Origin of the sequence: Sphingobacterium tabacisoli, assembly GCF_017908035.1 — a bacterium.
Classification (GTDB): Bacteria; Bacteroidota; Bacteroidia; order Sphingobacteriales; family Sphingobacteriaceae; genus Sphingobacterium; species Sphingobacterium tabacisoli.
The window spans coordinates 1-461,373 of the sequence record NZ_JAEQMU010000005.1; the positions used below are offsets into that span (position 1 = coordinate 1).

Annotated in this window: 412 protein-coding genes, 5 tRNA genes, 1 pseudogene and 1 riboswitch (1 of these 419 only partly in view); of the genes and pseudogenes, 154 read left to right on the forward strand and 264 right to left on the reverse strand. The window is 40.6% G+C overall.

Annotated features, from left to right (window positions below; all coding sequences use genetic code 11):
* Together JKG64_RS16730 and JKG64_RS16735 are read right to left on the reverse strand one after the other, a co-directional pair.
* On the reverse strand, positions 1 to 6,220 hold a 6,220-nt coding region (locus JKG64_RS16730; protein WP_210355448.1), incomplete at its 3' end, for a choice-of-anchor L domain-containing protein.
* Positions 6,221 to 6,240: 20 nt separating this feature from the next.
* Positions 6,241 to 6,741 carry a hypothetical protein gene (locus JKG64_RS16735; protein WP_210355449.1) on the reverse strand — a complete coding sequence of 167 codons (501 nt, stop codon included), beginning with the start codon at positions 6,739 to 6,741 and terminating at the stop codon, positions 6,241 to 6,243.
* A 536-nt stretch (positions 6,742 to 7,277) separates the two neighbouring features.
* Between JKG64_RS16735 and JKG64_RS16740 the strand changes: the two genes are divergently transcribed.
* Positions 7,278 to 7,520 (forward strand): hypothetical protein, encoded by a 243-nt coding sequence (locus JKG64_RS16740; protein ID WP_210355450.1) that lies wholly within the window; start codon positions 7,278 to 7,280, stop codon positions 7,518 to 7,520.
* Positions 7,521 to 7,701: 181 nt separating this feature from the next.
* Here JKG64_RS16740 and hisIE read toward each other — a convergent pair whose 3' ends face one another.
* From hisIE to JKG64_RS16790, 10 genes are all read right to left on the reverse strand, one after another.
* Positions 7,702 to 8,286 (reverse strand): bifunctional phosphoribosyl-AMP cyclohydrolase/phosphoribosyl-ATP diphosphatase HisIE, encoded by a 585-nt coding sequence (gene hisIE / locus JKG64_RS16745; protein WP_210355451.1) that lies wholly within the window; start codon positions 8,284 to 8,286, stop codon positions 7,702 to 7,704.
* Between the two features lie 79 nt (positions 8,287 to 8,365).
* Complete coding sequence (gene hisF, locus JKG64_RS16750; RefSeq protein WP_210355452.1) at positions 8,366 to 9,118, reverse strand: imidazole glycerol phosphate synthase subunit HisF; 753 nt, start codon at positions 9,116 to 9,118, stop codon at positions 8,366 to 8,368.
* A 2-nt stretch (positions 9,119 to 9,120) separates the two neighbouring features.
* On the reverse strand, positions 9,121 to 9,873 hold the full coding sequence (locus JKG64_RS16755; RefSeq protein WP_210355453.1) for a 1-(5-phosphoribosyl)-5-[(5-phosphoribosylamino)methylideneamino]imidazole-4-carboxamide isomerase: 753 nt from the start codon (positions 9,871 to 9,873) through the stop codon (positions 9,121 to 9,123).
* 100 nt (positions 9,874 to 9,973) lie between these two features.
* Positions 9,974 to 10,564 (reverse strand): imidazole glycerol phosphate synthase subunit HisH, encoded by a 591-nt coding sequence (gene hisH / locus JKG64_RS16760; RefSeq protein ID WP_210355454.1) that lies wholly within the window; start codon positions 10,562 to 10,564, stop codon positions 9,974 to 9,976.
* Positions 10,565 to 10,643: 79 nt separating this feature from the next.
* Positions 10,644 to 11,783, reverse strand: coding sequence for a bifunctional histidinol-phosphatase/imidazoleglycerol-phosphate dehydratase HisB (hisB, locus tag JKG64_RS16765; RefSeq protein WP_210355455.1), 1,140 nt, complete (start codon positions 11,781 to 11,783; stop codon positions 10,644 to 10,646).
* Between the two features lie 7 nt (positions 11,784 to 11,790).
* The gene (gene hisC / locus JKG64_RS16770; RefSeq protein ID WP_210355456.1) at positions 11,791 to 12,843 is read right to left on the reverse strand and encodes a histidinol-phosphate transaminase; all 1,053 of its coding nucleotides are present in this window, start codon (positions 12,841 to 12,843) and stop codon (positions 11,791 to 11,793) included.
* Between the two features lie 54 nt (positions 12,844 to 12,897).
* Positions 12,898 to 13,809, reverse strand: coding sequence for a ribonuclease Z (locus JKG64_RS16775; RefSeq protein ID WP_210355457.1), 912 nt, complete (start codon positions 13,807 to 13,809; stop codon positions 12,898 to 12,900).
* A gap of 3 nt (positions 13,810 to 13,812) precedes the next feature.
* Entirely contained in the window at positions 13,813 to 14,187 is a 375-nt protein-coding gene (locus tag JKG64_RS16780) for an STAS domain-containing protein (RefSeq protein WP_210355458.1), read from the reverse strand.
* 13 nt (positions 14,188 to 14,200) lie between these two features.
* Positions 14,201 to 15,145 carry a phosphoribosylaminoimidazolesuccinocarboxamide synthase gene (locus JKG64_RS16785; protein WP_210355459.1) on the reverse strand — a complete coding sequence of 315 codons (945 nt, stop codon included), beginning with the start codon at positions 15,143 to 15,145 and terminating at the stop codon, positions 14,201 to 14,203.
* A gap of 31 nt (positions 15,146 to 15,176) precedes the next feature.
* A complete protein-coding gene (locus JKG64_RS16790) occupies positions 15,177 to 16,160 on the reverse strand; it encodes a PhoH family protein (RefSeq protein WP_210355460.1) in 984 nt (327 codons plus the stop codon).
* Between the two features lie 385 nt (positions 16,161 to 16,545).
* On the opposite strand from JKG64_RS16790, the gene JKG64_RS16795 reads away from it, so the two are divergent.
* The 16 genes from JKG64_RS16795 to JKG64_RS16865 all read left to right on the forward strand — a co-directional run bounded on the left by JKG64_RS16795 (position 16,546) and on the right by JKG64_RS16865 (position 31,591).
* Entirely contained in the window at positions 16,546 to 17,328 is a 783-nt protein-coding gene (locus JKG64_RS16795; protein WP_133585569.1) for an SAM hydrolase/SAM-dependent halogenase family protein, read from the forward strand.
* A gap of 15 nt (positions 17,329 to 17,343) precedes the next feature.
* Positions 17,344 to 17,874, forward strand: a complete 531-nt coding sequence (locus tag JKG64_RS16800) for a hypothetical protein (RefSeq protein ID WP_210355461.1) — start codon at positions 17,344 to 17,346, stop codon at positions 17,872 to 17,874.
* A 66-nt stretch (positions 17,875 to 17,940) separates the two neighbouring features.
* On the forward strand, positions 17,941 to 19,779 hold the full coding sequence (locus JKG64_RS16805) for an ABC transporter ATP-binding protein (RefSeq protein ID WP_210355462.1): 1,839 nt from the start codon (positions 17,941 to 17,943) through the stop codon (positions 19,777 to 19,779).
* 205 nt (positions 19,780 to 19,984) lie between these two features.
* Positions 19,985 to 20,359 carry a YtxH domain-containing protein gene (locus JKG64_RS16810; RefSeq protein ID WP_210355463.1) on the forward strand — a complete coding sequence of 125 codons (375 nt, stop codon included), beginning with the start codon at positions 19,985 to 19,987 and terminating at the stop codon, positions 20,357 to 20,359.
* Between the two features lie 49 nt (positions 20,360 to 20,408).
* Complete coding sequence (locus JKG64_RS16815) at positions 20,409 to 21,068, forward strand: heme exporter protein CcmB (protein WP_210355464.1); 660 nt, start codon at positions 20,409 to 20,411, stop codon at positions 21,066 to 21,068.
* 15 nt (positions 21,069 to 21,083) lie between these two features.
* Positions 21,084 to 21,749, forward strand: a complete 666-nt coding sequence (gene ccsA, locus JKG64_RS16820; protein WP_210355465.1) for a cytochrome c biogenesis protein — start codon at positions 21,084 to 21,086, stop codon at positions 21,747 to 21,749.
* A gap of 88 nt (positions 21,750 to 21,837) precedes the next feature.
* Positions 21,838 to 22,050, forward strand: a complete 213-nt coding sequence (locus tag JKG64_RS23205) for a CcmD family protein (protein ID WP_262897779.1) — start codon at positions 21,838 to 21,840, stop codon at positions 22,048 to 22,050.
* A 24-nt stretch (positions 22,051 to 22,074) separates the two neighbouring features.
* A complete protein-coding gene (locus JKG64_RS16825; protein ID WP_210355466.1) occupies positions 22,075 to 23,058 on the forward strand; it encodes a DUF6427 family protein in 984 nt (327 codons plus the stop codon).
* A 192-nt stretch (positions 23,059 to 23,250) separates the two neighbouring features.
* On the forward strand, positions 23,251 to 24,579 hold the full coding sequence (locus tag JKG64_RS16830; protein ID WP_210355467.1) for a hypothetical protein: 1,329 nt from the start codon (positions 23,251 to 23,253) through the stop codon (positions 24,577 to 24,579).
* A complete protein-coding gene (locus tag JKG64_RS16835) occupies positions 24,572 to 25,195 on the forward strand; it encodes an LPS export ABC transporter periplasmic protein LptC (RefSeq protein ID WP_210355468.1) in 624 nt (207 codons plus the stop codon). The genes JKG64_RS16830 and JKG64_RS16835 overlap by 8 nt, the downstream gene beginning before the upstream one ends.
* 144 nt (positions 25,196 to 25,339) lie before the next feature.
* On the forward strand, positions 25,340 to 27,445 hold the full coding sequence (locus tag JKG64_RS16840) for a peptidylprolyl isomerase (RefSeq protein WP_210355469.1): 2,106 nt from the start codon (positions 25,340 to 25,342) through the stop codon (positions 27,443 to 27,445).
* 65 nt (positions 27,446 to 27,510) lie between these two features.
* Positions 27,511 to 28,029, forward strand: coding sequence for a DUF2480 family protein (locus JKG64_RS16845; RefSeq protein WP_210355470.1), 519 nt, complete (start codon positions 27,511 to 27,513; stop codon positions 28,027 to 28,029).
* A 113-nt stretch (positions 28,030 to 28,142) separates the two neighbouring features.
* Positions 28,143 to 28,934, forward strand: coding sequence for a DUF3108 domain-containing protein (locus JKG64_RS16850; protein ID WP_210355471.1), 792 nt, complete (start codon positions 28,143 to 28,145; stop codon positions 28,932 to 28,934).
* A gap of 8 nt (positions 28,935 to 28,942) precedes the next feature.
* On the forward strand, positions 28,943 to 29,506 hold the full coding sequence (locus tag JKG64_RS16855) for a DUF3109 family protein (protein ID WP_210355472.1): 564 nt from the start codon (positions 28,943 to 28,945) through the stop codon (positions 29,504 to 29,506).
* A gap of 59 nt (positions 29,507 to 29,565) precedes the next feature.
* Positions 29,566 to 30,537, forward strand: a complete 972-nt coding sequence (locus JKG64_RS16860) for a polyprenyl synthetase family protein (RefSeq protein WP_210355473.1) — start codon at positions 29,566 to 29,568, stop codon at positions 30,535 to 30,537.
* 1 nt (position 30,538) lies between these two features.
* Positions 30,539 to 31,591, forward strand: coding sequence for a TerC/Alx family metal homeostasis membrane protein (locus JKG64_RS16865; RefSeq protein ID WP_210355474.1), 1,053 nt, complete (start codon positions 30,539 to 30,541; stop codon positions 31,589 to 31,591).
* 329 nt (positions 31,592 to 31,920) lie between these two features.
* Here JKG64_RS16865 and JKG64_RS16870 read toward each other — a convergent pair whose 3' ends face one another.
* The 3 genes from JKG64_RS16870 to tpx form a co-directional block, all read right to left on the reverse strand.
* Entirely contained in the window at positions 31,921 to 32,850 is a 930-nt protein-coding gene (locus JKG64_RS16870) for a hypothetical protein (RefSeq protein WP_210355475.1), read from the reverse strand.
* Between the two features lie 91 nt (positions 32,851 to 32,941).
* On the reverse strand, positions 32,942 to 34,096 hold the full coding sequence (gene gmd / locus JKG64_RS16875; protein WP_210355476.1) for a GDP-mannose 4,6-dehydratase: 1,155 nt from the start codon (positions 34,094 to 34,096) through the stop codon (positions 32,942 to 32,944).
* A 181-nt stretch (positions 34,097 to 34,277) separates the two neighbouring features.
* Complete coding sequence (tpx, locus tag JKG64_RS16880; RefSeq protein ID WP_210355477.1) at positions 34,278 to 34,775, reverse strand: thiol peroxidase; 498 nt, start codon at positions 34,773 to 34,775, stop codon at positions 34,278 to 34,280.
* Positions 34,776 to 34,914: 139 nt separating this feature from the next.
* Here tpx and JKG64_RS16885 point away from each other — a divergent pair, with 139 nt between their 5' ends.
* The 3 genes from JKG64_RS16885 to JKG64_RS16895 all read left to right on the forward strand — a co-directional run bounded on the left by JKG64_RS16885 (position 34,915) and on the right by JKG64_RS16895 (position 38,087).
* Entirely contained in the window at positions 34,915 to 36,135 is a 1,221-nt protein-coding gene (locus tag JKG64_RS16885) for an OmpP1/FadL family transporter (protein ID WP_210355478.1), read from the forward strand.
* Between the two features lie 20 nt (positions 36,136 to 36,155).
* Entirely contained in the window at positions 36,156 to 37,487 is a 1,332-nt protein-coding gene (locus JKG64_RS16890) for an SGNH/GDSL hydrolase family protein (protein ID WP_210355479.1), read from the forward strand.
* 183 nt (positions 37,488 to 37,670) lie between these two features.
* On the forward strand, positions 37,671 to 38,087 hold the full coding sequence (locus JKG64_RS16895; RefSeq protein WP_210355480.1) for an OsmC family protein: 417 nt from the start codon (positions 37,671 to 37,673) through the stop codon (positions 38,085 to 38,087).
* Positions 38,088 to 38,101: 14 nt separating this feature from the next.
* On the opposite strand, the gene JKG64_RS16900 is transcribed toward JKG64_RS16895, so the two are convergent.
* Positions 38,102 to 39,148, reverse strand: a complete 1,047-nt coding sequence (locus JKG64_RS16900) for a DUF2157 domain-containing protein (protein WP_210355481.1) — start codon at positions 39,146 to 39,148, stop codon at positions 38,102 to 38,104.
* Between the two features lie 137 nt (positions 39,149 to 39,285).
* On the opposite strand from JKG64_RS16900, the gene uvrA (JKG64_RS16905) reads away from it, so the two are divergent.
* Positions 39,286 to 42,138: an excinuclease ABC subunit UvrA gene (uvrA, locus tag JKG64_RS16905; protein WP_210355482.1), complete on the forward strand. Its 2,853-nt coding sequence runs from the start codon at positions 39,286 to 39,288 to the stop codon at positions 42,136 to 42,138.
* Positions 42,139 to 42,141: 3 nt separating this feature from the next.
* Positions 42,142 to 42,879 (forward strand): class I SAM-dependent methyltransferase, encoded by a 738-nt coding sequence (locus JKG64_RS16910; RefSeq protein ID WP_210355483.1) that lies wholly within the window; start codon positions 42,142 to 42,144, stop codon positions 42,877 to 42,879.
* Here JKG64_RS16910 and JKG64_RS16915 read toward each other — a convergent pair.
* From JKG64_RS16915 to JKG64_RS16960, 10 genes are all read right to left on the reverse strand, one after another.
* Positions 42,869 to 44,167, reverse strand: a complete 1,299-nt coding sequence (locus tag JKG64_RS16915; RefSeq protein WP_246512646.1) for a bifunctional folylpolyglutamate synthase/dihydrofolate synthase — start codon at positions 44,165 to 44,167, stop codon at positions 42,869 to 42,871. The genes JKG64_RS16910 and JKG64_RS16915 overlap by 11 nt on opposite strands.
* A gap of 9 nt (positions 44,168 to 44,176) precedes the next feature.
* Positions 44,177 to 45,001: an energy transducer TonB gene (locus JKG64_RS16920; RefSeq protein ID WP_210355484.1), complete on the reverse strand. Its 825-nt coding sequence runs from the start codon at positions 44,999 to 45,001 to the stop codon at positions 44,177 to 44,179.
* An 82-nt stretch (positions 45,002 to 45,083) separates the two neighbouring features.
* Positions 45,084 to 45,491 (reverse strand): ExbD/TolR family protein, encoded by a 408-nt coding sequence (locus tag JKG64_RS16925; protein WP_210355485.1) that lies wholly within the window; start codon positions 45,489 to 45,491, stop codon positions 45,084 to 45,086.
* An 18-nt stretch (positions 45,492 to 45,509) separates the two neighbouring features.
* On the reverse strand, positions 45,510 to 46,211 hold the full coding sequence (locus tag JKG64_RS16930) for a MotA/TolQ/ExbB proton channel family protein (RefSeq protein ID WP_210355486.1): 702 nt from the start codon (positions 46,209 to 46,211) through the stop codon (positions 45,510 to 45,512).
* 36 nt (positions 46,212 to 46,247) lie between these two features.
* Positions 46,248 to 47,363, reverse strand: a complete 1,116-nt coding sequence (locus JKG64_RS16935) for a hypothetical protein (RefSeq protein WP_210355487.1) — start codon at positions 47,361 to 47,363, stop codon at positions 46,248 to 46,250.
* A 44-nt stretch (positions 47,364 to 47,407) separates the two neighbouring features.
* Positions 47,408 to 49,126 carry a TonB-dependent receptor gene (locus JKG64_RS16940; protein WP_210355488.1) on the reverse strand — a complete coding sequence of 573 codons (1,719 nt, stop codon included), beginning with the start codon at positions 49,124 to 49,126 and terminating at the stop codon, positions 47,408 to 47,410.
* Between the two features lie 77 nt (positions 49,127 to 49,203).
* Positions 49,204 to 52,233, reverse strand: a complete 3,030-nt coding sequence (locus tag JKG64_RS16945) for a tetratricopeptide repeat protein (RefSeq protein ID WP_210355489.1) — start codon at positions 52,231 to 52,233, stop codon at positions 49,204 to 49,206.
* A gap of 283 nt (positions 52,234 to 52,516) precedes the next feature.
* Positions 52,517 to 53,455 (reverse strand): aspartate carbamoyltransferase catalytic subunit, encoded by a 939-nt coding sequence (locus tag JKG64_RS16950; RefSeq protein WP_210355490.1) that lies wholly within the window; start codon positions 53,453 to 53,455, stop codon positions 52,517 to 52,519.
* 26 nt (positions 53,456 to 53,481) lie between these two features.
* Positions 53,482 to 54,027: a bifunctional pyr operon transcriptional regulator/uracil phosphoribosyltransferase PyrR gene (gene pyrR / locus JKG64_RS16955; RefSeq protein ID WP_133585602.1), complete on the reverse strand. Its 546-nt coding sequence runs from the start codon at positions 54,025 to 54,027 to the stop codon at positions 53,482 to 53,484.
* Positions 54,028 to 54,277: 250 nt separating this feature from the next.
* Positions 54,278 to 57,313, reverse strand: coding sequence for a glycosyltransferase family 117 protein (locus JKG64_RS16960; RefSeq protein ID WP_246512648.1), 3,036 nt, complete (start codon positions 57,311 to 57,313; stop codon positions 54,278 to 54,280).
* Positions 57,314 to 57,900: 587 nt separating this feature from the next.
* On the opposite strand from JKG64_RS16960, the gene JKG64_RS16965 reads away from it, so the two are divergent.
* Positions 57,901 to 58,857, forward strand: coding sequence for a ribose-phosphate pyrophosphokinase (locus JKG64_RS16965; protein ID WP_133585603.1), 957 nt, complete (start codon positions 57,901 to 57,903; stop codon positions 58,855 to 58,857).
* Positions 58,858 to 59,086: 229 nt separating this feature from the next.
* On the opposite strand, the gene JKG64_RS16970 is transcribed toward JKG64_RS16965, so the two are convergent.
* Both JKG64_RS16970 and JKG64_RS16975 read right to left on the reverse strand, forming a co-directional pair.
* A complete protein-coding gene (locus tag JKG64_RS16970) occupies positions 59,087 to 62,482 on the reverse strand; it encodes a 3-keto-disaccharide hydrolase (protein ID WP_210355491.1) in 3,396 nt (1,131 codons plus the stop codon).
* A gap of 14 nt (positions 62,483 to 62,496) precedes the next feature.
* Positions 62,497 to 63,762: a Gfo/Idh/MocA family oxidoreductase gene (locus JKG64_RS16975; protein WP_210355492.1), complete on the reverse strand. Its 1,266-nt coding sequence runs from the start codon at positions 63,760 to 63,762 to the stop codon at positions 62,497 to 62,499.
* Between the two features lie 194 nt (positions 63,763 to 63,956).
* Here JKG64_RS16975 and JKG64_RS16980 point away from each other — a divergent pair, with 194 nt between their 5' ends.
* Entirely contained in the window at positions 63,957 to 64,556 is a 600-nt protein-coding gene (locus tag JKG64_RS16980) for a 50S ribosomal protein L25/general stress protein Ctc (RefSeq protein ID WP_210355493.1), read from the forward strand.
* 91 nt (positions 64,557 to 64,647) lie between these two features.
* Positions 64,648 to 65,211 (forward strand): aminoacyl-tRNA hydrolase, encoded by a 564-nt coding sequence (gene pth / locus JKG64_RS16985; RefSeq protein ID WP_210355494.1) that lies wholly within the window; start codon positions 64,648 to 64,650, stop codon positions 65,209 to 65,211.
* Positions 65,212 to 65,264: 53 nt separating this feature from the next.
* On the opposite strand, the gene JKG64_RS16990 is transcribed toward pth, so the two are convergent.
* Entirely contained in the window at positions 65,265 to 67,385 is a 2,121-nt protein-coding gene (locus JKG64_RS16990; RefSeq protein ID WP_210355495.1) for a M56 family metallopeptidase, read from the reverse strand.
* A 41-nt stretch (positions 67,386 to 67,426) separates the two neighbouring features.
* Positions 67,427 to 67,795 (reverse strand): BlaI/MecI/CopY family transcriptional regulator, encoded by a 369-nt coding sequence (locus tag JKG64_RS16995; RefSeq protein ID WP_210355496.1) that lies wholly within the window; start codon positions 67,793 to 67,795, stop codon positions 67,427 to 67,429.
* Between the two features lie 266 nt (positions 67,796 to 68,061).
* Here JKG64_RS16995 and JKG64_RS17000 point away from each other — a divergent pair, with 266 nt between their 5' ends.
* The gene (locus JKG64_RS17000; RefSeq protein WP_210355497.1) at positions 68,062 to 69,348 is read left to right on the forward strand and encodes a citrate synthase; all 1,287 of its coding nucleotides are present in this window, start codon (positions 68,062 to 68,064) and stop codon (positions 69,346 to 69,348) included.
* Between the two features lie 41 nt (positions 69,349 to 69,389).
* Here the strand turns inward: JKG64_RS17000 and JKG64_RS17005 are convergent, their stop codons facing one another.
* Positions 69,390 to 69,809: an RNA-binding S4 domain-containing protein gene (locus JKG64_RS17005; protein ID WP_210355498.1), complete on the reverse strand. Its 420-nt coding sequence runs from the start codon at positions 69,807 to 69,809 to the stop codon at positions 69,390 to 69,392.
* Between the two features lie 164 nt (positions 69,810 to 69,973).
* Between JKG64_RS17005 and JKG64_RS17010 the strand changes: the two genes are divergently transcribed.
* The 5 genes from JKG64_RS17010 (at position 69,974) to brnQ (ending at position 74,022) form a co-directional block, all read left to right on the forward strand.
* The gene (locus JKG64_RS17010; RefSeq protein WP_210355499.1) at positions 69,974 to 70,789 is read left to right on the forward strand and encodes a 2,3,4,5-tetrahydropyridine-2,6-dicarboxylate N-succinyltransferase; all 816 of its coding nucleotides are present in this window, start codon (positions 69,974 to 69,976) and stop codon (positions 70,787 to 70,789) included.
* 19 nt (positions 70,790 to 70,808) lie between these two features.
* A complete protein-coding gene (locus tag JKG64_RS17015; RefSeq protein WP_210355500.1) occupies positions 70,809 to 71,390 on the forward strand; it encodes an L-threonylcarbamoyladenylate synthase in 582 nt (193 codons plus the stop codon).
* A 4-nt stretch (positions 71,391 to 71,394) separates the two neighbouring features.
* Complete coding sequence (locus JKG64_RS17020; protein WP_210355501.1) at positions 71,395 to 71,799, forward strand: DUF4920 domain-containing protein; 405 nt, start codon at positions 71,395 to 71,397, stop codon at positions 71,797 to 71,799.
* A gap of 67 nt (positions 71,800 to 71,866) precedes the next feature.
* The gene (folP, locus tag JKG64_RS17025) at positions 71,867 to 72,712 is read left to right on the forward strand and encodes a dihydropteroate synthase (protein WP_210355502.1); all 846 of its coding nucleotides are present in this window, start codon (positions 71,867 to 71,869) and stop codon (positions 72,710 to 72,712) included.
* Positions 72,713 to 72,714: 2 nt separating this feature from the next.
* On the forward strand, positions 72,715 to 74,022 hold the full coding sequence (gene brnQ, locus JKG64_RS17030; protein ID WP_210355503.1) for a branched-chain amino acid transport system II carrier protein: 1,308 nt from the start codon (positions 72,715 to 72,717) through the stop codon (positions 74,020 to 74,022).
* A 33-nt stretch (positions 74,023 to 74,055) separates the two neighbouring features.
* On the opposite strand, the gene metG is transcribed toward brnQ, so the two are convergent.
* Positions 74,056 to 76,125, reverse strand: coding sequence for a methionine--tRNA ligase (gene metG, locus JKG64_RS17035; protein ID WP_210355504.1), 2,070 nt, complete (start codon positions 76,123 to 76,125; stop codon positions 74,056 to 74,058).
* Between the two features lie 158 nt (positions 76,126 to 76,283).
* On the opposite strand from metG, the gene JKG64_RS17040 reads away from it, so the two are divergent.
* The 3 genes from JKG64_RS17040 to pckA all read left to right on the forward strand — a co-directional run bounded on the left by JKG64_RS17040 (position 76,284) and on the right by pckA (position 79,444).
* Entirely contained in the window at positions 76,284 to 77,186 is a 903-nt protein-coding gene (locus tag JKG64_RS17040; RefSeq protein WP_210355505.1) for a S66 peptidase family protein, read from the forward strand.
* A 3-nt stretch (positions 77,187 to 77,189) separates the two neighbouring features.
* On the forward strand, positions 77,190 to 77,591 hold the full coding sequence (locus JKG64_RS17045; RefSeq protein ID WP_210355506.1) for a DoxX family protein: 402 nt from the start codon (positions 77,190 to 77,192) through the stop codon (positions 77,589 to 77,591).
* 239 nt (positions 77,592 to 77,830) lie between these two features.
* On the forward strand, positions 77,831 to 79,444 hold the full coding sequence (gene pckA, locus JKG64_RS17050; protein WP_210355507.1) for a phosphoenolpyruvate carboxykinase (ATP): 1,614 nt from the start codon (positions 77,831 to 77,833) through the stop codon (positions 79,442 to 79,444).
* 86 nt (positions 79,445 to 79,530) lie between these two features.
* Here the strand turns inward: pckA and JKG64_RS17055 are convergent, their stop codons facing one another.
* The 17 genes from JKG64_RS17055 to JKG64_RS17135 all read right to left on the reverse strand — a co-directional run bounded on the left by JKG64_RS17055 (position 79,531) and on the right by JKG64_RS17135 (position 98,234).
* Positions 79,531 to 79,986, reverse strand: a complete 456-nt coding sequence (locus JKG64_RS17055; protein ID WP_210355508.1) for an ABC transporter ATPase — start codon at positions 79,984 to 79,986, stop codon at positions 79,531 to 79,533.
* A 78-nt stretch (positions 79,987 to 80,064) separates the two neighbouring features.
* Positions 80,065 to 80,607 (reverse strand): DUF420 domain-containing protein, encoded by a 543-nt coding sequence (locus JKG64_RS17060; protein ID WP_210355509.1) that lies wholly within the window; start codon positions 80,605 to 80,607, stop codon positions 80,065 to 80,067.
* Positions 80,608 to 80,611: 4 nt separating this feature from the next.
* On the reverse strand, positions 80,612 to 81,331 hold the full coding sequence (locus JKG64_RS17065) for a thioredoxin domain-containing protein (protein ID WP_210355510.1): 720 nt from the start codon (positions 81,329 to 81,331) through the stop codon (positions 80,612 to 80,614).
* Between the two features lie 2 nt (positions 81,332 to 81,333).
* Complete coding sequence (locus JKG64_RS17070) at positions 81,334 to 81,711, reverse strand: cytochrome C oxidase subunit IV family protein (RefSeq protein ID WP_133585624.1); 378 nt, start codon at positions 81,709 to 81,711, stop codon at positions 81,334 to 81,336.
* 28 nt (positions 81,712 to 81,739) lie between these two features.
* A complete protein-coding gene (locus JKG64_RS17075) occupies positions 81,740 to 82,477 on the reverse strand; it encodes a cytochrome c oxidase subunit 3 (RefSeq protein ID WP_210355511.1) in 738 nt (245 codons plus the stop codon).
* 9 nt (positions 82,478 to 82,486) lie between these two features.
* Positions 82,487 to 83,074 carry a cytochrome c oxidase subunit 3 gene (locus tag JKG64_RS17080; protein WP_210355512.1) on the reverse strand — a complete coding sequence of 196 codons (588 nt, stop codon included), beginning with the start codon at positions 83,072 to 83,074 and terminating at the stop codon, positions 82,487 to 82,489.
* 6 nt (positions 83,075 to 83,080) lie between these two features.
* Positions 83,081 to 83,986 (reverse strand): heme o synthase, encoded by a 906-nt coding sequence (cyoE, locus tag JKG64_RS17085; protein ID WP_210355513.1) that lies wholly within the window; start codon positions 83,984 to 83,986, stop codon positions 83,081 to 83,083.
* Positions 83,987 to 84,036: 50 nt separating this feature from the next.
* Positions 84,037 to 85,080 carry a COX15/CtaA family protein gene (locus tag JKG64_RS17090; RefSeq protein ID WP_210355514.1) on the reverse strand — a complete coding sequence of 348 codons (1,044 nt, stop codon included), beginning with the start codon at positions 85,078 to 85,080 and terminating at the stop codon, positions 84,037 to 84,039.
* A gap of 46 nt (positions 85,081 to 85,126) precedes the next feature.
* Positions 85,127 to 87,001 (reverse strand): cytochrome c oxidase subunit I, encoded by a 1,875-nt coding sequence (locus JKG64_RS17095; RefSeq protein ID WP_210355515.1) that lies wholly within the window; start codon positions 86,999 to 87,001, stop codon positions 85,127 to 85,129.
* Positions 87,002 to 87,026: 25 nt separating this feature from the next.
* Entirely contained in the window at positions 87,027 to 88,346 is a 1,320-nt protein-coding gene (locus JKG64_RS17100; RefSeq protein WP_210355516.1) for a cytochrome c oxidase subunit II, read from the reverse strand.
* A gap of 40 nt (positions 88,347 to 88,386) precedes the next feature.
* Positions 88,387 to 89,622 carry a quinol:cytochrome C oxidoreductase gene (locus JKG64_RS17105; protein ID WP_210355517.1) on the reverse strand — a complete coding sequence of 412 codons (1,236 nt, stop codon included), beginning with the start codon at positions 89,620 to 89,622 and terminating at the stop codon, positions 88,387 to 88,389.
* Positions 89,623 to 89,641: 19 nt separating this feature from the next.
* A complete protein-coding gene (locus JKG64_RS17110; protein ID WP_210355518.1) occupies positions 89,642 to 90,298 on the reverse strand; it encodes a c-type cytochrome in 657 nt (218 codons plus the stop codon).
* Positions 90,270 to 90,806, reverse strand: coding sequence for a DUF3341 domain-containing protein (locus JKG64_RS17115; RefSeq protein WP_210355519.1), 537 nt, complete (start codon positions 90,804 to 90,806; stop codon positions 90,270 to 90,272). Before JKG64_RS17115 ends, JKG64_RS17110 begins: the two co-directional genes overlap by 29 nt.
* A 5-nt stretch (positions 90,807 to 90,811) precedes the next feature.
* Positions 90,812 to 92,293 carry an NrfD/PsrC family molybdoenzyme membrane anchor subunit gene (gene nrfD / locus JKG64_RS17120; protein WP_210355520.1) on the reverse strand — a complete coding sequence of 494 codons (1,482 nt, stop codon included), beginning with the start codon at positions 92,291 to 92,293 and terminating at the stop codon, positions 90,812 to 90,814.
* Between the two features lie 29 nt (positions 92,294 to 92,322).
* Complete coding sequence (locus JKG64_RS17125; RefSeq protein WP_210355521.1) at positions 92,323 to 95,328, reverse strand: TAT-variant-translocated molybdopterin oxidoreductase; 3,006 nt, start codon at positions 95,326 to 95,328, stop codon at positions 92,323 to 92,325.
* A gap of 38 nt (positions 95,329 to 95,366) precedes the next feature.
* Positions 95,367 to 96,650, reverse strand: a complete 1,284-nt coding sequence (locus tag JKG64_RS17130; protein WP_210355522.1) for a cytochrome c3 family protein — start codon at positions 96,648 to 96,650, stop codon at positions 95,367 to 95,369.
* A gap of 597 nt (positions 96,651 to 97,247) precedes the next feature.
* On the reverse strand, positions 97,248 to 98,234 hold the full coding sequence (locus JKG64_RS17135; RefSeq protein ID WP_210355523.1) for a LacI family DNA-binding transcriptional regulator: 987 nt from the start codon (positions 98,232 to 98,234) through the stop codon (positions 97,248 to 97,250).
* A 106-nt stretch (positions 98,235 to 98,340) separates the two neighbouring features.
* Between JKG64_RS17135 and JKG64_RS17140 the strand changes: the two genes are divergently transcribed.
* Positions 98,341 to 100,602 (forward strand): GH92 family glycosyl hydrolase, encoded by a 2,262-nt coding sequence (locus JKG64_RS17140; RefSeq protein ID WP_210355524.1) that lies wholly within the window; start codon positions 98,341 to 98,343, stop codon positions 100,600 to 100,602.
* A 137-nt stretch (positions 100,603 to 100,739) separates the two neighbouring features.
* Complete coding sequence (locus JKG64_RS17145) at positions 100,740 to 101,060, forward strand: DUF493 domain-containing protein (RefSeq protein WP_210355525.1); 321 nt, start codon at positions 100,740 to 100,742, stop codon at positions 101,058 to 101,060.
* 44 nt (positions 101,061 to 101,104) lie between these two features.
* Here the strand turns inward: JKG64_RS17145 and JKG64_RS17150 are convergent, their stop codons facing one another.
* Positions 101,105 to 101,935, reverse strand: coding sequence for a glycogen/starch synthase (locus tag JKG64_RS17150; protein WP_210355526.1), 831 nt, complete (start codon positions 101,933 to 101,935; stop codon positions 101,105 to 101,107).
* Between the two features lie 147 nt (positions 101,936 to 102,082).
* On the opposite strand from JKG64_RS17150, the gene panC reads away from it, so the two are divergent.
* The 8 genes from panC (at position 102,083) to JKG64_RS17190 (ending at position 109,399) form a co-directional block, all read left to right on the forward strand.
* Positions 102,083 to 102,931: a pantoate--beta-alanine ligase gene (gene panC, locus JKG64_RS17155; RefSeq protein WP_210355527.1), complete on the forward strand. Its 849-nt coding sequence runs from the start codon at positions 102,083 to 102,085 to the stop codon at positions 102,929 to 102,931.
* A 56-nt stretch (positions 102,932 to 102,987) separates the two neighbouring features.
* Positions 102,988 to 103,338 carry an aspartate 1-decarboxylase gene (gene panD / locus JKG64_RS17160; RefSeq protein ID WP_210355528.1) on the forward strand — a complete coding sequence of 117 codons (351 nt, stop codon included), beginning with the start codon at positions 102,988 to 102,990 and terminating at the stop codon, positions 103,336 to 103,338.
* An 11-nt stretch (positions 103,339 to 103,349) separates the two neighbouring features.
* Positions 103,350 to 103,715, forward strand: a complete 366-nt coding sequence (locus JKG64_RS17165) for a hypothetical protein (RefSeq protein ID WP_210355814.1) — start codon at positions 103,350 to 103,352, stop codon at positions 103,713 to 103,715.
* A gap of 247 nt (positions 103,716 to 103,962) precedes the next feature.
* Positions 103,963 to 106,218, forward strand: a complete 2,256-nt coding sequence (locus tag JKG64_RS17170; RefSeq protein ID WP_210355529.1) for a TonB-dependent receptor — start codon at positions 103,963 to 103,965, stop codon at positions 106,216 to 106,218.
* A gap of 67 nt (positions 106,219 to 106,285) precedes the next feature.
* The gene (locus JKG64_RS17175) at positions 106,286 to 106,774 is read left to right on the forward strand and encodes a thioredoxin family protein (RefSeq protein ID WP_210355530.1); all 489 of its coding nucleotides are present in this window, start codon (positions 106,286 to 106,288) and stop codon (positions 106,772 to 106,774) included.
* A 264-nt stretch (positions 106,775 to 107,038) separates the two neighbouring features.
* Entirely contained in the window at positions 107,039 to 107,701 is a 663-nt protein-coding gene (locus JKG64_RS17180; RefSeq protein ID WP_210355531.1) for an FKBP-type peptidyl-prolyl cis-trans isomerase, read from the forward strand.
* Between the two features lie 83 nt (positions 107,702 to 107,784).
* Positions 107,785 to 108,423 (forward strand): FKBP-type peptidyl-prolyl cis-trans isomerase, encoded by a 639-nt coding sequence (locus JKG64_RS17185; RefSeq protein WP_210355532.1) that lies wholly within the window; start codon positions 107,785 to 107,787, stop codon positions 108,421 to 108,423.
* Positions 108,424 to 108,748: 325 nt separating this feature from the next.
* Positions 108,749 to 109,399: a DUF6266 family protein gene (locus tag JKG64_RS17190; RefSeq protein ID WP_210355533.1), complete on the forward strand. Its 651-nt coding sequence runs from the start codon at positions 108,749 to 108,751 to the stop codon at positions 109,397 to 109,399.
* Positions 109,400 to 109,410: 11 nt separating this feature from the next.
* Here the strand turns inward: JKG64_RS17190 and gldB are convergent, their stop codons facing one another.
* Complete coding sequence (gldB, locus tag JKG64_RS17195; protein WP_246512650.1) at positions 109,411 to 110,463, reverse strand: gliding motility lipoprotein GldB; 1,053 nt, start codon at positions 110,461 to 110,463, stop codon at positions 109,411 to 109,413.
* 50 nt (positions 110,464 to 110,513) lie between these two features.
* Here gldB and JKG64_RS17200 point away from each other — a divergent pair, with 50 nt between their 5' ends.
* The 3 genes from JKG64_RS17200 (at position 110,514) to JKG64_RS17210 (ending at position 113,525) form a co-directional block, all read left to right on the forward strand.
* On the forward strand, positions 110,514 to 111,173 hold the full coding sequence (locus JKG64_RS17200; RefSeq protein WP_210355534.1) for a porin family protein: 660 nt from the start codon (positions 110,514 to 110,516) through the stop codon (positions 111,171 to 111,173).
* A gap of 75 nt (positions 111,174 to 111,248) precedes the next feature.
* Entirely contained in the window at positions 111,249 to 112,889 is a 1,641-nt protein-coding gene (locus JKG64_RS17205) for an NAD+ synthase (protein ID WP_210355535.1), read from the forward strand.
* A gap of 54 nt (positions 112,890 to 112,943) precedes the next feature.
* On the forward strand, positions 112,944 to 113,525 hold the full coding sequence (locus tag JKG64_RS17210) for a DUF4136 domain-containing protein (RefSeq protein WP_210355536.1): 582 nt from the start codon (positions 112,944 to 112,946) through the stop codon (positions 113,523 to 113,525).
* 70 nt (positions 113,526 to 113,595) lie between these two features.
* Here JKG64_RS17210 and JKG64_RS17215 read toward each other — a convergent pair whose 3' ends face one another.
* On the reverse strand, positions 113,596 to 114,633 hold the full coding sequence (locus JKG64_RS17215) for a GntR family transcriptional regulator (RefSeq protein WP_210355537.1): 1,038 nt from the start codon (positions 114,631 to 114,633) through the stop codon (positions 113,596 to 113,598).
* Positions 114,634 to 114,876: 243 nt separating this feature from the next.
* Between JKG64_RS17215 and JKG64_RS17220 the strand changes: the two genes are divergently transcribed.
* Complete coding sequence (locus tag JKG64_RS17220) at positions 114,877 to 116,178, forward strand: acetylxylan esterase (RefSeq protein WP_210355538.1); 1,302 nt, start codon at positions 114,877 to 114,879, stop codon at positions 116,176 to 116,178.
* 28 nt (positions 116,179 to 116,206) lie between these two features.
* Here JKG64_RS17220 and JKG64_RS17225 read toward each other — a convergent pair whose 3' ends face one another.
* The 15 genes from JKG64_RS17225 to rhaT all read right to left on the reverse strand — a co-directional run bounded on the left by JKG64_RS17225 (position 116,207) and on the right by rhaT (position 141,472).
* Complete coding sequence (locus JKG64_RS17225) at positions 116,207 to 117,475, reverse strand: M28 family metallopeptidase (protein ID WP_210355539.1); 1,269 nt, start codon at positions 117,473 to 117,475, stop codon at positions 116,207 to 116,209.
* Positions 117,472 to 119,310: a CocE/NonD family hydrolase gene (locus tag JKG64_RS17230; protein ID WP_246512652.1), complete on the reverse strand. Its 1,839-nt coding sequence runs from the start codon at positions 119,308 to 119,310 to the stop codon at positions 117,472 to 117,474. The genes JKG64_RS17225 and JKG64_RS17230 overlap by 4 nt, the downstream gene beginning before the upstream one ends.
* A 6-nt stretch (positions 119,311 to 119,316) precedes the next feature.
* Complete coding sequence (locus tag JKG64_RS17235) at positions 119,317 to 121,605, reverse strand: GH92 family glycosyl hydrolase (RefSeq protein ID WP_210355540.1); 2,289 nt, start codon at positions 121,603 to 121,605, stop codon at positions 119,317 to 119,319.
* The gene (locus tag JKG64_RS17240) at positions 121,605 to 123,071 is read right to left on the reverse strand and encodes a glycoside hydrolase family 28 protein (RefSeq protein WP_210355541.1); all 1,467 of its coding nucleotides are present in this window, start codon (positions 123,069 to 123,071) and stop codon (positions 121,605 to 121,607) included. The genes JKG64_RS17235 and JKG64_RS17240 overlap by 1 nt, the downstream gene beginning before the upstream one ends.
* A 9-nt stretch (positions 123,072 to 123,080) precedes the next feature.
* Entirely contained in the window at positions 123,081 to 123,806 is a 726-nt protein-coding gene (locus tag JKG64_RS17245) for a glycosyl hydrolase family 28 protein (protein WP_210355542.1), read from the reverse strand.
* Positions 123,807 to 123,815: 9 nt separating this feature from the next.
* On the reverse strand, positions 123,816 to 125,300 hold the full coding sequence (locus JKG64_RS17250; protein ID WP_210355543.1) for a glycoside hydrolase family 28 protein: 1,485 nt from the start codon (positions 125,298 to 125,300) through the stop codon (positions 123,816 to 123,818).
* Between the two features lie 3 nt (positions 125,301 to 125,303).
* Positions 125,304 to 128,168, reverse strand: coding sequence for a glycosyl hydrolase (locus tag JKG64_RS17255; protein WP_210355544.1), 2,865 nt, complete (start codon positions 128,166 to 128,168; stop codon positions 125,304 to 125,306).
* A 28-nt stretch (positions 128,169 to 128,196) separates the two neighbouring features.
* On the reverse strand, positions 128,197 to 129,033 hold the full coding sequence (locus JKG64_RS17260) for a sugar phosphate isomerase/epimerase (protein WP_210355545.1): 837 nt from the start codon (positions 129,031 to 129,033) through the stop codon (positions 128,197 to 128,199).
* Positions 129,027 to 129,848, reverse strand: a complete 822-nt coding sequence (locus JKG64_RS17265) for a phytanoyl-CoA dioxygenase family protein (protein ID WP_210355546.1) — start codon at positions 129,846 to 129,848, stop codon at positions 129,027 to 129,029. The genes JKG64_RS17260 and JKG64_RS17265 overlap by 7 nt, the downstream gene beginning before the upstream one ends.
* A gap of 244 nt (positions 129,849 to 130,092) precedes the next feature.
* Entirely contained in the window at positions 130,093 to 131,679 is a 1,587-nt protein-coding gene (locus tag JKG64_RS17270) for a RagB/SusD family nutrient uptake outer membrane protein (RefSeq protein WP_210355547.1), read from the reverse strand.
* Between the two features lie 17 nt (positions 131,680 to 131,696).
* Positions 131,697 to 135,173, reverse strand: coding sequence for a SusC/RagA family TonB-linked outer membrane protein (locus tag JKG64_RS17275; RefSeq protein WP_210355548.1), 3,477 nt, complete (start codon positions 135,171 to 135,173; stop codon positions 131,697 to 131,699).
* A 117-nt stretch (positions 135,174 to 135,290) separates the two neighbouring features.
* Complete coding sequence (locus JKG64_RS17280; RefSeq protein WP_210355549.1) at positions 135,291 to 136,646, reverse strand: FGGY-family carbohydrate kinase; 1,356 nt, start codon at positions 136,644 to 136,646, stop codon at positions 135,291 to 135,293.
* Between the two features lie 12 nt (positions 136,647 to 136,658).
* Positions 136,659 to 137,933, reverse strand: a complete 1,275-nt coding sequence (locus tag JKG64_RS17285) for a sugar isomerase (RefSeq protein WP_210355550.1) — start codon at positions 137,931 to 137,933, stop codon at positions 136,659 to 136,661.
* A gap of 82 nt (positions 137,934 to 138,015) precedes the next feature.
* Positions 138,016 to 140,124, reverse strand: a complete 2,109-nt coding sequence (locus tag JKG64_RS17290) for a bifunctional aldolase/short-chain dehydrogenase (protein WP_210355551.1) — start codon at positions 140,122 to 140,124, stop codon at positions 138,016 to 138,018.
* A 274-nt stretch (positions 140,125 to 140,398) separates the two neighbouring features.
* A complete protein-coding gene (gene rhaT, locus JKG64_RS17295) occupies positions 140,399 to 141,472 on the reverse strand; it encodes an L-rhamnose/proton symporter RhaT (RefSeq protein ID WP_210355552.1) in 1,074 nt (357 codons plus the stop codon).
* 323 nt (positions 141,473 to 141,795) lie between these two features.
* Between rhaT and JKG64_RS17300 the strand changes: the two genes are divergently transcribed.
* The 15 genes from JKG64_RS17300 (at position 141,796) to ilvA (ending at position 159,044) form a co-directional block, all read left to right on the forward strand.
* Positions 141,796 to 142,389 carry a hypothetical protein gene (locus JKG64_RS17300; protein WP_210355553.1) on the forward strand — a complete coding sequence of 198 codons (594 nt, stop codon included), beginning with the start codon at positions 141,796 to 141,798 and terminating at the stop codon, positions 142,387 to 142,389.
* A 136-nt stretch (positions 142,390 to 142,525) separates the two neighbouring features.
* Positions 142,526 to 144,028, forward strand: coding sequence for a F0F1 ATP synthase subunit beta (gene atpD, locus JKG64_RS17305; RefSeq protein WP_021071269.1), 1,503 nt, complete (start codon positions 142,526 to 142,528; stop codon positions 144,026 to 144,028).
* Positions 144,029 to 144,113: 85 nt separating this feature from the next.
* Positions 144,114 to 144,362, forward strand: a complete 249-nt coding sequence (atpC, locus tag JKG64_RS17310; RefSeq protein ID WP_210355554.1) for an ATP synthase F1 subunit epsilon — start codon at positions 144,114 to 144,116, stop codon at positions 144,360 to 144,362.
* A gap of 388 nt (positions 144,363 to 144,750) precedes the next feature.
* Positions 144,751 to 145,641, forward strand: a complete 891-nt coding sequence (locus tag JKG64_RS17315; protein ID WP_210355555.1) for a branched-chain amino acid transaminase — start codon at positions 144,751 to 144,753, stop codon at positions 145,639 to 145,641.
* Positions 145,625 to 147,325: a dihydroxy-acid dehydratase gene (gene ilvD, locus JKG64_RS17320; protein ID WP_210355556.1), complete on the forward strand. Its 1,701-nt coding sequence runs from the start codon at positions 145,625 to 145,627 to the stop codon at positions 147,323 to 147,325. Before JKG64_RS17315 ends, ilvD begins: the two co-directional genes overlap by 17 nt.
* 103 nt (positions 147,326 to 147,428) lie before the next feature.
* Entirely contained in the window at positions 147,429 to 149,171 is a 1,743-nt protein-coding gene (ilvB, locus tag JKG64_RS17325) for a biosynthetic-type acetolactate synthase large subunit (protein ID WP_210355557.1), read from the forward strand.
* A 1-nt stretch (position 149,172) separates the two neighbouring features.
* On the forward strand, positions 149,173 to 149,763 hold the full coding sequence (gene ilvN, locus JKG64_RS17330; protein ID WP_133585662.1) for an acetolactate synthase small subunit: 591 nt from the start codon (positions 149,173 to 149,175) through the stop codon (positions 149,761 to 149,763).
* Positions 149,764 to 149,820: 57 nt separating this feature from the next.
* Positions 149,821 to 150,294: a DinB family protein gene (locus JKG64_RS17335; RefSeq protein ID WP_210355558.1), complete on the forward strand. Its 474-nt coding sequence runs from the start codon at positions 149,821 to 149,823 to the stop codon at positions 150,292 to 150,294.
* Between the two features lie 34 nt (positions 150,295 to 150,328).
* On the forward strand, positions 150,329 to 151,810 hold the full coding sequence (gene ilvC, locus JKG64_RS17340; RefSeq protein WP_210355559.1) for a ketol-acid reductoisomerase: 1,482 nt from the start codon (positions 150,329 to 150,331) through the stop codon (positions 151,808 to 151,810).
* 99 nt (positions 151,811 to 151,909) lie between these two features.
* Complete coding sequence (gene leuC, locus JKG64_RS17345; protein WP_210355560.1) at positions 151,910 to 153,307, forward strand: 3-isopropylmalate dehydratase large subunit; 1,398 nt, start codon at positions 151,910 to 151,912, stop codon at positions 153,305 to 153,307.
* Between the two features lies 1 nt (position 153,308).
* Positions 153,309 to 153,911 carry a 3-isopropylmalate dehydratase small subunit gene (gene leuD / locus JKG64_RS17350; RefSeq protein ID WP_210355561.1) on the forward strand — a complete coding sequence of 201 codons (603 nt, stop codon included), beginning with the start codon at positions 153,309 to 153,311 and terminating at the stop codon, positions 153,909 to 153,911.
* A 6-nt stretch (positions 153,912 to 153,917) separates the two neighbouring features.
* A complete protein-coding gene (locus JKG64_RS17355; protein ID WP_210355562.1) occupies positions 153,918 to 155,384 on the forward strand; it encodes an ATP-binding cassette domain-containing protein in 1,467 nt (488 codons plus the stop codon).
* A 4-nt stretch (positions 155,385 to 155,388) separates the two neighbouring features.
* Complete coding sequence (gene leuB, locus JKG64_RS17360; RefSeq protein ID WP_210355563.1) at positions 155,389 to 156,462, forward strand: 3-isopropylmalate dehydrogenase; 1,074 nt, start codon at positions 155,389 to 155,391, stop codon at positions 156,460 to 156,462.
* 76 nt (positions 156,463 to 156,538) lie between these two features.
* On the forward strand, positions 156,539 to 157,693 hold the full coding sequence (locus JKG64_RS17365) for a 2-isopropylmalate synthase (protein ID WP_210355564.1): 1,155 nt from the start codon (positions 156,539 to 156,541) through the stop codon (positions 157,691 to 157,693).
* Positions 157,694 to 157,790: 97 nt separating this feature from the next.
* Positions 157,791 to 159,044 (forward strand): threonine ammonia-lyase IlvA, encoded by a 1,254-nt coding sequence (ilvA, locus tag JKG64_RS17370; protein WP_210355565.1) that lies wholly within the window; start codon positions 157,791 to 157,793, stop codon positions 159,042 to 159,044.
* Positions 159,045 to 159,089: 45 nt separating this feature from the next.
* Here the strand turns inward: ilvA and JKG64_RS17375 are convergent, their stop codons facing one another.
* The gene (locus tag JKG64_RS17375; protein WP_246512654.1) at positions 159,090 to 161,552 is read right to left on the reverse strand and encodes a S9 family peptidase; all 2,463 of its coding nucleotides are present in this window, start codon (positions 161,550 to 161,552) and stop codon (positions 159,090 to 159,092) included.
* A gap of 419 nt (positions 161,553 to 161,971) precedes the next feature.
* Here JKG64_RS17375 and JKG64_RS17380 point away from each other — a divergent pair, with 419 nt between their 5' ends.
* The 4 genes from JKG64_RS17380 (at position 161,972) to nrdF (ending at position 165,805) form a co-directional block, all read left to right on the forward strand.
* Positions 161,972 to 162,208 (forward strand): glutaredoxin family protein, encoded by a 237-nt coding sequence (locus JKG64_RS17380; RefSeq protein WP_133585671.1) that lies wholly within the window; start codon positions 161,972 to 161,974, stop codon positions 162,206 to 162,208.
* Positions 162,209 to 162,239: 31 nt separating this feature from the next.
* Positions 162,240 to 162,647 carry a class Ib ribonucleoside-diphosphate reductase assembly flavoprotein NrdI gene (gene nrdI / locus JKG64_RS17385; RefSeq protein ID WP_210355566.1) on the forward strand — a complete coding sequence of 136 codons (408 nt, stop codon included), beginning with the start codon at positions 162,240 to 162,242 and terminating at the stop codon, positions 162,645 to 162,647.
* Positions 162,607 to 164,712 (forward strand): class 1b ribonucleoside-diphosphate reductase subunit alpha, encoded by a 2,106-nt coding sequence (nrdE, locus tag JKG64_RS17390; RefSeq protein WP_133585672.1) that lies wholly within the window; start codon positions 162,607 to 162,609, stop codon positions 164,710 to 164,712. Before nrdI ends, nrdE begins: the two co-directional genes overlap by 41 nt.
* Before the next feature lie 106 nt (positions 164,713 to 164,818).
* Positions 164,819 to 165,805 carry a class 1b ribonucleoside-diphosphate reductase subunit beta gene (gene nrdF / locus JKG64_RS17395; protein WP_210355567.1) on the forward strand — a complete coding sequence of 329 codons (987 nt, stop codon included), beginning with the start codon at positions 164,819 to 164,821 and terminating at the stop codon, positions 165,803 to 165,805.
* 69 nt (positions 165,806 to 165,874) lie between these two features.
* Here the strand turns inward: nrdF and JKG64_RS17400 are convergent, their stop codons facing one another.
* On the reverse strand, positions 165,875 to 167,590 hold the full coding sequence (locus JKG64_RS17400; protein ID WP_210355568.1) for a GMC oxidoreductase: 1,716 nt from the start codon (positions 167,588 to 167,590) through the stop codon (positions 165,875 to 165,877).
* Positions 167,591 to 167,595: 5 nt separating this feature from the next.
* Positions 167,596 to 168,072, reverse strand: a complete 477-nt coding sequence (locus tag JKG64_RS17405) for a gluconate 2-dehydrogenase subunit 3 family protein (RefSeq protein ID WP_210355569.1) — start codon at positions 168,070 to 168,072, stop codon at positions 167,596 to 167,598.
* Between the two features lie 437 nt (positions 168,073 to 168,509).
* On the opposite strand from JKG64_RS17405, the gene JKG64_RS17410 reads away from it, so the two are divergent.
* From JKG64_RS17410 to rpsU, 5 genes are all read left to right on the forward strand, one after another.
* On the forward strand, positions 168,510 to 169,121 hold the full coding sequence (locus tag JKG64_RS17410) for a fumarylacetoacetate hydrolase family protein (RefSeq protein ID WP_210355570.1): 612 nt from the start codon (positions 168,510 to 168,512) through the stop codon (positions 169,119 to 169,121).
* A gap of 5 nt (positions 169,122 to 169,126) precedes the next feature.
* A complete protein-coding gene (locus tag JKG64_RS17415) occupies positions 169,127 to 170,851 on the forward strand; it encodes a M23 family metallopeptidase (protein ID WP_210355571.1) in 1,725 nt (574 codons plus the stop codon).
* A 41-nt stretch (positions 170,852 to 170,892) separates the two neighbouring features.
* Entirely contained in the window at positions 170,893 to 171,351 is a 459-nt protein-coding gene (gene bcp, locus JKG64_RS17420; RefSeq protein ID WP_210355572.1) for a thioredoxin-dependent thiol peroxidase, read from the forward strand.
* A 26-nt stretch (positions 171,352 to 171,377) separates the two neighbouring features.
* Positions 171,378 to 172,847, forward strand: coding sequence for a glycine--tRNA ligase (locus JKG64_RS17425; RefSeq protein ID WP_133585679.1), 1,470 nt, complete (start codon positions 171,378 to 171,380; stop codon positions 172,845 to 172,847).
* A 278-nt stretch (positions 172,848 to 173,125) separates the two neighbouring features.
* Positions 173,126 to 173,317 (forward strand): 30S ribosomal protein S21, encoded by a 192-nt coding sequence (gene rpsU, locus JKG64_RS17430; protein ID WP_133585680.1) that lies wholly within the window; start codon positions 173,126 to 173,128, stop codon positions 173,315 to 173,317.
* 63 nt (positions 173,318 to 173,380) lie between these two features.
* On the opposite strand, the gene JKG64_RS17435 is transcribed toward rpsU, so the two are convergent.
* The 34 genes from JKG64_RS17435 to rplC all read right to left on the reverse strand — a co-directional run bounded on the left by JKG64_RS17435 (position 173,381) and on the right by rplC (position 193,736).
* Complete coding sequence (locus JKG64_RS17435; RefSeq protein ID WP_210355573.1) at positions 173,381 to 174,439, reverse strand: M20 family metallo-hydrolase; 1,059 nt, start codon at positions 174,437 to 174,439, stop codon at positions 173,381 to 173,383.
* A 7-nt stretch (positions 174,440 to 174,446) separates the two neighbouring features.
* Positions 174,447 to 175,247: a pyrroline-5-carboxylate reductase gene (proC, locus tag JKG64_RS17440; RefSeq protein ID WP_210355574.1), complete on the reverse strand. Its 801-nt coding sequence runs from the start codon at positions 175,245 to 175,247 to the stop codon at positions 174,447 to 174,449.
* A 172-nt stretch (positions 175,248 to 175,419) separates the two neighbouring features.
* Positions 175,420 to 176,217 carry an acetylglutamate kinase gene (gene argB, locus JKG64_RS17445; RefSeq protein ID WP_210355575.1) on the reverse strand — a complete coding sequence of 266 codons (798 nt, stop codon included), beginning with the start codon at positions 176,215 to 176,217 and terminating at the stop codon, positions 175,420 to 175,422.
* A gap of 46 nt (positions 176,218 to 176,263) precedes the next feature.
* Positions 176,264 to 177,229 (reverse strand): Rossmann-fold NAD(P)-binding domain-containing protein, encoded by a 966-nt coding sequence (locus JKG64_RS17450; RefSeq protein WP_210355576.1) that lies wholly within the window; start codon positions 177,227 to 177,229, stop codon positions 176,264 to 176,266.
* Between the two features lie 36 nt (positions 177,230 to 177,265).
* On the reverse strand, positions 177,266 to 178,402 hold the full coding sequence (locus tag JKG64_RS17455; protein ID WP_210355577.1) for an aspartate aminotransferase family protein: 1,137 nt from the start codon (positions 178,400 to 178,402) through the stop codon (positions 177,266 to 177,268).
* Between the two features lie 159 nt (positions 178,403 to 178,561).
* On the reverse strand, positions 178,562 to 179,092 hold the full coding sequence (gene rplQ / locus JKG64_RS17460) for a 50S ribosomal protein L17 (RefSeq protein ID WP_022829405.1): 531 nt from the start codon (positions 179,090 to 179,092) through the stop codon (positions 178,562 to 178,564).
* Positions 179,093 to 179,240: 148 nt separating this feature from the next.
* Positions 179,241 to 180,233 carry a DNA-directed RNA polymerase subunit alpha gene (locus JKG64_RS17465; protein WP_210355578.1) on the reverse strand — a complete coding sequence of 331 codons (993 nt, stop codon included), beginning with the start codon at positions 180,231 to 180,233 and terminating at the stop codon, positions 179,241 to 179,243.
* A 93-nt stretch (positions 180,234 to 180,326) separates the two neighbouring features.
* Positions 180,327 to 180,935 carry a 30S ribosomal protein S4 gene (gene rpsD / locus JKG64_RS17470; protein WP_021071235.1) on the reverse strand — a complete coding sequence of 203 codons (609 nt, stop codon included), beginning with the start codon at positions 180,933 to 180,935 and terminating at the stop codon, positions 180,327 to 180,329.
* 67 nt (positions 180,936 to 181,002) lie between these two features.
* Complete coding sequence (gene rpsK, locus JKG64_RS17475; protein WP_021071234.1) at positions 181,003 to 181,392, reverse strand: 30S ribosomal protein S11; 390 nt, start codon at positions 181,390 to 181,392, stop codon at positions 181,003 to 181,005.
* Between the two features lie 10 nt (positions 181,393 to 181,402).
* Positions 181,403 to 181,780: a 30S ribosomal protein S13 gene (gene rpsM / locus JKG64_RS17480; protein ID WP_021071233.1), complete on the reverse strand. Its 378-nt coding sequence runs from the start codon at positions 181,778 to 181,780 to the stop codon at positions 181,403 to 181,405.
* A gap of 29 nt (positions 181,781 to 181,809) precedes the next feature.
* Complete coding sequence (gene ykgO, locus JKG64_RS17485; RefSeq protein ID WP_021071232.1) at positions 181,810 to 181,926, reverse strand: type B 50S ribosomal protein L36; 117 nt, start codon at positions 181,924 to 181,926, stop codon at positions 181,810 to 181,812.
* A gap of 36 nt (positions 181,927 to 181,962) precedes the next feature.
* Positions 181,963 to 182,181: a translation initiation factor IF-1 gene (infA, locus tag JKG64_RS17490; protein WP_079643278.1), complete on the reverse strand. Its 219-nt coding sequence runs from the start codon at positions 182,179 to 182,181 to the stop codon at positions 181,963 to 181,965.
* A 75-nt stretch (positions 182,182 to 182,256) separates the two neighbouring features.
* Positions 182,257 to 183,039, reverse strand: coding sequence for a type I methionyl aminopeptidase (gene map / locus JKG64_RS17495; RefSeq protein WP_210355579.1), 783 nt, complete (start codon positions 183,037 to 183,039; stop codon positions 182,257 to 182,259).
* Between the two features lie 9 nt (positions 183,040 to 183,048).
* A complete protein-coding gene (gene secY, locus JKG64_RS17500; protein ID WP_210355580.1) occupies positions 183,049 to 184,386 on the reverse strand; it encodes a preprotein translocase subunit SecY in 1,338 nt (445 codons plus the stop codon).
* A 3-nt stretch (positions 184,387 to 184,389) separates the two neighbouring features.
* The gene (gene rplO, locus JKG64_RS17505; RefSeq protein WP_210355581.1) at positions 184,390 to 184,836 is read right to left on the reverse strand and encodes a 50S ribosomal protein L15; all 447 of its coding nucleotides are present in this window, start codon (positions 184,834 to 184,836) and stop codon (positions 184,390 to 184,392) included.
* Positions 184,837 to 184,948: 112 nt separating this feature from the next.
* Positions 184,949 to 185,128, reverse strand: coding sequence for a 50S ribosomal protein L30 (gene rpmD, locus JKG64_RS17510; RefSeq protein ID WP_021071227.1), 180 nt, complete (start codon positions 185,126 to 185,128; stop codon positions 184,949 to 184,951).
* Positions 185,129 to 185,133: 5 nt separating this feature from the next.
* Positions 185,134 to 185,652: a 30S ribosomal protein S5 gene (rpsE, locus tag JKG64_RS17515; protein WP_210355582.1), complete on the reverse strand. Its 519-nt coding sequence runs from the start codon at positions 185,650 to 185,652 to the stop codon at positions 185,134 to 185,136.
* A gap of 12 nt (positions 185,653 to 185,664) precedes the next feature.
* The gene (gene rplR / locus JKG64_RS17520; RefSeq protein WP_133585689.1) at positions 185,665 to 186,018 is read right to left on the reverse strand and encodes a 50S ribosomal protein L18; all 354 of its coding nucleotides are present in this window, start codon (positions 186,016 to 186,018) and stop codon (positions 185,665 to 185,667) included.
* Positions 186,019 to 186,023: 5 nt separating this feature from the next.
* Positions 186,024 to 186,578, reverse strand: coding sequence for a 50S ribosomal protein L6 (gene rplF, locus JKG64_RS17525; RefSeq protein WP_133585690.1), 555 nt, complete (start codon positions 186,576 to 186,578; stop codon positions 186,024 to 186,026).
* A 23-nt stretch (positions 186,579 to 186,601) separates the two neighbouring features.
* Positions 186,602 to 187,000: a 30S ribosomal protein S8 gene (rpsH, locus tag JKG64_RS17530; protein ID WP_021071223.1), complete on the reverse strand. Its 399-nt coding sequence runs from the start codon at positions 186,998 to 187,000 to the stop codon at positions 186,602 to 186,604.
* Positions 187,001 to 187,225: 225 nt separating this feature from the next.
* Positions 187,226 to 187,495 carry a 30S ribosomal protein S14 gene (gene rpsN, locus JKG64_RS17535; protein WP_133585691.1) on the reverse strand — a complete coding sequence of 90 codons (270 nt, stop codon included), beginning with the start codon at positions 187,493 to 187,495 and terminating at the stop codon, positions 187,226 to 187,228.
* A complete protein-coding gene (gene rplE, locus JKG64_RS17540) occupies positions 187,488 to 188,057 on the reverse strand; it encodes a 50S ribosomal protein L5 (RefSeq protein ID WP_133585692.1) in 570 nt (189 codons plus the stop codon). The genes rpsN and rplE overlap by 8 nt, the downstream gene beginning before the upstream one ends.
* Positions 188,057 to 188,398, reverse strand: a complete 342-nt coding sequence (rplX, locus tag JKG64_RS17545) for a 50S ribosomal protein L24 (RefSeq protein ID WP_133585693.1) — start codon at positions 188,396 to 188,398, stop codon at positions 188,057 to 188,059. The genes rplE and rplX overlap by 1 nt, the downstream gene beginning before the upstream one ends.
* Before the next feature lie 2 nt (positions 188,399 to 188,400).
* Positions 188,401 to 188,769, reverse strand: a complete 369-nt coding sequence (rplN, locus tag JKG64_RS17550; protein ID WP_037498951.1) for a 50S ribosomal protein L14 — start codon at positions 188,767 to 188,769, stop codon at positions 188,401 to 188,403.
* 1 nt (position 188,770) lies between these two features.
* Positions 188,771 to 189,025 carry a 30S ribosomal protein S17 gene (rpsQ, locus tag JKG64_RS17555; protein WP_133585694.1) on the reverse strand — a complete coding sequence of 85 codons (255 nt, stop codon included), beginning with the start codon at positions 189,023 to 189,025 and terminating at the stop codon, positions 188,771 to 188,773.
* Between the two features lie 13 nt (positions 189,026 to 189,038).
* Positions 189,039 to 189,257, reverse strand: coding sequence for a 50S ribosomal protein L29 (gene rpmC, locus JKG64_RS17560; RefSeq protein ID WP_133585695.1), 219 nt, complete (start codon positions 189,255 to 189,257; stop codon positions 189,039 to 189,041).
* Positions 189,258 to 189,352: 95 nt separating this feature from the next.
* Positions 189,353 to 189,775 carry a 50S ribosomal protein L16 gene (rplP, locus tag JKG64_RS17565; RefSeq protein WP_133585696.1) on the reverse strand — a complete coding sequence of 141 codons (423 nt, stop codon included), beginning with the start codon at positions 189,773 to 189,775 and terminating at the stop codon, positions 189,353 to 189,355.
* A gap of 58 nt (positions 189,776 to 189,833) precedes the next feature.
* A complete protein-coding gene (gene rpsC, locus JKG64_RS17570) occupies positions 189,834 to 190,640 on the reverse strand; it encodes a 30S ribosomal protein S3 (protein WP_021071216.1) in 807 nt (268 codons plus the stop codon).
* A gap of 13 nt (positions 190,641 to 190,653) precedes the next feature.
* Entirely contained in the window at positions 190,654 to 191,085 is a 432-nt protein-coding gene (rplV, locus tag JKG64_RS17575) for a 50S ribosomal protein L22 (protein WP_133585698.1), read from the reverse strand.
* A 6-nt stretch (positions 191,086 to 191,091) separates the two neighbouring features.
* Positions 191,092 to 191,358, reverse strand: a complete 267-nt coding sequence (rpsS, locus tag JKG64_RS17580) for a 30S ribosomal protein S19 (protein WP_021071214.1) — start codon at positions 191,356 to 191,358, stop codon at positions 191,092 to 191,094.
* Positions 191,358 to 192,185, reverse strand: a complete 828-nt coding sequence (gene rplB, locus JKG64_RS17585; RefSeq protein ID WP_133585699.1) for a 50S ribosomal protein L2 — start codon at positions 192,183 to 192,185, stop codon at positions 191,358 to 191,360. Before rplB ends, rpsS begins: the two co-directional genes overlap by 1 nt.
* A 6-nt stretch (positions 192,186 to 192,191) precedes the next feature.
* Positions 192,192 to 192,482 carry a 50S ribosomal protein L23 gene (rplW, locus tag JKG64_RS17590; RefSeq protein ID WP_210355583.1) on the reverse strand — a complete coding sequence of 97 codons (291 nt, stop codon included), beginning with the start codon at positions 192,480 to 192,482 and terminating at the stop codon, positions 192,192 to 192,194.
* Between the two features lies 1 nt (position 192,483).
* Positions 192,484 to 193,113: a 50S ribosomal protein L4 gene (gene rplD, locus JKG64_RS17595; RefSeq protein ID WP_079643262.1), complete on the reverse strand. Its 630-nt coding sequence runs from the start codon at positions 193,111 to 193,113 to the stop codon at positions 192,484 to 192,486.
* 5 nt (positions 193,114 to 193,118) lie between these two features.
* On the reverse strand, positions 193,119 to 193,736 hold the full coding sequence (gene rplC, locus JKG64_RS17600) for a 50S ribosomal protein L3 (RefSeq protein WP_133585701.1): 618 nt from the start codon (positions 193,734 to 193,736) through the stop codon (positions 193,119 to 193,121).
* Between the two features lie 231 nt (positions 193,737 to 193,967).
* Between rplC and JKG64_RS17605 the strand changes: the two genes are divergently transcribed.
* Positions 193,968 to 194,855, forward strand: a complete 888-nt coding sequence (locus tag JKG64_RS17605) for a DUF3078 domain-containing protein (RefSeq protein WP_210355584.1) — start codon at positions 193,968 to 193,970, stop codon at positions 194,853 to 194,855.
* A gap of 114 nt (positions 194,856 to 194,969) precedes the next feature.
* Here the strand turns inward: JKG64_RS17605 and JKG64_RS17610 are convergent, their stop codons facing one another.
* The 8 genes from JKG64_RS17610 to JKG64_RS17645 all read right to left on the reverse strand — a co-directional run bounded on the left by JKG64_RS17610 (position 194,970) and on the right by JKG64_RS17645 (position 203,306).
* On the reverse strand, positions 194,970 to 195,329 hold the full coding sequence (locus JKG64_RS17610; protein WP_210355585.1) for a CoA-binding protein: 360 nt from the start codon (positions 195,327 to 195,329) through the stop codon (positions 194,970 to 194,972).
* 19 nt (positions 195,330 to 195,348) lie between these two features.
* A complete protein-coding gene (locus JKG64_RS17615) occupies positions 195,349 to 196,542 on the reverse strand; it encodes a serine hydrolase domain-containing protein (RefSeq protein ID WP_210355586.1) in 1,194 nt (397 codons plus the stop codon).
* A gap of 153 nt (positions 196,543 to 196,695) precedes the next feature.
* On the reverse strand, positions 196,696 to 198,318 hold the full coding sequence (locus JKG64_RS17620) for a pyruvate dehydrogenase complex dihydrolipoamide acetyltransferase (protein ID WP_210355587.1): 1,623 nt from the start codon (positions 198,316 to 198,318) through the stop codon (positions 196,696 to 196,698).
* Between the two features lie 49 nt (positions 198,319 to 198,367).
* A complete protein-coding gene (gene pdhA, locus JKG64_RS17625) occupies positions 198,368 to 199,363 on the reverse strand; it encodes a pyruvate dehydrogenase (acetyl-transferring) E1 component subunit alpha (RefSeq protein WP_133585706.1) in 996 nt (331 codons plus the stop codon).
* A 76-nt stretch (positions 199,364 to 199,439) separates the two neighbouring features.
* On the reverse strand, positions 199,440 to 200,825 hold the full coding sequence (gene hisS, locus JKG64_RS17630; protein ID WP_210355588.1) for a histidine--tRNA ligase: 1,386 nt from the start codon (positions 200,823 to 200,825) through the stop codon (positions 199,440 to 199,442).
* A 51-nt stretch (positions 200,826 to 200,876) separates the two neighbouring features.
* The gene (gene rnc, locus JKG64_RS17635) at positions 200,877 to 201,614 is read right to left on the reverse strand and encodes a ribonuclease III (RefSeq protein ID WP_210355589.1); all 738 of its coding nucleotides are present in this window, start codon (positions 201,612 to 201,614) and stop codon (positions 200,877 to 200,879) included.
* A gap of 175 nt (positions 201,615 to 201,789) precedes the next feature.
* Positions 201,790 to 203,043, reverse strand: a complete 1,254-nt coding sequence (gene fabF / locus JKG64_RS17640; RefSeq protein WP_210355590.1) for a beta-ketoacyl-ACP synthase II — start codon at positions 203,041 to 203,043, stop codon at positions 201,790 to 201,792.
* 26 nt (positions 203,044 to 203,069) lie between these two features.
* Positions 203,070 to 203,306: an acyl carrier protein gene (locus tag JKG64_RS17645; RefSeq protein ID WP_079643602.1), complete on the reverse strand. Its 237-nt coding sequence runs from the start codon at positions 203,304 to 203,306 to the stop codon at positions 203,070 to 203,072.
* Positions 203,307 to 203,571: 265 nt separating this feature from the next.
* Here JKG64_RS17645 and JKG64_RS17650 point away from each other — a divergent pair, with 265 nt between their 5' ends.
* Positions 203,572 to 204,072, forward strand: coding sequence for an IPExxxVDY family protein (locus JKG64_RS17650; protein WP_133585710.1), 501 nt, complete (start codon positions 203,572 to 203,574; stop codon positions 204,070 to 204,072).
* Between the two features lie 122 nt (positions 204,073 to 204,194).
* The gene (gene pyk / locus JKG64_RS17655; protein ID WP_133585711.1) at positions 204,195 to 205,625 is read left to right on the forward strand and encodes a pyruvate kinase; all 1,431 of its coding nucleotides are present in this window, start codon (positions 204,195 to 204,197) and stop codon (positions 205,623 to 205,625) included.
* Positions 205,626 to 205,706: 81 nt separating this feature from the next.
* Here pyk and JKG64_RS17660 read toward each other — a convergent pair whose 3' ends face one another.
* Positions 205,707 to 206,108 carry a hypothetical protein gene (locus JKG64_RS17660; RefSeq protein ID WP_210355591.1) on the reverse strand — a complete coding sequence of 134 codons (402 nt, stop codon included), beginning with the start codon at positions 206,106 to 206,108 and terminating at the stop codon, positions 205,707 to 205,709.
* 163 nt (positions 206,109 to 206,271) lie between these two features.
* On the opposite strand from JKG64_RS17660, the gene JKG64_RS17665 reads away from it, so the two are divergent.
* The 6 genes from JKG64_RS17665 (at position 206,272) to JKG64_RS17690 (ending at position 212,947) form a co-directional block, all read left to right on the forward strand.
* Positions 206,272 to 208,140 carry a sensor histidine kinase gene (locus tag JKG64_RS17665; protein WP_210355592.1) on the forward strand — a complete coding sequence of 623 codons (1,869 nt, stop codon included), beginning with the start codon at positions 206,272 to 206,274 and terminating at the stop codon, positions 208,138 to 208,140.
* A 19-nt stretch (positions 208,141 to 208,159) separates the two neighbouring features.
* Positions 208,160 to 208,846: a response regulator transcription factor gene (locus JKG64_RS17670; RefSeq protein ID WP_133585714.1), complete on the forward strand. Its 687-nt coding sequence runs from the start codon at positions 208,160 to 208,162 to the stop codon at positions 208,844 to 208,846.
* 104 nt (positions 208,847 to 208,950) lie between these two features.
* Positions 208,951 to 209,054, forward strand: a riboswitch (SAM riboswitch).
* Between the two features lie 70 nt (positions 209,055 to 209,124).
* Positions 209,125 to 211,437 (forward strand): 5-methyltetrahydropteroyltriglutamate--homocysteine S-methyltransferase, encoded by a 2,313-nt coding sequence (gene metE, locus JKG64_RS17675; RefSeq protein ID WP_210355593.1) that lies wholly within the window; start codon positions 209,125 to 209,127, stop codon positions 211,435 to 211,437.
* Between the two features lie 305 nt (positions 211,438 to 211,742).
* Positions 211,743 to 211,919: a hypothetical protein gene (locus JKG64_RS17680; RefSeq protein WP_210355594.1), complete on the forward strand. Its 177-nt coding sequence runs from the start codon at positions 211,743 to 211,745 to the stop codon at positions 211,917 to 211,919.
* Positions 211,920 to 211,928: 9 nt separating this feature from the next.
* Complete coding sequence (locus JKG64_RS17685) at positions 211,929 to 212,456, forward strand: DUF4833 domain-containing protein (RefSeq protein ID WP_210355595.1); 528 nt, start codon at positions 211,929 to 211,931, stop codon at positions 212,454 to 212,456.
* A gap of 68 nt (positions 212,457 to 212,524) precedes the next feature.
* A complete protein-coding gene (locus JKG64_RS17690; protein ID WP_210355596.1) occupies positions 212,525 to 212,947 on the forward strand; it encodes a 6-pyruvoyl trahydropterin synthase family protein in 423 nt (140 codons plus the stop codon).
* Between the two features lie 6 nt (positions 212,948 to 212,953).
* Here the strand turns inward: JKG64_RS17690 and JKG64_RS17695 are convergent, their stop codons facing one another.
* The 5 genes from JKG64_RS17695 to JKG64_RS17715 form a co-directional block, all read right to left on the reverse strand.
* The gene (locus JKG64_RS17695; RefSeq protein WP_210355597.1) at positions 212,954 to 213,721 is read right to left on the reverse strand and encodes an exodeoxyribonuclease III; all 768 of its coding nucleotides are present in this window, start codon (positions 213,719 to 213,721) and stop codon (positions 212,954 to 212,956) included.
* A 37-nt stretch (positions 213,722 to 213,758) separates the two neighbouring features.
* Positions 213,759 to 214,517 carry a peptidylprolyl isomerase gene (locus JKG64_RS17700; protein ID WP_210355598.1) on the reverse strand — a complete coding sequence of 253 codons (759 nt, stop codon included), beginning with the start codon at positions 214,515 to 214,517 and terminating at the stop codon, positions 213,759 to 213,761.
* 9 nt (positions 214,518 to 214,526) lie between these two features.
* On the reverse strand, positions 214,527 to 214,874 hold the full coding sequence (locus JKG64_RS17705) for a hypothetical protein (RefSeq protein WP_133585720.1): 348 nt from the start codon (positions 214,872 to 214,874) through the stop codon (positions 214,527 to 214,529).
* Positions 214,875 to 214,930: 56 nt separating this feature from the next.
* Entirely contained in the window at positions 214,931 to 215,365 is a 435-nt protein-coding gene (locus tag JKG64_RS17710; RefSeq protein WP_210355599.1) for a low molecular weight protein-tyrosine-phosphatase, read from the reverse strand.
* A gap of 90 nt (positions 215,366 to 215,455) precedes the next feature.
* A complete protein-coding gene (locus JKG64_RS17715) occupies positions 215,456 to 217,015 on the reverse strand; it encodes a Do family serine endopeptidase (RefSeq protein ID WP_210355600.1) in 1,560 nt (519 codons plus the stop codon).
* A 207-nt stretch (positions 217,016 to 217,222) separates the two neighbouring features.
* Here JKG64_RS17715 and dapF point away from each other — a divergent pair, with 207 nt between their 5' ends.
* On the forward strand, positions 217,223 to 218,008 hold the full coding sequence (dapF, locus tag JKG64_RS17720) for a diaminopimelate epimerase (protein WP_210355601.1): 786 nt from the start codon (positions 217,223 to 217,225) through the stop codon (positions 218,006 to 218,008).
* 144 nt (positions 218,009 to 218,152) lie between these two features.
* Positions 218,153 to 221,035 carry a DEAD/DEAH box helicase gene (locus JKG64_RS17725; protein ID WP_210355602.1) on the forward strand — a complete coding sequence of 961 codons (2,883 nt, stop codon included), beginning with the start codon at positions 218,153 to 218,155 and terminating at the stop codon, positions 221,033 to 221,035.
* 5 nt (positions 221,036 to 221,040) lie between these two features.
* Here JKG64_RS17725 and JKG64_RS17730 read toward each other — a convergent pair whose 3' ends face one another.
* The 7 genes from JKG64_RS17730 to JKG64_RS17760 are packed head-to-tail and all read right to left on the reverse strand — an operon-like array spanning position 221,041 to position 231,233.
* Entirely contained in the window at positions 221,041 to 222,348 is a 1,308-nt protein-coding gene (locus JKG64_RS17730; RefSeq protein ID WP_210355603.1) for a phenylacetate--CoA ligase family protein, read from the reverse strand.
* On the reverse strand, positions 222,315 to 223,985 hold the full coding sequence (locus tag JKG64_RS17735; RefSeq protein ID WP_210355604.1) for a C45 family autoproteolytic acyltransferase/hydolase: 1,671 nt from the start codon (positions 223,983 to 223,985) through the stop codon (positions 222,315 to 222,317). The genes JKG64_RS17730 and JKG64_RS17735 overlap by 34 nt, the downstream gene beginning before the upstream one ends.
* A complete protein-coding gene (locus JKG64_RS17740) occupies positions 223,969 to 225,495 on the reverse strand; it encodes a phytoene desaturase family protein (RefSeq protein WP_210355605.1) in 1,527 nt (508 codons plus the stop codon). The genes JKG64_RS17735 and JKG64_RS17740 overlap by 17 nt, the downstream gene beginning before the upstream one ends.
* Entirely contained in the window at positions 225,476 to 229,153 is a 3,678-nt protein-coding gene (locus JKG64_RS17745; RefSeq protein ID WP_210355606.1) for a 1-acyl-sn-glycerol-3-phosphate acyltransferase, read from the reverse strand. The genes JKG64_RS17740 and JKG64_RS17745 overlap by 20 nt, the downstream gene beginning before the upstream one ends.
* Positions 229,153 to 230,340 (reverse strand): DUF2062 domain-containing protein, encoded by a 1,188-nt coding sequence (locus JKG64_RS17750; RefSeq protein WP_210355607.1) that lies wholly within the window; start codon positions 230,338 to 230,340, stop codon positions 229,153 to 229,155. Before JKG64_RS17750 ends, JKG64_RS17745 begins: the two co-directional genes overlap by 1 nt.
* Positions 230,341 to 230,348: 8 nt before the next feature.
* Positions 230,349 to 230,840, reverse strand: coding sequence for a hypothetical protein (locus tag JKG64_RS17755; RefSeq protein ID WP_210355608.1), 492 nt, complete (start codon positions 230,838 to 230,840; stop codon positions 230,349 to 230,351).
* Positions 230,841 to 231,233, reverse strand: coding sequence for a hotdog family protein (locus JKG64_RS17760; RefSeq protein WP_210355609.1), 393 nt, complete (start codon positions 231,231 to 231,233; stop codon positions 230,841 to 230,843).
* Positions 231,234 to 231,321: 88 nt separating this feature from the next.
* Here JKG64_RS17760 and JKG64_RS17765 point away from each other — a divergent pair, with 88 nt between their 5' ends.
* Positions 231,322 to 231,684: a BlaI/MecI/CopY family transcriptional regulator gene (locus tag JKG64_RS17765; protein WP_210355610.1), complete on the forward strand. Its 363-nt coding sequence runs from the start codon at positions 231,322 to 231,324 to the stop codon at positions 231,682 to 231,684.
* 1 nt (position 231,685) lies between these two features.
* Complete coding sequence (locus JKG64_RS17770) at positions 231,686 to 233,395, forward strand: M56 family metallopeptidase (RefSeq protein WP_210355611.1); 1,710 nt, start codon at positions 231,686 to 231,688, stop codon at positions 233,393 to 233,395.
* Positions 233,396 to 233,664: 269 nt separating this feature from the next.
* Here the strand turns inward: JKG64_RS17770 and JKG64_RS17775 are convergent, their stop codons facing one another.
* From JKG64_RS17775 to JKG64_RS17875, 21 genes are all read right to left on the reverse strand, one after another.
* Positions 233,665 to 234,294, reverse strand: coding sequence for a LolA family protein (locus tag JKG64_RS17775; RefSeq protein ID WP_210355612.1), 630 nt, complete (start codon positions 234,292 to 234,294; stop codon positions 233,665 to 233,667).
* On the reverse strand, positions 234,284 to 235,060 hold the full coding sequence (locus JKG64_RS17780; RefSeq protein WP_210355613.1) for a polysaccharide deacetylase family protein: 777 nt from the start codon (positions 235,058 to 235,060) through the stop codon (positions 234,284 to 234,286). Before JKG64_RS17780 ends, JKG64_RS17775 begins: the two co-directional genes overlap by 11 nt.
* A gap of 59 nt (positions 235,061 to 235,119) precedes the next feature.
* Positions 235,120 to 236,178 (reverse strand): beta-ketoacyl synthase N-terminal-like domain-containing protein, encoded by a 1,059-nt coding sequence (locus JKG64_RS17785; protein WP_210355614.1) that lies wholly within the window; start codon positions 236,176 to 236,178, stop codon positions 235,120 to 235,122.
* A 94-nt stretch (positions 236,179 to 236,272) separates the two neighbouring features.
* Complete coding sequence (locus JKG64_RS17790; RefSeq protein WP_210355615.1) at positions 236,273 to 237,472, reverse strand: beta-ketoacyl-[acyl-carrier-protein] synthase family protein; 1,200 nt, start codon at positions 237,470 to 237,472, stop codon at positions 236,273 to 236,275.
* Positions 237,473 to 237,475: 3 nt separating this feature from the next.
* Entirely contained in the window at positions 237,476 to 237,733 is a 258-nt protein-coding gene (locus JKG64_RS17795; protein WP_133585738.1) for a phosphopantetheine-binding protein, read from the reverse strand.
* Between the two features lies 1 nt (position 237,734).
* Entirely contained in the window at positions 237,735 to 238,340 is a 606-nt protein-coding gene (locus JKG64_RS17800) for a beta-ketoacyl-[acyl-carrier-protein] synthase family protein (RefSeq protein ID WP_210355616.1), read from the reverse strand.
* Complete coding sequence (locus JKG64_RS17805; protein ID WP_210355617.1) at positions 238,340 to 239,353, reverse strand: beta-ketoacyl synthase N-terminal-like domain-containing protein; 1,014 nt, start codon at positions 239,351 to 239,353, stop codon at positions 238,340 to 238,342. The genes JKG64_RS17800 and JKG64_RS17805 overlap by 1 nt, the downstream gene beginning before the upstream one ends.
* An 80-nt stretch (positions 239,354 to 239,433) precedes the next feature.
* Positions 239,434 to 239,880, reverse strand: a complete 447-nt coding sequence (locus tag JKG64_RS17810; protein WP_133585740.1) for an acyl-CoA thioesterase — start codon at positions 239,878 to 239,880, stop codon at positions 239,434 to 239,436.
* A complete protein-coding gene (locus tag JKG64_RS17815; RefSeq protein WP_210355618.1) occupies positions 239,855 to 241,123 on the reverse strand; it encodes an ABC transporter permease in 1,269 nt (422 codons plus the stop codon). The genes JKG64_RS17810 and JKG64_RS17815 overlap by 26 nt, the downstream gene beginning before the upstream one ends.
* A gap of 7 nt (positions 241,124 to 241,130) precedes the next feature.
* Positions 241,131 to 241,880 (reverse strand): ABC transporter ATP-binding protein, encoded by a 750-nt coding sequence (locus JKG64_RS17820; protein ID WP_210355619.1) that lies wholly within the window; start codon positions 241,878 to 241,880, stop codon positions 241,131 to 241,133.
* A gap of 4 nt (positions 241,881 to 241,884) precedes the next feature.
* Entirely contained in the window at positions 241,885 to 242,886 is a 1,002-nt protein-coding gene (locus JKG64_RS17825; protein WP_210355620.1) for a BtrH N-terminal domain-containing protein, read from the reverse strand.
* Positions 242,886 to 243,290, reverse strand: coding sequence for a hypothetical protein (locus JKG64_RS17830; protein WP_210355621.1), 405 nt, complete (start codon positions 243,288 to 243,290; stop codon positions 242,886 to 242,888). The genes JKG64_RS17825 and JKG64_RS17830 overlap by 1 nt, the downstream gene beginning before the upstream one ends.
* Positions 243,291 to 243,295: 5 nt before the next feature.
* A complete protein-coding gene (locus tag JKG64_RS17835) occupies positions 243,296 to 243,757 on the reverse strand; it encodes a hypothetical protein (RefSeq protein ID WP_210355622.1) in 462 nt (153 codons plus the stop codon).
* Between the two features lies 1 nt (position 243,758).
* A complete protein-coding gene (locus JKG64_RS17840) occupies positions 243,759 to 244,187 on the reverse strand; it encodes a hypothetical protein (protein WP_210355623.1) in 429 nt (142 codons plus the stop codon).
* Positions 244,187 to 245,320 (reverse strand): beta-ketoacyl-ACP synthase III, encoded by a 1,134-nt coding sequence (locus JKG64_RS17845; RefSeq protein ID WP_210355624.1) that lies wholly within the window; start codon positions 245,318 to 245,320, stop codon positions 244,187 to 244,189. The genes JKG64_RS17840 and JKG64_RS17845 overlap by 1 nt, the downstream gene beginning before the upstream one ends.
* Before the next feature lie 3 nt (positions 245,321 to 245,323).
* A complete protein-coding gene (locus tag JKG64_RS17850) occupies positions 245,324 to 246,229 on the reverse strand; it encodes a hypothetical protein (RefSeq protein WP_210355625.1) in 906 nt (301 codons plus the stop codon).
* Positions 246,230 to 246,232: 3 nt separating this feature from the next.
* Complete coding sequence (locus JKG64_RS17855; protein ID WP_210355626.1) at positions 246,233 to 247,126, reverse strand: LpxL/LpxP family acyltransferase; 894 nt, start codon at positions 247,124 to 247,126, stop codon at positions 246,233 to 246,235.
* Between the two features lie 12 nt (positions 247,127 to 247,138).
* Entirely contained in the window at positions 247,139 to 247,387 is a 249-nt protein-coding gene (locus JKG64_RS17860) for an acyl carrier protein (protein ID WP_210355627.1), read from the reverse strand.
* The gene (locus JKG64_RS17865) at positions 247,380 to 248,606 is read right to left on the reverse strand and encodes a beta-ketoacyl-[acyl-carrier-protein] synthase family protein (protein ID WP_210355628.1); all 1,227 of its coding nucleotides are present in this window, start codon (positions 248,604 to 248,606) and stop codon (positions 247,380 to 247,382) included. The genes JKG64_RS17860 and JKG64_RS17865 overlap by 8 nt, the downstream gene beginning before the upstream one ends.
* Before the next feature lie 8 nt (positions 248,607 to 248,614).
* Positions 248,615 to 249,346, reverse strand: coding sequence for a 3-oxoacyl-ACP reductase FabG (gene fabG / locus JKG64_RS17870; RefSeq protein WP_210355629.1), 732 nt, complete (start codon positions 249,344 to 249,346; stop codon positions 248,615 to 248,617).
* 21 nt (positions 249,347 to 249,367) lie between these two features.
* On the reverse strand, positions 249,368 to 250,891 hold the full coding sequence (locus JKG64_RS17875) for an HAL/PAL/TAL family ammonia-lyase (RefSeq protein WP_210355630.1): 1,524 nt from the start codon (positions 250,889 to 250,891) through the stop codon (positions 249,368 to 249,370).
* 184 nt (positions 250,892 to 251,075) lie between these two features.
* Between JKG64_RS17875 and JKG64_RS17880 the strand changes: the two genes are divergently transcribed.
* Positions 251,076 to 252,344 carry an NAD(P)/FAD-dependent oxidoreductase gene (locus JKG64_RS17880; protein ID WP_210355631.1) on the forward strand — a complete coding sequence of 423 codons (1,269 nt, stop codon included), beginning with the start codon at positions 251,076 to 251,078 and terminating at the stop codon, positions 252,342 to 252,344.
* Positions 252,345 to 252,375: 31 nt separating this feature from the next.
* Here the strand turns inward: JKG64_RS17880 and JKG64_RS17885 are convergent, their stop codons facing one another.
* Together JKG64_RS17885 and gltX are read right to left on the reverse strand one after the other, a co-directional pair.
* The gene (locus JKG64_RS17885; protein WP_210355632.1) at positions 252,376 to 253,224 is read right to left on the reverse strand and encodes a sugar phosphate isomerase/epimerase family protein; all 849 of its coding nucleotides are present in this window, start codon (positions 253,222 to 253,224) and stop codon (positions 252,376 to 252,378) included.
* A gap of 31 nt (positions 253,225 to 253,255) precedes the next feature.
* Positions 253,256 to 254,776 (reverse strand): glutamate--tRNA ligase, encoded by a 1,521-nt coding sequence (gene gltX, locus JKG64_RS17890; protein WP_210355633.1) that lies wholly within the window; start codon positions 254,774 to 254,776, stop codon positions 253,256 to 253,258.
* Between the two features lie 131 nt (positions 254,777 to 254,907).
* Here gltX and JKG64_RS17895 point away from each other — a divergent pair, with 131 nt between their 5' ends.
* The 4 genes from JKG64_RS17895 (at position 254,908) to JKG64_RS17910 (ending at position 258,639) form a co-directional block, all read left to right on the forward strand.
* Positions 254,908 to 256,131 (forward strand): sensor histidine kinase, encoded by a 1,224-nt coding sequence (locus JKG64_RS17895; RefSeq protein WP_210355634.1) that lies wholly within the window; start codon positions 254,908 to 254,910, stop codon positions 256,129 to 256,131.
* On the forward strand, positions 256,112 to 256,630 hold the full coding sequence (locus JKG64_RS17900) for a DinB family protein (protein ID WP_210355635.1): 519 nt from the start codon (positions 256,112 to 256,114) through the stop codon (positions 256,628 to 256,630). Before JKG64_RS17895 ends, JKG64_RS17900 begins: the two co-directional genes overlap by 20 nt.
* Before the next feature lie 5 nt (positions 256,631 to 256,635).
* Positions 256,636 to 257,067: a hotdog fold thioesterase gene (locus tag JKG64_RS17905; protein ID WP_210355636.1), complete on the forward strand. Its 432-nt coding sequence runs from the start codon at positions 256,636 to 256,638 to the stop codon at positions 257,065 to 257,067.
* A gap of 264 nt (positions 257,068 to 257,331) precedes the next feature.
* Complete coding sequence (locus JKG64_RS17910; RefSeq protein ID WP_246512657.1) at positions 257,332 to 258,639, forward strand: sugar MFS transporter; 1,308 nt, start codon at positions 257,332 to 257,334, stop codon at positions 258,637 to 258,639.
* A gap of 48 nt (positions 258,640 to 258,687) precedes the next feature.
* On the opposite strand, the gene JKG64_RS17915 is transcribed toward JKG64_RS17910, so the two are convergent.
* The 7 genes from JKG64_RS17915 to JKG64_RS17945 form a co-directional block, all read right to left on the reverse strand.
* Positions 258,688 to 259,263: a 5-formyltetrahydrofolate cyclo-ligase gene (locus JKG64_RS17915; RefSeq protein ID WP_210355637.1), complete on the reverse strand. Its 576-nt coding sequence runs from the start codon at positions 259,261 to 259,263 to the stop codon at positions 258,688 to 258,690.
* An 85-nt stretch (positions 259,264 to 259,348) separates the two neighbouring features.
* A complete protein-coding gene (gene efp, locus JKG64_RS17920) occupies positions 259,349 to 259,909 on the reverse strand; it encodes an elongation factor P (RefSeq protein WP_210355638.1) in 561 nt (186 codons plus the stop codon).
* An 83-nt stretch (positions 259,910 to 259,992) separates the two neighbouring features.
* The gene (locus JKG64_RS17925) at positions 259,993 to 260,613 is read right to left on the reverse strand and encodes an ABC transporter ATP-binding protein (RefSeq protein ID WP_210355639.1); all 621 of its coding nucleotides are present in this window, start codon (positions 260,611 to 260,613) and stop codon (positions 259,993 to 259,995) included.
* Between the two features lie 16 nt (positions 260,614 to 260,629).
* Positions 260,630 to 261,424, reverse strand: a complete 795-nt coding sequence (gene lpxA, locus JKG64_RS17930; RefSeq protein WP_133585763.1) for an acyl-ACP--UDP-N-acetylglucosamine O-acyltransferase — start codon at positions 261,422 to 261,424, stop codon at positions 260,630 to 260,632.
* Between the two features lie 17 nt (positions 261,425 to 261,441).
* Positions 261,442 to 262,833, reverse strand: a complete 1,392-nt coding sequence (locus tag JKG64_RS17935) for a bifunctional UDP-3-O-[3-hydroxymyristoyl] N-acetylglucosamine deacetylase/3-hydroxyacyl-ACP dehydratase (RefSeq protein WP_210355808.1) — start codon at positions 262,831 to 262,833, stop codon at positions 261,442 to 261,444.
* A gap of 26 nt (positions 262,834 to 262,859) precedes the next feature.
* A complete protein-coding gene (gene lpxD, locus JKG64_RS17940) occupies positions 262,860 to 263,891 on the reverse strand; it encodes a UDP-3-O-(3-hydroxymyristoyl)glucosamine N-acyltransferase (RefSeq protein WP_210355640.1) in 1,032 nt (343 codons plus the stop codon).
* Positions 263,892 to 263,949: 58 nt separating this feature from the next.
* Positions 263,950 to 265,185 (reverse strand): HD domain-containing protein, encoded by a 1,236-nt coding sequence (locus JKG64_RS17945; RefSeq protein WP_210355641.1) that lies wholly within the window; start codon positions 265,183 to 265,185, stop codon positions 263,950 to 263,952.
* A gap of 260 nt (positions 265,186 to 265,445) precedes the next feature.
* On the opposite strand from JKG64_RS17945, the gene porX reads away from it, so the two are divergent.
* The 6 genes from porX (at position 265,446) to JKG64_RS17975 (ending at position 270,715) form a co-directional block, all read left to right on the forward strand.
* Complete coding sequence (porX, locus tag JKG64_RS17950) at positions 265,446 to 266,999, forward strand: T9SS response regulator signal transducer PorX (RefSeq protein WP_210355642.1); 1,554 nt, start codon at positions 265,446 to 265,448, stop codon at positions 266,997 to 266,999.
* A 15-nt stretch (positions 267,000 to 267,014) separates the two neighbouring features.
* A complete protein-coding gene (gene tsaE, locus JKG64_RS17955) occupies positions 267,015 to 267,431 on the forward strand; it encodes a tRNA (adenosine(37)-N6)-threonylcarbamoyltransferase complex ATPase subunit type 1 TsaE (RefSeq protein WP_210355643.1) in 417 nt (138 codons plus the stop codon).
* A 68-nt stretch (positions 267,432 to 267,499) separates the two neighbouring features.
* Entirely contained in the window at positions 267,500 to 268,036 is a 537-nt protein-coding gene (locus JKG64_RS17960; protein WP_210355644.1) for an RNA polymerase sigma factor, read from the forward strand.
* Positions 268,037 to 268,042: 6 nt separating this feature from the next.
* A complete protein-coding gene (locus JKG64_RS17965) occupies positions 268,043 to 268,819 on the forward strand; it encodes a hypothetical protein (RefSeq protein WP_210355645.1) in 777 nt (258 codons plus the stop codon).
* A gap of 4 nt (positions 268,820 to 268,823) precedes the next feature.
* On the forward strand, positions 268,824 to 269,603 hold the full coding sequence (locus tag JKG64_RS17970; RefSeq protein WP_210355646.1) for an outer membrane beta-barrel protein: 780 nt from the start codon (positions 268,824 to 268,826) through the stop codon (positions 269,601 to 269,603).
* A 56-nt stretch (positions 269,604 to 269,659) separates the two neighbouring features.
* Positions 269,660 to 270,715: an ABC transporter ATP-binding protein gene (locus JKG64_RS17975; RefSeq protein WP_210355647.1), complete on the forward strand. Its 1,056-nt coding sequence runs from the start codon at positions 269,660 to 269,662 to the stop codon at positions 270,713 to 270,715.
* Positions 270,716 to 270,719: 4 nt separating this feature from the next.
* Here JKG64_RS17975 and JKG64_RS17980 read toward each other — a convergent pair whose 3' ends face one another.
* Entirely contained in the window at positions 270,720 to 271,544 is an 825-nt protein-coding gene (locus JKG64_RS17980) for an alpha/beta hydrolase (protein ID WP_246512660.1), read from the reverse strand.
* Positions 271,545 to 271,595: 51 nt separating this feature from the next.
* Positions 271,596 to 272,807 carry an alanine dehydrogenase gene (locus tag JKG64_RS17985; RefSeq protein WP_210355649.1) on the reverse strand — a complete coding sequence of 404 codons (1,212 nt, stop codon included), beginning with the start codon at positions 272,805 to 272,807 and terminating at the stop codon, positions 271,596 to 271,598.
* Positions 272,808 to 272,939: 132 nt separating this feature from the next.
* Here JKG64_RS17985 and JKG64_RS17990 point away from each other — a divergent pair, with 132 nt between their 5' ends.
* The 5 genes from JKG64_RS17990 to ytxJ all read left to right on the forward strand — a co-directional run bounded on the left by JKG64_RS17990 (position 272,940) and on the right by ytxJ (position 277,413).
* A complete protein-coding gene (locus tag JKG64_RS17990) occupies positions 272,940 to 274,859 on the forward strand; it encodes a polysaccharide biosynthesis protein (RefSeq protein ID WP_210355650.1) in 1,920 nt (639 codons plus the stop codon).
* A gap of 94 nt (positions 274,860 to 274,953) precedes the next feature.
* Positions 274,954 to 275,610 carry a tetratricopeptide repeat protein gene (locus JKG64_RS17995; protein ID WP_210355651.1) on the forward strand — a complete coding sequence of 219 codons (657 nt, stop codon included), beginning with the start codon at positions 274,954 to 274,956 and terminating at the stop codon, positions 275,608 to 275,610.
* Between the two features lie 76 nt (positions 275,611 to 275,686).
* On the forward strand, positions 275,687 to 276,175 hold the full coding sequence (gene ribH, locus JKG64_RS18000; RefSeq protein ID WP_210355652.1) for a 6,7-dimethyl-8-ribityllumazine synthase: 489 nt from the start codon (positions 275,687 to 275,689) through the stop codon (positions 276,173 to 276,175).
* A 174-nt stretch (positions 276,176 to 276,349) separates the two neighbouring features.
* The gene (locus tag JKG64_RS18005) at positions 276,350 to 277,072 is read left to right on the forward strand and encodes a hypothetical protein (protein WP_210355653.1); all 723 of its coding nucleotides are present in this window, start codon (positions 276,350 to 276,352) and stop codon (positions 277,070 to 277,072) included.
* Between the two features lie 11 nt (positions 277,073 to 277,083).
* Positions 277,084 to 277,413, forward strand: a complete 330-nt coding sequence (gene ytxJ, locus JKG64_RS18010) for a bacillithiol system redox-active protein YtxJ (protein ID WP_210355654.1) — start codon at positions 277,084 to 277,086, stop codon at positions 277,411 to 277,413.
* Here ytxJ and JKG64_RS18015 read toward each other — a convergent pair.
* Entirely contained in the window at positions 277,403 to 279,892 is a 2,490-nt protein-coding gene (locus tag JKG64_RS18015) for a family 20 glycosylhydrolase (protein ID WP_210355655.1), read from the reverse strand. The two genes, ytxJ and JKG64_RS18015, sit on opposite strands and share 11 nt — an antisense overlap.
* Positions 279,893 to 280,006: 114 nt before the next feature.
* Here JKG64_RS18015 and JKG64_RS18020 point away from each other — a divergent pair.
* Positions 280,007 to 280,078, forward strand: a tRNA-Glu gene (locus tag JKG64_RS18020).
* 47 nt (positions 280,079 to 280,125) lie between these two features.
* Here the strand turns inward: JKG64_RS18020 and JKG64_RS18025 are convergent.
* Positions 280,126 to 280,920, reverse strand: coding sequence for a M90 family metallopeptidase (locus JKG64_RS18025; protein WP_210355656.1), 795 nt, complete (start codon positions 280,918 to 280,920; stop codon positions 280,126 to 280,128).
* Positions 280,921 to 280,969: 49 nt separating this feature from the next.
* Here JKG64_RS18025 and JKG64_RS18030 point away from each other — a divergent pair, with 49 nt between their 5' ends.
* Complete coding sequence (locus JKG64_RS18030) at positions 280,970 to 281,482, forward strand: CD225/dispanin family protein (protein ID WP_210355657.1); 513 nt, start codon at positions 280,970 to 280,972, stop codon at positions 281,480 to 281,482.
* On the forward strand, positions 281,482 to 281,868 hold the full coding sequence (locus JKG64_RS18035) for a DUF2752 domain-containing protein (protein ID WP_210355658.1): 387 nt from the start codon (positions 281,482 to 281,484) through the stop codon (positions 281,866 to 281,868). The genes JKG64_RS18030 and JKG64_RS18035 overlap by 1 nt, the downstream gene beginning before the upstream one ends.
* A 115-nt stretch (positions 281,869 to 281,983) precedes the next feature.
* Here JKG64_RS18035 and groL read toward each other — a convergent pair whose 3' ends face one another.
* The 16 genes from groL to mutY all read right to left on the reverse strand — a co-directional run bounded on the left by groL (position 281,984) and on the right by mutY (position 296,349).
* Positions 281,984 to 283,621 (reverse strand): chaperonin GroEL, encoded by a 1,638-nt coding sequence (groL, locus tag JKG64_RS18040; RefSeq protein ID WP_210355659.1) that lies wholly within the window; start codon positions 283,619 to 283,621, stop codon positions 281,984 to 281,986.
* 102 nt (positions 283,622 to 283,723) lie between these two features.
* Positions 283,724 to 283,999: a co-chaperone GroES gene (locus JKG64_RS18045; protein WP_021071123.1), complete on the reverse strand. Its 276-nt coding sequence runs from the start codon at positions 283,997 to 283,999 to the stop codon at positions 283,724 to 283,726.
* A gap of 218 nt (positions 284,000 to 284,217) precedes the next feature.
* Positions 284,218 to 284,565: a preprotein translocase subunit SecG gene (gene secG, locus JKG64_RS18050; protein ID WP_210355660.1), complete on the reverse strand. Its 348-nt coding sequence runs from the start codon at positions 284,563 to 284,565 to the stop codon at positions 284,218 to 284,220.
* Between the two features lie 17 nt (positions 284,566 to 284,582).
* Positions 284,583 to 285,686 carry a hypothetical protein gene (locus JKG64_RS18055; RefSeq protein WP_210355661.1) on the reverse strand — a complete coding sequence of 368 codons (1,104 nt, stop codon included), beginning with the start codon at positions 285,684 to 285,686 and terminating at the stop codon, positions 284,583 to 284,585.
* A 17-nt stretch (positions 285,687 to 285,703) separates the two neighbouring features.
* On the reverse strand, positions 285,704 to 286,234 hold the full coding sequence (locus JKG64_RS18060) for an LptE family protein (RefSeq protein WP_210355662.1): 531 nt from the start codon (positions 286,232 to 286,234) through the stop codon (positions 285,704 to 285,706).
* Between the two features lie 6 nt (positions 286,235 to 286,240).
* Positions 286,241 to 287,509 (reverse strand): sigma-54 interaction domain-containing protein, encoded by a 1,269-nt coding sequence (locus JKG64_RS18065; RefSeq protein ID WP_210355663.1) that lies wholly within the window; start codon positions 287,507 to 287,509, stop codon positions 286,241 to 286,243.
* A 37-nt stretch (positions 287,510 to 287,546) separates the two neighbouring features.
* Positions 287,547 to 288,980 (reverse strand): tRNA (N6-isopentenyl adenosine(37)-C2)-methylthiotransferase MiaB, encoded by a 1,434-nt coding sequence (miaB, locus tag JKG64_RS18070; RefSeq protein ID WP_210355664.1) that lies wholly within the window; start codon positions 288,978 to 288,980, stop codon positions 287,547 to 287,549.
* Positions 288,981 to 289,225: 245 nt separating this feature from the next.
* On the reverse strand, positions 289,226 to 289,909 hold the full coding sequence (locus JKG64_RS18075; protein ID WP_246512662.1) for an OmpA family protein: 684 nt from the start codon (positions 289,907 to 289,909) through the stop codon (positions 289,226 to 289,228).
* Between the two features lie 109 nt (positions 289,910 to 290,018).
* Positions 290,019 to 290,777 (reverse strand): hypothetical protein, encoded by a 759-nt coding sequence (locus JKG64_RS18080; RefSeq protein WP_210355666.1) that lies wholly within the window; start codon positions 290,775 to 290,777, stop codon positions 290,019 to 290,021.
* A 60-nt stretch (positions 290,778 to 290,837) separates the two neighbouring features.
* Entirely contained in the window at positions 290,838 to 291,242 is a 405-nt protein-coding gene (locus JKG64_RS18085; protein ID WP_210355667.1) for a hypothetical protein, read from the reverse strand.
* 6 nt (positions 291,243 to 291,248) lie between these two features.
* Positions 291,249 to 292,655: a 23S rRNA (uracil(1939)-C(5))-methyltransferase RlmD gene (gene rlmD / locus JKG64_RS18090; protein WP_210355668.1), complete on the reverse strand. Its 1,407-nt coding sequence runs from the start codon at positions 292,653 to 292,655 to the stop codon at positions 291,249 to 291,251.
* Positions 292,656 to 292,749: 94 nt separating this feature from the next.
* Positions 292,750 to 293,325, reverse strand: a complete 576-nt coding sequence (locus tag JKG64_RS18095) for a TetR/AcrR family transcriptional regulator (RefSeq protein WP_210355669.1) — start codon at positions 293,323 to 293,325, stop codon at positions 292,750 to 292,752.
* 2 nt (positions 293,326 to 293,327) lie between these two features.
* Positions 293,328 to 293,735, reverse strand: coding sequence for a hypothetical protein (locus tag JKG64_RS18100; RefSeq protein ID WP_210355670.1), 408 nt, complete (start codon positions 293,733 to 293,735; stop codon positions 293,328 to 293,330).
* On the reverse strand, positions 293,735 to 294,772 hold the full coding sequence (gene pheS / locus JKG64_RS18105; protein ID WP_210355671.1) for a phenylalanine--tRNA ligase subunit alpha: 1,038 nt from the start codon (positions 294,770 to 294,772) through the stop codon (positions 293,735 to 293,737). The genes JKG64_RS18100 and pheS overlap by 1 nt, the downstream gene beginning before the upstream one ends.
* A gap of 59 nt (positions 294,773 to 294,831) precedes the next feature.
* Positions 294,832 to 295,281 carry a single-stranded DNA-binding protein gene (locus JKG64_RS18110; RefSeq protein WP_210355672.1) on the reverse strand — a complete coding sequence of 150 codons (450 nt, stop codon included), beginning with the start codon at positions 295,279 to 295,281 and terminating at the stop codon, positions 294,832 to 294,834.
* A 24-nt stretch (positions 295,282 to 295,305) separates the two neighbouring features.
* Positions 295,306 to 296,349 carry an A/G-specific adenine glycosylase gene (gene mutY / locus JKG64_RS18115; RefSeq protein WP_210355673.1) on the reverse strand — a complete coding sequence of 348 codons (1,044 nt, stop codon included), beginning with the start codon at positions 296,347 to 296,349 and terminating at the stop codon, positions 295,306 to 295,308.
* A gap of 132 nt (positions 296,350 to 296,481) precedes the next feature.
* On the opposite strand from mutY, the gene JKG64_RS18120 reads away from it, so the two are divergent.
* From JKG64_RS18120 to JKG64_RS18140, 5 genes are all read left to right on the forward strand, one after another.
* Positions 296,482 to 297,330: a M23 family metallopeptidase gene (locus tag JKG64_RS18120; protein WP_210355674.1), complete on the forward strand. Its 849-nt coding sequence runs from the start codon at positions 296,482 to 296,484 to the stop codon at positions 297,328 to 297,330.
* 65 nt (positions 297,331 to 297,395) lie between these two features.
* Positions 297,396 to 297,827 (forward strand): hypothetical protein, encoded by a 432-nt coding sequence (locus JKG64_RS18125; RefSeq protein WP_210355675.1) that lies wholly within the window; start codon positions 297,396 to 297,398, stop codon positions 297,825 to 297,827.
* Positions 297,828 to 297,895: 68 nt separating this feature from the next.
* On the forward strand, positions 297,896 to 299,764 hold the full coding sequence (locus JKG64_RS18130) for a M1 family metallopeptidase (RefSeq protein ID WP_210355676.1): 1,869 nt from the start codon (positions 297,896 to 297,898) through the stop codon (positions 299,762 to 299,764).
* Complete coding sequence (hemW, locus tag JKG64_RS18135) at positions 299,765 to 300,895, forward strand: radical SAM family heme chaperone HemW (protein WP_210355677.1); 1,131 nt, start codon at positions 299,765 to 299,767, stop codon at positions 300,893 to 300,895. It abuts the gene before it with no gap.
* A 192-nt stretch (positions 300,896 to 301,087) separates the two neighbouring features.
* Entirely contained in the window at positions 301,088 to 302,536 is a 1,449-nt protein-coding gene (locus JKG64_RS18140) for a glyceraldehyde-3-phosphate dehydrogenase (RefSeq protein ID WP_210355678.1), read from the forward strand.
* A gap of 65 nt (positions 302,537 to 302,601) precedes the next feature.
* Here JKG64_RS18140 and JKG64_RS18145 read toward each other — a convergent pair whose 3' ends face one another.
* On the reverse strand, positions 302,602 to 303,852 hold the full coding sequence (locus tag JKG64_RS18145; protein ID WP_210355679.1) for a 3-deoxy-D-manno-octulosonic acid transferase: 1,251 nt from the start codon (positions 303,850 to 303,852) through the stop codon (positions 302,602 to 302,604).
* A 65-nt stretch (positions 303,853 to 303,917) separates the two neighbouring features.
* On the opposite strand from JKG64_RS18145, the gene JKG64_RS18150 reads away from it, so the two are divergent.
* Both JKG64_RS18150 and galE read left to right on the forward strand, forming a co-directional pair.
* On the forward strand, positions 303,918 to 304,892 hold the full coding sequence (locus JKG64_RS18150; protein ID WP_394370178.1) for a UDP-glucuronic acid decarboxylase family protein: 975 nt from the start codon (positions 303,918 to 303,920) through the stop codon (positions 304,890 to 304,892).
* Positions 304,889 to 305,917 carry a UDP-glucose 4-epimerase GalE gene (galE, locus tag JKG64_RS18155; RefSeq protein WP_210355681.1) on the forward strand — a complete coding sequence of 343 codons (1,029 nt, stop codon included), beginning with the start codon at positions 304,889 to 304,891 and terminating at the stop codon, positions 305,915 to 305,917. The genes JKG64_RS18150 and galE overlap by 4 nt, the downstream gene beginning before the upstream one ends.
* Positions 305,918 to 305,973: 56 nt before the next feature.
* On the opposite strand, the gene JKG64_RS18160 is transcribed toward galE, so the two are convergent.
* The 3 genes from JKG64_RS18160 to JKG64_RS18170 all read right to left on the reverse strand — a co-directional run bounded on the left by JKG64_RS18160 (position 305,974) and on the right by JKG64_RS18170 (position 309,102).
* Entirely contained in the window at positions 305,974 to 306,405 is a 432-nt protein-coding gene (locus JKG64_RS18160; RefSeq protein ID WP_210355682.1) for a DUF983 domain-containing protein, read from the reverse strand.
* On the reverse strand, positions 306,395 to 307,261 hold the full coding sequence (locus JKG64_RS18165; protein ID WP_210355683.1) for a helix-turn-helix domain-containing protein: 867 nt from the start codon (positions 307,259 to 307,261) through the stop codon (positions 306,395 to 306,397). Before JKG64_RS18165 ends, JKG64_RS18160 begins: the two co-directional genes overlap by 11 nt.
* 92 nt (positions 307,262 to 307,353) lie before the next feature.
* The gene (locus JKG64_RS18170; RefSeq protein WP_210355684.1) at positions 307,354 to 309,102 is read right to left on the reverse strand and encodes a tetratricopeptide repeat protein; all 1,749 of its coding nucleotides are present in this window, start codon (positions 309,100 to 309,102) and stop codon (positions 307,354 to 307,356) included.
* A 180-nt stretch (positions 309,103 to 309,282) separates the two neighbouring features.
* Here JKG64_RS18170 and JKG64_RS18175 point away from each other — a divergent pair, with 180 nt between their 5' ends.
* Positions 309,283 to 309,834 carry a hypothetical protein gene (locus JKG64_RS18175; RefSeq protein ID WP_210355685.1) on the forward strand — a complete coding sequence of 184 codons (552 nt, stop codon included), beginning with the start codon at positions 309,283 to 309,285 and terminating at the stop codon, positions 309,832 to 309,834.
* Positions 309,835 to 309,876: 42 nt separating this feature from the next.
* Complete coding sequence (gene mfd, locus JKG64_RS18180) at positions 309,877 to 313,212, forward strand: transcription-repair coupling factor (protein WP_210355686.1); 3,336 nt, start codon at positions 309,877 to 309,879, stop codon at positions 313,210 to 313,212.
* 530 nt (positions 313,213 to 313,742) lie between these two features.
* On the opposite strand, the gene JKG64_RS23210 is transcribed toward mfd, so the two are convergent.
* The 7 genes from JKG64_RS23210 to JKG64_RS18210 all read right to left on the reverse strand — a co-directional run bounded on the left by JKG64_RS23210 (position 313,743) and on the right by JKG64_RS18210 (position 318,011).
* Positions 313,743 to 313,874, reverse strand: coding sequence for a hypothetical protein (locus JKG64_RS23210; RefSeq protein WP_262897780.1), 132 nt, complete (start codon positions 313,872 to 313,874; stop codon positions 313,743 to 313,745).
* 40 nt (positions 313,875 to 313,914) lie between these two features.
* On the reverse strand, positions 313,915 to 314,085 hold the full coding sequence (locus tag JKG64_RS18185; RefSeq protein WP_210355687.1) for a class IIb bacteriocin, lactobin A/cerein 7B family: 171 nt from the start codon (positions 314,083 to 314,085) through the stop codon (positions 313,915 to 313,917).
* 19 nt (positions 314,086 to 314,104) lie between these two features.
* A complete protein-coding gene (locus JKG64_RS18190; RefSeq protein WP_210355688.1) occupies positions 314,105 to 314,245 on the reverse strand; it encodes a hypothetical protein in 141 nt (46 codons plus the stop codon).
* 531 nt (positions 314,246 to 314,776) lie between these two features.
* Positions 314,777 to 315,901 (reverse strand): TlpA disulfide reductase family protein, encoded by a 1,125-nt coding sequence (locus JKG64_RS18195; RefSeq protein ID WP_210355689.1) that lies wholly within the window; start codon positions 315,899 to 315,901, stop codon positions 314,777 to 314,779.
* Between the two features lie 47 nt (positions 315,902 to 315,948).
* Positions 315,949 to 316,776, reverse strand: coding sequence for a TPM domain-containing protein (locus tag JKG64_RS18200; protein WP_210355690.1), 828 nt, complete (start codon positions 316,774 to 316,776; stop codon positions 315,949 to 315,951).
* A gap of 127 nt (positions 316,777 to 316,903) precedes the next feature.
* Positions 316,904 to 317,338, reverse strand: coding sequence for a TPM domain-containing protein (locus tag JKG64_RS18205; protein WP_210355691.1), 435 nt, complete (start codon positions 317,336 to 317,338; stop codon positions 316,904 to 316,906).
* A gap of 94 nt (positions 317,339 to 317,432) precedes the next feature.
* Complete coding sequence (locus JKG64_RS18210; RefSeq protein WP_210355692.1) at positions 317,433 to 318,011, reverse strand: LemA family protein; 579 nt, start codon at positions 318,009 to 318,011, stop codon at positions 317,433 to 317,435.
* 301 nt (positions 318,012 to 318,312) lie between these two features.
* Between JKG64_RS18210 and JKG64_RS18215 the strand changes: the two genes are divergently transcribed.
* From JKG64_RS18215 to JKG64_RS18225, 3 genes are all read left to right on the forward strand, one after another.
* A complete protein-coding gene (locus JKG64_RS18215; RefSeq protein WP_210355693.1) occupies positions 318,313 to 319,860 on the forward strand; it encodes an NAD(P)/FAD-dependent oxidoreductase in 1,548 nt (515 codons plus the stop codon).
* Between the two features lie 61 nt (positions 319,861 to 319,921).
* Positions 319,922 to 319,994: transfer RNA gene (locus JKG64_RS18220), tRNA-Gly, on the forward strand.
* Positions 319,995 to 320,145: 151 nt separating this feature from the next.
* Positions 320,146 to 321,126, forward strand: coding sequence for an energy transducer TonB (locus JKG64_RS18225; protein WP_210355694.1), 981 nt, complete (start codon positions 320,146 to 320,148; stop codon positions 321,124 to 321,126).
* A gap of 73 nt (positions 321,127 to 321,199) precedes the next feature.
* Here JKG64_RS18225 and sufD read toward each other — a convergent pair whose 3' ends face one another.
* From sufD to sufB, 3 genes are all read right to left on the reverse strand, one after another.
* Entirely contained in the window at positions 321,200 to 322,507 is a 1,308-nt protein-coding gene (sufD, locus tag JKG64_RS18230) for a Fe-S cluster assembly protein SufD (RefSeq protein ID WP_210355695.1), read from the reverse strand.
* Positions 322,508 to 322,607: 100 nt separating this feature from the next.
* A complete protein-coding gene (gene sufC / locus JKG64_RS18235) occupies positions 322,608 to 323,366 on the reverse strand; it encodes a Fe-S cluster assembly ATPase SufC (RefSeq protein WP_210355696.1) in 759 nt (252 codons plus the stop codon).
* 83 nt (positions 323,367 to 323,449) lie between these two features.
* Complete coding sequence (gene sufB, locus JKG64_RS18240; RefSeq protein ID WP_210355697.1) at positions 323,450 to 324,901, reverse strand: Fe-S cluster assembly protein SufB; 1,452 nt, start codon at positions 324,899 to 324,901, stop codon at positions 323,450 to 323,452.
* A gap of 447 nt (positions 324,902 to 325,348) precedes the next feature.
* On the opposite strand from sufB, the gene JKG64_RS18245 reads away from it, so the two are divergent.
* Together JKG64_RS18245 and JKG64_RS18250 are read left to right on the forward strand one after the other, a co-directional pair.
* A complete protein-coding gene (locus JKG64_RS18245) occupies positions 325,349 to 325,819 on the forward strand; it encodes an Lrp/AsnC family transcriptional regulator (protein WP_021071083.1) in 471 nt (156 codons plus the stop codon).
* Positions 325,820 to 325,824: 5 nt separating this feature from the next.
* Entirely contained in the window at positions 325,825 to 326,904 is a 1,080-nt protein-coding gene (locus JKG64_RS18250) for a DUF6695 family protein (protein ID WP_210355698.1), read from the forward strand.
* On the opposite strand, the gene ung is transcribed toward JKG64_RS18250, so the two are convergent.
* Together ung and JKG64_RS18260 are read right to left on the reverse strand one after the other, a co-directional pair.
* Positions 326,901 to 327,575: a uracil-DNA glycosylase gene (ung, locus tag JKG64_RS18255; protein WP_210355699.1), complete on the reverse strand. Its 675-nt coding sequence runs from the start codon at positions 327,573 to 327,575 to the stop codon at positions 326,901 to 326,903. The genes JKG64_RS18250 and ung overlap by 4 nt on opposite strands.
* Positions 327,576 to 327,634: 59 nt before the next feature.
* Positions 327,635 to 328,150 carry a DUF421 domain-containing protein gene (locus JKG64_RS18260; RefSeq protein WP_210355700.1) on the reverse strand — a complete coding sequence of 172 codons (516 nt, stop codon included), beginning with the start codon at positions 328,148 to 328,150 and terminating at the stop codon, positions 327,635 to 327,637.
* Positions 328,151 to 328,343: 193 nt separating this feature from the next.
* Between JKG64_RS18260 and JKG64_RS18265 the strand changes: the two genes are divergently transcribed.
* A complete protein-coding gene (locus JKG64_RS18265; RefSeq protein ID WP_210355701.1) occupies positions 328,344 to 328,883 on the forward strand; it encodes a tetratricopeptide repeat protein in 540 nt (179 codons plus the stop codon).
* 39 nt (positions 328,884 to 328,922) lie between these two features.
* Here the strand turns inward: JKG64_RS18265 and JKG64_RS18270 are convergent, their stop codons facing one another.
* Positions 328,923 to 329,384: a hypothetical protein gene (locus JKG64_RS18270; protein ID WP_246512665.1), complete on the reverse strand. Its 462-nt coding sequence runs from the start codon at positions 329,382 to 329,384 to the stop codon at positions 328,923 to 328,925.
* Entirely contained in the window at positions 329,384 to 329,857 is a 474-nt protein-coding gene (locus JKG64_RS18275) for a DUF4293 domain-containing protein (protein WP_210355702.1), read from the reverse strand. The genes JKG64_RS18270 and JKG64_RS18275 overlap by 1 nt, the downstream gene beginning before the upstream one ends.
* A 135-nt stretch (positions 329,858 to 329,992) precedes the next feature.
* Between JKG64_RS18275 and truA the strand changes: the two genes are divergently transcribed.
* Together truA and JKG64_RS18285 are read left to right on the forward strand one after the other, a co-directional pair.
* Positions 329,993 to 330,724, forward strand: coding sequence for a tRNA pseudouridine(38-40) synthase TruA (truA, locus tag JKG64_RS18280; protein ID WP_210355703.1), 732 nt, complete (start codon positions 329,993 to 329,995; stop codon positions 330,722 to 330,724).
* A gap of 38 nt (positions 330,725 to 330,762) precedes the next feature.
* Positions 330,763 to 332,526 (forward strand): ABC transporter ATP-binding protein, encoded by a 1,764-nt coding sequence (locus JKG64_RS18285; protein ID WP_210355704.1) that lies wholly within the window; start codon positions 330,763 to 330,765, stop codon positions 332,524 to 332,526.
* Positions 332,527 to 332,658: 132 nt separating this feature from the next.
* Here the strand turns inward: JKG64_RS18285 and JKG64_RS18290 are convergent, their stop codons facing one another.
* Together JKG64_RS18290 and JKG64_RS18295 are read right to left on the reverse strand one after the other, a co-directional pair.
* Entirely contained in the window at positions 332,659 to 332,976 is a 318-nt protein-coding gene (locus tag JKG64_RS18290) for a hypothetical protein (RefSeq protein WP_210355705.1), read from the reverse strand.
* Between the two features lie 251 nt (positions 332,977 to 333,227).
* A complete protein-coding gene (locus tag JKG64_RS18295; protein WP_210355706.1) occupies positions 333,228 to 335,342 on the reverse strand; it encodes a M3 family metallopeptidase in 2,115 nt (704 codons plus the stop codon).
* Between the two features lie 254 nt (positions 335,343 to 335,596).
* Here JKG64_RS18295 and JKG64_RS18300 point away from each other — a divergent pair, with 254 nt between their 5' ends.
* Both JKG64_RS18300 and JKG64_RS18305 read left to right on the forward strand, forming a co-directional pair.
* Positions 335,597 to 336,706 carry a DUF4407 domain-containing protein gene (locus JKG64_RS18300; RefSeq protein ID WP_210355707.1) on the forward strand — a complete coding sequence of 370 codons (1,110 nt, stop codon included), beginning with the start codon at positions 335,597 to 335,599 and terminating at the stop codon, positions 336,704 to 336,706.
* A 97-nt stretch (positions 336,707 to 336,803) separates the two neighbouring features.
* Positions 336,804 to 337,307, forward strand: a complete 504-nt coding sequence (locus tag JKG64_RS18305) for an ecotin family protein (RefSeq protein ID WP_210355708.1) — start codon at positions 336,804 to 336,806, stop codon at positions 337,305 to 337,307.
* A 61-nt stretch (positions 337,308 to 337,368) separates the two neighbouring features.
* Here JKG64_RS18305 and typA read toward each other — a convergent pair whose 3' ends face one another.
* The 3 genes from typA to JKG64_RS18320 all read right to left on the reverse strand — a co-directional run bounded on the left by typA (position 337,369) and on the right by JKG64_RS18320 (position 341,116).
* Positions 337,369 to 339,168, reverse strand: coding sequence for a translational GTPase TypA (gene typA, locus JKG64_RS18310; protein WP_210355709.1), 1,800 nt, complete (start codon positions 339,166 to 339,168; stop codon positions 337,369 to 337,371).
* A 206-nt stretch (positions 339,169 to 339,374) separates the two neighbouring features.
* Positions 339,375 to 340,565: a glycine C-acetyltransferase gene (kbl, locus tag JKG64_RS18315; RefSeq protein WP_210355710.1), complete on the reverse strand. Its 1,191-nt coding sequence runs from the start codon at positions 340,563 to 340,565 to the stop codon at positions 339,375 to 339,377.
* A gap of 137 nt (positions 340,566 to 340,702) precedes the next feature.
* Positions 340,703 to 341,116, reverse strand: a complete 414-nt coding sequence (locus JKG64_RS18320; RefSeq protein ID WP_210355711.1) for a DUF2147 domain-containing protein — start codon at positions 341,114 to 341,116, stop codon at positions 340,703 to 340,705.
* A 155-nt stretch (positions 341,117 to 341,271) separates the two neighbouring features.
* Here JKG64_RS18320 and JKG64_RS18325 point away from each other — a divergent pair, with 155 nt between their 5' ends.
* Entirely contained in the window at positions 341,272 to 341,619 is a 348-nt protein-coding gene (locus JKG64_RS18325; RefSeq protein WP_210355712.1) for a phage holin family protein, read from the forward strand.
* Positions 341,620 to 341,876: 257 nt separating this feature from the next.
* On the opposite strand, the gene JKG64_RS18330 is transcribed toward JKG64_RS18325, so the two are convergent.
* The 3 genes from JKG64_RS18330 to JKG64_RS18340 all read right to left on the reverse strand — a co-directional run bounded on the left by JKG64_RS18330 (position 341,877) and on the right by JKG64_RS18340 (position 348,066).
* Entirely contained in the window at positions 341,877 to 343,250 is a 1,374-nt protein-coding gene (locus JKG64_RS18330; protein ID WP_210355713.1) for a PepSY-associated TM helix domain-containing protein, read from the reverse strand.
* Between the two features lie 243 nt (positions 343,251 to 343,493).
* Positions 343,494 to 345,002: a SusD/RagB family nutrient-binding outer membrane lipoprotein gene (locus JKG64_RS18335; RefSeq protein ID WP_210355714.1), complete on the reverse strand. Its 1,509-nt coding sequence runs from the start codon at positions 345,000 to 345,002 to the stop codon at positions 343,494 to 343,496.
* Positions 345,003 to 345,012: 10 nt separating this feature from the next.
* Positions 345,013 to 348,066 carry a SusC/RagA family TonB-linked outer membrane protein gene (locus JKG64_RS18340; protein ID WP_210355715.1) on the reverse strand — a complete coding sequence of 1,018 codons (3,054 nt, stop codon included), beginning with the start codon at positions 348,064 to 348,066 and terminating at the stop codon, positions 345,013 to 345,015.
* 105 nt (positions 348,067 to 348,171) lie between these two features.
* Here JKG64_RS18340 and JKG64_RS18345 point away from each other — a divergent pair, with 105 nt between their 5' ends.
* The gene (locus tag JKG64_RS18345; RefSeq protein ID WP_210355716.1) at positions 348,172 to 349,125 is read left to right on the forward strand and encodes a helix-turn-helix transcriptional regulator; all 954 of its coding nucleotides are present in this window, start codon (positions 348,172 to 348,174) and stop codon (positions 349,123 to 349,125) included.
* 56 nt (positions 349,126 to 349,181) lie between these two features.
* On the opposite strand, the gene JKG64_RS18350 is transcribed toward JKG64_RS18345, so the two are convergent.
* The gene (locus JKG64_RS18350) at positions 349,182 to 351,674 is read right to left on the reverse strand and encodes a TonB-dependent receptor (protein WP_210355717.1); all 2,493 of its coding nucleotides are present in this window, start codon (positions 351,672 to 351,674) and stop codon (positions 349,182 to 349,184) included.
* 193 nt (positions 351,675 to 351,867) lie between these two features.
* Positions 351,868 to 353,790 (reverse strand): glucosamine-6-phosphate deaminase, encoded by a 1,923-nt coding sequence (gene nagB, locus JKG64_RS18355; protein ID WP_210355718.1) that lies wholly within the window; start codon positions 353,788 to 353,790, stop codon positions 351,868 to 351,870.
* Positions 353,791 to 353,954: 164 nt separating this feature from the next.
* On the opposite strand from nagB, the gene JKG64_RS18360 reads away from it, so the two are divergent.
* Entirely contained in the window at positions 353,955 to 354,620 is a 666-nt protein-coding gene (locus JKG64_RS18360; protein WP_210355719.1) for a TlpA family protein disulfide reductase, read from the forward strand.
* A gap of 34 nt (positions 354,621 to 354,654) precedes the next feature.
* Here the strand turns inward: JKG64_RS18360 and radA are convergent, their stop codons facing one another.
* Entirely contained in the window at positions 354,655 to 356,043 is a 1,389-nt protein-coding gene (gene radA, locus JKG64_RS18365) for a DNA repair protein RadA (RefSeq protein ID WP_210355720.1), read from the reverse strand.
* A gap of 73 nt (positions 356,044 to 356,116) precedes the next feature.
* Between radA and JKG64_RS18370 the strand changes: the two genes are divergently transcribed.
* Entirely contained in the window at positions 356,117 to 356,623 is a 507-nt protein-coding gene (locus JKG64_RS18370) for an RNA polymerase sigma factor (RefSeq protein WP_210355721.1), read from the forward strand.
* A complete protein-coding gene (locus JKG64_RS18375; RefSeq protein ID WP_210355722.1) occupies positions 356,623 to 357,240 on the forward strand; it encodes a hypothetical protein in 618 nt (205 codons plus the stop codon). Before JKG64_RS18370 ends, JKG64_RS18375 begins: the two co-directional genes overlap by 1 nt.
* Positions 357,241 to 357,250: 10 nt before the next feature.
* On the opposite strand, the gene JKG64_RS18380 is transcribed toward JKG64_RS18375, so the two are convergent.
* Together JKG64_RS18380 and JKG64_RS18385 are read right to left on the reverse strand one after the other, a co-directional pair.
* Positions 357,251 to 358,399, reverse strand: coding sequence for a dipeptidase (locus tag JKG64_RS18380; RefSeq protein ID WP_210355723.1), 1,149 nt, complete (start codon positions 358,397 to 358,399; stop codon positions 357,251 to 357,253).
* The gene (locus tag JKG64_RS18385) at positions 358,396 to 360,135 is read right to left on the reverse strand and encodes a serine hydrolase domain-containing protein (protein ID WP_210355724.1); all 1,740 of its coding nucleotides are present in this window, start codon (positions 360,133 to 360,135) and stop codon (positions 358,396 to 358,398) included. The genes JKG64_RS18380 and JKG64_RS18385 overlap by 4 nt, the downstream gene beginning before the upstream one ends.
* 328 nt (positions 360,136 to 360,463) lie before the next feature.
* Here JKG64_RS18385 and xseA point away from each other — a divergent pair, with 328 nt between their 5' ends.
* From xseA to JKG64_RS18410, 5 genes are all read left to right on the forward strand, one after another.
* Positions 360,464 to 361,720, forward strand: a complete 1,257-nt coding sequence (xseA, locus tag JKG64_RS18390) for an exodeoxyribonuclease VII large subunit (protein WP_210355725.1) — start codon at positions 360,464 to 360,466, stop codon at positions 361,718 to 361,720.
* 6 nt (positions 361,721 to 361,726) lie between these two features.
* Positions 361,727 to 361,951, forward strand: a complete 225-nt coding sequence (gene xseB / locus JKG64_RS18395; RefSeq protein WP_210355726.1) for an exodeoxyribonuclease VII small subunit — start codon at positions 361,727 to 361,729, stop codon at positions 361,949 to 361,951.
* Positions 361,952 to 362,087: 136 nt separating this feature from the next.
* The gene (locus JKG64_RS18400; RefSeq protein ID WP_210355727.1) at positions 362,088 to 363,998 is read left to right on the forward strand and encodes a HEAT repeat domain-containing protein; all 1,911 of its coding nucleotides are present in this window, start codon (positions 362,088 to 362,090) and stop codon (positions 363,996 to 363,998) included.
* Positions 363,998 to 365,896 carry a HEAT repeat domain-containing protein gene (locus tag JKG64_RS18405; protein WP_210355728.1) on the forward strand — a complete coding sequence of 633 codons (1,899 nt, stop codon included), beginning with the start codon at positions 363,998 to 364,000 and terminating at the stop codon, positions 365,894 to 365,896. Before JKG64_RS18400 ends, JKG64_RS18405 begins: the two co-directional genes overlap by 1 nt.
* A 23-nt stretch (positions 365,897 to 365,919) precedes the next feature.
* Positions 365,920 to 366,525, forward strand: a complete 606-nt coding sequence (locus JKG64_RS18410) for a hypothetical protein (RefSeq protein ID WP_210355729.1) — start codon at positions 365,920 to 365,922, stop codon at positions 366,523 to 366,525.
* Between the two features lie 70 nt (positions 366,526 to 366,595).
* Here JKG64_RS18410 and JKG64_RS18415 read toward each other — a convergent pair whose 3' ends face one another.
* The 5 genes from JKG64_RS18415 to JKG64_RS18435 form a co-directional block, all read right to left on the reverse strand.
* Complete coding sequence (locus JKG64_RS18415) at positions 366,596 to 367,015, reverse strand: SRPBCC family protein (RefSeq protein WP_210355730.1); 420 nt, start codon at positions 367,013 to 367,015, stop codon at positions 366,596 to 366,598.
* Positions 367,016 to 367,112: 97 nt separating this feature from the next.
* Positions 367,113 to 369,332: a HEAT repeat domain-containing protein gene (locus JKG64_RS18420; protein WP_210355731.1), complete on the reverse strand. Its 2,220-nt coding sequence runs from the start codon at positions 369,330 to 369,332 to the stop codon at positions 367,113 to 367,115.
* 35 nt (positions 369,333 to 369,367) lie between these two features.
* A complete protein-coding gene (locus JKG64_RS18425) occupies positions 369,368 to 370,924 on the reverse strand; it encodes a DUF6850 family outer membrane beta-barrel protein (RefSeq protein ID WP_210355732.1) in 1,557 nt (518 codons plus the stop codon).
* A gap of 2 nt (positions 370,925 to 370,926) precedes the next feature.
* On the reverse strand, positions 370,927 to 372,129 hold the full coding sequence (locus JKG64_RS18430; RefSeq protein WP_210355733.1) for a DUF4876 domain-containing protein: 1,203 nt from the start codon (positions 372,127 to 372,129) through the stop codon (positions 370,927 to 370,929).
* A 12-nt stretch (positions 372,130 to 372,141) separates the two neighbouring features.
* The gene (locus JKG64_RS18435) at positions 372,142 to 374,886 is read right to left on the reverse strand and encodes a TonB-dependent receptor (RefSeq protein ID WP_210355734.1); all 2,745 of its coding nucleotides are present in this window, start codon (positions 374,884 to 374,886) and stop codon (positions 372,142 to 372,144) included.
* A 199-nt stretch (positions 374,887 to 375,085) separates the two neighbouring features.
* On the opposite strand from JKG64_RS18435, the gene uvrA (JKG64_RS18440) reads away from it, so the two are divergent.
* The 3 genes from uvrA (JKG64_RS18440) to JKG64_RS18450 all read left to right on the forward strand — a co-directional run bounded on the left by uvrA (JKG64_RS18440) (position 375,086) and on the right by JKG64_RS18450 (position 380,198).
* Positions 375,086 to 377,890, forward strand: coding sequence for an excinuclease ABC subunit UvrA (uvrA, locus tag JKG64_RS18440; RefSeq protein WP_210355735.1), 2,805 nt, complete (start codon positions 375,086 to 375,088; stop codon positions 377,888 to 377,890).
* Positions 377,891 to 377,980: 90 nt separating this feature from the next.
* On the forward strand, positions 377,981 to 379,621 hold the full coding sequence (gene pafA, locus JKG64_RS18445; protein WP_210355736.1) for an alkaline phosphatase PafA: 1,641 nt from the start codon (positions 377,981 to 377,983) through the stop codon (positions 379,619 to 379,621).
* A 142-nt stretch (positions 379,622 to 379,763) separates the two neighbouring features.
* Positions 379,764 to 380,198: an RrF2 family transcriptional regulator gene (locus JKG64_RS18450; RefSeq protein WP_210355737.1), complete on the forward strand. Its 435-nt coding sequence runs from the start codon at positions 379,764 to 379,766 to the stop codon at positions 380,196 to 380,198.
* Positions 380,199 to 380,275: 77 nt separating this feature from the next.
* On the opposite strand, the gene JKG64_RS18455 is transcribed toward JKG64_RS18450, so the two are convergent.
* The 7 genes from JKG64_RS18455 to JKG64_RS18485 form a co-directional block, all read right to left on the reverse strand.
* Positions 380,276 to 381,829 carry an Rne/Rng family ribonuclease gene (locus JKG64_RS18455; RefSeq protein ID WP_210355738.1) on the reverse strand — a complete coding sequence of 518 codons (1,554 nt, stop codon included), beginning with the start codon at positions 381,827 to 381,829 and terminating at the stop codon, positions 380,276 to 380,278.
* A gap of 353 nt (positions 381,830 to 382,182) precedes the next feature.
* Positions 382,183 to 383,022: a tetratricopeptide repeat protein gene (locus tag JKG64_RS18460; protein WP_210355739.1), complete on the reverse strand. Its 840-nt coding sequence runs from the start codon at positions 383,020 to 383,022 to the stop codon at positions 382,183 to 382,185.
* A 14-nt stretch (positions 383,023 to 383,036) separates the two neighbouring features.
* Complete coding sequence (locus tag JKG64_RS18465) at positions 383,037 to 383,330, reverse strand: HU family DNA-binding protein (RefSeq protein WP_210355740.1); 294 nt, start codon at positions 383,328 to 383,330, stop codon at positions 383,037 to 383,039.
* Positions 383,331 to 383,537: 207 nt separating this feature from the next.
* Entirely contained in the window at positions 383,538 to 384,599 is a 1,062-nt protein-coding gene (locus JKG64_RS18470) for a PLP-dependent aminotransferase family protein (protein ID WP_210355741.1), read from the reverse strand.
* Positions 384,600 to 384,646: 47 nt separating this feature from the next.
* Positions 384,647 to 385,114 carry a protein kinase family protein gene (locus tag JKG64_RS18475; protein ID WP_210355742.1) on the reverse strand — a complete coding sequence of 156 codons (468 nt, stop codon included), beginning with the start codon at positions 385,112 to 385,114 and terminating at the stop codon, positions 384,647 to 384,649.
* 2 nt (positions 385,115 to 385,116) lie between these two features.
* Positions 385,117 to 385,470 carry a DUF488 domain-containing protein gene (locus JKG64_RS18480; RefSeq protein ID WP_210355743.1) on the reverse strand — a complete coding sequence of 118 codons (354 nt, stop codon included), beginning with the start codon at positions 385,468 to 385,470 and terminating at the stop codon, positions 385,117 to 385,119.
* 8 nt (positions 385,471 to 385,478) lie between these two features.
* Positions 385,479 to 386,357: an SMUG2 DNA glycosylase family protein gene (locus JKG64_RS18485; protein WP_246512666.1), complete on the reverse strand. Its 879-nt coding sequence runs from the start codon at positions 386,355 to 386,357 to the stop codon at positions 385,479 to 385,481.
* A gap of 82 nt (positions 386,358 to 386,439) precedes the next feature.
* Between JKG64_RS18485 and JKG64_RS18490 the strand changes: the two genes are divergently transcribed.
* Positions 386,440 to 387,771: a metal-dependent hydrolase family protein gene (locus tag JKG64_RS18490; protein ID WP_210355744.1), complete on the forward strand. Its 1,332-nt coding sequence runs from the start codon at positions 386,440 to 386,442 to the stop codon at positions 387,769 to 387,771.
* Between the two features lie 48 nt (positions 387,772 to 387,819).
* Here JKG64_RS18490 and JKG64_RS18495 read toward each other — a convergent pair.
* The 6 genes and pseudogenes from JKG64_RS18495 to JKG64_RS18520 form a co-directional block, all read right to left on the reverse strand.
* Positions 387,820 to 387,892, reverse strand: a tRNA-Lys gene (locus tag JKG64_RS18495).
* 88 nt (positions 387,893 to 387,980) lie between these two features.
* Positions 387,981 to 388,670 carry a DUF5041 domain-containing protein gene (locus tag JKG64_RS18500; RefSeq protein ID WP_210355745.1) on the reverse strand — a complete coding sequence of 230 codons (690 nt, stop codon included), beginning with the start codon at positions 388,668 to 388,670 and terminating at the stop codon, positions 387,981 to 387,983.
* Between the two features lie 208 nt (positions 388,671 to 388,878).
* Positions 388,879 to 389,535, reverse strand: coding sequence for a beta/alpha barrel domain-containing protein (locus JKG64_RS18505; RefSeq protein WP_210355746.1), 657 nt, complete (start codon positions 389,533 to 389,535; stop codon positions 388,879 to 388,881).
* The gene (locus tag JKG64_RS18510; protein ID WP_210355747.1) at positions 389,532 to 390,557 is read right to left on the reverse strand and encodes a sugar kinase; all 1,026 of its coding nucleotides are present in this window, start codon (positions 390,555 to 390,557) and stop codon (positions 389,532 to 389,534) included. The genes JKG64_RS18505 and JKG64_RS18510 overlap by 4 nt, the downstream gene beginning before the upstream one ends.
* Positions 390,557 to 390,787, reverse strand: a pseudogene (locus JKG64_RS18515) (glucuronate isomerase). Before JKG64_RS18515 ends, JKG64_RS18510 begins: the two are co-directional and overlap by 1 nt.
* A 201-nt stretch (positions 390,788 to 390,988) precedes the next feature.
* Positions 390,989 to 391,060, reverse strand: a tRNA-Arg gene (locus JKG64_RS18520).
* 195 nt (positions 391,061 to 391,255) lie between these two features.
* On the opposite strand from JKG64_RS18520, the gene JKG64_RS18525 reads away from it, so the two are divergent.
* From JKG64_RS18525 to JKG64_RS18550, 6 genes are all read left to right on the forward strand, one after another.
* A complete protein-coding gene (locus tag JKG64_RS18525; protein WP_210355748.1) occupies positions 391,256 to 391,888 on the forward strand; it encodes a peroxiredoxin in 633 nt (210 codons plus the stop codon).
* 61 nt (positions 391,889 to 391,949) lie between these two features.
* Positions 391,950 to 392,264 (forward strand): thioredoxin family protein, encoded by a 315-nt coding sequence (locus tag JKG64_RS18530; protein ID WP_021071026.1) that lies wholly within the window; start codon positions 391,950 to 391,952, stop codon positions 392,262 to 392,264.
* Complete coding sequence (locus JKG64_RS18535; RefSeq protein WP_210355749.1) at positions 392,245 to 392,502, forward strand: DUF6952 family protein; 258 nt, start codon at positions 392,245 to 392,247, stop codon at positions 392,500 to 392,502. Before JKG64_RS18530 ends, JKG64_RS18535 begins: the two co-directional genes overlap by 20 nt.
* Before the next feature lie 445 nt (positions 392,503 to 392,947).
* A complete protein-coding gene (locus JKG64_RS18540; protein ID WP_246512668.1) occupies positions 392,948 to 395,380 on the forward strand; it encodes a PIG-L family deacetylase in 2,433 nt (810 codons plus the stop codon).
* A gap of 14 nt (positions 395,381 to 395,394) precedes the next feature.
* Entirely contained in the window at positions 395,395 to 395,592 is a 198-nt protein-coding gene (locus tag JKG64_RS18545; RefSeq protein WP_210355750.1) for a hypothetical protein, read from the forward strand.
* Positions 395,593 to 395,697: 105 nt separating this feature from the next.
* Positions 395,698 to 397,401 (forward strand): sodium:solute symporter, encoded by a 1,704-nt coding sequence (locus JKG64_RS18550; RefSeq protein WP_210355812.1) that lies wholly within the window; start codon positions 395,698 to 395,700, stop codon positions 397,399 to 397,401.
* 52 nt (positions 397,402 to 397,453) lie between these two features.
* Here the strand turns inward: JKG64_RS18550 and JKG64_RS18555 are convergent, their stop codons facing one another.
* The 8 genes from JKG64_RS18555 to JKG64_RS18590 form a co-directional block, all read right to left on the reverse strand.
* Positions 397,454 to 398,359: an N-acetylmuramoyl-L-alanine amidase gene (locus tag JKG64_RS18555; RefSeq protein WP_210355751.1), complete on the reverse strand. Its 906-nt coding sequence runs from the start codon at positions 398,357 to 398,359 to the stop codon at positions 397,454 to 397,456.
* A 10-nt stretch (positions 398,360 to 398,369) separates the two neighbouring features.
* A complete protein-coding gene (locus tag JKG64_RS18560) occupies positions 398,370 to 399,356 on the reverse strand; it encodes a DUF3078 domain-containing protein (protein ID WP_210355752.1) in 987 nt (328 codons plus the stop codon).
* A gap of 9 nt (positions 399,357 to 399,365) precedes the next feature.
* Positions 399,366 to 400,094 carry a hypothetical protein gene (locus JKG64_RS18565; RefSeq protein ID WP_246512670.1) on the reverse strand — a complete coding sequence of 243 codons (729 nt, stop codon included), beginning with the start codon at positions 400,092 to 400,094 and terminating at the stop codon, positions 399,366 to 399,368.
* Between the two features lie 88 nt (positions 400,095 to 400,182).
* Positions 400,183 to 401,010: a glucosaminidase domain-containing protein gene (locus JKG64_RS18570; protein ID WP_210355754.1), complete on the reverse strand. Its 828-nt coding sequence runs from the start codon at positions 401,008 to 401,010 to the stop codon at positions 400,183 to 400,185.
* A 27-nt stretch (positions 401,011 to 401,037) separates the two neighbouring features.
* The gene (locus tag JKG64_RS18575) at positions 401,038 to 401,538 is read right to left on the reverse strand and encodes a glucosaminidase domain-containing protein (protein ID WP_022829391.1); all 501 of its coding nucleotides are present in this window, start codon (positions 401,536 to 401,538) and stop codon (positions 401,038 to 401,040) included.
* A 22-nt stretch (positions 401,539 to 401,560) separates the two neighbouring features.
* Positions 401,561 to 402,196 carry an O-methyltransferase gene (locus tag JKG64_RS18580; protein WP_210355755.1) on the reverse strand — a complete coding sequence of 212 codons (636 nt, stop codon included), beginning with the start codon at positions 402,194 to 402,196 and terminating at the stop codon, positions 401,561 to 401,563.
* A 154-nt stretch (positions 402,197 to 402,350) separates the two neighbouring features.
* Complete coding sequence (folE, locus tag JKG64_RS18585; RefSeq protein ID WP_210355756.1) at positions 402,351 to 402,980, reverse strand: GTP cyclohydrolase I FolE; 630 nt, start codon at positions 402,978 to 402,980, stop codon at positions 402,351 to 402,353.
* Positions 402,981 to 403,003: 23 nt separating this feature from the next.
* Positions 403,004 to 403,417 (reverse strand): 6-pyruvoyl trahydropterin synthase family protein, encoded by a 414-nt coding sequence (locus tag JKG64_RS18590; protein WP_210355757.1) that lies wholly within the window; start codon positions 403,415 to 403,417, stop codon positions 403,004 to 403,006.
* Positions 403,418 to 403,494: 77 nt separating this feature from the next.
* Between JKG64_RS18590 and mqnB the strand changes: the two genes are divergently transcribed.
* From mqnB to JKG64_RS18605, 3 genes are all read left to right on the forward strand, one after another.
* Positions 403,495 to 404,112: a futalosine hydrolase gene (mqnB, locus tag JKG64_RS18595; RefSeq protein ID WP_210355758.1), complete on the forward strand. Its 618-nt coding sequence runs from the start codon at positions 403,495 to 403,497 to the stop codon at positions 404,110 to 404,112.
* A gap of 135 nt (positions 404,113 to 404,247) precedes the next feature.
* Entirely contained in the window at positions 404,248 to 405,231 is a 984-nt protein-coding gene (locus JKG64_RS18600; protein ID WP_210355759.1) for a pyruvate dehydrogenase complex E1 component subunit beta, read from the forward strand.
* A gap of 81 nt (positions 405,232 to 405,312) precedes the next feature.
* On the forward strand, positions 405,313 to 406,068 hold the full coding sequence (locus JKG64_RS18605) for a DUF6263 family protein (protein WP_210355760.1): 756 nt from the start codon (positions 405,313 to 405,315) through the stop codon (positions 406,066 to 406,068).
* A 54-nt stretch (positions 406,069 to 406,122) separates the two neighbouring features.
* Here JKG64_RS18605 and gcvH read toward each other — a convergent pair whose 3' ends face one another.
* Entirely contained in the window at positions 406,123 to 406,503 is a 381-nt protein-coding gene (gene gcvH, locus JKG64_RS18610; protein WP_210355813.1) for a glycine cleavage system protein GcvH, read from the reverse strand.
* Between the two features lie 73 nt (positions 406,504 to 406,576).
* On the opposite strand from gcvH, the gene JKG64_RS18615 reads away from it, so the two are divergent.
* The gene (locus JKG64_RS18615; protein ID WP_210355761.1) at positions 406,577 to 407,773 is read left to right on the forward strand and encodes an anhydro-N-acetylmuramic acid kinase; all 1,197 of its coding nucleotides are present in this window, start codon (positions 406,577 to 406,579) and stop codon (positions 407,771 to 407,773) included.
* Here the strand turns inward: JKG64_RS18615 and JKG64_RS18620 are convergent.
* The 25 genes from JKG64_RS18620 to JKG64_RS18740 form a co-directional block, all read right to left on the reverse strand.
* Positions 407,770 to 408,438: a DUF2461 domain-containing protein gene (locus JKG64_RS18620; RefSeq protein WP_210355762.1), complete on the reverse strand. Its 669-nt coding sequence runs from the start codon at positions 408,436 to 408,438 to the stop codon at positions 407,770 to 407,772. The two genes, JKG64_RS18615 and JKG64_RS18620, sit on opposite strands and share 4 nt — an antisense overlap.
* Positions 408,439 to 408,440: 2 nt before the next feature.
* The gene (locus JKG64_RS18625; protein ID WP_210355763.1) at positions 408,441 to 409,241 is read right to left on the reverse strand and encodes a phosphatidate cytidylyltransferase; all 801 of its coding nucleotides are present in this window, start codon (positions 409,239 to 409,241) and stop codon (positions 408,441 to 408,443) included.
* Positions 409,231 to 409,461, reverse strand: a complete 231-nt coding sequence (locus JKG64_RS18630; protein ID WP_210355764.1) for a putative signal transducing protein — start codon at positions 409,459 to 409,461, stop codon at positions 409,231 to 409,233. Before JKG64_RS18630 ends, JKG64_RS18625 begins: the two co-directional genes overlap by 11 nt.
* On the reverse strand, positions 409,427 to 410,374 hold the full coding sequence (locus JKG64_RS18635) for a CPBP family intramembrane glutamic endopeptidase (RefSeq protein WP_210355765.1): 948 nt from the start codon (positions 410,372 to 410,374) through the stop codon (positions 409,427 to 409,429). The genes JKG64_RS18630 and JKG64_RS18635 overlap by 35 nt, the downstream gene beginning before the upstream one ends.
* Before the next feature lie 60 nt (positions 410,375 to 410,434).
* Positions 410,435 to 413,734, reverse strand: a complete 3,300-nt coding sequence (locus tag JKG64_RS18640) for a S41 family peptidase (protein ID WP_210355766.1) — start codon at positions 413,732 to 413,734, stop codon at positions 410,435 to 410,437.
* A 150-nt stretch (positions 413,735 to 413,884) separates the two neighbouring features.
* Complete coding sequence (locus JKG64_RS18645) at positions 413,885 to 414,619, reverse strand: zinc ribbon domain-containing protein (RefSeq protein ID WP_021071003.1); 735 nt, start codon at positions 414,617 to 414,619, stop codon at positions 413,885 to 413,887.
* Positions 414,619 to 415,716: a Nif3-like dinuclear metal center hexameric protein gene (locus JKG64_RS18650; protein ID WP_210355767.1), complete on the reverse strand. Its 1,098-nt coding sequence runs from the start codon at positions 415,714 to 415,716 to the stop codon at positions 414,619 to 414,621. The genes JKG64_RS18645 and JKG64_RS18650 overlap by 1 nt, the downstream gene beginning before the upstream one ends.
* Before the next feature lie 11 nt (positions 415,717 to 415,727).
* Positions 415,728 to 416,222, reverse strand: a complete 495-nt coding sequence (locus tag JKG64_RS18655; RefSeq protein ID WP_210355768.1) for a hypothetical protein — start codon at positions 416,220 to 416,222, stop codon at positions 415,728 to 415,730.
* A gap of 98 nt (positions 416,223 to 416,320) precedes the next feature.
* On the reverse strand, positions 416,321 to 417,031 hold the full coding sequence (locus tag JKG64_RS18660) for an SAM-dependent methyltransferase (RefSeq protein ID WP_210355769.1): 711 nt from the start codon (positions 417,029 to 417,031) through the stop codon (positions 416,321 to 416,323).
* Between the two features lie 64 nt (positions 417,032 to 417,095).
* A complete protein-coding gene (locus tag JKG64_RS18665) occupies positions 417,096 to 418,652 on the reverse strand; it encodes a T9SS type B sorting domain-containing protein (RefSeq protein WP_210355770.1) in 1,557 nt (518 codons plus the stop codon).
* Positions 418,653 to 418,654: 2 nt separating this feature from the next.
* Entirely contained in the window at positions 418,655 to 420,229 is a 1,575-nt protein-coding gene (locus tag JKG64_RS18670; protein WP_210355771.1) for a CshA/CshB family fibrillar adhesin-related protein, read from the reverse strand.
* Positions 420,230 to 420,234: 5 nt separating this feature from the next.
* Positions 420,235 to 422,637 carry a hypothetical protein gene (locus JKG64_RS18675; protein ID WP_210355772.1) on the reverse strand — a complete coding sequence of 801 codons (2,403 nt, stop codon included), beginning with the start codon at positions 422,635 to 422,637 and terminating at the stop codon, positions 420,235 to 420,237.
* A 404-nt stretch (positions 422,638 to 423,041) separates the two neighbouring features.
* A complete protein-coding gene (locus JKG64_RS18680; RefSeq protein WP_210355773.1) occupies positions 423,042 to 423,185 on the reverse strand; it encodes a hypothetical protein in 144 nt (47 codons plus the stop codon).
* Positions 423,186 to 423,271: 86 nt separating this feature from the next.
* Positions 423,272 to 424,279: a PorP/SprF family type IX secretion system membrane protein gene (locus JKG64_RS18685; protein WP_210355774.1), complete on the reverse strand. Its 1,008-nt coding sequence runs from the start codon at positions 424,277 to 424,279 to the stop codon at positions 423,272 to 423,274.
* Positions 424,280 to 424,290: 11 nt separating this feature from the next.
* Positions 424,291 to 425,865 carry a T9SS type B sorting domain-containing protein gene (locus JKG64_RS18690; RefSeq protein WP_210355775.1) on the reverse strand — a complete coding sequence of 525 codons (1,575 nt, stop codon included), beginning with the start codon at positions 425,863 to 425,865 and terminating at the stop codon, positions 424,291 to 424,293.
* Between the two features lie 8 nt (positions 425,866 to 425,873).
* Complete coding sequence (locus JKG64_RS18695) at positions 425,874 to 428,495, reverse strand: L-type lectin family protein (RefSeq protein ID WP_210355776.1); 2,622 nt, start codon at positions 428,493 to 428,495, stop codon at positions 425,874 to 425,876.
* 10 nt (positions 428,496 to 428,505) lie between these two features.
* Complete coding sequence (locus tag JKG64_RS18700) at positions 428,506 to 432,372, reverse strand: hypothetical protein (RefSeq protein WP_210355777.1); 3,867 nt, start codon at positions 432,370 to 432,372, stop codon at positions 428,506 to 428,508.
* 350 nt (positions 432,373 to 432,722) lie between these two features.
* Positions 432,723 to 435,596 carry an aminomethyl-transferring glycine dehydrogenase gene (gene gcvP / locus JKG64_RS18705; protein ID WP_210355778.1) on the reverse strand — a complete coding sequence of 958 codons (2,874 nt, stop codon included), beginning with the start codon at positions 435,594 to 435,596 and terminating at the stop codon, positions 432,723 to 432,725.
* Between the two features lie 286 nt (positions 435,597 to 435,882).
* Positions 435,883 to 437,472 (reverse strand): bacillithiol biosynthesis cysteine-adding enzyme BshC, encoded by a 1,590-nt coding sequence (gene bshC, locus JKG64_RS18710; RefSeq protein WP_210355779.1) that lies wholly within the window; start codon positions 437,470 to 437,472, stop codon positions 435,883 to 435,885.
* Positions 437,473 to 437,598: 126 nt separating this feature from the next.
* Positions 437,599 to 438,912, reverse strand: a complete 1,314-nt coding sequence (locus JKG64_RS18715; RefSeq protein WP_210355780.1) for a nicotinamide mononucleotide adenylyltransferase — start codon at positions 438,910 to 438,912, stop codon at positions 437,599 to 437,601.
* Positions 438,913 to 439,008: 96 nt separating this feature from the next.
* Entirely contained in the window at positions 439,009 to 439,551 is a 543-nt protein-coding gene (locus JKG64_RS18720) for an NUDIX hydrolase (RefSeq protein WP_210355781.1), read from the reverse strand.
* Between the two features lie 2 nt (positions 439,552 to 439,553).
* On the reverse strand, positions 439,554 to 441,290 hold the full coding sequence (locus JKG64_RS18725; RefSeq protein ID WP_210355782.1) for a phospho-sugar mutase: 1,737 nt from the start codon (positions 441,288 to 441,290) through the stop codon (positions 439,554 to 439,556).
* A gap of 45 nt (positions 441,291 to 441,335) precedes the next feature.
* A complete protein-coding gene (locus tag JKG64_RS18730) occupies positions 441,336 to 441,974 on the reverse strand; it encodes a hypothetical protein (RefSeq protein WP_210355783.1) in 639 nt (212 codons plus the stop codon).
* 3 nt (positions 441,975 to 441,977) lie between these two features.
* The gene (locus JKG64_RS18735; RefSeq protein WP_210355784.1) at positions 441,978 to 442,847 is read right to left on the reverse strand and encodes an SDR family oxidoreductase; all 870 of its coding nucleotides are present in this window, start codon (positions 442,845 to 442,847) and stop codon (positions 441,978 to 441,980) included.
* A gap of 33 nt (positions 442,848 to 442,880) precedes the next feature.
* Positions 442,881 to 443,645, reverse strand: coding sequence for an enoyl-CoA hydratase/isomerase family protein (locus tag JKG64_RS18740; RefSeq protein ID WP_210355785.1), 765 nt, complete (start codon positions 443,643 to 443,645; stop codon positions 442,881 to 442,883).
* Between the two features lie 123 nt (positions 443,646 to 443,768).
* Between JKG64_RS18740 and JKG64_RS18745 the strand changes: the two genes are divergently transcribed.
* Positions 443,769 to 444,296: an ExbD/TolR family protein gene (locus JKG64_RS18745; protein ID WP_210355786.1), complete on the forward strand. Its 528-nt coding sequence runs from the start codon at positions 443,769 to 443,771 to the stop codon at positions 444,294 to 444,296.
* 55 nt (positions 444,297 to 444,351) lie between these two features.
* Here the strand turns inward: JKG64_RS18745 and JKG64_RS18750 are convergent, their stop codons facing one another.
* Positions 444,352 to 447,000 carry a TonB-dependent receptor plug domain-containing protein gene (locus JKG64_RS18750; protein WP_210355787.1) on the reverse strand — a complete coding sequence of 883 codons (2,649 nt, stop codon included), beginning with the start codon at positions 446,998 to 447,000 and terminating at the stop codon, positions 444,352 to 444,354.
* A gap of 74 nt (positions 447,001 to 447,074) precedes the next feature.
* Here JKG64_RS18750 and purD point away from each other — a divergent pair, with 74 nt between their 5' ends.
* Both purD and JKG64_RS18760 read left to right on the forward strand, forming a co-directional pair.
* A complete protein-coding gene (gene purD, locus JKG64_RS18755) occupies positions 447,075 to 448,349 on the forward strand; it encodes a phosphoribosylamine--glycine ligase (RefSeq protein WP_210355788.1) in 1,275 nt (424 codons plus the stop codon).
* A 98-nt stretch (positions 448,350 to 448,447) separates the two neighbouring features.
* A tRNA-Glu gene (locus JKG64_RS18760) sits at positions 448,448 to 448,519 on the forward strand.
* 331 nt (positions 448,520 to 448,850) lie between these two features.
* Here JKG64_RS18760 and JKG64_RS18765 read toward each other — a convergent pair.
* Entirely contained in the window at positions 448,851 to 450,581 is a 1,731-nt protein-coding gene (locus tag JKG64_RS18765) for a RagB/SusD family nutrient uptake outer membrane protein (RefSeq protein WP_210355789.1), read from the reverse strand.
* Positions 450,582 to 450,590: 9 nt separating this feature from the next.
* Positions 450,591 to 453,821, reverse strand: coding sequence for a SusC/RagA family TonB-linked outer membrane protein (locus JKG64_RS18770; RefSeq protein WP_210355790.1), 3,231 nt, complete (start codon positions 453,819 to 453,821; stop codon positions 450,591 to 450,593).
* Positions 453,822 to 454,218: 397 nt separating this feature from the next.
* Here JKG64_RS18770 and JKG64_RS18775 point away from each other — a divergent pair, with 397 nt between their 5' ends.
* Positions 454,219 to 454,878, forward strand: a complete 660-nt coding sequence (locus JKG64_RS18775; RefSeq protein WP_210355791.1) for a FadR/GntR family transcriptional regulator — start codon at positions 454,219 to 454,221, stop codon at positions 454,876 to 454,878.
* A 48-nt stretch (positions 454,879 to 454,926) separates the two neighbouring features.
* The gene (locus tag JKG64_RS18780) at positions 454,927 to 456,117 is read left to right on the forward strand and encodes an MFS transporter (RefSeq protein WP_210355792.1); all 1,191 of its coding nucleotides are present in this window, start codon (positions 454,927 to 454,929) and stop codon (positions 456,115 to 456,117) included.
* Positions 456,118 to 456,165: 48 nt separating this feature from the next.
* On the opposite strand, the gene JKG64_RS18785 is transcribed toward JKG64_RS18780, so the two are convergent.
* Both JKG64_RS18785 and JKG64_RS18790 read right to left on the reverse strand, forming a co-directional pair.
* Entirely contained in the window at positions 456,166 to 457,545 is a 1,380-nt protein-coding gene (locus tag JKG64_RS18785) for an MFS transporter (protein WP_210355793.1), read from the reverse strand.
* Between the two features lie 145 nt (positions 457,546 to 457,690).
* Complete coding sequence (locus JKG64_RS18790) at positions 457,691 to 458,554, reverse strand: SDR family oxidoreductase (RefSeq protein ID WP_210355794.1); 864 nt, start codon at positions 458,552 to 458,554, stop codon at positions 457,691 to 457,693.
* A gap of 143 nt (positions 458,555 to 458,697) precedes the next feature.
* On the opposite strand from JKG64_RS18790, the gene JKG64_RS18795 reads away from it, so the two are divergent.
* Together JKG64_RS18795 and ybaK are read left to right on the forward strand one after the other, a co-directional pair.
* Positions 458,698 to 459,051, forward strand: coding sequence for a winged helix-turn-helix transcriptional regulator (locus tag JKG64_RS18795; RefSeq protein WP_210355795.1), 354 nt, complete (start codon positions 458,698 to 458,700; stop codon positions 459,049 to 459,051).
* A gap of 3 nt (positions 459,052 to 459,054) precedes the next feature.
* Positions 459,055 to 459,528 carry a Cys-tRNA(Pro) deacylase gene (ybaK, locus tag JKG64_RS18800; protein ID WP_210355796.1) on the forward strand — a complete coding sequence of 158 codons (474 nt, stop codon included), beginning with the start codon at positions 459,055 to 459,057 and terminating at the stop codon, positions 459,526 to 459,528.
* Between the two features lie 4 nt (positions 459,529 to 459,532).
* Here ybaK and JKG64_RS18805 read toward each other — a convergent pair whose 3' ends face one another.
* Positions 459,533 to 461,373 carry the 3' portion of a TonB-dependent receptor gene (locus JKG64_RS18805; RefSeq protein WP_210355797.1) on the reverse strand. The gene runs 829 nt beyond the window's last position, so 1,841 of the gene's 2,670 nt are visible here — the last part of the coding sequence; its start codon lies off the right edge, out of view; the stop codon is at positions 459,533 to 459,535.

Genomic DNA, 461,373 nt, shown 5'->3' on the forward strand with positions numbered 1-461,373 from the left:
TAACAGTGATCGTATAGGTCAGTTCCTCGCCGGACTGGGCCTTGTTATCGCCATTCTCATCCGCAACAGTTTTAACCGAGCTGTGTGATGGTTTGCTATCTGTAGGGATCTCAACCTCTGGGGTATCTCCGCCAACAGTAGCGATATTCTTGATCGACGTTACTCCGGTAAGGTCAGCATTCACTGTAACCTTGAAGCTAACGGAAACCTCCCCACCGAATGGTACAGCAACAGACCAGTTCAGTCCGCTGCCGGTTAAGCTGCCACCACCGGTTGCACTGTTCGCAACATAAGTCGTGTTAGCTGGGATAGCATCGCTGATAGCGACACCTGTCAACGCAACGTCTCCGGTGTTCTTAACAGTGATCGTATAGGTCAGTTCCTCGCCGGACTGAGCCTTGTTATCGCCATTCTCATCCACAACAGTTTTAACCGAGCTGTGTGATGGTTTGCTATCTGTAGGGATCTCAACCTCTGGGGTATCACCGCCAACAGTAGCGATATTCTTGATTGACGTTACTCCGGTAAGGTCAGCATTTACTGTAACCTTGAAGCTAACGGAAACCTCCCCACCGAATGGTACAGCAACAGACCAGTCTAAGGTGTTGCCTGTAAGGGTACCGCCTCCGGTTGCACTGTTCGCAACATAAGTCGTGTTCGCCGGAATAGCATCGCTGATAGCGATACCTGTCAACGCCACGTCGCCGGTGTTCTTAACAGTGATCGTATAGGTCAGTTCCTCACCGGACTGGGCCTTGTTATCGCCGCTCGCATCCACAACGGTTTTAACGGAGCTGTGCGATGGTTTGCTGTCTGTAGGGATCTCAACCTCTGGGGTATCTCCACCTACTGTAGCGATATTCTTGATCGACGTTACTCCGGTAAGGTCGGCGTTCACTGTAACCTTGAAGCTAACGGAAACCTCCCCACCGAACGGTACAGCAACAGACCAGTTCAGTCCGCTGCCGGTTAAGCTGCCACCACCGGTTGCACTGTTCGCAACATAAGTCGTGTTCGCTGGGATAGCATCGCTGATAGCGATACCTGTCAACGCCACGTCGCCGGTGTTCTTAACAGTGATCGTATAGGTCAGTTCCTCGCCGGACTGGGCCTTGTTATCGCCGCTCGCATCCACAACGGTTTTAACCGAACTGTGCGATGGTTTGCTATCTGTAGGGATCTCAACCTCTGGGGTATCACCGCCAACAGTAGCGATATTCTTGATCGACGTTACTCCGGTAAGGTCAGCATTTACTGTAACCTTGAAGCTAACGGAAACCTCTCCACCGAACGGTACAGCAACAGACCAGTCTAAGGTGTTGCCTGTAAGGGTACCGCCTCCGGTTGCACTGTTAGGCACATAGCTGGTGTTCGCTGGGATAGCATCGCTGATAGCGACACCTGTCAACGCAACGTCTCCGGTGTTCTTAACAGTGATCGTATAGGTCAGTTCCTCGCCGGACTGAGCCTTGTTATCGCCATTCTCATCCACAACGGTTTTAACCGAGCTGTGTGATGGTTTGCTATCTGTAGGGATCTCAACCTCTGGGGTATCACCGCCAACAGTAGCGATATTCTTGATTGACGTTACTCCGGTAAGGTCAGCATTTACTGTAACCTTGAAGCTAACGGAAACCTCTCCACCGAACGGTACAGCAACAGACCAGTCTAAGGTGTTGCCTGTAAGGGTACCGCCTCCGGTTGCACTGTTAGGCACATAGCTGGTGTTCGCTGGGATAGCATCGCTGATAGCGACACCTGTCAACGCAACGTCTCCGGTGTTCTTAACAGTGATCGTATAGGTCAGTTCCTCGCCGGACTGAGCCTTGTTATCGCCGCTCGCATCAACAACAGTTTTAACCGAGCTGTGTGATGGTTTGCTATCTGTAGGGATCTCAACCTCTGGGGTATCTCCGCCTACCGTAGCGATATTCTTGATCGACGTTACTCCGGTAAGGTCGGCGTTTACTGTAACCTTGAAGCTAACGGAAACCTCCCCACCGAATGGTACATTCACAGACCAGTTCAGTCCACTGCCGGTTAAGCTGCCACCACCGGTTGCACTGTTCGCAACATAAGTCGTGTTAGCCGGGATAGCATCGCTGATAGCGATACCTGTCAACGCCACGTCGCCGGTGTTCTTAACAGTGATCGTATAGGTCAGTTCCTCGCCGGACTGGGCCTTGTTATCGCCGCTCGCATCCACAACGGTTTTAACTGAGCTGTGCGATGGTTTGCTGTCTGTAGGGATTTCCACTTCTGGTCTTTGCGGCTCTGGCAATTCATTACCGCTAACCGTAGCCACATTATAGATGTTACTGATACCCGTCAAGTTTGCAACAACCTTGACAACAAATGTAACTGTAGCATTTGAGTTCGCTGGAATAGTTAGATTATTCCAAGTAATTGTATTATTACCGGATATGTACACCCCAGCACTTGTATTATTTAGATAAGCTGTGTTGGCAGGTATAATATCGGATATATTTACTGTGATATCTCTATCATAGTTATTAGTAACCTTAATTGAATAAGTTAATTCTTCATTGGACTCAGCCTTACCATTGTTGCTGTTGTCACTTACTGATTTCTCAGTAATCACATTACAATTATTCGTTACAGTGACCACCACTTCGTTTGAATAAACGGTGCAGACACTGTTATTTAGTGTCGAAGTAGATACTCGACGGTAAGAAGTTGTTACAGTCATAGCACCCGGAGTGTATGTAGCTGCCGTAGCCCCATTAATTGGACTCCAACTAGCACCATTGTCAACACTAAACTCCCATTGATAAGCAAGGGTCCCAGTAGCTGAACCAGCTGTTACCGAAGTGATGGTTACCGGTACCGTACCATTACATACAGTTTGAGAACCTGCGATTGTTCCTGGAAGAACTCCATTTACAGTTACAGTAACATCCGTAGAGGTCACTGCTCCACAACCGCCTGTTACTACAACACGGTAAGTATGTGTACCTGCTGTCAGCGACGTAGGTAAGCTATATGTTTTGGTCGTACCAACAGAAGTGGTTGTACTACCAGACACCTTGAACCATTCGTAGGTCAAGGTACCGTCACCTGTAGCGGTAACATCCAATGTAGAGGTACCGCCGATACAGTAGGCTGCAGGTGCAACCGGTTGTACAGTGATCACCGTAGCTGGTTTAACCGTTACAGTAACATACGTAGAGGTCACTGCTCCACAACCACCTGTTACTACAACACGGTAAGTATGTGTACCTGCTGTCAGCGACGTAGGTAAGCTATATGTTTTGGTCGTACCAACAGAAGTGGTTGTACTACCAGACACCTTGAACCATTCGTAGGTCAAAGTACCGTCACCTGTAGCGGTAACATCCAATGTAGAGGTACCACCGATACAGTAGGCTGCAGGGGCAACTGGCTGTACAGTGATCACCGTAGCTGGTTTAACCGTTACAGTAACATCCGTAGATGTTGCTGCTCCACAACCGCCTGTTACAACAACACGGTAGGTATGTGTACCTGCTGTCAGCGACGTAGGTAAGCTATATGTTTTGGTCGTACCAACAGAAGTGGTTGTACTACCAGACACCTTGAACCATTCGTAGGTCAAAGTACCGTCACCTGTAGCGGTAACATCCAATGTAGAGGTACCACCGATACAGTAGGCTGCAGGTGCAACTGGTTGTACAGTGATCACCGTAGCTGGTTTAACCGTTACAGTGACATCCGTAGATGTTGCTGCTCCACAACCGCCTGTTACAACAACACGGTAGGTATGTGTACCTGCTGTCAACGACGTAGGTAAGCTATATGTTTTGGTCGTACCAACAGAAGTGGTTGTACTACCAGACACCTTGAACCATTCGTAGGTCAAAGTACCGTCACCTGTAGCGGTAACATCCAATGTAGAGGTACCACCGATACAGTAGGCTGCAGGGGCAACTGGCTGTACAGTGATCACCGTAGCTGGTTTAACCGTTACAGTAACATCCGTAGAGGTCACTGCTCCACAACCGCCTGTTACCACAACACGGTAAGTATGTGTACCTGCTGTCAGCGACGTAGGCAAGCTATATGTTTTGGTCGTACCAACAGATGTCGCAGTAGAACCAGACACCTTGAACCATTCGTAGGTCAAGGTACCGTCACCTGTAGCGGTAACATCCAATGTAGAGGTACCGCCGATACAGTAGGCTGCAGGTGCAACCGGTTGTACGGTGATTGTAGTGGCTGGTTTAACCGTTACAGTAACATCCGTAGAAGTCGCTGCTCCACAGCCGCCTGTTACCACAACACGGTAAGTATGTGTACCTGCTGTCAGAGACGTAGGTAAGCTATATGTTTTGGTCGTACCAACAGATGTCGCAGTAGAACCAGACACCTTGAACCATTCGTAGGTCAAGGTTCCATCGCCCGTAGCGGTAACATCCAATGTAGAGGTACCACCGATACAGTATGCTGCCGGAGCAACTGGTTGTACAGTGATCGTAGTGGTAGGTTTAACCGTAATTGTTCCGGTAGCGGCCACATTACCACATCCGCCTGTTAAAGGAATGTTGTATGTAAAAACTCCAACAACGCTCGGAGTACCACTGATCGTAATCTTGTTGTTAGCAAAGGTTGCTGTAACTCCTGTTGGTAAACCTGTAGCCGTACCAATACCTGTTGCTCCCGTGGTCGTATGTTCGATTGCAGTCAATGCTGTATTGATACAAACTGACCTTGGCGTGCCCGCAGTTACCGTGTTTTTTGCTGTTACGGTAACCAATGCAGTAGCTGTACAACCGTTTGAATTCTTATAAGTAATCGTGGTCGTGCCAGCTGATAAACCGGTGACTAGGCCAGTGGAACTAACAGTCGCAACTGTTGTATTTGAAGAAGTCCAAGCATTACTAGCCGCAGCAGTACCGGAGCCCGATAGCTGTGTTGTATTTTCTTGGCATAAGACCAGAACACCTGTAATAGTTGGTATAGTTGGAACCAAAGTTACAGTTGCTGTATTATTAGTAGCGTCAGGATCATTTTTGGTTCCTGTAATGGTAGCTTGGTTTGTATAGTTGCCAGTACTTTTTACTTTCGCTCTAATTTTTAAAACAGATTCTCCATATAAAGCTAAACCACCAATCGTCCAAACTCCACTGGCAGGAACATAAGTTGTTCCTGCGGGGGCAGTATGGCTATCATATTCAAAACCATTAGGCAATAAATCATTCACAACCACGCCGGTAGCTGGGGCAGGACCAATATTTTTAGCTGTTAAGGTAAACTCAACGATATCATCTATACAGGGAGTCGGCTTGTCTACTATTTTCTCGATAGCAAGATCAGCCCCAAATACTCCCTCAATCTTTGCTACAAAAACACCAGCATCCAACTTCTGATCACCAGCATCGGCAATCGCTATTTTAAATTCATACTCGCCACCTTGTGTCAATCCCGATAAATCGTACTGAATTAATTTAGTAAGGCCATTGTACTCCACATAAATAGGAGCCGGGTCTGGATTAGTGTTTTCCTGAAGCTGAGCTGAGTTACCCGATACCGTATTCGTAGTATGTCCATTTCTTAAATAAGAATCGCTATTAGTGGAGACATATCCATTACTATTTGAGCCATTAATACCGTACTTCCCATAGTTTACCTTATTAATAGCAGTAACAGTCTGGGCTGTATTGGGCAAGCGCGCCATATTTACCCAGCCAGACAAACCGGGACCTCTTACAAAAAAACCGAAAGTATCGTTATATCGAGAACCAACATAATCGGGGTACTCCTCAGAACCGAACTGGTACGCTATTCGTAAAGCATCCGCCCCTCCTGTCAACTTAATTTTGAAGGTGTATATTACAGCGTCATATATTGCATTGCTGGTGATACCTGTCAATTCGGGATCACTATAGGTGCTAGATTGAACTTCTACAGATTTTTGTCGGGTCGAATTCCTACTCTGTAACTCGTTCCTAGCATGACCAGTAGAAAACAGTACCCCCGCATCAACACCTAAACCGGCTCCCGCGATACCATTGCTAAAGATGGCAATTTGATTACTACCTCCACGCACTATTTGCGGAGAAGATATAGTAATTCCATTTGTATTTAAGGCAGTTGCAATTTGAGTCGCAGTAGGTGTACCAGGAGTCACAGTTGCTTGACCAAATGCTGCTGAAATCACTGATAACAGGACCAAGTGTGTTATCACACACTTATGGAGAAAAGATTGTATTATTGTTTTCATCTCAGTAACTTTTGGTTTGATTATTGATTATCAAGCGTCTCATCTACAAACAATCCAAGTTGCTTAAGTAGATTATGGTTATTGATTAATTTCAAATATTCCTCCTCCGTTAGAACCTCTTTTAAATCTTCTAATAAAGAATCTACGTTAAGCCGCTTTCTACTTGTAGGCATATCATTCCCTTCGAAAATCTGATTTTTCATCAGCAATATTTTCATTACAGCCTCGTCTTTAGGTATTCCCTTAAATTTTTTAGGTCTTTCCTCAAGATCGTTAGTTAACTTACTCTTCTGCAAAATGGCTCCTGCTGATTTCTTCATTACGGATGGAGAAGCAAGAAAACCCTGAATTGTTTGCAGTTCTTGTTGAGACTTCTGTTTAATATCTAGATTTATATGGTTATCCGTATTTTCTTGTCCTTTTACCATAAAAACCGAGGCAAACACAAACAGTAAACATAGAATTGCCTTCGCATTTCCTATGACTGAGTTTTGAGACTTTACATTTTCTAACTTTTTCATAACCTTCATATTTTAGCGATGCCGTCAAGCATCAATTTTGTTTGGCAATTGAAGTAGAGCATCTAGGCTCTGCCTCGTTTGATTATTTCTTAGTCAATCTTGTTTGGTTTGTAGATCCTGCCTCTTCGTAGAGGCCATAATTTGGTCGGATTTACATGGCGAAGTTTGGAATAAAAAGGGAAGATGAAGGCTTATTTAAGTAGACAGGTAAGGGTACAATCGTGATCTACAGGAGACAAAAAGCCACGTAAAAGCACACAATACAAGTGGACAAAATAAAATCAATATACTGAAAAACAACACAATACATAAAATACTATAGTGGACAAGACATAGGTACAACAAAACATTGTAAAACGAAACAACAGGTAGGTCAAACTATCCTAGCTGTCTCCTATAAAGAGGTGTTGACTATCCCCTCCCTACCCACAAAACGTCTGATCTATTGGAAAATATCATTTTTGAATATCCTTTTGCACCAACCGATTAATCGGTTAAGCTGAACGATCAATCAACTAGGCCAGTCGATCATTCAAATGGAGCAATTTATTGATCGGCTGGAGCTAACGATAAATCAAATAGGCCAGTCGGTCAATCAAATGGAGCAATCTATTGATCAGCTGGAGCTAATGATCATTCAAATAGGCCAGTTGATCAATCAAGTGGGGCAATCTATTGATCAGCTGGAGCTGATGATCAATCAAATAGGCCAGTCGGTCAATCAAATAATGCGACCTATTGATCAGCTGGAGCTAACGATCAATCAAATAGACCAGTAGATTAATCAAATAATGCGACCTATTGATCAGCTGGAGCTAACGATCAATCAAATAAGCTAGTTAGCGGCAGCATCGCAGGAAGTGTGTAAAATTACTGATTTAGGTTTAATGATACAGCCCCGCTCGTGGGGACACGAGCGGAACAGCGTATAGTATGTAGAAATGCTACTTAACGACTTGGTTATTTATGTCGTTCTTCGAGATTCTTTGCGATAGTTTCTAAGGAGAATCCTTTTTCGCGCAACAGGACAAGTAAGTGGAAAATCAGATCAGACGTCTCATCTACAAACTCCTTATCAGACTGTGCTAATGCAGCGATTACCGTTTCTACAGCTTCTTCACCTACCTTTTGTGCTATTTTATTAAGCCCTTTATCTCTAAGATGGTTAACATAAGATTCCTGTGTAGGGAATTCGTAACGTTGCTGTATAATACGCTCTAATTCAGCAATAAAGTTATTGCCATAATCTGTTGCAAAACAACTTCTACTACCTGTATGACAAGTAGGCCCTGCGGGCTGAACTTTTATAAGAATTGTATCTTGATCACAATCAATGTGAAAATTCTTCATCCATAAGAAATTACCGCTTTCCTCGCCTTTAGTCCAAAGTCTATTTTTTGACCTCGAGTAAAAAGTAACTTTTTCTTCCTTTTGTGTTTTCTCCCAGGCTTCTTCATTCATATAGCCCAACATAAGTACTTCTAATGTTTGGACATCTTGAATGATTACAGGAACGAGTCCATCACCTTTTTCAAAATCTATCATTTTTTTGTTAGTATTGAGTACCAAGTATCGGGTATTTAGACCGTACATGTCTTATGTCTAATACCGGCTATCTCCAATGTTATCGTACCGCTATGCCTTCGGCTCGTAATCTTTCTTTTAATTCAGGAATTAGTATCTCTCCATAATGGAATACCGAGGCTGCCAAAGCAGCATCCACATTCGATTGTTGAAATACATCCACAAAATGTTGCTCGTTCCCGGCTCCTCCAGATGCAATCAACGGAATATGGATCAACTGATTAATACACCCCAAGAGCGGATTATCAAATCCATTCTTCGTCCCATCATGATCCATCGAAGTAAGCAATATCTCTCCGGCACCTCTGCTTTCCGCTTCTTTAATCCACTCTTCCGTGTGTATATCCGTTTTTTCCCGACCTCCGCGTAGATGCACATAGTTAGCACCTTCTACAAATCGGGTATCAACCGCCACGACAACAAATTGGGATCCAAATGCCTTTGATAGATCATCAATCAACTGTGGATTCCTAACCGCAGCCGAGTTGATGGATATTTTATCCGCACCACTGTTGAGCAGAATCTCTGCATCACGCAATTCATTGATTCCTCCACCTATTGTAAATGGGATATTCACCTGCTTTGCCACCGATTTAACAAGATCGATTGTCGTCTTACGCCCCTCGTGAGTGGCCGTAATATCTAGAAAGACAAGCTCATCAGCTCCCTGCTGTGAATATTGCCAAGCTAGCTCCACCGGATCGCCTGCATCGCGAAGATCCACAAAGTTCACACCTTTGACCGTACGCCCATCTTTAACATCCAAGCAAGGGATAATACGCTTAGCAAGCATACTTAAAACTTAATTAAGGTTTTTAGATTCCAATCCTTTATCTCATCTATAGAGATTTTGTTCTCATAGATAGCCTTACCTACTACACAGGATTCTAAGCCACCTAACTCGTTGAGATTTTCTAAATCTTTCATTGAAGATATTCCTCCCGAACCGATCAACTTGATAATCGGAGAGTGAGCTAATAACTTCTTGTACAAATCAATTCCGGCACCGCCCATCTTTCCATCTTTCGATATATCTGTACATAGGAAACGGAAGAAGCCTAACGCAAGACACTTGTCGATATATTCAATAAGTTTGATCGGCGAGCTTTCCAACCAACCTGAATACTTGATAACTTCATCCAACACATCGATAGCGATCACGATACGATTGGCATATTTAACGCGGCCCTCATTCAATTTGCTTAATTCCTCAAGAAAAGTAGGATTAGTAATCGCCTGAGTACCCACAATAACACGGAATACCCCCGCATCGATAAGCTCCTTCACCTTTTCGATACTACGTACACCACCTCCATATTGCACCTTCATATCTGTACGGCGGACAATATCAAAAAGATATTCTTGGTTAGAGAAATCTCCCTTAGCGCCATTCAGATCAATGATATGCACCATTTCCGTACCATTTGCATGGTATTTTTTGATCTGATCTTCTAAGGAAATATCATAGGTGGTCACCTCGTCATAAGAGCCTTCTCTTAGGCGAACTACCTTCTTGTCTAAAACATCAATCGCTGGAATGATATACATAATAAAGTAAAAGTTAAAAAGTTTAAAATTTAAAAGCCTATCCTTTCCCTCCTTACCTTATAGCGGGCCTTGAGTTACAAAAATAGTCTTTAATTTTTATTTATATTTTAGTAAAATTTATTAACAACTGTTCGCCATGCGTCCCCGACTTCTCTGGGTGGAACTGCACTCCATAAAAATTATCTTTTTGAATAGCTGCCGAATAATCTATACCATAGTTACAGGTTGCCCCGTTATAGACAGGACTGTGCTCAATAAAAAAAGAGTGCACAAAATAAAAATATGTATTTTCTGGAATATCCTTAAACAAAGGACAATCGGCTTCTGCCTTGACACTATTCCACCCCATATGTGGGACCTTAAGTGTTACTCTATTCTTAAAATGCAGGGTTTTTAAAGGAAAAACAGACAAAAGCTCGGCCTCTCCCTCTTCCGAATAAGAGGTCAACAATTGCATGCCTACACATATTCCCAGCACGGGTTTCTCTAATGCAAGAATGGTATCTACCAGCCCCGTCTCCCTCAACTTATTCATCGCAGCCCCCGCGTGCCCAACTCCTGGAATTATAACACGATCAAACTGATCAAAGTCCTCTTTGCTATTAATCATACCATATCCGACTTGGATACGGTTTAATGCTGCAGTTAATGAAAAAATATTTCCTGCACCGTAGTTAACTATACCAATCATATTTATTCAGTAGTGAGTATGAAGTATTGCGTATTGGGATTATTCTCCGTACTCACTTCTCATTACTCAATTCTCATTACTACAAAACTCCCTTTGTACTTGGCAACTGCATATTTTCTGCGTCGCGTCGTACCGCCTTTTTAATGGATTTAGCGAAAGCTTTAAAGATAGCTTCAATCTTATGATGCTCATTATCGCCTTCGGCTTTGATATTTAAATTAGCTTTCGCTGCATCTGAAAATGACTTAAAGAAATGGAAAAACATCTCTGTAGGCATATCTCCGATCTTCTCCCGCTTAAATTCAGCATCCCATACAATCCAATTACGACCGCCAAAATCTAGAGCAACTTGGGCCAAACAGTCATCCATTGGCAAAGTATACGAATACCGCTCGATACCCCGTTTATCTCCGAGCACCTTCAAAAACACCTCGCCCAAAGCTATACCTGTATCTTCAATGGTATGGTGTTCGTCTATATGTAAATCCCCTTTTGCGTGCACCGTCAAGTCAATTGCACCATGCCGTGCAATCTGGTCTAGCATATGATCAAAAAACGGCAATCCCGTATGGATATCTGCCTTTCCCGAACCATCTAGATTTACTTTAATATAAATATCTGTTTCATTGGTCTTCCGATGATGCTCTTCGACCCTGGTATTCAGTTTCAAAAACTCATAAACAGCTTTCCAGTCAGAAGTTTCCAGTGCCACGCAATCGTCCGTAATCTCAACCTGTTCAGCCTTACCCAACTCATCATTATTACGCAACCAAATGGCCTTTGCACCCAGATTTTGCGCAAGTTTTACATCATTGACCCGATCACCTATAACAAAAGATTCACTAAGATTATATTTTGTCTGGTCAAAATATTCCGAAAGCATACCTATTCCCGGTTTACGGGTTGCCGCATTCTCATGAGGGAAAGTTTTATCGATATGCTCTTTGCCAAAGACTACACCCTCTGCCTTAAAGGTATCTACAACAAAATTATGTACTGGCCAAAAATTCTCTTCGGGATGTGATGCTGTACCAAGACCATCTTGGTTAGATACTAGAATCAATTCAAAATCGAGCTCCCGAGCGATACGTGGAAGATACTGCAAAGCACCAGGGTAAAACTTCAATTTCGTAAATGAATCAATCTGTTCATCTTCGGGTTCAAGAATAAGCGTTCCGTCTCTATCAATAAATAGTACTCTCTTGATAATATCTTTCATGGTTAATTTAGCTGTAAAATTGTTTAATGGCTTCAATCAGTTTCTTATTATCTTCGGTTGTCCCTATTGTAATACGTAGACAGCCCTCACATAACTCCACCTTTGAGCGGTCTCTTACAATGATTCCTTGACTGACCAAAAAATTATACAGCTCACGGGGTTCTTCCAATCGGGCCAAGATAAAATTGGCGTCAGATGGCGTGATATGCGCAATCTGCGCTACAGTAAGAAGCTCCTGCACGAGCAATTCCCGTTCGGCAACTGTTTGCTGGATCCAACTATTGACTGTCTCTACGTTCTCCAACGCTTGCAATACCAAGTCCTGAGTCGCCTGATTAATATTATAAGGAGGTTTGATCTTATTGAAAACCCGGATAATTTCTTTACTGGCAAATGCCATCCCTAACCGCAAAGCGGCTAATCCCCAAGCTTTGGATAACGTCTGAAGAATAACCAAGTTAGGATATTCGGCCAGTTCCTGTGTAAATGAGCGTTGTTTGGAAAAATTAATGTAAGCTTCGTCGATGACAACCAATCCTTTGAAATGTGTCAGAATCGTCTCTATATCTTTACGGTTTATACTATTCCCTGTAGGATTATTGGGCGAACAGATGAAAATCATCTTAGTATGCATATCTAATGCCTCGGCAATACCGTCTAAGTCCAATTGATAGTCTGCCGTCAGATTGACTTTACGAATCTGTACATCGTTGATATTCGCGGACACTTCGTACATACCGTAGGTAGGTGGCACCAAAACCACATTATCTACCCCAGGCTTACAAAAGGCACGGTACAAAATATCGATGGCTTCGTCACTTCCGTTGCCTAAAAAAATATGATCTGCTGGCACACCTTTTATTTTGGCCAGCTTTTCTTTCACTTGATGTTGTAGCGGATCTGGATAACGGTTGTAATGATGATCCAATGGCGAACCAAAAGCATTTTCATTAGCATCTAATAATACAGACGCTTCTCCTTTAAATTCATCTCTTGCGGAGGAATAAGGGACTAGTTTTTTGATATTGTCCCTTAGTAGGTTATCTAAGTTGAAAGACATATTTTTTGTCCATTAAAATTGAGGTGTAAAGATGGTTAAAAATTTAGAGAATCACTAAACTTTATACCAATTACCCTCAAAAGAAAGGATACTTTCATCAAACACCTCTTTTGCCTCTTCCAACAAGGGAGTCAAATCCTTATAACGTGCTGAATAATGCCCCATTAGAAGTCGTTTCACACCTGCTTGTACAGCCACTTGCGCCGCTTCCAGACTCGTACTATGAAATGTCTCTACCGCTCTTTCCAAAAGACTATGATCGAAGGTCGTCTCATGGTACAACAGATTTACCCCTTCTATGGCCTCCATATAGCCCGCAAAAGCACGCGTATCCGAGCAATACGCATAGCTTCTAGAAGCTGGGGCAGGCTTAGTCAACTCTGCTGCCCGGTATACAGTACCATCCAAATCCGTACAATCGACGCCTTTCTTAAGCTGCTGAAAAAAGACTGTCGGAATATTCTTCCCCACTATTTTCTCAGGGATCAAAGAAGCCGCTCGAGTCCCTTCGTCAAAACGGAAGCCCGTGGTAGGAACCCGATGCAGTAGTGGAAACGACCTCACCGTTAACATATGTGACTTCATAATCACCTCCTCCACTTCGGGATTGGTAGCATGAAACACCAGATTATAGCGCAGTGTAGTATCCGAGTGTTTAAATTGCAACTGGAGAATATCTAAAAGCGGAGCTGGTCCATGCAGATGCAACTCCGACTTACGTCCAGTCAGATTCATGGAAGACAGCAAGCCCACCAATCCTAAATAGTGGTCTCCATGTAAGTGACTTATAAATATCCGGGATATTTTATTACTCTTAATTCCATAACGATGCATTTGCATCTGCGTCCCTTCACCACAATCAATTAGAAATAGCTGTTCGTTAAAATTCAGAACCTGTGCCGTAGGGTGGCGCTCGTATATAGGAGTAGCAGAACTGTTCCCTAGAACTAAGACTTCAAATCGCATTCGTTATTTACCTCCTATCAAGTCACGCTGAATCTCATTTCCGAAGATAAGATCCTCAGCTTCACTTAGGTTTTTGACAATAGTAAAAAAGGCATCAAGATGCGCAACTTTCAAGATCTGCCTTACAGCAGGCGTCAACCCAGTAATGATAAACATTCCATCAGCCCCTTGGCACAATCGATCAGCCAACAGTCCCATACGCACGCCCTCTTCACAGATATCCTGAACCTGCGACAGGTCCAGCACGATATTACGCTGTCCCGACGTGTTACGAAGCATAAATTCTCCCTTTAGAAATGCTGCCGCAGCTGCATCTAAATTTGAAATAAGTGGTTCAATAACAACATATCGCTCGTGCTTATCAATAGTATAACGCATATCTTTATTTTCTTTATAATTTCTCTAACGCTGCATTCACATTGCGTTCGACGCGCGCCAAAACATCTTCCTCGGCAGCGTACTCAAAGCGTTCCCCCGTAATATACTCATAAAGTTCGACATATCGCGCAGCTATCGATTCCACGATTTCATCGGTCATTTCAGGAACCTGCTGTCCTTCTTTACCCTGAAAACCGTTTTCGATCAACCATTGTCTCACAAACTCCTTAGAAAGTTGCTTTTGAGGTTCCGACGCCGCTTGACGTTCTTCATATCCCTCAACATAAAAGTAACGGGAAGAATCTGGTGTATGAATTTCGTCTATTAGATAGATTATCCCGTCTTTCTTTCCAAATTCGTACTTTGTATCCGCCAAGATAAGTCCTCTTTCCTGAGCTATCTCTACTCCACGTTGATACAAGGCATGTGCATATTTTTCCAATTGCTCGTAGTCTTCCACACTTACGATCCCCTGCTTCAAGATTTCCGCTTTGGAAATATCCATATCATGCCCCACTGCAGCTTTAGTAGTTGGTGTAATAATAGGCTTCGGCAACTTATCATTCTCCTTTAGTCCTTCTGGAAGTACCTCTCCACAAAGCTCACGTCCTCCTTCACGGTATGTACGCCAAGCATGCCCAGAAAGATATCCACGGATTACCATCTCTACCTTAAACGGCTCACACATCTGTCCGATGGTCACCGAAGGATCAGGAACAGTAATCACCCAATTAGGCAAAATATCAGCTGTTGCTTTCAAAAACTTAGCAGCAATCTGATTTAAGACCTGTCCTTTAAAAGGAATAGCCCGAGGAAGTACCACGTCAAATGCAGAAATGCGGTCAGATGCTACCATTACTAAATATTTACTATCTATGGTATAGACATCCCTCACCTTACCCCTGTAAAAAGAGGTCTGTTTATTAAAATTAAAATGGGTTTCTTTTATTGCACTCATCGTATTAAATCGCCCTGTTATTTATATAGTATTAATTATTTGCTTTCAAATCCCCGTAGGCTTCCAAAATACGCTTCACCAATTTATGCCGAACCACATCACTACCCGTCAGGTATACGATGTCGATCCCACTGATGTTGTCTAATAGTTTAATCGCAGTAGCTAGTCCTGACTGAGACTTTTTAGGAAGATCTATTTGGGTAAGATCACCAGTAACGATAAATTTGGCTGTCGGTCCCATACGGGTTAAGAACATCTTAAGCTGCATATCAGTAGCATTCTGTGCCTCGTCCAAAATCACAAAACAGTTATCCAACGTACGTCCACGCATGAAAGCTAGGGGAGCCACTTCTATTGTTCTGTTTTCCAAATATCCTTTCAACTTCTCTACAGGAATCATATCATCCAACGCATCATAAAGTGGTCTCAAATAAGGATCCACTTTCTCCTTTAGATCTCCCGGTAAAAATCCTAAGTTCTCTCCTGCCTCTACAGCAGGTCGAGTTAAGATAATTCGTTTAATTTCCTTATTACGCAATGCCCGAACAGCCAATGCTACAGCAGTATAGGTTTTGCCTGTACCGGCTGGCCCTACTGCAAACAGGATGTCATTCTTATTGATGCTATCCACCATCTTACGCTGGTTCGGTGTACGCGCACGAACAATCAAACCATTAGGCCCATAAACAATAGGCTCCCCCTTGAGTCCTGCCTGTGGGCCATCCTCCGGCTTATCTTTGTCGGCCGAGCGTTGCTCACTGGGAGGAATCCCAAGTAATTCTTCCAACTCCAAACCACCCAACGCATTGTATTTGATGACGTGATCCGTAATGGCCGAAAAAACAGATTCAAACAAGCGTTGCTCCACTTCCTCTCCCAACACTTTAAGCTCTGTCCCCCTTGCAATCAAACGTATTTTAGGAAATCTATTTTTGATAGATTCAAAATTCTCATTTTGAGCTCCCCATAGAGAGACCAAATTAACATTGTCCAAATTGATGATTAATTCGCTCAAATTATTATGGTTTTTAGTTTAAAATGTAACATATACCATGACCCGCTTCTTTAAATTTATCACACCGAATATTATTCGTGTCTATTTTATTCTCAAGGGTATAACTACCACATCACAGTCAAGGGCCCGTAGCTTATCCAACATGGATATTTCCGCAGATAAATATAGATAAGATTTTCAATTTGTATAATGCAAAAACATTCTTATCTAAGCAAATTATATTCAAAAATACAAACTAATATTTTCACATGTATCGAATGTGAAAAATATTCATTATTTTAAATGCGAAAGGCCTTTATGAACACTAGTTTTACTAACTTTGTCTTTACTTTTTTCAAAAAAACAATAGTTTCAGGGCACGTTTTTAGGACAACGGGCTGTTAATATGGGAGTAATAACATTAACAACAGATTTAGGTTACCGCGATTTTTATCAGGCGGCATTGAAAGGGAGCATAATATCATTGTTGCCCAATGTGCGTTTAATAGATATCACACATGAGATTCCCTCTTTCAACATACAGCACGCCGCTTTTATCCTTCAGAACGCATATCATTATTTTCCAAAAGAGACTGTCCACCTCATTGGTATCGATACCGTCTTTCAAGAAAACTGCCGCTATATCGCGATGAAGTTTGACGGGCACTACTTCGTTGGCGCCGACAATGGTATATTTAGCATCATCTTAGGTGAAAAAAAAGCAGAACAGCTCTTCGAAATTGAGATGATGCAAGACCTTCGGTTTTTGCACTTTCCCTTGGCCGACATTCTCGTAAAAGCAACCTGCCATATCGCTGAGGGAAACCCTATTGAAGACTTGGGCTCACCAATAGATACACCACTACAAAAAGTAACCTTACTGCCGATCATAGAGAACAGCTTTATCAAAGGACATGTTTCCTATATCGACTCCTTTGGAAACGTCATCTCCAATATCAGCAAAGACCTCTTTAATCAAGTACAAAAAGGAAGAAACTTCATCCTACACTTCAAACGGAACGAAACGATCAATAAAATGAGCTGGCATTACAATGAGGTTTCTGAAGGTGAAAAACTATGCCTGTTTGGCATATCCGATTATCTCGAAATTGCTATTAATAAAGGACACGCCAGCAATTTACTTGGCTTATACGCGGATGAAACCATAATGGTCGAATTTTTGGACTGAGATAAATCATAACTCATGAAATACACGCTGCTAATATACTTCCTACTATATAGCTTAGCGCTTATAGCATCACCAACAGACTCTATCTCATTTGAGGCACAACGAAAGCGAGTCAATGAACTGCTCGACCAGCGAAGTAAGCGCTTTGGTGACTACACCCAATCCTTAGAGCAGAAGACAGGCGTCTTTGGTTTATTCAAAACCAAAAATGACATGCAGAAGTCAATCGACATTTTAAAATCTGTAGTCATCAACGACAACGCGATATTCCTCGAAACACGAAAACTCCTCAACCTAAAAGATAGCGAAGCTGCGCATTTTCAAACACTCGCTAAAGAATACGATCAGCAAATAACTGCCTTCATGAAGACGATATCCAAATTGCAGGCTGAAAACGAACTTTTAAGGCAGAATATCAAAACCCTGGAGGAAGAAGACCATCAAGACAACAAATACCAATTTATCGTGTTTGTAATTCTCCTCCTAGGAGGGGTTCTATTTTTCGTATACAACCGTCGTAAAACACAAAATGTGACGAAAGTTTGATAAGGCGACTACTTTATATCATTACATTTGTCAGTTGGAACAAAAAAGCTTATAAGATAATAAACAATGGCTAGACCAAGATTGAACAGTGGCGATTCACATTCCGATGATTTACCCAAGCCCAAATTAAACAAAGAACTACTTAAAAAGGCTACTCAGATTTTATCTTATCTAAAACCTTACAAGGGTAAGTTTATTTTAGGCATGATCTTCCTGATCCTATCCAGTTTGACGATGCTTACTTTTCCAGCATTGTTGGGAGCCATGATTGATGCTGCTCAGGGAAAACAGACTTATCCTTGGCTTGAATCAAGCGTACTTTTTATAGGCGGGTTATCATTAGTCATCCTATCGTTTCAATCTATCATGTCTTTTTTTCGCATCCGTCTATTTGTCGAAATTGCAGAGAAAGCATTGGCCAATATCCGTAGAGAGTCCTATCTAAAGCTAATTACGCTCCCTATCGACTTCTTTGCTAACCGCAGAGTGGGCGAATTGAACAGCAGACTGTCTGCAGATTTATCACAAATCCAAGACATCATGACGACCACGCTTGCCGAAATAATCAGGCAAACTATCAGTCTAGTCATCGGAGTACTCCTCTTGATCGTTGTCTCTCCCAAACTTGCATTGATGAATCTGTGCATCTTGCCCATCCTTGTTGTTACTGCGATTTTCTTTGGTCGGTTCATACGTAATCTTTCAAAACAGACACAAGATCAACTTGCTGACTCGAACAGTATCGTTCAGGAAACTCTCCTTGGCATATCCAACGTCAAGGCATTTGTGAACGAGTACTATGAAGCGCGTCGATACAGTAAAAAGCTAGATAATGTCGTGAATCTTTCCGTTAAAGCGGCTACCTATCGAGGTTTATTTGCTTCATTCATCATCTTCTGTATATTCGGTGCAGTTATCGCTGTAATCTGGTATGGGGCATCATTAGTCGCCGCAGGAGAAATTACCGTAGGAGACCTGACCACCTACATCCTATACTCTATGTTTGTCGCTGGTTCGATGGGTAGCTTCCCAGAACTATATGCGGGACTGCAAAGAGCATTAGGATCCAGCGAGCGTGTTATAGAGATACTTAATGAAAAGACAGAAGACATCAAGGTAACCGAAGAGGATAAAAACATCAAAAGGCATATCATGGGTAAACTAACATTTAATCAAGTTAACTTTGCCTATCCTTCTCGTCCAGAGTGCAACATTTTGAATGAAATTTCGTTTACAGCCGATGCTGGACAAAAAATAGCGATAGTAGGCCCTAGTGGCGCCGGCAAATCCACAATAGCCTCTTTAATCCTTCAGTTCTATCAACCCTCCTCTGGCGAAATACGTTATGACGAAATACCGTCTTCCAGCTTTGCCATCACAGATATACGAAACCAAATAGGCATTGTACCTCAAGATGTATTACTTTTTGGAGGCACTATACGGGAAAACATTAATTACGGAAAGTTAGACGCGAATGCCGAAAGCGTTATTGAAGCTGCCAAACGGGCAAATGCGCATGATTTTATCATGGGTTTTCCAGACGGCTACGATACCATGGTCGGAGAAAGAGGAGTAAAACTATCCGGAGGCCAACGCCAACGTATCGCCATAGCAAGAGCATTACTAAAAGATCCTGCGATTCTTATATTAGATGAAGCCACCTCTTCATTAGATTCCGAATCAGAAAGACTCGTTCAGGAGGCGTTAGAAGAGCTCATGAAAAACCGGACTTCAATTATTATTGCCCACCGTCTTTCCACCATAAAGAATGCAGATAACATCTTGGTAATTGATGAAGGTAGAGTGGCAGACTTTGGTAATCATATCGAGTTACTATCAAAAGGCTCTGGATTATATCACCACCTATACACCTTACAGTCTAGCCAGAAAAGTCTGACACAATAAAAGCTAAAACAGCCACTTTCGGTTAAAATTTGTTAATCCATTTTCCTAGAAAACTTTTTGGAACGATGGTTGTTTATTGATTATAATAACGAACTGAAAAATAAACAAATATTTAGTCATGAAACGACTACGCTTATTCAAATCAAACAGAGGTAAGAATAAATCTGATCGCTTCATCACCATTTAAAAAACAAATTTTATAAAGATGAAAAATAGGAATGGATTAGTTGCATTTGCATTGTTAGGATTGGCAGTTGGAACCGCTGCTTATTATTTATTGGGTACAGAAGACGGAAAAAAAACATTGGACAAAGCCAATGACGGTATCAAGGATTTAACCAAGTCGCTTAAAGAGCTTTCAAAAAGAGAAGCAAAGAAAGCATCGCGCTTAGCTAAAGAGGCTAAAGAAGACTTAAGAGAGTGGAAATCTAAAGCAAAAGATGCGGGCAGAGATGTGCTAAACAAAGTCTCTGAAAAAACCTCAGACTGGGCAAGTAAAGCTTCAGACGCTACCGATAAAATAGCCCGTAAAACGGAAGATCTGACTGAAAAAGCAAAATCAGAAATCTCAAAGGCTTAATTTTCAAAAGTAAACGCTGTACACTGCAAATTGTGTATCTTTGCGATACATGAGTCTTTTACAGCAAATCACGACTTTAGTCAACAAAGATCTTACTTTAGAGTGGCGTTCTAAACATGCCGTAAACGGCATCCTGCTATATGTGGTGTCTACCGTTTTTGTCTGCTACCAAGCATTCAAAACAGTAGACACTCTAATTTGGAATGCTTTATTTTGGATTATCCTGCTCTTCGCTTCCATAAATGCGATTAGCAGGTCATTCGTACAGGAAAGCCAGTATCGCCAACTGTATTACTACTCCATTGCGAGTCCCAAGTCTATCATACTCTCCAAAATCATTTACAATATCATACTGATGACTGTCCTTTCTGTCATCGCCTACGTGATCTATTCCTTGGTCTTTAAAAATCCCGTTGGGGATCCCCTATTTTATTTCATAGCGGTATTCTTAGGGGCAATAAGCTTTGCAACCGTATTTACGATGGTTTCTGGAATAAGCGCCAAAACAGGCAATAACAGTACGATGATGGCAGTTTTAGCTTTCCCTATAATCATCCCGTTATTGATTGTACTGATTACACTCTCCCAAAACGCATTACAGGGCGCAGATAGAGCAGAAAGTTACAATGAAATTGGCGTTCTTGTGGCAATTAATGTCGTAACTGTTGCCATTTCTTTATTGTTATTTCCTTACCTTTGGAGGGATTAAAACAACACGTAAAAAATGAGAAAAAACTGGTGGAAAATATTAGCAGCATGTTTAGTAAGTGCTTCTGTTGTCGCTGGATTTATGGGACCGGTACCAAAATTATTTCTTCTTCATGAAACGATAAGAAACGTTTACTTCCATGTCCCTATGTGGTTTGCGATGTTTACGCTATATGCAATCTCTGTAGTATACAGTGTGAAGTACCTAAACGGGGGCAACCCAAAACACGACATCCTAGCTGTTGAAGCAGTAAATACAGGTGTCATCTTTTGCTTCTTGGGATTACTGACAGGAATGCAGTGGGCCAATATCACTTGGGGAGAAGCTTGGCCTAGTGACTCCAAAACCAATGGCTCCGCTATTGCCACGCTCATGTACCTGGCTTATCTGGTATTACGGAATACACTAGAAGAAGAACAAAAGCGAGCTAAAATATCAGCTGTCTATAATATTTTCGCTTTCCCTATCATGATCGTGCTCATGTATATCCTACCTAAGATGACAGACTCTCTGCACCCAGGTAGCGGCGGGAACTCTACTTTTGGAGATCTAGATATGGACAACAATATGCGTCCTATTTTCTATTCTGCAGTGATCGGCTGGATACTTACTGGCGTATGGATTTGTACCCTAAGATACCGTGTGGCACTATTGGAACGCAAAGCGAATCAAATCGATTAATATGAACTTTAAAAGCGGTATCCGTTTATAGTAGAAAAAGAACCGAATACACGCACAGTATAATCTTATTCTGTTGAATTATTTATATATGAAAAAAATCAGTTTACTTTCCATCTTCACACTAATAACAACACTGGCCTCTTATGCTCAATCATCAGAGATTGAAATGGCAGAGGGCCTTCGCAGCTCAGGAAAAATATGGGTTGTAGTCTTAGTGCTTTTAACTATCGTTGTTGGAGTTTTCGTATACTTGTTTACAATAGACAAAAAAGTCACAAAACTAGAGAAGAGAAACTCCTAAGTCTATCCAAAGTAGTTCGAAATTATGATCATCAGACAACACAGAAAATTTACGCCAATCAACATACTATTCGTATCGCTTATTGGAACTTTTTTGTGCTTAGGGGTATTCTTACACCTCCCTGAAGAATTAAGACCGATTTTACTTGAACCCGCAGCCAACAATCTCTTTAACATCGAGATCGGCGCAGGGCTCCAACCTGTATCCAACGTTTTATTAACTTTGATTCTAACGTTATTGCAGGCCTTGTTGCTGAATAAAATTGTAAATCATTTCAATTTTTTGGGTAAACCCAATTTTCTGACAGCCTTGCTCTTCATGACTTTAGTCAGTATGTTCTTGCCCTTTTTAGTTTTATCGCCCACCCTGATCTGTAACTTTATTACTATCTGGATGATGAGCAAGCTCTTCGCGATTTACAAGCAAGCAGATATAAAAGGATTAATGTTCGACTTAGGAATGATTGTCGCTATCGGTAGCTTGGTATACTTCCCATTTATTGTTATGTTTCTCTTACTATGGATAGCACTGATCATCTTTAGGCCATTTATTTGGAGAGAGTGGGTAACCCCTGTTTTTGGCTTTTCCATTGTTTATTTTTTACTGGGTGTAATCTACTATTGGCTGGATAGGTTTGACGAATTTAAAACCATATTTTCTCCATTTACCAATCCACTACCACACACCTTACACGTAGACTATCAGGATTATTTGGTCGTAATACCTATTGCCATTGCTCTTTTATTTCTTTTAGCTGTACTAAGAGACCAATATTTTAGAAGTGTAGTTCACATACGGAAATCATTTCAATTGCTTTTTTATATGCTTTTGCTCATTGCAGGGTCGTTCTATTTGAATGAGAAGATTAACATCAATCACTTTTTGCTTTGCGCCCCTCCTCTAGCGATTTATTTGGCTTACTATTTTTCTTTTGCCAAGTCCAAATGGGTCTATGAAAGTCTATATCTCGTAATTATGATCACCATAATATACTTTCAGTTTATGTAAAAAACTGACAAACAATCGTTTAACCTTTTTTAACAAAATGAGGTCAAGGATTCATTAAAATTTAAATAGTTTTGTAACGAAATAAATTCATCAGAACACCAATTGGTTAGTTTATTAAAAAAATGCCAGTTCGTTATTGGCCTATCAAGATAACACAAAAATACGTCCGAAGCGCGGAGATTATAAAAATATATGCATAAACAATTCAATGTTTTGAGTGCCAAAAGGGCTTTACAGCTTGTAGTTGCTACAGGCCTTTTCCTGGTAAACATCCAAGCGAATGCCCAGACTACAACCTCACACTCTCCTTACTCCAAATTCGGCTTAGGACAGATGCGAGAAGACCTCCTTCCACAGACCCGTTCAATGGGAGGAATATCAAGTGCAATACGTTACCAATCCGGGCTTCCTATTCTCAACGTGGGTAATCCTGCAAGTTATTCCGCTTTTTCCAGAACAATTATGGAAGTAGGGCTTTATGGTAATGCAACTGAGCTAAGTCGCCCTGGAGTAAAAGATAATACAGCAGACTTTGCATTCTCCCACCTCGCAATAGGGATACCACTTTCTCAACGCTTTGGTGGCCTTGCATTTGGGCTTATGCCTTACTCGGATGTAGGTTATAACCAAACCAGTAGAGAAAAAATTGGCAATTTGGTCTATAATGTATCCTCTAAAGGAGAAGGTGGAATAAACAAAGCCTTCTTTGGTTACGGTGTATCTCCAATCAAGGGACTAAGTGTAGGTGCTAATATAGGTTTCTTATTTGGTGAGCTAACTGACATAGACTTAGTCAGCTTCCCTACAGACCCTAGTATGCTAAATACACGATACAATGAGACACGTCTTATTCGGGGAGCTACCTATGACTATGGTGTACAATATTCAAAAGCGATAGGTAAAAAATTAAACCTGACTGTAGGCTATACGGGCTCACTAAACAATACAATAACAAACAAAACCTCTTCGTTTATTAAAAGAACGGAACCTTCAACAGATCCGGATTTTCAGAACATCCCACTCGATACGGTGTCTAGTATAACTGGTTTATCACGCAAAATTAATCTTCCATTAAAGCACACCGTTGGATTTACCCTTTCCAAAGGATACAATTGGATGGTGGGCGCAGACTTCAAGTACGCAGATTGGAGTAACTTCCAAACACGTGCTGGAGAAGCTCAACTTGGGAAAAACTACGGCTTTGCAGTTGGAGGACAGATTAAACCTGACCCGACATCCTTCAGATATTGGAACATCGTAGATTACAGACTAGGATTTCGTTACGACAAGACGCCAGTTAAGTACAACAATAACAACATAGATGACATGGCTGTCACAGTAGGTCTAGGTCTACCGTTGCCTGAAACAAACTTTGGCCTTACCTTTTCACGGATAAACATATCTGCTGAATTCGGTCAAAGAGGATCTTTATCCAACAATCTAGTACGTGAGCGTTATATCAACTTTAATCTAGGTTTTACATTGAATGACACTTGGTTCCGCAGAAGAAGTTATGACTAACAGGAGAAGAGTATTCTCAAAATTAGATATTAATATTCCCCTATTGCTTTTTATTGCAATAGGGGTTTTCTCACTTAGTAGCTGCGAGAATGACCTTCGTGATGTCAGTAAAATTGAGAATATACAGCAAGAAGAAGCTGTAGATATCTCAAAAGATGTAAAAATTATACTAAGCGACTCAGCCGTTGTAAAAGCCCAATTAACGGGCCCAGAAATGCGTGTATACCACGACACCACAGGCAATAAGAACAGCAATTATGAGTTTCAAAAAGGTATACAGATTATATTTTATGATTCGGAAGGCAAAGAAAGCCAGCGTATACGATCCGACTATGGCAAACAGCGTGTCCTGGATGGGATTACAGAATTTAAAAAAAATGTAGTCGTCAATATGGCCGATGGTTCTGTCATCAAAACGGAAGAGCTCTATTATGATGAAAAAAAGAAAATCTACTACAATGATGTTCCTATTTCATTTGAGTTTAAAGACGCCAGAGGCAATCTTTTAGCCACTTCTTTCACATCAGACACGGAGTTTAGAAATATTAATGGGCAAAATATGACGGGATTCTATATTCCCTCAGGCAATAGTCAGTTGCCTTCATTTGGCAATTAATTCGACCTCAACAATAAAGGTTTAAATAAGTTTTATTAACGTTATAAAAATTTACTCTTTTTTTTTATAAAAGTTGTATCTTGCGCCTTGTTTTAACAAAACACAATTAAATAACTAAAGAACACATAAATACAATACGAGAATATGGGATTAATGGGTAATTTGCGTAACCGTGCTGGATTGGTAATATTCATAATCGGCTTAGCAATTGTTGCATTTTTATTAGGGGACATCATTAAGTCCGGAACGCCGTTTTGGGCTAAGAAGCAAAACGAAGTAGGTAGTGTAAACGGCAACTCTGTCGACTACCATGATTTCAATGCACAGGTAGAACAAACTTCGGCTATGTATCAGCAGCAAATGGGTGGAGCTGAAACTCCTCAAATAAAAAACTTTGCAGTACAACAGGTTTGGAATCAATTTATTTCCAAAGAGCTGATGGCGACGGAAATTGAGAAATTAGGATTATCCGTAGGGAAGAAAGAATTTAACGACCTTATCACTGGTCCAAATCCTTCTCCTCAGATTATGCAAACCTTCACGAACCCAGAGACAGGTCAATTTGACCGTAATTACCTTACCCAAGTAATCAATGAGGCAAAAGGTGGCAACGTTCAGGTCGCACAGCAATGGGAGTTACTCCTAGAGAATGTTCGCACGCAACGATTGACAGAAAAATACTCGAACCTACTAAGCAATGCTGTATACGTTACAGCACTAGAGGCTCAGGACGAATATACGGCAAAGAATAAATTAGCAAACTTCAAGTATGTATTGCTTGACTATTCTTCGGTTAATGAAGCGGACATCAAATTGACAGATGCCGACTACAAAGAATATTATGATAAGCACAAAAATGCTTTCAAAAACCCAGAAGAAACACGTGCAGTAGAATATGTCTTATTTGATGCTAGTGCAACAGCCAAGGACTCTAGCACTACTCTAGCCGCAATTCAAACACTTAAAGGTGAATTAGCAGCTTCTACCAATGATTCGCTATTTGTTGTAGGAAGCTCTGATAACAAATACCCTGTAACTTACTACAGAAAGGGGCAAGTTAGCCCAGCCTTAGATTCAGTTATTTTCAACGCTGCAAAAGGAACAACAGTAGGTCCATTTCTATCAAATGGTGCTTATGAGATCGCGAAAATCTTAGATTCCAAATTCAGTCCAGACTCTGTTAAAGCAAGTCACATCCTTTTAAATGCAGCAGCAGAAGGTGGTGTTGACAAAGCAAAAGCGAAAGCAGACTCTATCAAAGGTCTACTAGCTAAAGGAGAGAGCTTCTCTGCATTAGCAGTTGAATTCAGTCAAGATCCAGGAAGTAAAGCTAACGGAGGCGACTTAGGTACTTTCACTAGAGGACAAATGGTTGGTCCTTTTGAAGAAGCAGCATTCAATGGTAAAGCTGGCGATGTAGTTATCGTAGAATCACAATTTGGTGTACATATTTTAAAAATCGAGAAGCAAATCGGAAATTCTAAAATTGTAAAAGCGGCAATCCTTGATAAGGTAATCACTGCCGGAAAAGAAACTACCGATGCTGTTTACGCAAAAGCAAATACCTTCTTTACTTCGGCTAATAGCTCCAACTTTGATGAAACTGCCAAAAAAGACAAACTTAATCTGCAAAAAGCTACGCGTGTACAGCCTATGGACAACTCGCTAAACGGCGCTGAAGCTTCAAGAGAGTTAATCCGTTGGATTTTTGACGCTAAAAAAGGTGATGTATCCGATAAGATTTATGAAACAGAAAATGCCTTTATCGTAGCTAAAGTCTCAGGAATCAACCCGAAAGGCATTCAACCTTTAGAAGCTATCAAAGGCGATATCGAACTAGGTGTCAAAAACCTTGTAAAAGCACGTATGCTAAAAGAAAAAATGAATAACGCCCTTAACGATGCTACCTCATTGGATCAAGTAGCTCAAAAAGCTGGAAAGCCTGCAATCGCTGTTGAAAACATCGTTTTAGCGAATCCAGTAATACCAGGTGTATCACTTGAAAGTACGGTCATCGGTACTGTATTTGGTCTACAACCGAACAAACCATCTAAAGCTATTGAAGGAACACAAGGTATCTATGCAGTACAAGTAGATAGCTTTGTAAACCCTAAAGAGATGGTAGACACAGAGCGTAAAAATCAACAAAAACAAATGTTGACATCTAAACAACAACGCGCATGGGGTTCAATCTTTAAAGCATTGCAGGACAACGCTAAGATTGATGACAATCGCATTAGATTTTATTAAGATATTATAATTAATTTTACAGCCGGGCATGGTAACATGTCCGGCTTTTTTTATATTTTTAGCATATGGATATTCAAGAGAACATAGTCAATAAAGTTGCACAAAGTGGTCTTATCACTATTGATCTGGCAGAATATGCGCCTATACAGAGCGATATCCTAACTTACGATATCAAGGATAACCTGTTTCATGGCCTGATTCTCAAAGAGAAAGATTTCAGAGACTTTGTCAAACAACATGACTGGTCTCAATATCAAGGCAAACATATCGCTATTACTTGTTCTACAGATGCGATTGTGCCGACTTGGGCCTACATGATCTTGGCCAACAAGCTTACCCCTTTTGCCAAAAGCATACATTTTGGTACCGAAGACGAAGTCGTGCGTGACTTATTCTCTGAAGCTATCCAAGCTATAGATTACTCGGTTTATAATGACCAGCGTATCGTAGTAAAAGGATGTGGTGATATCTTTATTCCAGAGAGTGCATTTGTATCCTTCACCCATAAGCTCAGCTTGGTAGCCAAAAGTATCATGTACGGCGAACCTTGCTCTACGGTCCCTGTGTTTAAGCGAAAAAATTAAACCATTAGGGATCTTGAAGCGTCTTAGGTATATTAATGAGGATATTCTATTCTGATCGATCTAAGAAGACAATCAGAACAAATTATGCCCGTTAAAGAACAACTTGAACATATATGAAAAGAGCCTACTGTACATTACTTGCTTTATTTGTTAGCTTCACATGGAGCTTTGCCCAATCCCTTCCCTATCTAAAAGAACCGACCTTTAAAGAAGGTGAAAAACTCTCTTATAAGCTAAGATACGGTATTATATCTGCTGCCAATGGTGTGCTATCAGTCAACAAGTCCCAGCTTCAATTCAGCAATAAGAATACCTACCACCTGAATGCATTCGGACAGACATCTTCAGGCTTTTCAATCTTCTATACCGTCAAAAACAAGTATGACTCCTATATAGATGGAAATACTTACCAGCCCTATCTGTACACCGAAGACATTCATGAAAACAGCTACACCCGAAAGGAATATGCGACATTCGATCATCGGAACTCTACAGTAAAAGGAGCAAAAGGAACCTTTAAAGGAAAGACTCCACAAATCTTTGACTTATTATCTGCCTATTACTTTTCCCGGAATCTCGACCTGGCCTCTTTGAAAAGTGGGGACACCTTTAAGATCACCTACTTCTTGAACGACGAAATTGCCGAATTGAAAGTAGCATATGTTGGTACCGAACAAATAAAAACGAGTCTTGGAACACTGGACTGTATTAAATTAAGTCCTGAAATCAAACCTGGACGTATCTTTAAAAAGGATAGTAAATTGTATCTTTGGGTCACTAATGATGGTAATCGTATCCCCGTAAAAGCGCAGGTTGAAATCTTAATAGGTTCTGTCACGATGGAACTAACAAAGGCTGAGGGGTTAAAGTACGAATTGGGAAAAAAAGTGAGCTATTCAAAATAAGTAAAATCATGATTGAGGTTGATAATGTACTGGTCCATGAGGACTTAATAAGCAATGATTTTGTTTGTAACCTATCAAAATGTAAAGGTATCTGCTGTGTAGAGGGCGATGCGGGTGCACCACTACGAGAATCTGAAAAAGCAGTTTTACAAGAGATCTACCCAAAAATAAAGCCCTACATGACTGAAAAGGGCATTCAGGCGGTGGAGGAACAAGGAACTCATGTAATCGATAGTGATGGAGATCTAACGACTCCCTGTGTCGACGGTAACAAAGAATGTGCCTATGTCACTTGGGAAAACGGCATTACAAAATGTGCAATAGAAAAAGCCTATGAACTAGGCGAAGTAGATTGGAAGAAACCAATTTCTTGCCATTTATACCCTATACGGACCACACACTACCCGCAGTTTGACGTCTTACATTATGATAGATGGCATATCTGCAAAGATGCTTGCAGCTTTGGTAAAGAACTTCAGGTCCCTGTATACAAATTCTTAAAAGACCCGCTCATCCGCGAATATGGAATAGAATGGTATACTAAATTAGAAGAATCGGTAGAATCTATCTAATGGAATTTTGTTATCTTTATTGCGTATAAATAGACGCTAATTGGTATTTACCATCATTCATGCTTAGTTTAAAGGAGATACAACGCCCCATTGCAACAGAGCTTTCGACATTCGAAACGAAGTTTAAGCAGTCCATGCAAAGCTCTGTTCCACTTTTAGATATTATAACCCAATACCTATACAAACAGAAAGGCAAACAAATGCGTCCTATGTTTGTATTTTTCGCCGCTGGCTTATGTGGAGAAATAACCGAGTCTACCTACCGTGGAGCCTCGCTTGTCGAACTGCTGCATACGGCCTCGCTTGTACACGATGATGTAGTGGATAATGCGAACGAAAGACGGGGCTTTTTTTCGATTAATGCCTTATGGAAAAACAAAGTCGCTGTACTTGTTGGAGATTTCCTGCTTTCCAAAGGTCTTCTGCTTTCTGTCAACAGCAATGAACATAATCTACTAAAGATAGTCTCTGAGGCTGTGGAGCAGATGAGTGAAGGCGAACTGCTACAGATAGAAAAAGCTCGTAAACTAGACATAAAAGAAGATATCTATTACGAGATCATCCGCAAAAAAACGGCGTCTCTGATTGCCTCCTGCTGTGCTTCGGGAGCATCTTCCGCCAAAGCAGATACCGAAACCATAGAACTTATGCGATTATTCGGAGAAAAAGTCGGATTGGCTTTTCAGATTAAAGACGATTTATTTGACTTTGGACTAGATGATGTCGGCAAACCTGTAGGTAATGACATCAAAGAAAAGAAGATGACCCTACCCTTAATCTATGCGCTGTCAAATACCTCAACCTCAGAAAAACGTCGAATCATTAATTTGGTTAAGAATCACAACGAAAATAATGAGAAGGTAGAAGAGGTGATACAATTTGTACGCAGCAGCGGTGGTCTGGAGTATGCTACAGAAAGAATGATGCAGTTCCAACAGGAAGCATTCGATATTTTGGCAAAGTTCCCTGACAACGTTTACAAAGAAGGCCTTAAGCAACTAGTAACATTTACCACAGAAAGAAAGAAATAATATGAGTCACGAGATAATGTTTTTTGGAGGATTTATCGTCTTTATCATCCTCATGCTGGCAATAGACCTCGGTCTATTTAGTAAAAGCGATAAACCAATAAGTCTAAAAGCGGCAGCTATTATGTCCTTAATATGGATATTATTTGCTTTAGGCTTTGGTCTAGTCCTTTATTTCTGGGGTAACGAGCTACACAATGTGCATGATATCGCCCGTTTAAAAGAAATTGTTGCCAAGCATTACCACGATATAAAAATAGTGGAAAATGACCTGGTAGCCAGCTTACACATTTACAACAAGAACCTGACTTTAGAATATCTCACGGGTTATGTCGTCGAATATGCCCTCTCGGTAGACAATATCTTTGTCATGGTATTACTTTTCTCCTCATTCGGCATACCTGAACGCTATTACCATAAGGTACTGGTATGGGGAATCCTAGGGGCAATTATCTTACGTTGTATCTTTATCTTCGTTGGAGCAGCCTTAATAGCTAAGTTCGGCTGGATACTTTACGTCTTTGGAGCCTTTTTAGTATATACTGGATTTATGATGTATATCAATAGAAATCAAGAAGAAGAAGTAGACCCACAGAACCATGCAATAGTCAAATTTGCCTCAAAATATTTTAAGGTAACATCAAAGATGGACCAAGGTAAATTCTTTCATATCGAAAACGGAGTTCGCTATATGACTCCACTTTTCCTAGTGCTCTTAGTCATTGAATTTACCGATTTAATTTTTGCGGTCGACTCTATCCCCGCCATATTTTCAGTAACAAAAGACCCCTATATTGTGTTTTTCTCCAATATCTTTGCGGTATTAGGACTAAGATCAATGTTCTTCCTTTTGGTTAACATCATTCACAAATTCCATTATCTGAAAGTTGGTTTAGCATTTCTATTGATTTTTATCGGAGCAAAAATGTTATTGCATGACTGGCTTAAAGAATGGGGCTTTACTACATCCCACTCTTTGATTATTATTTTGAGCATATTAGCGATTAGTGTCGTGGCCTCGCTCATTTTTCCTAAAAAAGAAAATTACGACCGTTAGCTTTAAAAGCAATAATAAAAAGCAGCGCCTGATCTTTCGAGCGCTGCTTTTTTATATCCTAGTCCTAAATCAAGTCACGAACTTAAAGACTCACTAGGAGCTCTCCAATAGCCAACTAGCGAAGAGCTGTAGCTAAATAGCATTCCACCATAGCCAACCAGCAAGGTACCGTAGCCAACTAGCGAAGCGCTGTCTTTACAACCTCTCTTTTTAGTACAATAAGATAGCATCATTTCACCAACATACAGGTAGGACTATTCGGCAGAAAAAGAAAGGGTCGCCAATAATCACGTATTGACGACCCCTAGATCCTATATATTGTTAATAAACTACTTCAAGACTACACTTGACCTTCCCATGATCGCATCATCTGCATACAGGAGCACTGTATAGGCCCCTTTCTTGAAGCGATTACCATCTCTCCATAGCAATTGATATTCTTCGCCTCTATTTGTAAAATTGATATTTTCTTTGAACGTAAATTGCAGCTTATCCCCATGAACATAAAATACATCTCCTGCTTTAGCTATAAGATTACCTTGCGGATCAATTATCCGAACAAAGACCTCCTTACTTCCCTCCTTGGCTAACGGGTTATCAGCGATAGAAAATTTTATCTGTAGATCATCAACACGCTTAGCTTTAGTTTCTATTTCAAAATCCCCTTTTCGGGTTTTCTCAACTCCGTTGACCAAGATACTTGACACTTTAACAGAAGATGCAATGCTAACTTTTTCGTTCAACCGCTCGTTCCGCTCTTTCAGATTTTCAACTTGATCACTTTTTTCTTTTACAGTCGAACTCAATTCCTTATTTCTCTTTAAAAGGATATCATTTTGAAGTTTCAACTCCCCAGCTTCATCCTTTAGTGAAGAGACATTTTTCTTTAGTTTCTGTATCTGATCTTTAGCTGCTTGTATCTGCGTATCGGAGATATTCGAACTCTCCAGCTCAGAACGCAAATCATCAATTATTTTGCGCGCAAACTGCTCTTCCTGAATCAGGTTCTCCGGTAAACCTTCAATATTTTGATTCTTGATATTGTCTAGCTCAGCTTCTATACGGTCAATCTCAATTTGTAGATTCTCTTTCTGTAATGCTACTGTATAAAGTTTCTCTCCGGATGACTTAAATTTGACGTAAAAATAGATATTAGTTGCTAGGAGCGAAGCTATAGCAATCATAAAAAAATAAATCTTCGAGTTATCCTTCTTGTTATTCGGAACCTCACTCTCGACAGATGTATTGCTTAACTCCATAGCAGACCTTCAATTAATATCAAATTCACGTTTAAACTCCTATTTCCCATAACTGAAGAGTACTCAACAAAAACTATTCCAAAAAACAAGACTACTCAAAATAGTTAAGTGTCTCAAAACCACCGTCTTTCAAATACTGCTCCTTACGCATCAAATGAAGATCCGATTGCACCATCTCCGACACCAACATCTGTAGATCATACTTTGGCTTCCAATTAAGCTGTGTCTGCGCTTTTGTAGGATCACCAATCAATAGATCAACTTCGGTAGGTCTATAGTAACGAGAATCAACCTTCACGACAGTCTGACCCAATTTTATACCTTCAGGATCAATTCCCAATTCTTTCAGTCGTTCGTCATCACGATCTATAACAACTCCTTTTTCTTGTTCATCTTTACCACTAAATTCAACTGTCACGCCAAGCTCAGCAAAACTTAAGCGTACAAAATCCCGAACAGTAGTTGTAACTCCTGTCGCAATGACGAAGTCCTCTGCAGTATCTTGTTGCAAGATAAGCCACATTGCTTCGACATAATCCTTAGCATGTCCCCAATCCCGCTGTGCAGAAAGGTTGCCTAAAAAAAGTTTACTTTGTAGTCCTAGCGCAATCTTTGCTACCGCCCGTGTAATTTTACGCGTTACGAAGGTCTCTCCTCGCACCGGACTTTCGTGGTTAAACAAAATTCCATTACACGCATACATTTTATAAGCTTCACGATAGTTCACCGTAATCCAGTATCCATACATCTTGGCCACAGCATAAGGGCTACGCGGATAAAAAGGCGTAGTTTCACTTTGTGGAACCGCCTGCACCAACCCATACAGTTCAGAAGTAGAAGCTTGATATATTCTTGTTTTCTCGATCAACCCCAAAAGACGGACTGCTTCTAAAATCCTTAGCGTGCCTATACCATCAGCATTAGCGGTATACTCTGGTGTGTCGAAACTAACTTTAACATGGGATTGAGCCGCTAAATTATATATTTCGTCCGGTTGAGTTTCTTGGATAACCCGGATCAGATTTGTAGAATCTGTAAGATCTCCATAGTGTAGGACAAAGTTTCTATTATCCAAATGCGGATCCTGATATAGATGATCGATACGATCGGTATTAAAGAGCGAGCTCCGTCTCTTCAATCCATGCACCAAATAGCCTTTTTTTAATAAAAACTCGGCCAAATAAGCTCCGTCTTGCCCTGTAACACCTGTAATAAGTGCGACCTTTTGAGTAGTAGATTCCTTCATAATACAAAATTAGCCAAACTTAGAAAAAATGCAGGGGATTCACGAATACCTATTAAAAAAAAAAGCTATTTACATTGCTCTATTATACGGAATAAGGCGTGATTGTAGTATGGTATAACAATAATATCTCTCTTACTTATTTTGGCAAGAGAGATATTATCCACTATGTAAACCGAATTACTTATAGAGAAGCGATAGCTGCTTCATAATCTGGTTCATTTGTCGTCTCTGCGACTTGTTCTGTATAAACAACCTTTCCAGACTCATCCAATACGACTACAGCACGGCTCAATAACCCCTGTAACGGTCCATCTGAAAAACGAACACCGTACGCTTCTGAAAAAGCACTGTCTTTGTATTGCGACAAGGTCACTACATTTTCTATTCCTTCCGCCGCGCAGAATCTTCCCTGTGCAAAAGGTAGATCCTTTGAAATGCACAATACAACCGTATTAGCCATCGACGATGCCTTTTCATTGAATGTACGCACAGACATCGCACAGGTACCTGTATCAATACTTGGAAAAATATTTAAAACAATCTTCTTACCTAAAAAATCTGACAAAGACTTCTGTGATAGATCAGCAGCAGTTAATGAAAAATTCGGAGCTTTTGTTCCGACGGCGGGCAAACTTCCTGCCGTGTTGACTGTTATACCTTTAAATAAAACTTGACTCATGATAATAATATTTAATGCCATTAAGATAGTAATTTTCAAGGACTACGCCTATTAAAAAATTATATAAAATTATTTTTATTGGAAAAAAAATACTATGTTAGCATTGTATTTTAAAGAAATACGTTAACCAAATAAGCTTATGAAAAAACTACTATTATCGTTTCTATTAGCTAGCCCAGTTCTCTTATTTGCTCAAGGCTCACAAGTGAATACACAAGGTATAAAGGCCCTAGGTATGGCAGGCGCTGGTTCTGCATTATTCGTTGATGAATCCAGCATATTCTATAATCCGGGAGCGCTCGTCAAGATGGACCACAATGCTGTCTCTGCCGGAGCATCTGCTGTAATGTATAGATCTGCTTTTAAAGAAGTCAACTCGACACAGCAGTATGATACAAAGTTCCAGATTACACCTCCTTTTTCGGTATTCGCCACATTTGGCCCGAAAGGCACCTGGTGGAAAGCCGGACTTGGGGTATACACACCATTTGGCGGTGCAGTCGACTGGGGGCAAGATTGGCCAGGTAAGTATGAATTGAATCACCTGCAGATGCGTGCCATCTATATACAGCCCACATTAAGTTTTAAAATCACGGACAATTTTAGCGTGGGTGGAGGGTTTGTGTACAACCTCGGTTTCGTCGATCTATCGAGATCCCTGCCTACATTCGACGCCAATGGTAATCCTGGCCGGGCAGAGCTCTCAGGAATGGGTACTGGAACCGGTTACAACATCGGTGTCCATTACAACCTCGAAAATGAATTTGCAGTTTCACTAAGCTATCGTTCCAAAGTCGTCACCAAGCTAAAAGATGGCGATGCCAAATTTACGGTACCTGACGCATTAGCGGCTTCATTTCCCACGACTACTTTTGACGCAGAATTGCCGTTACCCGCTTCTTTCAACATCGGTATCTCCTTCCCTGTTAGTGAACGTATAGATATTGCAGCAGATGGAACATTTATCGGTTACGACATCTACAAATCGTTGACGTTTGACTACAAAGACAATACAGCAACACTAGAAGACACCTATCAGCCAAAAAAATATCAAAATGCCTTCTCCGGAAAAGCTGGTATTAATTACAAAGCAACAGATAAGCTTGATCTAAGAACGGGTGTTGGCTATGTCTATAGTCCAGTCATGGCAGAATACGTATACGCGGAGACACCAGACAACAATCGTGTCATGGCGTCGCTAGGCTTTACCTACGATATCTCGGATAGATTTGAATTGACTGGAGCCTACACCTTCCAACGTATTTTGGAACGCACAGTGACCAATGCTGTAACAGGTCTGAACGGGACATTCAAGACTAACATCCATGCTCCTGGCATTTCCCTCACCTACAAATGGTAATAACTTAAAGGTATTGACAGATGAAAAGATTCCAAAAAAACATTAAACTTTATATAGGCCTTGTAGCATGTGCCCTAGTAGCATCCTGCGCACCTGAAATAGACAATGCAAAGCCCAATGAAAATACAAGTAGTTCAAAACCCGATTTTTCCAAATATATCGCTATAGGTAATTCGCTCACCGCCGGCTTTGCTGATGGAGGACTATATTTGGAAGGCCAACAGTTGGCTTTCCCGGTGTTGATTGCAGAAAAAATGAAGGCTCATGGAGGAGGGGAATTCAAATCCCCTTTCTTTACAGAAAGTCAGTCCAATGGTTCGGGGTATATCCGCTTGAAAGCTTTGGTCAACGGGCAACCCGTAACCGAGCCTGTCACAGACAAACTAGCAGTCAGAGGTCTATCCCCCAACAATACGCCTTTATATACAAAATATACCGACGAGGTGAATAATCTTGGTGTTCCGGGAATGCGACTCGATATGGTTAATATTCAAGGACTCGGCTCCGTACAGGGTAATCCTTATTTTGAGAGACTGCTCACTGACCAGGCAGCGATGACAAGTTATCGTGCTTTTGCGACATCCAAAAACCATACTTTTTTCTCTTTTAGCCTTGGGAACAATGACGCTTTGGGCTACGCCACCAATGGCGGCGTACAAAAACCGGATGGCACCAGCACCCTTACCGACATCAACACCTTTAGTAATAACCTGACAAACTTTATCACTGATTTAACGACTAACGGACGAAAGGGAGTCATTGCGACTATCCCGGATGTGTCAGCAGTTCCGTTCCTCACCACAGTAACACGACAAGCCCTACTGCAGGCTGCTACTGCCGCTTCTCAGGCACAAGGAGGCCCAGCTGTTACCGCTCTTTTTATAGCAACTAAAACCGGCCCAAGACCTGCTACCGATAAAGACATGTTTGTTCTACCTTTTGCTTCTTCAGGCCTATTAGGAAAACCTAATGATCAAAAAATCCCTTATGGTCTACATCCAAACAATCCTATTGAAAGCCAATATGTATTGGATGAAGCTGAGGTCGCAGAGGTCAAAACACGTATTGACGAATACAACAAGAAGATACTAGAAGTGGCCAAAAGCAGAGATTTAGCGGTAGCTGACATCCACGCTTTCTTAAACAAGGTTAAAAATGGTTATGTCTATAATGGTATAGTCATTAGCAATAAATACATCACTGGAAATGTCTTTTCATTAGACGGCGTACACCTTACACCGATGGGCTATGCCATTATGGCTAATATCTTCATCGATGCGATCAACACCAAATACGGCACTCAACTCGACAAAGTCGATGCTATGCAGTACCGTGGGGTCAAGATGCCTTAAAAAGATAATGAATCCTACATGCTAAAAAAAGGCACCTTCGTCAACAGGGTGCCTTTTTTAGTGCAAGCTCTTTTTTAGACCAAGCATTTTAACTAAGTTTGATAGACAATTGAGAGGTCGCTATACGACTTCACCCTACCGATACCCACAGGTATTGGTAATGGATAACAAAACAGTAAACAGATGAAAACAGTATTACAACGCGTCAATAACGCTGTGCATTTTGAGGCATCCAGTCCATCCTCTACAGTCAAGATTAATATCGATGGTCCAGCATCTATAGGTGGTGAAGAGAAAGGCGTACGTCCTATGGAACTCGTATTGATGGCATTAGGCTCATGTAGTGTATTCGATCTAACGACAATCTTACAAAAACAACGACAGGATATTCAGGATATCCGAGTAGAAGTAGAAGGAGACCGTCGAGAAGAAATCCCTAACATTTTCACCAAAATCCATATTAGCTTCTACCTAAAGGGGGATATCGATGAGATCAAGGCTCAAAAAGCCGCTGAGCTTGCCGTAAAGAAATATTGTTCAGTACATGACATGCTTGCTGCAGGAGGTGTTGACATCACCTACAGTATCAAGATAAATTAAGAACAAAGCACTTCTTAAGAGGTGCTCTGTTTCTTCCATATCTTTTCAGACCAACGTCCTACCAACCAAAAAGAAATCGCCAGGACTAGAAAGAATATTGTACGGTTGATATTATCCCAAAGGTATTCTACAAAACGGGTATAAAGATTCAGAAGAAAAAACACAAATCCAATATCCCGTAGCACCGCATCTTTCTTCTTTAATCCGTAAAGCGCCAAAGCCAACGACACCGCTATTGCCAATAATCCCCAATATAAAATTTCATATTGCCGTATTTGGGTCCAAGCTTCAAAATCGCTGTAATTTCCAAAGATAGAGAGACACCATAAGGCAATCATTGTATACAGCAGACCTATCACAAAGCTAGTAGACTGGAACTCAACCAACGCACTCCAGCGCGGTTGAATCCAAATTGAAAATGCGGTGAGCAGGGCACCAAAAATAGTGAAGCGTAATGGGAAGTTCATCCCCCAAAATTTCCACCCCCACTCGCTATGCAATGCCGTCTCCGTAGCAAACCATACCCCCAATGCAACCAGGGTGAATACCCATATCAGCTTTGATTTTAATTTGACAGCCAACACGGCATAAATTAAAATCGAAATAAAAAAGAGTATCGTAAAATAGTGCGTATTACGGTCTAAAATCTGTCCTAAAAAGCCAATACTTGCAGCTGTAGAAAAAGCACCCGACAACATCAACGTTTCATTGGAGAAGGTCTTATCGGGATACCGTTTTTTATTCCGAAATCCAAGCGTATAGAAAGCTATCGCCAATCCGGCGAAGAACAGGCAGAACACAATATTCGGTGTTTCGTAGAATTGCTCCACAAAGCGGACCAACATATCGTCTGCAAAAAGAGAGACAACAGAAAAAATCAACGAAGCCAATGCTACCCAAAATGCATACCGTGCCAGAACCTTCCATTCAAAACTACGTTCATCTATATTTTCCTGCAGTTCCCGCACTTTATCTTCCTCTAATAGCTTCTGTTCATACCAGTGCTGCAACGCCTGATCTACAACTTCTTTATCTTGCTTACTTAAATCTAGTTTCTTCACAAATTCCCCGGTTTAATTAGTACAATTTACAAATAAAAGCATTATTAATATTAAAAAAGCTAAACTAGACCGAAGTCCTTTCTATAAAGTCCAATTAATATTCAGTAACTTTGCAAGTTGCAAAAACTTAACGTTCCATGTCAAAAACAAAAGCAGTAGATTTAGGAGATCAAAATGAAGTTGAGGTATTTGGTGCCCGAGTCCACAACCTCAAAAACATAGACATCTCATTCCCGAGAAACGAATTAGTGGTGATAACCGGGCTAAGCGGTTCTGGCAAATCATCCTTAGCTTTTGACACGATATATGCTGAGGGCCAGCGTCGCTATATGGAGACGTTTTCTGCTTATAGCCGTCAGTTTTTAGGCGGCATGGAGCGTCCCGATGTCGACAAGATATCTGGATTAAGTCCGGTAATTTCAATCGAACAAAAAACAACGAGCAAAAACCCAAGATCTACGGTAGGAACGATTACTGAGATATACGATTTCTTACGTCTATTATATGCTCGCGCCAGTGAAGCGTTCTCTTTCGTGAGTGGCAAACGGATGCAACGTATGTCCGAAGATCAGATTGTAGACCGCATCCTAGAAGATTTTGACAAAGAAGCCATTTATATTTTAGCACCTATTGTCAAAGGACGTAAGGGACATTACAGAGAGTTATTTGAACAGATCCGAAAACAAGGGTATACCAAAGTACGTGTTGATGGGGAATTGCTAGAATTAGTACCCAAAATGCAGGTTGACCGCTACAAAATACACGATATCGAAATTGTTGTCGACCGATTGATGGTCGAAGAGCAAGATCGCAAACGCCTGTACACTTCCGTATTACAGGCGATGAAAGCGGCCAAAGGTATTATCAAGATAGCAAATAAAGAAAACACAAAAGAGCAGTTCTTCAGCCGTTATCTTATGGATGCCGAATCGGGCATATCCTATGATGAACCGCAACCCAACACCTTCTCTTTCAACTCTCCCTATGGAGCATGTCCTAAATGTGATGGTTTGGGTTATATATTCGAAATTGACAAAAGCACCGTTATACCAGACCGCAAACTCAGTATACAAAAGGGAGCAATCATACCGCTAGGTCCTTCACGCGAATCATGGAACTTTGCCGTATTAAAAGCGGTAGCACAAAGATTCGAATTCTCACTGACCACCCCTGTTGAAAAACTGACAGAAGAGCAGATCGACACCATTTTGTTTGGTGCAGAAGAACCGATCTCCCTTACGGTATCTTATGGTTCATACGGTGCACGGGAATACAAAGTCAGTTTCTCCGGTATATTTAAAATGCTGGAAGAATATGGAGGAAAGACCAGCGACGACGCACCAGCCTTGGAGGATTACAGAACCAAAGTCTGCTGCCCTATTTGCCAGGGAGCCCGACTAAAACAGGAGTCACTTCATTTTAGAATTGACAACAAAAACATCAGTGAGCTCGCTGCGATGGATATTTCCTCATTAATGAACTGGCTTGAGAATATCGAAGAACGCATTGACGAACGTCAAAAGATAATCGCTGTAGAAATCCTTAAGGAAATACGCACACGTTTAGGATTCTTATTAGACGTTGGGCTAAACTACCTCAGCCTGGACCGTTCTTCCAAAACATTATCTGGAGGGGAAGCGCAACGTATACGCCTGGCGACACAGATAGGTTCACAATTGGTCAATGTATTGTATATACTCGATGAGCCTAGTATCGGTCTCCACCAACGGGACAATGAGCGTTTGATTAATTCCTTAAAAAATCTACGGGACATCGGCAACTCGGTATTGGTTGTCGAGCATGATAAGGACATGATACTCCATGCAGATTACGTCATAGACATGGGACCGGCAGCAGGGATTCATGGTGGTCAAGTCGTAGCTGAGGGCACACCAAAACAGATTTTAAAAGCTAACTCCCTAACTGCTGACTATTTAAATGGCAAAAAGGAAGTTCAAATTCCTAAGAAACGCCGAGATGGAAATGGTCATACCTTATCCTTGAAAGGTGCTACCGGAAATAACCTAAAGAATGTATCTGTAGACTTCCCTTTGGGCAAATTGATATTGGTAACTGGTGTATCGGGTTCTGGCAAGTCCAGCTTGATCACGGGCACCCTCTATCCTATCCTGAACAAACACTTCTTTAGAGCCAAAGCCACGCCTATGCCTTACAAAAGTATAGAGGGCTTGGAGCATATTGACAAAGTCATCGAAATAGACCAAAGCCCTATTGGCCGTACCCCTAGATCTAACCCCTCGACCTATACAGGAGTCTTTTCGGATATCCGTACACTCTTTGTACAGTTGCCGGAGGCAAAGATCAGAGGTTATAAACCGGGACAGTTTTCATTTAATGTCAAAGGTGGACGTTGTGAGACCTGTCAAGGTGCAGGCATGAAAATCATCGAGATGAACTTTCTTCCCGATGTACAGGTGCCTTGCGAGACTTGTCATGGCAAACGCTACAATAGAGAGACATTAGAGGTCAGATATAAAGGCAAATCGATCTCCGACGTCCTGGATATGAGTATACACGATGCTGTAGCTTTCTTTGAGCATATTCCATCGATACACCGTAAGATAAAAACTTTGGAAGATGTTGGGCTGGGGTACATCACCTTAGGGCAATCATCAACTACTCTTTCCGGTGGAGAGGCCCAACGGGTCAAACTCGCCACGGAGCTTTCCAAAAAAGATACCGGAAATACCTTTTACATCCTAGATGAGCCAACCACAGGTCTCCATTTTGAAGATGTCAATGTCCTTTTAGGGGTCATCAACAGACTCGTAGATCGTGGCAATAGTGTATTGATTATTGAACACAATCTCGATGTCATCAAGACAGCCGACTGGGTTATTGATATGGGGCCTGAAGGCGGAAAAGAAGGCGGAAAATTAATGTTTGCAGGACTACCTGAAGATTTAATCAAGCAGAAGAAAAGTGAGACGGGGCGTTTCTTAAAAGAGGAAATGACCGGCCGTCAATAATCTATGGAAAATGAAGTGAACCAAACGGGTAGAAAAAATATTTATGACCCACAATTTGTAAAGAACCTGTTCAATACCATGTCAGGTTCTTACGAAAGAATGAATTATATCACTTCTTTTGGCTTTTCCATCCGATGGCGAAAACAATTCCTCAGGAAACTAACTCCTTCAAGGGAAAAACTAAATGTTCTTGACTTGCTATCTGGCCTGGGAGAGAATTGGAGTTACTTAAAGAAGCACTTTCCCCAGTCTAATTTTCATGCACTGGATTTTTCAGAGGCAATGCTTTCGAAATCTACGCCCAAAGGAGAGCGTATATTTGGCAAACAGTTGACCCTATTCTCGGATGATGTATTGAAAAATCGTCTACCGTCGTCCCACTATGATATCGTGACCTGCGCCTATGGCCTCAAGACCTTCAACAACAGCCAGCTAGACATACTCGCCCAAGAGCTCAGTAGAGTGCTCAGGCCCAATGGTCAATTTACATTTATTGAAGTATCTGTTCCTCAATCCCGGATACTGGCTTTTTTTTACGGACTATACCTAGGTCATATCATTCCAGTCTTAGGAAAGCTATTCCTAGGAAATCCATCAGATTATAAAATGCTATGGATTTACACCAAGAGTTTCCAAAATACCCAGCAGATTCAAGAAATCTTTAGTCGATATAATCTGGAATTAGAGATAGACTCCTATTTTTTTGGTTGTGCCACCGGTATACATGGTTTTAAGAAGTAATACTACTCAATACCTCCGCAACAACGAAATTAGACCCTCCTACAAATATTAAGTCTCCAACTTGATAAGCATCTTTAGCCGCCGCTAGCGCATTGACTACAGTGCCACACTCTTGCCCTTTCAAGCCATAAGTAAAAGCCTTTGCTGCCAACTCCATAGCACTCATCGCTCTAGGCATATCAGGACTAGAGAAATAATAGGTTGCATCTTTTGGCAGATATGGCAACATATGATCCAAGTCCTTATCTTTCATCGCACCGATCACGACATGCAACTTCTTAAAATGGACCTCTGTCAGATTTTTAATGACCTCTTTAATACCATCTTCATTATGTCCTGTATCACATATGATCAGTGGATCTGTAGATATCGTCTGCCAGCGCCCTTGGAGTCCTGTCCGCGCCTGTACCTGTGCCAATCCTTCCTTTAGCCGATCTTCAGGAATCTCATAGCCCAAACCCCGAAGTTGCTCCACTACAGCCAGTACCCCTAGCACGTTTTTCAACTGATAGGAACCCGTCAAATCCAAGTCGTAAACCTCTTTAGCTGCGGCGGACAGGACCTCTACCTGCTGCAGGATATCCGTCTTACTAATACGCTTGACCTTAAAGACCTGATCGGCAAAAGTTAATGGAGCATTACACCTTAATGCTGTATCGATAAAAACGGGTGCGGTTATAGGATGTGTTTCCGAAACAACAATAGGCGTATTCGATTTGATAATCCCCGCCTTTTCGATTGCGATCTCCGTTAAGGTATCCCCCAGAAGATTCATATGATCCATACCGATATTCGTAATCAAGGCAACATCAGGATGAATTATATTCGTGCTATCCAATCGCCCTCCCAATCCAACTTCAATAATCGCCACATCGACCTGCTCTGTAGCAAAGTAATCAAAAGCCATCGCTACAGTAGCTTCAAAAAAAGAAGGTTGCACCGCTTCAATCAGTTCCTTTTGCCTATTTACATAATCTACGACAAATTGAGCATCGATCTGCTGTCCATCAATACGGATACGCTCTCGAAAATCAACTAAATGGGGAGACGTGTATAGCCCAGTACGGTAGCCTGAGGCGCTCAATATAGAGGCCAGCATATGGGATGAAGATCCCTTACCGTTTGTCCCTCCTACATGTATCGTTTTATACCTATTCTGCGGATTGCCAATCGCATCACATAGGGCGATGGTTCGATCCAAATCCTTTTTATATGCCGAAGCACCATCTCTTGTAAACATAGGCAATCGACTGTATAGATAGTCGATTGCCTCTGTATAAGTATACATAAGTGATTCTTATCTTAATTTAAAATTGAATTTGATAATCCCGGTTTGACTATCTGGAGCATTATCGATCTGGTTCAATCGTGCTCCCCTTACAGCCCGCTCGCACTTGGACCAAAGATCACCATCGGATATAGTTGTCCCTTTAGCACCAGCACGGGCATAGGTGATCACCCCATTCTTATCCACTTTGAACTCCACCGCCACTATACCTGCCTGTTGTCCTTTATCATCTATCTTGGGCGGAACTGTAAACTTACGGTTGGCCAATGAAATCATGGCATTACCGAAGCCCGAACCACCTTCGCCATAGTTTGACGCGAGAGGATCCCCCAGATTAGATCCTTGGTTTCCGGCTGTACTGCCTGTTCCGTCTCCGGCCCCGCTACCATTATTTTTTTTACCTTTATATAAGGCATTCGAATTGACTGCAGGTGTACTCGTTTTCGTTTCTTTTGTGGTCTCTGCTGCTGGAGTTTTGACAGCCTTCTCCGCTTTAGCAACGGCCGGTGCATCTTCCATATCCTGTGTAGCTACAGTTTTATCAGCCACCTGTTGCGTAGGTGTTGGCGTAGGCGTCTCTGTAGGTACAATCCGATCAGGCTGTACATTATTTGCATTTTCATCCATTGAGGGCTCTTCCACGTTCATATAATCATCCCCCATCCCCTCTTCAGAAGTACCGTAATTGACCACAATTCCCCCCATACCAAATTCTGGGATCTCAGGTTGTCCAAACACAACAAAGAAACCAATCACCCCCAATACAACCATTACTAGCGCGGAATAACCCAACGCTTTAGGCATATTATTTTCTTCTTTAAGATGGTAGTACATGTATCAAAATTAAAAAATCAAAATTAAAAAGTCAAAAATCAATCCAGGGTGATTTTAACCTTCTAAATCGACATATTACATTCTAGTCTTTTTTCGGTTCCGTTGCTAAAACCAACTTGATCTTCAATCTATTGGCAACATCCATAACCGAAATTACATTCTGAATGGGCACCGTACTGTCTGCATACAACATAATAGTGACCTCTTCTCCGGCATTCATCTGCGATTGTAAAGCCTGCTCTAATGCCTCATAGGGTACAACCGCTTTATCCACGTGATATGCTAGATCACTGGTTATAGAAACGGTAATCGTCTTTTTAGCGACCGACTGCTCACCGGCACTCGACTTGGGCAACAACAGCTTTACGACCTGAGGATTTGCCACTGCAGATGCCAATAGGAAGAACAACATCAGAAAAAACATGATGTCATTCAACGCCGCGGTATGAACCTCGGCGGTTGGCTTTCCTCGTCTATTTCTTAAGTTCATATTTGCAAAAGTAATAAGTTAGACCCCTGGCTCATCCAATAAATCAATGAACTCAACAGCTTCCGTTTCCATTTTCAAAATAAGGCGCTCAACCATCATATTTAAAATATGGTAGCCTATATAAGCCAAAATACCAATTGTCAAACCTGACGCCGAAGCGATCATCTTCACATATAGACCTCCTGATACGGAACCGATATCGATACCACCAGCAATCTCTACATCACGAAAAATCTGGATAACTCCAAATATCGTACCCACAAAACCAAGCATCGGCGCAATACCGGCAATAATTCCCAGTATATTAATATTTTTTTCCAAACGGGACACTTCAAGCTTACCTGCATTTTCAATCGCGGCTTCGATATCCTTAATAGGACGTCCAACCCTGGTCAAACCTTTTTGCAACATACGGGCTAGCGCTGAATTACTAGAACGACAAACCGCTATAGCCGAATCCAATTTACCGGACAGTACGTTACTTTTAATCTGTGCCATCAATCCGCCATCTGCCTTGGACGCATTACGAATCGTAATATAACGTTCGATAAAAATAACGAGTCCCAAGAAAAACAATAAAAGAATAGGGATCATGATCCAACCACCTTTCATCATAAGCTGAAGCAGGTTCAGATTGTCCTGCGGAGCGGCTAGCTGTATCGATTGCTGTTGTACTTGGTTGAGAGTATCTACGGGTAGATTGCTTTGTAATAATGACATAGCGTTAAAAAATATTTATTTGGGTTTATGTTCTTTTTATCTGATTACATCTGGCCAGGCATCTGTCTTGATATGTTTTCTAACATAGTTCAGTGCCGAGTCACGTTCTTCTTTCGTGGCGTAAGTATCCCATACCACACGCTTCAAATTCTTAGCCAAATTAGGCGTTATGACACGAACAGATTTGTGTCCATCCTTATGGAATGCTTCCGCTTCATCATAAGCAAGAGCAAGTGTCCGGTGTGTACCTATAACTATCGTATAACGATGATTCTCAGGAGGCGTTACCTCTTCTACTTTTTCTGGTTCTGAAGAGGTTACCAGAGTATCTTGTGGAACCTCTAATGAATCTACCAAAGGTAGGGTTGCAACCGTATCTTTAGGAATAGAATCCATAGGTACGATTACTTCTTCGATTGTACCACTTCCCGACTTTCCTTCCTGCATATAAGTACTATAATAGTACAATCCGCCAAGAAGCGCTACCGCCAGAATAGCCACTATGATATACACATACGCGCTAGTCGACTTCTGTTCGTCAGGGAACTCAAATTCCCCATCCTCTAGGGTCGTATCCTGTTCCACAGCTACTGCTGTCTCGACTGGTACGGGCACTTCTTCTATTTTCTTTTCAGGAGATACAGCCGGTGTATCTTCCAAAAGCTCTTCTTCTGCTATATTCTCCTCAATCGGAGTCACCTCTTCCTGTACGCCAGCATCAGGTTCAGTAGCTGCAGTCGGTGTGACTGTATCCTCAACATGGAACTGATCACTTACTGCGGTATAGGAAAAACCAGAGAGATCCAGGGGCTTGAATACATAAGAATTACCATAACTCACCAGATCCCCTAAGTTATCAAGTTTAGCTTGTCCGGATTGTGTAAGCCGCTCCACAACAGCAGAGACTGCCTGTGTCACCTGCGATTCCGCTTCAGGACGCTCGAGTTGATTAGCCTGTTGTACATAGGTTACAAAATCGTAACCATCTGTCGAACTGCCATCAAATTCGATAAAGCTGATCGGAGGCAGATAAACATGACGTTTAGCATCAAATGCCGCTGCCGTATGCACGCGTTTAAACGTCCCTAATCCATTAATATAGACAGACGACTGTCGCTTAAGTAATATATGTATTTGCCTTCCTAAATTCATTTGTTCTTATAGCACGCTGTAATGCAAAGTTATAATCTATTTTATTAAAATGAAAAATTAACTCCACCTATCACATTAAAGCCCAACTTCGGATAATATAAGTAGCGTTGGTATTCTTTATTGAAAATATTGTTCGCTTTGACAAAAATACCCAAGTTAGATAATGCTTTGTACTCTGCACCTGCGCTCAGATCAAAAAACTCTGGGACAGACACCTTCTTATAATCCGGTGAAGCAACTCCATTCGCATCATACTCAAAAGCCTTGGCATAAGAAACCCCATTGAACAGGGCTTCAGCATCGATGTACAATTTTTCCGATATATTGAAACGAGCATTAGCTGCCAGTCTCAGCTTAGGCGTAAACCAGGCTTCTTGCTCTTTCGCCATCGTGTAATTATCGATATTCAAACGTCCACCCAAATTAACCAATTCAGAGAGACGTATATTGATTTCTCCTTCGACACCGATATATTTCACCTTATCGTCTCCCGTACCATCATAAATCAAATCAAATTGAAAAGGACGGTCCTTACTATTGACAAAAAGTGGCATTCCCTCTAATGTCTTATACATTACCTTTGCCTTGTAGCCAAAAGTAGCCCCAGCATTCCCTTTGATCCCTCCAAAGAAACTCATACGTTCCAACATATTCTGGTACGCTAAGTCTGGTCCTAGATAAGGATTCTTTTGCGACAGACTCTTGAACGAAGCTTTTTGGACACCACCGGTTATTCCTCCAAATAAATGGATGTAGCTTGGCACCAATGAGAAATCAACCTCAGCAGAAGGGAACACGTTAAAACGTGTACTATCGCCAAATTCGGAAACAATATTAGCACCGAGGGTCAATGTATAGTTGGTTCCTTTCAGACTGATATAGGGATTAATATTAGCAATTGAGTTATTAAACTTATCTCCTTTTGCTACATTCGAACTACCTCCTATAGAGTTAACATCTAATGCAAGATTCGCACCGACATTAAATGTCTTTACCCGTTTATTCAAATACCCCGATAAAGCAAGAGAATTTTCACTGGCATCAAACTTATCTTTATAGGTATAGGCATCCGCTTTTGCCGAGTAGGAAAGCGCTTCTTCATTCGTAGGATCAAAGTTACTGGTCAATTCACCAGTAAAATAGATATCGTTAAACCGTTGAGCTTCATGCTTAGGGTTTAGCGTCAAACCATTTACATCGGTAGGAACACCATAGAATCGAGTACCATATCTATTATAGCCCAAGACACCATCTACTGTAAATGCCGATAACACACGACGCCCAAACACACCCACCTCTTGTCTCGAAAACTTTTGATCATCCAAAGACCCCTTTTGATTCAAGTGCTTTACAAAACCACCAAAACGGAGGTTTTCATAATCTTCGACGGCGATATAAGCCTCTCCCAATATCGTACCCAGGTTTCCAACACCAAGCTTAACATAGTTGCTCGTTATATCCTGTGTCTTGGTAAAAGGTAATTCCTGTACATTAAGCTCTTTAAGCCCTGTATTGATATCTAATTTTTTATCAGGCACATTCCCATAACTCAACTTGGGCATGTAACTGCGTTTGTTGCTCATATCCGGACTGCGACGTATTTTTACCGCATCCGCAAGAATAGGCTTATAATCACGTACGACATCAAAAGAATCTATCGTTACCGGCTTAGTTGGATCTTGTTGAGCATATCCTTGGTATCCCGCTCCCAATAACAAGGCAACTATTGCGTAATTCTTAAAAACTGTTTTATGCAATTTCATCTAATTATATTTCTTTATAGCAGATGAGAGTTCGTCCAACGGTATCGGACTCGGCATCATCTTATTTCCTATTCTTCTTATTTAAGCTTCTTTAAACGTTCGTTTGCAGCTTTTAATATACCATCCTCTTTGTTCTCGTAATTATCGATCACACTTTCTAGGGTTGCTTTGGCCTGGAACTTATCTCCCTTTCCACTATAGGCATCAGCCATCAATATAAAACCCTTGGCAACCCAGTAGTCATAGGACGAGAACGTATTTGAAATATCAAAAGCAGATTCGATGGTTTTATCATACTGCTTTGCCTTCAACTGCTGCTCCGCGACCAAATAACGCGCCTCAGCTCCTGTTTCCGTCTTCGACTTAAGTGCGGCAAGATTCAGCTCCTTTGTAGCATCAGCCCATTTGGTGGTCGCTAGATACGCCTTAGCAGCATACAGATGTGCTAATGCGATATCCTCTTCCGAAGACTTTTCATATCCCTTCAATATATTCGCATAGTTAAGCGTCTCGATATAGTCCCCTATATTGTAATAGCTGACCAGCAAGTTCTTGACCGCAAAGCCATAATTTTCTTTATATTCTGAAGTGAGCTCCAATTTCTTCAGTACCTGCACAGCCTCATTATAGGCTTTATTACGTAAATGCAATTTAGAAACACTGACTAATGTCTTTTCTGTATAAGCTGACGTCCAGTCATTCATGATGATATTAAAATCATGCAGCGCTTCTTGGTCTTTGCCCAGCTTAGCATAACTTTCTCCTCGGATATACCGTGCAAATTTTTCTTGTATAGGTTTTGGAAACTTATCGAAGTAAGCATTAATGGCCTCTACCGCACCTTGCCAATTTTGTCTATCAAAAAGATTACGGGCTACACCAAAGGTATGTGCATCCTGCTCTGCTGTAGAGAGATTTCCAATATTGGTCGATGTCGCATATTTAATATAACCTGTCGCGTCGTTTTTATCCAAATAGATATTCTCGATCGAGCGTATCGCCTGCTTAGCCTCATCGGTCGTAGCGTACTGATTGACTACCCGTTGGAAGGTTGCCAACGCAGCATCATTATGATCCTGATTATATTGCACCAGACCGATTGTCAGTAGTGCACGTGGTACATACGAACTACGTGGATACTTATCAACCATTGACTGTAGCCCCAATATCGCCTTGTCATATTGCCCCATAAGGAAATACGTATAAGGAATCTCGAAAGCAACATCATCTGCATAATTCGATTTTGGATATTTTGTAATCACCGATGCCAATGTAGCTAACTTAGCATCATTGTTTCCTTGCAGTCCCTGAATGATACCACGTTGAAACAATGCGTAATCCTGGCTCTGCGCATTCGAACTGATCAAACGATCATAATAAGACATTGCCTTACCATAGTTCTTCGTTGCGAAATACGAATCCGCCAACCGTGCGATAGCATCATTACGGGTATTAAGCTCTATCCCATCCTTACCTCCTCCAGCAAGGAAACGCTCAAAGTAATTAGCTGAAGTATTAAAGTTATCATTACGGAAAGCCGCATACGCTAACGCATAGTTTGCATAATGGTATACATCTGTATTACGTGCTGCAGGAAGCTGTAAGAACTTATTAAAATTAGCTACTGCCTCCTTATATTTACGCACCTCATACATCGCTTCTGACTTCCAGTACGTAGAAAGAGCATAGATCTCTTCGTCAAAACGATTTGCCTCCGAGCGCATAAACATAGAAATCGCATTCTCAAATGCACGCTCATTGTAAAACTCTAATCCACGGTAATACGTCACCTTTTGGTAGGCCGATTTAGTATCACGCGAGGTACGGTCGATAGACTCCAATACATCTACCGCAGCACGGTAGCTCTTTGTACTCAAAAGAATCTCCGCCAATAAGGTATTTGCTTCCTCTTTTCGTTTAGTTTGCTTATACGTTCCCAGATACTCCTGAATAGCGTCGAGAGCTACTTGGTGAAAATCCAACTCATAAGAAAGCTTTGCATAGTTGAACAATCCTTCTTCCTTCAATTGCGGATCGAAATCCAGCTTTGAAGCTTTAAAGAACGCATTACGTGCACTTTGCTTATTGTCTGTCTTCAAGAAAGCATCCCCCAATGTGATCATCGCGCTCTGGTAGTAAGCATCCGGTTCGGAGAGTTTCTCCAATTCTGTAATAGCTTTTGTATAATCCTTCAGCTTGTAGGCGATATAACCAATCTGATAGCTGTCCTGATTATTTTGAGTTTTCCACTGATCTTTAGCTTGGAATCTATCGTAGTAATCTTTAGATTTTGTAAGGTCTCCTTTTATAAAATAGGTTGCACCGATAATCCGGAACATTTCAGTCTCATGCTCCTGTTTCGTTGTCTGTAATATAGGTAGCGCATAACTCAAGACATCGTCGTAACGTTTATCCAGAAAATACAATGCTGTAATATAGTAGGGATACGTATTCTCGAAAGTCTTCGACCCATTTAACCGCTCGAATTCATTCAATGCCGTCTTATACTCCGCATCTAGGTAGCATAGATAAGCATAATAGTAGATAGACGCCTCCTGATATTGACCTCGGTCATCCTTAAGCTTTTGGAACAACGGTTTTGCGGCCTTATAGTCATTGGTCATAAAATGCGCATACCCTAATTTGAACCTATACTCTGTATTCTCTGCACCGGCAAGATTTCTAGAATCAATTTTGGTAAACCATTCGATCGCCTTCGCATAGTCTTTTTTCGCATAGTACGAACGACCTATCTGGAAAAAAGCAGCTTTTGAATTAGCGCTGGCTGGAAAGTCTTTGATATATTTCAAGAATTGAGCTTCAGCATCCGAATCACCAAGCTCTAATGCGCATACCGCCTGATAAAAACGAACTCCCTCTTTCAATAAAGTCAGTTCTTCAGTCTCGTCCGACTGTAGCGTAGACTTGGTACGCAGTTCCTCCACTTTATCAAATTGCTTTGCTGCTGAACTATACTTACCTCTTTCAAATAATTCTAATCCCGTCTTATAAGCTTTATTAATATCTTGCCAAGCTGTCTGCTGTCCAAACGTAGGCAAGGTCATTAAGCTTAACGCGACCCCTAATCCATAAATCTTTTTGTACATATCGGTGCTTAAATCTTTATATATGTTTTATAAATTCCAATGGTAATCTGACTTCACCACTTATTATGCCAGAATTCTCCTCCAAATTGACACTCCTATTCAGTATACTAAATTAAAGCATCAATATCAAGTTTTCCCCAAAAGTTCTTAACATCTGTTAACAACCTGCTCACAAGACCAAAAATCCAATTCTTAAATGCTCAGAAAGGACTTCCAGAAAGATAAAAATAAAGCCATCAATATTTTGATGGCCCATCTATATTTAACAAAGGTTTAACACCCTTTACCCTCTTTTTCCAGCCAATAAATAAAGTACAGCCATTCGCACTGCAACACCATTCTCAACCTGATCCAAAATAATGGAATGCTTACTATCGGCAACATCCGAAGTAATCTCCACCCCTCTATTGATTGGCCCTGGGTGCATAATGGTAATCTCTTTATCAAGCGAATCTAAAATCTCTTTATTTAAGCCATACAACATCGAATACTCACGCAACGACGGAAAATAGGCAATATCCTGTCTTTCTAACTGAATCCGCAACATATTAGCGACATCACACCAGTTCAATGCTTTCAATAAGTCATGTTCGACACTAACTCCCAAAGAAGTAATATATTTTGGAATCAATGTCGTCGGACCACACACCATCACCTCCGCTCCTTGCTTCTGCAGACAAAGAATATTGGATAGCGCTACCCGCGAATGCAGGATATCACCTATGATAGCAACCTTACGACCTGCCACATCTCCATAACGCTCACGTATCGAGAAAGAATCCAGTAGCGCCTGAGTCGGATGCTCATGGGCACCATCGCCGGCATTGACAATCTGTGCGTCAACATGTCGGCTTAAAAACACACCAGCGCCAGCATAGGGGTGGCGCATCACAATCATATCCACCTTCATAGCCAATATGTTATTGACCGTATCAATCAGGGTCTCCCCTTTACTAACCGAAGAAGAAGAGGCCGCAAAATTAATAGTATCGGCAGACAGACGCTTTTCAGCCAGTTCAAAAGACAGACGTGTCCGGGTAGAGTTCTCAAAAAAAACATTCGCGATTGTAATATCACGTAAAGAAGGCACTTTTTTTATAGGTCTATTCAAGACATCCTTAAAATTTGCGGCGGTATCTAGAATAAGTTGGATATCATTTTCAGTCAGGTCCTTGATACCGAGTAGATGTCGTGTACTTAACTGTTCTGTTGTTGTTGGCATGGTCTGCAAATATATATACTGAACACTTATTTTTTCTCTGTAATTAGCTCGATACTATCTTCGTTATCGACCTCTTCCCAACTCACGATTACTTTCTGAGAGTCGATAGAATCTACCTGTATCCCGATATAATCAGGCTGTATAGGAATCTGTCTGGAGAAACGACGATCTACCAACACCAGCAACTCTATTGTTTCGGAGCGTCCGAAAGCCTGTATAGCATCCATTGCCGAGCGAATAGTACGTCCCGTCCATAACACATCATCCACGAAAATAACATTCTTGCCTTCAACGATAAAATCGATATGTGTGCTATTGGCTAATAATGGGCTCCCCCCTTTCATACGAAAGTCGTCCCTGAAAAACGTTATATCCAAAATACCGGTATCAATATCCCGGCCCACCATTTCTTTCAGCTCTTTCGCAATCCTATTTGCCAGATATGTTCCTCTGGGTTGGATCCCGATCAATGCTGCATTACTAAAATCGCCGTGGTTTTCAATCAATTGTTGACACAATCGCTTGATTGTAATTTGAAACTTGGGACCGTCTAATAAAATAGATTGTTTCATCAGAATAAGTTGTTTATAACGCTGACACGAAACAAGTTATACAAGCTTATTCGTGGCGTTTGTTTGCTTCTCCATTTCTCAAGGCATTTACGATGGTTTGCACCCTACGTTCACAACCTTTCTATCATGGGATTATTAAGGCAAAAATAGGCTTTTTTTCTTAAACTGTCTATATTTTTATCGGTAGAATACATAAACAAAAAAGCCACCTGTAGTAGATGGCTTTTTTGTTTTTCAATATTTTTTCAATTTACTGACCTCCGAAAAAGTAACCAAACTCTTTCATCAGCCCATCGGCCGCTTTTTGCACATCAGGATCTTTGCTTTCATCTGCAATCATCTTATAACGTTGCAGCCCCATCAATCCTAATCTCACATTCCGCTCAGAGCCGAGATTCGTCAATAACTTGTTAGAAGTATAATAACGCATATTTTCCCCTATAAAAGTCAGATTTCTCAACGCAATCTCTTTCGCTTTTGCAGATTCGCCAGTCTTATACATCGCATCGACCAACAAAACATAGCTCATTGGCTCACTCATTTGGAATGTACGCTTAGGCATATTTTCATAGGCATTCACCACAACCTTGCGAGCCTCCTCTTTCTTACCTTCATGCAATAGATTCTGAGCCGTCTCGCCAAAAATCGAACTTACATAAAGACTGATATAACGGTACGAATCTGGATCTAGGTACGAAGAACCGGACATATTGCCCCATTTATACTTATTGATGATGTTGTTATACATACCATCCACATCCGTAACAGGAGCGAATCCTTCTTCAGACTCATTATTTCCGGTATTAATAGGCATCAAACGCATTGCAAAACCTTCCGACACTAAATATTTATCTAAACCGATATAATTTACTTCAGGTGTGGTTGACGTAAAGTAAATAGGGCGCTTCCAATTATTATTCGCCAACATCGCCATAATAGACAGTTCTGCACGGCTCACATAATTCATCGAGTAGGTCCATTCCATCGTATCTACGATAGCATCTTCCCAGCCTTTGGGCACCACCTTGTTGGCCAACACCGCGTTCTTATCTACCGTCAACTTCATATTTTTAGTCGGCAATAAGTTCACCCAGTCACCACCCTGTAGCTGCACCTTATTCTGTGCATTATCAGACAACATGACATCCAATAGATCACGAACTTCGATATGTCCAGGAATCTGGAAATCCTGATAATAAATCACATCGCGGACACCATCTTTAAATTTCTCCGGATCTATATCGATAGGCAATGCATCCGCATCGTTCACCTTTTCTAACATCTGACGCATATACCAGTCTGACGACAAAAGACTTAGGTTGACAACCCGCACGTCAGTTCTAAATCCCTCTACTTCCTGCACATACCACAATGGGTAGGTATCATTATCTCCATAGCTGAATAAGATAGCATTAGGCGCGCAGGACTCTAAGTAATTTCGAGCCATATCTCTTGCCAAAAACTTATGCGAACGGTCATGATCATCCCAGTTCTGCGAAGCTAGCAGCACCGGACCAGCAAATAGTCCCACGACCGTAGCCACCATACCAGCAGTCTTTGCAGAAACTTTCTTCGTTAAGAAATCAGCTATAGCCAATACACCTAGTCCCACCCAAATTGAAAACGCATAAAAAGAGCCTGCATACGCATAATCACGTTCACGGGGCTGCATCGGCGATTGATTTAGATACAATACAATAGCCAGTCCTGTAAAGAAGAACAAGAGGAACACCACTCCAGCATCACGTTGGTTCTTACCAAAATGCCAATATGCACCCACTAACCCCAACAGCAACGGCAAAAAGAAATAAGTATTCCGTGCCGGATTTTCCTTCTCTGAGGTCGGCAGGTCATACTGCCCTCCGATCAATGCATTATCAATAGGTTTTATTCCAGAGATCCAATTTCCTTCCAATACAGAGCCATGTCCTTGAACATCGTTCTGTCTACCCGCAAAATTCCACATAAAGTATCGACCGTACATATGGCCAATTTGATAACCAAAAAAGAATTTAAGGTTGTCTGCGAAGGTCGGTTGTTCATTCGGACCTAATCCTAAGTATTGCCTATAAAACGCAGGGTGATCTCCTTTTTCACTATAAATACGAGGAAAAAGCGTCTCCCGATCATACTTATAATCTGTTTTGGTCTTAGCAACTACATATTTATCCTTGTCTTTGCGGTATATCTTACCTGACTCTGAGATATCAGTCAGTTTGGCATCAAAAAAACGTCCTTTGAACAAAGGCTCATCTCCGTACTGCTCACGGTTCAGATAGCTCAAGAAACTGAACACATTATCCGGATCAGAGTTATTTAAAGTTGGGTTTGCCTTAGCACGAATCAAAATCATAGCAAATGAACTGTAGCCGAAAATGACAAAGCCCAAAGAAATCAAGGCTATATTAAGAAGTGGTTTTACCTTCTTAATAGAATACCAGATTCCATACACTAAACCTCCTACAACTAACAAAGCAAAGAATGTAACCCCACTACCGAATCCTAATCCCAATGTATTCACAAAGAATAGATCAGCAAAGGCGGCGAATTTAATAAGATACTGAATGACTCCCCATAAGATTAACGCGAGAACGATAACACCAATAAGAAGGGATTTAACCACACCTTTAGTTGTTACCTCTTTTGCTCTTCTCACATAAATAACCAAAGCGATTGCCGGAATAACCAACAAGTTCAGTAAGTGAACACCGATAGAAAGCCCCATCACGTAAGCAATCAGGATCAACCATCGATCTGCTCCCTGCTCATCAGCTCGGACTTCCCATTTCAGAATCGCCCAGAACACGACAGCCGTACACAAGGACGACATCGCATACACCTCCGATTCTACAGCGGAGAACCAGAAAGTATCTGTAAACGCGTAGGCTAATGCACCAACAACTCCTGCTCCCATAACACGTATCACATCGCTCTCATTAAGAGGAACACTGAGATCAGCCTTACCTAGAAATATTTTACGTCCTAGCGCAGTAATAGACCAAAACAAAAATAGAATCGTCAGTCCCGAACAGACCGCCGAGCCGATATTCATCCAAAATGCAATCTGCATTCTATCACCTAGCGCTAGATTCGAGAACAGGTTTTGTATCATCAAAAACAAAGGAGCTCCTGGCTGGTGAACAATCTGCATCTTATAGGCAGAGGCAATAAATTCACCACAATCCCACCAGCTCGCTGTGCGCTCGGCAGTTAGGACATAAGCTAGCGTTGCTATTATAGCACAGGCCCATCCCAATAGGTTATTAATCTTATTATAATTCATCATACTTTAATTGCGTTCACAAAATCATCGTAGGACACAGACTATAGTATAGCCCCACGCTGAGGAAAATAAAGGCTTATCGCCAAAATGAACTATGATTATATACAGTCATTTTAGAACATTGCCCAAACTTCGCTTCGAAAATAAGGAATACATCGTTACAAAAGAATAACAAATTGATATTTTAACAGAGTTTAATCCTTCAAACCGGAAGATTTTAGAAACCGCTTTCTCTACATCAAAAAATATTAAGCTGAGAATCAGCACAAATCAAAATTAAAGCAAAAAAGTTTTGCAGTTATAGAAAACAGCTGTATATTTGCATCATCAAACACGGAAACAACGACACAAAATGTTTGATAAAAAGGATGATTGTCCGATAGTATAAGGGTAGTACGACAGTTTTTGGTACTGTTTGTCTTGGTTCGAATCCAGGTCGGACAACAAAAGAGAGTTACAATTTGTAACTCTCTTTTTTGTTTTATACCACTCTCATTACACCACAGATAGAAGCACTATGTTTGGCTTTTTATTTCGCTATCAATTCTATACCTTTGCCAAAACATTTTAGATACAAATATATTTAAACCATGCCTTTGCAATTTAACACGGTTAAATTATTTGCTGGTTCTGGCACACAAGAACTTGCAGAAAAAATCTCTACTTCCTTCGGTAAACCATTAGGAGACAAGACGCTTGCCAAATTCAGTGATGGAGAGATCCAGCCCTTCTACAACGAATCAGTCCGCGGCGCTGACTTATTCTTGATTCAATCAACCAATCAACCAACAGACAATCTTTTTGAATTACTGTTGATGATTGATGCTGCAAAAAGAGCCTCTGCGCACTACATTACGGCTGTCGTTCCTTACTTTGGTTATGCCCGTCAAGACCGCAAGGACAAACCCCGTGTTGCAATTGGGGCCAAGATGATCGCAAACCTGATTACTGCAGCGGGAGCACATCGCATCATGACGATGGATCTACATGCAGCGCAGATCCAAGGTTTTTTTGACATCCCTGTAGACCATTTAGATGGATCTGTGATTTTCGTGCCTTATATCAAATCCTTAAATCTTCCGAATCTAACTATAGCTTCACCAGATATGGGTGGGTCGTACCGCGCACGTACCTTTGCTAAGTTTTTTAATGCTGAAGTAATCATCTGTGATAAACGCCGTAAACGTGCAAACGAGATTGAGTCAATGTCTATTATTGGTGATGTTACAGGTCAGGACGTTGTATTAATGGATGATATATGTGATACTGCTGGTACCTTATCTAAGGCAGCTGCATTAATCATGGAAAACGGGGCAAATTCTGTGAGAGCCGTATGTACACATGCCGTATTATCAGGCAAGGCTTACGAGACTATTGAAAACTCAGTATTAACAGAAATGATTGTCACTGACACGATCCAGTTAGATCCAGAAAGATCAAAAGCTTGTTCTAAAATAAAAGTATTATCTACCGCAGACCTATTTGCGAAAGCAATTAAAAGTGTAAATGAGCACGCTTCCATTGCAGAATTATTTGCAGTAGATTAAAATATAAGATACATTATTGAAATAAGAAGGCCATCTGCTAAAAGCGGATGGCCTCTTTTCATATATAGTTAGTGTGTTAACAGGCTTTTATCCCTGTTTTACAAAAAACATACCACAATACTGTTTCCTGAAAAAATGCCTGTTCAAACACGTAAAAACACCTGTTATATTCCAACAAAAGAGCCGCTCCTATAAAGAAGCGGCTCTAACTTGGATAATCCTAATATCATTAAAGACGTTTTACACGGATATTCCTCAAAAAGACTTCCGTCCCGTGCCCCAAGAAACCAATATGTCCTTTTGCAGCATCCAAGCCTGGATGTTTCTTTCCATCCGCTGGACCGTTTTTCGACGCAGCTTTGATATCGCCATCGACAATAACCTGTCCATTGACGGTCACTTTGATCTTATTACCTTGTATGCGGATTTCTTCTTCGTTCCACTCCCCTAAAGGTTTTAAAGAACCTCTTTTAGCAGCGATGATACCATATACTGAACCATGATATTGATAAGGCTTCAACTGGCTATACACCTCCGCATCATCATCCAGAATTTGAATCTCATGACCTAGATAAGCCGCATCTCCTTCCAAAGGGGTTCTTATTCCTACGCCATTATTAGCACCTGCTGTCAGTTTAAATTCAAATCGGTAGACAAAATCGCCATACTCTTCTTTTGTATAAATATTCTTTCCAAACTTTGCGACAGGATTAGAACGTAGAGCTCCCTCTTCATTGATCTCATAGGCCGGAGAGGAGGTCCATTTATCCAGATTAGTACCATCAAAAAGCATCTCAAAGCCCTCTGCTTTCTCCTGAGCGTTCAAGGAGTAAACCACCTTCCGTGGCAACTCCTTCAGATACACATCCCTATACCACACACGTGAACCATGCGCCTGCAATTCGATTTGCTCTGTTGGGAATATAGACTGGTTTCTGTCCCAATAATTTTCCAGAGGAACATTATCCACCACCAATTCTCCATTAAGCCATACCCAGACGTTGTCACCTATCATACGGATCTTAAAATTATTCCATTCGCCCAGCGGGTTATCAGCAACCTTCAATGGTTTTGAGTTCGACTTATTATTGTAAAGACCACCTGATCCTACTTCTGCACCTACATTAGTTCTGGAAATATCCCAGATTTGTACCTGAGGTGTACCTCTTAAATAGACACCAGCGTCAGGCTCCTTGCCATTTTTATCCAACTTCCAGTCGAGCAACATTTCAAAATCACCATATTGCTTTATGGTAGCGATATTATCTCCATGCCCAGCAAAGACAAGATCACCATCGATAGCAGACCAGCTTTCACGCATTTTCTTATCGGCTTCCAATTGCTTTTGCTCTAACTCTTTCGGACTCATCTTAGCACGCTTGATCGGATTCTCCACCAATCCCTTCCATCCGGTCAGATCTTTTCCATTAAAGAGTGCTATGTACCCTTCTTTGGTTGGCATTTCTGTCAGATGACGCACAATAGCTTCTTTTAAGTAGGAGCTTTCGCTTCCGGAAAGGTTATTTTTGGCGGTCTCTAACCAATTACGGACATCTGCTCCCACAAATTCTTTATTATCCATGATGATATTCATCACCACATCGGTTGCGACACCCTTTAGATCCGCATCATTAAGGTATTTACTAGCAAAAACCAAAGCTGAATAGGTACCGGTAGCCTTCAGACCAGAAAGCGCGGCACTTTTTTGCTCTTTGGTCTGCGAATAGTCAAAAGCATCTCTTAATAAAAGTGTCTTTTGTTCATCCTTAACTTGACTCGCATTCAGCTGCTTGATAAATCCTGTAAAGACAGTCTTGAACAAAGCAGGATCTTTCTCGGTGCGGAGCAACGCTGTAAGCCCATCCAGAGAGGATGTATTAGACCAAGCGGCCAATGCCTGTACCGCATCAGCTTTCAATGGATTATCAGCCCCCAAATAACCGCTGACTGTTTTCAAAGACTCCGCACCTCCCTCTCCTGCAAATACAGGAAAAAGTCGCGCAGCAGAAGGCGCTTGTGATCTTGAAATATTAGCCGATAGTCGTTGAATTATAGTCGCCTTATCCTTATTGTTGCGCAGAGCAACAATAGCAGCTTGCTGTGCAGATGCGACTTCAGCTCCTTGAGCAGATCCAAGTACCTTTATAACAGACTCAAAATCTTCATCGTTGACTACATTTGGTAATGCCTTATAAGCAGCAGCACGCACAGTAGGACTTCCCTTCTCTATCAGTGCAAAGACTTCTTTTGAGGAATTTTGGTCCGAGCGCTTAGACAACACATCCAATAACGCAACTTTAGTTTTATCATCTACATTAGGAAGCGCCTTATTTATTTCGGTTACTGTCTGCGCACCCTTAGCGGTTAATAGAAGTGTCTTCAGCGTTTCAACCTCTGCATCACTACCTGTAGCCAATTGTTTAATAACAAAAGTGGTATTCGTTCCTTTAGTCAATGCAGACAACGTATTATAAGCAGCAATACGTGCTTCTGCATCTTTCACCCCCTTCAAACTCTTTTCAATTACAGGAACCGTAGCAGTAGCATCTTTCTTTGCCAAAAAGTTCAATACACTTTCTTGTGCCTCTGGGGAGAGCTTGGTCAAAGAGGATGCAATTTTCTTAATATCTGAAGCCGTAGCCTCACTACCCAATAATCCCAGTGCGACATTACGCAACACCGCATTGTTGTCTGTGGATAGTTTTAGCAAATTCTTTTTTTGTTTCGCTGGCTCGATACGGTTCATCAATTCCAGTGCCGCAACACGTGCACCTATCGCTTTGGGGTCTGATGCCTCCGTAAAAATAGTAGACGACAGTTTATAAGCAAGATCTTTCTTACCATTCTTAGCCAAAACATTCGCATATTCTAAGGTCAACGCAGCGACATTAGACTTATCAAATGCATAATTTGCCGATTTCGCTTTCCCATAAAATGTATCATAGGACTTTTCACCACCGATTTTGCTCAACGTCGTCAACGCATTACGTTGAAAATTTTCAGATTGGTATTGTCCAATCAAAGCAATCACACGCTCTTCCGCATCTTTGGACTGCAGCTCGCCGAGTGCACCTATTATCGCTGTAGCAGTTTGCTCCGTCACATTTCCAGCTAATGCTGTATTTAGTGCAGCAGCTGCCTCTGGAGTATGTATTGCACTCAGAACACGGGCAGCTTTCTCCGCAAAATAACCGTCATTTAGATAGGTTGCGACCTGATTGACAGATTCGTTTTTAGCACAGAATTTCAATAATTCGAAAACAAAAGCTTTATTATTTTGGTCCTTCAAATTGCCCAATGCACTTAACAAACCCTTCGCATAGGTCTCACGCAACGCCTCCTTACTAGGTTGCATTACATAAAAAGCATAAGAATTAGTCGCATATTCGATAGGCGCATTATTACCTCCTTGTGGTTTTAGCCCATTCAACAATGCCGCAACATCTTCGGCAGTAAATCCCTCCAACTCTTTCATCGCTGCCAAGAACTTGGTTTGTTCTGCGGCAGGTTGCTGCGCCAATACATCTGCGATCTTTGTAGCAGTCGTCCGGTTAGCTGGCTGTTGTGCATAGGATGCCGTCTGCAACAACAACAATATAGATATTGTATTAAAAATCTTCTTCATGGTTCTATTTCAGGTTAGAAAGTCCAAGGACCTCTCATAGGTTGATTGATCAAACGGTTAGCGGCTTCATCGTTTACAAACTCTTGCTTAGCCGAATCAAAATGTAACGTTCTATTCAGACGCAATGCTGCCAATCCAAGATTAACAAGCGTACACGAATAGTACCCATTATCCTCATTCAGTGCAAATTTCTGTCTAGTACGCACGGCCTCTACAAAATCAGTCATCTGTGGTGCTGGGTCCGGATATTGCGCCAGTTTGCGCTCCAAATCAGGGATATCAGAAACGAATCCCCTGAACAGCTTACCTTTAGGTCCCTCAATATATGCCTTCCCGACTTCAGTACCTTCTCCGTCAAGTATAATCTGACAGCCGTCCGCATAGGTATAAGTAATTTTACGCCATATACCTACAGCATCAGAATGTTGCTGTGGTGCATCGACCTCCACTTTTACCGGGCTTTCGTTGTCTTTACCCAAGAAGTATTGAACTGGATCTAAATAATGCTGCCCCATATCACCCAAACCGCCACCATCATAATCCCAATATCCACGGAAAGTCGTGTGTACGCGATGTGTACTATACGGTTTATAAGGCGCTGGCCCTAACCACATGTCATAATCCAATTCCTTTGGCGCCTGCTCAACAGGTAAATTCTCTTTACCTACCCAGTAAAACTTCCAATCAAATCCAGTATGCTTACTAATAGTCACTTTCAATGGCCACCCCAACATCCCCGTATCGACGACTTTTTTGATTTTTTTCACAGGCACATTCATACCGTAAAAATTAGCATCAAAGCGGAACCACGTATTTAACCTAAAAATATTACCATGTTGCGCAACAGCTTCCTTGACTTTCTTTCCCTCACCGATTGTCCTTGTCATAGGCTTTTCACACCAGATATCTTTACCCGAACGAGCGGCTTCAAGAGCCATTAGACCATGCCAGTGCGGCGGTGTAGCAATATGCACAATATCCACTTCGGGATTAGAAATCAGATCTCTGAAATCATGATGCTCTTTAATCCCTCCCCCTAAAGCGTTTTGCGCCAGAGCAAGGTGTCTTGTATCGACATCACAAATAGCGACCGTCTTTGTACCAGCATATTTGAAATGTCCACGTCCCATAGATCCGACGCCAATCACCCCTTTGGTCAAATGATCGCTTGGAGCAAGGTATCCCTTACCCAGTACAAACCGTGGCACAATAGTAAATGCCGCAGCTCCAATCAATGACTTCTTGATAAAATCACGTCTTGAAGTATGTTGTTTTTCCATGTTTATTATGATTATTTTAGGTTCTCAAGCTTTAAAGTTAATTGTTTTTTTTAGACAACTCAAATATAAATAGATAAAATTTTTAATGAACGAAAAATTACACTTTTATTCTCCCCATCACAAAAAGAAAACAACTCTTGTTAATTCCCAATTCTTTAATTACTTTTGCACCTCAAATTTTAATATTTAAAAACATGAAATCAATTGCTATTAGCGGTTCTCTTAGAAAGAACGTAGGGAAAAGAGATGCAAAAGAATTGCGTTACGAAGGACAGGTTCCTGCAGTTCTTTACGGTGGTACAACACAAACTCACCTTTCTGTATCCGCAGCTGATTTGAAAGCAGTTCTTTACACTCCAGAAGTTGTATTCTTAGAATTAAACATTGATGGAAAAAATGTAAAAGCTATCGTTCAAGACGCTCAATTCCACCCATTAACAGATCAAGTTACTCACATCGACTTTTTAGAGTTATTCGATGACAAAGAAGTTACTTTAAATATCCCTGTAAAATTAACAGGAACTTCTCCTGGTGTTAAATTAGGGGGTAAATTAGTTCAAAAATTACGTAAACTACGCGTTAAAGCTTTACCTGCAAACTTACCTCAAGAAATCCTTGTTCCTATGGAATCTTTAGAAGTTGGTAAATCATTCCGCGTTGCTCAAGTAGTTTTAGACAATGCTAAAGTATTGAACAACTCTGACGATACAATCGTTTCAGTAATCATGTCTCGTGCTTTACGTCAAGCAGAGCAAGAAGCAGCGAAAGCAGCTCAAGGAGGCAAGAAAAAATAATTAATACTTACGAGTAAGTATTAACAAAAAGAGCATCGGACTTCCGATGCTCTTTTTTTGCCTTTTTACCTTTTACTTCTTAATTTGCAACATGAATTTTTTAATCGTTGGTCTAGGGAATATCGGCAGAGAATATGCAGATACCCGACACAATATAGGTTTTATGGTAGCAGACGAATTAGCCAACCAGGCAGGTTCGATTTGGTCTACTCTAAAACACGCCTATTATACAGAGTTCAAGCTACGGGGACATAACATCTATGTTATAAAACCCACTACCTATATGAACTTGAGTGGCAAGGCGGTCAACTATTGGATGCAACAGCTTAAAGTTCCTATCCAAAATGTAATGGTAATCGTAGATGACCTTGCCATTCCTTTTGGCTCATTACGGATCAAGCCAAAAGGCTCTGCTGCGGGACATAACGGACTCAAATCCATAGAGGCACTATGCGGTGGCCAGGCTTACCCACGCTTACGCTTTGGAATCGGGGACAACTATCCCAAAGGCCGACAGGTCGACTATGTATTAGGCCCCTTTGACAAAGACGAACAAAAAGAACTGCCCGCTTTGATTGAGCATGCTGTCAAGATGATACACAGTTTCGTGAGTATCGGAATTGAACTGACAATGACCAATCTCAATACAAAATAGCATAAAAAAAGCCTGTATATACAGGCTTTTTTTATGCTATTTAAGAAACACTATCAATTATTACCTTTTTTGGTAACCACCTTAATTACACCACCTTTCCCCAACTCTCCGTAGGCTGCCTGCGCCTCACTACCCTTCAGAAGTGTAAACGATTCAACATTCTCCACAGGAATAGTATTGATATCAAAACTAGATTTCTGAACCTCTCCATCTACCACAAATAGTCCAACAGCAGGAAGATTAAACACCCTCGCTTTACTTAAAGTTGTTGCACCTCCCTCTGTCGTGACGCTTTTGCCCACAACGAAACTACCAGAATTACCTTTAGCCCCCTTTACAAACAAAGTGGTATCTCCCTTCGCAGGACTAACGCTATGCGCAAAGGACTTAGTCGTTACAACAATTACACCGTTTCGCCCCCTTTCGCCATAAAGCTTCTCAGCGGACGCTTCCTTCAGTACAGAGATACTGTGAATATCTTCGGGTTTTAAAGAACTAGCATCGTAGTACTCGCCCATAACCTTGCCGTCTACAACGAATACAGGCTTACCTTTACTGCCATCACGCGCGTTGACACCACGAATAACAATGTTTCCAAATCCCCTCTTGGTAGAGTCTCTTAGGCTAGGCGAGGACACTTTCCCATATAAATGCTGTGCGACCGATCCCTTTTTTGCTGTAATTAAAATAACTCCATTTTTTCCTCTCTCGCCATACAAAGAGGTCGCAGGCTTATCCTTAAGTACAGACACACTTTCAATATCATCCGCGTTCAATTTATTTAGATCAAAACCATCCCTCATCACTTCTCCATCCACTAAGATTAACGGCTTGACACCACTATTTCCAGTGGCATTACGCAACAAAGCCTTCGCACCTACAGACGTAGATGCCTCAGCAGTTCCTACTCTTAGCCCCAGCGCCTCCCCTTTCAACTCCTCAGTCCCCCTATCAGTCTTACTAGTTATTTCAATTACACCATCTTTTGCCCTATCTCCATACATCGAAATCCCATCCTTATCCTTCCATATCGAAATGCTTGCTATAGTATTGGGGTCAATAGTGTTTAAGTCGAAATTACTTGGCAATATTTTTCCATCCAAAATAAACAACCGATTAACTGAACTCCCATTATGAAGCAAAATATTAGCGGTCTTCTTTGTTGTATCTTCTGTCCCTACAAGAAAAGGCACAGCATCCGAGCTCAGCTCCAAACCTAAAGCCGGAGCTACCGTAGTATCCTTATGTACAATTGGCAACACCACATCAACTGGAATCTCTTTGATGCGTTCGACCAATTCCTCTATTTTTCCCTCTGCCTTACTTACCGTAAAAGTTGCCCCTGCAAAAATCACGATCGGTAGCAAAAAGGCATACTTGCTCAACTCCATCTTGGAAGAGCGTCTTTTGTTCATCATCATAATGCGCCTTTTTAAGGTTTTAAAATTAAACTGATTACCGATTCCCACAGCAGCTCCCTGCTTGGTGACCGTCAACAATGAATATTGATAAGTCTGTCGATCCACTCCTTTATCCAGAACCTGTTGATCAGTCAAAAATTCCAGATTTTGTCGTACCGCTCTGCGCATAAGCCATACAAAAGGATTATACCAACATCCTATCAAAAGCATTTCAAACAATAGAATATCAACCGTGTGAAGGCCTTTCACATGAATATCCTCGTGTTTGAAAATATCCTGTAGCTCAGGGTTGTCATGCTGCTCCTGATGCACATATATCTTATTGAAAAACGAAAATGGAACTATAGGGAACATCACATTTCGGAACAAGTAATCCTTCCACCTAGATGGCTTTGAATACCGATGTATCCGCATAAGACTCAACAACTGTATACTCAATTTGAGTAACAGCCCAATTGCTCCAATTCCGAAAACCACCAGCAATAGGTGCCCCACAGAAAACACCTCCACGACCTGCTCCGGAAGATAGTATTCAACATACTCCCACACCGCATCTATCGGCAAGACCTCACTGCTGCGAAACCAATTAGCGATATCCAAAAAAGGATAGACAAGGGCATACATACCGCCTATCAAAAGATAAACCCGATTCAGCTTATAAAATGTCAATTTCCTCAACAACAATACATAGCCCAAAAAGACGATAGCCAACAAAAGGTTGACCTGCAGAACATATGTCAATACACTTTCCATAATTGGATTTTACACGGTTTTTTATTTAATTTATGCTATCACTAAGATTTACCACTTTTAATCATCTCCATTATCTCCTTCAATTCACTTTCTGAAAGCTTCTCCTCCTTCACAAAAAAAGACACCATTTCCTTATAAGAATTTCGAAAATAATCCCCCACAAAAGAGCTCATATACTTAGCCTTATATTCTTCTGCCGAAATCACTGGCTCGTAGCGTTTCGCATTAGCGTAGACGACTGGCGTGACATATCCTTTTTTAACAAGATTCTTAATTGTCGAAGCCAGGGTCGTATAAGGTACAGGCTCTCCCTTTAAATTATCCAAAATCTCTTTTATAAAGCCTCCTTTTAGCTGCCAGATAGACAACATAGCTTCCTCTTCCTGTATCGTTAACTTCTCAAGTTCCATATAATTAATTTACTAACACTTCGCAAGTCTACGAATAAATCGTAACAATAGAAATAATTTTAACATTTTTTATATTCACTTCTACATCATTCCGAATTAAGTTATTGTTATATATAAAATAAATTATTGGCAGAAACGAATATATAAGGCAAGGCAAAATCTAACAACTTGATAATTTTGACCAACAAATGTCATTTAAAATGTAAAGCATGGGTTGTTTTGTCATTCCTTTTTATATTTTTGTGAATACACATAGAAATTTGATTATGTCTGAAACAGCATCCTTTACCTTAGATGGCAATACGTTTGAATTTCCAGTTATAACGGGAACAGAAAATGAAAAAGCCATTGATATTTCGAAATTGAGAGATCAATCAGGATACATTACATTAGATCCTGGTTTCAAAAATACGGGCGCTACAAAAAGTGCAATAACCTTTTTAGATGGTGAAAAAGGAGTATTAAAATACCGAGGTTACAAAATTGAAGACCTTGCTGAGAAGTCTACGTTTTTGGAAGTTGCCTATTTATTAATTTTTGGCAATCTCCCTTCTAAAGAAGTTTTAGAACAATTCAGAACGGATATCAAGAAGCAAATGATGGTCCACGAAGACATGAAAATGTTCTTCTCTGGATTTCCTTCTAAATCCCACCCTATGGGTCAATTATCTTGTCTTGTTGGTGCATTATCAGCGTTCTATCCAGAATCCCTGAATCCGAACCAATCAGAAGAAGAAGAATACAAAACAATAATCAACCTTCTGGGCAAGATGCCGACGATCGTATCTTGGATCCAAAAGAAATCATTAGGTCATCCTGTTGTATACCCTAAAAAAGATCTGGGTTATATCGACAACTTCATGAACATGATTTTTGGAGAGGTTAATTGTGACAAAATATTTGATGAAGCAGTATTGGATGCGATGCGTATCTTATTGATTCTTCATGCAGATCACGAACAGAACTGTTCAACATCTACAGTCCGTATCGTAGGTTCATCAAATGCGAACTTATATGCATCTGTGTCCGCAGGTATCAATGCCCTTTGGGGGCCTTTACACGGCGGTGCCAACCAAGCGGTAATCGAAATGTTGGAAGACATCAGAAATGATGGCGGCGATGTAGAGAAGTACCTTGCTAAAGCGAAAGACAAAAACGATCCGTTCCGCCTAATGGGCTTTGGTCACCGTGTTTATAAAAACTTTGACCCACGTGCAAAAATCATTAAAAAAGCATGTGATGATGTATTGGAAAAACTAGGTGTTGAAGATCCTGTTTTAGACATCGCAAAAGGATTAGAAAGAGCAGCGCTCAGCGATCAATACTTCATTGATAGAAAATTATACCCGAATGTTGACTTTTACTCCGGTATTATCTACCGTGCATTAGGCTTTAAATCGGATATGTTTACTGTATTATTTGCTTTGGGCCGTCTACCAGGATGGATTGCACAGTGGAAAGAAATGCGTGATAATAAAGAACCTATCGGACGTCCTAGACAAGTCTATACTGGTGAAACAGACCGTAAATATCCAGACGGAACACAACGTTAAGAAACAAAAAAGGCAGAAAATAATTTTCTGCCTTTTTTATTTTATTCACTTTCTTTCTCTCCATCTTTCCACCACTCGCTACTCTTCAAGTCATCAATTTCACGTCGGTCCCTTTTAGTTGGCCTTCCCGTCCCCCTATCTCTTTTCAGAATAGGAGCATGGAATGTTGATTTAAAACCATAGGTCTCTTCAAGCGGTGTCTTATCCTCGTAATTTTCTGCGGCAATCTTTGCATCCCCTCTCCTTTCCAACAGACCCGTCACCAATATTACTTTCCTTTCAATCCCTTTCTGAATCGAATATGTCTCGCCCAATTTCACCACATAGGAAGGTTTGACATTGGTACCGTTCAGCTTAACACGTCCCGCCTTACATGCTTCTGTTGCTAGACTACGCGTCTTAAATATCCGGATCGCCCATAAATACTTATCAATCCGTAGTTTTTCATTTTCACTCGCCATAAAACAAAAATACCGCTTTGCAGGACAAAAACGAAATCCAAAAAAACGTATCCCTCAGATGCTCCACTTATTACATCCTAATATTATAGGCTATATATTGATGAATACAAAGCATTTTTCTAAGTTTGTAGTTGATAATTAATCAGTACTAACACGATATAAAAATGCAAAATCTGCAAAAACTAGTCGAAGAAGCTTGGGAAGAAAGACATCTTTTAGAATTCAAAGAATATTTTGAGGCGATACAAACCGTTATCATGAAATTAGATAATGGAGAACTACGCGTAGCAGAACCCGTAGGCGATCGCTGGCATGTAAATGACTGGATAAAGAAAGCGGTTATATTATATTTCCCTATACGTGAGATGCAAGAGATTGACAACAAGCCTTTCGTCTACCACGATAAAATGAAATTGAAAACGAACTACAAGGAGCTTGGTGTACGTGTGGTTCCTGGTGCTTCGGCACGTTATGGTGCCTATCTAGCCAAGGGTGTGATCATGATGCCTTCTTATGTCAATATAGGTGCTTACGTCGGCGAAGGTACAATGGTAGATACATGGGCGACAGTAGGCTCCTGCGCACAAATTGGAAAACATGTCCATCTTTCAGGTGGTGTAGGTATTGGAGGCGTATTAGAACCCGTACAAGCCGCTCCAGTAATCATTGAAGACAACGTATTTGTCGGGTCACGCGTCATTGTGGTAGAAGGCGTACATGTCGAGTCGGAAGCCGTATTAGGTGCCAATGTGGTATTGACCGCTTCGACAAAGATTATCGACGTATCCGGAGCAGAGCCCATTGAATACAAAGGCCGTGTGCCTGCTCGCTCGGTTGTTATTCCTGGTACATACACCAAAAAATTTCCTGCAGGAGAATACCAAGTGCCTTGTGCACTGATTATTGGAAAGCGTAAAGATTCAACCGATAAGAAAACTTCCTTAAATGATGCGCTCCGTGATCATAACGTAGCCGTTTAACGCTGGATAGACCATACAAATGCATAGACCATTCGTCGATAAAGAAGATTTAAATCAGGCACTCGAAACATTGAAAAATGGAGGCCTGATTTTATACCCCACAGATACCATCTGGGGAATTGGCTGTGATGCCACCAACCCCGAAGCTATAGAAAAGGTATTCGCCCTAAAAGGAAGAGATAAAAGCAAAAGCATGCTGATTCTCCTCCATAGCGACAATCAGTTAGCGAGCTATGTCCGCGAAATCCCAGAAGTAGCTTATCAATTGATTGAATCCTACGATAGACCCATTACAATTGTTTATTCTGGAGCCAAAAATCTAGCAGAAAATGCAATCGCAGAGGATGGAAGTATCGGTATACGAGTCGTATCCCACCCCTTCTGCCAACAACTCTTGCAACGCTTCAAAAAACCAATTATCTCTACATCAGCAAATCTAAGCGGACAGCCCTCAGCACAGACCTTTGACCAAATAGACGAATTAATCAAGGAAAAGGTAGATTATATCGTTAAATTTGGACAAGATGAAGACAGCCCAGGCACACCTTCTATTATTATGAAGTTGGATCCTAGCGGCAAATTTGAATTCTTACGTAAATAATATCATGATGAAAAAAATAGTAGCCCTTAGTATTGCTCTTTTTACATTGACGACCCTAAGTTTCGCCCAACAAAAAGAAGTTAAACCTTCTACTCCAGGCGTTACCTACGGTAAAAGCATTAACCAGAATAATGCCATTAGCACAGAAGCATTGCAAAACAAACTGCTTAGATCCGACACCTTCACTGGAAAAATAAAAGGAGAAGTTACCCAAGTCTGTAAAATGAGCGGATGTTACCTGATGCTAGGCCTTGTTGGCGACAATGCAATAACGGTAAGATTTAAAGAGGGAGCTTTCACAGTACCTGCTGATCTAAATGGGAAAACTGTTATTCTGGAAGGGAAAGTAACCAAAAAGAGTGCAGACAGTATTAACATGATAGCTGATGGTATATTGGTTATCAAATAATACTCTTGTTAAATAAATCCAAGGCTGTAACAGCACAACTGTTACAGCCTTATTATATTCCAATACTATGCATGGCCTAAAAACAGCCTCCTGCCAAAGCATTAATCTAAAGGGAAAGTTAGAGACATTCGAGAAGCCACAGATTATGGGTATTCTCAATGTAACCCCCGATTCTTTTTTTGACGGAGGCCAACATAATACACTAAATGCGGCATCGGTAAAAGCAACCCAGCTCATAACGCAGGGCGCAGACATAATCGATATAGGAGCTTACTCATCTAGACCAGGCGCCCCACTGATCTCTATTCAAGAAGAGATAGATCGCGCACTGCCAATCATTGAATACCTCGCTACCAATTATCCAGATACTATTCTATCTATAGACACATTTCGCGCTGATGTAGCGCATGCTGCGATCCAGGCAGGTGCACATATTATCAATGATATATCCGGCGGAAACCTGGATGATAACATGTTTGATACGGTCGCAAAACTACAGGTTCCATATATCCTGATGCACATGCGTGGCACTCCGGAGACGATGCAACAACTTACAGACTATGATGACATCGTTGAAGACATTGCCGTTTATTTTGGCCAACGTATCGCCCAATTAAGATCACTCGGTGTGAAGGATATTATCCTAGACCCAGGTTTTGGCTTTTCAAAAACAATCGCTCAAAACTATGAACTATTGCACCGTATCGGTGAATTGCATTACATGGGCCTACCGCTACTCGGCGGAATTTCTAGAAAATCAATGATCTATAAGAAACTAGAAATTACCCCTCAAGAATCTCTCTCTGCGACCACCGCACTAAATATTATTTTACTACAGCATGGAGTACAACTATTACGCGTGCACGATGTCCTTGAGGCAAAACAACTGATCCAATTATTTTACACCCCCTAGATTTGAAGAAATACAAAGATATACTAACCATTGGTTTCGCACTATTTGCAATGTTTTTTGGAGCAGGCAATTTGTTGCTTCCTCCATTTATCGGTCTACAGATAGGATCGCACATTGCAATAACTATTCTGGCATTTGGGCTCACAGGTATCGTACTGCCATTTTTTGGTATTCTTTCTATTGTACAATCCGGCAATTCATTTCATGATTTGGGAAACCGGATTCATCCCAAACTTGCACCAATATTAGGATCTATAATCATGTTATGTATCGGTCCCTTGATTGCTATCCCACGGACTGCTGCTACTACACATGAAATAGCGATTCTCCCTTCCTTTCCAGACTTCAACCCAGCATGGTCATCCATCTTATTTTTTGTTGCGACCTGGGCCCTCACTATTGTTCCCTCAAAAGTTGTCGACATCATTGGTAACTTTTTCACGCCCTTATTGCTATTACTTCTCTTAGCACTCATCATACTAGGCATAGTACACCCTCAGGCAGATTACTCCTTATCCTCCCTTAATTCTTTAGAATCTTTTTCTTTAGGATTTACTGAAGGCTACCAAACACTCGACGTATTTGCTTCGGTCATCTTCGCTGGGATTATCATCAACGCGGCAAAATCGAAGGGTTATACAACCATAAAAGAAAAAAACAAAGTAGTAATTACCTCAGGAATTGTATCCGCTTCCTGCCTGTTCCTTATTTATGGCGGACTAGTTTATTTAGGAGCTACATCAGGCGTCACCAATATGGAAATTCCACGCTCTTCGCTACTTATACAGATAGCACAGCAAATTCTGGGTAAATATGGAATGTTGGGAATCGCTCTAAGCATTGGCTTAGCCTGTCTGACCACAGCTATAGCGGTAACCTCAGCTGTAGGAACTTTTTTCTCTGAACTAAGCGGCGATCGGCTGAGTTACAAACTTATTGTCACTGTATGCTGTATACTCTCCGCAGCATTTGCGGTGAAAGGAGTCGACAGTATTATTCAATTTGCCTATCCTCCTTTAGCTTTTGCCTATCCCATTGTTATTACTCTTGTGCTATATATTGTACTATTCGGTCGCTTTATCAAAGTTAAAGCCCCTTATATTGGTGCGTTACTAGCTTCAACCGCGATAGCAACGTTAAGTCTCGGCAAGGTTCTCGGTCTCTGGTCTACTGAATTTTTGACTATATGGAATAAAATTCCTTTTTTCGACATCGACCTTGGTTGGGTCCTACCTTCTGTAATCGGTTTTTTAGTCGGATATATTATTAGTTTAACAACTTCAAAACAAAACACCCCTAGCAAAAGCTAAGGGTGTTTTTAATAATATTCTAAATGCTATTTCTTAACGGACTACGCTTCCATTTGTAATCGCAGTCTGTGGATTTACAAAATCTAATCTTCCGTCTGCATCTTCAGCCATCAATATCATACCTTGCGATTGAATACCTTTGATTTCACGAGGTTCTAGGTTCACCAAAATAGAAACCTGTCTACCGATAATATCCTCCGGAGCAAAAAACTCTGCAATCCCAGAAACAACAGTACGCTGATCAATACCTGTATCTATCTTTAGTTTCAACAATTTCTTTGTCTTAGCAACCTTCTCCGCTTCTAAAATAGTTCCAACACGGATATCTAACTTCATGAAATCGTCAAAGCTGATATTCGCTTTTGCGGGAGCCACCTGAGTTGCTGCTTTCACATTGTTCGCTTTAGCCGCAGCCAGTTTTTCCAATTGAAACTCCACTTGTTCGTCGGTTATTTTATCAAACAGAAGCTGTGCTTCGCCCAATACATGCCCCTCAGTGATCAGGTTAGCTGTTCCAGCTTTTTCCCATCCCTGTACCGGAACCTGCAACATATCAAACAATCTACCTGCTGTTTTAGGTAAGAATGGCTGTGCTAAAATAGCTAAGTTAGCGACGATCTGAGTAGCCACATTAAGAACTGTCTTAACACGCTCCTCGTCGGTCTTAATAACCTTCCAAGGCTCTTCGTCCGCCAAATATTTATTACCCAAACGGGCAGCATTCATAAAGTGACTTAATGCCTCTCTAAATCTATAATTCGATATAGACTGCTCAATCAAAGCTGGGTATTTAGCCAATTCATCAAATACTGCCGTATCAATAGTATTATAATCTGATCCTTTCAGTACCTTGCCCTCAAAATATTTGTGAGAGAGTACCATCACCCGATTCACAAAGTTACCTAATATCGCAACAAGCTCATTATTTACGCGTGCCTGAAAATCTTTCCATGTAAACTCGCTATCCGATGTTTCTGGAAGAATTGATGTCAACACATAACGTAGCTCATCTTGTTTACCTGGAAATTCTTCCAAATATTCGTGTAGCCAAACCGCATGATTACGCGAAGTCGACAGCTTATCGCCCTCCAAGTTCAAAAACTCGTTTGCCGGCACATTATCTGGCAGGATGTAATCTCCATGCGCATGTAGAATAGCAGGAAAGATAATACAGTGAAACACAATATTATCTTTACCGATAAAATGTATCAACGACGAATCATCCTCCGGATTATGCTGTTTTTTCCAATAATCTTCCCAATTCTTACCCTGATCCAAAGCCCATTGCTTTGTAGCTGATATGTACCCAATAGGCGCATCCAACCATACATACAGTTTTTTGCCTTCAGCTTCTTTCAGAGGGACATCAACTCCCCAGTCCAGATCGCGCGTCATCGACCGTGGCTGCAAGCCCGACTTTAACCAAGATTGGCACTGCCCGAATACATTCGATTTCAGCTCCGCCTTCTTTCCTTCGATCAACCACTCTTCCAACCAAGGTTGGTATTTGTCCAATGGAAGATACCAATGCTTCGTCTCCTTCAGAATTGGAGTTTTACCGCTCAATGTAGATTTTGGATTGATCAAGTCTGTTGGGCTCAATGATGTACCACATTTCTCGCATTGGTCACCATAAGCGCCTTCACTCTGACAGTGCGGACAAGTTCCCGTGATATAACGATCCGCCAGAAACTGCTGGAACTCCTCATCATAATATTGTTCTGAGAACTTCTCTATAAATTCTCCTTTTTCGTAAAGATTAAGGAAAAACTCCTGCGATAATTCGTGATGGATCGGCTCTGATGTACGGTGATAGATATCAAAAGAGATCCCAAAATCTTCGAAGGATTCTTTAATCTGCTTATTATACTTATCAATAATTTCCCGAGGTGTGACTCCTTCTTTTTTTGCTTTGATGGTAATAGCTGCCCCATGCTCATCCGAGCCACAGACATACACGACATCCTTATTATTCAGACGTAGAAAGCGTACAAAAATATCACCGGGAATATAAGCTCCAGCCAAGTGACCTATATGCAAAGGACCATTTGCATAAGGAAGTGCGGAGGTAATGGTATAACGTTTTTTAGATAAATTGCTCAAGATATTGTATTTTTAATGGTAATACTAAAAATTAAATAGTAACATTGTTTGCAAAGATAACTCAATTTGTGCTGAATAAATAAAAGCCTGTTTAGATTTCTAGCAGAAAATTATATATCTTCTTTTTTTGTATGACAATGATACCGAAGAATCTGATCATGAACACACCTACATATCTTAAAAAAGGCGACAAAATCGCCATATTATGCCCTGCAGGCTATATAAAAGAGGATCTTACCCCTGCATTTGACATACTAAGGAGTTGGGGGCTTGAACTGGAAATCTACCCCTCAACCTATGCCCAATGGAATCAATTTGCAGGAGATGATGAACTCCGTACGAAGGATCTACAGCACGCATTAGATGCAACGGATATTAAAGCTATCATCGCTGGCCGTGGCGGTTATGGTTCCGTACGTCTGATAGACCGATTAGACTTTTCCACCTTCAAACAAAGCCCTAAATGGTTCGTCGGATTCAGTGATATCACCGTAATACTCAGCCATATTCAAAGGCAACTGAAAACTGCCAGTATTCACGGACAGATGGTAAAATCATTCCTGGATGCCAGTGCAGAATCTTTAGCGACACTAAAGGCAGCACTCTTCGGAGAGAACAAAGACCTGCAGTATACATTCTCTTCATTCGCTCAGCGTGAGGGCCAAGCCCGAGGAATACTTACAGGAGGTAATCTAGCTATTTTACATAGTATTCTGGCTTCCGATTCCGATGTCAACTACGATGGAAAGATTCTCTTTATCGAAGATGTTGGCGAGTCCTATTACAATGTCGATCGTATGTTGTGGGCACTCAAACGCGCGAAAAAACTAGATAAGCTCAAAGGACTTATCGTTGGAGGATTCACTGGAATGAAAGACTCTGACCCTTCCTTTGGACAGACGGTTGAAGAAATCATAATGGATAAAGTCCAAGAATATGACTATCCGGTAGCTTTTGGTTGTCCAGCAGGACATATAGAAGACAATAGAGCATTAGTCTTTGGTGAAGAAATAGAACTCCACGTTACAGCAGAAAATATTTCCATAACTTACATTAAATAGAGAATGAGCAGTACAAGCACCAAAAAAGATATAGGTTTATTAGTATTACGTACCGTCATAGGTATCTGTATGTTAGCCCTTCACGGTCTCCCTAAATTAATGGGTGGTCCAGAAACATGGAAAAAAGTAGGGGCAGCCATGGGCAATTTAGGTATAAACTTCTTTCCCATAGGATGGGGATTCTCTGCTGCCATAGTAGAGAGCCTATGTGCGCTATTCATCGTCCTCGGACTATGGACAAGACCAAACAGCGTTCTATTGGCTTTTACTATGCTAACAGCTACAATCACTCATCTATCTCAGGGAGATGGCTTTAACACAGCTTCACATGCTATCGAATTGATGGCTGTTTTTATTGCACTAGCACTGATGGGACCGGGAAAATATAGCGTGGATAAAAGATAAACAAATTAACATATTTTATCCAAATCAAGCATCACACATAACACATTTTAGTAAACAGGATTTACAAAATTTCAAAAGTTAGGTTTATTCATCATTAAATAAACAAGATTTGCGTAAAAATGAACCAAATAAATGATTGATATCAGCCATTATAAGCATTTTTTGCAAAAATAAACTTTGTTTATTTTCATTTTGCTATTGTGCCTACCTTAGCTTCGTAAAACAAAATTATGGTAATAATGGAGCTACGTGAATTTGGGACAAAAAGTTCTTCATTCGATTTGAATTCAATTGGGTTAAATGCAGGAACAATACACTGGAACTTAAGCAACGAAAAGCTTACAGCTCAAACCCTAGAGCTAGGACAAGGCACATTAAATGACAAAGGTGCTCTTTGTGTGAATACAGGTAAATTTACAGGTAGATCACCTAAAGATAAATTTGTGGTTAAAGACAACCTTACCGAAAACAGTGTGGATTGGGGCGACATTAATATCGCTATTACAAAAGAGGTTTTTGATAATCTATATCAAAAAATGCGCTCTTATTTAGCTGGCAAAGAAGTCTGGGTAAGAAATTGCTATGCAGGAGCGGATCCTGACTATAGGTTAAGTGTTACTGTAATCAATACCTTACCGTGGGCCAATCTATTCTGTAGCAACCTTTTCATTAGGCCTGCAGAAGACGAGTTAACAGCATTCGAAAAAGAATGGGTTATTCTTCAGATCCCTGAATTTGAGGCAGACCCAGCAGTAGATGGAACCAGATCGGCAAATTTTACGATTGTTAATTTCACGGAAAAAGTCATTTTAATCGGAGGAACAGCCTACACCGGTGAGATGAAAAAAGGAATTTTCTCTGTACTCAACTTTATACTTCCGCATCAGTACAACGTCCTTCCGATGCACTGTTCGGCCAATGAAGGTAAAGATGGCGATGTCTCGTTGTTTTTCGGCTTGAGCGGAACGGGTAAGACTACGCTTTCTGCGGATGCGAACAGGTCACTTATCGGAGATGATGAGCACGGCTGGGCCGACGGATCTGTCTTCAACTTTGAAGGAGGATGCTACGCAAAGTGCATCGACTTGAGCGCAGAAAAAGAGCCTGAAATCTATGCAGCGATTAAACCAGGTACACTATTGGAAAATATTTCTTTTTTCAAGGACAGTAATGTTGTTGACTTTGCAGACGCAAGTATCACAGAAAACACGCGTGCTGCTTATCCTATTGATTACATTCCCAATGCAAAAGAGCCTTCTTTAGGTGGTAAACCTAAAAATATATTCTTCTTGACTTGTGATGCTTTTGGTATACTTCCTCCAATATCGAAATTAACCAAAGCGCAGGCTATGTATCACTTCATATCAGGGTATACAGCGAAAGTAGCCGGTACAGAAGTAGGCATTACAGAGCCGCAAACGACTTTTTCGGCATGTTTCGGTCGCGTATTCCTACCTTTACACCCTACAAAATACGCAGAGCTCTTAGGTGAGAAATTAGAGAAGAACCCAGACGTCAATGTATGGTTGATTAATACAGGCTGGACCGGTGGTAAATACGGCGTAGGTAAGCGCATGAACTTAAAGTATACACGAGCTATGATAAATGCGGCTATGCGTGGTGATCTAGACAATGTAGAATATGTTCCGCATGTTGTATTTGGTCTTTTAAAACCACAATCCTGCCCAGGTGTTCCAGCAGAGGTATTAAACCCTCGGACAACATGGTCAGATCCTGAAGCATATGATCAACAGGCATTAGCGCTTGCGCAACTTTTTGTCAACAACTTCAAGCAATACGAAGATGAAGCTAGTGAAGAGATTCGTTCCGCTTCTCCACGAACAGCTTTATAATAGTAAAAGGGCTTCTATCACATATAGAAGCCCTTTTTTAGTTTATACCTTTAACAAAACAACGAGCCAGAAGCTCGCTATCCCTACTAAAAAACCTTACTGTGCCAACTGTCTCTAAAAGGGATTACCCATTTCGACCCAAAATCTATTGAATTCTGCACTAAATTATTAAAGACCAACGTGTCTGCATGCACTGTACCGCTTTTAACAAGAGATTCGAATTCTCCTCTACCAACCAGGTTAACAGATCCCTTATCATCAATAAAAGAGACCTTCATACGATCAAAAAAGTCAACTCCTAATCGCTCCCCCAGTCCTTTCAAAAAGTGGACAGATTTATCGATTGAACATCCCGTAACTCCAGCCTGCTCTTCATCAACCTCCAAAATCACAAAAAGATTATCCTTCACAATCCCCTTTCCTGCCAACGCAGAGCCATGAGCTGTCCACGATGAAACAAAATCGGCAAGCGCCGTTTCTATGGCTTGTACCTGCTCTCCAGAAAGCAATCTATCCGCCTGATATATCCAAACTCTATTCATTTTATTAGTATTTAGTATTGAGATGTGAGACAGTAAAAACTATATAGCCACCTTCACTATCCTCACCTTCGTCACTTTCTAATGCGCGTAATAAGGCGATATCATAAGGTAGACAACAACACCGGTTACCGCTACGTACAACCACATCGGATAGGTAATACGCGCTAAACGCTTGTGTCGCTCGTAAGCGCCCGCTATTCCTCTCACAAACGTGAAAAGCACAAATGGGATAATCACGATAGAGAGAACGATATGCGTAATCAGGATAAAAAAGTAAACATATCGGATAGCACCTTCGCCTCCATAGGAAGTAGACACCGAGGTCATATGATAAGCCACGTACATAACCAAAAATAAAGACGAACACAGCATGCACACCTTGATCAGGCTCTCATGCAGCTTAAAATTACCTCGCTTTACAGCAGATACTGCCCACACCAATAACACGGCGGTAAGACCATTGATAGTAGCATATATCGGAGGCAGAAAGGACAAAGGTTGTACATCATAGCCCAGCTTAGGAAGGTTCACACCAAACAACGCTGCTACTGCCAACGGAATAACAACCGATAAGGTCCAAATCCAACCTTTATACTTCTTTTCTTCTTCTGTCATTGCCATAAAACTACTTCTTTTCTACTTTTAATGGATTGTTCCTTGCTTCCTCAACAAGCTGCACCTTAATTTCATCTTCCAGTCTCTCGATATTTGTCTTCAGATTGATATCGTAAAAACCGCGTATTCTCCGTTGTGAGTCAATTAAGATATACTGACTACTGATTGTAAATCTGCTTGGATCCGCGGGGTCTTGTAACGCATCGCTCAATAGCTGTTCGCGTACATAAGGCAGTATATCATCACTTCCCAACAGTATTTCCCAATGTGTCTCCAATCCTTTCCTATAGGTATTGCTTAACGCTTCCAAATTTACAATCTTGTCCGCAGAATCAATAGAGATAGAGTAGAACTTGACTTTGTGATTATTTTTGAAACGTTCGACTACTGGGCGTAAGTTCTCCAATAACGTAGCTGATAGTCCCTTATCTGAGGCATAAAATGCATGCACAACAGAAATCAGCGAATCCGTACCCAGGAAGCGCACCGAATCACCTGAACTATTAAGCAGCTCCAGTGGCTTAATCTGATGAAAAACAGTATCGGGGATCTCACGTCCCATCTTACGGTTCATCTTGCCCGACAAGTGCTTCTCGCCGTACACAGGTAGCTTTAAATAGGTATTAGAGCCAATTTTATTAAGGGCTATATACAAAAATCCTGGCACTAGTAGTACTATAGCCAGGATTATGAAAGTCGAAATATTCTTTCTTCTCGTTTTATTTTGCATTATTACTTATTTGGGAAAACTGGATGCTCCTGAAAGTGTGTTAACAGGTAGTTTCCTTCAACTAAAATCAAAATAATAAAATAAATGATAAAAAGGAAAACGATACTCGTCGTAACGATGAAGCCTGACTTCTCAAATTTCAAGTGCATAAAAAATGCAACGATATAGTACGCTTTCACTAGTGTCAATACGATATAAATAGTATTAACTAACGCTCCTTTTTGCAATATTCCCCAGTGGTGAACGAATCCTAATGCAATTAGGAACTCTAATGCTGTAAGTGCCAGTAAAACAAAAAATACTGACCAAATACGCTTTTTATCCATTCCTTCTTCGTGCCCGTGTTCGCCGTGTGCACCTATATTTTCGTGGTTTGCCATTTCTTTAGATAAATTGCTAAGTGTATAATTAGATTAAGTAGAAGAATGTAAATACAAATACCCACACTAAATCTACAAAGTGCCAATAAAGACCTACTTTCTCTACCATCAAATAGGTACCTCTTCTTTCGAACGTATTATTCAACGTCATACAAAGAATGATAATATTCAACAAGATACCAATGGATACGTGAAATCCGTGGAAACCTGTGATTGTAAAGAACAAGTTTGCAAATTGCAATGCCGCTGTATAAGAGATATCATTGGTAAAATAAGGCCTCAATGTCTCTGCGATCATCGCCGGATCAGTCATACCTGTAGCTGGGTTTCTTCCAAACCAAAATCCTTGGTGATGTAAGTGTGACCATTCTAATGCCTGACAGCCGACAAACATCAAACCGCCTAAAATAGTCCATAACATCCACTTAACGACCTCGTGCTTAGAATTCCGATGTCCAGCCTCTACAGCTAATACCATAGTAACTGAAGACATAATCAAGATAAAGGTCATAATACCCACAAAGACCAAAGGTTGGCCAGAATCAGCAATTCCCGGGATAGACTGGAAAACCTTATCCGCATCGATCCAAGTAGGTTGCGCAAATTTTTGAGCACCATAATAAATTAAGAATGCTGAAAATGTAAAGGCATCCGACACCAAGAAAAACCACATCATGATCTTTCCATACTCTAAGTTCCAAGGTGACCTACCACCGTTCCATGGTCCGTCTTTAACCTTATCCAATTGCGATACAGTTGTACTCATTGTTTACTATTATTGATTCAAAAGTAAGAAAACATATATATAAATCCATAAAAGATCTAGAAAATGCCAAAAAACAGTAGCTAGATCCATTCGAAACACGTTGTCCCCTTGGGGTATGCCCTTCAATACCCCAGTAAGGGCACGCAGAAGAACCAATATCCCTACGACAATGTGTAAAAGGTGTAATCCAGTGAACACGTAGATGAAAGACTGAGAAGCGTTATTATTGATAAAATAAACACCTTGCTCTGTCAAGACCTTCCATGCCTGTACCTGAACTACAAAAAAGATAATACCGAGCACCACTGTGACAAGCAACAATAGTTTCTGTCTCCCGATATTTCCCAATTTAGCGGCTGAATAGGCTAAATGCAGCGTAATGCTGCTCAACACTATAGTCAGCGTACTATAAATAAAAGCCTGTGGCAGGATTGTTTTGATCCCTTTGTCTACTCCACTAGCCGTATACACTATAAAACCACTAGAAAGAGCGGCAAACATCATAAACATACCAATGATACCCAACCAAAGGTTGAACTTCTTGGCTTTTCTTGTCTGCTGTAATTCTTCTTCCAAATTCATCGTTATATTTCCCATCTTTAATTAAAAAGGAATAAAATCAAATAAAAGTACGAGCTGTGTGAGTGGCAAGTACAAAAAGGAAACATACATTACCTTCTTGGCTGATGCGTCCGTACGTAGCTTATAATGTTGATAACCGTACCAGGTAAACATCAGCCCACCTAACAAAGACACAATCGTAAACACCAAACCTCCAAAACCGTAATACATTGGCAAAAAGCCAGCTGGTATCATCAACAACGCTGAAATAAAAATCATCGCTGCTGAAGTGCTATCTTTCTTAGTTGTTGGCAATAAACGAATACCTGCATTCCTATAATCGTCGTCTGCTACCCAAGCAATAGCCCAAAAATGAGGGTACTGCCAGAAAAACTGAATAGTAAACAACACCAAAGGAGTAATCACCACTGCTGCTTCACTAACCGCTGCGTACTCCAAGCCGAAACCGGCGGATCTGAAAGCGGCATAGTATCCGATCAACGGCGGCAACGCTCCTGGAATGGCCCCTACAAATACCGCAATAGGCGATTTCTGTTTCAGCGGGGTATACACGAAAGCATACAAAAATATAGAAAACACCGATAGCAAACCTGCGATAAAATTAAGCTTTACGAGAACCATTGTCCCCAAAATGCCCATAAAAACACTCAAGACCAACGCCTGCCCGGTAGTCATACGACCGGAAGGCAACGGGCGGTCCATCGTCCGCTTCATCAGTTTATCTATATCTTTCTCAATGATCTCGTTGAATCCGTTAGCGGCACCTGTTACCAGAAAACCGCCAATTGTCAACAATACCCAGTTGAGCCACATCACTTCACCCTGTTGTTTAGCTCCTATCAAAAATGATATAGATGCAGAAAAAACAACAGTTAACGTTAATCTTAATTTGACTAATTTGTTAAAATCGGATATAAAAGTCTTCATTTAATTCTTCACCTCCCTGTGCGCTAAAAAAGAAAAAACAACATTTCTCATTATCTCTTCAACTTAGTCATCAAAAGCATTAAATAATATTGTGCTCCAAAAAACAGACTCGCGATTACCAAGTGTGTTGTCTGAGCGACGGCAGGTACCGAAAAACGAGCAAGAATAATTCCTGTGGCCATTTGAATCAGTACCAAGATGAAAACAATCCATGCATAGCGACTTTGAATAGAATTTACACTGAACCTATTCTTCACCAAAAAGAAAAATAAGACCGTGATTGCAAACGTCACATAGGCCAAAATCCGATGGATCTCGTATACACTACCTATCGAGTCGATCCAGGTTGTTCTATCTTTACCCAAATAGTTTAGATGATCTATCGCCTCACGAACTTCAGTACCGTATACGACCTGCACCAGCATAATCACCAAGGAGAACATAGCTAATGCTTTAAGACCTCCAGATGGGTAGTTGATTAAAATAGTCTTATTTCTAAAAGTAGTTGCCAGATAGAACGTATATATACTGATCGCCACTATAATGAGTGCCAACAGCATGTGTACCGTGATAATCCAAGGCATCAAATTCGTAGAAACAACTATGGAACCTAACCAAGCCTGTAATACTACTGCAAAAAGATTAAGAACGCTCCATACAAAGATGGATGGTTTGGATTTGATGTAAGTGAATGCGTATATAGCGGAAAAAAGGAGTGCAAACCCTGCGAACACACCGGCTAGCCTGTTGATATACTCCGTCCAAGTCTTTGCCACATTAAATTCTTCATGTTTCAAAATAGACTCGTCGTGACGGATATTATCCGCAAGCTCCGGGAAGCCAAATAACTCGACCATTCTTGCGAAACGATCATTCTTTTTAACTCTACCGTCGATATAGTGCTGCTCATAGCCTTCCGGCAACTGAGAAACATGGGTAGGCGGTACAATCTGATTGAAACACTTTGGCCAATCTGGACAGCCCATCCCTGAACCTGTACTTCTTACTACACCACCAGCTGTGATAACGACAAATAAGATAAATATCGTAAACCTATTGATTTTAACAAATCTCTTTTCTCCAGCTGGATACATCGATTACACTTTACATCATCCATGTAATAGAAGGTAGGTTAAAAACCTAACCTTCTACTACTCTATTATTTTCTTTGTTCCACTGCTCTTGTATACGAACAGCTTCATCATCTCCTTCAAAATCGTGCATCATATTCGAACTCATTGTTTGCGAGAATGGTACGTTCTGAGGGATAAAATCTTCGTCATGACCAGGCTTAGAATAATCATAAGGCCAACGGTATACTGTAGGGATTTCTCCCGGCCAGTTGCCATGAATATGTTCTACTGGAGTAGTCCACTCCAATGTATTTGAATTCCAAGGGTTCTGCGTTGCTTTCTTACCATTCCAGATAGAACCGAAGAAGTTAATCAAAAACGCTAATTGTCCAAGACCTGCAATGATAGCAGCCCAAGTAACCAATACGTTGACAGAAACCCATTTCTCCATGAAAGGGAACTCCGTAAACGCGTAGTAACGACGAGGCACACCATCAATACCCATAAAGTGCATTGGGAAGAATACCAAGTAAGCGCCTACGAAAGTCAACCAGAAGTGGAAATAACCCAATTTCTCGTTCATCATTCTACCGAACATTTTTGGATACCAGTGGTACACACCACACAACATACCGAAGATAGATGCAGATCCCATTACCAAGTGGAAGTGAGCTACAACAAAATACGTATCGTGTAAGTTGATATCCAATGTTGCGTTACCTAAGAAAATACCTGTCAAACCACCAGAGATAAAGAAAGATACCATACCGATAGCAAACATCATCGCTGGAGTGAAACGAATATTACCTCTCCACAACGTCGCCATATAGTTAAATGCCTTAACTGCTGAAGGTACCGCAATAATCAACGTTGTAATCATAAATACTCCTCCTAAGAAAGGATTCATACCAGTTACAAACATGTGGTGTCCCCATACGATAAATGAAAGTACGGTAATACCTACTAAAGAGTAAACCATCGCGTGGTAACCGAAGATCGGTTTACGAGAGTTTGTAGAGATAACTTCAGAAGTCAAACCTAACGCAGGCATAACAACGATATAAACCTCAGGGTGACCTAAGAACCAGAATAAGTGCTGAAACAAGATCGGAGAACCACCTTCATTAGGTAAAATCTGACCGCCTACTACCAAATCCGATAAGTAGAAAGAAGTACCCGCAGAACGGTCGAATATCAACAATACAACAGCTGAAACTAATACTGGGAATGAAAGTAAACCCACAATCGCAGTCAAAAAGAAAGACCAGATAGTCAAAGGCATTCTCCAAAGATCCATACCTTTTGTACGCATATTTAATACCGTACTGATGTAGTTAACACCACCCATTACCTGAGAAGCAATAAACAACACCATACTTGCTAACCATAATGACATACCTAGACCTGATCCGGCAATCGATGTTGGAAGAGCTGACAACGGAGGATAGATAGTCCATCCTGCAGATGCTGGTCCACTCTCTACGAAAAACGAACCGATCATAATCACACAGGCTACAAAGAAGAACCAGTATGACAACATGTTCATAAATGGAGACGCCATATCGCGAGCACCCAATTGATAAGGTATCAAAAGGTTACTAAACGTACCGGACAGACCTGCTGTCAATACGAAGAATACCATCATGGTACCGTGAATGGTTACTAAGGATAAGAAGAACTCCGGTTTAATACGACCACCTTCAGCCCATTTACCCAAAAATACTTCCAATATTGGAAAATCTTTATCCGGCCAAGCAAGTTGGATACGGAATAAAAGGGATAATAACATGGCGAAAACTGCCATAATGATACCCGTGATCAAGAATTGCTTCGCAATCATCTTATGATCCTGACTAAAGATATACTTCGTTAGGAAAGTCTCATGGTGATGACCATGTGCATCATGATGACCTGCGTCGTGTGATATAACTGTGCTTGACATATTCTATTATAAATTCTTTTAACAATTAATTTACAGAAGCTGTTGTAATCCCTTCAACTTGATCCGTATTCGCAAACTCTTGCTGAAGCTCTTCCGTGAAATACTTCTGTTGCTTGCTCAACCAATCTTTGTATTCCGCTTCTGTAACTACGATTACTTTCTTACCCATATTCCAGTGTCCTGAACCACAGATCTTATTACACAACATAATGAAGTTGTAATTAGGATCGTTCATCCGATCACGCATCTCTTCTGTAGTCACCGTAGGTGTAAACTGGAAGTAGTTTGTCATACCCGGTACAGCGTTAACTTGTACACGGAAATCAGGAATATAGAATGAGTGAATAATATCTTTAGAAATAATGTGGAAGCGAACCGATTTGTTCACCGGTATAACGATGTCCTCTCCGCGAATATCATCCCATGAGTTTTTATCGTTAAAATCGATACCATAACCATTCGTTGGTGATGTCATCTTATAGTTCCTTTTACCGATGATACCATCAGCTCCAGGATAACGAACGTGCCATTGGAACTGCTCGCCTAATACTTCAACCTGTATTGCAGATTTTTGAAGCTCTTCAGGTACGTTTGTAATCGATCTCCATGTAAAGAAACCGAACAAAACCAAAACTGTCAAAACAATCGCAGGAACAATAGTCCAGATACGTTCGATAGAATCGTTGTGTGGGTAATAGTAAGCCGTCCGCTTCGCTCTCATTCGGTACACATAGGTGAACGACAATAAGACGATATGCGTCACCACCATCACAAATGTAGTGATAGCTAAGGTGATGATAAACATCTGATCGATCTCTTTACCGTGCTCTGTAGCAGCTTCTCTCCAAGCCCAGCTACCCCAAACCGAATACGAATAATACGTACCACTAAGGAAGAAAACTAAAAACAAAAGCAACAGGCCTGCCTGCCAGTTGTTATTACTTAATGGATTGTACTTACCATTCATCTTACGTGTAAGCACGTAGACAGAATGGATTTTTCCGACCACTGCAATGATTGTACACGCTACCAAGAACAGTAGCACGTAGTAGAAAAAGTTCTTGTACACCTGAGGAGCTATTTTAGTAGCTTCCTCTGCTTTCACAACTGCAGCTCCGTCAGCTACTGCCTCAGATACATTAGTAGCGCTAGAATCTGTAACAACAGCTGTTCCAGCAGTATCTACCGATGCTGAGTCTGTCGTCGCAGTTGTAGCAACTTTCGCCACAGTATCAACTACCGTAGAATCACTTTGTGCTGCCGTAACTGGCGCTACAAAATACAAGCTGATCAATAGTAGTAAACCCAATATGGATTTGAACCTGTTATTTATTTGTAAATTCATTTCTTATAATAAACGTTTGAACGTGATCTCCTTAGTTCTATTAAATTTGATGATGTAGACTCTCATCCAAGAACGGATGATTCTTCGGTGCCAATGCGTGCTTACTTAATTTAGTCATCACTAAAAACGTAAACAATCCACAAAAACCGATAGCTGTACCTACTTCAATAATACCAAATCCTCTCTCTGTATCAACCGTACCTGGCATTACCATAATGTAATAGTCTAACCAGTGACCGCATAGCAACAATATAGCAACAAACAACATTGCATTTTGCTTACGCTTAGCATCTCTATCCACCAATAACAATAAAGGTGCAACAAAGTTAATAACTATACTTAACCAAAACCACAATTTATATTCCGGTTCGAAACGTTTGTAGAAATATACAGTCTCTTCCGGGATGTTTGAATAATAGATCAACATAAATTGAGCAAACCAAACGTAAGTCCAGAAGATAGAGAAACCGAAGATTAACTTACCTAAGTCATGTAAATGGTTTTCATTTACCCAAGCCATGTAGCCTGCTTTCTTCAATAGAATCAATATAACTGTGATAACACATAGACCACTAACCCACATTGCGGCAAAGTTGTACCAACCGAACATAGTAGAGAACCAGTGTGCTTCAAGAGACATGATCGTATCGAAAGACCAGATTGGAGTAGTAAATCCAAAAATAACTAAGAAAATAGCAGATAACTTAAATCCTTTTTTGTAGGATGTAAGTCCACCTTGCAAATCCTCATTGTAAGATAGTTTCGCTAGAATAAAAGCGAAAATACTGTAAGTACCCATGAATAGAATCTGACGAATCAAGAATCCTGGTACATTTAAAAACGCAGCTTTACCCGCAACCAAGGCATCGTAATTTGGACTGTTAGGATCTGTTAATCCTTCTGCATGCCAATGATGATAAAGATTGTGCGTGTATAATCCTAAACCTACTATTAGTAAAAGTACTAATGATGCTATAGGTAAAATACTCGCCATAGCCTGAGGAATACGGATTAATCCGGCAGACCAAGCTGACTGTGTTACTAATTGAAGAGCGACGAAAAACGCTCCGGCTGCACATACACAAGTGAAGTAATACCCCATCAATAATAGGTTAGCATATGTACGCTCAACAATAATATGTTCACTTGATAACATACCGAATGCAACGGCAGCTATACCCAATACGATAGCAACTAGGCTAAACACCTTAGCCGTGCCAGCAAAAGTATACTGCTCGCTAAAATTATAATCGTGATGATGATTGTGAGTTCCCATTTATAAAATTGATGTTAGGTTATTTCTTTTGTAATTCTTGTACATACATAACTACTTTCCAACGTTCTTCTGGATTCAACTGAGACGCGTGCGACCCCATTGTATTCAAACCGTAGTAAATAGTATGATAAATCTTTCCTACTGTAAGATCAGCCATCAAACCTCCTCGTGAAGAGTTAGCACCAGACGACTGTGCGTACGATGGAGGAGGAGGGAAATTTTCTAACTTCCTTGTACCTCTTGAGTCTGTAACCTGACGATCCTTCGTAATAGAACCGTCGCCTTTACCTTCTTTACCGTGACATACTGCACAGTTAGCAATAAATAAATGCTCACCTGCTGCTAGATTCTCTTTTGTCACAGGAAGAGGGTTAGTTACCTCAGCACCTGCACGGGTATAGTCCTCAACAGTATTTTTGAAATCTGCTCCGAAACGCTCAAAACCAATAGGATCTGTTCCTGCAGGAGGCGTTTGGGCTGTTTGCTTATTCTTAAAATTATTATTTGGTTGATCTGGATTGTAAGCAATCGGATCATACATATTACGCGAAAATTCTAATCCCGTGCTACGTGTTGTGCCATCACCACAAGCAGTAGTTACTGCAGCGAAAGCTACCGCTACACATACAGCGCCAAGAAAATTCTTCTTATTCATAACTAACATATTTTCTTTCATTGTATTTAACTTCTACTGCTCCTGCTTCCTTCAACAAATTATCAATCAACTCGTGGTTAGCATTGTCACGTGCATCGATAGCGATGATAAAACGATCGTCTGTCGCTCTCAAATCCATAACGCGAGGTGCGCGTCCTGGAAATAAATGATTGCGGAAGAAGAATGTCGCTACCATACCCAATGCACATAATAAAATCGTAACCTCGAATGTTACCGGTACAAAGTTAGGTAATGGCATAGAAGGCTTACCACCAATATTCATTGGCCAGTCGTAAGACATCGTGAAATACAACAAACTAAATCCTAACATTAATCCCAAACCTCCAAAACAAAATGCTGCGATAGGTAAGCGTGAAGGCTTAACCCCTAGCTTCGCTTCAATACCGTGGATAGGCATTGGAGTAAAACAATCGTATATGCTGATGTTATTTGCTTGCAATCTATCAATCCCGTCCATCATTTCGTCAGGATCCGCAAAACTTCCTAATATATATTTTGTATTGCTCATTGCTACTATTTTTTACGTAATGCGTTAATTTCTTCCTCTGTTACAGAGTCATATTTCTCCAATGAATTTCTAAAGAATTCAACCTGATCCTCAGGGAAAGCTCCTTCTTGAACAAGCTTAGTTTTATGTTGCAAACTAGAGCTCTTCAATAATAACTTCACTTCGGCTATCGCTATACCTGGTAAGAAACGCAAGAACAATAAGAACAAAGTAAAGAACAAACCGATAGATCCTACAAAGATACCGACATCCACCCAAGTTGGGTAGAACATCGCCCATGACGATGGTAAATAATCACGGTGCAACGAAGTAACGATAATTACGAAACGTTCGAACCACATACCGATATTTACGATGATTGACAGAATCCAAGAGATAGGAATACTTGTACGGATTTTTTTAAACCAGAACAACTGTGGAGAGATAACGTTACACGTCATCATTGCCCAATATGCCCAAGCATAAGGTCCAGCGATACGATTTGCAAATGCATACATCTCATACTCAGAACCAGAATACCAAGCGATGAACAACTCTGTTAAGTAAGCAACCCCAACGATAGATCCCGTTACCATGATAATCTTGTTCATGGCCTCGATGTGGAACATCGTGATGTAATGCTCAAAGTTCATGACCTTACGAAGGATCAACAATAACGTCTGTACCATCGCAAAACCAGAGAAGATCGCTCCCGCTACGAAGTAAGGAGGGAAAATCGTGGTGTGCCATCCTGGAATAACAGACGTTGCAAAGTCCATAGATACAATCGTGTGTACCGAAAGTACAAGTGGAGTCGAGATACCCGCTAAGATTAACGAAACAATCTCGAAACGCTGCCACGATTTTACAGAACCGTTCCATCCAAAAGAAAGAACGGAATAAATTTTCTTTCTTAATCCATGTGCACGGTCACGTACCGATGCGATATCAGGTAACAAACCACAGTACCAGAATACTAAAGATACCGTGAAGTACGTTGAAATCGCGAAGGCATCCCATACCAATGGCGAGTTAAAGTTAACCCATAGCGATCCGAACTGGTTTGGCAACGGGAAAATCCAGTACGCTAACCAAGGACGGCCCATGTGCGCTACAACATAAGTTGCGGCACAGATAACGGCGAAAATTGTCATCGCCTCTGCTGAGCGGTTAATGGAGTTCCGCCAGTTTTGACGGAAAATTAATAATACCGCTGAAATCAGCGTTCCGGCGTGCCCGATACCTACCCACCACACAAAGTCGGTAATATCCCAAGCCCAACCTACAGTTTTATTTAGACCCCAAGCACCGATACCCGTCCAGAACGTGTATCCAACACTTATGACCCATAACATAGCTCCACACACGGCTACGATAAATCCTATCCACCAAGCTTTGTTTGGCTTATTCTCAACCGGCAATAGGATATCATCAGTCACTTGTGCGTAAGTGATGCCCTTACCGGTCATTAATGGTTCTCTTAATATTGATTCGTTATGCGATGACATAGTTTTTTTATTTCAGATATAGAATAAAATTATGCTTCAAATGTGTTTCTTACTTTAGTCATGTAACCGATGTTCGGCTGAACATTGATTTCTTCTAGTACGTAATACACACGCTCGTTGCGTAATGCTTTTGATACTTCAGATTCAGGATCGTTAGCATCACCAAAGATAATTGCGTTTGCTGAACATGCCGCTTGACAAGCCATTTTAACGTCACCATCTTTCAATTTACGATTCTCCATCTTAGCCTGCAATTTACCTGCCTGAATACGTTGGATACACATCGAACATTTTTCCATTACCCCACGGGAACGTGTAGTAACATCAGGATTCAACACCAACTGAGTGAACTCATTGTTCAAGTAGTTATCAAAACGGGAATCATTCCAGTAGTTGAACCAGTTGAAACGACGTACTTTATATGGACAGTTGTTCGCACAGTAACGAGTACCGAAACAACGGTTATAAGCCATATGGTTAAGACCTTCAGAAGAGTGTACTGTTGCCAATACCGGACATACCGTTTCACATGGAGCATGCTCACAGTGCTGACACAACATAGGCTGATGAACAACCGTTACGTTCTCAAAGTCATCAATATGTGCTATTTCTTTCTCTTTGGTATATTTAGTACCATTATCTTCGATTGTGTAGTAACGGTCGATACGTAACCAGTGCATCTCACGACGACGACGAACCTCATCACGTCCTACAACAGGAATGTTATTTTCAACGTTACACGCTACGATACACGAACCACAACCTGTACATGCATTCAAGTCGATAGCCATAACCCATTTGTGGCCTGGTTGCTCAAACTTGTTCCACAAATCGTATGTTTTGTGCGTATCAGAGAAACGACCAGACTCCGAATTAGGATCTTTCAAATACTTCGCGAAAGTAGTCTCGCGAATAATATTACGGCCCTCGATAGTATGGTGTGTCTGCGTTTGCGCCAATTCGTAAGTACCGGAAGCTTTAGTTACTGTAGCTTTAGCAGCTAACTGTACTGTACCGTTCACCAATGTAGCGAAAGGATAAGCATTGTAACCTACATTATTACCCGCTTTACCAACATGTGTACGACCGTATCCTAAAGCGACAGAAACTGTACCCATTGCTTGTCCTGGTTGCAATACAACTGGAAGTTCAAGGCTGTAACCGTTAGCTTCAACTTTCACTTTACCATTCTCACCCAAACCTAATTGCTCTGCAAATTTAGGGTTAAGGGCTGCATAGTTGTCCCAAGTAACTTTAGAAACCGGATCAGGCAATTCTTGCAAATAAGCGTTGTTTGCATAGCGACCATCACGCATCACTGTAGACTCGTACAATTTCAACTCGACCTCGCCAGCGACTTTCTTAGCATCGGCAACGATTGCTGAAGATACCGCGTTCACATCAACATTCGCAGAATAAGATGATCCTTGGTTTGTTCCTTTATAGATATATCCAACTTGTAGTACGTCTTTCCATGACTTACCTGTTCCAGCTAAAATAGTAGCATCCCAAGTTTGTTTTACGAAATCGTAGATACTTGTTGTCTCGCCAGCCCAAACCAACAAACTTTGCTCAGCCTGTCTTGTGTTGAATACTGGGTTGATTGTCGGTTGTACAACGGTATATAAACCTTCTTTAGAAGATGCATCACCCCATGATTCCAAATAAGTAGGAACTGGTGCGATAGCGTTCAACGTAGAAGCAGTTTCCTCTGCGCGATCAGCAAACGACAATGTAAAGTCTATTTTCGCAATAGCTGCTTTAACATCCTCTGCTTTAAAGTAATCGTAAACCGGGTTGCTGTTTAAGAAGAATGCAACGCCAACCTGTCCAGCTTTTGCAGCTGTCAAGAACTGTTGGAATGCAGCATCTGAACCTTGGTGTTGCTTAGAGTAATTATCTAAATCGATAATCGTACCGTAAGCGCCCAATTGCGTATTGATTGCATTTACTAACGACTGAACATTCACATCGTTCGATCCTGCAACAACGATAGATTTCCCTTTCGCTGCAACCAATTCTTTCGCAGCCAACTTGATAGCCGTTTGTGCTTTCGCATTCGTAGTACCACCAGCAACAGACTGTCCTGTGATCTCATTGTATAATGAAATCAATACAGCACCTTCTTCTGAAGGCTTGATAGCGATACGAACGTCAGCATTTGAACCGGTCATCGAAAGACCAGATTCGAATTGGATATGACGTGACATCTTACCGTTTTTCAACGATTTGTAGTCACGGTTTTTGATATAATCTTGTGTATGCTCTTCACCTGCCAACCAAGATCCTAAGAAATCAGCTGCAACTGAAACAACAATCTGTGCATTACCGAAATTGTAACTTGGAATTACAGCTTTGCCAAAATTGTTTTTATTTGCTTCAACAATACCGCTATACGATATTGCATCTACTTGAATATGATTAGCAGTAGGGTATTTTGCAGACAATTTAGCAATAGATGCCAATGTCGAAGGTGAATTCACCGTGTTAGAGACAATGGTAATCTGCTTGCCTGCTGCTGCTGCTTTTGTTAATGCTGCGATTACCGTAGCATCTAATTTAGACCATTCTACATCTTTACCACCAATCTGTGGATTCTGTAATTTGGACATATCGTACAAATCAAGAACAGAAGCCACTGTATTAGCATCAGTACCTTGATTCAAACCAACACCATTTGGATTTGCCTCTACAGAAATAGGACGACCCTCACGTGTTCTAACCAAAATACTCTGTCCATTAAAAGAGGAAGCATAATAGTTTGGAATACCTGGAGTAATCTCCTCTGGCTTGATTACATAAGGAACAGCCTTGTGAACCGGTGTACGGTTACATGCTGCCAACGTAACAGCGCCCAAACCAAACCCTAAAGCTTTCAAGAAATCACGACGTGGAGTTCTTGTACTTAAACCTGCTTCATTTAATACATCTTCTACAGGAATAGGCTCAGCAAACTCCCCTTTGTTGTTTTCAACAAAAGCAGGCGTTTGATTCAATTCTTCTAAACCCTTCCAATATTTTTTATTGCTATCCATTTAAGCTGTATATAAGATTGCGTTTTTCGATTTAATTATTAATAGTGACACTTTCCACACTCGAGACCGCCGATCATAGCCGCAGTCATCTTCTCACCCTTCTTCAATTTCTCATGTGCCTCGATCAACTGATCGTAGTATTTATTATCGGCATTCACCTCTGTCGTTTTGTGACAGTCCACACACCATTTCATGGTCAATGGCGAATACTGATACACCTCTTCCATCGTCTCGATAGGACCGTGACATGTCTGACATTCAATACCTGCAACAGATACGTGCTGCGAGTGGTTGAAGTAAGCAAAATCCGGCAAGTTGTGAATTCTAACCCACTCGATAGGACGCGGATTATCACCATACGTACGTGTATCTGGATTCCAGTCTACAGCACGGTACAATTTCAGGATCTCTGGTGAAGTCTCGCCATTGTAGTGATCTGAAGCGGTGATTGTATTGTGACAATTCATACACACATTCGCAGATGGAATAGATGCATTCTTAGATTTAAAAGCACCACCGTGACAGTACTGACATTCAATCTGGTTGACACCAGCGTGTATCTGGTGAGAGAATTTAATTGGCTGTACCGGCTTATAACCCTGATGCACACCAACATTCCACATCGTCTGCCATCCTAAAACAGCCAACAAACCAACAACCATCAATGCAGCAAAACCAACAAGCTTCTTGTTTTTCAAGAACTTCTGAGCAAACTTAACCTTACCAGTCTCCTCTACTGATTCATTACGTGCACGGGCAGCTTCTACAGCCACTTGATTATTAGCAATAACCTTCTCTAATGTTTTAGTAACACGACTCAAGATCACGATTACCCCTATCGCTAACAAGAAGATAGCAGCCATACCAATAATCATAAAATTATTAGCATCATTAGACGCAGTAGCACCACCTGTCGCCCCACCCTCAGCAGGTCCAGCAGCCAAACGCGCCTCTTCTTCTTTTACGAAAGCAATAATACCTTTGATCTGATCATCTGAAAACTGTGTAAAAGCAGGCATCGCTACTTTATTGTACTCTTCAAAGATCTGTTTAGCCATAGGATCTCCTGAAGCAATCATTGCTCCCGAGTTTTTAATCCATTTAACTAACCATTCTTCATCATGACGTTCGGACATACCAGACAAAGCTGGACCAGTAAACTTCTTGTCAATCTTATGACAAGAACTACAGTTTGCCTTAAATAACGCAGCCCCTTCTTTTGCATCCTGCGCGTTTGATGTCGTTGTAACGGCAAATAACAATACCAAACTGATCGATATTGACTTCGCAAGTCTTCCCAATACGGATGAGATATTTCTCATATTTAGCACTTTATACTATTTATTTATGAATATAAAAATTACTTTACTCTATTGCTGGAGTACACAGTCCTACCAAACAATGCACAAAAGTATGACTTTATAAACAATCCCTGACAATTTAATGACGCAAATTATCAATTTAAAACCATTCTAAATAGGTTTGTCTGTTTTCACAAAAGCATGCTCACGCTATTAAAAACAAACTTATATTGATATCGCTGTCACACTCAAGACCTCCGTTTCAAAAAAAGTGACAAGACGAATTATTTTAAATGCAAAAAATCATTTACCAGTAAAAAGTAAACCAGTATATTAGTATCTGTGCTCAAAATCTTCGTTAAGCGAAGGTCCTATATTCTATGTTTTTTCAACAAGTATGAGTCCTAGCATTTTGCACCGCACAGCATGATTGATATATATAAATAGTAAGCAAGACAACAAAATGAACCGTGAAGAAGAATACGCTGATCTTGCTCCGAACAGCTGGAACCCACATCTATCAAGAACTGATATGGAATAACAATTATTAACACACACCTCTTTTCGCAAGAGATACCGTATTTACTTTCTCTTTAGGAACCTATCTCGGAGAACCAACTAGCGAACAATTATCTCACAGGGCACAACCACCTGCACTAACCCCTTACTTTTACCATTAATCTCATCAATCAGTATATGGACTACCTGCCGTGCGATTTCATGGATATTTTGGGATATCGCACTAATGCCGGGCTCTACCAAAGAGAAAAGCGCATTTTCATCAAAGGAAACCAACTTCTCAAGAGATAGGTTATAACGCTTGATAGCCTTCAGACCAGAGAGTGCTAAATAATTAGTCGCAAACAATACGCCATCCAGCTGATTTTCCTGTATAAAATCCTTAATCTGATGAACAGTCTCGTCCTCAGGTTGCGCACGTACAATTTGCTTGATCAAGACATCTTTTCCCAACGAATCTACCGCCTCTTTATAACCATCCATCCGGCCCCGCATCTGCAACTGACTTGAATCAATAGTAACCAACCCAACCCGAGCAGATTTTTTCTCATTCAATAGCAAACACGTACCTGCATATGCTCCTTTATGATTTTCGGAAATCACAAAATTAGTCTCTAAATCCTCAAGATGACGATCGAATAATACGACAGGCACATTGTTTTTCAACAGCTTCTGGATAACTTCGGTCAATCCTTCGGTTGGCGCTATAATGAAACCATCGATTTGCCTATCGTAAAAAAGCTGTATCAGCTCCTTGGCCCTATTCACATCGTTATTCATACTACAGTAAACGATATGATACCCAAAATCGTAAGCAAACTTCTCAATCTGATCTGCAATATTCGCAAAAAAGGAATTCGAAATATCCTCAACCAGTAAACCTAAGGTCTTAGACTTGCCTGTTCGCAAGCTCTTTGCCAATTGATTGGGCTTATAGCCCACCTGCTCAACATAATCCAGCACTTTTTTCGTCATTGCCTCACTTATACGCTTTTCCTTGGCCTTATCATTTAATATAAAAGACACTGTAGTAACAGAAATGCCCAGGTTTTTTGCAATATCAGAAATAGAGAGTCGCTTCTTCATCCGTCTAAACTACTAAAATATTACAAAATTTTAGCACGGAAATATTCGAATATTTGCTAAAAGGTTTTATCTTCACAGAACAATAACACTATCAGACACTAAGCTTATGATAACCAAATCCTCTAAAGCTTACTTTTCCGTAGCCTTTCTATTATTAAGCTTAGGAACTAGTAATGCGCAACAAGTAGATTACACACAATATGTAAATCCACATATCGGCTCTGCAGAACATGGTCATGTTTTTGTAGGCGCCAATGTACCTTCTGGCGCTGTACAGCTCGGCCCCAGCCAAATCGCTCAAACCTGGGACAAATTCAACGGCTGGGACTGGTGTAGTGGTTATAACTATAAAAGCGAAGAAATTCTAGGCTTCACCCATACCCACCTCAGCGGAACGGGCATCGGCGACCTCAACGACTTATTGATATTACCGGCCACAGGCAAGCATCATCTAGTCCCTGCTCCTTTTGGAAAGATGGATCAAGGATATGGCTCCAGCATCAGCAAAGCCAATGAAACGGTCCGCCCAGGCTATTATAAGGTACAGCTCGAAGATTATGGCATACTTGCCGAAATGACAAGCTCCGAGCGCGTAGGTTACCATCGTTATACCTTTCAAAATAAAAACACACCGCATCTCCTGATTGACTTAGGCTTTCAGATGAACTGGGATAAGGCGACAGACACATACCTTAAACTAGTGGACGAACATACACTAGTGGGATATCGGTTTTCAAAAGGTTGGGCGGATGACCAAAAGGTATATTTTGCCATTACGTCTTCTACCTCACTAAAAAACACGCAGTTTTACAACGGCAACAAAAAGGTAAACGAATACCTCGTAGCGAAAGGCCCACATATCAAAGCCATCATCGACATCGATGCAGGAGCACCTGTAGAGCTGAAGGTAGGGCTCTCTCCTGTGAGTACAGAAAATGCTCTGAACAATATACAGCGCGAAATACCGGGATGGGACTTCAATCAGGCTAAATCCAATGCAACTAGAAAATGGAATGAAGCACTAGGAAAAATAGCCTATGAAGCTGACCCAAGAGCAAAAACAATTTTCTACACAGCATTATACCATTCCTATTTTGCACCTACGATTTTCAACGACGCCAACGGTGACTATATGGGAACGGACAAGCAGGTACATCGTCAGGAAAATTTTGAAAACTACACGCTATTCTCCCTTTGGGACACCTATCGAGGACTACATCCTTTGATGACACTCTTGGAAAACAAAAAGAATAAAGACTATATCAAGACCATGCTCAAAATATACCAACAACAGGGCAAACTACCTGTATGGCATCTTTGGGGCAACGAGACGAATACGATGGTCGGACTCCCTGCTATCCCCGTGATTGCAGACGCACTACTTAAAGGCTTTATTGACAAAGCGGATCAAGAGCTCGCTTTTGAATCCGTAAAAACGACGGCCATGGGTTATGAAAACGGTTTGCAATTCGTCCGTGAGCTCAGCTACATACCTATTGACAGTATGGATCATGAATCGGTAGCCTGGGCACTAGAATACGCTATAGCCGACTTTGGTGCTTACAAGATGGCCAAATACCTCAATAAAGAGGAAGACGCCAAATATTTTGAGCAACGCTATAAGTTGTATGAAAAATACTTCGACAAGGAAGTGGGGCACTTCGTCGGGCGTCACTCGAACGGAAACTTCCGCCGTCCGTTCGATCCGCTCATGGCCAAACATAGAGAAAACGATTACTGCGAAGGCAACGCATGGCAATATACCTGGCTTGTACCCCAAGATGTAAATGGACTAATGAATCTTTTCGGTGGCGAACAACAATTCTTAAACAAACTCGATGAATTTATCCACCTACCCGAAGTACTGGATGACGCTTCTCCAGATATATCAGGCATGATCGGCCAATACGCGCAGGGCAATGAACCCAACCATCACGTCCCTTATCTATATGCCTATGCAGGGCAACAGTGGAAAGGGGCAGCATTGGTCCATAAGGCGATGACAAAGTACTACACCGATCAGCCAAATGGTCTATGCGGGAACGACGATGCGGGACAAATGAGCGCCTGGTATGTATTTTCCTCAATGGGAATTTATCCTGCCAACCCTATGGACGGCAAATATGTATTTGGATCGCCACTCATGAAGTCTGCGAAAATAACACTTGGCAATGGTAAAACTTTCGAGATTGTGGCGAAAAACCAGAGTAAAGACAATATCTACATCCAACGGGCGACATGGAACGGCCAACCCTATGACAAAAGCTATATCACGCATGAAGCTATCATGGGCGGTGGCAGGCTTGAATTTGAAATGGGCAGCAAACCAAATAAGAAGTTTGGACAGGCTAAAGAAGCAAGACCATAGCAAATGGCTTATGGCTAATGGCTATCAGCTATTTGCTAACAGCTATCTGCTATTTGCTAACAGCCATTTGCTAACAACTGCCAAAATAACAAAGGCACAGATATTGCAATTACCTTTCCAAAGAAAGGAATTATTACATGAAAGATTTAGGAAACATTAGCATTCAGGACATCAATCAAAATGACGGGGTTGACTTCTATGCAAGTTTTAGGGAGAAATTAATGGATGTAGAACAATTTCCTACATTGTATACATTTAAGTTTATTGTACCCGCTACATCAGAGAACAAACAAACTATAGAGGCTATTTTTGAACATCCAAGCACAAAAATCCAGATAAAGGATTCAAAAACGGGAAAATACAACTCCCTTACGGTTGAAACCTTCGTAAATAGTGCCGATGATGTGATCGCTTACTATAAAAAGGTATCATCACTAGAAAAAGTGATTATGTTATAACAAAAAAAAGAGCTGTCATTCTGACAGCTCTTTTTTTTGTTATTTTAAGCTTCAACTTCTTCTGAAGCAAACTCTTCATATAAGGTAGCAAAGTTTTCATAATCCTCTGCCGACTCAGGCCTGAACACCCGAATTTTTTGATCCTCTACAAATTGTAGCACATCTTTATCCAGATTATCATCCGCCATTACCACAACGTCTGTATAGGTCAATGCGCCTTTGTAGACATCAGCGTAACTTCCGGAGCCATACACCGCAGCATCCTCTTTGGTCACATCTTCATCAGCTGCCATTTCTGCCAACTTCGTACCCATAGTATCCGGTCCCGAAAAATCTTTCTCTTCATTAAATAAAGAATAGAAAACTTTCGCATCCTTAAAAGTAGGATCATCATGATACACCTTTTTTAGGTACAAAGGTATCATCGCTGTAAACCACCCATGGCAGTGTACAACATCTGGAGACCACCCCAATTTCTTGACTGTCTCCAAGGCACCTTTGCAGAAGAACAAAGACCGCTCATTGTTATCACCAAAGAACTTCCCTCCTTCATCCCTAAATATCTTCTTCCTCTGGAAGTACTCTTCGTTATCCAAAAAGTAAACCTGCATACGCGCCGCAGGTAAAGAAGCTACTTTAATGATTAATGGATTATCGTTATTATCCACCACTATATTCATTCCCGACAACCTTATCACCTCGTGAAGACGATTTCTGCGCTCATTAATACTACCAAAGCGAGGCATAAGAATACGGATTTCGAATCCTTTTTCCTGCATAGCCTGTGGTAATTGGCGTGTTATTTCAGAAATTTTACTTATTTCAAGGAAAGGCGACATCTCGTGGGTAACAAACAATATTTTCGTTTTTGCCATCTCCAATTGCTTTTTTTATTTATTTGAACAGTAAAATCGGTGTACAAAGATACGAATAATATCCAATTTTTACAATTCATTAAAAATTAGACCTTTCTAAATCCAAATATATTATGCAATTTTGCCCCCTATTTTACCATAGTAGCCATGGAAATATACACTACAAAAAGTGACCTTCAAGCTCATTTGCAGACATTACGGGAGGCCGGCAAACAGATTGCATTAGTCCCTACAATGGGCGCTTTACATGAGGGGCATCTTTCACTGATACGAGAGGCACAGGCCGTAGCTGATATTGTTGTGTGCAGTATATTTGTAAACCCTACACAGTTCAACGATCCTAAGGACCTCGAAAAATACCCAAGACCCATAGAAAATGATATCGCTTTATTACAAAATGAAGCCTGTGATATACTTTTTCTACCCTCGGTCGAGGAAATGTACCCTACCCCCAACGAACATTGGGCGATAGACCTGGGCGACTTGGATACCTTGTGGGAGGGCGCACAAAGACCTGGACACTTTCAGGGGGTCACACAGATTGTATATAAACTATTCCATCTAGTACAGCCACATATTGCTTGCTTCGGGCAGAAAGACTTTCAACAGGTCATGGTCATCCAACGTATGATAGATCTAAAGCAACTGCCCATTACCTTAAACATATGCCCGATTGTACGCAGTGAAAAAGGGCTGGCACTCAGTTCGAGGAACACTAGACTTTCGGAACAGGGAAAAGAGGACGCTTTAGTGCTGTTCACGGTCCTCGATAAGGTTAAAAATGACTTTGCAAACAAAAGCATAGAACAGCTGCAACAGGACGCTATCGCGACACTGACTGCACAGCCTGAGGTTACATTGGAATATTTTGCAATCTGCGAAACCCGCACCTTACATCAGGCAACCAATAAGGATAATAGCAAAAAATATGTCGCCCTAGTGGTCGCTTGGATAGAAGGGGTAAGACTGATAGACAATATGCTATTGAATATGTAACGATTAAATAACATTTAATCACAAACTTTTAAAGAGATAAAAGCTAATTTTGTATTATGATGATTGAAGTAATGAAGTCGAAGATTCACCGTGCCCGTGTCACACAGGCTGAGTTGAATTATGTGGGAAGCATCACCATTGACGAAGACTTGATGGAAGCTGCAGATATTCTGGCAAATGAAAAAGTACAGATTGTAAACAACAATAATGGAGCACGCTTAGAAACCTATGTTATCCCTGGAGAACGTGGTTCGGGCACAATTTGTCTTAATGGGGCAGCCGCGAGACTGGTGCAGGTTGGAGATATCGTAATCATTATCTCGTATGCCTTGATGGACCGAGAAGAAGCACGGGTACACCAACCTAGATTGGTTTTTCCCGATGATCATAACCGCTTGATTAAGTAACAAGTAATATATTGCTAAACACTATTTCTAGATATCGCAGCCTATTTGCCTACCTCCTAGCGGGGTGGATGTCTGTTATTGTCATCAGTGGAATAGTGTTTATGCACAAAGAGGTAACCTCTAAGGGTGAAATCATAACGCACATTCACCCTTACGATTTTACCAAGAAAAAAGACAAGCACCACCATAAAAACGACGCAGAGATTCAATTTCTGAATGTTGTTTTCCAAGGTGCATTCATTGAACCGGTATTTTCTATCGTTGAGGTCCCATTTTTTCAGGAGTTCAACTATACAACCTACGCGGTTTATTCCAAAACTTACCATTTTACCAAGGATCTCGACACCTATCTTCGAGGGCCTCCGATGCTTGCTTAGCGACTCTTTCTCCTAGAAAGAGTACACATCCATTATACGTCCTTTCGATGTATAAGCTCACATAAGGTTATTTTCAAAACTAGGGAACAATATGCTCCGTACTGCTTGGTGAATCACAAACCGCTAGCTATACAGACTATTCGTGCAATACCGATATGGATATCGCCTATACTATCCCTGTTGGGATATACCTTATACCAAACGTATTAACATTTAATTAGCTAATAACAAGCATTACACATTAATTATGTCTAAATTTTACTATGGCTTAATCACAGCCGTATCTATACTTTGTCTCAACCTCAGTGTCTACGCACAACAAATAACGGGTTATGTCCACGATGCCGATGGCAAACCCGTGGAAAACGCGACTGTGCGCCTAGAGGGAAGTAGCAATGGCACCAAAACTGCATCTGACGGAAAATTTGAGCTCCCGCTCCCTACGGCAAAAGCAAAGCTTTCCATTAGGGCTATAGGCTACTTGTCCATACAGGAAACTATTGAAAAAAGTACCTACCAAAGCGGAACAATCTTTACGCTGGCGAAAGACAACCGTAACCTTGACGAAGTCGTCGTCTCGGGCACATTAAAAGCCGTATCCAAGTTGGAAAGCCCAATTCCGGTAGAAGTCTACTCGGCCAAGTTTTTCAGAGCGAACCCTGCCCCTACTATCTTTGAATCCCTGCAGAACATCAATGGGGTTCGCCCACAGATCAACTGTAGTATCTGTAATACGGGAGATATCCACATCAATGGTCTAGAGGGGCCTTATACGATGGTTCTTATTGACGGTATGCCAATTGTCTCGGGACTATCGACCGTATATGGATTGAATGGTATTCCGCAAGCATTGATCGAACGCGTAGAGATCGTCAAAGGTCCGGCATCAACACTGTATGGTAGTGAGGCTGTGGGGGGCTTGATCAACGTAATTACCAAAGCTCCATCCAATGCTCCAAAGTTCAGCTTAGAAGCTTTTGGAACAACCTGGCAGGAGTACAATCTAGATCTCGGCGGGAAATTTAATATAGGCTCCGCACAATCGCTATTGGGGGTAAATTATTTCAACTACTCAAACCCTATAGACAAAAACAAAGACAACTTTACAGATGTCACACTACAGGATCGCCTATCCATCTTCAACAAATGGAACTTTGCCCGCAAAGACAATAAAACGTTCTCTATCGCAGGTCGATACGTATACGAGGACCGTTGGGGAGGAGAGATGCAATGGAATAAAAAATACCGTGGCGGCGAAGACGTATATGCTGAAAGTATATACACGAAAAGATGGGAAGTGATGGGTATTTATGACCTACCAGGCAGCGAGAACTTCTCCCTTTCGGTAAGTGCCAATGGACACAACCAGAACAGCTACTATGGTAGCACTCCTTATATGGCGGACCAACGCATTTTCTTTGGACAGCTAACCTGGAATAAAACGTTAAAAAATCATGACTTATTAACTGGACTTGCCTATCGATACACGTATTACGATGACAATACCCCTGCTACGCCAACATCCTCACATACACATTTGCCTGGCTTATTTGTACAGGATGAAATCACCCTGCATCAGCAGCACAAATTGTTAGTGGGTGCACGATATGACTACAATTCCATACACGGGAGTATCGTTTCTCCACGCGTCAATTACAAATGGAACTCACAGGACAAAAGTCAGGTACTCCGGGTAGGTATTGGTAATGGTTATCGTGTGGCCAACGTATTCACAGAAGATCATGCTGCCTTAACAGGTGCTCGCGACGTAGTATTTAAAGAAGACCTAAAGCCGGAGACATCCTGGAATGCCAACATCAACTATGTGAAGAAATTCTACTCCGACAATGGTTCTGTTTTCGCAATAGACGCTTCAACGTTCTACACCTACTTCAACAACAAGATCATTCCTGACTACGAAACCAACGTCGATCAGATTATCTATGCCAACTTAGACGGCTATGCGATCTCCAAAGGAGTATCTGTCAACCTAGACTGGGCTCATCATAGTGGATTGAAAGCTATGATCGGTGGTACATTGATGGATGTATACAGCGAAGAGAACGGAGTAAGAACCTGGCAAATGCTAACGGAAAAATTTATGGGCACCTGGACTATTGGTTATAATATCAAGCCATTAGGATTGAGTATTGACTATACCGGAAATGCTATAGGCCCAATGCGCTTACCTGTATTAACTACCAAAGACGAAGCGGATCCAGCCAATAACTATACAGATCCACGTCCAGACAAATCAAAATTATTCAGTATACAGAATATCCAATTGACGAAGCACTTCAAGAATGGTTTTGAGGTATTTGGAGGAGTAAAGAACTTATTGAACTGGACACCAACAAAGGGACTTCCTTTCTTGATTTCACGTGCACATGATCCATTTGAGAAGATTGAAGACTCTAAACTTCCTCCTTTTGACCCGAACTATGTTTATGGTCCAAATCAAGGAATCCGCGGGTTCTTAGGGGTTCGCTATAATTTGTTTTAGTAACATGTAAATAGAAAGGTGTCCAAAACTATTTTTGGGCACCTTCTTCCTAAAGAAACACAATATCATGGGAATAGGAATAAAAAAAATTATCTTCACACTACTTACAGCCTGTGGCCTATTAACCGCAGTCATGAGCCGTGCACAGACAACACCGTTCTCCATTATACAAGTAGACAGCTTATTAAAACAAACTCCAAAACCTGTCCTCATTTTGCTCTCCACAGATTGGTGTCAGTACTGCCAGATGCAAAAACAACAGGTGCGTAAAAACAAGAAGTTTAAAGAAAAAAGCGCTCTATTCTACTACGTTGAATTTGATGCCGAAAGCAAGGAACCCATCCGTTTTCAAGAGAAGGACTATGTATACAAACCTACAGGTGCTAATATCGGCACTCACGAACTGGCATTAGCCCTGAATGGCCCCCATAGATTAGCTTATCCCACCTGGATATTATTAGATAAAAACTATCAAGTCCTCTTTCGACACGGAGGCGTATTACCCCCTGCCCAACTAGAAGAATTATTAGATACACTTGAGAAAGTAAATTTATAAGTGGCTTAATAAAAAACAGCGGTATAACAAAGAACAAACAAACTCATTATAAGCAAGTTGTTAAAATTTTACTAATTTTAACATTTTTGTGTAGCGCTATCGTTATTTTTACCGTTTTAAGACCTAAACAACAATTTTAAATTAAAATATGTACATAGAGGAGAGAGACCCACTTTTACATATTGCCACTAAAAAATTATTTATATCTAATGAAACCTTCATTTATGAAAGATTCATTGCCATTTAAAAACAATTTATAATTCAATGAAAAATCTATTTAAAACCGTATTGTTTGCTGCAGTTGGAGCGGCTGTATTCGTATCGTGTAATAGTAAAAATGAATATGATATCGAAGGAGAAAGACAGCGTATACTAGAACAAGAAAAGCTTATTGACGCTCAATTGTCTAAAGAGAGAATTGAAATCGAAAACTATGTTAGCAATCATTTTACAAATGCTATAGAGGACACAACAAAATATCCATTTCAAGTATTAGATAAAAAGAATGTAAAAAGAGGAATTTGGTTTGAAGTTATTTCAGAACCTACAGACGATTCGTACGAATACAAACTGAATTCAAATCAAACGAACGTAGTTTTCCCAACTTGGAAACTTAAATACAAAGTTAATCTATTAAACAACGAAACCCCAGTCCAATCGGATCTAGAAGGATCGGAGTATAATTTAGCAACAGGATCGAACTCTAATCTTTTCACAAATGCCTGGATAATCTCTCTTTTCCCAGCAAAATATAAAATAAACGGGAATGACATTAATTATGTTGGGCTAACAGCAAAGGGACAAAAGAAAGGTAGTAAAATAAGAGTAATTGTTCCTTCTATCTACGCGTACGGTAGCAAATCTCAAGAAAAAATCCCAGCAAACTCTCCATTAGTATACGAGTTTGAAGTATTAAGCATTCAATAATTATAAAATACCCTATAACATAAAAAGAGAAGGCATTACCTTCTCTTTTTATGTTATTAAAAACTAAATAAACAAACACACCAATGAAGAAGACATTTTCCTATTTGACACTAGTATTCGCTATTTTGGTAAGCATCACAGCCTGCAACAATAAAAATGACTTTGATTTTGAAGCTGCTCAAAAAGAACAACAAAAAAGAGACTCTTTAGAAAATATACGTGTAAAAGGATTAATCGAAAAACAAGCTGCTGAACTAAAAGCTTTTGCCACCGAAAAACTACCAGGAGCGACACTTATAGATTCACTTGGCATTTGGTTTAGAGTAGATGCTAATGGTCAAGAAGATTCTTACACTTATAGACCGCATCCTAACGGAGGTATCGTGGCACCTGAAGTAAAAGTTTCATACAAGGGAACATTACTGAATGGATCAGTATTTGACCAAACTGACGAAAAAGAAACAAGCCGCACATTTTCGTTAGCTGGGGTTATAAGAGCTTGGCAAATAGCTTTCTTCCCTAAACAAATAAAGTATAATGGAAATGTTTACTCCTTGTTGGGTTTAACGGAAACAGGGCTTAAGAAAGGATCCAAAATAAAATTTGCAACCTCCTCTCCTTGGGCATATGATACTCGAGAGTTAAAAGACAAAGAAGGCAAAGTAACTATACCAGCAAATTCTCCACTCTACTTCGAAATTGAGGTTATCGATATAAAATAACCTTTGACAATGGTCTAAGATAACATAAGCCACTCTATAGAGTGGCTTATGTTGTTTAATGATATATCAAAAAAACTATCTCTTCATATTCCTTAAACTAAAATAGGCCCACCTTGATACCAAATTTGGTACAAATCAATATTTAACAAGGACTTTATTCGGACTTTACTCGGAGATAACAGGGACTTCATTCGGATGTAACCGAATAAAACCCCTGTTATTTCCCTATTATATCCTGCTATATTTCTTTTTAGATTATAACTTGGTAATAACATATCCCCTAGATATTAGTATATTAGTATCAGCTAATTAAACTTAAAACAACATGGGAAGAACAGAAAATGGCCCAATGGGTTCCGCTAGTGGAAAGGTAGGACCTTTAGTGTATTACAGATGGAAAGATAAAGATTGTGTCCGTAGCATACCTCGAGTTAATAAAAAACGTAAACTCTCAGACGACGAGAAAAAAAACCGAGGAAAATTTGGACTTGCACAAAATTTCCTAAGTCCGTTAAGTGCTGTCGTAAGACTTGGCTTCCATAATTACAAGCAAAACCAAACAGCTTTCAATTCGGCAATGTCATATACCCTAACTAATGCCGTACAATCTGATGATGATGGTTTTTACATTGACCATTCCTTATTTCATATCAGTAAAGGGATAACATCTCCTCTAGAAGATGTGACATTGGCTTATGAAGAAGGAGTTGTCACCTGCAATTGGAATTACAACCCAACAATTGTCAGAGATTTAGAGCTAGCTTCTTTTCGTTCACTATTTGTGGCTATTCCCGATTCAGATAAAAATAGCATACTCGGACATATCCTAAACAAAAAACTGGAAGATAAGCATGAACAGATACACATCTCTCCTAGTTCAAACGGAGAAGTCTATCACATACACTTGGGATTTGTCGCTGTCGACCATAGTGACCGAATAATCGACAGCATTTATGTAGGTACAGTTATAGCTTAGGGACAAATCTATTACTTGCCTTTAAACTTCGACTGTTCCAAAATCTTTTGCGCATCTTTCTCCTGGAAAAGGGCAACAAGATCAACATCTGGGTTACGCTCCATATACTTACGCACCATCATCCAGCCGATGTAAGAACCCAACTTGGGCGCAGACTCATTGTTCTCGCCCAACTCGGGTGTAAATGGTGCATCGGTAAAATATTTTTGTGTCTTCAGGTAATCCGTATCATAAAGCAATCCTTCCTGCAGAAACCAGGCCCAAATATCCGCCTGATACTTTTTGGCCCAGGCGAGCTGCTCGACTGTATACCCAATCTTCGTATCATCAGAAGCATCTTCCAACATAACATCCATAGCATACAATATCTTACCATTATAAACCATATGTTGTAGTGTATTTTGATTAAGATTATCCTGAGGTAGGAGTTCTTCTCTCAAAACAGCCTCCACAACACGAGGCGTTATATTCTCTGCTGTAAACCGACGCGACATATATAAGGGTATAGAGCGTACTAATGCCGGATAGAATCTCGAATCAGCTCCCAAGAACATATCCAATCCTATACCCACATAATCTTCCCCTATGGGCACCTGAAAAGAAAACCCACCCATAAAAGCGATAAACCGAGGCATATGATATTCCGGGAAATAGTACTTTACATACTTAAAAGCTTGTGTCAATTCTTTCTCCTGCTGATTCAGGTTGGGGTATTTTTTTGCCACCGCATCGGCTAAATCGACAAAATCTCTCTTCTTCAGCACCTGTGCCAGGTTATTCTTCAGCAATAGTGTGTCGTTTGGGCTCCCTACTTCCAGCATCTGTGTCAAATAATCCGAGTAGAAATAAGGATAATCCTGCTGCCACTGCTTATTCTTAGCGACAATATCTGCTTCCTTCAGCGTATTAAATTTTTGGTCAAAACGGTCTATTTTGACAGCAACATCCATCTTAGATACATCCGGCCGGCGCACGGTATCAGTTTGACTACAGGACGTTAATATGACAATGAAAGAAGCAATAATTAAAAAAAAGGAATATTTTTGTAATGTTTTCAAATACATGATGATCAGCTTAAGACACAAAAATATAATTTATATAACAATTAAAAACTATGGTTAATTTCACAAGGGCATTTCTATCTATCTTTCTTTTTTGCTTAGCCCTCACTTCTACATATGACGTCCAAGCCCAAGGTTATTATTATGGTCACGAAAAAAACATACGCCTCGGCCTGACACTCAATCCTAATCTCGGTCGGTTACGTTATGAAAAGGATCAAAAAGGAAGTACCAAACTGGGATTTTCCTATGGTCTGATAGCTGATCTAGGTTTTGCAAAGAACTACTACTTTTCAACAGGATTATTAATCAACACCATCAATAGCCGTGTGGAACCAGCGTATTTCAGCCTAGACCCCAATGCGCCTAAAGTTCCGAAGTATAGAGATATTAGCCTGAAATATGTTGACATCCCCTTATCTATCAAACTAAAAAGTACCGCAAATGAATACGGTCGTTTCTACGGACAGTTTGGCTTCACGGCAGGCGTAAAAGTCTCTGCCAAAGAACAGCTTGAAAAAGAGAACAAACAGACGACAAGTGCTGATTTATTCCGTTTAGGGTTACAGATTGGTGGTGGAGCCGAATGGAAGATAGGAAATGATATGGCATTACTGACTGGTCTTACATTCAATAACGGGTTTACAAGAGCAATGAAGGATGGTTCACCAAGAACCTCATTTCTAGCACTGAATTTTGGCTTGTTATTCTAAACGTAGAAAAACAAATAGATTTGGGTCACCAAATTTTATGCGTTCTTTTAAACCTTCTAAATTCGAGATCCCAACATGAAAATAGCATTAGCACAACTCAACTACCACATTGGCAATTTTGAGCAGAACGAAGAAAAAATCATAAAGGCAATAACACTTGCAAAAGAAGCCAAAGCGAGCTTAATCGTATTTGCCGAATTGGCTATCGGAGGATACCCAGCCAAAGACCTGTTGCGACATGCTGTTTTCCTGGACCAATGCCAACAATCCTTATCACAGATAGCCACACACTGTGATACTATAGACTGCATCATCGGTGCTCCTATCCGCAATGAACATGAAGAAGGAAAACCGCTCTCTAATGCCGCTATAGTTATCACTAAAGGACAGATCAGCGACTGCCGCAAGAAATCTCTCCTGCCGGACTATGATGTATTTGATGAATATCGTTACTTTGAACCAAACCGCAATATCCGGTGTATCGAGCTACAAGGAAAAAAAATAGCTCTTACGATCTGTGAAGACCTTTGGGACAACGATCACGACAATTCTTATAAGGGAGACCTCATGCTGGAACTAGCACAAGAGAAACCAGATCTCATTATTAATATTGCGGCCTCTCCTTTCTCTTATACCCATTTTGACAAGCGTATATCGGTGCTGAGCAACAATATATTAAAAGCCAATGCGCCTTTGATATACGTCAATCAAATCGGTGCCCACTTAGATATCATATTTGATGGCCGTTCCTTGGCTATGAACAAAAGTGCAGAAGTCATAAAAGAACTTAACGCTTTTGAGGAAGACCTTCAATATATGACATTAGAGCAAGGAGACCTGCAAACAACAGCGGCACCGCAGTCTACAAAGCTGGGAGAGACGGCTAGCATACACCAAGCGTTACTATTGGGGCTAAAAGATTACTTTACTAAATCCGGCTTTAAGAAAGCCGTACTTGGTCTCTCGGGAGGATTGGACTCCGCTATAGTCGCCGCACTGGCTGTAGAAGCTCTCGGGGCCGAAAATGTCCTAGCTGTACTGATGCCCTCCGTATATTCCACAACGCATTCTATAAAAGATGCTATGGACCTGGTAGACAATACCGGATGCCAACACCTCGTCCTACCCATAAAAGACATCGCACAATCCTTCGAAGATACCTTACAGGAAGCTTTCGTTGGGTTAAAAGCCGATACCACAGAGGAAAACATACAGGCCCGTACACGAGGTACTTTGTTGATGGCTATCAGCAATAAATTGGGACATATTCTCCTCAATACATCCAATAAAAGTGAAGCAGCCGTAGGCTATGGCACACTGTATGGTGATATGGCAGGCTCGCTAAGTGTAATCGGTGATGTATATAAAACGCAGGCCTATAAACTAGCATCCTATATCAACCGGGAGAAGGAAATTATTCCAATAAATACGATTGTAAAACCGCCTTCGGCAGAGTTGCGTCCCGACCAAAAAGATTCGGATTCACTACCAGATTATGAGATGCTAGATGCCATCCTGTATCAATTGATTGAACTCGAAAAGTCAGGGGCAGAAGTTGTTAAATTAGGTTTTGATGAGTCGCTTGTACAACGTATTACGAGGTTGGTCAATAATGCTGAATTTAAGCGTTTTCAAGCCCCTCCGATATTAAGAGTAAGTCCAAAAGCTTTTGGCTCTGGAAGGCAGATGCCACTAGTTGCAAATTTTTCTTACTAAGCATTAAACCTTTTGAATAACAGCGGGTCATAAGGTATATAATTAGGATTAGTTATGAACAAAATAGTAATATTTCTAACAGCATTTGTACTTTTAGCGTTCGCATCGTGTTCGTCGCATAAGTACCATACAACACGGGTTCAAAATCTTGATTTCAACCAGTTCAAAACATATGGTTGGTTAGAACCGGTAGATTCCTTATCAAAGGATTATTATAATAACGATATTGCCAAAGGTAATATCATGACTACAGCCAATAAAGAGATAGAGGCACGTGGGTTGACGTATTCAAAAGAAAACCCCGATATTCTGTTTCGCTATATAGCTATTGTCAATAATAAGAGCAGAATCGTATACAGTACTCCTTATTACGGAGGCTGGGGCTGGGGTGGTCCTTGGGGCTGGGGCGGTTACTGGGGCTGGGGTGGCTACTATGGTGGTTCTTACCCTGTAGCTAAAGAGCGTATACGTTATGGACACCTTATATTCGAAGCCATTGACCGCAAGACAAACAGTGTGATCTGGCAGGCAAGAGGTACTACAGAAGTCAATGAACCAGAAAAGGCAATTAACGAATTACCAAAGACGGTTACATGCATCATGAAGGAATATCCACTACCGGTATTGAAGAAATAACGGGTAAAATAATTAAAATATAAAAAGCCGTTAAATCGAAGCAAACTATGCAACGATTTAACGGCTTTTTTTAGACAGATGCTCTTAGTTTCAGATAAAAAGGAATCTCTAATCTATCCTTCGATTTATTCTTGATTAGCTCGGCTGCCAAGCGTCCCATCATCTCGAAATCTGTCGATATCGTTGTAATCCCATTAAGAATAAACTTCTTCAGAGGGGTCTCATTATATGAAATGACTCCCACATCAACACCAATCTGTAGCTTCTTTTGAATGATTTTATTCAAAAGCCTGACCAGGTCATCTTCTATAATATTGATATAGCAGGTTCCCTTCTCAATCTTTTCCTTATCCAGTCTGGATACCAGCTCACAATCAAACGCATACTGTTGGCAGAATTTATAAAACCCTTTGATGATTGCCTTTGGGAAGTCACTAAAATCCGGAAATACCAGCTTCATCGTTTTATACTTGCTCAACACTTCATTAGCCTCCTCCAGAGCAGAATAGATGTCCCGTTCATAGTTTTCATATACGGCTGGAAAATCACCAGGAACGTCATCAACAAACCGGCCTAGGAGTAATAGTTTTTCCGAAGGGATTTTACGGATAATATCTGGCGCTTTGTCTCTTCCCTCTTTAAAATGTGGAAACAGCACATAATGATCATAGGTTTTAGTAAGGTTGCCCAGGAGGCTATTCAGATATGACAAATCCGAGTTATAGACAAACAAATCTAGATTAGCAAAATCCCCAAGCTCTTTGGCAAAGGAATCATATACTATTTTCTTATGTGCACTGAGCTTATTCAAAAATAAAGCAATCTTTAGCTTTGACTCAACATCGGTTTTATTGATATAATAGCCTTTCCCTGGTGTAGATCCAATGATCTCCCCGTTTTTCAGATGCCTATAGGCTTTCTCTACAGTATCCCTAGAAATCTCCAAATAAGCACTCAGCTCGTTAATTGAAGGCAATATCTCATCTTTATTCAAAATACCATTTCTAACGGCATCTGTAATTGTATTTGCCAACTGTAGATATTTTGGCGTAGCAGAAAAATCACTGATCTCTAAAGTTTTTAAAAACTGGGCATTATTAGGAGACATAATAGAAGCTTATCTGGTTTATATATCCTAAATATAACTAGAATTCTGCGTTATACCATACGGTTGGGGCTGAAAAAACATTCTGTCCTCGTCCAATTAGACCATCCTGTTCCTTCATGCCCTGATATTTTTGACGGTGTAAATTACTTTCTCAAAAATTGACTAAATTGGATAATGATTTCAACCACCTTTTATATCTAGCAGATTAATAAACCGTTATCAATTACCATAACCAATTTACATATGATACACAAAACATTTTTGAAATTAGCCTTTCTGTTATCCTTGATCTTTTATGCTGTAGGCTCCGTAAGAGCTGAGGACAATCGTAAAATCGAGATCGAAATCATTCCTAGCAAACCGGACTGGCGCGCGCAACGAGGAGAGAAGATACATTTTGATATCCTCGTAAAACAGGACGGGAAAGCACTAAAGTCCGATAGTGTCTACTATGAGATAGGCCCTGAGATGATTACTCCTTTCACCAAGGGTTATATCAAACAATTCAGAGGCCAATTTGAAAGCATAGAATATACCCTCCATGAACCAGGTTTCATCCGTTGCATTGTCCGTGTACGTGTAGAAGGAAAGGATATACAAAAAATGGCAACAGTGGGCTTTGAACCGGAATTGATCCAGCCAACACAAGAACTACCTCTTGATTTTGATACTTTTTGGGACAATGCTATTCGCGAATCCAAACAGGTTCCATTACAGGTCAAAAAAACCTATCTACCCGAAAAAAGTACTGCGGAGATTTCCGTCTTCGAAGTGGCCATAGACCATATCAACAACAGTAAAATCTACGGTATCCTAGCCATGCCGAAAGCTACGGGAAGATATCCGGCTATACTCCGTGTACCAGGAGCTGGCGTAAGACCCTATGGTCCAGACATCGAACTCGCCAACAAAGGTTTCATCGTTCTTAATATAGGTATACATGGTATATCGGTTACGATGGATTCTATTGTTTATAAAGATCTGGCTACAGGGGCACTACGTCAATACTACAACAATAATATCCATAACAAGGATGAATTTTATTATAAAAGGGTATATCTTGGTTGCCTTAAGGCAAATGATTTTTTGACATCATTAACAGAATGGAATGGCCAACACCTTATAGTAACCGGAGGTAGTCAGGGAGGTGCGCTGAGTATAGTGACTGCAGCTCTGGACAAAAGAGTAACCGCCATGGCGGCTCTCTACCCTGCCCTATCGGATCTGACAGGTTATCTGCACCAACGAGCAGGAGGCTGGCCTCATTATTTCAGTGCAGGTAGCTATAGCAGGATTGCCCCCATACCTAATGTACAAGACAATCTCTCTTATTATGATGTTGTCAATTTTGCCCGAAAAATCCAGGTCCCCAGTTTACTCACATGGGGATTCAACGACACAGTCTGCCCTCCGACTTCCATGTATGCAAGTTACAACATCATGACTGCCCCCAAACACCTCAGCATCTACAAAGAAATGGGGCACTGGACGCATCCTGACCAGAAACAAGAAGTCAATACCTGGATTCAGAATATAACCAAATAGCGATAAAAAGTTACGGCTACCCTCTAGTTTAGAGGGTAGTTATAAAGTCAATCATTAGCTGTGTGTAAGCGTCGAACTTGGTAAAAGGAAGAGTCTCAAATCGATCATAGATATCATGATAGGCGCCTATACCTCCTAACGTATAAAGGAAAAAAGAAGGTACTCCTTTTTCATAAAAGGGATAGTGGTCACTTCTATTCATAGGCCCCCTGACAAGAACCTGAGGCAGGTAGGATTTTTCCTTATTGATCTGTACCAACCGATCGAATTCGGTTTTGAAAACTGTCCCATTGACCACTTGTATTCCATCATCACCGGTACCAGCCATGTCAAAGTTCAACAAAAATTTGATCTTAGAAAGGTCTATTTGCGGATTATTCGCGAAATGGATTGAGCCCAACAGGCCACTCTCTTCGCCAGAGAATGCTAGAAAAACCATATTATATTTTGGTGGATGCGCATTGTAGTATTTTGTCAAATACAATAGCAAAGCTGTTCCACTGGCATTATCATTCGCTCCTGGAAATATAATATTCCTTCCGATCGCACCGACATGATCATAATGTGCTGTAATAACAACAGTCGAATCAGAACCACTCGTTCCTTTGATATAACCACACACATTATTGGTCTTATAGTCCTTTTGATACTTAGCATAAATATTCAGATCGAGTTCCTTCACCGCAAGACCTTCTGTAACCACATCTTTTACGTATACAATAGGTCGCTGAATTTGTTGGGTAGCTCCCCTCCATAATAATTTCTGCTTTGTATCGACTAGTATTCCTTTATAAAGTCCCCCCTGAGCAAGATAAAGTAGGCTCGTCCGCAATTCATCGGCTTTCATATTTTCAAGAGCGACAGCTTCATCTACAAAAATAATTTTGCCCGAATAGGCGGGGTTGTTCATCAGCTGACGCAGGAACAGGGTATCTTTCTGTAACGACACCTTACTGATGTCAAATCTACCCCGCAGAGAAGGACTACTAGCTTCAATAAGGGTATTAACACCTACTGATAGCTTTTTATTATCCAATGTGACTTTGACTTCCTTAGGGAAGACATTCGCATCCATCGCGAAAGGTTGAAAATAGTGACCCTTGAGTGGCAAAACGCCATTCTTCCTAAATTCACTAGCTATAAAGGAGGCCGCTTTCTTATCTCCGCCAAAAACATAACCACGCCCGGCAAATTTTTTGGAAGCGAGTTTTTCGACTATTGGCTTAGCATAATCGACTTGGCCCAATAACATCTGTCCCTGTAAAAACAGGAGCATTACAAGTGATACTATCTTCATTTTTTAGAAATTATAGGTAATATAATATGTGAGGGATGCGCTTGGTCCATATAAATCCGGTGCTCCTGTTTTTCAAAATCCCGGTCATCAGCGGTATAAATATCAACAAACTTCTGAGGGTTTCTATCTACTAGAGGAAACCAGGAACTCTGAATATGTACCATAATCTTATGCCCTTTTTTAAAAACATGAGCGGCATCCTGCATATCAAAACTAACAGCGGTAACTTGATTGGGTTTCAATGGCTCAGGATATTCAAAGCTGTTCCTATATTTAGCCCGCATTACATCAGCCCTAACCAAAGATTGACTATCAGAAAGCTTGTTGCCTTTTTCATACGGATACACATCGATCAACTTCACTACAAAATCGGCATCTGTCCCTGTTGTACTTACGAACAAATTGGCCTGAATATTTCCCATGATACAAACATCTTCATCCAATGGCATAGTTTCAAAAACTAGCACATCCGGTCTTTGGCTGGCAAAATACTGATCCTCATACATATACTTAAAGCCTCTAAATACCGTCTTATCGCGGGTATAAGGAACTGGGTTATTAGGATCAGCCGTATAACTTTGAAAAGTATTTTTCTTTATAGTGGGTTTCTCGAAACTTAACTTCATTGCTGTGTGGAGATACAACGGTGTAGCTTCCTGATCCTCTGGTGGCCATGCAGAAGGATACACCCATTTATTATCTCCAGTGACAAAAATAGAAATTGGAGCTACGCCCTGTACCTCCCTATCCTTGAGCTGTCGAACAAAAAATGGAAGCTCTATCTGAGACCGGAAGTAATCTGATGTATTCTGTCCAAAGTCCAGACTGTCCAAATATCGACCTGTTCCCCTAGTCCAAGATCCATGATACCAGGGTCCCATAACAAAGTGGACCTGTTCTTTTTGAACCTTGGAAAGAGCCCTATACGTCTTTAAAGGTCCATAGAGGTCTTCTTGGTCATACCATCCGCCTACAACCAGCACCGCAGGACCGAGTGTATTGATATGCTGTAAATAGGTTCTATCTTTCCAATACTGGGTATAATTAGGATTATCCATCATCTCATTCCATAGGATACTCTCCCCTTTCAAATAATAGGTGTTGAAATTTTTTAGAGCTCCTGTCTTTAGATAAAACTGATAGGAATCCTCGGTATTATAGTCCCTAAATCCCTTAGGACCGGACGTACTGATAGAATCCCGTTGTTTTCCAAAGGAAGAAAGGAAGGAAAAGCTCCCCATCAGCATGAAGGCACCATTATGGTGTCTGTCATCTCCCAGGAACCAATCGGTCACTGGAGCTTGTGGAGAAACCGCTTTCAGTGCGGGATGAGACTGAATAAGCGACATCGAAGCGTACATACCGGGCGAAGATATTCCCCAGATTCCAACCTTACCATTGGAAGTCAGATGCTCAACAAGCCAATCAATGGTATCGTAGGTATCTGTAGCTTCATTCGCATTGCCATCCTTGGTATAAGGCCGGTTGGCAATAAAATCCCCTTCTGACTTATATTTCCCACGAACATCCTGATATACAAAAATGAATTTCTCCCAAGCAAAACCTATATGAGGTCCCAAAGGTACCCTAAAGTTCATTTCGCCATAGGGGGCACTACTGTAAGGAGTGCGTATCATCATAATGGGATACTGCCCTCTATTATCTTTGGGTTCATATATTGTAGTATACAGCCTGACCCCATCCCGCATAGTAACATAGACCTCCCGTTTGGCGTAATTATCTTTAATAAAAACGGAGTCCTGGCTTGTATTCTGTCCATAGCCCAAATAACCAGCACAAACAAAAATCCATATGCACCAAATTTTTATTTTCATTCTTTGCTACTTTCTTTTGGCTGTCATAAAATATTCCAATTTCCCCCCATTCATAATATCCTGATGATCGATTTTCCAGTTGTCGATTTTCTTCCCGTTCAACATCACCTGCTTGACAAAGACATTCTGCGCTCCCTGATTATGAGCGACAATCTCAAATTTACGCCCATTATCCAAATGTATTACAGCACGTTTTACAACGGGGCTTCCTATATCATACGTAGTTGCTCCTGGTGATAAAGGGTAAAAACCAAGTGCTCCAAAAAGGTACCAGGCACTCATCTGTCCACAATCATCGTTACCGCCAAGGCCATCAGGCGTAGGTCTATACATGCGCTGTATAATATCCCGTACCCGTTTCTGGGTCTTATGTGGTGCGCCCGCATAGTTATATAGATATGCGACATGATGAGAAGGCTCATTACCGTGCACGTAATTCCCAATAATACCTTCTCTAGTGATGTCTTCTGTATTTTCGAAAAACTCGTCCGGCAGGTGCATCTCAAATAGCGAATCTAAATGGGTAATAAACTTCTTATCACCTCCATAAATACGAACTAAAGACATCGGATCATGGGGTATGAACAGGCTGTAATTCCATGAATTACCCTCGATAAATCCCTGTCCGTGGGTATCTAGAACATCAAAATTGGCAACAAAATTACCCATAGCATCTTTAGGACGCATAAAACCAATAGTGCTATCGAATACATTTTTCCAGTTTTGAGAGCGTTTGATATAAGTCTGATAAATATCGTCCTTACCTATTTTTTTGGCAAGTTGCGCAATACACCAATCATCATAAGCATACTCTAATGTACTGGATACCGAGTTGCTATTGGATTCTGCAGGGATATATCCTAAATCGGTGTAAGCACCTATCCCCTCGAAATCCCGTCGTTGTGATGTCCTAACACAAGCTTCCAAAGCCTGCTCGGCATCACCTTTATAAGTCCCCTTCAAAATCGCATCGGCAATAACTGAAACACTGTGATAACCACTCATACACCAGTTATCATTTGCATAATGGGACCAGATAGGCAACATGCCCAATACACTCTGATTATAATGTTGCATCATCGAACTCACCATATCTGCATTACGTTGAGGCTGGACAATATTAAAAAATGGATGCAATGCTCGATAGGTATCCCACAAAGAGAACGTTGTATAGTTCGTAAACCCCTGCGCACGATGTACATCTTGATCTAGGCCTTTATACTCCCGATTATGGTCCATATAAAGTGTAGGACCTAGAAAAGTATGATACAGTGAGGTATAGAAATTCACCTTATCATCCTCAGATATCGTTTCGATATTAATCTTCTCCAGTTCTTTCGACCATTTGTCCCGTCCACTATTCCATAGCTGATCAAAGCTATAGGGCGCTGCTTCCTGCTGTAGATTCTCGAGAGCGTTCTTTTGACTAACCGGCGATACGGCTAATTTAACAATGATCTGCTCTTGATCCTCTGTATCAAAGTCGAAGTATAATTTGAGATTTGCACTGGCTAGGTCTGGGAAATTATTACGTTGGTTAAATTTGCGCCAGAATCCTTTATAGACAGTCTCCTTCTCCGGAGTAGCACTTCCATAGGATTTGAAAGGTTTGGACAGTGACATCGCAAAATAAACAGTGCGTGTCCTTGCCCAACCGTTGGTCTGTCTGTAACCTGTAATTAGGGTATCATTAACCACACGCACCACGGTCCAGACATTCTTTTCGGGATAGTTATAGATACCAGCCATAAGATCCACGATCAAATGTGACTGATCAGATTTTGGAAAAGTGTAACGGTGTACCCCTACACGCTCTGTTGCCGTCAGTTCAGCATTTATACCATAATCGGACAGATACACCTGATAATAATTCGGACTTGCTTTTTCATGCTGGTGACTGTATCGACTCCGGTATCCTGAGCCAGGCCTGTCTGCTGTTCCCGGATTCAACTGTAAGGTGCCAACGGTAGGCATAATTAAGAAATCACCTAAGTCAGAGTGCCCTGTGCCGCTAAAGTGCGTATGGCTGAATCCTACAATTGTAGGGTCATCATACTGATATCCGGCACAATACCGATATACATCCTTATTATACTTTCCATTGAAAACATAAGACAAGGTGTCTGTCTCTGGGCTGAGCTGTATGGCGCCAAATGGTACTGTAGCGCCTGGATAGGTGTGTCCCATCTTGGCTGTTCCTATAAAAGGATTTACATAATCAACAGGTTTCTTCTGTCCATGGGCTGTAACAATGGAAAATAATCCTACCGATATAAACAATAAGAGTTTATTCATTACTTTTCACGTTTTGAATTGTTTGCAACGACTTCCTTCTTGGTTTTTGTTCCCAGGTACTTAACTCCACTCAAACTAAATCCCTGAACATCGTCAAAAACAAATGCTGGTCTATAATCACTCTCTTTTAGTGTTAGCGTAACATTTTCAAATTTAATATTCTTGGCATGCCGCACAAAAAATCCCCAAGCGGGAAGCTCTTTGAACTGTGAAAATTCGGGATAGGAACTCTCCATCTCTGGAATACTATCCAGAGCAGCCTTAGTGGCTCCACGATAAGCATAGTGAGGATTGGCGTCACCTGGGTAAACCAATTCTATATTACGAAATGTAACGTCAGCAATAGGAACATTCTTGAGGCCCACAATACCTGAAGGGGACATATTTCTAGGGTAATCTTCTACTGGCCCTTCATAATCATAACCGACATCCGGTTTATCCTTAGAAACTTCTACTTTTACATTTTGAATAAGGATATTTCGAATAGCCCCCTCCCGCCCCTTATTCCAACGGGCACCTATCCTCAAATAAAAGGGATTACCGACATTGATTCCCTGCAAACTGTCGACCACGATATCTTCAACGATACCTCCATCCGGAGTGGCTATTGTAAAAACAGAACGGAAGGTGTCGTAAATCTTATTATTAATAATCCTTACATTTTTATAACCACCTGCAGAGACTGTCCCAAACTTTATACCATTAGCACTTGATCGACCTACACAATTCCGAATCTCTATATTCTCACAACGCTTGGCCGCATCGTGAGATTTCAAACAGATCGCATCATCAGCGGCGTCAATAAATGAGTTAAGCAATTTGAAATTCTTACAGTCAACAATGTCAATTCCGTCATTGTTCCAGAACGCTTTGCTATCTACCGTGATGCTATCCACAACCGTATTAACACATTGATCATAGACCTGTACCCAATCAGCAGCATTTTTAATGGTAATACTATGGATAGCTACATTTTCACATTCTCTAAAATAAATAGCTTTAGGCCTTCTGTTACGAGGACGGTCGTAGTCCAATGGGTCTTTAATAATTCCACTATGAATCTGCCCTAACAGATTATAAGCTAAATCACGCCCTTGCCCGTCAATTACCCCCTTGCCCCGAATAGAAATATTATTGGCTTTGTTTGCGTAAACTAATGCGCAATTGGGTGTCTCTATATTATAATCATAAATATTTGTTGACCCAACCAATATTGCTCCTTCTTCCAGCTTAATATGTACATTCTCTTTTAAAATAATAGTTCCTGTAAGGTACCTACCTACAAAAAAACGAAGCGTCCCTCCACCCTGTTCATGGATAAAGTCTATGGCTTTCTGGATGGAAGTTGTGTTGAGCGTCGTACCATTGGATTTAATACCAAATAGTGATGCATTATATTCTTTCGCCGACACAAAGTTGACGAGTATGAAAGACAAAAATGTCAGTAGTGCGAACCTGATTTTCATAGTTATACGTTAAATGGACTTGCCGTTTGCTAATAGGCAATTCGTTTTTAAAACATTGGAATTTGTACCTTCTTGTACCAATGCTTGCTTGGTAGATTTAAAGAACAAATCCGATAAATTAACCTGAGAAGAATTCAACAACACCACGGCATTGCTCTGCGGACTATTGATTTCAAGTTTCCTTAACTTTATAGATTGGCAGTCGACAAAGGAATTTAGAGCTCCCAGGCTATTAATTTGCATAATTCCCTCTATTGCAATATTGCTCGTTTTTGAAAAATACAGTTGAGAAACCTTATCCATTGCAAATTCAGAACTCAGTAGTCCTTTTTCTTTCAATGAACGAACATGTAAAGCCAAGGCTTTAGATTGTCCATCGATCACTCCCAAACCTTTGATCTGAATATTCTGCTGTCCCACGCCTGATATCAGCGTATATCTCCCATCGATCTGCTGATAGTCATAGATATTTGAACTACCAACCAGAACTGCACCTTCATGAAGTTCAATATGGACGTTAGACTTTAATGAAAAACCGCTGGTCACATAGCGTCCCACATAAAAATGCAGCGTACCACCACCTTTTTTAGCAATGTAGTCTATTGCATATTGTATAGAACCTACATTATTGGTCACACCATCTGATTTACACCCAAAAAGGGATGCATTGAAATCCTGAGCAGATACCTGTATGCTCCACAGAATAAAAACGAATGCACTAATATATATTTTCATAATCTCCTTTTATTTAACGTTTACATTTGTTGAGTTATGAATATGATAACTCTTCTCCAAAGCCTGATCATTTAGAAAAGCTTTAAATTGCCAGTTTCCGCCTTGTAGATCATCCGCCACAATAGCTGGACGATAATCTTCTTTTTGGATTGTGAATTTGATATTTTTCAGATTAATATCCTTGGCATGTCTGATATAAAGCCCCCAAGCTGGTAATTCCTTGAACTGAGAAAATTCAGGATAAGCGGCTGGCATTTCGGGTATACCCTCCAATGACTGCGCATCTAATCCCCGATGCGCAAATAGTGGGTTTCCCCCTCCAGGGTAAACAAATTCAATATTTTCTAGATTAACATTTTCAATCTTATATTCTGGAAGACCAATGATACTGGCGGGAGAAATATTACGTGGCATATCTTCAATAGGACCTTCGTAATTATATCCTAAATCAGGTTTATTCAACGGAACTTCAGCATATACATTTTTTATGGTTACATTTTTCATGGAAGGTTTACGCCCTTTGCTCCAACGGTCTCCAATTCTTAAAAAAATCACATTCCCAGTGTTGATACTTCTCACCCCATCGACCAATATATTTTCGACAAAACCTCCGTCTACTGCGGCGAAGGTAATTGCAGACCGATAGGTATCATAGACGACCAAATTTCTAACGACAAAATTCCGAAAACCACCTCTAGATACAGTTCCAAACTTAAGCGCACTAGCGCTGGAGCGTGCCGTACAGTTCTCTACCAATACATTTTCACAAACGCCATTGGGATCATGTGATTTAAAACAAATAGCATCATCAGCTACATCAAAAAATGAATTCTTAATAACTACATTCTTACAGTCTACGACATCGATTCCATCGTTGTTCCAATAGGATTTGCTATCTACATAGATTCCCTCTACATGTAACCCATCACATTGATCATAGGTTTGATTCCAACTAGCAGGATCTCGAAGTGTAATATCTTTAATCAGGACATTCTTACATTCTCTGAAATATATGTTTTCAGGCCGGTTCCACTCCCTTAAACGATCTAATTTCAACTCATCCTGAACAATACCTTTATGTACATTTTCTACAGCATTGACAGCGGTCTGGAACCCTCGACCATTGATAGTCCCTTTGCCGACAATCCCAATGTTCTCCTGTCTAATGGCAAAAATCATCGACTGCCAGTTGACAACGCTATCCTTGACATAATCAAATGGATTATTTGATCCTAATAGGTGCGCCCCCTCTTCCAAATGTAAGGTGACATTAGATTTCAAATAAATGGATCCAGTCACATAGTTGCCTGGGGCAAACACTAGAGTTCCCCCTCCTTTATTGGTAAGAAAATCAATCGCGGCCTGAATAGATCGTGTATTTAGGATCCGACCGTCGCCATTGATACCAAAATCAGAGACCTTATAGTCCTGAGCAGATACTGCTCCGTATACGAAAGATAGAAACAGTAAAAAAAGTGTTCTTAATAGGTTCATAATCTAAATTGTATATAGTGTTACTGGTCCAATAAGTCCCATAGATTGAATATCTTGTTCGCGTCCCTTTCTATTGACCCAATACTGTGCATTTTCATTATCTACTAATGTTTTTAAATAGTTTCCCATTGTCGTAGTGACACGAACTTCTAAATTATTCGTACCTTCTATAAGTAAGGAAGACAAGTCATACAGACGTCTACCGTACCATTTGACTCCTGCTGATCGACCGTTGACAAATAACTCGGATATACCTGCAACCTTTCCCAAGTTTAACACCGCCTTAGTACTTCCAGACCAAGCGATCGTCTTTTTGTAGATAGCTTCACCAGAGAAAGAAACCAACCGTTCATCATCTTTGAAATCAACTAGATTGTTCAACTTGAGCGTATTTGAAGTCAATTCTTGGCCATGTTTAAGTTCTAGGTCCCACTGTTGATCCAATGCTTGTTCATTTTTTCCGGATGTAGGGAGAGGTTTCCAAGTTTCTCCTGTTTTATTTCTATCAAACACGAATAAAAGAGAATCGGTAGGACCTAGATCTAATGACAGGTCCATGTTCTTTTCAAGGCTCACTTTATAGCGCTCTCCTGTATCTAAATTCCAAAACCAACATTGAAGTTTCTGAAGTTCTGGAGCTAAAAAAGTGCAACTCCATTGGCAACTATTGAATTTGTGTGCATTTTGAATAAAATAGAACTCAGTGCCATCATCGCGCTTGTAACGCATCTGCATTACATAGGGGTCTGTTTTAGAGACACTCAAGTAACCTGGAAGATGATGGCTTTTCAAAAGGTCGTTGTACCAATCGATAAAATTGTTATCAACAGGTTTCTTTACCGTAACAAACTGCTGCGGATACTGTCTTAGCTGTTGGAGTACAGCCTGTATCTCGGCATCATGTACTTGCGATTGATGCAATCCTAATGATTTTTCAGGAACCGTTTCTATTGCAAATACGCGACCGCCCCCTTTTACAAATTGCAAGATTTTCTGCATTGCGGTCAGGGTCATACGCTTTAGTCCTGGTAAAAACAGTACGGAGTAACGTCTACTACCATATTCGAGAGATCCGTTTTCCACCTGACAGTCCTGCAGAATGATCTCCGTTATATAATCGGCGTTTCCACCGTTTTTATTGATGGCTTCCCACAGCATAGAGGTATAGGGAACATTCAGCTTTTCTGGAAAAGGGTCTGTCTGTACACCATTTTCTGACCAGAGGTCATAGTTGGCTGGTAGTATCGCGATATCAGCAAAATAATCTGCATTCTGTAATTGCGATGACAACCTTGCTTTATAATTATTTAGGTATTTAAAATAAGGCCACCAATTATTACGCTCATTATAAAAGGAACCATACTGTATCCAGCCAGGAAATGCCGCTTCTTTGGGCGAGTAATTAAACCCATGCCATATAGAATGGGTAATACCCGTCATAGCACTCTGATCGGAGCCTAATTTGAGAAGCTCTAGTGTTGCATTAAAAACAAGGTAGGTATTGGTCATTTCTTCACAACTAACAACTCTTTTGCCTTTCAAATGTGCGGCAGAAGAGACATACTTGTCGATCATTGTATAGCCTCTGCCTCTACGGTAATCTTCATTAGACATTTCCTCTCCCAGTTTGTGACGGAGGTAATTTGTCGTCCATGACTCCCCTTCAGGAATATCATAGTCCAGACTACTTTCTAATGGGAAGAAGCCTCTTCCATAAGCTTGTGCACGAGACTTGACGCCTAGCTCTCTACACCAGCTGGTATAAGTATCTGTAAAACGTTCTTTGAGTAGGCAGGCTTTCGTAAACTCATAGTCAAAACGGACCCTATTCAAAGTTTCGATTAATTGCGGACTTTTCTTTGCACCATAGTTTTCGTCAACAACAGCACCTAGGCGCCCAACTTTGAATAGGATAAAAGGAAGGTAAGGCATAAGATCATATCCTCTTCTTTTTTGAAATTCTATGGCAAAATCATCACACCAATTGCTTCCTTCTAGCTCCATACTATCTGTAAACAAGGCCCTCACATAGTTTTTAAGGGGACCTATTTGTTGTTGCATCTTATCAGACATCCGATGCAGGTAGCTCTTCACGGCTTTTTGATCCATGTGATTTAATATAGATCCCGCGGCACCCGGAGCACCATTGATTACCGATGCAAATGCCCTAAACCTAACCAATGCATATACAACATGCTTCCCTTCTGGTATAGTTATCACGATTTCGTCTTTACCTATTTCTGAAGAGAAATCGACTATGTTATCGATGGAATCCATCGGGTCTCTGACCAATTTTAACGACATGATCTCCGGGCTGCGCATCGTATTCTTATCTGTTACGCCTGGATCCACATTGCTAAATATGTGGTAAGGTTTGGCCCGATATAACATCGGTCCCTCGACTGGCTCAGCATGTACCAACACCACTTGAGCTGTTTCTTCTTCCTTCAATTCTTCGGATCCGAAAGGCCACCCCGAACCAACAATCAGATCGGAAATCATTCCTTCCTTCTTGCCTTCATTGGATGCATATTGCACCATGTCTACCCACTCGTCACTTAGCCACCGTAAGGATCGGATCCCTAGATCATCGGCTCTCTTGGGAAACGAAATGGGATTAATTTCAACTCCTCCTATACCCACATCTTTCAACAGTTTCAATTCTCTGCTCAACTCTTGCTTAGTGACTTTATTACCATTCCACCACCACCGTACAAAGGGTCTATATGCCGCATCTGGAGACAGAAACAGCTTATAATAAGCATCCTTATCGGCTAACCCCGACGATGCCAAAGTCTGGAAAGGCCTAGCCAATAGTAATGAGGCACCAAGTAAACTGCTCTGCTGTAAAAATGTTCTTCTCTTCATAATTTCGGTTAGTTAATTGATTGGTTAGTTAAAGGATCAGTGTGTGCTCTAGGTGTTTTTTAATCCAGATATTTTGTTGCCATTGCTTGTCTTTATCTAAATCTTGATTGCCTGAGCTAATCAAATAGGGTGGCGGGCCAAATTCAGTACATATGGTAATCTGTTCTACTCCACGGTCTTTTTGTAGGTCTATCCACTTTTGCCATACCGCCACATGAGTATCTACGATCTGTCTATACGCACGTTCTCGAACGTCTGGCACCTGCGACCCCTGGCTATGTCCTACCCTGGCATGTATATGATCTACATGAGGCAATATCTCCTCTAAAACATGCTGTCTATCCTCTAGATAGCTTTCAGAAACACAATACCAGTGGGAGATATCTAAAGTGAGCCGTAGTCCTGGAAATAATTTCAGGATTCTAGGGATAGTATGTAATCCATAGTTCCACTTGTTACGATGTGTTTCCTGAAGAATAGGAATACCATATTGCTGTGATATACGTTCACAAAGGAGCAATCCTTGCACAATGTCTTCGACTTCAAAATATTCTCGTCCCATCTGGACAGAAATAACTTCTGGTCTAAATATTTTTTTTGCTAATTCACCGTAATAGGACAGTTGTTTTTCCAGTAGCTGATAGTAAACACGAACATGATCGAAAGGTTCCACTACACAAGTTACAATCGTATACTTTAATCCTCTACCGTGGAGTAACCACAACACCTCTTCATGGTCAGTATCTTCACCAAAAGGAAACCATTCGACGCCACAATAACCTTCCTTCTGAATTGAATCCAAAAATGTGTCCCATGCTATATGTTCACTTCCCCATCGAGGGTAGAAAAAATCCACTTTTACCATGACGAATGGTAGATCAATGGGTTTTGTTCATCATTTTTTAATAGATCTCCGATTTTGAGATCCTTCAAATAATCCTCAGGAATAATATTAGCCTGTCCGTTGAATACATTACCATCAGGCATATAGGCACAAGTCATCGCTCTCCGAAATCCATTCGTCATGTTGGGGCCTGCACCGTGTATCGTCAATCCGTTGTGAAATGTACAGCTTCCTGCTTTCAAGGGCGTAGGGACAGGATTAATCTTCGCCATCTCGGGATAAGCTTCAAAAATAGTAGCCATATTCTTTCCTATTCCTAAATTCTCAAAACTTGTATGCTTATAAGAACCTGGTACAAAATACATACACCCATTCTCTAAGGTAGAATCATCCAGTGCAATCCAAATGGATAGCGCATTTCGGTCAGAGAAAGACCAAAAAGGAGTATCCAAGTGCCACGCTGTAGGATTTGCAAAAGGTCTTTTAAATAGCGCCTGGTCGTGCCAAATACGAATACCTTCAGCTCCAGCCAACTTTGCGGCCATTTCACCAATACGCCGATCCAGCATCAGTTCCTTCACCCCCGCATCGGTCTGCCAAAGATTCAGCAATTGATCAAATACTTTTCCAAAATAATCAGCATCCTTATTGATACCATCATCATCTCCGACTTTAGCTTCTTTACCTGGCATCTTTTGCCCGGCGCGTTGCTCAACGGCATGGAACACAACATCTCGCCAATGCTGTAGTTCATCAGAATTCAAAAAGTCGTCTACTACCAAAAAACCGTTCTCCTGGTAAAATGTAATCTGCTCGTTATTAAGTTGGTTCTTCATATGCTTATAATTAATTTAGAAGCCCGGAGGCTCGATTTTGGGAAGTATGAGCAATTTCCCAGATTTTAAAATAGGTTTAAAAAGGGGCCTGTTTAGCTACCTCAAGCCCTTAAGTTTCTATAACATGAATATATCAAACATTGTCGGTTATTGCATCCTGAACTATCCTGACGAAGAAGGAAAAAAGGGAGGATCGTCCATTCTTAAAGAAATGGAACGATCCATATAAACACAAACACGAACTTTAATTTTGATCAGCTTTATTATTGTACTGCATCTCATCCAATGGGATCTGCAATGTCATTTTACTGACTGCATAACTGGATTTATCAACATGATTTGCCGAACTAGCTCTATTAACCGGAATATTCCAGCGTTTATTATTATAAAACTCTCTGCCTCCTTCTCCCCAAAGCTCTAGACGGGTCTGAAACTTGACCATATCCAGTGGATCCATACCTTGCATACCACTATAGGTATCGCAGGTAAGGACCGTTTGTCCTGCTATGGTTCTAGCTTTCAATAAAACATTCAATGCATCCTTAGCATCTCCTCCTTTTTGATCCTGAGCAAGTGCTTCCGCTTTCATCAACAATACCTCTGAACTACGCATGTAGTAACAGCTCACCCGCCCGACATTCTTTTTATCTTCACTGCCCATACCGTGTGTTGCAGCGAATTTCAAGTTAGCATAACTTGGTATAATGCGTTTGACACCATTGGTAGGATAGGTGTACTCCCCAAAATCGTTTTTCAGAAAACTGTTTATCCTAAAATCATGGTTATCGATCCTGCTATATAAACGTTCGTCTATTCGGGCAAATCCTTCTCCCAATCCTCCATTTCCCTCAGCAAAGCAATTCATCCACCAGTTGTGTACTGTTACAGCCTCTCCCACAGGGAAGCCTAAGATAACCTCGGGGTTGATATCTATATTTAAAAAGCCATTCTGTTCTGGTCTAAACTCAGGTGTTGTAGCACCAGCTTTGTTTTTCCCGCCATAAACAGCCTCCGTCATCAGATTTGGGTATTTAGCCAATATTTCATTACAGGCACTTACAGTCGTTGTCCAGTCTCCTGTCCACAACGACACTTTTGCTAAGATGAAATAAGCTACACCTAAATCAAAGTCAGTTTTATCTGCTGTAAACCCAACTCCTGCTTCCTTCAACAAACGGATCGCCTCTTTGATATCATTTTTAATAAATGCATAGGTTTCTTCTGAGCTAGAGCGAGCTTTACTCTCCTGTACCGGAGCAAAACGATCATACAGAGACAATCCTAACTTCGACTTCCCTCCCTGTAGATAAGCATCTTGATAATTCTCCATCAAATAATTATAAGCAAACGCCCTCAAAATCAAACCCCTAGCCTTAAATTCCTGTAGCTTCTTATTTGTATTTACAATATCATCCCCGATATAATTGAGCATTTTATTGGCCGTATTGACCATATTCCATCCGTAACTCCAATATGGAAAATTCTTATCCGATGCGTCTGAGATAAAATCACGTAAGTTATACTCGTCACCTCCAAACATAACTAGGTTCCGGGTACCGAATACAATATCATTTCCCTCTAAGTTACGCATAGCATCAAACCCCTGATTACTAGCATATCTAGATTCGGACCCTAATGCACCAAAATTTATCATCTTAGGCATATTATTGGCCATACCACCGAGCACCAGTTGTATTTTCTTCTCATCTCCGCTAGACAACAGTTCCTGGATCTGTTCTTCCGTAATATTATTAGGTGGCGTAACATCCAGCTGTTTGCTGCATGAAAATAAAGCAACAATACCTAATGTGTATATATATATTCTTTTCATAACAAATGTCTATAAGATTAAAAATCAATATTAATACCTCCAGAGAATGTGCGCATGGTTGGATACGAATAGGCTGCTACCTCATATCCTCCAACCAAAGACTGTCTCGGATCGATTCCTGAATGTGACGTTTTCATAAAAATATTGTCTCCTGACGCAAACACACGCAATCTCTTGATTTTGGCTTTGCTCGAAATAGATTCTGGCAACGTGTAACCAATAGTAATATTCTTGAAATTGAGGTAGGACGCACTGAATAAGGCTAGGTCACTGTACAACCAACTGCCCGTAGTAGCACCATTACCATATGTATTACCATACATAACCATTGGGAACTTGGCTCCTTTGTTATCTTGCGTAAAGGTATTGCCCAATAACTCGGAAGAAAGGGCTTGAGTAGGATTGTCACTGACATACAATCCATTTCCATATTCTGTACTAAAGAACTTGCCTCCTAACTGATAGGCAAATGATGCATAGAGATCAAAGTTTTTATACTTAAAGAAGGTACTGAAACCGCCAATCCATTTCGGAAGAGCGCTTCCCATTTCATATCTGCTAGCTTTAGAATAATCTGTGGTCGTAAAGCTGTCGCCTTCCTTATAGCCTGGATAAGCTCCAGCATCGGCTTCTGCTTTGGATACCCGGTGATAGAATAAAGGCAGGCCTGTGCTTTGGTCTACACCGCCATACTTGAGCATATATATGTTATAGAAGTCTTTACCTTCGCCACGTAGGTATGCGATCTGATTGACTCCCGATGTCCCCGTTGCACTCCATCCTTCGACAGGTGAAGTCCAATTACCACCTAATGCATCCGATCCCGTACCTGCGGGTACTTCTTTTAGAATGGTCCTATAATGAGTCCCATTTGTCGAAAGTGTCCATAAGAAATCCTTGTTCTTGATGACATCAACTGCGAGTTCGACCTCAATACCTTTATTGTTTAGCCTGGCAGAATTTGTAGCTATCGAAGACTGTCCTTTTGAGATGGCAAGAGGCTGATTCCAAATGGCATTGACTGTGGTACGGCTGTAGAAATCGAATGATCCACGTACACGATTAAGAAAACTAAAGTCGATACCTCCATCCAACGTGTGTATGTTTTCCCAAGTCAGCTGATCGTTGACATAGCCATTAAGGTTTAACGTAAAGTTTGCTGGAATACCTGTGCCATTTGTCGTTGAGGTATAGCTGGCTCCATATGACCAAGTTTGATATCCGGAATAATTACCAACACCATTTTGGTTACCAATAACACCATAACTACCACGGACCTTCAACATATCCAACCAACCTTTTGTATTGGCCATAAATGCTTCGTTGTCCAAACGCCATCCTGCCCCTAAAGACCAAAATGTACCCCATCTATTTTCTTTCAGTTTAAACTTAGACGAGCCGTCTCTACGAATCGACCCTTGAAAGAAGTAGCGATCATCATAGTTATAATTGACACGGGAGAAATAACTTTCCATCTTTCGGATATCCTCACTGCCCCCAGGATTGGCAAAAGTTCCTCCATCATATCGCCCTACGAAATTGACATAGGACGGAAAGTTTTCAATCAATGCATATGATGACCTATAATTGAGTCCTTCGCTTTTAAAGGAGTCAAATTCATGCCCCAGTAATGCCTCTACATTATGTGCACCTATGGTCTTTGAATAGTTTAAAAGCTGTTGCAAATTTATTATCGTAGAGGATGAAGCCGTTTTTCCGAGCGCACCAATTCCAGGTGCCTGCCCTGTCTCGCTATTCCAATAGCGCGTCCTCATTTCATTGAATTTGTCCATCGCTAAATTGGCCGTAAATGTAAAATCATCTAAAAATTTGATCTGTCCAAATACCCTTGAGTTCCAATCATCAGCCTGTCTTAAATCAATGTCATTGTCCAGAACAGTAAGAACATTGGTAGACCCGTATGCGGCAGATGTCGGCCCAAGCGGAGAATAGGTATCGCCTTCTAGGACATGGACTTTTTCTTTGCCATTTTCCATAATAATACCTCCGTTTTTATCTCTAGCATAGAGCTGTACCAATGGATTCTGTCCATTTATAAAACGGAATGCATTGGCAGAAGAACTCCCTGCATTACGTCCAAAACGTGTTGCCGGTGATTGTGTAGCCCGTCTCGAATAACCTACATTTCCACCTGCTTTAAACCAATCGGTAACCTGGGCTTCAAAGTTGGCCCGTCCATTATAACGTTTAAAGGAAGAACCGCGGATGTAAGAAGGGTCTTCTAAATAACCTCCGGACAAAAAGTAACTGACTTTTTCACTTCCTCCAGAAATAGATAAATTATAATCCTGTCTCGTTCTATTTTTTAACAGGTAATCGTCATAACGATCACTGTATAATAGGTTAGCATTGGGATTTATTTTTCCATCGGGATTCACCAAATAGGCACCACTCATACTGGAGCTAGCGGTATTACCTGCCCCTGTAGTGGTATAGACTGCACCTGGTACATCGTACAGCATCCAATTGCCTAAATTGTTACGCTGAAATTTAGTTGTCGATCCGATATAATCGAAAAGGTGCTCACTGGCGAATCGAGCGGCATCTTCATGACTCATATTCGGATTTTCAAAATTGGTCGTATAGTTTTTGGCTATTCCCGAGCCATCAACTCCATACCGAACAGAGTTATAGATTGACAGCCATGTGAATTCATAAACATCCTGGGGCTTTGCTATTTTGTCAAACTGATAAGGCCCTACCTGATTCATGCCCCATTTACTTTCAAAAGAAATATTGGTCCGATCCGAGCGTCCTTTTTTTGTTGTAACCAACACGACACCATTTGCTCCACGAGCACCGTAGAGTGCTGTAGAAGCGGCATCCTTCAAAATGCTTATACTTTGAATGTCTTTCGGATTTAATGTCGCTAAAGGGTTGTCGTTCTGTGCAGGTACTCCATCAATAACAACTAAAGCATTTGCATTGTTCTGACTAGCCGAACCGATACCGCGGATACGTATCCCCATATCCAAACCAGGCTGTCCGTCGACTGCCGCTATTTGTATACCTGGTGCAGCACCTTCCAAAGCTCGACTCACGGTAGAATTGGATTGTACCTCTAGCGCCCTGTTGTCAACGGTAGACACCGAGCCCGTTAGATCCTTCTTCTTGATAGAACCATAAGCGACAACCACCACCTCATTCAATACTTTGTTGTCTTCCTGAAGATTCACATTTAATACAGCCCCCACTGAAGCTTCAACGCGCTGGGAGACATACCCAACATACTGAATCAACAGGACAACTTTGTCTTTATTGACTTTAATTGAAAAACGGCCATCTTGATCTGACGAGCTGGCGTTTCTACTGCCTTCTTCCTTGATAGATACTCCGCTCAATGGCTGGCCATTGGAACCGCTCACAATAATCCCTTGGATACTCTTTCCAACCTGTGCAAAAAGACCATAGGGAATACCAATGATGAGGGTCATGCAAAGAAGAAATCCATAATGTTTTAGTTTTCTTTCCATTCTAAATAAAGGTTTAAAATATCTATTGGTTAAAATTATACGTCATAACTAAGTAACGAAAAAACAAGCGAACAACCGTACCGCACTATCCTGCTCAATCACAAGACGATAGCGAGTTTAAACATCAATAATATGACGTAAATGAATAAGATTTTGAGGTAGCTTTTTATTGTTCCAATGGGCATGAAGAGCCATAGCTGCCCCAATCGCTGAGGCTTGTGGCATGGAAGCGGCGTACACTTTCATAGTAGGAAACTCTTGAGCAAGTAACTGCATGTAGATATCATTGTCACTAAATCCGCCATCTACACAGAGATGGGACACACGCTCCGAATCTATTATTAACCGTGTGCTCTGAGCCTGGGATCTGACCAAGTGGTACACCAAGCTATGGTAGGCCTGCTCTGGACTTTCAAAGTTCTGTAAATTGACTTTGCTAAAGGCATTCAAATCAGAAGACACTGACCTGTTACGTACACATTGTAACAAGTGTTCATCTTTCTTTAACATAAACAGTTCACTGATGGATACACCAAAAAAGTCGGCAATACGCTTGGCTTGTTGCTCATGAACATATCCTCCGAATAAACGCGAAGCCTTAACAGGGATCCCAACATAAGAGAGGTAGAATAAGCAGTCCTGGCCTAACTCTTCAGCCGTAAGAGGAGCGTTATTAAATGGATTCAGAGAAATGCACCAGGTTCCCGTTGATATCAAAATAAAAGGTTCTTTAAATTTTAAAAGGTAGGGAATGACTGCTGCCGAACTATCATGAAGTCCCGTTCCTACCAGATAACCTGAAGAAGACAGTGTATTATCAAAAACCGTGTCAAAGGAATATTGCGCTGGAAATAACTTATCGAGCCCTTCGTCAAATACCCATTGATGATATTGATGGATTTCATAGTTCCATAGTGCGGTATGACAGCCTATACTGGTAATATCGGTAGTGGGTATACCTGTCAATAAACAACTAAGGTATTGCGGTAGGTGTAAAGCATAGGCCACATGCTCAAATAATTCTGGCCTTTCTTTTTTGAGCCGTAGTACCTGTAATCCGGAGTTCAAGCTTCCTAATGGAGGCGAGGCTGTTTCCAATGCAAAACTGCATTCGCCTCCGTATTGTGCATATAATTGTTGTGTAATATGTATTGGGTATTCTTTAAGGTAATTATAAAGAACGGTTAATGGGGTATGCTGTTCATCTAAATAAACGAAACTAGCACCATAAGCTGAAAAGTTGACCGCTTTTAGTTCATACTCTTCTATATCATTTATCTTCTGGAGCGTGCGCAAGACAAAACCTGTCAAGGCCGTAAGGTCTTCGCAAGAATCACCATCTTCGTCAAGGAGCTCTTGAAAAGTGGCAGACTGCTCGAAAACGATTTGATAATCCTGATCAAACAGAAAGACCTTTTTATTTGTCTTTCCGATATCGAATATTGCAATAACCGGAATCTTATTACTGTTCATGACACTTTGGTATTACAACCCCGTACCGACAGAATGTTCACCTCGTTCCCGTACCAATTCCTCCCGTAGACTTTCTTTTTGAAAAAGTTGCAGGGGATTTATTGCAGCTCCTTCCCTATATCGGGCTTCTGCCAACAAAGGCCTCACATCGGTACGAAATGCTCCTTGTAGTATTTCTTGAGCCGTTATGATATCATTTTCGTGTTGAGCTTTTCGCAAAGCTACCCGATCAACCAAAAGTGCCTGTGCATAGGCTATTTTAATAGCTTCGACGGATTGTAATAAATCCAGCAAAGGATCTTTCATATTATGCGAAGCATCAATCATCCAACCTAGACCTGTTGCATGATCAATCCCTCTCAGATCCATGCCATCTATAAGCTCGTTGAAGATTAAGAAAAGCTGATATGGCTTGATACAACCTGCTGTCAAGTCATCGTCAGCATATTTACTATCGTTGAAATGAAATCCGCCTAACTTGCCTTCCATCATTAATAGTGAAACAATCTGTTCAATATTAGCATTAGGGAGATGATGTCCCAGATCCACCAAAGTATAGGCTTTTGGACCGAGCTTATTGGCCAATAACAGGGATTGTCCCCAATCTCCTATTGTTGTAGAATAAAAAAATGGTTCAAAGGCTTTGTATTCGACAAATAACTTCCAATCGGCAGGGAGATGTTTATATATTTCTTCCATACTGGATAGTGTATTTAAAAAAGAATCACGAAAATTCAACTGCCCAGGGAAAGAAGAACCATCAGCTAACCATATTGTCAATGCCTTCGATCCCAGCTCAACTCCATATTGCATGACTTCAATATTATGCTCCACCGCTTGCTGCCGAACTCTCGGATCGACATGGTGCAACGAACCATATTTGTAACTATACTTCTGCTGGGGCTGATCTTGAAAAGTATTAGAATTGACAGCATCAAAAGACAAACTAAGATCAGTAGCCAACTGTTTAATATGCTGTACATCACGAGGTATATCCCAGGGAATATGCAGAGAAATAGCCCCGCTAGACCCATTAAGTGCATGTAGCAACCCGACATCTTCTAGTTTTTGTTCTAGTGTTGCGGGCTCTCCCCGGCCCGAAAAACGTCCAAACCTCGTCCCCCCTGTCCCTAATGCCCAACTTGGAATCGCAATTTGGAAACGTTGCAATTTGTTTAGAATTTCATTGAGCCCAGAAATTTCTTCTGCTAAAAGCTGAAACTTTTTATTGTGTTGGCCCATCAAATCATTATTATGCCGCTCAATAATCTGTTTATCCAGTATCATAAGTTATTTTGGTTTTTTATGTTGTTTATAAGTAGTTTTTGGCGTTTCAATATACAGCAGATAATTGCACAAATCCAAATCATTAACGGACAAAAGCTACCGATATTCCTCCATCCACATTCAATACATTTCCGGTAGACTTATGCAGCAATCCTCCAACAAAGGCAAAACAGGCATTTGCAATATCTATAGGCAAAATGATTTCATTTAACAAAGTACGTTTGGCATAATAACCCGGTAGCTCATCGACCGTTATTCCATATGCTTTGGCACGCCCCTCGGCCCATCCTCCAGCCCAAATATTACTATCCGATATGACCGCATCCGGATTGACCACATTTACACGGATTTTAAATGGTCCCAATTCTGCGGCGCATAAACGACTAAGATGTAGTTGTGCTCCTTTTGCGCTTCCATAACCGGTATTATTGGGACCACTGACCAATGCATTTTTACTGACAATATTTAGAATATCCCCTCCTAAGGATTGAATCTTTAACAATGTAGTAGCGACTTGGGTAACTAAAAACTGTCCCTTAACCAATACATCATAGAGTCGATCCCACTCCGCCTGTGTGTGCTCTTCTATGGTTTTGGAAATAGACAGCCCGGCGTTATTTACAATTATATCTATTCCCCCAAAACACAACGACGCAGTGGCAAACGCTTTCTCAACCTGTTTCTGGTCTGTCACATCTAACGGAATTGCAGCAATAACATCCTTTCCAAAAATCGCGGCAAACTCTTCTTTAGTCTGCTCTAGCCGTTCTTCATTTTTATCATTAAGCAACACACACGCACCTTCAAGAAGAAACTTCTTAGCAATTGCTTTACCTATGCCCCCAGCACTACCGGTAATCATAGCAATTTTGCCAGATAAGGACTTAGGCGCAGGCATACGCTGCAATTTAGCTTCTTCTAATAACCAGTACTCAATATCAAACGCTTCTTGATGGGGTAAGGATGTATAAGAACTGACGGCTTCTGCTCCTTTCATCACATTTATCGCATTGACATAAAACTCAGCGGCGACCCTTGCCGTCTGCTTGTCTTTAGCAAAAGAGAATAAGCCTACCCCTGGATAAAGGATGATTACCGGATTTGCATCCCGGATAGCAGGGCTATTACCATGCTTACACGATTCGTAGTAATCTCTGTACATTTTTCGGTACGCTTCAAACTGTGGGCGAATTTTATCTAATAGAACTTCCTTTTGGTCAAGGTTCTCATTTTTATCCAGGTCTAGAATCAGAGGTTGGATCTTTGTTCTCAAGAAGTGATCCGGGCAACTCGTGCCCATGGGAGCAAGACGTGTTAGGTCATGGGAATTAACGAACTCCAGAATACGTTGATCATCTGAAAAATGGCCTACCATATGGCGTTCGCTCGAACAGAATCCCCTTAGTACGGGAGCAATTTTCGATGCCCTCTCCAATCTTTCTTCTTGATTAAGGCTTTTTATCTTTTCTCCGGAGAATACAGGTTTTAGCTTTCCGTAGTTTTTTTCTAAATATTCTGCACACTTTTCGATAACGTCTAGCGAATTAAGATAACAATCGTACGAAGTATATCCCCAAGTAAATAATCCGTGTGACCCCAGCATAATCCCCCGTATCCCTGGGTTTTGTGCTAAACATGCCCGCAATTTTAATCCCAAGTCAAATCCTGGCCGTTGCCAATCGACCCATCCGATCGTTCCTTCGAATAGTTCTTCGGTAATCTGCTTTCCATCTTTGGCCGCCGCAATTGCTATAGCGGCATCGGGATGCAGGTGATCAATATGTTTGAAGGGTAAAAAACCATGTAACGGTGTATCAATAGAAGGTGCTTTAGACGAAAGATCGAAAATACAGTGATTAAATAATTCTACCATTTCGTCTTCAAAAGCAAGTCCACGATATACCGTTTCTAAACTTCGTAATCGATCTACATATAATGCGGCTAATCCCGACTTTTTGAGCGTCCCTATATCTCCTCCAGAACCTTTAATCCACATGACCTCTACTTCCTTACCAGTCAAAGGATCATTGTCCATCACTTTACAGGAGGTATTACCCCCTCCAAAATTGGTAATCCGTAAATCTGCACCTAATATATTCGATCGATACAACAGTAGACCTACTTCATCTCCTTCTAGTCTATCTGCTTTTTGGGTATCCCACAAATAATTCACATGTTTGTATGTTTTCATATAGTTTTATTTCTATTGTTAAAATAATATCTAAATTTCTCGCTGTTACCCGTTAACACTTTTGACTAACGAGTTTCTTTTTTCTGAAAGTGTCTGTTTTATTGATTCTATACTATATTTCAAGGCATCAATGAGCTCTCTTTGTTTAGTTTAATGGACATCAAGAACTTTTTTTATGGTGATTTCCTTTTGCATTGGCATTCAAGAGCTCCACGATAACATCGGGATCGGTTCATGTCTGTTGGTGATACGAAGGAATCATGAAAGTTTTTTCTTATGTTAAGGTCTTCGCAAAACCGATAACACAAATCGACACAACAATCAGTACAATACCGGATAAGATAGCTAGATACGTCGGCCGGCTTACCCCTTTCCATTCTTTAAGAAAAACTCCCCATGCATTTGATATCAATATGATGAATGCCATATGTAAAATCCAAGAGCTTGCGCCATTACCTAAGCGACTCTCGCCCATTCCATAAAAGAAAAACTGTAAGTACCAGGTTGTCCCAGCAATGGCACAGAGTAACATATTTTTGGAAATAGGGGTCTTAAAATTGGTGTAATCCTGGTAGCTCCTGTTCTTGAAAAGAAGAAATAAACACCATACAAAATTGGAGGTAAATCCGCCCCAAAGAATGATAATGTAAGAGACGTTATTTTGAAACAGGAATTCGCCCTGATCAGCATGGTTTTGTTTCCACAGCAAGTTAGCGACTTCAGCCATTGGTTTGCCTGCTTCTATTGCAAAATTAAAACAAGCACTCAGGATACCGGAAATAATGGCGACGGTGATACCGATACCAAAATTATACTCACTCTTATTTTCTACTTGTTTTGTTTTAAGACTCCTCTCCTTCAATATCCCTGCTCTCCCACATAAAACAACTCCTATTATACACAGTATGAGCCCCCCTATGATACAAAGTCCAGCGTCTGTTGTAAAGAAGTAATCAAGTCCCTGCTTGCCGGGCACTACCTTAAAATAATAATATACGGCAGGCATAAGCGCACCGAATACCATGCTTAACCCCAACATGACACTGCTCCCCAAAGACACCCCCAAATAGCGGATGCCTAATCCAAATGTCAATCCGCCGATTCCCCAAAGCACACCGAATAAAAAAGTAAATCCAATCGTAGAAGAATCTGCGTCTTTGATAATGTCGCAAAAATCAGGGATAGTAAGCCATGCCGCAATTGGAGGAACTATGATCCACGAAAACAATCCTCCAAGAATCCACATGGCTTCCCAAGACCAACCTTTTACTCGTTTATAAGGAACATAGAAACTACCTGAAGCAAATCCGCCGATAAAATGAAACAGTACTCCAAAAATTGCATTCATAATCTGTGTTTTAATTTAGATCCCCTAATGTCCTACGAAACTCTACGCCATAAGGTATAGAGGAGCGGGGTGATAAAAGTTTACATTGTTAGTCTAAAAGTAAAAAGTAGAAAAGGAAAAACTGTTATGAACTGTCATGTCTCAGGCCAGCAGACAACCTCCCTAATCATCGGGCCTCATGATAAATCTTTTGAATAGATCACAAAGGAGCAGTAGACCAATACCAATTTGGATAGTGTGGTATAAAGATTTATTTTTTTTGTATTAAATCAATTTATTTAGGACATTTATAAATGTATTAACATCATTTATCTATTCAGAGCATGTATAAATCTATTTTATCTTTAGTTTTTCTTTTTCTAACCAGCAGTACTTTCGCGCAGTTGACCTTGCAGCAAAAACTACAATCAGACTTAAACCTCAACACCCAATTTCAAGTTTTACTAGCGCAGTCTAAGTCTCAAGATGCTGACTTTAAAGTGATCAGAAAATCTAACATAGAAATCATACAGAAGAATGTGAATGATTCCATATCCAAATACACCAAAGAAATCGCGTCTTTGAAGAATAGCTCTTCTTCATCTGTAGCTACGGTAACGGGATTAAAGGACTCTCTTCAAACTGTCCAATCCGAATTACAGGTAGAAAAACAAAGAACAGATAGTATCTCTTTCTTAGGGATAGATTTTGCGAAGAGCGCTTATCATAGTACAGTATGGATTATTATCGCTGTACTAGGAATAGGATTTTTCTCTATGTTAGTGTCATTCCGTAAAGCAAAAACGGACACTGTAGAACATCAAAAGACTGCGGAAGAGACTCAGAATGAGTTTCAACAATACAAAAAGAAAGCAATGGAAAAAGAACAATTGCTCAAAAGACAACTACTGGACGAACAGTTAAAAAGGGATTCTTAAACCGCTCTAAAAAAACTTACTATTTATTTTTTTATATGTTTTGCTTTTAAATAGATATACCTTATTTTTGCATTCCAAAATACAGCTATGAAAATAGCTGTTTATAAATAGATTAATAAATTTTAGTCCCTATAATATGCCCAATATTGGTAAAATAGCGCAGATTATCGGCCCAGTGGTTGACGTCAACTTTGCCGACAATGAAAATCTTCCTAAGATTTACGATGCATTGTACATTGAAAAAGAAAATGGACAGCGTGTCGTTTTAGAAGTTCAACAACACCTTGGTGAAGAGCGTGTTCGTACGATTGCGATGGATGCAACAGAAGGTTTGGTACGTGGCATGAAAGTAGTTGATACTGGTGCGCCGATCAAAATGCCTGTTGGTGAAGAAATCAAAGGTCGTGTATTTAACGTTGTCGGTTCGCCGATTGACGGCCTTCGTGAATTGGACAGAACTAATGGACGGTCTATCCACAACACGCCGCCTAAATTTGACGATTTATCTACAGAATCTGAAGTACTTTTTACAGGTATCAAAGTAATCGACCTTTTAGAGCCTTATGCTAAAGGTGGTAAAATCGGATTATTCGGTGGTGCTGGTGTAGGTAAAACAGTATTAATCCAAGAATTAATCAACAATATCGCTAAAGGACACGGTGGTCTTTCTGTATTTGCCGGAGTTGGAGAGCGTACTCGTGAAGGAAATGACTTACTTCGTGAAATGTTAGAGTCTGGTATTATCAAATATGGCGATCATTTCATGGAAGGAATGGAAAAAGGCGAATGGCCTTTGAATACAGTAGATGAAGAGTTAATGAAAGACTCAAAATGTACATTCGTATTCGGTCAGATGAACGAGCCTCCTGGGGCACGTGCGCGTGTAGCTTTATCAGGACTTACAGTAGCTGAATACTTCCGTGATGGTGAAGGCGAAGGAAAAGGACGTGATGTATTATTCTTTATTGACAATATCTTCCGTTTCACACAAGCAGGTTCTGAAGTATCCGCTTTATTAGGTCGTATGCCTTCAGCGGTAGGTTACCAACCTACATTAGCAACAGAAATGGGTCTAATGCAAGAGCGTATCACCTCTACTAAAAACGGTTCAATCACTTCGGTACAGGCGGTATATGTACCTGCCGATGACTTAACTGACCCTGCACCAGCGACAACATTCGCTCACTTGGATGCAACAACAGTATTGTCTCGTAAAATCTCTGAGCTAGGTATCTATCCAGCGGTGGATCCATTGGATTCCACATCGCGGATCTTATCTCCAGCAGTATTGGGTGACGAACACTATAACACAGCTCAACGCGTAAAAGAAATCTTGCAACGTTACAAAGAACTTCAGGATATTATCGCGATCTTGGGTATGGACGAGTTATCTGATGAAGATAAATTGACTGTAACCCGTGCACGCCGTGTACAACGTTTCTTATCACAACCATTCCACGTAGCAGAACAGTTTACAGGTTTGAAAGGTTGTTTAGTAGACATCAAAGACACTATCAAAGGATTCAATATGATTATTGACGGTGAAGTAGATGAATACCCAGAAGCAGCTTTCAACTTGGTAGGTACAATTGAAGATGCTATCGAGAAAGGTAAGAAATTATTAGCAGAAGCAGTTTAATAAAAGGTATTGAGTATTGCGTATTGAGTATTGTGAACCCCACGACTCATTACACACTACTCAATACTCAATACTATTCATAAGAATGAAATTAACAATAATAACACCAGACAAATTAGCTTACGAAGGCGACGTGACTGCAGTCACGGTACCAGGTTCTGCGGGTTCTTTCCAAATTTTGAAAGACCATGCTGCTATTGTGTCTACGCTAGACGACGGAAAAGTCATTATTAAAGATATTAGTGGCGACCATGTCATTATTATTAAAGGTGGTGTGGTTGAAGTTAAGGACAACAATATCATCGTTTTAGCGGAAGGAATTGTGCAAGAATAAAAGAAAAAGAAACGATCATAAAAAGCCCTTAGAACTTCAAGTTTTAAGGGCTTTTTTTATGGCCGCAATCAGTGTGTTTTCAGAAAAGAATTTACACCACTTTTACCTTTTTAAGAAGAATTCTGACTGTTTTTAAAAAATTGACGTCTTTACAAAAATGAACCAATTTTAAATATGGTTCACGTTGAACAAAATAATATTTTGTTAAAAAACAATGAATCAAATTATAAATCAAAATAGAGTCACCCTCTTGAAATAATAAACTTTTTTAAAATACTCTATTTGCCTATTGTATAGAATTTTAAATCAAGCTAACTTGAGGATGTGAATAAAGGAAAGAAATAAAAGAACTTTGGAGAGACACGAATTATCCTAAAAAAAGTAACGTATGCAGTACTATAATCAAAACACATTGGTCTATCTTAATGGCGAATTTGTAAAAGCAAATCAGGCCGGCGTCGATCTATTCGGCCAGTCTCTACATTATGGTTATGGTGCCTTTGAAGGCTTACGCGCATACAGCACACACAATGGGACGCGTATATTCAAAGCCGAAGCTCATTTCGAACGTTTGAGAAAGTCCTGCGAAGCACTGAGACTCCCCTATACATGGGACAATCGTACACTAATTGAAAAAAGTTATGAACTTTTGGAGGCAAACAACCTGAGAGCAGCGTATATCAGGCCATTGATATTCTCAGGCTCAAATATGCACCTGACCTCTTCTGATCAAGCCAGTATTATGATTGCAGCTTGGGAATGGGGTCCGTATCTTGGTCAAAACCTATTACGGGTAAACATCTCCTCGATTGAACGTCCTAATCCGAGGTCATTCCCTATTGAAGCGAAGGCCTCAGGCCAATATATTAATTCAATATTGGCAACAAGCGATGCTTTACGTCATGGATTCGACGAAGCGCTCTTATTAGATCAAGAGGGTTTTGTAGCACAGGCTTCCAGTGAAAACTTATTTATCGAAAAGGATTTTAAAATTTACACACCTCCATTGGAAAATGTTTTCCCTGGAATCACACGTCAAACCGTCATCAATATCTGCAAAGAATTAGGGTTTGACATTATAGAAAAAAAACTAACCATCCAAGATATATACAGCGCAGATTCTGCTTTCTTGAGCGGAACTGCAGCTGAAATTATCGGTATAAAACAGGTCGATGATGTGATCTACAAAGAAGAGTGGGAACACAGTATCGGCGCATCTATTCAAAGAAAATATAAAAACTTAGTCTTAGAACAAGAAAATTATGAAGTCATCATCTGATCACGGGAAGACATTAAACAAGTACAGTAGAATATTCACGCAGGACGAGACACAACCTGCGGCTAAAGCAATGCTTTATGGTATCGGACTGACCGATGCTGATATGAGTAAAGCACAGGTAGGGATTGCAAGTATGGGTTACGATGGTAACACCTGTAATATGCACCTAAATGATCTTGCGCAAATTGTAAAAAAAGGTATATGGGCCAATGACCTTGTCGGATTAACATTTGGCACGATAGGCGTCAGTGACGGCATGAGCAATGGTACTGATGGTATGCGCTACTCGTTAGTATCAAGAGATGTGATTGCAGATAGTATAGAGACCATCTGTGGAGGTCAATACTATGATGGCGTAGTAGCTATCCCCGGTTGCGACAAGAACATGCCAGGAGCAATTATGGCTATGGGCAGACTGAACCGCCCTGCCATTATGGTCTATGGAGGCACTATCGCCCCAGGACACTATAAAGGAGAAGAACTCAATATTGTATCTGCTTTTGAAGCTTTAGGAAAGAAGATAGCAGGCACAATCTCTGATGAGGATTATGATGGTGTAATACGCCATACCTGCCCTGGCGCTGGCGCTTGTGGAGGTATGTATACCGCAAACACGATGGCATCGGCAATAGAGGCTTTAGGCATGAGCCTACCTTACTCGTCGTCAAACCCTGCTGTATCAGAAGAAAAGAAAAAAGAGTGTTTAGAAGCAGGAAAGTACATCCGTATTTTGTTGGAAAAGGATATAAAACCGTCGGATATTATGACGCGTAAGGCATTTGAAAATGCAATCCGTACAATTGTGATACTTGGGGGATCAACCAATGCTGTATTGCACTTTATCGCAATGGGACATGCTGTGGGGGTGGAAGTAACACCTGATGATTTTCAACGTATGTCTGATGAAACGCCTGTATTGGCCGATCTAAAACCATCAGGCAAATACCTGATGCAGGATCTACATAATTATGGTGGAGTACCCGCTGTTTTAAAATATTTATTGAATGAGGGATTACTGCACGGCGACTGCTTGACAGTAACAGGCAAAACATTGGCAGAGAACTTAGAGGGCGTTAAGTCTATCATGGACTACGAACAACCCATCATTCAACCGTTGAATAATCCAATCAAACAAACTGGTCATTTACAGATATTGTATGGAAACTTAGCGGAACAAGGTTCTGTCGCTAAAATATCGGGTAAGGAAGGCGAGAAATTCGTAGGCCCTGCCCGTGTATTTGACGGAGAACACGATCTCGTAGCGGGCGTATCGTCTGGCCGCATCAAACCTGGAGATGTAATCGTTATTAAAAATGAAGGGCCTAAGGGCGCTCCTGGTATGCCAGAAATGTTAAAACCGACATCATTGATTATCGGGGCCGGACTGGGTAACTCCGTCGCTTTGATCACAGACGGAAGATTCTCGGGAGGTACACACGGTTTTGTCGTAGGACATATCACTCCTGAAGCCTACGAAGGTGGGCTTATCGGCCTAGTGCAAGACGATGATATCATTGAGATCGATGCCGTAAATAATACCATAAGTCTAAAAGTATCCGATGAGGTGATTGCACAACGTCGTAGCACATGGAAACAACCGGCATTGAAGGTCAGCAAAGGTGTGCTCTACAAATACGCAAAAACAGTAGCCAATGCCTCACTGGGCTGCGTAACGGATTTATAAATAAAGAGCGAAGATTAAAGAGCAAGGAACATAGTCTATTATCCTTACTCCTTAATCTAAATACTAAATACTCAATACTAATATCTAAATACTAACTAATAAAATGAGTACACTGGAAAAAACGGAAACAAAGGAAAGTCAGAAAACTACGGCTGCCTCCCAATTGACCGGCTCACAGGCTGTATTGGAAGCATTGATCCATGAAGGAGTGGATACCGTATTTGGCTATCCTGGTGGTGCCATTATGCCAATCTATGACGCATTGTATGACTACAATGACCAACTGAAGCATATTTTGGTCCGCCATGAGCAAGGTGGAATTCATGCTGCACAAGGATATGCACGTACTTCTGGACGTGTAGGTGTAGCTTTTGCGACGAGTGGTCCTGGAGCAACCAATCTAGTCACAGGACTAGCTGATGCCATGATTGACAGTAACCCTATCGTCTGTATTACAGGTCAGGTATTTGCTTCCCTATTAGGCACGGATGCATTTCAGGAGACAGATGTCATCAACATTACTTCACCCGTTACCAAATGGAGCTATCAAGTAACAGAGGCTGCTGAAATCCCGACAGCACTAGCTAAGGCTTTTTATGTCGCTAGCACGGGACGACCAGGCCCTGTATTGATCGATATTACTAAAAATGCACAAATAGAGCTGTTCGACTATCTAGGATATGAAAAATGTACCCATATCCGCTCATACCGTCCAGCCCCTATCGTCAGAAAAGAATATATAGAAAAAGCTGCCGAAGTAATCAACTCGGCAAAGAAACCGTTTGTCCTATTTGGACAGGGAATCATACTCGGAAAAGCGGAGCAGGAATTTAAATCCTTTATCGAAAAAGGAGGCTTCCCATCAGCTACAACCGTAATGGGGCTAAGTGCACTGGAAACAGACCATCCTCTACATGTAGGAATGCTAGGGATGCACGGAAATTATGCTCCGAATGTAATGACAAATGAGTGCGATGTACTCATCGCTGTAGGTATGCGTTTTGATGACCGTGTTACAGGGCGTCTAGACAAGTATGCCAAACAGGCAAAAGTGATACACCTGGACATTGACCCTGCTGAAATCGATAAGAACGTAAAAACAACGGTACCAGTATGGGGCGATTGTAAGGAAACATTGCCTTTATTGACGAAATTAATCAACAAAGGAGACCATGCCAACTGGTTGCAACAGTTCCGAGACCTTGAAAAAGAAGAGATCAAAGAGGTAATCCAGGATGAACTGCACCCTAAAGGAGATATCTTAACAATGGGCGAGGTTGTGAACGTTCTAAATGAACTGACGGGTGGTAACGCTATTATAACGACAGACGTAGGTCAACATCAAATGATAGCCTGTCGCTATGCAAAATTCAATCAGTCCAAATCAAACGTCACTTCTGGTGGTCTAGGGACGATGGGCTTTGGCCTTCCGGCAGCTATAGGCGCCTGGTATGGTGCTCCTGATCGTGATGTGGTAGCTATCATCGGTGACGGTGGCTTTCAGATGACCCTACAGGAACTCGGTACCATCATGCAATTTGGAGCAAAGGTCAAAATATTAATCTTGAACAACCAATTCTTAGGAATGGTTCGTCAATGGCAACAGCTTTTCAATGATAAGCGCTACTCATTCGTCAACATTACCAGTCCGGATTTTGTTGCTGTAGCAAAAGGGTATTATATCGATGGGAATAAAATTTCCGAACGCAAAGACCTACGTGGAGCTTTAGAAACAATGCTTAATCACGACAGTTCCTACCTATTAGAAGTTATGGTCGGAAAAGAGAATAATGTTTTCCCTATGGTTGCACAAGGGACGAGTGTCTCAGAAATAAGATTAAAATAAAATGGAAAAACAAGAATTTACCATTACGATATACACCGAGAATTCGATTGGTATGATCGGTCGTATCTCGAATATATTTTCGCGTCGTAAAATCAACATAGAAAGCTTAAACACTTCTCCTTCAGAGGTAGAAGGCATACATCGCTTTACCATCCTAATATCAGAAGGCGAAGAGGTGGTCCGCAAACTGTGCCGTCAGATTGAAAAACAGGTGGAAGTTTTAAAAGCATATTTCAATACGAATGAGGAATTGATCTGGCAAGAGCAGGCCTTATACAAAGTGCCAGCAGATGTAGTCAACGAGAAAGTGTACGTGGAGCGCTTATTACGTCAATATGGTGCGAATGTGGTCGTAATACGTCCGGATTATATTGTCTTTGAAACTGCAGGTCACCGGGAAGAGATCGATCGATTAACCCAGGAACTGACAAAATACGGCTTAATCGAATTTGTGAGAGGAGCCCGTATCGCTATCATTAAGGATAGTGCAGGATTCCACGCTAAGTTAAAACAATTTGAACGGGAAGAACCAGCACCGGATATTGTCGAAAACGAATTCTTAGATCAGCAGGATCAAGTGTTTACAATGTAAGGCTACAAGGGTATAGAGGTGACAGAGGTTATAGCGTTACAACTTGATAACAACAACATGGAAAATACATTTAAATTCATAATACAAACGCGCAAAGCATTCATTCAGCTAATCGATAGCTTAACGTTAGAACAACTGAATGAGATTCCCGCAGGATTCAACAATAACATTATCTGGAACTTTGGCCACATTGTCGTGGTCGCCCCAGCGCTATGCTATCTGAGAAGTGGAATAAGCACAGATACAGATCGCATCAAATACCTTAAATCCTATGTAAAGGGATCAAAACCGACGTATACCGTCACACAGGAAGAAGTCGATGACCTAAAGAGATTGGCACTAGAAGGCATAGCCCAGATCGAGAAGGACTACCATGAGGGAGTGTTTAAGGAGATAGTCCCCTTTGCAACGGATACCTACAAGGAAACCATGACTAGCATCGAAGAGGTAATTCAATTGTCTGCAGGCCATGACAACCTACACTATGGGTACGCAATAGCACAAAACCGAATAATCAACATAAATAACTAAATCTTAAAAAAGAAAAACTTTAAATAGTAAAACAATGGCAAATTATTTCAACACATTACCTCTTAGAGAGCAATTGAATCAATTGGGTATTGCAGAATTCATGAATTCGTCCGAGTTTGCAGACGGCGTGGAGGCTTTAAAAGGTAAAAAAATAGTAATCGTAGGTGCAGGAGCTCAAGGATTGAACCAAGGTTTAAACCTAAGGGATAGTGGGCTTAATATATCTTACGCGCTACGCAAAGAAGCTATTGAACAAAAAAGAGACTCTTGGAAAAACGCAACAGACAATAACTTTACGGTAGGTACTTATGAAGAGTTAATCCCAACAGCGGATTTAGTAATCAACCTCACTCCGGATAAACAACATACATCTGTAGTCAATGCGGTAATGCCATTGATGAAACAAGGAGCTACTTTATCGTACTCTCACGGTTTTAATATCGTCGAAGAGGGTATGCAAATCCGTAAGGATATAACTGTTATCATGGTAGCGCCTAAATGCCCAGGTTCGGAAGTACGTGCAGAATATTTAAGAGGATTTGGTGTACCAACGCTAATCGCTGTACACCCTGAAAATGACCCTCAAGGCAAGGGATTGGCAGAAGCTAAGGCTTACTGTGTGGGTACAGGTGGCCATAGAGCAGGTGTATTAAAGTCCTCTTTTGTAGCAGAAGTAAAATCGGATTTAATGGGGGAACAAACAATCCTTTGTGGTTTGTTACAAACAGGTTCTATCCTCTCTTTCGATAAGATGATTGCAAAGGGAATCGATGCAGGCTATGCTTCTAAACTTGTACAATATGGTGTAGAGGTCATCACTGAAGCATTGAAACACGGTGGTGTAACCGGGATGTTAGACCGTTTAAGCAATCCCGCAAAAGTGAAAGCTTTTGAACTTTCTGAAGAGTTAAAAGGTATTATGCGCCCATTATTCCAAAAACATCAAGATGATATCATGTCTGGCGAATTCAGTAAGACAATGATGGAAGACTGGAACAATGGCGATGCTAATCTATTAAAATGGAGAGCTGAAACAGGTGAGACAGCATTTGAGAAAACTCCTGCTGGCGATGTCAAAATAGCAGAACAAGAATATTTTGACAACTACTTGTTAATGGTTGCTTTTGTAAGAGCTGGTGTAGAGCTTGCTTTTGAAACTATGGTAGAAGCGGGTATCAAACCAGAGTCTGCATACTACGAGTCATTACACGAAACACCACTGATCGCAAATACAATTGCCCGCAAAAAATTGTTTGAAATGAACCGGGTTATTTCTGACACAGCAGAATACGGCTGTTATTTATTTGACCAAGCATGTAAGCCATTATTAAAAGATTTTATGACTAAAATCGATACTGATGTCGTGGGCAAAAACTTTAATGCTGGAAAAGATGCAGGTGTAGACAACGTAAAATTAGTTCAAATCAACGAGGTATTACGCAACCACCCTGTCGAAGTAGTAGGTCGCGAATTGCGTAAAGCAATGACTGCGATGAAAACTATTAAAACAATTTAAAATTTTCGTAATTTTAATGTGCGCAATGAGGATGAAATTACAACTATTGTAATTCATCCTCATTTTGAAATTACAACTTATATAGAAGAAAGAGAGAAAATGGGAAAAACATTAGTAGAAAAAATTTGGGATGCGCATGTTGTCAAACAACAAGAAGGGTTTCCTGATATGTTATATATCGACACCCATCTGATCCATGAGGTGACCTCACCTCAGGCATTTGACGGCCTACGCAAAAGGGGGCTTCCTGTGCTACGTCCCAAACAGACCGTGGCTACAGCAGACCATAACGTCCCAACTTTAAATCAACATTTGCCTATTAAAGAAGAGCTATCGCGCTATCAAGTCGATATGCTGACAAAAAATTGTAAAGAATTCGGTGTAGAGCTTTATGGTTTGGGCCACCCTTACCAAGGTATTGTACACGTAATCGGTCCAGAATTAGGAATTACACTCCCCGGAAAAACAATGGTCTGTGGAGATAGTCATACTTCGACTCACGGTGCATTTGGTGCTATCGCTTTTGGTATCGGTACATCTCAGGTAGAACAGGTATTTGCGACACAATGTCTGCTCCTGCAAAAGCCAAAGACCATGAAAATTGAAGTTAATGGAGAACTTGGTAAAGGTGTAGGTGCTAAGGATATCATTTTATATGTTATTTCAAAAACTACCGCAGCTGGTGGAACGGGATACTTTGTCGAATTTGCAGGATCTGCAATCCGTTCTTTAAGTATGGAAGGCCGTATGACGGTCTGTAACATGAGTATCGAGATGGGCGCACGTGGGGGATTAATAGCTCCTGATCAGACGACTTTTGACTATATCCAAGGTCGTGAGTTTGCACCAACAGGAGAAGAATGGGATAATGCTGTCTCTTACTGGTCGACCTTATATTCGGATGACAACGCTAACTTTGACGCAGTGCTCACCTTTGATGCTGCGGATATCCAACCTATGATTACCTATGGTACTAATCCAGGAATGGGTATAGGGGTAACTGAAATAATCCCAACAACTGTTTCACAACCGGATAACGAGCGTCCGTCCTACCAAAAGGCATTGGACTATATGGGTTTTCAGGATGGCGAGCAGGTGCTGAACAAACCTGTAGACTACGTTTTTATAGGTAGCTGTACCAATTCACGTATCGAAGACTTACGCCAAGTAGCCGATTTTATCAAAGGCAAACAAAAAGCAGATAGTGTAGAAGTATGGATTGTCCCTGGCTCTAAACAGGTAGAAGCACAAGCCAAACAGGAAGGTATAGATAAAATATTTGAAGCTGCAGGTTTCCAACTACGTGAACCAGGATGCTCGGCATGCCTGGGAATGAATGAGGATAAAATTCCAGCCGGCAAGTATTGTGTTTCGACATCTAACCGCAACTTTGAAGGACGTCAAGGTCCGAATGCTCGAACTATGCTAGTAAGCCCACTTACTGCGGCAGCAGCAGCGATTACTGGTAAAGTTGTAGATGTAAGAGAATTGATATAGTATGAAAAAATTTGAAAAACTAACTTCAACGGTAGTTCCTCTACCTATTGAAAATATTGATACAGACCAGATCATCCCTGCACGCTTTCTAAAAGCGACAACAAGAGATGGTTTTGGTGATAACCTGTTTCGTGACTGGCGCTATGACAGTAACAATCAGCCTAAGTCTGACTTCGTCATGAACAACCCAACTTACTCCGGAAAGGTATTGGTAGCAGGTAAGAATTTTGGCTGTGGATCATCCCGGGAACATGCTGCTTGGGCTATCCAGGATTACGGATTTGATGTTGTAATCAGTTCCTTTTTTGCAGACATATTCAAAGGAAATGCACTAAATAACGGTGTATTGCCAATCACTGTACCAGAAGAGTTTTTAGAAAAAATATTTGCAGCGGTATTTGCCGATGCAACAGCTAAAATTGAAGTCGACCTAGAAGCACAAAAGGTTATTATAGCTGCAACAGGGGAATCGTTCGAATTCGAAATCAACCCTTATAAGAAATCTTGTTTAATCAATGGATACGATGATATTGATTTTATCCTGAGCCATTCGGATCAAATTCAAGATTTTGAAAAAACTAGACCGTTCTCTTATTATTCATAACACAATATGACTGAACCTTTTGTCTCCATTCATCAATTGACTGTCCAATACAAGAATCAAAATGTATTGCATGGTCTTTCTTTGGTATTGAATAAGGGGGAGCATCTCCTACTCGGTGGCGAAAGCGGGTCTGGAAAAACTACATTAGCAAAGGCAATAGCGGAAGTAGACGGTAAAGAGGAGCATATCAAAATTAATTTTGACTCCGACAGTCTACTTCCGGCAAAAGCCATATACATCTCGAGTTGGTACCAGTTTACCAACCTGGAAGGTGACCGCAACTTCTACTACCAACAGCGCTATAATAAACATCAAGGTCAAGATACGCTGACGGTACAGGCGGAGTTGGAACACTATGCCCGACAGGAAGGATTAGACCTCGCATCTATTGAAGACCGCATCAAGGCATTGGGCTTTGAAGACACCAAACTGTCGCAGCTGATTGAATTATCTAGCGGCGAACATAAAAAACTACAACTCATTAAAGGTTTGTGGTCAAAACCGCAATTACTATTAATTGATGACCCTTACACTGGATTGGACGCGCAGTCTAGAATTACTTTGAATGCCTGGCTGGACGACCTCGCCCAAGAGGGGGTGCAGCTGATCCTGATCAGTAATGACCAGCAACTTCCCGAAGCAATCAATCGATTTGCCCACATAGTAGATGGTCAAATCCATGATGTAGAAAGTTCTGGCAAACTGTCAAAAAGTAAGGGCAGAACACGGATGAAACTTCCGGATTTCTTATCCGAAATGCCCAACGCTCCCTATAAGACGATTGCTAGTCTCAAAAATGTGTCAATACGCTACGGAGAGAAAGAGGTCTTAAAGGATGTATCGTGGGAGGTTAAGGTTGGTGAGAAATGGTTGCTACAGGGGCCTAATGGTTCTGGAAAGTCAACTTTATTAAGTTTAATCAATGGGGACCATCCGCAGTCTTATGGATTGGACATCTCCCTTTTTGACAACAAACGTGGCTCAGGCGAAAGTATCTGGGACATCAAAGAGAAAATTGGGATTATTTCACCTGAAATGCACTGGTATTTTGACCAGAATGCAACAGTATGGCATACCATAGCATCTGGGTTTTATGATAGCATCGGGTGGTTTGTGGATGTAAAATTTCAGGAGAAGCAGAAAATAGAGGAATTATTAGCCTTTTTCGGGCTGAGTGAGTTTAAAGACCAGCTACTCGTGACGCTCCCTCTAGGCAAGCAACGATTGGCCCTACTGGCTCGAACAATCATCAAAAACCCTCCTCTGCTAGTGCTGGACGAACCTTGTCAGGGGTTAGATACAGAGCAGACCCAATATTTTAACGATGTCGTCGACGAACTGGCTCATCACGGTAAGACACTCATCTATGTGGGTCATTACGAGAGCTTACTTCCGTCGTGCATCGAACATAGAATTGTATTAGAGAAAGGCAAAGTTAAAGCCATAGAAGATATATTAGAAAACGTTGAATAGTATAATGAAAAGAAACATCCTAATTATTCCAGGCGATGGAATTGGACAAGAAGTTACAACTTGGGGCAAACAAGTATTAGAAAGTATTGCTCAAAAATATAACCATGAATTTGTTTTTGATGAAGCTATCATGGGACATACTGCTATAGAAGCAACAGGTGACCCACTTCCTCAAGAAACATTGGAAAAAGCGAAAGCATCGGATGCCATTCTTTTTGGCGCGATAGGCCACGCTAAATATGACAATGATCCTTCTGCTAAAGTACGTCCAGAACAAGGATTGCTTAAAATACGTAAAGAGTTAGGTCTCTATGCCAACCTACGCCCGATATTATTATTCGATGAGCTACTGGATGCTTCTAGCCTAAAACCAGAAGTGTTACGTGGAACGGATATTTTATTTTTTCGCGAATTAACAGGGGACGTGTACTTCGGCGAGAAGAAACGCAATGAAGACAATACCTTTGCCTCCGATTTAATGAACTACCACCGTTATGAAGTGGAGCGCATCGCACGAAAGGCGTATGAAGCTGCACGCACACGTAGTAAAAAGTTATGCTCTGTAGATAAAGCCAATGTTTTAGAGACATCCCGTCTGTGGAGAGAGGTAGTCCAAGAAATAGCGGCAGAATATCCGGATGTAGAAACAGAACACATGTTTATTGATAATGCGGCGATGCAACTGGTCAAAAATCCAAAGAAATTCGACGTAGTGCTTACAGCTAATCTATTTGGAGATATTCTGACGGACGAGGCATCACAGATAGCAGGTTCTATGGGCATGCTCGCTTCTGCTTCAATTGGAGATGGAACTGGGTTTTTCGAACCTATACATGGATCGGCTCACGATATTGCAGGACAGAACAAAGCTAATCCATTGGCTTCTATTCTTTCAGTTGCCTTAATGCTGGATATCGCATTTGGATTACAGGATGAAGCAAAAGCTGTCACATCCGCTGTCGCAGATACACTGAAAGCAGGTTGGAGAACGGGTGACATTGCCAATAGTAGCACGCCTCAAGACAAGATCTTAGGAACGAACGAAATGGGACAGAAAGTACTGGAGTTTATTAAATAGTAATGAGATATGAGTAAGAGGTAATGAGATTTTATTACATTTTACTTTTGAATTTTGACTTTTAAATTTGAATATTATGTTACACGATCCTAATCATTTATACATTTTTGATACCACATTAAGAGATGGCGAGCAAGTCCCGGGCTGTCAGCTCACAACGACAGAAAAAATAGAAATTGCTAAAGATCTGGAAAGCCTAGGGGTAGATGTCATCGAAGCTGGATTCCCTGTTTCGAGCCCCGGAGATTTTCAGTCGGTGGTAGAGCTTTCAAAGGCCGTAAATGATGTTATCATCTGTGCTTTGACCCGTGCTAATAAAAATGATATAGACGTCGCAGCAGAGGCTTTAAAGTTTGCTAAACGTCCTCGTATCCATACCGGCATCGGTTCTTCGGATATGCATATCAAATATAAATTCAACAGTACACGTGAAGAAATCCTAGAAAGAGCGGTTGCGGCAGTAAAACACGCAAAGTCTTACGTAGAAGATGTCGAGTTTTATGCAGAAGACGCTGGCCGTGCTGATTTAGAGTTTTTAGCAAAAATGGTAGAAGCAGTTATTGGAGCGGGAGCTACAGTAGTGAACATACCGGATACAAACGGATACTGCCTACCTGACCAATACGGTGCTAAGATCAAGTACCTGACGGAGCACGTCAGCAACATCGATCAAGCTATCATTTCGGCACACTGCCATAATGATCTTGGCCTGGCTACAGCAAATTCTATCGCTGCAATCCAAAACGGGGCCCGCCAGGTCGAATGTACGATCAATGGTATCGGTGAGCGTGCTGGAAACACCTCTCTGGAAGAAGTTGCTATGATATTAAAAGTACACAACCAAACATTTGGTGGCTTGACTTCAAATATCAATAGCAAAATGTTTACCTACCTATCGAGAAAGGTATCGGACATGATGAACATGCCTGTACAGCCTAATAAAGCTATCGTAGGACGCAATGCTTTCGCACATAGCTCGGGTATACACCAAGATGGATTCTTAAAACACCGTGAGAACTATGAAATCATCCGTCCTGAAGATGTCGGATTGGAAGAAGCAGACATTATCCTAACGGCACGTTCGGGTCGACATGCCTTGAAGCATCACCTAGAACGCTTAGGACACCACCTCGATAAGGATACGTTAGCTAGCACTTACGAGCGCTTCCTAACATTAGCAGATGCGAAAAAAGACATCAATGATACAGATTTGTTGTCATTAATGAAATAGACTGGCTAGCGAGGACGATATATCAATCCTCGCTAACCTCTCCTATCTACATCTGGCTCTCTAACACACAATCACCTAAACAAACGAATTTCAAACAATGAGCTTAGATTTATCTACATTGGCTATAAACAGCCAGCTTGCAGCAGACAGAATAAAAGAGGTCGTAACGCGAACTCCATTACAATATAATCTTCATCTATCTGAAAAGTATGGTGCTGATATCTATTTGAAAAGAGAAGATCTACAAATTGTCAGATCTTACAAACTACGGGGTGCTTTTAATAAAATCAGCAGTCTCACAGAAGAAGAGCGCTCACGAGGCGTCGTCTGTGCAAGTGCTGGAAACCATGCCCAAGGGGTCGCTTTTTCATGTAAGAGACTTAATATCAAAGGTGTCATATTCATGCCCGGTCCTACACCACGACAAAAGATAACACAAACTGAAATGTGGGGTAATGGAAATATAGAGATTGTGTTAGTAGGAGACACTTTTGATGATTGTCAGAAGGGAGCATTGGAATATGCCAAGGAACATGACATGACCTTTATCCCACCTTTTGACGACCTTAAGGTCATCGAGGGACAAGGAACAGTCGCGGTGGAAATCCTGGAAGACCTGCCGACCGCAGATGTAATCATACTGCCTATCGGAGGCGGGGGGCTATCTTCGGGAATTGGGTACCATATCAAAACGCATACACCTCATATTCAAATCTACGGTGTAGAACCCGAAGGAGCTCCATCTATGCAAGCTGCTATTCAAAATAATGGCCCAATAGAGTTAGAACATATCAACAAATTTGTAGATGGCGCTGCTGTAAAAAAAGTAGGAGTACTTAATTACGAGATTACAAGTCAGCTGCTCGATGGTCTGAAGTCTATTCCAGAAGGAAAGGTGTGTACGACAATCTTGGAGCTATATAACAAGGATGCTATTGTCGTGGAGCCTGCTGGTGCACTATCTATTGCGGCGTTGGAATTTCACAAAGAGGAGATAAAAGGAAAAAAAGTCGTCTGTATCGTATCTGGAGGGAACAACGATATCGATCGGATGAGTGAAATTAAGGAGATGTCCTTATTATACGAGGGATTTAAACATTACTTTATCGTACGTTTTCCACAACGCCCAGGAGCATTGCGATTACTCGTCACTGAAGTACTAGGCCCTAAAGATGATATTACTCGTTTTGAATACATCAAAAAGACAGAACGGGAACGTGGTCCTGCATTAATAGGTATTGAACTCAATGATCCTAAAGATTACACTACATTCATTGAAAAATTAAAAGCGTATAAATTTGACTTCATAGAAATTAACAAAGATCAAACACTTTTCGAGTATTTGGTATAATACGAAAAAAGAAGGCTATCGTATGACAGCCTTCTTTTTTTGTTATTACTTCCCTTTTAGATGTTTCTCTAAAAATTGGTCTTGTTCCCACAGTAGGTGAAAAATATTTTCCTTAGCGGCATAACCATGTGACTCCCGTGGCAAAATAACCATCCGTACCGGAGCACCAAGATTCTTCAAGGCTTGGAAATAGCGTTCCGTCTGTAAAGTAAAAGTTCCAGGATTATTATCTGCGGCGCCATGCACCAACAACATCGGGGTCTTCATACGATCTGCGCTCATAAATGGTGACATCGTCATATAAAGTTGTGGATCGTCCCAGAAATTGCGTTGTTCACTCTGAAAACCAAAAGGTGTCAGTGTCCGATTATAGGCACCGGACCGAGCTATACCAGCAGCAAAAAGATTCGAGTTGGAAAGCAAGTGGGCTGTCATAAATGCACCGTAGGAATGTCCTCCTACAGCTACCTTTTTACGATTGATATATCCCAATTTATCGACAGCGTCAATAGCAGCCTCCGCATTTGCTACAAGCTGTGGGATAAAAGTATCATTGGGTTCCTGTTTACCCTCTCCTACAATTGGGAACGCAGCATTATCTAAGACGGCATAGCCCTTAGATACCCAGTAAATGAAAGAACCGTAGCTAGGAAACGTAAATTCCTTAGGATTGGCAGTGCTCTGCCCGGCAGTATTTTTGTCTTTATACTCACGTGGGTAAGCCCAGATAAGCAAAGGTAGTTTTTCCTTGCTACTGACATCATAGTCTGCTGGGAGATACAATGTACCAGAAAGTGTTACTCCATCATTCCGCTTATAATTCAACACCTCTTTATGAACCTTCTCAAGTGCTTTGAATGGATTTTCGATATTGGTTACCGCAACCTGCTTACCGGTTTTAATATTCTTACGGTAAAAGTTAGGGTACTGCGTAGCAGATTGCAACGAAATTAAGATATCACCTTTTGCAATGTCGATAACCTGAGATATCCGTTCCTGGAGCTCAGACTCTTTAGCGACATAAAGACGGTTTTTCTTTAGCGTCTTAAGGTTCAACTCGTCTATAAATGGAAACTCACCCTGCTGTGTAAAACCATCTCCTATGAAATAAGCTTTATGTTTTTGGATATACATCGTGTAGGTTCCGAAATTGTTTTTATCACGAAAAACATTCCCCGGATCGGAATACACATCCTGTCTGTTCCGATCTGCTATTACTTGGCTATGACCTGTAGTTGGATTCAGAAGGAAGGTTTTAACATTCCGAGTATCGTACCATTGCGAGGAGACTAAAGCATAATTATCATCGCCCCAAACAATCCCAGAGAAGCGATCCTTAATCTTCATAAGTGAGCTAGGAGCAGTTTCAAACGGGAAATCCCAAACGAAAAGCTCGTCTCTAAACTCGGTCTGCTTATTAGCGTCTCCCCCATCTAAAGCTTCAACAAAAAACAAACTAGCAGGTTTATCCAGACGCCAAGCTAAAGACCGCTTTCCAGCGCGTGTAGATGAGAACCCCTTAGGCATTATCTCTAATAAGGGGATATCGTTTACCTTCTTTATCAACCGACCTTCTAAGTCATACACAAAGGTTTCTTGGGGAAAGGAATTATAGCCTACAAGATAGGAAAATGGCTTGCGGAGTTCGGATACCAAGACGTACTTTCCATCGGGCGAAACGGTACTCTGAGTATACATGGCAGCAGGTAAGAACTGGCGTTGCTCGCCTTTCAAATTCAACCAAACCAGTTCAGAAGTAGATAATGTCTCAAAATCTTGTTCATCCTGCGGGTTTTTCAACAAATCCTGATAGGTCCGCAGCTGTGATATTTTCCCATCACTGGTCGACACTACTGGTCCTTTGGGCAAATCTTTGCTATGATCAACTAAGTTTTTGACAACTGAAGGGCGTCTACTGATTAAAAGTTGATCCGTATTACGAATCCACTGATAGGGTGCATCCAAGACAGCATTCAACACGTAGTCAGTCAACTGCCGAGCAACCTGTGTCTCCACATCAATCACCCACAAAGAAAGACCGGTATCATTAGTATGTGTAAAAGCGATGTTCTTACTATCGGGAGAGTATGTTATATTAGCTATCAAGGCGTGAGCAGGCAAACCGCTTATGGCATACTCCTGGCCTCCTTCTGCAGATTTCAAACGAAGATTATCAAAATAGGTTTCCGTACTCGATATACTCGCCTTTGCGTTTATTCTTAATCCAGCAAGCCTTAACTCTTCTTGTCCAAGCTCGTCTAAAGTTTTGTAAGTAGGTCTATACATAAATAGTACCCACTTTTTGTCAGGACTCAGCTTAATAGCAGGAGGCCGCTGATAGTCCGCCAATGCCATAATCTCAGAAGATGGTTGTTGGAAAGTAACATTCTCTTGGGCATATCCTTTCGAAAATAAGCTTAACAAGGGAGTTAGCAACATTACTGCTACTAAGCGTGAAATAAAATTACGGTGAGGGTTCATTAAAAATAAATTAGGTACTTTCATCATAATACATACTGGTCTGTAAACTTAATGATTCTTATTTGTTCTTCTAAAAAACAGGACTTATAATATACATAATTTTCTTAATATCTACACTAATTTCACCTGTTTTTTGACATTAAAAATACCGAAAAAACACACAGTTTAGACTTGTAGATTTAAGTTTACAAAAGCAATTTTAAAGTTATCAACATAGATTAACTACTGTATCACAGTAATTTAATAAAACAACCGCCCTACCACGAGCATTTTGGACGTCTTTCTACTTTGAGTGTGGAAAAGTATGGCTACCTCTCCGGATTAAAATGTAAGATATTTGTTCTTGTTAAGAGTGTCACTCTTCAATAATCAGCGTTTTTTTTACACTTCGGTAAACTTGTCTCCACTATGAAGGAAACTGTTTACGACCAAACTTACATAATAACATGGCAAGAATCATCAAATTTGAGAAAAACGATTGCGCTCCATGCGATCAAGTGTCGGCTTACTTAGATAGAAAGGGTATTTCGTACGAAAGAGTTAATCCGTTTGATTCCCCTGAGTTAGCTGTTAAGTTCAAAGTACGTACTGTCCCTACAGTTATTGTTTTGGATGGTGAAGAAATAAAACATCGCATTATTGGATTCAATCCACAAGAGCTAGAAAACGCTATCGCACAGTAACAAATAAAAGTCATCATAAAAAAACAAGGTTATGATACATTTATATTTTGACAGCAAGACCGGAAATGTACAGCGCTTTATCGATAAAGTGGTTCAGATAACCGGATGGCAAGCCATCAAGATTCAAAAAGATATGATCATCGAAGAATCTGGACACCTTGTCACTTTTACGACCAACTTTGGAAAAATCCCGCCATTGACGGAAGAGTTTCTTACGCAAAATAGCAGCAGATTGTTTTCTGTAACTTCTAGCGGTAATCGTAATTGGGGCAGAAACTTTGCAGTAGCCGCGGATAAAGCCGCTGCGATATATGAAATTCCGTTAGCATTCAAATTTGAGCTATCGGGCACAATGGAAGATATAAATCAATTTATAGAAATAATTAAGAATCAATACTATGATAGCAAACGAGGTAGCAAAAAACTGGATATTGCTTAATAACGAAATCATGATTAAGCATGATGACGAGTATAGCCTTCACAAAGACAAAGAGGCTGTACGAGCTTATTTCCTGGAATATGTAAACAAAAACACTGTTTTCTTCTATAACTTAAAAGAGAAAATAGATTATTTAGTAGAACATAACTACTACATCAATTTCTATCAATGGTTTACATTCGAAGAAATGGAAGAGGTATTTAACTATGTATATGCCAAAAAATTCCGTTTCGAGTCCTTTATGGCCGCATTCAAATTTTTCCAAAGTTATGCGTTAAGGGATGATTCGGGTGAAAAATTCTTGGAGCGTTATGAAGACCGCGTTGTCGCTGTTTCGTTGTTTCTAGCCCGCGAAGAAGGCGTGAAGAAAGCGATCGAATACGCCGAGATAATGATCAATCAAGAATATCAGCCTGCTACCCCGACTTTCTTGAATGCTGGAAAAAAACGCTCCGGCGAATTGGTTTCTTGTTTCTTGGATGAAATTGGAGACAATTTGAATGGTATAGGTTATGCTGTTGATTCGGCAATGAAATTATCTTCTATAGGAGGAGGCGTTTCTTTCAATATTTCGAAAATACGTGGTCGTAGTGAAGCAATAAAGGGTGTCGATGGACGCGCTGGAGGTGTATTACCAATCATGAAAATCATGGAAGATACATTCTCGTACGCCAACCAACTGGGACAACGTCCTGGAGCAGGGGCTGTATATTTAAACATCTTCCACTCTGATATTGAAGAGTTTTTAGACTGTAAAAAGATCAACGTAGACGAGAAAGTACGTATCAAATCTCTTTCTATCGGTATCATCATACCTGATAAGTTTATGGAACTGGCAGAAAAAGATGAACCAGCATATTTGATTTACCCACACACTGTGGTGCAAGAATATGGTCAATATCTAGATGAAATGGATATGGACTTGATGTACGACGAGTTGATTACAAATCCTAATGTAAAGAAGAAGAAAATCAACGCTCGCCACATGTTGGTAAAGATTGCTCAAACGCAAAAAGAATCAGGCTACCCTTATATTTTCTTCAAAGAAAACACGAATAAAGAACACGCATTGAATGGCTTAGGTAAAGTAAAATTCTCTAACCTATGTACAGAAATCATGCAGATATCAGAAGTATCTGATATCAATATCTATGGTAAAGAGGATACTATCCGTTACGGTATATCTTGTAACCTTGGTTCATTGAACATCGCCACTGTGATGGACAATAAACGTATCAAAGAAACCGTAAAAACAGCGATGCGTGCACTTACGGTAGTAACAGATGTAACGGACATCGAAATGGTACCTTCCATTGCTAAAGCAAACCGTGAATTACACTCGGTAGGTTTAGGTGCGATGAATTTACATGGATTCTTAGCAAAAAGCTTCATCATGTATGAATCTCATGAGGCTTTAGACTTTGCGAATACGTTTTTCATGATGATGAACTACTACTCGCTAGAAGCGTCTATGGAGATTGCAAAAGAACGTGGTAGAACATTTGTAGGCTTTGAAAAATCAGCATATGCAGATGGAACCTATTTTGACAAATACCTAAATAGAGACTACCTTCCGACGACAGACAAAGTGAAGGAACTGTTTGATGGTATTCATGTCCCTACAATCGAGGATTGGCAAAATCTAAAAGCACAAGTTGCTGAACACGGAATCTACCATGCATACCGTTTAGCAATTGCGCCGAACCAATCTACTTCGTATATCATGAATGCAACTGCTTCTGTAATGCCGATTGTAGATATTATCGAAGTGCGCGAATATGGAGATAGTACAACTTATTATCCAATGCCATATTTGACTAATGACAACTATTTCTATTTCAAATCGGCATATGACATGGATCAAATGAAGGTCTTAAAGCTGATCTCAGTTATCCAACGTCACATTGATCAAGGTGTATCTACTATTCTTCATACCAACTCAAAAGATAGTACACGCGATTTAGCAAAGTATTATATCTATGCACATAAATTAGGACTGAAATCATTATACTATACACGTACGCGAAAATCAACCATCGAAGAGTGTATTTCTTGCTCAGCCTAATAGCATAAAGATATACGAACTTAGGTTCGAAATAACACACAACAAATCGGGAGAATCCCACAACAAGGCTTCTCCTGATTTTTACTTTTTAATTCTTAATTAGTACATGAACAAACAATTTACAGCCGTCAACTGGAATACACCTGATAATGATTATGCACTCATGTTCTGGGAGCAAAATATCAAACAGTTCTGGATTGACACAGAATATATACCCTCTAAAGATATCGATAGCTGGAAAGGCTTAAGCTGGGACATGAAAGAGTGCTATAAAAAGGCACTAGGCGGATTGACCTTGTTGGATACGCTACAAAGTCACACCGGTATGCCTAAGATTATAGACCATATCGACTCCTTACAGAATAAAGCAGTACTTTCGTATATGTGTATGATGGAAGCAATACATGCGAAATCGTATTCGACTATATTCACAACAGTATCTACAACCAACGAAATCAATGATGTATTTGGCTGGGTGTCGCAAAACAAATTCTTACAATTTAAAGCCAATACTATCGATAGCTATTATCGTGGTATAGACAAGCAAAATCCTACGGACGAGGAGCTGTTTATGGCCTTGGCTGCTTCTGTTCTGTTAGAATCTTTCTTATTTTACTCTGGTTTCTTCTTACCGCTATGGTTGTGTGGTCAAGGACAGATGGTGGCGTCTGCAGATATTATCAAAAAAATCGTTGCTGACGAATCCATACATGGTGTATTTGTAGGATTAATGGCTCAAGAGGTATTCGCTAAATTGCCGAATAAAGAACAAGTAAAACAGCGTTTCTTAGATCTTCTTAACGAGCTTTATGAAAACGAAATCAAGTATACGGAGGAACTGTACACTGTAGTCGGATTGACTTCTGAAGTAAAGGAATATGTTCGCTACAATGGAAACAAAGCTTTGATGAACCTTGGTTTCGATCCTATCTTTGAAGTAAAACAGGTTAACCCTATTGTATTGAACGGATTAAATACCGAAACAACACAACATGACTTCTTCTCGAAGAAATCAACGAACTATGAGAAATCTATGGAAATCGTTCATCTAAAACATGAAGATTTTGAAATGGATGCGACAGTAAATATCTAACTGTCTTCTATACTTATATAAGAAAAGGCCTCGATCTAGATCGAGGCCTTTTCTTATATAAAAAAATAGTTATAGATTTCCTTTTTTCATCTCACTCACGGCGTAATCAACAGATCGAGCAGAAAAGGCCATATAGGTCAAAGAAGGGTTTTGTGTAGAAGTAGATGTCATACAGGCGCCATCAGTAACAAATACATTCGGTACGGCATGCATTTGATTCCATTTATTCAAAACAGAGGTCTTAGCATCATGGCCCATACGCACGCCTCCCATCTCGTGAATATCCAGTCCTGGGGCCTGCCAAGCTTCATCTCTTCGAATATTACTAAAGCCTGCAACCTTGAACATTTCTTCCATTGTATCTAGATAATCACGCTTCATCTTGTTGTCATTCTCATCGTAATCGATCGAAATCTTTAACAACGGAACTCCCCAATCGTCTTTCTTATCTGTATCCAACGCGACGTAACTAGTAGCCTTCGGGATAGTCTCTCCCATCATATGTGACCCTACCGTCCAATTGCCCAACTGTGGGTTCAATAATGATTCTTTTAATTCTTGTCCTAATCCGGATTGCATAGACTGCGCAGAACGCGAAGCACCAAAACCTGCAGCATAACCGCGCAGATAGTCTGTCTCCTGATGATGTAAATTTCGAAAACGAGGTATATACCCGCCCCCAGCCGGATTTCTACCGGCTGTCTTATAATCCAACAAGCCTTCGTACTCGGCATATACGCGTGCGCTATAGTTATGGAAAGCCACATACTTGCCTAAGGTCTCACTATCATTTCCCAAACCACTCGGAAAACGATTGGAAATAGAGTTTAAGAGTATCAGATTGGTATTTATCGCAGCCGCATTTACGAAAATTATTCGAGCATAGAACTCGATTTCCTCTTTGGTATTACGGTCTATTACTTTAACCCCTATGGCCCTGCCCTTGCCCTCATCATATAGAATAGAATGTACGACGGAGTCGGGACGTAATGTCATTTTACCAGTCTTTGCCGCCCAGGGCAATGTCGACGAATTAGAGCTGAAATACCCTCCAAAAGGACAGCCTCTTTGACAAAGTGTGCGATTCTGACATTGTGTTCTGCCTTGTTGGATATGTATGGGTTGTGGTTGAGATATATGAGCGCATCGGGCCGATATAACCTTGCGGCCCGGGTATTTTCCTTCAATGGATTGCTTAAAATACTTCTCTACGACGTTGAGTGGGTAACCGGGCAAGAACTCGCCATCCGGTAGTTCGGGCAAACCATCTTTGTCTCCTGCAATCCCCGCAAAGCGCTCCACATGATCATACCAAGGCTTTAAATCCGCGTAACGAATTGGCCAATCTACCGCAAATCCATCACGGGCAGGTCCCTCAAAATCCAAATCAGACCAGCGCTGCGTCTGTCTGGCCCATAAAAGGGATTTACCCCCGACTTGATACCCTCTAATCCAATCGAAAGGCTTATCCTGAATATAAGGATGCTCTTTGTCTTTAACGAAAAAATGTGCAGCATCCTCATGAAATGCATAGCATTTGCTCACAACAGGGTTTTCCTGCTTCACCTCGTAAGGTAACTCATTACGATGTTCAAACTCCCAAGGATACATATTTGTGGTAGGATAATCCTTGATATGCTTTACCTTCCGTCCCCTTTCTAAAACCAATGTTTTCAAGCCTCTTTCACAAAGCTCTTTAGCGGACCATCCGCCACTTATACCTGAACCAATTACAATAGCGTCATAGGTTCTATCTTTCTCCGAATCTATATTTAGGTTTGCCATATTATTTATGCATTAACTTTTACAGCTCCATCATAACGACCCGGAACTAGTTCGTAAATCAACTTATTTTTCATGACGTACTCCGAGTTAAGATAGCCCTGGAGTGTTCGTCTTTTTAGGATATTGAAGAAGACATCTTCTTTTAAATTCTGTAAATAGGCTACGCGTTCGGCTTCGGTTTTCAAACCTGCTTTCCGAGCTTGCTCCAATCCGTTTATAAAAGCTTCTTGATCTTCGGGACTATGGCAATCATCCACCATCTTCATTACAAAAAGATGCAAATTCAAATCCTTTGCTCCTGGCGAATCAGTCTTCGGAATGATAGCCTCCACTAAATCTCCAATGAGCGCTTCGTCGTCGGCAGACAGTTTGATATGCTGTAGTTCGATAGACGCACCATCACCACTTCCGGTACAGGAAGACGCTATCATAAGCCCACCTGCCACGATAAAGAGTTGTTTTATTGCTGTTCTTCTATTCATAATATTGAAACGTAGAATCTAATTTAAGTATTTTTATCAGAAAAACGTTTTAGCAAACAGTGTTTTAAACACATTTTTTAAGTTACACATTAGAAAATGTCTTACCAAAAAGCTTCTATTGGATATAAAATCATTTTTGGTTAAGTTTGTTTTAAGTAGATTTTCTAAAAAACATACATTAATTGTAATGTGAAACACCCCATAACTAAATATCGGGAACACATACCAGCTTGTAAAATAATACGCGCATGATATCATACACAAACGACTGCGAGATAGTAAACACACCATCCTTAATAAAAAAACATAACGTTATATCAGCTATCCTTGCCAAGGGAAGCGTAGAGAAAAGAGTTTTAGAAAAAATAATCGCTACAAGTTTATAACAACAAAGTACAAATCGATCTGCCAACCGACAGACCATAAATATTATATATATGAAAATAATAGCAGTAGGCCGTAACTATATTGATCACGCCAAAGAATTAGACAATCCTGTACCCGATCAACCTGTTATCTTTTTAAAACCTGATACCGCGGTACTCAAAGACAACAAAGACTTTTATATCCCTGATTTTTCAAAAGATATTCACTATGAGTGTGAACTTGTCGTTCGTATATGTAATGAAGGCAAACACGTTTCTAAAAAATTTGCTCATAAATACTATGATGCTATTGGTCTTGGTATTGACTTTACGGCACGTGACTTACAAACACAACTCAAATCAAAAGGCCTACCTTGGGAACTTGCAAAATCCTTTGACCATTCGGCTGTAGTAAGTCCACTTATACCAAAAGAGGAATTTGAGGACCTGAGTGCCATTAAATTTTCCTTAACGAAAAATGGTGAAGTGGTACAGTCCGGGAATACCGCTGACATGATTTTCGATATCGACACCTTGATAACATTTGTATCGGGATACATTACATTACGGAAAGGCGATTTAATATACACAGGAACCCCTGCTGGCGTTGGGCCAGTAATCATTGGAGACAAACTAGAAGGATTTATAGAAAACAGACCGATGTTCTCTACACATATCAAATAAATAGCATGAGAAAAATACCGTATCTGATTCTACTCCTGCTTTTGCAGACAAGCCTATCTATTGCCCAGAATAAGGGTCTCATTACATCTCGTAACTATCCGCAAGGCTATTTTCGAAACCCGCTGAACATCGCAATGGATGCCTCAGGTACATTCGGAGAATTGCGTTCGACACACTTTCATGCCGGAGATGACTACCGCACGCAACAAAGGACAGGACTGCCATTGCATGCCGCAGCTGAGGGGTATGTATCCCGTGTACGTGTGCAGATAGGTGGAGGCGGAAACTCGGTGTATATCGACCACCCTAATGGCTATACATCGGTATACCTACATATGGAGGACTTCAACGAAGTACTGACAAATATTGTACGAGCAGAACAATATAAACAACAACGCTTTGATGTAGATATAACCTTAAATAGAAATCAAGTTGTCATGAGCAAAGGCCTATTGATTGGTCGTGCTGGCAATTCTGGAGGATCTGGAGGTCCACACCTACATTTTGAGATAAGGGATACCAAGAGCCAGAATCCTTTAAATCCCCAATTGTTCGGTTTAAAATTTGTCGACAACTTCAAGCCTACGATTAATAGTATCATGCTTTATGACTTGAATAACCCCTTATTCAATGAAAATACACCACGAAAGTCTCTAGCGGTGAAGGCTGTGCGAGCTGGAGAATATACCCTGACTCAAAGCACCCCATTATTGGTCGATGGGCAATTTGGTCTCGGAATCAGTGCTGTCGATAGACATAGGGCTGGTGGTTTTCAAAATGGAGTTTATTCTATTGAGTTGCTGATTGACGGAAAAGCTGTATCAACGGTGGTGTTTGAAGAATTGGATTTTAATAGCTCCCGGGGCATACATTCTTATATTGATTATCCTTACTGGAAAAAAACAAAGGTAAAGATCCAAAAAAGCTTTAAGGATCCTGGGAACCCTATAGAAATCTTCAAAACACTTCCCGAGAAGAGAGGATTCGAACTTCAAGAAAAAAAGGTTTATGATGCAAAGTATGTTGTCAAAGATATCGCTGGAAATAGTAGTGAACTGAATTTTAAAATTGAAAGTACAGGAAGTACAAAAAGAGCTCCTTACAAAGCTACGGGGACACAGTTCTTTAAATATGATAAAGTGAATTCCTTTGAGCGTAATGATGTAAAAGTCAATATCCCCGTAAAGGTACTCTATGATGACTTAGATTTTGAATACGGTACAGCGCCAACACCAGCCAATGGATATTCTATTGTACACAAGATTCATAATAATCTTATTCCTGTATTCCAATCTTACAATCTGGCCATAAAACCAACCACCCTACCTACACACCTACAAAGTAAAGCCTTAATAGCATCGTTAGAAAACGGGGCTGAGGGCGGAAGTTTTGAAAACGGTTGGGTATCGGTCAATACCCGTAATTTTGGGAACTTCTACGTCGTTGTAGACACAATCGCTCCCGTAATTACGCCTCGGAATCTGACTTCAGGAAAGAATGTTGCTGCACAACGAAAGATTGACTTTACCATAACAGACAATCTCTCCGGAATACAGTCGTTTAATGGTTACATCGATGGCAAATGGGTATTGATGGAGTACGACTCTAAGAATAGACATCTATGGCACACATTTGATCCTTCCCTAACAAAAGGGACACATAGCTTCAAACTCGTTGTTCGGGATTGGAAAGACAATGAAAAGGTTTACGAGGCTAGTTTTATTAAATAAGATTTCATAATTTAGGTGGTTAGCCTATTAATTTATACGACATGTCAGAATTGAAAATTGGAGATCAAGCTCCTGCGATTCACGCGAAGAATCAAAGTGGGGAAATGATAAACCTGTCCGACTACAGTGGAAAAAAGGTCATCTTATATTTTTACCCGAAAGACAATACACCCGGCTGTACCACTGAAGCCTGCAACTTTCGAGACAACTATCAATCCCTCTTAGGAAAAGGGTTCGAAATATTGGGAGTAAGTATCGATAGTGAACAGTCCCACCAAAAGTTCATTAGTAAATTTGAACTTCCTTTCAATTTGCTGGCCGATGAAGATCAGAAAATTGTCAATGATTATGGAGTTTGGGTAGAGAAGAACATGTATGGTAAAAAGTACATGGGAACAGCTCGAACCACCTTCGTTATCGACGAAAAAGGAAAAATAGAACATATCATCAAGAAAGTGGATAACAAGAATGCTTCTCAGCAGATTCTTGATTTATATTAGTTTAATCTTTTATATATTTGCGCCTTATGAGTAAGCAAACAGACGATTTATTTAAAAATATAGTATCACATGCCAAAGAATACGGTTTCGTATTCCAGTCGAGTGAGATCTATGATGGCCTTAGTGCGGTGTATGATTATGGTCAGCTAGGTTCTGAGTTAAAGAACAACTTAAAGACCTATTGGTGGAAATCCATGGTGCAATTAAATGAGAATATAGTAGGTATAGACTCTGCTATATTTATGCACCCTACAATATGGAAAGCATCTGGACACGTCGATGGATTTAACGATCCGATGATTGATAATAAAGACTCCAAAAAACGCTACCGCGCAGATCAGCTTATCGAAGACAAAATCGATCGTTATGAAAAAGATGGAAAATCAGATAAAGCGGCACAGCTCCAGAAAGATCTTGATGACGCACTGAACAACGATGATCTAGCGCGTTTGAAAACTATAATTGAAGAGCATAATATCGTCTGTCCTATCTCTGGAACTAAAAACTGGACTGATGTCAGACAATTTAACCTTATGTTTGCTACCCAAATGGGAGCTATGGCAGATGGCGCTGAACAAGTTTATCTACGTCCTGAGACCGCACAGGGTATCTTTGTAAACTTTCTAAATGTCCAAAAAACAGGCAGAATGAAAGTTCCTTTTGGTATCGCGCAAATTGGTAAAGCTTTCCGTAATGAAGTTATTGCCCGTCAATTTATCATGCGTATGCGTGAGTTTGAACAGATGGAGCTACAATTTTTCGTACGTCCTGGTACAGAACTGGAATGGTATGAAAAATGGAAAGAGACACGCTTAAAGTGGCATTTGGCCTTAGGTTCAGATCCTGCCAAATACCGTTACCACGATCACGTTAAATTAGCGCACTATGCTAACGCGGCAGTTGATATCGAGTATGATTTCCCTTTTGGCTTTAAAGAAGTAGAAGGAATACACTCCCGTACAGATTTCGATCTAAAACAGCACCAGGAGTTCTCCAAGAAGAAGATGCAATATTTCGACCCAGAGATAAATCAAAACTACATCCCTTATGTTGTAGAAACATCTGTAGGATTAGATCGTTTATTCCTAACGGTATTCGCTAATTCACTGGTACATGAAGATCTATCTACGGAAGAGAAACAAGACTCTAGAGTGGTATTAAAATTCCACCCCGCGATAGCACCGGTAAAAGCAGCTATCTTTCCGTTGACTAAAAAAGACGGTCTTCCAGAAAAAGCCAGAGAAATCATGAACAAATTGAAGTTAGACTTCAATATGCAGTATGATGAAAAAGATGCCATTGGTAAACGCTACCGTCGCCAAGATGCAATAGGAACACCTTATTGTATTACCGTGGATCATCAAACGCTAGAAGACAATACGGTCACAATCCGTCACCGTGACAGCATGGAGCAGGAACGTGTCGCTATCGACCAACTAAGAACTATAATCGGAGACTTAGTGAGCTGGAATAACCTGTTAGATCAGTTATCATAGATTCTAAAATTTAGCCCTTTCTGGGGATCCTTATAGAGCACGCACTATATCTAGTGCGTGCTTTTTTTGACCCAACCTACTTGTTGTGAGCAACATATTCCACCTGCCCCACACAAGACCAACCTTTCTAAAGCTACTTTCTTTTCTCAAAGCAGAAAAACAAGCTTTCTTGGGAGAATAGAACCATTAAGAATAGCCAGATTATTTGCAAATGTCAATGCTAAACAGTATATTCTTAGTTCATCATTTAAAGGGAAAGAAAGGAGGTATAATCGTAAATGATCATTGTTAACGTCAAAGAAGGCGAATCTTTAGACCGCGCACTTAAGCGCTTTAAGAAAAAGTTCAGTAATACAGGTGTGTTAAAGGAACTACGTGCCCGCCAGGCTTATGAAAAAAAATCTGTAGCTAAGCGGACACAACGAAAAAAAGCTATATATAAACAATCTCTTAATCAAGAGAATATGTAAAGCTATAAAAAACAACAGCGAGTCATAGGCTCGCTGTTGTTCTTATAATATAATCGAGGAAGGCTAAAGAATAACCTCTTTCAACAACTGTATATAAAAATCGATTCCAGCAGCAATTTCAGCTTCATATATAAACTCGTCGGCGGCATGAGATCGCGCCGAATCTCCTGGTCCAACTTTCAAGGAGGGAATCGGCAACAATGCCTGATCGCTCATAGTCGGGCTACCATATATTTTCTTTCCAAACTTCAACCCTGCTTTAACGATAGGATGGTCCACAGCTATAGTCGACGGGTTTAAACGCGTGGATCTTGCTGTCACTTCCGATTTAATGTTCTCACGAATAATAGCTAAAACTTCCTCATTCTGATAAACATCGGTAGTCCGCACATCTACAACGTATCTACATGTTGCAGGCACAACATTATGCTGCGTACCCGCGTCGATCATTGTCACAGACATTTTAACAGGCCCCAAGAATTGAGACTGCTTCGAAAACTGGTATGTTCTAAACCAATTGATATCCTCAACTGCTTTATAAATAGCGTTGATTCCCTCTTCACGTGCCGCATGCCCTGATTCTCCATGTGCTACACAATCCAAGACCATCAGTCCTTTCTCGGCAATCGCTAAATCCAGCAAAGTAGGTTCACCAACAATTGCAAAATCGCAGGGGACAATATGTCTATAGGCCTCCTCAATCCCATTTTTACCAGAAATCTCTTCCTCTGCTGAAGCAATTAGGCATAGATTGTATCTTAAATTTTCGACATCATAAAAATGAATAAATGTAGCTATCAAAGAAACTAAGCACCCACCAGCATCATTACTACCTAATCCATATAGTTTTCCTCCCTCACGGAGTGGTGAAAATGGATCTTTGGTGTAACCAGGATTTGGCTTGACCGTATCATGATGGGAGTTTAGTAAAATAGTCGGCTTATCTTTATCGAAAAATTTATTGTAAGCAATCACATTATTCCCGATACGCTCAATAATGGATACCCCTCGAGCATCTAGAAAGCTGGCTAATAGCGTAGCCGTATCTTCTTCCTCTTTACTAAAAGAAGGAATAGATATCATTTTCGACAGCAGTTCAATACTGTCGTCAATCAATAACATCAACCCGCTATTCATTATACAGACCACCTGCCTTTAGAGCCGAAAGCTTGATTCCTTTTATAAATGCTGAACTGAAGCCATTGTGCTCCATTTCATTCAATCCTGCAATAGTACAGCCTTTCGGAGAAGTCACCTTATCAATCTCACTCTCCGGATGATTATTTGTCTGTAACAACAAATCTGCTGCTCCTTTGGCCGTTTGAACAGCCATTTTTAGGGCATCATGTGCGTGAAAGCCAATCTCAACACCTCCTTGAGAAGCAGCCCTTATAGCTCTTAAGAAAAAGGCTATTCCACAAGCGCATAATGCGGTAGCAGATGTCATCAGGTCTTCATTAATCACTACAACCGAGCCTACAGACTCAAAAATACGCTCTACCTTAGCAATAGCATCGCTTGGGGCATTATCTGTAGCAATACAAGTCATGGACTGCCCTATCGCAATCGCCGTATTTGGCATGGCACGCACCACAGTACAATCCTCCCCCAATATTGCTTTAACATCCTGACAGGAAACACCCGACGCTACTGAAACAACAAGTTGACCTTTGCTAAGGCTACCAGCGATCTCCTCCATCACTTTTTTTATCTGTTGTGGGAGTACTGATAATACGATTATATCTGCATCTTGAATAGCTTCCTTATTATTGCTACTTGTTCCAAAACCAAGAGACTTTTCCTCCTCTAAAGCGGCAATAGAACGTCTTGTTAATACAATTTCCTCTGGGCGGTAGTACCCAGTGCTTACCAATCCCTTTGCAAGGGAAAAACCAATATTACCAGAACCAATTATAGTGAGCTTATTCATATGTAAATAATTATCTTCGATGAGCTCGCAAGCTCGGTTTGTATTTCAGTTACCATTAACTTGTGCCGATTGTCTTCGACTAACTCCTTGCGTCGCTTTATCGGAATGGAATATCCAGATTATCCCAAATGGTACGCTCGTGGATATTCCATACTAAATGAGACTAGACTGCCTATTTTATAACCAGCCGCGTACCAAATTTTTGTTGTTGAAATAAATGTAAATTAGTGGCATTGCCAATATACACGGATTTTACACCTTTATTAATAGCTTCAAAAGCATTCTGTAGCTTCGGAATCATCCCATCACTGATAACGCCTTGTTCCTTATAACCCTCAAATTGCTTGGCTGTAATTGTCTCAATAACCGAATTGTCGTCCATAACATCGGTCAACACACCATTTTTCTCAAAACAGTATATTAATGAGGTATCGTACAATCCTGACAAAGAAGTGGATAATGCTGAGGCTATCGTATCTGCATTGGTATTTAACAACTGTCCGTTTCCGTTATGAGTAATCGCAGAAAAAACCGGAGTAAATCCAGCCTCCAAAAATTTCTTTATCGCTGGTACATTTACCGAATCGACCAAGATATCACCCACAAAACCGTAATCAATTTCGCGAACAGGGCGTTTTACTGATTTAATTACATTTCCATCAGCCCCACTAAGGCCTATCGCATCGCACTGATACTTTTGCAGACTGGCTACGATCCTTTTATTCGTCAACCCAGCATACACCATAGTAACAACGTCCAGCATCTCCTTATCAGTAACCCTTCTTCCTTCGACCAATTTAGCTTCGATCCCCAACCTAGAACCTAGGCGAGTAGCAATTTTTCCGCCACCATGTACCAAAATCTTTTTACCTGGTATAGCGGCAAATTTCTCTAAAAAAGCCTCTAACTGAATATTATCATCAATTACATTGCCCCCTATCTTAATAATATTCAATGTACTATTCGACATAATTTAATTTAAAAGTCAAAAATTAAAAACAGCTGTCCGCGTTTGGTTATTTTTCCAAACTTTCCAACATCCGTTTCAAAACAACTTGGGCGGCCCAGACCCGATTACTAGCCTCTTTAATCACTAAGGAATTTGGTCCATCCAATATTTCTGACGACAATTCCAAATCCCGACGAACGGGTAGACAGTGCATAACCTTTGCATCATTTGTCAATGACAGCTTCTGATTATTCATCATCCAGTCTTCGGAAACCGGGTACACCTCGCCATATTCCTTATAGGAAGACCAATTCTTGACGTATACAAAATCCGCTCCCGAAAGCGCTTCATTCAGATTATTTGTAATCGTGGCACCTTTGGTAAAGTCCTCGGCGAGCTCATAACCAGCAGGATGTGCTACAGTAAATTCTACTAGGCCTTGTTCCTGTGCTTTGCTCATCCACTCGGCGAAGGAGTTAGGCACAGCTTGTGGCAATGCTTTGACATGTGGCGCCCAAGCTAAAACAACCTTAGGTTTATCGACCTGCTTATGCTCCGTAATTGTTATAAGGTCTGTCAGACTCTGCAAGGGGTGCCTAGTAGCACTCTCCAATGAAACTACAGGAACACCACAAAACTTGATAAACTTGTTGAACAGGTCTTCATTATAGTCTGCTTCTTTATCTTTCAAAGAAGGAAAACTACGCAGTCCTAAAATATCGCAATATTCTCCCATTACAGCAGCTGCCTCGCGTATATGCTCTACAGTAGTGCCATTCATAACAACACCATCCTGGGTCTCTAAAGCCCATCCGTCCTTGTCCATATTCATCACCATCACATTCATACCTAGATTCATTGCTGCCTTCTGGGTACTAAGACGCGTACGGAGACTCGGATTCAAAAACACCAAGCCTAAGGTTTTATATTTACCTAACGATTCATTAGCATTAGGATTAGCCTTTAGTTGAAGTGCCTCTTCTACAACCTCTTCTAGGCTATCGACGTCTTCAACGGAAAAAAACTTCTTCATCTTCTAAAAATAATTATTATTACGAAAAGTCCCTAACTATGCCTCTTTCAATCTTTCATCCAAGGCTTCTAAAAACCTGTCGGCAATCGCTTTGTCTATATTCAGAGCAGGAAGAATACGGATAACATTAGGCTTTGCTTCTCCTGTAAAAATACGATTCTTGGTCAGCAAATCCTTCTTCACATTAGATAGCTCGACAGGAAGGTCGATTCCGATCATAAGTCCTCTACCTCTCACTTCGTTAACTTTATCGAATCCTTTTAATTCGGAAATCAAGTATTCACCCACCACGCGTGCGTTATCCATTAAACTCTCTGCTTGAAAGATTTCCAGAACAGAGACGGCTGCTGCACAAGCCAAATGGTTCCCGCCGAAGGTTGTTCCCAACAAGCCATAAGAAGCTTTATATTTGGGAGAAATACTAATCGCACCTATAGGAAATCCATTTCCCATTCCCTTGGCCATCGTATAGATATCCGCCTTTATAGCGGCGTAGTCGTGTGAATAAAAGATACCCGTTCTTCCATAACCACATTGTACCGAATCAGCTATAAATGTAGCTCCATACTCGTCACATAATTGTCTAATCAGTCGTAAAAATGAAACAGAAGCTTCACGTATACCACCAACCCCCTGAATACCTTCGATAATGACAGCTGCAACCTCATCACCATAAGCAGAAAATGCCTCAGACAAGGCTTCCTCATCATTAAAGGGCAAGAAAATAGCATTATCTGTCTGATTAACCGGAGCTACAATAGCCGGATTATCTGTAACTGCTACAGCCAATGATGTACGCCCGTGAAAAGCTTTAGAAAATGAGATCACCTTTTTTCTTCCTGTATGGAACGAAGCGAGTTTTAACGCATTCTCATTAGCTTCGGCTCCAGAGTTACACAAAAATAAAGCGTAATCTTCCTTTCCAGAAACCTCCCCTAGCAACTTTCCTAATCGCTTCTGAATTGGAATCTCGATAGAATTGGAATAAAAGCCAATTTCGTTAAGTTGGGATGTAATCGAATGAACATAATGCGGATGCGTATGCCCTACTGATATGACTGCATGACCTCCATACAAGTCTAAATATTCGTTACCTTCAGCATCCCAAACAGCTGAGCCCTTGGCTCTCACGATATTAATTGGGTTGACAGGGTAAACATCAAACAAATTCATGAGCCTGATATTATTTAAGGTTGATAAAAAACTGTGTACAAATATAGTTAAGACATACTTAATACACTATGAAAAAACGTTTTAAAATATTCGAAAAAAAGAACAAAAAAAAGCCTATCATCGCTGATGATAGGCTTTTATATCTAGAGTAGAAAAAAATTAGTCTTTTTTCTCTTCTGTAGCAGGAGCTTCTTCTGTAGTAGCAGCTTCTTCAGCTTTTACTTCTTCAACAGCAGTTTCTACTACCTCTGTGCCTTCAGCGCCTTTTTTCTTAGCACCACCGCGACGGCGAGTAGTTTTCTTCTCAGCTTTAGCTTCTTTGCCATAAACTTCGTTGTAATCTACCAACTCGATGAAAGCCATCTCAGCGTTATCACCTAAACGGTTTTCCATCTTAATGATACGAGTATAACCTCCTGGACGTGTAGCTACTTTCTCAGATACTTCGCGGAACAAAATAGTTACCGCTTCTTTATCTTTTAAGTAAGCAAATACCGTACGACGAGAGTGTGTCGTGTCGTTTTTAGATTTTGTAATCAACGGCTCAACGTAAGTACGTAATGCTTTCGCTTTTGCTAAAGTAGTAGTGATACGTTTGTGTTTGATTAATGAAGTCGCCATATTAGCTAACATCGCCTTACGGTGACTGTCAGTGCGGCCTAAGTGATTTACTTTTTTTCCGTGTCTCATTTTCTTAGTGTTTTTTCGTGCGTACCGTCCTGTTGAGAATAAAGAGAAAAGACTAAAGAACAAAGACACTATAGTCCCTCTTCTTTGATCTTTGTTACTTATTCCTTCCAGGGGAATTACGCAACAGGTCGCTTTATTTTATTTATTATTATTCTTCGTCTAGTTTAAACTTCGACAAATTCATTCCGAATGACAAACCTTTCGATTTAACCAATTCTTGAATTTCGCTTAAAGATTTTTTACCAAAGTTACGGAACTTCAACATATCAGCTACGTCGTAAGTTACTAACTCCGCCAAAGTACGAATATCCGCCGCTTTCAAGCAGTTCAATGCACGTACCGAAAGATCTAAGTCAACTAATTCTGTCTTCAATATCTTACGCATATGTAAGATTTCTTCGTCAACAACTTTAGTTTCTTCTTTAGCTTGAGACTCCAACAACATATTCTCGTCAGAGAACAACATAAAGTGTTGTATAAGAATACGAGCTGCTTCTTTCAAAGCATCTTCTGGGTGGATTGAACCATCTGTAGAAATATCCAACAACAATTTCTCGTAGTCAGTTTTTTGCTCTACACGGTAGTTTTCAATAGTATATTTGACATTCTTAATCGGAGTGTAGATAGAATCTATAGCGATTAGCCCTACAGGTCCATCAACTACTTTATTCTCTTCTGCATTTACGTAACCACGTCCCTTAGCAACAGACAACTCTACTTCAATAGTAACAGAGCTCTCCATATTACAGATTACGAAGTCTGGATTCAATACAGTAAAGTTGTTAGAAAACTTAGTTATATCACCAGCTTTGAATTGTTCTTGACCATTGATAACTACAAAAATCTTCTCGCTGTCACCTTGTTCTCCTGTCTTTTGAAAACGAACTTGTTTCAAGTTAAGGATAATCTCAGTTACGTCTTCTGCTACGCCTTTAATCGTAGAGAATTCGTGTGAAACGCCCGAAAATCTTACCGACGTAATTGCATATCCTTCTAGAGAGGACAATAAAATACGGCGTAAAGCATTACCAATAGTAACACCAAAACCTGGCTCTAATGGACGAAATTCGAAAGTACCATCAAAATCTGTAGATTTTTGCATGATAACTTTATCCGGTCTTTGAAATGCTAAAATTGCCATTTATAATATTTTAATATTTTTCAACAATGTGTATCTTAACAGCATATGCATAACTCCTTTATCGTGAAAGGAATTATGCATAGCCATTAATTATTATTTAGAGTACAACTCTACGATTAAGTTCTCTTTAATATTCTCAGGAATATCAGCACGCTCTGGGTATGTCAGGAACTTACCTGTCAATCCTTTAGCGTCCCACTCTAACCAACCGTATTTGTTGATTGTTCTTCCCGCTACAGAATTAGAGATCGCCTCTAATGCTTGTGAGCGCTCACGAACAGCGATGACATCACCTGGACGAATGCTATATGATGGAATGTTAACGACATTACCGTTAACAGTAATATGCTTGTGTGAAACTAACTGACGAGCAGCAGCGCGGGTAGTTGCGATACCTAAACGGTATACTACGTTATCTAAACGAGCTTCTAATAATTTCAAGAAGTTCTCACCTGTAATACCTTGCTTTGCAGCTGCTTTTACGAATAGATTAGAGAACTGACGCTCTAAAACTCCATAAGTATATTTAGCTTTTTGTTTTTCTAACAACTGAATAGCGTATTCAGATTGCTTTCCTCTTCTTTTAGATGGACCATGTTGTCCAGGAGGATAATTCTTTTTTTCTAATGCTTTATCAGGGCCAAAAATTGGTTCTCTGAATTTACGTGCAATTTTGGACTTAGGTCCTGTATATCTTGCCATTTCTTTCTCTGTTTGAAGTATCTATCAGTCTTTAACTGATGAATCTTAATCTTAAACAATAATATTATTAAACTCTTCTACGTTTTGGAGGACGACAACCGTTGTGAGGAAGTGGAGTAATATCCTTGATAGTAGTTACATCAATTCCTACAGTTTGTAAAGTACGGATAGCAGACTCACGTCCAGCACCTGGTCCTTTAACGAAAACCTCAACTTTGCGCAATCCTAAATCGTGAGCAACTTTACCACAGTCACTTGCTGCTTGTCCTGCTGCATATGGAGTGTTCTTTTTAGAACCTCTAAAGCCCATTTTACCAGCCGACGACCATGAGATAGTTTGACCAGAATTATTAGTCAAAGTGATAATAATGTTATTAAAAGTAGCATTGATGTGAGCTTGACCAACAGGCTCAATTACAACGATACGTTTTTTTGCGACTTTTTTGCTTTTAGCCATTTCTTACTTGTTATTTAGTAGCTTTTTTCTTGTTTGCAACTGTTTTACGTTTTCCTTTACGGGTACGTGAGTTGTTTTTTGTACGTTGACCACGAACTGGTAAATGCTTACGGTGACGTAAACCACGGTAACAACCAATATCCATCAAACGTTTGATGTTCAATTGAACCTCTGAACGCAAAGCACCTTCTACTTTGATCTCGTCATTAATAATTGTACGAATAGCAGCCAATTGATCATCGTTCCACTCGGAAACTTTAACATCTTGACTAATACCTGCTTTATCTAAGATATAAGCGGCAGTCGCACTACCAATACCAAAAATGTAGGTAAGGCCGATAACTCCTCTTTTGTTTTTAGGTAAATCTATACCTGATATCCTTGCCATATAATATTTTAAGCGATTTTGTTAATTAATTATCCCTGACGTTGTTTGAATTTAGGGTTCTTTTTGTTGATTACAAAAATCTTTCCTTTACGACGGATGATCTTACAATCCGCGCTACGTTTTTTTACTGATGCTCTTACTTTCATTTTACTAAATTATTAAGCTCTTCGCAGAGCAATACCTTATTTATAACGATATGTTATCCTTCCTTTAGTCAAATCATAAGGAGACATTTCCAACTTAACCTTGTCTCCAGGTAAAATCTTAATATAATGCATACGCATTTTTCCAGAAATATGAGCAATAATTTCGTGCCCATTCTCTAATTCTACCCTAAACATAGCATTAGATAATGCTTCTTTGATAACACCGTCTTGTTCTATCGAGGCTTGTTTAGCCATATATCAATTACTTATTAACGTTTTATAGCCTGCACCAACAGGAGTGCAAAGATAAATAAAAATATTGAAACCCAACTACTTTTTATTCAAAACTTTCTCTACCTCATCAAAATTCAACAAGACATCTGGCTGTCCCTTTCGTATAGCAACCATCTGTTCAAAATGCGCAGACAGCTTACCATCGATTGTACTTACAGTCCATCCGTCTTCCCAAAAACGGACTCCACTTTTCCCGGCATTAATCATTGGTTCAATACAAATCACCAATCCCGGTTCTAATTTAGGTCCCGAACCACGCTTTCCATAGTTAGGCACTTCGGGTTTCTCATGCAAGTGCAATCCTACTCCATGCCCTACCAACTCCCTTACAATTCCAAAATTATAAGGTTGTACGTATTCTTGAATCGCAGATGAAATATCTCCAACTCGCTTGCCAGCCACAGCTTGCTCCACGCCTTTGTACAAAGATGCTTTTGTTACATCCAACAATTGCTGAGCTTCAGCCGAGACCTCACCTATTCCAAATGTGTACGCAGAATCAGAGATGAAACCTTTTAGGTTAACACCACCGTCGACGGACACCAGATCTCCATCCTTAATCTCGTAGTTGCTCGGAAACCCATGAACTACTTGATCATTTACAGAAATACATAGGGAATAAGGGAAACCATGATAATTCAGAAATGCCGGTGTACCACCATTGTCATGAATAAAATCATAAGCCAACTTGTCTAATGACAACGTTGTTATCCCAGGCTTTATAACTTTAGCGATTTCGGCAAGTAAATGCGAGAGTACATTTGCAGACTCTCGCACTTGCTCGATTTGTTCTTCTGTTTTATAAATTACTTTAGACATCTAAAGATATTAAATAGCAGATTGATCATATCCTTCAACACCAGTAGCTGAACGACCTTTAACTCTTCCTGTCTTCATTAAGCCATCATAATGACGCATTAACAAATGTGACTCGATTTGCTGAAGGGTATCCAATACCACACCTACTAGAATCAATAGTGAAGTACCACCATAAAAATGTGCAAACTGGTTGTTAACACCTGCAGCACTTGCTATAGCTGGCATAATAGCAATGATTGCTAAAAATACTGCACCAGGGAAAGTAATACGAGAAATTACGTTATCTATAAATAGATTAGTATCATATCCCGGTTTAATCCCAGGTACAAATCCTCCGTTCTTCTTCATGTCTTCTGACATCTGTTGCGGATTTACCATAATAGCGGTATAAAAAAACGTGAATGCAATAATCAACACTGCAAACGTCACATTGTACGCTACCGAAGTAAAATTAGTCAATGATGTTAGAAAATCAGATTGAAGATTCGGAAAGAACTGCGCCAATGACATTGGTAAAAACATTATCGCCTGCGCGAATATAATTGGCATTACACCTGCAGCATTCACCTTTAAAGGTATATACTGACGTACGCCACCTACCTGCTTATTTCCAACAATCTTTTTCGCATACTGAACCGGAATTTTGCGCACCCCTTGAACGATCAAAATAGTAAAGATCACAATGAAGAATAACGCGATAGCCTCGATCAAGATAGGGATGATACCGCCACCGCTTGGGCTCATTCTTGATGCCCATTCAGCAACTGCCCCTCCAGGCAACTGCGCGATAATACCCGCCATAATGATTAAAGAAATACCATTTCCGATACCTTTATCGGTGATTTTCTCACCCAACCACATCACAAACAACGTACCTGCAGTCAAAACAATAGCAGCAAGAACAGTGAACATAGGGTCTGCAATAGTTTTTGCAGCTGGTTCAATTTGAGTTTTCACGTAAGCTACAGCTTGCACTAATGTGATCGCCAATGTCAGATAACGAGTTATCTGCGTCATTTTCTTACGGCCAGACTCACCTTCTTTTTGCATTTTCTGAAATGCAGGAACAGCAATCCCCAATAATTGTACAACGATTGATGCAGAAATATAAGGCATTACACCTAAAGCAAAGATAGCTGAACGAGAGAAAGATCCCCCGGCAAACATATCCAAAAGTCCAAGAAGGCCTTCTTTTTGCCCTGTAGCTAATGCATCTGGATTAACACCTGGCAATACCACGTGACATCCAATACGATAAATAAGAAGAAATAATAACGTATTGATAATACGATTACGTAAATCTTCAATTTTCCATATATTGGTTAAGGTTGTGATTAGTTTCTTCATGTATTAAAGTTTTACGATGGAACCGCCTGCAGCTTCGATAGCTTTCTGAGCTGAAGCTGAAAAAGCATGTGCTTTAACTTCAACTTTAGCACTGAATTCTCCACGGCCTAAAACTTTTACTAAGTCATTTTTAGAAACTAAACCATGCTCTTTCAATGTATCGAAATCAACTACCGTAAGGTTGTATTTTTCTACTAAACCTTGTAAAACGTCTAAGTTTACACCATTGTATTCAACACGGTTTGCATTTTTGAAACCAAACTTAGGTACACGACGTTGCAAAGGCATCTGACCACCTTCGAAACCGATTTTAGTAGAGTGTCCTGAGCGAGATCCAGCACCTTTGTGACCACGAGTAGATGTACCACCACGACCGGAACCTTGACCACGACCTATACGTTTTCTGCTTTTTGTTGAACCAACTGCTGGTCTTAAATTACTTAAGTTCATTTTAAACTAAGATTATGTTGCGCCTTCGCTTTCACTAAACAGGTCACAACGATTAACAATTAAATTATAAATAACTAATGGAAAGAACCGAAATTCTTTCCATAGTGTTATTTTAGATAGTCTCAATAGCTACTAAATGGTTCACTTTACGAACCATACCGATAATAGCCGGTGTAGCCTCTACTTCTACTGAGTGGTTGATCTTTTTCAATCCCAAAGCCTCAATAGTTTTCTTTTGGCGCTCGCTTCTGTCGATAACGCTCTTTATCTGGGTGATTTTAATTTTTGCCATGATAATTAACCGTTAAATACTTTATTTAAATCGACACCGCGGTGTTGAGCCACTGTATATGCGTCGCGCATACTAGCTAAAGCATCGATTGTTGCTTTTACCACGTTGTGCGGGTTAGATGATCCTAAAGATTTTGCTAATACGTCTTTGATACCAGCAGACTCCAATACAGCACGCATCGCACCACCTGCCAATACTCCTGTACCACCTACAGCTGGTTTGATCAATACCGAACCACCTGAAAATTTACCGTATTGCTCGTGAGGAACAGTTCCTTTAATGATAGGAACTTTTACCAAATTTTTCTTTGCATCATCTATACCTTTAGTGATCGCTTCAGTTACCTCTTTAGCTTTTCCTAAACCGAAACCAACGATTCCGTTCTCGTCACCAACTACTACGATAGCAGAAAAACTGAAAGTACGACCACCTTTAGTTACTTTCGCTACACGCTGGATGCTTACTAAGCGATCTTTCAATTCAATCTCGCTTGATTTTACTCTTTTAATATTGCTTAATGCCATTTTTTCTATCAATTAAAAGTCTAAACCGCCTTCGCGAGCACCTTCTGCCAATGATTTCACACGGCCGTGATACAAGTACCCATTACGGTCAAAAACTACTTTACTAATACCTGCTGCTACTGCTTTCTCAGCAACTAATTTACCAACAGCTTTAGATTGCTCTACTTTATTGCCTGCTGCTACAAAATCCTTTGACAAGCTAGAAGCTGAAGCCAAAGTTTTACCTGTAGTATCGTCAATAACTTGAGCATAGATACCTTTATTTGATCTGAAAACAGACAAACGAGGACGCTCAGTTGATCCAGCCAGGTGTTTTCTTATTCCCTTTTTGATTCGCTCTCTGCGAGTTGTTTTAATTCCTGCCATGGTTATTATTTTTTAGCTGATTTACCTGCTTTTCTTCTTAATACTTCACCTACAAACTTAACACCTTTACCTTTGTAAGGCTCTGGTTTACGGAAGCTGCGGATTTTCGCGGCTACTTGTCCGATTAATTGTTTGTCAGTTGATTCCAAAGTAATAGTAGGGTTTTTACCCTTCTCAGCAGTTGTTGTAACTTTAACTTCCTGTGGCAATACGAAAACAATCGGGTGAGAGAAACCTAGGGTCAACTCTAATGTGTTACCGTTGTTAGCAGCACGGTAACCGACACCGACTAACTCTTGTGTAGTTTTGTAACCTTCTGTTACACCGATAACCATATTCTGGATCAATGCGCGGTACAACCCGTGTAATGCTTTGTGTTTTTTCTGCTCAGTAGGACGAGATACGATGATATTACCATCTTCTTCTTTAACAGTGATGTCGCTATCTACTTTCTGAGTTAATTCACCTTTAGGACCTTTTACTGTTAACAGATTCTTGTCTGATACAGAAATCGATACTCCCGAAGGAATAGCGATAGGTGCTTTTCCAATTCTTGACATGTCTTTGTGTGTTTTTTCCTAGATTAATAAACGTAACATAAAACTTCACCACCAACATTCTGTAGGCGGGCTTCTTTGTCTGTCATTACTCCTTTAGAAGTTGACAAAACAGCAATTCCCAAACCGTTCAAAACGCGAGGCATGTTTTCAACACTTGCATACTTTCTTAAACCAGGTTTACTCACACGTGTCAATGTGCGAATAGCCGGTACTTTGCTAATCGGGTTATACTTCAACGCGATTTTGATAGAACCTTGAGGTCCTTCTTCTACGAATTTGTAATTAGCAATGTAACCTTTGTCAAAAAGAACTTTAGTAATTTCTTTTTTTAGGTTCGATGCAGGAATTTCAACAACCCTATGGTTGGCCTTAATGGCATTCCTTACTCGTGTAAGGTAATCCGCTATTGGATCTGTATTCATTATGTAATAAAATTGTGATAATGGTTTCAAACCCCGACCATCGGGACAAGACCTATTATCTGTAAATAAAATTTCCGTTATAAAACCAATTCGAGTGCATTAGTATAAAAAAGCATCTCAAACAGGCTCAAAATCCATTGAAATCAATTAATTTCAATGAAAAAACCCGATAAATCCTTTAAATAAAAGGATTTATCCGGGCAAAAGTAAGTATTTTTTTAAAACTTACCAAGAAGCTTTAGTAATTCCCGGGATCTTGCCGTCCAATGCCATCTCGCGGAAAGTAACACGTGAGATACCGAATTGGCGCATATATCCTTTAGGACGTCCTGTTAATTTGCAACGGTTGTGCAATCTAACCGGAGAAGCATTCTTTGGTAATTTATCTAATCCAGCATAATCACCTGCTTCTTTCAAAGCCGCGCGTTTTGCTGCATACTTAGCTACCAATTTTTGACGCTTTACTTCGCGTGCTTTTAATCCTTCCTTAGCCATTGTTGTTCGAGTTTTGATTTTTGAATGGTAAACCGAATTGTTTTAATAACTCCAATGCTTCGATGTCATTTTGAGCTGAAGTTACAAACGTGATATCCATACCAGCGATTTTATTGATTTTATCAATGTTGATCTCTGGGAAGATGATCTGTTCAGTAACCCCTAGATTGTAGTTACCTCTACCGTCAAATCCTTTATCGTTGATTCCACGGAAGTCACGAATACGTGGTAGAGAAACTGCGATCAAACGATCTAAGAACTCATACATGTTATTGTCACGTAATGTTACGCGAGCACCAACAGGCATTCCTTTACGAAGTTTGAAGTTAGAGATATCTTTCTTCGATTTCGTAGGTACAGCTTGCTGACCAGTAATCATTGTCATCTCAGCGATAGCGCTATCGATTAATTTTTTATCTGCAGTAGCAGCTCCGATACCTTGTGATACAACTATCTTCTCAAGTTTCGGAACTTGCATAATGCTTTTATACTGGAATTTTTCTTTAAGCGCAGTACGGATCTCTTCCGCATATTTTGCTTTTAATCTTGGTACGTAAGTCATTATTTAATTTCCTCCCCTGATTTTTTAGCGTAACGAACTATTTTACCCTCTTCATTAACTCTGCGTCCTACGCGAGTAGGCTTTCCTGTTTTAGGATCGATCAACGCTAAGTTTGAGATAGTGATAGCAGCTTCTTTCTCAATAATACCACCTTGAGGATTAGCTGCGCTTGGTTTAGTGTGTTTTTTCACGATGTTAGCGCCTTCAACGACAGCTCTATTAGTGTCCACTAAAATAGACAATACTTTTCCTTGAACACCTTTAGAGTTACCAGCGATAACTTTCACTAAATCACCTTTTTTGATCTTGATTTTGTGAGTTGTTTTTGTTTTCTGTGCCATAATTATAAAACCTCCGGTGCTAGTGATACAATTTTCATAAACTGCTTCTCACGTAATTCACGAGCTACTGGGCCGAAAATACGTGTTCCACGTGGTTCATCGTTGTTGTTTAACAATACTGCAGCGTTATCATCGAAACGAATGTAAGAACCATCTTTACGACGGATTTCTTTCTTAGTACGTACGACAACTGCTTTAGATACTGATCCTTTTTTTACGTTTCCTGAAGGGATAGCGCTTTTTACGGTAACAACGATCTTATCACCGATTGATGCATAACGCTTGCGCGTTCCGCCCAATACACGGATTACTAAAACTTCTTTAGCACCGCTATTGTCAGCTACATTTAGTCTTGATTCCTGTTGTACCATGTTATTTAGCTCTTTCTAAAATTTCAACTAATCTCCAGTTCTTTGTTTTACTCAGCGGACGAGTTTCCATAATTAATACCGTGTCGCCGATACCGCAGGTATTTGTTTCGTCATGAGCTTTGAATTTAGTAGTTTTCTTAACGAATTTACCGTAAATAGGGTGTTTTACTTTACGCTCAACTGCTACTACGATAGATTTTTCCATCTTGTTGCTAACTACTAAGCCGATTCTTGTTTTTCTTAAATTTCTTTCCATTTCGACTTAAATTTTACGCCTCAGAGGCTGTTTCAGATTTTGCTGCATTTTTACGCTTTGAAACCTCAGTAGAGATACGAGCGATATTTTTGCGAGCTGCTTTAAGAACGTTAGGGTTCTCAATAGCAGAAACAGCGTGTGCAAATTTTAACTTGTTTAAAGCAGCTTTCTCTTCTACGAGTTTAGCTGTTAAAGCTTCTGTTGTTAATTCTACGATTTCTGAATTCTTCATTTTTTTCAGTGTTGTGCTGGGTTATCAAATATGTTTATGTAGAGCCTTGTGGGTAACGGCCACAAGGCTTAAACTATTGACATTACCAACGATTTTTATGCTTCAACGTAATCTCTACGTATAACAAACTTAGTCTGTACCGGCAATTTTTGAGCTGCTAAACGCAATGCTTCTTTTGCGACCTCTAAAGGCACACCTTCAGCTTCGAATAACATACGTCCTGGGCGAACTACGGCTACCCAATACTCGGGAGCACCTTTACCTTTACCCATACGTACCTCTGCAGGCTTTTTAGTAACCGGTTTATCAGGGAAGATACGGATCCATACTTGACCTTCACGTTTCATAAAACGTGTTACGGCGATACGAGCTGCCTCAATCTGACGGCTGGTGATCCATGCTTCTTCCATTGATTTGATACCGAAAGAACCGAAAGCTAACTCCGCTCCACGTGAAGCGTTACCTTTCATACGGCCTTTCTGCATCTTTCTGAACTTCGTTCTTTTTGGCTGTAACATGTTCGTATTTTATTTAAATCCCGACCTTTGTCGGGACACTTTTAAATCTTGTTATTAATTAATCTCTTTTTGCTCCGCCACGGTTGTTGCCACCACGAGCTCCGCCACGATTGTTGTTATTATCACGACGAGGACCACGGTTATTACCGCCACGGTTATCGCGACGATCAGCACCGCCTTCATTGCCACCACGAGTTTTTACGTTCGAAGTTTGACCGATGTTAGGAGATAAGTCACGCTTACCGTAAACTTCACCTTTACAGATCCATACTTTGATACCGATTTTACCGTAAGTAGTCAATGCTTCAGCTAATGCATAGTCGATGTCAGCACGTAACGTATGAAGAGGAGTTCTTCCTTCTTTATACTGCTCTGTGCGCGCCATCTCAGCACCACCTAAACGGCCTGAACACATAATTTTGATACCTTCAGCACCCATACGCATTGTAGAAGCGATAGAAGTTTTCATTGCACGACGGAATGAAATCCTTGCTTCTAATTGCTTAGCTACGCCTTCGGCTACCAACTTAGCATCAAGCTCTGGACGTTTGATCTCGAAAATGTTGATTTGAACATCCTTTTTAGTCAGTTTCTTCAACTCTTCTTTGATCTTGTCTACTTCTTGTCCGCCTTTACCGATAACGATTCCTGGACGTGCTGTGTGGATAGTAACCGTAACACGCTTTAGAGTTCTTTCAATAACTACTTTTGCTACACCGCCTTTAGCGATACGAACAGAAAGATATTTTCTGATTTTTTCGTCCTCAACTAATTTATCGGAATAGTTTTTTCCGCCGAACCAGTTAGAGTCCCATCCTTTGATGATACCTAATCTGCTACCAATTGGATTTGCTTTTTGTCCCATTCTTATTAATAAATTAGTTGTTAACGTTATTTAAACTATCTACTACCAAAGTTACGTGGTTAGAACGCTTACGAACTCTATATCCACGTCCTTGTGGAGCTGGACGTAATCTTTTCAATTGGCGTCCACCGCCTACAGATACTTCCTTTACGAACAAAGCGCTGTCTGCTACTGAAGAACCTTCGTTTGCAGCTTCCCAGTTTTTAATTGCTGATAATAACAATTTCTCAACACGGGCAGCAGCTTCTTTACCTGTATGCTTAAGAATATAAAGAGCGTTTTCTACTTTTTCGCCACGGATCAGATCCACTACCAAACGCATCTTACGAGGTGAAGTAGGGCAATTCAATAACTTAGCAGTAGAAGCTCCTCCTACTTGAGCCTTTTCCTGCTCTTTGCGCTGTCTAATTAAGACAGATTTTTTGAGTTTTTTTGTTGCTTCCATTACCTATTATTTTTTCTTTTCTGCGTGGCCTTTGAATGTACGCGTAGGCGCAAATTCACCAAGCTTGTGACCGACCATATTTTCTGTTACATAAACAGGGATAAATTTATTCCCGTTGTGCACTGCGAAGGTATGGCCAACGAAATCAGGAGAAATCATTGATCTACGCGACCAAGTTTTGATTACTGATTTTTTGTTTGATTCATTCTGAGAAAGAACTTTTCTTTCTAAGTTGTGATCGATATAAGGACCTTTTTTAATTGAACGAGCCATTATTTTTTCCTTCTTTCAATGATGTAACGATTCGATGTTTTCTTCTTGTAGCGTGTTTTGTAACCTTTAGCCAACACTCCTGTACGTGAGCGTGGTTGACCTCCAGATGTACGGCCTTCACCACCACCCATTGGGTGATCGACAGGGTTCATTGCAACACCACGAACGCGAGGACGACGGCCTAACCAGCGTTTACGACCAGCTTTACCTAATACCTCGTGCGCTCTCTCAGCATTTGATACTGAACCAATAGTTGCAACACAAGTCAACAAAATCATACGAGTCTCACTAGAAGGTAATTTGATAATAGCATATTTACCATCACGAGCAGACAATTGTGCGTACGTACCAGCCGAACGAGCGATTGAGCCACCTTGTCCTGGGTTCAATTCAATATTGTGAATGATAGAACCTAAAGGAATATTTGCTAACGGTAATGTATTACCTACTTCTGGAGCAACTTTTTCACCAGCGACTACGGTTTGACCAACTTGTAAACCTGTTGGAGCAATGATGTAACGCTTCTCACCATCAGCATAATGCAATAAAGCAATACGTGCTGTACGGTTAGGATCATATTCTATAGTAGCTACTGTCGCAGGGATATCTTTCTTATCGCGTTTGAAATCTATAATACGGTAAACTTTCTTGTGTCCACCACCGATATAACGCATAGTCATTTTACCGGATTTATTACGTCCACCCGATCTTTTGTTGCTTCCTACTACCAATGACTTTTCAGGGACATTTGTAGTAACGTCAGAATAGTTTGCACCTACTCTGAAACGCGTACCAGGGGTTACCGGTTTGAATCTTTTAACTGCCATCTCTAATTATATAACGCTGTAAAAGTCAATAGTTTCACCATCTTTAATTGTAATGACGGCCTTTTTATATTTCGGAGCTCTTCCAGATACAAAGCCAGCTTTAGTATAACGGCTTTTTGCTTTTCCAGCTACAACAGAAGTATTTACTGCAACTACAGTCACACCAAACATCTCTTGAATAGCAGTTTTAATCTGAATTTTGTTTGCTCTATGATCTACTTTGAAAGCATAACGGTTTAATTTCTCCGTTAATAATGAAGCTTTCTCAGTTAAGATAGGTTTTTTAATAATTTCCATATTACTTAGCTAATGCTTCCTCCAAAGTTTTAACAGAATCTGCTGTCAACAATAATTTAGTAGCGTTCAATACATCATATGTATTTAAATCTGATGCTACTACAACTTTTGCTTTCTTCAAGTTTCTGCTTGATAAATAAACATTGTTATCGTAAGCTGGCAACACTAAAAGTGTTTTCTCGTCAGCAACGTTTAATGCGTTTACTAAAGACACATAGTTTTTAGTTTTGATAGTATCGAAACTAACTGCATCTAAAACAACTACATTGTTCTCTTGTGCTTTGTACGACAACGCCGATTTACGTGCTAGTTGCTTCAATTTTTTGTTCAATTTAAAGCTATAGTCACGAGGTTGAGGACCGAATACACGACCACCACCATTAAACAATGGAGATTTGATAGAGCCCGCACGAGCACCACCAGTACCTTTTTGTTTGTGTAATTTACGAGTAGAACCCGCAATCTCATTACGTTGTTTTGACTTGTGCGTTCCTTGACGTTGATTTGCTAAGTACTGCTTAACATCTAAGTAGATCGCATGGTCGTTTGGCGTTACACCAAATACTGATTCAGGAAGTTGCACCTTGGCACCTGTTTCTTTACCTGATAAATTTAATACGTTAACTTCCATCTCTACTATTTGTCTACGATTACATAAGAACCTTTAGCTCCAGGGATGGAACCACTAACAACGATTAGGTTTTGCTCAGCATAAACTTTCAAAACTTGTAAGTTCTGAACTTTCACTCTGTCTCCACCTGTACGACCTGCCATGCGCATTCCTTTGAATACACGGGAAGGCCAAGAAGCGGCACCAATTGAACCCGGCGCGCGTAGTCTGTTGTGCTGACCGTGAGTCGCACCACCTACACCACCAAAGCCATGACGCTTCATTACACCTTGAAAACCTTTACCTTTAGAAGTTCCGACTACATCTACGTACTCTCCTTCTTCAAATAAAGTTACATCAACGATGTCTCCTAGTCCTTTCTCATCCTCGAAAGTTTTGAATTCAACTAGTTTACGCTTAGGAGTCACTCCTGCTTTTGCAAAGTGTCCTTTTAAAGGAGCGGTCGTGTTCTTTTCCTTAGCATCATCATAGCCAAGCTGAACTGCCGAATAACCGTCCTTCTCTACCGTACGTATATGCGTTACCACGCACGGCCCAGCCTCGATTACTGTACATGGGATATTCTTCCCATCAGCGTTGAACAGGCTGGTCATTCCTACTTTTTTACCAATAATTCCTGACATTTTTTATATAAATTAATTAAAGTCCATCGAAGCAGTAGGGCTTCGCTCAAGACATACTTTTCCCAATAAGGGACTGCAAAGGTAAAAAGTTTTTTATAACTATCAAATAGTTAATGCATTATTTTTTTCCAACAACAAAGAATATACCGACAAATTTCAATTATCCATCGAATGATGATAAAATAAGATTAAAATCGTGCTATATTTGTTATTAATTAAAAAGTCAAACTTATGAAAAAAACATTTTTACTATCCACGACATTATTCCTATTGGGACTAGGCTCTGTTGTTGCACAAACCGACAACGACAAAAGATGGACTATCAAAGGAGAAAACACCTTTTTAATCAATCAAAGCACGTTTTCAAATTGGGCTGCGGGGGGAATAAACTCTTTCGCGGGTAACCTAATTTTAAATTATGATTTCAACTACAAAAAAGACAATTGGAGTTGGGACAACAAGGTACTAGCTGCTTATGGCCAAACCTTCCAAAAAGAAACCGATTGGAGAAAGAATGATGACCGCTTTGTTTACACTTCCCTCGTGGGACGCAAAATGACTGAAAAATTATTATACACTTTCTTCACAAATTTCAACACTCAATTTGCCAAAGGCTATAAGTACAATGCCGATGGTACTGACAAATTACTATCAGCAGGCTTCGCTCCGGCATACTTGACCTTCGGTCCAGGTATTGCATTTAAGGAGTCCGACAATTTTAGAGTAAACGTGTCGCCAGCTGCAGCACGCTTCGTATTCGTTACGAATAAAGATATAGACGAGAGACTCTACGGTATTGACGAGGGCAAGAAATCACGTTTCGAATTTGGCGCTTCATTAGACGCCTACTATAAGATCAATCTGATGGAAAACATCTCTTTCGAAAACATCTTAAAACTATACTCAAATTACAAAGAGAAACCACAAAACGTAGATGTTGATTACACTGCTAATCTTTTCATGAAAGTCAACAAATTTGTCAACGTTAATGCGGGAGTACAGTTGATCTATGATGACAATACAAAAATCCCAATCTTCGAGAACAACGTACAGACTGGAACAGGAGCTAGACTACAAGTAAAACAGGTTCTAGGAGCTGGAGTCACTTACAAGTTTTAACAACAAATACCCTTTAACCACAGAGGCCCGGTGTAAACTGGGCCTTTTTTATATACAAAAAAGCATAGCTTAACGAATTAAGCTATGCGCTATACCTTTACTCCTCTAAAGCGATTAGTACTGTCCTGTATTTAGCATTACCAACGTACAAGCCTCGACAACCTCTATGCCACGCTCATTTAATTTTTCTGCCAATTCTGGATTTTCAGAACCAGGATTAAAAATCACGCGATGTGGGTTTGTTGCCAGTATATAATCATAATAAGGCTCTTGATTTTTGGGTCCCACATACATTGTGATTGTATCGATATCCGTATGCACAACCTCTGCGGGTTCAATCGCTACTCCAGCGACCTCTCCATTTTTACGTCCGACATTCACTATTGGATACCCTTTTCTCACAAGCTTATTGGCTACGAGATAAGAATATCTGGCAGAATTAGTGCTAGCACCTAAAATCAAGGTTTTTTTCATAATATGTGTGTCTATATATTTAGTGTTCTACAAAACCACCGTTTGCATCATAAGCATTCTGCCTCAAAATAGGCATTTCTAAAATCTTATACAACTCATCCAGACTATTTAAACTTCCATTTACCATATTGGACAACAATACAATGGTTATATCGTTGGTCAAATCACGCACATACAGATTCTTGAATCCGTGCCACCAGCCCGTATGATAAACAATCTGGTTACCAGCCGTAGAAAACGTACGCCACCCATAGCCGTAACTAAACACACCCCTCTTGGCATCCGAACGTGGTACATATGCCGAATCCAGGAGCGCCGTATCCAACAGTCTACCTTCCTTAAGCGCCAGATCCAACAAGTACATATCCTGTATCGTACTATAGATACCCTTATCTCCTAGAGGACCATCAAGATAATCCTGTACAACAGACCGTCTCCATACTCTATCATGTCCTATCACATCAGTAGGGATCTTATCATACTTGACCCGCGATAGCGCGGCAGTATTTTTCATACCAGCAGGTTTAAAAACATGCTCATCCATATACGTTGCAAAATCCTGTCCAGACACCTTTTCAACAATAGCCCCCAACACCATATAGTTTGAGTTATTATAATGAAATCTACCATCTGGCTGCCCATAGCGTGCAGGCTTATGTTCAATCATCAGATTAATAGCATCCATATTAGACATCCCTTTTTTCCGATCCGGCCATATTTTATCAACAAAGTACACATAATTAGGCAATCCCGAGCGATGGGTCAACAACTGCCTGACAGTAACCCCCTCATATGGAAACCCTGGAAAGAAATCACTCACCAATTGATCCAATTTCAATTTACCGGCTCCGACCAACTGCAACACCGCAAGCCCAGTCATCGGTTTCGAAACGGAAGCCAGCTCAAACTTGGATGTAATCTTCAAACTATCCTTATGTAAATAATCTGCCCAACCAAATGAATTTTGATACAAAATCTTTCCCTTCTTTGCTACCAGAACATTGCCATTGAATCCCGACACGCTATGGAGTTTTTTCATAAAAGCATCTATATTCTGATCAGCCTGATGCGGATTATAAAACAAGGCGATACTATCGAGTTCTGATTGTTTTTTTTGGATCTCCTGTTGTTTTTGCTCTGCACTGGAACACGAAAAAAGAGCAATTAAAAATAGAAAGTTTAGTAGCTTAGATAGAAAAAATCTCACGGGCATTTCATTTATTAACACAAAATTAAATATAGGTAAATAAGCAGTAAAACCCAATAAGCGATTGAAAAAAGCAGACAAAATAAAGCATAAAAAAAGAAGGTATCTAAAAAGATACCTTCTTCAGCCAAGTCCGTAATGACCTGTCTATATTTTTAACTACGCCAACAAACGAATTGGCGCTTCTAGCAATCCTTTTAGTGTCTGTAAGAACTGAGCTCCACTCGCTCCATCCACTACACGGTGATCACAACCTAATGTTAGTTTCATCACATTTCCAGGGACAACAGCTCCATTTTTAACAACAGGAATCTGTTGGATAGCACCTACCGACAAGATAGCGCCATCAGGGGAATTGATAATAGACGTAAATTCGTCAATACCAAACATACCTAAGTTAGAAACTGTGAAAGTAGAACCTTCCCAGTCAGAAGGCTGAAGCTTTTTAGCTTTTGCCTTACCTGCAAAATCCTTCACTTCAGCAGCGATATGGGACAATGTTTTGCCATCCGCAAAACGAACAACAGGAACCAATAAGCCATCTTCTACCGCTATTGCTACACCGATATTAGTATGCTCATTAAATCTCACCTTATCCCCTTGCCACGAAGAATTCACTGCAGGGTGTTGTTTCAACGCTGCTGCTGCAGCTTTGATGATCATATCGTTAAAAGAAACCTTAACAGGAGCGACTTCGTTAATTTGCGCACGAGCAGCCATCGCATTATCCATATCGATACTTACAGTCAAGTAAAAATGTGGAGCTGTAAACAACGACTCTGACAAACGACGAGCGATAGTTTTACGCATCTGTGATACGTTTACTTCCGTATATCTCTCTTCTCCTACAAACTGTGGCAATGCGATTGCTTTGGCTTCCGTTGGAGCCGCAGCAACTGCCGCAGTAGACTTAGCTGCAGGAACAAAGTTCTCTACATCTTTCTTCACGATACGTCCACCGTCTGCCGATCCTTTGACCTCATTCAGGTTAATTCCTTTATCCTTCGCAATCTTACGTGCCAAAGGAGAAGCTTTTACTCTAGAGTCATCATTTGCTGATGCAACTGCGCCTGTTGAAACAGCGGCAGGAGCCTCATTTGAAACAGCAACTTCAGCTTTAGCCTCCGACTTAGCAGCCGTTGGCTTTTGATTTAACAATGGTGTCACATCAGTACCAGCTGGGCCTACAATCGCTATAATATCATTTACCTTAGCAGCTTGTCCTGCTTCCAAACCAACATACAACAATGTACCTTCTGCATAAGCAGTCACCTCCATTGTCGCTTTATCAGTCTCTACATCTGCAATAGCATCATCTGATTTTATGGTATCTCCGACTTTAAAATTCCATTGTGCAATTACACCTTCCGTCATTGTATCACTCAATAACGGCATCGTGATAACCGTACAGCCTAATTCCTCAGCAGTCACCGAACTGGTCGAAGACTCTTGGCTAGTAGCTTCTGCCACTTCTTTTACAGCCTCTTCTTCTTTTGTTTCAGGAGCGGAAGCAGCACCATCCAATAGAGCTTTGTAATCTTCACCTTCTTCACCCAACACCGCAATTACAGCATCTACAGCAACAGCTTCGCCTTCTTTTGGTCCGATATAAAGCAATGTTCCTTCTTGGTAGGACTCAAAGTCCATCGTTGCCTTATCCGTCTCAATCTCTGCAACGAGATCTCCAGCATTTACTTTATCGCCAACTTTTTTGTGCCATTTTGCGATTACCCCTTCAGTCATGGTATCGCTCATTTTCGGCATTTTTACTACTTCAGCCATCTATTATAGTAAATTATATCTTAAACAATTCAAACAAAACAACTTCCTACTAATCCATTACAAATGGATAGTCCTCTTGTACGTAAATATCTTTGTACAATTCGTCTACCGTAGGATAAGGAGATTCTTCCGCAAATTTTACCGAGTCTTCTACAATCTTCTTGATCTCCGCATCTACTTGCGCAAACCAAGCATCATCCGCATACGCGTTTTCTACGATAGCGTGCTTAGTAGTCAATAACGGATCTTTTCCTTTATATTCTTCAAGCTCTTCTTTCGTACGATATTTCGCAGGATCAGACATAGAGTGTCCTTTATAACGGTAAGTACGGATTTCTAAAAATGTAGGGCCTTCACCTGCACGTGCACGTTGCACCGCTTCATCCATTGCATTATGGACTGCTACAGGATCCATACCATCCACTGGCATACTAGGCATATCAAAGCCCAAACCAATTTTATAGATATCCTCCATGTTAGTTGTACGCTTTACAGATGTACCCATTGCATAACCATTGTTCTCACAAACAAAGATTACAGGCAATTTCCAAAGCATCGCCATATTGAATGTCTCATTCAATGCACCTTGACGCACAGCACCATCCCCCATGAAACAAACATTCACATTATCTTTACCAAGGTATTTTTCTGCGAAAGCTAATCCAGCACCCAATGGTATTTGTCCACCGACGATTCCGTGTCCTCCCATCATACCGTGCTCTTTAGAGAAAAAGTGCATAGAGCCTCCTTTTCCTTTAGAGCAACCTGTGCTCTTACCGTATAATTCTGCCATACAAGCGTCTGCAGAAACTCCCTTAGCCAAAGCATGGGCGTGATCACGATAAGAAGTAATAACAGTATCTTCCTGTCTGGTTGCCGATATTGTACCAGCTACTACAGCTTCCTGTCCGATATACAAATGACAAAAACCACGGATTTTTTGCTGTCCATACAATTGTCCTGCCTTCTCTTCAAATTTACGCATGAGTAGCATAGATCTGTACCACTCGAGATATGTTTCTTTTGTTATAGGTGTTGAACTCATTCTATAAAGTCTTTTTCTTACTTAACCGATTACAAATCTAATAATTTATATCGACAAAATGTAGATTTTTTGCCTCTCAGTCCCTCATCAATTCGATAAGTACTGACAATTTTACTTTCATCTGTTCTCCAGACTCCATATTCTTTAGTGTCAATTCTCCGGACTCCATCTCTTCCGTCCCTACAAGAAGGACAAACGGAATACGCTTTGCATCGGCATAACTCATCTGCTTCTTAAGTTTCGCGGCGGTAGGGTATAGCTCCACAGCGATTCCCTCTTTGCGCAACGCTGACAACAACGGAATGCTATACGCTTCGGACTCCTTATCGAAATTGACAATAAGAATTTTAGAACTAGTGACTGTTAATTTGGGGAACAGGTCGAGTTCTTCCAAAACATCATAAATACGATCAGCACCAAAGGAAACACCTACTCCACTCAGGTCCTTAAGTCCGAACATACCCGTGAGGTCATCATATCTTCCACCCCCACCAATACTCCCCATAGCCACCTCATTGGTCTTAACTTCAAAAATACAACCTGTATAATAATTTAAACCTCGCGCCAAGGTTATATCCACCTCCACAATTCTCTCTAAAAGATTTTCATCAACTTTAAAAGCACTGATATAATTAAAGACCTGCTCTATTTCGGCGACACCTTGCATTCCCTTTTCAGAAGAAGCCAACACCGTCTTTAGGCTAGCAAGTTTTTCGGCATTACTACCCTCCAGCAAAATAATGGGTCTCAACACTTCCAGGTCAGCCATTGTAAAACCGCGCTCTAAGAGTTCCTTATTGACCCCTTCCAATCCGATTTTATCCAACTTATCAATCGCTACTGTCATATCGACGATAAGCTCCGGCTTACCTATGATTTCTGCAATCCCCGTCAAAATCTTACGGTTATTTATCTTAATCGTAAAATCCTTAAGCCCAAGTGCGAGCAACGCTTCCCAATAGATCAGAACAAATTCCGCTTCGTTCAACAAGCTTTCAGAGCCCACCACGTCCACATCACATTGATAAAACTCCCTGTAGCGCCCACGTTGTGGCCTATCAGCACGCCAGACCGGTTGTATTTGAAAACGCTTAAACGGAAATGCCAGATCATTTTGATGCATCACCACATACCTCGCAAATGGAACTGTCAGATCATAACGCAGTGCCTTCTCAGAAATCTGCGGGATCAATTTAACAGAATTCTTCTCGCTCCATACCTGCTCAGAAACTTTAGAAAGATAATCCCCTGAATTAAGAATTTTAAAAATAAGCTTATCACCCTCATCGCCATATTTTCCGGTCAGGGTCGAAAGGTTTTCAAACGAAGGTGTCTGAATCTCACTATAACCGTATTTTTGAAAAACGCGTTTAAGGGTATTAAATATAAAGTTTCTCTTTCCCATTTCGGAAGGAGAAAAATCTCTAGTACCTTTTGCTAAAGATGGTTTAACTATTGCCATAAGGCAAAGGTAATATAACAGAATGAATAAGGAAAGAATGCCCGACGGTTTCTAGGCAATTTCAATAATTTTCAAATATTCACAAGCTCGCTCGGCAGCAAGCTTTTCCGCACTTTTCTTATTAAAATCACGTCCTAGACCACAGGCTTCGCCATTGACTAGAACCTCTATGCTGAACATCTTGGGCGACTCCCCCTCTGGATTGTCAACAGGTACAAATGCGACCTCCTTGCCTTCATGCTGGCACCATTCAATAAGTCTACTCTTAAAATTCGTCTCCGTATTTTCTAGCGTATGAATATCGACATGGGGTTTGATAATACGAACCAATAAAAACTCTCGGGTGAACTGATATCCCTTATCCAGATAGACTGCTCCTATTAGCGCTTCGAAAGCATCTCCTAGCAAAGACCCTTGCTTATTTGGATAAGAAATCATGCGTGAATCGTACTGGATTAGCTTGTCAAAACCCAATTTTCTAGACAGCTGATTCAAATTGGCTCTAGATACTATTTTCGATCTCATTTCCGTTAGGAAACCTTCATCCTTATAAGGATAAAGCTTAAAGAGCAGTTCCGCAATTACCGACCCCAAGACTGCATCTCCTAAGAACTCCATACGCTCATTACTATTCTTTACCCCATCCTTAATTTGTTTGGCGACAGACTTATGTCTAAAAGCCATTTGATACAACTTAAGATTACCCGGCACAAAGCCAAGAATATTCTTTAGCTTTTTAAAGTACGCTCGGTTTGGAGAAAAATATAGTTTATAAATTCTTAGCGACATATGTATCTACGAAAAGCGAAACACTTATAAATAAACACCTATAAGGTTAACGCTTAGTACATTCAAAAATAGCAAGATTCTTCGAATGTTATTTTATAAAAGTCAATCTACATGTATAGAAAAATAGGTAGTTTTTCCAAACTACCTATCCATATCTTAATTCAGCATGCAATCATTATGCTTGGTATTTTTTGAAAATAACCGAAGCATTGTGACCACCGAAACCAAATGTATTACTCAAAGCCGCATTAACTACACGCTTCTGAGCCATATTAAACGTAAAATTCAATCGATTATCTATTTGTGGGTCGTCTGTAAAATGATTAATGGTAGGCGGTACCAAATCATTTTTAACAGCCAGAATAGAGGCAATTCCCTCTACGGCTCCAGCGGCACCCAACAGGTGACCTGTCATAGATTTTGTAGAACTTATATTCAATCTGTAAGCACTCTCTCCGAATAGATCGACAATAGCTTTTGTCTCGCTAATATCACCTACAGGAGTCGACGTACCATGCACATTGATATAGTCGATATCTGAAAACTGCATTTCAGCATCATTTATCGCCATAGTCATAGCAAGCTTGGCTCCAAGACCTTCAGGATGCGAAGCAGTAATATGATGTGCATCAGCACTCATACCTCCACCAACAATCTCTGCATAAATCTTAGCTCCACGTGCTAAGGCATGTTCTAAGCTTTCTAAAATTATCGCGCCAGACCCTTCACCTGAAACAAATCCGTCTCTATCCTTATCAAAAGGTCTAGATGCCGTCTTTGGATCATCATTACGGGTTGACAAGGCATGCATAGCATTAAAGCCTCCTATCCCAGCTTCATTAATAGTAGCTTCCGAACCACCTGTAATAATTATATCTGCTCTACCCATACGGATATAGGTAAAAGCATCAATCATTGCGTTGGTTGCAGAGGCACACGCAGAAACAGCTGAGAAATTAGGACCACGCAAACCGTGACGCATAGAAATATGTCCTGGAGCGATGTCCACCAACATTTTGGGAATAAAGAAAGGGTTGAAACGAGGTGTTCCATCTCCTTTTGAAAAGTTAGCAACTTCCTCCGTAAAGGTAGTCAATCCTCCAATTCCTGATCCCCATATCACACCAATACGGTTTCGGTCTAATTTATCAAACTCCAATCCAGCATCCTTAACTGCCTCATCTGTAGAAGCAATGGCATACTGAACGAAAGGATCTACCTTACGAGCTTCTTTGCGATCCATAAAATCATGTGGATCAAAACCCTTCACCTCGCAGGCAAATTGGGTTTTAAATTTTGACGCATCAAAATGCGTAATAGGAGCAGCACCACTTACACCGTTAATTAATCCCTCCCAATAAGCTTGGACGGTATTACCTAGAGGTGTAAGTGCGCCTAATCCTGTTACAACTACTCTCTTAAGCTCCATTTATATCTTTAGCCTAATACAATTAGTTAGTTAACGTTTTTTTCTAAATAAGCGATTGCTTGACCTACAGTACTGATGTTTTCAGCTTGGTCATCAGGAATTGCAACGTTAAATTCTTTTTCGAATTCCATGATCAACTCCACTGTATCAAGTGAGTCTGCACCTAAATCATTCGTGAAAGAAGCCTCTGGTGTTACTTCATTTTCATCTACACCTAACTTTTCAACGATAATTGCTTTTACTCTTGATGCGATATCTGACATGATTTTATAGTTTAATTGTTTAATAAATCTGTGCAAAGAAAAATAAATTTCACCAAAAATCAAACCTTTTTAATTTTTAGGTGACAAATAAAGAGCAACCAAGCTCATTTAGTGCATTATAGCACTACAAAGAAACACAACTCAATAATACTAAAAGTAATATTCAATCACAAAAAAACTTTCATTTAATACAAATTTTACATTATCCCCCTTAAAAACACAAGCATAAGTTGTACTTTCGTAAATATATCAAGCCCCTGTAAAGTTGAATAAAATCACCTTCAAATTAGACATTGACTTTGACCTCGAACTAGATTTTATTTTGGTCGGTATCAGCTCGTCTTTGAGAGACTACAGGCTTTGCCATTTCATAAATAAGCATACAGGCTTGAACTTTATCTACGGAAAAGAATCCCCGATAGATCACAACGGTAATCTGAAAACTAAACCTCAGGAAGAATTAGACTTTCATATTATACAAGAAAAATCCAAAGGAAAAAAAGAGGCAAAACACCATTATCAGATGTATAGATATTGCTGTGATTCCTTTGATTTTGAATATTACCTACTCAACAACAGAAGCTTAGAAAACGGCCTATTGGTACCAGAGGCTCCTAACTTTGACTACTTTATAATTATAAAACATTATATCGACGAGGAGGATCTTGACACGCTGATTGATAATTTAAAATCAATCAATGAAATCATGTTGGTGAAAGAAATTGATCCAACAATATTGAAATCTAAAGAAAATCTGATATTTTAGCGGATTCTTTAGAGAGTGTAATATTTACACCTTTGATAATTAAAATATAGATTAGCCATAATCAACCGTCTACGCTGGGATCAGGTCAGCGTAAACAGATAAAAAAACAGAACAACAACGATATGAAAAAGCTTCAAAAGAGAACTAAAATAGTAGCGACATTAGGTCCTGCATCATCCAATATTGATGTATTGACTAGCATGATTGCTAAAGGGGTTGATGTATGTAGATTGAATTTTTCCCACGGCAGTCAAGAAGATCACCTTCAGGTAATTAACACCATCAATGAGATAAATGCAAAACACTCTTTCAACGTTAGTATTTTGGCTGACCTCCAAGGTCCCAAAATCCGTATCGGTAAAATGAAAGAAGGAGGCGCTATTCTAACCAATGGTTCGACTGTTGAAATGACAACCAAGGAATTAATTGGCGACGAAAAGCAAATCTACATTACTTATGAAAACTTCCCTAACGATGTTAAGGAAAATGAAATCATATTGCTTGATGATGGTAAATTACAGTTACGTGTTCTATCTACAAACCACAAAGATACCGTTGTCTGCGAAGTCGTACATGGTGGTATTTTAACTTCTCGCAAGGGGGTAAACTTACCTAACACAAAGGTCTCTATCCCTTCATTAACAGAAGAGGATTTAGACAATTTGAACTTTGCTTTAGACCATGGTGCCGATTGGATTGCCATGTCATTTGTACGTTCAGCAGAAGACATCGAGCAATGTAAAGAGATTATAGCTGCCAAAGGAAGTCACGCAAAAATCATTGCAAAAATTGAAAAGCCTGAGGCTATTGAAAACATCGATGCCATTATCAACGCGACAGACGCTGTAATGGTAGCCCGTGGAGATTTAGGCGTAGAGATGCCAATGGAAGAAGTTCCCGGTCTACAAAAGATAATTGTACAGAAATGTCGTAACCTCTCAAAACCAGTAATTATTGCTACTCAAATGCTAGAAAGCATGATTACCACACCTCGTCCTACCCGTGCTGAGGTCAATGACGTTGCCAACTCCGTATTGGATGGAGCAGACGCCGTCATGCTGAGTGGCGAGACATCCGTGGGTGAGTTTCCAGAGATCGTTATCGAGACAATGGCCAAAGTCATCACACACGTCGAGTCGACCTCCTACCCGTACTATAGCGAAAAAGTAGATGCATTTATAGAAGTAAACAAAATTCCAGATGCAATCTGTGGCTCGTCGATTTTCTTAGCTGAAAAAACAAAAGCATCTGCAATTGCTGTAATGACAGCTTCAGGCTACACCGCTTTTGAGATTTCAAGTTACCGTCCCAATGCAGACATCTATGTATTCACAGGAAATAAAAACTTGTTGAGACAACTTAGTCTTTTATGGGGAGTACGTTCGTTTATCTATGAAAAATATGAGAGTACAGATGGTACGATCCAAGATGTAAACGAACTTCTAAAATCTCACCAGCTTGTAGAGGCAGGACAAATCGTAATCAATACCGCGTCTACCCCTTTACATGAAAAAGGTAAAACAAATACAATTAGAGTTTCAGAGGTAAACTAATTCACCTCTTATCATAAAAAGACAAAGGGCAGGTAATCGTATTACCTGCCCTTTATTTATAAACTATAAAAAATCAAATTATCACTTTATAATCAACAAAGGCATTGTTTTCATACTGGATTCCGGATTTTGATACTTCTCCACTTCATCTAACTTTTCTGTCCCTGGCATTGGCGCGCAATTCTTGCCAGAAAGACGAAGAACAGGCGTTCTAACTCCAGCCCCGCCCCCCGCTTTTCCCGAGTAGACATTAGGAATTTCAATCGGCCGTACCCCATAATATTCCGACAAAGGAAGCGAATCCCTTTGCAGTGTATCCAGCATTGGAACCTTCAGTTCAACCAGCGGCTTAGACCACGTATATCCATTCCTGCCTTTTTTTTCAATTTTATAATCTTGAGCCGACACGGCAACAGATATCAGGGTCAAAAAAGCAAAACTAAAACCTATTCTTTTCACTATATTAGAACTTATATTTATCATAATAATTCACGAAAAAAGAAAATGTATGAACCATACGTACATCCCTATTGCAAATCAAGATACAAATATTTCTATGAATACCTGCCTAAGACATTGCGTAAACTGCTGTTAAATAGTGTTAAAGAGGACTTCAAGGTATAATACATTACTATTTTTGTAACAAATGAAGAAAAAGAGCATCTCACTGATTATAGGCTTAATGTCCGTTGCATTACTGGGCGTAGTTGCTATGCAGTACTATTTCATCCGCGAGACCTACAAACAGAAATCCATTCTTTTTGATGAAGCTATAAACACATCATTAGCCAAGGTCGCGGCAGAAATTGAGAAAAGCGAACTCATCAATAATTCCCAGATCATCACCCGGGCAAATCAAGCCAAGTACGAAGCTGAACAAAAGAAACAGCGCATGCTGGCAGAGCAATTACGCATCCAGCGTCAGATTGAAAAGCTACGGCTTCAGCAACTCGATGTAGAGAGCGTTTTTAGAGAAGAGGATGAGAAACTCAAGGCAATATTTCCTAATATCACCTATATTGAAAATTGGTTCTTCGAAACGTACTTCCGCAAACGTCAAAACCAGCGGTATATCGATATCAGCCTTGTTGAGGAGCGAATACCTGGCACATCTCTTGCCCAAAATTTTGTCGTTGTATCTGCCACCCACGAATTGCCTCGTGTGAGTGCCAAAGACGATTCCGTCCGTTATGTGGTTTCCACTATCGATGGTCTAGGCATCGTGCGGGATTACAGAATTGCGACTTTACCCCCAAAAGCAGATGCAAAAGTAGCATTTGAACTCATGGAACTGCGGTCACAGTTAGAGCAACTCAACAAAGAGTTCTTAGCGGACAAGAAAAACGCACTGGCAGGAGCGGAAAATGCATTCGACACCTTAGCTATTCTAGGAGGCAAAAAAGTCGGTGTTGTAGAAGATATCGCGTTGAGCATTCTTCTTTCAAATAGGCCGCTCGAGCAACGTGTAAATCAAAACCAAGTCCAAAAATTACTACAGGAAGAGTTAGTCTCCAGAGGGATCTATTCCCCATTTAACATTGAAATTCGGGACCGATCCAGAATCATTTACCATAGTCCGGATGCCGAGACCCTTGCCGCTTCTGAGAAATCTCCCCGTTACACAACAGCCTTATTCAAAGGAGATTTCGGTGAACCCACCGGAAGATTGAGTATCTATTTCCCCAATAAGAAAAGAGTCATTGCAGACAATATGAGCTACCTCATATTACCGACCTTAGCACTCTTTGCTGTTCTCATTGGCTGTTTCGCATACACCCTGTCCATCATCTTCAAACAGAAGAAAATTTCCGAAATGAAGACAGACTTTATCAACAACATGACCCACGAGTTTAAAACCCCCGTTGCTACAATCATGATTGCCAGCGAGTCACTGCGCGATCCTGAAATTGCATCCAATGAGCAGCGAGTCAATAAACTTGCCAACATCATATATGACGAAAATGTCAGATTAGGTAGCCATATTGAACGAGTTCTCAATATCGCCAAGCTTGAAAAAGAGAATCTACGGATGGAACGCACCGATGTACATGTCAACCCCTTGCTAGAAGGAGTATTAGATAGTATGCAGTTGCAATTGCACAAAGCAAGCGGAACAATCCGTGCTGACCTCTCTGCAACCAAAGATTTAGTGATTGGAGACGAATTGCATCTTTCTAATGTATTCTTTAACTTAGTTGACAACGCGATAAAATACAGCCCTAACGCTCCGGAGATACTCGTAAGAAGTCACAATTCGAAAGAGAACATCATAATATCCATTTCGGACAAAGGGATGGGCATGACAAAAGAACAACAGGAAAAAATATTTGACCAATTCTATCGTATTCCTACAGGCAATTTACATAATGTAAAAGGATTTGGCCTTGGATTGAGTTACGTCCATGATATTATTAAAAGATTAGATGGAAAGATTCAGGTGAAAAGTGAAAAAGACAAAGGCACGACCTTTGAGATAACACTACCACTTAAATCGAAAAAGTCCAATAATTCATAAACAAAGACAACAAACTACTATGCAAAAGATATTATTAGCAGAAGATGATCCTAATCTAGGGGAACTCTTAAAAGATTACCTAGAACTAAAGGGGAAATATGAAGTAGTTCTTTGCCAAGATGGAGAGCAAGCCTTAGATCAATTTAGGAAAAGTGATTTTGATCTTTGTATTTTCGACGTGATGATGCCTAGAAAAGATGGCTTTACACTGGGCAAAGAAATCAGAAAAATCAATCAGACCATCCCCATTATTTTTGCAACCGCCAAAGGGATGATGGAAGACAAAACTCAAGCCTTTGAGTTGGGTGGAGACGATTACATCACCAAACCTTTCCGTGTCGAGGAACTACTTTTACGCATTAATGCACTCCTCAAGCGTGTTTCAAAAGATAAAGAAGAAGAACTAGCCGATAAGTTTGAAATTGGCGGGTACTTTTTTGACTATACCAGCCAGATCATATCTTACAAAGGGCAACAACAGAAATTATCCACCAAAGAGGCAGAATTACTACGTCTTCTTTGCTTAAAGAAAAACGATGTATTGACCCGAGAAGAAGCGCTCATTAAGATTTGGCATGATGACAATTACTTTACCGGACGTAGTATGGATGTTTTCCTGAGCAAGCTCCGCAAGTACCTCAAAGAAGATCCAAATGTAGAAATAGTAAATGTACACGGCAAAGGGTACAAACTGCTAGTAAGCTGATAAACAAGCAAAAAAAAGTAAGGAAAAGACCGTCCCAGCCTGTTCTTTTCCTTACCCTTTAATATTTTTCTTTGCGATTTCAATTCTTATCCATACCTTAGCGTCGCTTATAGAGAAAGGCAGAGGGACTAGACCCGATGAAGCCTTAGCAACCTGTCCCTTGACAAGGTGCTAAATTCTATCCGTCAGCTGGCGGAAAAGATAAGCCGAAGTTTCTGATCCAAGAACTCTCTCTACAGCATTATTTTTTTATTAAAACAATTTAAAAGGAAAATAGTATGTTAATTACCAACAACTTAGGCTACCCAAGAGTGGGGCCATTCCGCGAACTTAAAAAAGCTAACGAGGCGTATTGGGCCAAGAAGATTTCCGCGGACGAACTATTACAAACAGCAAAAGAAATCCGTGAAGCAAACTGGAAAACACAGAAAGATGCAGGAATCGATTTAATCCCTTCCAATGATTTTTCTTTCTATGATCAAGTATTAGACCTTTCTTTGACCGTAGGTGCAATTCCTGCTCGTTACAATTCATTATTAAGTAAAGCAGACAACAACTACAGTCTAGATCTTTACTTTGCTATGGCCCGAGGATTCCAACAAGATGGAATTGATGTCACAGCTTCAGAGATGACAAAATGGTTTGATACAAACTACCATTACATGGTTCCTGAGTTTACCAAGGACCAAACATTTAAATTATCTTCAGAAAAATTCTTAAACGAATATAATGAAGCAAAGTCTGCAGGCATCGACACAAAACCCGTTTTAATCGGTCCTATTACCTACTTATTAATCGGTAAAGAGAAAGAGGCAGGATTTGACCGCATCGACTTAATCGATAGATTACTCCCTGTTTATGAGCAAATCATATCAAAATTAGCAGCAGCCGGAGCTAAGTATATCCAAATCGATGAGCCGTACCTAGCTTTAGACATTGATGCCAAGACAAAAGCTTTATATACAACCGTATTCAAGCGTCTTAATGCTGCAGCCGGTACAACTAAGTTAATCGCAACGACTTACTTCGAAGCATTAAAAGACAATGAGGATCTCGCATTATCGCTTCCTGTTCATGCTTTACACATTGACCTCGTACGTGGTGAAAACCAACTGGACACTGTTTTAGCTAAAGTTCCTGCCTCTCTGACACTATCTTTAGGTGTAGTAGAAGGTCGTAACATCTGGAAAAACGATTATGAAAAATCATTGAGTAAAATCCAACAAGCAGTTCATGCTTTAGGAGCAGATAGAGTATGGGTTGGTACTTCTTCCTCTTTGTTACACGTACCATTTGATTTGGAAAGTGAGAAAAATGAAGAAACATTACCAGCGCAAGTAAAAAACTGGTTAGCATTTGCAAAACAAAAATTAGCAGAGGTCAAAGACTTAGCAATATTAGCACACGGCGAAGTAGACACTACTACAGCACAACGCTTTGAAGCCAATAAAGCTGCTGCTGAAAGCCGTCGCACATCCCCTCTAATACACAAACCTGAAGTAAAAGAACGTGTTGGCAATATCACTGATGAAGACGCCCGTCGTACATCTCCATTTGCAGCACGTAAGACAGCACAACAAGCAAAATTCAACCTGCCATCGTTTGCTACTACCACCATTGGATCATTCCCTCAAACCAAAGACGTACGCAAATGGCGCGCTGATTTGAAAAAAGGAATTATCACACAAGAAGAATATGACAAAGCTATCGCCGAAGAAACCGAAAGCACAATCCGTCTTCAAGAACAACTAGATATTGATGTATTGGTACACGGAGAATTCGAGCGTAATGACATGGTCGAGTACTTTGGAGAGCAACTGGCCGGCTATGCATTTACACAATACGGATGGGTACAATCTTACGGTTCTCGCTGTGTAAAACCTCCTGTTATTTATGGTGATGTATATCGTCCAGCAGATATGACCGTCCGTTGGTCCGCTTACGCACAGTCATTGACCAACCGTCCTGTAAAAGGAATGTTAACAGGACCTGTTACCATCCTTCAGTGGTCATTCGTTCGTAACGATCAACCACGTTCTACAACAACATATCAAATTGCATTAGCGATTTTGGATGAAGTTCAGGCATTAGAAAAATCAGGTATCAAAATCATTCAGATTGACGAACCAGCAATCCGCGAAGGACTTCCATTACGCAAAGCCGATCAGCAAGAGTATTTGGACTGGGCTGTACGTGCGTTCCGTGTTTCTTCTTCAAACGTTGCTGACGACACACAGATCCACACTCACATGTGCTATTCTGAGTTCAATAACGTAATCAAAGATATTGCAGCGATGGATGCCGATGTTATCACGATCGAAACATCCCGTTCGCAGATGAAATTATTGAATGCTTTCGCTGGGGACTTTAAATATCCAAACGATATTGGTCCAGGTGTGTACGACATCCACTCCCCTCGTGTACCAAGTACAGAAGAGATGGTTGATCTATTACGCAAAGCAAAAGATGTAGTACCTGCATCCCAACTTTGGGTCAATCCAGACTGTGGTTTGAAAACTCGTGCCTGGCCAGAGACCAAAGCAGCATTAGAATCGATGGTTGAGGCTGCAAAAATATTAAGAGCAGAATAACAGTAAAAATTTAGTAGTATTAAATAAACTTAAAATCCCGAACCCTAAAAAGTTTGGGATTTTTTCATAACTGCCTTTTCCCTTTCCCTCCAAACACATCAGTTGGCTTCCCTTCCTGCACTATAAAACCGTACTAAAACTCATTTTTTACAATTATTTAAAACTGAAGGAATAAACTTTTTTGATGATCACTTGTTATAAAGTAAATAGCACATATGCCATATCCATGTGGCACAGACTGTACAAAAACGAATTACTATAATTTGAATCCGCCAGCTGGCGGATCATGAAATAATCATATACATATGAAAAAAATAAGTACTATCGCCTTATTGACACTAGTTACATTATCATTTACAAGCTGTGAAGTAATTGGAGGAATATTTAAAGCAGGAGTCTGGTCTGGCATCATTATGGTTGTAGTTGTCGTTGCATTAATACTATGGTTATTGGCAAAAATGTTTGGCGGACGAAGAAACTAAGAAAATTATATGCGCAACTACTTACTCCTACTGTTTTATTTCAGTTCAGGTTTTTCCCCCTTGCTGGCACAAGAAGGGTATCCCAAACCAAATGTTAAAGACTTACTATTCTACATTCAGCACAATCGCGGAAAGAACACCTACTTGTATCAAGCCAACGTCGACAAGCAGGGTAAAATAGACTCCAATGAACCCATCAAGATCAGCAGACAGATGTTTGATAATAATGGGGAGATAAAATCAATAACTGCCATACAGCGCAAGTTTGCTTATGGCATCGATTCCACACCACAAAGTGACAAGTCGTATGAACTGAGCCTCGTTTCTTACCCACAACAGCGGCTTTATCTCCGCAGTACTACCGATGACAACTACTTTGTAGAAACCACCTTAAACGGCATAAAGATGAAAATAAATCGCTTATTTATTTTCCAAAAAGAAGGTACCTCCGGGCTTAACACCAAAGTCGATTACATCTTATTTTACGGTACAGATCAAAAAGGCAAACACGTCCATTCAAAATTAGTAATCGACTAGTCCTTCCTCTACATAGATTTTACTTTTCAATGTTCGTGATTACTCTACTTTTTATCTAATTTTGCATCATGATTACAGCAGAGAGATACCACGACATTTCGTGTGGACACCGAGTAGTAGGGCATGAAGGAAAATGTAGGTATCTACATGGTCACAATTACCGCATACATTTCATTGTCCAATCCGACGAGTTAGACACTGTAGGCCGTGTTGTCGATTTTTCTGTAATAAAAGAAAAACTTTGCATGTGGCTCGAAGACAATTTCGACCACAAATTCCTCATCTGGAATGAGGACCCATTATTAGCTTCATTGATGGACATCGCAGCGGACAGCTTAGTTCTTGTCCCCTTCAATCCGACAGCAGAAAATATAGCAAAGTACCTAGTCGAACAGATAGGTCCTCAGCAGTTGGCAGAGCATGGCTGTCGTCTTATCAAATGTAAAGTGGAGGAGACACAAAAATGTGCTGCCTCCTACACCTTAGCCTAGACGGCATCAATCCTTCAGCTCAAGCAATACCGGACAGTGGTCCGAATGGACAGCATCATTCAAAATATTTGCCGCTACAATCCGGTCTTTCAATGCAGCTGATGCCATGTTATAGTCGATGCGCCACCCCAGGTTCTTACCTCGGGCCCCTGCTCTATAACTCCACCAAGTATAGTGGTGCGGATCTGCATTCAAATGTCGAAACGTGTCGATAAATCCAGAATTGATAAAGTTCTCCATCCACTCCCTCTCTTCTGGTAAGAAGCCAGAAGTGTTTGCATTAGATTTTGGGTTATGGATATCAATTGCACGATGGCAAATATTAAAATCTCCACAGACTACAAGATTAGGCTGTTCTTGGATCAATTTGTCTGCATAAAGCTGAAAATCATCTAAAAACCGGTACTTGAACGTCTGCCTGATATCCCCTGTAGTACCTGACGGAAAATACGTACTCATTACCGACACATTATCAAAATCGGCCCGAATAATACGGCCTTCAAAATCATAATCCTCGTGTCCACAACCGTACTCTACATGCTTGGGCGTTATCTTCGTCAAAATAGCCGTTCCACTATACCCTTTTTTTTGCGCAGGGTACCAGTAATGTTCATAGCCCATCTGTTCAAAAAAAGCTATTTCAGGAACCTGATCCGGTGTTGCTTTTATTTCCTGCAGGCACACCACATCCGGGTTTACCGTCTTCAACCAGCCTACCCAATCCTTCTTCAAGGCAGCCCGTATTCCATTCACATTATATGTTACAATCTTCATCCTAGCCAATTATAGATAAATTCCTTTACACAGCCTTTTATAAGCTATACTTCTTTGATTTAAAAGCATCAAAGAACTCCGTTATAAAACCAGATTTTGGTTTAAGCCCCTTCATGATACGATCCTGATTCACAGCTTCCCTCCTCGTCAATAACCGGGCAGACATGCGCTCATTTACGATAGGCCTATCCTGAGCATTTGTTTTCACTCCCGCGATAGTATCTACTGCCTCCAGGCCACTTATCACCTGTCCGAATACCGTATAATTTCCATCCAGATGAGGCGCACCACCTACCGTTGTATATTGCTCCCGTTGCAAAGCAGAAAGCTTATTGCCGTTCAATCTAAAACGTTCCAAAGAATCCAGACCATCATTTGTAAAACGATGTCCCTGAACAATATAAAACTGCGAAGCAGAAGACTGCTTTGCTGGGTTATTGTCCCGGGCAGCTCCCAGAGCACCTTTTTTATGAATAAGTCCTTCCTGTATCTCTGAGGATATTTTATAGTCAGGGCCACCATTCCCGAGCATCGCATTATCCGCTGCCTTTTTCGAGTCTGGGTCTCCCCCTTGAATCATAAAATTCTTAATAACACGGTGAAAGAGTAAAGAATCATAATAGTGCTCATTCACCAATTTCTTAAAATTATCACGATGCTTAGGCGTCTCATTATAGAGCTGGATCAATATATTTCCTTTACCCGTCTTCAGTTCCACATAATAGTGCTGTGGCTTTTGCGCCTGTGTCGTCACTAAGAATAATCCTAAAAAAATAGAAAGTAAAAATCTCTTCATAAAAATAAGTTATATCACTTCCAATTCTTGGAAGTAATCAATAATCAACGATTTCATAATCAGTTCTTGCTCCAATAATGTATAGTTGGGGATTGCTTTCACCAACTTCCAATGTGGCCAGCCTTGCTCATCCAATCCTTCCAATTCATAAAATCCCATCGAACTGAAAAGCCGGCATGTCGCGATATGCATCAGTTCCTCCTTCTCCCGTTTGGAGAATTTCTTAGGTCCTTGTCCAAGCTCCTGTACCCCGATTAAAAACAAAACCACCTTTATATCGGGCAGTTCCATATCAAAACTCTGGGCTAGAGCCTCCCTTAGGACATTCCATTTTTTATTTACTTCTGTTGCTTTCATGTATATTTAAAAACCAAAAGTAACTAATTCAGAAGTAAGAATTGTCATGCGATTCTTTAAGATAACTCTTGCAATAATTCTTTGCATCGTTTTTCTACCATTTTATATACCGGATCAAACAGCGTATCATCAAAATAAGGATCAGGCACCACATCATCTTTCAAAAACAGACGCACCTTATCTTTCTGTTCGGTATTCTTAGCTAGGCCGATTACATCTTTATAGTTCTGCTTGTCCATCACTAAAATCAAATCATAATCATCAAACAGCACCTTCGTAAAATGCTGCGCCCGTTGTCCGGAGATATCTACACCATTTCTCTTTGCTACAGCTATCGATCTATGGTCTGGTGCATGTCCAACGTGCCAGTCTCCTGTACCGGCAGAGTCAACAGTCCATCCCAATCCCTCATCCAAAACCATATGTTGTAATACCCCGTGTGCCAATGGCGATCGACAAATATTACCCAAACAAACCATCAAAATCTTCATATCCCAAAAATCTACATTATTATATAAAAAAACAAAGTATGACTATCTTACGAAAGCCATACTTTGTTTATATGTAAACTATTCTACAGTTTAATACTCAATAGGTACATTCAACTCCACCGTACTTCCACGTTGAGGAACTCCCTTTATACGTACGATATTACGTTTTGTCGAAGCTAGTGCAGATTCTACATCATCCACATTATTTACCGTCTTACCGTTCACTTCAGTTATCACCAATCCACGTTCTACACCAAAATATTCGAACACTCCGCCACGGCGCACATCCGTCACCACAACTCCAGACGTAATTCCTAATTCTTTCTTACGCGCATCTGTTGCTGGGATAAAACTTGCACCAAGTTTATTAAAGATCTGTGTTGCACTAGCGCTTGAGCCTTCATCACTAGCCGCAGCTTTGTTTACTTCCTCACCTTTTAGCGTTACTGTTACATCTTTCTCTTTTCCATCACGTTTATAAGTCAACGTAACCTTATCTCCAGGACGAAGTCTTGCTACACGTTCCTGTAAATCAGGCGAACTGTAGATAACTTTACCATCCACCTTAGTGATGATATCATTTTTCTTGATACCCGCAGCTTCAGCTCCGCCACCTTTTACCACACTAGAAACATACAATCCTCTTACATCGTCAATACCCAATTCTTTACGTGCGGCATCATTCATCTCCGTAAATGTAAAGCCTACATAACCACGTTTTACGCTACCAAACTCTTTAAAATCATCCAATACCTTTTTAGCAAGACTAATCGGAATAGCAAATCCATATCCAGCATAGGTACCTGTAGGCGATGCGATTGCAGAGTTGATACCGATCAATTCTCCTCGTGCATTAACCAGAGCTCCACCACTATTACCTTTATTAATTACCGCATCCGTCTGTATAAAAGACTCAATAGCCGTACTTACCATTTGCTCAGGCTGTCCTCCTTGTCCAAATCCTCTCTGTTGCGAAGGTTCATCGAGAATACCTATACGGCGTCCCTTAGCACTTACGATACCAGCTGTTACCGTAGACTGCAAACCTAACGGATAACCTACAGCCAATACCCATTCTCCCACTTGAACATCATCCGAATTACCCAACTTAACCATTGGAAGATTTGTCGCATTTACTTTAATCAGTGCTAAATCAAAATTAGGATCGCGACCGATTACTTTAGCCTCATAGGTACGATTGTCTGTAAGCTGCACCTCTATTTTATCTGCATCTTCAACCACATGGTTATTGGTTACGATATATCCATCAGGCGATATAATTACACCCGATCCAGACGCCTGTGCCTGTCTTGGCTGAGCCTGTCCACGTCGTTGTTGTGGCATACCAAAAAACTCTTCAAACATATCAAACGGAGAGCCTGAACCTCCACCTCCACGTTGATTGCCCCGTGTCGTCACCGAAACTTTTATATGCACAACACCTGGCGAAACCGCCGCTGCTGCTTGGGTAAAATCTGGATTACCAGTAGATGACATAGCTGCACCTGTAGGGTTACTTGCATAATAGACTTTTTGCTGTTCTTCAAAAGTCATACTATCCAATTGTTTGTTCTCAAAAAACTTGTATCCCCCGACAGCAATTGCCCCTCCTAGGACAGCTGCTAATACACTTACTCCTATTTTTTTCATATTACTTTGCTGTTTTAATTTCTAACTTTGTTCTACAATAATTACAATTTGTATTAGTCAAATGTAGTACCATCACCCCGACTAGCACAATTTTTGTCAGTTAAATTTTGTTAATAAATGGCGACTTTAGAGGTTTTTAACAAGTTTTAACAAGTTCAATCACAATTGTAACAAGAATATTAAATTTGACGCATATTTTCAAGCTTTATGGACCAAAAAGTTAAATTTTACAAGTATCAAGGAGCAGGTAATGATTTCATACTCATAGATAACCGGAATGGCCTTTTTGACCACACCAACCAAACATTGATTCAACATTTATGTGACCGCAGGTTTGGCATTGGTGCGGACGGTCTAATGCTTCTTCAAGATACTGAAAATTTCGATTTTCAAATGGTTTACTTTAATGCAGACGGCCGCGAGGGTAGCATGTGTGGCAATGGGGGACGTTGCATTGTAGCCTTCGCTCGTGACCTTGGCATCATAGAAAACAAAACTGCCTTTTTGGCAGTAGATGGAGAACACCACGCAATCATCCACCACGATCAGGTCGATCTCGGCATGATAGATGTCCATCAGGTCCAACGCGACGAAAAAGCCTATGTTTTACATACCGGATCACCCCACTATGTCGTTTCTGTAGAAAATCTGAAAGAGCTCGATGTATACAGTGAGGGCTATGCCATACGTAACAACAGTACGTATCAACGCGAGGGTATAAATGTCAATTTCACAGAAAAAGAAGGCGAGGGTTATTTTCTCCGCACATTTGAGCGCGGTGTCGAAGATGAGACCTACGCCTGCGGCACAGGAGCAACAGCTACCGCCATGGCGATGGCCTATCAAGAAGGATGGAATGGCAACCTCCAAATCCCCATACGTGTCATGGGCGGACAATTGTATGTTTCATTTGACAAGAATGGTGAACACTTTACAAATGTACTTCTTAAAGGTCCAGCTACCTTTGTTTATGAAGGCAACATAACAGTATAAGCCAAAACCGGTCATCTTTATTCTTCATTTATTAATACCCTTTCCCTCTGTAGCTGAGAGAGGAATACAATAATTAGCTTTTTATTTTTACTTTATCGTTATTCGGGTTATCTTAGATGCCTTCTTACAGAAGAATTCATCAAGATGCAGCAAGTAGACAAATCCATTCGATATCAATTGGTTTATTCACTCGGAGAACACCCCTATCTGGGCTATCTGCTAGAACCGCATATCGTACAGCTCAACGCTAACGGAAGTCTTTCGCTGTCCTCCAAACGTGTATTTTCCAACACTGTTGATGAATACGCTTCCGCTTTGGATGAACAAGATTACAAAATCATCAAACTTCTGGACGAGGTCGAACAGACCCATGTCATCAAGAAATACCATAAAAAAGCAATACGTCCGGCAGATTACTTCCTCAACGTATTCGACCAAAAAATATACGATTACATCCGTCCCAAATTAGAACAGAAACTACTCAAAGCATTAGAATTAATCGGTCAGAAACCCCTATTCTTAATGAGTAAAAAAGATGGGTATTCTGCAGACCAAAAGCTACAGATAGCTCCACAGGCGACATCCATTCTCTTCCATTTCAGACGCAGCGAAGAGGAGACCCGCTATTTTCCTACATTAAAATATGATGGGCACAGGATGGAGTTTATGTTCAAAAATGCCGAAGTCATCATCAATGCACAGGCATGGCTCCTGCTGGACAACACACTGTACCACTTTGACCAGCCCCTAGAGGGAAAAAAACTCAGTCCTTTCCTCAACAAACGTTATATCACGGTGACACGTGCTACGGAGAAAAAATACTTCGAAACCTTTGTCTCTAACCTTATCGAAAAAAATAATGTTTATGCAGAGGGATTCGACATCAAGACCATCAAAGAAGAGGCAATCCCCGTATTGACCTTAAATTATATCGTAGACGGGCAGTCACATGTCCAGCTATCATTCAACTACGGACAGTACAACTTCTCTTCCGGAGGCGACCATAAAGTCTCCGTACGTCTACATTACGACACCGATGCAGACTGGTATACCTTTACCCGGATCAGACGATCATCGCTATGGGAAGAAAAACAGCATTTGTATCTCGAGAATCTTGGGCTAAAACGGCAAGATGCATTATTTGGCAGTTACATTCCCAGTACAGAGGATGTAAGCAGTATCTTCGACTGGCTTAACCAGCATCAGGAAGAATTGCTGGACAAAGGCTTTCAGATCAAACAAGAAACAGGAGACAAACAGATATTCATCGGTAAGACATCGTTAGACATCGAAGTTGTCGAGGACAACGATTGGTTTGACATACGTGCCTTTGCCAACTTTGGTCCTTACAAGATACCATTTATACAGTTGCGAGACCATATCCTCAACCGCATCCAAGAATTTGTCCTTCCAAATGGGGAGATTGCTATCATCCCTGAAGAATGGTTTGCCCAATATGAGCACCTTTTTCATTTTGCCGTCAAAAAAGACAGCCTACAGCTCAACAAAGCGCATATAGGTATCCTCCATGAAATATCTGAGCATACCGAATTGAGCATGAGCCGTAAGCTGCAAAATCTAAGCAACTTCGAAGAGATACAACAGACAGCATCGCCCGAAGGCTTCAAAGGTCAACTACGTCCTTACCAACAGGCAGGCTACAACTGGTTCCATTTCCTACAGGAGTATAAATTTGGAGGAGTCCTTGCCGACGACATGGGACTGGGCAAGACCGTACAGACATTGGCTCTCTTACAAAAACAAAAAGAAGAGCTCAAAGACACCGATCACGCAAAGACCACACTACTGATTTTACCAACCTCTCTGGTTTATAACTGGCAAAAAGAAGCAGACCATTTTGCGCCAAAACTAAGAGTACTCTTACATACCGGGACTAACAGATTCAAGGATCCTTATGCTTTCACCCATTTCGACCTCGTCATTACCACATACGGTATAGTCAGAAGCGATGAGGCTATCCTCAGCAAGTGTTTCTTCAATTATATCATCCTGGACGAAAGTCAGAATATAAAGAACCCGACCTCCAAATCCTTTAAAGCCATCAAGCTATTAAAGAGCCGCCACAAGCTGGCACTTAGTGGGACACCCATTGAGAATTCGGTTTCTGACATATGGTCGCAGATGCATTTTACAAACCCCGGTCTTTTGGGCAACTATACCTTCTTCCAAAAAGAGTTTGTAACCCCTATCGAAAAGAAAAAAGATGAAGCCGCAGCCAAAAGACTCCAAGCCATCATCAAGCCTTTCGTACTGAGACGGACAAAAAACCAGGTAGCAACAGAGCTACCGCCAAAAACAGAACAGATCATCTACTGTCAAATGACCGAAGGGCAGTCTGAACGCTATGAAACCACAAAATCCGAATACCGCAACGCCATACTGGATAGCGCAGTCCAACAACAGCGTAAAGGCTCACAGATAGCCCTATTGCAGGGGCTGACCAAGCTCAGGCAGCTTGCCAACCATCCAAGTATGGTTGAGGGCGATTACACCGATGGTTCTGGCAAATTTGAAGCGGTACTCGAGATGTTAGAAGCGATATTATCTGAAGGAAACAAAGTCTTGATTTTCTCCCAATTTGTCAAGCACCTTGAAATCTTTAAAGCGCATTTCCAACAACAGGGTATACCATTTGCCTATCTAGACGGGACAACAAAAAACCGGGCACAGGCGGTACAAACATTTAAAACAGATGACAGCATCAAGATCTTCCTTATTTCCATTAAAGCAGGAGGAGTCGGCCTCAACCTTACCGAAGCAGACTATGTATTCATACTAGACCCTTGGTGGAACCCTGCTGTCGAACAACAGGCAATTGACCGAAGTCACCGCATAGGGCAAACCCGCAATGTATTCATCTATAAATTCATCAGTAAAGATACCGTCGAAGAAAAGATAGTAGCCATGCAGAACCGAAAGAAATCGATAGCTACATCTTTAGTAACCACCGAAGAGAGTTTCGTAAAATCACTATCTCAGGACGATCTAAAAGAGTTATTAAGGTAATGAGCTTATAGCCTATTATCAACAAAAGTAATCGGCTTTCGGCTCATTGGATTAAAAACCGACTGTTGCAACACCTCCAGTTTACACAGCTCAATCTTAGGTGCCACCCGCAGTTTTGCTCTAAAATAATCCTTGATTTCATTGATAAAATCTTCCGATTCATTAGCAGACACCAGGCGGATGATGATTTCATCCGTACCTATTTCATTATGGAACAGTTCAATCTGATGCAACAGTATTTCAGGAAATCCTGCCAGTAAATCATGCATAGCTGGCGGGTATAGTGTTGTTCCCTTATATTTCACCATATGTTGTTTTCGTCCTTCGACGGGTCCTATACGATAGGTATGGCGGCCACATGCACAGGGCTCCGTATGACGGCGCACGATATCTCCAGTTTTAAAACGCAGCAGAGGCAACCCTTCCACCCCTAGTGTCGTTACAACCAACTCTCCACTTTCGCCATCAGCCACCCATTTTCCCTGTTCATCCAGTATCTCCGTGATAATCAAATCCGGTTGCACGTGCCCCCCTTTAAAATCATTACACTCCGTAAAAGCCGCCCCCATCTCCGTAGAAGCATATGTTGAATGCAAGTCCACTTTCCACTTACTTGCTATACGATTGGTAAGAATCGTATTATTCAGATCTTTATCCCGCAAAGCCTCACCAATGCAAATCACAGCCTTGACGCTACAATTATTATAATCGATATCATGCTGTTCTGCAAATTCAATCAGTTTCAATAAAAAAGAAGGAACACCAATAAGGTAAGTTGGCTTATATTTCAGTATAGAGTCCCATTGCATCTGGGGGATTCCCGAGCCGACACGGATTACCCCAGCTCCGAGCTTTCGCAAGCCAAGAAAATAAGCAAGCCCCGCCATAAACCGGCGGTCCATCGTCGTCATCAACTGCACCCTATCCCCAGACTTCACCCCCACCGTTTCAAAAGATTGCATTTCATTCGTCGCCAGACGATCCAAATCCTTATCCGTAAGTCCAAAGGTAACGGGAGTACCCAATGTTCCGGAAGTCGTACAATAGTCAATTATTTCCTCCTGCGGTACACACAAAAAATCATCGTTATACAATTGTAGATCATCTTTACAGGTAGTCGGTAGCTGTTCCAGATCCGACAGTCTTCTGATAGTGGACACATCGACTTGATGCTTTACAAATAAACGTTGATAAAAAGGAGAGCTGCTGGCCAAATATGCTAACTGCTCCTGCAACAAACCTTCTTGAAAAGCTTCAATTGCGGCTACCGAAGCATACGCTATACCTTCCGTCTTTTGTTCGCCTTTTTCCATAATTTTCGTATTTCTTTTTCTGCTTGCGCCGTAGGGATTTCCAGTGTCAGCGCTTGTGATAGTTCAACCAGAGCCTTTTCATATGCCCCTTGCTTATACCAATATTTACCGACAAGGTAATAAACTAACCAAAGATTTGGATTAAGCTCCTTAAAATTTTTCAATCGCTCCTCCGGCACCTCTCCCTTTACTCGAATCGCATACACTATACTATCCGATTCACTTTTATACCTTTCATAGTTCACAAAAGCATCCGAGTGCACGAAAGCATCTTCTGCTATCGTGAGCGCCTTTATCTGTTTTGACTGTCCTATTGTTGAAGAATCTGCAAACACCTCATCCAGATTATATGCCGTAAACGCCCCCAATTGATATGGAGAGTTAGAAACCCACATCAACTTATCTTCCGGTTTAAAGATAACCGCATGATGCGCCAATAGATGATTGAGCGACTTGTCATTACCATACCCGATATCCGTATCCGACAGTCCCTTCCGATTACGTAAAACAGCCACCATTTTCTCCGGGTTTAACTTATTTTCCCTATGCAGCAACTCCAACAACCTATCATACCGATACTGAGAATGGCTTTCTTGGATATGGGCTGTATTTCGTTTATCCAGCGCATAGGTATCAGATTGAAAATGATTTGTGCAGACAAGTTGATTTCCATTCTCCACCTCATATATTCCAAAATTCTTAGGCGAAATTTCCAAAAGCACCGCCTTTTTATCTTTCGCGCTGCCGATCATCAACGATTCCGAGACAAACGACTGTGCCCCCTTTGCGATAGCAATCGCCTCCTCGATATTCGTTGCACGTTCCAGTATTTCCCGGGCGACAATAGAAATAGGTCTTTTTGCAGAAAGTGGAATAGTAGACTTCCCCGCATTCATCGTCACTGTAAGCCCCTCCTTATTCATTCCCGAGACAACACCTATCATCCCCGGCCACGATACCGACACAAAAGGAATCCCATGCTCCGGTCGTACAAAGTTCAGCACTTTATTTTCCGCAAACTCATCTCCCACATAAAAATCAAAATTTCGTCCGATCAGTAGCTTACCATCCTCCGTCTTATCCCCCCAAGAGGCAACAGATGAACATCCTACAATTGCTAGATCGCGTAGCGCATGCCCTAGGTCATGCGCTGCATGCATCAACAGTGTCAGACTAAAATTATCTCCAGCATAAGGATAGGCATCATCCAGGTGTGTAGACAGCGCATAAATCTCGTCCAGATAAGATGAGGGAATATAGTCATCCAGACGCCGCCCATACCAATGGATAAACCTAGAGACAAGACGCCGTTTAAATTTAGACGGTACCATATGTTCCAATTTATCCATAAAAATACGTTGTTGCTCCCTAAACAAATCTTCAGTCAGCAACCCCGTCCTATTCCCTAAATCATAAGGCGCACCGGACACATAAAGCTCCCACATCCCATAGCGATTCTTTACCAAATAGTCTTTATTACTCAGCATCCGTAGCGAATCCTGCTCCAGGACAAGCTGTACCGTATCCAAGGTCGCATCAAAAGTAGAGGTATACCGTTTAGAAATCCTGTTAGATACACAAGAAGAACATAAAACGACAATAAAGACAAACTGCAACCACCTACCCATACGTTTCATTTTTAATCCTATCCAACAAATAAGTGCCCCCTAGAACCTCCATGCATGTTGCTACAGCCCCAATGGTCACGCCCAGTACACCATGCATTCCCACACTCTGTCCCACAAAAAAAAGATTCGGCACCTTTGTTTTAGGCGATATCCGAGACCGCATCAGCTCATTCACATCCTTCTCCGGGCCATAGAGATTACCCTTGGTCGTACCTATATAATCCCGATAGGATAACGGTGTAGAAGCATACGCATCCACTATAGCACTTGGCAATTCCTGCCAGCGCACAGCCAGCTTATCCACTATTCGATTTATTCTATCTTGCTTAAATGCTGCATACCCCTCCCCTCTAATCGTCTCTTCAATAACCGTATTTTTCGACAGCTCCCATACCTTTACTTCCTCAAAACGCATCACACTAAGACAGGTCAATGTGTCCGCAAATCCCGGATTATCCTTATCCTCTGTCATAGAAAGCATATACATGGCAGGCCATTCTTTCTCTTCATAGACCGGCAAGTTCCACAGTTGCTCCTTGTCCGCATGATAATATATGTTCGCACCAACAAAAGGTACAGCACCCGTCTTCAGTACGAAATGCGCACTAAAAGACGACACTGTAAGCGGTAGGCTTTGTATACGATCATGGTAGACACTCCGGAATAAGCCTCCGTCCAGTTGCCTTAAAGTCGTCTGTGGCTCCACATTAGAAATAAACAGATCCGCGGCATAACGTTTCCCATCCTTAGTCTCCACCTGCTGTATACTCCCATCCCGACTATGATATTGTACCACCTCTTGATGACGTAGCGCTATCCCTCCCAAGGAGCGTAACACCCGGACCAATTGCTTGCTAATCTGACTTCCGCCATTTACACAGCGGTATGCGCTCTGTATATAAGAATTGATGGCTAGTGCATGCACATAAAAAGGCGTCTTATTCGCATCACTTGCGTATAGAAAATTTGCTCCGACCAAGACAGCCCGTAACGTACTATTCGCAGTCAGCTGTTCGAAATAAGCCGATACACTAATCGCCAAAAAAGGATGGTCATAATCCTGCTCCGTTTGCTCTTCGAGATTATACAATGGAAACGCACGACATACATCCTGTAGATCCACAACATACTGCGCTATGGCAGCTCGTTCCTCCGGAAAATAAGTACTCAATTGTTCAACAAAATTAGCGTACCCCTGCGCCAAAGGATAATCTACCCCTTCATTTCCAAAACGGACATAATCAAACACCTCCGGCATCCGCTCCAGATGCAACTTATCCATAATACCCAGATAAGAAAAATACCGGTGTAGGTTCTGCCCTATCGACAACCCACCTATATAGTGTACTCCCGTATCAAAGATTTTCTTGCTTCGCGAAAACGTCTGCAGATTACCTCCAAATTGATTATTTTTCTCCAATACACAGACCTTCTTACCCTCCTTCGCTAAGATTACTGCAGCTGTAAGCCCTCCTAAGCCACTGCCTACAATCACAACATCATACGCGGTTACTGACATACACTTTCCTATAAATCTGTACACTATTTAGGTTAGATTCCAGCACAAATCCATCCTCTATTAAGAAATCTAAGCTATTTCCACTATTGACATTGACTACCGTTGCATAAGTTTTCCAATCCTGTCTTAAATAATCCTCTGCCAGCAATAGTTTAGAAATCAACAAAAGATCAGCTGTGGCTACTTCAGCGACAAACTGCACGGCCCGTAGCGAAGACCAGTAAATACTCGAGGCAACCTCTCTCCGTTCCTCCTCCTCAATCAGTCCCAGCACTTTTCGTTTACCGTTTTGCAGAGACAAAAGATAATCCAATTCTCCAAACGACAGGCTCCAATGCATCCATATCCCTCCCTGTGGCAACTGTTTATTCACCTCCCAAAATACCTGCTTCCATCTATGCAGCCTCCCTTTCACCTCACTGACTATTTCATCATCTTTATACAGGTACGCCAGTTTTATCTTGGGCACAAAATAATCTTCATTTTCGATCTGGGTCCGTTGCTCTTCAAATGTGGCCTTAAAGTGACTTGAAATAGCTTTTGTACGCTCCGAATAAGCACGACCAAACCGCTCATCAGAGATCGAAATCCGCTCGCCGATTATTGGGCGGAGCTTTCCTGGGAAAATCAGCACATCCCCTTTAGGTAATACATCTCCATTTCCATGTATATAAATGGGCAGAATATCCAGTTGCAACTGCTCTGCGAGATAGCATGCACCTTTATGAAAACGCTTGATTTGATTATCGTATGAACGGGTTCCTTCCGGAAATACAACAATAGAGTAGCCCTGTGCTACTTTATCCCGTAAAAAGTCCAAACTCCCCTCTACACCACTACTAGTCGGATAAAAACCTAATATCTGAACAGCCCTTCCAAAAATCGGAGATTTCCAAACCCAATCATTCACTAAGAAAACCATCTTGGGAACCAGCATTCCCATCGTCAATGTATCCAGAAAAGAACTATGATTACCAATTACCACTGCCGGCTTATCAAAAGTTTCCCCATAAGGATTACCCGTCTTATTCGTCACCAACGGATAGCCATACAGCACCGACTTCATAAATTTTGAGATAACATACCGCAAAAATTTATCTTTCCGGGACCGTTCAATCGGCACAATAGGAAGTATGATCCGTGCAAAAAAAGAAAGCACGATACAGCCTAGTCCATAGTACATAAACAATAGCAACGACCACAGCAGAATAGAAATCGTAAAAGGTGATTTTCCGCGTTTTGCCCTATCCGTAATAAAAAACCGGAAGATAATCGGGTAAAATACAAAAGTGATAACGACTGCTGCAAAAACCCCGATCAGCGACACCGAAGATATCGAAATCAATGCAGGGTGCTTCGCAAATATCAATGCACCAATAGCCAGCACCGTAGTTAGTACAGCCAACAAAATCGAAGTACGGAACACCTGTAGTTCATCCTCTCCTGTACTGTATTGCTTTTGCAGAGCAGCAGTCATAAAAATACTAAAGTCCACCCCATGCCCAAACACCAAGGTACAGACAATAGCAGAAAAAATATTAAACTCCAGTCCGAATAGCCCCATCAACCCTGCGGTTACCAATCCTGTAAGACCGATCGGGATCGCCGCAAGCAACACCAGCTCCAATCGCCTAAAAAACACCCACAGGATCAGCAATATAGCGACCGAAGAATAGCCGACCAATGCATTAAAATCATCCCGCAACTTCCCTAAGAACGTTTCGTTCAGTTGCTTACGGTCTACTACTACGACTCCAGGTATTTCTTCCAACTTCTTAATCAGTTGATTTCTATGTTTCTCGTCTAGTTTGACCATCGAGGATACCGTAAAAAAGCCATTCTTACTAACGACAAAGTCCCGAATTCCAGTACTTGGCAATTGCCCGAAATCCGACAACTGCATCGGGAAAAACGGCTCACGCAACAGACCATAGAACTGTTCGTAAGCATCCGCTGTAAATCCATATTGCTCCCCTATCGTACGAAGATTATGGATCACCAGCTCCTTATTATGATACTGCCAGAAAGAATTCCATGCTGATATTTTAGCCTGTTGTACCTGAATCGGATTTAGCAGCTCGCTGACATTCGAGAAGTCCAATATAATATCCTGTTCCTTTGCCAGATGCAGATAAGCCGCTATTTTTTCATTCCGTTGCAGTGCAGTATCCAGCGTATTGCCAGTAGCTACCACATAAAGAGACTTTGCCGACGTATTCGTCAGCTTATCCAATCGAGCTTCCGTATCTGCCAAATCAGATGGCATATAGTTCAACCCTGCCAGGTCATTATTAAAACTCACCTTACCACTCGTAAACAAACTGATCACAATCAGTACTGTACAAGAAAAAATCAGGATTCTACTTTTCTCGAAAGGGAATGCTGCTATTTTATCCAGCAGACTAGTGTGTCGGAGTTCTTCTTTCGGCTTGTATAAGTGCGGAATGATGAGCAAGGTAAATACAGCGGAGGCAACCAACGTGATTGAAGCAAAAATCCCTAAATCAATCAAAGCCGTAGAGTGTACAAAAAGAAGACATAGAAAAGCCACCGCATTGGTCGTCCCCGACATTAGCAACGGTTTGGTCAACTCCTTAAACAACACCTTCACATCGGTGTTCTTTTTAAAGTGAGTCAAGATATGTAATGAAAAATCAATCGTAATACCAATCAGAACCGCTCCAATACTCAGTGATATCGCCGAAATCACAGGCTTGTACAGATAGAGACAGCCCAAGGCAAAGACAACAGCAAATAGCGTAGGAATGAATACCAACAATGGGATATACAGCTTACGATAAAACAAAATCAGCAACACCATCAATACCGACATCGATATCAGTATTGTCTTTAGGATGTCTCCTTTTATCTGATCTGCATTGGCCACAGCGACAAGAGCCGAACCGAAATAAGATACCGTAACCCGGCCCGCATAGTTCGCATTCCAGCTTTTTTGCAGATCATAAAGCTCCTCCGCAAACGCTTTATTCTTCTCTGTTTCAGCTCCCTCATATTTTGGGCTTAAAAAAAGAAGCATTTGCGTCGTATCCTTGCTCGTTATGAATCCATCATACAGCAGAAAATTATCCCCGACACTGATTCGCTGCAACTTTTGTAACCCCATTACCGCCAATCCCAGTGGATCTTTCTGGATAAATTCTCCCAATACAAATCCCGATGGTGATGATAGCGTTTCATAGTTTACCGCCATACGCTGAGACATACCTTCCTTAGATATACGTACAGCCAAGCTGTCGTAATCCCCCTTGTCAAGAAAAAAAGGAATATGCTCATAGACAAAATCGTACGCCTGCCCTATTGCTCCTTCATCCAATTGCCCTGTAATCTCCCGGATATAGAGACTATCCTGCAATAGGGTATCTGCGATACCTTGCGTAGCCTCAACAAGATCATCAACAGAAGCCGATGGCAAACGCTCTATCAATACTGTGATTTTATCCGAAAAATTAACCTGTCGAATTGCTTTTGTCGTTAAATCTGACTTCTCACTTTTCGGTATAATCTGCGTGATATCTTCCTCAAAGCGAATCTTGGAAGCCAGAAATCCAAAGAAAAACAAAAAGAGCACCGATAACGCCACCGAAAGCACCTTGTGGCGCTGTACCCAGCAATAGATATGATAAAAAAGCAAATGCATTATTCTGCGGAAACCGATTTATGCTGCTTCATCCGAATCAAAACATAACTTCCAAAACCGGCAAGCAGTCCCATTATCGTAGCTAGCAGCAAAGAACCAACCAAATACTGCAACAGATGCTGCTGTATCGTATCAAAGCTAATATTATCTAATTGCAACATCCCTTTGGTAGTTGACGAGGGAAGCACAGCCCCGCCTACGATTAGTGATGCATAGATAATCAAAGGGATAAAAGGAGGTAGACTGATATTGGAAAAGGCAAAAGATAAAACCTTGTTAAGTCTTAAGAACACCGATAAGGTAATGACCAAAGCGGTCTGAAAGCCCCATACAGGAGCAATTCCCATAAAAACGCCAAAGCCGATAGAGGCAGCCATCTTTTCGGGAGAATCTTCTGAGCCGAAAATATTTTCCTTTATAAAATCATTCAAACTTTTTTTTTTGAACGAGCGCAAGAAGTTCCGGGGGATAATGTAAAAGAAAGTAAGAAATACCAGTACCGTATTCAAAATACTGATCCGTGTAAAATCCTTAAAAGGGCGAAAATGCGAAACACGTTCCACAGGGTCATACAGCACCTGTACCGGTATATTTCGCACAGCCACTCCATTCCATGCGGCACGGACAATGATCTCGATTTCAAACTCAAACTTACGCGTGTAGTATTTCTTAGGAATCGCAAGCAAGGGATAAGCCCTATACCCCGATTGAGTATCTTCCAGTTTGATCCCCGTTTCAAACCAAAACCAGAAATTAGAAAATTTATTCCCGAAAGAAGACTTCTTCGGCACCGAATCCTGAGTCATGTTACGGGCACCGATTAATAATAGAGGAGCTTTCGCTTCTTCCAGTGCCTCCACAAATGTAGACAGATCACTCGGATAATGCTGTCCATCCGAATCAATAGAAATAGCATAATGGTACCCCAACTCACGGGCCCTACACAGTCCCGCCCTTAGCGCACAGCCTTTACCTTTATTAGCGGCAAAATCGATACGCTCCAGTCCGTTATAATCATTTAATATCTGGGAAGTTCTGTCCGTAGAGCCGTCATTCACGACGATAATCTGCGCTGTATACTCCAACACACCGTCCAGCACACGGCGCAGAGTCTTCTCGTTATTATACGTAGGTATAACAACAACAATCCCCAAACGGGTAATCCGCTGTTGTAAAGTATCTTCCATAATGGGTTCTACTGAGTTAATGTACGCAATTCGGTTGCTGTAAACACGCTTGACCGGGTACTTGCATAACGCTTGACTGCATCTTTCACCGCCTTGGTTTGCGAATCAAAATTAGTCAAAATCATTTGCTTATCCGTATTAATATTTCCTTTATACTTTAAGATCTTGGGCGTATTCTCTTGGATAATCAATCGTACCAACCGTATTTCTAGGTTGTTCGGAGCTGCTTCAACAGCACCTTCAATATCCTTTGCTCCTGCCAAAAACAATTCCTTTTTCGTCTTTCTATCCGATACGTAACGTGCCTGCAGCGCATACGATGCGCCTTTGTAAGCCAATAATACCGGGTCGGTCTTATTATAGTTCTTAAGCTGGTTATACAATGTAGCCGTATATTCCTTAGAATTATCTGCTTTCTCAAAATTAGAACGGACCGACGACAAGTCGATCTGCAAAAAAAACACAACCGCCCCTAAAACTGATGCAAAAATATTAACCATCTATTTCACCTTAAATGTACATGTCAACTTTAACGCTACCGTATCTTCAAAATAGCTGACATTTTTCACTTTATACTCAGACTCATCCGAACCCGAAATGTCAATTTCCAATCGGAGCTCTGCATTTACTTCGGGATTGATTAAAGCCATAAACTTCACATTAGAAGATTTGTACATAAACAGCTTTCTGTCCAAAACCTGCTCACTTAGCTCCTTGACAATCTGCATCATACACACCCCCGGTGTTACGGGTTGATCTGGAAAATGTCCGTTAAAAATAGTATGATGCTTGTTTAATGTAATAGTGGCGACATATTTATGTCCGCCAAGGTCCTGTAAAGCACGTAATGTATAAAAATCCTGTAAAAGCATGGTATCCCCTTTAGTCTTCAAAGATAAAAGAATTTAAATTTTATTTTGCATTTACGAATTCTTTCGTAGATTTGATTACGAAAAGATTCGTAGATAAACTTAAAAAGACATGAAACCCACTGAAAGCGAAATGGAAATTCTACAGGTCCTTTGGAACAAAGGGCAATGTAGTGTACGCGAAGTCTTCGAAGCACTGAATAAAAAAGATGTGGGCTATACCACTATTCTTAAACTCATGCAGATTATGCACGAGAAGGAAATGGTGACTCGCGACACTTCTTCAAAGACACACATCTATACCGCCAACATCAATAAAGAAAAAACACAAAACCAATTCTTGAATAAAATGATCGACACCGTATACAACGGTTCCACATCAAGATTGGTCATGCAGGCGTTAGGTAACCACAAGACCAGCAAAGAAGAAATAGACTTGATCAAAGATTATTTAAATCAATTAGAAACCAAGTAATATGGAAACATTGATATCATCTATAAGCACAGCGTTAGGATGGAGCCTCCTACATTCCTTATGGCAAGGAGCTGCTATATATCTTATTCTATTTGGGTTATACCTTGCTATACCCGGACTAAGGGCAACCACAAAACATAACCTGGCACTAGCCGCTCAGGTTACGTTATTTCTTTGCTTCGTCTATACATTTTTTGACCTGATAGACTACCGTACCACACAAGAAAGCGCTACCCCACTTTCCTTAAAAAACGAAGAGCTATTCTATATAGACTATCTACACGAAAAGCAATCCAGTATCCAATACTATTTCATGTATATCGTGCCATTATATCTATTGGGCATCCTCGTTCAATCTATTTCATGCGTACGTAGCTACCTGCAAATCAAAAGTCTAAAAAGAAAAACGACCGATCACATTCCTACTGTATGGCAAGAACAGTTTACACGTGGTATCCAACGTCTTGGTATCACCAAGAATGTACGCTTATTGCTCTCCGATCAGATTTTCGAACCTCTAGCAATGGGATTCTTTAGACCGGTCGTTATCTTTCCTCTTGCCTACATCAATAAAATGGCATTAGCCGAGGTAGAAGCACTCATTCTCCATGAACTCGCACATATTAAACGCAACGACTATCTTCTCAACATAATGAAGATAGTGATGGAGACTATTCTATTTTTCAATCCTTTCATCTGGCTTATCTCCAGACATATCCAAACCGAGCGCGAGCAGGCATGTGACGACAGTGTGGTGTCCCTCCTCCCTCAACAGATTAACTATGCTAAAGCATTGCTTACGGTTGAATTGCTCAAGAAAGAAACTTCATCTCCAAGAATGAGCCTTGCCGCCTCTGGCACGCAACACAAACTACTTCAAAGAATAAAAAGAATAACACAAGCTAAAATGGAAACATCATATACGACCATCAAACACCAATTAGTAGCTTCACTAATGGTGCTATTCACCCTAGTATCTGTTGCTTGGACACAACCCAACCGCAAAGAAGAGGTTAAAGAAACAACTTCTCTAACAACTGAAGTAAGCTCACTAATCAATGGGTTAGATACACTGACCTCCCAATACAGTAGTACAGATTGGTCTGCTGACTCGCTCGACAACTGGACTTCTGACAGTGTCCTATCCATAGACACCAACAAAATCAATACAAAGAAATTCAACTCTCCGGAATGGAAAGCCCACATCGCAAAGATTGAGGAAAATGCCCGAAAAGTTGAAGAAAAATTTAACTCCCCAGAATGGCATGCCCATATCGCCAAGATTGAGGAAAATGCCCGAAAAGTTGAAGAAAAATTTAACTCCCCGGAATGGCATGCCCATATTGCCAAGATTGAGGAAAACGCCCGCAAAGTAGAAGAAAAATTTAACTCCCCGGAATGGCATGCCCACATCGCCAAGATTGAGGAAAACGCCCGCAAAGTTGAAGAAAAATTCAACTCGCCGGAATGGCATGCCCACATCGCCAAGATTGAGGAAAACGCCCGCAAAGTTGAAGAAAAATTTAACTCCCCGGAATGGTTAGCCCACATCGCCAAGATTGAGGAAAACGCCCGTAAAGTAGAAGAAAAGTTCAACTCTCCGGAATGGTTAGCCCACATCGCCAAGATTGAGGAAAACGCCCGTAAAGTAGAAGAAAAGTTCAACTCTCCGGAATGGAAAAATAAATTCAAAAAGACAACCGAACAATAGAAAGGGGTAAAATAGCGCCAAAATTCCCATACCGGAAAAAACTTTTTGGCGGAATTTTACCCCACAAAACCACGTCAAAAGAATGTATTTTATTCAAAAAACAGGCATTAAAGACCTTTAAAAGCACTTTACAATAGGCTTTCATACCTCCTTTCTTTTGGGATTAACCGTCTTGTAATTCCTTATTACCGGACGGTTATTCTGAATTGCTAGACGGGAAAACAAAAAAGCCAGACGGGAAAACGAAACAACGGACCTGTAAAATTGTGCTATAAGTCGAAAACGGAATCTGCGAGTGCAGCATTTATCTTCTGATTTGTAAATACAAAACGCGTAGAGCCATTTGAATTATCCAAGAGCATCACCTCTACAACTTGATATGTAGTCTTATCAAAACTAACGACCAATTGTTTCATAGCCTTTTTAACCTCTTTGGCTATAGGGTTCAGTTTTAAGATGTACAATTTATTCGTCTGAAAATAAGAAGGTGAAAACTCCGTTCCCTGATAAGTTCCTCCATTCATATTGCTTTGTATTGCTTGACTGATCTTTTCAAACTGTTTACTCCTCCCAATATCCATGGTCTTTTTCTTCCCCTTCTCTTCAATCATCATCTTTTTGTTGTTAAATACCATCGTATAGGCAGTAGGACTATTATAGAACCAAGCCAACTTATCTGGGTTTTTCACGTAAAACTTACCCGACGACACCAACTCATTCTTAACATAACCTACCTTCTTGTATTGTACAAAGTCTGCCGTCAATGTTTTGACTTGGCTAGCCTTTCCCATTACGCTTTGAAAAGTAGAAATCTCGGTAGTCGACATTTTCTGTTCTTGGGCAGTTCCCACTGTAACACAAAATGCCAAAAGAAATGATAACAAAAATTTATTCTTCATATGCGTGCAAATTTAGCAATTCGTCGGCAGTTACCGAATGCCAATCACGCTCTTTCATATAAGTAAGGACCCGTGCTAGTACCCGCAGGCTTTTTGAAGAAGTATCATGAAACAGAACAATATCTCCTGGTTGCAACCTGCGGACGACACGTTCATATATTTTATCCTCGTTAGACAGCACCGTATCCAAGGAGCGAATGCTCCAACCAATCACCTGATGTTTGGTCTGCTGGACCGCTTTAGCTACAGGAGGGTTAGTCACTCCAAAGGGTGGCCTAAAAAGACGGGGCTTCAATGGAACTAAATCATTGATCACCGCATCACAACTATCGATTTCCAAAACCACCTGGTCCGCAGTCAGGAAACCGAATGCCTTTGAGTGCATCATCGTATGATTACCAATAGTATGTCCTTCTTCCAAAATACGCTTAAATATCCGGGGGTATTGGGTAATCTGTTTACCAATACAGAAAAAAGTAGCCTTAGCGTCATAACTTTTGAGTAAGTCTAGAAATTCCTCTGTAATCGGGGTAGGTCCATCATCGAAAGTAAGCGATAGGGTACGCCCATCGTGTCTGAACTTCTTATAAAATACATCAGTAAAATAGCTTTGACGAATATCAAAAGAACCCCAGGTAGTCAAACCTATCCAGAGAAAAATCAATAAAAAACACCAAGACCACGATATTACCGAAAATAGAGCCAATATCGCAGCAAGTATCCCTAAGGATAGCAAAAATGGAACGATATTTTTATGTTTGAACATACTTTTAGCAATTGTCTTTTGATTCTGTTATCTTGTTAACTCGATAACTTAATAACTCCTTAACTCCGTTTCAATAACACCAAACTGTGGTCTCTACCTTTATACTGATTATATAATAAAACATAATTAAGTGGCATTTGTTTTCCGGTTTTCCAAACAATTTCTTCCGGAATCTCCTGCGTTTTCAACACATAGGCCGCTGTAGCCATCCCAAAAGCCGAAGCCACGTCCGAATGACCATAAAAATGCTTGTAATACAGCTGGCTTCTATCTTCAAATAACCGCCCAAACCTATCGAAATAATAATCATACCCCATGTCACCAGTATTGCCGATTACGACAGCCGAGATAGCAGCGCGCTCCACCTTATTCCGCTGTAGAAAACCATCAATAAATTCTTTTAACTCCCCCAGCTCAAGCCGATTTTGAATACATACATCCACGACCTCTGCATAACTCTCCATAGTAGGGCTTGAACGAAGCACAAAAAAAGTAGCTCCTTCGCCATAATTAACACCACGAGTTTCGGATTCACGGATTGTCTCACACACCTCGTCAGACTTCACCTCTCCTATCAACTGTTTTAAGGTAAACGTATGGCCCGATATTTCATCTATTCCTCCTACCAATACCGATTGTGCATCTCCTGCCTCCAACTGTTGCAAGCTATCCAACAAAGCCGATTCAAAAGAAACCGCACCATTCACATAGGTAAAATTATACGCTTTACACCCCAACCGTAACGCAATCTGAGCTCCTACCGTATTATGGGTAGACTGAATAAACGAAGTCGGTGTTAAAAACTCTTCGTCATTGTCCAATATATTTTTCAGAAACTTCTCAGAATCTTCCAAACAGCCTAATCCTGTCCCAGTGATTACGCCATCCAAATCTTCCACACCTGCTTCATCCAAGGCCTGCTGGGCAGCAAATATTCCCATTTTAATACCTTTGGACATACGCCTTATCATATTCGGAGCGATCAACTCTTTATAAGACGGTTGCTGCGCGTATGCTTTTGCCTGCGTAATCTCAGTCGCCTGATTGAAAAAATCCAGACTCCAGACACCCTGTGCAGTAACCGCACCAATCCCCTGAATAAAACATTTACCTTTCATTTCTCTTTTTATGTGATGAGGTTATCTTGTTATCCTGTGATCTTGTTAACTTGTTCACTCGATAACTTGATCACTTAATAACTCGATAACATAATCAATATCTCCCAAAAATCAACGTCGAACAGTTGCCTCCAAATCCAAAAGAATTAGACAGCACATAATTGACATCCCTTCGCAACAAATCAGCCTGCGGTATCAGCTCAAACTCCTCCATCGGCGTCTCGAAGTTCAGGTTTGGAAACACCATCCCCTCTTGGATCGCCAAGATACTATATACCGCTTCGATCGCTGCCGCTGCAGCTAGCGTATGTCCAGTGAATGCCTTCGTCGAGCTGAATGTAGGGACGCCATTACCAAAAGCACGTAGCAGTGCACGTCCTTCAGACAAATCATTATTTGGTGTCGCGGTACCATGGGCATTGATATAATCGATTTGACTCGCTACTAATTCGCTTACCGCAAATGCCTTTTGCATCGCTAGAAAGGCTCCTTCTCCATTCTCAGACGAAGCCGTCTGATGGAAGGCATCATTTGCATTTCCATATCCTGCTACATAAGCCAACACAGGCTTTTGCTCCTTAGCAATCAACGCATCAGATTCCAAGACCAAATAAGCCGCCGCTTCACCTAGATTAAGCCCCTTACGATTTTGGTCAAAAGGCTTACAATAGGTATCTGAAAGTATCATCAACGTGTTAAATCCGTTCAACGTGAATTTACTCAATGCATCCGTTCCACCTACAATAACACGGTCCAACCGGCCACTCTTAATCAATCTCGCTCCTAGCATAATCGCATTAGCGGCCGAAGAACAAGCTGTACTAATGGTCGTAACCGTACCTTTCAGCCCCAGGTCATCGGCAATCTGCTGCGTAGACACACCCGCATCATGACTCAGGATATAGTGCTGCAATTCCGGATCTTGGGTATAGCTATAAAAATATTTCTCGGTGACATCCATACCCCCCACGCTCGTAGACGAGATAAGCCCTGTACGAACAGATGGGTCCGTGAATAATAATCCGGCCTGTTGTACCGCCTCCCGGGCAGCAAGAATACCGAGCATCCCCGTACGGGTGACACCATGCCCCTTAATCAGGCCGATGCGTTCTTCAAGGGCGGTATTAGAAAGTTTTATCTCTCCAACAAGCACATTATCACGATGCCGGGTCTCAAAATTATCCACCCGCGTAATCCCACATCGGGATGTAGCGAGTGATGAAAGATTTTCAGCCACAGAAAGACCTATAGCCGAAACCATTCCCATTCCGGTAACACCTACACCCACCGACATATTTTACTTCGTTCTATTTTTCGAGATAAAATCGGCCATCGTATTGATCGATTCAAATATTGCTTTACCTTGCTTAGGGTCGCTCAATTTGATACCGTAGCCTTTATCCAATAAAACAATAAGCTCCAAGGCATCGATAGAATCTAATCCCAGTCCATCGCCAAACAAAGAATCGTCATCATTAATATCTTCGACCGTAATATCTTCTAAATTTAAAACCTCAATGATTTTACCTTTTAATTCCGCTTTTAATTCTTCCATTCTATATTAAAAATAATTGATCAATTTGTTCTATTGTATGGGCCAGCACGCCGGTCTGTTCGACCAGATATAGTACCGCCTTATATTCTTCTCCAAACAACTCTACCCAACCGCATAATACCCGCTTGGCCTTGCCTGACAGTAATAAGTACTCCGCATAGGCATGTTGGCTTTTCGAGTCGTAGTTATCAGCCACAAAAAAGGCATTCTCTGCGGGAAACTGATGCCGGATACACAGCTCACCCGTACAGATATTGGCCAGCGTATATACAAATATAGCAGGGCTTGGATAATAATTAGCCTCCTCCCGAATGGTCCCCCAATGTCTGTAATCTGTATCTAGACTTCCGGACCTATTCGCAAGGATGATAGCAGTATCCTCCTCTACAGGCATATCTTTCAACAGATACTCTGCTGCGGCAAACGCCAATTTACTCAAGCTATCCATCTTGTAAAATTTGGGATAATCAACCTGAATATTCTTTACAGCCTCCTTCACAAAAGCAGCAAACGAATCAGCTGTACTAGAGTACTCCAACTGTCCATTCACAAACACCTGCCCCGCAGCAACTGTTGCATAACTTGATATGTAGAACGTTTCCTTCACTAGATTTTCTTTAGAATCATAGCCGTATTACTACCTCCAAAGCCAGACGCAGTCTTCAGACAATAATTTAAATCCATAGGCATCAAATCCTGGATAATATTCAAATATTTGGAGGTTCCTAAAGTAGCAAAACCCTTAGTCGGGAGGAGCATATTCTCACGTAGCGATTTAACCGCTATCGCAAGCTCTAGCAAACCGGAAGCCCCCAGTGTATGTCCATAATATCCTTTCAAGCTATGCGTAGGTGTCCCGGATAGTCCCATACGATCAAAAGCTATAGCTTCCATCTCATCGTTGTATAGGGTTGCTGTTCCGTGTGCCGATACAAAATCAATAGCACCTGTAGAGATACCTGCTTCCTGAAAAGCCGACTGCATACTGCGCACCAATCCCTCTCCCGTACGTGAAGGCCCAGAAATATGATTTGCATCGTTTACAGCCCCTTCTCCCATTATTTGTACAATGCCCTCGGACTTACGATCGGTCAACCATGCTGCGGCAGCCGCCTCACCCAACGTAACACCACTACGCGCCGCATCAAACGGCCGGCATGGGCCACTGCTCATCGCCTGAAACGACTGGAATCCCGATAGCACAAACTCACTGACCTGGTCTCCTGCCAACACCAGTACCTCATCATATTGTCCCATCTGTATCAATCTCTTACCAACAGATACCGCCAACAATCCTGACACGCAGGCATGGGAGACAACAATTGGTTTTGAAACAAATCCCAGACGCTGTGCCAATACCCCTGCAAGTCTGCCCAGTTCGGCTTCCTCTACGGAGCCAGATGCTAGTTTCTCGATATTACCCTTAGTCGTCGAGAGAATAAAGCCCGTACGCGCTGTAATCACTTTATCACTCACCAACGGCAAAGCCGCATGTAACATTATATTTTCTAAAAAAGAAAGAGAATCATCCAATAGGGCTGGTCTATCGGCAAATCTAGCGACATCTATCTCCTTGAGCATCCCTATATCTATCCCCTCAATAGCGCCTTCTCCTTTCATCAAGGTGGCCCAATTGCTTTGCAAGTCCATTCCGAGAGGACTCACGCAATTCACCTCCGATATGTAAATAGGTTTAAACACTACAGTAACCCCACCTTTTTTTTCCAACTCACGATAAAATCCGGAATGTTCAATGTCAACAAACCTTCGCTATCAAGAAAAACCTGCGTCGTCTCCCCCAGACAGACCAGGTCGTCCTGTTCATTAAAAATCTTAAATTTGAATATCATTTTCGCGGCGGGAGTGTCCACAAAAGAAGTCTGCACCCGAAACTTATCCCCATACCGCAATGGAAGCTTATGCTCACAGACAGACTTGACAATAGGAGTCGTATAACCTGACGCCTGCACCGTAAGATAGTCTATACCGTGTTCCTTACCAAATGCCTCCCGTCCGTCCTCAAAAAAGGTGATATAATGACCGTGCCACACAATACCCAATGCATCCACCTCGTTAAAGCGTACCTCTCCCCATTTGGATACGGTCAAATGACTTGCCTCATTATATAGTTCTTTTCTTCTTATCATATAGGACTGCAATCAGCAACGTAAGCATAAAAAACAAAAGTAATAAAATTATATTAGGCAGAATAGCCAACCAACTTCCCTGCCGTAACAGGATATCGTAAAAACCACTCAATGCCCAATTCATCGGAGAGAGCTTGGATATCGTCTGCATGATTGCAGGCATTACAAACACGGGCACCCATACGCCACCCACAGCGGCCAAAATCACCACAAACGTAGCACCAAAAGGGGCAGACTGTTCCTGCGTAGTAGCAATAGTCCCCAATAAGATGCCAAATCCAATCGCTGCAAGTCCAGCAAACAGTGCCATAGCCGACAGTTGCAGAAAATGATGCCCCACTTCAAAGGCAGGTAAATCCAAAAGCGGAAACACATATATCCCGACCAGCAACATCAGATAAAACTGAATAAGGCTCACCAACAGATAGGTAAAAGTCTTGCCCAGTAAAAACAATGTATAGGGAACGGGATTCGTGATGAGCCGAACCATGGTACCTTGAGACTTCTCCTTTACGATATTAATGGAAAGTGGTACGACTATAAAAAATATAGCGAACAAAGACCAAGCAGGAACATTATGTTGCACGGCGCTCGGTTTTAGGCTATTCCGACCCGCTTCGGGACCAATCTCCCGATATTGGAGTATCTGACCGTTATCAAACACCGCTTCTTCATTGACGCTTAGCTCTTCCTGAAAGACCTTATACACCTTATCTTTTTCAATAGTGGCAATCAGCTTATCAATAGAGCTCTTGATAGCTGTTTTAAAAGACTCCTGCGTAGCAGGGTCAAAATATAGATTGACATCCTTCTTCTTGATTTCGGTTATAGCTGCAGTTACTGTATCCGAATCGGAATACGAAAACTCGGCCATCACCTTATCTACATTCTGCTTGATATGAAGATTCAGATCATCGCTCAACTTGGGTGGCAATACAATAGCCAATTGGTAATCTCCTTTGAAAACAGCTTCTTTTGCTTCATTCTCATCCAGAATGGCGCCATTGACCTTCTCTACCACCTCAAAACTACCGATATCACCGAGCTCCTTGCGCACCGTCTGCGCAATTTCTCCCTTATCATTATCAACCAACAGAACCAGAATCCGGGTACCTGTAATCGAATCGAATGACCCTTTTTGTACCATCGTAATGGTAATCAATAATACCATAGGCATCACAAAAAGGATAATAAGCCCCCCAACATCCCGCGATTGAAGAAGAAGCTCCTTACGAATAGCCATACCTAACTTATATAGCATCCCTTAGCCCCCTTCCTGTCAAAGTAATAAAGACATCTTCCAAGTTACGTGCCCCTTCGGTCGTATCAATAAGTTCCTGAGGAGTGCCCTGTACAATGACCTTACCACTCTCAATAATCGCAATGCGATCGCACAATTCCTGCGCTTCAATAAGGTGATGCGAGGTGTATACGATAGTCATACCGGATTGATTTTGCTCTTTTAAAAAATCGAGGATTACATTTTTAGACTGCACATCCACCCCTACGGTAGGTTCGTCTAAAAAGAGCAATTTAGGTTCATGCAGGATACCCGCCAACAGGTTGACCCGTCGCTTCATCCCTCCGGAAAATGCACCTATTTTTTTATGTGCGAATTTCGATAGTCCCATCTTTGACAATCCCTCTTCCACCAAGCTGTTTAGAACCTTGCCTTTCAAACCGTACATGGCTCCAAAATAAACCAGGTTTTCTGTAGCCGTCAATGTAGGATACAGTGCGTACTCTTGAGGCACAACACCTATTAATCTACGGATATCCATAGGGCTGCCCTTATAAGAAAGACCAGCTATCGTAAAGCTTCCCGATGTAGGTTTTATCAACCCGCACAGCATCGAAATCAAGGTAGTCTTGCCAGCCCCATTAGGCCCCAGTAGTCCAAACACCTCTCCTTCCAAGATCTGAAGACTGAGATTCTCCACCGAGTAATAGTCGCTGTCTTTATATTTTTTGGAAAGACTGTCTATTCGAATTATCTCCATATCCCTAAACAGCTTTCTTCAATTTCTTAAAAAATGCTTCTTCAAGGTCCGCTAGGTGGAGTAATTCTGCCGACAAGGTATTATACACATCGCCTTGATTACTCCGTTTCTTATAAACCCGGGAAGCATTAACCGCGAAATCACGCCATAGATCTCCTATTTCCGTCATCTCTTTGGACAGCTCCAACAAAGCAGGGTTATTAATTTTGTGCCCAGCTTCCTGCAGGAATGCAGAATAAATATATCGGAATCCGCCGCCACCAGTCCCAATTTCTTCCTGCATACGGACCATTTGTGCTAAATAATAGTTCGCCTTTGGAATCCCGACCTTACCCGGCCATTTAGCAATGGCTTTGGCAACCGTACGCATCCCTTTGACTCCCACAATAGGAACCGGGGCCAACATATCATTACAGGCTTTTCGTATAGATTTCCGAATAGCTTGCGTCCAGTCAATATCACTTTCGGCAGGCACATACGTCGGGTAGTATAGATGTCCTTTAGGAGCAAGCACCCCCTTCGCAAAACGAACCCGTTCCAACTCTTTCTCGGTGAGCCGGTGTACCCCTTCCATCGTAGGATCACTCACGAGATATTCATTCCCCTCTTTGCCATAAATCACCAGGTTATGTGCGTTGAAATGAAATCTATAATCATCTGGAAAATAAGGCAGATGATATACACCGACCTGCAGTCCAGAGGGAATATTCAGTTTCAGATTCTCATCCAGCTGCTGTTGTGCCTTGGCAGGACTGGAAAACTTCCTCCGTTTTATTTTGACTCCCAAACGTCTAGCCATACGGCTGAAAATCCAACCTGGCATCGGGCGATAGCTTAGCCCTGGAGCATTACTTACCTTGAGAAAAGGGAGATAAACATAAAATATACCTGCCCCCAAACCAAAAACCATCGGTTCGGAGAGGTTCAGTCCCTTATCTTTCAACAAATTCGAGGCCACCCCACTTTCACAATGTGCAGATTGGTGATGTGTAAAATCTAACTGCATTAATCTCCTTTAAAATTCTTTAACTCTGCTATGGTGATATCAAATGCATCAGCATACTTCTGCAATCTACTATCACTCAACCTACTAAACACATCCGGTTTAAAATGACGCTTGATACGCCATTGCCAAAATCCGGTATATCCCGCCAAGACCACCACATCCATCCTAGTCAGTAGCATATAATAGTAAATGGGGCTTCGCTTTCCCTCTTTTACAGCCACTTTAGCCTGGTCAATCTCCGCCTGTAATACTTCCATAGTATGGTCCTGAACGATATTTTTAGCTTCCCAGCCTGTACTCAATGCTGTTGTATATTCGCCATTTTCATCCACAGCGTAATACATTTCTCTAGAACCTTTCTGCACGATCCGTCCACTATCTTGGGGTACTTCAGATTTCTTCATAGCTATTAAGGTTTACGTTCTTGTAAGAATAAATTAATCTCGGCCTCCGCAATCTGGTCACCAAGGACCTCCGCAATCACCGACATGGTACAGATGGTATATCCCGCCCCCTCAAATTGAGAAACCAAACGAGCAGTTGTACGGATACGCTGTTCTTTCTTTGGCAGGCATTCGATACATACACTTTTAATGGCGGATATAAAACCAATAACCCGCTCGTCGACTTCCGGATTATAATCATCCGTATAATAGTTCTGTCCAACAATCGAAGAGCAGGTCTGGGCCATATGCTCTATCAACCCCACTTCCTGTAGGAGCTCATCGACCAAAAATATACAGTCGCTCTCAATTGTATACTCACAAATAACATGCCCTTGGCTGATTTCGACGATATAGTCTACCATCAACATAGGTGCCCTATGAGGCAAAAACTCATGAATAGGTATTTTTATAACGCCTTCTGTCATATTATGTCGTTGAAGCGATTACCGTTTTCATCTGCGCAGAACCTATACTATCCTGCCCAATGTATGTTTCTATATGTACCAGAGTAACTCCCATAAACTCCTGGATAATCTCCACCTTACTAGTCAAAACCTCTCCCACCAAGGGCAATCGGCGTACGTCTGCTTTCTGAATGGAACCGATATATCCAGTAGGCGCCTGTTCCTCGCGGATATAAAAACTATATCCAGTATGTGCCGCCACTGACTGTGCCATATGCTCTAATAAACCGCTTTCCTGTAACTGACCTCCAGCCACAAATACATTGTCCGTCCTGATTTCAAAATCAACAACCACCGTCTCTGCCGTATAATCGAGTAACCTATCGATCATAACCATAGGAAACCGTTGCGGAATCAGCTTGATAATATGTTCACCTTGCACAGGAAGCATTAGCACACAGTTAAATAAGCATAGGAATAGGTAAACCGGGCACTCTCGGGCACACACAGTAGGATTCGCTGACCGGATTTCAATTTCCCGGAATGCACCAGTTCTTCCAACATAAGATATACTGACCCTGCCCCGACATTACCAACAGAACGGAGGTTCATAAACCATTTGTCTCTAGTAATCTCAATTCCTGCCTTGGCAAAGCGATTATACAGTCCGTCTACAAAATAATGCGAAGAGACATGAGGCAATAGATAGTCGACATCATCAGGAGTCACACCATGCTTCTCCATTGCATCTTTCATACTTTCTACGCCTTTATCCAAAATATACTTATCGAGCAACTTGGTGTCTTGCTTGACCGCGAATATGGACTGATTAAGCCACTCTACAGAGGGATAATCACTAAATGGCTTCAGGTCACCATCCGCTAACTTTTCGGAACCAGCATACATACAGACGTCCAACTCGTGAGCGTAAGAATATCCTTCTACCCAATCCATCCGTAAAGACAAAGGACCTCTTGGTTTATTCTCCAAAAGCATGGCACCTGCTCCATCAGAAAGCATCCACCGTAAAAAATCCTTATTAAAAGCAATGATCGGCTGTTCTTCCAAATCTTTCAGATTTTCCACCTCCTTATTGTAATGATCAGCCAACATCCACGAAGACATCCGCTCCGATCCGGTACACACCGCATTGTCCGTATTTCCGGCCTTTACCGATAGGTAGCCAAATTTTAGGGCATTCATCCCCGCGCAACAATTGCCTGAGGCAGAATTGACCTCTGACTGACCATTCTTCAGTTCGCCATGAACCATTACAGCATGCGATGGCATCAAATAATCCGGCGATGAGGTACCACAAGATATAAGTTGGATATCTGACGCCTTAAAATCTTCATCCAATAGATTGCGGATAGCATTGGCAGTCAACAAGACATTGGTATGGGTAGGTACCCCTTCTTTTGTAAGGGCATAATACCTCGTCTGTATACCATTGTTGCGTAAAACAATACGCTTCGCCTTTGATTCTCTATCGTTGATCTTACCCAAATAAGTCTCCATATCCTCATTGACAATGGGATCATTGGGCAAAAACTTACTAACACGATTTATAAAAACTTGATTCATCTACTAAATACCTTGATAATGTGCCTTCTCCTTTTTAATTTTTGCAAAATATAAAATCGGGAAAAGCACTAATTCGATTAAAAATACAATAGGTGACAGAAAATATATCGCAAAAATCACGTAATATTTAAAACAGTTCACCAGCAGTTTACGTTTTTTAGGGTTTTTTAAAATTAGTGTAGACCAGATATGGAACATACGGTTTGCCTTTTTATCCATAGATACCAAGAAAAATCGATAGTCCACAGCACCCTGAGCAAGTAAATGAGACTGCATACCCTCAAAATTACTACGCTGCAGATGCGAGAGAATCGTCTCCCCATATTTACCTGCTCCTTTGATCTCCCCCTCAGCAACCCCAGGCATAGGGAATATACCATAGGCTTTACGCTTTACACCTGAAAATAACCAATCTACAATAGTCACTACAGAAATCATATTATGATGCCTGTCTGTGAGCGCGATATTACCAACCAATCGGGCACCATTTTGAAGCAACAAGGCTTTTACCTTGTCCTGTGCCTTAGCCCACATATTACGGGATCCACTAATGGTTACAACGGACGTATCCTCTAATATACGCTTGGCATATGGGCTCTTTAAAAATGAATTAATTGGGATAGAAGGGGTCAAATACCAGACCTGATAATGAAATAATACCAAGTCGTACTTTTGCTCTAAAACAGATAGGGCCGGAGGGTGAATCTCTTCCGGAATCTGCTGAAAAGTCTCTGGAAAGACATTAAAAAAAACATCACTACGCCAGGGGAACGAGAAAGAGTGTACAGTTCTGATTTCGTAAAAATCAACGTGTACCTCTTCATTGTCCAATAAGGGTTGTGCTATTGATTTGGCTATATCTTCCAGTTGTCCAGACTGGCTATAATAAATTACTAAAACATTTTTCATAACCTAAGGGGCAGCCTTCTCCTTTCTATTCCAAAAATCAAAAAAATTAAACCACTGTAATGGATATCGGGACAAAATCCCCTCGACACTCTTTACATAAAAATCCAATGCGGCCTGCGCATCTCTACGTTTTACAGCATCACACCTACGTGCATACAAATGATAGTGGCTATTTGTCTCTTTCATCACATATACGAATATAATGGGGACACCCAATCTTGATGCCAAATGGAAAGGCCCCGAGGGAAAAAAGGCGTTCTTGCCTAAAAAATCAGCCTCCAATACCTTTGAACCTTCAAAATAACGGTCGCCTGTAAAACAGATCAGCTCATTGTTCGAAAGCGCGTCGTTAATATTGAATACATGAGACATATCCTCCTTGATGTAGATATGTTTAATAGTCGATTTTTCGGAAATCTGTTGCAGGTACTCCTTGATGACAGACACCTCTTGATCCACTGTCACTTGATTAATCTGAAAGCTCAAATCAAGATCCGAAAAAAACTGTTCCGATATTTCGAAATTACCAACATGGGCAGAAATCAAAATCCCTCCATGACGTTCCTGTAGAACCTCTTTTAAGGATTCAATACCATCAAAATCATAGGTAAACTGATTGCGCATACCGGCCGAAATGGCGACTTTGTCAATAATAGTCTGCCCAAACACAAAATAAACGCTGTATACTTTCCAAAATGAAGTCCATTTTGAAAAGCCCTGCCGCTGATGCAGGTAATAGAAAATATTACTAAAACTTGTGGGATAAAACAGGAAATAATAAAGGGCTACAAAAACAAGAAGTCCGTAAGCTGTACGGACACCAAATTTCTTTATAAAGAAAACAAATATTTTATAGCCAAGGAGTGTTCCTTTCGACTTTCCGTCCCATTGGCTCATGGTTGTCTAAAATTATTTTGCCAATATTTTATGTTCAATAACGTTGTAGAAGTCCTGAAAGGTAGTCATCCCTGCAAAATCCGCCTCTCCCAACTTGACCCCAAAATTAGACTCAATCAACACGACTAAATCCACATAATCCAAACTATCTAAATCAAGAGACTCTCTAAGAGGAGCTTCTGGTTGTATCACCTCTGCATCCACCTCAAATTCCTCTACCAAAATTTCATTTATCGTCTGCTTAATATCCGCGTTACTCATTATTAAATTTCTTAACTACCACCGCTGAATTTGTTCCACCAAATCCAAAAGAATTTGACAAATATATGTCAATTTCTTGTTTTATTGTTGATGAAACTAAATTTAATTCCTCCAACCCACTATCTACCTGCTTCAAATTAATATTAGGCGCAATAAAGCCATGTTGTAACATCAATGTAGAATATACAATTTCGCTCGCTCCCGCCATCCAGCATTCGTGTCCAGTCATAGACTTTGTTGAACTCACGAAAGGCTTCCCTCCAAATACCTCCAATATTGCCTTTCCCTCATTAGCGTCACCAATCGGTGTAGATGTCGCATGGGCATTGATATAATCCACCTCGCTTGCGGCAATACCTGCCTGCTCCAGCGCGCGACGCATCGCCATAGCCGGACCATCAATATTGGGTGTAGAAATATGCCCTCCATTGGAAGAAAATCCATACCCCAATACTTCAGCAATAATAGGGGCTCCACGCTTTACCGCAGACTCATAACTTTCCAAAATAACTGTAGCTGCTCCTCCACTAGGCACTAGCCCCGTGCGGTCTATATCAAATGGCCGGGAAGCCGACTCAGGATGTTCGATATCCTCGGCAAATACACCAAGACCATCAAAACTCGCCATCGCATAGGGATTTATTTCCTGGGCTCCGCCACAGATAATCATATCCTGCAGTCCCTGCTTGATAAACATATAACCTAGGCCAATTGCATGCGAACCACTCGCACAGGCCGCGCTGATTGTCATATTGATTCCCTTCAGCCCCAAGATCGTTGCCAGATTCATCGTGACTGTCGAGTTCATAGATTTAAAGATTGCGCCAGAACCGATTAGTTGGGTATCTTTCTTCTCACGAACTATATCAGTAGCTTCTATTACCGCTTTTGAAACGCTGTCATTACCGTATAGAATACCGACCTCATTGGCTTCGATATAAGCTGTATCGATTCCGGCATGCTGTAAAGCCTCACGGGTAGCAACGTAAGCATATTCCGACTCTTCGCCCATGCTGATTCGCTGTCTCCGCGTCAATTCGTTCTTGAGGTTTGGCACTGGTACCATCCCTGTTAGGGGCGATTTGAACCCGAATGCTATTCTAGACTCGTCAACCACAATACCAGACTTACCTTCGAATAAGGATTGCCTCACCTCTTCCAAGTTTGTCCCTATGCAAGAATAGATACCCATCCCTGTAATCACGACCCTTTTACTCATATACGTATCTAGGAATAAATACCACCGTTAATATTTATAATTTCACCTGTAATATAACCAGATTTTTTTGATGCTAAAAATGAAATTAAATCCGCAACCTCCTCAGCTTTCCCAAAACGATTTGCCGGAATAAGCTTAACCAACTCCTGCTCATCCATTTCTGCCGTCATATCCGTTTGGATAAAACCTGGAGCCACCGCATTTACCGTGACATTACGCTTAGCAACCTCTTGTGCCAGCGCCTTTGTCGCGCCGATAACTCCCGCTTTGGCGGCAGAATAGTTAACCTGCCCGGCAGTGCCCTTTACTCCTGATACCGACACCACGTTGATAATACGCCCATAGCGATTCCGTAACATTTTCTGAATAAAAAAATTAGTTACATGAAAGAATCCATTCAATGAAACATCCAGCACATTTTGCCAATCTTCTTTTTTCATCCACATGAACAGCCCATCCTTAGCAACACCAGCATTATTGACGACAACCTCTACAACCGCATCCGGATGTTCTCCTATCCAATTTGACAAGGCTGTATTTACGGCTTCCTCGTCAGAGACATCAAACTTTAATACTGCACCATTTCCCCCTTCTTGTTCGACTAGATGCAAGGTTTCCAAAGCAGCGGTCTCATTACCTTGATAGTTAATCAAGACAAAATATCCCAAATCAATAGCTAGTTTTTGACAAATCGCGCGACCTATGCCTCGGGATCCTCCTGTTACTAATGCACATTTCATATCTATGTAATTTGTCTTTTATTACGCTCTTTTCATTAAGTAGTCCTTGACAGATTGAATCGCCATATATAATGGCTTGTCCTCCGAAAAAGCTGGGATAATAGCTCTTATAGCCGTATAAATCTCTTTCGTACGAGTAGACACCGAGTCCTGACAAGAAAGAATATCAATAGCCTGAGCAATAGATATCAGCTGTATAGCCAATACTTCATAAGCGTTGATAATCACTTTATGGGTAATCACCGCGGCATTGGTACCCATACTTACGATATCTTGATTGTCGTTATTGTTAGGTATACTGTGGACATACATCGAATTGGAAAGCGTTTGATTCTCCGCTGTCGTAGAAGTCGCTGTAAATTGTGCTCCCTGCATTCCGAAATTAAACCCAAGCTTACCCATATTAACAAATGGGGGTAATATTTCATTAATCTTAGAATTCATCAGGTAGTTCAGTTGACGCTCTGACAACATAGTCAATCGGGTGATCGCCAATTTCAACTTATCCATTTCCAAAGAGATGTAATCTCCATGAAAATTACCTCCATGGTATACATTTTGGTCTTCAACAGATATGATAGGATTATCACTTACGGAATTCACTTCGTTCTCTAAAACCTGTCCCACCTGCTCTATGGTCTCCAAAACAGGACCCAAGATTTGGGGAACACAGCGTAATGAATAATACTCCTGTACTTTGTCTTTAAATATCTCTTCGAGATTATTTCCTGAATAGAGGTCTTCTTCACGCTTACGAATCAACTTAGAATCCGTTAAATGATGCCGCATCATCGCGGCAATATCCTGTTGTCCTTGGTGTTTTTTCACTTCATTGAGCGTCACAGAATAATGATCATCGTGTGCTTTCGCCAACTCGTTCATAATAGAAGACAACTCTACCGACCAGGATAACAGCTGTTTGGCATGGAAATAATTGACCATCCCAGCACCGGTCATGACCGAAGTACCATTGATCAACGATATCCCCTCCCTAAGCTCTACGGCTATGGGTGTCAAGCCCAACGCTTCAAACACCTCTTTTGTCGGTCTTCTCTTATTCTGGTATACCACCTCTCCTTCGCCAATCAATGTCAATGCCAGATGCGCCAACTGTACCAAATCTCCACTAGCCCCTACGCCTCCGTGAGCAAAAATGACAGGAGTAATATCGCGGTTGATAAATTCCTGCAACAGCTCCAATACAGAGATATGTACGCCAGACTTTCCTTTTGAAAGATTACATAAGCGGGTAAGCATCGCGGCCTTAACAATATCCGGAGGGAGTAAATCGCCTGTACCGGAGGCATGGCTACGAATCAGATTATACTGTAATTGAATACGATCAGCGTCTTGAATACGATATTGTGCCATCGGACCAAAACCTGTATTCACACCGTAAATAACTTTGTCTTTAATAAATGACTTCAAAAAGCTAAAGCTTTCTTTTACAACTTCGACGGTATCGCTGCTCAAGCCTACCGGTTTCTGATTTAACAATACGTCTGAAAACTGATCTAATGAAAGATCTTTATGGATAGAAATCATTTAATATATAGGGTCTTTTTTACTTTCAATTTTTAGATTATCTTCTTTTCTCACCGAGATAATTAAGTACCTTTGTCAATAGCTAATTGCAAAAATAATACATTTCCGTTATAATAAAATCCTTGATTAAAGAGGAGTGCTAAATATTTGATTTTATTTAGCTTTAAATTGAATTCTTCATAGAATGAATACAAGCGAAGTTGACATTTTGATTATCGGAGCAGGCCCTTCCGGCTGTGTGGCCGCAGGATACCTACAGAAGCAGGGGGCAAATATCAAAGTTGTGGAAAAGAGCAAATTTCCGAGGTTGGTAGTCGGAGAGAGCCTCATCCCTCGTGTCATGGACCACTTTGAGGAAGCGGGCCTTTTGGACAACCTAGACAAGCAAAATTTTCAAAAAAAACCTGGAGCTCGCTTTATACGCGGGCAGGTTATCAGTATTTTTGATTTCAGTCAAAAATTTGGTGAAGGCTGGGACTGGACCTGGCAGATCCCGAGAGCAGACTTTGATATGGTCATGGCACAGACCCTGATCGACAAAGGGGTCGACATCAGCTTTGAAACGACAGTCACCGCTATTTCTTTTGATGGCCCAAATTCTGTCACCACCGTTGTAGACAAAGAGGGAAATGAATCACAGATTAATGCCAAGTTTGTAATTGACTCTAGTGGCTATGGCAGGGTACTGCCGAGACTACTCCATTTGGACAAACCATCAAAACTAAACCCACACTCTGCCATCTTCTCCCATGTAAAGGATATTAACAGACCTGAAGGAATAGAAGGCACTCAGATTTCGTTTGATGTGCTAGACACTGAAGTCTGGCTTTGGGTAATTCCCTTCTCCAATGGAAACACCAGTCTTGGAATAGTCGCAGACACTGCATTTATTGAGAAACTGGCAGAAAATGGAGATACAGCACTCGCCTTACAAAATGCCATCCAACTCTCGGACTTTTATGTCAAACGATTTGCTGGCACAGCGTTTCTTTTTGAACCGATACACTTAAAAAACTACTCCGCGGCGGTCACCAAGATGTATGGCGACGGCTTTGCCCTCACGGGAAACAGCTCCGAATTTTTGGATCCGGTATTTTCATCCGGCGTATGCTTTGCGACCGAATCAGGCATCCTAGCTGCTAAACTGGCATGGAGGGAAATCAATGGTGAACAGATCGATTGGGAAAAGTATTTTACACAGTATATGCAACGGGGCATCGATGTATTCACAACCTATGTCAAAGAGTGGTACACCGGAAATCTGCAAACATTATTCTTTCACAGACCCGAAAATCTAGATGTTAAAGAAAAGGTCTGTGCGGTATTGGCTGGATACGTATGGAATGAGGAAAACCCATTTGTCAAGAAACATAACCGTGTCATCAGATCTATAGCCTATATGCTGGAAAACAACAAAGAACTATCTGATAATATTGAAAAAACGTATAAATAAGAAAAGGAGGTTTTTAACCTCCTTTTCTTATTTACTTTATTAGCTTTCTAAAGTTTGCCACACTCACACACACATCTTCTTTACTATTCTCCCAATTATATTCATATTCGGCAGAAAGCATCCCTTTAAACTTCTGACGTTTCAACTCGTCGATGACTCCTTGCAAAGGCAACTTACCCGTTCCCCAATGCACATCATGCGCTTTCTTATTTCCAAATTCATTCAAATCTTTAAAATGAAGATGAAAGATATGCCCTTCTAACTGTTTTAGGCAAGCGATCGGATCCAAACCTGAACGCATCCAGTGCCCTACATCTGCCGCGGCGCCCATTAGTTTGCTCCGGCCCTCTAAAGATTTTAGGACAACTTCTGGATTCCAGTATTTAGAAGGTTCTGGATGATTATGCAATGCCGCCTTAATCTGATACTTGTCACAAAGACGGGATACAATATCCAAATGAGCATCCGATGGCTCTACATTAATAACCTGTATCCCCATGTCTTTTGCAAAAGCAAAAACCTTATCCCATTCCTCGGCATCCTGCGCTCCTACCACACCGAAAGCGTGTAAAGTAACTCCTTTTTCTTTAAGAAGTTTCTTAACAAGACGTCTTCCCTCGGAGGATAACTGATAGCCCATCTTCTCCGTACTACCTGCACCGATAGTTTGTCCCGGATAGGCCTCAACATAGCCCAGATTACAGCTATCTAACTTGTCTAAAGCTTCAGCGAAGGAAAACAAACGAAAGGTATAAGCCTGTGCACCCAGCTTCCAACCGAGGCGTTCCTCTGGTCTATCTTTGGATGATTTACTACTACTGAAGGATAAAAAGAGTACCCCCAGCGCAATCACAAGCATAAATAAATTGATCTTTCTCATAAAATTTGGTTTAGATTCTAAAGAATCTAAGTTAACCATTAAATATATCGAGTGCAATTTTTACACGCTTTATAACTTCTTTTTTTCCAAGAAGTTCGGCGATAACAAATACATCTGGTCCAAATTTTCCTCCAACCAACATAATACGGAAAGGCATCATCAATTCTCCGATTTTCATTCCTGAAGCTTGTACACGTTCTTTGAAGAAAGATTCTACAACTGAAGCTTCCCAATCCAACGGTTCAAAATCCACCACAATATCTTCGAAGAATTTAGTTTTATCAGCATTCCACTTAGGCTTGACCGCATCGACATCATAACTCGCTGGTGATTGGAAAAAGAAAGAGGCCTGTCCCCAGAAATCAGACAGATAAGTCATTCTCTCCTTCACGACCGACAATACTTTAATAACAGCAGCATCTTCGACGGCAGTAGCACCATGTTCTGTTAGGCTATCCTTTACAAGTGGTAAAAGATCAGTATCAGTACTGTTTTTAATCCACTCGTGGTTGAACCATTTCGCTTTTTCAAAATCGAACTTAGCTCCTGATTTATTGATTCTCTCGACAGAGAACTTGGCAATAAGCTCAGATAATGTAAATATTTCTTGCTCCGTTCCATCATTCCAGCCCAATACCCCCAACATATTGACAAAAGCCTCTGGTAAGAAACCTAACTCTCTAAATCCTTTCGTTACATCGCCTGTTTTGGCATCGGTCCAGTTCATTGCGTATACAGGAAATCCTAACCGATCACCATCACGCTTACTCAACTTACCATTGCCATCTGGTTTTAAGATCAATGGTAGGTGTGCCCACTGCGGCATTTGATCAGCCCAGCCTAAATATTCCCAAAGCAATAAATGAACAGGAGCTGAAGGCAACCATTCCTCGCCTCTGAATATATGTGATATCTCCATTGCCCTATCATCAACAACTACTGCTAAATGATACGTAGGCATGCCATCTGCTTTCAATAAAACTTTATCATCGACTAGCTTTGTCTCAAATGAAACCCGTCCACGAATCATATCATCAAAAGAAACAGTATGGTCCTCAGGCATTTTAATGCGAATGGTATGAGGCGCATTAGCATTTAATAATTCTTGCGTCTCTTCGGCCGACAAATTCAATGAATTACGTAACCCCAGCCTATTCTCATGGGAATAACGGAAGTTAGGCTCCACCTGTCTGAGCGCATCAAGCTCCTCCGATGTATCAAAGGCATAGTAAGCATATCCTGCTGCAACCAATTGTTCTGCGTACTGTCTATAAGATGGCTTACGCTCACTTTGACGATAAGGGCCAAAAGCGCCAGGCTGGGAAGGACTCTCGTCTGGCAAGATACCACACCAAGACAGACACTCATTAATATACTCTTCTGCTCCCGGAACAAAACGAGTCTGATCGGTATCTTCAATTCTTAGGATAAATTCTCCGTCATGCTGTTTTGCAAACAGATAATTGAACAAGGCTGTGCGTACTCCACCTAAATGTAATCCTCCTGTAGGACTTGGTGCGAAGCGCACTCTAACTTTTTTCTGCGAACTCATACCGCAAAATTACTTATTTCTGAATGATTCCTGTAATATAGAATCTGTAAAGTTATAAATTAAGGCAAGCTCCTATATTTTAAAAGAAATCTTCAATAAAATCGTTATTTTGCATATCGATCCACTAAAAAATGAACCCATACAAGTATAATAAACAGGTTTGGAAAATCGTGTTGCTGTTTTTCGCGGCAATGATCGGCATCGCCTCGCTCCTATACACCAATTACCTGGTAAAAAATCTATCCACATCCGAACGGACCAAAGCAGAGGTATGGGCCATGAGCACACGGAGCATTATGTCTATGCCCGATGTAGATGACGAATTTATCAGCTTTGTCTATGCTGTACGGGATAGTCTATCACTCCCCGCAATTATTACTGATACAAAAGGAAATATTATTTTTTGGAGAGACCTAGACAGCACTAAAACGAACATAGAGACCGAAGTCGAGCATAAAAAAGGATTGGTATATGACACCGACTACTTTCAGAAGCAACTCCACACGATGAAAGGTATGCACCCCCCCATAATGTTAGATTTGGATACGGGCGAATCTTGGTTTGTCTATTACAAGGACTCCAGTGCGCTACAACAACTACGTGTATTCCCCTACATTCAACTTTCACTTATTGCCATTTTCCTGGTCATAGCCTACACCGTATTTAACTCCATCAAGAAATCGGAACAGAACCTGGTATGGGTGGGGATGGCAAAAGAAGCAGCACATCAACTAGGGACTCCTATATCTTCACTAATGGGCTGGATAGAACTCATACGGCTCAAATACAATGCTGAAAATGATGATGTGGTCAACGAAATGGAACGGGATGTAGAAAGACTGGAAATCGTAGCAGACCGATTTTCAAAAATTGGGTCTACTCCATCGCTTTCCAATCACAACGTCTACCTAGTCGTCAACGATTTTATGAACTACTTCAAAATACGAACAAGTGACAAAATCACCTTTATACTGGATGGAGACAGACATGTTGAAGCGATGTTAAATGTGCCACTATTTGATTGGATCATAGAAAATCTTTTGAAAAATGCGGTAAATGCGATTGGTACAGAGGGTACTATAAAGGTATCGATTACTGAAAATATTGCAAAAGAAGAAATTTTTATAGACATTAGTGATACGGGAAAAGGTATTCCCCGCTCAAATTTCGAAACGATATTCCAACCGGGATTCACCACCAGAAAAAGAGGATGGGGATTGGGATTGAGTCTAACTATGCGTATGGTCAGCTATCATAAAGGACAGATTTTCGTTAAAGAATCAGAAATAGGAAAAGGAACAACTTTCAGAATAATACTAAAAAGCAACTTAAAATATGAACCTACTCAAGTCTGATGAATATCCGGCCATATACGACGACTATATCGAAACGATTGTTGGCGACGTACATGAAGAGCTCGTAAATCAATTAGAGACTTTTCCGGACTTTATAAAAGCAATCCCTGAGGAACTAGGGACATACACCTATGCCGAGGGAAAATGGACCGTTAAGGAGATACTCTGCCATATCATCGACACCGAACGCGTCATGGCTTATCGCGCTTTACGCTTCGCCCGAAATGACATGACTGCCCTGGCTTCCTTTGAGCAGGATGAATTTGTTGCTAATGGCAGACATAATGAAAGGACATTCGATAGTATTATTGAAGAATTTATTATGGTTCGAAAATCAAACCTGATATTATTCGACACCTTCAATGAACACGAACTAGCTCGAAAAGGAATGGCATCCGATCGACTAATCAGTGTTCGCGCCTTTATTTATGTTGTCGCTGGACATTTAAATCATCATCGCATAATTTTACAGGAACGATATCTTAAAACTCAAGAATAAAAGACATGATTTGGTTTAGAACATACACACTGGAAGAGGTCAATACTATATTTGATAAATACATGACCAAATTGTTGGACGTAAAAGCCATCGAAATTCATGATGACAGTATTATAGCCACAATGCCCATTACGGACAATGTACGTCAGCCTTTTGGCATATTACACGGAGGGGCTTCGGTAGTATTAGCAGAATCTATAGGCAGCGTCGCTTCCAACCTAATCATTGATACCGACAAATATGCCGGCGTAGGTCTAGACATCAATGCAAACCATGTCCGGTCAGCATCCAAGGGGCTCCTTAGAGCTGTTTGCGCTCCGCTACATATTGGTAAGACCACACACGTATGGGATATTAAAATGTACGATGACAAGGACAATCTAATCTGTATTTCAAGACTTACGGTCGCTATTATTGAAAAATCAAGAGTAATGTAAAACATTTTCAATCTTAAATTGTAGTTATACTATATACCATCATTTATTGGTTATATGATACGGTTTAGGTTTATAGAGAGACGTCGCCCATCGAAGTCTCTCTATTTTTTATACTACTGCAACCGTTTGCTTGAGATATTTCTCTTCTTTAAATGAATAAATTTTATTAGTCTTGTAGTAGAAACTAAAAACCATAGGCCGGATTGATAGTCATGCATTCTATACTAGTTTCCAAAAAATATATTTTTTTATTTTAATTAAATTATGTCTTCATCAACTCAACCTAGCGCCTTAGATAATGCGCAACCTCAAAAGACTGCGTTTCTGCCTATGGCAATCTGTTGCGCTTTTTTCTTTATCCTTGGTTTTATTACATGGGCAAATGGCTCTTTAATACCATTTTCTAAAAAAGCATTCAATCTTGAGACCGATCTACAGGCCTACTTAGTAACAACAGCATCCTATATTGCTTATTTTTTCATGGCTTTACCAAGTTCCTGGATCATTAAAAAAATAGGTTTTCACAATGGTTTAGTAACATCCATCGTGGTCTTGGGAGTCGGTTCATTACTGTTCATTCCTGCAGCAGACAACAGCAGCTATGGTTTATTTTTAACAGCAATATTTGTTCAGGGTACAGGAATGGCTTTATTACAAACTGCCGTAAACCCTTACCTAAGCATTATTGGACCGATAGAAAGTGCTGCACAGCGTATTTCAATAGCTGGTGTTTTCAATAAGACGGCTGGCATTATCGCTCCTATCGTTCTAGGAACATTATTATTAAAAGGAGCTAATGCTTCTCAAGCTCGATTAGAAGCCGCTACAACAGAAGCAGAACGAAATACAATCCTGAACGAACTATTACAACAACTCCACACCCCATACATTGCACTAGCAGTCTTCCTATTTATCTTTGCTGTTATTTTGAAGTTTGTTAAACTACCAGAAGTAAATACAGAAGATGAATCCGCCGATTCAGCAGAAAAAACTAAAAAATCTATCTTCCAGTACCCACACTTATTCTTAGGTGCCCTAGCTATATTTTTCTGTGTCGGAGTAGAAGTAATGGCAGGAGATATTATAGGTACTTACGCTAGAGAGCTAGGTACAGTTCCACAGATTTTCACAGATAATGCGACTGCTTTCACCTTAGGGTTTATGTTAATTGGTTATGGAATAGGTATTGCGACTATCCCGAGATTTATTAGTCAACAAGCGGCTTTACGAATCTGTACTTCTATCGGTATATTATTTACCATTATCTCCGTATTGACCACAGGCTTGACTTCATTTTGGTTTGTAGCCTTACTGGGCTTAGCTAACTCACTAATGTGGCCAGCAATCTTCCCTCTTGGAATTAAAGGGTTAGGAAACTTTACAAAAATAGCTTCTGCCGTCATGATTATGGGTATTGCAGGTGGTGCGATTTGGCCTTTGGTATATGGATATTTAAAAGATCATTTAGGAATTGACTTTCAGCACGCATTTCTCTACACCATGGTACCAGCCTATTTATACATTATATATTTTGCTAGTTGGGGACATAAAATCGGTCAAAAACAAGCCTAATAACACTAAAAAGATATAGAAAAAGCCTCAATAATATTGAGGCTTTTTCTATGTGCTAAAGTGGTGTATTGTCCGGGGCGTGACACATGTTTTAATAGGAATATCAAACTCACCTACATCCGAGATACAATCTACCGGCTCATAATAACTTAGACCAACAGTAGCAACATCTGGTCTGCACCGAGCCAGAAAACGATCGTAAAACCCTTTCCCATATCCGACCCTATTTCCGACAATATCTACCACCAACAAGGGGACAATTACAACATCCAGTACAGACTCCTCGACCGTGACACCTCCTACCGGCTCCAGAACTCCCCATTTATTGGCTTCAAAAACAGTCTGTTCATCCCATAAGTAATGAATCATCTCATAGCTTTCAAAGTCAGAGCGTGATACAACAAACCGTACATCTGGTCGCCTATCCTGTAGCCATTCTTTAAATCTTAAAGTATCGGGTTCTTTAAATTGCTGTATAGGCAAATAGACATGTATGTAGTTTACCCCAGACCAATCCATCGTTTTCAAAGTAGCGAAAAGAGCTTCCTCAAAAGCTATCCGGGTAAGATCATCAAGTGCCAGCCGTCTTTTTTTATACAATAAGCGTAGTTCTTTCTTGGTCATCAGCACCTTAATTTGAAGATAAAAAAACGGCCTTGCAGCTGAGCGCTTACAAGACCGAATAATCAACCTAAACCTAAAATCTTTATTATTTTACACGCTCGATATAATCACCGGTTTGTGTATCAACTTTCACTTTATCTCCCTGATTAATAAAAAGAGGAACGTTAATCTCTACTCCTGTTTCTACTGTTGCTTTCTTCAAGGCGTTTGTAGATGTATCTCCTTTTACTGCAGGTTCTGTATATGTAATCTCTAGCTCTACACTCTTTGGCGTTTGGGCCATAATCGGTTCTTCACTTTCAAAGGCTACAATAACGTTCATACCTTCTTTCAAAAACCGTGCCGACTCACCAAACAAGAACTTAGGAATATTAAACTGTTCGTAGCTGATATTGTCCATAACTACGAAAAAATCCTCATCTTCGTATAGATATTGATAATCATTTGTTTCCACCCGGGCTATTTCCACAGCCTCGTCTACACGAAAACGGTATTCTACCAACTTACCAGTTTTTACATTACGCATTCTAGCTTGATAAAATGCACGTAAGTTACCTGGTGTACGGTGTATATATTCTTCTACAGCAACTAGTTCGCCGTTAAAACGCAAAATATTTCCTGATTTTACTTCTGAAGCTTTAGCCATTGGAATTGTAGTTTTTATTTTCTGCTACAAACTTAGACAAAATGCCTTGCATGTACAAGACCTTGTCATTCGATTAATTCAGTTTATTTGTAGTCTACGATAGAAAGGAGAGAGTCACAAAAGGCATATTCTTTCTCTTGATTCGAACCAATAATCAACACTCTGTCTGAGCACATGGTTTTGTGAACCAGATCAAGGTACCAAGCTTCTCCTTCCAGATCCATATTACTAGTCGGCTCATCCAAAAAGAGCAAGTTGGAATCGCTACAGCAGGCTAAAGCCAACTTGACACGCTGTTTCATACCAGATGAGAAATACTTGAGTTCTTTGTTACGGGACTTACTCAAGCCCAATAGATCTATCACGACCTCGCGGTCGAACCCCTTGAGGTAGCTTTTAAATTTAAAATGAAAATCTAAAAGTTCATTTAATGTAAACTCCTCGATAAGCTCGATGTAAGGGGCAGCAATAGAAACATGGCTATAGATCTGCTCGATTGGGATAACAACACTCGCCATAGAAAAATCGAGTGTACCCTCGCTAGGCGCGAGTTGTCCAGTCAACGTCTTGATTAACGTCGACTTGCCTGAACCATTGGGGCCTAAAATTGCATATTTTTGATTGGAAGAGAAGGTATAATCAATATTCCGAAAAATCCATTCTTGGTTAAACCTTCTCCCTAAATTATGTAAAGTTATATTCAATAATCAATCTGTTTAATTAAACACCAGTTTTACCTTGATTAAATCCTCGGACAACACCACGATTAGAGTTACGTACGAAGGCTAAAATTTCGTCCCTAAGTTCTGTCGCTTCAAACTCAGCCTCGACCAAATCCAACGCCTTAGAGAGATTTCTGTTCTGAACGAATAGCACGCGATATATATTCTGAATCTCTGCAATTTGTTCAGAAGTATACCCTCTTCTTCGCAAACCTACAGAGTTGACCCCAGCGTACGAAATAGGCTCACGAGCTGCTTTTATAAATGGAGGCACATCCTTACGGACCAAAGTACCACCAGTAACAAAGGCATGCGAGCCGATCTGACAGAATTGATGAACAGCGACTAACCCTGCGAGGACGACATAATCTCCAACAGTGATATGTCCAGCCAAAGTACTCGAATTAGAGAAGATACAATTATCTCCAATAATACAATCATGGGCAATATGACTGTAAGCCTGAATCAAACAATTTTTTCCTATCACGGTTTTGTACCGGTCCCGTGTTCCCCTATTAATGGTAACACATTCGCGAATCGTTGTATTATCGCCAATTTCTGCGGTCGTAATCTCCCCCTCAAACTTTAAATCTTGAGGTTCTCCGGAAATAACCGCTCCAGGGAATATCTTACAATTCTTACCGATCCGAGCACCATCCATGATAGTAACATTCGAACCTATCCAAGTACCTTCACCGATCACAACATCTTTGTGGATGGTACTAAAAGGCTCTATGACTACATTTGAAGCTATTTTAGCATCAGGATGTATATATGACAACGGTTGTATCATTTATTTAAATTATTGTCTTACTTAACTTTTATAATTTGTGCCATTAGTTCCGCTTCACAGACAATCTTCTCGCCGACCATCCCCACTCCCTTCATACGGGCAATACCTCGACGAATAGGCTCCATCAACTCGCAACTGTAAATAATAGTATCACCAGGGACGACTTGATTTTTAAACCGTGCACTTTCTATTTTTAAGAACAATGTTAACCAATTTTCTGGATCTGGTACAGTGTTAAGCACCAGTATCCCGCCAGTCTGTGCCATTCCTTCTATTCGCAATACTCCTGGAAAGATAGGCATCCCTGGAAAGTGCCCCATGAACAAGTCCTCATTCATAGTGACATTTTTCAAACCCACCACATGTGTATCAGAAAGTTCCAATATCTTATCAATCATCAAAAAAGGCTGACGATGTGGCAAGATACTCATAATCTGAACCGTGTCGTACACAGGTGTAGCATGAATATCATAGGTGTTTATTTTCTTCTTAGCTTTATCACGCTTAATCTGATTTTTTATCCGTTTAGCAAAAGCAACATTAGCAGCATGCCCTGGCCTTGCAGCCATGATATGTCCTTTCAAAGGACGTCCAACTAATGCCAAATCACCTATCATATCCAATAATTTGTGGCGTGCCGGCTCATTCTGATACCTTAATTGGATATTATCCAAAATCCCTTCGTCGGCAACGGTAACCTTTTTATTAAACAAACTCTGCAATTTATCTAATTCTTCGGTACTCACCTCTTTATCCACTATAACGATAGCATTGGACAAATCGCCACCTTTTATCAAATTATTATTTACAAGTGCCTCTAACTCATGCAAAAAACAAAACGTACGGGATGAAGATATTTCTTTCTCAAACTCTTCTATCTGGCTAATAGATGCATGTTGACTACCTAAGACAGGAGAATTGAAGTCAATCATACAAGTCAATCGATAACCATCCAAAGGCATACCTACAATTTCAACCTTACGATCTCCATCTACATAGTGTATATTTTCTTTGATTTCATAGAAGTCGCGATCAGCATCTTGATCTACAAAGCCTATCTCTTTTAGTTTTTGCAAGAAAATAGTCGAACTTCCATCCAAGATAGGGACTTCAGGTCCATTCAAGTCAATCAGAACATTATCGATCTGAAGACCAATCAGTGCTGCCATTAAATGTTCTATTGTACTTACCGAGGCTCCATTCTCAGAAATTGTAGTCCCTCGAGATGTATCAGTTACATTATCAGCATCAACAGATATAACAGGCTGTCCATCTAAATCAATACGTCTAAATTTGAACCAATGATTCTCAGGAGCCGGCTTTATAGTCAAGGTAACTGATGTACCAGTATGCAAGCCCACACCAGAAATAGTTAGTTCAGATTTAATAGTCCGTTGCTTCGCGTTCATTTCCTCCATACTTATGGCTATTGGTTTTATTGTTTGTCTTTAAGTTTTTGTTCCAGTTCAGCTATTCGTTTTTCTAGGCTAGGTAGTTTTGCAAAAACTACCTGCGAACGAAGATGACTGGTATAAGGGGCGAATGGAGTACCGCCCCATTTCATATTTTCCTCTTTAATACTTTTATTAATTCCAGACTGTGCCTGGATCTGTGTCCCATTGGCAATAGTAATATGTCCGACCACACCAACCTGTCCACCCAAAATCACATTACTACCAACCTTTGTACTACCCGATATACCAGTTTGAGCCGCTACAACAGTATTTTCTCCGATATCCACGTTATGTGCTACCTGAATCAAATTATCCAACTTCACCCCTTTACGGACAACAGTCGATCCCATTGTCGCTCTATCTACCACGGTATTCGATCCTATCTCGACATTATCTTCAATTATCACATTACCGATTTGAGGCACCTTATCATAAGTTCCGTCAGGTTGTGGTGCGAAACCAAAACCATCACTACCGATGACCACACCAGCATGTAAAATCACATTAGCACCGATTACACAATCATAATAAACAGTAACACCTGGAAACAGGACACTATCGTCTCCAATGGTAACATTATCACCTATGTAAACACGTGGATATATCTTTACATTATTTCCAATCTTCACGTCACGCCCTACATATGCAAAAGCACCTATATATTCCCCCTCACCAATCTGTGCAGTATCATGGATATATATCTGCTCATCTCTTCCAGAACGATCATTACGCAACGAATGATAGATCTTAAGCAATTCTGAAAATGCAGAATAAGCATCACTAACCCTTATTAGGGTACAGTTGACGGCTTTTTGCAAAACTAAACTTTGGTTGACGATAACAACCGCAGATTTAGTCGTATATATAAAGTGTTCGTATTTAGGATTAGATAGAAACGACAACGTCTCGGCAGACCCTTCCTCAATTTTTGCCAATTGAGAAACAGAAACATTAGGATTCCCCTCTATTGTTCCGTTTAGTAATGTTGCTATTTGTTCAGCTGTAAATTGCATTTAACTACAAATGTATCTTTTTTTCCCAATTTGTTTCCAACTTTTTTATTCCGAGGGTCTATTCCACAGCCCTTAACTCTTTCGGATAAGTCAACGCATACTTTACCACACGTCTAGACAAAGCCTCCAAATTCGACAAATCAGAGGCCTCGGCAATCTCCATCAGCTCGCCCCGATTATTTAAAATCTTAATCGGCTCTTTTTCGGCATTATAGGCAGAGTTTTGTACTTCTTGATGATAGACAAGATAATCGACATCGCCATCCTCTAACTGAAAGTGTTCTTTAGCCTTTCTTTTCACATCGTCAATCTCTTCTTGTTCAAAACTGTAGGATCTCATCTCCGTAACAAAAAGATTTCGGCGCAATAGTCGCTGACACAACATTCGCAATACAGCATCGTTATGTGTCTCCCACGCCTTGATAGCCGATAAGATATCGGTATCATCCAATTTTGTAAACCAGTCTAAATGTGCGGGATCTTTCACGAAGGAAACCGCATCCAACTGGCCGTACAAAAAATGGGCGAACGCTGGAGATGCAGACAACACCTCTCCCTTCTGACACAGCATCCTAGCTCTCTTTAATGTTTTAATCAACATTTGCTCAGCCGAAATCACTGTTTTGTGTAGATAAACCTGCCAATACATTAAACGACGGGCAATCAAAAACTTCTCTACCGAATAAATACCTTTTGCCTCGACGACAAGCTCATCATCCTTTACGGACAGCATTTTGATAATACGGTCAAAAGATATTACGCCTTCAGATACACCAGTAAAGAAACTATCTCTATTCAGATAATCCATTCGATCTGTATCCAACTGCCCAGAGACTAACTGGTGCAAGAACTTACGCGGGTATTGATTGTTAAAAATAATAATGGCTAAGGACAAACGACCATCAAATTCCTTATTAAGGCGATCCATCAAAAGAGCGGAAATCATTTCATGTGAAACCCCTTCAATCAACGAGTGCTCTAAAGAATGGCTAAAAGGACCATGACCAATATCATGCAACAAAATAGCAATTAAGGCTGCTTCCTCTTCTTCCATACTAATAGCGACATCTTTACTTCTCAAAGTGTCTATCGCCAACTGCATAAGATGCATCGCCCCAATGACGTGTTGAAAACGAGTATGTAACGCTCCTGGATACACCATATGCGTCATACTGACTTGCTTGATATACCGAAGACGTTGGAGATATGGATGCTCGATTAAATCAAAAATCAATCCTGACGGAATTGTAACAAAGCCGTAAACAGGATCATTAATGATTTTTTTCTTGTTCAATCCTACTAATCTTTAAGAGTTTTCGTAATTTTATACTTGTCGAATAAAAACGACAAGCCCATCATCTAAGATAAGCGCAAAGATACACACAATGCCGTTAATTAATGTTAAAAAATAGCGTTTTGTCCGGATTCTAGTTAGGTTAGTTTCAAATATAAGTTTATATTGACAACTGACTTTCTACTTATTCAAATTCTGCTAACCTTATTGGGTGTTTTTCTTGATATATGGCAGTAAATATGATATAGCATAAAACAAAAATGGCAAAAACACATATACTTTGGGCGGATGATGAAATTGAATTTCTAAAACCTCATATTCTTCTGCTCGAAGAACGAGGGTTTAAAGTACATACCGTCAACAATGGAAATGACGCTGTCGATGCCTTTAAGCAAGAACCCTTTGATCTCGTGTTCTTGGACGAGAACATGCCTGGTCTAACCGGATTAGAAACACTCAGTATTCTTAAAGCTATCAATCCAACAACGCCAACAATACTAGTTACCAAGAATGAAGAAGAGCACCTCATGGAAGATGCTATAGGTGCCAAGATCGATGATTACCTAATCAAACCGGTCAACCCTAAGCAAATTCTATTGACTATAAAAAAGTTTACGGAAAACAAGCGGATCGTCAGCGAGAAAACCTCCATGGCCTACCAGCAGGAGTTTAGAAACCTAGGCATGATCATCAATAATGACCTGTCTTTTGAAGAATGGACCGAAGCTTATAAAAAACTAATCTACTGGGAGCTCTCTTTAGGAAAACTCGAAGACGACAGCATGCATGAGATATTAACCATGCAAAAAGCGGATGCAAACGCTACGTTTTCGAAATTTATAGAGAACAACTATTTGAAATGGATGAAGAATCCGGAAAGTAGCCCAACACTCTCCCATCAATTATTTAGAAAAAAGGTATTCCCAAATCTCCAACCGGAGAAACCGACTTTTTTCTTCTTAATAGACAATTTACGCTATGACCAATGGAAAGTAATCAACGATGTGATCACCGATTATTTCCGACTTGAAGAAGAAGACAGTTACTACAGCATACTACCAACCGCAACACAATATGCCCGCAATGCCATATTTAGTGGCCTCACTCCATTGGAAATGGAAAAGCGTTTTCCAGATCTCTGGCAAAATGACGAAGACGAGGGTGGTAAAAACATGCACGAAGATAAGTTCTTAGCCGACCAGATAAAGCGCCTTTACAGACGAGACATCAAACATAGCTACACCAAAGTACTCACCCTAGACCAAGGAAAAGAGGTCATGGACAATATTAGCAACTACATGCAGAACGACCTCAATATACTGGTATACAACTTTGTAGACATGCTATCCCATGCACGAACAGACATGGCAATGATTAGAGAACTGGCCAATGATGAGGCAGCATATCGTTCGCTCACCCTGTCCTGGTTCGAACACTCCCCATTACTGGATGTACTAAAATGGTTGTCGCAGAAAAAAGTTAGGGTCGTCATTACAACCGACCACGGCACAATTCAGGTAAAAAAACCAAGTAAAGTCGTAGGTTATAGAAATACAAACACCAACCTCAGATACAAACAAGGGAAAAACCTCAACTATGTAGAGAAAGACGTTTTCACCATCCGTAACCCCCATGATGCGCAATTACCAAAACTACATGTAAGTTCTACGTTTGTGTTTGCAAAGGAAGAAATCTACTTTGTCTACCCCAACAACTACAATCAATTTGTCAACTACTATAATGGCACGTTCCAACACGGAGGAATCTCTCTGGAAGAAATGATTATCCCTTATGCTACTTATATTCCAAAATAGGTATTTTTGTCTATTATGGAAATCAATGTAAAAGACTTAACGGAATTAAACGGAGCCGCATCTCAGATTATAAAGAAGTATCCTGAAAATCGGATATTCCTTTTTTATGGAACAATGGGAGCTGGAAAGACGACTTTAATAAACGAACTGTGCCAACAGCTCGGCGTCAAAGACCATACATCCAGTCCCACCTTTTCTATTGTAAACGAATACGCCTCTGATCATGGGCCAATTTTCCATTTCGACTTTTATAGATTGAAATCAGAAGCTGAAGCCTTTGATTTCGGCTACGAAGAATACTTCTATTCTGGGAATTATTGCTTTGTAGAGTGGCCAGAAAAAATCCCCAATTTGCTACCAGACGACGCAATAAAGGTCACTATTAGAGTGCCGGACTTTCAAACACGGACCGTAACTATTGAGAAAAAATAATTTTTTTCAATAGCTGGTGCAACCTTTCTTTCCTTCATCTCGTCTTCCTATTAACTAACATGAATTAATTGGAAAATAGCAATCTAAATATAATATGGCAAGCCTGCAAAAAGCAAGACAGAAGAGCTCAAGCTACATTATATGACTATTTTTCAAAAAAAATGTTGGCCGTATGCATGCGATATGCAAACACGACACTTGAAGCAGAAGATATACTTCAGAACGGCTTTGTTAATATTTTCACCAAATACCATCTGTATGATGGCAAAGGTTCCCTAGAAGGATGGATCAAAAGAATCATGATCAATGTCGCTATCGAAACACACCGAAAAAACAAGGGAAAAGCAACAGAGTCAATCGATAGCAACGAGTCACTACAGCTAACAAGCCATGTTGGTGCGGATCAGACGGCATACAAGGATTTGATGACACTGGTTCAGCAACTGCCTACAGGCTATAGGACTATTTTCAACCTCTATGCCATAGAAGGGTATTCGCATAAGGAAATTGCAGAAATGATGGAGATATCAGAAGGAAATTCCAAATCTCAACTTTCCAGAGCTAGGCAATGGTTACAAAATAGATTAGTAAAATTAACGTACTAACTTATCATGAAAGAAGAAGACATCGACAAGTTGTTTAAGAACGCTTTTCATGAAGCAGAAGAAACACCAAACAAAAACGTCTGGCAACGGATTGAAAAACAACTAGACGAACACAATACAACAGTCCACATTATACCCCGAAGGTATACTTGGATCAAATATGCCGCTGCGGCACTCATACTCCTAGGCACGACCCTGGTGTTATTGAAAATAAACTATACTACAAAGCTACCTTCTGCGGATAAAGAGACAAACATAACAGCAGGATCGACAACAGATAATATCACAATAGCCGAGCCTATCGAGCGAGGAGCAGCTTTAGTAAATGAAAAGGAGATTCAAAATTACACCAAGCCTAAACTCTCACAGCAAATTAGCGCTACAAAACAGACACAGTTCGTAAGCAACAAGTCGGATAGATCAACGCAACAACAGCGAATAAACATTGAGTTGGCAACAAATAATCTAGAAGAAACAAAGCCCAACTCCACAAACATTAAAGATATCCAACAAGTTAATCTAGCGGATATCCCCGTCAGACAAGTCACAGAAATGGAAGCAATAAAGCCGTTAATAGATCTAGATGAGGATCTAGAAGTCATGTATGCACAAGCTCCACATGAAACAGCAAATAAAAGCATAGTCACAACAATACTGAACACTATCTCAGAGAAGCTCGAAGTAAGCCCTACAAAGGATGTTCGATTCCGCACTGATGAAGAAGGTTCCTTCCGTATTGATATAATTAATTCACTAGTCAGAAACCGTAATAAAAAAAAATAGAACGATGAAAGCATGCACTCTTAAGTATGGAATTTTGGGATTAGTATTCACCTCTTTGGCATTATCTCCAGCTCGAGGACAAGAGCATTCTGAACGCCGAGAAAAAGACTTAGATATCAGTATCGGTATCAAAGATGAACCGAACAAAACCAAATATCCCAGAACATTCGGGGGAGTGACATTTACCCGTATTGATTGGGGATTCTCTAGAATAATGGATGATGGAAAATTTACCCTTTCAGAAGAAAATGACTTCCTAGCTTATAAAAAAGCATCCAATTTTGGATTTGACATTCTTCAATTTGGTGTCCGTCTCAATGACAATTTCAAAACCTACCTATCGGCAGGGTTCGAATGGAACTACTTACGTTTGAAGAAAAACGTTCTATTGGCAGAAGACACACAATCGCTATCTTACCAAGAGATAGATCCCAAAGAGATAAACTACAGCAAGAACGTACTGACTTCTACTTACCTTAGACTCCCTCTTTCTATGGAATGGCGTAGTGCCCAAAACAGCAAAGGTGACCGCGTCAAAGTCGCTTTTGGCGCAATGACTGGAATCTTACTAAAAGGTAGCCAAAGATTAAAAAGCAAAGAACAGGGAAAACAAACGTTTAAGGACAACTTCAACCTAGCAAGCTTTCAATATGGACCTTTTGTGCGTGTAGGCTATGATTGCTTTGGTATTTTTGCCAAATACTACGTAAATGATGTCTTTGAAAATAGCCCCGACCAAAAAGGTCTGAATAATTTCACATTTGGGCTTACCCTAGGTTTTTAGACCTTAATCGAAAAATATCACTACTTTTATGCCGAAATCACATTTCGGCATTTTTTATGGCTCATTCTAAATCTTCTTGTCAATATATTCCTTCTGATGTACAAAAACCGGACGTATCTCTAATCCATGGAAGAGATATAAGTAGTGTATTTGAAAGCAAAGAACGTGTAATCGCAGTAGATCATGTCGATTTTGACATTGAGCAGGGTCAAATAACGGCTATAATAGGTGAGTCCGGCAGTGGCAAAAGTACGTTACTAAAATTGATATATGGCTTATTGGAACCTTTTTCCGGAGAAGTACGTTATAAAGGGTGGTTGGTGCCCACCCGTAAAGATAAACTCATACCCGGACATGATGCTATGAAGCTAGTCTCGCAAGGGTTTGAAGATTTAAACCTATATGCAAAAGTTTGGGACAACATAGCATCACAATTACCCAACACCAACCTAGACTACAAAAAGTCGAGGACAGAAGAGATGTTGGTCCGCTTAAAAATAAATCACCTCGCTCAGCAACGGGTAGCAGACCTCAGCGGAGGTGAACGTCAACGTGTAGCCATAGCACGCGCATTGATCAATGATCCCGAAGTATTATTGATGGATGAACCATTCAATCAGGTAGATGCAGCTTTTAGAGACGACCTACAGCAGGATATACGGCAAATTGTCGAAGAATTAGGTCTCACGGTCATACTTGTCTCACACGATCCGGCAGAGGTGTTGGCTATGGCAGACAGTCTAATCGTCATGAAAGCAGGGAAGATTGTAGACCTAGGTTCGCCAGAGGTACTTTATTATACCCCAAAAAACCCCTACACAGCACTCTTACTTGCTAAAAGCAATATACTCACCCCTGAGCAAGCAAATACCATAGGGATAAAAGTCATGCAACCTATTGCCATTCATCAGGAATGGATTGAAGCAACTCCTTCTTCCGACAGCATATTATGGATAAAAAATATTCGGTTTAGAGGATTTTACAAAGAGTATGTGATAGGTAATAATGATCTATCAATACATGCCATTGTAAACACAAGCTCTCCATTCCCTACAGGAACTAAGATAAAACTTGATATTAAGAAATATATTACTTTTACTTCAGCGGATTAATAGCTTAAAGCTGGCCCTCGAGCCATTGTAGCATGTCCGCAAACCAGTCGCCTTCTTGCTTTTTATTGACCATGCCAAATCCATGCCCTCCTACTTTATACCGATACAAGTGATTCGGTACGTCAAAGCGATCCAATGCTTGCTGATAGCGTAAACTATTGGCTATGGGAACAGCCCCGTCATCTTCTGCATGAACAAGATAAGTTACGGGAGTCTTCCTATTGACATTATTTTCATTAGAAAATCTCAGTACATCAGCATCATCAAAAACTGGTCCGATCAAGTGTTTTTTTGACCCTTGATGGGTCACTCCAGCAGTCATTGTTATTACGGGATAGACTAATACCGAAAAATCAGGTTTCAAACTCGTCTCGGTTTCTATTCCGATATAGGAAGTATCAAAATGAGTTGATAAAGTAGAAGCCAAATGTCCTCCAGCCGAAAAACCTAAAACTCCAACTTGACGAACATCTATACCGCATACATTTCCGTTTGTCCGGATATACGTAAGAGCCGTCTGTGCGTCTTGTATCGGAGCAATCCGTTTGTCCAACATCTGACTATCCACTGGCAATCTATACCGTAGGACAAAAGAAGCATAGCCAAGAGCCTGCAAGCGCCTCGCGACGTCATGACCTTCGTGTCCCATAGCTACACGTGCATACCCTCCTCCGGGAATAATTAGAAATACCTTGGACTGGGATTGAGTCGCCGGCTTATAAAAATATAATTCGGGAATGTTATCTCCTAAATCTATCCCTTCCTTCAAATTCAAAATTCCATTAGGATAGAATGGAACCTTCTCCTGTCCGATCGCAAGACCAATCATTGTTACTAGAAAAAATATAAATATACAATGGTGTCGCATTACCTAGAAATCTTATTGATTCACGACTATCATCAAACTTAAGTCCTTATAAGGGATATTAAACTTATCCGCCATATCTTTATTTGTCAGACTCCCTTGGTATAGGTACACGGCATTACGCACGCCAGCATGTCCCCAAATCAAATTACTCACCCCTCCATAGTCCGCAATCTGCAAAAGAATAGGTGTAAATATATTGGTCATCGCGTAAGTTGCTGTACGCGCTACCCGGGATGCTATATTGGGAACACAGTAATGTATTACCTCATATTTCTTAAAAACGGGTTTATCGTGCGATGTTATCTCAGAGGTTTCAAAACACCCCCCCTGATCGATAGAAACATCGATCAAAACAGAGTTTGGTTTCATCTTAGAAACTGTCTCCTCCGATATAATGCACGGCGAGCGGCCATTTTTTGCTCTTAAAGCTCCAATTACAACATCACAGGACAGGATTGCCTTATTCAATATAATAGGCTGTATCACGGATGTAAACACTCTTGCCCCGACATTGTTTTGCAACCTACGTAATCGAAAAACCGAACTATCGAAAACCTTAACCTGCGCGCCCAAGGCTATTGCTGTCCGTGCGGCAAATTCGCCCACTGTACCCGCACCAATAATAACTATCTCTGTTGGAGGCACTCCTGTAACCCCACCTAACATCAGCCCTTTCCCCTCGAAAACATTTGATAGATACTCTGCGGCAATCAAAATCGAAGTAGCGCCCACAATCTCGCTCATAGCACGCACTACAGTTAGATGACCACCCTCGTCCTGTAAATACTCATACGATAACGCCGTGATCTGCTTTTTCATCATCGCCTTTAAAACCTGTAGGTCCATTAATGAAGGCTGCTGGGATGATAAAAGAATCTGCTTATTCTTCATTAAAGCGACTTCTTCCAGTGTGGGGCTTGCAATCTTAATAATAATATCCGCTTTAAAGACTCGCTCTTTTTCATAGACAATCTGCGCGCCTTGTTCACTATAATGATGATCTAGAAAATTAGAGGCTTTTCCTGCTCCGCTCTCTATCAGAACCTCATGCCCATGCTCTACCAACAATGCGACAGACAATGGGGTCAACGCAATCCTATTCTCCTGAAAAACAATCTCCTTTGGAATGCCAATGATAAGTTTACAGGACGAACTCTCTGCTGTTTTATAAGCTTCTTGAGTCTGTCCAAACACATCTGGCGAAATCCTAGTCATATTACCCATCTCAAACTAATTAGTGGAGTAAATATAAATATATTAGAGTAAGTTTCAATCATTTAACGGCACAAAAACAATAAAGGTAAAACTGTTATATTTTTCTGCTACATTTGTAAGAATCACCACGTAAGATTATAAATGAAATTATTCAGAGTCATCAATCATGTCAAGATTGTCCCTAGATGGATAATCTTTTCGTTAGACCTGTTCGTTGCTGCCATAACTTTTTTGACAGCATTTGCTCTTTTTCATAATTTCCAATTTCATACTGTTTCTCCAAATGAATTTGCGACACAATTTCTACTCTGTATAGGAGCCACGGCAATATCGTTTTCCATTTTTAGACTTTATTCGGGCATTGTACGATACACCAGCGCAGCCGATTCAATTCGAATCCTCTCTACGATATTGTTCACCATAATCATTCTTTTCGCACTCAAACTTTTTGGTTTGGCGTTCAGGGCACCAAAGTTTATAGATAGCAGACTTATTATTATCTATTCGCTTTTCCTTTTCGCAGGACTGATTACCTATAGAACGTCGATCAAAATATTTTTCCAGTACTCAAAAACAGCCCGAAAAATCAAGAAGAATACCTTAGTCTTTGGTGCGGGTGAACTTGGTATTGCAGTGAAAAGAACCTTTGATCATGACCTGACATCCAATAAGATTATTGTAGGCTATCTCGATGATAACCCTTCTAAAATCGGAAAATCAATAGATGGTGTTAAAATCTTCGGTTCAGAAGAATTAACCAAAGTAATTTATAAATGTGCTGTAGATGAACTCATCATTGCTACTCCATCCATCCCTCCGGACAAAAAATCAGAAGTAATTGAGATTTGTCTTGAACACAATGTATCCGTACTAACACTGCCTCCAATCAAAAAAATAATGAACGGAGACCTGACGGCCAACCAGATAAAAAATGTCAGAATAGAAGACCTCCTAGACCGTTCGACAATTAAGTTGGAAAACGAAAGTGTCCTTGAGCAACTGAGAGGTAAACGTATACTTGTAACTGGAGCAGCGGGTTCTATCGGTAGTGAAATTGCCAAACAACTGGGGCAATACAACCCACAAATGATTATTCTCTGTGACCAGGCCGAATCTCCATTGCACAATCTACAACTTGACCTTCAAGAAAACTTTAAAGATCAGCTTTTTCACGCTTTTATCGCTGATGTCAAGAGTAGAGAGCGGATGAAAATATTGTTCGAGACCTTCAGACCCCATATTGTTTATCATGCTGCCGCATACAAACACGTGCCGATGATGGAAAATCACCCCATCGAGGGGGTAAAAAACAATATTTTTGGGACAATGAACCTAGCCAATCTTTCGGTGGAATTTAATGTACAGAAATTCGTCTTTGTATCTACAGATAAAGCGGTCAACCCAACGAATGTCATGGGAGCAACTAAACGAATTGCAGAAATATATGTACAGTCGTTAAATAGTAAAATACTCAAGGAGAACAAAGCAGGCACAAAGTTTATCACCACTAGATTTGGTAACGTCCTTGGTTCTAATGGCTCGGTAATTCCTCGCTTTAGAGAACAGATTGAGAAAGGTGGCCCCGTTACAGTGACTCACCCAGAGATAACACGTTATTTTATGACGATCCCGGAAGCTTGCCAACTGGTCATCGAAGCCGGAAGCATGGGACAAGGTGGTGAGATATTCGTTTTTGACATGGGTAAATCAGTGAAGATCGTGGACTTAGCCCAAAAAATGATTAAACTGTCAGGTTATATCCCTAACCAAGATATAGAAATCAAGTTTACCGGTTTACGACCTGGTGAAAAACTTTATGAAGAGTTGCTCAATGATTTAGAAAACACACTCCCTACCCACCATCAAAAAATAATGATTGCTAAGGTAAGGGATAATGACTTTGCAACTGTATCTATTCAATTAGAAAAGTTATTAGAGATTACAGACTCTCAGCACAACACGAATATAGTGAGACAAATGAAGGTTATAGTTCCAGAATTCAAGAGTCAGAATTCAGAATATGAACTATTGGATAAGCAACAGGAGATCCCTTCCTCTTAAGAGGCAATAAATTAGCATTTTATAACAACAAAGTATTGCAAATATTTAATAAAAGTGTATTTTTGCGTTCCGTATAATTATTTAAAATAAACTAATGTCAACGAATATCAATTCAACCGAGAAAAAAGGTTCATTTTTTCAAGACAACCAAAAGAGTGTGATTTTTATCCTAGGAGGAATCATTGTATTGATTTTATTATACATAGGATATCAAAAGTTTTATCTCGCTCCGCGTGCTGAAAAAGCTGCAGATGCAATGTATAAAGCAGAGGAATATGCATTAATTGACTCCTTACAGAAAAAAGCTATTGATGGAGATGGCACATTTTTAGGATTCAAAGAAATAGCTGACGAATACTCAAATACTCCTTCAGCAAATATCGCCAATGCCTATTTAGGTAGCCTATATTTGCGTCAACAAAACTTCCAGGAAGCAATCAAGTACCTTAAAAAGTACGCTGATACAGGTAGTGAGATATTAGACCCATTAGTAATCGGATTGATTGGTGATTCTTATTCGGAAAGCCACGACTACAAAAATGCTGCTGACTACTACAAGAAGGCTGCTGATAAGTCGAAAAACTCGTATACAACACCGTTGTTTCTTAAAAAACTAGGTCTAGTCTATGAACAACTGAATGAAAACAAACAAGCAGAAGAGGCTTATTCTAGAATCAAAACAGAATATCCTGAAAGCTCAGAAGCTTCTACAATAGATGGGCCACTAGCTCGTGTACAAGCAAAACAATAATATTTAAAAGTTAATACATAACATACCGAAAGGCTGCTATTAGGCAGCCTTTTTGATTAAAAAGGAGGGTTTCATCATGTCAAGTAGCTTAAAGAACTTATCGGATTTCTCACATTTAAAAGTAAAAAGTGCGGAAGGAATAAAATTCGCAATTGTCGTAGCACAATGGAATGCGGAGATTACAGGTGCATTACTAGCAGGAGCTGTAGACGGCCTCCTTAAAAATGGAGCTAGTGAAGACAATATCCAAGTGATTGAGGTACCTGGCAGTTACGAATTAATCTCAGGAGCAGACATTGCTCTACGTAACAAACAGTTTGGAGCAGTAATCTGTCTAGGTTGTGTGATACAAGGTGAAACACGTCACTTTGACTTTATTTGCGACGCTGTAGCCAACGGAATAGCAAATGTTGGAATCAAACACAATAAACCAGTCATATTTGGCGTATTAACTACAGACAACATGCAACAAGCCCTAGACAGAGCAGGTGGCAAACATGGCAATAAAGGAGAAGAGGCGGCAATTACAGCTATCCAAATGTGCCATATCGCCAGCGCATTCTAGTTGGTATTGTTTTTGATATCTTTGTAATATGAACAGGAAGTTAATCTTTTTGAGTTGTTTAATTATTGTTACAACTATTTTATCATCTTGCGGTACACAATCGACTTGTGCCGCATACAATACCTATCCCAAGAAAAAGCATAGAACGAGATAATAGCTATAAACCATAGTGATATGAAACACGTTGAATTTACTGCTTTCCTTGTCGGGTTGCTTCTTTTCTTGAACTTTGGTAACTTAAACGCACAAGAACAAAAAAGCGGAAAGGATTTAATCCAAATGTCAATAGGGGAAGCTAATAAATGGACAAATACGCGCTATTTACTCTATTCTGTAGTTGGTCCTTCCAGTAGCTCGGCAATGGGCAATGAAAGATCATTCCTTATTGATAAAAAAACCGGAGACTGTCGTTTTGAGGGAAGCAATAAAAACAATGAAAGCCTTGTACTCTTATTCAACTACAAGACCAAAAAGATAAAAAAGTACTTTGTTAACACAACAGAGAGCAAAGAAAGTCCCGATAACATCATGGATAATATCCTAGGGCAGTTCTTCAAAGATACCCAAATCCTCTTTCTACCCGCATTTCTGAGCGACAGCCCATCAAGTATAACAGACGTTTCTCAAAAGGTCATCAATACAGATAAGCTCAACGTTATTTCATTTGCCAACATGCCTACCTTGGGAGATGACAGCATAAACGGTAAGATTACACTTACCAATAAAGGTGACATCAAATCTATCATAATAGGTAACATAGAATACAGGACTTCTGCAATCAAAGATATCGGCGAAGGCATTCTACTTCCTACAGTATTCGAAAACCATTCCAGTTACCGATTTCAGATAGTAGCGGCATTCACTGACGTGGAAACAGGAAAATTCACCAATATTTAAAAAGACAGCGAATGATTTGGAAAGACATTAAATCGATAGATACGATTCAGGACATATACGCCTCCAATGATACTTACATCTTATTCAAACATAGCACACGTTGTCCTGTAAGCTCAATGGCTAAACGTAACCTGGAGCACGATAAAAACCTTATCCCAGAGGAGACAGTCATATACTATCTGGATCTAATAGCACACCGAGATATTTCAAATGCTATAGCCGACCTTTGGAAGGTAAGACATGAGTCTCCGCAGCTACTAATTGTAAAAGGAGACACATGCCTTTATAATGCCTCGCATTCCGATATCGAAATGCAAGACATTATCCCATTTATTTCTTAAAGTAAGATACCTGACCTAGCCTTCCTTCGCTATCAACGACTGCAAAGGCTAAGACCTGACCAGCACGATAAGGAACCGGGGTATTCGCTTCATAGCGCTCACTATTTAATGTAGGCAAGGAACCATCCGAAGTATAATAAATAGAGAAACCTGGATACTCAACATTAGCAAATACTTTTCCTTTGACCTCCTTGAGCCCGACACCAGGGAGTCTAAACTTGACCTGCTCAGCAATCTTTGGCAGCTCATCCGCTCCCACTTTGGTAATAAACTTAGCATAGTCGTTCTCCAAAAGTTTCAGATCAAACTTGGCTTCATTCTCATACGATCTTTTATCTGACCATGCGCGTTCCGCCAATGCAAAAAGGCGAGGAAAAACCAAATAATCCATCTGCTCTTCATTCAATACAGTCTCCGCCCATAATCCTCCTTTTATCCCTAAAAAGTTTGCTTTCCCTTTCTCTGTCAAGCGTATACGTTGACTGAATCCCTTTTTACCTAACTTCTTTCCACTGTAATAGGTATCAATATTTGCAAAGTAATCTTCTGGTAATAAGGAGTAGGAATGGAACAGGTCGGCGTAAGTAGCCCATTTAAGTCCCGGTTCCATAAAATTAGTATTCCACATCATGTCAAAATACATATTAGATGCGCTGATAAGTACCGTCTGATATCCTGCATTCGCTAAACGGTATGCCAGATCTTCCTGTCCACCGCCGATTACATTATTCCAGACATCCACTTGTATATTTGACTTGTTTCGAAGCTCCGGGTTCACAACCATTCCCTGCCCTTTATTGACCATACCAATCTCTTCCCAACCCGCCATATCCAGCCCTTTAGCCAAACAGATTGCATTAACCCGTTCTATATAGTAAGGCCATACTTCGTGTGGTGATTTCATTCCCTCTCTTTGCATCAAGGCATCAATCTTTGGAGACTTTGTCCAAACTCCGTTAGGCACCTCATCTCCTCCGATAGAAATCTTTTTGAAAGGAATATTCGCCTCCTTATACATCGCTATAAACTCGTCAATTACCTTCTCTAAGAAGGCATAAGTAGAAGGCAACGCAGGATTTATAACATTATCACCAAAATTCTGCACTGAATTATATTCAGAACGATCCTCTAGATCATACAATAGATATTTCTCAGCCTCTTCTCTATCCCCTGCCGCCAACAATCGTTCATACCGAGCGTGCATTGCTTTGATAGCAGCTCTAGCGTGCCCTGGCGTTTCTATTTCTGGCACCACAACGATATTACGGTCATGCGCATATTTTAGGATTTCTATAAAATCGGCACGTGTCAGAAAATTGCTAGAAATAGAACTTCCGCCCGAACCATAGGCCGGCTCTAAAGAACGGCCATCACGGAATAAAGGAGATCTTACAGCACCAACTGCTGTCAATTCAGGAAGCGAAGGAATCTCTATACGCCAGCCCTCGTCATCAATAAAATGGAAATGGAACACATTCAGTTTATACCGAGCCATTAAATCCAAATATTTGAAAATCGTAGTCTTATCCTTAAAATTCCGTGCGATATCCATCATGAAACCTCTATAAACATATCTAGGCTCATCCTCTACCTTAACAAAAGGGACCTTCAGTCCGGCTGTAGCAAAATACATCTCAGGGCTTAGCATCGATATCAAGGATTGCAGTGCATATTGCACACCTGCGTCTGAGCTAGATTCAATCCTTATCCCTTCTTTGCCTACAGAGAGCCTATAAGCTTCATTCTTGAGGCCTTCAACTCGCTTGATAAGCAGTTGTGCGTTTTCCTCCTTGGCAGGAAGCAATTGCAGATTACGGACAGCAGGAATATTATTCAAACCGTCTAGTTTGACATCAAATCCATCAGAGACAAAATAATTTAATTGGGATGGAATTGTATAACTTCCGTTGCCCACTTTCATCGTACGGGGTGTTGGAAAAATTAACGGCAGAGCGGCCTTCTTATTTAATCGAGCATTCCGCTCAAACAAAGATGCATTAAAACTATTTTGAACCTCCGCAGTAGCTGTAACTGGGGTATAAGACACATTACGCACTGGATAGTACACATTCTTGTCTGTCCGACTTTGAAAATAAAACCCATTGGGCATCGTAGATAAGTTAGAAATAGCATACTTACTCGTATACACCATCACCAATGAATCATTAGGTGCTAAGCTTTTTTCTGTGAACTGCAGTTTGAATAAATTACCTCGTTGATCGGAAAAAGAATACTGCGCAGTAGTCTTGTTAACAACAGGGTACATCGCATTAAACCATAAATCCCATTTACTCAAATCCAAATTGCTATTAGAAGTATTCTTCACGATCAATGTGAGGTCCAATTGATCCTTTCCATTATAGTTAATATCAGGTCTCCATTTCACCTGCACCTGCTCGGCGATAGATGATACTTGTGCAAGCCCACGTTCAGCCGTTAAGGAACCTAAAAGTGCTCCAAATAAAACGATATATCTCATGTTTAAGTTTTTGATTGACTTCTAAAAATAAGAATTGAAATTCATTAAAAAAAATGATTATTTTTTTTGCAGTAATAATAATTAATCCTATATTTGCACACCGAAACAAATAAAGGCCCGTTCGTCTAGGGGTTAGGACGCCAGATTTTCATTCTGGAAACAGGGGTTCGATTCCCCTACGGGCTACGAAAGGTTGAAATTTTAAGATTTCAACCTTTTTTTTTGCCTCAAAACTATACGTCTGATTTTCTATTATAGATTTTATCAAGTAGAGCGAACAGCTCTGGATGCTCATCCTGTAGTTTCTTTGGCTTCTTAAAGAAATATTCCGATAACACCGCTAAAAACTCGGCTTCATTTGTACCTGCATAGGTCCTAATCTCCGAATCACCTTCCCGTATCTCCCGTATGGTTCGATTCATTTCCTTCATCCATGGCTCGATCAGCTCGTTGGGGATAAGATATTCGGGCACACCGTCTACGACCCCATCGGCTTTATCAATAAGGTGAACAAACTCGTGAACTGCCGTATTCCCATCGACATACTTGTCAAAGCCACCCCGCAATGCAGGCAGCGATAACACCACCTTTCGATTCATAGCTCCTGAACCAACCATACCCGCTACATTCTTACTGTCAGCCTGCGTGTCGAACCGCTCGTCAAAATAATCTGGATACACAATCACCTCCTCTAAATTCTCATAAGCCCAGGTCTCAAAGTGAAGTAAAGGAATCGTCGCACTCGCGGCAATCAACACCTTGTCGCTGTCCGTTACGACTGCTCCCTTCTCTCCAGATATCTTGACTTTTCTCAGGAAATACCGAACACGTTCTTTAAAAACACTCCTTTCTGCATCGGACAGCTTTATATAAAATCGCACCTTATCTAATAAGACCTTCTCTATAAAAGCATCCGGTAATTCGGTATACACATTTTTCTGCTTCCCATTGACACGCTTGAAAGCATAAAAAATCAAAATACCACCCACAAAAAAAATTAAACCGGTAACAAAGTAGGGATTGTACATATTTCACATTTATGTTTTATCTTAGTAAGATACTAAGATAAAAGACGCCATGCCAACAAAAAGTTATCATTACTCAGATGGGAAAAACTCTTTCGGGCCCCTTACGCTCGAAGAACTGCGAACGAAACAGATTGGCCCAAATACACTTATATGGACTGAGGATTTGGTAACCTGGACAAAAGCTCAGGATGTACCGGAGTTAAAAGACCTATTAATTAATACGGTTCCTCCCACCATCCCACCATCTATGTCAGGGGAGTCCGCAATACCGCCCTCCCTCGCCACAGATAGAGCGGCAAACACACACTACCTAAGACCTCCGAAAACCTATCTCGTCGAGAGCATAATTACAACAATACTATGCTGTTGGATATTTGGAATACCAGCTATAGTATATGCCTCCAGAGTGGAAAAGAAGTTCTATGCAGGAGACCTTGCCGGAGCGGAGAGTGACTCAAAAAATGCTAAAAAATGGATTATTATTAATCTCGTAGCCTGTGGTATCGTATGGCTACTTACGCTAGGCCTATTTGGAATAGGTTTCCTTAATTCGATCGTTTAATGAAATTAAGCAAGAGACAGTCATTTCTTTTGCTTTACCCCCTAGCACTAGGGGCGGCAGCATTGATTTATAAATACTTCAATCCATTGGAGCACGTCCTGTTCCCAAAATGCCCAATAAAGGCTATTACAGGATTAGATTGCCCTGGTTGCGGAGGACAGCGGGCTACTCATCTGTTACTAAATGGATACCTTAAGCATGCTTTCTTAGAAAACCCTATGCTGTTCCTCCTTATTCCGTATCTAGTTGTGGGATTCTACCTGCAGCTCACGCCCGAACCAACCACTAAGGAGCTGAGATTGCGCGGGGTTCTATATGGACAGAATGCTTTGATAATCTTGGGAATAATCCTGCTTGTATTCACCGTGCTTCGAAACATCATCTAAAACTGAATGAATCTATCTCCGCACAAGAGATATTGGATCGTTTAATTTTGCATAAAAAAATCCCTGACTATTCTCAAGTCAGGGATTTTTCTATTTATATGATAAGAACAATTTACTACATCATTCCGCCCATTCCGCCACCCATCGGAGGCACGCCAGCACCAGCACCAGCTTCTTCAGGCTCATCTGCCAATACACACTCTGTTGTCAACAACATAGAAGCGATTGAAGCAGCATTTTCCAAAGCTACACGAGATACTTTTGTAGGATCAATAACACCTGCACCGATTAAGTTTTCAAACTTATCCGTACGCGCATTATATCCAAAATCAGCAGTTCCTTCTTTCACTTTCTGTACGATCACAGCACCCTCGACACCTGCATTAAAACAAATTTGACGTAAAGGCTCTTCGATAGCTCTTTTGATAATATCGATACCGATTTGCTCGTCCTCATTATCACCTTTAAGACCTGCTAAAGCCTCGACAGCACGAATGAATGCAACGCCACCACCCGCAACAATACCTTCTTCAACAGCAGCACGAGTTGCATGCAATGCATCATCTACTCTGTCTTTCTTCTCTTTCATCTCTACTTCTGTAGTCGCACCAACGTATAGAACAGCGACACCACCAGACAATTTAGCTAAACGCTCTTGCAATTTCTCGCGGTCATAGTCAGATGTAGTAGTTTCAATCTGCGAACGAATCTGAGCTACACGAGCCTTGATATCATCAACATTTCCAGAACCATTGATTACAGTAGTATTATCTTTATCGACAACAACTTTTTCAGCTTGACCTAAGTAAGATAATTCTGCATTTTCTAATTTATAACCTCTCTCTTCAGAAATAACAGTACCACCAGTCAAGATTGCGATATCTTCTAACATCGCTTTACGACGATCACCGAATCCTGGAGCTTTAACTGCAGCAACTTTCAAAGAACCACGGATTTTGTTTACTACCAAAGTAGCCAAAGCCTCGCCATCTAAATCTTCTGCAATAATCAACAACGGCTTACCTGTTTGAACCTGTTTCTCTAAAACTGGTAACAACTCCTTCATATTGCTAATTTTCTTATCGTAGATTAGGATATAAGGGTTTTCTAATTCGGCTTCCATTTTATCCGAGTTAGTTACAAAGTAAGGAGATAAGTAACCGCGATCAAACTGCATACCTTCTACAGTTTTAACCTCAGTTTCAGTACCTTTTGCTTCTTCAACAGTAATAACACCATCATTACCAACTTTTTCCATCGCTTCAGCGATCAAAGACCCGATAACCTCATCGTTGTTTGCTGATATAGAAGCAACTTGTTTGATTTTATTATTGTCAGCACCTACAGTTTGAGATTGCGATTTCAAATTAGTAACTACAGCTGCAACAGCTTTGTCGATACCTCTTTTCAAATCCATTGGATTAGCACCAGCAGCTACGGATTTGATTCCTGGAGCAACGATAGCCTGTGCCAAAACAGTAGCTGTTGTAGTACCATCACCAGCTTGGTCAGCTGTTTTAGAAGCTACTTCTTTGACCATCTGTGCGCCCATATTTTCTAATGAGTCTTTAAGCTCGATTTCTTTAGCTACAGACACACCATCTTTAGTGATCGCAGGAGAACCGAATTTTTTCTCGATAATCACATTACGCCCTTTAGGACCTAAAGTAACTTTCACTGCATTCGCTAATGTATCAACTCCTTTTTTAAGGGCTTCACGTGCCTCAACGTTATATTTAACTTGTTTTGCCATTTTGTTAGTATTAAGTAGTTAGTATTGAGTATTGAGGCAATAGATATTGCAAAATACCTCTCTGATAACTCTTATTTTTAATTTTTAATTTTGACCTTTTTATTAAAGTACAGCGTAAATATCAGCCTCACGCATAATCAAATACTCTTTACCTTCGTAAGTAATCTCAGTACCTGCATATTTACCATATAACACTTTGTCACCAACTTTAACAGTAAGTGGTTCTTCAGGCTTCCCTGCACCAACTGCAACGATAGTACCTTGCGATGGTTTTTCCTTAGCCGTATCCGGAATATAGATACCTGATGCTGTTTTCTCTTCTGCTGGAGCAGCTTCTACAACCACTCTGTCTCCAATAGGTTTAATACTTAATGCCATAATTATACTATTATACGTTTATTTTTAATTTTAACCTTTACAAATTACTATCATCACCAACTGTGCCAAAGGAAGCATCTCTCAAAAGATTGCCATTTTTTCCTTTTCAACTAAGGAACTGACAGTCTTTCTCCCGCAAAGCTGTGTCATCATGACAGTCGGGCAAAAAAAAAGCCTTACAGAAATTCTCTGTAAGGCTTACTATTTTTTTCTATCCTTTATTTAGCTGAATCAGGTTTAGCAGGTGCTGCTTGCTGACCTTGAGCTGGAGCATTCAAGTTTAAAGAAGGTGCCTGTGCAGGTGCTTCGATTTGATTAGAAAGACCTCCAGTGCTAGAACCTGAACTAGGTCCCAAAATATTAATAGCTAAACTAAATACCATAAGCGCTATTACTAGGGTCCATGTACCTTTTTCTAAAAAGTCACCTGTACGTTGAACTCCCATTAAGTTACTTCCACCAGCAAATCCTGATGATAAACCTCCACCTTTTGGGTTCTGGATAAGCACGAAAAATGCTAAAATCACACTTACCAAAATAATCAGGATAATGAATAATGTTGTCATTTCTTAGTTAATATTATTTATAAGTTTTTTTCTAACTCTTGAATTTGGGTCGCAAAATACGATTTTTTTTCTGGATATTTCAAAATTAATTTTTTGAAAACCTCAATAGCCTTAAGATAAAGTGCCTGATCAATATAAATATTAGCTAATGTCTCTGTAACAAGAGAGTAATTATCCTCTGCACTTTGACGTGCCATATTTTCATTGTGAAGATTTTGGGCTGAAGGAGCCTGTATAATAGGTTCTTCTTTTATAAATCGCTCAATTACCTGATCACTTTTCTTCGGTTCAACAGGTTTCAAAGGACTATTCTTCACCGCATCACTCAGCTTACTCTCTGGATCCTGAAAGTGAATTATATTCTCCTTGATCTGTTGGTCAAGAATCGTTTCGTCTAATTTCGATAAATCAAAATGCCCTTTCTCAGGTTTCGGCAGATGTGGAGCAATAAAAGGCTGGTATATATCTGCATGTTCTAGCCGCGTTTTGTGCAACCACCATCTGAAACTATACGGCATCAAGTCATCATTATATAGACTTACATCCTCTGGATCATCATTAGAAGAAGACAGTGCCTCCTCTTCTGTTACACTCTCTTCTACTTGTTTTTCCTTTTCCTCAAAAACAAAGTAGTCTCCAAGAACAGCCCCACCTTGAAACAACTTCTCTAATTCTACTTCCTCTTTCCTGGCCGAAACAACCTCTTCTTTATCTTGATCAACCTCCTCATCATCCTCTTCATGCCTAGGCTCCTCTGCCATTGCAACCTGCTCCTCAACTACAGGCTCTGTGTCTTCTTTAGCTACAATCACCTCATCCTGCTTGTCATACAATTCGAAAGGAATATACTCCTCCTTTTCAGGAATAACCTCCTCAACTTTCACAACAGGTGCATTCACAAAGTTCCAAAGCCAATTCGCATTAGGCGCATACAATAGGGCAAGTTCGCGACTGGGAGAAACTTCATTGATCAGTTTCTTCCTGCGCTCATAAGCAAATATCAATGGCTGAGAATAAGGAAAGCGGACGATCAACCCCAACAAATCCTCCTCGGTCAATCTAGATGGATCAACAAGAGCCTGTCGGTATAGTATATGTTCTGAATTATTTAAGTCTGTCATATCTAATTCGAATTATACTACCAGTTAGCAAACGCTTTATTATAAATATCCTCAGTCAAAGCCTTAATGATTTCCTGATTCAACTCAGCCTCAAATCGAGTAACATCTGACCCGGCAAACTCTTTGAATTGAGAAAAACTTTCTTCAAAATTACTTTCGCCTGTTTGGTCTAAACGATTCGTATACTTTACTTTCACAGTAATAGTCAATCTACTATTTTCCGCTCTTTCAAGCCCACCGGCAGCAACCGACGCAGGAGTAATTGTATAATTTGTAATCATTCCCTCAAAAATAGCATCTCCATCTACATTAACCTGACTCAGACTAGATTGCGTTCGAATACGCTCTTTCAATCCCTCAGTAAAGTTCTGGCTAAGCGTCGTATATACCATAGGAGCAATATTCTCAAAATACAAAACAGAATACGTTTTCATATCCTTTGGAATAGAGCCTCCAGTAAAACCATACTTAACACCGCAACTTTGAGCCATAAAAAGCGCTACAAATAGCACCCCAACTACTCTGATCCGAACTGTTAATCCCCACATAAGTATCTAGTCTAAATTTAAGTCTTTAATTTTTCTATACAGTGTACGTTCCGAAATCCCAAGCTCCTGGGCTGCAGACTTACGCTTACCTTTATGCTTTCTCAAGGCTTTTTTAATCATATCCGACTCCTTGTCTACAAGAGAAAGTGATTCTTCAACCTCTTCTACATCCTGTGTATCATCAATGGAGACATAACTATTGCTAGAAGAATTTGTTGTCGGATTATGTATCGTAAGTGTAGGTGTCTTATTCAGCTCTTCATTATAAAGTTGCGCAGTCGCTGGCTTCACCTCTTGGTAGAGCTGATTTATATACTGGGAATTTTGATCATAAGAAGCGGCTGTATTACCATTCTGAAGCAACTCTACAACTAGTTTTTTCAAATCAACCATATCCTTTTTCATATCAAAAAGGACCTTATAAAGAATATCCCGTTCTGAAAAATCTTCTTTCCCCTGTTCTTTTACAAATACCGGTAGCGTACTTGAACTTTTCTCTACAGGGAGATAATTACTTAGAATCCGAGCGTCTACGATTCTCTCCTTCTCTAGTACCGCAATCTGCTCCGCAATATTTTTTAGTTGCCGCACATTCCCTGGCCAGCTATAATTCGCTAACAACTCTTGGGCATCTGGTGTCAACTGCACTCCTGGTGATCTATATTTGTCTGAAAAATCAACCACAAATTTCCGGAATAAAAGAAATATATCTTCCTTTCTCTCCCGTAAAGACGGTATACGTAAAGGAACTGTATTCAACCTGTAATACAAATCTTCTCTAAACTTACCCTTTTTTACGGCTTCATATACATCCACATTTGTCGCAGCTACCACACGGACATTGGTCTTTTGCACTTTTGAAGAACCTACCCGTATATATTCGCCTGACTCCAGTACCCTTAATAAACGGGCCTGTGTATTTAGAGGCAACTCTCCGACTTCATCCAAAAAAATGGTTCCACCATCTACAACTTCAAAATAACCTTTGCGTGCTTCATGTGCACCTGTGAAAGACCCCTTCTCATGCCCAAACAGCTCCGAGTCTATAGTCCCCTCCGGTATGGCACCACAGTTTACCGCAATAAATGGTCCATGCTTGCGGGCACTCAGTTGGTGTATGATATGTGAAAAAACTTCTTTCCCTGCACCACTCTCACCTTGTATTAAAACAGATATATCAGTAGGAGCAACCTGCTTCGCAACATCTATAGCACGATTGAGCAAAGGTGAATTCCCTATAATACCAAATCTATTTTTTATGTCCTGGATGTCCATTGTCCTTAGTCTTGAGTAATGAGATATTAGTATAGTATTAATCAATAATCTTACCGATCAACGTCGCAGAAGTACAACTTTCGCCCAGTACCTGTACATAGTCGCCAACTTTGAATCGTGCATCTACAGGGAATACAACCATTGTATTTTGATCGTTACGTCCACAGTAATCCTGATCCGATCGCTTAGAGAAACCTTCAATCAATACCTTATGAACCTTGCCCACATACTGCTGTATACGTTCCAAGCTGTGCTCCTGTTGTTTATTAACCACTTCAGTCAAACGTCTCTTTTTGACATCCTCTGGTATATCGTCCGCGTAGCGTTTGGCCGCTAATGTACCTGGGCGCTCGGAATAGGCAAACATATAAGCGAAGTCATACTTCACAAAATCCATCATAGAGAGCGTCTCTTGGTGCTCCTCCTCTGTCTCTGTACAGAAACCGGTAATTACATCCGTAGAGATAGAACACTCCGGAATAATACGGCGGATCGCCTCTACCCGCCCCATATACCATTCCCTATCATATGTACGGTTCATCAACTCCAATACCCTCGAATTGCCCGATTGTACCGGTAAATGGATATACTTACAGATATTCTCGTACCGACCCATCGTATATAATACCTCATCCGTGATATCTTTTGGGTGCGATGTAGAGAAACGTATCCGTAATTCAGGACTCACCTGAGCAACAAGCTCCAACAAATTCGCAAAATTAACAGTCGGAAGCGCATCCTCGCCCTCTTCAACTTTAGGTGTATATTTATAGGAGTCGACATTCTGTCCCAACAACGTAACCTCACGATATCCGGCATTGAATAGATCCTGTGCTTCTTTTACAATCGACTGTGTATCTCTGCTTCTCTCCCGGCCTCTGGTAAAAGGCACCACACAGAATGAGCACATGTTATCACAGCCCCGCATAATAGAAATAAATGCAGAAACGCCATTAGAATTTAAGCGAACGGGACTGATATCAGCGTAAGTTTCTTCCCGCGACAGCAATACATTCACCGCCTTGTTACCATCATCCACCTTTTCGATCAAATTAGGCAAATCACGATAAGCATCTGGGCCGACCACTACGTCTACTAACTTCTCTTCTTCAAGAAATTTAGCTTTCAAACGCTCCGCCATACAGCCCAATACACCAACAACCATCCCTGGGTTTTTCGCTTTAGCGGATTCAAATTCCTTCAAACGGTTGCGAACACGTTGCTCTGCATTTTCCCGAATAGAACAGGTATTAATAAATACCACATCAGCTTCCTTATAATCCTTGGTCGTTTCAAACCCCTTATCAATCAATATAGACGCAACAATCTCACTGTCCGAGAAGTTCATCTGACAACCGTAGCTCTCAATATAAAGCTTTCTTCCATCCGCTTTCCCTGTTGGAGCAAGCTCCAAAGCCTCTCCTTGACGGTCTTCGTCATGCGTTTTTGTTGTATGTGTTAATTCTAACATAGCTTATTGTAAAAGACTACAAAGTTAAAAATAAAATACCATTATTTATGACAGTTTGGCAGAGCTTACCAAATTTTAACAAATAATTATCAAGCTCCCATTTACACATTTCCGAAAAAAGAGTACGACATGACGCTATAGCTAAGCAATACCCTATTGATTAAGATCATAGGAACAGCATACCATCAAAAAAGGCTCTCCAAAAATGGGAGAGCCTTTCTCAATTCTTTTCTAGAACAAGACTATTATTGACCAACTTGTCTTTTTGCCTCGTCTTGCATTTTCTTACTAGCAGTAATTACAATTTCTACACGGCGATTCTGCGCACGCCCTGCTTCCGTATCGTTAGAAGCAATAGGTTCAGAGTAATTCTTTCCTTCAGTAGCTATACGTCCAGCAGATAACCCTTGTGAAACAGCATAATCTCTTACAGATTTAGCACGGTCGCTAGACACCTTATCATTTGCTGTCAAAGTACCCACATTATCTGTGTGACCAATAACCAGAATATCCGTATTCGGCTCCTTATTTAAGGTCTCAACCAATTTCGCAATATTTGTTTTAGCCTCACTTTTTAGTGTAGACTTATTAAAGTCAAATAAAATTCCTGAATCAAACTTCACCAAAATCGCCTCATCTACTTTTTCGACTTCAGCTCCGGCAATTGTATTTTCGATCTCTCTTGCCTGCTTATCCATTTTATTACCAATCAATGTTCCTGCTGCACCACCGATTACAGCACCAGCGATAGCACCGATAGCTGTGTTACCCGCCTTACCACCGATCAATGCGCCAAGACCGGCACCAGCTGTTGTACCAATAGCCCCGCCTTTAGTCGCATTATTCGCATTTTGAATAGTCGAACAGCTACCTAACAACAATGCAGATGTAGCCAACGAAAGACCATATACTGCTAATTTCTTATTCATTTTCATAACTTTACAAATAATGTTTTCTATATATCCCTATTTACTGAACAAAGCAAATGCCAAAAGTAGAGGATAAAACATAAACCAACGACGCTAATCTTTGTTTTATTTAATTTTGTGGCGGAATCTCTAACTTTGGTAGCTTCACTGGAGCAGGGCGTCCCTGAGCATCCCAGGTCTTGAACGAACTAGCAATATAATTTAATAAATCATACTGCCCCCAATTCTTTGAAAGCTCATAGGAAGGACGATATATCTCCATGAAATTTTGAAGCTGTTCTCCTTCCAAGCCTGTATGCTCTGCAACAGCAGCTTTTGTAAACAACCGGTCAACCGCAATCTCATTAACCTCTCGATTCATATACTTCTCGAAGCGCTTCATGTTTTTTGCTTCTCTACCGAAAAGGTTATATAATGCTGTAGCAGGACTACTCAAATAAGTTCCTACTTTATTCTTACCTCCGTTATAAATACCTTTTTTCTCGTAGTCCCGCAGAATATCCTCCATCTCTTGCTGTCTGGTCTTCCGAGCTACAACTACAGTCTCAATCTGCATACCAGGCTGCATCTCCAACACCAAATCATCCAAGGTGTAGAGAACCGTCTTCAAAGGACCATACCCCACCTTGGTAATAGAAAGGCTATCCCCGATCATTGCATCTATATAAAAAACACCAAAATTATTAGAAGTAACCTTTCTGTTTGTTTTAAGATTAATCACATTCACGTCTGCCAGACGAATTCCAGTGCTCTTTTCCAGAACCAATCCAGACACCTTTGGCAACTCTGTCATCTGCGCCATTCCCTCCTTCATTGAGAAAAACAAGACGGGGAATAAGATTGCTATTTTTATAAAAAAATTAATCATTGTGGTACGAATGTAAACAAATATTGGACTGCAGAATGTTAAAAAGTATTAAACAGCTTTTTACTTAAACGGATAGAACACAAAATTTGCTCCCTCTGGAACAACGACAAATAAGCACATAAAATCTTCTGCCTTTTTAAAGTTCTTTTCGAAATAAGCTTTTCTGTCCGACTGAATAACGCCTTTATCCACAAACTCTTCTAAAGAACTTGCATTGATAGTCCATTTTGTATTAAGCTCACTCCTATCCAATATCACCTCACCGATGGTTACATCATGCTGATGCGCAACAAAAATCGGATACAGCGTATAGCCCTCCGCAATCATTTCACTTGAAATTTCCTTTATAGATTCACTGTAAAAGTCCAGGTCAATCTTCAAGCTCGACAAAGGACTAGGTTTTGCGGCCTCCTGTCCATCCCCCGCAGCAGCGGGCTGATTATTTAAAAGATCTCTTAAATCCATTTTGTACTATTTTAACTCGAGTAAAACAACATTTTCAACATGCTGCGTCTGCGGGAACATATCAACGGGTTTAATCCGAACAACACGATACTTCTCATTCAACATCTCCAAATCACGCGCTTGCGTAGCGGCATTACAGCTTACATACACAATCTTTTCAGCCTCCATTTCTAAGATACGCTTGACCACATCAGGGTGCATACCTGCACGCGGAGGATCCGTAATCAGCACATCAGGCTTACCATGTTCAGCTATAAAATCTACCGTCAGTACATCTTTCATATCTCCAGCAAAAAACTTCGTATTACCAATATTATTGATAGACGAATTAATCTTTGCATCTTCGATAGCAGACGGCACATACTCTACACCTACGACCTCCTTCGCATTACGGGCGACAAAATTAGCTATTGTCCCTGCTCCGGTATAGAGGTCATAAACAAGCTCCGTACCCTGTAAGCCTGCAAAGTCCCTGGTGATTTTATACAATTCGTAAGCCTGCCGAGAGTTCGTCTGGTAAAAAGACTTTGGCCCTACCTTAAACTTCAACCCCTCCATCTCTTCGTAAATAAAATCCCTACCACGGAAGATATGAATATCCTGATCGAAAATCGTATCGTTCTTCTTTTGATTGATAATGTATAGCAACGATATTATCTCGGGGAATTGTTTCGCTATGTATTCCATCAATAGTTCTACCTGCCCCTCCTCTGGATAAGCAAAAACAACGATAACCATAACCTCACCTGTAGAAGAAGTTCGGATAATCAAATTACGCAATGCACCTTCATGCATACGCAGATCGTAAAAAGAAATTTGATTATCAACCGCGAATTTCCGAATAGAGTTCCGCAATTTATTAGAAGGCTCTTCCTGTAAAAAACAGTGCTCTATATCGAGGATTTTATCAAAACGCCCTGGAACATGAAAACCTAGGGCATCCATATTATTGGTATCCGTAGCTTCATCTACGTTGGTCAACCAGCGTTTATTAGAAAACGTATATTCTAACTTATTACGGTAGTATTGAGTCTGCTCAGAACCTAGAATAGGTTCCATACCCGCTGTATCGACCTTACCGATACGAGACAGTGCATTATCAACTGATTGTTGTTTAAACTTGAGCTGGGCACCATATTCCATGTGTTGCCACTTACAGCCTCCACATACGCCAAAGTGAGGACAGAATGGGTCTATCCGGTACGGCGAGGGAGAAAGAATCTCAGTAACACGTCCCTCAGCAAAACTTTTTTTCTTACGTTGCAGCTCAACATTAACCACATCTCCCGGAATCGCCTTCTCAATAAATAATACTAAATCATCATGACGTGCCACACCTTTTCCCTCTTCAGCAATATCAAAAATCTCGACATTGTTTAAGCTTCTTTTTTCTTGCGGTATTCTTCTTCCCATATGCCTGCAAAAATACATTTTTAACAGCATATTAACACCATGTTATAATAGGGAACCGCAGTTATGAAAACAGGTTAAATTGAATAGCTTAGCCCTAGGCAAGCGTAGCCTGAACCAAATAAGGTAAAATCTCCTTTTGGAAAGAGATAAAGTTCTTCTTCACATCTGCATCGGTCACAGCCGTGAAAGCAAATGAAAAGACAATATTTTTACTTGTCTTAATTAAAAAAGTCAGCTTCTCTTCAGCGATCGTATTCCCAATAGCCTCATTTTGAATAAAAGAACTCAACAGCAAGAACTCAAGATCATCCGACAGCGTCTTTAGATACTCCTGTGCATTAGTCGACTCACGTATAAACTCCCATCCAACAAACTCATTACAAACGGTATAAGTGACCCGGCTCACCCTCAGAATTGTATTAGCCAAAAAAGTGGAAAGATCCTTCTCCCGTACACCAGAGCTCAAGATATCTTGCACATTCTCACGTATATAGTCCATAAGAACCTCATGCAAAATCGACTCTTTAGAAGAAAAATATTTATAAAAGGTAACTTTGGATATATTGGACTGCTTAGCCAATTCGTTTACACTGGTTTTATTATAGCCATATTTACGAAACAAATCCCGTGCGGCCTTCTTAATAACAACAACCAGATCTTCCTGACTCATAATTAATTAGAAACTGTATAAGAGGTTCCAAATTTTCCTACTCGATAGGGCTTTAAGGGACATTCAGCGATAGCAAGCGGAGATCCGTCTTTTAAAAGCCATTTAGCTCCACTCACAGGGTCGTGCGCTATAGAAGAGCCATAGAGTTCAACGCGATTTCGCTTCTCCGGATTGACAGGACTGCAGCGATCAAAGGCAACAAATCCATCCCCAGTATTGTATACAATCAATCCACAAACGCCCCCATCAACATAGTCAGCCCCCATAGCGGCAAATAACTTGGGATGGGATCCCTGTGAAAAACCGGAATGCACTGTAGTATTAGGTATTACATTGCAACCACTACTTCCACACCCCCCGAGCAGCGTGCTAAAAAAAGCGAATGCAATGTAAATCCCAATATATTTCATTATATAATCTCCGTTTCAAACTGCGACAGGAATCGAGCATCATTCTCAGAGAAAAGACGTAAATCTTTAATTTCGTATTTGAGATTAGTAACACGCTCTATACCCATTCCAAATGCAAACCCACTGTACTTCTTACTATCGATACCACAGTTCTCCAGAACATTCGGATCTACCATTCCACAACCAAGAATTTCGACCCAGCCAGATCCCTTACACAAGTTACAACCTGCACCTTTACATATCGTACATGAAATATCCATCTCTGCAGACGGTTCTGTAAACGGGAAATAAGAAGGACGGAAACGAACTTTTGTACCCTCTCCATAAAGCTCTTGTACGAAGTGAAAAAGAGTCTGTTTCAAATCAGCAAACGAGACATTCTCATCGACATACAAGCCTTCAACCTGATGAAAAAAACAATGTGCACGAGCAGAAATAGCTTCATTACGATATACACGACCAGGCATAATAGCACGGAAAGGAGGTTTTCCCATTTCCATCATACGAACCTGTACCGATGATGTATGTGTCCGCAGGGCGATATCATTACCATCTTGCTTTTTAATAAAAAAAGTGTCTTGCATATCGCGAGCAGGATGCTCAGGCGGAAAGTTTAAGGCAGAGAAATTATGCCAATCATCTTCTATTTCTGGTCCTTCAGAAACAACAAAACCCAGCTTCTTGAAAATCTCTACAATCTCCTTACGCACCAAAGAAAGTGGATGGCGAGATCCTAGCTCCATCCCCTCACCTGGCAAGGTCAGATCACTTTCTTTCCTTTCCAAAGCACTACTGGATTGTTGGAATTCAGCTTGGGCTTCTTGAAATTTATCTTCTGCCAACTGTTTAAATTCATTCAAGACTTTTCCTAATACCCGCTTCTCTTCGGATGAAACTGTCTTAAACTCTTCAAACAAACTTTTTACGATACCTTTAGAAACCAAAAATTTCAATCGGAATGTCTCCACATCGCCGATCGAAGCTGGAGCAAACTGCTCAATCTCTTCTGTATACTGCTTTATCTTATCTTGCAACATAAAGCCAAAGATACGGCAAAAAATAAAATTTCAAGAACCCCTTTTCTATTATTTACAGTTTAAAAGGGCAAACCGTCATCTTCCTCATTATTCTCCGTGAAGTCAACCTGTTGTTCCTGCGCTTGAGCAGTGCCACCTGCGGCACCTCCTGCCTGAGGATTTGTACCACCCTCGAAATCCGAACGTCGTCCAAGAATATTAAAGCTCTCCGCCACAATCTCTGTGGTATACCGACGTACCCCTTCTTTATCTTCATAGGTCCGCGTACGAAGCTTCCCTTCGATGTATACGAGCCGGCCTTTGGTCAGGTACTTAGCAGCTACATCAGCTAACCCCCTCCACATAACCACATTATGCCACTCCGTCTGCTCTACCTTCTTCCCGTCCCGATTGAAAGTTTCAGAAGTTGCAAGAGGAAAACTAGCAACGCTAATATTACCTTCTAAATAACGTAACTCAGGATCCTTCCCCAGATGACCCACTAAAATAACTTTGTTGACACTTGACATAATAATTTAGGATTTTGATTTGGTCTATAAATACTTATCAATAAAAGAAAAAACAAGTTTATGTTTAGCTAATTTATCCAAATTTTCTAACAAAAAGTAATGCCATGTATCTTTTTTTTCCAAAACATCTTTAGCATTGGGCAATCTAAAAAACCGGGCATAGATATTTTGATGACTCAGTACATGCTTGGTCACTCCACCTAATGGTTTGACTACCGCATCACCGAAAGCCGTCCGATATTCTTCGGTATGGATCAGCTCTTCTAACTCTAACTTATCTTTTGTCTCAATCAGGGGAAATTCATACATATTCGCCCATACATCTTCACTGCCTCGCTTTGACATCAAAATCATACCATCGTCCTCAATCACAAAGTAATTGAAATAACGATCTCGGGACTTTTTCGCCTTAAGCTTGACAGGGAGTAGAGCTACAGTATCCTCCTCCAATGCAGCACACTCTCCCCGAAAGATACAATCCCCACACAGCGGTGCTTTGGGCTTACATACCGTCGCCCCAAAGTCCATAATAGCGTGGTTATAGGTTCCTGGATCGCTCGTACTGATCAGATCCTGAGCCAAAGCCTGAAACAACTTTTTTCCTTCGCCTGTATTGATCGCCGTCGGAATACCGAAAACCCGAGCAAGCACCCGAAACACATTTCCATCCAATACCGCCTTACATTCGCCTACAGAAAAAGAAGATATTGCAGCGGCAGTATATTCTCCTACTCCCGGCAGGCTTAACAGATCCTCATAATCACATGGAAACTGACCCTGGTAGTCTTGTACAACAATCTTGGCTGCCTTGTGCATGTTTCTAGCCCGAGAGTAATACCCTAAGCCCTGCCACAACCTTAATACCTCATCTTCATTGGCTGCCGCGAACTCCGCTACAGATGGAAAATGCTCAACAAAAGTGTAAAAATATGGAAGCCCCTGCTCTACTCTGGTCTGCTGAAGAATCACCTCAGACAACCAAATAATATAAGGATCCTGGGTCTTCCTCCAAGGTAAATCACGGCCCTCCGATCGGTACCATGCTATCAGTTTATTTGCGAATGACATAGCGCAAAAGTGAGCATTTTTAACATAGTTTAACAATAACATGTTGAAAATCAATAACAACAAATTGATACTTAAGCACATAATATGTACTTTTGCATGCACCGTATGTAATACACAATAAAAGTTGAGAACATGTTAAAAAAGAAATCATCTGTATTGATTTGCATAGAGGGACATAAAGACAAGAACCTAGTAGTCCCCACACTTATTGTAAAGAATTTAAAAAATATAGCATTATCAGTTTCCGCACTCATTGTCACTTTGGTTGGCTCTCTGATCTATATGGCTCATAAGCAAGAGAAAGAATTAAACTCGCAGTATGAAGCAACATTGAATCAGGTAAACCAAAAGAACCGCCAGCTTACTTTAAAGAAAAATGAAACTGAACGGGGAATATTGGAAGCAAAAAAATCATTTGACAAAATAGATTCCACGCTGGCGATCATTAATCAAAAAATGAAAAACCGGGGGTTAAAAACCATTGCATTACAAAATGCGGGAGGCCCCGTCGAGCCTGACGAAGAGAATATCGATTTACTGAGCGAATACTACGAGGAAGCCTTAAAAGACCTGGACAACAAACTATCCAACCTGCCCATTGGGATCCCTCATCAAGGCAAAATAACATCAAAGTTCGGTTACAGAGCCAACCCATTTACAAATAGAGGCCGTGAGATGCACTCTGGTGTCGATCTGAAAGGCAACACGGGAGACCCCATCAAAGCAACTGCATCAGGCAAGGTTACGTTTTCTGGATATGATGGAGAATATGGGAATGTAGTCAAAGTGCAACATAAAAATGGTTACGAAACACGCTATGCTCACCTCTCCAAAACAAAAGTAAAAAAAGGGGATAAGATAGATGCAGGCAAAACTGTAGGCTTATTGGGCAGCACCGGACGTAGTACAGGTCCGCATTTACATTACGAAATCCTGAAAGACGACAAAAAGATAAATCCTGAAAAATATTTCAGACTTTAAGTAACAAGCACTTTTCATACCTATCGACAGCTTCGATAGGTATGAAAGTTTTCTATCTTTGTTTGATGAATCAAACATTCCAAATAAATACCCTGCATAGAGGCAGATACATGCTCTGTTTTTTTGTACTCCTTTTTGTTTTCGGAGGAATCAGCTCTTATATTCCACTTTCCGAAATCTATAAAATCATCATCGTACTTTTTACTATTCCGATCATCTTATACACCGCAGTAAAAGTCAGTCAACGTCCATCAACCTGGATATTAGACTCAGAGAGCTTGACAATAGCCTTTACTCAAGAGACACATGTATACCCGATCGCGGATATTGATCACCTACGGAGTCTGACACGCTCTGGTGGCAACCTATATGTAATCTATCTGCGCAAAAAAAGCCCTGCTAGATATTGGCGCAATAAACTCTTCCAGGCAGACGACGACACCCTAGCGCTGCATGAAGCATTAGTACAAAGTGATATCGAATATTTTAAGTTTTAGTTCAGTCGCTAGACATTTTTCAACCTAGTCTTAGCCAAAATTCACTTCGGTTTTTGTATGTTTGACAGATGAAGTCAAAAGTTTTCTTACTAGCATTAATCGCTTTAATCAGTATACAATCAACCTTTGCCCAACGGAAAGGCTATTGGCAACAAAAAGTCGACTACAAGATAAATGTCGATGTCGATGAGAAAAACTATCAGTACGATGGGACGATGACCCTAAAGTACACGAATAATTCGGGGCACAGCCTATCGAAAGTCTACTTCCATCTCTATTTCAATGCTTTTCAACCAGGAAGCATGATGGACTATAGGCTCTCCAACATTGCAGATCCCGACAGTAGAATGGCGACAAATCTAGGCACCAAAGAAAATCCAAAATGGGAAAGCCGTATCGCCAAACTGACACCAGAGCAGATTGGCTATCAAAAGATTAAAACGCTATCGATGAATGGTGCAAAAACTGATTTCAAGACAGATGGCACCCTACTAGAAGTCCGTCTTCCGCATGCCATCGAAGATGGTGCTACAGCAACCTTTGACTTGACCTGGACCGCACAGGTTCCAGAACAAATCAGACGGGCAGGACGCAACTCAAAAGAAGATGTCGCATTGTCCATGGCACAGTGGTATCCCAAAATGGCACACTTTGATGAATTCGGATGGCACCTAGATGAATATGTAGCACGTGAATTTGTCGCTCCTTTCGGAAACTTCGATGTATCGATACACATCAATAAAAACTATGTCGTAGGTGCATCGGGCGTTTTGCAAAATGCAGACGAAGTAAAAGGCTACCAACGCAAAGCAAAAGTAAAAACACAAGGCAATAAAGCAACATGGCACTATAAAGCGGAAAACATCCATGATTTTGTCTGGGCAGCCGATCCAAAATTCGTAGTAGACTCTACCACGAATAAAAATGGTGTCACTCTATATACTGTATACATACCTGTCGATGATGCTACCATAAAAAACTGGAAACAGGCGCTCGGTCTAGCTGCCGACTTTTTCGACTTGTGTAGCCAAAAATTCGGTTCCTATCCTTGGTCAACTTACACTATTATACAAGGAGGCGATGGCGGGATGGAATATGGAACAGCAACGTTAGTAACCGGAGGTAGAAATATAAAAAGTCTGGTTGGTGTTATTTTTCATGAAGCGGCACACTCCTGGTACCAGCACCTATTTGGCATCAACGAGACAGTTGATGAATGGTTTGACGAAGGATTTACAAGCTATGTGGAAGAACTGGGTATGCAGCAACTTTTTTATAAAAAGGGCGCACTAGAAACAAATCCAATGATAGAGGCCTACAGAGCCTATTACAAATTGGCGCTATCTGGTAAAGAAGAACCGATGAGCCTATTAGCGGACTATTACAATACAAACTACGGATACAGCAATCAAGCATACAACAAAGGAGCTGTCCTCGCAGAGCAGTTAGGATACATCATCGGAAAGTCCAATCTAGAAAAAACATTTTTGAAATTCTATGATATCTGGAAATTCAAACATCCAACTCCCAACGATTTCAAACGGGTTGCTGAAGATGTATCTGGAATCAATCTCAAATGGTACTTCAACCTATTTGTAAACACAACACGCCATATCGATTACGCTATCCAAGAGGTGACTGACAACAGTGTTACCCTACGCAACAAGTCCAATCTAGCCATGCCAATAGATGTCCTGGTGGAGTATAAAGACGGTTCTAAAGAATTATTCTATATCCCACTACGTGAGATGCGTGGCGAGAAATCGGCAGAGAACTTTGCTATCTACGAAAATGTCAAAAGAACCATCCTCGAAGACTGGAACTGGACTGTACCGACATACAGCTTTCCGGTGAACAAAGTACCATCCAAAATATGGATCGACCCAACACAACGCTTGGCCGACATTGAAGCTAGTGACAATTACTCCGCCCGTTAGATGATTTATTTCCACATTCCATTCTGCAAGCAGGCTTGTCACTATTGTGATTTTCATTTTTCAACATCGTTAAAATATAAAGAAGACGTGTTGCTGGCCCTACATAAGGAGCTAGCGACACGTACAATGTACCTGGAGGACAAAAAAGTGCACTCCATCTATTTTGGAGGGGGCACACCTTCCATTTTAGAGCCATCCGAAATACAGCACCTTATTGATCAGGTTGCCCATTATTTTGACATAGACCCTCAAGCAGAAATAACACTGGAAGCCAATCCTGATGACCTCACCCGGGAGAAAGTAAATGCTTTAAGACAAACCGCTATAAACCGGTTTAGTATCGGTATACAGTCTTTCTTTCAAGAAGACCTAAGCTGGATGAACAGAGCACACAATGCACAAGAAGCCGACGCGTCTATAAAAAGAGTTCAGGATGCCGGTTTCGAAAATATAACATGCGACCTCATCTACGGCTACCCTCTGCTGTCCAACGAAAAATGGAAGGCAAACATGGATAAGCTAACAACTCTTAACGTACCGCACATCTCCTCCTATGCAATGACCGTAGAGCACAGGACAGTACTAGCACATCACATCAAAACGGGACGTACGCCCGCCATTCTAGAGGATCAGGCGGAGTTACAGATGCGAATGCTTATGGAGACGCTCACATCCCACGGATACGAACATTATGAGATCTCAAATTTTGCAAAAAATGGCAAATACGCCAAGCATAACACAAATTACTGGAGAGGTAAACACTACTTAGGCATCGGCCCCTCGGCCCATTCTTATAATGGGATATCGCGAAGCTGGAATGTTGCAAACAATGCGAAATACATCGCCGCACTACAAGAACACACAGAATACCAAGAAGTCGAACAGCTCTCCTTACAGGACCGTTACAATGAATATATCATGACCTCACTCCGCACTATGTGGGGTGTACAGACAAAGCAGTTACAGGAGCAATTCGGATCGGACTTTCTTTCGCATTTCCTTCGTGAAATCGAACCATTTATTACGGAGCAGAAGATAACATTAGACCATGACGGAGCTTACAAATTGACTTCTCAGGGAAAACTATTTGCAGATTTCATCGCGTCGGAACTCTTTTTTATCGAACATTAAACAAAAGCGCCTTCTCCAAAAGCTTGAACGAAATCGTTTTCATTGAATAATCAACAATAAAACAGCTATAATAGTGATAAATTAAAAAAAGAACACTATAAAGCGATTTCATTTTTATCAATTTTTCAAAATCATTCGCTCTTTACACTATTAATGACCTATTTTTGCGACGTAATAGTTATAGCAAAAATTATGGTACAAAAATCGACTTTTGAAGCTGAAATCAAAAGTTACAAAAGCAAACAAAATGCGGCCGTCAAGCTGATACAGATTGTCAGCAACCTATGGTATAACCACTCCATAGAACTGGTATTTTTCAGAAACCAACTGTTCGACCGCAGAGTAAGTCGTATTTTAACGCTACATCAAGAATCAAAAGCACTTTCAGATAGCCCAATCAGCATATTCGAAACATTGCAAATAGCAGAAGCTATGCAGCACTTAAAGCTAGCCCCTTCTCGTTTGGACATCGGTAAATTGGCTTTAGAAGTTCGGAATCAAAATATTGAAGAAGAACATATTCTATATTTTATTAAAAAAGAACTTTTATCTGCACAAGAGCACCAGACATTCGAACCAAGAGACGTAGTCCTCTACGGATTTGGTAGAATTGGACGTTTGCTCGCACGTGAGTTAATCAGCAAGGCCGGAGCAGGACATCAACTGCGACTGCGTGCTATTGTAACCCGCGATAATGTAGATATTAATACACTCCAAAAAAGAGCTACTTTACTACAGAACGACTCTATACATGGAGACTTCGAGGGCGTAGTAGAAGTAGATGAAAGTAAAGGCGCTTTAATAATAAATGGAGCCACAGTATATATTATTTCTGCAAAAAACCCGGAAGACATTGACTACAGCAAATATGGTATCGACAATGCATTGGTAATTGACAATACAGGCGCATTTAGGGACAACAACGAATTGGGCAGACATTTGACCTCTATCGGTGCGTCTCAAGTATTATTGACCGCTCCGGGCAAAGGTGTGCCAAACATCGTGTATGGTGTCAACAATGACATGATTGACCTGGACAACGCCACAATCTTCTCTGCAGCGTCATGTACTACAAATGCAATTTCCCCTATTCTGGAGGTTGTACATAACAAATTCGGCATTAAACACGGACATATAGAAACGATACACTCCTATACAAATGATCAGAATTTAGTAGACAACATGCACAAAAAGACCAGAAGAGGTCGTGCGGCGGCATTAAACATGGTTATTACCGAAACAGGGGCTGGTCCCGCTGTAGCCAAGGTATTACCTGAACTTGCCGGAAAGCTAACTTCCAATGCGATACGTGTACCTGTGCCAAACGGCTCGCTCGCGATCTTAAACGTAGAGCTAACTAAAAAAACAACACTCGAAGAGCTTAACAATACGTTAAAAGAAAGTGCACTATACGGTAGCTTAGTCGAACAAATTAAATACTCAGATAATGAAGAACTAGTTTCCTCAGATATCATAGGTACTTCGGCCGCATCTGTAGTAGACGCACCTGCAACAATTGTTTCTGCAGATGGTAAACATGTTAATCTGTACGTGTGGTATGACAATGAGTATGGCTATACGCATCAGGTAATGCGCCTAGCACGACATATCGCTGGTGTTAGAAGATACACTTACTATTAAACAACTACGTCCAATTTTCAATTTTTTAATAAATCGAGGCTGTCTCTAGGGACAGCCTCTTATTTTTAGCGGAGATCTAGAAGCTTTTCTGTCTCTAGGTACTTCATGATAATCTGAGTCGCTCCAGCTCGTTGCTTCACATATTCTAACGCCGATACTCCTATTTCCTTTCTCTTTTCCACATCTTGAAGTGCTTTAAATACCTCTTGCAGTTCCGCACGGTTAGAGATCGAAAAGCCAACCATTAAAGTCACCAAATCAAGAGCTTCTTGAAACTTTTCATACTTAGGGCCGAATAGGACAGGTTTACCATAAGCGACAGCTTCCAGCGTATTATGGATCCCCGCTCCAAACCCTCCCCCTATATAGGCTATATCAGCATAATAATATAAAGACGATAACATCCCAATATTATCTATCACCAGCACCCTTGCGTGTTGTATCTCCTCCGCCTGATAGGATGCGAACTGCGAATAGAGAAGACAGCCGGGAAACAATTCACAGATTTCGCTAATATGCGAACGATCAATCTCATGAGGTGCCAACACCAACTTCCAGCCCACAGACTCCGCTATCAGAGACTGCAAAAGCAATTCATCCTTTGGCCAGGTACTTCCTGCGACAAGTACCTCTTCGCCACAAGAAAAATCCACAACGACTTTGTTTTCTACATGCTGTCGAGGCAACTCGACAACTCTGTCAAAACGGGTATCTCCTGCTAAACCAGCATTGGTAACCCCGATCCATTTCAGCATATGGACAGAATCCATGTTCTGGGTAAAGAAGAAGGAAACCTTCTTTAACATGTTTCGATAAAATCCACCGTAAGACTTAAAGAACAGCTGCTCTTCTCTAAAAATAGCAGAAATCATCAATAATTGAATATCCTGTTGCTTCAATGCATCGAAATAATGATACCAATACTCGTATTTCGTAAATACGGCAAACTTTGGTTGAATAGCAGCAATAAAACGTTGGGCATTCCGCTTCGTATCTTCAGGAAGATAAAAGACATAATCAGCTAGTGGGGTGTTTTTTCTTATCTCAAAACCCGAAGGAGAGAAGAATGTGATGACAATTTTTTCCTGTGGAAATCTTTTTTTTATCTGCTCCAAAACAGATCTCCCCTGTTCAAACTCACCCAAAGAAGCAAAGTGAAACCAGATATGTTTCCGCCCCTTTTCAATCGTTTGTTCTATCTTACCCACACCTCCTTTACGCCCATCCACCCAAAGCTTAGCCTTCGGATGAAAAGCTGAAAGTCCACGCAGAAGCATGCCATAAAACCAAATTCCCAAATCGTACAACAGTCGCATATTGTGAAATAATACTTATCTTCGTCAAAGATATTAAACCTTTTCTAATTCGAAACAACGTGCAGGTGAACGTCCGAAAAAGAATATTAATTACAGGAGCTGCTGGTTTTTTGGGTTCCCATCTTTGTGATCGTTTTATAAAGGAAGGATTCCATGTAATCGGGATGGACAACCTGATAACCGGAAATCTTCAGAATATAGAGCATTTATTTGGACTGGAGAATTTTGATTTCCTTCATCACGATGTCTCCAAATTTGTCCATGTCCCCGGCACACTAGACTACATTCTTCATTTCGCCTCCCCTGCAAGCCCAATCGACTACCTGCGGATACCTATACAGACACTGAAAGTAGGTTCTCTGGGCACACACAATCTCTTGGGCTTAGCAAAAGATAAGAAAGCTCGAATTCTTGTTGCATCGACCTCCGAAGTCTATGGAGACCCACTGGTATCTCCTCAGTCGGAACAGTACTGGGGCAATGTAAACCCCGTCGGTCCGCGCGGTGTATACGATGAAGCCAAAAGATTTCAAGAAGCCATGACAATGGCTTATCACAACTTTCATGGACTAGATACGAGGATAGTACGTATATTTAATACCTACGGTCCAAGAATGCGACCTGAGGACGGCAGGGCGTTACCGACTTTCATCGGTCAAGCATTGCGGGGAGAGGATATCACCGTATTCGGAAAAGGAGAACAGACCCGCTCATTTTGCTATATATCTGATCAAATTGACGGAATTTACAAACTGTTACTTTCCGACTACCCCCATCCGGTCAATATCGGGAACCCAGAAGAACTTACGATATTACAGCTTGCACAGGAAATCATAGCTTTAACCAACAGTCCGTCCCGCATTCGGTTCGAAGCTTTACCCGAAGATGACCCTAAACGGAGACGCCCAGATATTACACTAGCAACGAAAATCCTGGACTGGGAACCCAAAGTAAGTCTGAAAGAAGGATTAATCAAATCCATCACCTACTTTAAAAACTTTACTACAGAAGATAATAGAAACACAAATAAACATATATGAGCAAAATATTAGTAACAGGAGGTACGGGATACATAGGGTCCCATACCGTAGTAGAACTTTTCAATGCGGGCTATACCCCGGTAATCGTAGACAATCTTTCCAATTCTAATATTGAAATTTTAAATCAAATTGAACGTATTATCGGCGTCCGTCCGGAGTTTCACCAATTTGACTTATGTGACGAAAACAAAACCCGGGAATTCATACAGAGCCAGCCCGAAATCAGTGGCCTTATACACTTTGCCGCATCAAAGGCAGTCGGAGAGTCTGTTGCTGACCCACTAAAATACTACTACAATAACTTCTTTTCCTTAATAAATCTCCTAAACGCTTACAGAGAGACACCTATTAATTTTGTTTTCTCTTCTAGCTGTACCGTATACGGTGAGCCGGACACACTGCCTGTCACAGAAAGTGCGCCAGTCAAAAAAGCAACTTCTCCCTACGGCAACACCAAACAGATAGCAGAAGAGATTCTTGCAGAAACAGCAACCGCGTACAATAACTACAACATTATCGCACTACGCTATTTCAACCCCGTCGGAGCACACAGTTCCGCTTTGATAGGCGAACTTCCTAACGGTGTACCACAGAACCTTCTACCATTCATTACACAGACAGCGATTGGAAAGCGGGAAAGATTAACCGTATTTGGGAGTGACTATGATACCCCTGATGGCTCATGTATACGAGACTATATCCACGTCGTCGATCTCGCAAAAGCACATGTCGCAGCCATCAAACTACTTGAAAAAGGAAACCCCAATGGGAAATACGATGTCTTTAATGTAGGAACAGGAAATGGCTATTCTGTACTAGAAGCTATTGCTGCTTTTGAAAAAGCATCTGGACAAAAGCTTAATTACACCTTTGGCCCACGAAGAGAGGGAGATATTATCAAAGTCTGGGGAGATGTTTCAAAATCTTCAACACAACTGAACTGGAGCGCAGAGCTAGGTATCGACGAAATGATGTCTTCGGCATGGGCATGGGAAAAGTATCTTGAAGAAAACCCAATAATATAAACGTAAAAACCCCTCCTTTTGCAATAAAGGAGGGGTTTTTAATATACCGTGCTAATTTATTCCGATTTGTCCCGCAGGAAAAGCTCTTCCCTAAATTTAAACTGAGGAGTCAACCAATACATTAACACCACCCTCGAATACCGATAGTTAAAGGGAGCCATGATAAATGCCGCCAACAAGGCAACAGTAAGGTATAACCATGGTGACTCTAAATTGTGTGTAAAAACATAGGTCGCCACACAGGCTGCCACTAACTCTGCTACTACAAAGGCATAACTGACATACATCGCTACATAAAAATAGCCCGGCTCCTTCTCGAATTTCAAACCACAATGAGGACAATGGCTTTTCATCTTACGTGATCTAAAGCTGAATAAAGGTGCATTAAACATATCACCTTTCCGGCAACGCGGACATTTTCCATCCACAGCACTTTTAAACTCGCCTGGAAAACTATATTCCTTTGCTATTTCTTTATTATTTTCCATAATTATAATTTTTCTTCCTAAACTCTTCAGGAGTTAATCCTTCAATTTTTTTAAAGAACTTCGTAAAATAAGAATTATCATTGAAGTTCAATTCATAAGCTATCTCAGCAATCGAGAAGTTTCTTATCACAAGAAGCCGTTTGGCCTCAAGAATAACCCGATCTCGAATCACTTCACCAGCCGACATTCCCAACAGCTCTCTGCACAATGCATTCAAATGATTCGGTGTAATATACAACAATGCAGCGTAATCCTTAGGAAGTCTTAGCTCCCTATAGTTCAACTCAATAAGCTGCAAAAAATTACGCAACAAGGTATGATTATACCTATTCGCCTCAAAAGTAGTATCGCGTACCTTATCCGACTCCAACAAATGGAACAAATAGAGTAAGGATGCCGAAATAATTCCCTTATCACCTTGATAGGTCAACATCTTTTCTAACACACTACCCACCACTTCACGCTTATCAATATCTACAACAAATACCTCGTCTTTGACAAGCCCAGAAAAAAAGGAGAAAAGAGAAAGGTAATCAGGATTTATCAACAGGGTCTTGAAAAGATCCTTATCAAAGTTGACCACATAACCCTGCATATCACCTTCAAAACTCCACGTATGGATCTGCCCTGGAGACATAAAATAAATCTGCCACTTTTCAACTTCAAAAGCCTCAAAATCTATGGTATGTTGCCCACTTCCTTCCGTAAACAATAAAAAGTGATAAAAATTATGCCGATGCGGAAAGACGAGATTTTTATTACGGACCAGATAATCGCTCAACCTTTCGACTGTCACCTCGCCATTAATGCCACTCGACACTGTACATTGCTCGATTATGGGTACCCGTCCAACCATATACAAAAATACACTAATAATACCATTACTAATGGTGTAATTAGCTTATTAAATGGTACTTTTTAGAGATAAATACAATGTGCCTCCGCTAGCTACAAATAAATCGCCTGCTCAAACTCTCTAAACCGATTTCCCATCTTTTTCTTTAGTCGTTGACGGCTTTTCTTGACAGACTCTGTAGAAATACCCAATAAATTCGATATCTCTGTCACAGACAATCCCAACTTGGACAAAATAATATAACGCATATTAGAGTCTGTCAACTCTGGAAATTCGTGCTTTAAGTTAAGGTAAAAATTAGGGTAAGTGCTATCAAAAGACCTCTTGAAGCTCGCCCAGTTTTCATCTGTCAAAAGATGAGAATCTAAAATCTCCTTTAACAGACCCTTTTCTTTTTCTAAATAATAGGACTTAGAATCACCACTCCCATTAATCATCTGTTGTAATTCGTCTATCTGTCTATTTTTCTCCGTCAGATAGTCCTTATAAGATTCTAATGTTTCATGAGCGACCAGTAGCTTCTTTTCTGCAGCGACCTTTCGCAACTGTAGTTCCACTACAGTCTTTTCATACTGTACTTCACGCGCCTTTGCCGAACGCTTTAGATGAATAAAAATAGCCAACACCCCCAGTCCGATCAAAACGACCAACGAGCTAAGCACAATCCTACTGTATCGTTCTGTTCGGTAATTTGACTCTAGTTCTAAAATAGCTCGTTGCTTCTTTTCCTTGTCGACCTGCCACCTATTCTGCAATAGGGCACGCTCTCCATCCATCTCCACGACCAACCCCTCTAAGACCTCTAACTTCCTGCGGATCAATAGCTCTTCCCGTTCCTCATTTTGACGCACAGCAATATCAAGCTTCAGTCGATTTATCTCCAAAAGGTTCTTCTTGAGATACGTCTTAGAATTAGCATAGACTTCGGCTTTATTCAACATCTCCGAAGCCGCCGCAACACTATCCATTTTTAAGAGTATCTTAGCTTTCAGCACCTGTGCATACATGGTATTTTGCGCACTGTTATTAGCCTCGGAATGAACCAAATCTTTATTCATCAGTGTTAACGCTTCTTGATACTTACCTCGTCCTAAATGGATAAGTGCAATATTACCCAATGCCTTACCATAACGAACATAGTCTTTGGATTTGGCCGCCAAAGATTCTGCCTGTAAGAAATAATCCAATGCCGTCGTTGTATCTTGATTATACAAATGATATTGTCCTAAATTATCCAGCAACATCGCTCGCTGTTTTGGGGTCAGTATAGTTGCGTACCGATCTCCCTTCTCTAGGTAAGAGATAGCATCATCGTAATTACCTATCGTGCCAAAAAAGAACCCTAACTTTCTAAAGGTATCCTCCGGCAAAATAACAGACTCTTCGCCTAGTGTATCTATCAAGAATACCGCTTCCATAAAAAAGGGCAAAGCTCTTTCCGTCTGTCTAAAGTTATAGAAGTAGTACCCGTAATTAACTAAGCTCCATACCTTCATAATTGGCAAATCTTCCTTCTCAGCAAGCTCGACACTGTGCTGATAATAAGATTCACTATGAGGATTTAACCGGTCGTAATGTTTGGCCGAAACATTACCCAGAACACCGTAATAGGCAACGAGATTAGAAGAATCTCTCTTTTCAGTTTTGATCACTTCTTGTAAAAAACTCTCACTCTCCACGGTATCAATCGTCAAATCCTGTGTTCTAGACAGCATAGACCGAACCAAAGACTCACTATAATCGACATCTTCCCTTTTACTATGCGTGCGATCACAGGAGGAAAGCATTACAGCAACTATAAAAAAAAGAAATAGATTAGAGAGAAAATTTTTATGTCGCATCTACCTTTATTTTCAGCGTTATTCTACAAATAGTTTGGAAGTATTATATCTTCCAAACATAGATAAAATGCATGTAATTCACGAATAGCACCTCAAAAAAATCACAACTATAGACCACTGATCCCTTAAGAGAGAAAATTTGGACAAGTTAAATCCAATTACAATCCTTAAATTTACATCATGTCTCTACATAAAGATCCCGAACTTAAATCAGCAGTACTCAATCTTTCTCAAAAAGAGAAAGATAAGCTACTGATACGACTCATCGGCAAGGATAAGATGCTCTTAAAGCAATTACACTATCAACTTTTAGAAAACGAGTATGATCTTGAAAATAGGATTGAAGATTTAAAGGCCAAACTCGAGAATCTATTGCAGGATACCAGACAAAAAGTATCAAACACGCCTATCTTTTCTAACTACAAAACAATTAACAACCTACTGCGCCAAGCCAGTGGCTTGATCAATGAGCATGAAAAAGTGACCAAGGACAAGTTCAGCACAGCCGAATGCAGATTGTATATACTGACACAACCTTATCGGATGTATCCCAAACTATATGAAGCGAGTCATCTTCAAGTCGCCGAAAAACTGCACAAGTATATCAATGCACGGATTAAAACAACACTAAACAATATTGCAGCTCTACATGAAGATCTACAATTTGACCTTCAGGAGAACGTGTCTCTCGTAGAGGAAATAAAGGAAAGACTGGATTTAGTAAAGTCTTAAAGCTGTTAAAAATTACTAATTTTACCAAAAATTGTTACTCAAGTGGGGATTCAAGAAATTTTATCAAAATACACAAATACGGAGCAAATAACTTCACTCGTAAAAAACTTACAGCAAAAAAGCCCAAAAATTCACCTCAAAGGGTTGATAGGCTCCTCAGATGCCATGGTCGTCACAGCGGCTTATACCTTAGCAGAAAGGCCTTATGTATTTATTTTACCTACACACGAAGAAGCGTCTTATTTCCTCAGCGATTTGGAAAGTCTATTCGACCAGCAAATCTTATTTTTCCCTGCCTCTTACCGAAAAGCTTTTGAGTTTACACAAACAGATAGCGCCCACGTACTACAAAGGGCAGAAACCCTTAGTTCACTAAACCGTGGTACGGGACTCCCCAAAATTGTAGTCACCTACCCCGAAGCCATAGCCGAAAAAGTAATCAATCGAAGTGATTTAGAAAAAAACACGCTTCCCATTACCCAAAATACCAAACTCGGGATTGACTTTATCAATGAGTTTCTTTACGAATATGATTTTGAACGTGTGGATTTTGTATACGAGCCCGGACAATTTGCAATCCGGGGCGGAATCGTGGATATTTTTTCTTTCTCAAACGATCTCCCTTATCGGATCGAATTCTTTGGTGATGAAATAGAAAGTATTCGAACATTCGATATCGAGTCTCAGCTTTCTGTCAATAAAATACACACGGTAACTATTGTACCCAATGTCCAAGCAAAATTTTTGACCAACAACCATATATCACTACTCGAATATATTGATAAGGAGGCTGTAGTATGGATTAAAGATGTACAATTCACGTTGGATATTATCTCCAATGGATATAAAACAGCCTCTCAGTTTTGGAAAGCACTATCGGAGGCAGATGTAAAAAACAACCCCGAATGGCTAGATCCTAGATTTACATTTACCGACGATAAAAATTTCAGCGCGCTCCTTTTCGAATTCCCAAATGTGGAGTTTGGTAAACAGTTTTTCTTTAAGGCCGACCACACAATACAGTTTGACACACATCCACAACCTTCATTCAACAAGGACTTCAACCTACTGATACACAATCTAAAGGAAAATGAATCGAAGAAGATCAGTAATTTAATCTTTTCCGACTCGCCCAAACAGGTCGAACGAATCTATGCCATCCTCGACGACTTGGATAAGACTGTCTCTTTTACACCGATCTACAAAGCCCTGCGTGAAGGCTTTCGTGATGACCATATCAAGCTCGCATGTTATACCGATCATCAAATATTTGACCGATACTATAAGTACAAGCGAAAAAAGGGATACGAACGTTCTCAGGCGATTACACTAAAAGAACTGAGGGATTTAAAACCTGGAGATTACATCACCCATATCGATCATGGTGTCGGAAAGTATGCGGGTCTGGAGAAGGTAGATGTAAACGGAAAGACCCAAGAAATGATCCGCTTGATCTATGCAGACAATGATTTGCTCTATGTCAACATCAACTCTTTAAATCGGATTTCAAAGTATTCAGGCAAGGAAGGAACCGTTCCAAAGATGAATAAGCTGGGAACGGATACCTGGGACAAATTAAAGAAAACGACTAAGAAAAAAGTTAAAGATATAGCTCGGGATCTCATCAAGCTCTACGCAAAACGTAAGGCACAGACAGGAAATGCGTTCAGCCCGGACACCTACCTGCAAAAAGAACTTGAGGCATCTTTTATCTACGAAGATACACCAGACCAAGAAAAATCCACTGCAGATGTCAAACGTGATATGGAATCGCCTCATCCAATGGATCGTCTGGTCTGTGGAGATGTTGGGTTTGGAAAGACAGAGGTAGCCATTCGAGCGGCATTCAAAGCGGTTGCCGACAGTAAGCAGGTCGCAGTCCTCGTACCGACAACAATTCTTGCCCTGCAACACTTCCGCACATTCTCCGAACGATTAAAGGGATTACCTGCAAACATCGACTATATCAACCGTTTCAAAACAACAAAACAGATAAAGGAAACCCTCAAAAAGCTAGAAGAAGGGAAAATCGACATTATTATAGGTACACACCGTCTGGTGAGCAAAGATGTCAAATTCAAAGACCTTGGCTTAATGATCATTGATGAGGAGCAAAAATTTGGCGTCTCCGTTAAGGAGAAGTTAAAAGTCATGCGCGCTAATGTGGACTCTTTGACATTAACAGCGACACCAATACCGCGCACGTTACATTTCTCACTCATGGGAGCTAGAGATCTAAGTATCATCTCTACGCCTCCGCCGAACCGCCAGCCGGTACAGACCGAATTGCATGTATTCAACGAAACACTCATCAAAGAAGCTGTTGCTTTTGAATTGGAACGGGGAGGTCAGGTATTCTTTATCCACAATCGGGTAGCAGACCTCAAACAACTTGGATCTATGATTCAAAACTTAGTACCGGGAGCTCGGGTAGGCGTTGCACACGGTCAGTTAGAAGGTGATGACCTTGAAGATGTCATGTTAAGGTTTATCAATCACGACTTTGATGTCTTAGTCGCTACGACTATTATCGAAGCCGGTTTGGATATTCCAAATGCCAACACAATTATCATCAACCACGCCCATATGTTTGGGCTCAGCGATCTACATCAGATGCGTGGCCGTGTAGGACGTTCTAATAAAAAGGCTTTCTGTTACCTACTCAGTCCGCCGTTATCAACACTCACTCCGGAAGCTTACAAACGTCTTTCTGCTATCGAAGAGTTTTCTGAACTCGGCTCAGGCTTTAACGTCGCAATGCGTGATTTAGACATCCGTGGGTCTGGAAATCTATTGGGGGCCGAACAATCTGGTTTTATCGCAGAGATAGGATTTGAAATGTATAATAAGATTTTGGACGAAGCCGTACAAGAACTTAAAGATGATGAGTTTGGTGATCTTTTCGCTGACGAACAAAACAAAAAATACGTCACCTTTACCCAGATCGACACCGATCTAGAAGTATTGATTCCAGACGAATATGTCACCAACATAGGTGAGCGCTACAATCTATACAATGAGATTGCTAAGCTAGAAAATGAAACGCAACTGCGTGCATTTGAACAAGAACTGGAAGATAGGTTCGGCGCGATTCCAGAACCGGTATTCGAACTATTTAATACACTTCGATTACAATGGCTGGGTAAAGAGATTGGATTTGAAAAGATTTCATTTAAAAAACAAACACTCAAGGGCTATTTCGTAAATAGCCCGAAATCTACCTATTTTGAATCAAATCAATTTGGCAAAGTATTGGCCTTTGTACAAAAGCATCCAAGTATCAGTAATTTAAAAGAAGTGAAGGGCCAGCTAAGAATAGCTTTGAGCAACATCAATACCATTGACTATGCTCTTAATCTTCTAAAAGAAATGATATAAGTAAAAGAGAGAAAGGTTCTGCCTTTAAAACGGTTTAAGATAAAACAGAAGGATTGGGTATCTATTTGCTCGATACTTCTGTTTTCTTTAAAAAACAAACATCTATCAGGGCTGAAAGGACAACAGCCAGTATACTCGCCACAATGTCATTCCAATCAAATGTTATTTTGTCCAACCATACATTTACCGCTTCATGCAAAACTGAATATACGACAATAAATAAAGACGCATTTAGTCCATTATACCCTTTCAGAATTCTTGTAATAAAAACATACAATATAATGGAACCCAAAAAATTGGGCAATGAATTCAATATTACCCTTACAACCGTCCAGTCAGGATACTCAACCCGAATGTAAGGGCGTAGGAAATGCCTATTAAAAGCATAAAACCCCGTTAGCAAAACGATTAGATACGTATGCCATTTTTTATAAAAATAAACATCAAAATTCATACGTCTTCCTATGATACTTCAATATTAAAAAATAAAAAGGACCGAACCAAAAATGGTTCAGCCCTTTTATCGTGTCTTACCACCAGCCCATATCACAACCAGTATAGTAAGCTAATGCAATCGGCCCTCCAATTGCGATTCCTACTGCACGGCCAAATAATTTAGCTCCGGCTTTTGATCCTGCATCACCACCGTTGCAGTCGATCATTTCTTGTTCATTTAAATTTTCCATTTCAAGTATCATTTAATTATCTTCCTAATAGACCATCACGAAATTCTCTTGGATTTTCGATTGCACTTACAATACCGTAAAGCAACAAACCTCCTAATACTGTTGGCCAGATACCACCATCAACCATTTTCATTTCTTGCGAGTCCAACTCTTGGACGCCAAGATCATTTAATTTTAAATTCATCATTTTTCTATATATAAATTGTTTAAATTTTCTGATTTACCTTCACAGTATACCCTCCTCCTCTACCAGTACTCTCCAACAGGATATCGAAAGTGATATAGCTCCCTGCCAAACTAACACCACCCTGTATCTCTAAAAGTTCTTTTGCTGTTAAATTTTCCATACTATTCATTCTTAATAACTACTATTTATTCTGTTGTACTCTACCTTATTTTCTTACTCAAAATTATTTTCTGACAATGCACAAAAAAAGCATTGATATTTTATTTTTTATTTTTTTCAAGTCAATCAACCCCTTAGGAAATACAGTCTCCAAAGAGCCATCAACCGGACCAAAGACACAACCGTCAACAGGCACGACAGTTAGGATTGGTTGCTTATCCAAAACGTTTCCTTTATTATCTATCTTAATTGAAACCATATTTCCTTTATCCTTAATTTCTATATCAAAGATCCATTGGTTCAATGCTCAAAAAAAGCAGTGTAAAAATATTTTTATCGGTATACTCAAATTCTTAGAAATAGAACTGAGACAAACAATTGTAATCAGGTGGTGCAGCTAGCTCTGCCAGTAATCTATCGACATTTGGGATTGCCGTGAACAGGATTATAACTGTAAGCGAGGAAGAAAACAACTAAATAGAAACGGGGTTTAATATCGCTATTAAACCCCGCTTTTTTAGATTAAGGAATACTACTTCAGTAACTCCGCCAACTTAGCCTCTAAAGCCTCTCCACGTAAATTGGATGCAACTATTTTACCATCTCTATCCAACAAGTAGTTTTGTGGAATACCACTAATGGCATACAGTTCTACCACAATTGACTTCCATCCTTTCAGGTCGGACACATGTTTCCATTGTCCCAACTTATCTTCCTCAATAGCGGCTACCCAAGCGTCCTTCTTTCCTGGATTGTCCAGGGATACACCAAACACCGTAAATCCCTTATCTTTAAATTTGTTATAAGCGGCGACTACATAAGGGTTTTCATGACGGCACGGGCCACACCACGATGCCCAAAAATCAACAAGTACATATTGTCCTTTCAGTGAAGAAAGCGCAATCTCATTTCCTTCGGGATCAGGTAATGTAAAATCAGGCGCAGGCATTCCTACAGCCAATTTGCGCATGGACTCAATTTTAGCACTCACGCTTTTACCTTTTGTTGTAGCTTTTAATGCTGGAGATAATGCCTTAAAGTTTACTTCCAACTCAAGTACATTCTCAGGGCTTATTTTTTCATCTAAAAGCGTAAGCGTTACATAACTATTGGGATTCGCTTTGATATATTCATTATCAATCCCTTCCTGTTTTTTATAAATTTCCTGTGCTCGTTCCTGTAGGGAGGCAATAAATGCTTCATCACCTTTCTGCTCATCAGTAGCAGCATAAAATTCGCTATTCAAAGCATCCATAGCTACCGACAATTCTTTACCTGCTATTTGATACTTTGCAAATTCCTCGTTGATGGAATTACCAGATACTTTTGCTTCTTTCAAGGTATTCCCAACGACAGATATTACTCCTTTAGAAAGATACAAAGAGCCAAAATCCGGAGCTTGGAGCTGACGGAGCGCCTTACCTTCCGGGGACAATATCAAATAAGCTTGCAATGGTTCATTGACAACACCATTGAACTTAAATTCTCCATTTGAAAAAGAGGCAGAGTCAAGTTTTTCCTGACCATTGTCTCTATACTGCATATACACCTTAGCAGGAGCATTAAGATTTCCGATTTTACCCTTTATGGTATATTCTTCTTGAGCAAAAATAAGCGTAGGAAGCACCGCAATACTACACATTAACATTTTCTTCATCTTCATCATATCTATATTTAACTAACTTACCGTAATCATTTTCGGCTTTACCATCGGCCACTAGCACCACCGCCACCAAAACCGCCGCCACCAAATCCTCCGAAGCCACCGCCTCCACCACCGCCGAAGCCTCCTCCAAAACCACCATCTCTATCAGAGCCACCCCTCGAGCCACCTAATCCACTTAACAACATCCACCAGAAAAGATCAGAAGATCCCTTACCATCGATTACCCGTTTTCCTTTATTACGCCCACCTCCTCCTTTGGAGATCAAAGAAATAATAATAAAAATAATAATGATGACAACCACACCGCCTACACGGCCTCCTTCCGATTCGGAAGAAGCTTTAGGTTCGGCTTTATATTCACCTTTGGTATAGGAGATAATAGAGCTGGTCGCATTGTTCAATCCACCGTAATAATCTCCCGAACGAAAAGCCGGCTTGATATCATTTTCGATAATTCGATAGGCAATAGCATCCGGCAACGCTCCCTCTATACCATAACCTGTTTGAATCGTAACAGCACGATCCCCTATGGCAGCCAATACCATTATACCATTATTATATTTTTTACTTCCTACTCCCCATTTTTGAGCTAGACGAACGGCATAATCAGCGACATCGTAACCATCTGTAGAATTGACCAATACTACCGCTATCTGTGTAGAACTGCTATCCTCAAATGCTACAAGTTTACGTTCCAACGCCTGGATCTCAGACGAAGTCAACGTATTTGTATAATCAGTAACCAGCGTTTTTGATACAGCAGGAAAATCCTGCCCAACTGCTACCGATACACAGGCAAGCATCAGTGCAGGCAAAATAACCATTTTTAAAATCAACGAATAGAAGATTTTCCTGACATTTTTCATTGAAATAGTTTTTTTGAGTATTTATATTCTTCTCTAATTAAGAGAAATATCGGAAAGAGATTAGACATGTTTATTGCCCTATTGTTAAGGCTATTAAAAGCAGGAAATTTCCCGAAGATATACATGGTTAATTCCTTCCAAAATAAACCTCATTCGGCAATTCGTTGATGTCGTCCTCTTGTCTTGGAAAGAAACGATGCAACTGTTCTCCTGCCTCATGTATCCCTTCAACCAGCCCACCAAAAAAATTCCCGGTTCTAAAATAAACCAACATTTTCTCTTTGGTAGTTTCCCAAAAATCATCACCTACACGATTATTGATACCAATATCGCCTATAATAGCAAATTGATGATCCACGACTGCCAAATAAATCAATACCCCATTTCTAAGCGAGGTCTTGTGCATATCCAACTCCTCAAAATATTGCGAAGCCTTATCCAGCACAGCAACATCACCCACCACGTTCTCAATAACAATGCGGATCTCTCCCGAAGTTCGATTTTCGGCAACACTGACCGCGTGTGCTATTCGTTCCTGCTCCTCTGTATTTAAGATAGACATACTATGCCGATTTAAAGTCTATAAAAAAGAAAGATGAATACTGGACACCAATACCCATCTCTCCTTTTTAAGTATAAATAATTTTAACAACACCCTAGAAAGATACTGTTGGTGCTTTATCAGCCCCTTCTGTAGCCTGGAATGTACCTTTTGATTTGAAACCAAACATTCCAGCCATAATATTATTCGGAAAACTTCTTACCGTTGTATTATAATCCTGTACAGCTTCATTATAAGCTCTCCGCTCTACAGAGATACGGTTTTCTGTCCCTTCCAATTGTGCCTGCAACTCTTGAAAACTCTGATTTGCTTTTAAATCAGGATAAGCCTCTACGCTGACCAACAGACGACCGATAGACTGTGACAAAGCGTCCTGAGTCTTTTGAAACTCGGCAATGGATTCCTCTGTCAGGTTTTCTGGATTTACGCTAACCGAAGTGGCCTTAGCTCTAGCCTCCACCACAGCAGTCAATGTTCCTTGCTCATGTTGAGCGGCCCCTTTCACAGTCGAAACTAAATTTGGAATCAAATCTGCACGGCGTTGATACGCATTTTCTACCTGCGCCCATTTAGCTTTAACATTTTCGTCCTTAGACACCATCGTGTTATACCCGCACGAACTAAAAGAAAGCGCAGTAAACAATCCAACAATTGCAATTAATAGTCTTTTCATGTGTTTTTAATTTGTATTTCTTTTGCCACACAAAGTACATGACTGTACTCTGATATGCATTTTTTTAACAGAATAATTTGTTTTCTACTGTTCTTAAAGCTGTTCAACAATAATTTGCCCATTTACAAGTTTAAGCTCCTCAAACCCTATACAACTTTAATCTAGTTTTTTAAAAATACAAATTACTTTTTAATTTCAAACTAGACAGACAAAGCTAATGCCAACTTTTTAATATAGATATATATCTGCTAAATTGTTACTTTTGCACTTATTGTGGGATAAAAACCCAACTTAACACACTATGCAGAAAGAGATTGAATTGGCTGTAAGCCCGGATTTTATACACGACGAAAACTATATTATCCAACAAGGTGCCGCCAAATTAAAAGTAGACCGTAACCGGATTAAAGGTATACATGTCCGCAAGCGCTCTATAGACGCCAGAGCGCGTACAGTGGTCTATAGACTACGGGTGGTATATTTCATAGATGAAACTCCGATACCACTACATTTCAAGTCTAATTTACAGCATATCAAAGATGCCAAGCCTGTTATTATTATCGGCGCAGGTCCCGCCGGGCTGTTTGCCGCATACCGCTGTTTAGAGGTGGGTCTCAAACCCATAGTTCTGGAACGAGGAAAATCTGTCCGGGAACGCCGAAGAGATCTAGCGAAAATAAACAGAGAGGGGGTTGTTAATCCCGACTCCAATTATTGTCATGGGGAGGGAGGTGCAGGAACCTATTCCGATGGTAAATTATACACCCGATCAGACAAAAGAGGAGATGTAAACAAAGTGCTTTCTATCTTTGTAGAACATGGAGCCGACGCGGATATTCTTGTCGATGCACGTCCCCATATCGGTACCAATAAACTGCCCCATATTATTGAGGATATGCGCGAACGTATCCTTGAAATGGGAGGAGAAATACATTTTGACAGCAAGGTCGACAATATACTTACCCAATTTGACGAAGTCACTGCCGTAACAACTACCGATGGAAAACGTTTTGAAGCTAAATATATTATTTTAGCGACAGGCCATTCTGCGAGAGATATTTATGAGTTATTCCGAGCAAACAATTGGCACCTGGAAGCCAAACCTTTTGCATTGGGCGTACGGATAGAACATCCGCAAGCGATTATAGACCAAGCACAATACCATTGTAGTACGCGTCATGAAAACCTGCCTCCGGCATATTATAGCCTAGTCGAGCAGGTCAATGGAAGAGGGGTATTTTCATTCTGCATGTGCCCCGGAGGTATCATAGCTCCCTGTTCGACTGAGCCTAACGAAATTGTAGTAAATGGCTGGTCCCCCTCTAAGAGAAATAACCCTACTGCAAATTCGGGAACAGTCATACAGATTAACCTTGAAGACGTCCCTTCATCCGCTCATGATCCTTTTGCACTATTGGATTTTCAACGCCAAGTGGAACAAAAAGCTTTTAATCTAGGAGGAGGACGCTTGGTAGCTCCAGCGCAACGAATGGTAGATTTTGTTCAAAATAAGATCTCGAACGACCTTCCTCAGAATTCATATATGCCAGGCACAAAATCAGTTGACCTCAACGAAGTTCTTCCTGATTTTGTACACCAAGCTTTACGTGGAGCACTTCCAATATTCGGAAAAAAGATGAAAGGATACTATACCAATGAAGCGATATTGGTCGGTGTAGAATCCCGCACTTCATCACCGATACGAATCCCTAGAGATAGAGAAACCTTACAACATACGCAAATTAAAGGTTTGTATCCTTGTGCAGAAGGAGCAGGTTACGCTGGTGGAATTGTCTCTGCCGCAATTGATGGTATCAACTGTGTTGATGCAATCCACAAATTGCAATAAGTATTTTATTTTTACCCTTGACAGGCATGCTAAAATAGCTTATTTTTGTATCACAAAACAAGCGAAAGTAGCTCAGTTGGTAGAGCACAACCTTGCCAAGGTTGGGGTCGCGAGTTCGAATCTCGTCTTTCGCTCAAAAGGCTTCATCAAATTGATGAAGCCTTTTTCTATAATACCTTACTCCATTTTAACAACAAAATTTATAACCGATTTTATTCTCAGGATGAAAGATTTACGATTTTGCATATAAATTTGAATTACGTATGTTTGAGGAAAACTTAAAGTATGAATCAAATTATAATTTTACTATTTATATTTCTATCAGTAGCCCAATCTGCACAAGCCCAATTTTCCTTCCAAACATTTCACGAGAAAGATGGAACTGAAATAAAAGATGAACAAAAATCTCATTTTGTCCGCATTATTAACTTTCCTTCCCAAAAAGGAGAGCCTTATTTTGTCCAGGAATATTTTACTAAAACAGACAGTTTAAAACTATACGGTGCATACAATGACCTAGATAGAAAACAATATGTCGGAGACAAAATTGAACTGCACGAAAATGGTAAACTAAAATCGAAAGAAAAACGTGCCCATGATGGACAACTAATTGATACGGCCGCCTATTATCATAAAGATGGTAAACTCAAATTAGCTTTTTGGTACCCATATCAAGTGGATAAATCAAATAAGGTAACGGTTACTGACACCTTAATACTAATCTACAGAGATTCTTTAGGTCAAACCTTACTTACAAACGGGAACGGCTATGCTGAGGTTATAGAGGACAAAAATATTATCTCCAAAGGACACTTTAAAGATCACAAGAGAACAGATGACTGGAGTGGCTCTTTTAACAACGGAAGATATACATTTACGGAAATCTATAATGAAGGCAAACTCATATCAGGTATTACAACAGACTCTACCGGGACAACCTACCAATATGATCAAAATAACTTTATCATCGAACCAGAATATCCCGGCGGTCTAGAAAGACTAAGACAATTTCTAGCGGATAACTATCGTTATCCTACAGAAGCAATCACACACGGTGTAACAGGCACAGTACGTATCGTTTTCACTGTAGATGAAAAAGGTAATATCAAAGATATAAAAGTAAAAGAGGATATAGGCCATGGCACAGGTATGGCTGCTATTCAAACATTAAAAAGCGCAAAAAAATGGAAACCAGGGATAATACGTGGAGTAACTGTACCCGTTGGTTTTACACTTCCTCTGAGGCTAAACCTTACTAAACTATAGCAAAAAAGCAATAAAAAAGCGTTCTTCAACTCAGTCGAAGAACGCTTTAAATATTAAACTACACTACTATTAATTATTTTTTATCTAAACCTTTTGCTACCAAATTCTCTACGTAGACACGTACGACATCATTAGAGAATCTAGAAGTCACATCAAATGCGAATGCATGAACTAACAGCGTACGCGCCGACTCCTCACCAATACCTCTAGCTCTTAGGTAGAAAAGAGCCTCATCATCAAATTGTCCCATTGTACAACCGTGCGAACATTTTACATCATCTGCAAAAATCTCTAACTGAGGCTTTGTATTGACAGTAGATTTGTCACCGATCAACATATTGTTATTTTGTTGGAATGCGTTTGTTTTTTGGGCATCTTCACGAACAAAAATTTTCCCATTAAAGACAGCAGTAGACTCGTCTTGAGGAATGTTTTTGTACCACTCATAAGATTCACAGTGTGGTTTCATATGATCTACAACAGTATGATTATCCACCAGCTGTTTGTCTGCCAACAAATTAATTCCGTAAAGGTGCGACTCTACATTCTCTGCATCCAAACGAACATTAATATCGTTACGCACAAAAGAAGCTCCTGGGAAATTACAATTATAATTGTTATAAAGACTATACTTTGATTGATAGATCTCCGTGTGATTTATATAAGCGCCAACAGCAGAAGCAAGTTGCAAATAATAATGTTGCACCTTGGCATTTTCGTCCAATACAATCTCTGTTACTTTATTCTGCAGGTTTTTTGCGGCACCATCTAAAGTAATAAATGATTCAATAATTTCAACTTCTGCATTTGCCTCCACTACGTAAAGGTTTCTAGTCTGCGCAAAGAAATCACTGCTTCCCGTTGCCACATGGACAATCTGAATAGGCTTAGAAACAATCTTGCTCTTCCCTACAGATAGATAAAGTCCAGAAGTATGCAAAGCGGTATTCAAAGCCACGACCGCACTACCGGTTTTATCGGCATGCTGTGCAAAGTGTTTTTGAAAATTAGCCTCTGCCGAAGCTTCCTCGATAGGTTTGACTGTCAAACCTACCTCATCTTCTAAAGAAGAAAAAGCAAGCACATATTGCCCATTAATCAACACAATACGATGCGCATCCAAACCAGGAATATCTGCCTGACTTAAATCCAGATTTGAAACATCCACATCCTCATTCAATAAATAAGGCTTATTGACCAGACTATGGATATTTGTATATTTCCAATCCTCATTCTTCACCGTAGGAAAACCCTGTTGCTCAAATTGAGTAAAGGCCTCTTGCCGTATATCTTTTAACGATGAAGGTTCATTAGTTGACTCCAGCTCTTGAAAAGCAGAAGCTAACTGTTCGAATAAAGAATTTGCTACTATAGTACTCATGTTATCTCTTATCAACCCGCCTCTTAATAATTCTGTGGAAGCAGGTTTATTTTTTGTAAATGGGCAGAACCAATATTCAATGCCCTCTTATATATTCCGATTAGCCTTCTTGTGTATCCAATTCTTTAAGCCAATCGTATCCTTTTTCTTCCAACTCCAATGCCAACTCTTTCGTTCCAGTCTTGACGATGCGTCCATTGTACAATACATGTACAAAATCAGGAACGATATAATCCAACAAGCGTTGGTAGTGCGTAATTACTACAAATGCATTATCCTTTGAGCGCAATTGATTCACCCCGTTTGCGACAATACGTAAAGCATCAATATCCAAACCTGAATCTGTCTCATCCAAAATAGATAATTTAGGATTCAACATAGCCAGTTGGAAAATTTCGTTACGTTTCTTCTCACCTCCAGAAAACCCTTCATTTAAAGAACGATTCGCTAGATTAGCAGAAAATTCAACTAACTGTTGTTTTTCTTTAACTGTTTTCAAGAACTCCTTTGCTTCCATCGGAGGTAAGCCCTTGTACTCGCGGATATCATTTACCGCAGTTTTCAAGAAGTTGATGTTAGATACACCTGGTATTTCTACAGGGTATTGAAATGCCAAAAACAAACCTTCACGAGCTCTATCCTCTGGAGACAAATCCAATAAATCAACACCATCCAGGGTCGCTTCACCATCCGTCACCTCGTAAGAGTCTCTTCCTGCTAATACATTTCCTAAAGTACTCTTTCCAGCACCGTTAGGGCCCATAATAGCATGAACTTCACCTGGTTTTACCTCTAGATTTAATCCTTTTAATATTTGTTTGTCTTCGATAGACGCATGTAAATTTTTAATGCTTAACATTATCTTAGTATTGAGTATTGAGTATTGAGTAACTAAATCTCCCGCTCAATTTTTATTTTTAAACTTATCTATATAATTATCTATTACCCTACAGATCCTTCTAGAGAGATAGCGATCAATTTTTGTGCTTCTACCGCAAATTCCATTGGCAACTGATTTAACACCTCTTTAGCGTAGCCATTGACAATCAAACCTACCGCTTTTTCAGAATCGATACCACGTTGATTCAAATAGAAAACCTGGTCCTCTCCGATTTTGGAAGTAGTAGCTTCATGCTCGAGTTTAGCTGTCTTGCTCTTATTTTCGATATACGGAAAGGTATGTGCACCACAACGGTCTCCAATTAACAAAGAATCACATTGTGTAAAGTTGCGCGAATTGTCAGCATTAGGGCCTATTTTCACCAATCCACGGTAACTATTGTGGCTTCTTCCAGCAGAAATTCCTTTCGAAATAATTTTGGATTTCGTGTTTTTACCCAAGTGAACCATCTTCGTACCCGTATCAGCTACCTGGAAGTTCTTGGTCATAGCGACAGAATAAAACTCACCTACCGAGTTATCCCCTTTAAGTATAACTCCTGGGTATTTCCATGTGATAGCAGAACCTGTCTCTACCTGTGTCCAAGATATTTTTGAATTGTCACCCTTACAGATACCACGTTTGGTTACAAAATTGAAAATACCACCTTTTCCTTCTTTATCTCCAGGATACCAGTTCTGTACAGTAGAATATTTGATCTCTGCGTCTTTCATAGCAATCAACTCGACAACTGCCGCATGCAATTGATTCTCATCACGCATAGGCGCCGTACATCCTTCTAGATAAGATACGTAAGACCCTTCATCTGCAACGATAAGCGTACGTTCAAACTGTCCGGTATTCTGCGCATTGATTCGGAAATAAGTAGAAAGCTCCATAGGACAGTGTACGCCCTTAGGAATATAAACAAATGAACCGTCAGAAAACACGGCTGAGTTCAATGCCGCGTAAATATTATCTGTTTGAGGAACTACAGTTCCCAAATATTCTTTAACCAGCTGGGGATATTCCTGTACTGCTTCACCAAAAGAACAGAATATTACTCCTTTTTCTTTCAACTTTTCGCGGAAAGTAGTCTTTACAGACACCGAGTCGAAAACGGCATCAACAGCTACAACACCTGCTAATATTTTCTGCTCATCTAAAGGAATCCCTAATTTTGCGAAGGTCTCCAATAATTCGGGATCAACTTCGTCCATACTCTCCAATAGCTTTTTCGGCTTTGGGGCAGCATAATAAGAAAGGTCTTGAAAATCGACTTCTGGATTTTCGAAATTCTGCCACGTTGGCATCTTCATTTTCAAGAAATGTTGGAAAGCTTTCAATCGCCATTCTAGCAACCATTCTGGCTCGTTTTTCTTTGAAGATATCAGGCGAATAGTGTCTTCATTCAGTCCCTTGGGAGCAATGTCCATCTCAATATCGGTCGTAAAACCGTATTTGTACTCCTCCTGCTCCAGCTCTTTCAGTAATTCGTCGTCTTTGGTACTCATAATAATCTTCCCTTTTACTGAGTAGGCAACCCCCACTCTATTATAGGACTACAAAGCTACGACTTAAATAGCAATTAAATAGCATATTTTCATCAGGCAAGCCCTGTAAATCCCAATTTTGTGACAAAGATCACCTTTTTTTGTGCTTAGCACGCTTTCGCGTCTTTTTTTTGACAAAGAAATGATTCCAACCGTCAAAAAATAAAGTAATCCGTTTTCCCAAAAAGTATAGATATCCCTTGCTAAATTTCCTGTTATCATTCAAAAATAATTCCTATTTTTATATGACATAATTAGTATTAAAATTCACTTTTGAACGAAGAATATCAAATCTTTGGAAAGGTGAAGCTAGATTAAAACGGAATTATGCCTAGTTATTTTTTGCCTAGCAGATTCGCAAATGCAAACCATTTTATTTAAGTTTACAAATTGAAGTAAAATAACCCTATGTCTTATCAACCGGATAAATTAGATTTAAAAATATTACGGCTGTTGCAGGAAAACGGAAGAATTACAAACCTCCAACTTGCAACAAACATTGGTTTGTCTCCTGCTCCTACATTAGAACGAGTACGGAAACTGGAAAACTCAGGATTTATCAAAAGCTACCACGCCTTTGTTGATGAAGAAAAACTGGGCCTGGGGATAAAATCCTTCATCCAAATTTCTTTAGATTTCCACACACACAATGCCATTCCTGAATTTGTAGAAGCTGTAAAAGCAATACCAGAAGTCACAGAATGTCACCATGTTACTGGAAATTGCGATTTTATTCTAAAAGTTTACGTCAAAGATATCAAGGCATACGAGGGAGTTATTATGGAAAAGATTGCTAAAATCCCATTTGTAAAAACTTTCCAAACGATGATGATTATGTCAACCTCAAAAAAAGAGCCTATAGTACCACTAGAATACTAAGCTGAATGCAAGAGCAAACCATACCATACAACGACTTTGCAATAATTTTGACCTGGCCCGACGCCACTATCAGAGGCGATGAAAAATGGATGATGTTTTTCAAAAAAATCGGGATAGTTAAGAATCTCAATTTTAAGGTGGGCCATACTGGTATTGTCTTAATAGACCACAGAAATGGCAACATGTTGTTCTATGACTTTGGTAGATATATCGCTCCGCGAGGCTATGGCCGTGCAAGATCACAATTTTCCGACCCATTGCTTGAGATCAAACTCAAAGCTAAGTTTATTGAGGGGAAAGTCAATAATTTGCAGGAGATTGTAGAACATTTCGAAGATCTCAAACCAGCCATGTATGGTGAAGGTAGACTGTTACTGTCTGTTGTGGACGGCATCAATTTTTCAATGGCGCGGGCCTACGGAGACCACTGTGTGATGCAGGGGACTTATCCTTATGGTGCGGTGGCCCGTAACAATAACAATTGTTCTCGCTTCATCACGAGAATGCTCATAAAATCCTCACAACGCTTTCACCTTTGGCATACGATTAATCTTCCAGAGACTATCAAATCCAGTCCTGTTAGTAATTTAGTCAACACGGTCAGTGACAGAATGATTTACTCTTACACACCCGAGGATGGCCTTAATCATTTTCGGATGAATAGATTCCAATCCTTCTGGTTCTTGGTAAAACAACTCGGTGACAATGTCTTTCAAAAAAAGGCAAACTTACTTCCTACGGATCAAATTATCGGCGCCGTGCACTATCGTTCGAAACCAATCAGTATTCCCAAAGATGCGATGTATCTAGGTGGGGTTGGAGATGGTGCTTGGTATACCGTGTCTCCCCAAGAGGACAAACACCTTATAATAAAGCGGTTTACAACATCTGGAAAATTGGAGTATGTGGTTCTGGGTGAAGCAGAAGATGCTTTTGAACCTACAGAATCATATCAGATCACATACGACAGCAATCTGCTCGTTACACATATTCTCCAACAAGGGAACAAACTTCGTATTAAGCATATCAAGCAACTCGAAGCAAAACAGTACACCTACAATCATATTCAAGAAAGATACGCCTAATCAAGCTGCCAGTCAATAGATCCACGCCCATGCTGTTCGAGGTAAGCATTGCTTTTGGAAAAGTGCTTGGATCCAAAAAAACCACGATACACTGAAAGAGGAGAAGGGTGCACGGCCTTTAAGACCAAATGCTTGCTGTGATCAATCAACATCGATTTCTTTTGTGCATACGATCCCCATAACACGAAAACAACGTGGCTCAACTCTTTAGAAATCTGAGCTATCACCTGATCAGTAAATTCTTCCCATCCTTGCTTTTGATGAGAAGCGGCCTGATGTGCCCGGACTGTAAGTGTTGCATTGAGTAACAAAACTCCCTGCGCTGCCCACTTTGTCAGATCACCAGATTTTGGGTAAGAAAAACCGGGAATATCTGTAGTAAGTTCTGCAAAAATATTCTTCAAAGAAGGCGGATGCATGATTCCATTTGGGACAGAAAAGGACAATCCATGAGCCTGCCCTACATTATGATAAGGATCTTGCCCCAAAATCACGACTTTCACATCAGGAAGAGCGGTCAGCCGGAAAGCATTAAAGACCTGTTCCTGTGGAGGAAAGACAACGTGTTCACGGCGTTCCTGCTGCACAAATGCAGATAGATGACGCATACGCTCCTGTTTAAATAGTGGTTTTAACAACTCATCCCAACTTTCATCAAATAGCTTTTCCATGTATCCAAACTTAGATAAAATGCCTTATATTAACGAACACCTGATCAAAAAAATAAACACTAATCTGCGCCGCGTAAATTCTTATGGTTATGCTTTCTCTTGTAAAACGACTGCTTTAAAGTGGACTCTCCGGAAATGACGGAAATATTGCCATCTTCTTCAAACATCGCCAACTTCACGTCCTTAATATGCTCTACACCATGTTCCCGCATGGCCTCATACAACTCATCCGCCGATATCCCAATCTTACTCAGCATATCAAAATCGGGCTTCCCCTTATGTACCAGCACTTGAGGCTTCTGTTCCACAATTTTTTGGAAAAACTTATTCTTCAACACGACTCTTTTGATAAAGAAATTAACAAGAAAAAGGACAAGCGCAGCCAGCAAACCTCCCCCTAAGCTTGTATCATCCCCTACCATTGCATTCTGCACAGCATTACTGATCAGCAATATCAAAATGACATCCACTGTGTTAAGTTGTGAGAGTTCCTTCTTTCCAAAAACACGGATCGCGATCAGCATGAAAAGGTAAACCGCTACACAACGGACAATAACATTCAAATATATTTCCATCGAATTTCCTTTCTACAAGATAAGATAAAAATTACAAATCCTATTTCCTTACCTTCCGTATTCTTATAAAATAGTATCTAAAAAAGCTTGGAGGGCATCAAAACATCCATTTGAATACTTTTATACGTCAAACCTGTTGGATAACACCTTAAATTAACAGATATTTGCATCTATAATATAGTTATAGATTAAAATGTCAAATTTAGTACGTATAATTCTAAGTAGCCTCCTATTAATAGGTACTGTGGCTCTTTTTTGGTTTGGTCACTGGGGCTGGGGGATTTTAGGAATATTAATCACTATTCTTGCCTGGGTTACCGTATTTTTCAATGAGAACATGCTTATAGCGCAGTGGTATTTTAGAAAACAAGATATCCCCAATGCAGAAAAATGGCTAAATAAAATTAAAAATTACGAATCACAGCTTATCACGGCTCAACACGGATATTACCACCTGCTACTGGGCTTAATTGAGTCTCAACGAGCTCCAATGCAGTCTGAAAAATTCTTTAAAAAGGCACTTTCTTTAGGTTTACATATGGATCATAATATAGCCTTAGCAAAATTAAGTCTAGCTGGGGTAATGATGGCTAAAAGAAACAAGCGGGAAGCTGAAAAGCTTCTGCAGGAAGCCAAGAGAGCCGATAAGAACAAATTGCTAGCAGATCAGATTAAAATGATGAAAGATCAAATGACGATGATGGATAAGCAACAATTCCGTTATTCGAGATAACAAAAAAGAGGCAATCTATTTTAGATTGCCTCTTTTTTGTTATAAGTCTATTATTATCTCCAAAAACTTGCCTTGCTCAGAACTATCTTCAAAGACCAATTTACATTGTTGAGGCATCCCCCATTGCTTTTTCCAGCCTGTGCTTTGAATAGTCAACTTCACAGGACTATCTTCCTCCAATAAATAATGTAAGTAGTTCTGTCGGTCCTTCGCCTGGAGCCGAACCTTCCCCATTTGCATCAAGTCATATAAATAAACCTGACCTTTTGAATCAACAATACCTGAGGCAAAACTATTAAGCTTAAACTCTCTAGTGCCCCTTTCATAAGATATAAGATAGAGCTCAACTGTAGCAGTATCCCCTTTTGCTGATAAGGAAACTCCTTTTACATCGATCTGTATATCGTCGGCCAGAACAGGCCCTTCGTCCACGCTTTGTCCAAAAGAATAAAACGTTACAGTGGATAAAACAAACGTGATAAATATAATTATCGTTCTCATTAACGTAAGCGATCAGCAGATTTAATTAATTTTTCATCCTTACGGATACCACCAATAGCCATTGCCAGAAATATGATGGCAATAGGTAACAGGAAAAAACCTACACCTATATTCTGCGCTCCAAAAGATTGAGAAATTAGACTTAAGGTATCTGTTGCGGATACAAATAGCCAAATTCCAAATAAACAAATCAGGACGATTTCCACAAAAATCAGTGTTAATTGTCTCTTTCTATTCTTATATAGAAATATGGTCACTATAGGTATAAATCCTAATACAGCGGTTGCAATGCTTTGCAATAAGTAACTCTCCTGTTTAACACTTTCGTTGTTGACCGCAGCGTAGGAACCGGTCACTAAAAGCTTCTTGCCCAATCCAACCAAATCGGTATAGTTTAAATAGGGAAAAACAAATAACCCAAGAATAACAACTGCGGCCAATAACAACCAGATGGACTGAATACGTTGAATCATAACTTTACTTTCTTATTATAACGCAAACTTATATAAAATGCTTTGCATTCACCAACACCTAATGAAAAAGCACTATGCAATCTCTAAAACTATTATTATTATCTTTGTTCTGTGGAGGGAAAAAAACGTTTTTTTATGGAGATAGCCTATGATGGCAGCTCATATCATGGTTGGCAGGTCCAACCTAACGCAATATCAGTACAAGAGAAGCTCAATCATGCTTTACACACCTTGACCAGAGAAAACATGGAAACTACAGGAGCTGGAAGAACGGACACAGGAGTGCATGCGAAACAGCTATTCGTACATTTCGATAGCGAAAATCCTCACTTTTCATCTGCGTTAGAAAAGTTCAAACAGTCTTTAAATGCCCTGCTTCCATACGACATAGCGATCAAAAGAGTTTTTGAAGTATCCCCTGATGCTCACGCACGATTCGATGCGACATCCCGTAGTTACGAGTATCATATACATATCCACAAAAACCCCTTCTTCATCAATAGGTCATGGCACGTACGCGCACTTCCAAATATCGACAAGATGAACGAGGCCGCTCAATATCTTTTGGGCACAAAAGACTTTTCATGTTTTAGTAAGTCAAACACCCAGGTCCATACAAATATATGTACTATCACCGAAGCACGTTGGATACAACAAGGAGATACTGCTGTATTTAAGGTTACGGCAGATCGCTTCCTAAGAAACATGGTACGGGCTATTGTAGGTACACTCCTGAAGATAGGCTCACAGGACCTACCGACTTCCTACCTCACAGATGTACTTTCGAGCAAGGATAGATCAATGGCTGGCACCTCAGTCCCCGCCCATGGATTATACTTAACCCAAGTTCTTTACCCCTACGTATGAGTAGGCCTCTACAAATCACATACCCTTAATTGATTCGGATGAAAAAGGAGAAGATAACAGGCAGCACCTATGACAGCAGACTGCTCAACAGACTAGCAAAGTATATGCGTCCCTATAGCAGCACTTTTTGGGTATCGGTCATACTAACAATCCTTTTAGCTGCAGTAGCTCCAGCGCTCCCCCTTCTGATTGAACATACGTTGGACAACTATATCCTCAATGGCCAATATGATGGACTAAATACCATGTTGGCACTGATGATTCTACTTTTGGTATTGCAGACTATAATACGCTACTTCCATACGTTGATGACAAATACACTGGGACAGTCGGTCATTCGGGATATACGCATCCAGGTTTTTAACCATATTACCAATCTCCGGCTTAAATACTTTGATAATACGCCTATAGGAAGGTTAATTACCCGAACTATTTCCGACCTGGAAACCATAGCTAACATATTCTCAGAAGGCTTGATACAGATTATTGGTGATCTATTGCAGTTGGTCGTGATTCTGGCCGTGATGTTCTACACGGATTGGAGGCTCACATTGATTGTATTGGTACCTATGCCATTGATGATAGCCGCAACCTATGTTTTTAAAGAAGCCATGAAATCTGCTTTCCAAAGTGTAAGGTTATGGATTGCAAATTTAAATACCTTCTTACAGGAACATATTTCAGGCATGGCAATCATACAATATTTTGCCCGGGAGGACCAGGAAATGCGCAAATTTGAAGCTATCAATAAAGAACACCGCAATGCACACATCCGTGCAAACTGGTATTTTTCTATTTTTTTTCCTGTATTAGAAATAATTGTTGCCATAGCCACCGGATTATTAGTTTGGTACGGTTCTAAGCAGATCATTGCAGACATTATATCTCCTGGTGTTGTGGTCGCATTCATTATGTATATCAACATGATATTCCGTCCTATCCGTGAGTTGATCGACAAGTTCAATACCCTGCAGATGGGAATGGTCTCTGCAGAACGGATATTCGATATTTTGGACACAGACGAGTTTACGCCTAATACAGGCACCCTAAAAGACAAGGAAATAAAAGGAGCCATCGAATTCAAAAACGTATGGTTTGCCTACGATAATGAAAAATGGGTATTGAAGGATGTGAGCTTTAGCGTCGCTCCAGGAGAGACACTAGCTCTCGTAGGGGCCACAGGTGCCGGCAAATCTTCTATAATCAGTATATTAAGCCGGTTTTACGAGATACAAAAAGGTCAAATATTGTTGGATGGAATTGATATTAAAGAATATGATCTTAACTTTCTCCGCACCAACATTTCTATCGTATTACAAGACGTCTTTCTATTCTCGGATACGGTCAAAAACAACATATCATTAAATGATTCAACCATCCCTACAGAAAAAATTATTGATGCAGCAAAAAAAGTTGGAGCTTTTGATTTTATCAACAGGTTACCTAACCAATTTGATTATGAAGTACAGGAACGGGGTGCTACATTATCTGCAGGTCAGGCGCAGCTGGTTTCCTTTATTCGGGCACTGGTACACGAACCAAAGATCCTCGTTCTAGACGAAGCTACATCATCAATAGATACCGAAACAGAGGAAATGATACAAGCGGCCATAGACAACCTTATGGACGGCAGAACGGCTATCGTTATAGCACACCGTTTGTCCACTATCCAAAAAGCAGATAAGATTATCGTTCTGGATAAAGGCGAGGTAAAAGAAATCGGTTCACATCAGGAACTCCTAATAATAGATGGATATTACAAAAAGCTATACGAGCTACAGTTCAACTCGACAGGTATATAAAAAATCCCCTAAGTCGAGCAAAGGGGATTTACAGTCTATAAAAAAGAAGAGAGAGAGAAATATTTATAAAACTGCAATTAGTGCCTAGGCATTTATTATACTAAATAAAAAAACACCTAGGTCTTAATATCTTTAATTTATAAGTTGATATACCTCACGCATGTAATAAGCTTCCTGTAGTGTGCTTGTAAAGTCCCTCCATTCATCCTCCGAAAACGTAAATAGGATTTCCTGTACGGGAGTCGGCAACAATACGCGAAATACGCCATCTGGAAAACCTAAAAACTCCTCAGCACCAATTTTTTTACTTATTTCTTCCAAAAAACAATCATATTGCAATGAAGTAAATGTTAGAATAAAGGCCCCCTGCCATATATAGTGGTTCTTGCATTTACTGCAATAACTGATGGTTGTACTACCCTTTGAGCCTAGTGTTATTGATTGACACATAAGTAATATATTTATTTAGACCAAATATAAATAAAAGAGTGGTAATAGAAAAGCTTTTATTAAAAATAATTTCTCCGTTGGTATAATCGCTTGAAAAAGCGCCTTTGATTTCCAACAGGCTCAATTACGACAACCACAAACCAAACAAAGTCTACTCTAAGCAGATTCGGTATGCTTTGAAAAGCCGAATTAAAACAAAAGGACTGGCTCCATTTTCAGAAGCCAGTCCTTTTACCTATTTAATTACTTAACTAATTCAATCCTCTCTTTTTCATCAGATGAATTGGATCTGGATCTTTTCCTCTAAAAGCTCTATACAATTCGGCAGGATCCCCTGTTCCACCTTTTTCAAGTATATTCTTACGGAACGATTCAGCAGTTGCCTGATCAAACAATCCTTTTTCCTTAAATGCAGCAAAAGCATCTGTATCCAATACTGCAGACCATATATAAGCATAGTAACCCGCCGAATAACCACCGGAGAAAATATGTTGGAAATAAGTACTTCTATAACGTGGAATAATAGCATCGATCAATCCAATCTTAGCCATCGCACCTTTTTCAAAGGCATTAACATCAGCTGAGATAGGAGAGGTCGCCGCATGGTAGTCCATATCCAACAGAGATGCTGCAAGGTATTCTGTCGTAGCAAAACCCTGGTCAAAAGTACCGGCTTTTTCCATTTTAGCGATCAATGAATCAGGAATAGCCTCTCCTGTTTTGTAGTGCTTAGCGTATGTTTTCAATACTTCAGGATCTGCGGCCCAGTTTTCCATCACCTGAGACGGCAACTCTACAAAATCGCGTGGCACAGAAGTTCCAGCCAACGACTTATATTTTACATTAGATAATAACCCGTGTAAAGCATGTCCGAACTCATGGAATAATGTTGTCGCTTCATCGAAAGTCAACAATGCGGGCTGATCTCCAACAGGTTTTGTAAAATTACATACAATGGAAATTACAGGTGCCACACGCTTGCCATCTTTGGTCTGTTGGCTACGGTAAGAGGTCATCCATGCTCCACCGCGTTTTGAATCACGTGGGAAGAAATCCGCATATAATAACCCCAGATGAGAACCGTCTTTATCTTTCACCTCATACACTTCAACTTCTTCATGGTAGGTAGGCACATTATTCAATGCGACAAAGGTGATACCATACAACTGTGTTGCTGTAGAAAACGCTCCTTCACGTACCGAAGATAAACTAAAATATGGTTTTATCTCCTCCTCATTCAACGCAAAACGTTTCACCCGTATCTTCTCCGCATAGTATCTCCAATCATATGGTGCTACCCTAAAGGTATCTTTTGCCGCTTCGATCTCCTTTTGAATATCAGCAGCTTCGACCTTCGCTTTTGCTAGTGCAGGGCCCCATAACTTATTCAACAAGATATACACATTGCCAGGGTTACCTGCCATTGATTCTTCTAACACATAGGCCGCATGTGAGGTATAGCCTAACAGTTTAGCTTTTTCTAAACGTAGGTTGGCGATCTTGACCAGATCAGCCTTATTATCGTTATCATTACCGTTATTGGCACGTAACTGGTATGCATTCCAAATTTCCTGACGCAACGCTCTGCTATCCGCATATTGTAAGAATGGCATTACCGAAGGGTTGGAAAGTGTAAACACCCATTTACCGTCCTTACCCTTTGCTTTCGCCGTCTCAGCTGCCGCTGCAACCAAACCTTCAGGAAGACCCGCTAGATCTTCTTTCTTATCAATCACCAACTCATATGCATTAGTCTCTGCTAATAGGTTCTGGCCAAATTGCGTAGTCAAAACCGAAAGATCTGCATTGATCTGCTTTAACTTATCTTTATCCGCATCTGACAAATTCGCTCCGGCGCGTACAAAACCTTTATATGTCTCTTCCAATAACTTCTTGTCTTCAGCATCTAAGCCTAGCACATCCTTCTTTGCATAGACAGCCTTTACTTTTTCGAAAAGCTTCGCATTCAGCTGTATCTCATCGCTATGCGCCGAGATTAACGGAGCCATATCCTTAGCTATGGATTGAATTGTATCATTCGTATTTGCTGAATTCAAATTATAGAACACCGTCGATACATTCCCCAATAAAGCACCGGCATTCTCTAAAGCTACGATTGTATTAGCAAAACTAGGTTCTTCCGTATTGTTAATGATACTGTCAATTTCTAAGTTGTGCTGCTTAAGCGCTTCTTGGAAAGCAGGTCTAAAATGCTCATCTTTGATTTTGTCAAAAGGAGGAACATTAAATGGCGTATCATATGCCGTCAAAAATGGATTATCCGAATCCTTACTCTTTTCTTCGTTATTACACCCCACAAAAATAGAGGCAACAACCAAAAATGGAATGAAGCTTTTTTTACTCATTTCAATCTATTTATTTTTCTTCTGTTTTTTGTTCTATTTAGCTCAAACATCTATCATAGTAATAATGACGATTCTTACGCGCACTTCGATTCACACCTCGGTTTCAACTTATCCCTGCAAACTTAGATAAATTTCATGACAAATCCGGTCTTCACCGCTTATTTACTGACATTCACCGAAAAGAGCATGAAAGATTCGATGCCGATATATACCTTTGAAAAAACAAACAACTATTCTAGCTCAAATTTGATATAATGAGTATGTTACAAAATTTTTTCTGGTGGTGTGCCGGCGTGCACAAAGAAACTCTATCCAAATTTCCAGAAGAACATAGCAAATACGTCAGTATCGGTGCCACTATTTTCTTTACGGGTCTTTTCGCTAGTTTGGCAGGCGGATATGCACTTTATTTCGTATTCAGCGGAAGTCCCTTCGCCTTCCTTTACGCTTCAGTTTTTGGAATAATATGGGGACTAGCAATATTTAATCTCGACAGATACATTGTACTCAGCCTGGACAAGTCGAGCGCCCTAAGCAAACAGCTATTACAGGCATTACCCCGCATCCTCCTTGCTATCTTAATAGGTATCGTTATTTCTCGCCCCTTAGAACTCAAAATATTTGACAAAGAGATAAAGGAGCACTTACGCGTTGAATATCTAAAACAGCAACAGGCACGTATTGATACATTAAATCATACTTTTGAGCACAAGTATCAAGTAGAATATGGACAACTACTTCGTCTCAAATCTCAAGCTGATTCTTTAGAATCGACCATTAAGACTTCTAGACAACAGCTGAACCATGAAATATTTGGAACAAAGACAGCGGAAACCTCGGGCGTATTAGGTTACGGTCCTTATGCAAAGCGCAAAGAAGAAAGTCTCCAAAAAGAAGAAGTATTTTTAGATACCCTAAGAAACAGAATACAGCAAAAAGAAAGTCAACTCTTGGTACGAAAAGAGAAAGAAGGACTATTCGACCAAAAAATACTGTCAAACACAAGTCTGGACAGTGCCATAAATATAGCGGGCTTTGCTGACCGAAATGCGGCATTGGCAAACCTTCATAAAAAACCGGATGGTACGGAGGATAGCTCAACAAAATACGCTGTCATCTTTATTGCCTTACTTTTCGTGTTTTTTGAGTGTCTTCCGGTTTTTGTCAAACTAATGAGTGCCAAAGACCCCTACGACATGGCTATCCGAAGCCAGCGAACCATACACCAACTTGAATCTACCTCAAATGTGGACATCGAAAAGAATGCACTAAATCAGTTGATTCCACAACGCACGGATATAGCCATACAGAGACGGATGGATAAGCTCTCAGAAAACTACGAAAAGTCGAAAAATCGGAGATAAATTATGTCAAATAATAGTTGTCTATTAAACTTTTTAGCCTTTTTGGAATCATATTTGGTATAAGGACAATATAATAGTGTAATTAAACGCAACAAATATGAACAAACAATTACTTAAGACCCTTACTCTTTTATTGGGTCTGCTAGGCTTAACAACGATGACTATGGCTCAATCTGTTTTAAAACAAAACACAGATATATTTCCAACTCCTGAAGCAGGATATAAGAAAATGATTATTGAAGTCCCTCACTCGAAGAATGATGACAACAAGAAAATCGAATTCAGTGTGGGTAAATGGATGGAAGTAGACGGCTGTAACCTTTTCTCTCTGCAAGGGACCTTAGAAAAAAAGGATTTGCAAGGATGGGGCTATGACTACTACACCTTTAAAACAAATGGCAACGTAGTATCGACTCAAATGGCTTGTCCTGGAGCTCCAAACAGACACTTATTCGTCTCCGCTCAGCCTGAAATGGTACGTTATAATGGAAAATTGCCTATCGTAATATACGCACCTGAAGATTACGAGGTACAATTCAAGATCTATAAAGCGGAAGAAGATGTCTACACTGCGGCAGAGGAACGGGTGAAGAAAAAATAGACCATATAAAGGTTTGGAAATAAAAAAAGGCCAGTCAAATTTGACTGGCCTTTTTTATGTATTATCCTTTTTTATTCACTTTACGCTCATTTTCCGTTAGGTAAATTTTACGTAAGCGGATAGACTGAGGTGTTACCTCAATATATTCATCGCCTTGGATGTATTCCATTGATTCCTCTAACGAGAACTTAATAGCAGGAGCAATACGTGTGTTATCATCCGTACCGGACGCACGCATATTTGTCAATTGCTTAGCCTTAACAATATTAATTGTTAAATCGTTGTCTCTGATATGTTCTCCTAAAATCTGTCCTTCATAGATTTCTACTCCTGGTTCAACAAAGAACTTACCACGATCTTGTAACTTATCAATAGAGTAAGCTGTAGTAGTACCTTTATCTAAAGAAATCAATACACCATGTAGACGACCAGGAATTGTTCCTTTCCAAGGCTCGTAACCTTTAAGACGGTGTGCCATTACAGCCTCACCAGCTGTAGCAGTCAGGATGTTGTTACGTAATCCGATGATACCGCGTGATGGAATTTCGAATTCCAAGTGCTGCATTTCACCTTTTGCTTCCATAATCAATAACTCACCTTTACGTTGTGTTACCAATTCGATTACTTTACCAGACACATCACCAGGAACATCGACTACCAATACCTCTACTGGCTCGCACTTTTTACCATCAATTTCTTTAACAATAACCTGTGGCTGTCCTACTTGTAACTCATAGCCCTCACGACGCATAGTTTCAATAAGTACGGACAAGTGTAAGATACCACGACCGTATACCAACCATGCATCAGGAGATTCTGTTGGAACAACACGTAATGCTAAGTTTTTCTCTAATTCTTTCTGTAAACGGTCATGAATATGACGAGAAGTAACTAATTTACCTTCTTTACCAAAGAAAGGCGAGTTATTAATCGTAAACAACATGTTCATGGTAGGTTCGTCGATTTGGATAACCTCCAATTGTTCAGGGTTCTCGAAATCAGCGATAGTATCTCCAATATCAAAACCTTCAATACCTACCACCGCACAAATATCACCCGCTTTAACCTCAGAGACTTTAAGACGTCCTAGGCCTTCAAATATTTGAAGTTCTTTAACACGGCTTTTAACAATCTTGCCATCACGTTTTACTAAGGAAACAGGTTGGTTTTCTTTAATAGTACCACGTGCTACACGACCAATCGCTATACGGCCAACAAATGTAGAGTAATCTAAAGAAGTAATCTGCATCTGTAATGTACCCTCATTTTGAGGCGCCGCTGGAATATGTTCAATAATTGCATCTAACAATGCGCTAAAGTCTTGTGTTGGTTGTTTCCAATCCGTAGACATCCACCCTTGTTTTGATGAACCATATAATACAGGAAATTCTAATTGCTCTTCCGTAGCATCTAAGCTAAAGAATAGATCAAAAACATTTTCATATACTTCGTCAGGACGACAGTTTTCCTTATCCACCTTATTAACAACGACAATAGGTTTTAAGCCTAATGCCAAAGCCTTTTGAGTAACAAAACGTGTCTGAGGCATAGGCCCTTCAAAGGCGTCACACAACAACACTACACCATCCGCCATTTTGAGTACACGCTCAACCTCTCCACCAAAATCGGCGTGACCAGGGGTATCAATTACATTGATCTTAACATCTTTGTATTTGACAGCAACGTTCTTCGAAACGATTGTAATACCTCGTTCACGTTCTAAATCGTTGTTATCTAAGATTAAATCACCTGTACCATCATTATCTCTAAACTGGTTCGTGAAATGTAAGATTTTGTCAACTAACGTTGTTTTTCCGTGATCGACGTGAGCGATAATCGCTATATTTCTAATATTTTGCATCTAGCAAGTAAATTTGTTTTAAATTCAGGGTGCAAAGATAATTATTTTACACCTCAAATTTTAGTATTTTGTATTATTATTTTGTTAACCTTCCGATTTCACCTTCAAACACTTAGGACCTTTTTACGTCAAAAACCGCCCCAAAAGAACTGCTACAATATGAGCAATGTCTTTTTTCATTCTCAGTTAACAAGTAATTTTAGCTTTTACGAGATTACGCCAAGGGCTTTCCCTACTTTCGTAAATGCTGCAATCGCCTTATCTAGATGCACTCTATCATGAGCTGCAGAGATCTGTACCCGGATACGTGCTTTGCCTTGTGGCACTACCGGATAATAGAAACCAATTACGTAAATTCCCTCTTCCAACATTTTAGAGGCAAACTCTTGCGCCAACTTAGCATCATAAAGCATAACAGGCACGATAGGGTGAAAACCAGGTTTAATATCGAAACCTGCGGCAGTCATCTGCTCACGGAAATATAACGTATTCTCTTCTAATTTGTCACGTAGTTCCGTAGTCTCACTCAACATGTCCAAAACTGCAACCGATGCACCTGTAATTGCTGGGGCCAATGTATTAGAGAATAGGTATGGTCGAGAGCGTTGACGCAACATATCGATGATTTCCTTTTTGCCAGAGGTGAATCCACCTGATGCTCCACCTAAAGCCTTACCTAATGTACCAGTTATAATATCAATACGATCTATGACATTAAATAACTCATGCGTACCTCTACCTGTTTTACCAATGAAACCAGAACAGTGGGACTCATCGATCATCACCAAGGCTTCATATTTGTCTGCTAAATCACAGATCTTATCCAAAGGAGCCACCGATCCATCCATAGAAAAGGCTCCATCAGTAACGATTATTTTGTGACGGGCACCAGAAGCGGCTTGTAACTGAGTTTCCAAATCCTCCATATCGCAGTTCTTATAACGGAAACGCTGTGCTTTACATAAACGTACACCATCAATTATCGAAGCGTGATTCAACTCATCTGAAATGATTGCATCTTCCGCACCAAACAAAGGCTCGAATACACCGCCGTTGGCGTCAAATGCAGCTGCATAAAGAATCGTATCTTCTGTCCCTAAAAAACTAGACAACTTTGCTTCCAGCTCTTTGTGCACATCTTGTGTACCACATATAAAACGCACAGAAGACATACCATACCCGTGATCATCGATAGCTTTTTTTGCAGCTTCCACAACCTTCGGATGAGACGAAAGTCCCAGATAATTATTCGCACAAAAGTTGACTACCTCTTGTCCTGTGCTTACTTTAATATCTGCCCCTTGAGGTGTTACAATAATACGTTCCTCTTTATAAAGTCCTGCTTCTTTGATTGCGGCCAACTCTTTTTCCAATGCTGGCTTTAACGTTTTGTACATATGAAAAAAATAAAATTTATAATTTTAAAATATCCAAAGCGTTAGGGCCTTAGGACATTTGATTCTTGTCCCAAAGATAGCAGAATTTTACCACACCGCAGTACGAAATCGTTTGTCTGAATATTATCAAACCCACTTTATTTGGTACGTGTCCAGGTTTCTGACCGTCCAAACATACTAATACCTATGAATCCACGAATATCCAAAGCATTATCTCCCTTAAGCTTCATTTTACAACTATAAGTCTTGCCGCTTTTCGGATCGTAAATTTCTCCACCCTCATACGAGTCCCCTTTCTTTGAAAAATCTTTCAATAATACGATTCCATTTAGATCACGCGATCTCAATTTTTCATCTGGGTTTTTCGTATCTTTCTTTGACTTATCTTTGACTAAGTACAACTTACCAAAAAACTTGCCGTTGGATTCATAAATCTCTACCTTCCCCTCTCCACTTGGATTTAACCACGTCCCTAGAATAGGATCCTTACCTTGCGCATAAGATACCACGGTAAACATTAGCGCTACAAAAGAAAATAACAACTGTCTCATAATATAATCAAGTTTAAAATGCATATTAAAGATAACACATTTTTTGTATGCCTGCATAGCAAATAAATATTTTAACTAGTAGTCCTAGAATTGACCTTTCTAAAGCTGTATTTGGCACTAATTTTGAACACTGTTAATCAAAAACAGGTACTATTATGAGATTCATTATTTCCCTTTTATTGACAGGACTTGTCGTTGCAATTGCAGCCTACGTTATTCCTGGAGCTCATGTTGAAGGTTTTGGATGGGCTATTGTCACTGGCTTGGTAATTGGTTTTGTAAATGCTATAGTGGGTGGTGTGTTAAGATTATTTACTTTCCCTTTAAACTGGCTGACCTTTGGTCTAGTTTCATTCATCATCACCATACTTATGATTATGTTGAGTGATTCCATTATGGGATCTAAGTTTGACGTTGATGGTTTTTGGAACGCGGCGCTGTTTGCAATCGTCGTTGCAATAATCGAGATGCTTTTAGGTAGCATGCTAAGCCGAAAAAAATAAATCAAGAGACAAAGAAAAGCCCCTGTTTATTATAGACAAGGACTTTTGAGGTTAATATAGGGATGGAAAATCCTTTCATATGATGAAGTTGCTCTGCTAGAACGAACAACAAATCTAATATATAGTCTAGTATTGTCCGAATATTTAGGGGGGACAAAACAGGGACAATTTCCGAAAAAGTTGATTAGAGCTAATCAGACAATAAAAAGCCTCCACAGAATATTCTGTGGAGGCTTTTTATTAGGCTTAAACCTAGGCTATTTCTTCTTTTTCTTCATCTTATTGATCCAAATCATCGTGCCTGTAACCGGTAAAGAAGTCGCAATAAGACAGGCTATGAAATATAAAAGTTTACTAAATGGTCCATATACATCCCCAATATGCAATGCCTTAATCGATGCAGATGCCCGCTCGTTAAATGGCTTATCTCTAAAAACATCCTTCTCTAGCACCGTTCCGCTGTATTGATCCAATGTCAATTTATCCCCTGCAGAAGGAGCGAAAAAACCCACACGGTTCTTTGAGACAGAAACAGTACCGACACTATCTTTTGCAAAATTGACTGTAATATCTCCATCATAAGGCAACAGTTTATTCACAATTAAAATAGTCTCTTCGATAGTTAAAGGCTCTTTTCCATCCGTAGGCACTACAGAAACTAATGTCGGCTTATCTTCCTTCGGTGCATCGGGAGATTTATAGGTCCCCCAAGTCTTTTGCCATCCTGCCCTATACCATTCAAATGACCAGAAAGGTCCTGTCACCGACATTAAAAATAGAATTATGCAACTATAGAGACCGAGCGTATTATGCAAATCGTGATTGATACGCTTCCATCTCGCTGACCATTTTATCTTAAGCCCATTCTTCCATCCTCTCATCTTAGCTGGAAACCAGATAATCATACCAGAGACAACCCCCAATAAAAACAGCAACGTAGCTGTACCTGTAATCCAAGATCCCAACTTACGATTCTCCACCCCCTCTATAATAGGTTTTTCCACCTCATTCAGAAGTAGCCAGCGATGCAAGCCGAACATGGTTTGCATCAGAGCAGCTGTCTTCGTCTTCTCTTCCGAAGGGTCACCGATCACCTGTCCTGTATACGGATTTATGGCCATCTGATTGGCACGAGGACCACGTCCACCAGGGGCTGGGGCAGATTTTTTCTCTTTCCCAGTACCTGCACTACCCACTTCACCAACCTTATAGGTATCTTTTTCTTTGGACGCCGACTCATCTTCCTTAGTAGCAAGTTTGGCTTCCGCAATTCCTGTATTAATCTCAGTCTTTTTCTTATCTTCCTTCTTTTCCGAATCGCCCTCTTCCTTTTTAGGCTTACTATACAATGCAAATATCGTCTTATCGGTATCAAAAGGAACTTTCACCCCAACAACCTTCCCCTTTATAGACGCCTTAGCCTGCTTAATAAGAGTATCCACATTTTGTTTATCTCCCTCTGGAGCGACTTTATAATATTGCGGTATAGCTGCCTCTCGAAGTTCTGTATTATATGTATAGACAGTTCCTGTCAGACAGACAATCAGTACGACAATACCGGAAATCAATCCGCCCCATAGGTGGATATCATTGAAAAATTTGCGAATTTTAGGCCAATTGGATGAAGACATATTGTTTTATTTTTTGCAAATATATATTATTTATTCTTAGTCTAAATAATGTTTGACACAAAAAAGCTATTCGTAAAAAAATAAGAAGCTGGCTACTCGACTTACTTTAAATTTATCTCCAGTTATAATAACTTCTACCTTGAGTTAGCGCATAAATATTATTTGTAACTAAGTCAATAGTTATTATTAATGGCTAGTCAAATCAAATGAGATTAATGCATTTAAATAGCGATCTTTAATATTTTAATTAACGTCCCACCAAATGCGCGCTGTTAATATACCATTATCGCCCTGCCTACTAACATTTACATTATTGGTATTTATCTCGGTTTCGGGATACATAAATCGTAGCGGATAAGCTTCTGGAGTCGGAGAAGAAACGGAGTTCGGGAAATTAGGATAACCTAATCTTCTAAAATCCGCCCAAGCTTGAATGTTATTAACACTATTTAGAGCTAACCATTTTTGGGTGATGATTCTTTCAATCTTATTGGTTGCATCACCGTATCTGACATTCGTCTGATTCATATAATCTTCAATGTTGTAAACCGCATTAAATAGATAATTGAAAGATGCCTGTATCCCATTTTGGTATAGACGACCAGCTTCCCCCGCGATCCACCCTCTCTCTGCTGCTTCAGCCTGTAAGAAATTTGCTTCAGCCAATGATAATAATACTGCAGATTGACTGAATGATTTCACTACTCCCCCTGGTTTGTTTCCATTCTCGTTAGGTCCTTTGAAAGCGGACGTGTTGCCTGCGGCAAATTCATCTGCTATAGCATTGCTTCCAAAAATAACTCCCTTATATTCCCCTTTTGCACTTACATAATTTTGCGCGAGCCTAGGATCATTGTATTCCTTATACTTGTTAACCAGGTACTGACTTGGACGAATATTTGCATAATTAGCTACAGCTACTCCCGAATTGTTACGATAGTACGTTTCGTAAAATGGGCTCATTTTAGCCGCCGTATTCAAGAATCCCGGATTGACAGCTGCATCTTCTTCTAAAAATCCTGATCCCTCTTGAACAATCTTAGCAATCTCCTGCCTGATATAAGTTGCCTGATCCTTAACTTCAGACTGGCGTAACAAAGCCCGTAGCTTCAGTGTATTTCCAAACTTAACCCACTTGACTTCGCTTCCCTTGAACATCACATCGTCATTAGATGGCTTCAAAGAAGCAACCTTTATCTCTGCAATACCTTCTGTAATTAAGTCCATTGATTTTCGATACACATCTTTACCTGATTCATAAGTAGGATGTAAGATAGAAGATCCCTTTAACGCTTCTTCATAAGGCACATTATTATAAAAATCAACCAGCGTAAAGAAATGGTGTGCCATCATTATTTTAGCAATCCCAGAATAGAACAATGCCTGTTCGGCAGTGGCCTGATCCAGCACCTCCTTATAATACAACAGATTGTTATAACTGGATTCCCAAACTGCTATTCCGTCGCGAGTATCTCTTATAGCTGGTCCATTATAATTTTTCAAAGACATGAAAGAGCTCACACCTTCATTAGATGTACCCCAATAGCCACCCCAGAAGCCACCCACTTGATTTAACTGAGTAGACTCATATGCTGCTGACGTCACCAACGCCGCAGGAAGTTTGGCACTTAAACTTAAATTCTCTTTTATCGGAGAGTTCGGATTATCATTGACATCCAAAAAATCACTACATGCCACAAATGTTATGGAAGCAAAAGCTATAATTCCGATTCTAATTATATTGTATCTCATGTTTATATTCTTAAAAAGTCAAATTCACGTTAAAGCCCATTGAGCGCGTAGATGGGATCTGTCTAAAACTGTTATATCCATCCGTCTGATTGTATAAAGCCTCTGGATCTCCGATCGTATTGGAAGAATGTCTAATAATAAACAAGTTGTTTCCAACGAATCCCAGACTCGCCTTTTTAATCATTTTTTGCCCTGCAAGCCATTTCCCCGGTACATCATAGCCAATATAAAGCTCCCTCAATTTGAGGTAATCTCCTTTTGCGGCTGTAACCGTTTGAATAGCACCATAAGCATCCCACCATGCTCTATCTCCTTTAGAATATACTTCTGTATTTTCAACGATAGATCCGTCAGCCAGGCGAACCATTGAATTAGGCATAATGAATGGCTTTCTATCGTATTTTACCGTCTCGGGGTGTGTCCCAGCCTTATACATCCTTGGAATCACTTCGGAGTACATCCAACTTCCCAATCGGGAATCTAATTGAAAACCTAAAGTGAAAGATTTATAACTGAACCTAGAATTAAAGCCCAACAGATAAGGGGGAACCATAGTACCTAATACTTTTTCATCCTCAGAAGGAATAACATTACCGTCTTTATCTAGGACGATTTTCCCTCCCTCTCTTTTAAAATCTGTCATACGAAGTGTTGGGTACTGATGATCTTTAATAGCATAAGCTTGTCTAAAAATATTAAACTCATCGCCTGCATACAGATCTTTGGCTTTAGTATCTGTATAACTGAAATTAACCCCAAAATCCAATGTAATGTCTCCCTTACGAATAGCTGTACCGTTGATCATCACCTCGATGGTTTTGTTGATAATCCGTCCAGCATTTACAATCGTAGAATTAAATCCGGTGGCACTTGAAATGCCAGCATTAAAGATCTGTCCATCTGAATCTGAATATGCATACGCAATATCAGTACGTAACCTGTCATTGAAAAGGCCCAATTGCGTACCAACTTCAAAGGACTTTACAAATTCGGGTTTGATCAATAGATTCGGTTCTGACAATGAAGGCGTGAACCCCACTAAACTTCCAAATGGGAAACCCGCAGTTTGACTATAAGCCAAGTTCAACCTATAGGGGTCTAAGGTTACATTTCCCGTTTTATTATAAGAACTGTAGATACGACCGTAGTTCAATATTTGATTATCACGAAACGCATCAATAGCATCTGTAAACACGAATGACGTGCTTATACCAGGAGAAAAGTAACTATTGTTGTTGGGATCTAAAACAGATACCTGATCGTTTCTTCCTGTCAATGTCAAAAACAAATAATTTCTATACCCGGCAGTAAACTCGCCATAGGTAGCAAGAGACCTGTATTTTGTCAAGGTAGCCCCTCCTGTAAGCTCCCCTGTTCTTGATCCTTGATTGAAAATATCTTCAAATAATAAGTTTGCCGCACTGACGTTAATCTGTTTCGTATTATCCATACGAACATTTTGTCCCAGCAACAACCTGGTAGAAAAATCACCAAAGTCCTTGTGGAAGTTCAAAATCAAATCATTATTAAATCTTGTAAATCCGCGATGTGTATCGTTTACCGAACCATTTATATTTCTAGTTGCGACATTGGATACCAACTTACGATTAGTCACCCGACCAGGCTCTGATTGAAAATACAAACCTGTACGATAAGTCGCGTCAAACCAATCTGTAAATTCATAGTTAAATTCCAGCTTTGAATTGAGTGTGTGCTGATCAAACGTATTTCTATTATTGTCCGCCATAAAGATAGGATTGCGAGTACTCGCAACAGGATTATACCAGTTCAAAGGATGATTTGGCGAATTAGGATCCTCCCAATTACGAGCTTCTTTATAATCTATATTTGCAGGTTGTGTATAGACCGACAACCATGGACCATCACCTGTCGTATTATTTTTGAAGAATACATAATTCAGATTAAACGATGTATTCAATTTATTAAAACGGCGAGAACCGTTGAATCTAGCACCGGTACGACTAGACTTGTCTCCAGGAATCACCCCTTTAAGACGTACATCTTGAAGAGACATAAAATAGGTCCCTTTCTCATCACCTCCCGAGAAAGATAAGTCATTCTGCGTAGTAATGCCAGTATCAAAAAAGGCTAGGCGATTGTCCTTACTTGGCGCAGCATACACCTTATTCGGTTGCACACCATTAATAGGCAACCCAAAATCTCTTATCTCTCCGTTGAACTTATCTCCCCACGATTCACTTGTCACAGGACTATAAACGCCATTTTGTCCTTGTCCAAAAGTAGTTTGCGCAGGTGGCAATAGAAATACATTTGAAAACGTTGTACTATTGCTGAAATTAATCTGTCCTGTTTGAGCCTTCCCGGATTTTGTGGTAATCATGATTGCTCCATTCACCCCTTCAGATCCATATAATGCAGCAGCATTCGCGCCTTTCAGCACGGTGATATCTTGTATATCGTTGGGGTTGATACGAGTAATATCCGGCAGAGGCACTCCATCCACAACGTACAATGGATCATTCTTATCACGATTCAATGAGCGCGTACCTCTTAATCGGATTTGAATACCCGGATCAGTCTTTCCCGTAGTTAAGTCTGTTGCATTAATTCTTAGGCCTGCAACTTTGCTTGATAATGCCAAAAGTGGGTTCACGACTTTTCCTAGGTTGAGCTCTTCATTGCTCACGGACTGCGCCGATGTTCCCAATTCCCTAGATTGCCGTTTTATTCCGAGCGCTCCAGTAACAATTACCTCAGAAAGCATTTTGAAATCTTTGACCAACACAATCTCGATCTTAGTCTGTCCACTACCAAGTCGTATCTCCTGCGTCAAATAGCCTATGTGAGATACCACTAATGTCTGTCCTTCGTGTGCACGAATCCGAAAAGAACCTTGAGATCCAGTGATGACGCTACCTGATCTGTCATTTTCCTTAACAGAAATAGATACACCTTTTATCGGTGTTCGCTCAAATTCCTCCAAAACATGTCCTTCTACAGTTAAATGTACCTGTCCAAACACATCCCCGGAGTAGGTTGCTATGAAAATAAGCAATAAAATAGAAAAGTATTTTTTTATCATCCTTGACCTTTTTTAGTTAATACTTGTAAATTTCCTTATCTTTGACTTAGAACAAGTCTAAATAAAGGTTTGTGCCGCAAATCTAGATGTATTCTAAATAACAAAATGACGGAATCAGGAAAAAAAGCTTCAAATTCAGAAATCTCAGAATTTCAATCTGAATCCACTGTAGCATGTTCATTGACCTCTACTTCTCTAGATATTCATTATGCGCTGTTGCATGGCACCAATAATCAAGAGCTGAGCAGTCCATTAGACGGGTTTCTAAACATCTTATTCCCCGCGTACGAGAACAGTTGCATCTGTCCTTATTTTCTGCAGAAACAGTCCTATATAATTCGAGGAGGAGAAAATATTATCCACCCTATTCAAAAAGGTGAAACGCTGGAATGGAAAAACATTTATGAGGATCATCTTGCTATTGCCTTATTTATCTCTAATGAGCTATTAGATGACTTTAGAAAAAAATTTGCAGAAGATACCCTCCGTTTTAGTAATGGACTATTGACCAATAGTGATAACAGGACCCGATTACTTATCAATCAGCTCATGGCGTACATACGCCATGACAACTATTTAAACCGCTTGCGGATACAGGCCCTATTAATCGAAATTGTTGTACATCAAATCGAAGGCCTCTATGCGGAGAACGAAAAGCACGAGATCATCCCGAATAAAAACCACTATGACAAGATAGTGCTAGCAAAAAATCTGATTCATAGAGATTTATCAAAAAACTACACTATCTCTGAGTTGGCAAAGCATGTAGGTACCAACGAGCAATATCTAAAAAAACACTTCAAACAGTATTTTGGTAAAACAGTGATGAATTACATCACGGAAAAGAAAATGGAACACGCCAAAGAATTGATACTGACAGGAGATTACAGGATATCGGACGTTGCACAAATGACGGGCTACAAACATTCCACGCATTTTACTTCGGCATTCAAAAAGTATTTTGGCTTTATCCCTAATTCTCTGCGGTATACATTTCTAATCGCGAATGAAGGAGCTCATATGCTTGCCGAATTTGAAAATTTCATAAATATATTATAAACAAGAAAGGCTTTCATAATTAAATGAAAGCCTTTCTTGTTTATGGCATGTTTTACCTAAAACCTGCAAGTCAATGTTGTCATGAAATTACGAGGAGCAATAGGATTCACCGAATAATTCTCATGTATAAAATAATTAAGCTCGTTGGTTATATTTGCCATTTTAGCAAGTAAGCTGAAACGTCCTATCGAATAGCCCAGCGATACATCAACAGTAGTGAACGGATCGACCGGAATTAATCTATTTTCTCCTTTTTCGATATTGATTTTGGAATTGTTCCAACCTGCATTACGCTTTCCGGTATAGAAAGCCGAAACCCCAAATTTCAACCCTTTAACCGCTCCATCCTGTATAGTATAGAAAGCAGTAGCATTTCCTGTATGTGCAGTAGTTCCAACCAGCCTTACACCTTCCTCTGAACCCGATGTTTCGACCATTTTCTCCACCATATTACCATTTTTATCCGGCACCATAGCTTTATACCGTGAAATAGGCAATGTCTCCGTATAACGCATAAAATTATAGGCATACCCCGCCATAATATCAAGGCCAGGCAGTAGGTGTCCTGTAATATCAAGTTCGATTCCATCGGAAGCTGTTTTTCCAGAAAACTCTTTCATATTGGTATCGCCATTGCCCTCACCATTCGCACCGAACAAGGCCATTTGTGCGAATTTGCTATTATTAATACGATACAAAGTTAAATTGGCAGAAAGCGCTCCTTTAAAGAAATCATTCTTAACTCCAGCCTCATAATGGTCGACAATAGAAGGAGCCAGCGGTTGGTAATTCACGTCATATCCCGTATTTGATGTAAAGTTATTCGTATAACTCACATAGACTGTAGTTGTCGTAAGTGGCTGATAAATCAATCCAAATTTAGGAGACCATGCTTTGTCTTCTTTTATTGGAACATCATTGTTAGCTAAATCTTTGGGAATCTGTGTTGTCAAAGTATTATTTGCATAATCGAACTTATCAGAATATGGTGTACGCTGATACGTAAAGCGAACCCCGGCAAGCACTTTAAATTTTTCAGAAAGCGCAACCATGTCCTGTACAAACGCACCATATCGATAAACATTTGTTTTAGTCCAGCTGCTATAAGTCGCGTTAGGAATATCTTGCCTCATGCCAGCTTTATAAGGATCGAAAACATCGATTATATCGTATGCTGTATTTGGTTTACTTGGATCATTTAACCCTGCGAAGATATCATAAGCATAAGCTTTGGTTGCTGCCTGATCTGCATCTCCTCCTAACAGCACTTGATGTTTAATACCTCCAGTATTAAAAGCTCCTGTTAAATTAATTTGCTGATTCTTTGTAAACTCTTCCGTCTGACTTCTACTCAACGCCCGCGGAGCTAATCCTTGTGCATTTGCCTGAAGACGTTCAGAGCCATAATAATTACGGTTATAGTTTTGAAGACTTGCTATTGCGCTAATTTTCCAGTTTGCATTAAAATTATGATCTAAAGCCACCTGTCCATTCGTTGAATTTGTCTTATTAAATGCACCATTCACATTAAGGAAGGTACTTCTTCCGACCGCATCGTTCAATTTACCTTCTACCGAACCTACACCAAAATCAGGTGTAAAATCTGCCTTCAAGTAATCAAAATTCACATTCAACTCCGTCCGTTCGGAAATTTTATAAAGTACAGAAGGATTCACATATACCCTATCTGAAGTGACTACATCTCTATAACTATTTGCCGACTCGCCCGTTCCAACAAAGCGAAAAGCTACCTTATTGGACAACGGTCCATATATATCCAACGTCGGCTTGTATCTGTCCCAACTTCCGTAGCGCATTGACACCTCCCCACCAAGGTCAAATTTGGGCTTTTTAGTAACCAGATTCACAACCGCACCACCAGTAACTCCGCCGTACAACATAGCAGCTGAACCTTTAAGAACTTCAACCGACTCTAGCGTACTAGCTTCTATCTGTCCGCCATTATTAGTTCTTGCGCCATTTTTGAAAATATTGTTTGCTCCTAGACTATAACCCCGAGCATAAAAATTTTCTCCGACACCACCACGGTTCGCTCCCAGCGCAATACCATTCGCGTTTTTTAAAGCATCGCCTAAAGTATTGATCTGCTGATCAGCAATCACCTGTTTATTGATAATCTGGACTGACTGAGGCAAGTCCTTATCCTGAATTCCAGATTTCGCCACACCAACGGTCTTATTATTCACCGAATTATATCCCTTAACCTCCACTTGATCAATAGTGTTATTCCCTTTGTGTAGAGTTATCTCGTTTAACAATGTTTCACTTCCTCTTGGCACAACTGTCACACGATTCTTTTCAAAACCGACTCCTCCAAATAAAAGTTCAAAAGCTCCTTTCTGAGCCACGTACAATTGAAACTGTCCATTTTTATCAGTTTTCGTATAACTATTACCTACCGATATACTGATATCTGGAACAGACTGTCCCTTGGCGTCGATAACCAGTCCTTTGACGGTTGTTTGTGCATTTGCGAAAGAACAGGCTCCCAGTGTCCCCATTAATGCAAAAAACAGTTTAGCTCTCATATTTGATTTAATTTATACTTATTCTAAATTGAAGCAAAAATAGAGCTACCCTCCTGGTCATAAAATAAAAAATCCGACAAAAAGATTAATAATCCGAAATTTTAGTTCTTTTCATCGTTTAATCTCAACCATATAAACAAAAAAAGCCGACATGTTTACACACACCGGCTCTTGCTATTTAATGTATTACTAATTAATCAAACTTCCAACGTACGAATGCCTCTATGGCCTCATAGTCTGCAAGCCCCAACTTATGATATAAAGCTGCAGTATCGCTCGTACGGTCTTCAGCACGCACCCAGAATTCACGAGGATCGTCTCCAGGGAACACAGGGACATCTTTCTGTGATTGGTGTTTAAAGATTGCTAAACGCTTGCGTTTTACCTCTTGAGGAGAAAGCGGAATAGCCATTTCAATCTCATGGATCGGATACTCATGCCATGCACCACGGTACAACCACAACCAACAATCTTTTGTCCATTCGTCTGTTTTACGTAGACGCAATAAAGCCTCTAAAATAATGTCGAAACAAACCTTGTGCGTTCCATGTGGATCAGCGAAATCTCCAGCGGCAAAAACCTGCTGTGGTTTTACTTTACGAAGTAATTCCATCGTTTGTAAGATGTCATCTTCAAAAGATACCTCTTTAGAGAATTTAGTTCTGTCGTAAAATGGTAGGTTCTGAAAATGAATATTCTCATCTGGCAAGCCCACAAAACGAGCCCCAGCAATAGCCTCACCCTTACGAATTAATCCCTTTACAGTACGGATTATTTCAGGATCGACCTGATTCGGTTTCTTCGTTTTGAAAAACTCTCTAGCTTCTGTGTAGATCTTACTTGTAATACCTTGATCGTCATCAATTGCTACAGCAAAGTCTTGTACAAATTCCAAATAACGCAACACATCATCGTCCCAAACAGCAGTATTTCCAGATGTCTGATAAGCAACATGTACATTATGCCCTTGGTCCGCTAGACGGATGAAAGTACCTCCCATAGAGATCACGTCATCATCCGGGTGTGGCGAGAAAAGGATCGCATTCTTATGCGCAGGCTCAGCGCGCTCTGGACGGTTGGTATCGTCCACATTAGGCTTTCCCCCGGGCCATCCAGTTATTGTTCGCTGTAACTCGTTAAAGATTTTAATATTAATATTATACGCAGGTCCCTGTTCAGTGACAAGCTCTGCCATACCATTATTGTTATAGTCTTCATCAGTCAGCTTTAAAATCGCTTTATTCAATTTTAAAGACAACCAGACTACTGCCTTTTTAGTCAGAAACTCTGTCCACACCACATCGTGTGCCAACCATGGTGTATCGAATCGGGTTAGCAATGACGCGGCACCTTCATCCAAGATAAACTCGACATTATTAGACAACTGTAAATAAGTCGCAGGAATCTCCGGAGACATCTCTCCTTCGACAGCTTTCTTAACGATCTCTGCCTTATTCTCATTCCATGCCATTAGGACAATTTCCTTTGCTTTGAAGATTGTTCCTACCCCCATAGTAATTGCTTTCGTAGGCACGTATTCTTTACCTCCAAATCCACGAGATGCATCACGGCGTGTCAAATCATCCAATGTCACTAGACGTGTCCCCGAGTTTGGAGCAGATCCAGGTTCATTAAACCCGATGTGCCCCGTACGTCCAATCCCTAACAATTGAATATCCAATCCTCCTAGCGCTGAAATCTTCTGCTCATAAGCTTCACAGTACGCCTGTACTTGATTGATATCTATTGTCCCGTCAGGAATATTAATGTTTTCTGCAGGAATATCGATCAGGTCGAAGAGATTTTTCTTCATGAATGTAACGTAACTCTGATCAGCTGTAGGCTGCATCGGGAAGTACTCATCCAAATTGAAGGTTACCACATTCTGGAAGCTCAAACCCTCTTCTTTGTGTTGACGAACAAGTTCTTGATAAACTTTAACAGGTGTTGCTCCTGTTGCTAGACCTAGTACAGCTTTCTCGCCATTTGCTTGCTTTTCTTTAATCAGTGAAGCGATACGATTTGCAACATGAATAGAAGCATCACTTTGACTTGGATATACCGTTACAGGTACTTTTTCAAAGCGTGTTTCCTCTAATAAATTTAATCTTGCCATTTATGAGGTAATAAATATGATAAATCGTGAATAGCAAATTTAACAATAATATGAGCTTTTCGTAAATAAAAGTGCAATTAAAAAATAATTTTAAAATCATTTTAACATATCTCCTATCAATTTATTTGCTCTTTTTATCTAAGTTTGAATAAAATAGCTATAACATGAACAGACTTCTCGCTTTATTCTTAACTATAATTCCGTTTTTATTAACGGCACAATCTAAAGATGATTTAATAAAAGAGATCAAAGCCAATCCATCTCAGACAGAGACAATCCGGCTTATCCAACGTGTGGGGGGCTATGATCCGGACTACAAAGAGATGGAAGCCCTGTTCAAAACCCTCGATAAGAGTGTAAAAAAGACAAATGAAGGTAAACTATTCCAGCGCTATCTAAAAAATCTATCCAATGTTGCTATTGGCAAAAAAGCCCCTGGAATTACGCAGTTTGATCTGGAAGGCAATCCCTACGGTCTACAGAATCTGAAAGGGAAATACGTTCTAGTAGACTTTTGGGCTTCTTGGTGCCCTCCTTGCCGTGCAGAAAACCCAAATCTGGTAGCTGCGTATGCAGAATTCAAAGACCGCAATTTTGAAATACTTGGTGTATCATTTGACCGGGAGTTTGACTCTTGGAAAAAAGCAATTGCAGACGACAACTTAACCTGGAAGCACATCTCAGATTTACAATACTGGAACAATGGCGCCTCCATTCCTTACGGTATCAAGGCAATTCCACAAAATGTCCTTGTTGACCCTAACGGGATCATTATCGGACGGAACCTACACGGCGAGGATCTGAAGAAAAAATTAAGGGAGATATTATAAATATCTCCCTTTTTTTATCACCTGCATCTTTTCTTTATCCGAAAAGAGCGTTAAAGAGATTTTCTAAAGTAGCCATAGGACTAATGGCGATATTATACTTTTTAGCGTCCAGACCCTTCACATTATACTTAGAAATAAATATTCCGTCAAACCCCAGCTTCTCCGCTTCTGCAATACGCTGTTCTATACGGTTTACAGCACGGATTTCTCCAGATAGGCCCACCTCTCCTGCAAAAGTAACCTGAGAAGGCAACGGGATATCCTGCTGTGACGAGATCAGTGCTGCTATCACCGCCAGATCAATCGCCGGATCCTCTACCCGAAGTCCGCCAGCTATATTTAAAAACACATCCTGAGCACTCAGGCGAAAGCCGAACCGCTTTTCCAACACCGCCAGTAACATGCTCAATCGCTTACTATCAAAGCCCGTAGCTGTTCGTTGTGGCGTCCCGAATGCAGAATTGCTCACCAAAGCCTGCACCTCGATCATTAAAGGACGTACCCCTTCCAGCATGGCGGCAACCGCGACTCCACTGACTGGGCTTTCCCGTTGGGACAACATAATCTCCGAAGGATTCGATACCTCCCGAAGTCCAGCCCCCTGCATCTCATAAATACCCAATTCGGATGACGAACCAAACCTGTTTTTTACAGACCGTAATATTCGATACACATGATTTCGGTCTCCTTCAAACTGTAGCACGGTATCTACCATATGCTCCAGGACCTTGGGACCTGCGATAGAACCATCTTTTGTGATATGCCCAACGATTAATACCGGAGTATTTGTTTCTTTGGCAAACCGTAGTAACTCTGCTGTACATTCACGAACCTGTGAAACCGAACCTGGAGCAGACTCTATCTGCGAAGAATGCAACGTCTGAATCGAATCAATTACTACGACATTCGGCTTTACCACTTCAATCTGTTTGAATATATTTTGTGTGCTACTTTCAGTAAGGATATAGCAGTTTGCTTTTGAAGATTGAGATAAGCGCTCGGCACGCATCTTGATTTGTTGCTCGCTCTCCTCTCCCGAGATATAAAGCGTTTTTACTGCAGGCAAGGACAGCGCTAATTGCAACATCAATGTAGATTTACCGATGCCCGGCTCTCCACCAATAAGTACTAAGGAGCCCGGAACAATCCCGCCTCCCAATACTCGATTAAATTCCTTATCCGGGGTTAATATCCGCTGTTCTTCAGAATAAACAATCTCATGGATGATTGCCGCTTTGTTAGTCCGCTTAGTAGTGGCAGTACCTGCCGTAGTACTACGCCATTCCGGTACTCTCGATGAAGCAGGGGTAACTACTTCTTCCACAAAAGAATTCCATTGTTTACAAGACGGACATTGCCCCATCCACTTTGGGGATTCATACCCACAGGACTGACAGAAATATGCTGATTTTGACTTAGCCATTGAGCTAAATTAGTAAAAACCTTACATTACATGTAACAATATCTTCTTAATTTCGACATATCAGCATACACCAATGAACAAAAACAAGGAAATAGAATTTGTGGGCCTTTTGGAACAACACCAAAATATCCTTCACAAGATCTGTAAGCTATATGCTACGGACTTGAATGCGCACAAAGATCTATTCCAGGAGATGGTCATTCAGCTTTGGAGATCCTATCCGACATTCAAAGGCGAGGCCAAATTTACAACATGGGCCTATCGCGTAGCATTGAATACCGCGATCTCCCTATATCGGGGTACAAAACGAAAAATCACAACCGTAGACTGGGATAATTCGCTACAGAATATACGCTACGAAGAGTATGACACCGAACAGGAAGAACAATTAAAAACACTTTATACCGCTGTCCGACAACTCAATGATATCGAAAAAGCATTAGTTTACATGTACCTCGAAGACAAAGATTACGCCGAGATATCGGACACACTGGGTATCAGCGAAGTCAACGCGCGTGTCAAAATGAACCGGATAAAAACAAAATTGAAAAACATGATAGATCAGAATGGAGGTTATTAATGGATGGACTAGATTTATTAAAAAAGCACTGGAATGCCGACAAACAATTCCCACAGATTGATAGTAGCGAGATTCGCATCATGTTACGCCGTAGCTCTTCTTCTATCGTTCGATGGATATTCTTTATCTGTTGCCTAGAATTTACGCTATGGTTAGCACTCTCTCTTTTCTTGCCGGTAGAAAAAGAAAATTTACTTTTTTTCCAGATTACTGACGGTATCTATAATATTGTATTTTACGCCTGTATCTTCTATTTTATCTTTCAGTTTTACACCTTACTCGTTCAGATAAAAAGCACCAATAATACACGCAAACTTATGGAGAGTATCTTAGCAGTACGGAACAACGCCCATCGGTATATTCGCTTTAACCTTCTGGCCGCTTATGCTGCTTTCGGCTTACAGCTTATTCAATTGATTGCCAAAGAATACCTTAAAGGGGAACCATGGGGCAGTATGATCTTCTTTATCATGTTGGCGTCAATTCTCTTTGTGGCGTTCGGTCTGTTATTCGTTTGGCTCTACAAACTCTATTTTAAAGTTATATATGGCTTCTTATTAAAACGATTGAACAACAACTACGAGGAGTTGACACGGCTGGAAAAAGAGGACATCTAATGCACCATAGTTATTCATTCTCCTTTAGAATGCGTAAAAAATTCAACCCCATGATCTTAGCAACATCCTCTTCACTATAGCCCCGTTCCAGCAAAGCTTTGGTCAGATTGGGTAATTTGGAAACATCCTCTAGATCCTGCGGAGGAGCTTCTATACCATCATAATCCGAGCCAACTGCAACATGATCTATTCCAACTTTCTCTACCAGATAATCGATATGATCCAATAATTTGGACAACGGAGCCGTCACCTCATACTGTTGCTCTTTTGTGAGTTTGGCAAACTGTTCCCAGGTAGATATTTCTTTATTTATCGACCCTACATGCTTTATATACGCCTCTTTTAGTCGGGTTTCATAATCCGCATCTAAAAATCCTGCGTAAAAGTTAACGCCAACAACACCCCCATTTTTCTTCAATGCTTCCAGTTGCTGATCATCCAGATTTCTAGAATGTGGAGTGAGCGCTGCGGCATTACTATGTGACACTAAAATCGGTTTTGTACTAACCTCTAACACGTCATAAAACAGCTTTTTACTACCATGCGAGAGATCCACCATCATTCCCAATTCATTCATTTTTCGAATGATGGTCTTCCCATTCCTCGACAGCCCACGCTGCCGAGGCAAGGGCTTTCCATCTTCAATAGCGGCAGCGGTTGCCCAAGGCAGGTTATAATTCCAGGTCAATGTTAAATAACGAGCTCCCCGATCATATAGTTTTTCCAGATTGGAGATACTTGATTCGATCATATTACCTCCTTCAACACCTATCAAAGCGGCTATTTTTCCCTCCTTATAGATCTTCTCGATATCTGCTGTCCCCTTTGCTAATGCTATTCGATCCGGATTCTGGGCGATCACTCTCTCTAGCGCATCGATTTGATCGTTTGCGTGTCTAAAGGCCCCCTTCCGCCAACGTTTATCATCCGACCAGACAGCAAAAACCTGCACATCGACACCGCCTTCCATCAACCTAGGAATATCAGTATGTCCGCTCTGCAGACGCTTGCCAATATCCTCACCCTTCAAAATACTTGTAATAATCACATCATTATGCCCATCAACAACCAAAATCCGACGATGTATCGCCTCATAGTCTTGGGCCAATCCTACGGTGGCGAACCCGAACAGGCATAAAAAGCTCAATACATTTCTCATTTTGCTTCGTTTATAGTTTCATAGATCGCATCCAATATACGCCCTCGTATGCTCAGATCCGACAACTTATTTGAAACCTGCGGATGCACTCGATTAGATAAGAATATATAGGTCAACTGATGCTTCGGGTCGACCCAGATACAAGTACCCGTGTATCCTGTATGTCCGAAAACAGAGGCATTAGCCAATCTGGAAGGATATTCTTTCTTTGGATCCGAATCTGCTCTATCAAAACCTAATCCTCTACGGCTAGTTTTGGACTGTTTGGAGGTAAACAAGTCGACCGTAGCCGGCTTAAAGTAACGTGTACCACCGTACTCCCCCCTATTGAGCAAAAGTTGACCATAGATAGCTAGGTCATTGGCCGTCGAGAACAATCCCGCATGTCCAGCTACCCCACCTGCCATTGCAGCTCCCTGATCATGTACATATCCCTCCAACAACACTTTTCTAAAAGAAGTATCATTTTCCGTAGGGATAATTCTATATTTTTCGAATCGCTCTCTGGGATTATAGCCTGCTGTCTTCATGCCTATAGGTCGATATAGTATCTGCTGTACGTATTCGTCCATAGGTATAGCGGTCTCATGCTCTGCGACCTCTTTCATCACATACATACTGATATCTGAATAGACATAATCACCAATCGGCTTGACGGCCGAGCTCAACATCTCGGGCCACATTACATCTCTGTAATAATTATTTATCAAATACGCATTGTCCGCTACTTTCGTTTGATGTGTCTCAGAAGGAGTCTTTTGGAGATCCCCAGGTTTCAAATGGCGATAGAAAGGAATAAAAGGAGTAAAACCGGCTTCATGCAGCAAAACCGTACGCAACGAGATATTCGCCTTATTGCTAGCTTTAGCTTGCCATAAATAATGTCCCATTGTACTATCCAAGTTGATAATCCCCTTTTCCTGAAGCTGCATAATGACAGGTGTAGTCCCTGCAATCTTGCTCACCGAAGCGAGATCAAAGATATCGTTTATTACTGTCGGTCTTTGTTTGTCATAGGTATGTGTGCCGTAGGCTTTTTCAAAGATAACCTGTCCATTCTTGACTGCCATGACCACCATCCCGGGCGCTGCCTTCTCACGAATAGCCTCGCTGGCAATAAGGTCTATTTTTTTTGTCATCTTCGCTATATCAAGTCCTGATCCCTCTCCTAGTGTATACTGTAGCCGGGTCTGCTCCGTTCGATTACTCAGATTGCCTTCCGTAATCGCCAATCCACCAAAGACACTCATCGCCATATTTCGCTGCGCGATTTCAGAAAAGGACGGATAGCCAAGCTCCGTAACGCGCCCTCCTAATAACGGCGACCATTGAGGCAGGCTCCTTTCAGCATCCCCAAATCGACAAAGAATAATATTCTTGCGATTGACCAAAGACTGTCTCAGCATATACAACATCTCTTTGCTAAGGTCTGTCTCTGTCCCTGCTACAATAATCGTATTGAAGTATTTCGTCTGTTCATCATACTTGGAGAAATCAAAGGAAGCAATAGCAGCATAACGCTCCAGTTGCTGAATAAAGGTGGAGTACTTCTGCAAATCAGGAGTTACAACTGCAATCTTTGTTTCGTCCAGACGTCCCAGAGGAACAGCATGTTCTTTATTAAATAACAGCTGTGTTTTATTTAGAACAGTTTGTTTATACTGTGCATTGACCAAACCTATACACAGTAGAAAAAATAGGAAAAGTCCAAAGGGTTTTATTGATAATTGATTCATGACAATAAGGTTTCTAAAGTAAATATATGCAAAAACCGCACAAAACCGCAACATTAATAAAGAAACCACCTTTCTCTCACCGAATCAATGCTTTCAATGAGCTTGGTACAGATTGGCACCAACGAGGGATCATATTTCTAGTCAACAGGGATTTAACAGGGACTTTATTCGGACTTAATAGGGACTTCATTCGGATAGATCCGAATAATCTCCGTTTTATTTCCGATTTAAATTCGTTTTAATTACTTTTTAAATAATAAGTAGTACCAAACTTGCCCTCCTGCTGATTCCTGTCCTATACATCAAAGTTTTTATTTACCTTTGATTTATGCCTGAAGTGGTTGAAGACAAAACTATTTTTTCGCTTTTAGAGGTAACGAAAAGCATACAACGAACGATTGCAGATCGTTACAGGAGCTTGTATTGGATAAAAGCAGAAATGAACAAACTCAACCATTATAAGCATTCGGGCCATTGCTATCCTGAGCTCGTCGAGAAGAAAGATGGTAAAATAGTCGCAGAAATACGGTCTATACTATGGAAGACAGATTTTGAACGAATTAACACTCAATTTATTCAATTACTCAACGAGCCTTTACGAGACGGTATAACGGTATTGTTTCTAGCAGGGGTGTCCTACGATCCTTTATATGGGCTCAGTCTACGCATAGTAGATATCGACCCCACATTCGTTCTGGGTGAACTTGAAAAAGAGAAAAAGGAAAGTATAGCTAAACTACAGCAAGAGGGCATATTCGATGCCAACAAACGATTAGCATTCCCCCTGCTCCCCAAACGGCTAGCTATAATTTCGGTTGAAACCAGTAAAGGTCTATCCGATTTCTTTAAAATCATAACACACAACCCCTGGGGATATAAAATTGAAACAACGCTTTATCCCGCTCTTTTGCAAGGAGATAAATCCATTCCATCAATTATCCAACAACTTGCTATTATTGCGGATCATCTTGAAAAATATGATGCCGTCGCCATCATCCGAGGTGGCGGTGGTGAAGTCGGACTCTCGAGTTATAATAATTACGCACTGTCCAAAGCAGTCGCAATTTTCCCCATCCCCGTATTGACGGGCATAGGTCATTCGACCAATGAGACAGTCAGCGAAATGGTGGCATATAAAAATGCGATTACCCCGAGCGAACTCGCCGACTTTCTAATCCAGAAGTTTCACAACTTTTCGATCCCTGTAGAAAAGGCACAGGAAAGTATTATTTCCCTTACTCAGGAGTTTTTTTCGCTACACCGAAAAAAACTTACGGAATCGGCACAAGTACTATCCTGGAACAGTAAGCAAAAACTTGCATCCGAGGGACATCAGCTACAGATGGTATCTCAGCAGTTGAAACTATATGGTCAACATATTCTCAAGGAGCAACAAAATGCACTGGAGGGAATCTCCCGTATTATCAATATGGCAGACCCTGAGCTTCTCTTAAAAAAGGGCTTTAGTATCACACGAATCAATGGGAGGGCTATCACCTCAAAAGAACAGATTAATGAAGGGGATATCATAGAAACGAGCTATGCCGATGGCATCCTATCGAGCAAGATCATCTCAAAAACTTAGTTACACATGGAGTCAAACTATACATACAAGGACGCGTTCAGCGAATTACAGCAGATAGTTTCAGAAATAGAAACGGGAGATGTCAATGTGGATGAACTAGCGGACAAAATAAAAAGGGCCTCTCAATTAATTCTGATCTGCAAAGCGAAACTAACTTCATCAGAAGAAGAGGTTAATGCCTTATTGGCCAAACTGCAAGAAACGGATCAAAGCACTTCCGAGCCCGATTAGAGACATAATTTGACAATAGAATTAGTTTTTAGTGGATTTGTTCCGCCCCACTATTAAGAATTTCAGCTTATATTTGCTACTGATATTTGCCGATTTTCAGTTATTTCTGGTTTTACCTTTAGTCTTAATTTTTACTATGAAGGCTTCACACAAACTGTTCCTCATTCTTTTGGTCTCATATCTTTCTATCTTGAATACAGTTCGGGCCCAGGAAATCATACCTTCTACCCTCGAAATAACAGACCGTTCTTTCGCTATCATTACAGACAGGAGCACCTTTGAAAAGTGTCAAAAAGAGATTCTCTCCTATCGCGATGTCATTGAATCAACACAGCTACCCGCATTGATTGTTTACCATGATTGGAAAAACCCCGAGCAACTAAAAAAAGAGTTGCAGAAGCTATATGAAACCTCCAAAATAGAAGGTGTTATCTTTATTGGAGATATACCAGTTCCGATGGTGCTTAAAGCACAGCATCTTACCAACGTATCAACAGCTATTCCATCGGACCGCTTTTATGATGATTTCGAATTGACTTTCGATTTTCTGGAGCAGAGCAAAACGAACCCGCAGTTATTTTTTTACAATTTGGGACTATCTTCTCCCAACCGCATCAAGTCAACAATTTATTCTGCACGTCTCAAGCCCCTTACTGCTACGGACAAAAAAAACGACAAATATCAACAGATCTCCACTTATCTAAACAAAGCAATACAGGCCAGGGCACCCAAGAACAGTATTGACCAGGTCATGTCTTATGTCGCGTATCAACCACTATCTACTTGGTCATCCCAGTCCTACTTTCTAGAAGAGCAATTTCCTCAGATTTCAAAAGCAAGCACACAGTTCCAAAATTACAAGGATGACAAACAACGTCTGCTACAAGATGAAACCCTTAATCAGCTTAGAAGACATGATTTAGATATAGCCTTTATTCGTCAATATCCTCTCCCTGATGTCTCCACAATCCACCCGAATGTTACGTTGAGTATTTTTGCAGACAACCCCATAGGAAATTTTAGCGAAGCACAATATAACGCAGGCCAATTTACATTCAGTAAAGGTGCGGCATTAGCTGCATTGGCCAATACCGTACAACCAGCTCTACATCGTCATCCCACATACCTGATAGGATCTCTAGCCATGGGCCTGAATATCGGTCAATGGGCCAAGCTGAATAATACACTTGAATCACACCTTTTCGGCGACCCAACATTTACCTTTGCTATTAGTTCTACAGATACATTAAGCAGATTTGTACACGAAAAGAACAATAAAAGACTAGTAGAGGCTTTGTCAAAAGCTAAATCTCCAGAGGGCCAAAGTTTCTTATTGAACCAACTCTCCCTTAACAATTATGACGGGTTGCCTAAACTGATCACCCAATACTACGACAATTCCAACTATACTACAGTACGTTATACCTGCATACATCTAGCCGACCAACAAGAAGAGGAAACAAGATCCGCTCTGTTTGCAAAAGGCATTAAAGACGTCGATGAGTCCATCCGCCTAGAAGTAATCCATGCCATCGCACGTATCGGAGATCCGATATTCATCCCTGCTCTAATAGATGCTTATATAGAGAATCAACATGCAGAGGGCATACTATCCGCTATAAATATGGCACTCTACGTATTTAATAAAGATCTGATCAAAAACATCGCTGAACAACGTTTTATGACGGCCAACAGTTTTATCGACCAGGTTAAAGAAAAAGAAAAGTTTTATGAAACTCAGTTTACAGGGATCTATTTAGAGATCGACAAGAACATTTTTGATACGAAGCCGGATAATCAACGGCAGGGAATAACGGATTTACGAACCATACACTATCATCCATCTGTAACCCGATATCTTGAATTCGTCCGCAACAGCAAGATGCCTATAGACTTGCGGATCGCGATGCTCGAATCCCTATCCTGCTTCCGGGATTCGTACCGTAAACAGGAGATCATCGCAGCCTGTAAAGAGTTAATGGTAGACACCAGGCATTCAAAAAGGCTACGTGATGAAGCCCGTCGAACTTTAAATAATGTAAACTAATGCAAAAGTCTCTGCTCGCTCTACTCGTCCTGCTCTCTACAGCAACCATGGCATATGGACAGCTAAAGATAGAAAAACCTACCTTGGCTTCGAATAACAAGGCTTTTGCGATAGTCGTGGATCAAGACACCTATACCCATACCGAAGATGCCCTAAAAGCGTATCAAAAAACGGTGGAGAGCGATGGTATACCGACCTATATCATTCATGGGGTATTCAATCGCCCTGACGACATCAAAAAAGAGCTTATAAAACTGCATAAAACCAAACAATCCCTGGAAGGCGCTGTCTTTGTTGGCAACATTCCGGTTCCTATGGTTTATGATTTTTCAGGCCATGTGACTGCCACTCCATCGGATCGCTTTTATGACGACCTTCATCTCAATTTTGAATACATCAAACAAGATGCAAACCAAAGCAACCTCCACTATTATAAATTACAGGAGAGCAGTCCACGAGAAATCAATCCAAGCTTTTACTCTGCCCGGATCTACTACCCTACGTTAAAATACGATGAGGCACATGAAGCAATTAATAATTACCTTTTAAAAGTAACACGCACACGCCGGGACAATATCTTAGACCATGTCGTCAGCTCCACAAATCAGGATTACTATAATGGGTGTACAACAGCTTGGAAAGATGAGCTCAAAGCTTACAAGGAATACTTCCCTTTTTTAGTAAAGCAGGTAAACGGCTTACAACAACTAGCTTTTAAAACCGACAATAATACTGCAATCTTAAATGAGCTACAACGTAAAGAGGTTGATTTGCTTTTAATCCGTTCAGACAGCAGTTCTACGATCCAAGTCACAGCAACTAGAGAACCCGACACCTATCCTTTATACCTTATCCTAGACACCCAGCCAGCAGGCGCTTTCGATAACATGGAGTACACCGCTAGGCAATATATCTTCAATTCAGGCAATACCATAGCAGTACAGGCGAATACTCGCCCAGCCCCTACAGACATCAACTTTAGCGGTCTATTATCGTACGGACTACGCTGGGGGCATGTTCACAATTTGGGTTTAACCCTGGAGCGTCATTTATTTGGAGATCCGACGTTTCATTTTGCGAATAAGGATACGGAAAATCTAAATGCAAAACTCAGCCAAGAAGATAATCCCGAATATTGGCGTTCATTGCTGAAGAAAGACAATGCGATCTACCAAACGCTAGCGCTGTTCAAACTTAGCTCCAGCAATACAAGCTCATCCGAAGCTATAATGCCGTATTTTGAGAATTCCCCTTACCGTACGGTACGTTTACAGGCATTACATGCTTTATCAATTCATAAGGATAAACATTTTACAAATGCAGTATCAACTGGGCTCGGTGATGAATATGAGCTCATAGCACAACAGGCCACGCGCTACGCTGGAATAATAGGAGATACCGTTTTAATAGGTCCATTGACACAAGCATGGTTGAATGACAAATCCAGACGACGAGTCCAACAGCATGTAAAATCAACATTTGAAGCATTTGACAGGAACCTTGTTGAAAAATCACTACTAACGGCTTTGCACAACAGTAATCGATTACATCAAGAGACAGAAATAGAATCCATAAAAAGTCAGTATACACAACCTGCTACTCTTGAAAGCTCACTGGAACAGATAAAAGATAGAACTAGGCCTAAAGAAGAACGTATTCGCCTGGTTCAACTCATGGCAACCCACAATTACCACCCTGGTATAGATGGCATACTTGCTATAATAAATGATAAACAGGAGCCTATTGAGCTACGGGTTGCATTCATTACCGCATTAGGAGGCTTTAGCCATTCTTGGAAAAGAGAGACAATCTTGGCAAACTTTCAAACCCTATTAAAGTCCAAGGCCACCAAAGAATTGAAAATTGAAGTAGAACGAACAATAAATAGATTAAATTAAGTTTTTAAATGATTAACTATAGAATGAACAAATTGATAATCGCTGTATTATTACTCTGGACGGGTATAGACAAAATCCATGCGCAAGACAAGAAAATTTTAGCTTCGGAAATTCAAATCAAAATTGCGGTGCAGGCGGCTCCCGCCGAATTTAGAGAGGGAGCAAAGGTATATGGATATGACCAAGCAGGAAACTTCGTCACGCTTCGAGAAGGGAGCAATGGCTATATCTGTTTGGCACCAGACTACAAGATGTCAGTGTATTACGCCTATTGCTATCCCGTGAGTTTAGAGCCTTTGATGGCTCGGGGACGCGAACTGATAGCGCAGGGTAAACGTAAAGAAAGAGATAAAATCCGTGAACAGGAATTTAAAGAGGGTAAACTGTCTATACCTCAGACGCCATCCACACTGTATGGTTATTGGGGTGCCGCTAAAGATGTAAATTTGGAAACTGGAGAGATTAAGGATGCTAAACGAAGGTATGTAATCTATGTGCCATTCGCTAAAGCAGCGGACCTCGGTCTTTCTAATCAGCACAACAATTTAGGAATGCCTTGGTTAATGGATGAAGGAACCTATAAAGCCCATATCATGATTACACCTCCGCTTGAGGCACACCAGCATTAATATCCATCTAAAAAGCGCAATCGCTGCACTTCGTATAAGTGGCAACGATTGCGCTTTATATATCTTGAAACTAAACCGAATAAACCGATTCGACGTACTTTTTAAAATTATTCAATATGGCCTGCCAGCCTTCCCGTTGCATTTCTATCGGGTTTTCAAGCTCAGGTTCGAAACGCACCACTATATTTGTATAGCTTTCGTGTGATTCAAAATTCACCTCCGCTTTACGACCATCGGTCATGGTATAGGCGATTTTCTTAAAGGGTATTAATTCGGTATAAACACCTTCAAAGTCAAATCCAAAGCTCCCATCTTTGGCCTCCATCCTGTTTATAAATTTTCCCCCTATACGCAAATCGTTGATTGAGCTTGTACAATGCCAATCATCCGAAGCATGATTCCACTGCATAATATCCTCTACCGAATTATAAGCGTTCCATACGGTCTCGACACGAATAGCAATCCGGCTTGTTATCTCTATAAGTTTCATATGTAAAAAATTTGACTTTTTTAATGGTCATTAACTATTATTTTCCTCATTGTACTTAACAGATCTGCCACGATTTTGTTCTCATCGACACAAACTATTAGATCTTGTGCGTTGCTTCTCGAATTCTATTCTTCGTCTTCAATGCCTCATCCTTTACAGCTTGTGGAGCATCGGAAAGCAGTACTTCATCGCAACCTTTGATGATATTATCTCTCTGATAAGACAAGGTAAACCAGCCCAAAGCCTCCAACGCTGCTACACGAATGCTTTCGGGTGTTTTTTCATCCTTTATCAATGTGATTACCTCAGGTACAGCGGCATGATGCCGGTATAAACGCAAAGTAGTAACCTCTCCAAGTTTTTCTTTCTCAGAAAGCGATTCATTTTGCAGGGATTTTATCAAATCATCGCGTTTTTTTCCGTAGTAATCCAGGTCTTTATCCAATTTGTCTGCCAGAGCAGCACCATTATGAACTGCTTTATTCTCCCGGATTAGGGTATTCACTTCCTGTTTCGCTAATACTGGATCCATAAACTGCAATGCCCATCTCACTCTATAAGCAACCCGCTCAGAATGCGGATCAGAAACATAGAATTGGATCAGGTCTTTAACAAATTCATTTGATCCAAAATCCGTTAGATCATATATTGCACGACGGCGGATATACTCATAAGGATCATTTTTTGCGGCGTGTAAGACCTCAATATATTCCTTATTTTCAAATTGACGTAACAGTTGGAATGCTTCCATACGCGTGGTCTCAAACGGAGAACTGAAATAAATATCTCTTAATAGCGGTGCACTTTCCTTCTCCGGCATTAAGGCTACCAATTTGACTAAAGCTAAACTCTGTACATCTGCATCATTTTCCTTCAATGCATTCTTCCAATAGGTGACATCTTTATTGAGCATCACTGCCTCGTTGAGAGCATAGCTATCTTTAGAATCGAAGTGGAAAGTCGGATCTCCAAGCACATGCGTCTCTAGATAAGCGATATGCTTAAGCCAGTTGCCCACACGATACCCCTTGTTCAACAAGCCCATCATTTCTGCAGGCCATAAATCTTGCAAGACACCAACAGAATTCGCAACAGCTGCTACGTTTTCGTTATTGGAGAAAGGATAATATCCGGCGATATAATTGTCTAAATGAAAAGAACCTGTCAAACAAGAATTCAAATAGACAAGCTTTGCTTGAATACCACTGTTGCGGGCATCCTCAATCTGTACATCTAGATTTGCATTGAAAATAGAATCCTCTTCTGCTACTTTGGCATCAAATATATTCTCAAACCATTTATCTGATACCCCCAAAGAGTTCTTAAATCCTTCTTTTGTTTTCTCTAAATCTCTTCCATCGTCTTTGGCATCACGCATTTTTGACCGTAGGTAACGGGCAACGTTCTCCATCGAAGGTTGTGGATTGGACACCAGCGGATAGCCGTTAATCAACTGCAATGTCGGTGTACCATGCCCTGTCATATAGGCAAAATCTAACCCATCTCTTTTTAGTTCGGACAATAGATTAAATTTCATGAAATCAGCATTTCTAAAATTGAGAAACTTGATAGACCCTCCTGGTCTAAAAAGATGTGGCAATTGTGATTTCAACGCTAGAGCTTCGCCCGAGACGGCATTAACCGAATTCGAATTATACCCATGTCCATAAGAAACCAGCATATCATTCAATGGGTAACTTTTTGAACGTAGCGTGATCAGTTTATTCAAGTAGTCTTTAATCTTAGGAACCATCTGCTCACCAGTTGCTACTGGAGGTTTGATACGGGCCGAATAGATATCCATATCAATGTATTGTTTTGAATCTGGCCGTAAACTATAATAGAAATAGTGCTCCTTACCTTTTGCAGTATCCTGTTTCAAGAAATCAAACTTAAGGTCAAAATCATCATAATACCTATCCGAAGGCACTGAGGATTTGTCCCATCGTATCTTTTGATTCATTTTAAATGCCGAAGTCAAGAACTGGGCATCACGGATCATAGGCACCGGAATATTACCAATCAACACGGCTCCTTCCAATGGCGTACCTTTATCCTGATGTAGTTTTTGCAATATCTGACGGATCTTTTCTGGCGATTGCCAATCATCATAGATGATATAAGTCCCCAGTCCATCTTTTTCCACAACCTGCTTGTAGGCACGAATTTCAGGACCTACCGCTTCGTAAGTCGCTTTATCAACTACGATTGCGAATGAAGTCTTTGATTTAATACTTGGCTTCTCTATCTCCTGCGCATTAGCCATCAAGCTTCCTGACAACAATAGCGCTCCTACAACCCTTTTTATATTATACATATCGAATTCAAATTTAAAAAAATAAACAACGACACCTAAAATGTCAACAATCCCACTGCAACCTGCCAATTCAAACGGTATTGTGACTTGGTAAAGTATTCATTACTCCCTGTCGGCCTGATATAGTTTTCCGACAGCTTGATATACAACTGCGTATTATTTTTAGATGGTTTAAACGTATACTGTGCACTTGCCCCAACATTGAAATAGTCCGCAACCAAATAGGCATTCGTAGGATACAGAATATCCTTAGCCACAAAATTTGTGGAATAGCTCTTTTCATCATACCTAAATTCGGAATCGATATGATGGCTATATCCCGGACTCAACTCTACAGCAAAAACAGAAGCATCACGAAATTGGAAATACTTCTTGAATATCAGATCATAGCCCAGACGATCAACAGTTTGCTGACTCTGGTTGATCGCGTACTTATTATCCCAGCCCGCATACATAACATTCAGTCCTAAATCCCAATTTATTGCCTCACCTTTCCATTTCGTAAAGGCATAGGAAATGTTACTATTGGTCACTAAGTTTGTGTTAAACACTGCTGAAAACAACGTAACAAACTGTCTGGTATCAACATCTTGATATTGGTGGTATTCGGTATTATCGACATTTTTCTGGTTCCAGGAAAATCCAAGCCTGTGCATAGAAAGATCTTGGTTATAGACCGCTTCAACATTTGCCCCGTATTCCCAATATTCATGCTTACCTGCTTCTTGAGGATTGGTGCTCCCATCTTTAGCACGCTCGGCATTATGATTCACGAAACCCTCGCCAAAGAACCGAAAAGCATCGCCTTTAAAAACATATTGTAAAGCTCCACCAAACTTATTCCCATTATATCTTCTCGAAATCGAGCTAGTACCGATAAAAGTGGGACTACTTCCAACGTACTCGCCTACCCCGATAAGTTTATACATATTATGTACGGTAGTCGTATTAACATTAGATACACTTAAATCCTCAACAAAGTATTCGTAACGTCCATTAAGAGCTATCGCATTTTGTTCATTCAAAAAATAGGTTACCGCAGGAGTCAACACCAGATTATTACTGGTACTCAGTGGCCTAGGATCCCGCTGTCGAGCTCCAGTAGATACCTTATAATCAAACCCCAGTCCAAAGGCAATCCGCTCATTCAAAATCGGAGAAGCAATCTTCGTTTCGAGTGCATAATTCTGTTTATTCCAGTCTCCGCTCAATGAGTCAACAACAATAAAAGGATTCAACCGTAAGGGATCCAGCTGTGTGGTATTACTCACTTTTTTATCCTTACCAAAGTCTAATCCAAACCGACCATACAGCTTCCAATTTTTTAATTCCTGAAAACGCTCCGTTTCGAAACCACCAAAACGACTTTCCGAAGCCAGCAAAGGATGTTTAAAGTCACCACTTTTCTGATTATAAAATACACTGGTATTTCCTAAATTTCTCAAATCATTGGTATTCAATAAAGAGGCATTCGCACTTTTCAGTCCGACCTCCTGTATTTTAAACCGATCCAGTTCAAAAGCAGTAGTCTGTGCACGCAACGCTCCAACACTACTCGCTATTAGAATACTTATTATTAATTTCTTGTTCATTGTTAATTCCATTTACGAGGTGAGGGTGTTAGATTAACTTCAAAATCTGCAGATGAATTGTTTGTATCGACAAAAATAGTGCGCCCATTGATTACCGTTTTGACTTTACGTCTTACCGACCGACCTTTCAAGGGAACCTCTGCTGTAGTCATGCTCGCATCTACAGAAATCGGCAGGCGCTTATTACTCAGAAATATTGTAGCATTGGCGGTTGCGTCCACACCGTCGATAATATCACTAACAGAGATACCTATATACTGTGTTGTTCCAGCAGTTTTAGCATCTGGTTCAAATCGGACAGGCAGTTTATCGAAGTCCTTGGTATTAAAAATCACCATACCAGCACCATTAATACCGATATTCCAATCAAATCCAGCGGTACTACCTGCAAACGCATGTACCATGTTAGGAACATCCGGATAATCTATATCTCGACCTGTAGGGTAATCCCAAAAAACTTCAAAATCTGCATCACCCAAATCAACAGGAGAGTTTTTATTCCCATTTGGATCGGATTTATGATTTAATCCACTAATAGCAATTACCAAAGATTTTCCGGGCTCAAGAAATCTCGGCTGACCTGTAGAAGGAACCATAAAGACCTGATTCAAATAAACCTCCTCTGGATAGGCTGTTAAGAAGTTATAAGGTGCAGATGCCGAATTATTAGTAGTCGCTCCAGCTCGTGTAGCACCAATATACAGACTATCAATCCGAATAGGTTCGTTGGAATTATTGTAGATTTCTGTAAAGCCATCATAGAGATAGGACGTAACCGCACTATAGTAAAACTCTCTAATGACCAGTCCTCCTGCTCTACTACTTTTCAGTTTAAGAGAGACTGTTTTCTCCTCATTCACGATAACGGGCGAAAGGTTTCCATTGACGAACATTTCTTCTGCATTTCCCAATAATTCCGATGTCTCTTCGGGGCTGTAAGCTTTCGATGCTGTTACCGTATAGGTTCCAGGAATGACATTACTGACGACTTTCCCCTGATCGTCGGTCTTTGTTTTAATCAATTCACCCGTAATATTGTTACGTAACGTGACCTCTACATTCTTGGGTACGCTTCCTTTAATAAATGCATCAGGAAACTCTAGCTGTAATGTAAGCTGCACAGCAGACACTGATTCAAAATCCTTTCTACAACTGCCCAACACCAAAACGAGAGCAGACAGGATCAATAAATATATCTTTTTCATTATCGGCAACACTTAAAATTTGATACTCAATTCACTACCAAAGAATATCGGAATATTTCGCTTTTCTAATTGATCTGGGTTACGTTTACTCCGTTGATAGGGTCTGTTATTGGTAATGTTATTCACATAAAAGGAAAAACCATAGTTCTTTCCAAACTCCTTGGTCACTTTAGTGTTGAATAGCCATAATGGCTTCCAGGATTCGGTTCTATAATAAGACTCTGCAACAGGCAAGAATAAACCCGATGTTTCAGAAATAGCAGCAATTTCCTGTTCAGACAACATCCGCGTCTCTCCAGCACCGCCTTCAACAATATCCATTACGGCATAAGGTCTAGACGTATAATTCAAATTCTTGTCCTTATCTGTCCAGATTGTCTGAGCCGTCAAGGTGATGAGGAGGCGAATTTCAGGTATTTGATGAATAGCCCGCAAAGTGGTCAAGAACCGTGTATATTCTTTCCCCCTACCTTCATAAACCCCCAATTTATTATATGGCTGGTTAGGGACACGCCGTGCATATACGAATGGATTATTATCAAACGATTTGGTATAAGCGTATGCTCCATTCAAGGTAAATGACGTACGTAAAGGTTTTACTTTACCAAAGTCAAAATCAAATTCAATCCCTCTGTTTACGATGTTAACGTTATTGCGCGGCACGTTATAATCTGTTACATATAAAGAGTCTTTGACTACATCACTCAATTCTGGTCGTTGTCCTGGTTGTTGAGAAGCTACCGTATATACTGGTATGTTTGTAAAATTATAATATTGGTACATATCCAATCCATTAGCGATTCGATCATCATAAGCTGTAATGGAGAATTTTTTATAGTCTACACCAATCTCTATTTTTTTGGACTTAGCCATCTCCAGGTTCTGGTTTTGTGCATCAAATACCCGCGTAGTTACCAAAGCAAGCCTTTCTGCTGGATCTTGTTTATAATGACTCAAACTGAATACATCCAGATACACCGGGTCGGGATACATATATATCAGAGATGGCGCCTTAGCGCTCCATCCGTACCCACCATGGATAGAAAAATCTTTAAATAGTTCATAGGACGCATTGATACGAGGAGAAAAAGCACTCTTAGCATCATCTCTGAAAGGCTGTATCCAATCGTAACGTAAACCGGCAACAATATCCAATGGTCTTCCAAACACATCTACTGCCAATTTATCTTCTGCATAAAAGGCAATTTGATTCAGTGCGGGAATATCCTCAAATCGACGGGGTCTGAACCCTAATCCCGAATTATTCTTAGGAGGCATATCTCCTGCGAAATATTTGCCCTGACCAAAATTCTTGTCCAAAGTATACGTCCCCCCTACGGTGATGGCATGCCGTGCTGCGCCAGTAGAGAAATAAAAATTATCGGATAGTCGTGCCTGTAGGTTCAAAGGCTTCCCTTTAATATAAATCTGCTGCAGGTAACTAGATGGTAAGAAGTCGACTTCATAAGTACCATCAACCAAAGCATTCGAAACAGCGAACAGCGAACCATTATTCATCATCTGCTGGAAACCATTCTGAAATCCTAATTGAGCTGATAGTACGTAATTTATATTCCGCGCAAAGCGCTTATCCAGATTCCATCGTCCATTAGTGGAGAACCGCAGATCATAATTTTCTGATTGATTAATAACCTGATTGATTGCTAGATCGGGATCTATCTTACTATCATCGTAATACCCTCCAAAATTCAAAGTTGTATTGGTATATAGATTTCGATTCGCTCCAAAAGTATTAGTATACTGCAAAGAGGTGTTAAAACGTTTATACGATTCGCTGGTCTGTATCTGATTATTAGCAGCATAAGTGTAATCTACATCAACAAACAATGCCCCTTGATCCTTACCTACAGCAAAACCTTGTCCAACCCAGCCTTGTTTTAATGTTGGGTTCAATCGGAATTTGGCCTGTAACGGCTGTACTGCTGCCTTTGTCTTAACATCAATCACACCCGATGTCAAATCACCATATTCGACAGAAGGAATACCGCGAATGACCTCTATAGACTCCACATTGTCTGCTGTCAACTGCCGCAAATCGGTTCCTCTCCCGGAAGCATTATCAAAACTAGACAATACACCACCTTGCGCTGTATTTACGGCTTGCATATCCGCATTATTCGACAACTGCGCACCATTAATAATAATAGACGTACCAAGGGATGCTACGCCCCGTGATTTATTATCGTGAGTTTTTCCTGTTGGGTCACTACCTCCCTGACGAATCATTGGGGTAGTAAGAGTCGAAAAAGAGGGATTATAGATAGCCTGTCCAGGTAATAGCTGTAAGACCTCCGCAATACTTGTCGCTTGTAGGTGTTCAATAGCCTGTCGGGATATGAAAGTAGAAGTCGCTCCCTTTACCTTTGAACGCTGTCCAATCACCTGAACATCGTCAATAGCAATAGAGTTTTCTTCCAGTTCAACCTTTATCTCTTGACCTACAGTGGCTTTTACCTGCTGTACTTTCATTCCAGCGTATTGTACTATCAGCGTATAAGTTCCTTGAGGTATTTTCGAAAAAACAAATTTCCCGTCTTTACCACTAGCCTGAGTCAGCCCCAACTCGACCAAGGTTACAGTAGCTCCTACAAGAAGCTTACCCTCAGAAACAACCAATCCCTTTATATCTACTGAAGACTGCTGCTGAAAAAAATATGCCGTACTAGTTGAGGCTAGCAGATGGCCCGTTAATAATGTGGTGCTCCATAGCGCAACCGAGAGAAATACTTTCTTCATAATGTGTGGAAAATCATGCAAATATACACTATTTAGAATTAAACTAAATTGTATCATAAAGAAAAATGCAATTTTATTCAACAAAACATACAAAACAGGCATAAATACGCTTAACAACTAAAAGTATCTCTTCACTTCTGAAACAAAATAGCGAAAGCTCCTACCCGCAACTTATCAGAAATGCTTAACTTTGTAAGTTATGCAAAACAAGAAGGAGCAAAATCCAAAATCTCATATCCAAATCAAGGGAGCACGTGTCAATAACCTGAAAAACATTGATGTTGATATCCCGAAGAACAAATTGGTGGTCATCACGGGCATGTCGGGCTCAGGCAAATCATCTTTGGCTTTTGACACGTTGTATGCCGAAGGGCAACGTCGCTACGTAGAAAGTCTGTCGTCTTATGCGCGCCAGTTTATGGGACGAATGCACAAACCCGAAGTAGATTATATCAAGGGAATAGCTCCTGCTATTGCAATCGAGCAAAAAGTAATCACGAGCAACCCGAGATCTACCGTCGGGACATCAACAGAGATCTACGACTATCTCAAGCTTCTTTTTGCACGAATAGGAAAAACCTATTCTCCGATTTCTGGCGAGGTGGTTTCCAAGAACTCGGTGTCTTCTATTGTAGATCGGATCTTAACCTCCCCAATAGATTCTACAGTCACGATTTTCAGTCCCTTGCATCCGACCAATGGGCGAAAATTGAAAGAGGAACTTTCTTTATTACTTCAAAAAGGTTTTGTCCGCATATTTTTCAACGGGGCTATCGAAAAGATTGAGTCCATAATTGATGACAAATCTGTTTCAAACAAAATGTTTAAGGCGGGCGATATTGAAATCGTTATTGACCGTATACGCCTTGATGGCGAAGAAGACACGACCACACGTCTAGCAGACTCCATACAGACGGCTTATTTTGAAGGTAAAGGGGAATGTACAATAGAGGTCGAAGGACAACGCTTTCATTTTTCGGACAAATTTGAATTAGACGGAATCACCTTTGAAGAACCTACACCTAACTTTTTCAGTTTTAACAATCCATTCGGTGCCTGCCGCCGCTGTGAAGGCTATGGCAAGGTTATCGGTATAGACCCAGACCTAGTTGTACCGGACAAAAGCAAGTCTGTTTATGATGGTGCTCTGGCCCCTTGGCGAGGTGAGAAGATGGGCACTTGGTTAGAGGCCTTAGTACGCACTGCCCTTAAATTCGACTTCCCAATCCATAGATCATATGCTGATCTTACCAAAGAACAACAAGAGCTTTTATGGACAGGGAATAAATATTTTAGAGGTCTGAATGATTTCTTTCAAGAACTCGAAGAGCAGACCTACAAAATCCAATACCGCGTCATGCTATCCCGCTACCGAGGCAAAACAGACTGCCCAGAGTGTAAGGGGAGCCGACTACGCAAAGACGCCACATATGTAAAGATTGCCGGCAAATCTATTGTAGACCTTGTACTACTTCCTATAGATCAGGCACTGGCATTTTTCAACGGCCTAACACTATCTGCAAATGAAGCCACAATTGCTAAACGTCTACTTTGGGAGATCATAAACCGTATACAGTTCCTGTGTGATGTAGGTTTAAGTTACCTTACGCTTAACCGGCTTAGCAATACACTTTCTGGAGGAGAGTCTCAACGGATCAACTTGGCAACCTCGTTGGGAAGTTCGCTCGTCGGATCGATCTATGTTCTTGACGAACCAAGTATTGGTCTTCACCCGAAAGATACACAACGCCTTATCAGTGTATTGAAAACGCTACGGGATATTGGTAATACTGTAATCGTTGTGGAGCATGAGCAAGAGATGATGGAAGCTGCAGATTATTTGATAGATATTGGTCCAGAAGCAGGAATCAATGGTGGCGAATTAGTCTTTGCAGGCACCTACGATCAAATACTAAAAGATAAGAAATCACTAACTGGTCAATACCTCAGTGGTGAGAAAGAGATTGCTATCCCTAAACAAAGACGTAAATGGTCGGATGTAATTAGCATAAAGGGTGCTAGAGAGAATAATCTACGGGGAGTTCATGTTGATTTTCCTCTTCATGTATTTACAGTAGTCACTGGGGTATCAGGCTCTGGAAAAACATCTTTAGTAAAGCGGATTCTGTATCCTGCACTGCAAAAGTCGTTAGGCAATTATTCTGGAGAACAAACAGGACAATTTGATGCTATCGAAGGAGATATCCATCAGATAGAGCAGGTCGAAATGGTGGATCAAAATCCAATAGGCCGTTCCTCACGTTCAAACCCAGTAACTTATGTGAAGGCCTGGGACGAAATACGAGCGCTATACGCAAACTTACCTGCTGCCAAAGCTGGTGGCTTAAAACCTGCTGCCTTCTCCTTTAACGTAGAAGGAGGACGTTGTGATATATGTCAAGGAGATGGAGAAGTAAAGATCGAAATGCAGTTTATGGCTGACATCGTGCTTCCTTGCGAAGCCTGTGGGGGTAAACGGTTTAAACAGCATGTACTAGACGTACAGTACCAAGAAAAATCGGTATCGGATATTCTTGATTTAAGTGTTGACGAGGCTCTCCTGTTTTTTACAGATCAACCTAAAGTTTTGGCAAAACTACAGCCTCTACAAGATGTGGGATTAGGCTATATCAAATTAGGTCAGTCCTCGAGCACATTATCTGGCGGAGAGGCACAACGTATAAAACTTGCTTCCTTTTTAATAAAAGGAAATAATAGTAAAAAGACCTTATTCATTTTTGATGAGCCTACAACAGGCCTACATTTTAATGACATACAGAAACTGCTCACATCATTTGACGCGCTAATTGCACTAGGTAACAGCATATTAGTCATCGAACACAACATGGACATGATTAAATCTGCCGATTGGGTGATAGACATCGGTCCTGAAGGCGGAGAAAAAGGAGGCAATGTTGTTTTTACGGGAACACCTGAGGATTTGGCAAAGTGTAAAGAAAGTTTTACGGGGCAGTTTCTCATTAATCATCTTAAAAAAGCTTAATTTGTAGTTCAACAGAACCTTTAAACAGATAAATCTATCAGGAATATCTGTCCTCCTGATAGATTTATTGTCCTTAAAACAATTATTCCAATGAAAAAACATTTCATTTTCTTTCTCGCGTTAGCTCTAGCGTTTGTCAAAGACGTAAACGCACAAGTAGAAAGACCTAAATTGGTAGTAGGCCTCATGGTAGATCAGATGCGATGGGACTATCTGTATCGCTTTGCAGATCGTTATGGCCAGGATGGCTTCAAAAGAATTCTAAAAGAAGGTTTCTCCTGCGAGAATACATTGATAAACTACATTCCTACTTATACGGCTATCGGCCACAGCTCGGTCTATACCGGATCCGTACCCGCTATCCACGGTATTGCCGGCAATGACTGGATTATACAGGCTACGGGGCAACCAATGTACTGTACTCAAGATGAAAATGTCGAAGGGGTAGGTACGACAGAAAAAGAAGGGAAACAGTCTCCCCGTAATCTCTTAGCATCTACAATCACCGATCAACTTAAACTGGCAACAAACTTTCAGTCTAAGGTAATCGGTATCGCGATTAAAGACCGAGGAGGTATTCTTCCCGCTGGACACTTTGCTGATGCAGCCTATTGGTTTGAAGCAAAATCCGGTGATTGGATATCTAGCACATTTTATATGAAAGACCTTCCTAAATGGGTCAACACGTTTAACAAACAAAAATTACCTGAAAAATATCTTAAACAGGACTGGAATACATTATACCCTATAGCGACTTACACAAATAGCATTGCAGATGATAATATCTATGAAGGCAAATGGCCAGGAGAAAAATCGCCAACCTTTCCTAGAAAGACGTCGGAACTGATGAAAGATGCAGGCTATGAATTAATAAAGACGACACCTCAGGGTAATACCTTGACGCTAGACTTTGCCAAAGCTGCAATTGAACATGAAAACATGGGAAAAAATCCAACGAATAATACGGATTTTCTCTGTGTCAGTTTATCAGCAACGGATTACGTCGGCCATCGTTACTCGCTGTCTGCTGTCGAGATCGAAGACACCTACCTACGCCTAGACAAGGACATTGCTAATTTTTTGGCTTATCTCGATAAAACAATTGGCGAAGGCAACTATACTTTCTTTTTAACTGCAGATCACGCAGCTTCTTACAATCCATTGTATTACACAGATCAACGTGGAAACGGGGGATATCTATTTACGAGACAAATACAGCGCGAACTTAATACGGAATTGGCAGAGAAATTTGGTTCTGACAAACTGGTACGAAGCCTAATGAACTATCAGGTACATCTAGACTACACGTTAATAGAATCTTTAGACCTAGATATTGATGATATCAAAAAGGTAATTATCAAAAACTTAAAAAATCAAGACGGGGTAGCTTATGTTGTAGACATGGAAGCTGGCGAAAACATGTTTTTACCTGCTCCTATCCGCGAGAAAATCATAAATGGTTATAATCGTAAGAATAGTGGCGCAATACAGATCATAGCGGAACCGCAATGGTACTCGGGTACCCCACGAGGTACAGGTACAACGCACGGTGTCTGGTCTGCATATGACTCGCATATCCCCTTACTATTCATGGGCTGGGGGATAAAACCTGGGGTAAGTAACCGATCTGTACAGATTGTGGATATAGCACCTACCCTTGCCTCTTTATTACATGTAATGGAACCTAACGGCAATATCGGCCACACGATTGTCGAGGTATTGGGACAATAGCTATTAAGCGTAATATTTCGTATTTTTCCTCAAGATAAATGATGCTATCGGCTGAGGAGAGCTACAAAATTTTAGATTCGAGCGCAATTATATTGCGTATAGAGGCAAATTTATGTAGGTTTGAGGTAACAGAATACAGACTATGATTTCAAAAAAGACTAAGTATGCGATAAAGGCCCTAATGGTATTGGGAAGGAACTATGGCAATGAACCGATGCAAATCGTCAAGATTGCGGAGGAGGAGCGTATCCCAAAAAAGTTTTTGGAACAGATTCTACTGGAAATGCGAAATGCTGGGATGCTATATTCGAAGAAAGGTGCAGGGGGCGGATATAGCTTGAATAAGGCTCCTGAAGACATCTATCTTTCGCAAGTGATGCGTCTTATCGATGGTCCCATTGCGCTCTTACCTTGTGTCAGCCTTAACTTCTACCGCTCTTGTGAGGAATGCACAGAAGAACATGCCTGTGGCATCCGGGATACATTTATCGATGTACGCAATGCAATGCTTCAGATTCTGAATGATACGAGTATTGCTTCTTTAATAAACAAAGAAAAAGAACTGAGTTTGGACTAGATCGGGATTACCTTAAAAAAGCAGTCCTAATATAAAAGAAAAGCTCCTCAAATATTGAGGAGCTTTTTTTAATCTCTTTATAACTTTATTTCTTCATCCTTCGAATTGAAGAAGTGAAATTCTGTTAAGTAATAGGACTGGACTGGTTTTACCTTTATCCATTTTCCATATTTGAAAAACCACTTGACTCGCTTAGAGATCAAACCAGACTTAATGTAGGCGTCTATATAAGGGTGTACACATAAGGAAACTCCCTTTTCGTTTTGCTCTTCGAGTATAAAACTCAAGTTATTTTCAATGTCATCGAGCAATACGATACTCGACCTAATTTCTCCCGTACCATCACAAGCAGGACATTTTTCATTAGTCACCACACTCATTTCTGGACGCACGCGCTGCCGCGTGATTTGTACCAAGCCGAATTTACTCGGAGGAAGTATGGTATGACGAGCTCTATCTTCGCCCATACATTCCTTAAGATAGGTATACAGCTCTTTTCGATTCTGAGGCTTATGCATGTCTATAAAGTCTATAACGACTATACCACCCATATCACGCAAGCGCAATTGTCTAGCAATCTCCCTTGCTGCCTCTTTATTTACTAAAAGTGCATTATCTTCTTGATTTTCTTTGCTTGCAATACGATTACCGCTATTAACATCTACAACGTGTAATGCCTCCGTATGTTCTATAACCAAGTACGCACCACCTTGCAGATTAACCGTCTTGCCAAAAGCTGCCTTAATCTGCTTTTCAACACCAAAGTGGTCAAAAATTGGTTCCTTATGCTTATAAAGCTTTACAATCTTTTCTAACTCTGGCGAAATCTCCTGTACATAGGATTTTGTCTCCTCGTATATGACAGGGTCATTAACATATATGTGTGTGAACTCATCCGTCAATAAATCCCGCAGAATGGTAGATGCTCTATCCATTTCGCCAAGGACCTTTTGCGGAGGTTCAGCTTTTTTAAGGCGCTTGGTAAAAAGCTCCCATTTCGAAATCAAATCTAGAAGGTCTTTTTGAAGTTCTTCAACTCCTTTTCCCTCCGACACTGTCCGTATGATCACTCCGAAGTTTGCAGGTTTTATACTTTCTACAATTTTCTTGAGTCGTGTACGTTCAGCGCTTCCTTTGATTTTTTTGGAAATAGAAACAGAACTTGAAAAGGGCACAAGTACAACAAAACGTCCTGCGATGGATAAATCCGAACTCAGCCGTGGGCCTTTTGTTGATATTGGCTCTTTTGCTATCTGTACAGGCAACAATACGTTCCGGCTTAATACTTCCGAAATTTTGCCTGCTTTATCGATATCCTTTTCAAGCTTTAGACTATTAAGCAGATTCTCTTGATAACTGCCATTCTTTACTACTCGCGTAAGCTTAAGTAAGGATTGTACCTGTGGTCCTAAGTCTAAGTAATGCAAAAAGGCGTCTTTATCGTAGCCTACATCTACAAACGCTGCATTCAATCCAGGCATAATCTTTTTTATGCGACCGAGATAGATATCTCCTACCGAAAAATGATTGTCTACCTGTTCCTTATTAAGTTCTACAAGTTGCTTGTCCTGTAGTAAAGCAATAGTCACCCCATTCTCAGGGGTCGAATCGATAATTAATTCCTTTACCAACAGCTACTAAATTTGGGGATAATAGCACCTCGCGCACTATCTAATTTCATCCCAATGAAACATAAATTTGTTTAAGAAAACTCCATCAAAAGATGGCCGTTTAACATTCACAAAAAACAAATGTTCTTCAATGAAAAATACAATCTATGATCAAACAGCTAAGTTTATCATAGATTGTATAGCGTCTCTGAAGACTAATCTCCTTAGACCATCAACAAGAACTATTTTTTCTTGTGTCTATTTTTTCTTAAACGTTTTTTACGTTTGTGAGTAGCCATTTTGTGTCTTTTTCTTTTTTTTCCGCTTGGCATAGCTTAATGTTTTTAAATAATGTTAATGAATTTTGTTAATTATTATTTACTCAATGCTTCTATCTGACGATCAATGTATTGAGATAAAGTCGGGTCTGCCGCTATTTCCTTGCTTTTTTGATAAGCCGCTATAGCTTCATTCTTAAGACCGATTTTTTCGTAGCTTGTAGCTAAATAAAAGTAAGATTCCGCATCTGGTTTTACTTCGATAACAGTTTTGAATCGCTCTATTGCTTTATCAAATTGTTGCGAACGTATAGAGAACAAACCTAACGTCTTATTGGCTTCTACATTTTTTGGTTCTGCCGCAACGACCTCTCTAAGTAATGCAATACCCGCCATAGGATTATTTGATCCCGTAACAAGTGCTGCTCCTAGTCCAGTCTTTGCCGGCAAACTGTTAGCATCTAATTCGACCGCTTTTTCATAAGCAGCAATAGCAAACTGATTCAATGCAGTAGCCATTACAGTATCCTGTTGATTGGTGTAACCTTCACGAAAAGCATCACCTGCTTTCAACCAGTATTCAAACTTAGGAGATAGCTGTGCTAGTTCCTGATAAATGAATCCTTGAGGAATCGGTTTGGCCACATCGTCCCATTTAGTCACTAATTGTTCTAGTAACGCAATTTTTTGTTCACCTTCAGCTTTCTCTACTTGGGCTTCGATAGCTGAAATATCTTGGGATAGGGAAGAATTAATACTCTGTTTTGCAATTTCAGAAACGCTCTTCAACGTGTACATCGATGATGAAGACTCTTCTGTCGTTGCCTCAGTGGCGCCTTTATTCTTATCTACCAAACCTTTAATAGGCTGAGCCAATAGTCCTCCCATTAGTACAACGACTAATGCAATAACGATAATTTGTTTGGTATTAAGCATAGGGCTAATTTAAATTAATTTTTTACTTTATTACCATTTTTTACTTTCTCAACAAAAACTTTTGCTGGTTTGAAGCTTGGCACAAAGTGCTCAGGGATAATAATTGCCGTGTTTTTGGAAATATTACGTGCTGTTTTCTCTGCTCTCTTTTTAACAACGAAACTTCCAAATCCTCTAACGTATACATTCTCTCCTTCAATCATCGCATTTTTAACAACCTTGAAAAACGCTTCAACCGTTTCTTGTACATCAACCTTCTCTAATCCTGTCTTGTTAGAGATTTCTGCAATAATTTCTGCTTTAGTCATATCTATTATTCTGTAATTATATTATTCCACCATAAACCCACATTTGGGGTTGCAAAATTATCTTTTTTAAATGAGCTTTGAAAATATTTTGAATCATTTCTCCAACATATTTTTTTCATTTTCAAACGATTACCCCCAAGCGAGACACAATCTGCACTTCAAATCGGACGCAAATCTACCATTATTTTGCTGATTTTCAAATATTTATTACTTTTTTGACAAATACGCCTCCGCCAAATAACTCAAGTCTTCTTCTTCATGCAATGCCGAGATCACAACCCTATTTAGTAGGGGACTATCAGGTAACGGATAGGGAAAACTGGAAATAAGAACGCTACGATGCAAGAAATTCCGATATAAATGGGCGTCACTTGATGTAAAAACAGGAAAAGCAGGAATAGAAGAAAGGCCATTATCTTCTTTCATCAACGCACTAAAAAACAAAATATTATGATGTAATTGACTAAAAGCATCCTGATAAAACTCTATTCCGTTGACAAGGGCATATATCCCCGCTGGAGATGGAGGCGATGCTCCTCTAAACATTGGATGTCGCCTTATCTGTTCGATTACCTCCCGCTCTCCCATTACAACTCCTGCATCTGTTCCCATTCCTTTAGCTAAAGAGGCAACCAATAAAACTCCAATATTAGGTTTATTGTGAATAAACTCAAGGTCAACAGAAATAGCGTCTCTCCGAGTTATCCCAATCCCATGCGAATCATCCAAAATAAAAAAAAGTTGTTTAGCTGGGTCACACAACTCAACAAATGGCTTAAAATCGTAATAGCTGGGTGCCAAATTATCTAACGTATTAGATACAATCAAAAAATTTGTTTGTTGGGAGGAGTTAATATAGGCAATAGTTGTGTCACGCCAATCTTCAAACGACCGACGGTCTGACAGCATACTGTCAAGCCACAAAGCAGGATGAGCATCCGGCGCATATAAAACTTCCCGACCAATCGACAAGGTACGTACTGCAACCTGTGCGGCCAAATAGCCACTGGATAGTAAACCCGCAGCACTAAAACCAAATCGCTCAGCCAAAGTTACTTCAGCGTCATCATAGATACCTAATTGTACATTATTGGACCGTGAAGTTCCATTGTTCAGTCCATAGATATCAATTCCTTTCTTATATAATTCAATATACTCTGGATTATCCAACAATCCCAAGTAGGCTGTCCCCCCAAAAAAGCGATATGGCTCCCCATCTTTGACTATTATCCGTCCTGTGGATTGGTGTAAGTGCTGAAATGCTGTCATATCGACTAAGTTAAATATTTTCCCGTAAAACCATTCGCCACCAACAATCAATACAGGTGATAATTCAGAGGCAAACTCAACCCAAGGGAAAAGCTAACCCCTTTAATTGGCCCGAAATATTCTTTAACCTTCAAATCAAAACCGTAGCCAACACCAAACTCTACCAAATTAAACAAACCAACACCAACTTTGGGAGTAATAGTGTAAGGCGTCACCTCTCCTTTTATAAATGGCCAGGCCCCTTTGGCACCCAAATAGTAGGTAACTCCCAACTCGGGCACAACGTAGGTTTTTCTATTCTTCCAGGTCATATTTGCTCCTCCGTCGACACGCAGATAATTTGCATAACCTAAATCCGTAAGCCCCCAAAAGGAAGCTTTCAAGAAATTACTTTTTTGATATTGATAGCCTAAAGAAGGGCCCCAGATCCATTTGTTGTGAACATTTTTTTCTTGCGCTCGTATTATATTGACTGATACGAAAAGCAATAACAATAAACCGAAGATGTACTTCATTCCTACGTTGTATTTAAATTATCAATTATATCCAGCAGAACCGCAGCCTGATTCATTTTCTCATCCTTCGCGGCGTAGAGTAACGTAAGCTCACCATCCTCTCCCAGCTTTTTCAAACGCTGCACAGCATCTATCTTTAAAATTAACTCTTCCCTATAACGCAAGATAAATTCTTCAAATCGCTCGGGCTGATGCCCAAACCACTTGCGAAGCGCTGTTGATGGTGCTATATCTTTGTTCCATTCGTCCAGTTTAGCGGCATCTTTACGCATGCCCCGTGGCCACAGGCGATCTATCAGCATACGATATCCGTCACTAGCATTCGGCTCTTCGTAGATTCGTTTTATCCTTATCATATGATATATCAAATTAACGCCCTGTCCTCATCAAAGGCATTCAAATATTTCATGATATAATAATCTTTATCTTTCGATTTATACTGCTGTATATATCTTGGATGTTCTAAAACCACAATCTCTCCAAAGAGCTGTATCTCCTTATTGAGCGTCTGGATATACTTGGCGTTCTTCTTCCCTAGAACAAAAACCTTAGCTGTATTTAGCCCCATACCCACATGTTTTTTCAAGGAAGATACCATAAAATCTTTCACATCCCGAAACAATTCTGGCGCATCGTAATAGTTAGCATTAACCCAAGCCCCAGCCTTTACCTGACGTACAATAGCTAAAGGAAATGGGGAGTTAATGTAAAATCTATTATAAAAATCGGTAGCCCCACCATAGGCTTCTATCATATCATACATATAAACCGAAGAAATTTCATGCGTATGTGCAGTATCCATCGAAATACCGCATATACTGGACAACCTCTTGGTATCTGTAAACGGAACTCCCGTAACCCCTGCCCCATGTCTACTGGGATTGATACCGATAATAAAATCTCGAGGTACGGTATCATTATAGTATTTCTTATAAAATTGCTGCATCACCAACATGGTTTCCGGATTATCCAGATAAGGGTTCACCACCTGGAATCCTTCTGGAAGATTACCATCATAATACAATGCACGATTAAACGCAATTACCCTATCTGCAAAACATTTTTCCATAGCTCTCTCTTTGCCGTCAGCCGTCGTACCCCCATTCTTCTTTTTCACACAGCGATTTGACCACTGAAACCTTATGACCAACACTAAAAATGACAAAAGCAAGTTACGGAATTTATTAGAATCGCAAGGGTAGGTGAATGGAACATTTGGCCATACTAAAATAGGTCTATCCATATTAATCCCCTTTTTTTAGTTTTTCAACAAACAAAGCAGGCTTTATATTTGTATCTTAGTAAATATTAAACAACATCTACATATGCGATTATTTTATTTATGCACTTTACTTTTGAGTGCAGCATCTATTTATTGCGTTCGGGCACAACAAAACCAGATTTTATTGGAGAATGTTCGAATATTAGACCAAAAAACACAGTCACTCACCGCCCCTAGTCATGTTCTAATCAACGGCAACACCATCGAAAAGATTAGCACATCGCCAATTACGGTCAACAATAAAGAGGTCGTAAAAATCAATGGCTCAGGAAAAACTTTAATGCCGGGACTGATTGATGCGCATGTACACATGGTTTTTGGCTCCCTGACAATGCCACAAATGGTAACGAATGACCTTTCGGAAGAGTTCCTTGTTAAAACGATAGGACAATCTGCACACAATATGCTAATGCGCGGTTTTACAAGTATCCGTGACGTAGGGGGGCCTATATTTCCACTGAAAGCCGCTATTGATGCTGGAAAACTTTCTGGCCCTAGAATATGGCCTTCCGGAGCCACAATCAGCCAAACGGCTGGCCACGGAGACTTCAGGACACCAGATGAGAAATCTAGGCGCTTTTTCGGAGTCGTGTCGCGAGCAGAAAGATATGGAGCCACATTCATCGCAGATGGACGGGATGAGGTCCTGACTGCAGTACGGGAAAATCTCCGTTTTGGAGCAAGCCAAATTAAACTCATGGCTGGAGGCGGAACATCGTCTGCCTACGACCCCGTAGACGTCACACAATACACACTTGACGAGATGAAGGCTGCAGTAGAAGCTGCTGAAGATTGGGGAACCTACGTGACTGTACATGCCTATACGCCTCGAGCTATTCGACGCGCTATTGAGGCTGGCGTAAAATGTGTTGAACATGGCCAATTGTTAGATGAAGAAACGTTAAAACTAATCGCCGAAAAAGATATTTGGTTAAGCCTTCAAAACCTGGTGGACGATACTCCCGACATGGACCCACAACGCATAGCAAAACGGAAGCCCGTAATCGAAGGACAGGAAAAAGTATGGCCTTTAGCAAAGAAACACAACGTCAAACTAGCTTGGGGAACAGATTTTCTTTTTGAACCAGAACTCAACGAACAACAAAACGATTTTATCTTACGCCTGCAAAAGTGGTTTACCAATGCTGAAATCTTAAAAATGGTAACGCAAGATAATGCCGAATTACTACAACTTTCTGGACTTAGAAGCCCCTACCCAGGGAAACTAGGCGTTATCGAGGAAGGTGCTATGGCTGATATATTACTGGTCAATGGAGACCCCTTGAAAGATTTGAAATTGATTGCCAATCCCGCAAAAAACTTTGTCGTGATCATAAAGGATGGAAAAATATATAAGAATACCCTAAAGAAATAGGTATACGGAAAACTAAAAAAGCCTCTCCTAGATGGAGAGGCTTTTTTGTGACCCCGCTGAGGCTCGAACTCAGGACCCACAGATTAAGAGTCTGTTGCTCTACCAACTGAGCTACGAAGTCATTAACACAAATGTAATATCTGAGGCTTAAAATGTCAATGTTTTTTTTGACTTTAATAATCAAAAAAAACAATCTTCATGAGACATAACTACTTCTTCTCTTCGTAAACGATGTAACTAATTACGTAATAATGCGGCGAGTTTTCTAGCATCTCCTTCGCTTCTAGAATATTTGAAGACAAATCAACAGTTCCACAGAATCGTTCAATATTATATCTCTTATCCCACCACGATGAGGCATATACCAATACTGGTATTTCGAGATTCAACACCCAATTCGTTTTACTATAACTTCGCCAACTATAATCCTGACCAAGCCTCGATCGATGTTTCTGTAGCTTAATACCCTGTAATGTTCCCGCATAAGATTCCACTTTTAAAAGGGTAAGACTATCTAAATCTTTAGTGAAAAAAGTGATTTTATCGAGATAATCGAAACTCATCTTATTCGCAAAAGGATCGTTATCCTTATAATAACGATAAGTGTTATCGTTCATCAAGCCTACGCTCCGCCTCTTGACACGCTCGCCATTCTGGTATTCGGTAAGAATTACATCAAAAAGATAACGCTTATCAAAAGGTTGTAGCGGTATATTGAAAATATTCATACCCAACATTTCAAGGGCTTTTAGAACCTGCACCTGATTAACGCTTTCTGCATTAAACCGATTATGCTCATCTTCCTTTTCAATAATAGTACGCTGGTCTTTATGATAAGTCTGGCAGAATACAGCTATGGGAAATAGATACAGCAGTAAAAGGAACGAGTAATTCTTCATGGATTTAATAATCTATCACTTTATTGCTGTAAATGTAACAGAATATATCCAATAATAGGCTCTGCAGTTCTGGCTTCATTATTCAAAAGCAAATAAACAGGCAATAGTACAGGTATCAGAAATAACTCCTATACATTGCCTAAAGATTCATGAACTGACACAATCCCTGACTCAAACATTAAACGTCCACTTATCTTACTTTTAACCTTTAAACTGTTTGTATTCTAGCCTGCTTTACAAGATCTAAAGCCAGCAAGGCTCTTTCTTCTAGCCCTTCGGCACGCCTAGGGTCGATCAATTTGCTTCCCATTCCTACAGCACATACTCCTGCTTTAAACCAGGCCCGTAAATTATGGAGTTCGATGTCTACCCCTCCTGTCGGTATAAAAAGCTGTCCTCTAAATAGCTCTTTTATCGCTGACATGTACTCCGGTCCGAGTATATTCGCTGGAAACAGCTTAATTAAAGCGGCGTCATATTCTTGCGCGGTGTAGATTTCAGTAGGTGTCATGCAACCTGGAATCCACAGCAAACCAGCTTCATTAACCAACTGTCCCACAACAGGATTAACAATCGGAGACACAATAAAATCAGCTCCTAAATCTATAAAAAGGGTTGCTTCCCTACTGTTTTTTATAGTCCCAATTCCAAGATATAATCCGGGCATCTCGCTATCTCTAATCGACAATAATTCTTTAAAAACAGTTTCTGCTTTGTCTCCTCTATTGGTAAACTCAAATACCCTTATTCCCGCTTTGTAGAGCGTCTTTACAAGAGCAATCGACCCATCGACATCATCATGATAAAATAAAGGTAATATACCTTGTTCTAAAATCGCTTCTAATACCGTTGTTTTCTTATTCATCTCTTTATTCGTTTTTGAATGCCTGCGACTGAACTCTCCGTCGCATCACTTGCTATAAATAATTTATCGAAAGCCGCTGCTGTAGCAAACTCCAGTGTGTCTCGCATTCCGATCTCTTGATACAATCCATATATCAGCCCCGCCATAAAGCAATCTCCGCTCCCCACTTTGTCAAGAATCTCTTCTGCCCGATACTCTTCGGAAATCAACAGCTGTTCCTCTCCAAAAAGGGTCGTAAAATATTGAATGCCTTTTTCCAAGTAATCAAATCTAAATGTATTGGCTACGAACTTACATTTTTCAAATCGCGACACTAACTCCAAACTTGTTTTCTTTGCCTGTTCTTCAAGCACCCCTCGCGCATAACTCTCCTTCACTTCTTTTAGCTCTGGGACCAATGAAGTGCCTAACATTTGCTGCGCAGCCCACACATTCCCCATAATAAGATCAGAGTAAACTGCTAGATCTGGCATTACCTCTATTGGTTGTTTCCCGTATTTCCATAATTTTGAACGGTAATTGAGGTCCAACGAAACAAAGATATTCTGACGTTTTGCTTCTTTCACCGCATCAAGACAGATATCGGCCATTTCCTGAGATATAGCGGGACATATAGCCGAAAAATGAAACCAGGACACCCCTTTGAAGATAGACGGCCAATCCATATCGGAACGACTTAAGTTAGCAAACGCTGAATCTGCTCTATCATATATAACTCCTGCATGTTTTACATCCTTCCCTTTGGGCAGATAGTATAACCCTAAGCGATTTCCCTGTAACAACATGTGGTCAAGATCTACTTTTCTTCCTTTCAAATGTTCTAAAATCCCCAAGGTTATATCATTTTGGGGCATAGCAGAGAGATACGCAGAAGGCAATCCCCATGTTGCCAGAGCTGACGCGACATTAAGCTCTGCTCCTCCAACAAAAAACGGCAAAGCCCCTGCTCCAACCCAATCCTGAGAAAGATCAGGACAAATACGGAGCAGAATTTCTCCAAAATTTAAAATTTTACCATTCATTACTTAAAAAATATAACATATTCCCGGGCATTATAATAACTTATATCCCGTATGATCTTACCACCCCATTCTATATCATCAGGGATTTCTCCCTTTTCCATATCCTTCCCAAAAATATCTCAGATTACCCTTCTGAAATACTTGTACCTAGGAAAAGATAGAAGGCTCCGAGAGTCGGTCAGCATTCCAATAAAACTACCAAGTGCAATTATCCACGATTTGAGTCTAATAGGCTAAAATCTTGTATTAATGATATCTAGAGCTTAAAAGTAAGCACAAGATAAATAAGATTTACAGTTCCACCTCAATATTAGTTACGAAAACGTTAGCGATGAATTTATTTTATGTATAAATATAATAGATACTATTGGCATACAGGCAAAAAAAGCCAAGGTTGATTGAACAATCCCTGGCCTTTCTTTTAACTCGAGTAGCCCCGAGCAGAATCGAACTGCTATCAAATGTTTAGGAAACATCTATTCTATCCGTTGAACTACGGGGCCAATTTTTGAAGTACACAAAAGTATTATTCTCTTAGCTTCAAAACAAGAGCTCATTTTATTTTTAGCGAACCTATAATCAACAGCTATAACAAACATAGCGCTACAATAGATTTTGACAATATCAAATAGGTAAATTCGATTTATAGTTGTCGTTATTATGCTTACCTTTGTAGTACAAAAAAAGAAAGATATATTATGAGTTTTACAGGTAAGAATTTTCCGAACATTACAGTAGATGCAATTGATTATTTAGGTGACTACATCTCAATCAATATTTTTGAAAAAGCCCAAAAAGAAAACAAAAAAGTATTGTTATTCTGGTATCCAAAAGACTTTACTTTCGTATGTCCTACAGAATTACACGCTTTTCAAGAGGCTCTTCCTGAATTTGAGAAACGTAACACGATTGTAATCGGTGCATCATGCGATTCTAACGAAGTTCACTTTGCTTGGTTGAATACAGCAAAAGACAATGGCGGTATCGAAGGTGTAGAATATCCTATCATTGCTGATACAAACCGCAATCTTTCTAGCGTATTAGGTATTTTAGAGATGAAAGAAGTAGAGCATCCTGAGTACGGCACACTAGTAGAAGGTTCTGCTGTATCTTACCGCGCTACTTATCTAATCGACGAGACTGGTAAAGTTTTCCACGAATCAGTAAACGACATGCCACTTGGACGTAACGTTAAAGAGTACATCCGTTTAGTTGACGCTTATGCTCACGTTCAAAACCATGGTGAAGTTTGTCCAGCAAACTGGGAAGAAGGCAAAGATGCGATGAATGCGACTCGTGAGGGTGTAGCTTCATACCTATCAGCAAACTAAGAAATCTCAACTACTCAAGAGGCGGATTTCTTCCGCCTCTATTATTTAAACACAAACTATTATGTTACAGGAATTAGAAAACGACACCTTACAGGAAGTTGTTAACAGCAACAAAACTGTAATGGTACAATATGCAGCCTCATGGTGCGGTAACTGCCGTATTATGAAACCAAAATTCAAAAAATTGGCTACAGAGAATGAAAACGTGACTTTCATTATCGTAGATGCGGAGAAAAACCCAGAATCTAGAAAATTAGCTAATGTCAATAACTTACCTACATTTGCTGCCTTCAAAGATGGCAAATTGGTAAATCAAGTACAGACAAACAAAATTGAAGGATTAATTGATTTATTAAATGAAGTTACCAGTAATTAAGCACCTAACAGATTTCATCGAGCAGAATGATGCGGATTACGTATTGGAAACGATTGAAACATTGGAGTCCTTAACTGAAGTTTCCTCTTTAAAAGACGAAGAGCTAGATGTTATCGGCGAATTAATCTCAAACATGTATGGCGCCATCGAAGTGGACAAGCTAATCAAGGAAGGGACTCCCAAAAAAGAAGCTTTGAACTCATTCATGCAACGTGTATTGGGATCGATAGACAAGTAAGGAACCGACACACTGACTGACAAAAGCTCATCTTTTTATACAGAATACGAGGTCACATCGTTTTTTGTTCATAACTCGAGCGATGTGGAAAATTATTTTTCAACATATCACTTATAATATTGTGCTTTTTATAGTACTTTTACTAGTGTTGAAGGGTTACACCTTAATCTGGTGAGTCGTAACACTAATATGCATTTAATAATAAATTAAGCGCACACTATTTTAAGACCAAAGATTTTTAATTGTTGGAAAAAGAGCTAAATTACATTTAGCTCTTTTTTTGTTCCCTCAAGTTCGCTGAAGTCCCCTAAAGTCTTCTAAAGTCCGTGATAGGCCTAGTATAGCTCCCTTTACTAAGGTGTATGTCTGTATTTACCATAACAATATTACAGTTTGCCGACCCTATAAATTGCTTATTCTTTGACCTAAACATGTATATTTAACTATGTTTAGAAAAATATCCCTTTTATTTCTATTTCTTATTTCACTTCATAACGCGGTATGGTCCCAACACGGGAACATGGCTTCCAGTGAGATCATGATCAAGCTTCAAAAACTTAATACACTAGGATCGGTTCTGTACTTTGCCGCACATCCGGATGATGAGAACACTCGGCTGATTGCATGGCTGGCTCAAGAACGAAAATATAGAACGGGTTACCTTTCCCTGACACGTGGTGATGGTGGGCAAAACCTTATTGGCACAGAGCAAGGAATAGACCTTGGACTGATACGTACACAGGAGTTACTTGCGGCGCGGTCGATAGATAAGGGTGAACAGTTCTTCAGCTCCGCTTACGACTTCGGTTTTTCCAAGACCCATCAAGAGACATTTGATTTTTGGGATAAAAAAACGGCCTTACGTGAGGCCGTATGGATTATCCGTAAATTCAGACCCGATATCATCATTACTAGGTTTCCTCCAGACAAACGCGGAGGACATGGACACCATCAGGCTTCAGCTATATTGGCACACGAAGCTTACCTTGCTGCCGCTGACCCAAATCAATTCCCGGAACAACTTGCTACTGTATCTGTATGGAAAGCAAAACGCCTTCTATGGAACACTGCTAATTTCGGCGGAATGAACAATACCTCTGAAGACCAACTGAAAGTAGATATCGGAGACTATAGTACGTTATTGGGAGACTCTTATGGCGAGATTGCGGCACGTAGTAGATCACAGCATAAAAGCCAGGGGTTTGGCGCTGCTACTACACGAGGCACAAGCATCGAATACTTTGACTTCGTGGCAGGTGACAAGCCACAAGAAGACCTAATGGAAGGAATTGAAACAAGCTGGAATCGAATCCCTAATACTGCCGATATACAAGTCCAAATCAACAATATTATCAAGGGGTTTGACTACCTAAACCCCGAGAAAAGTATTCCTGCCTTGTTTGCGCTCCGGGAGCAGGTTCGCACAATTGGCGACCCTTACTGGAAAAATCTTAAAACTCAAGAAATCGAAGATATTATTACCGCTTGTGCGGGCATATGGGTGGATGCAACAACCGTATCTAGCCAATACCCTATGAACAAAAGCTTTGCTGTATCTCTTGAAGCCATTGCAAGACGTCCGGGAATTAAAGTCAAGCTTATCAAGACAAGCTTGGGAGAAGTCAATCAAGCACTCGCAACAAACAACACTTGGAACTCGTCAAGCCTTTATACATGGTACCGCAATACACAACCCTACTGGCTTGAAAAAGCACATTCGTTAGGAAAATTCGATGTAGAGCCGAAGGATATAGGATTTCCAACAAACGCGAACCATCCAATAGTCGAATTTACCTTTGACATCGATGGAAAATTACTTCAGAGATCCCAAGCTATACAATATAAAGTCGTTGATCCTGTCCGTGGCGAGATCCACAGCCCTGTAGCCATCACACCCGTCCTTACCGCGGAAGCCTCCTCAACGATTGTCTTAAGTACTAACGGTGAAGAGAAAAGCGTAGATATCACTTTTACCCGACATAATAAAGATAGCAACAACTTTATAGTCACCATACCGAAATCTGATGGATGGCAGGTGGTTCCTCAGCAATTAAATTTGGATTTTGGAGAGTCGAATACCATTATCAAACAAATCAGGATAAAACCCTCCTCGGCAAATAGTGATCGCTCTACAATCAACCTGATATGGAATGATCAGGCTTTGAAGTCAATCAAGACCATTGATTATGATCACATTCCCCGTATCACTTGGTTTCCTACAACAATCATTAACTGTGAGCGTCTTGCTCTAGTAAACCCAATCAAAAGTATAGGTTATATTGCTGGTGCTGGCGACCTGGTTTCTAAATCATTAAATGAAATTGGTATAGCAACCACCAACCTAAATGGACATAATTTATCTGCGCCATTACTCAAGCAATATGATGCTATCGTAGTCGGTGTACGTTACTTTAATATCAATCCACAGGCTGCTACGACTCAAAAACTCTTGATGGATTATGTAGCACAGGGAGGCGTTGTATTAATGCAGTATAATGTCAACACTAAGCTCATGACCGAACAGTTAGGTCCCTATCCATTCGCTATATCAAGAGACCGCGTGACAGAAGAAGACGCTATTGTACAATTTGACGCTAAAGATATTGTGTTCTCTTACCCCAATAAGATTACGGCAATCGATTTTGAGGGCTGGGTACAAGAACGTGGGCTGTATTTTGCAGACGGTATCGATCGGAATTATCGCACACCTCTGTCCATACATGACAAAGATGAACAGCCCAATAAAGGCTCACTCTTGATTACCAATTATGGAAAGGGTAAGTTTGTATACACTTCGTTGGCCTTTTTCAGACAATTACCTGCAGGAGTTCCCGGAGCTTATAGATTATTCGTAAATTTGCTAACAAAAGAAAAGTAATTTTAACATTAGAGATGGAAAATCAAGTAAACGACGCACAACCTATTAATGCAAAAGGTTTAATTTTATTAATTGGCTCTGTATTTGGCGCGCTGACAGCTTTTGCGTCTAGCGGGTCATTTTCAAGCATTATCGGAGGATTAGTAGGAGGTTTTATCTTCGCTGTCTTCTTTAATACAGTGCTTTTACCACAAAAACCTCATGACAGATAAAGGACTCCCTCCTTTTGTACGTAGCTGGCGCCAATTTTACTGGATTCTGGTAATCTGGCTACTCCTATGTATCGTATTCATGTACTTATTCACGATACATTATTCATGAGTTCTATCGACTGGATAGTGCTTTTTACTACCCTGCTTTTGATTATCGCCTATGGCGTATTCAAAAGCAGGAATATTCGTAACATCAACGGTTATTTACTCGGTGACCGTGAACTTCCCTGGTACAATGTAGGTCTCTCTGTAATGGCCACTCAAGCGAGTGCCATCACCTTCTTATCGGCTCCGGGCCTGGCTTATTCTTCCGGAATGAGCTTTGTTCAGTTTTATTTTGGACTCCCACTGGCCATGATTGTGCTATGCATCACCTTTGTACCTATTTTTCATAGGCTTCGTGTATTTACGGCCTATGAGTTTCTAGAAAAGAGATTTGATGTCAAAACCAGAGCATTAACCGCTTTCTTATTTCTAATCCAACGCGGAATTTCTACGGGAATTACAATTTTCGCACCTGCTATTATCTTATCGACGATATTACACATAGACATCACCTACACCACGTTAGCGATGGGTAGTGTAGTCGTACTTTACACCGTTTATGGTGGGACAAAAGCGGTATCTTATACCCAACTCTTGCAGATGGGCATTATATTCACAGGTCTCCTCGCCGCTGGTTTTATGGTAATACGTCTACTTCCGAGTGACATTGGATTTAGCGAAGCCTTACATATCGCTGGCAGATCAGGAAAGACCAATGCTATCGATTTTACTTTCGACCTAAACAATCAATATACGGTGTGGACAGGTCTGATCGGAGGCTTCTTCCTTCAGCTTTCTTACTTTGGAACCGACCAAAGCCAAGTCGGGCGTTATTTGACAGGATCATCTATTCGAGATAGTCGAATGGGATTATTAATGAATGGACTTTTAAAAGTTCCTATGCAATTCTGTATCCTGTTAATAGGTGTATTGGTCTTTGCCTACTATCAGTATCATACACCACCGTTATTTTTCAATTCGCAGGAAACCAACAAGCTTGAAAACAGCATTTATGCCGAAGATTATGCACAATTACTACGTCAGCAAGAAGCAATTGGATTAAGCAAATCACAAACAATTACAGCACTAACTAAAACATTGGCAGAGAAGGATAACCTCAATGCAACCATTAAAGGCGAAGAACTAAATGCCCTAAACGCAAAATCGGATGCGCTGCGCCAAGAAGTGATTGGTTTGATCAAGAAAAACGACACAACTGCCGACACGAATGACAACAACTATATTTTCTTGTCTTTTGTTACTTCGACCTTCCCAAAAGGATTTATTGGGTTGCTTATCGCCATAATTATGCTAGCTTCTATGGGAGCCACAGCAAGCGCAATAAATTCGCTTGCCTCTACAACCGTCATCGATATCTATAAACGGTTCATCAACAAGGAAGCTTCAGAGCGTGCTTATCTGAAAGCCTCTAGGTTGTGCACACTGGGTTGGGGAATTTTTACGGTCATAGTTGCCCTATACGCAAACAAACTAGGCAATCTCCTAGAAGCAGTTAATATTTTAGGGTCTCTATTTTATGGCACACTACTGGGTATATTCCTCGTTGCTTTCTACTTTAAGAAAGTTGGGGGCAAGGCTGTTTTTTGGGCCGCAATTCTTACAGAACTTATTATTATTGGAATCTGGAAAGCTGACGTCGTTGCCTTTTTATGGCTTAACCTGATTGGTTGTGTACTCGTTATCATCATAGGACTCTTACTGCAAAAGTCACTACCAAAAAAAATACTAAATACTAAATACTAAATACTAAATACTAAATACTAAATACTAAATACTAAATACTAAATACTAAATACTAATAATACTTACGATACAAATCATACAATACAGCTTGATCATGAGCTGTCAAGACACCATTCACTTCTTTAACAATATACTTTCTCTTAAAGGCACGAATCGCACCTTCTTGATTACGCATATCATACCCCATTATCTTTAAGGCGTCTATTGGGTTGAAATTAGCGGGAGGCATCATTAGATAGTCTTCGTTATACCAAATTCCAAACCCTCTTTCTGCTAGTAGTTTCCATGGGAATAAAACACTAGGGTCGTCCTTACGCATTGGGGCGATATCTGCATGACCTATAAAATTGAGCTGAGGGATCAGGTACTTCGCTTTCAATGTATCCAACAAAATCAACAAGGAGTTTATCTGTGCATCCGGAAATGCCTCCTTCCCATTATTATCCAGCTCTATGCCTAAGGATATGGAATTGAGATCATCAATGTTACCCCATTTTGATTTGCCGGCATGCCAGGCGCGTTCATAATCATTGAGCATTTGAATAACTTGCCCGTCCCTCCCTATTACATAATGGGCACTCACTTTTGAATGTGGCACCTGAAAGGTACGTACGGTTTGCGCAACGCTATTCTGCGCAGTATGGTGTATGATGACGAAATTAGGCTTGCGGAGGTCATAATGTATGGCAGCGGCCCAATCTGCACCTTTATATATCCCCATACGCTTTTGTTCCGCAATCTTTTCCTCCGGGGTCAACTCTCGGAATGCCTGAAAAACAGTTGTATCTACCGCTTTTTGAACTTCAACTTTTGCTATTTCTTCAACTTCAGTCAATACCTCTTTAGCAGGCAGCCCAACCGGCACATCGACCTTTTTTACTACCGTTACTTTCTTTGATGTACTACATCCAATCAGCATAAACAAACTGACTCCTACGACACCCCCCTTCAGCAGCATATATTACTTCTTATCTAGGCAGTGCATATATTACGCCCATTGTCAAGGCTTGGCTATATTGTACCCTTGGCGAATCATCAGATTTGTACACTAAAATTCCTGTAAGTGCAACATTGACTAAGCTAGTTACTTTTGCCGTTAATGTTGCATCTAGCCTATGATCGGGATCTGTAACATCTTTATAGTCAGCAAAGAGATTATAACGCGCTTTTAGGTTCAGATTTTGAGACAGATTGCGGTCCAAGTTTGCTGTAATTTGAAAAGCGAGGTCATTCTTGAATTTCTTTCCTGGTTCTACACCATATACAGGCGCTTTCGCATTTAAAGGAGGTGCTATCCTATTGTCCAAAATTAATGTTTGACGGGCTGTTCCTGTACCAAAGCGCAAGGAGAAGGTCTTATCGGGCTTGTATTCCAAACCGAATGATTCTGTAAAATAACCCGGAGCCATAAACGCAGAGAGTGTGTCTACAATATTTTCACCTTTTGGATCGTACTTATATCCGACGTCAAACTGTGACTCGAATGTAAATGAGAAATATAGTGCCCAAATATCCGTAAACTTATAGGCCAGCTTATTATCCCAAAAGATACGATCATTATTCTTTTTCGCTAGCTGATCTTTATTCCAGACTTTTCCGTACCTAAAATCCAACTCCGAAACAAAATTAAAGCGATCTTTATTGTATTCGGATTTATGCCAAAAAGTTCCCCCAAGCGCGACAGAATTTACTCCTCCAGCTTTCCAGTTATCACTAAAGGTAGCTTGGTTTAAATTCAATCCAAACTTTGTCCAGTGCTTCCAGTAATCGATTTCGAGACCCAATTTGGGAATCGGAACATTAATCTGTTTAATTTGAACACCTTTAGTTGTATCTGCATTTAGTCTTTTTGTATTAGGGTCTTCTCGCAGCTCTTTTAGATCTCCCTGAGAAAAGGCCTGCATACTGCAAAAAATCGCCACAAAGCTTAAAAATAAGGGTAAATGTCTCATCATATACGATTACTAATATTCTTTATTGATATCTATGTTATTCAAGTCTGGTAGTGGCTTAATATAAGGCACAAATTTGAAATACTCATATTTGGACTTTATATAGCTCACCATTTGATAATGTGTTGCCAAAGATACAAAATCATACGAAGGTCTGTATCTTACCATAAAATTGTCCAAAGGCTCTCCCTCCAGTCCAGTTACTCCTTTGATCAATTCTTTGGAAAAGCGAATATCGACTATATTTTCCTCATATTCCTTTTGAAAATACTTCGTTAGTCTCCGAGCATTCTTCGCCTCTCTACTAAACAAGCTGTATATCGCATTTATGCTCAACCCCGCCCCAGTAGGCCCCACACTCAGGTAGCTACCCGGGTCGGCCAACTTATAGGCTTTATCATAATCCCTGTGTCTATCTGCTAGAATTTGTTCAGGCGTCTTTCTGGCAACAACTGTTACGGGATCGATATATATAGAAGTCTTTTTTAAATTAAAAATAAGAACTTTCTCTCCTTGGTAGGTTAATGTATCGCTAAAATAATGTTCTTTTTGGGCTATAATCTGGTCACCACGTTGCATCTCCAAGGCAAACTCTCCTCTTGAGTTATTAAAGACATTTGCGCCGGAAGTCTTGTTAATCATTAACACCCGACCAATCCGCTGTTTTGTGTCTTTATCAAAAATCAACCCTTCTATCTTTTGCTGGGAATAAATAGGCCCACAAACGAAAAGCAGTAGCATCAACAGTACTATGTTTAGATTGGTGTTCACAACTGTAAATCTACATTATTACCGAATAAAACACTATAATTTTAACAATGTTTTACTTCTATTTGGTAATCACAAGTAGCTGCCCTATTGACAATGTGTCATCTGAAAGGTTATTCAACTGCTTAATCTGGTCGACTGTAACATTATACTGACGACTGATGCTATACAGTGTCTGAGCAAGTTTTACTTCATGAATGATCATAGCAACTGGTGATTTAATCTGCTCAGGCTTTGTGATGGGTTCCGTTTCGATTTTGGTCTCGATTACTCTTTCTATCTTCTCTTCACGACGGCCCTTCTCGACATAGGTTTCGCCTCTGTCGTATTTGTAAAGCTCATACCGTTCTATTAAATCAACCAATAGCTCGGGATACCTCGGGTTGGTCGCATAGCCTGCATCCTTCAACCCTCTTGCCCAACCTTTGTAATCATTTCTATTTAGTGTAAATAGCTTCTCATAACGTTTGCGCAACAGAAACTGCGAGTGATCTTTAAAGGATTGTTCGGGATTATCATATACCCGAAAACAATCATTTGGGTTGTCATCGGCTCTTCTTACACTTTTTCCATTCCAGACACCTCCACATTTTATCCCAAAATGATTATTCGCTTCCCTTGCTAAATAGGAGTTTCCATTTCCAGATTCCAACAGAGCCTGAGCTAACTTGATACTAGCAGGTATACCATAAAGATTCATTTCCCGAATAGCAATATCTTTATATTGCTCAATATAAGAAAGTCCTGATGTAGAGGTCCCTCCTTTGCTCGCATTAGGTCTAGAAGAAGAAGTACCCGACGATGAGGGATGTGATAATACCGTTCTCTTTTTTGAAGCACAAGAACCCAACAAGCCCAGTAGGACGACAGATAACAATAGAAATCTCATCAATTTTGAAAAAAGTATATAAATCTACTAATTTATATCCAATTCATCCAAATCGTACCTGTCAATCGTGTTCAGAACCTTGCTACTCCAGCCTTTGGTCGCAGAATAGCCGGAGCGGGCAATTCCTTTGACCCAAGCGGTATAGTCTTGAGGAGAATATTTTTCAAACAAAGGCTGTGTAGCCTTTCTTCTCTTTAGAAGTCCTACAAAATCATTATAAGAAGCCCATACAGATTCATAACCTTTGTAGGCGGATCTTATCACTGAACTGTTGTTCTTTCCCTTGATTCCAAAATGATTGTTTAAATGATTGGCAATTCGACTATTGCCATAAGCACTTTCATGAATAGCGACTGCTAAAATCACAGATGCTGGCACACCTGTCTCGCGCATAAGCTGCTGTGCAACGCTCTTGTGCTGCTCGATATAACTTGAGGGGCTAAATTTCTTTTGTCCCAATAGTGTCGTTACTGAAGCGAAACACAATACTAGTAGCAGCAATGCTCTGCTGCATAAAGATTTTTGCATTTTTTACTTTTTAGTTCAACCATTACTTTTTGCGTAACACAAAAAGCCCGTCCCTGATTGGCAAAATCAATTTTTCTACACGATTGTCTTTTGCCAAGGTGGCGTTCAATTCTAAGACTTGTCTTGTTTGACTGTCCGGATTGCTCTCAAAGACCTTTCCTTTCCACAATACATTGTCCAACAAAATAACACCCCCTTTTGGAATCCGATCTATTAACATTTCATAATAAACCAAATTCCGCTTTTTATCTGCATCGATAAATACTAAATCAAACTCTCCTTCTATCGTTGGGATTACATTGATGGCATCCCCTATGTGATATTGAATCTGTGAAGCATATGCAGAGCGTTCAAAATATCCTGAAACTCGCTCTTCCTGCTCTTCATTAATATCGATAGTATGAAGAGTGCCATCTTTGGTCAACCCTTCCGCTAAACATAACGTCGCATACCCTGTAAAAGTACCTACCTCTAGAATTTTTTTTGGGGCAAGCATCTTGCTAATCATAGACAAGACACGCCCTTGGTAATGCCCCGATAACATATGGGGCATCGTCTCTTTCAAATATGTTTCTCTATTTATAACTCCAAGCAACACATCCTCTGCATCACAAGTCTCTTCTAAATAACCACTTACCTCTTCTTGATCTTGAAACATGGTTGCGAATTTACGGAACAATTTTAGAAAACAAATTATTTTTACTCCTGCTATTAGGTTATATCAACTGACCCTAGGATATTCCATAATCAAAAAAACCTTGTTTTCAGATTGAAAACAAGGTTTTTTTGATTACTTATGATTAACTTATGGCCTAAGCTAAGGACGCAGTTATTAATCTTAAAAATTCTGATCGTGTAACATCATTTTGAAATTCTCCAGTAAAAGCAGAAGTTGTTGTTACGGAATTTTGCTTTTGCACACCACGCATTGCCATACACATATGCTTGCACTCTATCACTACGGCCACTCCTGCTGGATTTAATGTATCCTGAATACAATCTCTGATTTCATTCGTCAACCGTTCCTGTACCTGCAGACGTCTAGCAAATGCATCTACTATCCTTGGAATCTTGCTTAATCCTACAATATGGCCATTGGGAATATAGGCGATATGCGCTTTCCCAAAGAATGGCAACATATGGTGCTCACACATGGAGTACACCTCTATATCTTTTACCACAACCATCTGGCTATAGTCTTCTTCAAACATAGCGCTACGAAGCACTTCTGCTGCATCAACATCATACCCATGTGTCAGAAATTGTAATGCCTTTGCTACACGCTCAGGAGTTTTAATCAGTCCCTCTCGATTTGGGTCTTCACCTATGGCAGATAGTATGTCATTATAGTGCGAAGCTATACGCTCCACTTGCTCCACATTATACTGGTCTATTTTCTTATAGCCTTCCAATTCCTCATTGAAATCCGTAGGATTGCTCATTTTTTAGCTAATTTTTTATGTGATTAATCGCCGAAATATTCGACTGAGTTATTTTCCGTTTCGTACAGCTTTACACTATGCAACTGTACATTTTCCTGTTCAAAGTGAGGTTTAAGCACATGAAAGATCTCCATGGCAATTATTTCTGTTGATGCCATTTTGCCTTGCATAAAGTCTACATCCAAATTTATATTCTTATGATCCATTTTATCAATGACTTCTGTATTGATAATACTTTTCATCAGTTTCAAATCGATCAAAAAACCTGTTTCTGGATTCACTGTTCCTTTTACTGTAACATACAATTCATAGTTATGTCCATGCCAATTAGGATTGGAACAATAGCCGAATACAGCTTCATTTTTCTCCTCTGACCAATCTTCGCGATGCAACTTATGGGCAGCACAGAATCTCTCCCGTCTTGTAATGTATATCATATACGCAAATATACCTTAAAAAACTCTATTTTAGCAGTCAAAAGCAGAAGATTCCTTCACAAATAATATACAGAAAAATGAGGCCTTTGATTGTAGCTGCGACTGACGCAGAGATTGCTCCAAGTATCGATTTTCTAAAGCGCTTACAAATACCTTACCTAACTACTGGAGTAGGGATGACAGCCACAGCATACCAGCTAGGCAAAAGTATAACCCAGATTCGCCCTGATTATATTCTCAACGTTGGTATAGGGGGAGCCCTCTACAAAGATATCCCCTTAGGTACGGTCATCCAGATAACAAAAGATAGCTTTTCGGAACTAGGAGCTGAAGATGGGGAGCTTTTTTTGCCTATAGAAGAACTCGGTTTTGGAAAGAGCGTCTTTACCCCCTCTTTTCCTTCGTTGGCATCGCCACCACAACTAGCACTACATACGGGTATTACAGTCAATACCGTCCATGGTAACGAGCAATCTATCCTCCTGCTCAAGGCGAGGCTTTCTTCGGCAACTATTGAAACGATGGAAGGAGCTGCTGTATTTTTTGTTAGCGAAGCAGAAAACATTCCTTGCCTACAAATCCGGGCTATCTCCAACTATGTAGAAAAACGGAATAGACAGGCATGGGAGATACCTTTGGCGATTAAAAATCTAAATGTATGGTTGCAAGAGTTTATCCTTAAAAACAGCCTGTAACGCTCGTAATTGTTGTGGTATTAGACTAATATATCTCCAACAGAAGACAGCAATATTACATATGATACATATGAAATATCATTATTAAATAGTATTTTTGCATATCAAAGGTTAATTAAAACGATTTCAAAACTAATGAGAGAAATTCAATTCAGAGAAGCGCTTCGTGAAGCAATGAACGAAGAAATGCGTAAAGATGAAACTATATTTTTAATGGGTGAAGAGGTTGCTGAGTATAATGGTGCTTATAAAGTAAGCCAAGGTATGCTTGATGAATTTGGCCCAAAACGTATTATTGACACTCCTATTGCTGAATTAGGTTTTGCTGGTATCGCCGTTGGCGCTGCAACGCATGGCTTAAAACCAGTTGTAGAGTTTATGACGTTCAACTTCTCATTAGTCGCAATAGACCAAATAATCAACTCAGCGGCTAAAATCCGTCAAATGTCTGGCGGACAACTATCTTGCCCTATTGTTTTTCGTGGCCCTACTGGAAATGCTGGACAACTAGGAGCGCAGCACTCTCAAAACTTTGAAAACTGGTATGCAAATACTCCAGGCTTAAAGGTTGTCGTTCCCTCAAACCCATACGATGCAAAAGGCCTTTTGAAGTCAGCCATCATTGATCCGGATCCTGTAATCTTTATGGAGTCTGAAGTTATGTACGGTGACAAAGGAATGGTTCCTGAGGAAGAATATTACTTACCTATTGGAAAAGCAAATATTATCCAAGAAGGAAGCGATGTAACGATTGTATCATTCGGAAAAATGCTCCCTAGAGTTGTTATCCCTGCAGTAGCAGAACTAGAAAAAGAAGGACTTAGCGTCGAATTAATTGATTTACGTTCTGTACGTCCAATTGACTATACAACAATTGTAGAATCCGTTAAAAAGACAAATAGATTAGTTGTTGTGGAAGAAGCATGGCCATTGGCCTCAATCTCTTCAGAGATTTCTTTCCACGTACAAAAGAATGCTTTTGACTACCTTGACGCTCCGGTATTACGCGTTACTTCAGCAGACGTGCCATTGGCCTACGCTCCAACACTAGTAGAAGCAACTTTACCAAGTGTAGCAAAAGTAATTAATGCTGTTAAAGAAGTTACCTACAAGAAATAACATTTAAAAAGCATATATTTAAAAGGAGCCTATGAGCTCCTTTTTTTATGAAATCACAACAATAAAAAATACTTTATCTCCATGAAAAAATTTTTCACCACATTATTTGTAGCCTCTACAATCGTACTAAGCGCACAGGCACAAGAGAAAATCACGTTTAAGCTAAACCCTGAAAAAGGCAAGGTCATTCCCATTGAAATGATTATGAAGTCGGACATCGAAGGTGCACAAAATATGATCATGGACATGTCTATGCGAATGAACATGACGGCAATAGAAGTTACAGAGACAGAGGCTAAATACGAAGCTAGGTATACGCAGGTCAAGACAGACATTAACGCCGGAATAGTTACTATTTCTTATGATTCTTCCAAAGAACCTTCTAACCAAATGGAGGAGATGATGGCTACGCAGATGAAACCACTATTGGACAACACACTTAGTATCACCATGGACAGAAATGCCAAAGTTTTGGAAATGGATTTCCCGAATGTCCCAGACGAAGCTTTTGATCGGTCTAGCATCCAAGGCATGTCGATTGCCTTTCCAGATAGACCGTTATCTGTCGGAGATTCCTGGCAAAATGAAATCAGCTTAGCGCAATTAGGTGCCAAAGGAAAGAATACAAATACTTTCGCGGAGAAAACTGCTGAGGGCTATAAGATTAATGTAGAAGGTACTTATACAGACAACACTGGCGCCACTATCGGCACATCTACTGGCTACTATATCTTACACCCAAAGACATTTTTCACCACGCATTCTGTTGTCAATACAGTTATTGAAATACAAGGAAATAAGATATCCTCTAGCATAGAACTAAAAGAAATCAATTAAAATAAAAGCCCACTCGAGAGTGGGCTTTTATTTTAATCATTTATGAAATCAAGATTATGCGTTGATCTCAGATTTATATCCTTCGGCAGTCAACAAGGAATCAACATCAGCCGTGTTCGCTATTTTAACGCGAATAATCCACCCGTCACCGTATGGATCTGTGTTTACTAATTCTGGAGAAGCATCAATTGCATCATTTACAGCCAAAACGGTTGAGTTCATTGGCATAAATAAGTCAGATACAGTTTTTACTGCTTCGATAGTACCGAAAACTTCGTTTGCAGCCACTTCTTCTCCGACAGTGTTAATATCAACAAAAACAATATCACCTAACTCACGCTGAGCAAAGTCTGTAATACCGATTACGGCTTCATCGCCTTCTACACGAATCCATTCATGATCCTTTGTGTATTTCAATTCTGCTGGAAAATTCATTTTTTCTTCTTTTTTTTCAAAAATATCATTAACAATTGACATTACCAAAAGCGAATATGTGTATTTTTAGAATATGAATGGTCAAATTGAAAAGCTTTACGAAATAAGCAAAAAAGACAGTCGATTAATCATTGGGCTTATGTCAGGCACGTCATTAGACGGTCTAGATATTGCGCTTTGCAAGATAGAAGGAAGTGGACTCAGCACCTCGTTAAAGCTTCTTCATTTCGATACCCTGTCCTACCAAGATGAATTCAGAAATAACATACGCAGGATCTTTGCTAAAAAGGAGATAAACCAACAAGACTTTTCAGGTATTAATCCCTATGTAGCACTCGTACATGCATCTTTAGTGAATAATGCGCTTAAAAATTGGGGGATCGCTCCTCAAGACATTGACTTGATTGCGAGCCACGGACAGACAGTTTATCACGCTCCTCAAATATTAACTAAGAACCCGGATCTACCTAATAGTACACTTCAGATCGGAGATGGAGACCATATCGCTGTACACACCGGAATCATCACGGTATCAGATTTTCGTCAAAAACATATTGCGGCGGGTGGCGAAGGAGCTCCTCTGGCAGCATACGGTGACCTCCTACTGTTCACTGATACCGTAGAAAATAGAGTTCTACTTAATATAGGGGGAATTTCAAACTTCACCTTTCTCCCTCAAAAAGGCTCTAGCACGAAAGCTTTTGCTACTGATTTAGGCCCTGGAAACACCTTGATGAACCAATACATGTTTCAACATTTTGGCACTGAGATGGATCTGGATGCCAAGGTCGCTCACACAGGCACTGTCAATCAAGTATTGCTAAAAGAGCTACTACAAGAAGATTTTCTTAAGTTAGCATTTCCTAAGACCACTGGTCCCGAACTATTTAATCTAAGCTATTTACAGCAGAAACAAGTGGCAACAAATTCACAGGCTCTTGCACCACAAGATGTAATGGCTACACTGAATATGTTTTCAGCAGAGGCTATTGTACAAGGCATAGAAGCGGTGACACAGGGCATGGAAAACATAGCCGTGTATGTAAGTGGAGGCGGTCTTCATAACCCCTTATTAATGGCTAATATCCGAGCAGGGCTTCCCTCGGTTAAAGTTACTTCTATTGATGAGATCGACATGAACCCAGATGCCAAAGAAGCCTGTCTCTTTGCTGTATTAGCAAATGAAGCCGTAGCAGGCAATCCAGAAAATGTAGCTGGATTGAAAGACTCCCCTGCTGTATGTATGGGCAAGGTTAGTTTCCCATTTTAAGATTCTATATCGATGGCTTCCTGAATGAATTTTTTAAGTGGATAGATACGCTTACATATATCAACAACGGCATTTATCGAATCTGCCTTAGTAATTTCAGAATCCGTCAGAGACTCATGTATGATAAAGCTCTTTAGTTTAAGCACTTCAATATTCGGATCCTCTGCAGTATACCCTGCAGGGGGTCTGCTTAATTTATCCTCTTGAGACAGGTCTGAAACTGTCCACTGCCCTGCTTGCAACGCTTTATTCAGCAGCTCATAATTGTAATCAATTTCTTGACGGATTGCGTCTAGGTGTTCTTTTTTGGGCCTCCAGTATCCCGCTGCCATAAAAGAATTATTAGGCTCGATATGTATATAATATTCCGGCCCATCAAGCTTCCGCCCGTCTATAGAAATACCTGCTGCTAGCCAAGATTTATAAGGAGATTTATCTTTCGAAAAGCGCACATCTCTGTAGATCCTAAACATACATTTCGATGCTTTAATATCAGTGTTAATCAACGGATCAAATTTCGACAGCTCCACAATCAGTCTCTCAATAAAAGCCTTTACATCGGCAAGTGCCTCGTCATAGCGTTCTTTATTCGCCTGAAACCATTCTCTGGTATTATTTCGTGCAAGGTCTGCTAGAAATTCAAGTGTAGAAGTCGAAATATTCATAGTTATGCTATCATTAATAAAAACAAAAATACCAAAGGAGCTGCCATTAAAAGTCCATCAAACCGATCTAACAATCCGCCATGCCCCGGAAGTATATGACCCGAATCTTTTACACCTAGACTACGTTTTAACATGGACTCCACAAGGTCACCCAAAGTACCAAATACACCGATAATAAGTGCCATGCTCGCCCATTCCCATTTTGTCAAAGAACCAAAATACTGCTCTAGATTAAAAGCAATAGCGACTGCAAATAGGACGCCACCGATAAATCCTTCCCATGTTTTATTAGGCGATATCCGCTCGAATAACTTGCGTTTGCCAAAACTTCTTCCAGCAAGATAGGCTCCTGTATCATTTGACCAGAGAATCAAAAGAAAACCGAGTGGTATATAGTAATTAAAGTTCCCTTTTATAAATCCCAAAGCTAGAAAAAACAGGAATGGAATTCCGGCATAAGTAATTCCCAATAGGGTATAACCAATATCATTAAAGGGAAGTGCCCTTTTTTGGAATAACGCCAAGATAAACATTAAAGAGAAAAATGGAATAAATAACCATACCTTGATAAACGGGATCACTCCCAAACAATGTAAAGCAATAAGACCACTCAAAACAGCAAATGCAAGTATTCCTAGAAAAATCATGGGTTTTACTTCTTCCTTACGGACTATCCCATAAAATTCATATAAACACCAAAGGCCCAGTAATGAGAAGAAGGAAACAAAAACAACTTGTCCCAACAGATGCGCACCGATCAATACGGCTATAAAAAAAAATCCAGTAATAGCTCTAGTTAACATCCTCCGCCCCTATATTATTCTCTTCATTATCCTTAATTAATCGCAATGCTTCTTGTTCCATATCCTCATGAACATAAAGTTCAATCTTTCCAAACAGATAAGACGAATCTTGCTTGTTCAATAGCACTGAATGTACACCATTCCCTTCCAACATCTGTTTTACGATCTCCGCTTCAATAGCGCTGTTATATACTTGTATTTTTTTCCAATCTTTCTCCATTAGCTTGCTTTTGTTTTGAAATTTTATAAAACCAGATTCCTAAGAGTATCGTTAAAATAAAGCCTCCAATATACACAAATATTGAATAGCTATCGTATGACTGTAGTTCGGCGTATGTTTTCCCTTGCCTAGTATATACAAATGCCAAGACCGCCACTGTCGCATTATTCACGAAATGAGCCAGTATAGGTATCCAAATATTCTGTGTCCACACAAACATATAACCAAAGAACACACCTAGGATCATCCTAGGGAAAAATCCGAAGAACTGCACATGTATTGCACTAAAGATAATAGCGGAAAGCCACACAGTAATATGATAATTCTTAACGAGGCGCTGTATAATATGCATTAACGAACCTCTGAAATAATATTCCTCAGCAATTGCTGGCATAACGGCCATTACGACAACATTTACTAGGAGCAACTCCCATCGATCTATCATCACAATCCGTTCAGTCAAACTAGCCATATTATCCTCTTGCAATCGCATCCAGGTCTCTACCCCTTTCAAACTATCTGGAAACGTCATCTGTGCATTTGCATCCCCTATCAGTTGCATGATTGGACCGAATGCAAACAGCAGTGCAACGGCAATCAAATAGGTTATCCCATTTTTTTTATTCTCTGCAGGAAAATAATTAAAATAGGGCTCTAACCTTTGTAGGATAAAAGCAGGCAATAAAAACGTACCGAAAGAACTAGCGATCAATAGTGCATACAAAAAGAAAGGGCGATTGGAAAAGGAGGACAAACCGCCTTCATTCTGCAGCACTTCTGTCAGCCCCCGGTCGGAGATAACGCCCAACAGAAGGATTATGAACTGAACTCCCACACTACAAGCCAGCGTCAATACCAACAAAATAAGGAGCGAACTCCATGGGCTATTTGGTTTGCCAAGATATTGATTCATGCGCTAAAGTTACTTAATATTTAGAATAACAAAAGGGGGCCTAGCCCCCTTTTAGTAATTTTAATTGACACGAATCGGATCCGCGGGTTTCCTTACCTGTTGATAAGGATAGGTCTTCATCTCCTCTAAAAGAAGTTTAACTGTTCGTTCTAACTGAGGATCTCTTCCTTCCAATAAATCTTTAGGCATCTGCTCTACAAAGATATCCGGCGCCACACCTTCGTTTTCGATAATATAGTTACCATTCAAATCATATACGCCAAAGTTTGGAGAGGTAATACTTCCTCCGTCCAACAATGGTGGATATCCCGAAATACCAACCAATATACCCATGGTAGTACGACCTACTAACTTACCTAATCCTTTAAATCGGAACATGTATGGCATCATATCACCTCCGGACCCAGCATTTTCATTGATAATCATCGCTTTTGGTCCATAGATACCATTGCCTGGTGTCGTAAATGATTTGCCATCGCGAATCCCCCAACCTGCGATAAGCTCTCTTGACAACAGATCTATAACATAATCTGCCACAGAGCCACCACCGTTGTTCCGCTCATCGATCAACAATGCTTTCTTGTCCATTTGAGAGAAATAATATCTATTGAAGTTACTATAACCTTCCTGTCCGGTATTAGGCATATATACATAGGCAATCTGTCCGTCGCTAAGTTGATCCACTTTCTTTCTATTAGATTCAACCCAGTCCATGCTTCTCAATCCCATTTCATTCTGGAAAGAAATCGGATTGACAATCACATCTCGGCCACCTTCATACGAAGGTTTCGTATTAATTTTCAACACCACCTGTTTACCGACTTTATTTTCCAGCAACTTGTAAAGACTCACATCTGCAGTCAATTTTACACCATCTACTGCTACGATATAGCTCCCCTCTTTGACGTTCAGGCCTGGCTCAGCCAAAGGCGCTTTGAATGAAGGATTCCAATCTAAACGTGTAAATATTTTATTGATTTTATAATATCCATTTACCAACTCTAGATCTGCACCTAGTGCCCCTGTACTTACTGAAGGCGAGGACGGTTGATCCCCAGGATAAATATAGGCATGCCCTACAACCAACTCACCCATCATTTCGTTCAATAGGTACCCTAAGTCCGAACGGTGGCTTACATATGGTAAGAATTTCTCATATTTCGCTTTTACAGCTTCCCAGTTCGCACCATGCATATTCTCTACATAGAAGAAATCTTTTTGCATAGCCCACACCTCATTAAAGATCTGATTCCACTCTGCTACGGGGTCAACTTCAAATTTGAAGTTGTCAATATTCACCTTTCCAGCACCTGGAGCGGGCTTTTGCCCAGCATTGACAATGAAATAGTCTCTCCCAGTGGTATACATCATTTTTTTACCATCTGCACTGATACAGAAAGCACGCGCATTGTCCACCAGCGATTTGTCTTCCATCTTCGTCAGATCAAATGCACCAATTGTACCACCGCGCTGATAGGTCAATGTATTTTCAACATTTCCATCCAATCTATAGTACCCAACAGGTAAAGGAAGAGCTACAATACGATTATTGATATCATCAAAATCTACTTCCAGTTTCTTTTCTACAGGTTTTGCAGGCTGTTTAGCCTCTTCCTTAGCAGGAGCTTTCTTTTTACTATCTTTCTTCTCTGCTACTTTTTCTTCTTTCTTCGGCTCTTCAACTTTATCCTCTTTCACCGTCTCTTCATCACTTTCGTTTTTAAACAAAGAAGGTGTTTTCTTCGATAGGATAAAAGCATATACATTAAACTGTGGGTTACGTTCATACGCAGACATGTGCAATCCTGAATTTGTCAACCCTGTATTCGTACTAGCTATAAAGAAAAGGTATTTACCATCTTTACTGAAAGCCGGCTGTGCGACAGCACTCATTCCATCTGTTACTTGATGTGACTGCTTTGTTGCAATATTATACATGAATACTGCGCGTACACCATTGTTAAGACTCTTGACATACGCGATCCAGTTTGAATCGAAAGACCAAGATGGCTCAAAGTGATTACGTGTACGCCCTGTGATAGAAGCTAATTTATCAGAATCGACCAGCACAACATTTTTCGTCACGACATCGACATAATAAAGATTAAGGTGTGCGTCATTAAAAAACAACTTCTTACTATCTGGAGACCATGTCGGCTCGAAGTAATACATTCCAGCCCCTAGGTCAATATAAGTAGGCTCATCTGCAGCCTTCTGATCACGGAGTACCAGCTGGTACTTTCCGCTTTTGTCTGACAAGTAAGACACCCACTTACCATTTGGTGACCAAGAAGGAAATTTCTCATGGCTACCTACCGAGTTAGAGATATTTCTTGCGTCACCTTTTTCTTTAGGTACAGATATGATCTCACCTCTACTTTCGAACAACGCACGTTGTCCTGTAGGCGAAATATCGAAGCTACGTATATCCGCTCTAAGGTCTACATATTTCGAGCGCTTAAACATAGGGTCGGCAGCGACCGATATTTTTAGCGTATTTACATTCTTTGTACCTAAATCCATAATGTGGACCTGGCCATCGTATTCGAATGTCAACTCGTTACCAAACCCTTGTAAAGTACGTACATCATAATCTTTATAGTTAGTCAGCTTTTCAATCTTCTTAGATTTTGTATCATAACTATAGATATTGACAATTTTATCCCTATCAGACAAGAAATAAATTTTAGAGCCTAACCATAGAGGCTTGACATCATTACAATTCTCTCCTGGGATTACTTCTACATTTTTGGTCTTGGTATCGAACACCCATATAGACGGCATACCACCACCACGATAGCGCTTGAAAGCTACACGATCACGTTCCGTAGGATCAGAGTTCTTGATATAAGCCCAGTAGCGTCCATCTTCAGATGGCGTACCCTGATAGGCTTCAGGCATCGTCAGAGGAGTTGCATTCTCAACTGTTAATTTTGTTTTATAGAGTCTAGCCCCTAGTGAGTATTGGAACTCACGTGTAGTCTGGAAATATACTTCTTCATTATTCAACCAACCTCGAACGAGATCCGCGGCAGGGTGAAAAGTAATACGTTTTGGTTCTCCCCCTTCTACAGGAATGGTATACACATCTGTATTACCATCATAATTCCCTGTAAAAGCAATTTGTTTACCATCAGGAGAAAACATGGGGTTCATCTCGACACCAGGATTAGTGGTCAATCGACGCGGGTTCTGTCCGTTCTTATCAGCGATCCAAATATCACCTCCATAGACAAATGTGACATGTGTCTTACTAATACTAGGATTACGCAGCAATAATGTTTCTTGCTGGGCATGAGCAGCAGAGAGACTTCCAACAGCCAATGCTATACTCAGAAAATTAGAGACTTTTTTAAACATAAAGATATTTTCAAGGTTATTGAATGGCAAATATATTTGATTTTAGCTGAAGAACAGGATTATATCTAAGTTGTTGCAATTAAATGGCGATTGGAATAAAAAAAAGGCTGTTCGTTTTGAACAGCCTCTACTTATATTTTCTTGTCTGAATTAATCTTCAGATGCAATTTCTTCATCTACAAGAACACGTCCACAGTGCTCACAGATAATGATTTTCTTACGTTGACGAATCTCTGATTGCAATTGAGCAGGAATTTTATTGTGACATCCTGAACAACTATCTCGCTCTATAGATACAACAGCTAGACCATTACGGTATGAACCTCTAAGCTTGTTATAAACTTTTAATAGACGTTCTTCGTTTTTCTCTGCAGCAATATCAGCTTTCTTCAAGAATTCCTCTTCCTCGATTTGAGTTTCTGAGGTTATTGTTTCCAACTCTTGTTTCTTGACATCCAGCTCACCTTTAGAGAAATCTAGGTTCTCCTTAGTTTTCTCATAAGCTTCTGTTTTATTTTTAATTTCAAACTCCGCTTCTTTGATACGCTTTTCGCATACTTGAATCTCTAAGCCTTGAATTTCGATTTCTTTGGATATCGCATCGTATTCACGATTGTTTTTCACCTCGTTCAATTGCCCTTCGTATTTTTTGATTGCAGACTGTGCATCTTTAATCATATTTTTACGCTTCACGATTGAATCTTCTAAGTCATCCAATTCCACTCGAATCTTTTCAAGGCGAGTCTCTAGCCCAGCCATTTCGTCCTCTAAGTCGGCAACCTCTATAGGTAGCTCGCCACGTACTTGACGAATCTTATCTATCTTTGTGTGGATCGATTGCAATGCCCACAATGCTTTTAATTTTTGTTCTACGGTTTGTTCCATTAACTGTAGTATTTTATTGGATTTGTGTCTATTTCTGTCAATAGAACAGCAAAGTTAACAAATTTTTTCTGAATAATCTCCAACAATAATTCTTGCGTAAATTGTTCGGATTCGAAATGCCCGATATCGGCTATTACGAGATCCCCTTCCGCATCAAAAAATTCATGGTATTTATAATCTGCGGTAATAAAAATATCTGCGCCAGAACGTTTTGCTTCGTTTAATAAAAAGCCTCCTGCTCCACCACAAACTGCTATTCGCTCTATCTGTTTGTTTGGTAACTCGGTATGGCGGATTACATTCAGTTTCAAGCGTTCTTTTAAGTAATGTAGCACGCTATTTGCTTCCATTGGCTCAGCAAGATTTCCGATCACACCTGATCCGACCTGTTGCAACGTGTTTTCAAGGTTCACGATATGGTAAGCAACTTCTTCATAAGGGTGCGCTGACAACATAGCCACGACAATCTGTCGCTCAATAGGTCCAGGAAAAACAACTTCAATTTTTGTTTCTTCAACCCGTTCTTGTGTCCCCACCGTGCCAATAGCCGGATTTGCTCCGCTCAAAGGTCTAAATGTACCGTATCCGGCAGTATTATAGCTACATTGATCATAGTCTCCTATGCTTCCAGCTCCTGCATCGAAAAGAGCCTGCCTTACGTCTTCTACGTTTGCTCTAGGTACATAGACTACGAGTTTTTTTAATAATCCAGACTTAGGGCTTAGTATGGCTTGGTTTCTCAAACCTAGCTTCTCAGCGATCTTTGAACTCACACCACCAATTATATTATCTAGGTTGGTATGGATGGCATATAAAGCGATATTATTTTTTATGGCTTTCATCACCGTCCGTTCCACATAGTTGCGGCCATTGAACTTTTTCAGACCTTTGAAAACTATGGGATGGTGCGAAATAATCAGGTTACACCCCTTTGCAATCGCTTCCTCTACAACGGCCTCTGTACAGTCTAGAGATATCAACGCTTTATGAATCTCATCGTCTGGGTGCCCGACAATCAATCCTGAATTGTCATAGGATTCCTGATACGAAAGAGGCGCTATCTGTTCAAGATACTGTGTTATTTCTTTTACCTTCATATAGCTCAATTTTATAGATAACTATCTTCAATTTCTTCCTCAGTTCTGTTTGTTGTATCCCGATATTGAAAGGGCTCGCGGAGTAGCTTTTTATACTCATATATTTTAAACCAGTATAATATGAAGCCAACAAATGCTATTATAGAGGCTATAAAACCAACAAAAACAGGCAAAGGTATATTACTGACCATATATCCTCCTGCATACATATAGCCCTGCTTTTGGGTTGGATCTTCTTCCACTGCAACCTGGCGGTCATAGAATTCGTTGTTCAAGGAATCCGTTAATCTTCGAACAACGACAAAATTCCAATAGATATTGAAAAAAGGTAAGGCAACTAGCCAAGCTTGCTTAGGGAGAATACATCTATTCTCTTCTCTAATTAAATTTAGTGTGGTTCGTATAGTATTGGCAAATAATAGCCATATCAATACTTGAACAATGAAAGCAATTATGAGATAAGGAACGAGCTTCTGAACATCAGGATTCTTTAAGAGTTCTTCCATTTACTGTTTTATCATTTTTTCCCGTTTAGCGCCATAGGCGAACATATTCTCCGATGGCCCATCCGGTACTTTTAATTTATCTTTAAAAATACAAAGAGTTAGGCAAATAATAAAAATATTGCCGGAATCTTATGCAATTCGAGCTTGTGGGATTGCCAATTTGCTATGGTCCTACTTTCGACAAATTCATCAGGTGCTGTTAGGTTTACAGCGACACAAAGTTTTGTCTCAGGCTTACCTACTTTCAATAGCTCTTCAAACAATTGATTGTTACGAAATGGTGTTTCGATAAAGATCTGGGTTATCTTTTCTCGTCGACTCTGTGCTTCCAACTCTTTTATCTTTCGACTCCTATCGCTCTTATCTATTGGCAAATAGCCATGGAATGTAAATTTCTGTCCATTAAACCCGGATGCCATAAGCGCCAACAGAATCGAACTCGGCCCCACCAAAGGGACAACCTGTATGTTGCGACGATGGGCTTCTGCAACGATATCTGCCCCCGGATCAGCAACCCCAGGACAACCAGCTTCTGACATCAATCCCACATCCTTTCCTTTGAGTACATTTGCAAACACCTGGTTATAATCCATTTTTTCGCGCGCATGCTTCCCGAAATCATGAATGATGAGCTCACTTTGGGGAACAGTAAGACCTGCTGTCTTTAAGAACTTTCGAGCGGTTTTTTCATTCTCAACGATATACTCCGATATTTTAGCGATGACATCGTGATGCAATGGGGTATATGATGCCCTTTCGGCCCCATCAGCCAAAGGAACTGGAATTAAATAAAGTTTGCCCTTTTCCATAGTGCAAACCTACTTAATTTTTCTAAGAAAGCACCTGTCTCATGGCATTGATTGAGGTTATAGGCTACTTTCTCTTAATAAGAACAGTCCCTTTGTACAGTCTCGAATACGTTCCATTTATCGCTGTAACATTGTAATAATAGGTCCCTTCTTTTAGACCATGCCCTGTCCATCCATTTTTATAATTTGCTTCTCTGAATAATTCTATTCCAAACCGATCTACTACGATCAACTCTACCTGCTCATAACCTTCCATTCCCGAAATCACATAAGTATCGTTTTTACCATCACCATTTGGCGTGAACACATTAGGTATATATAAATCCCGAGGTACGATCTTCAGATAGACTTTAGCCTTAGCAGTAAGCCCATTGCCATCCGTAATTTCATACTCAAACTCATCGTTTCCAACAAAGTCAGCATTAGCTTCGCAGATAATAGCCCCATTTTCTACATACACATTTGTATGTGTGGGTGGCGTGACAATCCTGACGCTATTTGTCCGTATCGGTGACGAACCTGGTTTGTCATTTTCTAAAACATGAATAGCTTTGGTATTTCCATAAACTACCACTGCATAATCATCCTTTGCTACGAGTGGGATATTGGACAGTTTGGTGAACCATGTTCCTGACAACGCTTTTCCAGCTTTCGCTTCGACCTCTCTACGTGTATGTATAGCCTGCCTACCTTTCTCTTTAAAATAGGTCACATCTCCAATCCAATTCCCTCCGGCAACATACTGCATCACCTGCGCCGCAGGGTCGACATAAGCAATGCCATTGGATGACACTTGGTGTATCAGGGTATAATCCATAAGCATGGCACGGTCTGCAAATATATTCCAGACTCTATCCATTCCTATCTCTTTGTCTTCAAAATATAGTCCCGATGTGAGGTAGTCCGTTACGGAAACATATACTTTACTATTGGGCAAAGATGGCTTCAACAGTGCTGGTGTATAATCACCTTTATCTTTACCGACCGGGAATAAAAACTCCGAATTACTATGACTATTTCTTTTGATCAAGTACCCTGATTTGGCACCGTTGGTCACCACAAACCTTTTGTAGCTGTGGTTTAATATCGTTCCATTTTCCCCTAGCTCAAAATCGTGGCCATTCAGGAAAATATTAGCCCCATCTACTGCCAAGTTGATTGCTTTTGCCAATTTTAATGAAGCCTCATTTTTTTCAACTACTGCCGTTATTCCGTTATCACGGTTGGCAACCATATCTGTAAGGTGCAATCCCTCTTCATTCAATAGCTCGATATTAACATCAATGTAGTTTCCGCCATTGGCATCAATATGAGTAGGCTGTGCTGCCCATTGGCTATAAAATGGATTTTTTGCGGGGCTATGGATATTCAGAACTCCCTTTCCTGATATCTTTGCTGTAGGTGCAATCCAGATATTCTTGACGTATAGATCAAGCTGACCATCTATTTGCCAAACTGCATTCGCATCGATAAACAAAGACTCAGCATATACAGCCTTAAACTGCTTTTCGGTCAAAACCGTCTGTCCATTACTGTACAGCATACTCCCCGCACCATCCTGTCCATGAACTCGAAGGATGGACAACAACACACAAGCATAGATAAAAAAGGACTTCATCATATCTATCTCTTTGTTTTGCTAGGAATATTCGGGTTAATCAAAGATGGCCCCAGTATATAGATACGATGGTCTTCCACCTCACCAAAATTCACATTATCTACAGGACTGCTTATTTCACCTTCGGAGACATCAAAATAACGCAAGCGTACATAGGTACTATAGGGCTTTCGTAAAACTGGCACTTCCCATTGTAATACAACTTCACCATCTCCACTTCCATTTATCACAGCAACCGCTCGCTCACTATCATCAAATCGACCATTGAGATCAAAGTCTATCCAGCCCATAACCCGACTTCCTTTTTTAGCTCCTTTATAGGGTATTTTTGCTTCGATTGTATTCCCCGGCATATAATATTGTTTATAAGAAAACCGTCTATATTTTTCCGGCCAGGCATCTTCTTCATTAAGCAATGGGTTTTCGACAGGACTCTTATCATCTCCTAGGGCATCTTTGGAAAACATCGCCCCATTATCTCCATCCGGGGGAGTTGAACCCAAATAGCTTCCCTTCGTCATCTCCAACACACCTGCTTCATAGTCCTTAGTATTGATATCTACAGTCTTTTCAACTTTCTCCTTCTCTGTTGCGGAAGATGATACAGAAGCAATATGGTCGTTCGTGAAAGCAAGATTTTGCAAAAGATGTATCGGACTTCCATAAGAAGCGGGAGCATCACCTAAATCTATCGAAGGTCTTAACAAACCTAAAGCTAGAGCTGTCAAACCTCCTCCTTTTAAAGTAGCTTTAAAGGATACGGATAAGCTCCTCTTTTCATATGCCTGTTCATTAAAAGCCAGAAAGGCCACCGCCCCTGTTTTCTTATCATTTCCTCCTAAAAACTTGATAGTTTGTTTACCATTTAAGCCATTTTCTTTCCGAATATTATAGGGACCAGCATTAAGATTCTTTTGTACCTCGACGACATGCCAGCTTCCCAATGCCTCGGCATAAATATATTCTCTTTGAGGCTCTCCTTTTTTATCCATTGATCCAGCCAATGACTCCGCATCAGCAACTACCATCCCTGGCAATCGGATGGGTGTCCCGTCTATTGCAGCCTTACAGGCAATCGTTATTATAGCCCCTCCCCCTGGATTTGTATTTCTAATTCCAGAGACCATTTTATTCAGCGGTTTGTTATCAGCTGTCCTCGCCCCTCCAATATTGTATAAAATATCCAAAAAATCGCCAGAATCGTCCCCATTACCAACATAGGTTCCCGGAATATAAGATTCTATCGCCCTATCCTTTGCCTCACTACCATTCGTATTCTGTATTTCTGTAATTTCGGCTTCTATGCATAAGTATTTCCCTTCGCCTAGTGGGATAGAGGCTCTTGATACGGCCCCAACAGAAAGAGGTTCTCCTGCTTTCCCATATGGATAGCCCACGTCTCCCTGCCCCCCCCAGTTTAACCATAGCACTTTATCCCTATTAAGACTCTCTCCTCCTTGCGCAACCGATGCTTTGATTGTATTCTCTTTATAACACTGTGCTTTTAACGCTCGAGGGACGAACAGAATGAAAAAAAACAGCGTAAAAAACGTATTACTTTTCAATATAGTCTTAATCATGACACTTATGGTTTTACGGCAAATACCACATTCATAAATGATCCTAAAGTCATGTCTGCATCAGAAGCTATTTTATACGTTAAGATCCCCCCCTGCAACAGTTTAACTTCAGTGAAAACAGTCTTATCATAAAAGGTCACGTAATAATCCAGTTCGGCCGCTGGTAGTATCGGCAAAGTTGTCGTAGCATCTAGGCTCGACACACTGGAAAAAGGGTCAGACAGACTAAACTGTTTTTTATAGCTATCGTATAACCGTACTGTAAATACTCCACCATTTTCTGTTATAATAGACGGATCGGTAATCTGGTCTTTAGAAGTAGGCATAACAATAGAAGGCATGTAAAAAAACTTCGGCATGGCCGCTTTTAACTCCTTGATTATATCCTCATCAATACTGACCGTGTATTCAACTTCGTTCCCTTTTACCTTGGTATCGACTTTAACACCTGCGCCTGCCGATACTATTGCTTTCTCTTGATTAAACTGTATTTCCTGTGCAGTTAACAATGCCCCCAAGTCTTCGTCTACTTTGATGATGTTTTTCTCATTTGCACTGACAATCTTGGCTGTAACCTCTGTATCCTTTTCATTCTTATATTTAAGACCTAGGGCATCCTGCTTTAATGTAGTGACGGTTTCATTTGGCAAAGAAACTGATTGAAGATGGCCACTGGTGTTCATATATTTCAGTTGATTTTCCCCCGGGTCATATTCGAGATTCGTCTTGTTCAAGCTAAGATCAGTCGCGTTCTTTTTAGCATCAACATAAGTCAACGTATTCGTTTTCTCATTGTAAGTGATAGAACCTGTACCTAAATCGAGAACATGGGGAGTACCTTTTTCATCCTGATATTTAAGCTGGTTGGAACCCGAAAGATAGTCCAAAACAGTCAGAGTCTCGTTCGTCCTCACTATATCGCCCAACATAACAGTCTGAACAATGCCATTGGAGTTCGTATAGTTCAAGGCTTTTTTATCGGGGTTGTACTCCAGATTTGTCTTGTTCAAGCTAAGATCAGTCGTCCCCCCTTTCGCATCAACATAAGTCAACGTATTCGTTTTCTCATTGTAAGTGATAGAACCCGTACCTAAATCGAGAACATGGGGAGTACCTTTTTCATCCTGATATTTAAGCTGGTTGGAACCTGAAAGATAGTCCAAAACAGTCAGAGTCTCATTCTTTCGCACGATATCGTCCAAGGTAACAGTCTGAACAACGCCATTGGAATTCGTATAGTTCAAGGTTTTCTTTTCAGGATTATATGCTAGGTTCGTATTGTTCAAGTTAAGATCTGTTACCTTCCCTTTCGCATCAACATAGCTCAGCATATTCGACTTATCATTGTATGCGAGCGAACCTGTACCTAAATCAAGAACATGTGGGGCACCCTTTTCGTCCTGATAGGTCAACTGATTGGAGCCAGGAAGATAACTAAGAACGGTCAGGGTCTCGTTCTTATGTACCATATCAGCCAATGTAACCGTCTGAACAACGCCATTGGAATTCGTATAGTCCAAGGTATTCTTTTCAGGATTATATGCTAGGTTCGTATTGTTCAAGTTAAGATCTGTTACCTTCCCTTTCGCATCAACATAGCTCAGCATATTCGACTTATCATTGTATGCGAGCGAACCTGTACCTAAATCAAGAACATGTGGGGCACCCTTTTCGTCCTGATAGGTCAACTGATTGGAGCCAGGAAGATAACTAAGAACGGTCAGGGTCTCGTTAGACTCCACTAATTCTTTTAACAGGATCTCCTTAACTTCACCATCTTTGGTCAAAAAGGTAAACTTCTCGTCGTTATAGTATACATTTCCTCCTGTATTTTTTATCAATGTGATAAACTCGTTCTTAACCTTTTCATTATTGATAATTTGTTCGAAAGTGTTTGTTACATCAGCCGTTACATTTATGATCGTTTGTACTCCAGATTCAGAAGTATACACATAGGTTCCATTTTTATTATCGACCAAAGTAGTAATCGTCTGATTACTTTGCACAATCTTCCTAAAATCCAATTTTACTGGATTACCATTAATATCTATAAAAGAGATTTCGTATGTTTCGGGGTTATATGAAATACTCGTAGCTTTTCCTCCTGACGCCAACACCCACTTTGTGCCATCATTATAATATATCCCAGGAACAACATCATTTTTTGTCTCCGTATTATATACCATAAGACCTGCGACATGGGCCTGCATTGGGTTTGCTTTTGTAGTCATTTCTAAAGCGACTCTTGTATGAAGGATCCCCTTATTTCGACTCGCCAGCTCCAAAATGGCATTTTGATTAATCGCTGAGCTACCATTCACTGTCCCGTCGGACAGCCTTTCCTGTGCAACAACTCCCCCTAAAAGTGCAACAAAAACACCAGTTAATGCGAGGCTTTTAACATTCATAATTCCCTAATTCTAGAAATAAAGTAGTTTGGCAATCTTGTAGGTTATTCCTAAAAACATCAACCGTGCAACTCCAAAAATCACCCTCTAGTTTTAAACATTACGTCCAAAGTCTAGCCTGATGAAAATCAGATTGCTCCTATCATTTTATTAAACAAGAAATCAGAACATTCGACTATTTCCTATCCAACAGGGAATACAGTCAATAATGGACTTTTTCATAGTTAGCTGTATTTACAGCTACGGCAGATGTAATTTAACTTACATTGTCACTAAGTTAGGAAGTTACTTTATTCAAAAAAAAAAGTATCATCCATATGATACTTTTTCTTAACCCTTTTATACTTACAATTAGGGATAGTTAGAAAAATTAGGTGTTATTTATTCAAACGCTTCACGCCCCTCTATTTAGCCAAAGCCTCCTTAAGCCACTTTTTAATCGTTACTGACGATAGTATTCCATACTTCTCCATCGCCTCATCGATAAGAAGCCGTCCTTCCATAATATCGCGCACCGCTCCTTCTTTGATATGTTTGTCGTATTTCAAAACTCTAAATAATTGTATATACTATCAATATCGCACCTAAATCCTTGTAATCCTGTCAAACAAGACCTCATACCAGATCAGGTATTTTAAAAATATCGTGGGCTTAGTATCTGTTTGCGCAACTGCCCTCCGAAAGTAATTCCCAAAGTCAACTCATGTGTACCATTCTGCAACCCGCTCATGCGGTTAAGCATATGGTCATAAGAATATCCTACACGAAATTTGGGATTAACATAGAACTGCACGATACCACTCAGTGAGTTTAATGAGCTCAGCTTATTTCCAGAGGCTTGATTATATTTACGGTCAAAGATCCGGGCACGGGTCCGATACCCTCCTCCTATCCAAAACTTGTCATTAAAGATAAACATTGCATTCAAATCCAACGATGTAGGCCCTTTAAAGTCTTCTTTTATCAAAATACTGGGCCGTAATAACAATCCTGGATCTAATTCAAAAAGAGCTCCTGCTATAAAGTATCCATGAACCTTGCGGTAGAGACTTTCTAAAGAGTTTTGATTAAACTGAAAATCCTCTCCACTGTTACTTCCTGCAAAAAGATCCTGAACAGCCACCCCTGCATACCATTTACTGTTGTTATAATATACACCTAGCCGGATATCAGGCTTCCAAGTTGATATTTTTCCTGGGGGGATAACCCCATCTCCATCATCTACATACTCCAATTTATTCCCATCCAAACTATACTGTGTCACGCCTCCGGCTACCCCTAAGGATAAACGATGCTCATCGGCACGATCCAACTGTAACCTTAATGCGTAGTTGGCGTAAATACTTGTCGCACCTTGAGCGCCGAGCTGATCGCCCGTCACCTGCAGTCCCACGCCATGTCGGCGACTTTCCGGATCTAGAACCCCATCAAGAGAAATTGTTCCTGTCTTAGGTGCCCCCGTCCAGCCTGACCATTGGCTTCTTAGCCCCACCTGTCCAAACCACTCTTCTTTATATCCCGCATAAGCTGGATTAACAGAAAGAGAATTAAATATATACTGGGTGAATTGTATATTTTGTTGCGCGAATGTTTGTAAGGCAAATACCAGATTAAACCCCAGAATTGAAAGTATCTTTTTCATCTTAACCTATTTTATCCCCTTTTTATCAAAACATTTCCTTTGAACACTCTTATATCATTCCCTTTTACTGCGGTTATAATGTAGAAGTATGTCCCTTCATTCAAACCCTGTCCATCCCACTCATTCTTGTAGTTTGAGTTCTTGTAGACTTCATTCCCCCATCTATTAACAATAATCAAGTCAATACGATCGTAGGCTTCAATACCAACAATCTCAAAACGATCATTTTTACCATCCCCATTCGGTGTAAAGACATTCGGTATGAAGAGTTCGCGCGGAGCGACCGTCACATACACGCGGGCCTTCGCGGTCAAACCGTTTTCATCCGTGATCTCATACTCAAACTCATCTGTTCCAATAAACCCAGAATTTGGCGTATAGATTATTGCACCATTAACCACACGTACAGTTCCATTTGCCGGAGGCAACACCACTATAACACTGTTGGTTACGATAGCCGAAGATCCCGGAATATCATTTTCCAATACATTGATTTCCTTTTCCTTGCCAAACTCCAATGTCACATAATCATCAACTGCTTTGGGAGGTGCATTTGCAAATTTTGTAAACCAGGTTCCCGACAAAGTCTTCGATGCCCGAGTCATGATGTCTTTACGTGTATGAATTGCCTGTGCAACTACACCTCCTGGACCTGTCTCTTCATTGAATGTAGTTACATTACCGATCCAGTTTCCTCCATCGGCATCTTGCACAATCTGTGCTTCAGGGTCCACATAGGCTATTCCATTGGATGACACATTGTGTATCAACGTGTAATCCATCTTCATCCCTTTGTCGGCATAGATACTCCATATCCGATCCATACCAATGCGTTCGTCATTGAATTGTATGCCCGAAGCTAGGTAATCCGTAACCGAGACGTAAACTTTACTCTTATTCAGTGAAGGAGTCAATCGAGCTGGTGTATAGTCACGCTCTTCCTTACCCACAGGGAATACGAAACCTGACGTACGGTCACCAAAGTTTTTGATCAAGTGTCCCGACACGGAATTATTCGTAACAACCATACGCTGCGCGCCGTAACTCAAGATTTGTGCATTCACATCTAACTCAAAGTCATTGCCATTCAGGAATACATTCGCCCCATTGACACGCAAATCTATTGATTTGGACAATCGTAACGCTGCCGCTTTTTCATCCTTAGGATAGGAGGCGTCTTCGTAATCCTGTCCCGATATACTTTTCAGATGCAGCCCATTATCATTCATCAGTACGATACGTACATCGATATAGTTTCCGTTGTTGGCGTCGATATAGGTTGGCTGATCACTCCACCCCGTATAAAATGGATTTGTCCGGGGGTTATGTATATTGATTACACCAGAGCCACTGATTTTGGCTGTCGGTGCGATCCATATATTCTTAACATAAAGATCGATCTGTCCATCGATTATCCATTCGGCTTGAGGTCCAATAAATAGTGATTCCGCATATATGGCATCAAACTGCTTTTCTGTCAGAACATTCCTCCCATTATCAGAGAGGAAACTACCTTCTTCTTGTTGAGCAGAAAGCTTTACCCAAGAAAGCACCATATATAGAGAGAGAAAAAGTATTTTCTTCATGTTAATTCTTATTTTCGAGCCCTGCTACGAAGCATAGGATTACTTATTATCAGACAGTTCTTAACGGTAATCGACACCTCATTGGATGCTGTTTCACAAGCTGGCTTTTTTTCTGTAAAATCAGGAACAGTAACACGTCGGTATTTCCAGACTCCAACTGTATTCTCTGCCATCGGTGTATACTCTGCGGCATTCGCTCCCGCAATTGTTGACCAAACAGCGCCATTCACAGGGGAAAGCTTTTCCCACCTATACGTGATTTTAGTTCCTGCAGGCCAATTAGGAGCACTGCCCACCTCATTAGAAGCGATTTTATTTGGAGCGACTCCTCCACACAACTCTTGGTCTCCAGATATCTTACCGCCTATAGGAGTAGCTAAAACAATCACATCAACTTCTACCTGTCCGCTTTCGCACGAACCATTGGTCTGTGACACGTAATAACGTGTTGTGCCAGGGTTTGTAGTGATTGGTGTTGGAGCGTTGTTCAAAGGCACACCTCCTAAGCTAGAATACCAAACAACCTTAAAATCGGAACTAGTCGCGGTTGCCTGCAATGGTACCGCAATCTCTCCTTGACAATAATAAATCATCTTCTTCTGAACTAGAGGGAGCCCAGGCGTAAGCAACACCGAAGCCTTTGCAGAATTATTTCCCCTATTTTCCAAAGGTTCTAGAGTAGAGGTTTCATCATTATTTTTCTTAATAGTCCAAGTCCTCCCTGAATAAGTCAAAGTACCATTTTCTTGAACCAACCTAACCTGCACTTCATTTGTATAAGAAGTATTAGCTTTTAACTTAAAAGTAAAGGCAGGTAAAGTACTTCCTGATTCAAGTGTATTAGAACTGGGAGTTGTACTTCCAGAGGTAGGAGGAGTAAACTTCGTTTGATAAACATAAGTGGTATAACCCGCATTTGGTGTATTGGGTTTGGTACCTACCAACTCCCATCCGTCTGGAACTGTAGACGACATAATCGTTGCACCTGGCGGAACAATTTCCGAGAGCTCCAAACGATTTGCGGTATAAGACCTTGGGGTATTCCCTGGGCTTCCTGTTACAGACGCACCCCCATATTGAATGCTACCATTCCCCATATTAGCTAACGTAACCGTAAATGTATTACCCGCAGCAGGGTTCAAACAAGCTTCATCCACTGCTTTAGAAACGACCAAATCTACTCCCTCTGCAATAACTGGAATTTGAACAACCGACGTATTGTTCTCTAAATCCTCATCCGTAATATCGGTAGGTAAAGCTGTAGCGCTATTAACCAACACATTACCTACAGGAACTTTTAAAAGGCGTCCTTTCACAGTAATCCTTCCAATGGTCTTTGCTGCCATATTTAATGTCCCAGTAAACTCGTTGGTATTCGAAGTAGTGGGAAGAGCTGTTCCTGACAAAAAACCGGAGTGCTTAATCTCATCAATAACGAACATATCCCGTCCAACCAAATTACCCACCCCATCTGTAATACGATCTTTAAAGTCTACATTTGTCAACCTTGCATCCGTATCGTTATTTACCTCGATGGTATAAGTAACCTCGTTCGCTTTTCCTGCGGTTACAGTCCGTAAAACATCCTTATCGGCTAATTTCGAAACTCTTAGATTGCCCGGGGTCGTTACGACTAGATTTCGAATTTCATGATAGTTTACCGCCCATCCTGTAGAGGCTGCGAAACCCACTTTCAGAATATCAGGAGGCACATCTGTAGTCGTATAGCTCATTAATTCTGTGAAGGATGTATCCCCTTCCCTCATCCAACGAAGTGTAATAAGGTATGTCCGTCCTGCCGTTGGAATTACCTCCAATTGTACCCGACGATAATAAACGCCATCAGACGGTCTTGAAGTAGGGTACGATCCTGACGATGTTCCTGTAGACTTATTATAGTCTATATGATTTTGCCATGCATTGCTGCTAAAACTACTTGCTTCAGCACCTGCAGGAATATTACTAATAGTTCCCTTCCCAGAACCAGAAATAGTAATACCTTTCAGATACGCATTAGAGGTTTTATCATTTGCCGCTGTTGTCCTTCCTCGAACTACAATAGAATTGGGAATAGAACCATTAGAACCTGTAAATTTTTGGGGAGAATTTTTATTAACAAAATTACCAAAAGCATCGAAACCGATACCTAAGTAACCATTTTTCAATCCTGGCAACGCAGGTGTCCCTTCGGCATTTCTCGCGTAGCCCAAAGATCCTCCGTAACCACCTAATTTAAAATCGGCCTCCGATGTACTTCCATCGAATAAATATATAGAGAAACCATCTCCTCCTTGATTAAGCCCACTGCGACCATCTTTAGTCCTCCACATTTTATACTCAAAATCGACTAAGAGCCCTAGTGTTGAAGGAAAAGTACGATTGATATAAGCATAGCCTTTACGATCCTGATCATCCGTTGTGAGTCGCAACCATCCTGCTCCGACAGGATCACTCACTCCTGATGTCAGACGTGCATCATCCCCGATCTTGATATCTGGTCCCACCTGGCCTCTAAAGTTCTCAGTAATTGTAAACTGAGCCTGCGCTGTATTAAGTAATAGCGAAAACAGACCTATCAAAAACGGGACAAAGACCTTAACGAAACTTTTTCTATATTGAAATATATTCATCTCTTTATTACTAATTGGCTGGATCTTCTTTTACAGCAAATATAATATTCATAAAAGACCCTACTGTAATATCAGCCCCGCTTTTCACTTTATAAGTCATTACTCCATTTGCATCGATAGCTACCGTCTCAAAAACAGTCTGATCAAACCAAGTTACATAATAATGTAATTCTCCGGCTGGCAATACGGGTAATACTGGCGCTCCAGGACTACTTGGTTGAAGAACCGTCCCTGTTGTTCCAAACTGAGCGACATAACGTCCATAAAGATTTAATGTTCCAGTACCATTATTAAATGCGTCTCCTGTCACCTTACCCGCGCCCGGGGCATTAAGTTGCTCCAGAGATGTCGGAATAATAATAGATGGCATATAGAAAAATTTTGGCATTGCAGCTTTCAAAGCCTTCACGACATTATCATTTCCTACAGCCAACAGACGATCTGTTATTCCTGCATTTTTATCGGTTGCCTGCACCTTTTTCTTATCCAATCCAGATATTACAAATTGGCTTGCTGCAGTAGCAATTTCTAGCTTTTTACCTTCCTGAGTAATCGTTGTCTCCTTAAGTAACTTACCTCCTAGCTGAATATTATTCGTAGTTTTCGTCAACCCATTATCAGCCGTCACAGTATTACCCAATGCTGATTGATCTATCCAAGTTGGTTTACTATTGGCTCCTGTTACTAAGACTTGATTAGCCCCTGCATCCGCAATATCGATAGGTTTAATTGTACCGTCCAAAATTTTATCGGAAGTAACCGCACCCGTTTTAATATTGGCCGTTACAGCTTTTAAAAGAGCTGTATTAGATTCTCCCGATAAATCTAAATCTGTTGAAGAGAGAGCCTTTCCACTTGTTACGTTTGTTACATCCACTGTCGGAGTTTTAGTCACCCATTTTCCATTCTCAAACACCAAGACATTACCTGCTACAGGGTTAGTCGCCTCTACGACTTTACCTTGTATTTTAGATATCGTTGTATTATCCGCATTTCCTGTCACATCACCTCCTAGCGCTATGCTTGCAGGATTCGCATTCACAGTATAAGTTGTAACATTTCCATCACTCACTTTATCGACTGTCACACCACTTCCCGCAGCTACAACAGCAGTTTTTTGAGCGGCTTGAATCGCGTCATCAGATACATTTACTTTATACTCCGTATTATTTGCTACGACATTTTGAGTTACCGCAGTATTAACACCATTGGTAAGTGTTACTGTTTTTTGTCCAGATTGAATAGCAGGAGTTAAGTCTATTCCTCCCCCCGATTTACCATTCACTGTAGTAATTAGTTTATTATCCGCAGTCAAAGAATTAGCTACGTTATCTACCAAGTCAATCTCAGCTGAGACATCATTCACTTTAGAAATAACTGTGTTTCCATTTGTATTAGCTTTTTTAACTAAAGTATGCGTAGTCGTTGGAACTATTTCAGATTGATTAACCCATGTGGATTTATCACCTTTTGTCACCATGACTTGACCATTTTCACCTGGTTTGATTTCTAAGGTAACATCTTTTAATGTTGACCCACCACCGTTTCCTACGGCAATGCTTGTTGAAGTCACACCTTTTGTAGAAGTCAAGCTTTCTTCTGTCAATGTTACAGTAGATGACTTTCCATTCACTGTACTGGTCAATGAGCTTCCTTGTAATTTTAGTTCGTTAGTAGTATTTGTTGACACCAGTGCTCCTAGATCGACCGTTTGTGGCGTGCCTTTAGAATTCGTATAAGTCAACACATTGGTTTTATCATTATAAACCAAGCTTGTCTCATTCAAAACCAAAGGAGTCGAAACACCCTTAGCGTCAGTATAGGTGATAGTGTTTGTTTTCTCATCGTAGGAAATAACTCCTGTACCCAATTCAATCGTATTTAAAACCCCTTTCTCATCTTTATAGCTAAGCGTGTTCGTTGCCTTATCATAACCCAAAACGGTTAAGGTCTCCTGTGCCTTGACAAAATCACCAAGCTTCAAAACTGTCTCAGCTCCCTTCTCATCAACATAAGTCAATGTACCCGCTGTATTATCAACTGAAACTGTAGTAAGTGTCTCAAAGTTCTTAACGATACCTTTAAGATCAAGTGTCTGCGGAGTACCCTCCTCATTGGTATAAGTAGCGATACCCGTAGCCGGATCGTAGCCCAAGTTCGTAACAGTCTCATTAGACTTGACAAAATCGCCAAGCTTCAGAACAGTCTTTTCCCCCTTCTCATCAACATAGGTCAATGTACCCGCTGTATTATCAACTGAAACTGTAGTAAGTGTCTCAAAGTTCTTAACGATACCTTTAAGATCAAGTGTCTGCGGAGTACCCTCCTCATTGGTATAGGTAGCGATACCCGTAGCCGGATCGTAGCCCAAGTTCGTAACAGTCTCATTAGACTTGACAAAATCGCCAAGCTTCAGAACAGTCTTTTCCCCCTTCTCATCAACATAGGTCAATGTACCCGCTGTATTATCAACTGAAACTGTAGTAAGTGTCTCAAAGTTCTTAACGATACCTTTAAGATCAAGTGTCTGCGGAGTACCCTCCTCATTGGTATAGGTAGCGATACCCGTAGCCGGATCGTAGCCCAAGTTCGTAACAGTCTCGTTAGCTCTTACAATAGTCTCAAACTTAGAATTATCGACATTTACCCATTTACTCGTAGTAGCATCCCACTCTTGGAATATTACATCACCTGTAGTCTGATCATAAACAATCTTTGTAAAACCACCTTTAGATTCCGTTAGGTAAGTGATATACTCCTCTACCGTATTGAACTTACGTCCATCAACAGTGACCTCTTCTTTAACGATTTTCTGAAAGTTATTGATTACCTCAGCAGGAATATCGACGATAGTAGTTTTACTCCTCTCGTTCGTATAAGTATAAGTACCATCCATACCTTTTACTAAAGTAGTCTCCGTCTCATGTCCAACAACCAAAGCGGCCAAGTCAATCGTATTGGTCTTCCCTCTAGAATCTTTATACGTCAATACTTTAGTAACGTCATCATACACCAAACTAGTTTCGTTCAACACTAATGGCGTAGACCTTCCGTTACCATCAACATAAGTAATCGTATTCGTTCCAGAATCATAAACTATGGTTCCAATATTTAAGTTGATAATCTCTTCCTTACCTTTCTCATCCTTATAAGTAAGAGCATTAGTTACCTGATTATAACTAAGTACTGTCAAGGTCTCATTAGCCGCTACAATCTCCTTAATCGTAATCTCCTTAACCTCACCAGTAGTCGTTACATACGTAAACTTGTTACCGTCGTAATATACATTACCACCGATATTTTTAATAAGATTAACAATCTCATTCTTTACATTTTCCTCCTTAACAATAGTTTCAAAGTTATTAATCACATCAGCAGGAACATTAATAATTGTCTTTGTACCATTCTCTGATGTATACTCGTAGACTCCCTTGCCCACAGCAACAAGAGTGGTAACAGTTTCATTTTTCTTCACCACTGCTTTGAAATCGATAGTAACTGGAGCTCCAGTTTCATCTATAAATGAAATCTCATAGGTTGTAGGATTGTAAGAAATACTCGTGGCCTTTCCTCCGGATGCCAATATCCACCTCTTGCCGTCATTATAATAAATACCGGGAACAACATCATTGCGTGTCTCGGTGTTGTACACCATAATACCTGCTACATGCGTATTCATAGGAGTTGGCTTTCCCGTGGCTTCCAAAGCAACTCTCGTGTGAAGTAATCCCTTATTTTTACTTGCGAGTTCAAGAATAGCATTTTGATTAACAGTCAAAGAATTATCCCCAGTCCCATCAGATAATTTCTGTTGCGCATTGGCTGTAAGAACAAGAAAGAATAAGATACTGGTAAATGCAAAATTTTTAATAGTCATAGTTTCCCAATCTAGAGGTACTGTAACAGACGACCAGCTTAATTGCATAGCATACCATCTGTAACGGATACAAAAGTAGCACTCGATTACAGATAGTTACGGCATAGCGCACAGCAAAACGTTTCATTTTGTAGACTTTCAACTACTTGATTTACAGATATAAATATGTTATTGTAAAAACACAATAATATTTGGTAGTCATTCGGCTACAAAATCACGAAATCCATCATTTTACAATTAGTTGCCATGCTACCAAAAAAAAGACAAGCTCTATTAAAACCATAACAGCCATATAACAAAAAAGCCGCACCATAAATGGTGCGGCTCATAACTATTTCTAAAAAACTAGACTACGCTTCTGCGTATTCTTCAATAGAAGGACAAGAGCAGATTAACGTTCTATCTCCTTGTGACTCATTTACACGTCCTACTGAAGGCCAGAATTTATTTGCTTTCAAATAAGGAAGCGGGTAAGCCGCTGTCTGACGCGAATAAGACCTATTCCACTCATCATCGATTACAACAGCAGCAGTATGTGGCGCATTCTTCAAAACATTATCTGTCTGATCAACCTCACCTGCTTCTACCGCAGCAATTTCCTGACGAATAGCAATCAAAGCATCACAGAATCTATCTAATTCAGGTTTAGACTCGGACTCTGTAGGCTCTACCATTAATGTACCCGCTACAGGGAATGATACTGTTGGCGCGTGGAAACCATAGTCCATCAAACGTTTTGCAATATCAGCGACTTCAATGCCAACATTCTTAAAGCCACGACAATCCAAAATCATCTCGTGCGCACAACGTCCATTAGCACCAGCATATAATACTGGATAATGACCTTCAAGACGCGCTTTAATATAGTTTGCATTTAAGATTGCCGTTTTTGTTGCCGTAGTCAATCCCTCACTACCCATCATAGCAATATAGCCATGGGAAATCAGAAGAATAGATGCCGAACCGAATGGCGCTGCAGAAACCGCAGAAATACCTTCCGGTCCAGAAACCTCAACTACTTTATGGTTCGGTAAGAATGGTACTAAATGCGCAGCCACACCAATTGGCCCCATACCTGGACCACCTCCACCATGAGGAATACAGAACGTTTTATGTAAATTCAAGTGACACACATCGGCACCGATCAATCCCGGGCTAGTAAGACCTACCTGAGCATTCATATTTGCACCATCCATATACACCTGACCTCCATTTTCATGAATGATATTACAGATCTCAATGATTGTCTCTTCAAATACCCCGTGCGTAGATGGATAAGTAACCATTAATGAATTAAGGTTTGCAGCATGTTCCTCGGCCTTTGCCTTCAGATCTGCTACATCAATATTTCCTCTTTCGTCGGTTTTAACTACAACAACCTTCAGTCCCGCCATTGAAGCAGACGCAGGGTTGGTACCGTGTGCCGAAGCAGGAATCAAACAGATATTACGGTGTCCTTCACCTCTGCTTTTTTGATAAGCATCGATAACCATCAGACCCGCATATTCTCCTTGAGCACCAGAGTTCGACTGGAAAGACATTTTTGCAAAACCTGTAATCTCGCTCAACCAATCATTCAACTCATTGATCAACTGCATATAGCCTGAAGTTTGATCAGCTGGAGCGAAAGGATGCAGACCGCCAAAACGAGCCCAAGTAACCGGAACCATCTCTGTTGTCGCGTTCAGCTTCATCGTACACGATCCCAGTGGAATCATCGAATGACAAAGAGACAAATCTTTTGCTTCCAACGATTTAATATAACGTAACATCTCATGCTCCGAACGGTAGCTATTAAAAATAGGGTGTGTCAAATAACTCGAAACACGCTCTAAGTCCGAAGGGATAGAACTTGATAAAGAATCTACAAGACTTTCCAGTTCAACATCACTTTGATGTTTTCCTTTTACTTTTGCAAATACTTTGACAATAGTCTGTATATCAGCAAATGTAGTCGTCTCATCGATAGAGATACCGACAACACCTTCGTTGTAGTAGAAATTCAATTCGTGGTTCACCGCCTCTGATTTCAACCCATCAACTTCATTACCTACATTGAAACGTAGCGTATCAAAATAAGTTTTATTCATTTGCTCATAACCCAATGACTGGATTGCTTTATCCGCCAACTTTGTTAGGTCATTAATACGAGAAGCAATATTCTTGATACCTTGTGGCCCATGGTACACCGCATAAAACGACGCCATAATAGCCAGTAAAGCTTGTGCCGTACAAATATTAGAGGATGCTTTATCACGACGTATGTGTTGCTCACGAGTCTGTAAAGCCATACGAAGCGCATACTCACCGTTTGAGTCAGACGTCACACCGATGATACGACCTGGAATATTCCGTTTATAGGCATCTTTCGTTGCGAAAAAAGCCGCATGCGGACCGCCGAAGCCCATAGGTACACCAAAACGCTGAGAGTTACCTACGACAACATCAGCTCCCCATTCGCCCGGAGGCGTCAATAGTGCTAAAGACATTAAATCAGCCGCCACACATACCGTAATATTCTTAGCATGAGCTGCCGCTGTAAAATTCTTATAATCTGCCACAGTTCCATCTGCTGCTGGATATTGAACGAAAGCAGCGAATACATCATCAGCAAGGTTAGACTCATTGATTTCTGCAATGCGTATCTCTACACCGAATGGTACTGCACGAGTTTGTAACACGTCCAAAGTTTGTGGATACACATTTGGAGAAACTAAAAATGCCTTTGCATCCTTATTCTTACGTGCACTGTACAACATAAACATTCCCTCAGCAGCCGCAGTTGCTTCATCCAACAATGATGCATTCGCGATTTCCAATCCTGTAAAATCTGAGATTACAGTCTGAAAGTTAAGCAAAGCCTGAAGACGTCCCTGTGCGATTTCAGCTTGGTACGGCGTGTATTGCGTATACCATCCTGGATTTTCGAAAACGTTACGCTGAATTACACCTGGCAAAATCACATCATAGTAACCCTGACCGATATAAGATTTGAACACTTTGTTCTTTTCAGCAATCTGCGCTACTTTCTCCAAGTACGCAACTTCACCCAAAGCGTTAGGAAGGTTTAATGCTTTTTTTGAACGAATTTGAGCAGGAACGGTTTGTTCAATCAACTCATCTAATGAACCTACACCTAAGAAACCCAACATTTCTTCTACCTGTGCAGCACGAGGACCATTGTGACGGTCCTGGAATTTTTCTTGGTAATATACGTTACTCATTTGCTTGATAATTGCAAGGACTATATGTAATTAACTCTTTGACAAACAATTTATTTATACGCACAAACGGTTTGTTTTTCGATGTGCAAAGATACGCTTTTTATAAGACTTTTTAAGGGTAGACCTATAAGCACTCACTTTTATAAATACATCAATCGATTGCTCTAATCATTAGGCATTGAATAAAAAACAAAGTGTTTCCATAAAAAATAGTCAACGAAACTGGCAGACTATTAATCTCTTTACAGACACCTTACTCAAGAAAGTTCTCCGAAGAAATACACGATCAATACAAAATCGTAAACTTGAATGCTAGTGGGTCAAAATGTTTGATCAAATCAGCTATTAAATCATCACCATATTTGACATATAAAACTGCAAAATTTTCAGTACGTTCTTGCAGTCCACCTCCAGGGAACAACTTTTCTTTAACCCGTTCAATCTGTAGCAAAGCATCCTGATGGTTCCTTTTATCGGCCTTCAACAACTTTTTTTCCAGATTATTAATAGCCTTTTTTAAACGAGCTTTGACAGCATCGGTACTAGGTCCCAAACTAGGGTCTATTTTATGTGCACGGAGCTTAATCTTTCCAAAAATTGCATTCAGCTCCATCCATTCATCTTTAAGGTGTAGCCGATGCGTTGTATGTCTTCTTACATATTCATTTTGAAGTGCAGTAGTAGACTTAAAAACACTTTTAAATGTAAGGTTCAATCTGTAGATTTTTCCAACGACATTATCTTCCGTAATCAGAGCTGAGTTCCGAGGCACGAGAATAGGAAAAGGAACACCATATTGATCAAAGTTCGCTTTTAGTTGAAGCCAATAGACAATCTCAGCACCTCCTCCTATATAAGCAAGATTAGGCAAAACCACCTCTTGGTACAGAGGGCGCATTACAACATTTGGACTGAATCGTTCGGGGTGCACTTCAATCTCTTCTTCCAGTTGCTTTGGTGTAAAATAAAGTCCTTGATGCAACACCTCAAAATCGCCAGACGCAGTTTTCTCGATACGCTCCCTAAACTCATCCGTTAAGTAAAAAAAGTTACAGGGACGCGCGTACACCTGAGCCGTATAGCCCTTCGATTCCAATAAGGAGGAAGTCTTAGAAATAGCCCCATAGCTTTTCTCTTGTAAAATATCTTCAGCAATAATTGGAGCATACAGACGCTTTAGCGCGACACAATCTGCATCCAAAATAACCAAGCCATAAGCTTTAAACAACTCATGCACCAAGACACGTGTAGCGTTAGCCAGATTCCGACCTCGCAAATAAGCCTCCTCAACGATCTGCACCAAACGCGCCGAATTTTCAGACAACCCCAACATTCCACAGTACTCCTTTACCACATCGGCCATAGAACTTGTGTCCATACGACCTGTTCCGGAGACCTTAGGCACATCCCAAGTTATCTTCTTGCCATATACACGGGTATTGTTTATTTCTTCAAAATCATGATCCTCCGTCGCCATCCAATACACAGGAACAAAATCCTTCTCTGGAAATCGCTCCTTCAAATCCTTTGCTAACCGGATAGCGGATGCAATTTTAAATATAAAATACAGAGGCCCAGTAAAAATATTGAGCTGATGCCCCGTAGTTACCGTAAAAGTACTATCCTTGGCAAGCAAATCGATATTCTGTTTCACTTCTCCAGCCCCTTCAAGCAATCCCTCATATTGCTGCAAGAGAACCTCAACCAACACCTTTCTGTGGGCAAAAGAAGATTTGAGTTTGATTTGCGCCTCAAAACCTTCCATATCCGGTTTATTACCGTAAAAAGGATCAAGACCTTCGTCTCCCGCCAGATACCCAAGTAATGTTTTAGAAAAACTATTCGTGTCCTTGTAATCGATATAGGTTGCCTTCATGTATTTAGAAAATATTATCCCTTAAACATCCAAGTTACATCTTTTTGAAAAAAGCAGAAATCCAAATACAAATTATAGCGAACATTTGACAATGCGCAATAAACCCGATCAAAGACAATATGTCCTTTACACCGTTTTAACGTACTTTTCGTCGTAATTTTCGATATCAATAATATAATGATTCTGAATCAGAAAATCATACAAAGGCTTGGCTTCTTCCGATACTTTCAGATTTTTAGTAGTTACAATCTTATTCTCCTTCTTATTCAGATAAGGATAAGCATATAACTTCACATTCTTACTGAACATGCCCGAGATATAAGAGAGTAGTTCGTTCGTATAGTTTTCCTTATTGTAATTATCTGAGTTGAATATATTACGCAAATTCGAAACGTTGGTTGCTATCCCCACATTTCTTGGCTTAAAAGTCTTGACAAACTCGGCCAAATGATTGTTCCGCCTGAAATTCGAGACCATAATGTTGTTTCCTGTGGAACAGAGTTCTTCAGCCCGTTGCGCAAAATATTGCAAATCTTCTCCTGTCAAATCGAGATCTTCATCCAACACATTTCCCATCAACACTTCAATAAGCACCACCGTATTTTCAGGATCTGCTGCTGTATTTTTCCGGAACTGCTCTACGGCAAGATTAAACAGGTCAAAGTTTGGCAATGACTTCTGTCTATACTTTGTCCGTAAGACAATTATATCCTTTTTATATAAAAAATCCTTGATCTGGGCGGCTTTACCATCTGGCCTAAATATCGCAGCATTCGCAAACCCCTTAGCAATAAGATATAAGTTCAAGAGACGCTCGTTTGCATTTTCAAACACAGGCCCACTTACCTTCACCAAATCAATTTCCACAGAGCCAACCGACAGATTATCAACCAGCGACTCTATCATTACCTGAGGATCCTGTGAATAATAATAAGCGGCAAAAACTAAATTAACCCCCAATATACCCAAGACCTTCGACTGCAAACGGTTATCACTATCCAACAATCTCACATGAATAACAATATCGTTCGTAGGCCCATCTATTTCATGTTGAAAACGAATACCCAACCAACCGTGTGGTTCATTTGTTTTGGTAAAATTAAGGGTAGTAACCGTATCTGCGAAAGCAAAGAAACGCTTATTTTCGTATTTTTCAGTATGTAGTCGCTCTGTCAGCAAGCTGAATTCATGCGATAACATCTTCGTCAGGCGCTCGCGGCTCACATATCGACCGGACTCCTCAACGCCATATATCGCATCACTAAACGCCATATCATATGCAGACATGGTTTTAGCGATAGTACCAGAAGCGGCTCCGGCTTCAAAAAAATTGCGGGCTACTTCTTGACCCGCACCAATTTCTGCAAATGTACCATAGATAGCTGCATCTAGGTTAATCTTTAACGCCTTCCGCTTTGTTTCGAATATCTCTCTTGCCATTTGGCAAAGTTAAGAAAATACAGCTAATTATTCGGCAAACACTTAACACCTCCGCACAATAGCCTAAAAAAGCATTTGACAAAAACTGAACTCGCATTATAGCAAGTTCAGTTTTCGCAAGGTATAGAACAACGCGGCGCTATGCAATGCCTGCCCAATTTTATTTTCAAACAGATATTCCTTAGCCTCCTCTACAGTCATTTCAACCACCTCAATATCTTCAGAATCATCCAATTCCTGCTCTTGCACCTTCCTTCCCCCCTTTAATAGATAGGTATAGGTCAGATTACCGCTCGTAGCAGGATTAGCGTACAACTTACAAACTTCCTCCACTCGATCAAACTCATAACCCGTCTCTTCTAGCATCTCCCTCACCGCGGCATCTTTAGGAGCTTCTCCTTCCTCAACAACTCCAGCAGGCAGCTCCAGCAGAATCTCATCAGCACCATGTCTATATTGCCGTACAAACAAAATATTTCCCTCCACTGTAATCCCTATCATATTGACCCAAGTAGGATATTCTAAGACATAGTATTCGTCCTTAACATTCCCATTTGGCAACTCCAACTTATCCACACGCAATGTAGCCCAAGGCCTCTGTATAATATATTTCGACTCCAATAGCTTCCACTTCTCCATCTCTAGCCCTTTACAATATCAGCCATTATACGTAACACCTTATTTTCTAATGCTTCAGACACTGCAGAAAAAGATGTCCGATCTGGCAACACCTCTTTCACCGAACAATAGAACTTGATCTTGGGCTCTGTTCCTGATGGTCGAGCAGATATTACATCTCCATCAACCGTTACAAACTGAAGAACGTCTGATTTTGGCAGATCAATTCGTGACCTAGTTCCTGTTAAGACATCATAGGCTTCTAATCTTTCATAGTCCCGGATCTCCTTAACAGCAATTCCCCCTAGCGACTCCGGTGCATTCTCCCTCAGGTCCACCATCATTTGCTTTATCTCCTCTGCTCCCGCTTTTCCTTTCTTCGTTAGTGAAATTAGTTTTTCCTGGTAAAACCCATACGCAATATATAGATCGATCAGCACATCAAACAGAGATTTCCCCTTCCCTTTAAAATAAGCCGTCATTTCTGCAATAAACGCACAAGAGTTGACCGCATCCTTATCTCGCACCAAATCTCCTATCAAAAAGCCATAACTCTCCTCTCCGCCCACCAGATAGTTTTCTTTGCCGACCAATCGTGTCATCACCTCACCGATAAACTTGAAACCAGTCAGTGTCTCATAGCATTTAACACCAAAACTATCACTGATCTCGCGGATTAGGTTTGTGGTCACAATAGTCTTTACACTATAATCATTCTCTTTCAACTCCGCTTTATCCTTCTTGGACGACAGCACATAGTAAACCAATAGACTGCCAATTTGATTTCCGTTCAACAACTGAAACGTTCCCTGAGGATTTTTCACAGCTACCCCAACTCTATCCGCGTCAGGATCAGTAGCCATCACCACATCCGCATCCAGCTCCTCTCCTTTTCGCATTGCGATAGACATAGCCTCTTCCTCCTCCGGATTCGGATATACGACCGTTGGAAAATTTCCGTCCGGTTTCGCTTGCTCCTCGACAATATGCACATTATTGAAGCCCCAAGCGCTCAACATCTTCGGCACGATAGTCACTCCCGTCCCATGGATGGACGAATACACAATTTTCAATCCCTGATTCTCTTTTACAGCCTCCGGGTGTATACTCAACTGGGTGTTTGCCCCTATATACAAGTCGTCAAATTCAGAACCCACCAAAGTGATATTTTCACTACGACGTTCAAATTTTATATCTGAAACAGAATGTATGGCATCAACTTCAGCAATTACATTCTTATCATGTGGAGCAACGAGCTGCCCCCCATCATTCCAATAAGCCTTATAACCGTTATATTCTTTAGGATTATGAGAGGCCGTCAACATAACTCCTCCCTGACAACCATAGTACCGTACCGCATAAGACAATACTGGCGTAGGCCTTAGTTCATCAAATAGAAAAACATGGATACCATTAGCAGAAAAAACATCGGCCACCAAATGACCAAAAACCTGCGAGTTATTTCTACTATCATAAGATACGGCTACCTTTATCTGTTGACCTAAGAACTCTTTTTTTAGATAATTTGCAAGTCCCTGTGTCGCCTTCCCAATCGTATACTTGTTCATCCGGTTGGATCCTACCCCCATTATCCCACGCAATCCACCCGTTCCAAACTCCAAATTCTTATAGAAGGAATCCACCAACTCCGTTTCCGCTCCACTATCAATCAGCCGCTGTACCTCAGCAACCGTATCCTTATCATATTCTGCCGATGTCCAACTATCAATGCGACTCTGCGTCTCTTTATCAAAAACCATTATATATTATTTTTCTAAAATCTTCTATTTATACGGCACACAAAACTAAGCATCACACCCTGCATACGCACGATCCAAAACCGTCACATACCAAGCCCCTTTATACCGCTGCACATGAAACACAAGAGGCACCTCCGAGGTTACAATGACGCGAAAACTTTCCGCTTCATTTTTTTCCAGTTTTTCCAACTGATCTTCTGAAAATAAATGTTGATCAAATTCTTTTTCAAAAGCGACAATATTTGACAATTGATTAGGGTGCGACGTTGTATCACAGAAAAAACCTAGCTTAGTCCACTTCTCTGTACCACAGTCAAACTCCGGTAGCTTTTCAAAAGTCAATGCATATCCATTTTTGATACCGGGATAGGGATAATACTCCGGGATAGCTTTAGTAAAGTCTATACTATCCACTTTTACAAAAGTATCTGAGGCTCCTGGTCGATATATCACAGTAAAGCCTAATTCTGGATGAATAAGCTTATTCAATTTGCTCCCATCCTTATTCTCGTAAGCTCGTACAAATCTTGTTATTACCTCAGAAAGCTCATTTCTCTCTTCTACCGTCACAGGCTGAACCTGCTCGACACTATCTTTTTTTTCCTCTTCCTGTTTCTTGTTTCCCTGTCCGCAGGAAGCAAAAAACAAAACAAACAACACCACAACAGCCGAAAATCTATACATAAATTACTTATTATTCTTTCTAATTGTACTTTCGATCATATCCCACATCTCTTCTGGCACGGCCTCCATACCGTTCATCTGTCCAGCTCCTTGTAGCCACTCACCCCCATCTATCGTAACCACTTCACCGTTTATATAACCCGCAAAGTCTGACACCAAAAATGCGGCCAAGTTAGCCAATTCTTGGTGATCTCCCACCCTTTTTAATGGAACCCGGTTCTTAAAATCAAACTTCCCTGCCAATTCGCCAGGAAGTAGCCTATCCCAGGCCCCTTTTGTTGGAAATGGCCCCGGCGCTATTGCGTTATGACGAATATTATATTTCCCCCATTCAGCGGCCAGCGACCTAGTCATCGTCAACACCCCACCCTTAGCGACAGCAGAGGGCACCACATAACCTGACCCCGTAAAAGCGTAAGTTGTCACGATATTCAGCACACTTGCAGGGATCTTCTGAGCAATCCAATATTTCCCAAATGTCAGCGTACAATTAGCAGTCCCCTTCAACACAATATCAATCACCGTCGAGAATGCATTTGCAGAAAGCCGCTCTGTAGGTGAGATAAAATTACCGGCAGCATTATTGACCAGTATATCGACCTGCCCAAACCTCGAGATACTACGCTCTAATAATTGTTCTACTTGACTGATCTCACGAATATCACAAGCTAATGCCAATACCTGATTGCCCGTTTTATTCTCTATTTCCCGTGCGGTTTCTTCCAACACATCTATCTTTCGGCTAGCTATCACTAGATTAGCTCCTAATTCCGAAAAATAACTAGACATTGCTTTACCGAGCCCGGTTCCTCCTCCCGTCACCACAATAGTCTTTCCCCGGAGGGCATCCTCTTTTAATGCACCTTTTATCATGATATATACATTTTGTCGGTTCTATAATTCCGTCTACTTCTTTTGCGTGAGATTGTCAATAATTGTTTTTAGAATCCCTCTTGTACTTGGTTTCCACCATTGTTCCAGCACCTGCTCTATCGCAACTTCTTCCCCTTGCTCCATTGCACGAATAAGCTCTCCCCTTAAATTCAGTTTCGTTGTCCTCCAGGCATTCTTTTCAAACTGCATCACCGACTTCAATCGTCTTATTGCAGCAGTCTGCACGCGGTCAAACGGGACAACTTCATCAACCAGCCCCACCTGACGCGCTTCTTCCGGCTTGAACAGACGCCCTTCCAACAAGCTCCGATAAGCGGCCCCTCGTCCTATCCAAAAACTGTAAAGCGTAAATATAGCCTCCGGAACAACTATACCTACAGGAACCTCATTCAGTCCCAAAATATAATCCCCTTCTATCATCACTCTATAATCACAGCACAAAGCCATCACACATCCGCCTGCCGGGCTATGCCCTGTAATAGCGGCTACCGACGGTTTCCCAAAAGCAACGAACACCTTAATAAGCTCCATAAATCTCATCCAAAACGCCCGCATCTGCCCTTCATCATACTCAAACAACGTAATCAGATCTAACCCAGAAGAAAAGAAACCTTCCTTACCAGACAATACAATCCCCTCGACCGAGGGATCCACATCCGCCTCCTGCAACGTCCGAATCAGCTCCTCTACCACATTTATGTCCATTGCATTAGACCGACCCCGATCCAACAAAATATGCAGAATATGATCTTCCTTCTTTGTACGTATATAATCCATAATTGCTCGCTTAAAATGATATTACAAGATAAGAAAATATTCTAGGCTTATGGAATAATTCAACAAGGCACATCATAAGAATAGAAACAAACTTATTATTTCACTTCTAAAATCTATCTGGATATGGCAGAATTAAACACAAAAATAGCGATTGATTCTAAGAGAAAAACTCGTACCCGCAAACAGGCTCCTGGCGTGGATTTGACCGCAATGGTTGATTTGGCTTTTCTACTCATCACGTTCTTCATGTTGACCACATCTTTAAATAAGCCCCATCAAGTCGACATAGCCATGCCAGACCAGACTCAAAACAACAAAACGGAAATGGATGAGAACCGCATAGTATCACTACTTATTGGTGAGGGAAATATCTTTTGGTATCATGGAGACTTTCAGCGTCCTCTTGCTGCTCCTACAAATATAGACCTAAGCACAACCAAGTTACGTCAGACCCTATTAGAGATGAAGAAACAAATTCTAGCCCTCACCCAAGGAAAAGATATGATTGTACTTATCAAACCTAGCAAACATGCACGTACTGCCGACCTTATTCAAACACTCGATGAGATGAAAATAACGACTATCGATCGCTATATGATAAGTAAAATCTCTCCATCCGAGGAGCAGCTTTTAACTGCTGCAATACCTTAAAAAAAAGTGTCCAATCGCCAACACAAATTACCGCGGCGTTTGGACACATCAAAAACTAGTCTACCTCAAACTCTACAAGTTTTCGTAATATCCTTCCACTCAAGTCCAATCCTTCCACAATGATCACATACCGTCCTTTACCATCAGCCGTAAAAAAATCAAACGAGGCCTTACCACTTTTGTCCGCTACGATATTGGGCTCCCAATGTATAGTCGTTCGCAGGTCCCGACTCAGTTTATTCCCGTCCTCAACATCATATACCGGCTTATAAAACTCCCGATTAACATGAAGACCTTGTGGCTGCACCGTCATAATTCCTTTAGGCACATAATTATTCATCGCCGATGTCCCTCTTTTTGAAGTGATGATCAATAACCCATTTCCACCATTAACCCCATAGATAGATGTATAATTCGCATTCCTCAACACTTCAACACTCTCCACATCATTGATATTAATCATAGATAGTTGATCCCCCTCCAGATACATACCATCCAAAACAATCTGCATCGGCACGTTCCCCCTCGTATTATAAGGCACTCCTCCGACAAAGGACACCCCCATCAATCGACCAGACAAGCACATATCCAATGTTGAACAGGTAGACAGCTCCTCACTTGTCAATACTTGATCAGCATTTCCCGGGCCGTTAAGGTTACTGGAATACTCCGATACTTTTTTCTTCGCACTAGCCCTTACAACAACCTCCTCTATAGCAATTGATTTCTCCATCAATCCTTGTCTTTCCAACTCTGCAAAAAACTGTTTGGACTGATTAATCTGATCTATATACATCGCATTGACATCCTCTATTTCATCTCCTCTATTTCTATTATCCCCCACCGAAGCCCTTTCTTCCTTATCTATAACGATATCTATATTATTTTTTCCTTTATTCGCGTCCCGAGCAGAGACTAAGAACTTGACACTGTCGGGAAACAAAAGATCGTTGAACTCAAAATACCCCTCTTCATTAGAAGTCGTATCTACAAAATTCATAAAATTCTTAGTCGAAATGAGCTGTACTTTCGCTCCTATCTCGGGTTTCGTCCGCCCTAACTTCTTCGTATATCCACTTATTTTCAAGGCCTTTTCTACATCATACTTTGGCTTCCTGTTCCCTTCCAGCTCTCCCCAATCGATATTTCTCCACCCTTGTGTCAACATCAACAAGTCCAAATCACGTGACCTGACCCCCTCAGAACCAAAATAATACCCCGGATTCTCGATATACCCATTGAGATCTGAATTCAACAACAACGTAGAAATAATATTCGGCGCTAGCGAGACGCTATCCTTAATCTTAGACAGATCAATAACAGATGCAGAAAAAGCACCAAACCGAATAGAATCCGAATCACTCCCCACACTCAGATCGACCTTCACACGCTCACGAGTCGTAAAACGCTCTTTATTCAAATGCAGAACCACAGGCAACATACTATTTAAATTGTAGTTGAAAAAAGGACGTTCTACAATAGGCTGAAAACGCTCATCCAAAACACTGATCGTAAGTACTCCAGTCGGCATCATCTTCTTGTCCACAGAAAAAACAAGCTCATCTTTACTCAACTTTTGTTTAGATACAAAAATCACTTCACTTAGATGATGTAGCACAAAGTAAACCTCCTTTTGGCTGACTAGATCTTTAGAAACATTCAACTGAGCAAAGACTTTACTTCCATTCTGATTATTTACCGTAATTGCGTAACCCGATGCATATACCGAAGGCATAGGCACATCTACCTCAGATCCATCTTCAAACGCTGCACGAGCGGCAACAGGAGTATCCGGCTGAACAAAAATGTATCCCGCTCCCATCCCCAGGCTGTTTGTCTCGATCACTCCTGCTGTATCCTTACCTATAGTAAAGGTTACCTTTGCTTTGATCCCCATTCCTTTGGGGTTTATCGCCTTCACAGCAATGTTATTAATTCTATCACCAAGCAATTTTCCTCCTTCAGGAAACAGCTGCACGCTGTTTGCCAAGGTTGGAGGTACAATTCTCAGGAGCTTATTTACGGGCAACTTCTCCAAATTATCAAAGCGTAACTTAAGGTACGCGTCTCCATACTTTTTAGAGAGAGCAATCAAGAGGTTTCCTTCTTCATCCGTATTTCCTCGCTTTCGCTCCACCGTTTCCCCTCCAGATAGCACCTCATATCTTAACTGCCTTTTCGCCAGGGGGAGTCCCGACAGACTCTTCAGCTGAATCGTATAAACATTATCTTTACCCTCCGTACGCACAGAAGTTTTCGTCATCACATTATCCGTGCGCCCATTTGTAATCTGTATCGTACGATCGTAAAAATATGCTTCATCCGCATTTCGCATCCAATTGGTATATGCCCTCAAACGGTAAGACCCCTCTGTAATGGTATCCTGAAGTTTAAAATCGCCCATGCCCAGCCCCATCACCAAAGGGATTGTCATTGAACTGACTGTTCTTTTTGCCCCATCAATCAATTCTACATAAGCAATACCACTATGGTTCGAGAACAGATTTTGTAACCCAATAGTCGTATATGCTTTAAACCAGATTGTTTCACCTGCTGTATACGCATACTTGTCCAAGTGCAGATAGAGCTTTTCCTGCGGATTACTTCTATGATATGTCTCCATATCCGTCAAAACCTTTTGGATATCTTGAGAATAAACACTACCGTTCAGTAACAGAACAAGGAAAACAAGGAGGAATCTCATATTCGTCTCAATTGATTTTTAAAATGTTAAGGAAAGATAACAAAAATTAAAGCATATTTCTCTAAGTTTGTGACATGAATATCTTAATTGTTGGATCAGGTGGACGCGAATCTGCCTTTGCCTATAAAATTGCACAAAGCCCTAAACTTACCAACCTTTACATTGCCCCAGGCAATGCAGGAACAGAACAATATGGTCAGAACGTAGACCTCAAGGTAACAGACTTTGAAGGAATAGCAGCTTTTGCTTTAGCAAATGCCATTACCCTTATTCTCGTTGGCCCAGAAGAACCGTTGGTAAAAGGGATCCACGATTTCTTTTTAGGAAGAGATGACCTCAAGCATATTGCCGTTGTTGGCCCACAAAAACTAGGTGCTCAGCTGGAGGGGTCAAAAGACTTCTCAAAAGAGTTTATGTTTCGACATAACATCCCAACAGCAGCCTATAAATCCTTCGAATTATCAAACCTTGAAGAAGGTTTAGCATACCTAGAAACACAGAAACTCCCTATAGTACTTAAGGCCGACGGCCTAGCTGCAGGCAAAGGAGTTTTGATCTGTGAGACATTAGAAGATGCCAAAGCTGAACTTACCGCCATGCTCGCAGAAGCCAAGTTCGGACAGGCCAGCTCTGTGGTTGTTATTGAAGAGTTCTTAAAAGGTATTGAGCTTTCAGTTTTTGTTTTGACAGACGGTGACTCTTACAAGGTTTTACCCTCAGCCAAAGATTACAAACGAATCGGCGAAGGCGATACAGGTTTAAATACAGGTGGTATGGGATCCATCTCCCCTGTTCCTTTTGCGGACGAAACTTTTTTAAACAAAGTAGAGGAACGTATCATCAAGCCTACGGTTGATGGTTTGAAAAAAGACAATATCCCTTACAAAGGTTTCATTTTTATCGGCCTCATGAACGTAGATGGCGAGCCTTATGTCATCGAATATAATGTACGCATGGGCGATCCTGAGACCGAATCAGTACTTCCACGCATCGAGTCTGACCTTGTAGACCTATTAGAAGGTGTTGCACAAAGCAACCTTTCCAGCCGTTCTTATACCTTGAGTCCAAAGACCGCGGTAACAGTCATGTTAGTTTCCGGAGGCTATCCAGGAGATTACGAAAACGGAAAAGTAATCAGCAACATCGAAAATGTAAAAGAGTCCATCGTATTTCATGCAGGCACCAAGTTGGTAAATGGAGAAGTTGTAACCGCAGGAGGCCGTGTTATCGCAGTGACGACACTCCAAGACGACCTATTTACAGCCTTACAGCAAGCAACAGCCGATGCTGGCCGTATCTTTTTTCAAGGCAAATACTTCCGCACTGACATTGGATTTGACTTGATTTAAAAAATAATATTTTAGCTTTCAGCACATTATGACCTTTGAGTGAAAATTATTTTGGATAATAGATAAAAGCGTCTATATTTGCATCACCAAAGCAAAAGGGCCCGTTCGTCTAGGGGTTAGGACGCCAGATTTTCATTCTGGAAACAGGGGTTCGATTCCCCTACGGGCTACGAAAAGCGACTTCAAAAGAAGTCGCTTTTTTTATGTTCAATGTACATAACAAAACTGGTTCAAAAACCATAAGATGATTGTAATTGCGATATAGAAACTTTTCATAAGATGAAAAATTAATTAATCGAATCTCAAACACTATCAGTGTCTCCCCCTCAATATTAAATCTTACAGTTGTAATCCACATCTAATTTTACATTAAGGAATGACCCTTCCAAACAATCAAACGGTATAAACAAAAAAAACTGAAGATGATTAAACACCCTCAGTTCTTTGTCAAATAGTATATATATATATATGACTTACATAAAAGTCAAGCACAAAAACAAGTTACCATTTAGGATTCTGTGTTAGCACCTCTTTATTTTTAGCAATTTCATTTGTAGGCAACGGCCATAAATAGTCTTTCTGTGGATCGAATTTACGCAAATTAGCTGGCTGCAAAACAATGTAGTTATCCTTGTCAACCGGAGTATTTGCGGACCAGTTTGCAGCTTTGTATTCTAAAAAGAAGTAACTTCCCAGCAATGGTTTTACCATTTCAACCTCAGCGGTTTTCCAACGTATCAAATCCCAATAGCCCATACCTCCCTCATAAGCAAGCTCTACTCTTCTCTCTCTACGTATTTCATCTTGCATCTTCAAGCCATTATCATTTACGAATGCATTACTTAACGAAGGCATGGCTGCATATTCAGGCTCTTCCAGAGTTCCTATATTCACTTCCGGAAGACGTTTACGCAGTACATTAATAGTTGCATTCAACTGCTCATCCGTGATCACCCCATCCAATTCATACACCGCCTCTGCATAATTCAACAACACCTCTGCATACCTCAACACTGGTCTGTCGATAAAAGAACGTTGTGTCTCGAAATATTGCGCATTAGCATATTTTCTAATATTAAACCCTGTACGCTGCAATGTTGGATTCGGAACCGAATACTTTCCGGTCCCCTTAAACTCATCGCCCGATTTAAAGAGCGTAAAGCCCATTCGAGGATCTCTCATGGAGAAGTATTCCATATGTTTCATCTGCGCATTTGGCGCAATGTAGTAGGAAGATTTTTTGGCTGGCAGCCCATCTATCATAAGGTAATTGTCCACAAAGTTTTGCGTAGCACCGATATTTCCTCCTTCATAATACCGTTGAATGGGAGTGATTAATATACTATTCTCCAAATTAATCCCATACTGTTTTACAATGATGTTCTCTTTATTTGCTCTACCCTCTCCCGCTTCCTGGAACAAATTATAGTAGGCCTCATTACTCACCTTACCATTTTCACCTATTACAGGCGTACTGAAAACAGCATGCTCCTTCGAATCTATAACTTGTCGTGCCGCATCTCTCGCTATAGTTAGATGCTTTTTGGCATCACCATAGCCATGAAATTTGGCACGTGTACCTTCAAACAACCCCACTCTAGATTTGAATGCCAAAGCAGCCGTCCTCGAAATCCGACCGTAATCTTTCGCAGAAGACAGCTGATCTGCTGATCTTAATGTCGCAATTGCATAGTCAAGATCGTCATAAATCAATTGAAGAACTTCCTCTCTTGTCGCCCTAGCCTTAAAGATGTCCGGATCTGAAACTCCCATTGTCTTTGTGATAATCGGTACACCACCAAATCGCTTAAACATTTCGAAATAGAACCAGGCTCTAAAAAAGCGTGCCTCGGCGACATACCAATTTACTAACTTCGCATCTGCTCCCTTTGCAATCACCTCTGATGCTTTTTCAATCAATTTATTAGCTTGATAAATATTGCTATAGTCATAATCAGTAGATGTTGCTGGTGCTACTCGCGAGCCGTCACTTGTTGAATTTCCCTTGTCATTTTGGTAACCATCCACTCCCCAATTGTCCATTTCTACATCAGCTGTCGCCAACCCCGGCAATTTAGTATAAAAGTAATTTGCTACAAGACGGACATCTTCAACAGAGTTCCAAAAATTATCATCGCTAACGGTATTCTCAGGATACCGATCTACTTCACAGGATGATAGCTGTGTCACCAAGGCCAAGCCAAGCAACACTTGTATACTTATATTTTTCATTATATATATTTAAAAATCAATATTTAAGCCAAAAGAATAGGTTTTCGCAAACGGATAAGGTGATATTTTATCATCCTCGGGTTTCATCTCAGGATCAACAACGCCCTTAAAAATACCCATTGCAGAAACTGTAAATAAATCTTCACCAGAAAGATAAAATCTAACCCTAGAAAAAGGCAGTTTAGCAAAGGACTCTTTTCTAAGCGTATAACCTAGCTGAACATTTTTCAAGCGCGCATAAGCACCATTGAGAAACCATTTGTCAGAAGCCACAAAATTATGATTACCCGATAAGTAAGGACGTGGAAAGGCAGCATCTCTATTATCTTCAGTCCAATAATCAGTATGGAAACTCATCGGCAGATACCAAGAGTATAAAGCTGGCTGGATCAACTCATTACTAGGCTTAAACTTCCGCTTTCCTATTCCCTGTACAAACATGCTAAAGTCAAAGTTTTTGTAACCAAGATTAATATTCAAACCATATTGATATCGCGGATTGATATCGCCAAGATAAACCATGTCTCCCGTATCTTCTAAAGTACCTTTTCCGGGGCCAATCATACCGTCTCCGTTTACATCAACGTAACGTACATCCCCTAATCCAGGTACATTGGTTACATTTACAATCCTCTCATAGCTTGGTGCCGCAGCTAAATCTGCCGCCGTCTGAAAATATCCATCAGTCTTATAGCCCCAAATCGAATTAAGAGCATAACCTTCTACAAAACCTTCTCGTTTGCCATTCACTCCTGCTTTGACAACATCACTGGCACCTCCAAAGTAGATAAGTTTGTTCTGATTATCGGCCACATTTGCGGTAACACTATAAGTAAAATCCGATCCAATTTTATCCTTATAGTTTAATGAGAGCTCCCAACCCCAGGTTTTTAACCGACCATCGTTGGATTTGGGCACATCGATCCCTATCGTAGCAGGTAGGCTAACACTGACCAACATATCATTATTCAACTTGTTATAATAATCAAAGCTTCCAGATAGCCTCCGATTCAACATTGAAAAATCGAGACCTATATTTCTAGTTTCAACCGTTTCCCAACTTAATTCTGTCGCAGGTATAGATCTTTGATAAAGATAGGCCTGTTGTACATCATTCAAAATCAGATTAACTGTTGTTGTGCTAGAACGCTGAGGATAAAGCAAACTTAGGTAATCAAAATAACCTATTCCTACTTGGGACCCCACCTTACCCCAAGACACACGAGGTTTCAGTTCGCTCAAGATATCAGAAGACACACTGAACCAGTCTTCTCTCAAAATATTCCAACCTGCCGAGAAAGAAGGAAATGTCTTCCTTCTCGTTGATTTTGACAATCTCGAACTCTCGTCATTACGTACAGTAGCCTCAAACAGATATTTCCCTTTATAATCATAGTTCAACCGACCAAAATAAGACTGCATCGCCTCAGACGCATCCACTTGATTATGAGACTTATTAGCCGGGTCTGACGTAAAATTAAGGCTCGGATTATCATTTACATAAAGATTACGTGTAGAGGCCGATACATATTCGTAACGGAAATCTAAAAACTGATAGCCACCCATAACTTGAAAATTATGATTATCTGCAACCTTAAAATTATAATCTACAATTGCCTGATAGTTTTCTTGAAGAGTCTTATAATTTGTGATAGAATAGTTGTTCGGGTTATTTTGATAACTTGGAAAAGTCTTATTAGGTCCTGAATAATAGGTCACCGTTCGACGAAAATCGCGCTTCTGCTCCCCTATATCTTCGCGACTGTACATCAAACGAACCTGAAGCCCATCTATAAAATTAGCAATTGTAGCAGTTACATTATTGGAAAAGTTGCTCTTTCGATTACGATCAAATCCTCCATCACGCAGCAACGCATAGCCTAATGCTGAGGATGTCCCAGACCTGTAATAAGTACCATCTTCGTTCAACAGAGGAAATCGTCCCCTTGATGAAAAAAATTGTCTCAATATCCCATTACCACCACCATCAATGCCGTAACCTCCAGTAGTAGGATTATCGTTAGCTTCATTGATGTAAGAGCTTCTAAGATCCAATTTTAAATATTTGTTCAGCTTAGCCGATAGATTCGCCCTCGCATTCCACCGGCTGAACCGATCTTCTCCTACCTTGAAAACACCATCTTGTGTCATATTACCAATAGAAGTCATATAATTAACACCCTCTGTACCACCGCTCATCTGTAGGTTATTATTATACATACCGTATGAATCGCGGATTACATAATCCAGAATATTCTCTTGATTATATGTCAGCCATTGCTTATCCGCTCCCTCAACAAAAGTTGGCCCGTTGACTGCGCGGTCAAGGTCTACCTCAAAGTACTCCGGTCCTAGACCTGCATTTGCACGAGCCAGGTTCATATAATTCATCTCATCGATCAAGGAGAGTCTATTCGGTATGTTGGCCGCCCGCTGAAAAGCAGTATTATTGGAGAAAGCGATACGCGTCTTCCCTGCGACACCTCCTTTGGTTGTTACAAGAAGTACGCCACCAGCTGATTGTGCTCCATATATCGCAGTAGCCCCACCATCTTTTAATATGCTTATATTCTCGATATCATTAGGGTTTATCGCTAAAAAAGTAGCAGCCGTACTCACCACCCCATCAATAACATACAGCGGATCTGCATCTCCATTTGCCGAAGTCGCTCCACGTACCTGTAAATTCAGCCCCTGCGCTCCCGGCCTTCCCGAATTCCGAGAGATGACCAAACCGGGTGCAGCACCTTGGAGCATATTCGCAACCGTCGGAGAAGGTCTGTTCTCAAGGGTCTCTTTACTAACCTGAGAAACTGCTGTCGTAAGATTAGTCTTTTTCTGTCGTCCATACCCAACGACTACAACCTCATCCAAAGCCCCATCAACCTGCGTCAGTTGTACCGTAACTCCATCGATTGCAGTCACCTCTTTAGATTCAAATCCGATATATGAGAAAGTAAGTATCCGTGTTGATCCTCCTACCGAAATAGCATATTTCCCATCTTTATTGGTCTGTGTTGAGTTCTTACTTCCCTTTTCTGCGACCGTTACTCCAGCCAAAGGCTTACCGTCCATATCAGTAACTTTACCTGATATAGTTTGCTGTATACCGACGACATAGCTGTTGCTTTCTCGATTCTCGGCATGTAGATGAATCGCTGAGAAAGAGACCACCGTACATAAGAGAACCGATTTCCACCTCATTTTATGTAGGCCAGTACTGTTTAATTTTCTGTTCATATGTTTATTAATTAATTGTATCTCCTAGTTCCTTATTCGATGTACCCTCCAAAAAGAATCGTGAAAAACTGAACACTTTTAGAGCACTTCTATCTAAGCCTTATAAATATTCATTCCTCAAACGGGCTCTTCAAATTCCTTCTAAATACATGGGTACCTCACTGGGTTATCATCGCTAATTCAGGTCAGCCAAAATCAATAGTTCTTAGCTAGATCATCTACTGTAGATTCCATCTTCAATGATCTAAAGTAACATAGAGAATTCATCATAAGAGAACATTAATTTAACGCAAACGATTGTTTTATTCACGAAAACGATATAGTCTATCACAAATAATTTGAAGTAACAGAGCTCTACATATCAATTATTTTTTTACATTTGCAATCATCAGATGATATGACGAAAATGATTATACAAAAAAAATCACTCGCGCAAGAGGTTGCAGATACTTTACAACATAGTATCGAGCGTGGTGCTTTTGCGATCAACGAAAAACTCCCTACGGAGCCTGAGCTAATGCAAAAATTCGGTGTAGGTCGCTCCACAGTACGTGAAGCCATCAAGTATTTATCCCAATTAGGCTTCGTCAACGTACAGCAGGGGGTTGGTACTTTTATTATCAGCCATAGCAGCAACAGCATTCTCGACGAAAAAATCGAACGTGCTGACTTTGCCGATGTCTTTGAGGTAAGACAACTCTTAGAGTTAAAAATAGTGGAAAAAGCGGCATCCAATAGAACTGCAGCTCACTTAAAAAAGATGAAAAAAAAGTTGGCCGAACGCAAGCAATATGGCGAAAGTGGCGATATTTTACTTTGTATCAATGCAGATATAGAATTTCACATCGCAGTTGCAGAAAGCTGTGGCAATACCATTCTCTATCAGCTTTATAAAACCATGTCAGCACATGTAACTAAGTTTTTTTCAACCCTCTACAAAGACACAAGCACCTTTACCGAGTCACAAAATATTCATGAAGATCTTTTACAGGCCATCAGTGATAAAGATGCAACAAAGGCTTCAAAGATTGCATCAAAAATAATTGGGAGAATTTAATTTTTTAAACCAACTCATCAGATGACCTGATGAATATTAATATTTTATATGTCCACTATATCAGCAAACAAAACAGTATACCCTATACTCTTTGCCATTAGCTTTTCGCATTTGCTAAATGACTTAATGCAATCAGTTGTACCTTCAGTATACCCCTTATTAAAACAAAATTACGGACTTACGTTTACACAGATTGGGATCATAACGTTAATTTTTCAATTGACTGCTTCCGTTCTTCAGCCCTTTGTCGGATCTTATACCGACAAAAAACCCAATCCTAGATCCCTAGCTATCGGCATGATCTTTTCACTCTCGGGACTACTGTGCTTAGCTTTCGCCTCCAATTTCTATCTTATTTTAACATCCGTCAGTCTCTTAGGAATAGGTTCATCCGTTTTTCATCCAGAAGCTTCCCGCGTAGCCCATTTGGCCTCTGGTGGCCGTAAGGGGCTTGCTCAATCTATATTCCAGGTTGGTGGCAATGCAGGTAGTGCTATCGGCCCTCTTCTGGCTGCACTTATCGTTATTCCTATGGGCCAAAATTACATCGGTTGGTTTGGCACTTTAGCTATAGTGGGCATGTTCATTCTGACCATTGTAGGCAATTGGTATCAGCAAAATATGATCGTTAAAACCGCAACCGCAGGCACGAATCAAGTCGCTCAACAACAGACCCTGTCTAAAAGAACCGTCACTGTATCCATCGTCATCCTCCTAGTACTGATCTTTTCGAAATACTTCTATATGGCTTCGATGACAAGCTACTTCACCTTCTTCCTTATCGAAAAATTTGGTGTTTCAGTACAGCAATCCCAAATATATCTTTTTGTATTCTTAGCGTCTGTTGCCGCAGGTACGATTTTAGGAGGTCCTTTGGGCGACAGATACGGCCGTAAGCTGATCATCTGGATATCCATTCTAGGTGCGGCTCCATTCACGTTGCTATTGCCTCACGTAGGTCTTACGGCGACCGTTGTACTAGCCGGAATTATCGGATTGATTATTTCTTCGGCTTTCTCAGCCATTCTAGTTTATGCCACAGATCTTATTCCCGGTAAAGTTGGAATGATTGCAGGCCTATTCTTTGGCTTTGCTTTCGGTATGGGAGGCATCGGTTCCGCTGTTCTAGGTTGGTTAGCTGATCGTACAAGTATAGAGTATGTCTTCTCTATCTGTGCTTTCCTGCCCCTTATCGGTATAGTTACAGGTTTTTTACCCAATATAAAACGAAAAATATAATACATAAAAAAGAGAGCCGGTTTAAAACCGGCTCTCTTTTTTTATGTATTATGAACTCGCAAGAGTTCTTCCCCTTTCGCCTCGCGCCAGATATAATAATATAATGACACTAATCAACGCATACAATGCTAAAAGACTAAGGCTTAAATTCCCCACTGCCCACTCCGAAGGAAGCAACTCATTCAGCACCGTCATAAATGACAGCCCGATTCCTCCTCCTAAGAAATAACTCGTACTCGTCAGACTTGATACCACTCCATAGTTGCCAGGATCTACGTCACGAATACTCAACACCGCCATACTGGTAAAACAGAAAGTAATACCTATCCCTGAGATACAAGCAGCCCCCACCAACACCAAAGGCAACGGATGTCCAAAATAAAGCGAGCTCCATAAAACCAATGCTCCTCCCAACATAAAGGACCAGCCTAATACGCCCATCTGCGCCGAATTGAACCGGCTGGACACAAAAGGAAGCACAAATTTCGCAATCAATGCCGACAGCACACTAAATGGAACCAACATCAATCCCGCCGCCGCCGCACTATGTCCCATATCACTCTGCAACATCAAAGAGATCAGAAACAAGAATCCAATAAAAAAAGCTCCCTGAATAAAGAACACTAGATTCGATATCACGACAGAAGGATGGTTAAATAAACTCAACCTAATCAGGGGTTCGTCGACGGTCTTCAACCTATAGATGACGATTCCCAACAAGGCTAGCCCTCCCAAAAGTGCGCCAACAACAATCAACGGGTTTTCTTCGAAATTTGTTAATTCATGTGAGCCATAGGCTATACCTAACAATCCCAGGACCAATAGTACAGCTGACAATGTATCCGTCCGGGACGACCTCGTACTCACTTCATCTTTTGGGATATAAAAGTATGCCAGAATCAATGTTACGGCTAGAATCGGCACATTGATCAAAAACACCCAATGCCAACTCAAATAGGTACTCAACAAACCTCCTATTGACAGTCCACTGCCAGATCCAATAGCAGCAAAAGAACTAAAAACACCTATAGCCCGGTTACGTTCCTGTGTTTCCCGGAATGTATTAGTGATAATAGATGACGATGCAGGCATAATAAAAGCTGCTCCCAATCCCTGCAATGCCCGGAATACCGCCAATGATTCAAAAGAAGTAGACAGACCTGCCCCCAATGAAGTCAGCATGAATACCAGACCTCCCCACAAAAACACCTTCTTGCGACCCTTTTGATCAGACGTCCGTCCTCCGATGATTAAAAAACCACCAAACAGAAGAACATACAACGTTTGCAACCACTGCGCTTGCTCCACTCCAATATGGAACTGCTCCTGTATAGAGGGGATAGTCAGATTTATGATCGCGATATCCAACGCTTCTACAAACGTAGCAACCGACGCTATTATTAAAATAAGGTTCTTCCGCAACTGCATATATTTATTTTTTCGGCAAAGGTACTCTTTATACCACAAACGAGGAATAGCCCAACTATATTTAGAGCAAAACGAAGAACACAAAGTCTAAGAAGCATAAAAATGGATCTTATATCCCAGTTCGGGAATAAGATCCATGCTATCATTATCCGTAATAGGCTGTTAGAAATTCTTTCACCTGTTGTGGTTCTCTCCCCAAGATATCCCTAAGGTCTTCTCCTGTTTTGCCAAACTCACCTACTTTTATGCTTTTTAAAATTCCAGCAAAAAGATCGACAACCATAGCTGGTAGTCCCGCTAGAGACAATCCCTTTCGATAATCTTCATCAGAGGCATCTACATAGTTGATTTCCAACTTAAGAATAGCACTCAAAAATGCAGCGATATCAGCGAAGCGAACACTATTTTCATTCACTAGATCCACCGTTTTATCATCAAAATCCTTACTCAACAACACCTTTACTGCTGCCTCTGCCAAATCCTCTCTAGAAGTAAAAGTAACTGGCGTATCACCTGCCGATGCAAATAAAACCTTGTTCTCACGGATTCCAGGTCCGATTATATCAGGTAGCATATCCATATATATACCATTCCGCAGTATGGTATAGGTCAGACCACTCGCTTTTAATAAATCTTCCGAAAGTTTATAGACCGGCATAAGCCCATTTGGGGAGTCGATCGCTGTCGATTGATACTGAAAACTGGTAAATACCACATGCGCTACCCCCGCTTCTTTAGCCGCGGCAATCACATTCCTATGATGAGCCTCTCGGTTTATCAAATCATTCGAAGAAACAAAAAGCACCTTTTCAACTCCTTTAAAGGCTTCTAGCAATGACGCATAATCCTCATAATCGCCGACCTTTACGTTCACTCCCTTTTCGCTTAGTGATTTTACCTTAGCCTTATCCCGGCTCAAGACAGTCAACTTGTCTGCACTTTCATACGCTAAAAAAGCCGAAGCTGCTGCGCTTCCTAAATGTCCTGTAACTCCTGTTATTAAATACATATTTTTAATACTTTAAATTTTATACTTACTTTTGGTAAGTCAAAGATAAAAAGTAAGCTATAAGCAGACAAGAACTTAACTTCCCGTAATCGACTTACCCGTAGGTTAGTTTTACTGATTATCAGCACAATAATTTTAAAGAAATGAACAAATTTTCTGATACCCAAAGCTGTCCTGTACGCAATATACTAGATCGTCTATCCGACAAATGGACTATACTTGTTATATTGGTTCTTGGCAATCACCCCAAAATGAGGTTTAACGAAATACACAAACAGATTGGAGACATCTCAGAAAAAATGTTAACAGTGTCACTTCGCAAGTTAGAAGCTGATGGTCTCATCTCCCGAGAGATCTATCCAGTTATCCCTCCCAAAGTAGAGTATCAATTAACAGAATTAGGCAAAGAGTTTCTCCCTCTTATTGCTACGATTACAAAATGGGCAGACCTACATATGCAGGAGATATTACAAAACCGTCAACAATACAATGCTTAACTTATGGCGCAAAAAACCAACGCAGTACGGTTATTAGACACCGCAAAAATAAACTATACACTTCGCGAATATGAAGTTGACGAAGATGACGTCAGCGCTGAACATGTCGCTTTATCTATGGGAATAGCTCCTGACCACCTTTATAAAACACTTGTTCTGAGAGGTACACAAGATCCTTATCTCGTTGCTGTTATTCCGGGAAATAGCCATTTAGACTTTAAGAAGCTTGCAAAAGCCTCAGGCAACAAAAACTGTGAAATGCTACCGATGAAAGATTTGCAACAAATCACAGGTTATATCCGTGGCGGATGTTCCCCAATAGGCATGAAGAAAGAGCTTCCTACATTTATAGAAGAGGCAGCACAACTCGAGGAAGCAATCTCAGTAAGTGCGGGGAAACGCGGTCTACAGGTCATTCTACACCCAGAGGATCTCGCCACAATGACGAACGCTGCTTTTGTAGATCTCGTCGGTTAACAAACTATTTAAAGTTAAACACAACCCGCAGAATCGCCATTCGTCCACGCAATTCATAGCTGTTCTGTGCTTGCATATTCGCAGATATTGTATAGGTCTCAAACTTCTTAATATTGGCAATATTGGACAGATTTAACTCAAAGTCAGTATTCCATTTCTTATGTCTATATCGAGCGAATGTGTCAAAAAAAACATAGCTAATACGCTCTTGTCCGGGTTGACTGCTATACAGATGTCGCGCACGTAGGTTCAGGTGAACAAGTCCGTAAAAACTAACTGGAAACCCAAGATTCTGCGACATATTAAAAGCATTGCGATTCAATCCCTCAGCGCCACCTTGCTGCTTTGTAGTACTCCAAGATAGTTGTCCTTGATAAGATAAATTCACTGATTTCCACAACTTAGTCTCGACAGCAGGAATCAGGTTATAACCAATATTCACAAACGGCAACAGCTCATTATTGAACAATTGATTATAGTCTGTCAGAGTCCAATTAAACCCAAGCTTCAGAGTACTTGTCAATGGAAAAATATATTTGTCCAAACCAAGGCTTGCTCTGTAGGAATTCACTTTATTCTCTTTAGCAATCAACTGTGCCTGCGTAATATCATCGTCGATAACATTCGACAACATGGAACTTGCAATGGACTGGCTATAATTTAATCCAAAATTCAAGAACAGCAATTGTATGGTCTTCGAAAGCCTATAATTCAATCCAAAATCGTTGTTACGGCTCTCATTAATTCCTCCACTATTCCTTGCCTGGGTTCTATAGTTTTGGATGATAAGCCCCCGATATACCCCTTCTATATTACCAAAGTTATTTCCACGGCGATAGGAAAAACTCAGCTCATCTTCCGATCCCACCAAATACTTAGCATTAAAAGCTGGATTAAAGAGTAACCTGTTCTGGCTCTGACTTAATTCAAAATAAGGATCTTCATAATGGGTACGTTGCAATGACAAAGGCAATGTCAAACGCGAAGAAAAACGTTTTGTCTTCCATTCATACTCCCCCTGAGCAAAAAGTGACGTACGAAGCCAATTTGTATTATTTGTGGCTGAATCTATTGCATCATGTAGAACCCGTCCCCCAGAGACAATATCAATAGTAGAATTCAATCGTTGGTCTTCGATCGACACACCTGCATTATAATATTGAACTATCTTCTTATTCGGCAGACGATACCCTACAGAAGCACGCGTAAAAAATGACGGCACTTCCAAATGCTGCCTGGTCTCTTCATAGACCTCACCCCCATTCATCAAATCTGGAAAAATTCCAGGAGCCAACGTCAACGTCTGCGGCTTCTTTCCATAATTCATATACCAATTCACCTGAATAATATCTCCATTTTTTAGCGCTGGTACATATTCCAATTGATTAGAAAATCCCTTGACCGTAAAATCCCGTGCCACATTAATCTCTTCCTCTTTACTATAAATTACAGCGCTACCATTTTCTTTTTGGTACTCCAACGATAACGCATTGTTGATATAGTTCTTTTCCTGATTTTTAGTCGCACTAAACCTAAACGCCCCCATCCATTGTTTAATAGCTGTAAGCTGTCTTTCGTCGAAGCTATACACCTTGCCATTGGTATTAAATGAAGTGCTCCCGGCATAGTCAAACGTATTTCTATCAACTAGGAGTTGAATATTTGATTTCAACTGCCACTCCTTCTTGGTATTCATTAAATTATTGGCATCCAACGCAGCCGAATTGTTCATAAAATAATTATTCTTATTCACTGGTGGACCACCAACTGTCCCAAGAGCCAAGAGGTTGTTTACTGGCGAAGTTCCCATATTAGACAATACAGTCTGCTTGTTGAACCCTGTAA

Excerpts from the sequence above, each read along its gene's own strand:
- JKG64_RS16735 (WP_210355449.1), bottom strand. The coding sequence starts at position 6,741 with ATGAAAAAGTTAGAAAATGTAAAGTCTCAAAACTCAGTCATAGGAAAT.
- JKG64_RS16740 (WP_210355450.1), top strand. The coding sequence starts at position 7,278 with ATGGAGCAATTTATTGATCGGCTGGAGCTAACGATAAATCAAATAGGC.
- hisIE (WP_210355451.1), bottom strand. The coding sequence starts at position 8,286 with ATGATAGATTTTGAAAAAGGTGATGGACTCGTTCCTGTAATCATTCAA.
- hisF (WP_210355452.1), bottom strand. The coding sequence starts at position 9,118 with ATGCTTGCTAAGCGTATTATCCCTTGCTTGGATGTTAAAGATGGGCGT.
- JKG64_RS16755 (WP_210355453.1), bottom strand. The coding sequence starts at position 9,873 with ATGTATATCATTCCAGCGATTGATGTTTTAGACAAGAAGGTAGTTCGC.
- hisH (WP_210355454.1), bottom strand. The coding sequence starts at position 10,564 with ATGATTGGTATAGTTAACTACGGTGCAGGAAATATTTTTTCATTAACT.
- hisB (WP_210355455.1), bottom strand. The coding sequence starts at position 11,783 with ATGAAAGATATTATCAAGAGAGTACTATTTATTGATAGAGACGGAACG.
- hisC (WP_210355456.1), bottom strand. The coding sequence starts at position 12,843 with ATGTCTTTCAACTTAGATAACCTACTAAGGGACAATATCAAAAAACTA.
- JKG64_RS16775 (WP_210355457.1), bottom strand. The coding sequence starts at position 13,809 with ATGCGATTTGAAGTCTTAGTTCTAGGGAACAGTTCTGCTACTCCTATA.
- JKG64_RS16780 (WP_210355458.1), bottom strand. The coding sequence starts at position 14,187 with ATGCGTTATACTATTGATAAGCACGAGCGATATGTTGTTATTGAACCA.
- JKG64_RS16785 (WP_210355459.1), bottom strand. The coding sequence starts at position 15,145 with ATGAGTGCAATAAAAGAAACCCATTTTAATTTTAATAAACAGACCTCT.
- JKG64_RS16795 (WP_133585569.1), top strand. The coding sequence starts at position 16,546 with ATGGGAGTAATAACATTAACAACAGATTTAGGTTACCGCGATTTTTAT.
- JKG64_RS16800 (WP_210355461.1), top strand. The coding sequence starts at position 17,344 with ATGAAATACACGCTGCTAATATACTTCCTACTATATAGCTTAGCGCTT.
- JKG64_RS16805 (WP_210355462.1), top strand. The coding sequence starts at position 17,941 with ATGGCTAGACCAAGATTGAACAGTGGCGATTCACATTCCGATGATTTA.
- JKG64_RS16810 (WP_210355463.1), top strand. The coding sequence starts at position 19,985 with ATGAAAAATAGGAATGGATTAGTTGCATTTGCATTGTTAGGATTGGCA.
- JKG64_RS16815 (WP_210355464.1), top strand. The coding sequence starts at position 20,409 with ATGAGTCTTTTACAGCAAATCACGACTTTAGTCAACAAAGATCTTACT.
- ccsA (WP_210355465.1), top strand. The coding sequence starts at position 21,084 with ATGAGAAAAAACTGGTGGAAAATATTAGCAGCATGTTTAGTAAGTGCT.
- JKG64_RS23205 (WP_262897779.1), top strand. The coding sequence starts at position 21,838 with ATGAAAAAAATCAGTTTACTTTCCATCTTCACACTAATAACAACACTG.
- JKG64_RS16825 (WP_210355466.1), top strand. The coding sequence starts at position 22,075 with ATGATCATCAGACAACACAGAAAATTTACGCCAATCAACATACTATTC.
- JKG64_RS16830 (WP_210355467.1), top strand. The coding sequence starts at position 23,251 with ATGCATAAACAATTCAATGTTTTGAGTGCCAAAAGGGCTTTACAGCTT.
- JKG64_RS16835 (WP_210355468.1), top strand. The coding sequence starts at position 24,572 with ATGACTAACAGGAGAAGAGTATTCTCAAAATTAGATATTAATATTCCC.
- JKG64_RS16840 (WP_210355469.1), top strand. The coding sequence starts at position 25,340 with ATGGGATTAATGGGTAATTTGCGTAACCGTGCTGGATTGGTAATATTC.
- JKG64_RS16845 (WP_210355470.1), top strand. The coding sequence starts at position 27,511 with ATGGATATTCAAGAGAACATAGTCAATAAAGTTGCACAAAGTGGTCTT.
- JKG64_RS16850 (WP_210355471.1), top strand. The coding sequence starts at position 28,143 with ATGAAAAGAGCCTACTGTACATTACTTGCTTTATTTGTTAGCTTCACA.
- JKG64_RS16855 (WP_210355472.1), top strand. The coding sequence starts at position 28,943 with ATGATTGAGGTTGATAATGTACTGGTCCATGAGGACTTAATAAGCAAT.
- JKG64_RS16860 (WP_210355473.1), top strand. The coding sequence starts at position 29,566 with ATGCTTAGTTTAAAGGAGATACAACGCCCCATTGCAACAGAGCTTTCG.
- JKG64_RS16865 (WP_210355474.1), top strand. The coding sequence starts at position 30,539 with ATGAGTCACGAGATAATGTTTTTTGGAGGATTTATCGTCTTTATCATC.
- JKG64_RS16870 (WP_210355475.1), bottom strand. The coding sequence starts at position 32,850 with ATGGAGTTAAGCAATACATCTGTCGAGAGTGAGGTTCCGAATAACAAG.
- gmd (WP_210355476.1), bottom strand. The coding sequence starts at position 34,096 with ATGAAGGAATCTACTACTCAAAAGGTCGCACTTATTACAGGTGTTACA.
- tpx (WP_210355477.1), bottom strand. The coding sequence starts at position 34,775 with ATGAGTCAAGTTTTATTTAAAGGTATAACAGTCAACACGGCAGGAAGT.
- JKG64_RS16885 (WP_210355478.1), top strand. The coding sequence starts at position 34,915 with ATGAAAAAACTACTATTATCGTTTCTATTAGCTAGCCCAGTTCTCTTA.
- JKG64_RS16890 (WP_210355479.1), top strand. The coding sequence starts at position 36,156 with ATGAAAAGATTCCAAAAAAACATTAAACTTTATATAGGCCTTGTAGCA.
- JKG64_RS16895 (WP_210355480.1), top strand. The coding sequence starts at position 37,671 with ATGAAAACAGTATTACAACGCGTCAATAACGCTGTGCATTTTGAGGCA.
- uvrA (WP_210355482.1), top strand. The coding sequence starts at position 39,286 with ATGTCAAAAACAAAAGCAGTAGATTTAGGAGATCAAAATGAAGTTGAG.
- JKG64_RS16910 (WP_210355483.1), top strand. The coding sequence starts at position 42,142 with ATGGAAAATGAAGTGAACCAAACGGGTAGAAAAAATATTTATGACCCA.
- JKG64_RS16915 (WP_246512646.1), bottom strand. The coding sequence starts at position 44,167 with ATGTATACTTATACAGAGGCAATCGACTATCTATACAGTCGATTGCCT.
- JKG64_RS16920 (WP_210355484.1), bottom strand. The coding sequence starts at position 45,001 with ATGTACTACCATCTTAAAGAAGAAAATAATATGCCTAAAGCGTTGGGT.
- JKG64_RS16925 (WP_210355485.1), bottom strand. The coding sequence starts at position 45,491 with ATGAACTTAAGAAATAGACGAGGAAAGCCAACCGCCGAGGTTCATACC.
- JKG64_RS16930 (WP_210355486.1), bottom strand. The coding sequence starts at position 46,211 with ATGTCATTATTACAAAGCAATCTACCCGTAGATACTCTCAACCAAGTA.
- JKG64_RS16935 (WP_210355487.1), bottom strand. The coding sequence starts at position 47,363 with ATGAATTTAGGAAGGCAAATACATATATTACTTAAGCGACAGTCGTCT.
- JKG64_RS16940 (WP_210355488.1), bottom strand. The coding sequence starts at position 49,126 with ATGAAATTGCATAAAACAGTTTTTAAGAATTACGCAATAGTTGCCTTG.
- JKG64_RS16945 (WP_210355489.1), bottom strand. The coding sequence starts at position 52,233 with ATGTACAAAAAGATTTATGGATTAGGGGTCGCGTTAAGCTTAATGACC.
- JKG64_RS16950 (WP_210355490.1), bottom strand. The coding sequence starts at position 53,455 with ATGCCAACAACAACAGAACAGTTAAGTACACGACATCTACTCGGTATC.
- pyrR (WP_133585602.1), bottom strand. The coding sequence starts at position 54,027 with ATGAAACAATCTATTTTATTAGACGGTCCCAAGTTTCAAATTACAATC.
- JKG64_RS16960 (WP_246512648.1), bottom strand. The coding sequence starts at position 57,313 with ATGATGAATTATAATAAGATTAATAACCTATTGGGATGGGCCTGTGCT.
- JKG64_RS16965 (WP_133585603.1), top strand. The coding sequence starts at position 57,901 with ATGCCTTTGCAATTTAACACGGTTAAATTATTTGCTGGTTCTGGCACA.
- JKG64_RS16970 (WP_210355491.1), bottom strand. The coding sequence starts at position 62,482 with ATGAAGAAGATTTTTAATACAATATCTATATTGTTGTTGTTGCAGACG.
- JKG64_RS16975 (WP_210355492.1), bottom strand. The coding sequence starts at position 63,762 with ATGGAAAAACAACATACTTCAAGACGTGATTTTATCAAGAAGTCATTG.
- JKG64_RS16980 (WP_210355493.1), top strand. The coding sequence starts at position 63,957 with ATGAAATCAATTGCTATTAGCGGTTCTCTTAGAAAGAACGTAGGGAAA.
- pth (WP_210355494.1), top strand. The coding sequence starts at position 64,648 with ATGAATTTTTTAATCGTTGGTCTAGGGAATATCGGCAGAGAATATGCA.
- JKG64_RS16990 (WP_210355495.1), bottom strand. The coding sequence starts at position 67,385 with ATGGAAAGTGTATTGACATATGTTCTGCAGGTCAACCTTTTGTTGGCT.
- JKG64_RS16995 (WP_210355496.1), bottom strand. The coding sequence starts at position 67,795 with ATGGAACTTGAGAAGTTAACGATACAGGAAGAGGAAGCTATGTTGTCT.
- JKG64_RS17000 (WP_210355497.1), top strand. The coding sequence starts at position 68,062 with ATGTCTGAAACAGCATCCTTTACCTTAGATGGCAATACGTTTGAATTT.
- JKG64_RS17005 (WP_210355498.1), bottom strand. The coding sequence starts at position 69,809 with ATGGCGAGTGAAAATGAAAAACTACGGATTGATAAGTATTTATGGGCG.
- JKG64_RS17010 (WP_210355499.1), top strand. The coding sequence starts at position 69,974 with ATGCAAAATCTGCAAAAACTAGTCGAAGAAGCTTGGGAAGAAAGACAT.
- JKG64_RS17015 (WP_210355500.1), top strand. The coding sequence starts at position 70,809 with ATGCATAGACCATTCGTCGATAAAGAAGATTTAAATCAGGCACTCGAA.
- JKG64_RS17020 (WP_210355501.1), top strand. The coding sequence starts at position 71,395 with ATGATGAAAAAAATAGTAGCCCTTAGTATTGCTCTTTTTACATTGACG.
- folP (WP_210355502.1), top strand. The coding sequence starts at position 71,867 with ATGCATGGCCTAAAAACAGCCTCCTGCCAAAGCATTAATCTAAAGGGA.
- JKG64_RS17040 (WP_210355505.1), top strand. The coding sequence starts at position 76,284 with ATGAACACACCTACATATCTTAAAAAAGGCGACAAAATCGCCATATTA.
- JKG64_RS17045 (WP_210355506.1), top strand. The coding sequence starts at position 77,190 with ATGAGCAGTACAAGCACCAAAAAAGATATAGGTTTATTAGTATTACGT.
- pckA (WP_210355507.1), top strand. The coding sequence starts at position 77,831 with ATGGAGCTACGTGAATTTGGGACAAAAAGTTCTTCATTCGATTTGAAT.
- JKG64_RS17055 (WP_210355508.1), bottom strand. The coding sequence starts at position 79,986 with ATGAATAGAGTTTGGATATATCAGGCGGATAGATTGCTTTCTGGAGAG.
- JKG64_RS17060 (WP_210355509.1), bottom strand. The coding sequence starts at position 80,607 with ATGGCAATGACAGAAGAAGAAAAGAAGTATAAAGGTTGGATTTGGACC.
- JKG64_RS17065 (WP_210355510.1), bottom strand. The coding sequence starts at position 81,331 with ATGCAAAATAAAACGAGAAGAAAGAATATTTCGACTTTCATAATCCTG.
- JKG64_RS17070 (WP_133585624.1), bottom strand. The coding sequence starts at position 81,711 with ATGGCAAACCACGAAAATATAGGTGCACACGGCGAACACGGGCACGAA.
- JKG64_RS17075 (WP_210355511.1), bottom strand. The coding sequence starts at position 82,477 with ATGAGTACAACTGTATCGCAATTGGATAAGGTTAAAGACGGACCATGG.
- JKG64_RS17080 (WP_210355512.1), bottom strand. The coding sequence starts at position 83,074 with ATGGGAAATATAACGATGAATTTGGAAGAAGAATTACAGCAGACAAGA.
- cyoE (WP_210355513.1), bottom strand. The coding sequence starts at position 83,986 with ATGAAGACTTTTATATCCGATTTTAACAAATTAGTCAAATTAAGATTA.
- JKG64_RS17090 (WP_210355514.1), bottom strand. The coding sequence starts at position 85,080 with ATGTATCCAGCTGGAGAAAAGAGATTTGTTAAAATCAATAGGTTTACG.
- JKG64_RS17095 (WP_210355515.1), bottom strand. The coding sequence starts at position 87,001 with ATGTCAAGCACAGTTATATCACACGACGCAGGTCATCATGATGCACAT.
- JKG64_RS17100 (WP_210355516.1), bottom strand. The coding sequence starts at position 88,346 with ATGAATTTACAAATAAATAACAGGTTCAAATCCATATTGGGTTTACTA.
- JKG64_RS17105 (WP_210355517.1), bottom strand. The coding sequence starts at position 89,622 with ATGGGAACTCACAATCATCATCACGATTATAATTTTAGCGAGCAGTAT.
- JKG64_RS17110 (WP_210355518.1), bottom strand. The coding sequence starts at position 90,298 with ATGAAAGAAAATATGTTAGTTATGAATAAGAAGAATTTTCTTGGCGCT.
- JKG64_RS17115 (WP_210355519.1), bottom strand. The coding sequence starts at position 90,806 with ATGAGCAATACAAAATATATATTAGGAAGTTTTGCGGATCCTGACGAA.
- nrfD (WP_210355520.1), bottom strand. The coding sequence starts at position 92,293 with ATGTCATCGCATAACGAATCAATATTAAGAGAACCATTAATGACCGGT.
- JKG64_RS17125 (WP_210355521.1), bottom strand. The coding sequence starts at position 95,328 with ATGGATAGCAATAAAAAATATTGGAAGGGTTTAGAAGAATTGAATCAA.
- JKG64_RS17130 (WP_210355522.1), bottom strand. The coding sequence starts at position 96,650 with ATGAGAAATATCTCATCCGTATTGGGAAGACTTGCGAAGTCAATATCG.
- JKG64_RS17135 (WP_210355523.1), bottom strand. The coding sequence starts at position 98,234 with ATGAAGAAGCGACTCTCTATTTCTGATATTGCAAAAAACCTGGGCATT.
- JKG64_RS17140 (WP_210355524.1), top strand. The coding sequence starts at position 98,341 with ATGATAACCAAATCCTCTAAAGCTTACTTTTCCGTAGCCTTTCTATTA.
- JKG64_RS17145 (WP_210355525.1), top strand. The coding sequence starts at position 100,740 with ATGAAAGATTTAGGAAACATTAGCATTCAGGACATCAATCAAAATGAC.
- JKG64_RS17150 (WP_210355526.1), bottom strand. The coding sequence starts at position 101,935 with ATGGCAAAAACGAAAATATTGTTTGTTACCCACGAGATGTCGCCTTTC.
- panC (WP_210355527.1), top strand. The coding sequence starts at position 102,083 with ATGGAAATATACACTACAAAAAGTGACCTTCAAGCTCATTTGCAGACA.
- panD (WP_210355528.1), top strand. The coding sequence starts at position 102,988 with ATGATGATTGAAGTAATGAAGTCGAAGATTCACCGTGCCCGTGTCACA.
- JKG64_RS17170 (WP_210355529.1), top strand. The coding sequence starts at position 103,963 with ATGTCTAAATTTTACTATGGCTTAATCACAGCCGTATCTATACTTTGT.
- JKG64_RS17175 (WP_210355530.1), top strand. The coding sequence starts at position 106,286 with ATGGGAATAGGAATAAAAAAAATTATCTTCACACTACTTACAGCCTGT.
- JKG64_RS17180 (WP_210355531.1), top strand. The coding sequence starts at position 107,039 with ATGAAAAATCTATTTAAAACCGTATTGTTTGCTGCAGTTGGAGCGGCT.
- JKG64_RS17185 (WP_210355532.1), top strand. The coding sequence starts at position 107,785 with ATGAAGAAGACATTTTCCTATTTGACACTAGTATTCGCTATTTTGGTA.
- JKG64_RS17190 (WP_210355533.1), top strand. The coding sequence starts at position 108,749 with ATGGGAAGAACAGAAAATGGCCCAATGGGTTCCGCTAGTGGAAAGGTA.
- gldB (WP_246512650.1), bottom strand. The coding sequence starts at position 110,463 with ATGTATTTGAAAACATTACAAAAATATTCCTTTTTTTTAATTATTGCT.
- JKG64_RS17200 (WP_210355534.1), top strand. The coding sequence starts at position 110,514 with ATGGTTAATTTCACAAGGGCATTTCTATCTATCTTTCTTTTTTGCTTA.
- JKG64_RS17205 (WP_210355535.1), top strand. The coding sequence starts at position 111,249 with ATGAAAATAGCATTAGCACAACTCAACTACCACATTGGCAATTTTGAG.
- JKG64_RS17210 (WP_210355536.1), top strand. The coding sequence starts at position 112,944 with ATGAACAAAATAGTAATATTTCTAACAGCATTTGTACTTTTAGCGTTC.
- JKG64_RS17215 (WP_210355537.1), bottom strand. The coding sequence starts at position 114,633 with ATGTCTCCTAATAATGCCCAGTTTTTAAAAACTTTAGAGATCAGTGAT.
- JKG64_RS17220 (WP_210355538.1), top strand. The coding sequence starts at position 114,877 with ATGATACACAAAACATTTTTGAAATTAGCCTTTCTGTTATCCTTGATC.
- JKG64_RS17225 (WP_210355539.1), bottom strand. The coding sequence starts at position 117,475 with ATGAAGATAGTATCACTTGTAATGCTCCTGTTTTTACAGGGACAGATG.
- JKG64_RS17230 (WP_246512652.1), bottom strand. The coding sequence starts at position 119,310 with ATGAAAATAAAAATTTGGTGCATATGGATTTTTGTTTGTGCTGGTTAT.
- JKG64_RS17235 (WP_210355540.1), bottom strand. The coding sequence starts at position 121,605 with ATGAATAAACTCTTATTGTTTATATCGGTAGGATTATTTTCCATTGTT.
- JKG64_RS17240 (WP_210355541.1), bottom strand. The coding sequence starts at position 123,071 with ATGAAAATCAGGTTCGCACTACTGACATTTTTGTCTTTCATACTCGTC.
- JKG64_RS17245 (WP_210355542.1), bottom strand. The coding sequence starts at position 123,806 with ATGAAAATATATATTAGTGCATTCGTTTTTATTCTGTGGAGCATACAG.
- JKG64_RS17250 (WP_210355543.1), bottom strand. The coding sequence starts at position 125,300 with ATGAACCTATTAAGAACACTTTTTTTACTGTTTCTATCTTTCGTATAC.
- JKG64_RS17255 (WP_210355544.1), bottom strand. The coding sequence starts at position 128,168 with ATGAAGAGAAGAACATTTTTACAGCAGAGCAGTTTACTTGGTGCCTCA.
- JKG64_RS17260 (WP_210355545.1), bottom strand. The coding sequence starts at position 129,033 with ATGGTAAAAGTGGATTTTTTCTACCCTCGATGGGGAAGTGAACATATA.
- JKG64_RS17265 (WP_210355546.1), bottom strand. The coding sequence starts at position 129,848 with ATGAAGAACCAACTTAATAACGAGCAGATTACATTTTACCAGGAGAAC.
- JKG64_RS17270 (WP_210355547.1), bottom strand. The coding sequence starts at position 131,679 with ATGAAAAGAATATATATATACACATTAGGTATTGTTGCTTTATTTTCA.
- JKG64_RS17275 (WP_210355548.1), bottom strand. The coding sequence starts at position 135,173 with ATGGAAAGAAAACTAAAACATTATGGATTTCTTCTTTGCATGACCCTC.
- JKG64_RS17280 (WP_210355549.1), bottom strand. The coding sequence starts at position 136,646 with ATGAACAGTAATAAGATTCCGGTTATTGCAATATTCGATATCGGAAAG.
- JKG64_RS17285 (WP_210355550.1), bottom strand. The coding sequence starts at position 137,933 with ATGATACTGGATAAACAGATTATTGAGCGGCATAATAATGATTTGATG.
- JKG64_RS17290 (WP_210355551.1), bottom strand. The coding sequence starts at position 140,124 with ATGAAAACATACAAACATGTGAATTATTTGTGGGATACCCAAAAAGCA.
- rhaT (WP_210355552.1), bottom strand. The coding sequence starts at position 141,472 with ATGAATGCAATTTTTGGAGTACTGTTTCATTTTATCGGCGGATTTGCT.
- JKG64_RS17300 (WP_210355553.1), top strand. The coding sequence starts at position 141,796 with ATGTATAAATCTATTTTATCTTTAGTTTTTCTTTTTCTAACCAGCAGT.
- atpD (WP_021071269.1), top strand. The coding sequence starts at position 142,526 with ATGCCCAATATTGGTAAAATAGCGCAGATTATCGGCCCAGTGGTTGAC.
- atpC (WP_210355554.1), top strand. The coding sequence starts at position 144,114 with ATGAAATTAACAATAATAACACCAGACAAATTAGCTTACGAAGGCGAC.
- JKG64_RS17315 (WP_210355555.1), top strand. The coding sequence starts at position 144,751 with ATGCAGTACTATAATCAAAACACATTGGTCTATCTTAATGGCGAATTT.
- ilvD (WP_210355556.1), top strand. The coding sequence starts at position 145,625 with ATGAAGTCATCATCTGATCACGGGAAGACATTAAACAAGTACAGTAGA.
- ilvB (WP_210355557.1), top strand. The coding sequence starts at position 147,429 with ATGAGTACACTGGAAAAAACGGAAACAAAGGAAAGTCAGAAAACTACG.
- ilvN (WP_133585662.1), top strand. The coding sequence starts at position 149,173 with ATGGAAAAACAAGAATTTACCATTACGATATACACCGAGAATTCGATT.
- JKG64_RS17335 (WP_210355558.1), top strand. The coding sequence starts at position 149,821 with ATGGAAAATACATTTAAATTCATAATACAAACGCGCAAAGCATTCATT.
- ilvC (WP_210355559.1), top strand. The coding sequence starts at position 150,329 with ATGGCAAATTATTTCAACACATTACCTCTTAGAGAGCAATTGAATCAA.
- leuC (WP_210355560.1), top strand. The coding sequence starts at position 151,910 with ATGGGAAAAACATTAGTAGAAAAAATTTGGGATGCGCATGTTGTCAAA.
- leuD (WP_210355561.1), top strand. The coding sequence starts at position 153,309 with ATGAAAAAATTTGAAAAACTAACTTCAACGGTAGTTCCTCTACCTATT.
- JKG64_RS17355 (WP_210355562.1), top strand. The coding sequence starts at position 153,918 with ATGACTGAACCTTTTGTCTCCATTCATCAATTGACTGTCCAATACAAG.
- leuB (WP_210355563.1), top strand. The coding sequence starts at position 155,389 with ATGAAAAGAAACATCCTAATTATTCCAGGCGATGGAATTGGACAAGAA.
- JKG64_RS17365 (WP_210355564.1), top strand. The coding sequence starts at position 156,539 with ATGTTACACGATCCTAATCATTTATACATTTTTGATACCACATTAAGA.
- ilvA (WP_210355565.1), top strand. The coding sequence starts at position 157,791 with ATGAGCTTAGATTTATCTACATTGGCTATAAACAGCCAGCTTGCAGCA.
- JKG64_RS17375 (WP_246512654.1), bottom strand. The coding sequence starts at position 161,552 with ATGATGAAAGTACCTAATTTATTTTTAATGAACCCTCACCGTAATTTT.
- JKG64_RS17380 (WP_133585671.1), top strand. The coding sequence starts at position 161,972 with ATGGCAAGAATCATCAAATTTGAGAAAAACGATTGCGCTCCATGCGAT.
- nrdI (WP_210355566.1), top strand. The coding sequence starts at position 162,240 with ATGATACATTTATATTTTGACAGCAAGACCGGAAATGTACAGCGCTTT.
- nrdE (WP_133585672.1), top strand. The coding sequence starts at position 162,607 with ATGATAGCAAACGAGGTAGCAAAAAACTGGATATTGCTTAATAACGAA.
- nrdF (WP_210355567.1), top strand. The coding sequence starts at position 164,819 with ATGAACAAACAATTTACAGCCGTCAACTGGAATACACCTGATAATGAT.
- JKG64_RS17400 (WP_210355568.1), bottom strand. The coding sequence starts at position 167,590 with ATGGCAAACCTAAATATAGATTCGGAGAAAGATAGAACCTATGACGCT.
- JKG64_RS17405 (WP_210355569.1), bottom strand. The coding sequence starts at position 168,072 with ATGAATAGAAGAACAGCAATAAAACAACTCTTTATCGTGGCAGGTGGG.
- JKG64_RS17410 (WP_210355570.1), top strand. The coding sequence starts at position 168,510 with ATGAAAATAATAGCAGTAGGCCGTAACTATATTGATCACGCCAAAGAA.
- JKG64_RS17415 (WP_210355571.1), top strand. The coding sequence starts at position 169,127 with ATGAGAAAAATACCGTATCTGATTCTACTCCTGCTTTTGCAGACAAGC.
- bcp (WP_210355572.1), top strand. The coding sequence starts at position 170,893 with ATGTCAGAATTGAAAATTGGAGATCAAGCTCCTGCGATTCACGCGAAG.
- JKG64_RS17425 (WP_133585679.1), top strand. The coding sequence starts at position 171,378 with ATGAGTAAGCAAACAGACGATTTATTTAAAAATATAGTATCACATGCC.
- rpsU (WP_133585680.1), top strand. The coding sequence starts at position 173,126 with ATGATCATTGTTAACGTCAAAGAAGGCGAATCTTTAGACCGCGCACTT.
- JKG64_RS17435 (WP_210355573.1), bottom strand. The coding sequence starts at position 174,439 with ATGTTATTGATTGACGACAGTATTGAACTGCTGTCGAAAATGATATCT.
- proC (WP_210355574.1), bottom strand. The coding sequence starts at position 175,247 with ATGAATAAGCTCACTATAATTGGTTCTGGTAATATTGGTTTTTCCCTT.
- argB (WP_210355575.1), bottom strand. The coding sequence starts at position 176,217 with ATGTCGAATAGTACATTGAATATTATTAAGATAGGGGGCAATGTAATT.
- JKG64_RS17450 (WP_210355576.1), bottom strand. The coding sequence starts at position 177,229 with ATGAAGAAGTTTTTTTCCGTTGAAGACGTCGATAGCCTAGAAGAGGTT.
- JKG64_RS17455 (WP_210355577.1), bottom strand. The coding sequence starts at position 178,402 with ATGAATTTGTTTGATGTTTACCCTGTCAACCCAATTAATATCGTGAGA.
- rplQ (WP_022829405.1), bottom strand. The coding sequence starts at position 179,092 with ATGAGACACGGAAAAAAAGTAAATCACTTAGGCCGCACTGACAGTCAC.
- JKG64_RS17465 (WP_210355578.1), bottom strand. The coding sequence starts at position 180,233 with ATGGCAATTTTAGCATTTCAAAGACCGGATAAAGTTATCATGCAAAAA.
- rpsD (WP_021071235.1), bottom strand. The coding sequence starts at position 180,935 with ATGGCAAGATATACAGGACCTAAGTCCAAAATTGCACGTAAATTCAGA.
- rpsK (WP_021071234.1), bottom strand. The coding sequence starts at position 181,392 with ATGGCTAAAAGCAAAAAAGTCGCAAAAAAACGTATCGTTGTAATTGAG.
- rpsM (WP_021071233.1), bottom strand. The coding sequence starts at position 181,780 with ATGGCAAGGATATCAGGTATAGATTTACCTAAAAACAAAAGAGGAGTT.
- ykgO (WP_021071232.1), bottom strand. The coding sequence starts at position 181,926 with ATGAAAGTAAGAGCATCAGTAAAAAAACGTAGCGCGGATTGTAAGATC.
- infA (WP_079643278.1), bottom strand. The coding sequence starts at position 182,181 with ATGGCTAAACAAGCCTCGATAGAACAAGACGGTGTTATCAAAGAAGCA.
- map (WP_210355579.1), bottom strand. The coding sequence starts at position 183,039 with ATGTCTAAAGTAATTTATAAAACAGAAGAACAAATCGAGCAAGTGCGA.
- secY (WP_210355580.1), bottom strand. The coding sequence starts at position 184,386 with ATGAAGAAACTAATCACAACCTTAACCAATATATGGAAAATTGAAGAT.
- rplO (WP_210355581.1), bottom strand. The coding sequence starts at position 184,836 with ATGAACTTAAGTAATTTAAGACCAGCAGTTGGTTCAACAAAAAGCAGA.
- rpmD (WP_021071227.1), bottom strand. The coding sequence starts at position 185,128 with ATGGCAAAAATTAAAATCACCCAGATAAAGAGCGTTATCGACAGAAGC.
- rpsE (WP_210355582.1), bottom strand. The coding sequence starts at position 185,652 with ATGGCATTAAGCAATATTAAAAGAGTAAAATCAAGCGAGATTGAATTG.
- rplR (WP_133585689.1), bottom strand. The coding sequence starts at position 186,018 with ATGGCAGGAATTAAAACAACTCGCAGAGAGCGAATCAAAAAGGGAATA.
- rplF (WP_133585690.1), bottom strand. The coding sequence starts at position 186,578 with ATGTCAAGAATTGGAAAAGCACCTATCGCTATTCCTTCGGGAGTATCG.
- rpsH (WP_021071223.1), bottom strand. The coding sequence starts at position 187,000 with ATGAATACAGATCCAATAGCGGATTACCTTACACGAGTAAGGAATGCC.
- rpsN (WP_133585691.1), bottom strand. The coding sequence starts at position 187,495 with ATGGCTAAGGAAGGATTAAAAGCACGCGAAGTAAAGCGTCAAAAATTG.
- rplE (WP_133585692.1), bottom strand. The coding sequence starts at position 188,057 with ATGACTTACGTACCAAGATTAAAAGCAAAATATGCGGAAGAGATCCGT.
- rplX (WP_133585693.1), bottom strand. The coding sequence starts at position 188,398 with ATGGCACAGAAAACAAAAACAACTCACAAAATCAAGATCAAAAAAGGT.
- rplN (WP_037498951.1), bottom strand. The coding sequence starts at position 188,769 with ATGGTACAACAGGAATCAAGACTAAATGTAGCTGACAATAGCGGTGCT.
- rpsQ (WP_133585694.1), bottom strand. The coding sequence starts at position 189,025 with ATGGAAAGAAATTTAAGAAAAACAAGAATCGGCTTAGTAGTTAGCAAC.
- rpmC (WP_133585695.1), bottom strand. The coding sequence starts at position 189,257 with ATGAAGAATTCAGAAATCGTAGAATTAACAACAGAAGCTTTAACAGCT.
- rplP (WP_133585696.1), bottom strand. The coding sequence starts at position 189,775 with ATGTTACAGCCAAAAAGAACGAAGTTCAGAAAGATGCAGAAAGGCCGT.
- rpsC (WP_021071216.1), bottom strand. The coding sequence starts at position 190,640 with ATGGGACAAAAAGCAAATCCAATTGGTAGCAGATTAGGTATCATCAAA.
- rplV (WP_133585698.1), bottom strand. The coding sequence starts at position 191,085 with ATGGAAGCAACAAAAAAACTCAAAAAATCTGTCTTAATTAGACAGCGC.
- rpsS (WP_021071214.1), bottom strand. The coding sequence starts at position 191,358 with ATGGCTCGTTCAATTAAAAAAGGTCCTTATATCGATCACAACTTAGAA.
- rplB (WP_133585699.1), bottom strand. The coding sequence starts at position 192,185 with ATGGCAGTTAAAAGATTCAAACCGGTAACCCCTGGTACGCGTTTCAGA.
- rplW (WP_210355583.1), bottom strand. The coding sequence starts at position 192,482 with ATGGAAATTATTAAAAAACCTATCTTAACTGAGAAAGCTTCATTATTA.
- rplD (WP_079643262.1), bottom strand. The coding sequence starts at position 193,113 with ATGGAAGTTAACGTATTAAATTTATCAGGTAAAGAAACAGGTGCCAAG.
- rplC (WP_133585701.1), bottom strand. The coding sequence starts at position 193,736 with ATGTCAGGAATTATTGGTAAAAAAGTAGGAATGACCAGCCTGTTCAAC.
- JKG64_RS17605 (WP_210355584.1), top strand. The coding sequence starts at position 193,968 with ATGAAAAAAACATTTTTACTATCCACGACATTATTCCTATTGGGACTA.
- JKG64_RS17610 (WP_210355585.1), bottom strand. The coding sequence starts at position 195,329 with ATGAAAAAAACCTTGATTTTAGGTGCTAGCACTAATTCTGCCAGATAT.
- JKG64_RS17615 (WP_210355586.1), bottom strand. The coding sequence starts at position 196,542 with ATGCCCGTGAGATTTTTTCTATCTAAGCTACTAAACTTTCTATTTTTA.
- JKG64_RS17620 (WP_210355587.1), bottom strand. The coding sequence starts at position 198,318 with ATGGCTGAAGTAGTAAAAATGCCGAAAATGAGCGATACCATGACTGAA.
- pdhA (WP_133585706.1), bottom strand. The coding sequence starts at position 199,363 with ATGAGTTCAACACCTATAACAAAAGAAACATATCTCGAGTGGTACAGA.
- hisS (WP_210355588.1), bottom strand. The coding sequence starts at position 200,825 with ATGGCAATAGTTAAACCATCTTTAGCAAAAGGTACTAGAGATTTTTCT.
- rnc (WP_210355589.1), bottom strand. The coding sequence starts at position 201,614 with ATGTCGCTAAGAATTTATAAACTATATTTTTCTCCAAACCGAGCGTAC.
- fabF (WP_210355590.1), bottom strand. The coding sequence starts at position 203,043 with ATGGAGCTTAAGAGAGTAGTTGTAACAGGATTAGGCGCACTTACACCT.
- JKG64_RS17645 (WP_079643602.1), bottom strand. The coding sequence starts at position 203,306 with ATGTCAGATATCGCATCAAGAGTAAAAGCAATTATCGTTGAAAAGTTA.
- pyk (WP_133585711.1), top strand. The coding sequence starts at position 204,195 with ATGAAAAAGCTTCAAAAGAGAACTAAAATAGTAGCGACATTAGGTCCT.
- JKG64_RS17660 (WP_210355591.1), bottom strand. The coding sequence starts at position 206,108 with ATGATAAATATAAGTTCTAATATAGTGAAAAGAATAGGTTTTAGTTTT.
- JKG64_RS17665 (WP_210355592.1), top strand. The coding sequence starts at position 206,272 with ATGAAGAAAAAGAGCATCTCACTGATTATAGGCTTAATGTCCGTTGCA.
- JKG64_RS17670 (WP_133585714.1), top strand. The coding sequence starts at position 208,160 with ATGCAAAAGATATTATTAGCAGAAGATGATCCTAATCTAGGGGAACTC.
- metE (WP_210355593.1), top strand. The coding sequence starts at position 209,125 with ATGTTAATTACCAACAACTTAGGCTACCCAAGAGTGGGGCCATTCCGC.
- JKG64_RS17680 (WP_210355594.1), top strand. The coding sequence starts at position 211,743 with ATGAAAAAAATAAGTACTATCGCCTTATTGACACTAGTTACATTATCA.
- JKG64_RS17685 (WP_210355595.1), top strand. The coding sequence starts at position 211,929 with ATGCGCAACTACTTACTCCTACTGTTTTATTTCAGTTCAGGTTTTTCC.
- JKG64_RS17690 (WP_210355596.1), top strand. The coding sequence starts at position 212,525 with ATGATTACAGCAGAGAGATACCACGACATTTCGTGTGGACACCGAGTA.
- JKG64_RS17695 (WP_210355597.1), bottom strand. The coding sequence starts at position 213,721 with ATGAAGATTGTAACATATAATGTGAATGGAATACGGGCTGCCTTGAAG.
- JKG64_RS17700 (WP_210355598.1), bottom strand. The coding sequence starts at position 214,517 with ATGAAGAGATTTTTACTTTCTATTTTTTTAGGATTATTCTTAGTGACG.
- JKG64_RS17705 (WP_133585720.1), bottom strand. The coding sequence starts at position 214,874 with ATGAAAGCAACAGAAGTAAATAAAAAATGGAATGTCCTAAGGGAGGCT.
- JKG64_RS17710 (WP_210355599.1), bottom strand. The coding sequence starts at position 215,365 with ATGAAGATTTTGATGGTTTGTTTGGGTAATATTTGTCGATCGCCATTG.
- JKG64_RS17715 (WP_210355600.1), bottom strand. The coding sequence starts at position 217,015 with ATGAAAAAAATAGGAGTAAGTGTATTAGCAGCTGTCCTAGGAGGGGCA.
- dapF (WP_210355601.1), top strand. The coding sequence starts at position 217,223 with ATGGACCAAAAAGTTAAATTTTACAAGTATCAAGGAGCAGGTAATGAT.
- JKG64_RS17725 (WP_210355602.1), top strand. The coding sequence starts at position 218,153 with ATGCAGCAAGTAGACAAATCCATTCGATATCAATTGGTTTATTCACTC.
- JKG64_RS17730 (WP_210355603.1), bottom strand. The coding sequence starts at position 222,348 with ATGGAAAAAGGCGAACAAAAGACGGAAGGTATAGCGTATGCTTCGGTA.
- JKG64_RS17735 (WP_210355604.1), bottom strand. The coding sequence starts at position 223,985 with ATGAAACGTATGGGTAGGTGGTTGCAGTTTGTCTTTATTGTCGTTTTA.
- JKG64_RS17740 (WP_210355605.1), bottom strand. The coding sequence starts at position 225,495 with ATGTCAGTAACCGCGTATGATGTTGTGATTGTAGGCAGTGGCTTAGGA.
- JKG64_RS17745 (WP_210355606.1), bottom strand. The coding sequence starts at position 229,153 with ATGCATTTGCTTTTTTATCATATCTATTGCTGGGTACAGCGCCACAAG.
- JKG64_RS17750 (WP_210355607.1), bottom strand. The coding sequence starts at position 230,340 with ATGGAAGATACTTTACAACAGCGGATTACCCGTTTGGGGATTGTTGTT.
- JKG64_RS17755 (WP_210355608.1), bottom strand. The coding sequence starts at position 230,840 with ATGGTTAATATTTTTGCATCAGTTTTAGGGGCGGTTGTGTTTTTTTTG.
- JKG64_RS17765 (WP_210355610.1), top strand. The coding sequence starts at position 231,322 with ATGAAACCCACTGAAAGCGAAATGGAAATTCTACAGGTCCTTTGGAAC.
- JKG64_RS17770 (WP_210355611.1), top strand. The coding sequence starts at position 231,686 with ATGGAAACATTGATATCATCTATAAGCACAGCGTTAGGATGGAGCCTC.
- JKG64_RS17775 (WP_210355612.1), bottom strand. The coding sequence starts at position 234,294 with ATGAAGAATAAATTTTTGTTATCATTTCTTTTGGCATTTTGTGTTACA.
- JKG64_RS17780 (WP_210355613.1), bottom strand. The coding sequence starts at position 235,060 with ATGTTCAAACATAAAAATATCGTTCCATTTTTGCTATCCTTAGGGATA.
- JKG64_RS17785 (WP_210355614.1), bottom strand. The coding sequence starts at position 236,178 with ATGAAAGGTAAATGTTTTATTCAGGGGATTGGTGCGGTTACTGCACAG.
- JKG64_RS17790 (WP_210355615.1), bottom strand. The coding sequence starts at position 237,472 with ATGTCGGTGGGTGTAGGTGTTACCGGAATGGGAATGGTTTCGGCTATA.
- JKG64_RS17795 (WP_133585738.1), bottom strand. The coding sequence starts at position 237,733 with ATGGAAGAATTAAAAGCGGAATTAAAAGGTAAAATCATTGAGGTTTTA.
- JKG64_RS17805 (WP_210355617.1), bottom strand. The coding sequence starts at position 239,353 with ATGAAAGGAGAAGGCGCTATTGAGGGGATAGATATAGGGATGCTCAAG.
- JKG64_RS17810 (WP_133585740.1), bottom strand. The coding sequence starts at position 239,880 with ATGATAAGAAGAAAAGAACTATATAATGAGGCAAGTCATTTGACCGTA.
- JKG64_RS17815 (WP_210355618.1), bottom strand. The coding sequence starts at position 241,123 with ATGGCTATTCGTAAGGAGCTTCTTCTTCAATCGCGGGATGTTGGGGGG.
- JKG64_RS17820 (WP_210355619.1), bottom strand. The coding sequence starts at position 241,880 with ATGGAGATAATTCGAATAGACAGTCTTTCCAAAAAATATAAAGACAGC.
- JKG64_RS17825 (WP_210355620.1), bottom strand. The coding sequence starts at position 242,886 with ATGCAGTTAGATTTTACACATCACCAATCTGCACATTGTGAAAGTGGG.
- JKG64_RS17830 (WP_210355621.1), bottom strand. The coding sequence starts at position 243,290 with ATGAAGAAATCTGAAGTACCCCAAGATAGTGGACGGATCGTGCAGAAA.
- JKG64_RS17835 (WP_210355622.1), bottom strand. The coding sequence starts at position 243,757 with ATGACAGAAGGCGTTATAAAAATACCTATTCATGAGTTTTTGCCTCAT.
- JKG64_RS17840 (WP_210355623.1), bottom strand. The coding sequence starts at position 244,187 with ATGCTTCCTGTGCAAGGTGAACATATTATCAAGCTGATTCCGCAACGG.
- JKG64_RS17845 (WP_210355624.1), bottom strand. The coding sequence starts at position 245,320 with ATGAATCAAGTTTTTATAAATCGTGTTAGTAAGTTTTTGCCCAATGAT.
- JKG64_RS17850 (WP_210355625.1), bottom strand. The coding sequence starts at position 246,229 with ATGAAAAATGTTTTAGTAATTTATTATAGCCAGTCTGGACAACTGGAA.
- JKG64_RS17855 (WP_210355626.1), bottom strand. The coding sequence starts at position 247,126 with ATGAGCCAATGGGACGGAAAGTCGAAAGGAACACTCCTTGGCTATAAA.
- JKG64_RS17860 (WP_210355627.1), bottom strand. The coding sequence starts at position 247,387 with ATGAGTAACGCGGATATTAAGCAGACGATAAATGAAATTTTGGTAGAG.
- JKG64_RS17865 (WP_210355628.1), bottom strand. The coding sequence starts at position 248,606 with ATGAGTAAAAGGGTCGTGATTACAGGGATGGGTATCTATTCTTGCATA.
- fabG (WP_210355629.1), bottom strand. The coding sequence starts at position 249,346 with ATGAAATGTGCATTAGTAACAGGAGGATCCCGAGGCATAGGTCGCGCG.
- JKG64_RS17875 (WP_210355630.1), bottom strand. The coding sequence starts at position 250,891 with ATGATTTCTATCCATAAAGATCTTTCATTAGATCAGTTTTCAGACGTA.
- JKG64_RS17880 (WP_210355631.1), top strand. The coding sequence starts at position 251,076 with ATGAATACAAGCGAAGTTGACATTTTGATTATCGGAGCAGGCCCTTCC.
- JKG64_RS17885 (WP_210355632.1), bottom strand. The coding sequence starts at position 253,224 with ATGAGAAAGATCAATTTATTTATGCTTGTGATTGCGCTGGGGGTACTC.
- gltX (WP_210355633.1), bottom strand. The coding sequence starts at position 254,776 with ATGAGTTCGCAGAAAAAAGTTAGAGTGCGCTTCGCACCAAGTCCTACA.
- JKG64_RS17895 (WP_210355634.1), top strand. The coding sequence starts at position 254,908 with ATGAACCCATACAAGTATAATAAACAGGTTTGGAAAATCGTGTTGCTG.
- JKG64_RS17900 (WP_210355635.1), top strand. The coding sequence starts at position 256,112 with ATGAACCTACTCAAGTCTGATGAATATCCGGCCATATACGACGACTAT.
- JKG64_RS17905 (WP_210355636.1), top strand. The coding sequence starts at position 256,636 with ATGATTTGGTTTAGAACATACACACTGGAAGAGGTCAATACTATATTT.
- JKG64_RS17910 (WP_246512657.1), top strand. The coding sequence starts at position 257,332 with ATGTCTTCATCAACTCAACCTAGCGCCTTAGATAATGCGCAACCTCAA.
- JKG64_RS17915 (WP_210355637.1), bottom strand. The coding sequence starts at position 259,263 with ATGACCAAGAAAGAACTACGCTTATTGTATAAAAAAAGACGGCTGGCA.
- efp (WP_210355638.1), bottom strand. The coding sequence starts at position 259,909 with ATGGCTAAAGCTTCAGAAGTAAAATCAGGAAATATTTTGCGTTTTAAC.
- lpxA (WP_133585763.1), bottom strand. The coding sequence starts at position 261,424 with ATGATACAACCGTTGTCATATATACATCCTGATGCTAAAATAGCTTCA.
- JKG64_RS17935 (WP_210355808.1), bottom strand. The coding sequence starts at position 262,833 with ATGAACGCGAAGCAACGGACTATTAAATCTGAACTAACTATTTCTGGT.
- lpxD (WP_210355640.1), bottom strand. The coding sequence starts at position 263,891 with ATGCAATTTACAGCTGAACAAATAGCAACATTACTAAACGGAACAATA.
- porX (WP_210355642.1), top strand. The coding sequence starts at position 265,446 with ATGGCAAAAACACATATACTTTGGGCGGATGATGAAATTGAATTTCTA.
- tsaE (WP_210355643.1), top strand. The coding sequence starts at position 267,015 with ATGGAAATCAATGTAAAAGACTTAACGGAATTAAACGGAGCCGCATCT.
- JKG64_RS17965 (WP_210355645.1), top strand. The coding sequence starts at position 268,043 with ATGAAAGAAGAAGACATCGACAAGTTGTTTAAGAACGCTTTTCATGAA.
- JKG64_RS17970 (WP_210355646.1), top strand. The coding sequence starts at position 268,824 with ATGAAAGCATGCACTCTTAAGTATGGAATTTTGGGATTAGTATTCACC.
- JKG64_RS17975 (WP_210355647.1), top strand. The coding sequence starts at position 269,660 with ATGGCTCATTCTAAATCTTCTTGTCAATATATTCCTTCTGATGTACAA.
- JKG64_RS17980 (WP_246512660.1), bottom strand. The coding sequence starts at position 271,544 with ATGATTGGTCTTGCGATCGGACAGGAGAAGGTTCCATTCTATCCTAAT.
- JKG64_RS17985 (WP_210355649.1), bottom strand. The coding sequence starts at position 272,807 with ATGGGTAATATGACTAGGATTTCGCCAGATGTGTTTGGACAGACTCAA.
- JKG64_RS17990 (WP_210355650.1), top strand. The coding sequence starts at position 272,940 with ATGAAATTATTCAGAGTCATCAATCATGTCAAGATTGTCCCTAGATGG.
- JKG64_RS17995 (WP_210355651.1), top strand. The coding sequence starts at position 274,954 with ATGTCAACGAATATCAATTCAACCGAGAAAAAAGGTTCATTTTTTCAA.
- ribH (WP_210355652.1), top strand. The coding sequence starts at position 275,687 with ATGTCAAGTAGCTTAAAGAACTTATCGGATTTCTCACATTTAAAAGTA.
- JKG64_RS18005 (WP_210355653.1), top strand. The coding sequence starts at position 276,350 with ATGAAACACGTTGAATTTACTGCTTTCCTTGTCGGGTTGCTTCTTTTC.
- ytxJ (WP_210355654.1), top strand. The coding sequence starts at position 277,084 with ATGATTTGGAAAGACATTAAATCGATAGATACGATTCAGGACATATAC.
- JKG64_RS18015 (WP_210355655.1), bottom strand. The coding sequence starts at position 279,892 with ATGAGATATATCGTTTTATTTGGAGCACTTTTAGGTTCCTTAACGGCT.
- JKG64_RS18025 (WP_210355656.1), bottom strand. The coding sequence starts at position 280,920 with ATGTACAATCCCTACTTTGTTACCGGTTTAATTTTTTTTGTGGGTGGT.
- JKG64_RS18030 (WP_210355657.1), top strand. The coding sequence starts at position 280,970 with ATGCCAACAAAAAGTTATCATTACTCAGATGGGAAAAACTCTTTCGGG.
- JKG64_RS18035 (WP_210355658.1), top strand. The coding sequence starts at position 281,482 with ATGAAATTAAGCAAGAGACAGTCATTTCTTTTGCTTTACCCCCTAGCA.
- groL (WP_210355659.1), bottom strand. The coding sequence starts at position 283,621 with ATGGCAAAACAAGTTAAATATAACGTTGAGGCACGTGAAGCCCTTAAA.
- JKG64_RS18045 (WP_021071123.1), bottom strand. The coding sequence starts at position 283,999 with ATGGCATTAAGTATTAAACCTATTGGAGACAGAGTGGTTGTAGAAGCT.
- secG (WP_210355660.1), bottom strand. The coding sequence starts at position 284,565 with ATGACAACATTATTCATTATCCTGATTATTTTGGTAAGTGTGATTTTA.
- JKG64_RS18055 (WP_210355661.1), bottom strand. The coding sequence starts at position 285,686 with ATGACAGACTTAAATAATTCAGAACATATACTATACCGACAGGCTCTT.
- JKG64_RS18060 (WP_210355662.1), bottom strand. The coding sequence starts at position 286,234 with ATGTGGGGATTAACAGTTCGGATCAGAGTAGTTGGGGTGCTATTTGTA.
- JKG64_RS18065 (WP_210355663.1), bottom strand. The coding sequence starts at position 287,509 with ATGGACATCCAGGACATAAAAAATAGATTTGGTATTATAGGGAATTCA.
- miaB (WP_210355664.1), bottom strand. The coding sequence starts at position 288,980 with ATGTTAGAATTAACACATACAACAAAAACGCATGACGAAGACCGTCAA.
- JKG64_RS18075 (WP_246512662.1), bottom strand. The coding sequence starts at position 289,909 with ATGAATAAGAAATTAGCAGTATATGGTCTTTCGTTGGCTACATCTGCA.
- JKG64_RS18080 (WP_210355666.1), bottom strand. The coding sequence starts at position 290,777 with ATGATTAATTTTTTTATAAAAATAGCAATCTTATTCCCCGTCTTGTTT.
- JKG64_RS18085 (WP_210355667.1), bottom strand. The coding sequence starts at position 291,242 with ATGGATTTAAGAGATCTTTTAAATAATCAGCCCGCTGCTGCGGGGGAT.
- rlmD (WP_210355668.1), bottom strand. The coding sequence starts at position 292,655 with ATGGGAAGAAGAATACCGCAAGAAAAAAGAAGCTTAAACAATGTCGAG.
- JKG64_RS18095 (WP_210355669.1), bottom strand. The coding sequence starts at position 293,325 with ATGAGTCAGGAAGATCTGGTTGTTGTTATTAAGAAGGCCGCACGGGAT.
- JKG64_RS18100 (WP_210355670.1), bottom strand. The coding sequence starts at position 293,735 with ATGAAATATATTGGGATTTACATTGCATTCGCTTTTTTTAGCACGCTG.
- pheS (WP_210355671.1), bottom strand. The coding sequence starts at position 294,772 with ATGTTGCAAGATAAGATAAAGCAGTATACAGAAGAGATTGAGCAGTTT.
- JKG64_RS18110 (WP_210355672.1), bottom strand. The coding sequence starts at position 295,281 with ATGTCAAGTGTCAACAAAGTTATTTTAGTGGGTCATCTGGGGAAGGAT.
- mutY (WP_210355673.1), bottom strand. The coding sequence starts at position 296,349 with ATGTCATTCGCAAATAAACTGATAGCATGGTACCGATCGGAGGGCCGT.
- JKG64_RS18120 (WP_210355674.1), top strand. The coding sequence starts at position 296,482 with ATGTTAAAAAAGAAATCATCTGTATTGATTTGCATAGAGGGACATAAA.
- JKG64_RS18125 (WP_210355675.1), top strand. The coding sequence starts at position 297,396 with ATGAATCAAACATTCCAAATAAATACCCTGCATAGAGGCAGATACATG.
- JKG64_RS18130 (WP_210355676.1), top strand. The coding sequence starts at position 297,896 with ATGAAGTCAAAAGTTTTCTTACTAGCATTAATCGCTTTAATCAGTATA.
- hemW (WP_210355677.1), top strand. The coding sequence starts at position 299,765 with ATGATTTATTTCCACATTCCATTCTGCAAGCAGGCTTGTCACTATTGT.
- JKG64_RS18140 (WP_210355678.1), top strand. The coding sequence starts at position 301,088 with ATGGTACAAAAATCGACTTTTGAAGCTGAAATCAAAAGTTACAAAAGC.
- JKG64_RS18145 (WP_210355679.1), bottom strand. The coding sequence starts at position 303,852 with ATGCGACTGTTGTACGATTTGGGAATTTGGTTTTATGGCATGCTTCTG.
- galE (WP_210355681.1), top strand. The coding sequence starts at position 304,889 with ATGAGCAAAATATTAGTAACAGGAGGTACGGGATACATAGGGTCCCAT.
- JKG64_RS18160 (WP_210355682.1), bottom strand. The coding sequence starts at position 306,405 with ATGGAAAATAATAAAGAAATAGCAAAGGAATATAGTTTTCCAGGCGAG.
- JKG64_RS18165 (WP_210355683.1), bottom strand. The coding sequence starts at position 307,261 with ATGGTTGGACGGGTACCCATAATCGAGCAATGTACAGTGTCGAGTGGC.
- JKG64_RS18170 (WP_210355684.1), bottom strand. The coding sequence starts at position 309,102 with ATGCGACATAAAAATTTTCTCTCTAATCTATTTCTTTTTTTTATAGTT.
- JKG64_RS18175 (WP_210355685.1), top strand. The coding sequence starts at position 309,283 with ATGTCTCTACATAAAGATCCCGAACTTAAATCAGCAGTACTCAATCTT.
- JKG64_RS23210 (WP_262897780.1), bottom strand. The coding sequence starts at position 313,874 with ATGATCGACTGCAACGGTGGTGATGCAGGATCAAAAGCCGGAGCTAAA.
- JKG64_RS18185 (WP_210355687.1), bottom strand. The coding sequence starts at position 314,085 with ATGATGAATTTAAAATTAAATGATCTTGGCGTCCAAGAGTTGGACTCG.
- JKG64_RS18190 (WP_210355688.1), bottom strand. The coding sequence starts at position 314,245 with ATGGAAAATTTAACAGCAAAAGAACTTTTAGAGATACAGGGTGGTGTT.
- JKG64_RS18195 (WP_210355689.1), bottom strand. The coding sequence starts at position 315,901 with ATGAAGAAAATGTTAATGTGTAGTATTGCGGTGCTTCCTACGCTTATT.
- JKG64_RS18200 (WP_210355690.1), bottom strand. The coding sequence starts at position 316,776 with ATGAAAAATGTCAGGAAAATCTTCTATTCGTTGATTTTAAAAATGGTT.
- JKG64_RS18205 (WP_210355691.1), bottom strand. The coding sequence starts at position 317,338 with ATGTCTATCTTAAATACAGAGGAGCAGGAACGAATAGCACACGCGGTC.
- JKG64_RS18210 (WP_210355692.1), bottom strand. The coding sequence starts at position 318,011 with ATGAAAAGACTATTAATTGCAATTGTTGGATTGTTTACTGCGCTTTCT.
- JKG64_RS18215 (WP_210355693.1), top strand. The coding sequence starts at position 318,313 with ATGCAGAAAGAGATTGAATTGGCTGTAAGCCCGGATTTTATACACGAC.
- JKG64_RS18225 (WP_210355694.1), top strand. The coding sequence starts at position 320,146 with ATGAATCAAATTATAATTTTACTATTTATATTTCTATCAGTAGCCCAA.
- sufD (WP_210355695.1), bottom strand. The coding sequence starts at position 322,507 with ATGAGTACTATAGTAGCAAATTCTTTATTCGAACAGTTAGCTTCTGCT.
- sufC (WP_210355696.1), bottom strand. The coding sequence starts at position 323,366 with ATGTTAAGCATTAAAAATTTACATGCGTCTATCGAAGACAAACAAATA.
- sufB (WP_210355697.1), bottom strand. The coding sequence starts at position 324,901 with ATGAGTACCAAAGACGACGAATTACTGAAAGAGCTGGAGCAGGAGGAG.
- JKG64_RS18245 (WP_021071083.1), top strand. The coding sequence starts at position 325,349 with ATGTCTTATCAACCGGATAAATTAGATTTAAAAATATTACGGCTGTTG.
- JKG64_RS18250 (WP_210355698.1), top strand. The coding sequence starts at position 325,825 with ATGCAAGAGCAAACCATACCATACAACGACTTTGCAATAATTTTGACC.
- ung (WP_210355699.1), bottom strand. The coding sequence starts at position 327,575 with ATGGAAAAGCTATTTGATGAAAGTTGGGATGAGTTGTTAAAACCACTA.
- JKG64_RS18260 (WP_210355700.1), bottom strand. The coding sequence starts at position 328,150 with ATGGAAATATATTTGAATGTTATTGTCCGTTGTGTAGCGGTTTACCTT.
- JKG64_RS18265 (WP_210355701.1), top strand. The coding sequence starts at position 328,344 with ATGTCAAATTTAGTACGTATAATTCTAAGTAGCCTCCTATTAATAGGT.
- JKG64_RS18270 (WP_246512665.1), bottom strand. The coding sequence starts at position 329,384 with ATGAGAACGATAATTATATTTATCACGTTTGTTTTATCCACTGTAACG.
- JKG64_RS18275 (WP_210355702.1), bottom strand. The coding sequence starts at position 329,857 with ATGATTCAACGTATTCAGTCCATCTGGTTGTTATTGGCCGCAGTTGTT.
- truA (WP_210355703.1), top strand. The coding sequence starts at position 329,993 with ATGGAGATAGCCTATGATGGCAGCTCATATCATGGTTGGCAGGTCCAA.
- JKG64_RS18285 (WP_210355704.1), top strand. The coding sequence starts at position 330,763 with ATGAAAAAGGAGAAGATAACAGGCAGCACCTATGACAGCAGACTGCTC.
- JKG64_RS18290 (WP_210355705.1), bottom strand. The coding sequence starts at position 332,976 with ATGTGTCAATCAATAACACTAGGCTCAAAGGGTAGTACAACCATCAGT.
- JKG64_RS18295 (WP_210355706.1), bottom strand. The coding sequence starts at position 335,342 with ATGAGTAAAAAAAGCTTCATTCCATTTTTGGTTGTTGCCTCTATTTTT.
- JKG64_RS18300 (WP_210355707.1), top strand. The coding sequence starts at position 335,597 with ATGAGTATGTTACAAAATTTTTTCTGGTGGTGTGCCGGCGTGCACAAA.
- JKG64_RS18305 (WP_210355708.1), top strand. The coding sequence starts at position 336,804 with ATGAACAAACAATTACTTAAGACCCTTACTCTTTTATTGGGTCTGCTA.
- typA (WP_210355709.1), bottom strand. The coding sequence starts at position 339,168 with ATGCAAAATATTAGAAATATAGCGATTATCGCTCACGTCGATCACGGA.
- kbl (WP_210355710.1), bottom strand. The coding sequence starts at position 340,565 with ATGTACAAAACGTTAAAGCCAGCATTGGAAAAAGAGTTGGCCGCAATC.
- JKG64_RS18320 (WP_210355711.1), bottom strand. The coding sequence starts at position 341,116 with ATGAGACAGTTGTTATTTTCTTTTGTAGCGCTAATGTTTACCGTGGTA.
- JKG64_RS18325 (WP_210355712.1), top strand. The coding sequence starts at position 341,272 with ATGAGATTCATTATTTCCCTTTTATTGACAGGACTTGTCGTTGCAATT.
- JKG64_RS18330 (WP_210355713.1), bottom strand. The coding sequence starts at position 343,250 with ATGTCTTCATCCAATTGGCCTAAAATTCGCAAATTTTTCAATGATATC.
- JKG64_RS18335 (WP_210355714.1), bottom strand. The coding sequence starts at position 345,002 with ATGAGATACAATATAATTAGAATCGGAATTATAGCTTTTGCTTCCATA.
- JKG64_RS18340 (WP_210355715.1), bottom strand. The coding sequence starts at position 348,066 with ATGATAAAAAAATACTTTTCTATTTTATTGCTTATTTTCATAGCAACC.
- JKG64_RS18345 (WP_210355716.1), top strand. The coding sequence starts at position 348,172 with ATGACGGAATCAGGAAAAAAAGCTTCAAATTCAGAAATCTCAGAATTT.
- JKG64_RS18350 (WP_210355717.1), bottom strand. The coding sequence starts at position 351,674 with ATGAGAGCTAAACTGTTTTTTGCATTAATGGGGACACTGGGAGCCTGT.
- nagB (WP_210355718.1), bottom strand. The coding sequence starts at position 353,790 with ATGGCAAGATTAAATTTATTAGAGGAAACACGCTTTGAAAAAGTACCT.
- JKG64_RS18360 (WP_210355719.1), top strand. The coding sequence starts at position 353,955 with ATGAACAGACTTCTCGCTTTATTCTTAACTATAATTCCGTTTTTATTA.
- radA (WP_210355720.1), bottom strand. The coding sequence starts at position 356,043 with ATGGCTAAGTCAAAATCAGCATATTTCTGTCAGTCCTGTGGGTATGAA.
- JKG64_RS18370 (WP_210355721.1), top strand. The coding sequence starts at position 356,117 with ATGAACAAAAACAAGGAAATAGAATTTGTGGGCCTTTTGGAACAACAC.
- JKG64_RS18375 (WP_210355722.1), top strand. The coding sequence starts at position 356,623 with ATGGATGGACTAGATTTATTAAAAAAGCACTGGAATGCCGACAAACAA.
- JKG64_RS18380 (WP_210355723.1), bottom strand. The coding sequence starts at position 358,399 with ATGAGAAATGTATTGAGCTTTTTATGCCTGTTCGGGTTCGCCACCGTA.
- JKG64_RS18385 (WP_210355724.1), bottom strand. The coding sequence starts at position 360,135 with ATGAATCAATTATCAATAAAACCCTTTGGACTTTTCCTATTTTTTCTA.
- xseA (WP_210355725.1), top strand. The coding sequence starts at position 360,464 with ATGCCTGAAGTGGTTGAAGACAAAACTATTTTTTCGCTTTTAGAGGTA.
- xseB (WP_210355726.1), top strand. The coding sequence starts at position 361,727 with ATGGAGTCAAACTATACATACAAGGACGCGTTCAGCGAATTACAGCAG.
- JKG64_RS18400 (WP_210355727.1), top strand. The coding sequence starts at position 362,088 with ATGAAGGCTTCACACAAACTGTTCCTCATTCTTTTGGTCTCATATCTT.
- JKG64_RS18405 (WP_210355728.1), top strand. The coding sequence starts at position 363,998 with ATGCAAAAGTCTCTGCTCGCTCTACTCGTCCTGCTCTCTACAGCAACC.
- JKG64_RS18410 (WP_210355729.1), top strand. The coding sequence starts at position 365,920 with ATGAACAAATTGATAATCGCTGTATTATTACTCTGGACGGGTATAGAC.
- JKG64_RS18415 (WP_210355730.1), bottom strand. The coding sequence starts at position 367,015 with ATGAAACTTATAGAGATAACAAGCCGGATTGCTATTCGTGTCGAGACC.
- JKG64_RS18420 (WP_210355731.1), bottom strand. The coding sequence starts at position 369,332 with ATGTATAATATAAAAAGGGTTGTAGGAGCGCTATTGTTGTCAGGAAGC.
- JKG64_RS18425 (WP_210355732.1), bottom strand. The coding sequence starts at position 370,924 with ATGAACAAGAAATTAATAATAAGTATTCTAATAGCGAGTAGTGTTGGA.
- JKG64_RS18430 (WP_210355733.1), bottom strand. The coding sequence starts at position 372,129 with ATGAAAAAGATATATTTATTGATCCTGTCTGCTCTCGTTTTGGTGTTG.
- JKG64_RS18435 (WP_210355734.1), bottom strand. The coding sequence starts at position 374,886 with ATGAAGAAAGTATTTCTCTCGGTTGCGCTATGGAGCACCACATTATTA.
- uvrA (WP_210355735.1), top strand. The coding sequence starts at position 375,086 with ATGCAAAACAAGAAGGAGCAAAATCCAAAATCTCATATCCAAATCAAG.
- pafA (WP_210355736.1), top strand. The coding sequence starts at position 377,981 with ATGAAAAAACATTTCATTTTCTTTCTCGCGTTAGCTCTAGCGTTTGTC.
- JKG64_RS18450 (WP_210355737.1), top strand. The coding sequence starts at position 379,764 with ATGATTTCAAAAAAGACTAAGTATGCGATAAAGGCCCTAATGGTATTG.
- JKG64_RS18460 (WP_210355739.1), bottom strand. The coding sequence starts at position 383,022 with ATGCTTAATACCAAACAAATTATCGTTATTGCATTAGTCGTTGTACTA.
- JKG64_RS18465 (WP_210355740.1), bottom strand. The coding sequence starts at position 383,330 with ATGACTAAAGCAGAAATTATTGCAGAAATCTCTAACAAGACAGGATTA.
- JKG64_RS18470 (WP_210355741.1), bottom strand. The coding sequence starts at position 384,599 with ATGACAGCATTTCAGCACTTACACCAATCCACAGGACGGATAATAGTC.
- JKG64_RS18475 (WP_210355742.1), bottom strand. The coding sequence starts at position 385,114 with ATGAAGTACATCTTCGGTTTATTGTTATTGCTTTTCGTATCAGTCAAT.
- JKG64_RS18480 (WP_210355743.1), bottom strand. The coding sequence starts at position 385,470 with ATGATAAGGATAAAACGAATCTACGAAGAGCCGAATGCTAGTGACGGA.
- JKG64_RS18485 (WP_246512666.1), bottom strand. The coding sequence starts at position 386,357 with ATGGATAGACCTATTTTAGTATGGCCAAATGTTCCATTCACCTACCCT.
- JKG64_RS18490 (WP_210355744.1), top strand. The coding sequence starts at position 386,440 with ATGCGATTATTTTATTTATGCACTTTACTTTTGAGTGCAGCATCTATT.
- JKG64_RS18500 (WP_210355745.1), bottom strand. The coding sequence starts at position 388,670 with ATGAAGAATTACTCGTTCCTTTTACTGCTGTATCTATTTCCCATAGCT.
- JKG64_RS18505 (WP_210355746.1), bottom strand. The coding sequence starts at position 389,535 with ATGAATAAGAAAACAACGGTATTAGAAGCGATTTTAGAACAAGGTATA.
- JKG64_RS18510 (WP_210355747.1), bottom strand. The coding sequence starts at position 390,557 with ATGAATGGTAAAATTTTAAATTTTGGAGAAATTCTGCTCCGTATTTGT.
- JKG64_RS18525 (WP_210355748.1), top strand. The coding sequence starts at position 391,256 with ATGAGTTTTACAGGTAAGAATTTTCCGAACATTACAGTAGATGCAATT.
- JKG64_RS18530 (WP_021071026.1), top strand. The coding sequence starts at position 391,950 with ATGTTACAGGAATTAGAAAACGACACCTTACAGGAAGTTGTTAACAGC.
- JKG64_RS18535 (WP_210355749.1), top strand. The coding sequence starts at position 392,245 with ATGAAGTTACCAGTAATTAAGCACCTAACAGATTTCATCGAGCAGAAT.
- JKG64_RS18540 (WP_246512668.1), top strand. The coding sequence starts at position 392,948 with ATGTTTAGAAAAATATCCCTTTTATTTCTATTTCTTATTTCACTTCAT.
- JKG64_RS18545 (WP_210355750.1), top strand. The coding sequence starts at position 395,395 with ATGGAAAATCAAGTAAACGACGCACAACCTATTAATGCAAAAGGTTTA.
- JKG64_RS18550 (WP_210355812.1), top strand. The coding sequence starts at position 395,698 with ATGAGTTCTATCGACTGGATAGTGCTTTTTACTACCCTGCTTTTGATT.
- JKG64_RS18555 (WP_210355751.1), bottom strand. The coding sequence starts at position 398,359 with ATGCTGCTGAAGGGGGGTGTCGTAGGAGTCAGTTTGTTTATGCTGATT.
- JKG64_RS18560 (WP_210355752.1), bottom strand. The coding sequence starts at position 399,356 with ATGATGAGACATTTACCCTTATTTTTAAGCTTTGTGGCGATTTTTTGC.
- JKG64_RS18565 (WP_246512670.1), bottom strand. The coding sequence starts at position 400,094 with ATGCTACTGCTTTTCGTTTGTGGGCCTATTTATTCCCAGCAAAAGATA.
- JKG64_RS18570 (WP_210355754.1), bottom strand. The coding sequence starts at position 401,010 with ATGAGATTTCTATTGTTATCTGTCGTCCTACTGGGCTTGTTGGGTTCT.
- JKG64_RS18575 (WP_022829391.1), bottom strand. The coding sequence starts at position 401,538 with ATGCAAAAATCTTTATGCAGCAGAGCATTGCTGCTACTAGTATTGTGT.
- JKG64_RS18580 (WP_210355755.1), bottom strand. The coding sequence starts at position 402,196 with ATGTTTCAAGATCAAGAAGAGGTAAGTGGTTATTTAGAAGAGACTTGT.
- folE (WP_210355756.1), bottom strand. The coding sequence starts at position 402,980 with ATGAGCAATCCTACGGATTTCAATGAGGAATTGGAAGGCTATAAGAAA.
- JKG64_RS18590 (WP_210355757.1), bottom strand. The coding sequence starts at position 403,417 with ATGATATACATTACAAGACGGGAGAGATTCTGTGCTGCCCATAAGTTG.
- mqnB (WP_210355758.1), top strand. The coding sequence starts at position 403,495 with ATGAGGCCTTTGATTGTAGCTGCGACTGACGCAGAGATTGCTCCAAGT.
- JKG64_RS18600 (WP_210355759.1), top strand. The coding sequence starts at position 404,248 with ATGAGAGAAATTCAATTCAGAGAAGCGCTTCGTGAAGCAATGAACGAA.
- JKG64_RS18605 (WP_210355760.1), top strand. The coding sequence starts at position 405,313 with ATGAAAAAATTTTTCACCACATTATTTGTAGCCTCTACAATCGTACTA.
- gcvH (WP_210355813.1), bottom strand. The coding sequence starts at position 406,503 with ATGAATTTTCCAGCAGAATTGAAATACACAAAGGATCATGAATGGATT.
- JKG64_RS18615 (WP_210355761.1), top strand. The coding sequence starts at position 406,577 with ATGAATGGTCAAATTGAAAAGCTTTACGAAATAAGCAAAAAAGACAGT.
- JKG64_RS18620 (WP_210355762.1), bottom strand. The coding sequence starts at position 408,438 with ATGAATATTTCGACTTCTACACTTGAATTTCTAGCAGACCTTGCACGA.
- JKG64_RS18625 (WP_210355763.1), bottom strand. The coding sequence starts at position 409,241 with ATGTTAACTAGAGCTATTACTGGATTTTTTTTTATAGCCGTATTGATC.
- JKG64_RS18630 (WP_210355764.1), bottom strand. The coding sequence starts at position 409,461 with ATGGAGAAAGATTGGAAAAAAATACAAGTATATAACAGCGCTATTGAA.
- JKG64_RS18635 (WP_210355765.1), bottom strand. The coding sequence starts at position 410,374 with ATGAATCAATATCTTGGCAAACCAAATAGCCCATGGAGTTCGCTCCTT.
- JKG64_RS18640 (WP_210355766.1), bottom strand. The coding sequence starts at position 413,734 with ATGTTTAAAAAAGTCTCTAATTTTCTGAGTATAGCATTGGCTGTTGGA.
- JKG64_RS18645 (WP_021071003.1), bottom strand. The coding sequence starts at position 414,619 with ATGGAACAAACCGTAGAACAAAAATTAAAAGCATTGTGGGCATTGCAA.
- JKG64_RS18650 (WP_210355767.1), bottom strand. The coding sequence starts at position 415,716 with ATGAAGGTAAAAGAAATAACACAGTATCTTGAACAGATAGCGCCTCTT.
- JKG64_RS18655 (WP_210355768.1), bottom strand. The coding sequence starts at position 416,222 with ATGGAAGAACTCTTAAAGAATCCTGATGTTCAGAAGCTCGTTCCTTAT.
- JKG64_RS18660 (WP_210355769.1), bottom strand. The coding sequence starts at position 417,031 with ATGGAAAAGGGCAAACTTTATTTAATTCCAGTTCCTTTGGCTGATGGG.
- JKG64_RS18665 (WP_210355770.1), bottom strand. The coding sequence starts at position 418,652 with ATGATGAAGTCCTTTTTTATCTATGCTTGTGTGTTGTTGTCCATCCTT.
- JKG64_RS18670 (WP_210355771.1), bottom strand. The coding sequence starts at position 420,229 with ATGATTAAGACTATATTGAAAAGTAATACGTTTTTTACGCTGTTTTTT.
- JKG64_RS18675 (WP_210355772.1), bottom strand. The coding sequence starts at position 422,637 with ATGAATGTTAAAAGCCTCGCATTAACTGGTGTTTTTGTTGCACTTTTA.
- JKG64_RS18685 (WP_210355774.1), bottom strand. The coding sequence starts at position 424,279 with ATGAAAAAGATACTTTCAATTCTGGGGTTTAATCTGGTATTTGCCTTA.
- JKG64_RS18690 (WP_210355775.1), bottom strand. The coding sequence starts at position 425,865 with ATGAAGAAAATACTTTTTCTCTCTCTATATATGGTGCTTTCTTGGGTA.
- JKG64_RS18695 (WP_210355776.1), bottom strand. The coding sequence starts at position 428,495 with ATGAATATATTTCAATATAGAAAAAGTTTCGTTAAGGTCTTTGTCCCG.
- JKG64_RS18700 (WP_210355777.1), bottom strand. The coding sequence starts at position 432,372 with ATGACTATTAAAAATTTTGCATTTACCAGTATCTTATTCTTTCTTGTT.
- gcvP (WP_210355778.1), bottom strand. The coding sequence starts at position 435,596 with ATGAGTAACGTATATTACCAAGAAAAATTCCAGGACCGTCACAATGGT.
- bshC (WP_210355779.1), bottom strand. The coding sequence starts at position 437,472 with ATGAAGGCAACCTATATCGATTACAAGGACACGAATAGTTTTTCTAAA.
- JKG64_RS18715 (WP_210355780.1), bottom strand. The coding sequence starts at position 438,912 with ATGGCAAGAGAGATATTCGAAACAAAGCGGAAGGCGTTAAAGATTAAC.
- JKG64_RS18720 (WP_210355781.1), bottom strand. The coding sequence starts at position 439,551 with ATGGAGAAGTGGAAGCTATTGGAGTCGAAATATATTATACAGAGGCCT.
- JKG64_RS18725 (WP_210355782.1), bottom strand. The coding sequence starts at position 441,290 with ATGGTTTTTGATAAAGAGACGCAGAGTCGCATTGATAGTTGGACATCG.
- JKG64_RS18730 (WP_210355783.1), bottom strand. The coding sequence starts at position 441,974 with ATGTATAGATTTTCGGCTGTTGTGGTGTTGTTTGTTTTGTTTTTTGCT.
- JKG64_RS18735 (WP_210355784.1), bottom strand. The coding sequence starts at position 442,847 with ATGATAAAAGGTGCATTAAAAGAGGATGCCCTCCGGGGAAAGACTATT.
- JKG64_RS18740 (WP_210355785.1), bottom strand. The coding sequence starts at position 443,645 with ATGGATTATATACGTACAAAGAAGGAAGATCATATTCTGCATATTTTG.
- JKG64_RS18745 (WP_210355786.1), top strand. The coding sequence starts at position 443,769 with ATGGCAGAATTAAACACAAAAATAGCGATTGATTCTAAGAGAAAAACT.
- JKG64_RS18750 (WP_210355787.1), bottom strand. The coding sequence starts at position 447,000 with ATGAGATTCCTCCTTGTTTTCCTTGTTCTGTTACTGAACGGTAGTGTT.
- purD (WP_210355788.1), top strand. The coding sequence starts at position 447,075 with ATGAATATCTTAATTGTTGGATCAGGTGGACGCGAATCTGCCTTTGCC.
- JKG64_RS18765 (WP_210355789.1), bottom strand. The coding sequence starts at position 450,581 with ATGAAAAATATAAGTATACAAGTGTTGCTTGGCTTGGCCTTGGTGACA.
- JKG64_RS18770 (WP_210355790.1), bottom strand. The coding sequence starts at position 453,821 with ATGAACAGAAAATTAAACAGTACTGGCCTACATAAAATGAGGTGGAAA.
- JKG64_RS18775 (WP_210355791.1), top strand. The coding sequence starts at position 454,219 with ATGACGAAAATGATTATACAAAAAAAATCACTCGCGCAAGAGGTTGCA.
- JKG64_RS18780 (WP_210355792.1), top strand. The coding sequence starts at position 454,927 with ATGTCCACTATATCAGCAAACAAAACAGTATACCCTATACTCTTTGCC.
- JKG64_RS18785 (WP_210355793.1), bottom strand. The coding sequence starts at position 457,545 with ATGCAGTTGCGGAAGAACCTTATTTTAATAATAGCGTCGGTTGCTACG.
- JKG64_RS18790 (WP_210355794.1), bottom strand. The coding sequence starts at position 458,554 with ATGTATTTAATAACAGGAGTTACAGGACATTTAGGAAGCGCAGCAGCT.
- JKG64_RS18795 (WP_210355795.1), top strand. The coding sequence starts at position 458,698 with ATGAACAAATTTTCTGATACCCAAAGCTGTCCTGTACGCAATATACTA.
- ybaK (WP_210355796.1), top strand. The coding sequence starts at position 459,055 with ATGGCGCAAAAAACCAACGCAGTACGGTTATTAGACACCGCAAAAATA.